Genomic DNA, 455771 nt, shown 5'->3' with positions numbered 1-455771 from the left:
TTACTGCCTACCTTCCGGACATGAGTGCGTTTGCCACGGTCATTGATCAGGTGGCGCAGCAGGCGGTGGCGGGGTTGGACAGTAATTGGCAGTTTCATGTGTCGGGGGACGACATTGCCGGGCAGGTGTTGGCGGCAGGTGCGCACGTGGCGACTGAGGTGCCGGTCAACTATGCGTTTATCTCGTTGCGGGCGGCTTGATCCCAACGATGTATTGCCTGGTAAGGCCCCATCGCGAGCGGGCTCACTCCTGCGGGTGATCACCGTCCTTGTGGGAGTGAGCCTGCTCGCGATGGCGTCAGATCAGACCACGGCAACAATCAACGATTAGCGCTTACCCATCGAACGCCGCGTGCCCGGAGGCGCTGCACCCGGCGTCTTGGTGTGGCCGTTCTTGGCGCCGTTCTTGTACCACGGCTGGCCGGCGGCTTTTGCGGCGGCCAGTTCACCCGGTTTGAACGGGAACTTGAACGCCGGGATCGCGGCTTGGGTTTCGCTGTCTGCGCTGGAGTCGACGCTGTCTGGCAGGTCTGCCGAAGCGTCGCTCAAGGCGTCGGCAACCGGCGGTTGTGTCGGGGAAGTCATGAAAGCTCCGGGTAATGCACAAGTGTCGGGCCCGGTCAGCGAGCCACGAAAGGCGGCAGTATACCTTCCCATGATCCACTGTAGGAGCCGGCGTGTAGACCAAACTGACAGCGCCGTCAGTTAGCAGTCACCTTCCTGACCGGCGAACAGGTTTATAAGGATAGCCCTGACACAAATCCGTCCATCCAGCCCCGGCGCCCCACTCGCATGCGAATTCAGAAAAAACCCGCCTTGATCGCAGGTCTGCTCATTGTCCTGGCAGCGCTGGGCACCTGGTACCTGACCAAACCGGCCACGGCAAAACTCGCCGCGCCCACGGCGATCCCGGTTCGAGTGGTGAACGTCACTGAAAAAGACGTCCCGCGCTACGTCAGCGGCATCGGTTCGGTGCTGTCGCTGCACAGCGTGGTGGTACGCCCGCAGATCGACGGCATCCTCACCAAAATCCTGGTCAAAGAAGGGCAACTGGTCAGCAAAGGCGACCTGCTCGCCAGCATTGATGACCGCTCAATCCGCGCCAATCTCGATCAGACCCGCGCGCAACTTGGCGAAAGCCAGGCGCAGTTGCAGGTGGCACTGGTCAACCTGCAGCGCTACAAGCTGCTGAGTGTCGACAACGGCGTGTCCAAGCAGACTTACGACCAGCAGCAAGCGCTGGTCAACCAGCTCAAAGCCACGGCGCAAGGCAATCAGGCGTCGATCGATGCCGCGCAGGTGCAGCTTTCCTACACGCAGATTCGCTCCCCGGTCACCGGTCGTGTCGGTATTCGCACGGTGGATGAAGGCAATTTCCTGCGCATGACCGATGCCCAAGGCTTGTTCACCGTGACGCAGATCGATCCGATCGCCGTCGAGTTTTCCCTGCCGCAGCAAATGCTGCCGACCCTGCAAGGCCTGATCAATGATCCGGAACACGCGCAGGTCAAGGCCTACATCGGCGCCGACACCGATGGCGAAACCGGCAACCTGCTGGGCGAAGGTCACCTGACGCTGATCGACAACCAGATCAACGCCAACACCGGGACCATCCGCGCCAAAGCCGAATTCAAAAATGCCGGGCAGAAACTCTGGCCAGGCCTGCTGGTGACGGTAAAAATTCAGACAGCACTGGAAAAGGATGCGCTGGTGGTGCCGCCCACGGTCGTACAACGTGGCCTCGATCAACACTTCGTCTACCGGGTCAACGGTGACAAGGTCGAAACCGTCCAGGTGCAGATGGTCTATCAGGGCAGCGGCCAGGACATCATCAAAGGCGTGAAACCCGGCGACATTCTGGTCAGCGACGGCCAGTCCAGGCTCAAACCCGGCTCGACCGTGCAGGTACTGACCGAGCCACCGCAAGTGGTCCAGTCGGAGCCGAAGCCATGAAGAGCCACCGCGGGGTTTCGACGTGGTGCATCGATCATCCGGTAGCAACGATCCTGCTGACCTTCGCGTTGGTGTTGCTCGGCGTGATCGCCTTTCCACGATTGCCGATTGCGCCTTTGCCGGAAGCCGAATTCCCGACCATTCAGGTCGCCGCGCAATTGCCCGGCGCCAGCCCGGAAACCATGGCCTCCTCGGTGGCCACACCGCTTGAAGTGCAATTCAGCGCCATCCCCGGCGTCACGCAGATGACCTCGAGCAGCGCCCTCGGCTCGACCAACCTGACCCTGCAATTCACCCTCGACAAAAGCATCGACACCGCCGCGCAGGAAGTGCAGGCCGCGATCAACACCGCCGCCGGCAAACTGCCCAAGGACATGCCGAACCTGCCGACGTGGCGCAAGGTCAACCCGGCCGACAGCCCGGTGCTGATTCTGAGCATCAATTCGACCCTGATGCCCGGCCCCGAACTCAGCGATCTGGTGGAAACCCTGCTGTCGCGTCAGATCAGTCAGATCGACGGTGTAGGCCAAATCAACATTACCGGTCAGCAACGTCCGGCAATTCGTGTTCAAGCTTCAGCCGACAAACTCGCCGCCATCGGCCTGACGCTGGCGGACATTCGCCTGGCGATCCAGCAGACCAGCCTCAACCTGGCCAAAGGCGCGCTGTATGGCGAGTCGAGCATCTCGACGCTGTCCACCAACGACCAGTTGTTCCACCCGGACGAATACAGCCAGCTCATCGTTTCCTACAAGGACGGTGCACCGGTTCACCTGCGGGATGTGGCGAAAGTCGTCAACGGTTCGGAAGATGCCTACGTGCAGGCGTGGGCGGGGGACAAGCCCGGGGTGAACCTGGTGATTTCCCGGCAACCGGGCGCCAACATCGTCGAGACCGTCGACCGCATTCAAGCGGCGCTGCCGGGCCTCGAAGCGATGCTGCCGGCCTCGGTGCAGGTCAAGGTGCTGATCGACCGGACCCAGACCATCCGCGCTTCGCTGCATGAAGTGGAAATCACCCTGCTGATCGCGATCATGCTGGTGGTCGCGGTGATGGCGCTGTTCCTGCGCCAATGGTCGGCGACGCTGATCGTGTCTGCGGTACTGGGCGTTTCGCTGGTCGCCAGTTTCGCCCTGATGTACATCATGGGTTTCAGCCTGAACAACTTGACGCTGGTAGCGATCGTGGTGGCCGTGGGGTTTGTGGTCGACGATGCGATTGTGGTGGTGGAGAACATCCACCGTCACCTCGAGGCCGGCGACGGCATGCGTGAAGCCGCGATCAAGGGCGCCGGCGAGATCGGTTTTACCGTGGTCTCGATCAGTTTCTCGCTGGTGGCGGCGTTCATTCCACTGCTGTTCATGGGTGGCGTGGTCGGGCGGCTGTTCAAGGAGTTTGCCCTGACGGCGACCTCGACCATCCTGATTTCGGTGGTGGTTTCGCTGACCCTGGCACCGACCCTCGCAGCGCTGTTCATGCGGGCGCCGGTGCATCACGCCCACAGTAAAAAAACCTTTGGCGAACGTTTGCTGGCCGGTTACGAAAAACTCCTGCGCCGCGCCCTCGCCCATCAGAAATTGATGATCGGCGTGTTCAGCCTGTCCCTGGCCTTGGCCGTCGCCGGTTACATCTTCATTCCGAAGGGCTTCTTTCCGGTGCAGGACACCGGTTTTGTGCTGGGCACCACCGAAGCGGCCGCCGACATATCCTACGGCGACATGGTGAAGAAACACTTGGCCATGGCGGAAATCGTCGCGGCAGATCCTGCAGTCGAAGCGTTTTCCCACTCGGTCGGCGTCTCCGGCAGTAACCAGACCATCGCCAACGGCCGCTTTTGGATCTCCCTGAAAAAACGCAGCGACCGCGATGTCTCGGCCAGCCAGTTCATCGACCGGATTCGTCCGCAACTGATGAAAGTTCCGGGCATCGTGCTCTATCTGCGTGCCGGCCAGGACATCAACCTCAGTTCCGGCCCGAGCCGCGCGCAGTACCAATACGTGCTCAAAAGTAATGACGGCCCGACCCTCAGCACCTGGACCCAGCGCCTCACGGAAAAACTGCGCAGCAACCCGGCGTTCCGCGACATTTCCAACGACCTGCAACTGGGCGGCAGCATCACCCATATCAGCATCGACCGCAGCGCCGCCGCGCGTTTCGGCCTGACCGCCAGCGATGTCGACGAAGCACTGTACGACGCCTTCGGCCAGCGCCAGATCAATGAATTCCAGACCCAGATCAATCAATACAACGTGATTCTGGAACTGGACACCAAGCAGCGCGGCAAAGCGGAAAGCCTCAACTATTTCTACCTGCGCTCGCCGTTGAGTGGAGAAATGGTGCCGCTGTCGGCGCTGGCGAAATTCGATGCGCCCACTGTAGGCCCATTGTCGATCGCCCACGATGGCATGTTCCCGGCCGCCAACCTGTCCTTCAACCTGGCGCCCGGCGTGGCACTCGGTGATGCGGTGATCATGCTCAATCAGGCCAAGGCTGAAATCGGCATGCCGGCCGCCATGAGCGGCAATTTCCAGGGCGCGGCCCAGGCTTTCCAGAGTTCGCTGGCCAGTCAGCCGTGGCTGATTCTGGCGGCACTGGTGGCGGTGTACATCATTCTCGGCGTGCTCTACGAGAGCTTCGTCCATCCGCTGACCATCATCTCGACGCTGCCATCGGCGGGGCTCGGGGCGGTGATCATGTTGTGGATTTGCGGCCAGGACTTTTCGATCATGGCGCTGATTGGGCTGGTGCTGCTGATCGGGATTGTGAAGAAAAACGGCATCCTGATGATCGACTTCGCCCTTGATGCCCAACGTAACCGTGGCCTGCCACCGGAAGAAGCGATTTACCAGGCCTGTATCACTCGGTTTCGGCCGATCATCATGACCACCCTGGCCGCCCTGCTCGGTGCACTGCCGCTGATGCTCGGCTACGGCACTGGCGCTGAACTGCGCCAGCCATTGGGGATTGCGGTGGTCGGCGGGTTGCTGGTGAGCCAGGCGCTGACGCTGTTTACCACTCCGGTCATATACTTGTGGCTCGAGCGGCTATTTCATCGGCACTCTCTTCCACCCGCGCCAGCACCGAGTCCGGCGCTGGCGACCACAGACTGAGGCGGGGTCATGCGCGTTCTGATTATCGAAGACGAGGAAAAAACCGCGGATTACCTGCACCGCGGTCTGACGGAACAGGGTTACACCGTGGATCTGGCGCGGGACGGCGTTGAAGGCCTGCACCTGGCGCTGGAAAGCGACTATGCGGTGATCGTCCTCGATGTCATGCTGCCGGGCCTCGACGGCTTCGGCGTATTGCGCGCGTTGCGGGCGCGCAAGCAAACTCCGGTGATCATGCTTACCGCCCGCGAGCGTGTCGAAGACCGGATCAAAGGCCTGCGCGACGGTGCCGACGATTACCTCGGCAAACCGTTTTCCTTCCTTGAACTGGTGGCGCGCTTGCAAGCGCTGACGCGGCGCAGTGGCGGCCATGAACCGGTGCAGGTGAGCATCGCCGACCTGTGGATCGACTTGATCAGCCGCAAGGCCACCCGCGCTGGCACCCGCTTGGACCTGACCGCCAAGGAGTTTTCGCTGCTGAGTGTGCTGGCCCGCCGACAAGGTGAAATCCTCTCGAAAACCGCGATTGCGGAAATGGTCTGGGACATCAATTTCGACAGCGACGCCAATGTCGTCGAAGTCGCGATCAAACGCCTGCGCGCCAAGCTCGACGGGCCGTTCGACGAGAAACTGCTGCACACGATCCGGGGCATGGGTTATGTGCTGGAGAGCCGTGGTGTCCAGTAATTCGATTGCCCTGCGCCTCAGCGGCATGTTCACGCTGGTGGCGCTGTTGGTGTTCCTGCTGATTGGCTGGGCGCTGTATCAACAGGTCGACAAAGGCTTAGGCCTGCTGCCGGAAGCCGAGCTGGACGCACGTTACAGCGTGCTCGAATCCACCGTCGGCCGCTACGGCACGCCGGAACATTGGGTGAAGATCAACAACAAACTCAAGCTGCTAGGCGAGGAAGACAAGCGCATCAGTTTCTGGATCATCAGCGGCGATCCGCACTACGAATACGGCAACCCGACGCCACAGATTCGCGCCTTCGCCGAAGGACCGCTGGGCATGCGCGACCTGCAGCTGCCGGATCAGCCTTATCCGCAGAAAGTGCTGGTCAGCCAGTTCCCGGCCAAGGACCAGCGACCGGCATTGCGCTTCATGATCGGCATCGACACCGAGACGTTCTTCCAGACCCAGCACCACCTGCTGCTCGCGCTGATCAGCCTGGCGATTATCGGCGTGTTGCTGGCCTCGGCGCTGGGTTACTGGGTGGCGCGGATCGGCCTCAAGCCGTTGATCAAGCTGTCCCATGAAGCCCAGCGCCTCGCACCGCCGTTGCGCTCCGGACGCTTGCGTTTATCGTCGCTGCCGCCGGAACTCAATCAGTTCGTCAACTCGTTCAATTCCACGCTGGAACGGGTCGAGCAGGCCTATTCGCGGCTGGAGTCGTTCAATGCCGATGTTGCCCATGAACTGCGCTCGCCGCTGACCAACCTGATCGGCCAGACCCAGGTGGCGTTGACGCGCGGACGGTCAGCCGAGCACTACTTCGAAGTGCTGCAATCGAACCTTGAAGAGCTGGAACGGCTGCGTTCGATCATCAACGACATGCTGTTCCTGGCCAGCGCCGATCAGGGCAGCAAGGCGACCAAACTGACCTCGACGTCGCTCGCCGATGAAGTGGCGACAACCCTGGAGTATCTGGATTTCATCCTTGAGGACGCGCAGGTTCAAGTGCAGGTCAGTGGCGATGCGCAGGTGCGGATCGAGATCGCTCACCTGCGCCGGGCGCTGATCAACCTGCTGAGCAATGCGGTGCAACACACCAAGCCCGGGCAGGTCATTCAGGTGCGCATCGAGGTCGAGGCGGATCAGGTCAGCATCGGCGTCGCCAACCCTGGTTCGCCGATTGCCAGCGAGCACTTGCCACGGTTGTTCGAGCGTTTTTATCGGGTCGATGCATCGCGCAGCAACAGCGGCAACAACCACGGCCTGGGGCTGGCGATCGTCAAGGCGATTGCGCTGATGCATGGCGGCGATGTGTTTGTGCGCAGTGATCACGGCATCAATACGTTCGGTATCCATCTTCCCGTCTAATCTCCCATCGCCGACCGCCATTACATTCACCGCAACGATGCGGGTCAACGTCGACTACCTGCCCAATGTCTTCTACGCTGAAAGCATGTGTAGGAGCGGGCTTGCTCCTATGGAAAGTCATCACGCAGATAACGTCCCCATGCCCGCGAGCCGCCCACCCTTCGTCGCACGCAAGACCGGTCGCCCGGAGCTGATGGTGATATTCGGCAGCTGCCTGACCGTAATCGCGATAATCGCCATCGTTACTTTTCTGCTGATCCGTGAACACGCCAACGCCCAGCAGGTGGCCACCCGTAGCGCGACGACGATTGCGCAATTGATCGACGCTGATGTGCTGCGTACCGTCGAGCTCTACGACTTGACCTTGCAAGGCCTGATCGCCGCTTCCCAGCGCGACGACCTGAAACAGGTGTCGCCGCAGATCCGTCATCTGGTGCTGTTTGACCGCTCCACGGCGGCGCGCTTCAAGGGCGACATTCTGTTGCTGGACCCCCATGGCGAGGTCCTCGCCGATTCGTCACTGGTCGATCCCAAGCCCGGCAACTTCGCCGATCGTGATTACTTCCTCGCCCATGCCTCCAATGGTGACACCGGCATGTTCATCAGCCACCCCTTCAAACTCCGCTGCGAGTGCGACGATCGCGACGAGTGGCGAATCAGTTTCAGTCGGCGCATCTCTTCGACCACGGGTGAATTCCTCGGGGTCGCTGTCGCGTCGATGCGACTGGGTTACTTCGACCAACTGTTCAACAGCCTGAACATCGGCAACGGCAGCGCTGTCTCCATCATCAATGATGACGGCGTGCTGCTGGCGCAAAAGCCGCACCTGGAAAATGACTCGATTGGTAAAAAATTCGACAACCGACCCAACGTGCAGCGCATCCTGCGCGAGCGCAGCGGTAGCTTCGACAGCGAGTCGAGCGTCGACCAGACGCAACGCCTCTATACCTTTTCCAGGGTCGGCAACCTGCCATTGACGGTGATCGTCGCGCTCTCCGGCAACGATGTGTTCGCCGCCTGGGAACGCACGGCGGTCATCATCAGCGGTGCCACCGGCGTCCTGTGCATCGGCCTGCTGTGGCTGACCTGGCTGTTGTGTCGAGAGTTGCGCCTGCGCCACACCGCCGAGCAGGAACTGGAGCAACTGGCGGCGACGGACGCCTTGACGGGCGTGGCCAACCGCCGAATGCTCGATCAGACCCTGCGGCACGAGTGGTTTCGCGCGCAACGGTCGGGCAAACCGCTGTCGGTGCTGATGATCGACGCCGATCACTTCAAGGCGTTCAACGACCAACATGGCCATCCCGCCGGCGACGATGCGCTACGCGCGCTGGCCAGGGTCATCTGCGAAAACGTACGGCGACCGGCGGATCTGGTCGCCCGGTACGGGGGTGAGGAGTTTTCGGTGATCCTGGCGGAAACCGACAGCGCGGGCGCGAAGCAGATTGCCGAGCACATTCGTGTGGCTGTCGAACAGTTGCCATTTGTGGCGGGCGTTGAATCGCCGATTACTGTCAGTATTGGTGTTAGCACCTGGACCACAAGTAACCATACCAGTCTGGAGCAGTTACTGTTTGCGGCGGACAAGGCGCTGTATCAGGCGAAGGAAAGTGGACGGAATCGCGTGGTGAGTGCGGTTTGAAATCAATTTTTTTGAGCATAAAAAAAGGCCACCCGAAGGCAGCCTTTAAAAACTAGAGAGGTTTTTTGCTTACACCGCCGCAACCGGACGCATGTAAGAGATCGGTGCAGTGCTGGCGTCTTCGAAAGTCACGACTTCCCAAGCATCTGTCTGCTCAATCAACTTGCGCAGCAGCTGGTTGTTCAATGCATGTCCGGACTTGAAGCCCTTGAACTCACCAATCAGGCTATTGCCCAAGAGGTAGAGGTCACCAATTGCATCGAGGATCTTGTGCTTCACGAATTCGTCTTCATAGCGAAGGCCGTCTTCGTTCAGTACGCCATCCGCGTCGACCACAATAGCGTTTTCAACGCTGCCGCCGAGTGCGAGGTTATGCTTGCGCAGGTACTCGATGTCACTCATGAAACCAAAGGTACGGGCGCGGCTGACTTCTTTTACGAACGAAGTGCTGGAAAAATCCACGCTTGCACTTTGTGTGCGGTTACGGAAAACCGGGTGATCGAAATCGATCTCGAAACTCACCTTGAAACCTTCGAAAGGGACGAAAGTGGCGCGCTTGTCGCCGTCTTCCACTGTCACTTCCCGCAGGATCCGGATGAATTTCTTCGGTGCGTCCTGTTCTTCCAGGCCGGCCGATTGAATCAGGAATACGAAAGGTCCAGCGCTACCATCCATGATCGGGACTTCGGACGCGGAGAGCTCGACGTAGGCGTTATCGATGCCCAGGCCAGCCATGGCCGAGAGCAAGTGCTCCACCGTATCCACTTTGACGTCACCGTTGACCAGCGTGGTCGACATCGTGGTTTCGCCAACGTTTTCCGCGCGAGCAGGAATCTGCACCACAGGGTCCAGATCGGCACGAACAAACACGATGCCGGTGTCGACAGGTGCAGGCTTGAGGGTCAGGTAAACCTTCTCCCCGGAGTGCAGACCGACACCTGTGGCACGGATAATATTTTTCAGTGTGCGTTGTTTAATCATGGCTTGGGCCGCTTCAGCGCAAATTGCGAACTGGTATCAACAAAGGCTGGCGATGATAGCAGACCAGACCTTTGCTGAACACCAATCACCTTCATAGCCCTGATACATTCCATTAATCGGCCTGACGACGCAGGAATGCCGGGATGTCCAGATAGTCCAGGTCATCCTGTGGATTCATCTTCGCGGCAGTTGCAGCACCGGCCTGAGCCTGGTTGCGCATAACGGTCGGACGATCCAGATCACGGTAGTTAACCGCTGGCGCTTCCTGACGAGCGGCTGCCGATTGTTGCGGCTGCGATGCCATCGAGGTGTGAACGGTGTTGTCGATAACCTTCACAGGCTTCTCGATTTTCGCGCCCAGACCGGTCGCGACCACGGTCACGTGCAACTCGTCGCGCATGTCCGGATCGATTACGGTACCGACCTTGACCATTGCGTGCTCGGAAGCGAAGGCTTCGATGATGCTACCCACGTCGGAGTACTCACCCAGGGACAGGTCAGGACCGGCGGTGATGTTCACCAGGATGCCGCGTGCACCTTGCAGGTTCACGTCTTCGAGCAACGGGTTGCGAATGGCCGCTTCGGTGGCCTCGCGTGCACGGTTCGGACCGCTGGCGCAGCCAGTGCCCATCATCGCCATGCCCATTTCGCTCATCACGGTACGGACGTCGGCAAAGTCGACGTTGATCATGCCCGGACGCTTGATGATGTCGGAGATACCGCGAACGGCACCGGCCAGTACATCGTCTGCCTTGGCGAAAGCCGACAGCAGGCTGGCGTCTTTACCAAGGATGGTCAGCAGCTTCTCGTTGGGAATGGTGATCAACGAGTCGACGCTTTCGGACAGCAGACGAATACCTTCGTCGGCGATCTGCATGCGCTTGCGACCTTCGAACGGGAACGGACGGGTCACCACCGCAACGGTGAGGATCCCCATTTCCTTGGCCACTTCAGCAATGATCGGCGCAGCACCGGTACCGGTGCCACCGCCCATGCCGGTGGTAATGAACACCATGTTGGTGCCCTGCAGGACTTCGGCAATGCGCTCACGATCTTCGAGAGCGGCCTGACGACCTACTTCAGGATTGGCGCCAGCGCCGAGACCCTTGGTCACGCCGGTGCCCAGTTGCAGGATGGTCCGCGCGCCAATGCTCTTCAGCGCCTGGGCATCAGTGTTGGCGCAGATGAATTCCACGCCTTCAATGTTGCTCTTGACCATGTGATTGACGGCGTTGCCGCCGCCTCCGCCAACACCGATGACTTTAATGACCGGGCTTGCGGGGATGTTGTCTACGAGTTCGAACATGTTCCCTCTCCTTTGATTCTCTAGTTTTTTCGCCTACTGCTTTTGTTGCGTTTGTCGCTTGAAGCTTGTCGCTTGAAACTACTTCGTCAGAAGTTCCCTTGTACCCAGCTCTTGATGCGATCGAGCAAGGCGGCTTTCGGTTCTTCGTTGCTGTAGCTGTCGCGGCTGCTGATGCCCGAGAACGAAATCCCGTCGGACTGCTTCTGCAGGCCGTACATCAACAGGCCAACGCCGGTGGAATAAATCGGGTTGCGCACCACATCGTCCAGACCCTTGACGCCATGCGGCACGCCCAGGCGGACCGGCATGTGGAAGATCTCTTCGGCCAATTCGACCGCGCCTTCCATTTTCGACGTACCGCCAGTCAGCACGATGCCGGCCGGGATCAGGTCTTCGTAGCCGCTGCGACGCAGCTCGGCCTGGATCAGCGTGAACAGTTCGTCGTAACGCGGCTCGACCACTTCGGCCAGGGCCTGACGGGACAGTTCGCGCGGTGGGCGATCGCCGACGCTTGGCACCTTGATGGTTTCACCGGCACCGGCCAGTTTGGCCAGGGCGCAGGCGTAGCGAATCTTGATTTCTTCGGCGTACTGGGTCGGGGTGCGCAACGCCATGGCGATGTCGTTGGTCACCTGATCGCCCGCAATCGGGATCACCGCGGTGTGACGGATCGCGCCTTCGGTGAAGATCGCGATGTCGGTGGTGCCGCCGCCGATGTCCACCAGGCACACGCCCAGCTCTTTCTCGTCGTCGGTCAGTACCGAATAAGCGGACGCCAATTGCTCGAGAATGATGTCGTCGATTTCCAGACCGCAGCGACGCACGCATTTTTCAATGTTCTGTGCGGCGTTGACGGCGCAGGTGACCACGTGGACCTTGGCTTCCAGGCGTACGCCGGACATACCCAGCGGTTCGCGGACGCCTTCCTGGTTATCGATCACGTAATCCTGCGGCAGGGTGTGCAGCACGCGCTGGTCCGCCGGGATCGCCACAGCCTGGGCGGCGTCAAGGACGCGCTCAAGGTCGGCGGCGCTGACTTCGCGATCACGAATCGCGACGATGCCGTGAGAGTTCAGGCTGCGGATGTGATTGCCCGCCACGCCGACGAACGCCGAGTGGATCCGGCAACCGGCCATCAGCTGCGCTTCTTCAATTGCGCGCTGGATCGATTGCACGGTGGACTCGATGTTCACCACCACGCCTTTCTTCAGGCCGCGGGACGGATGCGTGCCGATCCCGACGATTTCCAGCGTGCCGTCGTCCGAAACCTCGCCTACCAGCGCCACCACTTTGGAGGTGCCGATATCGAGACCGACGATCATTTTGCCGCTTTGCACGTTTGCCATGGGTCCTGCCTCTTCTTAATTCTTCGCGACAGCGGGTTGGGCCGTCGTGGGCGCTACAGGTTCCCGCCAGCCAACAGCGAGGCCGTTGGCGTAGCGCAGATCGATGCGCGCAATGTTCGTAATCTGTTCTTTAAGCGTCTTGTCGTAGATGGCAATGAAACGGCGCATCTTTTCCACCAGGGCGCCGCGGCCCAGCAGCAGTTCGATTCCCGGGCCCGAACTGCCGGCACCGGTAGTCAGGAACCAGCTGCCCCGTTCACGCAATTCCAGGCGTGCAATCGAGAAGCCCAGCGGCCTGAGCATCTGGCTCAGCACCTGGTATTGCTGCATGACTTGCTGCTGAGCCCGTTGCGGGCCGAACAGCTGTGGCAAGTGTTCGTAGTTCGCCAGCTCGCGCGGGGTGAACGCCTGACCCTGGTTGTTCAACAGCGATTCGTCGCCCCAACGGGCCACCGGCAGTTGTTCTTCCAGGCGGATCACCACTTGATCCGGCCACACCCGGCGCACTTCGGCGTGGGCAATCCAGGGCATCTGTTCCAGCTCGGTGCGCATGCTCGCCAGGTCGATGGTGAAGAAGCTCGACGCCACGTACGGGGCGATCCGCTGCTGCACCGCTTGCTGGCTGATGTAACTCAGGTCGCCCTGAACCGCGACCTTGGTGATCGGCCGGTCGGCGTACGGCAGCAAACGCTGTGCGCCTTCGTAAGTGCCGAACCCCAAGGCCACCAGAAGCACCGGCCAGAACAGGGCTTTGAGAAAACCAAAATTGGCTTTCGGCAGGCGCGCGGACATCGGCTCTTTCGCCACCATTCGGCTGGCACCTCGTGGCACCGGCTTGCGGCCGGGTGCTGGAGGAGGCTGATGTCTAAGCTGTGCGCCTTGCATGGTATTAACCCCGCGCCTCAATACTTGCAGCAAGAATCGACAGAACCAGTTGCTGGAAATCCAGACCGGCAGCACGCGCCGCCATCGGTACCAGGCTGTGATCGGTCATGCCCGGTGCGGTGTTGACTTCGAGAAACCAGAACTGCCCTTCGGCGTCCTGCATCACGTCTGCCCTGCCCCAACCGGCGATACCCAGCGCCTCACAGGCTTTCGCCGTGAGGTCCATCAGTTCTTTTTCCTTATTGCTATCGAGGCCGCACGGAATCCGGTACTGAGTATCGGAAGCCACGTACTTGGCGTCGTAGTCGTAGAAACTGTGCGTCGTGCCCAGGGCAATTGGTGGCAACACCTGGTCACGCAGGGTAGCGATGGTGAACTCCGGACCTTGAATCCATTGCTCGACCAACACTTGCGAATCGTAGGTACTGGCCGCTTTCCAGGCGTCGATCAACTCGGACGCGGACGTCACTTTGGCCATACCGATACTTGAACCTTCATGCGCCGGTTTGACGATCAAAGGGAAGCCCAGTTCCGTCGCCGCAGAAATACAATCGGCCTCGCAACTCAGTACCGCGTGACGTGGTGTCGGAATGCCGAGGCTGTGCCAGACCTGCTTGGTGCGCAGTTTGTCCATGGCCAGCGCCGACGCCAGAACGCCGCTGCCGGTGTACGGAATGCCCAGGCATTCCAGCAGGCCTTGCATGCTGCCGTCTTCACCGCCACGGCCGTGAAGAATGATAAAGGCGCGGTCGATTTTTTCGTTCAGCAAACGCTGCAGCAGGTCATCGCCGACGTCGAGGCCGAACGCGTCCACACCGGCGCTTTGCAGCGCTTCGAGCACAGCGTTACCCGACTTCAGGGACACTTCACGCTCGGCACTCTTGCCGCCGAAGAACACGGCAACGCGGCCGAAGTCTTTTGGCGCGATTGTGGAGACGAGGTTGGCGTAAGCAGCAGTCATTTCAACTTCCCCACGCTCGGCGCGGCAACCGCACCTGCGAACAACGGACTGTTCAACAATTTTGGCGCGAGACCACCGATATCACCGGCGCCCTGGCACAGCAGGATGTCGCCGGCACGCAGCAGTGGCTTGACCAATGGCGCGAGGTCGACACCGCGCTCGATGTAGATCGGGTCGAGCTGACCGCGCTGGCGGATGCTGTTGCACAGCTTGCGGCTGTCCGCGCCCGGGATCGGTTCCTCGCCCGCTGGATAGACTTCCATCAACAGCAGGACGTTGGCGTCGGCCAGGACATTGACGAAATCGTCGTACAGGTCGCGGGTGCGGCTGTAGCGGTGCGGCTGGTAAACCATCACCAGACGGCGATCCGGCCAGCCACCGCGTACAGCCTTGATCACGGCCGCGACTTCGGTCGGGTGGTGACCGTAGTCGTCGACCAGCATCACGTTGCCGCCTTCAACCGGCAGCTCGCCGTATACCTGGAAGCGTCGGCCAACACCCTGGAAGCCGGACAGGCCCTGGACGATGGCTTCATCACTGACGCCCTCGTCGCTGGCGATGCAGATGGTGGCCAGCGCGTTCAGCACGTTGTGATTGCCCGGCATGTTCACTGAAACATCCAGCGGATCACGATCAGGGCGCAGCACGGTAAAAAAGGTCTGCATGCCCTGCTGGCGCACATTGATTGCGCGCACGTCGCAGTCATCACCGAAGCCGTAGGTCACGGCCGGGCGTTTGACCAGCGGCAGGATTTCGCGCACGACCGGGTCGTCCAGGCACACCACCGCCAAACCGTAGAACGGCAGGTTGTGCAGGAACTCGACGAACGTTTTCTTCAATACGTTGAAGTCACCGCCGTAGGTCGCCATGTGGTCGGCGTCGATGTTGGTGACCACGGCCACCAACGGCTGCAAGTGCAGGAAACTCGCATCGCTTTCGTCGGCTTCGGCGATCAGGTAACGGCTGGTGCCCAGCTGGGCATTGGTGCCCGCGGCGTTCAGACGGCCACCGATGACGAACGTCGGATCAAGGCCTCCGGCGGCGAACACCGATGCAATCAGGCTGGTGGTGGTGGTTTTGCCGTGGGTGCCGGCGACGGCGATGCCGTGGCGATAACGCATCAGCTCGGCCAGCATCTCGGCGCGCGGCACGACCGGAATGCGGCGTTCCAGCGCGGTGGCGACTTCCGGGTTGGACGTGTTTACAGCACTCGACACCACCAGCACGTCGGCGGTGGCAGCGTTTTCGGCGCGGTGGCCGATAAAAATCTGCGCGCCGAAGGATTCCAGGCGCTCGGTCACCGGCGAAGCTTTCAGGTCAGAACCGGACACTTCATAGCCCAGGTTCAACAGCACTTCGGCGATGCCGCACATGCCGACACCGCCGATACCGACGAAGTGGATGCGACGGATGCGGCGCATTTCCGGTTGCGGCATGGCTTTCTGATTCTCAACCATGGGCCACCTCCAGGCAGGTATCGACCACGTTACGGGTGGCATCGGGTTTGGCCAGGCGGCGTGCCGCATTGGCCATGTCGGTGAGACGTTGTGGTTGCATCAGGACCTCTGTCAGGCGTGCAGCTAGATCCGCTGCGCCAGTCGTTCTTTGTGGCATCAGGAAGGCAGCGCCTTCACGGGCCAAATAATCGGCGTTGCGGGTCTGGTGATCGTCGATCGCGTGGGGCAAAGGCACCAGCATTGAGGGCAGACCGGCGGCGGCCAGTTCACTGATGGTCAATGCGCCTGCGCGGCACACCACCAGGTCGGCCCAGCCATAGGCATGGGCCATGTCTTTGATGAAAGGCTGCACTTGCGCCTCGACGCCAGCCGCGCGATAGCGCTCTGCAGTCACTTCATCGTGGTTTTTGCCGGCCTGATGAAACACCTCCGGACGCAGGTCGGTGGCGACCTGTGACAGGGCTTCAGGCAGCAACTTGTTCAACGGTTCTGCGCCCAGGCTTCCGCCGAGGATCAGCAAACGCGCCTTGCGACCGGCCAAAGCCTGTCGCGGTGTGTCGAGGAACAGCTCGGTGCGCACCGGGTTACCGGTGGTCCGTCGGCTGTCCGACAGGGTAAAGGTGTCGGGGAATGCTTCACAGACTCGGGCGGCCAACGGCACCAGCAGCCGATTGGCGGTACCGGCCACGGCGTTCTGTTCGTGAACGATCACCGGCACACCAGCCAGTTTGGCTGCGACGCCACCAGGGCCGGTCACATAACCACCGAAGCCGACCACACATACCGGCCGCAACTGGCGAATGATCGCCCGCGCCTGCCAGATGGATTTGAGCAACATCACCGGCGCCTTGAGCAGGGACAATTTACCCTTGCCGCGCAGACCGCTGGCATTGATCCGGTGCAGCTCGATCCCGGCCATCGGCACCAGGTCGTTTTCGATCCCGCGCGGTGTCCCGAGCCAGTGCACCGTGTAACCACGGGCCTGGAATTCGCGAGCACAGGCCAGCGCCGGGAAGACGTGGCCACCGGTGCCGCCCGCCATGATCAAGACGTTAGCGCCCATGGGGAGACTCCTCGGCGAAGTCACTCTCCTGGAACTCCATCTCTTCACTGCCAAGGTGGGTTCGACTCTCCCACTCAATGCGCAGCAACAAGCCGAGACAGGCACAGCAGATCACCAACGAACTGCCGCCGTAACTGAGGAACGGCAAGGTCAGACCCTTAGTTGGCAGCAGGCCGACGTTCACCCCGATGTTGATCAGGAATTGACCAATCCACAGAAACGACAAGCCGTACGCGATGTAGGCGGCGAAGAACTGCTTGGCCTTCTCGGCCCAATAACCGATGTACATGCCACGAATACACACGAAGACGAACAGCGCCACGGTGCACAGCGAACCCACGGCCCCCAGCTCTTCGGCGAGGACCGAGAACACGAAGTCGGTGTGCGCTTCCGGCAGGTAGAACTGTTTCTGCACGCTATTGCCCAGGCCGACGCCCAGCCATTCGCCGCGACCAAACGCGATGAGCGCTTGCGACAACTGATAGCCGGCGCCGAACTGGTCGGCCCACGGATCGGCGAAGTTGGTCAGACGCGCCATTCGATACGGCTGCACCTGAATCAGCAGCACCACCGCCGCCACCGCGAGAATCACCATCAGGGAAAAACGGAACAGCCCGACGCCCCCAAGGAACAGCATCGCTGCAGCCGCGCCCATCATCACGACGGTGGCACCAAAGTCCGGCTCCATCAGCAACAGTCCCGCCATCGGCAGCAGCACGATGAACGGCTTGAAGAAACCCATCCAGCTTTCACGCACTTCTTTCTGGCGACGCACCAGATAACCGGCGAGGTAGATCACCACGAACACTTTGGCGATCTCGGAAGGCTGGACGTTGAAGAAACTGAAGCCGATCCAGCGCATCGAGCCGTTCACTTCACGGCCGATCCCCGGGACGATCACCATCACCAGCAAACCAAACGCACCGATCAGCATCAACCAGCCCAGGCGCTGCCAGGTCGCGATCGGAATCATCATAGTGACGATGCACGCGCCCAGCCCCAACACCACGTAGATCAAATGGCGAATCATGTAATAAAGGGCGCTGCCCGACTGCACGGCGCCCACTTCGGTGGAGGCGGATGCAATCATGACCAACCCGAGGCCAAGCAAGGCCAGGCAACCGGCGAGCATCGGAAAGTCGAGGTCGATGCCGCGCCCGGTGATCAGCGGAGACGGATACGGCTTGATGATGTTGAACAGGCTCATGCCAGATCCTCCACGGCGCGGACGAACTGGTGACCACGGTCTTCATAATTCTTGAACATGTCGAAGCTGGCGCAGGCCGGTGACAACAACACTACGTCGCCTGGATGCGCAGCGGCGCGGCATTGCTCCACGGCTTCGACCAGCGAACCGGCGCGGATCAGCGGCACGGCATCGCCAACGGCTTCGCCGATCTTGTCGGAGTCGCGGCCCATCAGGATCACGGCGCGGCAGTTGGCCGCCACCGGATCACGCAAATCATTGAACTCGGCGCCCTTGCCGTCGCCACCGGCAATCAGCACGACCTTGCCATCGATATCAGCACCCAGGCCTTCGATGGCGGCCAGAGCGGCACCGACGTTGGTGGCTTTGGAATCGTTGTAGTAGCCAACGCCGTCGAGGTCGCGGACCCATTGGCAGCGATGCTCAAGACCGGCAAACGTGCGCAGGCTCGCGAGCATGGCGTCGAACGGCAGGCCGACCGCGTGCCCCAGGGCCAAAGCGGCCAGGGCGTTGGACTGGTTATGGGCGCCGCGAATTTTCAATTCACGCACCGGCATCAGATTTTGAAATTCGAAGGCGAGGAATTTCTCGCCGTCTTCTTCGCGGATACCAAACGCCTTGAAATCAGGCTTGCTCAAACCGAAGGTCCAGCACGGCTGGCCCTCGCCCATCAACGGACGGCTCAAGGCGTCCTGACGGTTGACCACGAATTGCCTGGCGCCACGGAAGATCCGGTGCTTGGCCAGGTGATAGGCCGGAAGACCGCTGTAGCGGTCCATGTGGTCTTCGCTGACATTGAGCACGGTCGCCACCTCAGCGTTGAGCTGATCAGTGGTTTCGAGCTGGAAGCTCGACAGCTCCATCACGTACAGCTCGATGTCATCGCTGAGCAGGTCCAGCGCCGGGGTGCCGAGGTTACCGCCGACGGCGACACGCTTGCCGGCCGCTGCCGCCATCTCGCCCACCAGCGTGGTCACGGTGCTCTTCGCGTTGGAACCGCTGATGGCCACGATCGGCGCCTTCACGTTACGCGCGAACAGCTCGATGTCGCCGGACAATTTCACGCCACGGGCCGCAGCGGCTTGCAGGGCCGGGGTCGCCAGCGCCAGGCCGGGGCTCACGTAGAGCTCGTCGGCGCGGCACAGGAATTCGACGTCCAGCTCGCCACAACGCACTTCCACCTGCGGATAGTCACGCTTGAGCGTGGCCAGTTCCGGTGGATTTTCCCGCGTATCGGCGACGGCAAACGACGTGCCCCGGTTCGCCAGGAAGCGAACCAGGGACATGCCGCTCTTGCCGAGGCCGACAACGATGCGGAAGTGGTCAGAAGCGATCAAAGACACTCGTTCTACCTCAGCTTCAGGGTGGCGAGGCCGACCAGTACGAGAATCACGGTGATGATCCAGAAACGGACAATCACACGAGGCTCGGGCCAGCCCTTGAGTTCAAAGTGGTGGTGGATCGGCGCCATGCGGAACACGCGGCGACCGGTCAGTTTAAAAGAAGCCACCTGGATCACGACAGACAGGGTTTCCATCACGAACACACCGCCCATGATGAACAAGACGATTTCCTGGCGGACGATCACCGCGATGGTGCCCAGGGCCGCGCCCAGCGCCAGCGCGCCGACGTCGCCCATGAAGACTTGTGCCGGATAAGTGTTGAACCAGAGGAATCCGAGGCCCGCACCGATCAACGCGCCGCAGAACACGATCAGTTCACCGGCGCCGGGTACGTACGGGATCAGCAGGTATTCGGCAAATTTCACGTTACCCGACAAGTAGCAGAAAATCCCCAGACCACCGCCGACCATCACGGTCGGCATGATCGCCAGGCCGTCGAGGCCATCGGTCAGGTTGACCGCGTTGCTCGAACCGACGATCACGAAGTAGGTCAGGACGATGAAGCCTGCACCCAAAGGAATGCTGTAGTCCTTGAGCATCGGCAGGATCAGCGTGGTTTCTACCGGGGTCGCGGCGGTCTTATAAAGGAAGATCGCGGCACCGAGGCCGAACACCGACTGCCAGAAATATTTCCAGCGGCTCGGCAAGCCCCGGGAGTTTTTCTCGATCACTTTGCGATAGTCGTCGACCCAGCCGATGGCACCGAACAGCAACGTCACCAGCAACACAGTCCACACGTAACGGTTGCTCAGGTCAGCCCACAACAACGTGCTGACGCCGATGGAGGACAGGATCAGCGCGCCACCCATTGTCGGGGTGCCGGATTTCGACAGGTGCGATTGCGGACCATCGTTGCGAACGGACTGACCGATCTGACGGTTCTGCAAAGTGCGGATCATCCAGGGGCCATAGCACAGCGACAAAACCAGCGCGGTCAGCACACCGAGAATCCCGCGCAGGGTCAGGTACTGGAAGACCGCGAAGCCTTTGTAGAACTGTTGCAGATACTCCGCTAGCAGCAGCAGCATTAGTGTTTCTCCAGACTGGACCCGCACAAAGCGGCGACGATGTTTTCCATCGCAGCGCTGCGCGAGCCCTTGATCAAAATGGTGGTATTTGGGTCTTGCTCGGCGCCGAGGGCCTTGATCAGTTCAGCTTGAGTGCTGAAGTGAAAGGCCTGCTCGCCGAAAGCGTTTACGGCGTGACTCATCAATGGCCCGACGGCGTACAGCGCGCAAACCCTGCCACGGGCATATTCGCCCACGTCGCGGTGGCCCTGCTCTGCCCAGTCGCCCAACTCGCCGATATCCCCGAGCACCAGAACGGTGCGACCGGAAAAGCCGGCGAGTATATCAACGGCCGCGCACATCGAGGTCGGGTTCGCGTTGTACGTGTCATCGATCACGCGCATGCCATTGCTGGCCAGTTGCGCGACGGTGCGACCCTTGACCGGCTGCACCGCGCCGAGGCCGGTGGCGATGCCGAACAGCGACACGCCCAAGGCATGCGCGGCGGCGGCGGCGGCCATGGCATTCGCCACGTTATGGGTGCCGAGCAGGTTCAGTTGAACACGCTCCACACCGTCAGGGCTGTGCAGATTGAACGCCGGGCAACCGCGCGCGTCGCGGTCCAGGTCGCTGGCATAGAAGTCGGCGCTGACATTGCTCAGGGCGAAGGTCAGGACTTTGCGACCGGCGGCGCGGGTCTTCCAGATGCCGAAGGCCTTGTCGTCGAGATTGAGTACGGCGACGCCATCAGCGTCCAGCCCTTCAATAATCTCGCCCTTGGCTTCGACGATTTTATCCGGCCCGCCGAACTCGCCGACGTGGGCGGTCCCGGCATTGTTGAGCACAGCCACATGAGGTTTGGTCATGTTCACGGTGTAAGCAATTTCGCCGAGCCGCGAAGCACCGAGCTCGATCACGGCGGCGGTATGTTCCGGCGCGAGTTCCAGCAAGGTCAGCGGCACGCCGAGGTCATTGTTCAGGTTGCCACGGGTCGCCAACACCGGACCGCGGGTGCGCAGGATGCTCGCGAGCATTTCCTTGACCGTGGTCTTGCCGCTGGAACCGGTGATGGCCGCGACCGGATGGTTGAACGCGGCACGGCTCATCGCGCCCAATTGGCCCAATGCCTGACGCGTATCCTTGACCAGCAATTGCGGCAGCCCGCTGTCGGCGACTTCGCGCTCGACCAGAGCACCCACGGCGCCTTTGCTGGCCACCTCGTTCAGATAGTCATGGCCGTCGAAGCGCGGACCGGTCAGGGCAATAAACAACTGACCCGGTTTGATTGCACGGCTGTCGATGCTGACACCATTGAACGTGGCATCGGCCGCGTTCAACCGGCCATTCAATACGTCGGTCAGCTCGCTCAATTTCAAAGATTCAAGCATGGGCCACCTCCCAAGCAGTCAGGGCGTGATCGGCCTCGACCAGATCAGAGAAGTCATGGCGCTGGCCGTTGATTTCCTGATAGTCCTCATGCCCTTTACCGGCCAGGACGATCACGTCATCCACCGAAGCGCTGGCGATCAACTGAGCAATTGCCTGGCCACGACCGGCGACGAAAGTGACGTTGTCCACATCGGTAAAACCGGCACGAATGTCAGCGAAGATCACGGCCGGATCTTCAGTTCGCGGGTTGTCATCGGTGACCAGCACGCCATCGGCAAGGCGCTCGACCACTTCCGCCATCAGCGGACGCTTGCCGCGATCGCGATCACCACCGCAGCCGAACAGGCAAAGCAATCGGCCCTTCGCGTGCGGGCGCAGAGCCGTCAACACTTTTTCCAGCGCATCCGGGGTGTGGGCGTAATCGACCACCACCAGCGGCTGGGTGCCACCGCCAAGACGCTGCATGCGACCGGCCGGGCCTTCGAGTTTTGGCAGGACCTTGAGGATTTCGTCCAGCGCATAGTCCAGCCCGAGCAAGGCACCGACCGCCGCCAGCACGTTGCTCAGGTTGAAGCGACCGAGCAGCGTGCTGCGCAAGTGGTGTTCGCCCTGGGGCGTGACCAAGGTGGCGCGCACGCCTTCGTCGCTGAACTGCGCTTCGCGGCAATACAGGTAGGCGCTGCTGTCCAGCAGGCTGTAGGTGATCACGCGCGACTCGCGTTTTTCGGCGGCCAGTTGCCGGCCGAAATCGTCGTCGAGGTTAACCACCCGGCATTTCAAATCGTTCCAGGCAAACAGCTTGGCCTTGGCCTCGCCGTAGGCTTGCATGGTGCCGTGGTAATCCAGATGATCGCGGGACAGATTGGTCATCACCGCCACATCGAACGCTAACGCAGTAACGCGCCCCTGATCCAGACCGTGGGAAGAAACTTCCATCGCCACCGCTTTGGCGCCGGCCTTTTTCAGGTCAGCCAGGGTCGCTTGCACCGCGATCGGGTTGGGCGTGGTGTGCAGGCCGCTTTCCAGCGCGCCGTAAAAACCGGAGCCCAGCGTACCGACGATGCCACAGTGCTGACCCAGCAAGTCCAGCGCTTGCGCAACCAACTGGGTCACGCTGGTTTTGCCGTTGGTCCCGGTCACGCCTACCAGGTTCAGGTGACGGCTCGGGTCACCATAAAAACGACCGGCGATGTCCGACAACTGCGCCGCCAGGCCTTTGACCGGAATCAGCGGCACGTCGGTGATGGGCAGCACGTTGGCGCCTTCGACTTCATAAGCCACCGCCGCCGCACCGCGCTGCAAGGCGTCAGTGATGTGCGCGCGGCCGTCGAACTTGCCGCCAGGCACGGCGAGGAACAGATCGCCGGCGCGGACGTTGCGGCTGTCGAGGGCCAACTCGCGGATCAACAGATCGCGGCCGGCGTGGGCAAAAATCTTGTTCAGACTCAGAGACATCAGCCGCGCCCTCCATTGGCTTTCAGCGGAACGACCGGTGCTGCGTTGGCCTGTTGAGTCGGCGGCAGGTTGTCCGGCGTGATGTTCATCAGGCGCAAGGTCCCGGACATCACTTTGCTGAACACCGGCGCCGAGACCAGACCACCGAAGTAGCCGGCCTTGGTCGGTTCATCGATCACCACCACGATGGCGTAACGCGGATCGCTCATCGGGCCGAAGCCTGCGAACAGCGAGCGGTAGGAATTTTCGGCGTAGCCCTTGGAGCCCACCGAAGTCTTGCGTGCGGTACCGGACTTGCCCGCCACGTGATATGCCGGCACCTGCGCACGGAACACACCGCGCGGGGCTTCGATCACCTGGGTCAACATGCCCTGCATGGTTTTCGCCACGGCTTCCGGCAGCACTTGCGTGGTTTGCGGCGCCTTGTCGGTTTTGATCAGGGTCAGGGGCGCGAGGCGACCGTTGTTGGCCAAGGCCGAGAAGGCGTGGACCAACTGGATCGCGGTCACGGAAATACCGTAGCCGTAGGACAGCGTGGCGGTTTCCGCCTTGCGCCATTCGCGGTAGTTCGGCAGGTTGCCGACGCGCTCGCCCGGGAAGCCGAGGCCGGTGTCCTGGCCGAGGCCGACTTTCTGCGCCAGGCGGAAAATGGTTTCGCCGCCGATATCGAACGCGACCTTACTCATGCCGACGTTACTGGAATTGATCAGGATGCCGGTCAGGTCGAGCACCGGGCCTTCGGTCTTGGAGACGTCCTTGATGGTGTACTTGCCGATCTGCAAGCTGCCCGGGTACACCTCGACGGTGTCGCTCGGTTTCCAGCGGCCGGTTTCGATTGCGGCACTCATGGAAATCGCTTTCATGGTCGATCCCGGCTCGAACACGTCGATCATCGCGCGGTTACGCATCATCGCCGGTTGCAGGTTGCGACGGTTGTTCGGGTTGTAGGTCGGCTGGTTGACCATGGCAAGGATCTCGCCGGTCTTCACATCCATGATCACCAGGCTGCCGGCCTTGGCGCCGTTCTCGATGATGGCGTTGCGCAGTTCGCGGTTGGCCAGGTATTGCAAACGCAGGTCAATGGACAACGCCAAGGGCTTGCCGGCCTTGGCGTTTTTGGTCACCTGAACATCTTTGATAAGTCGACCGCGCCGATCCTTGATCACCTGACGCTTGCCGGCGACACCGGCGAGCCATTCGTCATAGGCCAGTTCGACACCTTCACGACCGTGGTCATCGATGTCGGTAAAGCCGACCATGTGCGCCGTCACTTCACCGGCCGGGTAGAAACGGCGGAACTCTTCGATGCCGTACACGCCGGGTACTTTCAGGTCGAGCACGGACTGGCCTTGCTCAGGCGTCAGCCCGCGCACCAGATAGATAAATTCTTTGTTGGCCTGGGCTTCGAGACGCTCAGCCAGGGCTTTCGGGTCCTGACCCAACGCGGCCGCCAATGCAGGCCATTTTTCTTTGGCGAGCTGCATTTCCTTGGCGTTGGCCCACAGGGTCGTGACCGGCGTACTGACGGCCAAAGGCTCGCCGTTACGGTCGGTGATCAGACCGCGGTGAGCCGGGATCGGGATGTGACGGACACTGCGCGCGTCGCCCTGACCTTTGAGGAAGGCACGGTCGACCACTTGCAGATCGATGATGCGCCAGCAAATCGCGGCCACCATGACGCCGAGCAAACCCACCAGCAGACGGAAACGCCACGGGAACAGTGCGCCTTCGAGCTTCATCATGGCGCCACCATCTTCACGTCGGCGGCACCGGGGATGTGCATTTTCAGTTGTTCGGTGGCCAGCACTTCGATGCGGCTATGCGCGGTCCAGGTGCTTTGCTCGAGGATCAAACGACCCCACTCCGCTTGCGCCTTGTCGCGCACGCTCAACTCGTTGTACAGCGAGTTCAGCAATTGCCGGTTCCAGTGCGCGCTGTACGACACACCGATGGCCGACACGAGCACGCCAACAAACAGCAGCAGCATCAAAAAGCTTCCGCCGGGAAGTGGCTTGGCGAAAAGCTTGCTCACCGCAGCTTCTCCGCGACGCGCATGACGGCGCTACGGGAACGTGGGTTGGCTTTGAGTTCGGCCTCGGAGGCGGACTGCGCTTTGCCATGGACTTTGATTTTCGGTTCGAACGCGACGTGACGCACGGGCAGGTTACGCGGCAGGTTGTCGGCTTCGCCTTTCACCAGCTTGCGCATGAACAGTTTGACGATGCGGTCTTCCAGCGAATGGAAGCTGATCACTACGAGGCGACCGCCGATTTCCAGGGATTCCAGCGCGGCTTCGAGGCCGGCTTCCAGATCACCCAGTTCGTTGTTGACGTGAATACGCAGGCCCTGGAACGCGCGAGTCGCCGGGTTCTTGCCCTTTTCCCACGCCGGGTTGGCGACTTTCAGCACTTCGGCGAGGTCGCCGGTGCGCTCGAACGGCTTGATATCGCGACGCTCGGCCACGGCACGGGCCATGCGCCCGGAGAAACGTTCTTCACCGTATTCCTTGAACACCCGGGCGATTTCTTCCGCCGGCGCAGTGTTGACGAATTCGGCAGCGCTGATCCCGCGGGACGGGTCCATGCGCATGTCCAGCGGGCCATCGTTGAGAAAACTGAACCCGCGCTCAGGGTCATCGAGCTGTGGCGAGGACACGCCAAGGTCGAGCAAAATGCCGCTGACCTTGCCGGCCAGACCGCGTTCGGCAACTTCCGAACCGAGCTCGGCGAAGCTGCGCTGCACAACGACAAAGCGGCCGTCTTCGGCCGCTAGCGTCTGCCCGGTAGCAATCGCTTGAGGATCCTTGTCGAATCCGAGCAACCGCCCCTCGGGACCGAGCTGGCTGAGGATCAACCGGCTGTGCCCGCCGCGCCCGAACGTACCGTCCAGATAGCAGCCATCAGGACGTACGGCGAGAGCCTCCACGGCTTCGTCAAGCAGTACGGTGATGTGGTTAAAGCCGCTATCAATAGTCACAGGATCAAATCACGCAGTTCATCAGGCATGGCGCCCGGTTGTTGAATAGCAGCCAGGTCAGCGGCAGAAACCGCATCCCAGGCATCCTCGTCCCACAATTGGAACTTGTTCAGTTGGCCTACCAGCATCGCGCGCTTGTCCAGACGGGCATATTCGCGAAGACGCGGCGGAACCAGAAAACGACCACTGCCATCGAGCTCGAGGTCGACGGCATTACCAATCAGTAAACGTTGCAGGCGGCGGTTCTCTTCGCGAAGCGAAGGCAGTGCGCGCAGTTTGGTTTCAATAATTTCCCACTCATCGAGGGGGTAAACACACAAACACGGATCAACGGCATCAATTGTGACGATAAGCTGGCCGGAACTACGCGAAACGAGCTCGTCACGGTACCGGCTCGGCATGGCGAGACGGCCCTTTGCATCGAGACTGATAGCGTTAGCTCCGCGAAACACGTCAGCGTTTCTCCAAATATTAGCGTTTTGCGTTCAAAAAACCCACTTCATGCCACTTTCCGCCACTTGCGCACACTATAGGAATGCGGCCACCGCACCGTCAAGGCGCGCAGCGAAGGAAAAGCCTTACAGAACTGAGATTTAGGAGCGTATCGAGAGGGGTAACGAGAATCTGGCGGGTGAATCTTCCCTATAACCTGAATCAGCCCAAGAAGCTGCGTTCAGAAGTTAAAGTAGTTTCTCAAGAGTAAGATTTTTTCGGTATTACAAAGGAGGTTCTGCGACTGATTTTACAAGGAGGGAAACTGCCATCACGAGCGCCCTGTTCGAGGTTCAAACAGGGAGGGGGAAAAGGTGGAGAGTCGATCTGTAAGCCGGGTTCTGTCTTGAACAGTCATTCGTCTACGATGGCCATCACTGGACATCTTTAGCAACCTACCCGGTCCCAGCGCGGGCCACGCCTTGGGACCCTATTTGGTCTTGCTCCAAGTGGGGTTTACCTAGCCACGAACTGTTGCCAGACGTGCGGTGCGCTCTTACCGCACCTTTTCACCCTTACCGGCGCCGAAGCGCTTAGGCGGTTATTTTCTGTGGCACTTTCCGTAGGCTCACGCCTCCCAGGCATTACCTGGCACTTCGCCCTATGGAGCCCGGACTTTCCTCCCCCCCCTAATTTTCATAGAAGGCAGCGACTGTCCGATCGACTCTCCGCCGCGAAGGGTAACGGCAGAGCGCCTGAAGAACAAGCGCTAAACGCCTTCAGCTAAGCCAGCACGTCGGGTTTCACTCGCCTTTCTGTTTATCTAGCGCTACCTGATAAAGAACATTCTTACGCTCACCGGTAATTTGCGCTGCCAACGCCGCAGCACGTTTGAGCGGCATCTCTTCAAGCAGCAGGTTAAGAATGCGCATGGCTTCACTGCTGACGGCGTCTTCGGTTTCAGGGGCCGACCAGCCGGCCACCAGGACCACGCACTCTCCACGCTGCTGATTGCTGTCCGACTCGACGAACTCGCGCAGTTCAGCCAGCGGCAACCCTTTGAGGGTTTCGAAGGTTTTGGTGATTTCACGGGCCAGCAACGCCGGGCGCTCGCCACCGAATACCAGCTCCATGTCTTGCAGGCACTCAAGGATCCGGTGCGGCGCCTCATAGAAAATCAGAGTGCGCGACTCTTCCTTGACCAACTCCAGACGAGCACGCCGCCCGACAGCCTTGGCCGGCAGAAAGCCTTCGAAGATAAAACGGTCCGACGGCAGCCCGGCCGCCGACAGTGCGGCGATCAACGCGCACGCACCCGGCACCGGCACCACATTGATCCCGGCCGCGCGGGCCTGACGCACCAGGTGATAACCCGGATCGGAGATCAGCGGGGTTCCGGCATCGGAGATCAGCGCCACATCGTCGCCGGCGAGCAGACGGGTAATAAAGCGGCTACCTTCATCACGTTCATTGTGCTCATGGCAGGCTGCCAACGGCGTGGGGATGCCGAAGTGTTGCATCAGTCGCTGGGAGTGACGCGTGTCTTCGGCGGCGATCAACGCGACGTCGCGCAGGATTTTCAGCGCACGTGCACTGATGTCGTCCAGGTTGCCGATGGGCGTCGCCACCACGTAAAGCGAGCCAGCAGCGGAATTCAAAGCACCTGGAGCAGTCAAAGCGCACACCTCATGATCGGTAAAAACCACCATTGTAGCGCGTGGCGCTGATTTCGATACGCGCAAGCAGAAGCGGTTTTTTCAGCCTTTCATGCAGTGCTGCAACATTTGCACGAGCTAAATTGATCGATTCACGCCAGTAACATCGCGCCCCGGCCAGTGCTTGGGTACAATTCCACGCTAATTTGATCGAGTATCAGGAACACTACATGATCGCTTGCCTGCGGCTGTTCACTGCCCTCTGCCTCGCTGCCTTGCTGGCGGCTTGCGCCAGCTCGCCCTCTTCCAGCCTTGGCGAACTTCCACGGACCCCGGATGCCAGCATCGAGCAACTGCTCGATCAGGCTGCCAAAAGCAAAACACCGGAACAAGCCGCGCTGCTCCGCTTGAGCGCCGCCGACCTCGCTTATCAGCAGGGCAATGCCGGTCAGTCCGCGCAAATCCTGCAACAAGTGCCGGTCGAGCAACTCAAGCCTGGTCAACAGGTGTTCGCCAGCACGCTGGCAGCGGAACTGGCGATGGTGCGTAATCAGCCGAAAGCGGCGTTGACAGCCCTGAGCCATCCGAGCCTGCAACGCCTGGGCGAACTGCCGGTCGAGCAGCAGGTTCGCACCGGCACCGTCCACGCCCGCGCACTTGAGGCCGATGGCCAGACTCTCGCCGCTGCCCGGGAGCGCATTTTCATCGCGCCGATGCTCAGCGGTGAAGCGGCCAGCAAAAACCACGAAGCGATCTGGACCCTGATCGCTTCGCTGCCGACCGATCAATTGCAACCCACCACCAATGACGACCTTGGCGGCTGGATGGGCCTGGCACTGGCGGTGAAAACCGCCGGCACCCTGGAACAGCAACAAGCCGCGATCGACAACTGGCGCGCGCAAAACCCCAAGCACCCGGCTGCCATTCAGTTGCCGCAGGCCCTGACCAACCTCAAGCAACTGGCCAGCCAGCCACTGGGCAAGATCGCCCTGCTGTTGCCGCAAGACGGCCAACTGGCATCGGTTGGCAAGGCGCTGCGCGACGGCTTCATGGCCGCTCACTACCAGGCACAACAAGCCGGGCAGAAACCGCCAGCCATCGTGCTCTATGACAGCTCGAAGCTGACATCGATGGACGAGTTCTATCGCAAGGCCCAGGCCGATGGCGTGCAACTGGTCGTCGGCCCGCTTGAGAAGCCGCTGGTCAAACAACTCAGCGCTCGCCCACAACTGCCGATCACCACCTTGGCGCTGAACTACAGCGAAGGCGAACAAGGTCCGGCGCAGTTGTTCCAGTTCGGTCTCGCGGCTGAAGACGAAGCCCGCGAAGTGTCCCGTCGCGCTCGCGCCGACGGCCTGCATCGCGCCGCCATCATGGTGCCGAAAGGCGAATGGGGCGACCGCGTCCTCCGGGCGTTCAGCCAGGACTGGCAAGCCAACGGCGGCAGCATCGTCGCCACCGAACGGGTTGATCAACCGGTGCAACTGGCCCAGCAGATTGCCGACATGTTCCAGCTGCGCCAGAGCGAAGGCCGCGCCAAGAGCCTGCAAAGCACAGTGGGTTCGCAGGTAGCCGCTCAGCCTTCGCGTCGCCAGGACATCGAGTTTATCTTCCTCGCTGCCACGCCCCAGCAGGCCCAGCAAATCAAGCCGACCCTGAACTTTCAGTACGCGGGCGATGTGCCGGTTTACGCTACCTCCCACGTGTTCAGTGCGAGCGGCGACGTCAACCAGTACAACGACATGAACGGCATTCGCTTCTGCGAAACCCCATGGTTGCTGGATGCCAACGACCCACTGCGCAAGCAAGTCACCGCACAGTGGCCACAAGCTGGCGGTAGCCTGGGTCGCCTGTATGCGATGGGCGTCGACGCCTACCGCCTGGCGCCGCGCCTCGGACATCTGAAAGCTTTGCCGGACAGCCGCATCGAAGGTCAATCGGGCAGCCTGGGCATGACTCAGAACCAGCGCGTCGTGCGTCAGTTGCCGTGGGCACAGTTCGTCAACGGTCAAGTCCAGCGCTTGCCGGATACCCCGCGCTGATGCCTGACAGGTCCCGCCAGCAAAGCGGTAAAGATGCCGAGCGCCATGCGCTCGAGCATCTGCAACAACAGGGTCTGCGCCTGCTGGCGCAGAACTGGTTGTGTAAGCGCGGCGAGCTTGATCTGGTCATGCTTGATGGCGATACAGTAGTATTCGTTGAAGTTCGCTACAGAAAAAACACCCAATGGGGTGGCGCGCTCGTTAGCATCGATGAGCGCAAACAGCGAAAGCTGATATTTGCTGCGCAGTATTTTCTTCAGCGCGAGTCGCGTTGGGCCAATTCCCCTTGCCGCTTCGACGTGGTTGCCATCGACAGCAGCCACGATCAGTTGAACTGGCTGCAGAATGCCTTCGACAGCTGATCGCGTATGTCCCGAACCGGACACTTTCACAAACAATTTTGCTCTTTGCTTTGCGGGCTGCACATTCATGTGCCGAGTAGCCGCGCTAATTAAGGTCACACAGATGGACATGCAATCCCGAATTCGCCAGCTTTTTCAGGCCAGTATCGATACCAAGCAAATGGCGATGGACGTACTTGCACCGCACATCGAGCAAGCCAGTCAAGTCATGGTCAACGCCCTGCTCAACGAAGGCAAAATGCTTTCCTGCGGCAACGGCGGCTCTGCCGGCGACGCCCAGCACTTCTCGTCCGAGCTGCTTAACCGCTTCGAGCGCGAACGCCCGAGTTTGCCGGCCATCGCGCTGACCACTGACAGCTCGACGATCACCTCGATCGCCAATGACTATAGCTACAACGAAATCTTCTCCAAGCAGATCCGCGCACTCGGCCAGCCGGGCGACGTATTGCTGGCGATTTCAACCAGTGGCAATTCGGCCAACATAATTCAGGCGATCCAGGCCGCACATGATCGCGAAATGATTGTCGTAGCATTGACCGGTCGCGATGGCGGCGGCATGGCGGCGCTGCTGCTGCCAGAGGACGTCGAGATCCGCGTACCGGCCAACGTCACCGCACGTATTCAGGAAGTCCACCTGCTGGCGATCCATTGCCTTTGCGACTTGATCGACAGCCAACTGTTCGGGAGTGAAGAATGACCCCTAATCGCCTAGGCCTTCTGGCCTTGACCCTGTGCCTCGGCATCAGCGGCTGCACTTCGGTGGTTAACGCCAGCCGTGAAGCACCGATTGATGATGACCGCGGCACGCGCACCTTCGGCAGCAAGATCGACGACTCCCTGATCGACACCAAGGTCGGCGTGAACGTCGCCAAGGCCGATCCGGCCCTGGACAACGACTCGCACATCGTCGTCACCAGCTTCAACGGTGTCGTGCTGCTCGCCGGACAAACACCACGCGCCGATCTCAAGGCGAAGGCCGAACAGGCCGCCGCTGCGGTCCAGCGCGTGAAGACGGTGCACAACGAACTGCAGGTTCTGCCACCTTCCGGCTTTCTTGCCCGCCAGAACGACACCTGGCTGACCTCCAAGATCAAGACCCAGATGCTCACCGACCCGAACATCCCGGGCTCGCGCATCAAAGTCGTCACCGAGAATGGCATCGTCTATCTGCTGGGTCTGCTGACCAAGCAGGAAGCGGCGCAGGCGACCAATCTGGTGCAGAGTGTTTCCGGCGTGCAGAAGATTGTGAAGTTGTTTGAGTACATTGACTGATACATGCTCATCGGTGACGGCATCTTGATCACCGTGTAGGAGCCGGCTTGCCGGCGATGGCGCCCTCAAGATCGCCATCGTCAGCAAGCGGGCTCCTACAGTAATAAAAAAGGCGATCCTTTCGGATCGCCTTTTTTTATTTCACCACTTTCAAGCTAGGCCGGCCGCTAGGACGCGGCGGCTCACTGTCCGGTGGCGGAAGATCATCATCCGGCTCGATCTCGTCCTCGTCTTCTGCAGGCGATTCCAGATCGAACACCATGCCTTGGCCGTTCTCCCGGGCGTAAATGCCCAGGATCGATGCTATAGGCACGAACAAGGTGTGTGGTACCCCACCGAAACGCCCTTCGAAGCTGACCGCTTCGTTGTCCATGTGCAAATGACGCACGGCGGCCGGCGATACATTCAAGACAATCTGTCCGTCACTGGCGAAACCTTGCGGCACCTGCACCGACGGATACTCGGAATTGACCAGCATGTGCGGGGTGCAATCGTTATCAACAATCCACTCGTAGAGCGCGCGGACCAGATAAGGTCGACTGGAGTTCATAGCGGCTCCTTAAGCCTTAGCGCATATCGCGTTCGACACCAGACAGACTCGCCTGGAAAGCCTCACGCGCAAACGAGCGCTCCATATAATCAAGCAACGGCTTGGCTGGCCGTGGCAGTTCAATACCCAGAATCGGCAAGCGCCAGAGTATTGGTAATAGGCAGCAATCCACCAGACTTTGTTCCTCGCTGAGGAAAAACGGCTTGTCGGCAAATAGCGGCGACACGCCAGTCAGGCTTTCGCGCAGCTCTTTACGAGCCACGACCCGGGCGGCTTCCTTGGTCTTCGAATCCAGGATCAGATCCACCAGACCACACCAGTCACGCTGAATACGATGGATCAGCAGACGACTGTTGGCACGCGCCACTGGATAAACCGGCAGTAACGGCGGGTGCGGGTAACGCTCATCCAGATATTCCATCACCACGGTCGACTCCCACAACGCCAGGTCACGATCGACCAGGGTGGGCAGGCTTCCGTAAGGGTTCACCTCAATCAGTTTAGGCGGCTGGCGACCAGCTTCCACGTAAATGATCTCGGCGCTGACACCCTTCTCTGCAAGTACGATACGCACTCGGTGGGAATAGTGGTCGGCGGGGTCGGAGTAACAGGCCAACCGATTGGTCACGCCCATGGCGATCCTCCTCGCTTGTTGAAATTATCGGAAGCGGAAAAAACGCGCGCGCCCAGAGGGCGCCTCCCGTAACGCCTGGGTCACCAGACTCGTTACACCTTAAGAGACGCCCTTGGGCGCGCGCGATTAACAGCAATTGCTTGAATCTTTATCAGTGCACATCTTTCCAGTATTCGCGCTTGAGCAGATAAGCGAATACGAAGAAGAACGCCAGGTACAACAATACATAGGTACCGATGCGCTGATGCTGCAGCTTAACCGGGTTAGCCGAGTAAGCGAGGAAGGTTACCAGATTCTTGACCTTCTCATCGAACTGCTCTTCGTTCAGAGCACCGCTCTTGGGCACGATGGTCATTTGATCGCACGCTTCATGAGTCAGCGCAGTACCGGTCAGGGGATCATATTGCTTCTTGCCGTCTTCGACGATCTGCACTTGTTTGCAACCGATGACCTGACGACCCTGCAGGCCCACCAGGACGTTCGGCATACCCACGTTCGGGAAGACCTTGTTGTTCACACCCCAAGGGCGCGACGGGTCTTCGTAGAACGACTTCAGGTAACCGTAGAGCCAGTCAGTACCGCGAACACGAGCCACCAGGGTCAGGTCGGGTGGCGCCGCGCCGAACCAGGTCTTGGCGTCAGCCGGCTGCATGCCGATGCTCATGTGGTCGCCGATCTTGGCGCCGGTGAACATCAGCTTTGACAGCATCAGATCGTGGGGAATGCCCAGGTCATCGGCAACACGCTCGTAGCGCTGGAACTTGGCGCTGTGGCAGCCCATGCAATAGTTGGCGAACGTACGTGCGCCGTCTTGCATGGCGGCCTTGTCGGAAACGTCGATGTCGACACTTTCCAGCTCCGGACCATGTTCGGCCGCGAAAGAGAGCACTGGCAAAGCAGCAAGAATAAGTACCGCAAATAGCTTTTTCATCAGCCAGTCACCCTTTCCGGAACCGGTTTGGTCTTCTCGAGCCTGGTGTAGAACGGCATCAGAATGAAGTAGGCGAAGTACAGGAAGGTGCAGACCTGCGACAACAACGTCAGCGCCGGCGTCGGAGCCTTGACACCGGTCCAGCCGAGCAGCACGAACGAAATGCAGAACACCACCAGCCAGATCCGGCTCAGCCAACCCTTGTAGCGCATGGACTTGACTGGACTGCGATCAAGCCAAGGAAGGACGAACAGCAGAGCAATCGAAGCCCCCATGGCAATCACGCCCATGAGCTTGTCCGGAATCGCGCGCAGAATCGCGTAGAACGGCGTGAAGTACCAGACCGGCGCAATGTGTTCCGGGGTCTTGAAGGCGTTCGCCACTTCAAAGTTCGGCTTCTCGAGGAAGTAGCCGCCCATTTCCGGGAAGAAGAACACGATTGAGCAGAAGATGAACAGGAACACCACCACGCCGACGATATCTTTCACGGTGTAGTACGGGTGGAAGGCAATGCCGTCCAGCGGTACGCCGTTGTCGTCTTTGTGTTTCTTGATGTCCACACCGTCCGGGTTGTTCGACCCGACTTCGTGCAACGCCAGAACGTGCAGCACCACCAGACCGAGGATCACGATCGGCAAGGCCACGACGTGCAAGGCGAAGAAGCGGTTCAGGGTAATACCGGAAATCAGGTAGTCACCACGAATCCACTGGGTCAGGTCGTTGCCGATGACCGGGATCGCACCGAACAGCGAGATGATCACCTGGGCGCCCCAGTAGGACATCTGGCCCCACGGCAGCAGGTAGCCCATGAAGGCTTCCGCCATCAGCGCCAGATAGATCAGCATGCCGAAAACCCACACCAGCTCACGCGGTTTCTGATACGAACCGTAGAGCAGGCCACGGAACATGTGCAGGTAAACCACGATGAAGAACGCGGAGGCGCCGGTGGAGTGCAGCAGACGCAGGATCGAGCCGTACTCGACGTCGCGCATGATGTATTCGACAGAGGCAAATGCTTCTTCCGCCGACGGGGTGTAGCTCATGGTCAGCCAGACACCGGTGACGATCTGGTTGACCAGAACGAGCAGTGCGAGGGAACCAAAGAAGTAGAAGAAGTTGAAGTTCTTCGGGGCGTAGTACTTGCTGAGATGGTCTTCCCACATTTTGGTCGCGGGAAAGCGCGCATCAACCCAATCCATGAACTTGCTCATCACGCTTTCTCCGTATCGACGCCAATGATAATAATCTCATCGGTCTCATAGGAATGCGGGGGAACTGGCAGGTTCAAAGGCGCAGGTTGCGACTTGTAGACGCGGCCAGCCAGATCGTAGTGGGAACCGTGGCAAGGGCAGAAATAACCACCTACCCAATCCTTGCCGAGATCCGCAGGTGCCACTTCTGGACGGAAGGTCGGCGAGCAACCGAGGTGCGTGCAAATACCGATCAGCAGCAGAACCTCGGGCTTGATCGAACGCGTTTCCGGATCGACATAAGTCGGTTGAGTCGAGTTCTTGGAGGTCGGGTCAGACAACTGGCCCTCGATTTTCTTCAGATTCCCCAGGATTTCCGGTGTTCGGCGGACGATGAATACCGGCTGGCCGCGCCACTCAGCAATCATCTGCTGGCCTGGCTCGATCTTGCTGACATTCACCTTCACCGGTGCACCTGCGGCTTTCGCCTTGGCACTGGGAAACCATGACCCCACGAACGGGACCGCAGCCCCCACCGCTCCTGCAGCACCCACCACGGATGTGGCTGCTACCAAGAAGCGACGCCGGCCTGCATTCACGCCGTCATTGCTCATTCAGTCCTCTCCCATCAGCTTTGTGGCCTGTTAAATCAGGCATCTACTAAGTAAATCTATGTACTTATAAAAATTTTGCCGAATGGTAATGAAAAGCCCCAATTCTGACAAGGTAATTACCCAAGGGCTCCACTGCCAAGCCTTGCAGTATAGGGGCTCTGCGGATGTGGCAAGTTGTCACAGCGCAATTCTTTGATAAATCGCGCGCATAAAAAAACGCCCAGCTCCGTGAGGAAACTGGGCGTTCTTTTTTGAACGAGAAAGCGAATTAACGCTTCGAGTACTGCGGACGCTTACGCGCTTTACGCAGACCGACTTTCTTACGTTCAACTTCACGGGCATCGCGAGTAACGAAGCCAGCTTTGCGCAGAGCGCCACGCAGGGTTTCGTCATACTGCATCAGTGCGCGAGTGATACCGTGGCGGATTGCGCCAGCTTGACCACTTACACCACCACCGATCACGGTGACGTAGATGTCGAATTTCTCGACAGTCTCAGTCAGTTCCAGCGGCTGACGAACTACCATGCGGGCAGTTTCGCGGCCGAAGAAATTTTCCAGGGTGCGGTTGTTGATGGAGATGTTACCAGTACCCGGACGCAGGAAAACGCGTGCGGTTGCGGTCTTGCGACGGCCAGTGCCGTAATTTTGAGTCGCCGACATAATGAACTATTCCGTTAAAACTTCAGTTCTTGGGGCTGCTGAGCAGTATGAGGGTGTACAGCGCCCGCATAGACTTTCAGCTTACGATACATGTCGCGACCCAGCGGGTTCTTAGGCAGCATGCCTTTGACCGCGGTCTCGATCACGCGCTCAGGGGCTTTAGCGATCAGCTTTTCGAAGTTGATCGACTTGATGCCGCCCGGAAAACCGGAGTGGGAGTAGTAGATCTTGTCGGTGGTTTTAGCACCCGTTACACGAATCTGCTCGGCATTGATGACGACGATGTAGTCGCCGGTGTCAACGTGAGGAGTGTACTCAGCTTTGTGCTTGCCACGCAGACGGCTCGCGATTTCGGTGGCCAGACGACCCAGGGTCTGACCTGCAGCGTCGACGACAAACCAGTCGTGCTGTACTGTTTCCGGTTTAGCAGTAAAAGTTTTCATTCTTTATAGCCTCAGGGGCCGCCCTGTAAATTAGACGGCGGATCTTACTGAATAGTGCGTACTTTGACAAGTCAAAGGCAGCCGGATACAGACGCTTTCGGGGGCTCGGGTCGGCGCGTCCGTTCAACGGCAAGATTCTTCGGCGGCGGCGCATCACTTCCACTGCAGAAAGAGGTGCGCAATTATGCAGATTGCGAAAAATATTTCAACCTGCTTTTATGATTGTTTTGTCCAAGGAGCACTTGATGGACTATCGACAGCTAGGCCGAACCAATCTGAACGTGAGCGCCATCTGCCTCGGAACCATGACCTGGGGCGAGCAAAACAGCGAGGCTGAAGCCTTCGCCCAGATTGAACGGGCCAAAAGTGCCGGGATCAATTTCATCGACACCGCCGAGATGTACCCGGTACCGCCCAAGGCTGAAACCTACGCCACCACCGAGCGTTACATCGGCAATTACTTCAAAAGTCGCGGCGATCGTGCCGACTGGATTCTGGCCAGCAAGATCGCCGGCCCCGGCAACACCATCGACTACATCCGCGACAAAAACCTGCGCCACAACCGCCAGCACATCACCGAGGCCGTGGATGCGAGCCTCAAGCGCCTGCAGACCGACTACATCGACCTTTATCAATTGCACTGGCCGGAGCGCAGCACCAACTTCTTCGGCCAGCTGGGCTACAAACACCAGACCGAAGCCAACCTGACGCCGCTCGAAGACACGCTCGAAGCGCTGGACGAACAGGTCAAGGCCGGCAAGATCCGCCACATCGGCCTGTCCAACGAAACGCCGTGGGGCACCATGCGTTTCCTCGCACTGGCCGAAGCCCGTGGCTGGCCACGCGCGGTATTGATCCAGAACCCGTACAACCTGCTGAACCGCAGCTTCGAAGTCGGCCTGGCGGAAATCGCCATCCGCGAACACTGCGGCCTGCTCGCCTATTCGCCGCTGGCGTTCGGCTTCCTGTCGGGCAAGTACGAAGGTGGCGCGCGCCCGCCAAAAGGTCGCTTGAGCCTTTACAGCCGCTTCAGCCGCTATTTCAATGCGCAGTCGGAAGCAGCCTGCAGCCGGTATGTGGCGCTGGCCCGTGAACATGGCCTGGACCCGGCGCAAATGGCCTTGGCGTTTGTCAATCAACAGCCGTTCGTGACCAGCAACATCATCGGTGCGACGACGATTGAACAGCTGGACAGCAACATTGCCAGCTTCGAACTGAAACTATCCGATGAAGTGTTGACGGGAATTGAGGCGATTCACAAGGATCACCCGAATCCAGCGCCTTGATCGACCTCCAGGCTAGGGCCGAATCGCGGGCAAGCGTGCTCCCACAGGTTCGGCGCAATACCTGTGGGAACGGGCTTGCCCGCAATGACGTCAGTCCAGTCACGGTAAATTCAAAGCGATCTGGCAATAATCTCCTTCATGATTTCATTGGTCCCGGCATAAATCCGCTGCACCCGCGCATCCGCCCACGCCCGGGCGATCGGATATTCCCACATGAAACCGTAGCCGCCGTGCAACTGCACGCACTCGTCGAGCACCTTGCATTGCAGGTCCGTGCCCCAGTATTTGGCCATTGCTGCGGTCGGCACATCGAGCTTGCCTTGCAGATGCAATTCCAGGCAACGGTCGACGAACACCCGGCCAATCTGAATTTCAGTGGCCATCTCGGCCAACTTGAAACGGGTGTTCTGAAAGTCCGCAATCGCCTTGCCAAACGCCTTGCGGTCGCGGGTGTATTCCAGCGTCCATTGCAAAGCGGCTTCAGCCGAAGCAAGCCCGCCAATGGCAACGGTGAGTCGCTCCTGCGGTAATTCCTGCATCAGATACGCGAAGCCCATGCCGGCCTGGCCCAGCAGGTTTTCCTTGGGCACGCGAACGTCCTGGAAGAACAGCTCCGAAGTGTCCTGCGCTTTCATGCCGACTTTTTCCAGGCGTTTGCCTTTGGCGAAGCCCGGCGTGTTGGCCTCGACCAGAAACAGGCTGGTGCCCTTCGCGCCCGCCTTCGGATCGGTCTTGGCCACGACAATCACCAGGTCCGCGAGAAAGCCGTTGGTGATGAACGTTTTCGAACCATTGATCACGTACTCATCGCCATCGAGCACCGCAGTGGTTTTCACCCCTTGCAGGTCGGAACCGGCGCCCGGCTCGGTCATGGCAATCGCGGTAACCATTTCGCCGGAGATCAGTTTGGGCAGGTATTTGTGTTTTAGCGCTTCACTGCCGTAATGCAGGATGTAAGGCGCGACGATGTCGGAATGCAGGGAGAACCCGATCCCGGTCAGGCCCAGGCGACCGACCTCTTCGATCACCACTGCGCTGTAGAGAAAGTCCGCCGCCAACCCGCCATATTCTTCCGGCAGATGCGAACAGAGCATCCCCGCCTCCCCCGCCTTGTTCCACAACTGACGGTCGATATAGCCTTGTTTTTCCCATTGAGCATGAAAGGGCACAGCCTCTTTTTCGAGAAATGTGCGCACGCTGTCGCGAAAAAGTTCGTGCTCGGGACTGAACAAGGTTCTGGGGATCATGCGGCACCTGTCGTTATTGTTAGAAGAATCTGACCTTCAGAGACTAAGCCGCGCACCCGATACAGGACACTGGACACATCAGACAAAAAATAAGACGATCCAGCCGTCTGCTGACCACTTCCCCCTATAAGAATAAAGTTGAATTATGTCTAACCAAGTCTCCACGCCCTTGCGGCGCGTCAGCATCCTGGCTATCGATCGGGTTTTCGCTTCCACCCTCATGCAGGCCAAGGATTTCTTCCACCTCGCCAGCCTGCGCTATGGCAAACAACTGGGTCAGGGCCTGACTCCGGCGTTCGAAACGCGACTGGTCAGCCCCGACGGCAAACCGGTGAACAGCTTCAGCGACGTGATCATGCCGGTAGACGGCGGCCTGGAAAACGCCGACATCATCATTCTCCCGGCGTTCTGGGACGATTTCGAAACCCTGTGCCAACGTTATCCTCAAGTCCTGCCGTGGCTGCGCCAGCAACATGCTCGCGGCGCGGTACTGTGCGGGGAGGCTACGGGAGTGTTCTGGCTGGCCGAAGCCGGGCTGCTCAATGGCAAGGAAGCGACGACCTACTGGCGTTTCTTTAGCGCCTTTGCCGAGCGTTTCCCGCGGGTGCACCTCAAGCAGGACAAACACCTGACCGACGCCGACAACCTGTACTGCGCCGGCGGTACTACTTCGGCGTGCGATCTCTATATCTACCTGATCGAACGCTTCTGCGGCGCCAACGTCGCGCAAGCCGTTGCCCGTGACATTCTCTATGAAGTACAGCGCAGCTATGCACCAGGACGGATCGGCTTCGGTGGGCAGAAGCTGCACCAGGATGTGATTATCCTGCAGATTCAGCATTGGCTCGAAGAGCATTTCGCCGATAAATTCCGCTTCGAAGATGTTGCGCGCGAGCACGGCATGAGCATCCGCAACTTCATGCGCCGTTTCCAGACCGCCACCGGCGACAAACCGCTGCATTACCTGCAACGCTTGCGCATCGAAACCGCCAAGGGCTTGTTGTCCGGCAGCCGCAAGAGCATCAAGACCATCAGCTATGAAGTCGGTTATGACGATGCGAGCTTTTTTGCGCGCCTGTTCCGTCAGCACACGGAGTTGTCACCGAACCAGTATCGGCAGCAATTTCAGCAGGCCGCGTAGGACGCATACTGCAGGGGTCTTTTTCCAGAACCCTGCAGCTCTTTTCCCACGCTAAAAACCGAATGAAGAGTCTCTGCGTGACGCATTCGCCGCCTATGCGCCCTGCGCCCGGCACCTCACCATCTTCCCTGCCAACACCATCAGGGAAGATCAGCAGTGACTATCGGATCAAGCTACGATTATCTCGCCGGTGCCGCCACGGAGGCCACTCGCGCAACAGACCCGCCACACAACAAGTGGAAGGCGCGATTCCCGAATCCGCCGGATTTGTGCTTCGACTATCGAGCACTGGTTGAACAGAAAAACGGCATCGCCAAGGCAACCGACCCGCAACACCGGATTTGCATCATCGGCGCCGGCGTCACCGGGCTGACCGCCGCCCGAGAACTCTACCGCTGCGGCTTCACGCATATTTCCCTCATCGAACAGTCCACCCGCATCGGTGGCCGACACCTGACCGTGACGGGAAGCCGAAACTCCCCGCAGAGTCGAACCCCGTTTGAAATGGGCGCCATGCGCATGCCCTTTTTCAACCGCGCGGGAGAGTCGCCGACAGAAGGCCGATCACTCATGGCGTACTACGCCCAGGCATTTGATCTGGCGTTTTCGGATTTCCCCAACCCCGGAAGCCAGTGGGTCCGCTCGACCGGCATTTATCTGCGAGAGGGCAGCCTCGGCGGCGGACCGACGCCGCACATGCTGATATGGAAAAACCTCGACGGACTGACGCCTCCTCCGGGCGAAGATCTGCAAAAGGTCTATACCAAGTGGAAAGCCTTCGCCGACCGAATGACCCATCACGTTGCAGAGGTGTATGCCAGCCAGGAATGGGAAGCCATCTGGAGCGCCATCGTCGAGAGATACGAGAGCTTCTCCTTCCGCGATCTGGTGCGCATGCCGGCATTGCAAACCCGGGATGAACGCTCGCCGGGTGACTTTGGCGGGCTGGGAATGTCCGCAGAAGAATCGGCGATCTTCTACGCGATTGGCATCGGTGACGGCAGTTGGGGCGCCTTTTACGATGTCTGTTGCCTGTATCCGTTGCGCACAGCGATCTTCGGATTCAGTAGCCGCTTGCAATTGATCCACGGTCGGGTGGATGCCAAAGGCGATCCGCTGCCCGCACCCCATCTGCACAGTGCGGCGGTTTATGATTGCGCCGGACTCGGTTTCGACAAGCCCCGATACATCGGGCTCGCCGCGTTGGACGAATGCCTGCTGTTCATGAAAACCGAAGAAACCGGCAAGTCCGTCTACGAGCACAGCCGCGAAACCGATACCGGCCTCCTGACTGACTCCTCAGTTACCCGCCTGAAAAAACTGAGCAACCAGAAAATCCGCGTCTACTTCAATTGGAAGTACAGCCAACCCGAGCACACCCAGGAACACTTTGAAGACTTCGACTCCGTCATCATGACCCTGCCCTCCTGGCTGATAGAAACACGCATCAAGCTTGAAAAATTCACCGAGGAAATGCTGCCCTTCGACACCATCAATGCCTATAAGACCGCCCACTGGGAAACCAGCTGCAAGGTGTTTGCGCCGCTGGACAAATCATTTCTGTCAAAGGATCTGAGTATCCCGCAAGCCATCGTTACCGACAGTTTCATCCACGATGTCTACACCTATCGCTACAACGACCACTACAGTTATGACTGCATTCTCTTGAGTTACACCTGGGAGGATGATGCGACCAAACTCGCCTCATTCAGCGACCGGGAACTGATAGCGCAGTGCGCCGGCGAACTGGATCGCATCCTGCTGAACTGCACCAACATTCAGCAAAAAATCTCACCCTACATCGATCTGGACCAAGCGGTCGTCCAACGCTGGATCACTGATAAAAATGCGCTGGGTTGTGCAAAGTTATACCGGCCCGGCACCTACTACGATGCCGTGAGCCTGATGAAGTACAACCGGGATTTTGCGCACATCTCAGGCCTGTATTTTTCCGGCGAGTCATTTTCCGTCGACGCCGGCTGGACAGAACCCTGCTTTCGGGGCGCCGTCGATGCCGTCATTAACATTTGCAACAAGACCGCCGCGAACTTCAATGGCGGTTTTTCCCTGAATGACTATCCACACTACCAGCTAAAAGCCTGAACCCCGCGTTCCAGAGCCATGCAGCCGTGCATTGGCTCTTCGCCCCAGCCTTCCCTCGCTCAGCCATCAAACACCTCTCTCATCATCTTCGGAAACGGACTACAGCCGTACCGGAAGCCGCCGACTTTCATCCTTTTGCGCTTTCAACTCTTAATAAACACGTCATTAAACGGCGTGAATAACAATAAAAAGAGGTCATCGGCAATGAGCAATCCAACCAGCCCTGTTCGTGTAGCAGTCGTGCAATTCGACCCTCAGGTGGGCACCGAGAAATGTGCAGATAACCTGCGTTGCAGCCTGCAGTTAGCCCTGGAAGCAGTCAACGGCGGAGCGAATCTCATCGTCCTGCCCGAGCTTTCCAATACCGGATATTTCTTCAGCAATCGGCAGGATGCCTTTGCCCATGCCGAGTCCGTTCCCGACGGGCCAAGCGTGCAGCTATGGATGGACTTCGCCTGCAAACACAAGGTTTACCTCGTGGCCGGTTTGACCGAGCGCGACGGCATGCGCCTGTTTAATACCGGGGTGCTGGTCGGCCCTGACGGCTTTATCGGTAAATATCGAAAAGCGCACCTATGGAACCTGGAAAAACTCTGGTTTACCCCCGGAGACCTCGGCTTCCCGGTTTTCGATACACCGATCGGCCGTATCGGCTTGCTGATCTGCTGGGACATCTGGTTTCCAGAAGTGCCACGAATCCTCAGCCAGCAAGGTGCCGACATCATTTGCAGCCTGAACAACTGGGTCTGGACGCCACCGCCGCTGTTCGACGAGGCCGGCAAGTGCATGGCGTCGTACCTGACGATAACGGCCGCGCACGTCAACAATGTGTTTATCGCCGCCGCCAGCCGGATTGGTGAAGAGCGAGGCGCTCGTTACCTGGGATGTTCGTTGATTGCCGGGACCAATGGCTGGCCGATTGGCCGAGTGGCTTCAGCAGACCAACAGGAAATCCTGTTCGCAGACATCGACGTGACCAGCTCGCGCAGTGCGCCAATCTGGAATGACCTGAACGACCTGCATCGCGATCGTCGGAGCGACCTCTACGATCAGATGCTCGGCTACACCCAACATCCATGTCTGCCGCGCTGAAAAGGGGGGCATGACTGATGGAAACCACACTCGGAAAACGCCTGCAAAAACGTCACGCAGCGCTAGACGTGACGCTGCTCGCGCTGTTGCTCGGTGCGGCAATACTGATCATCTGGCTGTCAATTACCTACCGCTCGATCTGGGCGGCCCACTGGCCCGATTACGCTCATCTGGTCTCGAACCTTCCCCATCCCGGCGCATGGTTGCGCTGGGTGCTGGGAGACATCAGTGAAGTCGCGTTCTACAAACACGAGTTCGCCTCCATCGGGTTGTTGGCAGGCGCATACCTGGCCTACCGGGCGAACCGCACCAGGAAGTCCTGGCAAGGCTTTCCCATCTCCTACGGCAGCGGATTGTGGCCATGGCTGGTCACCAGTTCGTTGCTCGGGCTGCTGCTGAGCAACTTGCTGTGGGGCTGGACGGTGGCAGCCGACAGTTGGCAACCCACATTCGCCGCCTTCGTTTCACTGCCGGCTGCGATGGTGCTGATGTTCGGCAGAGGCTGGAAGGTCACGATCAACGGCGCAATCCTTGGAGCCGTGCTCGTTACACCGATGTGTTTGCTAATGGTCAACTACGTGTGTAACCCACTGAAGTTGCCTGCAGTGATCGGCAACGTCTCGGGCATGGCGGTCGCCAGCGTGCTGGCCTTTCTGTTGTGTCGTTACTGGCCGAGTCTGGTGAAGTCTGACGTCAGTGATAAGCCGTCAAGTCCCGCGCCCGAAACCGCCATCACCAAAACGCCCGACTATGGCGTCATCTGGAGCCTGCGCAGGGTCTTGGCGGATTTTTCGGAAGCGCCTTTCTATGGCAACGAATGGGCCAGTCTTGGTCTGATTCTGGGTGCTCTGCTGGCGTTCACCCTGAATCCGCTGAGCCCGGTTTACGGCTCGGCGTTGCTGCCACAACTGATCGGTGCGCAGGCGCTGACCTCGGCGATCGGCGTGATGATCTGGCGTCGACACTGGATGTCCCACGGTTGGTATCCCACCTACGTGCCGCTGGTGTCCGTGGTGCCGGCGGCGATTCTGACCTACGGCGGCAGCTGGCCGGTCATCGTCATGAGCGCACTGCTCGGGGCCTTGATTGCACCGCCTCTGGCGCATGCGATTGCCAAGCGATTGCCGGCCGACATGCATGGTTTCATCGGTAATGTGCTGTCGATGGCCATCAGTACGCTGCTGATCATTCCGTTTGTCGGTTTGCTGATCGCCAACTGAGCCACGTCGTCATTCGGCTGTACCGCGAAAGGGGTACAGCCGACGTCCTTAACCACGAGGTATCACATGGACATCCCAAAACTGGCCATTGCCGCACTCGGCGGCACCGTGAGCATGCAAGCCGGGAGTGTTGGCGAAGGTGTTATCCCGACGGTCAGTGGCGAATCGTTGCTGACTTCTGTGCCGGAGCTATCGCTGTTGGCCGAGGTGACGATTGAAACCCTCGGCTTGCTGCCCAGCGCCTCGCTGGATTTCGAGTTTCTGCTGAGCGTGCTGTCCTGGGCAAATTTTCAAATCAAGCAAGGTGCCGCCGGTGTCGTGGTCATTCAGGGCACTGACACGCTGGAAGAAACCGCGACATTCTTTGACTACTTGTGGGACCACGATTCACCACTTGTCCTCACGGGCGCCATGCGTTCTGCAGGCCAGGCCGGGGCGGATGGTCCGGCGAATCTGCTGGACGCCTGTCGGGTGGCACTGGCGGCGAGCAGCCGTCAGCGAGGCGTGCAGGTGGTCATGAATGGGCAGATTCATCCGGCAAGCGCCGTGCGTAAAACCGATTCATTGGCGTTGCAGGCGTTTTCCTCTCCCATCGTCGGCCCTGCCGGCCTGCTGGTAGAGGATAGCGTTCGCTATCTACGCCCGCCCTCCCCGCGCAAGGTCCTGCCATTGCCTGTCCAGATCACGCAGAAGATTGCCCTGCTGGAGGCGTCGCTGTCCGCCGACAGCCTGTTCCTGGAAAATGTCATTGAGCTAGGCTACGACGGCTTGGTGATCGCGGGATTCGGTGCGGGACATGTGTCGGATGGCTGGGCTGAAAGGATCGAAACAATCGCTCGGAAAATTCCCGTCATCGTTGCAACCCGGACAGGTTCTGGCTCCACGGCTCGCTCGACTTATGGCTTCAAGGGTGGCGAGATCGACCTGGCGCGCAGGGGCGCTGTGATGGCTGGGTTTCTGGGTCCGCGCAAGGCCAGAATCTTGCTGTGGTTGCTGGTGGGTTGTCGGCGGCAGGACGAGTTGGCGGGCTACCTCTCTGAAATTCACACATGAAACGGTAGGAGCGAGCTTGCTCGCGATGTTCGTCAACGATTACGCGCGAAATCCGGCAACCCGCGGCGCTCTCGGGCTCATCGCGAGCAAGCTCGCTCCTGCAAGGGATCTCAGAGCACAAAAAAGGGCCTGCATTGCAGACCCTTGTTCAATTCCATGATTTCTACGGTTTATGTGCCCGCGACAGGAATTCGTGTGACTGCATTTCCAGCAGACGACTCAAGGTGCGCTGGAACTCGAAGTTCAGGCGACCGCCGGTGTAGAGATCTTTCAGCTCGACTTCGGCAGAAATGATCAACTTCACGTTACGGTCGTAAAACTCGTCGACCATGTTGATAAAGCGTCGGGCGATGTCGTCAGTGGTGACGCTCATCTGCTCGACACCGCTGAGCAGCACGGCGTGGAAGATCTTGCCCAGTTCGATGTAATCGTTCTGGCTGCGTGGGCCGTCGCACAGTTCGCGGAAGTCAAACCAGGCCACGTCATCGCACGTGCGCAAGGCACGGATCTCGCGATTCTCGATCATCAGCACGTCGTTTTCGATCGCGGCGGTGCATTCCGGCGTCAGCGCGCGGAAGCTCTTGCGCAGGCTTTCGTGGGACGCCTCGTCCAGCGGGAAGTGGAACAGCTCCGCTTGTTCGAGGTGACGCAAACGATAATCGACGCCGCTGTCGACGTTGACGATCTCGGTGTTCTGCTTGATCAACGCGATGGCCGGGAGGAAACGCGCACGTTGCAGGCCGTCCTTGTACAGACCGTCCGGCACGATGTTCGAGGTCGCGACCAGGGTCACGCCGTTCTTGAACAGTTCTTCCATCAACGTGCCGAGGATCATCGCGTCGGTGATGTCGGAGACGAAAAACTCATCGAAACAGATCACTCGCGATTCGTCGGAGAAGCGCTTGGCGATGATGGTCAGCGGGTTTTTCTCGCCACTGAGGGTTTTCATCTCTTCGTGCACACGTTTCATGAAGCGGTGGAAGTGCGTGCGGGTCTTGTCCTTGAACGGCAGCGCTTCGAAGAAGGTGTCGACCAGGTAGGTCTTACCGCGACCCACGCCGCCCCAGAAGTACAGGCCCTTGACCGGCGTCTGCTCTTTCTTGCCAAACAGTTTGCCGAACAGGCCCGGTTTGCTTTGCGAGGCTGCGACCAGATCGTCGTACAGGCGCTGCAAATGGCGCACGGCAGTTTCCTGCGCGGCGTCATGAAAGAAGTCCGGGCGTTTCAGATCAGCTTGATATCGTTCTAGGGGCGTCATAATTCGTTAGCAAGGCAACAAAAACGGGCCGTCACTGTAGCGACGGCCCGTGGGAATGGCAATCAGCCCTTGGTCGGACCGAGCCGTTGATTATTCCTGAACCGGTGTCAGCGCGATCCGCAGGGCGTCAATGGCGACGTCGCGAGCCGCGCTGTCGGCGAAGGCGGGACTGTCGCCGATGCACTCGCCTTCCAGCCAGACGTTGAAACTCAAGTCTTCACTGCGCACGTCCAACGGCTGGCCCGCTTGCAGTTGCTTGGTCACCTGACCGGCGGTTTTACCGTCGGCAAAGTTGCGCGACAGCAGCAATTGCTCGCCATCGGCCGCCAGCAGACGGAAGCGGAAACTGCCGTCATCTTCACGGAAGCTGACGAAGCGCGCGGCTTTCGCGGCTTTTTTCTTGGTGGTCGCGGCGACTTGCGTCTGGGCGACGAAAGAGCGCAAACCGACCGCTTCACGCAGTTCGTTGAGGAACGGCGTCGCCACGGCACGGGCCTTTTTGGCACCGACCTGAAGCATGTCTTCCAGGTCCGCCGGGCGCTCGATCAGTTGGTGATAACGCTCGCGGGACTCGCCCAGTTCGCTGTCGAGCAGCTGAAACAGACGGTTCTTCGCCTCGCCCCAACCCAGGCCCTGCAGCAATTCGCTGCGGAACGCGTCGGATTGCGCGGGCGTGGCGAACGCCTGGAACAGGGTGAACAGGTGCGAATTGTCCGGGTCCTTGGCTTCGCCCGGCGCGCGCGAGTCGGTGACGATCCGCGAAATCGCGTCCTTCATGTTCTTGGCGCTGCTGAACAACGGAATGGTGTTGTCGTAGCTTTTCGACATCTTGCGACCGTCGAGACCCGGCAGCGTGGCGACGCTTTCTTCGATCAGCGCCTCGGGCATGGTGAAAAATTCCTTGCCCTGGCCAAACAGGTGGTTGAAGCGCTGACCGATGTCACGGGCCATTTCCACGTGCTGGATCTGGTCGCGACCGACCGGCACCTTGTGCGCGTTGAACATCAGGATGTCCGCTGCCATCAGCACCGGGTAGCTATACAGGCCCATGGTGATGCCGGCGTCCGGGTCTTCGCCGGTTTCGACGTTCTTGTCCACCGAGGCCTTGTAGGCGTGGGCGCGGTTGAGCAGGCCCTTCGCGGCGACGCAGGTCAGCAGCCAGGTCAGCTCAGGGATTTCCGGGATGTCGGACTGGCGATAGAACGTCACGCGCTCGACATCCAGGCCACCGGCCAGCCAGGTCGCGGCGATTTCCAGACGCGAGCGCTGAATGCGCAGCGGGTCGTCGCATTTGATCAGGGCGTGGTAATCGGCCAGGAAGTAGAACGAATCGGCATTGCTGTCGCGGCTGGCGACGATCGCCGGGCGGATGGCGCCGGCGTAGTTGCCCAGGTGCGGCGTGCCGGTGGTGGTGATGCCGGTGAGAATACGGGTACGAGTCGTCATGGGTAATCGCTTGTCAGACTGCAATCAATTCGAAAGGCGCGGCAGGATAAGATCCTTGAGATCGGTCAGCTTACCATGAAAAAAGTGTCCGCATTCTGCCACTTTCAGTAGCTCATGGGGACGATCGAGTGTGTCGGACCAGTCGTAGACCGCTTGCGGATCGATGACTTCGTCAGTTTCAGGCTGGATCAGGGTCAGATCGCCCTGCTGCGGCAGTGGGTCCTGATCACCCAGACGCATGACCGCTGGCGCAACCATGAACAAATGCTTGAGCTGTTCGCCCTTCGCTTCCAGACGACCGCCGAGACTTGCTGCAACAAAACCGCCGAAGGAAAAACCGAACAGCGTCAGCGGCAAATCCGGGTGCTTGTCCCGCAGCCATTCAGCGGCGGTCTGGGCATCATCGACTTCGCCAGTGCCCATGTCGTGCGTGCCTTCGCTGGCACCGACGCCACGGTAATTGAAACGCAGGGTAATCAAACCGGCGTCACGCGCCGTGCGTTGTAAGGTTGAAACCACTTTATTGAGCATGGTGCCGCCCTGCACCGGGTTCGGGTGGCAGATCAGCGCAATGCCGCGCGGCGCTTCGTTATCCAGATAAAGCGCTTCCAGTTGGCCGACCGGGCCATCAATCACTACAGGGGTTTCGCGCATAAGCAAGGAAGGAACTCCGTGACCTCGAATCGGGTCGACTCGTCTAGCAAATTGTCTGTGCCGATGTATTGCGAGTGAATCGCGGTATACAGCACAGGTTCGAGCCGTTAACGTAAAGCAAAGCCGTTTATAGAGGAAGGACTCGTGGAACACTCGCTCTTAGTTTGGTTGTTGCCGACTCTTGCCCTGGTTGTGGGTGTCGCCGTTGGTTTCCTGATCGCTCGCCTGGTGCCGAACGCCGCGCCGAGCAGCACACAGCGTCAGCTGGATGACATTCAGGAACGTTTCGACAGTTATCAGAACGAGGTGGTCACCCACTTCAACAGCACTGCCACCCTGGTCAAGAAAATGACTCAGAGCTATCAGGAAGTGCAGGATCATCTCGCCGAGGGCGCCAACCGTCTGGCCCTGGACGAACAGACCCGCCAACGATTGCTGGCCTCGCTGCACCCCGACGCGGCCGTGGCCCCACGGGAACGCCTGACGCCACCGCGCAATCAGGAGCCGCCTCGCGACTACGCCCCAAAAGCGCCGAACGCGCCGGGCATGCTGGATGAGCATTACGGCCTGAAGAAGTAATCAGGTTTTGCGCTAAACAAAAAGCCCGCCCGATCTGCTGAGGATCGGGCGGGCTTTTTTACGCCCGGGCTTAGTCAGGCCGTTACAGATATTACTGGGTCTATTACTGGGTCGGCTGCTGATACTGCTGGCCCGGAATCGCCTTGAGGTTGACCTCGACGCGACGGTTTTGCGCCCGGCCATTGACGTCGCCATTGCTCGCAATCGGATTATCCGGCCCGGCACCGCGAGCCGACAAGTTGGCACCGCTCACGCCCTGGGACGTAAGGTAAGTTGCCACGCTCTGCGCACGACGCTGGGACAAGTCCATGTTGTGCTGACGGCTGCCGGTACTGTCGGTGTAGCCGACGATTTCGATCTGGTTCTGGCTGAACTCCTTGAGTGAGCCCGCCAGGTTGTTCAACGGCTGGTAGAAACTCGAAGAGATATTCGCTGAATCGGTGGCGAACGTGATGTTACCCGGCATGATCAGCTTGATCTGGTCGCCCTGACGCTGCACTTCCACACCCGTATTGGCCATGCTGGCGCGCAGTTTTTTCTCTTGCTGATCCGCGTAGTAACCATAACCGGCGGCGGAAGCACCCACGACGGCGGCGCCAATCAGCGCGCCCTTGCCACGGTTATCGTGGCCGATAGCCGCACCGGCCAACGCACCGGCGAGAGCGCCGAGACCGCCGTATTTCGCGGTTTTGCTCATGCCCTGAGAACCACCATCGGCCTGGCCCTGGTTGTCGTAAGGGTTAGGCGAGGCGCAGCCAGACAGCAAGGCCACAGCCGTAGCGACAATAATCAAACGCTGCTTGGTGAACATGAAGAGCTCCTACTTTTGCATTCTGTGGTGCAACGGACCAAGGCATCGGCCTTTGCGGGCGTTGGATCATCTGCGACGCCGAAAATTCCGTCAGTGACGATCAAGCCCGCACAAAAGGGTTGTCGCGCATTTCATCGCCCAGACGCGTGTCCGGGCCATGACCGGTCACCACCGTCGCGTCTTCATCAAGGGTATACAGACGCTGCTTGATCGAACGGACAATAGTTGCCTGATCGCCGCCCCACAAATCTGTGCGTCCGACCCCACGACGAAACAGTGTGTCACCGGCAATCAGCAGCTTAGCCTCTGAAAACCAAAAGCTCATGGAACCTGGCGTATGCCCCGGTGTGTGCAACGCCACGCCGCAGCCGCAGGCGAGTTCTTCATCATCGGCCAACCAGCGATCAGGCGATGGAACCGGCGTATAGGGAACGCCGAACATCTGGCATTGCATCTCCAGGTTGTCCCAGAGGAATTGATCTTCTTTGTGCAGGTGCAGGGTTGCGCCGGTTTTTTCCTTCAACTGACCGGAAGCCAGGAAGTGATCGAGGTGCGCGTGGGTGTGGATGATGCTGACCACCTTCAGGCCCAGCGCGTCGAGCCGCGCGAGGATCAGTTCGTGATTGCCCCCCGGATCGACCACGATGGCCTTTTTGGTGATCGGATCGCCGATAATCGTGCAGTTGCACTGCAACGGGCCGACGGGGAAGGTTTCGCGAATCAGGGTCGGTTGCTGGAACATCGGGGCACGCTCGATAAACAGGGACGGCGGATTTTCGCACAGATTGGCACCGGGTCATTTACGATCCTGTGTTTCGGCAAACACCCTCAGCCCAATACTCCCAATGCCTTCGCCCGCGCCACCGCTTGGGTACGCCGCTCTACCCCGAGTTTGCTGTTGATATGGCTGGCGTGGGTTTTCACCGTGTGCAGGGAAATGAACAGTTGGTCGCTGATTTCCTGGTTCGAGCAGCCTTGGGCAATGAGTTTCAAAACGGCCAATTCTCGGGAACTGAGCTGTTCGCAGGCTTGTGTCGACTCGACGACAACCCTGGCAACCACGACCGGGAGTCGCTCTGACAGGCTCTGGGAGACCGGCGCCTTTACGCCATTGCGCAGCTGCTCGCGCAACCAGTCAGGGTATTTGCTCAGCAAGCTGTCGAAAGGTTGCAGTGCGCCACCGCTGGCCGCCTCCAGCGATTGGGCAAAGGCTTGCCGCGCTTCAGGCTCACGGTTGTGCGCAAGTAGCAGTTCGGTTTTCTGCGTGAGCACCATCACGCAAAGCAGTTGACGACCGGTTTGCTCCCCATGTTCCAGCAGCGCATTCAATCGCCCCTCGGCCAGCATCGGCTGGCCCTTGATGACTTCCAGCAAAGCCTGCTGCAAGTCGACGTGGAGCGGCAGTTGTGGATGGAATTCCGGAGGTGCTGCCGGCTGTTCACCGTTGTAGGTCTGGCCCAGTCGTGCGAGCCAGGCTTCCGCCAGATCGGTGCGCCCCTGAGCCAGCCAGAGTTCGCATTTCACCAGGGTGATCATCGCCAGGTAATAAATCGGAGGCACATCCCAGATGTGCATCAGCCGTTCGGCTTCGGCGAGTTCTGCGAAAGCCTTAGCGAATTCACCGCTGCCGCCTTCGAGCCTGGCAATCACGCAATGCCCGATCAATACGCTGATGTCGCGGCAGGCGCGGGCTTCAGTCAAACCGGCCTGCAATCGCTGCCGTGCAGTGTGAGGTTGCAGGCGCAGGGCCAGCAGGAATCCTTCGTACAACGTCAGTCGGGCGCGCACGGCGTAAAGACGCTGCGGTGACAAACCCTGCAGGCGTTGCAGCCCTTGGCGGACCTCATCCAGCGAACGGAGGATTTCCCCTCGGGCCTGCAACACCCGGGCACGATCGTAATGCGCCAAGGCTTCGAACAACGGATTACCGACTCGTTGTGCCAGCTCCAGCGAATCCCGGTTCAAGCCGCGGGCGCGCCACAAGTCACCGTCGGCAATGGCCAGGTTGGACAGCGTCGAGAGGCACATCAGCCGCTGCCCATAGCGCTTGGCTGGAAGACTTTCCAGCGCTTCGGTGCAATAGAGCAGCGTCAATTCTCGATTGCCGCGCCCACGGGCGATGATCCCGCTCAACGCCAGCCATTGCGCCAACATGGATTTCTGCGCGGTGGCAGATGGCGCCGGCAGGAAGCGGCTCAGGTGACTGGCCAGTTCCTCGGCCGCGTCCAACTGACAAGCCAACCCCAGCGCCCAGCTGTAGAGCACGATCAGCCGTGGCGTACTGATCAGCAGACTGTCGGGCAAGTCCATTTTCCAGCGCAATAACATGCCAACGTTCTGTTCGGCGAGCAGTTGTTCTTCAGAAAGGTTCTGCACCAGGTTTGCTGCCACGTCCAGGTGCCCGGCGCGCAACGCTTGTTCCACCGCTTCATCAAGCAGACCCTGCGCATTGAACCAGCGACAGGCGCGCAAGTGCAGGCTGGCGGCCGGCACCATCGCTTGGCGGGTCGGCCGGGTGCGCAGCAGGTCGGAAAACAAGTGGTGGTAACGATACCAGTGACCGTGTTCATCCAACGGCACCAGAAACACTTGATGCGCAAGCAGAAAACCGAGGATCTCGGCGCTGTCGTGCGCCTCGCGGACCGCGTCGCACAGCTCGCTGCAAAAACGATCCTGCGGCGCCGTGTCATACAGGAATGACTGCACCTCGGCGGGCAGGCAATCGATCACTTCTTCAAGCAGGTAATCGCGGATCAATCCCTCCCCGCCATTCAGCGATTGCGGCAACGCGCCTTCAGAACCCGCTTCCGAGGCCGCCAGCAACCAGAAACGCAGGCCGGCAACCCAGCCCTCGCTGCGCTGGATCAGGCTTTCCAGGGCTTCACCGCGCAGGGATGTGCTGTGCCGATCGAGCAGGGTCAAGGCTTCATCGTGGGTCAGGCGCAAGTCCTGTTCATGCAACTCAAGCAGTTGCCGGGACAGCCGCAGGCGCGCCAGGTGCCAGTCCGGACGCTGGCGACTGGTGACCATGACCAGCAAGCCGTCGGGAAGATGATTGAGGAAAAATTGCAGGCAGCGATCAAGCACCGGACCTTGGGCCAGATGGTAATCATCCAGCACCAGCAGCAGGGGCGCCGTCGGTAGCAACTGCACGGCCAGCTCGTCGAGCAATCCGTCCAGCCATTCTTCGAAGGCAAACGGTTGATGCCGCTGACGCATTTTCAGCAGGCCCAGGGACTGCCTGCCCAACTGCGGGAAAAAGTCCTGGAGGCCTTCGAGCAATCGTTCGAGAAAGCGTCCCGGATCGTTGTCCCGCGGACTCAATCCCAGCCAGAGACTTTGCCAATGAGCCGGCAGCGCCTGACAGAACTCCACCGCCAGCGAACTCTTGCCGAACCCCGCCGGAGCGCTGACCAGCAATAACCGACCACCGAGGCCAGCACTCAGGCGCTCGCATAAACGCGGCCGCAGCACATGACCGTCAGGCAGGGGCGGACGAAAAAAACGTCCGTCCAGTGTCGCGACGGTCACGCTTGCAGGGCCCGGAATTGGGGACAGATCAGTCATGGCCGGCTCTTGTTTGAATTGCTGTTGGCGGCGTTGCAGATGTCCGCAGACTAGCGGTAAACGAAGAGGTAATGAAGGTTATTGCTACAAATGGCTACAAAAAGCCTACGAACAAAAAAAAGCCCCGAACCAGTCGGGGCTTTTTTCGAGGATGCGGCCTCTGTTCGGTCAGGTTAGCGAACCCCGTCCTGACGCAACGCCGCGGGAGTAAAGTCGCTGGTGGTCGCAGTGAAACCGAAGTTGTACGCCGATTTCTCTTCGTTCTTCATACCCAGTGCCAGGTAACGACCGGACTGCAGGTCGTACAGGGTTTCCAGGGTGTACCACGGCACTTGAACGTTGTAGTAGTTCTGGGAGTGAGCTTCCGCCACACGCCAGAGTTGACCACGACCGTCGTAGTGATCGATCACCGCCGCTTGCCAGCTGTCTTCATCGATGTAGAAGTCACGCTTGGCGTAGATGTGACGCTGACCTTCCTTCAAGGTGGCCACGACATGCCAGACCCGGCGCAGCTCATAGCGAGCCAGGTCCTGGTTGATGTGACCGGCCTTGATGATGTCGCCGTACTTCAGCTTCGGATCGTCGAGCTTGTAGCTGTCGGAGGCGATGTACAGCTCTTTCTTGCCTTCGAGTTTCCAGTCGTAACGATCCGGTGCACCGTTGAACATGTCCAGGTTGTCGGAGGTACGCAGGCCGTCAGCGGCGGTACCCGGCCCGTCATAGGACACTTGCGGAGCGCGACGCACACGACGCTGACCGGCGTTATAGACCCACGCCGAACGCGGTTCCGTCACCTGGTTCAGAGTTTCGTGCACCAGCAGCACACCACCGGCCAGCCGTGCCGGCGCGGTCACTTCCTGCTTGAAGTAGAACAGGATGTTGCCCGGATTTTTCGGATCGTAATCCTTCATGTTGTCACGGAAGACGAACTGATCCTTGAAATACACCAGGCTGAACGAGCCGTTGGGTTGCGGCGTCGCCTGGGTGACCAGACGAGTCACGCTGCCACCGCGATAACGGGTGATGTGGTTCCAGATGACTTCAACACCGGTCTTCGGAATCGGAAACGGTACGGCGGTTTCGAAGTTTTCCAGGCCGTTGCCGCCCGCCACCAGATTGGTGGTTGTAGCGTTTTTCTTGATGGCGGCGAACACGTTATCCGGCACGGTCGCACCGCGATGGGACGGATAAACCTGCATCTTGAAGGTTTCAGGGTAGCGCTTGAACATCGCGTACTGACCCGGAGCAAGCTTGTCCTTGTACTGGTCGACGTTCTGCGCCGTGATGGTGAACAGCGGTTTTTCACTGGCATACGGGTCCGACAGGAAACCTTTGCTGTCAACCGCACCGGCATTTTTCGGCAGCGGCTTCCAGGCTGGAATCGAACCGTCGGCATTGCCCGCCATCTCGGCGCCCATTGGCGTCAGGCTCTTGCCCAGCTTGTCCGCTTCGGCGGCAGGAACCGCCGCCATCACACTGGTCGCCAGCAGCGTAAGCACCAGAACTCCGGCGTGGAACAGACTCTTTGTTGTTTTCATAGGTGTGTTCGTCCTGAAAATGCAGTGCTTAGAAGTTCACGCCGAAGCTGAGCGCAACGAAGTCGCGGTCATCCACAGTGGTGTACTTGCCGTCAAAGAAGTTGGTGTAAGCCAGGGACGCGGTGTAGGTGTTCTGGTATTCGGCATCGACACCCATGCTGACGGCCTTGCGACCTTCCTCGAAGTTGCCGCCAGGACCTGGCGAGTAACCGTCGACGTCATGGGACCAGGCGATGTTCGGCTTGAGGTTCACGCCAGCGAACACGTCGTTGTATTCCCAGATGGCGCGAGCGCGATAGCCCCAGGAGTCTGTCGTGGTAAAGCCATCGTTTTCGCAGTAGCGGCTGACGTTGTTTTGCGGTCCGCCCGCCAGGGTCGAAGCGTTCAATGCCTGGCACTGACCGTTTGGCAATGGGCCAGGGCCGTAGCTCGGGTCACGCCCGTAACGGGCTTTCGAAGTGCTTTCCAGGCCGCCGACGTGGGTCCAGCCCACCTCGCCCACCACGGTCAGTCGTTCGGCACCCATCACTTGATCGAAGAAGTGGGTGAAGGTCGTTTGCAGCTGGCTCACTTCCTTGCGGCGATAGCCGTGTTGATCCGCCCCAGGCCGCCCTTGCAGTACGGAGACGTTAGGGTTCAGCGGCGTCAGGCCGGAATAGAGGATGTCGGTGGTGTTGAGCTGTACCGGTGCGTTCGGACGGTAGCTGAATTCACCACTCCACGCGGTGCCGGTAGGCAACGTGGTGGAGAAGCTCAGGCCATACAGGCGAATATCTTCCGGGTATTCGACGAAGTAGCTGGAGTTGCCCGCAACCACCAGTGGCAGAGTCTGTGCCGCCAAGCCGTTTGCGCCACCCACGATACCCGGCACGGCGGCCGGAGGAATGCCTGCGCCAACCAGTGCACCGCCCAGCGCGCCGCCCAAAGCAGTCGCGCTGTAGGCGCTGGCTGGAGCACCCTTGCCACTGAAAATTGGCGCGCGGCTGTGGTAATTCATCATGTAGGCGCCGAATTCGGTGTCCAGCGGCTCGAACATGTACTTGAAGGACACGCCGAACTGGCCGCTGTCACGCGCATCGCGGTCCGGACCACGACGCACGATCGCGCCTTCATCCGGGTTGCCCCAGTTCACGCCCCTGGCCGCCAGCGTGTTGAGGACAGCGTTACGCGCCCCGGCTGGCAGACGAGCGGCCGCCAAGGAGTTGTTGAGCCCGTTACGGGTCCGCAGCACGGCGAGGTTGTTGTCGCAGCCATCGGAAATCACGTCCGGTTGCGAGAAGAAGGTGCCGCAGTTATCGGTGACGGTCTGGTCCCATTCCAGCTGATAGAACGCTTCCGTGGACAGGTTCTCGGTCAGGCTCTGGGAGACGTAGAACATATTGACCGGGATCAGGCCTTCCTTGATCTCGGCACCCGGACGACGGAATGCGGACACGTCGATCGGGTTGATCGAGTTGATACCGCCGCCGATGAAAGTACTTTCACCCCAGCTGACAACCTGCTTGCCCAGACGCACGGAGCCGGGTTGATCGGCAATCGAGTAGTTGTGGTAGACGAAGGCGTCGAGGATCTGTCCGCCGGAGGACTTGGCGCCTTCCTTGCGGTTGTCGTTGCTGATGTCCTTGAACGGACGGCTTTCGTCCTGGAGTTCGAAGTCATACCAGTATTTGCCCCGGACAAAGACACCGGTGTCGCCGTACTTCAACTCGAGGTCGTGGATACCTTTGAAGATCTTCGAGAAGGTTTCCCCGCTCTTGAAGTTCAAGTGGCCGTCATCGGAGGTCTGGGACAGGCCACGACCACCGTTGTTGACGCCGATGAGGTTCTTGTTGGCGTTCTCGGTAGACCAACTGGCACCTACTGACAGGGATGAGTCGAACTGACCTTCGATTTCACCAACGTTGAAACTGACGCCGAATGCGGGCCCGGCGAGCGTAGAGGCAAGACTGACAGCCAGAGGCAGTTTTGCCCGGCGCCAGAACTGGTTTACTGATGTCATCGACGCTACTCCATGTGCATTATTGTTATGGCAGTGAGTACTTTTAAAAACGCTGTGGTTGACCGGGAGCCAAGGCTTCCCGAAGTCACTCCAAAGTTGCATCGCCCCGTTTTGTGCGTGTGCCCCGTTCTTAAAAATCCTTGAGCGGACTATAGCCAGCAGGTAGTACTGCTTGATCCCTCTAAAGTGTGATTTGCAGCTGCCGGCCACTCTGGAACAGTCCTTTCGCCAGGCCGACACCCGTCGGCACGGGAAGGATGGCTGAAAATTCGGATTTCACAAGCCAAGCGCTTGCTTGGTGGGCCTGGCGTGCCGTTTAGGGCACGCCGTAAGACGCTCAAAGCGTCGAAAGGAAGGTGCTGTTGTTGGCTTGCCACTCAGTGATGTCGACGCGAATCCGCTTCTTGTCGAGCTTGCCAACGCTGGTCTTGGGAATTTCAGTAACAAGGGCGATCTGGCTCGGGATCGCCCACTTGCTCAGATGCCCCAGTTCGACGAACGGCTTGAGGTGTTCCTTGAGTTCCTTCGCCCCGACTACATGGCCCTCGCGGATCACCAGCAAGGCAAATGGGCGCTCGCCCCACTGCGGATCGGCAATGCCCACGACTGCTACTTCGCGTACCGCCGCATGGCGACTGATCAGGTCTTCGAGGTCCAGGGAGGAAATCCACTCGCCGCCGGTCTTGATCACGTCCTTGATCCGGTCGCGGATGTCGATCACGCCCATGCTGTCCAGCGTCGCCACGTCCCCGGTGTGCAGCCAGCCGCCAGCCCAGAGTTCGGCGCCCTTTTGCGGTTCGTTAAAATACCCTTCGGTGAGCCACGGCGCGCGTAACACCAGCTCGCCCTGAGTCTCGCCATCGGCGGGCAGGAAGTTGCCGTCGGTGTCGACGATCGCCGCCTCCACCAACGGGCCGGGCACGCCAGCCTTGATTCGATACGTCGTGCGCTCGTCTTCGGTGCCGGCCATCAGCTCATCGTTGAGGTGCGCGCACGAGACCAGCGGCCCGGTTTCCGACATGCCATAAGCGGCGGTCAGTTGAATGCCCTTGGCCTTGGCGGCTTCGTACAGCGCACGATTCAACGCACTGCCGCCGATGACGATTTTCCAGCCACCGAAGTCCATGCCTTGCGCAGCCTTGGCATTGAGGACCATTTGCAGGATCGTCGGAACGCAGTGCGAAAAGGTGACCTTCTCCTTGCGCCACAGCTCCACCAGGTACTCCGGATCATAGCGCCCGGGATAGACCTGCTTGAGCCCGAGCATGGTCGCCACATACGGCAAACCCCACGCATGCACATGGAACATCGGGGTGATCGGCATGTACACGTCGTTGGTGCCCAGCAGGCGCACGCTGTCGATGGAGCCCATGATGGTCGACACGCCCATGGTGTGCAGCACCAGCTGCCGATGGGTGAAATACACACCTTTGGGATTACCGGTGGTGCCGGTGGTGTAGAAGGTGGTTGCGACCGAGTTCTCGTCGAAGTCCTGGAAGTCGTACTGCGTGCTCGCGGCCGCCAGCAACTGCTCGTACTCGCCGACGAGGTTCGGCAGATCAGCGGTTTTTTCCGGCAGGTCAGTCAGCAGCAGGGTTTTGTCGACGGTGGTCAGGTGCCCGGCAATCGCGTTGTACAGCCCTACGAACTCGCTGTTGACCAGCACGAAGCGGTCCTCGGCGTGGTTCATGGTGTAGAGGATCTGTTCCGGCGACAGGCGCACGTTGATGGTGTGGATCACCGCGCCGATCATCGGGATGGCGAACATGCATTCCAGATAGCGATGGCTGTCCCAGTCCATCACCGCCACGGTGTCACCGGCCTTGACGCCGGCCGCCGTGAGCACGTTGGCCAGCCGGGCGACCCGTTCGATCAGGGTTGGATAGCTATAGCGCAACTGGTCGCGGTAAATGATCTCGCGGGTTTTCTCATAGCGCGCGCCAGACATCAGCAGCCGTTTGATCAGCAACGGGTACTGGTAAGCGCCTTCGGCTGGGGGGATAACGCGAGTCTGCAACATAAGAATCCCTTTTCTGACTGCACGGTCGTGGCTGAAAGTAAGCACTCTAGTGCCCTTCCATGACAACCAAATCAGCCGAAGGGATGATTTGCAACATTCAGCAAATGCTAGCGTTGCGCCAGCTTTTGCGGGTGTTTGCGATTCATTGGCGTGGGGTGATCAATGCATTTCGGTGAACGCGAGTTTCACCCCGATGGCGATGAGCACAGCGCCCATGGTGCGGTCGAACCAGTGTCCCATGCGTGCGAAGCCGGCGCGCACGCGCTGCTGGCTGAACAGCATCGCCACCAGGCAGAACCAGAACGCCGTCGCCACCGCGAGGTACACCCCGTAGCCGGCCTGCACCGCCAGTGGCGTGTGCGGATTGATGACCACGGTGAACAACGAGAGGAAGAACAGCGTGGCTTTCGGGTTCAAGCCGTTGGTCACGAAACCCGATGTGAAGGCGCCGCGAGCCGTGCGCTCGCCTGCTTCCTTGTGCAGATCGTCAGCCACCGGGTTGGCCGGTTGCGCACGCAGGGCCTTGAAGCCGATATACAGCAGATACGCCGCTGCAGCCCATTTCAAGGCGTTAAACAGCACGATCGACTGGGAGACGATCAGGCCGATGCCCAGCAACGAATAACCGACGTGCAGAAAAATCGCGGTGCCGACACCCAGTGCCGTCCAGGTGCCGGCGCGACGCCCGTGGGTCACGCTTTCACGCACGACCACGGCAAAGTCCGGTCCGGGGCTGGCGACGGCCAGCAAGTGGATGAGGGCAACGGTCAAGAACTCTGTCCAGTACATGGGCGCTCCAATTGGCCAAGCGTAACGATTTGTTTCATCTGATAGGCTCGGCAGATTACGCCTTCAGTTCACCGCACAAAAGGTACAGTTGATGACGAACACTCGACGCGCCGTTTTTCTCGACCACCCATCGCTGGACCTCGGCGATCTCGACCTCAGCCCATTGCGTGGTTGCTTCGACGATTTGCAACTGTTCGCGCAAACCTCGCCGGACCAGGTGCTGGAACGCCTCAAGGGTGCCACCGTGGCGATCAGCAACAAAATCCTGATCGATGCCGCCGCCATTGCCGCCAGCCCCGAGCTGAAGCTGATCCTGATTACCGCCACCGGCACCAACAACGTCGACCTCGCCGCCGCCCGCGCCCATGGCGTCACCGTCTGCAATTGCCAGGGTTACGGCACGCCGTCGGTGGCGCAACACACGATCATGTTGCTGCTCAACCTGGCGACGCGCCTGGCGGACTATCAAAAAGCCGTTGGTGAAGGTCGCTGGCAACAGGCGAAACAGTTCTGCCTGCTGGATTACCCGATCACTGAACTGGAAGGCAAAACCCTCGGCATGCTCGGTCATGGCGAACTGGGTGGCGCGGTTGCCCGCCTGGCCGAAGCCTTCGGCATGCGTGTGCTGCTCGGGCAGATTCCGGGGCGCCCTGCCCGCCCGGACCGCTTGCCGCTGGATGAACTGCTGCCACAGATCGATGCGCTGACCCTGCACTGCCCGCTCAACGAACACACCCGTCACTTCATCGGCGCCCGCGAACTGGCGTCGATGAAACCCGGTGCTTTCGTGGTCAATACGGCACGCGGCGGCCTGATCGACGAACAGGCGCTGGCCGATGCCTTGCGCAGCGGTCACCTCGGCGGTGCGGCCACGGATGTGTTGAGCGTCGAACCACCGACCGCCGGCAACCCATTGCTCACCCCTGACATTCCACGCCTGATCGTCACACCGCACAACGCCTGGGGCAGTCGCGAGGCGCGGCAGCGAATCGTCGGCCAACTGACCGAAAACGCGCAGGGATACTTCAGCGGTAAGGCGCTGCGAGTCGTCAGTTGATAGACTGCGGCACTTTTTTTCAGAGAGCAGAACATGGATCCGCGCAGTGAAGTACTGCTCCGTCAGCCTGAGTTGTTTCAGGGTTCGGTGCTGCTGGCCGGCTTGCCCGCCGATGATTTGCTCAGTCGTCTGCCCAACGCTCACGGCTGGTGCTGGCACGCCGGTGACCAGGCCACGCTGGACGCTCGCTTCGCCGAGCACAGCCATTTTGGCGTGACGGCGCCTGAGCGCGAGTTCGACGCCGCGGTGGTGTTTCTGCCCAAGTCCAAGGACCTTACCGATTACATTCTCAATGCCCTCGCCTCGCGCCTGGCCGGGCGCGAGCTGTACCTGGTGGGGGAAAAACGCAGCGGCATCGAAGGCGCGGCCAAACAGCTAAGCCCATTCGGCAAGCCGCGCAAGCTCGACAGCGCGCGTCATTGCCAGCTCTGGCTGGTCACGGTGGCCAATGCGCCAGCAGCCAAATCCCTGGAAAGCCTGGCGCAGACTTATGAATTGCCACTGGCCGAAGGTCCACTGAAAGTCATCAGCCTGCCGGGCGTGTTCAGTCACGGTCGGCTGGATCGTGGCAGCGCATTGTTGCTGGAGCATCTGGATAAATTGCCGAGTGGTCACTTGCTGGACTTCGGCTGTGGCGCGGGTGTGTTAGGCGCCGCGGTCAAGCGTCGCTATCCGCACAATCAGGTCACGTTGCTCGATGTGGACGCATTCGCAGCGGCCAGCAGTCGCTTGACGCTGGCGGCCAATGGTCTGGAAGCGGACGTGATTACCGGTGACGGAATCGACGCGGCACCGATGGGTTTGAGCGCGATTTTGAGCAACCCGCCCTTCCATGTCGGCGTGCACACGGACTATCTCGCTACTGAGAACTTGCTGCGAAAAGCAGCGAAACATTTGAAAAACGGCGGCGAACTACGGCTAGTTGCCAACAGCTTCCTCAAGTATCAACCGCTGATCGAAGAGCATTTGGGCGTGTGTGCGGTCAAGGCTGAAGGGCAGGGTTTCAGAATCTATCGAGCCAAACGCGGCTAGCACTTCATTTTAAAAAGAGGCTTGCCCAATCGGATTTGCCTAGGCAGAATCCGCTCCGTCCTAGGGGAGTAGTCTCCCACGAGCGCCATGCTCGTCCGGCATACGTCAACATACTTGGTCCTCAGACCATGGCGTATGCGACCCAAGCGTCCGCATCAGACGGATCGCCAGGGTTTGACAAGACCTATGACACGAACACCTTACCCGGGGCGGGAAGGCTGTACGTGTCATAGCCGTGTCGACCCGCCCCTTAGGAAAACCCTGATGCTGGATTCACTTCTCGTTCCCACCGCAATCGTTGCCTTGGCCGAAATCGGCGACAAGACGCAACTGCTCGCGCTCATTCTCGCTGCCCGTTTCCGCAAACCGTGGCCGATCATCGCCGGCATCGTCGCCGCCACCCTGGCCAACCACGCGGCAGCCGGAGTGGTTGGCGCCTGGGTCGGCAGTTTCTTCTCGAATGCGATGTTGCACTGGATTCTCGCCGCGAGTTTCACCGCGACCGCGTTGTGGACCCTGGTGCCGGACAAGCTGGATGACGACGAAGCCAGCACTGCCCGCAAGTACGGACCGTTCCTGACGACGCTGATCGCGTTTTTCCTCGCGGAAATGGGCGACAAAACCCAAGTCGCCACGGTGATGCTCGCTGCGCAGTACCCGGAATTGTGGCTGGTGATCATCGGCACCACCGTCGGCATGTTGATTGCCAACGTGCCCGTTGTTCTTGCGGGTAATTTTGCGGCGGATAAGTTGCCATTGACGTTGATTCGTCGACTGGCGGCGTCGGCGTTCTTCATCCTGGCGATTGTCGCGGTGTACAAGGCGATGCAGAGCAGCGGGTGGGTTTAGAGCAGCTATAAGCGGCAAGCTACAGGCTCCAAGCAGCGCAAATCTGCTTTGAGCTTCGAGCTTGCCGCTTGCCGCTTATTGCTTGCTGCTGTTGTAAAGCGGCATCACCTTCGGAATCGCTGCCTGCAACGAAGCAATCCGACTGGTCGACGCCGGGTGCGTGCTCATGAACTCCGGTGGAGAACCTTCCGAGGCCTTGCTCATCTTGTTCCACAGGGTGATTGCAGCGTTCGGGTTGTAACCGGCGCGGGCCGCCAGTTCCAGACCGATCAGGTCGGCTTCGTTTTCATTGGCTCGGCTGTTGGGCAGTGTCATGCCGTAGTTGGCCACGGTGTCCGCCAAAGCCAGGCTGTCCTGGCCGAGGCCGAACAAAGCACCGGCGCCCTGCTTGGCCATTTCGATGCCGTACGCCTTGGACATGGCTTCGCGACCGTGCTCGCGCAAGGCGTGGGCGATTTCATGGCCCATGACCGCGGCGATTTCATCGTCGGTGAGTTTCAGGCTGTCGATCAGCCCGGTATAGAAAATGATCTTGCCCCCAGGCCCGCAGTTGGCGTTGAGCTCGTCGCTCTTGATCAGGTTGACCTCCCATTTCCACTGGGCCGAGTCCGGACGGAAAACCGGCGCCTGGGCAATCAGCCGATCGGCAATCGCCTGCACACGCTTGGCCTCGGCACTGGTCTTGTCCAGCACGCCTTTGGTGCTCGCCTCGCCCACAGTCTTTTGATAGGACTGGGCGTACATCTGGTTGACCTCGTCCGTGGACAACATGCTGAACATGTACTGCTTGCGCTCCACGCCCACGGCACCGCCGCTGGTAGTGTTGACCGACTGACAACCGGCGAGCAGCAAACCTGCGCTCAGCGCACACACAACCAAAGTCTTGTTCATCTGGAAACTCCCTGAAAACATGCCGCGTATCCTAGGCGTGGAATTGTATCCACGCCAGATACAACAGATGTGTAGACGCACATTTCAGACAAAGCTCTCAGCGCTGCAAGAAAAAATTCACATACCCACCGCCGCCACGGCCGGTAACCGCTCGCAATGATTCAATTGCGACATCAACCGCTCCAAAACCACCATTTCGCCTTGCCTCGCTCATGGACCTCGAACGCCTTGCCGATACACCAGCGCAGACGTCCTCTTGCGTGCGGAGCACCCATGAAATTCAAGTCGATCCAGTTTTCCGTGGCAGCCCTCGCCGGCGCCATCGTTTTAAGTGTCGTGGCAGCACTGGTGCTGTACGCGCTGTTTTCCGGCGCGCGCACGCAAGACATGGTTCAGGAGCGGACCCAGGCGCAATTCGAGCAAGTCATCGAACAGCGCCTGACGTCACTGGCGCAAACCCAGGTCAGCCAGATCCAGCGCGAACTCGAAGCACCGCTGCTGATTGCCGGCGGACTGGTCCGAATCAACGCGTTGATCGGCACGCCGGGGCCCGACGGCCAGCCGCAGTTGAGCCTGAGCCGTGAGCAGTTGATCAGCCTGATCAAGGAAAACGTCGCCAAGAACCCGAAAATCCTCGGCACTTACATTGGCTGGGAGAAAAACGCTCTCGACCATAACGACGCGGCGTACGTCGACACCAAGGTCGTGGGCATCGACGCCAGCAATGGTCGCTTCCTGCCGTGGTGGTTCCGCAACGAAGACGGCAGCCTGGGCCTGGATAAACTGGTGGACGTCGACGACCAGAAAACCCTGTCCACTGGCGTGCGCGCCAGCGAGTATTACCTGTGCTCGAAAGAAACCAAAAAATCCTGCGTGATCGATCCGGCGCCCTACAAGGTCGGCGACAAGATCGTCATGCTCGCCTCCTTTATTGAACCGATCATGCTCAACGGCCAGTTCCAGGGCATCGTCGGCGCCGACCTGTCGGTGAACTTCATCCAGGAAATGCTCCTGGGCGCGAACCAGAAACTGTACAACGGCTCGGGCGTCATGGCGCTGATCGGCGGCAACGGCCGGATCGTTGCGTATACCAAGGACCCGAGCAAATTCGGCGAGAAGGTCAGCGACATTCTCGACAGTCAGCAGATCGCCAACATGGCCAATCTGAAACGCGGCGAAGTGACCTATACCGTCGACAAGGCCCAAGGCCGTATCGAGTTGTACCTGCCGTTCGGCGTCGGCCAGACCGATGCGCGCTGGACGCTGATGCTGCAACTGCCGCTGGACGCGGTCATGGCCGACCTGCAAAAACTCCAGGCCGACCTGAACAACCAACGCAAATCCGACACCTTTGGCATGGCCATGGTCGGCCTGCTGATTGCCGGCATTGGCCTGCTGGTGATCTGGCTGGTGGGCCACGGCATCGCCCGTCCGCTGAAACAGATGGTCGCCATGCTCGACGACATTGCCAAAGGTGAAGGCGACCTGACCCGCCGGCTGACCAGCGACCGTACCGACGAACTGGGTTCGATCGCCAAGGGTTTCAACACCTTCCTCGCCAAGTTGCAGGCGATGATTAGCCAAGTGGTGACGTCGGTGCAGAGCGTGAGCGATTCATCGGAACACACCGCCGACATCGCCATCCGCACCAATATCGGCGTACAAAAACAAATGGCCGAGATCGACCAGGTGGCCACAGCGGTGCATGAAATGACCGCCACCGCCCAGGACGTGGCGCGCAACGCGACCCAGGCGGCGCAGGCAGCCAGCCATGCCGACCAGGCAGCGGCTCAAGGCAAACAGATCGTGCTGGATACGTCGAACTCGATCGGCGTACTGGCATTGGAAATCGGCAAGGCCGTGAGCGTAGTTCAAACCCTGGCCAAGGACAGCGAGAACATCAACGCGATCCTCACCGCCATTCGCGGGATTGCCGAGCAGACCAACTTGCTGGCGTTGAACGCGGCGATCGAAGCGGCACGCGCCGGTGAACAGGGCCGGGGTTTTGCGGTGGTGGCCGATGAAGTGCGCAACCTGGCGCAGAAAACCCAGAAGGCCACCGAAGAAATTCAGACCATGATCCAGCACCTGCAACAAGGCACGCGCGATGTGGTGCGGGTGATGGAAGACAGCCAGAACCGTACTGACGAAAGCGTGCAGCACGCGGCGAAGGCGGCTCAAGCGCTGGATGCGATTACTCAGGCGGTGTCGGTGATCAACGACATGAACAACCAGATTGCCAGTGCTGCCGAGGAGCAGAGCGCGGTGGCGGATGACATCAACCGGAACGTGATCAACATCGGGCAAGTGGCCAACGAAGTGGCGGGCGGCGCGGATGAGTCGAGCGCGGCAAGTGCGGACCTGACCAAATTGGCCGAGCAGCAGCGACGGTTGATCAATCAGTTCAAGGTTTGATCCGAAGACGCATCAGCCGGGGGTAATACACTCCGGCCCATTCAATTTCGGATCATTCAGCAGATTCGCCAACACCCGCTCGCGCAACGCCACGGGCTCACTGGCCAGCAACCCCTGCAACACATGCAGCGGTGTTTCGGGATCGAGCCAGGCGTCTTGCCCCGCCGCATCCAGAATCAATGGCCGGCGCTGACTCGCCGCCGGCTGCGTGATCACCGCCGTGCTCAACCACACCTGTTCCTGCACCGGATAGGCTTCCCAGATCGCTGCAAAAAACAGCGCCGAGCCCTCCCCCGGCGTCAGCCAATACGGGCGTTTGCGGGTGGTGCCGCGCCATTCGTAAAAACCATTGGCCGGCAGCAGGCACCGGCGCTCGCGCAGGGCCTGACGAAACATCGGCTGTTCAGCAACGGTTTCGGCGCGGGCATGAGCCGGCGTGCGCGACAGATCGGTCAGCCATGGCGGCGTCAAACCCCAGCGCGCGCGCGCCAACTCACGCTGTCCATCGACGCCGGCACGCAGCATCAACACCGAATCGTTGGGGGAAATATTCCACTGGGCCTGCTGATCGGCGGGGAAGCCAGGCAGGGCCGCGAAGGCGGGGTTCCAGCGAAACAGGGCATAACGTCCACACATGGGGCAACACGACTCTTGATAAAACGACCGCCAGCCTAACAGACCAGCGTGCCGGGAAAGCTCTCCGGTTCATCACCGGGCATTGGCAGCGCGGCATTGTACGCGGTGATCAACTCCCGGGCGTATTCGGCCTGGTCGTTATCGACCGACAATCCCAACAGCCCGAAGATTGGCAATTCACCTGTGCCGCCGAGCAGATCGCGCCCGACCAGATGCGCCTCGACGCCCTCGCTGGCCAGCATGCTTTGCAGCAACTCACCTTCCATCAGGTTTTCCGGTTCATAGATTCGCTGCATGGAATGCCCCTTTCATTCATTTTCACTGCGAACTTCGAGCAACCATTCGTGACCGTCGGTCTGCAGGACGAAGGTTATGGGGCGACAACACACCGGACAATCCTCGATATAGGTCTGATCGCCGCCGGACAAATCCAGCAGGGCCTCGCCCTCTTCACCACAATACGGACATTCGTAGCGCTCGGTTTCCAGCATCGCGGTCTCCCGGGTGACTTGTGCGTATAATCGCCGGTCTATTTGCAGGGCTGTCTGGCTACTTTTTCAGACCGCGCCCCGTTGGTTTTCGATCAAAACCTTTACTTACCCTAGCCGTTTCTAACAAGAGAGCATGATGGGCGAATTCGATGCCATCCGACCTTACGACGATAGCGAAGTCCCAGCGGTACTGAACCGTCTGCTCGGCGACAAGGCATTTCTAGATATCCTCATTCACTTCCGTTTCCCGCGCTATGCCGGTGCTTTCGGCTGGATGCTCAAACCTCTTATAGCTCATCGGTTGCGCCGTGAGTTCGCCGGCATCAATTCGGTGGCCACGCTGCAGGACAAAGTCGAGTATTACGTCGACCACACCATCGAACGCGCCACGGACGGTGTGACCTACACCGGCGTCGAGCAGTTCAAGTCCGGCAGCGCCTACCTGTTCATCGCCAACCACCGCGATATCGTGATGGACCCGGCATTCGTCAACTACGCCGTGTATCACGCCGGCCTGCCGACACCGCGGATCGCGATCGGCGACAACCTGCTGCAAAAACCCTTCGTCAGCGACCTGATGCGCCTGAACAAGAGCTTCATCGTTCACCGTTCGATTACCGGTCGCCGGGAAAAGATGGCGGCTTATAACCTGCTGTCGGCCTACATCAACCACTCGATCCGCAACGATTGCGCCTCGATCTGGATCGCCCAGGCGGAAGGCCGGGCCAAGGATGGCGACGACCGCACCGAGTCAGCGATCCTCAAGATGTTCCACATGAGCCGCAAGGACGAGCCGTTCGGCGAAGTCATCCGCTCGTTGAACGTCACCCCGGTGTCGATCAGCTACGAATACGACCCGTGCGACCAGGCCAAGGCGCGCGAGCTATTCATTCGCGCCACCACCGGCAGCTATTGCAAAGTGCCGGGCGAGGACGATGTGAGCATCGCCAAAGGCATCACCGGCTACAAGGGCCGCGTCCATGTGAACTTCGCCGCGCCGATCAGTGAGCTGTTCGAAGACACCAAGCAATTGGCGGTCGAGATGGACAAGCAGATCCTCGGCGGCTACCGCTTGTTCCCGGTGCACTACCTGGCGTACGCCCAGTGGAAAGACGCCGACCCGCAGTTGCAGGTGCCGAAAGCGGCTGAAGTGTTTGCGGCCGACGAACTGGCCAAGGCTCAGGAAGAATGGCTGCGTCGGTTGGGTGAATGCCCTGAAGAGCATCGTCCGTTCATGGTGCTGCAATACGCTACGCCGGTGCGTAATCAGTACCGGGTGAAGGCCGGGTTGCCGTTGTAACTGCCGCTGTAACTTCGAACTGGATACAAGCCCGCACACCCATTCAGGTTGCGGCGTATTCAGACGCGCGTGCTGACCCACGACACCAGCAACGCCAGCACCAGGCAGGCGAAACCGAAGCGATAGAAAAACCGGTTCATGCGCAAGGTCGCCCAGTCCAGGCTGGCTTGCTCCGTCGGACGACTATGAAGCTGGGCGGCCAGACTGGCTCGCGCCCGTTGTTCACGACGACGCGTCGCATGCAGCAGCCAACTGCCGGGAAAGGCCAAGAGCAAGGCCAGCAGGTTGATCAATTTGGCGGGATGGGCGGTAAACAGCGTCATCAAGTGCAGCGACATCACAAACCTCGGATAAAGCAGCTGTGGCAGGCGCCGGACCGACGACCGCGGCGGATTTTACCGAAAGTCGTCCCTCGTGCCCGGGTTTTACGACAAATAACTCACCATTTGGCCGATTGCTGTCCTGCGTCACGACTTCGTCATCTGAATACGCCAGTCTCACGCCCCATCAAAACCGACACGGACACTGTCATGCTGCACGCCGAAAACCAGGACCGCCTCTACCTCATAGCTCAAAGCGACGAACAACAAACATTGGTCGGCAGCCTCGCGTTCAACGTCCAGGATCGCCATTGGCTGGTGTATTGCGCGCTGGGCGGGCATCAACACGCGGATCTGCCGGAAGCGGATCTGCTAACGGGCGTGAGTGTGCTGGAGTTTTACTCGCAAGCCGCGTGACGCCGCCCGTATCCATTGCACCTTGCTGATAAGAAGTCAGAAGGTGTAAACCTTATTCAGGACGAGACAGTGACATGAAAAAAGCCCGGGGCCATTGCTGGCACCGGGCTTTTTTTGGGTCTCGCGACAGGTTATTCGCCGAGAATCTGACCCACGGTCGGGTCCTTGAACAGACGCGTCAACGCGTCACTCAGCACATCGCTGACCAGCTTGGTGTTGGTTTCCTGATTCGGCGCCATGCCGAAACGCTGATCCAGGGACGCACCGTAGCGACCGCTGTAACGGCGGTTGGCATTCTGCACGTCGGAGCGGAACGTCGCGCCGATGGTCGCTTCGGTCACGTACATGCCTTCTTTAGGCGACTGATACTTAAGCTCGGCCAGGGTCACGGTCAATTGCGGCGCATTCATGCCGTTGGACACCGGCGTGAAGCCCAGCAAGCGTACGGCGGCTTCCGCTTGAGCCTGCAACTTCGGCAGGACCTGCGCGCCCTGAACGGTGATTGCGCTGGTCTCAGGATACAAACCACCACGGGTCCCCAGGGTAGGCGAAGGACGACCATCAACCACCCGAACCACGACCTGCTGGCCATGACCGACCGGCGCCAGCTGAGTGGTCAGCTTCGGCTCCGGGTTCAGCTGTTGCGGGCTGTGGGCGCAGCCGACCAGGGTCAAACTGGTCACAGTGATCAAACCGAACAACAAGCGTTGCAACATGCTCTTCTCTCCAGAATCAGGCACAAACAGGCCGGCAGTATAGCGGTGCGCCACTGTGGGTAACCAGCGCCTCACAGTGAATACTGAAATGTCTGACCAACCCTTGCGCAGCCGGTTCCTGTCACACAGATGTCACCGCTGTTACACGTGCACGTCATGGCTCGCTGGCAACCTTCACAGCAGTCACCTCACACGGTAATTTCCCATGCGCTACCTCATCTCGCTGTTCGCGCCACGACCGCTTCACCGCTGCTTCGCCCTGCTCGACCGCAATGGTCATTGCCAGGCGTTCAAGCAGTGCAGCCTGCAACCGATGGGCGATGGCTGGGTCGAAATCGAAGAAATCCGCCTCAACTGGCTGCACCATCCCCTGCCCGCCGGTGCCCGTATCAGCCAGCGCCAGCCAGGCGCCCGGACGCAACAGCTGTTGGCGACCTGACCAGACGCCTAATAAAGTCATTAAACACGCCCATTTCCCTGCGTTTCTTAGATACAATCTCCCCCCGATTATAAGGACGTCTCCTGATCGGGCCTCGCAGCATCGTCAATGTTTCGGTATTGCACTGGAATTTGACACCCCGCACCGCCCACAGAGAGCCGCCCACACAGATCGAGTGAAGCTGGCGCGCTTGCTGTTCCTTGAGCAAAACCCCTACTTTTCGCGAATCTGCAGAGCTGTCATTACGCTCGGCCACCGAGTTGTTTGCCCGATTTGCCGGTCATGTATCCCATGGCGGCAATCCATGCGGGCACGGTGCCAGGCTGGGACAGCCCTTTTTTGAGGTTCACGTCTTCAAAAGAGCGTGAAAAAAACGGGTTTTCACAACTTCACAAGAGTGTGGCGAGCAAATGAATAGTTTTGCGTCTGAACATGCACCATTAGCGTCTGGAACAGCCCAACGACACAGGACCGAGCACTCCTCGAACACCGGAGCCTGAAGCCTGTCCGCTACGGATTTGGTTGCACAAACGGATGTCTCGACCATAAGTCGAATTGCCAGTCGCGTGTTGAAATGAGTTCATAGACCTCATTGACCCGGCCGGTAGCGTCCGTCGAAGTTGCGATAAATTGCGAAGATTCGGACATGGCAACTCTGCCGCGGGAACCTGGGGCTTCACTGACACGCCCCGGAACGCCTGGCAGCCATGCCGACAATTTGGTGCTGCAGATTTTGGAGACGCGTTAAATGGCGCATAACGAAGCAGTCGACGTAGTACTGGTTGGGGCCGGCATCATGAGTGCCACCCTCGCTGTACTGCTCAAAGAGCTCGACCCCGCAATCAAGCTGGAAGTCGTCGAGCTGATGGATTCCGGTGCCGCGGAGAGTTCGAACCCGTGGAACAACGCCGGTACCGGTCACGCTGGGCTGTGTGAGCTCAATTACACACCGCAGGCTGCCGACGGCACCGTCGACATCAAGAAAGCCGTGCACATCAACACTCAGTTTGAAGTGTCGAAACAGTTCTGGTCGTACCTGACCAAAAAAAGCACCTTCGGCTCGTGCAAGACCTTTATCAGTCCGGTGCCTCACCTGAGCTTCGTGCAGGGCGACGGCGGCGTTTCCTTCCTCAAGGAACGCTTCAATGTGCTGAGCAGGCACCACGCCTTCTCGGACATGGAATACACCGAAGACAAGGCAAAAATGGCTGACTGGATGCCGTTGATGATGCCCGGTCGTCCGGCTGACGAAGTCATCGCCGCGACCCGCGTGATGAACGGCACCGACGTCAACTTCGGCGCACTGACCAACCAGTTGCTCAAGCACCTGACCAGCGCACCCGATGCGCAGGTCAAGTACTGCAAGCGCGTGACCGGCTTGAAGCGCAACAACGGCGGCTGGACCGTCAGCATCAAGGACGTCAACAGCGGCAGTACCCGCGAAGTCGACGCCAAGTTCGTGTTCCTCGGCGCGGGCGGCGCGGCATTGCCGTTGCTGCAAGCCTCGGGCATCGAAGAAAGCAAAGGCTTCGGCGGCTTCCCGATCAGCGGCCAGTGGCTGCGTTGCGACAACCCGGACGTGGTCAAACACCACCAAGCCAAGGTTTATAGCCAGGCTGCCGTGGGCTCGCCACCGATGTCCGTGCCGCATTTGGACACCCGCGTGGTCGATGGCAACAAGTCCCTGCTGTTCGGACCTTATGCCGGTTTCACCACCAAGTTCCTCAAGCACGGCTCCTTCATGGACCTGCCGCTGTCGGTTCGCGCCGGCAACATCGGGCCGATGCTGGCCGTGGCGAAAAACAACATGGACCTGACCAAATACCTGGTCAGCGAAGTGATGCAATCGATGGAGCAACGCCTGGACTCGCTGCGTCGTTTCTACCCTGAAGCGAAAGCCGAAGACTGGCGCCTGGAAGTGGCCGGCCAACGGGTGCAGATCATCAAGAAAGACCCGAAAAAGGGCGGCGTCCTGCAATTCGGCACCGAACTGGTGTCGGCCAAGGACGGTACCCTCGCGGCCCTGCTCGGCGCTTCGCCAGGCGCGTCGGTGACTGTATCGATCATGCTCGAGCTGATCGAGAAATGCTTCCCGGCCAAAGCGTCCGGCGAGTGGGCGGCCAAACTGGCGGAAATCTTCCCGGCGCGGGAAAAAGTTCTGGAAACCGATGCTGCGCTGTATCGCAAGATCAACACGCAGAACAACATCGCGCTGGAACTGGTTGAAGAAAGCAGCGAGACACCCAGCTTCGCTTGATCGTCGCGCATAAAAAAAAACGCCCCTCGGGGCGTTTTTTTATGCATGAAGCGGGTGTTGCGTCAGCCCCGGGCTTTTTCGATCAACTCGATGTACTCGGCCGCATTGCGCTGATCCTTGATCACCGCGATGAAGTCATTGCCGTGTTCATCCTTGCCGTCCAGATCAAAACCAGCCTCGACGAAGAACGTCAGGAAGCGCTCGAAGTCGTCGATGCGCAGGCCACGGTAGGCTTTGATCAGTTTGTGCAGGGACGGCGAAGTGGCGTCGACCGGCTCGAAATCGAGAAACAGCTTGATCTGCTCATCGCCGATCTCGTCACCAATCACTTGTTTCTTATCTTTACGCATTGCCGACTCCAGCTCGCAGACATTTCACGGGGCAGGCAGTTTACCCCTCACTGGCCGTCAGGCTCAACGCGGACGAGCGGCTGCGGTGTGCAGATCGGCCCAGATGTGGCCGTTGGCGTAGCTGAGGAACTGGCAATACACCGTGTCATTGCGCAACAAGTCGATCACCACCCGGTAGTGGGCCAGCGGGTAAAACAACGTGAGGGTTTTGCTCTTGTCGTCGTAGATCGGCTTTTTCAGGCTTTTGCTTTCGCCATCGAAGTTGACCAACACCTGATTGATGGTTGCGCCCTTGTTCAACGATTTGCCCTTGAGGCGGATCAGCAGCGGAGACGTGACCGGGATCGGTTGCTGGTTGGACTGGCGCTGACTGCCGACCACCACCGAATACTCGGTCACCTGCATCAACTGCTGCTGTTCAGCTTCGGCGTCACGCAGGGTCAGGTCATCCGGAGGCAGGAACTGCGCGTGCATCGGCGCCGGCGCGGCGGTTAGTGGCAGGCTGAGGGCCAGCAACAAGGTGACGCAACTGCGGATCAAAAGGCTCATGGCGGGCTCCGAACGTAGATACCCGGAACTGTAACGCATCCCTGTAGCAGCGAGGGCCTCAATCGAACTGCGCGCGCATCCAGGCCTGATACTCGGTCACGCCCGGCTCGCCTTCGCGCGGCGCCCAGTGCGCCAGCTCTCCGTCGCTGACCGGACGATAAGGCCCGGCCTTGCACTCGAACATCAGGCTGTCGGCTTCCAGCACCACCAAACCATGAAACACGCCGGTTGGCAGGTCCACGCCGATGCAGTCGCCGCCCGCCGCCAGAACCCGCTTGTTCACCACCGCGCCGGACTCATCGAAGATCAACACGCCGAGGCGCCCTCTGAGGACCAGCAGGGTTTCAGCCTTGTCGCCCGCCAGGTGCCGATGCGGCGCTATATAGGTACTCGGCTGCAACCCCACCGCCATGCGATGACAAGGTTCTTCCATCTGATGAAAGTTGTGGTGCTGACGCCCGCGCGGATTGGCTGCAGCTTTCTCGGCCAATTCATTGAACAGGGTTTGATCCAGAAAGCTCGGCGCTGCCATGTGCTTACATTCCTTTAACAGCGTAAATCCCGTTGGCGTTGCGCCAGTAGCCTTTGTAGTCCATGCCGTAACCGAAGATGTAACGGTCGATGCACGGCAGGCCGACAAAATCGGCTTTCAGGTCCGGGCGAGCCTTGCGGTCGTGGTCCTTGTCGATCAACACGGCGGTGTGCACTTTGCGCGCGCCGGCATGTTTGCAGAAGTCGATGATCGCGCCCAGGGTGTGGCCTTCGTCGAGGATGTCGTCGATGATCAGCACGTCACGGTCGATGAACGAGACTTCCGGCTTGGCTTTCCAGAACAGGTCGCCGCCGCTGGTTTCGTTGCGATAACGGGTGGCGTGCAGGTAGGACGCTTCCAGCGGGAAGTGCAGATGGGTCAGCAGCTTGCCGGCGAAAATCAGCCCGCCGTTCATCACACAGAACACCACCGGGTTAGTGTCCGCCAGTTGTTCGTTGATGTGTGCACCGACGCGGGCGATGGCCGCCTCGACGTCAGCTTCGGTGTACAGGCAGTCAGCCTCTCGCATGATTTGACGGATATGCTCGAGATCAGCGGACATGGTGCTCTCCAAGGAATGGCGGAATCAGGAAAAGCGGGCAAAGGTACGCATCCCGCCCGGCCAGATCAAGCGTTTGTGGACTAACGTACTCTATGTCTATAGGACAACACCCTCGGATAGATTAATCTAGGCCGGTTTTTTTGCCCGCCGCCGGAGCCTTTCCCATGCCCATCCTCGAGATCCGCCATCCGCTGATCCGTCATAAACTTGGCCTGATGCGCCGCGCAGACATCAGCACCAAGAATTTCCGTGAACTCGCCCAGGAAGTCGGCGCCCTGCTGACCTATGAAGCGACCAAAGACCTGCCGTTGGAATCCTACGACATCGAAGGCTGGTGCGGCACGGTGTCGGTCGAGAAAATCGCCGGCAAGAAAATTACGGTGGTACCTATCCTGCGCGCCGGCATCGGCATGCTCGAAGGCGTACTCAGCCTGATTCCGGGCGCCAAAGTCAGCGCCGTGGGCGTGGCCCGCAACGAACAGACATTGCAAGCCCACACCTACCTGGAAAAACTGGTCCCGGAAATCAACGAACGCCTGGCGATGATCATCGACCCGATGCTCGCCACCGGCAGCTCCATGGTCGCCACCATCGACCTGCTGAAAAAAGCCGGTTGCCGCGACATCCGCGCGATGGTGCTGGTCGCCGCTCCAGAAGGCATCGCCGCCGTGGAGAAGGCGCACCCCGACGTGATTATCTACACCGCGTCCATCGACGAGAAGCTCAACGAGCACGGTTACATCATCCCGGGCCTGGGCGATGCCGGTGACAAGATCTTCGGCACCAAGCAGAAGGACGCGTGACCATGCAGCAAGAGTTCAACGATCCGCTCTGGCGCACAGTGCTGTCCGGCGCTCAGATGCTGTTCGTGGCGTTCGGCGCGTTGGTGTTGATGCCGCTGATTACCGGCCTCGACCCGAACGTGGCGCTGTTCACCGCCGGCCTGGGGACCATTCTGTTCCAGATCGTCACCGGGCGTCAGGTGCCGGTGTTCCTCGCCTCGAGTTTTGCCTTTATCACCCCGATCATTCTCGCCAAGGGCCAGTTCGGCCTCGCCGCGACCATGGGCGGCGTGATGGCGGCGGGTTTCGTCTACACCTTCCTCGGCCTCGCCGTGAAGATTAAAGGCACCGGCTTCATTGATCGCCTGCTGCCACCGGTGGTGATTGGTCCGGTGATCATTTCCATCGGCCTGGCCATGGCGCCGATTGCCGCCAACATGGCGATGGGCAAGGCCGGCGACGGCAGCGAGCTGATTCACTACCAGACGGCGATGCTGATCTCGATGCCGGCGCTGCTGACCACGCTGATCGTCGCGGTGTTCGGCAAAGGCATTTTTCGCCTGGTGCCGATCATCTCCGGCGTGCTGGTGGGTTTTGCGATGGCGTTCTATTTCGGTGTGGTCGATACCGCGAAGATTGCCGCTGCACCGTGGTTCGCGATCCCGCACTTCACCGCGCCGGAATTCAACTGGCAGGCGATTCTGTTCATCGTGCCGGTGGCCCTGGCGCCGGCGATCGAACACATCGGCGGCGTCATCGCCGTGGGTAGCGTGACCGGTCGTGACTACCTGAAGAAACCCGGCCTGCACCGCACGCTGCTCGGCGATGGCATCGCCACCACCGCAGCCGGTCTGTTCGGTGGCCCACCCAACACCACGTACGCCGAAGTGACAGGCGCGGTGATGCTGACCAAAAACTACAACCCGAAAATCATGACCTGGGCGGCGATCTTTGCCATCAGCCTGGCGTTCGTCGGCAAATTCGGCGCGCTGCTGCAAAGCATTCCGGTGCCGGTGATGGGCGGGATTTTGTGCCTGTTGTTCGGTTCGATCGCGGCGGTGGGGATGAACACGCTGATCCGCCACAAGATCGATCTCGGCGAAGCGCGCAATCTGGTGATTGTCTCGGTGACACTGGTGTTCGGGATTGGTGGCGTGCTGGTCGGCACCGGCACGGGTCCGGACGACTTCGGCCTCAAAGGCATCGCGCTGTGCGCGGTGGTGGCGATCGGACTGAACCTGTTGCTGCCGGGGAATGACAGCTGGAAGCACAAGAAGGCGGATGAGCCGTTGTTGTAAACCGTAGATTTTTGTCAGGGCTTATGACGCTATCGCCGGCTTGCCGGCGATGCTTTTAAAGGGCCAACGGCGCTCGTTCGCACAACGCGGCCAACGCCCGCGCCCACTGCGGATCATCGTTAAGACACGGCACCAGCACCAACTCCTCGCCCCCCGCCTCCCGAAACTGTTCCCGCCCGCGATCACCAATCTCTTCAAGCGTTTCGATGCAATCAGCCACGAACGCCGGGCACATCACCAACACCTTCCTCACGCCCATACCCGCCAATTCATCCAGGCGCGCTTCGGTGTAGGGTTCGATCCACTTCGCCCGGCCCAGGCGCGACTGGAACGATACCGACCACTTGCCGTCTGCCAGTCCCATACGCTTGGCAAACTCGGAAGCCGTGCGCAGGCACTGCGCGCGGTAGCAGGTAGCCAATACCTCCGACGACGCGTTCTTGCAGCAATCCTCATTTTTGAAGCAATGCTGGCCGCTCGGGTCGAGTTTCGTCAGGTGCCGTTCCGGCAGACCGTGGAAGCTCAGCAGCAGATGATCATGGTCCTGCGCCAGATGCGGCTTGGCACTCGCCACCAACGCATCGAGGTATTCCGGCTGATCGTAGAACGGCTGAAGGATCGACAGTTGCACGTCGAGTTTCTTTTCCCGTATGACCCGCCTGGCTTCCTCGATCACCGTGGTCACGGTGCTGTCGGCGAACTGCGGATACAGCGGTGCGAGGGTAATTCGTGTGTGCCCTTCAGCAACAAGTTGCAGCAGCTTCGTTTCAATCGACGGCTCGCCGTAACGCATCGCCAGCTCCACCGGCCCGTGGGTCCACTGTGAGGTCATCGCCTGTTGCAGGCGGCGACTGAGCACCACCAGCGGCGAGCCTTCCTCCCACCAGATCGAGGCGTAGGCGTGGGCCGACTGTTCCGGGCGCTTGATCAGAATCAGCGACACCAGTAAGCGTCGCACCGGCCATGGCAGGTCGATCACGTACGGGTCCATCAGAAACTGATTGAGGTAGCTGCGCACATCCGCCACCGAAGTGGAGGCTGGAGAGCCCAGGTTGACCAGAAGCAACGCGTGATTAGTCATGCAACGTCCTATTTCAAAGGCGGCTGGACAAGTCGTCCAGTGCCGCGCGCAGATCAGTGAACTGGAAAGTGAAACCGGCTTCGAGCAAGCGGGTCGGCTGGGCCTTTTGGCCGCCCAGCAGGAGCAATGACAACTCGCCCAGGCCTACCTTCAAGGCCAGCGCCGGCATGGGCATGAACGCCGGGCGGTGCAGCACGCTGCCCAGCGTCTTGGCAAATTCGCGATTGCGCACCGGTTTCGGCGCGCAGGCATTATAGGGACCGCTGGCGGTTTTCTGATGCAGAAGAAAATCAATCAGGGCGATCTGATCCTTGATATGGATCCACGGCATCCACTGCCGACCACTGCCCAGAGGCCCGCCCAGCCCCAGTTTGAACGGCAGCAACAGCCGCGACAAAAAGCCGCCCTCGGCAGCCAGCACCAGCCCGGTCCGAACGAAGATCACGCGAATGCCCAGCGCCTCGGCGCGTTGCGCGGTTTCTTCCCAGGCTATACACAACTGACTGGCGAAATCGTCTATCCCGGGTGCCGACTCTTCAGTCAGTTCCCGTTCGCCACCGTCGCCATACCAGCCTATAGCGGAACCCGAAATCAACACCTGCGGTTTCTGCTCCCGACTCTCCAGCCACGCCAGCAGCGTCTCGGTCAGGCTGATGCGACTGCTCCAGAGCAAGGCTTTGCGCCGGGACGTCCAGGGGCGGTCGGCAATCGGCGCCCCCGCGAGGTTGATAACCGCGTCCAGCGGCTCCTGCCCGAAGTCTTCCAGCCGGACGATGCCGCGCACGTCGGCACCGCAGATTTTCGCGACTTTTTCAGGTGTGCGGCTCAAAACGGTCAGACGGTGCCCCTGGCTCAACCAGTGTCGGCAGAGTTGACGTCCTATCAAACCAGTACCGCCGGTCAGCAATATGTGCATGACTTCTTCCTCGCGTGGCGTTTTACCCTGATCACTAGTCTATTTTTATAAGCAGGGATCTTTGGTATCGGGCAGGCTCTGTGATTAACCATAGGCCAAGCTGTCAGAACGAGAACGCTGAAAGTTATACCAAAAAACAATATTGTACAGGTTTCAACCCCGGCGTAGTCTGTACAGAAAGGTAAACGAGGCCCCTATGACTGTACCTATCGCAATCATCGGCACCGGCATCGCCGGACTGTCCGCCGCGCAGGCGCTTACAGAGGCCGGGCATGTCGTGCAGATTTTCGACAAAAGCCGCGGCAGTGGCGGACGCATGTCGAGCAAGCGCAGCGATGCGGGCGCACTCGACATGGGCGCGCAATATTTCACCGCACGTGATCGCCGCTTTGTCACCGAGGTCCAGCGCTGGCAAGCCAATGGCTGGGTCGCCGAATGGACGCCGCAGCTCTACACCTTCCACGGTGGGCAGTTGAATCTGTCGCCGGACGAACAGACGCGCTGGGTCGGGACGCCACGCATGAGCGCTATCACCCGAGGCTTGCTGGGTGATGCACAAGTGCAGTTTGCCTGCCGCATCACCGAGGTCTATCGCGGTGAAGAGCACTGGCATTTGCAGGACGCGGAAGGCTTTACCCATGGGCCGTTCAGCCATGTGATCATCGCCACGCCAGCCCCTCAGGCGACCGCATTGCTGGCCTCCGCGCCGAAACTCGCCGGTGCCGCTGCCGGGGTAAAAATGGACCCGACCTGGGCGGTCGCACTGGCCTTCGATACACCGCTGGATACGCCCATGGAAGGCTGCTTCGTGCAGGACAGTCCGCTCGACTGGCTGGCTCGAAACCGCAGCAAACCGGGGCGTGACAACACGCTGGACACTTGGGTGCTGCATGCCACAAGTGCCTGGAGCCGGCAACATATCGACCTGTCCAAGGAAGCCGTGATCGAACAATTGCACGGTGCGTTCGCCGAATTGCTGCACAGCGCCATGCCCGCGCCGACCTTCAGTCTCGCCCATCGCTGGCTCTACGCCCGCCCTGCCAGCAGCCATGAATGGGGCGCGCTTGCCGATGCCGATCTCGGCCTCTACGCCTGTGGCGACTGGTGCTTGTCCGGCCGCGTCGAAGGCGCCTGGCTCAGTGGCCAGGAAGCCGCCCGTCGCTTGCACGAAAACCTGCAATGAATCGCATCAACCCGAGCAAATTGCTGCTGTCGAAATGGACAGCAGCCCACCCGCAAAACCGCGAAAAACATTTTCTGGTGACCGAGCTGTTCCGTGATGAGGAAGGCACTGTGCTGGAGGTCGAGTTGCAGGCGGTGCTGACCAAACGCAGTGAACGCCTGACGTGGCAAACTTTGAAAAACAGCGACGACTGGCAAACAGGCTGGAAATAGATCCTTGCAGGAGCCGGCTTGCCGGCGATCCAGGCACTGCGGTTTAACAGGACCGCGTTTTTCGTTCATCGCTGGCAAGCCAGCTCCCACAGGGGCATTGCGCGCGGTCGAAAACTTGTACAAACAATTTGACTTGTACACCTTTGAATCTATGATGAAGGCATGTTGTACAGACCCAATAATCTGTACAGGCTCAGATTCGAGGTGCTCCGATGCCCCATGCCAGCGTGAAACCGAAAATCGCCATCAGCGCCTGCCTGATGGGCGCCGAGGTGCGTTTCAACGGCGGGCACAAGGAATCGCGACTGTGCAGCCGCACCCTCACTGAATATTTCGATTTCGTCCCGGTGTGCCCCGAGGTCGCGATCGGGCTCGGCATTCCACGGCAACCGATCCGCTTGGTCGGCGACGCCGAACATCCCCAAGCCGTCGGCACCGTTCACCCCGAACTGAATGTCACCGGCCCGCTGGCCGAGTACGGTGAAAAAATGGCCGCGGAGTTGAATGACATCTGCGGCTACATCTTTATGCAGAAATCGCCGTCCTGCGGACTTGATCGGGTCAAGGTCTACCACACCAACGGTGCGCCGGTAGACGGCGGTGGCCGTGGCATCTATGCCCAGGCTTTCTGCGCGCGGCACCCGGACTTGCCGGTGGAAGAAGACGGTCGGCTCAACGACCCGGTGCTGCGGGAAAACTTCCTCACCCGTGTGTTTGCCTACAGCGCCTGGCAGCAGTTGTTGCAAGAAGGCCTGACTCGTCGCGGACTCATCGAATTTCACTCGCGCTACAAATACCTGCTGATGGCCCACAACCCGGTGCAGTACAAAACCCTGGGCAATCTATTGGGCAACATGGGCCAGACCGATCCCAATGAACTCGGCCCACGCTACTTCAGCGAGTTGATGGCGGCGTTGAAAAAATGCGCCACCCGCCGTACCCACACCAACGTCCTGCAACACCTCAGCGGTTACCTCAAACAGGTCATCAGCGCTGAAGACAAACAGGAAGTGCAGCACGTCATCGGGCAATACCGACACGGTATCGTGCCGCTGGTAGTGCCGTTGACCCTGCTCAAACACTACTTTCGCCAACATCCGGATCCGTATATTGCGCAGCAGGTTTACCTGCAACCGCACCCGGAAAACCTCAGCCTGCGAAACGCAATCTGATGAAAACCCCGATCGATACCAGCGCCGGCGAAGACCTCGGCGCCGACTTCAAGAAAGCCCTCGACGAAGGCTGGCTGCCCATTAGAGAAGTGGCGCGGCAAACCGGCGTCAACGCCGTCACCCTGCGCGCCTGGGAACGGCGCTACGGCTTGGTCGTGCCACAACGTACACCCAAGGGCCATCGGTTGTTCAGCGCCGAACACGTGCAACGCATCCTGACGATCCTCACCTGGCTCAATCGCGGCGTCGCCGTCAGCCAGGTCAAGCAGTTGCTCGACACGCCACAGGCGTTTACCGATACGGTCGAAAACGACTGGCAGGTGCTGCGCAACACGTTGCTGCAGGCCGTCACGCAACTCAACGAACGCACCCTCGATGACACGGTGAATCAGGCCATCGCCTTGTACCCGCCGCGCACCTTGTGTGAACAACTGCTGATGCCGTTGCTCGCGGAACTCGAGCAACGCTGGCAGGGCCAGTTTGGCGCGCAGATGGAACGGGTGTTTTTCTACTCTTGGCTGCGCAGCAAATTCGGCGCGCGCATCTACCATAACAACCGTCAGTTGCGCACCGCACCGCTGCTGTTGATCAATCATTCGGACCTGCCGCTGGAACCTCATGTGTGGCTGACCGCGTGGCTGATCAGCAGCGCCGATTGCCCGGTGGAAGTCTTCGATTGGCCGTTGCCCTCCGGCGAACTCGCGCTGGCGGTCGATCACCTGCAAGCCCGCGGCGTGCTGCTGTATTCGAGCAAAGCGATGAACCTCGCGCAGTTGCCGAAACTTTTCAATGGCGTCAGTTGCCCAAAAATGATTGCCGGACCAACGGTATGCATCCACCACGCCGAGTTGTCCGTAAAAACCTCAGAGATCGCTGACTTGTTCCTGGCTGAAGACCCGTTACGGGCTCATCAAGACTTGGTACAGCGCGGAATTGTTTAAATGAATCGTGCGGAAACTCCCATGCAATTGATCTGGCTGCGCAGCGATTTGCGCCTACATGACAACACCGCCCTCTCGGCCGCCGCTGCACGAGGCCCGAGCGTGGCGGTGTATCTGCTGAGCCCGGAGCAATGGCGCGAACACGACGACGCGCCGTGCAAAGTGGATTTCTGGCTGCGCAACCTGAGCGAGTTGAGCCACGCGCTGAATGAGCTGAACATTCCGTTGCTGATCCGCCGCGCGCCTCGCTGGGATGACGCGCCGAAGGTGTTGCTCGAGCTTTGCCAGCAGTTGAAGATCGACGCCGTGCACGCCAACGAAGAATACGGCATTCACGAAAACCGTCGTGACGAGGCGGTGGCCGAAGCACTGAAAACCAACGACATCGACTTCTATAGCTACCTCGACCAACTGCTGTTCAAACCCGGCAGCGTGCTGACCAAGACTGGCACCTATTTCCAGGTCTTCAGCCAGTTCCGCAAGGTCTGCTATGAGCGACTGCACCAGTCAATGCCGAGTCTGGTCAGTGCGCCCATGGCGCAAGCGAAGCTGGACATCGCCAGCGACACAGTACCCGCAAGCGTTGAAGGCTTCGAAACCCCGAGCAACACCTTGCGTGCCCTGTGGCCCGCCGGTGAAGCCGAGGCCCGGCGGCGGCTCGACACTTTCGCCGATGCGCAGATCGACTACTACAAAAGCGAGCGTGATTTCCCGGCCAAACCCGGCACCAGCCAGCTGTCGGCCTACCTCGCGGCCGGTGTAATTTCTCCACGCCAATGTTTGCACACCGCCCTGCAAAGCAATCAGGGCGAGTTCGAAAGCGGCAAAGTCGGCGCGGTGACCTGGATCAACGAGCTGCTGTGGCGCGAGTTCTACAAGCACATTCTGGTGGGTTATCCGCGAGTCTCGCGCCATCGCGCCTTTCGCCCGGAAACCGAAGCGCTGGCCTGGCGCGACGCACCGGAAGAACTGCTGGCGTGGCAGGAGGCGCGCACCGGCTTGCCGATCATCGACGCGGCGATGCGCCAACTGCTGGAAACCGGCTGGATGCACAACCGCTTGCGCATGGTCGTGGCGATGTTCCTGACCAAAAACCTGTTGATCGACTGGCGTGAAGGCGAGCGCTTTTTCATGCGTCACCTGATCGACGGTGATCTGGCGGCGAACAATGGTGGCTGGCAGTGGAGTTCGTCCACCGGCACCGACTCGGCGCCCTACTTCCGGATTTTCAACCCGCTGAGCCAGTCGGAAAAATTCGACAGCGAAGGGCTGTTCATCAAGCACTGGCTACCGGAACTGGCTGGGCTGAACAAGAAAGACGTGCACAACCCTGCGAATCTTGGAGGGCTGTTCGGGATTGCCGATTATCCGTCGCCGATCGTCAACCTGAGCACTTCCCGCACACGCGCGCTGGCAGCGTTCAAAAACCTGCCCTCGCGACAAAATGCCGGAGGCGGGTATGAGTAATTTCCTGCGGCATTTTGCCCAACAGTTCTCGGGGCTCAACAAGGACAACCTGCAGCGCCTGAACGAGCTGTACACCCGCGACGTGCACTTCACCGATCCGTTGCACGACGTGCAGGGCATCGACACCTTGCGCAATTACTTCGGCGAGCTCTACGCCAATGTCAGTGAACTGCGCTTTGATTTTCACGGCTTCGATCAGATCGCTGAAGGCGAAGGTTATCTGCGCTGGGTCATGAGTTACCGCCATCCGCGCCTGGCCAGTGGCCGGTTGATCCGGGTCGACGGATGCTCGCACCTGCGTTGGCACGACAAGGTTTACCGGCATCGGGATTACTTCGATGCCGGGGCCATGCTTTACGAACATTTACCTGTGTTGGGTCGGGCGATTGCCTGGTTGAAAAGGAGAATGGGATGAGCCTTACAACGCCACGACGATACTGGCTGACCGGCGCCAGCAGCGGCATAGGTGCCGCGCTGGCCGAAGAAATTCTGAAAACCGGCGCTCACCTGGCCGTCAGTGCGCGCTCGGTGGCCCCACTTAAAGTCTTGTCACAACGCTATCCCGGGCAAGTGCTGGTGGTGGCCGGGGATTTGACCAACAGTCAGACCGTGCGCGAAATCGGCGAGCAAATCGCTGAAGACTGGGGCTCGCTGGACACGGTGATTCTCAACGCCGGCACCTGCGAATACGTCGACGCGCAGCAGTTTGATGCCTCCATCATCGAGCACGTCGTGCGCACCAATCTGCTCGCCAGCAGTTATTGCATCGAAGCCGCCCTGCCGCTGTTGCGCAAGGGCACTGCGCCGCATCTGGTGGGGGTCGCCAGCTCGGTGACTTACCTGCCTCTGCCACGCGCCGAAGCCTACGGTGCGTCGAAGGCCGGGCTGCGTTATCTGTTCGAATCGTTGCGCATTGACCTGGCGCCGGAAGGCATTGAAATCACCATCGTCAGCCCGGGGTTCGTCGACACGCCGCTGACCGCCAAAAACGATTTCCCCATGCCGCTCAGTTGGCCGGTCGGCAAAGCCGCACGGCACATCTTCGCCAAACTGAAAAACCGTCCGCTGGAAATCGCCTTCCCGGCGCTGTTCATGGCGGCACTCTGGCCGCTGTCGAAAATGCCCAACCGGATAAAACTCGCGATCGGCAAACGCATGGTGCGCAGCAGTCCACCGATCAAGGATGCACCGTGAACATCGCCATCATCGGCAGCGGCATCTCGGGGCTGACCAGCGCTTACCTGCTGAATCGCCGCCACGAGATCACCCTGTTCGAGGCCGGCGAGCGGATAGGCGGTCACACCCACACTGTGGACGTGACGGTCGATGGACGGCGCTATGCCGTGGACACCGGTTTCATCGTGTTCAACGACTGGACCTACCCGAACTTCATCCGCCTGCTGGGCCAGATTGGCGTGGGTTTCAAACCGACGGAGATGAGCTTCTCGGTCACCGACCCGGACAGCGGGCTTGAGTACAACGGCAATAACCTCAACAGCTTGTTCGCCCAGCGGCGCAACCTGCTGTCGCCGGGTTTCTGGGGCATGCTGCGGGACATTTTGCGCTTCAACAAACAAGCGCAGCTGGACCTTGCCGAAGGTCGAATCGCTGCCGACACCACCCTCGATGATTACCTGAGGGCCGACGGTTACGGCGAGCGTTTTATCCTGCATTACATCGTGCCGATGGGCGCGGCGATCTGGTCGATGCCCATGGCCGAGATGCTCGGGTTTCCCCTGCAGTTCTTCATCAGGTTTTTCAAGAATCACGGGTTGCTGTCAGTCAACAACCGTCCGCAATGGTGTGTGATCGAGGGCGGCTCAAGTGCTTACATCGCGCCGCTGACGGCATCCTATAAAGAGAAAATCCGCCTCAACTGCGCCGTGACGCGTGTCGAGCGCGATGCCGACGGCGTAGTTATCCACAGCGCCGCCGGCAGCGAGCGCTTCGACAAAGTGGTGTTCGCCTGCCACAGCGACCAGGCCTTGAAACTGCTGGCCAAGCCCAGCGCCGCCGAACAGTTGATCCTCGGCGCCCTGCCTTACGCTGACAACGAAGTGGTGCTGCACACCGACACCCGCTTGCTGCCTTCGCGAAAACTCGCCTGGGCCAGCTGGAACTACCGCCTCGGCGGCGTCGGCCATTCGCTGGCCGCCGTCACTTACGACATGAACATCCTGCAGGGCATCCAGAGCGACACCACGTTCTGCGTCAGCCTCAATCAGAGCGCCGGCATCAGCCCATCGCACGTGCTCGGTCGATTCATCTACGCACATCCTCAATACAGCTTGGCGGCGGTTGCCGCGCAAGCACGCTGGGAAGAATTGAACGGCGCGCAGCACACTTATTATTGCGGCGCCTATTGGGCCAGCGGGTTTCATGAAGACGGCGTGGTCAGCGCGTTGCGCGTCGCCGGGTCGTTGGGAGAAACCTTGTGAACAGCGCCCTTTATAGCGGCTGGATCAGCCATCGGCGGTTCGCCCCTCGCCAGCATGCGTTTCGTTATCGGATCGGCCTGCTGTACCTCGACCTCGCCGAACAGGACGCCGTGCTCGGGTTGTCGGCATTGTCGGGCAACAGCCGCTTTTCGCCCTTTTCGTTTCGCGAGAGCGATTACCTGAAAACCTTCACCGGTACTGGTATGCGCTTGAGCGACGCTGTGCGCGAACAGGTCCGTCAGGCCACCGGCCATGCGCCACAAGGTTCGATCTGCCTGCTGACCCAGCCGCGCAGCTGGGGCCTGTCGTTCAACCCGGTGAGTTTTTTCTACTGCTACGAAGCCGACGGTCAGCTGGCGGCGATTCTCGCCGAAGTGACCAACACGCCGTGGCGCGAGCGTTATCACTACGTGTTGCCGGCCAGAACACCGGAGGACCTGCGCGATTTCCATCAGCACTTCGCCGTGGCCAAGGCTTTTCATGTGTCGCCGTTTCTACCGCGTGATCTCGAACATCGAATGAGCTTCAGCCCCGTCGCGAAAAGACTCGGCGTGCACATGGCGGACTGGCAGGGCGAACTGAAACTGTTCGACGCCACGCTCAACCTGAAACGTGAAGCCCTGAATCGCACCAGCTTGCACCGTTACTTGCGGCGTTTTCCGTGGATGACGGCAAAAACCTGCCTGGCGATTTATTGGCAAGCCGTGCGTCTGCTGCTCAAACGCGTACCGATATTTGCTCATCAAGCTGCCGACGGCAGCTTTCAAACCGCCACCGTTCCGCCCAAGGATCGCCGCCATGAAATCCTCTAGTGTCTCGGCCAAAGCCAACCTGTTCAACACCAACGGCCTGACCGGATCGCTGCTGCGCCGTGGCGTGCTGCGGCAACTGGCGCACCTCAAACACGGGCAACTGGTGGTCATCGAAGACGGCGAGCGCCATGTCTTCGGCACGGTGGGCAGCCATTTGCTCGGGGAAATCCACATCCTTGATCGCGCGGTATGGGGACTGGTGGCGAGCAACGGTTCGATCGGCGCGGGCGAGGCGTTTATCCACGGCTATTGGAGTTCTCCGGATTTGACCGCGGTGGTCAGGGTGTTCGTCAGCAATCTGGAAGTGCTGGATGCGCTGGAAGGAGGTCTGGCAAAACTCGGCCGGCCGTTCGTTCAAGGGCTGCACTGGCTCAACCGCAACACACGCAAGGGCTCGCAGAAAAACATCGCCGCCCACTATGACCTCGGCAATGATCTGTTCGAGCAATTCCTCGACCCGACCATGATGTACTCGGCCGCTCAATTTCTCAGCGCCGATGACACCCTGGAACAGGCGCAGTTGAACAAACTGCAACGGATCTGCCAGAAGCTCGACCTGAAACCGAGCGATCACCTGCTGGAAATCGGCACCGGCTGGGGCAGCATGGCGCTCTATGCGGCGCAGCATTACGGCTGCAAAGTCACCACTACCACGCTTTCCAAAGAACAGTTTGCGTTCACCGCGCAACGGATCGAAGCCCTCGGGTTGCAGGACCAGGTCACGTTGCTGCTCCAGGATTACAGGGACCTCACCGGGCAATACGACAAACTGGTGTCGATCGAGATGATCGAAGCGGTGGGCCACCGTTTTCTGCCGACTTACTTCAAGCAATGCGCGCACTTGCTCAAAAGCAATGGCTTGATGCTGTTGCAGGCAATCACCATCCGCGACCAGCGCTACGAGCAGGCCAAGACCAACGTCGATTTCATCCAGCGCTACATTTTCCCCGGCGGCGCCCTGCCCTGTGTGCAGAAGATGCTGGAGATCGTCAGCCGCGACACCGACATGAACCTGCTGCACATGGAGGATTTCGGCCTGCACTACGCGCGAACCCTGCGCCTGTGGCATGAGAATTTTCGCCGCGCCCACGGTCGACTCAGCGAATTGGGCTACGACGATTATTTCCTGCGGCTGTGGGAGTTTTACCTGTGCTACTGCGAAGGCGGCTTCCTGGAGCGCACCATCGGCACCGCGCAATTGCTGCTGGCCAAACCGTCGGCGATGACCGCGCCCCTGCTCGGTCGTTTCGATGCTTGAGCGCCTGGCCAATGCCGCACTGTTTCAACTCGGCTGGTTTGCCTGCGTGGTCGGCGGCAACAGTTTGTGGTTGTTGGTGGCACTGGGCGTGCTGGTGATTCATCTGCTGTGGATAAGTCGCTGGGCGGACGAAGGCCGGTTGATCCTCAGCGTCGTGCTGCTGGGCACCACGGTCGACAGCTCCTTGCGCTGGCTGGGGGTGTTTGAATTCAACGATGTCGCGCCACTGATTCCCCTGTGGCTGATGGTGTTGTGGGCGCTCTTGGCAACGACGTTGCGCCATTGCCTGCAATGGACGGCACACCCATGGTGGCTGGGCAGCGTATTGGGCGCCGTGAGTGGCCCGTTGTCGTATTACGCGGGAGGACAACTGGCCGGGGTGCAATTTCCCTTCGGCCAATGGCCGACGCTGATTGGCATCGGCCTACTCTGGGCCTTGCTGTTTCCCACGCTGCATTTCATGGCCCAACGACTGGCAGCGTCCGACACTCACCACTGAGCGTCCGTCAGGCCTTTCACACAGCGCCGACCGACTGCCTTACACTGCGCGCCATGAAAACCATTCCCCACACGCAAATCGCCGAGCCGGCGGTCACTTGCTCGACCTGCGCAGCCTGCTGTTGCCAGCTCGAAGTCATGCTGATCACCGACACGGGCGTGCCTGAACGATTTATCGATACCGATGATTGGGGCGGGGAAGTGATGTTGCGCCTGGACGACGGCTGGTGCGCCGCGCTGGATCGCAACAGCATGATGTGCACGATCTACGAAAAACGCCCGCTGATCTGCCGGGAGTTCGAGATGGGCGCACCGGAGTGCATCGAAGAGCGCCGGGGGATTACCACGGCGTATCGGTAATTTTGCGGACACCTCGTTCCCTGTGGGAGCTGGCTTGCCAGCGACGGTGGGTCAGTCGACATCACCGTAGATGACACCCCATCGCTGGCAAGCCAGCTCCCACAAGGGATCGCGTTTGACCTTACAACGGCATCGTGTAGTGCAGCGAATAACTCTCTACACCGTCGTTGTTACTGCTCAGACCAGCATTGGAATAGTGCGTCGCACGAATCCCGACTTCATGTCCGCCAGCGAAGTGCAGGCCGAAACCGAAGCGGTCTTCAAACTGAAAGGACTGGCCAATGTTGTTGTCTTCAAGTTCGGTATGGGAGAAAAGCGCGACGCCCACTCCCGCCTCGACATACGGCTTGACGTTCTGCCCGGCAAACTCATAAACAAAGACCGGGGAAAACGAAACGCTGTTGTTGCCGGAAGTCTTGTCGCCTTCCCAATAGGTGTAGGCGCCACTCCAGTAACCGGTCAGACGACCGACGTCACTTTGCAGCCAGCTCTTGTCCCAATCGAATTGCAAACCCAGTCGATACGTCATGGTTGAATCGCTGGTCTGACCGACCCCGAATTCAACGCCTGCCGCCTGTGCTGCCAAACCGTGCCCCATCAGTGCGGCCGCAATCGCGGCCAAGCAGAATAGTCGCTTCACTAGAAACTTCCTTTCCCGAACGATTTCGAATGGTTTTTTTGTTGCTCAGCAAAACTGAAACTATAGAAGTCGACGCTTAATCAGAAGTTCATCCCAGTTTCCCGTTTTTCCCCAACACTTCACTTACCGGTTAAAGCTTCGCACAACACCCGAGGTATTCCACAGTATCGGCAAGATATTTCTGAAATGTTCCGGATCGGCACTGGTCCAGAATTGCGCGGCACGTGCAGGCCCATCACCGAGCAATTCACGCTCGGCCAACAGGCGCTGAAGCTGACGTGCCACGGCGGCGCCGGTGTCGATCAAACTGATGTCCTCAGGGATCATCTGCTTTAGCAGCGGCTTTAGGAAGGGATAATGCGTGCAGCCAAGAATTATCGTGTCGCAGCCCGCAGCGAGCAGCGGCCCGACATACCTGGCCAGCAACTCACGCAGCGCTGCACTGTGCAGATCGCCGTTCTCGATCAGCTCGACGAGGCCGGGGCACGGCTGCGTGATCACTTGCACGTCGGTGGCAAAGCGGTCGAGCAGCGCGGCGAATTTCGCGCTCTGCAAGGTGCCGGTGGTGGCGAGCACCCCGACCACACCGCTGCGGGTGGCCGCGGCGGCGGGCTTGACCGCGGGCTCCATGCCAACGATGGGCCACTGCGGATAATCGCGCCGCAAATCGGCGACGCCGGCGACGGTTGCCGTGTTGCAGGCCAGCACCAGCGCCTTGGCGCCCTGCTGCTGGAAAAACCCAGCCATCACACTGCAACGGTCACGAATGAATTCCGGGGTTTTCTCGCCGTAGGGAATGTTGCCGCAGTCGGCGACGTACAGCAGCGACTCGTTGGGCAGCAAACGCTTGATCTCGGCCAGCACCGACAGCCCCCCGACGCCGGAGTCGAACACGCCAATCGGCGCTTCACGCATGCTTTGGCCCACAGACGCTGCAGCCCGGATCACGCTTGACCCGCAACTCACGGAAGCGTGAGCCCAAGGCATCGATCAACAACAGGCGCCCTACCAGCGGTTCGCCAAAACCCACCAGCAACTTCATCGCTTCCAGCGCTTGCAGGCTGCCCACCAGTCCGACCAATGGCCCGATAACCCCGGCTTCACTGCACGTCAACTCGGCTTCGCTGCCGTGCCCGTATAAACAGTGGTAACACGGACTCTGCGGACGACGCGGGTCGAACACCGACAATTGTCCTTCGAGACGAATCGCCGCGCCGCTGACCAATGGTTTTACGGCGATCACGCACGCAGCGTTGACCGCCTCGCGGGTGGAAAAATTGTCCGAGCAATCGAGGACCAGATCCACCGCCGCCACCGCAGCGGCCAGGGAATCTTCGTCCAATGCCGCGCGATGGGCGATCAGTTTAATCTCGGGGTTGATCGCGCTCAGTCGGCGAATCGCCGAATCGACCTTGGTCAGGCCAACGCTATCGGTGTCATGAACGATCTGGCGTTGCAGGTTGGTCAGGTCGACGGTATCGAAGTCCGCCAGATGCAGCTCCCCGACACCGGCGGCGGCGAGGTACAGCGCAACCGGCGAACCGAGCCCGCCAAGACCGACGATCAACACACGGCTTTCTTTCAGTCGCAACTGACCGTCGATGTCGACGTGTTGCAACAGAATCTGCCGGCTGTAACGCAGCAATTCCTGATCATTCAGCACGGCAGGCGCCCCAGGCTGATCCGTTGGTGGCCGCCCAGATCGGTGCGGCTGTGGACTTCTTCAAAACCACGACTCGACAACAAATTACGCACGACCTCGGCTTGATCGTAACCGTGTTCGAGCATCAGCCAGCCGCCCGCTTCAAGGTAGTCCGGTGCCTGGGCGACAATCAGACGCAAATCGTCGAGCCCGTCGACACCGGCCACCAGCGCACTGGCCGGCTCGAAGCGTACGTCGCCTTCGACCAGATGCGGATCAGCCGACGCAATGTACGGCGGGTTGCTGATAATCAGTTGAAAACGCTGACCTTCCAACGCGCTGAACCAATGGCTGCTGAGCACGGTGGCATTGTTCAGGTGCAGGCGCTGGCGATTGCGCTCGGCCAGGGCCACGGCCTCGATCACCCGATCCACACCAGTGACTTTCCACGCCAGGCGTTCACTGGCCAGGGCCAGGGCGATGGCGCCACTGCCGGTGCCAAGATCGAGGACCTTCGCCGGCGTGGCCGGCAACAATTCCAGCGCGGTTTCCACCAGCAGCTCGGTGTCGGGGCGCGGGATCAGCGTGTGTGGCGCGACTTCCAGGTCGAGCTTCCAGAAACCTTGCTGACCGAGAATGTACGCCACCGGCTCGCCGCCTCGACGGCGTTGCAGGTACTCGGCAAACTTCAGCGCTGCATCGCTCGGAACGATGCGCTCCGGCCAGGTGTGCAGGAAACTGCGGGACTTGCCCAACGCCGCAGCCAGGAGCAATTCGGCATCCAGACGTGCAGTCGGCGAGTCGGGCAGATCAGCGGCGCGCAACAGGCTGGCGATGATCGTCATTCGATGGCCGCCAGTTGGTCCGCTTGGTATTCAGCCAGCAACGGCTCGATGACCGCATCGACGCCGCCAGCGAGGATTTCGTCGAGGGAGTACAAAGTCAGGTTGACCCGGTGATCGGTGACCCGACCCTGGGCAAAGTTGTAGGTGCGAATGCGCTCCGAGCGATCACCCGAACCCACCAACAACTTACGCTCGCTGGCAATGGCATTCGCCGCGGCGCTGGTCTGCTGGTCGTTGAGCTTGGCCGACAGCCAGGACATCGCCCGCGCACGGTTCTTGTGCTGGGAACGTTCTTCCTGGCACTCGACGACGATACCCGACGGCAAGTGAGTGATGCGGATCGCCGAGTCAGTCTTGTTGACGTGCTGGCCACCGGCACCCGAGGACTTGTAGGTATCGATGCGCAAATCCGACGGGTTGATCTCGATCGCTTCCTGCTCGTCCGGCTCGGGCAACACCGCCACGGTGCAGGCCGAGGTGTGGATGCGGCCCTGGGATTCAGTGGCCGGAACCCGCTGTACGCGGTGCGCGCCGGATTCAAACTTGAGTTTGGCGTACACGTTTTCGCCTTCCACCCGCGCGATGACTTCTTTATAGCCACCGTGCTCGCCGACGTTCTCCGAGAGGATTTCCACCCGCCAGCCGCGACGCTCGGCGTAACGCGAATACATGCGAAACAGGTCGCCGGAGAAGATCGCCGCCTCGTCACCGCCGGTGCCGGCGCGGATTTCGAGAAAAACGTTGCGCCCGTCGTTCGGGTCCTTGGGCAGCAACAAGCGTTGCAGCCTGGCTTCGATCTCGATCAGTTGTTCTTTGGCTTCGCGGACTTCTTCCACGGCCATTTCGCGCATGTCCGGGTCGCTGTCCTTGAGCAATGCCTGGGCGCCCTCAAGATCGCTTTGGGTTTTGAGCAACTGTTTGTAGGTGTCGACGATCGGCTCGACTTCCGCGTATTCCTTGGAATAGGCGCGGAATTTGGTCTGATCGGAAATGACCTCGCCGTCGCCGAGCAAGGCGGTCAATTCTTCGAAACGGTCCTGGAGGATGTCCAGCTTATTGAGCAGTGACGCTTTCATTGCGGTTTCTTATCCGAAAAGCTATCCGATGAGCCCTCTCCGAGGGCAAAGAGCTCCTGGGCCATGGCCAGTGCGTCGAGGCGACCTTCGGCAGTGAGCTTTTTCAATTGCACGCTCGGGGCGTGCATGAGTTTGTTGGTCAGGCCGCGCGCCAGTTGCAGCAGCACGTCTTCGGCGCTGCTGCCGTTAGCCAGCAGCCGCTGGGCTTTCTGCAATTCTTCGTCGCGCAGGCGTTCGCTTTGCTGACGATAGGCCTTGAGCACATCCACTGCCGCGAGTTCGCGCAGGCGAACCATGAAATCGTCGGCACCCACCGAAACCATCTCTTCCGCCGCTTGTGCAGCGCCTTGACGGCTCTTGAGGTTTTCCGCGACCACTTCGTGGAGATCGTCGACGCTATACAAATAAACGTCGTCCAACTCGCCGACTTCCGGCTCGATATCGCGCGGTACGGCGATGTCCACCATGAAGATCGGTTTGTGCTTGCGTAGCTTCAAGGCGCTTTCCACCGCGCCCTTGCCGAGTATCGGCAACTGGCTGGCGGTGGAACTGATGACGATGTCGCTGCGCACCAGTTCGGCCGGGATGTCCGAGAGCAAGACGGCATGGGCGCCAAACTGCTCGGCAAGAATGCTCGCGCGTTCCAGGGTACGGTTGGCGACGACGATGCGCTTCACACCCAACTCGTGCAGATGGCGGGCGACCAGGGTGATGGTCTCGCCGGCGCCGATCAGCAGGGCCTGGCTACGTTGCAAATCGCTGAAAATCTGTTTCGCCAGGCTGACCGCGGCAAACGCCACGGACACCGGGTTTTCGCCGATGGCGGTGTCGGTGCGCACTTGTTTGGCGGCGTTGAACGTCGCCTGGAACAGGCGCCCGAGCAACGGACCGATGGTGCCGGCCTCGCGGGCCACGGCGTAGCATGATTTCATCTGGCCGAGAATCTGCGGTTCGCCCAACACCAGCGAGTCGAGCCCGGAAGCGACCCGCATCATGTGACGAACTGCCGCATCATCTTCGTGCACATAAGCGCACGAACGCAGTTCTTCGAGGCTCAAATGATGATAATCGGCCAGCCAGCGCAGCACGATGTCAGCCGACAGGTGATCCTGTTCTATATAGAGTTCGCTGCGATTGCAGGTGGAGAGGATCGCAGCTTCGCGGCTGTCGGTAAGTCGGCAGAGCTGCTGCAAGGCCTCCACCAGCTGCTCAGGGGTAAAGGCCACGCGCTCGCGGACGTCTACTGAAGCAGTCTTGTGGTTGATACCGAGTGCAAGGAAGGCCATTCAAAGTCGCTGATGGTGACGTGAAGCCGGCAATTGTCCTACTTCGACAGAGACAGAACAACTACCGCTGACTATTGTCCCAATCACTTGCCTCTATAAAGGCATCAATTGAGTCTCGGTTATGTTTGCCCGAAGGCTTGTGTCATGATGATCCGACCGCAGGTTAGTCGTCCTCTTCCTATATGAATAGATCTTCCGCGTTGCTCCTCGCTTTTGTCTTCCTCAGCGGCTGCCAGGCCATGGCACCCGTTTCGTCGGACGGTACGCCGCCGGTTGAAGACAGCACTCCGGCCCCTGAAAAGCCCAAGGTCTATAGCTCATTCAGTGAAGAAACCATCTTCAGCCTGTTGAGCGCCGAACTGGCTGGCCAGCGCAATCGTTTCGACATTGCGCTGGACAACTACGTGACCCAGGCCATCAACACCCAGGATCCGGGCATCTCCGAGCGGGCCTTCCGCATCGCCGAGTACCTGGGCGCCGATCAGGCCGCCCTCGACACCGCGCTGATATGGGCTAAAAACGCGCCTGATGACCTCGAGGCGCAACGGGCTGCTGCCGTGCAACTGGCGCGTGCCGGGCGCTATGACGACTCCATGGTTTATATGGAGAAAGTCCTGCAAGGCAAGGGCGACACGCATTTCGACTTCCTTGCCCTGTCCGCTGCCGATACCGATCAGGAAACCCGCAACGGCCTGATGAAGAGTTTTGACCGCTTGTTGCAGCGTCATCCGAAAAACAGTCAGCTGATTTTCGGCAAGGCCTTGTTGATGCAACAGGACGGCGACGGCAAGGGGGCACTGGCCCTACTGGAAGACAATCCGCCGGACGACGGCGAAATCGCCCCGATTCTGCTGCGCGCACGCCTGCTGCAAACCCTCGATCGTGGCGATGAAGCCCTGCCGCTGCTGCAAAAAAGCATCAAGAAGTACCCGGACGACAAACGCCTGCGCCTGACTTACGCGCGCATGCTGGTCGAACAGGACCGCATGAGCGACGCCAAGGCCGAGTTCTCGAGCCTGGTTCAGCAATACCCGGAAGACGATGAGCTGCGTTATTCCCTGGCACTGGTGTGCCTGGAAGCCAAAGCCTGGGACGAGGCCAAGGGTTATCTGGAAGAACTGATTGCCCGGGAAAGCCACGTCGATTCAGCCCACCTGAACCTCGGGCGCATCGCGGAAGAACGTAATGATCCTCAGGGCGCACTGATCGAATATGCCCAGGTTGGCCCCGGCAACGACTTCCTGCCGGCGCAACTGCGTCAGGCCGATATCCTCATGAACAACGGCAAGACGGCCGAAGCGCAAAGTCGCCTGGCGACCGAGCGCGATGAACAACCTGACTATGCGATTCAGCTGTACCTGATCGAAGCTGAAACCCTGTCCGCCAATAAGCAGGGGGACAAGGCCTGGGGTGTTCTGGCCAAGGCCTTGCAGCAATACCCGGACGATCTGAATCTGCTGTATACCCGGGCGATGCAGGCGGAAAAACGCAATGACCTGGCGCAGATGGAAAAAGACCTGCGCCTGATCATCAAGCGTGACCCGGACAATGCGATGGCACTGAACGCCCTTGGCTACACCCTGTCCGACCGCACGACCCGTTATGCCGAAGCCAAGGCTTTGATCGAACAGGCGCACCAGATCAATCCGGAAGACCCGGCGGTACTCGACAGCCTTGGCTGGGTGAATTTCCGCATGGGCAATTTCGACGAAGCGGAAAAACTGCTGCGCAAGGCCCTTGATCGTTTCCCCGATCAGGAAGTTGCCGCTCACCTCGGCGAAGTTCTGTGGGTCAACGGCAAGCAAAAAGAAGCCAGGCAAATCTGGGGAAAATTCCTCAAGGACCAACCCGACAGCCCAGTCCTGCGCGGCACCATCAAGCGCCTGACCGGATCAGAGACTCTTTAAGATTATGTTTTTGCGCCACTTCATCGTGTTCAGTTTCATCGCCCTGCTCGCCGGTTGCGCGGGCTTCGGCGCCCGCGAATCGGTACAGGGCCAGGGCGATCCGGCCCAGTGGCGCGTGCACAAAGAGCAACTCTCCAGCCTTGATGGCTGGCAGATCAACGGCAAGATAGGCATTCGCGCACCGAAAGATTCGGGCAGCGGCACGCTGTTCTGGCTGCAGCGACAGGATTATTACGACATCCGTCTCTCCGGCCCACTGGGTCGCGGGGCAGCACGGCTGACCGGCCGCCCCGGCAAAGTCTCGATGGAAGTCGCCAACCAGGGTCGCTATGAAGCAGCGACACCGGAAGAGCTGCTCGAAGCACAGCTTGGCTGGAAATTGCCGGTCTCGCATCTGGCCTGGTGGGTTCGCGGGCTGCCGGCGCCGGACAGCAAAAGTCGCCTGACCCTGGACGCCGACAGCCGCCTGGCCAATCTGGATCAGGATGGCTGGCAGGTTGAATACCTGAGTTACGCCGAACAAAACGGCTACTGGCTGCCCGAGCGGATCAAACTGCATGGCGCCGACCTTGACGTCACGCTAGTGATCAAGGAATGGCAACCGCGCAAACTGGGGCAATGACCATGAGCGCCCCACGCTTGACGCTGCCCTCCCCGGCCAAACTCAATCTGATGCTGCACATCCTCGGTCGCCGTGAAGACGGCTACCACGAGTTGCAGACGATTTTTCAGTTCCTCGATTACGGTGATGAAATCACCTTTGCCGTGCGTGATGACGGCGTGATTCAACTGCACACCGAATTCCCAGGCGTGCCGCACGACAGCAATCTGATTGTTCGCGCCGCGAAAAAACTTCAGGAGCAATCCGGTTGTGCGCTCGGGATCGATATCTGGATCGAAAAAATTCTGCCCATGGGGGGTGGAATCGGTGGCGGCAGTTCCAATGCCGCGACGACGCTGCTGGGCCTCAACCACCTCTGGCAACTGGGCTGGGACGAGGATCGACTGGCTGCGCTGGGCCTGACGCTGGGGGCTGACGTCCCGGTTTTCGTGCGTGGCCACTCGGCTTTTGCAGAGGGTGTGGGCGAGAAACTCACCCCTGTAGAACCCGAGGAACCGTGGTATCTCGTGCTTGTTCCGCAAGTATCTGTAAGTACAGCAGAAATTTTTTCAGATCCACTGTTGACACGTAACTCTCCTCCCATTAAAGTGCGCCCCGTTCCCAAGGGAAACAGTCGAAACGACTGCTTACCGGTGGTAGCAAGGCGTTATCCAGATGTTCGTAACGCATTGAATTTGTTAGGTAATTTTACCGAAGCAAAACTCACCGGAACTGGAAGTTGTGTGTTTGGGGGCTTCCCAAGCAAAGCTGAAGCTGATAAAGTCTCGGCCCTTCTTACAGAGACCCTTACAGGGTTTGTAGCAAAAGGAAGCAACGTTTCGATGTTGCATCGCAAGCTGCAAAGTCTGCTCTAAAGGAACCGAGTACTGGGTACTCGTTGCAACAGATACAGGGGCGTCGCCAAGCGGTAAGGCAGCAGGTTTTGATCCTGCCATGCGTTGGTTCGAATCCAGCCGCCCCTGCCATTTTCCATACTCATCCAGGTTACCCTCAGCCTCTAGGTACTGCGCGTGTCCAAGATGATGGTCTTTACGGGGAACGCTAACCCCGATCTGGCTCGACGTGTCGTACGTCAGCTGCATATCCCTCTCGGTGACATCTCTGTCGGCAAGTTTTCCGACGGCGAAATTACTGCCGAGATCAATGAAAACGTCCGCGGTAAAGATGTCTTCATTATTCAGCCGACTTGCGCTCCGACCAACGATAACCTGATGGAACTGGTAGTGATGGCTGATGCCTTCCGCCGCTCCTCGGCTACTCGTATTACTGCTGTTATTCCTTATTTTGGTTATGCCCGTCAGGATCGCCGTCCGCGTTCCGCACGTGTGGCTATCAGCGCGAAAGTCGTCGCTGACATGCTTACCGTAGTCGGCATCGACCGTGTTCTCACGGTTGATCTGCATGCTGACCAAATCCAGGGTTTCTTCGATATTCCGGTAGATAACATCTACGGCTCCCCGGTTCTGGTGGATGACATTGAAGATCAGCGCTTCGAAAACCTGATGATCGTGTCCCCGGACATTGGCGGCGTCGTGCGTGCACGTGCTGTTGCCAAATCCCTGGGCGTGGATCTCGGGATCATCGACAAACGTCGTGAGAAAGCCAATCACTCTGAAGTGATGCATATCATCGGTGATGTCGAAGGGCGTACCTGTATTCTGGTCGATGACATGGTCGATACCGCCGGCACTCTGTGCCACGCGGCAAAGGCTTTGAAAGAGCATGGCGCTGCCAAGGTTTTCGCCTACTGCACACACCCAGTGCTGTCCGGTCGGGCGATCGAAAACATCGAGAATTCCATGCTGGACGAACTGGTGGTAACTAACACCATCCCGTTGTCCGCTGCTGCTCAAGCCTGCTCGCGTATCCGTCAACTGGATATCGCGCCGGTAGTTGCCGAAGCGGTCCGCCGCATCAGCAATGAAGAATCGATCAGCGCGATGTTCCGCTAAGGGCCCTGCCCTTCTCGAACATTTCGTTGACGAAAAGCGCCCCGCCCCGGCATTCCTGTCGGGGCGGGGCTTTTTTGCCCATATCGCCTTTAGCGCTGGTCGCAACCGCTGGGGCGAATGTGGTTATTTTGGAGATACAACATGAACGATTTTACTCTGAATGCTGAAGTGCGTTCCGACCTGGGGAAAGGTGCGAGCCGCCGCCTGCGTCGTCTCGCAAGCCTGGTACCTGCTGTAGTTTACGGTGGCGACAAAGCCCCTGAATCCATCAGCATGCTGGCTAAAGAAGTTGCCAAACTGTTTGAAAACGAAGCGGCTTACAGCCACATCATCGAACTGAACGTTGGCGGCACCAAGCAAAACGTAATCATCAAGGCAATGCAGCGTCACCCGGCCAAAGGCCACGTGATGCACGCTGACTTCGTACGCGTTGTAGCTGGCCAGAAACTGACCGCTAACGTGCCTGTACACTTTGTTGGTGAAGAAGCTCCGATCAAGAAAGGCGGCGAAGTTTCGCACGTTGTTTCGGAAATCGAAGTGAACTGCCTGCCGAAGGACTTGCCTGAGTTCATCGAAGTCGACCTGGCTAACGCCGAAATCGGCTCGATCATTCACCTGTCCGACCTCAAAGCCCCTAAAGGCGTTGAGTTTGTTGCTCTGGCACACGGCGATGACAAGGCTGTTGCCAACGTCCACGCTCCACGTGTTGCTCCAGAAGCTACTGAAGAAGGCGCAGCAGAGTAATTTACTCTGTGATGCCGGAGTGACCCGGTAACATCGCGGACTGGAACGTAGCGAGAAAGCGGGCGAGAACGCGGAGTTTACATAATGGTAAATGAGCACTTGTCGTCCACTTTCGCCGCACACACCTGTCGCGGCGATGTTAACCACCACTCCAAGGAAGGGCCCCTATCGTGACTGCCATCAAACTGATCGTTGGCCTGGGAAATCCAGGCGCTGAATACGAGCAGACCCGGCATAACGCAGGGGCCTTTTTTGTTGAGCGCATCGCGAACGCGCAAGGTGTAAACCTTGTGGCCGATCGCAAATATTTTGGCCTGACCGGACGCTATTCGCATCAGGGTCAGGATGTTCGTCTGCTGATTCCCACCACGTACATGAACCGTAGCGGCCAGGCCGTGGCGGCTCTCGCGGGCTTCTTCCGCATCAAGCCCGAAGAAATCCTGGTGGCGCACGACGAACTCGACCTGCCTCCGGGCGTTGCCAAACTCAAACTGGGCGGCGGCCATGGCGGTCACAACGGGTTGCGCGACATCATCGCGCAACTGGGCAATCAAAATACCTTCTATCGCTTGCGGCTTGGCATTGGCCACCCGGGCGTAGCCAGTATGGTTTCAAATTTCGTCCTGGGTCGTGCGCCACGCGCCGAACAGGAAAAACTCGATGCCAGCATCGACTTTGCCCTCGGCGTGCTGCCGGATATCCTCGCCGGGGAATGGAACCGCGCGATGAAAAACCTGCACAGCCAGAAGGCCTGACTCTTATCCGAGGGGAAACACCATGGGATTCAATTGCGGCATCGTCGGCCTGCCTAACGTCGGCAAGTCCACCCTGTTCAACGCCCTGACCAAATCCGGGATCGCGGCCGAGAACTTCCCCTTCTGCACCATCGAGCCGAACACCGGTATCGTGCCGATGCCGGATGCGCGTCTGGAAGCCCTGGCCGCCATTGTCAATCCAAAGCGCATCCTGCCGACCACCATGGAATTCGTCGACATCGCGGGCCTGGTCGCTGGCGCCTCGAAAGGTGAAGGCCTGGGCAACAAGTTCCTCGCCAACATCCGCGAGACCGATGCCATCGCCCACGTGGTCCGCTGCTTCGAAGACGAGAACGTGATTCACGTCTCCAACAGCGTCGACCCGAAACGCGACATCGAAATCATCGACCTGGAACTGATCTTCGCCGACCTCGACAGCTGCGAGAAGCAACTGCAAAAAGTCGCCCGCAATGCCAAGGGTGGTGACAAGGACGCCGTGGTCCAGAAAGGCCTGCTCGAGCAATTGATCGCTCACTTCACCCTCGGCAAGCCTGCGCGCACGCTGATGAAGACCATGGGCGCCGACGACAAAGCGGTGATTCGCGGCTTCCACCTGTTGACCACCAAGCCGGTCATGTACATCGCCAACGTCGCTGAAGACGGTTTCGAGAACAACCCGCTGCTGGACATCGTCAGAGCCATCGCCGAAGAAGAAGGCGCCATAGTGGTTCCGGTCTGCAACAAGATCGAAGCCGAAATCGCCGAGCTGGATGACGGCGAAGAGAAAGACATGTTCCTCGAAGCCCTGGGCCTCGAAGAGCCTGGCTTGAACCGCGTGATCCGCGCCGGTTACGAGATGCTGCACCTGCAGACCTACTTCACCGCCGGTGTCGAAGAAGTCCGCGCCTGGACCGTCCGCGTCGGTGCCACCGCACCACAAGCCGCTGGCGTGATCCACACCGACTTTGAAAAAGGCTTCATCCGCGCTGAAGTCATCGCCTATGACGACTTTATCCAGTACAAGGGCGAAGCCGGCACCAAGGAAGCCGGGAAATGGCGTCTGGAAGGCAAGGACTACATCGTTAAAGACGGCGACGTGATGCACTTCCGTTTTAACGTGTAAGCGTTTCAGGACGAGACACGCCCAATAAAAAAGCCGCGTTTGATACGCGGCTTTTTTATGCCTGGAATATTTCTCCGCCACACCATCAATCAACTGTAGGAGCCAGCCTGCTCGCGAAGCGGCCGTGTCAGTCGACATCATTGCAGCTGACACATCGCTTTCGCGAGCAGGCTCGCTCCTACAAGGGAATTGTGTTGAATCAGGCCTTCTTGGTTCTTGGCAGCAAGATTGCCAACACGCCCAGCAACGGCAGGAACGAGCACAAAAAGTACACGTATTCGATGCCGCGAATGTCTGCCAGATGCCCGAGCAATGCCGCACCAATCCCGCCGAAGCCGAACATCAAACCGAAGAACACCCCGGCGATCATCCCGACATTTCCCGGCACCAATTCTTGCGCGTACACCACAATCGCCGAAAACGCTGACGCCAGAATGAAGCCGATCACCACGCTCAGAATGGTGGTCCAGAACAGATCAACGTGCGGCAGAATCAGGGTGAACGGCGCCACGCCGAGGATCGAAAACCAGATCACTGCCTTACGCCCGATCTTGTCGCCGATCGGCCCGCCGAAGAATGTCCCCGCCGCCACCGCCCCCAGAAACAGGAACAAATGCAACTGTGAACTCGCGACCGACAGGTCGAATTTCTCGATCAGATAGAAGGTGAAGTAACTGGTGAAACTGGCCATGTAGAAATACTTGGAGAACACCAGCAACCCAAGCACCACCAGCGCACTGATGACCCGCTGCTTCGACAAGCCATGAGTGGCGGCCTGGCCTTGCTTGAGCTTGAACAGGTTCAGGTGATTGGCGTACCAGCGACTGATCCGGTAGAGCACGAACAGCGCAAACACTGCGAACAACCCGAACCATGCGACATGACCCTGGCCGAAAGGAATGATGATCGCCGCCGCCAGCAACGGGCCGAGGGCCGAGCCCGCGTTGCCACCGACCTGAAAGGTCGACTGCGCCAGACCGAATCGTCCGCCCGAGGCCAGCCGCGCGACGCGGGAGGCTTCCGGGTGAAAGGTCGAAGAACCGATGCCGATCAATCCCGCCGCCAGCAGGATCATCGCAAAGCTGCCGACCACCGACATCATCAAGATCCCGATCAACGTGCACACTGTCCCGGCGGGAAGCAGCCAGGGCTTGGGATGGCGATCGGTGTGGTAACCGACCCATGGCTGCAACAGCGAAGCGGTCAGCTGGAACGTCAGGGTGATCAGGCCGACCTGGGTGAACGTCAGGCCGTAATTGGCCTTGAGCATCGGGTAGATCGAGGGCAGCACCGACTGAATCAGGTCGTTGATCAAATGCGCCAGCGCCACCGCGCCGATGATGCGCATGACCAGAGGGCTGCTTTGTGGAGTCGCGGATGCCGGCGTCGCGCCGGTTTGGGCATTGCTGATAGCCATTGAAGTTTCCGTACAACAGATGGGTGCACACGGGCAGGTGCGTCAATGTGCCATTTTTCAGTGCAAGAGCGCTATCCCCTTAGCCAGCTAACGAATGAATCACGGCTGGCAGCGCACCGCCATGGTCTGAATCTTGCGTTGTTTTCGGCTTCAACGCGGCGCTCTTACAAAGGGTGCCGAGAATGGGAAGTTTCGCCACAGAGTCGGCCTACAGAGCTGACGAGGGTGAAATTCCGAGGCCTTTAAAAAGGGCACCAGTCGCAGTCGCAACGACTTCGACGCACGCCAATGGTGCGTGGTGTCCAGGGGAGTCGTGGGGCATGTCGTTTTTATCACCGGGGATCGGGTTGCTGGGGCGTTTCGGCTTCGCTCGCAAATTTCAGCTGTTGTTCCTTCTGTTTATCCTGCCGCTCACGGGCAGCCTGCTGATGATCGGCCAGGACTACCGCGCAAAATTGAACCTGATCTCGGGCGAGCGGGCCGGGGTCCGGCAACTGCTCGCACTGGATACACTGGATAACCTGCTCGCCGCCCAGCGTGACCGCGCCGCGCGCTGGCGTGCCACCGAGACCACCCGTCAGCCGACACCGGCCACCCTCGCCGCTATGGCCGCGTTCGATGCCGTTCAGCCGGCCGTCACCCAGGCCACCACGGACCTGGGCAGCGCATTGCAAACCGAAGGCGCCGAGGGTGAAACCCTGGCCCGCTATCAAACGCTGCAAACCGCGCTCAAAGGCCTCGATTCGAAGAGCCTGAGCAGCGTCGGCTGGTGGCCGGACGGTTACGACCGTTTCACCAATGCCTTGGTCGCCCTGCAAGCCTTGCGTGAACAGATCGCCATGGACAATCGCCTGACGCTCGCGCCTTGGCTGGAAACCTACTTACTGACGCAGATTTCGACGCAACACGCGCCGGACTTGATCGAGCGCGTCGGCCGCCTCGCCAGTGTCGGCCAGGCCTCGGTGGTGTCCGGGCAGTTCACCCTGCAAAGCCGCCTGCAATTGCGCGACCTGCGCAGCCGCATCGGCGATGCCCGCGAACAGCTGGTGAAAACCGCGAGCCTGCTGGAAGCGCGTTTGCCCAGCGCCTTGCAGACCTGGGCCGGGCAATACCATGACAGCCTCAAGCACCTCGACGACGCGTTGAAAGTCCTCGATGACGGCGTGTTTGGCGGCAGCATCAAACTCAAGCCCGAAGAGTTCGAACGCAGCCTGGACGTCCTGCTCACCGACCTTGCGTCGTTGCGCCAGCAGTCGCTGGTCTCGCTGGATCAGCGCCTGGATTACTACCACGGCTCGGCGATCCGCCAGTTCATTCTGGTGGCGACGATCTTCGGATGCCTGCTGCTGGCCGCGCTGTACCTGTTCATCTGTTTGCAGGCCTCGATCCGCCGCAGCGCCAGCGGCATCACGCTGTTGGCCGAAGCCTTGCGCGACGGCAATCTGAGCCTGCAAGTGCCGGTTGAAGGCCGCGACGAACTGGCGGCGATCAGCACCGCGCTCAACGTCGCGGTGGTGCAACTGCGCAACAGCCTGCTGGGGGTTGATCACGAAACCCTGCAACTGAGCAACGCCGTGCGCACGCTCAATCAACATTCCAGCGACGCGTTGGGCGAGGTCGAAGCGCAGCAATTGCAGATCAGCCAGATCGCCGCAGCGGCCACGCAATTGGCCGCCACGTCACAAGGTGTCGCCCAGAGTTGCGAACAAGCGTCCGGCAGCGCCCAGCACACCCGGCGCATTGCCGCCGACAGCAGTCGCGACAGCCAGCGCACCACCGCAAGCATTCAACAACTCAATCAGCGCTTGAACGACACGGCCGCCGCATTGGGTCGAGTCAGCGAGCAAGGGCAGCAGATTCAACTGGTGGTCGACACCATTCGCGGTGTCGCCGAGCAGACCAACCTGTTGGCGCTCAACGCCGCCATCGAAGCCGCGCGCGCCGGCGAACAGGGTCGTGGTTTTGCGGTGGTAGCCGATGAAGTGCGCAGCCTGTCGCAGCGCACCCAATCCTCCACCGCGCAGATCGCCGGCACCGTCGACAGTCTGCGCAATACGGTGAACGAAGCCGTGAGCCTGATGGAAGCTGCCTGCGGGCAAGCGCAATCCGATGCTGATGCGGTCACCGGCCTCGGCGAACGACTGGGGGAAATCGCCAGCGCCGTGCAGAGCGTCACCGACACCCTGGCGCAGATTGCGACGGCGGTCGACGAGCAAGCGACGACGGCGGACGAAGTCAGCGGCAATATCCAGCAAGTCGATCAGGCGGCGGTCCGTTTGCTCGAAGGCGCACGGGCGGTGAATCAGGCGGCGGACACCTTGAGCCAAGGCAGCAAGGCCCTGAGCGACAACACCGGACGGTTTCGTTTGAGCTGAGACGCTCAATGGAATCGCTCCCTTCGCCTTATCGCGGCAACTGGCCCACGCTTACGAGCAAGCCAGTCGCTGGTTCCAGCGCTGTCCTTCGCCGCTGCTGAACGAGGAATTTTGATAAACGGTTGATAGCGTAGATAAATTTTTTAAAAAAGCGCTTGACGCATATTCGTTTCCCGCGAATAATGCGCGCCACTTGGCTACATAGCTCAGTTGGTTAGAGCATAGCATTCATAATGCTGGGGTCCGGGGTTCAAGTCCCTGTGTAGCCACCAAGTACTAAAAACGGCTTACCGAAAGGTAGGCCGTTTTTTTATGCCCCGAGAAAACTACCCGGGTTTCAACTGCCTGCACAAAACCTGCGGGAGCCCGGCTTGCCGGCGATGAGGGCCGAACAGGCTCTACAAAACCTGAGTCAGGCACGCAACGCCGACAGCGCCCGCTCCCAAATCTGCCACGTACGCAACCAGACCATTGCCTGCCAATCGTTGTCGGCAGGATAGAACTGCTCCAGCAGATTCAGCTTGATCTCGCGCCCCGTCGCGTCATGCGGATTGCCATGCAAATGCAACCAGTGGTCGTCACGCAGATGTCGATGCACCGCCGCCCCCGGGTAAGTCCCGCACTCGATCACAAAGGGCATCAGTCGCACCTGCGGCAACGCGTCGATCAGTGCCTGCGAGGTGTAGCCGGTTGCCGTCGCGGCCACGCCCGTTTCGCTTAGCGTATCGGCGCCGGTCAGCAGCGTGTAGAGCCACGGTCCGTAGATGGCCTGCGCTTGCGGCAGCGCCGGATACGCCGACTCGGTGATGGTCAGCAACATCGGATGGCCGTATTCCCCGGCGCCGGTGTGCAGGTCGAAGCACATAACGTCGTCAGCATGGGCGACGTGTTTCTGCAGGATTTGATGCAGCGTACGGTTCGACCAGCTCGGCGCCTGCCCACCATAAAACAGGCCATCGGGATGACTGTGCTGCCCTCCTTCGACAATCGACATCACTGCCGGCCAGCCGTGTTCGCGGATCTGCTCGTCGAGCAGTGCATCGGCGCGATCACGCTCGGAGCCTTGCAACTCGGTACAGCCATAGATTTCATGCAGCGCAGCGTAAGCCTGGTTGTCGGGCAGCGGGCGTTCGAAATTCAGGTGATTGCGGTTCAGGTCGATGTTGTCTTCGTTGACCCGGCGCAACCACGCCGTGCCCCAGGGGTTGATCAGGTGGACAAACACCACCGCGACATCCGCCGGCAGCGAACGATTACCCAACGCCTGCATCCATTTGATCTGACACCCAGAGCCATAAAACCCTTCGACCCCGTGAGTACCGCTCAGCGCGATCAACAAGCGCTTGGCGCCCGGATCACCCAGCACCGCCACATCGGTGCTCAAATCCTCACCGAACGGCCCTTTGAGCGGGTGTGGATACTCGGTCAGCGTCGCGCCAGCCACGGTCGCCGCCGCCAGAAACTGTTCTCGTAGGGTGCGATAGCCGGGCTGGGTGGGAAATTCGCTGTGCATGTCTGCCTCTTGTCGATCTTCTGGCCTGTCTGTTGCCCCGACCCTACAGAAAATTCCTTGATGGTTGAAGGACAAAAACGCCCGGCGGTTTGCGTTGCTTCTTGTCGGCGGATAGAGTCCCTGAACCTTTTCCCACGGACGGAGTGCCCCGCGTGTTCTCAGCCCTACGCTTGAATCGCTATCGCCTGTCAGTCCTTGCGCTGATTGCCGGCGCATTGACCCTCGCGGCGTGCAACGCTCCGCCCGCTTCGACGTTGCCGATCGCACCGGAAGCCGCCTCGGGTTTTCGCACCGACCTGCAAACCCGGCACGCTGCGAAGCACATGGCGGCTGCGGCCAATCCTCTCGCGGCTGAGGCCGGACGGGAAATGCTGCGCCAGGGTGGTTCGGCTATTGATGCGGCCATCGCGATGCAAGCGGTGCTGACGCTAGTAGAGCCGCAATCATCGGGCATCGGCGGCGGCGCGCTGATCGTGTTGTGGGACGGCGAGACCGTCCGCACCTACGACGGTCGCGAAACTGCGCCGGCCGGCGCCTCCGAGAAACTGTTCCTGCAGGCCGACGGCACACCGATGCCGTTCACTCAGGCGCAGATTGGAGGTCGCTCGGTGGGCACGCCTGGTGTATTGCGCGCGCTTGAACTGGCCCATCAGAAGCACGGGCGTTTACCTTGGGCGCAATTGTTCGAACCAGCGATCAACCTCGCTGAAAAAGGCTTCGCCATCTCGCCGCGCCTGCATCGGCTGATCGCTTCAGATTCTTCCATGCGGCGCTCGCCCGACATGATGGCGTACTTCCTCAACGCCGACGGCACCCCGAAAGCCGCGGGTACTCAACTGAAAAATCCGGCATTGGCCGCTGCGCTCAAACGCATCGCCAAGGAAGGTCCAGACGCGCTGTACAAAGGCTTGATCGCGCAGGAAATCGTCGCCAAGGTTCAGGGCCACGCCAACCCCGGCAGCTTGTCGCTTAACGACCTCGACGGCTATTCCGCCAAAGAACGCGCGCCGCTGTGCACCGACTACAAACGCTGGCAGGTCTGCGGCATGCCGCCGCCGTCGTCGGGCGGTATTGCCGTGGCGCAGATCCTTGGCACGTTGCAAGCGCTGGAAACCCGTGACCCGCGCTTCGCTCTGGCGACGATGAAGCCGATCAAGACCGACAGGCCCGCAGGCATCGCACCGCCCCCTGAAGCTGTACACCTTATTTCTGAGGCTGAGCGCCTCGCCTACGCCGACCGAGCGCAATACGTTGCCGACAGCGACTTCGTGCCCGTCCCGGTCAAAGGTCTGGTGGACCCGACCTATCTGGCCAGCCGCGCCGTCCTGATTGGCGATCGCAGCATGGGCACCGCGCAACCCGGCACGCCGCCCGGCATCCAGGTTGCCTACGCACCGGACCGTTCGCCGCTGCGCATTTCCACCTCGCAAGTAGTGGCGGTCGATGACCTAGGCGGCGCGGTGTCGATGACCACCACGGTCGAATCCGCGTTCGGCTCGCACTTGATGGTCCAGGGCTTTTTGCTCAACAACCAGATGACCGACTTCTCGTTTATCCCCGAAGAAAATGGACAAAAAGTCGCCAACCGCGTCGAACCCGGCAAACGCCCACGCTCATCCATGGCCCCCACGCTGATCTTTGATCGCCAGAGCGGCGAATTCCTCGCCACCCTTGGCTCGCCCGGCGGCTCGCAAATCATCGAATACGTGGCCAAATCCACCATCGGCCTGCTCGACTGGAACCTCGACCCGCAAACTGCCATCAACCTCCCCAACTTCGGCAGCCGCAATGGTGCGACCGAACTGGAACAGGGGCAATTCAGCGCAACGTTGATTCAGGCGCTGAAGGACAAAGGGCACAGCGTGGACGAGATCGACATGACCAGCGGGACGCAGGCGATTGTGCGGGTCAAGGATGCGCAGGGTAAGGCTTCGCTGGCGGGTGGCGCTGATCCGCGGCGGGAGGGGGAAGCGTTGGGGGATTGAGGATTGCGTAGTACGGAAAGCCGGATGATCCGGAATCTGCCGGCGATGAGGGCCTTGAGCCTTGTATGGACTTCGTGGTCGCCATCGCTGGCAAGCCAGCTCTTACAGGGGAATACGTCCATATATGGACACGCATTCGCCGATTTACGGCTGCAGGACTTTACCCGCCACCGGATCACCGATTGTCAGGAAATGCCCGCCCGCCACGTGGTGCAAGGTGCGCAATGCATCGTGCCCCTCGAAATGCCAGCGACCGTCGCTGAAGACGCGCTCGTCGGCCTGGGCGGCGATCACTTCGGCCAGAAACAGATCGTACTGCTGGTGGTTGTTCGGTTCAGGCAGCAATCGACACTCCAGCCAGGCCACGCAACCTTCGAGCATCGGCGCGTCGATCAACTCGCCGCTGAATGTCTGCAAGTCATAGGCCTGGAATTTGTCCCGACCCTGATCCCGAGTCAGTTCCAGGCCCGACGTCGAGCCAACTGTCTGCACGATATCGGCCTGGGCGGCGCAGGGTACGTTCAACACGAACGTGCCCGCTGCTTCCAGTAGCTGCCGGGTCCAGGTGGACTTGTCGAGCACCACGGCGATTTTCGGCGGTTCAAAATCCAGCGGCATGGCCCAGGCTGCCGCCATGATGTTGCGCTGCCCGTCATGGGCCGCGCTGACCAGCACGGTCGGCCCATGATTGAGCAGACGATAGGCTTTGGACAAGGGAACCGGGCGGCGATGGGAAGCGTTCATGGGCATCTGCTCGTTGGAAAAGAGCCGATTGTAGCGATTTCCGCCCGCTTGGCAGTCATCAACTCGAGAGTTGATTGGCGAACTGCCCCACCGCATTCACCACTTTCTGCGCGCCATCCTGAATCTCGACGATCACCGTGCCCGCCTCCGCCGCCAGCGCCAGGCCCTGTTCGGCCTGGAGCCTGCCGTCAGTCATCAGGGCCACAGCGTTACGCGCCATCTCCTGGTTCTTGCGCACCACCAGGACAATTTCGTCGGTGGCCTGGCTGGTCCGTGAAGCCAGTTGCCGGACCTCGTCCGCGACCACCGCAAAACCGCGCCCCTGTTCGCCGGCACGGGCTGCTTCAATGGCCGCGTTGAGCGCCAGCAGATTGGTCTGTTCGGCGATGCCGCTGATGGTTTTGACGATGGTGCCAATCACCAGCGATTGCTCGTTCAGGGCTTCGATGCCATCGCCGGCAGTTTGCATGTGCTTGGCCAGGTCGCGCATCACATCCACGGCTTGAGTTACCACGGCCGTGCCGCGCTGGGCGCTTTGATCGGTTTGCTGCGAGGTGCTGTAGGCAATGTTCGCCGCTTCGGCGACCGCCTGTTCCTGATTGACCTGATCGGTAATCACCGTGGCGAACTTCACCACTTTGTAGAGCTTGTTGTTGGCATCGACCACCGGGTTGTAGGACGCCTCCAGCCAGACCGTACGACCATGATGGTCGACGCGCTTGAAGCGGCCGGCCACGAACTCACCATTATTCAGCCGACGCCAGAAGTCCTGATACTCGGCACTGTTGTATTCCTGCGCATCGCAGAAGGTGCGGTGATGTTTACCCTTGATCTGCGCCAGGTTGTAACCCATGCCGCTGAGGAATCGCTCGTTGGCCGACAGCACGTTGCCGCCGAGGTCGAACTCGATCACCGCCGTCGAGCGCACCAGCGCATCGATCAGGTTTTCGTGTTCACGGGACGCCTCTATGGTGCGGGTCAGATCGCTGGAGTAAATCGAAAAATGATTGATCCGTCCGTCGGCGGAGCGCACCGGCTGCACGATCGAGCGCAACCAGGCTTCCTGGCCATTGCCGCGCAACAGGCGCACAGCACCGGCAAAGTGTTCGCCACGGGTCAGTGCGGCCTTGAAGCGGTGGTGGAAATCGTCGGACTTCACGTGAGCCGGCACGATGTCATCGAGGGTGCGATCGACGAGGTCGCTGCTTTTGTAGAGCATCTCGTTCAGGAAGTTCTGGTTGGCCGACTGAATCCGGCCATCGGCGTGAAGTGTCAGCACCAGCATTTCGCTTTCCAGACTGTCCTTCACTTGCTGAAGGCTGGAGAGTTCTTCGCGAAGAGCCGACAACTCTTGCTTCAAGCGTTTGTTGAACATGGGAAAGCACCGATGGACAGAGATGGAAAGCGGCATGCAGCCTAGCCATCGGCCTTGGGAATATTTTCTGAAGTGTGTTTCAGGGTTGTCCTACAAAAATAGTTACGAACAGATTATTCAGGCTTGAGCAGTGCCTCATCTTCCGGGCTGACTTGCGCAAGAAACAGGCACCGAGACCCGCTGACCGTCACTGAGTGCAAGGGGCCCCGCTGCGGCTTCCGACGTGGGGCATGCGCGCGCCGAAATACGCCGCGCTGCTCACGCCCACTGCGCCCATCACGGCACAAAAAATCACGCAGATCCATGGACTCCACGGCATCAGACCGATCAGCAGCAGCGGTGTGATACTCGCCCACGCGGCATAGGCAATGTTGTAAGTGAAGGAAATCCCCGAAACCCGTATCCGCGCCGGGAACAAGCTGACCATCACCGATGGCACCGCGCCGACCACCCCACAACTGAGCCCGGCAATCGCATACGCCAGGCCGATCCAGTCACCGCCAGTGATCAGGCAGGTATAGAGCACGCCGATGCCCAGCGGCAGCAGCAGGCTATACAGCATCACCGTGCGCCAGGCACCAATACGGTCGACCAGCAAACCGGCGAGCACGCAGCCAATGTTGAGGAATACGATGCCCAACGCACTCAAGGCGAAGGTATGGCTGGCGGTCATGCCGAAGGTTTTCTGCATCATCGTCGGGGTAATGACCACGAAGACCACCACGGCGGAAGTCAGTACGCAGGTGAGGATCATCGCCGGCAATATGGCCAGGCGATGTTCGCGCAAAACCGTGCGTAGGGGCAGCTCGACGGCCGCGTCACGCTGGGCCTGCATCGCCATGAACACCGGCGTTTCGCTGAGCCAGCGGCGCAGCCAGACACCGATCACCCCAAACACGCCGCCGAGCAGGAACGGGTAACGCCACGCAAAATCGAGGATTTCCGTCGGAGTGAACGCTTGCGCCAGGAAAGTCGCGGTGAGAGCGCCGATCAGGTAGCCGAAAGTCAGTCCCGCTTGCAGGAAACCAAGCGCGTAACCGCGATGCCCCGCCGGGGCATGCTCGGCGACGAACACCCAGGCGCTCGGTACTTCACCGCCCACCGCCGCGCCTTGCAAAATGCGCAGGGCCAACAGTAGCAGGGGTGCGAAATAGCCGATGTCGGCGTAGGTCGGCATGATGCCGATCAACAGGCACGGCAGCGCCATCATCAAAATGCTCAAACTGAAGACTTTCTTGCGCCCCAGCCGGTCGGCGAAATGCGCCATCAGAATCCCGCCCAGCGGCCGCGCCAGGTATCCAGTGACGAAAATCCCGAAGCTTTGCAGCAGGCGCAGCCACTCCGGCATGTCCGGCGGAAAAAACAGTTGACTGAGGGTCAGGGCGAAAAACACAAAAATGATGAAATCGTAGATTTCCAGTGCACCGCCGAGCGCCGCGAGGCCCAGGGTCTTGTAGTCCGAGCGGCAGAACGGGGCCGGGCGCGAATCGTTGAAATCAGTCATCAAAAATAACTCTGGCATGGGCAAAAAACCAAGGCGCACATGGTCTACGCAAATGCGCCAGCGGACAACCCGTTAGACCATAGTCCCGTATGGGCAAAACTTCGTCACAAAACGTGACCGATTGATTTACTGTTGGCACCTGTCCAGACGGGCATTGCAGCCCTGAAGACCACAATAAACATAAAAATTCGAGGTACTCCCGTGGCCGCTGATATCGACGATAGCCGCTCCGCCCGCTTTGCCCTGCGCTGTTCAAGTTTTGCCGAACGCTGGTTCCCCGACTCCTGGGTATTTGCCGCACTGGCCGTGATTATCGTCGCCGTGGCTACACTGTTCATGGGCGCCAAACCTACCGATGCCGCCATGGCATTTGGCGACGGCTTCTGGAGCCTGATCCCGTTCACCATGCAAATGGCCTTCGTAGTGATCGGTGGTTATGTGGTCGCCAGCTCACCGCCCGCCGTGAAGCTGATCGACCGCTTGGCGCGAATCCCGAAGAACGGTCGTTCCGCCGTGGCATGGGTGGCATTGATTTCCATGGTCGCGTCGTTGTTGAACTGGGGCCTGTCGCTGGTGTTCGGTGGCCTGCTGGTCCGCGCCCTCGCCCGCCGCACCGACCTGAAAATGGATTACCGCGCCGCCGGTGCTGCCGCGTACCTGGGCCTTGGCGCCGTGTGGGCCTTGGGTCTGTCGTCGTCCGCCGCACAATTGCAGGCCAACCCGGCCAGCCTGCCGCCGTCGATTCTGTCGATCACCGGCGTGATTCCTTTCACCCAAACCATCTTTCTCTGGCAGTCCGGCGTAATGTTGCTGGCGCTGATTGTTGTTTCGCTGATCATTGCCTACGCCACCGCCCCCGGCCCGAACTCGGCCCGTGACGCCGAAGCCTGTGGCATCGATCCAAGCTTCAACCTGCCGCCGCTGCAACCGCGCACGCGCCCGGGCGAATGGCTGGAGCACAGCCCGCTGCTGATTATTTTGCTGGTGTTGCTGGCGGCCGGGTGGCTGTTCCACGAATTCTCGACCAAACCGGCAATCAGTGCGATTTCCGGGCTGAACACCTACAACTTCCTGTTCATCATGGTCGGCGCCCTGCTGCACTGGCGGCCGCGCAGTTTCCTCGATGCAGTATCCCGCGCGGTGCCGACCACCACCGGCGTGCTGATCCAGTTCCCGCTGTACGGCTCGATCGCCGCGTTGATGACCACGGTCAAAGGCTCTGACGCACAGACCCTGGCGCACCACATCTCGACCTTCTTCGTCCAGATCGCGTCCCATGACACCTACGCGCTGCTGATGGGCGTGTACTCGGCAATCCTCGGTTTCTTCATTCCGTCGGGCGGCGGCAAGTGGATCATCGAAGCGCCGTACGTCATGCAAGTGGCCACCGACCTGAACTACCACCTGGGCTGGGCCGTGCAGATCTACAACGCGGCCGAAGCCCTGCCGAACCTGATCAACCCGTTCTACATGCTGCCGCTGCTCGGCGTGCTGGGGTTAAAGGCGCGGGACCTCATCGGTTTCTCGTTCGTGCAACTGCTGGTGCACACGCCGCTGGTGCTGTTTCTGCTGTGGGCGTTGGGGACGACGCTGACGTATACGGCGCCGGTGATGCCGTAATGAAAAAAGGGGCCGATATTTCTATCGGCCCCACTTCTCGTTCAGCCCCGTCTGTTTCAGTATGTCGTTACCCCTCGTCGGGGCCCACACGCTGAAAAGGATCTGAGCATGTTCAAACTCGCAGCCCTCACCGTTGCCGCCCTGACTCTGAGTACCGCCGTCCATGCGGATGCCGACCTGAAGCTGGGTAGCACCGAGCGTGTCACCCGCCTGTTCGCCTACCCCAACAACTGCAACGTGATCTGTTTTCGCAACTCGACGCTCGAGCAGACCGTCGAGCATTACCTGACGCAAAGCGTGCAACGCGATGGTTACGCCGACGCGAAGGTGCACGTCAAAACCGATAACGGTCAGCTCTATGCGGCAATCACCGGCGTGCCCAAGGGCTATGAAAAACCGCTGGCAGCGCTGCTCGATGCCGGTGATCTCGCTTATACCGGCGCCAGCAAGCTGAATGCCGACGGCAAGTGGGCATATAACTGGTATTTGTTCCTGCCACTGGGCATGGCCCTGGATAACCGTCGAAGCGTCGAGCTGCTGCACTTCCCGCCGGATTACTCGCTGACCCAGGCACAGGATTACCTGAAGTCGGCCACCAGTGATCGTTGGGCCACGTTGCTGACACTCAACGGGATCGCTGCCGACAAGACGCCGGCTTTCCAGACCATTATCGACATCGCGCCGATTGCCGCGCCCTCAAATGCCGGCAAGGACCTGGTAGGCGTCTACGACTACTTCAAGGATTACCAAACCAGCATGGTCAAGCACATCAGCCAGAACGCCAACGGTGACCCACTGCCGATGGTGGCTTTCGGCGCGCCCGTGCGTAACTGGATCAAGCAGCAATACGGGCCGACCGTGAACGTGTTGGGCCTGGTCAGCATCAGTCCGAGCGACGGAGTGAAAGTGCCGGTGCTGGGTTCCAACCACCCGAGCTACATCTGGTACGCCGCCGACCCGGCCAGCTATACCGGTAAAGATGCCCAGGCACAGGCCGATGCGGCAGGCCTGAAAGTCATGGGCCAGGATTTGAGTGCCGCGTGCTGGCAAGCCGCCATGGGCCGCGACCTCGACAGCAATCCGGACATTGAACTGAGAAGTTGTACCCAAACCTGGCAGGTGGCCCAGGCCGAACAAACCTGCGAGCTGTTCTATACCTCGATCCGCAACCTGACGGCCGGACAAGCCACGGCCAAGTGCGCGACCACACCGATCAAGGCTCAGCTCAAACTGCTCAAAGCACCGGCACCGGCGCCCGCGGTGCCTGCTCCGCCTCTGTAGACGACTGAACGGTGTTCCCTCGTGAGCCATGGCTTACGCGGGAATGTGCATTTTTGCACTGTCAATTGTGACAGTAGACCCGCGGAGTTTTTTGCGAGAGTCTTGAGCCGTACTCACGTGTTGCAGGGCTGACAGGATGTCAGTTGACGGAGGTCGCAGCACCTTGCCAACAAGGAATGTTATGACAGCCCACGTCGACCAACGAATCACCTCACGGTCATCCAATGGCATCTACCCCTTCGTAGAGCTGCCTTTGCGACTGGGATACCCGTCCAAAGATGAATTTGAAATCATCTACGACGCTCGGCGATCGGCCATCGCTGTTGCCGCCCTGCGCGAATTCCCTCGTCTGACCCGGGCCTGCCGGTTCTCCGGACATTTGTTGCCCTATCGCAGCCGACATACCCGGCAAATGGCGCCGGGCATTCATGTCTACGACCCGCGATTCCTGGGCCTGCTCAACCACAGCTGTGACCCCAGCGTTTTCCCCGATATGAGCGAGATGCAGTTGTGGGCACTGAAGGACATCAAGAATGGCGATCGACTGACCATGGATTTCGCCGCGACCGAAGACAAGTTGCAGCGGCAGTTTGCCTGCCGCTGTGGTTGTCCTTGTTGCCGTGGCTGGATCATGGGCTACGACGAATCGCCGAATGCCAATGGCCTGCTGTTTTTCCAGCATTGGCGCCGATGACGCCCGCGCCGAGTTTTTACAGCGGCTCGAACGGACGCAAACGGTACTGCGGCGGCAACTGTTCGAAACCGCTGATGGTGGCGTTCAGGCTCTTCCACCGACCGTCCTTGATGCCATAGATGCAGCCGTGAATCGACAGTTTCTGCCCGCGGTGCCACGCGTTTTGCACAATGCTGGTGTGCCCGACGTTGGCCACTTGCTGGATCACGTTGAGTTCGCAGAGGCGATCAACCTGTTCCTCTTCGGTCGGCAATTTGGAGAGCTCTTCGCGCTTTTCGTAGTAAAGGTCGCGAATCGTACGCAGCCAGCCGTCGATCAAGCCAAACTGGCGATCCTGCATCGCGGCTCGCACGCCACCGCAGCCATAGTGGCCCGTGACGAGGATGTGTTTGACCTTGAGCACGTCAACGGCGTACTGGATAACCGACAGGCAATTGAGGTCGGTGTGCAACACCACGTTGGCCACGTTACGGTGGACGAACAGGTCGCCGGGCAGCATGCCGACAATCTCGTTCGCCGGCACGCGGGCGTCGGAGCAGCCGATCCAGAGGAATTCCGGCGTTTGTTGGCGGGCCAGTTTGGCGAAGAAGTCAGGATCTTCTTTGGTGATCGCGTCAGCCCAGCGCTCGTTGTTATCAATCAGATCTTGTAATTCGTTCATGCAATGAAGCCTCGAGAATGATGCGCAGCTTTGACAGACAACCGTCCGTCGGGGTCACGCGCGCGATGCATTTTGCCGATGATGTCGTTTTACCGGTGTTCCATTCCGGTGGAATTTCCGGGCAACCCTGTGGGTCCACCCTAGTAAGGCCCACAGTATGAGGAATTGCCATGAATGATTCACGACGTCCGTTCGATGCAATGCAACCCGAGCCCATCGATGACAATGAAGACCGCATGGGTTCGATGCATGAACTGGATTTTGACGAGGATGAAGGCGGTGCCAGAATCGGCGATGAACCGCCTTCAGGCGAACGAGAACAGCCCGACGAGCGGGTGCGGGAAGCGGGTTTGACAGGGGCTTCGACGGCTGACCATGAGCCAACCGATGATGATATGAGCCCGGAAACGCTGATCCGTGAAGACGGTGCACGGGATGCCAGGGAAGCAGGCGAGGATGGCCAGGCCGATTGGGATTTGAGCGTTGTCGATGAAGCCGAGATTGGCGGGGGAAATGGGTTGGATGAGGAGGAGTTGGCGAAGCGGGATCCGCTGGATGGGAATCGTTGATCGTTGGCGTCAGTAAGGGCGCCTTCGCGAGCAGGCTCACTCCCACACGGGAATGCATTCCCCTGTAGAAGTGAGCCTGCTCGCGATGCTTTAAAGGATTTCAGTCAACCAGGGTGCAGGCCATGACCACGGCATCTTCACGCCCACCCACCGCCGGATAATAATCCCGGCGCCGGCCAATCTCGTTAAACCCGTACCGCTCATACAACCGGAATGCCGACCGATTGCTGTCGCGCACTTCCAGAAAGCACTCCCTTGCCTCGGCCTTGTAGGCAATCGACATCAAGTGTTCCAGCAACGTCAAACCCAGGCCACGGCCCTGATTTTCCGGTTTGACGGTGATGTTCAGCAGGTGCGCTTCATCCAGAATGATCTGCACCACGCCGTGACCGACCTGCTGCTGACCTTCAAACATAAGCCAGATTTGATACTTGCCCAGCCCATCGAGAAAAATTCCGCGGGTCCAGGGATGGCTGTACGCGGCAAATTCGATTTTCAGCACGGCGTCCATGTCCGCCTCGGTCATCGGGCGAAACGTTACAGCGTCACTCATTCGATTCTTTCCAGCGCGCCATCAGCCGACGCATGGCTTGCCAGACATCAGCCTTACGCTGTGGCTCTTCCATTAATAATTCCAGACCCGGCAGGGCCCAGACCGAGCCCAGGCCTTCGACCTGGAGTTCACGGTTGAAGGATTCGGCATTCGCCTCACCGGCAAAACGCACCGCCGGCAGACCGATCAGCCACACACAGACGCACGGTGCATCTTCCAGTCGGGCCGATAGAAAGCCCTGCACGAAGTCGCGAGCCGCTTCCGGCCCCTGATCCATCGTGCCTCGGGTCAGCAGCGGCCAGCGCACCGGCTCGCCGACAATTTGCGGACTGTCCGGCAGACCGGCGGCGCGCAACATGTCTTTGAGTAGCAAATAGGCGGGATCACGGGTCTGGAACGCTTCGCCTGTGGGTAACTCCACCAGCAGCAGGCAGCGACCGGCGCGCAGCAATTGTAGGGAGAACCGCGGAGGCGGCACGATCGGCGCCTTGACCGCGACGGGTGCCTCCTCTTCTTCCACCTTGGCGTTCGTGCGCGTACTGGCCAACGATGGCCGTGGCCCTTCGATTTTCACCCGTTCCGTCGGTTTGACCACCGGTTCCACGGCCACGTCAGCCACAGGCGCACGCGCAACCGGGGCGATGACCAACGGTGCGGGTATCTCCAGCAGCTCGGGCCGCGAGGGTGCGGCGAAGGGCAATTCGGTGCGCGGCAGCCAGTTGACCACCTGCATGGCAGTCAAATAAGCGCGACGACGGGACTCGATAAGCAAAGGTCGGCCACTTGTGGATAACTAAAGTGCGCTGATTCTACCGCCCTTCGCTCAAGATCGCCCGCGCTTGATCGATACTCTTTCCCTTAGAAACAGCTACAGCCCGTCCCGAGAGTGAATCGTATCGGCCCCGATGCAGTACAATCGCGGCTTTTAATCGCCAACCAGCCGGCCATCCCGATGATCGAACCCAAGCGCGTCTTGCGCGCCCTCGCTGAACACTGGGCACTTCTGGAGCCACTGTGCGAGCACTTCGACCAAGGCACACTGAGCCTCAACGAACTGCGCACGCAATTGGCCGCCCAGCAACTCGACAGCACGCCGCAGGACATCACCAGCCTGCTGGACGTGTGGATCCGTCTCGACATTCTGGTGCCCGTGGCAAAAAGCCCGAACCGTTTCGAGCTTAACGCACAGATTCATGACTTCCTCGCTTACCTGCGTCGTGAGCACCGTCTGGGCCTGTGCCTGGAAATCGAAGCCTATTTGCGCCATCTCGAACGCCTGGCCGGTTATATCCAGGACGCCTTCGACGTTCGTGACGGCCACGACCTGGCGCGCCAATTGCGTTTGCTCGACATGCGCGTACGCGACGTTCTGAAGAAACTCGCCAACGACGAACAGGCCCTGATGGCCGTTGCCGAGCGCGCCAAAACCAGCGACCGGCAAATCCCGCTGCGTCAGCGTTATGCCGAAGTGCTGGCGACCTGGGACGAATACGTCGAGCCGATGATCCAGCTGGTGAACGCCGACGGCGCCTTCGAACAAGGCGTGCGCAAGGTAGAAAACGTCCTTCTGAAAATGCTCACCGAGCAGCAACGCCTCGGCCATCTGGTCGACGACGACATGCTGCTGCGCACCCACGCGCGCATCCTTGAAATGCAGACCAGCGCCCAACTGACGCTGCGTCATGCCCGCGAATTGCTGCTGCCGCTGCGTGAAGAAGCACGCCGCCACAATGCCGTGACCCGTGGCGCCGCACTGGCACTGTCGGTCATCCGGCGCAAAGGCATCGACGCGGTGCCACAAGCGGCGATGCCAATGTTCACGCGACCGCAAAGCACCTTCCTCGGCAGTGCCAGTCAGGTCGAAGCCTACGTTTACGCACTGGCCCGTTTCGAGCCGAAACCGGCGCGTTTTCCCAAGGCCCACAAGACTCAAAAAGGCGAGGCCCCGCGCGCGCCCCGCACCGTTCGCGAAATGCTCGAACGCTGCGAAGACGCGCTGCCGATGCCAGACCTGATGACCTGGCTCCTGGAACAGGAACCGGACGGCGCCACCGACGAATTGCTCTATTGGTTCTCGCGCCTGTCGCGGGAGAAACGCTTCAAACGCGAGCGTCTGGAACGCCGCGATTACCACACTCATGAGCACCAGGTCAGCCTGCGCTCCTTCGCCCTGCTCTCGGCCCGCGACACCACCGCCGAGGATTCTGCGAGCACCCTCCATGCAAGTACCTCACATGCATCTTGATCTATCCGAACTGTCCCAGCTCGCGCCGATCTTCCGCGAGCTGTTCAAGGGTTACCACGTCAGCCGCCGCGATCCGGAGCTGTACGCACAACTGTCGAACTTCCAGGATCAGTACCGCACGCTGTTCAAGGCGTTGGGTTTTGAGCTGGTCTGCGACACCCGCGGCTTTTATTACTTCGTGCCAGACCTCGCCGCCGCCGCGGTGAACAAGACCGCGCAACGTCTGGCGCTGTTCACTTTCATCCTCGTCGAGCATCTGGCGGATCAGGGCCGTGACCCGATTGCCGTGCTCGACGGCGGCAGCCTCGGCCGCGACGAATTGCCGTCGCTGCTGGAAAAGTACCGCGACCTGTTTATCCAGGCCGAAGTGCAGACCGTTGAAGAGCTCGAAGAAAAAATCATGCGGCGCATGACTCAGCTCGGTTTCGCGGGTGAAGAAAACGGTATCTACCGCTTCCTGCCGCCGATGCACCGCTTCCTCGATGTCTGCCTGTCGGTTCAACAGGACCGCGATCTGGCCGCCAGTTTGCACAGCGTGCTGCCGCTGCCGGTTCCGGTGCTGATCGATGACGACAGCGACGAAAAACTCCTGGAAACCGATGACCCGCTGGATCTCAGCGACTTCGCCGAAGAAAGCGAAGAAGACGCCATGGCCCGCGCCATTGCCGAAGAGCAGGAGACCGACGCATGAGCCAGGAACGCTACGGCATTCGCCGCTTCGCTCTTTTGAACACCGCCGGTTACAGCCTCGGCCTATTCCCGCTGGAAGAACCGCTGTCGGTCTACGGCGCGAACAACCTCGGCAAGTCCGCTTCGATCAACGCCTTGCAGTTCCCGATTCTGGCGCGCATGTCGGACATGAGTTTCGGCAAGTACAGCCTCGAACAATCCCGGCGTTTCTACTTCGCCTCGGACACCAGTTACATTCTCGTGGAAGTCTCTTTGCCCCACGGCCCTCACGTAATTGGCGTGGTCGGTCGCGGCCCGGGCGGTGGTTTCGGTCACCAGTTCTTTGCCTACGCCGGCAAGCTCGATCTGGCGCACTACCAGAAAAACGACACCTGCCTGCGCCAGAAAGAGCTGTTCACCAACCTCGAGCGCGAAGGCCTGAAAGCCTACGAACTGAAGCCGGATGAACTGCGGCGCTTGCTGGTCGGCGGTCACACCTCGATCCCGCTGGACCTGACGCTGATCCCGCTGCGCTCCACCAGTGAACAGAGCCTGAAGACCTTTCGCGCGCTGTTCATCAATTTGCTGCACATGCGCGAAATCACTGCGGCCAAGCTCAAGCAATTGTTCCTCGATGCCTTCGAACACAGCCTGCGTTCCGGCAGTGTCGATTACATTGCTGCGTGCGAAGAAGCGTTCCGCGATGTACGACGCATGGAGCAGGACTACAACTCGCTGGTCACCGCCGGCCCGTTGGTTGAAGCCCTCGCTTCAGGGGTGACCCAGCGCAACATCCTGCGCGGCAAACTGCACCGGATCTCGCCGCTGCTCGACTCGCTGCTGGGCACGTGGTCGGACTACGCCAGTGCGCGCAAGGAAGAGCTGACGATTCAGGCCGAACATTACCGCAATGAGCAGGACTCGCTGCAAAACGATCAGCGCGGCGGCACTCAGGAACTGATGCGCCTGGAACGGGAAATCACCGGTATCCAGCGCTGGCTCGGCGAGCTGTCGGTGCTCAAGCATCGCTTCGCGTTGGTCACTGACGTCAAAATCCTTGAGCAGCAATTGCTCGCAGCCAAGGACGCCCACGATGAACTGGCCGGTGCGCTGGCGCAGTCGCGGCAGTTCTCTGCCGAAGATCTGGAAGAGCGCCTGCGGGATCTGGAAAAACGCGTGAAGTCCGTGAAGCAGCAACTCGATCACGCCGACAACAACAGCTACGCCCGCCTGCGCGAAGAATTTTCGCAACAGGATGTCGAGCGCCTGATGCGTCTGTTCAACAGCGCGCTGTTCAGCCTGCCGTTGGGTGAGCATGGCATCACGCTGGACGAGGACGGTCAGTGGGTCAAATCCATGGAGCTGATCCTCGACGGCTTCAAAGGCGAGCGTTTCGAAGTGCCGGGGCTGTCCATCGACATCTCGCACATCGAGCCGCCGGCGCTGCAAGCCCTGGCTGACCGCGCCGCGTTGCGCGATCAGAAAGAGCGCCTGGAAAAAGAACTCAAGCAGCTGAAAACCCAAGCCGCCGTGGCCGCCGACCGCGCGGCGAGCAAGACCCAGACCGAAGCGCTGTACCAGCAAGTGCTGGACGCGCAAAAAGCCCTGGAAGATTTCCGTCGCGCGCAAACCCTCAGCGCCGAGGAAGACGACAAGCTCGAACAACTGGCGCAGATGGAAGCCGCCCAGGAAGAACTCAAGCGCTCCAGCGACGCCTTCACCGAACGCGTCCAGCAATTATCGGCCAAGCTGCAATTGGTCGGTCGGCAGATTGGCGACATGGAAGCCAAGCAACGCACCCTCGATGACGCCCTGCGCCGCCGTCAGTTGTTGCCCGCCGACATGCCATTCGGCACGCCGTTCATGGACCCGATCGACGATTCTATGGACAACCTGCTGCCACTGCTCAATGACTATCAGGACAGCTGGCAGGGCTTGCAGCGCAGCGACGGTCAGATCGACGCGCTGTATGCTCAGGTTCGTCTCAAGGGCGTAGCCAAGTTCGACAGCGAAGACGATATGGAGCGTCGCCTGCAATTGCTGATCAACGCCTATGCGCACCGCACCGACGAAGCCCTGACCCTCGGCAAGGCCCGCCGCGCCGCCGTCACCGACATCGCCCGGACCCTGCGCAACATTCGTAGCGACTACGACAGCCTCGAACACCAACTGGCGCTGTTCAACCGCGAGATCAACAAGCGTCAGGTCTCGAACCTGCAGAGCTTCCGCATCGTACTCGCGCCAAACAAGGAAGCGCTCAAGCACATCGACCAGATCATCCACAGCGCCGGCCAGTACGAAGAAGGCGAGACCCTCTCTGTGTTCGACCTGAGCCAAAGCGCCGATCAGGACAACAAGAACGAAGAAGCCAAGGAATACCTGGCGCGGCTGGTGGCAGCGAACCACAACCAGCTCGGGCTCAAGGACTTGTTCGAATTGGCGTTCGAGATCACCAAGGTCAACGGTCAGCCGGTGATCCACACAGACATCGACGGCGCCGCCTCCAACGGCACGACGATGACTATCAAAGCGCTGACTAACATGTACTTGTTGTTGCATTTGATGGACCGCGACCAGGCTGGCCGCGTGCGCTTGCCGTACTACCTCGACGAGGCCGCAGACATCGACGAGAAGAACCAGGCCGCATTGCTGGAAACCAGTCTGCAGTTGGGCTTCGTGCCGATCCTGGCGAGTGTGAAGCCGCAGGTCTGCGCCAGTGTCGCGATTGACCTGGAAGGTGGCAGCGGGCCCAACGGGATCTATATTGATGAGGCGGACTGGAAGTACATTCGTCGTCACGATGAAGTGAAGGCGGTGGTTAACGTTGAGGCGGATGAACCGGAGATGGATGCGGTTTGATTTGGGTTAATTACAGGTCATAAAAAGGCCGCGATCCATTGGGATCGCGGCCTTTTTTATGGTGAAGTTTTTTAGAATTTCAGTAAATTTCAGTAATCTATTTACCGAGGGATATCTTCGGCGACCACGTCAGCCATTCATCTTCAAACTTGTCGAACAACGGGAAGGTCTGCTCCGGTCGCGCCGGACTACCCATGCGATCCCCGTCCGGCGTGGCGAACGCGATGCCGCCCTGTATCAGCGTCTCCAGCGATTCGGTACGAACTGTCGCCCCCTTGAACAATCCGTAGTCGAAACCGAAACCGCTGGTGTTCCAGAACCGTGTACCGCTGCGCACCAACGGCGCGTATTTCGGCTCGATCAGAATGTGAACCAACACCCGATCAGCGGTCTGGCCCAGTTCGTAGCTCGTCACCTTGCCCACGGTCACTTCACGATAGGTCACCGGCACGCCGGTTTTCAGCGAACCGCGGCGAGCGGCACTCAGGACCAGGCTTAAACCAGCTTCCTGGGAAACGGCTTCCGGTGGCGTGGCCAGGGCCACGAAGTTCTTCTGCGGCCCGAGGTTTTTCGCTGCCGGCTGCACTTCGATGTATTGGCCGGTCACCAAGGTTTCGAGGTTTGACGTCTTGATCAGACCCAACTCAGGTTTAACCACCCAGAACTGGCTACCCACCCGGGCGATTCGCTCCGGCACTTCGGTAATCCGCGCGGTGAGCAACACCGATTGCAAATCATCGCTGAGGTCGATGTCTTCAATCTTGCCGACATCCAGCCCCTTGAAACGCACCGGCGTGCCGTTGCGCAAGCCATCAGCGCGATCGACCTTGATCGTGACCATGGTACCTTTCTGGTTGGCCTCGTCATGGTTGGCGAACAAGCGGAAACGCGGAATCTTCTTTTGCAACGGCGCTTTCGCTTGCGGGGTCTCGAAGGCAATGCCGCCGGCCATCAAGCTTTGCAGTGATTCACTCTTGACCTGGATTCCGCCTGTCAGCCCGCCCGTGAGCGTGATTCCGCTGGCGTTCCAGAAACGGGTCGAGGCATTAACCAGCCCTTCGTATTCCTTCTCGATGTGCACACCGATCACCAATTGCTTCTTGGTGCGCGAGAACTGATAGCTCTGGACTGAACCGACCTTGACCTGCTTGTAGAGTATCGGGCTGCCGACTTCCAGCGACCCCAGATTCTCGGTGAACAACACCAGGTGCAGGCCCGGTGATCGCAAGTCCAGCGGTGGCGCCTTGGCCCGCGCCACAAATTCGCGCTGCGGCGCGGCACCCTTGTCGCCAGGGCGCACAGCGATGTAGTTACCTTTGACCAGGGCTTCCAAACCGGTGATGCCCGCAAGGGAGATCGAGGGTTTGACCACCCAGAACTGCGTGCCGTCGACCAGATAATCTTCGGCCAGAGGATCAAGGGTCAGCTCAGCAGTTGCACCCGCCAGATCAGGATCGATCTTCAGCGCCTTTAGATTGCCGACCTGAATGCCTTTGTACATCACCGGTGTGCGACCAGCCTGCAGCCCTTCAAAATCGCTGAGTTTGACCTTGACCCGGATACCGGCCGCGGCCGCATCGAAGTCTTCGTAGAGACGGAACGGCAGGCTCGGATCGGTGGGCGGGCTGTCCTTGCGGTTTTCCGGGGTGGCGAACGAGATACCGCCGGCGACGATGCTGGCCAAGGATTCACTGCGCACCTTAACCCCGGACAGGTTGGCGTCGATACTGATGCCGCTGGCATTCCAGAAACGGGTGTGTTTGCGCACAAGCTTGGCGTAGGTCGGCTCGATGAACACTTTGAGCTCAACCGTGCTTTGGTCTTCGGACAACAGGTAGCTTTTTATCTGGCCGACTTTGATCTGTTTGTAGAAGACCGGGCTGCCACGGTTGAGTGAGCCCAGGCGATCGGCCTTGATAGTCAGGTGCAACCCGGGCTTGGCGTCCGACAACGGCGGCTCTTCGGCCAAGGCCTTGAACTTGAGCGTGGGCTCGCCTTCACCGGGACTGATCGCGATGTAGTTACCGGAGACCAGGGTTTCCAGGCCAGTGATACCCGCCAGGGTCACGCTTGGCTTGACCAGCCAGAAGCGCGTGCTGGTGCGCAGGTATTCCTCCACGTCCTTGTTCATTTCGACGGTGGCGATCACCCCTTTGGTGGCGCCTTCGTCGTCGAGCTTGAGGGTTTTGACCTTACCGACCGACATGCCCTTGTAAACGACTTCGGTCTTGTTGGCCTGGATACCTTCGCCGCTCTCGAAACGCACTTGAACCTCGATACCGGTTGCCGTGTAAGCACGCCAGCCGAGCCAGCCGCCGATGATCAGGGCGATCAGGGGCAACACCCAAATGGCAGACCAGTTCGAGGCCGGTCGGGTTTTAGCGGTGGGCAAATCAGTCATGGTCGTCGTCCGACTCCGTGTTATCCCAAATCAGTCGGGGATCGAAAGTTACAGCGGCAAGCATCGTCAGAATCACCACACTGGCGAAAGCGATGGCGCCAAGATTGGCTTCGACGCTGGCAAGCCGTCCAAAATTAACCACCGCCACCAGAATGGCGATCACAAAAATGTCGAGCATCGACCAGCGCCCGATGAACTCGATAAAGCGATACATCCAGATTCGCTGGCGTGCAGACAGTGGCTGGCGGCGCTGCACCGAAAACAGCAGCAAGGCGATGCCCACCAGTTTGAACGTCGGTACGAGGATGCTGGCGATAAAAACCACAGCTGCGATGGGAATCATGCCGTGCTGAACCAGCTGGATGACACCAGACATGATGGTGCTGGGATCGCCCTGCCCGAGAGAACTGACGGTCATGATCGGCAGTACGTTGGCCGGAATGTAGAGAATGGCGGCCGTTACCAGCAACGCCCAGGTACGAACCAGGCTATTCGGACGCCGGGCGTGAACGAGCGCACCACAACGGGTACAGACCTGCTCGTCGGCGTCAGCGTCCTGCTTGTTCAATTCATGGCATTCAGTGCAAATCAGAATGCCTGCATCAATCGCCCGCATGGGCATCTTCTCCTGATAAAGCCTGCCAGATCTGATGAGGCGACATCACAACCTCCAACAAGACCTGAACCAACAACAACCCGATAAAGCACGCCAGACCCAGACCGATCGTGATGGCTGCCATATCTGCCAGTTTTACGATCGCCACCAGGACACCCATGAGGTAAACCTCGAGCATCCCCCAATCACGTAAATGGTGATAAATGCGGTAGAGCAGCAAGCCGTAACTGCGGCCGAGATCAAAACGAATACTCAGTAGCACGGCCAGTTGGCAAAGCAGTTTGAGCAACGGGATTCCCATGCTGCACAAAAACACGACAACCGAGACACCCTGCATGCCGCTATCGAACAGGCCGACAACGCCGGTCCAGACAGTGTCCTGCGACGATTGCCCAAGTAGATTGAGCTGCATGATGGGTAAAAAGTTCGCCGGGACATATAACAGCAATGCGGCGATGACCAAGGCAAGACTGCGTTGCACAACATTGTGCCGATGAGCATAAAGCTCATATCCGCAACGCGGGCACAGGGCTTTCTCGCCATGGGCAAGCTCGGGCTTACGCATCAGCAAGTCGCACTCATGGCACGCCACCAAGTCGTCCAGCGGTAGTTCTGACAGCCCGGAGGCGTCAACCGGATCTGGCATAAAGACTCTGCCTCCGAAAAAGTTGGACCTATTCTAGTGTCATGGGTCGAAAATAACTGTGCAAATTTGTGCTGGGTCGCATCGAGCTTTTATTACGGGCAAAACAAAACCCCAACTGCTTTCGCAATTGGGGTTTCGGAATTTAATCTTGACGATGACCTACTCTCACATGGGGAAACCCCACACTACCATCGGCGATGCATCGTTTCACTGCTGAGTTCGGGATGGGATCAGGTGGTTCCAATGCTCTATGGTCGTCAAGAAATTCGGGTACTGAGTCGTGACCAGTTGGCCTCGCTTCAGCAAATTGGGTATGTGATAGCTTTCGGTGTTTTTGCGAGATCGAACTTTCGGTTCGTTTCGTCTTCACACACCGCAATCTGGTGCTCGTTAGAGCAAGCAAATTGCTTGGGTGTTATATGGTCAAGCCTCACGGGCAATTAGTATTGGTTAGCTCAACGCCTCACAGCGCTTACACACCCAACCTATCAACGTCGTAGTCTTCGACGGCCCTTCAGGGGACTCAAGGTCCCAGTGAGATCTCATCTTGAGGCTAGTTTCCCGCTTAGATGCTTTCAGCGGTTATCTATTCCGAACATAGCTACCCGGCAATGCCACTGGCGTGACAACCGGAACACCAGAGGTTCGTCCACTCCGGTCCTCTCGTACTAGGAGCAGCCCCTCTCAAATCTCAAACGTCCACGGCAGATAGGGACCGAACTGTCTCACGACGTTCTAAACCCAGCTCGCGTACCACTTTAAATGGCGAACAGCCATACCCTTGGGACCGGCTTCAGCCCCAGGATGTGATGAGCCGACATCGAGGTGCCAAACACCGCCGTCGATATGAACTCTTGGGCGGTATCAGCCTGTTATCCCCGGAGTACCTTTTATCCGTTGAGCGATGGCCCTTCCATACAGAACCACCGGATCACTAAGACCTACTTTCGTACCTGCTCGACGTGTCTGTCTCGCAGTCAAGCGCGCTTTTGCCTTTATACTCTACGACCGATTTCCGACCGGTCTGAGCGCACCTTCGTACTCCTCCGTTACTCTTTAGGAGGAGACCGCCCCAGTCAAACTACCCACCATACACTGTCCTCGATCCGGATAACGGACCTGAGTTAGAACCTCAAAGTTGCCAGGGTGGTATTTCAAGGTTGGCTCCACGCGAACTGGCGTCCACGCTTCAAAGCCTCCCACCTATCCTACACAAGCAAATTCAAAGTCCAGTGCAAAGCTATAGTAAAGGTTCACGGGGTCTTTCCGTCTAGCCGCGGATACACTGCATCTTCACAGCGATTTCAATTTCACTGAGTCTCGGGTGGAGACAGCGCCGCCATCGTTACGCCATTCGTGCAGGTCGGAACTTACCCGACAAGGAATTTCGCTACCTTAGGACCGTTATAGTTACGGCCGCCGTTTACCGGGGCTTCGATCAAGAGCTTCGCGTTAGCTAACCCCATCAATTAACCTTCCGGCACCGGGCAGGCGTCACACCCTATACGTCCACTTTCGTGTTTGCAGAGTGCTGTGTTTTTAATAAACAGTCGCAGCGGCCTGGTATCTTCGACCGGCATGAGCTTACGGAGCAAGTCCTTCACCCTCACCGGCGCACCTTCTCCCGAAGTTACGGTGCCATTTTGCCTAGTTCCTTCACCCGAGTTCTCTCAAGCGCCTTGGTATTCTCTACCCAACCACCTGTGTCGGTTTGGGGTACGGTTCCTGGTTACCTGAAGCTTAGAAGCTTTTCTTGGAAGCATGGCATCAACCACTTCGTCACCCAAAGGGTAACTCGTCATCAGCTCTCGGCCTTAGACTCCCGGATTTACCTAAGAGTCCAGCCTACCACCTTAAACTTGGACAACCAACGCCAAGCTGGCCTAGCCTTCTCCGTCCCTCCATCGCAATAACCAGAAGTACAGGAATATTAACCTGTTTTCCATCGACTACGCTTTTCAGCCTCGCCTTAGGGACCGACTAACCCTGCGTCGATTAACGTTGCGCAGGAAACCTTGGTCTTTCGGCGTGGGTGTTTTTCACACCCATTGTCGTTACTCATGTCAGCATTCGCACTTCTGATACCTCCAGCAAGCTTCTCAACTCACCTTCACAGGCTTACAGAACGCTCCTCTACCGCATCACCTAAGTGATACCCGTAGCTTCGGTGTATGGTTTGAGCCCCGTTACATCTTCCGCGCAGGCCGACTCGACTAGTGAGCTATTACGCTTTCTTTAAAGGGTGGCTGCTTCTAAGCCAACCTCCTAGCTGTCTAAGCCTTCCCACATCGTTTCCCACTTAACCATAACTTTGGGACCTTAGCTGACGGTCTGGGTTGTTTCCCTTTTCACGACGGACGTTAGCACCCGCCGTGTGTCTCCCATGCTCGGCACTTGTAGGTATTCGGAGTTTGCATCGGTTTGGTAAGTCGGGATGACCCCCTAGCCGAAACAGTGCTCTACCCCCTACAGTGATACATGAGGCGCTACCTAAATAGCTTTCGAGGAGAACCAGCTATCTCCGAGCTTGATTAGCCTTTCACTCCGATCCACAGGTCATCCGCTAACTTTTCAACGGTAGTCGGTTCGGTCCTCCAGTTAGTGTTACCCAACCTTCAACCTGCCCATGGATAGATCGCCCGGTTTCGGGTCTATTCCCAGCGACTAGACGCCCTATTAAGACTCGCTTTCGCTACGCCTCCCCTATTCGGTTAAGCTCGCCACTGAAAATAAGTCGCTGACCCATTATACAAAAGGTACGCAGTCACCCAACAAAGTGGGCTCCCACTGCTTGTACGCATACGGTTTCAGGATCTATTTCACTCCCCTCTCCGGGGTTCTTTTCGCCTTTCCCTCACGGTACTAGTTCACTATCGGTCAGTCAGTAGTATTTAGCCTTGGAGGATGGTCCCCCCATATTCAGACAAAGTTTCTCGTGCTCCGTCCTACTCGATTTCATGACCAAGAGATTTTCGCGTACAGGGCTATCACCCACTATGGCCGCACTTTCCAGAGCGTTCCGCTAATCTCAAAGCCACTTAAGGGCTAGTCCCCGTTCGCTCGCCACTACTAAGGGAATCTCGGTTGATTTCTTTTCCTCAGGGTACTTAGATGTTTCAGTTCCCCTGGTTCGCTTCTTAAGCCTATGTATTCAGCTTAAGATACCTAACTTATGTTAGGTGGGTTCCCCCATTCAGACATCTCCGGATCAAAGTCTGTTTGCCGACTCCCCGAAGCTTTTCGCAGGCTACCACGTCTTTCATCGCCTCTGACTGCCAAGGCATCCACCGTATGCGCTTCTTCACTTGACCATATAACCCCAAGCAATCTGGTTATACTGTGAAGACGACATTCGCCGAAAATTCGATAATACTCAATTAAGAGCAACTCACAAATTTTACCTTAGCCTGATCCGTTACCAGTGAAAGTAACGTCCAGTCTATCTTTCTATCACATACCCAAATTTTTAAAGAACGAACTAGTCAAAGACTAGAAATCAACATTCACCATCCTTCGATGGAATGCTCATTTCTAAACTCTACACAATCAGAAGCAGTAGTGGTGGAGCCAAACGGGATCGAACCGTTGACCTCCTGCGTGCAAGGCAGGCGCTCTCCCAGCTGAGCTATGGCCCCGTATTGCTACAGGTTCCCACACAAAAATTGGTGGGTCTGGGCAGATTCGAACTGCCGACCTCACCCTTATCAGGGGTGCGCTCTAACCAACTGAGCTACAGACCCAATTTCGGGCTGCTTCTTTTCGTCTCTTCAATGAATCAAGCAATTCGTGTGGGAGCTCATGGAGCAGCTGATGTCGTCGATTAAGGAGGTGATCCAGCCGCAGGTTCCCCTACGGCTACCTTGTTACGACTTCACCCCAGTCATGAATCACACCGTGGTAACCGTCCTCCCGAAGGTTAGACTAGCTACTTCTGGTGCAACCCACTCCCATGGTGTGACGGGCGGTGTGTACAAGGCCCGGGAACGTATTCACCGCGACATTCTGATTCGCGATTACTAGCGATTCCGACTTCACGCAGTCGAGTTGCAGACTGCGATCCGGACTACGATCGGTTTTCTGGGATTAGCTCCACCTCGCGGCTTGGCAACCCTCTGTACCGACCATTGTAGCACGTGTGTAGCCCAGGCCGTAAGGGCCATGATGACTTGACGTCATCCCCACCTTCCTCCGGTTTGTCACCGGCAGTCTCCTTAGAGTGCCCACCTTAACGTGCTGGTAACTAAGGACAAGGGTTGCGCTCGTTACGGGACTTAACCCAACATCTCACGACACGAGCTGACGACAGCCATGCAGCACCTGTCTCAATGTTCCCGAAGGCACCAATCCATCTCTGGAAAGTTCATTGGATGTCAAGGCCTGGTAAGGTTCTTCGCGTTGCTTCGAATTAAACCACATGCTCCACCGCTTGTGCGGGCCCCCGTCAATTCATTTGAGTTTTAACCTTGCGGCCGTACTCCCCAGGCGGTCAACTTAATGCGTTAGCTGCGCCACTAAGAGCTCAAGGCTCCCAACGGCTAGTTGACATCGTTTACGGCGTGGACTACCAGGGTATCTAATCCTGTTTGCTCCCCACGCTTTCGCACCTCAGTGTCAGTATCAGTCCAGGTGGTCGCCTTCGCCACTGGTGTTCCTTCCTATATCTACGCATTTCACCGCTACACAGGAAATTCCACCACCCTCTACCATACTCTAGCTCGTCAGTTTTGAATGCAGTTCCCAGGTTGAGCCCGGGGATTTCACATCCAACTTAACGAACCACCTACGCGCGCTTTACGCCCAGTAATTCCGATTAACGCTTGCACCCTCTGTATTACCGCGGCTGCTGGCACAGAGTTAGCCGGTGCTTATTCTGTCGGTAACGTCAAAACAGCAAAGTATTAATTTACTGCCCTTCCTCCCAACTTAAAGTGCTTTACAATCCGAAGACCTTCTTCACACACGCGGCATGGCTGGATCAGGCTTTCGCCCATTGTCCAATATTCCCCACTGCTGCCTCCCGTAGGAGTCTGGACCGTGTCTCAGTTCCAGTGTGACTGATCATCCTCTCAGACCAGTTACGGATCGTCGCCTTGGTGAGCCATTACCTCACCAACTAGCTAATCCGACCTAGGCTCATCTGATAGCGCAAGGCCCGAAGGTCCCCTGCTTTCTCCCGTAGGACGTATGCGGTATTAGCGTCCGTTTCCGAGCGTTATCCCCCACTACCAGGCAGATTCCTAGGCATTACTCACCCGTCCGCCGCTCTCAAGAGAAGCAAGCTTCTCTCTACCGCTCGACTTGCATGTGTTAGGCCTGCCGCCAGCGTTCAATCTGAGCCATGATCAAACTCTTCAGTTCAAACATCTTTGGGTTTTTAAGAAACCCTAAACTTGGCTCAGCAATCGTTGGTTACATCTTTGATTTCTCGCGGAGTAACTTGTGATGCTGATAATCTTGTTGACTATCAGTCTGACTCCACAAGCACCCACACGAATTGCTTGATTCAGTTGTTAAAGAGCGGGTGGTTAAGATCTTTCGTCTCAACCGAGGCGCGCATTCTACAGCGTCCTCTGTTTCTGTCAAGCGGTTATTTTCAGAAGTTTTCAAAGTTTCCTTTGCAACTTCAACCACTTGCGCTTCCGATCTCTCGTCAGCGGGAGGCGAATTCTACAGCGTTACTCGCTGCTGTCAACACCTCTTTTTCAACTCCCTTTTGGCTTCGATAACCTGAAGCAACTCGCTGTCGAAAACTGCGTAACTCTTTGTTTACCAAGGAATTTTCCGTTTCGACTGCGCCGGAAGTGGGGCGAATTATAGACTTCCAGAATCTGCCGTCAACCCCTGATTACGCTTTTCTCGCAGAGGATGCCTTTTTAGCTATTAAACGTGGAATTCGGCGCGCGACAGGAGGCAGGCGCAGCACTAATAGCAACACACCTATAAAGGCATAGACCGCCCACTCCTTGAGATCAGCACGCACGATCCACAGCATATGCAGCAATCCAAGTCCGAGAATTGCATAGGACAATCGATGCAACTTCTTCCATCGAGACCCCAAACGTCGCTGACTGTAGCGATTGGAGGTCAGCGCCAGCGCCAACAAACACAGGAAACCCAGCGCGCCGACAATAATGTAGGGCCGCTTGCGTAATTCGACTCCCAGCTGGGACCAATCGAAGCCAAGGATGAACGCGGAGTAACTGCTCAGATGCAGCACCACATAGGCGAAACACCACAACCCCAGCTGCCGGCGTACTGCAATCCACCCCGCCCAGCCGGTAATTTTCTGCAATGGCGTCATGCTCAGCGTAATCAGCAGCAGAATAAGCGTCCCCAGCCCCAACCGATCAACCAGCACTTTACCCGGATCGGGCCCCAGCACATCCGCCCAAGCCTGGTAGAGCCAAAGTAACGGCCATGCCGCCGCCGCAATAAAGACACCTACTCGCCAGAACGGATATCGCATCAGTAATTCTTCCGCAGATCGAGTCCTGCATATAACGAAGCGACTTCATCCGAGTAGCCATTAAACATCTGCGTGTCGCGAACATTGGGCTTGAACAGACCACTCGGCAAACGCCGCTCCCGAGCCTGCGTCCAGCGCGGATGATCGACAGTCGGATTGACGTTGGCATAAAAGCCGTACTCGTCCGCTGCAATGCTTTGCCATGTAGTTTTCGGCTGCTCGCTCACCAGACTGATGCGCACGATGGATTTGACACTCTTGAAGCCGTACTTCCATGGCACTACCAATCGCAAAGGCGCACCGTTCTGGTTGGGCAACTCGCGCCCATACATGCCCACCGCAAGAATGGCCAACGGGTTCATTGCTTCATCCAGACGCAGCCCTTCCACATACGGCCAGTCGATCAAGGCAAAACCCGAGCGCTGTCCCGGCATGACCTTGGGATCTTGCAAGGTTTCGAAGCGAATGAATTTGGCCTTGGACGTCGGCTCGACTTCCTTGAGCAACGCAGAGATGGGAAAACCGATCCACGGAATGACCATCGACCAGGCTTCCACGCAACGAAGACGGTAGATACGCTCCTCCAACTGGAACGGCTTCATGAAATCTTCCAGCGCATATCGCCCCGGCTTACCCACCTCCCCGTCCACCACCACGCTCCAGGGTTCAGTCTTCAGCGTACCCGCGTTGGCCGCCGGATCACCTTTATCGGTGCCGAACTCATAAAAGTTGTTGTAGTGGGTCGCATCCTTGAACGGCGTGACGGCCTCATCCTTGACGTTGACCGCCCCCCATTTGGTAGAAGGAAGCTTGTCGGCAAACCAGGAAGGGGCATTACCAGCTTCGACATCCGCATATCGCGCGGCATCTTCAGCACTCGCCCAACGCGGCACACTGCTCACGGCCAAACCGGTAACGGCAGCACCCAGCAGTTTTCGGCGAGATAGATAGAGGGATTCAGGCGTGACATCCGACTCGTGGCAATCAGACGCTTGAGGGATTTTGATCAGCATGGCTACTCCGCAGCATTGGAGGACAGATGCACCAATAGACTGCGGAGTATGAGGCAAATTACGTGTTGTTGTGCTGGCGAAGACGTAACAGGTATTGAACCGGACCCGATGCCGCATAGCCGAGGAAAACCAGCAGCAAGATGCGCGGTGGATCGCTGAAGACAACGGCGAACACCAATACGACAGCCAGGATCGCCACGAAAGGAACGCGCCCTTTCAGATCCAGCTCCTTGAAGCTGTTGTACTTGATGTTGCTGACCATCAGCATGCCCGCAGCCGCGACCATCAGCGCTACCAGGAAAGACATCTTGGAACCCTGGATGCCGTAATCGCTGAATGCCCAGACAATCCCGGCCACAACACCCGCGGCAGCCGGACTGGCCAAACCGATAAAGTAGCGTTTATCAGCGGTGCCGACCTGGGTGTTGAAGCGCGCCAGACGAAGCGCGGCACCCGCGACATAAATGAAGGCGACCATCCAGCCGACCTTGCCCATGTCGCCCAAGGCCCAACCGAATGCCAGCAATGCCGGCGCGACACCAAAGGCGACCATATCCGACAGCGAGTCATACTCGGCACCGAAGGCACTCTGGGTGTTGGTCATCCGGGCCACACGACCATCGAGGCCGTCGAGCACCATGGCGATAAAAATCGCAATCGCTGCAAACGCAAAGTACTTGCTCGCATTGACCGAATCACCGGCGCTCAAAGCGGCCTGGGCACTCATCGAGTTGATGATGGAATAAAACCCTGCGAACAGGTTCGCAGTGGTGAATAGATTCGGCAGAAGATAGATACCACGATGCCGGACTTTACGGCCTTCAGCGTCATGCCCTTCTTCGATGTGTTCATCGATGGGCAGCAGGCTTTCGGCGTCAGAGGCCTGGTTTGGCTCTTCGGGACGTTCGCTCATGGACATTACCTTGCAACGGGGTGGAAAGTTTCGACAGATGTCTGGGACGACGGTTCGGCCACAAACGCTGCAGCTTTATACCAGAACCGGCCATCCAAACGAAAAAACGCGGCCTAGGCCGCGTTTTCCGTACAAGTGCGCGACTTAGTTTTTTGCTTTGTCGACGATCTTGTTGGCACCGATCCACGGCATCATGGAGCGCAGTTGCTCGCCGATGATTTCGATACCGTGAGCGGCGTTGTTACGACGCTTGGCGGTCATCGAAGGATAGCCGGTTGCGCCTTCGCTGATGAACATCTTGGCGTACTCGCCGTCCTGAATACGTTTCAGGGCGTTGCGCATGGCCTGACGGGACTCGGCGTTGATGACTTCCGGACCGGTCACGTACTCGCCGTATTCGGCGTTGTTGGAGATCGAGTAGTTCATGTTGGCGATACCGCCTTCATACATGAGGTCAACGATCAGCTTCAGTTCGTGCAGGCACTCGAAGTAGGCCATTTCTGGCGCGTAGCCAGCTTCAACCAAGGTTTCGAAACCAGCTTTAACCAGTTCAACGGTACCGCCGCACAGTACGGCTTGTTCGCCGAACAGGTCGGTTTCGGTCTCGTCCTTGAAGGTGGTTTCGATGATGCCGGTACGACCACCGCCAACGCCAGCGGCGTAGGACAGCGCAACGTTTTTGGCGTTGCCCGAAGCATCCTGATAGATAGCGATCAGGTCTGGGATACCGCCGCCCTTGACGAACTCGGAACGTACGGTGTGGCCCGGGGCTTTCGGCGCGATCATGATCACGTCGAGGTCAGCGCGCGGAACGACCTGGTTGTAGTGGATTGCGAAGCCGTGGGAGAAGGCCAGGGTGGCGCCTTTCTTGATGTTCGGCTCGATTTCGTTTTTGTACAGGGCAGACTGGAACTCGTCCGGGGTCAGGATCATGACCAGGTCGGCAGCCGCAACGGCGGAAGCAACGTCAGTCACTTTCAAGCCATGAGCTTCGGCTTTGGCAACAGTCGCAGAGCCTTTGCGCAGACCAACGGTAACGTCAACGCCGGAGTCTTTCAGGTTGCACGCTTGAGCGTGGCCCTGGGAACCGTAACCGATGATGGCAACTTTCTTGCCCTGGATGATCGACAGGTCGCAGTCTTTTTCGTAATAAACTTTCATGAAATTCCCCTATATATCCAGGCCGTTCAGGCCGTTCGCTAATTTGGTTTAGATGCTGAGTACTTTGTCGCCGCGGGCGATGCCGGTTACGCCGCTACGGACGGTTTCCAGGATCGAGGCGGTGCCGATGGACTGAATGAAGCTGTCGAGCTTGTCGCTGGTACCGGTCAACTGAACGGTATACACGCTAGCGCTGACATCGACGATCTGCCCACGGTAAATATCGGTAGTGCGCTTGATCTCGGCGCGCTGGGCGCCGGTGGCCTTGACCTTGACCAGCATCAGTTCACGTTCGATATGAGCGCTTTCCGACAGGTCGACCAGTTTGACCACTTCGATCAGCTTGTTCAGGTTCTTGGTGATTTGCTCGATCACTTCATCATGACCAACCGTGGTCAGCGTCAGACGCGACAGGGTCGGGTCTTCGGTTGGCGCCACGGTCAGGCTTTCGATGTTGTAGTTGCGCTGCGAGAACAGGCCGACTACACGAGACAGAGCGCCGGGTTCGTTTTCCAGAAGCAAGGAAATAATGTGTCGCATGATTAAGTACGCTCCGTCTTGCTCAACCACATATCGCGCATGGAGCCGTCTTTGATCTGCATCGGGTAGACGTGCTCGCTGGTATCAACCGAAACATCGATGATCACCAGACGATCTTTCATGGCGAACGCTTCTTCCATCTTCGACTTCAAATCTTTCGAGTCGGTGATGCGCACGCCGACGTGACCGTAGGCTTCTGCCAGCTTGACGAAGTCAGGCAGCGACTCCATGTAGGAATGCGAGTGACGGCTGCCATAGCTCATGTCCTGCCACTGGCGAACCATACCCAGAACACCGTTGTTCAAGATGACGATTTTCACCGGCAGACCATATTGCAGACAGGTGGACAGTTCCTGAATGTTCATCTGGATACTGCCCTCGCCCGTTACGCAGACGACGTCGGCATCCGGGAAGCTCAGCTTGATACCCATTGCAGCCGGGAATCCGAAGCCCATGGTGCCCAGGCCACCGGAGTTGATCCAGCGGTTCGGCTTGTTGAACGTGTAGTACTGCGCCGCGAACATTTGGTGCTGGCCCACATCGGAAGCGACATAGGCATCGCCCTTGGTCACTTCGCACAGGGTTTCGATCACAGTCTGCGGCTTGATGACGCTGCCGTCGCCCTTGTCGTAAGGGAACAGGCCGCGATCACCGCGCCACTCATCAACTTGTTTCCACCAACTGGCAACGGACTCCTTGTTCGGGGTCTCGCCGATTTCCTTCAGGATCGCGACCATTTCGGTCAGGACGCTTTCGACCGGACCGACGATAGGTACGTCGGCCTTGATGGTCTTGGAGATCGAAGCCGGATCGATGTCAATGTGAATGATCTTGGCATTCGGGCAGAACTTGGCCGGACCGTTGATCACGCGGTCATCGAAACGTGCGCCGACGGCGAGAATCACGTCAGCATGGTGCATCGCCAGGTTGGCGGTGTAGCTGCCGTGCATGCCGAGCATGCCGATGAACTGACGGTCGGTGCCAGGGTAGGCACCCAGCCCCATCAGCGTATTGGTCACGGGCAGGTTGAGCATCTTCGCCAATTCGGTAAGTGGCGCGGAGCCACCACCGAGGATCACACCGCCGCCTGCGTACATCACGGGACGCTTGGCCGCCAGGAGCATTTCGGCTGCCTTGCGGATTTGCCCGGAGTGACCGCGAACAGCCGGGCTGTAGGAACGCAGCTTGGCTTTCTTCGGGAAGATGTATTCGTACTTTTCGGCCGGGTTGGTCATGTCTTTCGGGATATCGACAACGACAGGACCAGGACGACCGGATTGCGCCAGGTAGAACGCTTTCTTCATGACTTCCGGGATTTCCGACGCGTGCTTGATCATGAAGCTGTGCTTCACGATAGGCCGGGAGATACCGATCATGTCGGTCTCCTGGAACGCATCGGTGCCTACCATGGTGCTAGGCACCTGGCCGGAAATGACCACCATCGGAATGGAGTCCATGTAGGCCGTGGCAATACCGGTGATCGCGTTGGTCGCGCCCGGGCCGGACGTCACCAGTACCACGCCGGCTTTACCGGTGGCACGGGCGTAGCCGTCAGCCATATGGGTCGCAGCCTGCTCGTGGCGAACCAGGATGTGAGTCACTTCCGGTTCTTTGAACAGGGCATCGTAGACATGAAGAAGAGCACCACCCGGGTACCCGTAGATGTATTTGACGCCTTCGTCACGCAAAAAGCGGACGAGCATCTCACCGCCAGATAAAAGCTCCACGTTGTTCACCTCTAAAACGCCAGAATACCGCCCACATACAAGAGGACGGGTCTTAATAGGTTTACTTCTCGGCAGAGCATGAGCGACGGTGGTCGCCGACTACGTCAGCACTGACTGAGCAAGTATTGGGATCGTCCCAAGTGTTGCGGGGCTTTCCCACCCAGCGCGAGGTAACGCGTTGCGGGTGTAACAGGTCGGCGCGGATGTGCGCCTCATGATCTGCCGAGTGGGCCTGCTTCTGGCAGTCCCTCTACAGCGGACTTGGGATTCTTCTGTTTCGTCCCCCGCAAGTCAAGTCGTCAATGTGCTTTATTGAAGTAAGCGCATGAGAAAGCAAGAAAAAACCGTGAAACAGCAACTGTGTTAGCTTCAATTGCGCAACCCAATACAAGGAAATGGCATGCGAACGTTTTTCCTGGCCGCCAGTCTGCTGATCGGCATCAGCCCTGTGTGCATGGCCGCTCAGATTTACAAATGGATCGATGAACAGGGCGTCACTCACTTCGATGCGCAACCGCCGCAAGGTCGCGAAGCCACGACCGTAGTCACGCCCTCCTCCCCTTCGGAGAAACCGGCTGCGCTGCCAAACAGCAACACGATCGGCGACCAGAAGGCCATTGATCAGTCGGTGAAAAAGCAGGTCGCGGAGCAGCAAGCGAAGTTGAACGCGTTTTGCGAGCAGGCCCGGACGAATCTGGCGCAATTGCAAAACAATCCACGGATACGGGAGGAAGTGGACGGCGAGATGCGCAGGCTGACCGACGAACAACGTCAGGAACGCACCGCCGAAGCGCAGCGACAGATCACCGAACACTGCCTGTAGGAGCCGAGCTGTTGTGGCTCAATGTTTTTGGACCATGATGTAGGAGCATCGATCTAAGGAAGCATCATGGGATATCGCATTGTAAATATCGGGGAAAAAGCGGAGGCCATTCGCTTGGTTGTGGAGATGAATTGCTCCATACCTGAAGCCTGCAAGCTAACGGGAGTTGGACCTACAGCTCTACGCCGATGGGTTCTGCTCTGGCGTCGGGAGCATGCGGGGATTTCACAACCCTCTCGGCCACAGGACCAGGAACTGATCGAGTCGCTACAGGCAAAATTGGCGCTGGTCGAAGCCGAGAACCAAGTATTAAAAAAGCAATTGCCCTCTCATCTGAAGGTTCTGTTCAGTCGAACCAAGTGATTGACGGCGCTAGAGGGGAAGTGTCGATTAGACGCATGTGTCTGGTCTTAGGCTTGGCCCGCAGTAGCTATTACGCGAAACGTAAACCCAAGCCGCCTCGTGTTATCGAGAGTGGCTTGGAGATGAAGATTCGTGCGCTGCATATAGAGCATCGCGAAGCTTTAGGGGCCCGCGGCTTATCCAAGGAGTTGAGAGCGGAAGGCATTTTTATCGGACGCCACCGAATGCGCTCCTTGATCAAGACCCTTGATTTAGCTAGGCGCCGGCCACGTTACGCTCACTATCGTCGCGCCACCAAACCAAGTATCACGGCGCCGAACATACTTGATCGTCGCTTTAATCCGGTCCAGCCAGACACGCTCTGGGCAGGCGATATCACCTACATCAAAGTGAGGGATAGCTGGTTATATCTGGCCGTAGTGATGGATTTATTTTCCCGCCGAATTGTGGGGTGGGCCTGTTCAAGAACTGCTGACACAGACTTGTCGATCAAAGCGCTGAAATTGGCGGTAGCGCTGCGCAGCCCAATGCCTGAGCTGTTATTTCATTCAGATCAGGGCTGCCAGTACACCGCTGAGAGGTTTTCAGCGTGTCTGGCCGAAAGCCGAATCGTCCACAGCGTGAGTCGTCGTGGCAACTGTTGGGACAACGCGGTAGTAGAGCGTTACTTCAGAACGCTGAAGCACGACTGGATGCCAGAAAATGGTTACCAAAGTCACTTTGAGGCGGAAAAGGATGTGATCGACTTTGTGTCGCACTACAACCATCGCCGTTGCCACACCGCATCGAATAACCTGCCGCCTGCGCTCTTTGAGCAGCAGGCGGTCTAAAACTCCTACGGAGTGGTCCAAAAAAACTGGACCCCAACAAGCTTGCTCGCGATGGACGTGAACGATTACACGTTCGATCTGAAAAAACGCGTCGTCGTTACGTTTTTCGCGAACAAGCTCGCTCCTGCAGAGCGGCCTGATCAGCGGGACGCGGTAATCAGCAGGTCGAACTCTTTGAGTAGCACTTGCAACTGCCGATCCCGGCCCTGAACATCGCGGCCGGCGAAGACCATCTCGGCCATCTCCTGAATCCCCGACGCATTGGGCAGCGGCAAATCCTGCTCGAGGATCATCTTCATGCGCGGCAGGAAAATCCATTGCAGCCACTGCTCGAAATCCAGCGTATCGACCGAAAACGGCTCGACGCTGGACAAGGCTTCAACTGAGGGCGAAACCTCGTCCCACCACCCCTGAACACGCAACTCGCGCTCGATCAACAGCAACTGCTCGGCGATCTTCGGAAAACGTATGTCCATCACGACGAAACCTTGGCCTTCTGACGGGCCAATGATGCGCCTGCGGAATCACCCTGTTTCTCACGCGCCTGGGCGATCAATTCCCACAGACTGGCCTGAAGCGCCGGACGACCCGCGGCGAACGTCAGCCCGCGACGGGCAAACTGCTCGGCTTGTGGCGCATCGCCTTGAGCCATGCGCACTTGCGCCAGACGATAAAGCACTTGCGGTTCACGCGGCGCGACACGTTGAGCGCGCTCGAGGCTGGACGAGGCACCATTGAGGTCGCCGCCGGCCTGTTGCTGTTGAGCGGTGGTCAGCAAGGCCAACACCGGACCGTCCAGTTGTTCGTCGGCGGACAGGCCGCCGGAGCTGGACGACGGAATCCCGCTCGGGGTCGATGGCATGCTGTAACTGCCCTGATTGACCGGTGCCGATTGCACCGGCGAGGTGTCGATGGGACCGGGGGTAATCGGGCCCGGGGTAATCGGCGACGTACTGATCGGGGCCGATGCAACTGCGCCGCCACCCGGCACCATCACGACGACGCCGGTATCGCCTTGCGGAATCGCCTGGGTCTGGGATTGCACGGGACGCTTGACCGTCGTTTGACGGTAACCGCCATTGGCCGATATCCGTTCACTGTTGGACACGGCGCTGCCGGAGTCCACAACCGGAATCGAGCCGCGCTGTACGCTAGAACAACCGCTGAGCAAAGCCACGGCGGCAACCGCTGGAATCAACCACTTGTTCACTTGAAATCCTCTTCGCTTAGTTCATCCAGCCTTTGACCCAATCCATCACCGTTTCGCCGGAAGCAGGGCTGTCGCCACCACACGCGGCGCCGGGAGGCGGTTCGCTGCCGCGAATATACGGCATCTGCACGGCGCCTGGGCAGTTGGCATCAGAGCCTTGTCCGGTACGCGAATCGACCCAGGCCTGAACCACGTTGTCCGGCTGCGGCATGTCGAGCGGCAACGGATCGGCCTTACGCATGAAACTGGTCCAGACCTGCAACGCACCGGTGGCACCGGTGAACGGTGTCTTGCCGTTATCGTCGCGCCCCAGCCAGACCACTGCCAGCAAATCCTGACTGAAACCGGCGAACCAGCTGTCTCGCGAATCGTTACTGGTACCGGTCTTGCCGGCCAGCGTCAGGGTTTTCGGCAACACGTTGTAAACCGAACTGCCGGTGCCTTCACGCATGACCCGCTGCATCGCGCTTTGAATCAGGTAAATAGAAGCGGGATCGAAACGCTGCTGAATCTGGAACGGATAGCGCTTGAGCGGCTCACCTTCGGCCGTCAGTACGCTACGAATCCCGCGCATTGGTGTATTGAACCCACCGTTGGCCAAGGTCTGATACATGGTCGCCACTTCAATCGGGGTCATGCCGCCGGCGCCCAGCAACATCGACGGGAACGCCGGGAACTCGCGACTCACACCCAAGCGAGCAAGGGTCTTCAACACGTTCGGCACGCCCACCGCCAACCCGAGACGCGCGGTCGACAGGTTGTAGGAATGCGCCAGTCCCTGGTAAAGGAAAACCGTGCCATGGGAACGACGATCATAGTTCTGCGGCTTCCAGACCTGACCGTCAGCGCCTTTGATCGAAAAAGATTCGTCAGACAGCCAACTGGTCAAGGTGTACTGGCTCGGTTTCTCCAGGGCTGTCAGATAAACCGCCGGCTTGATCAGCGAACCAATCGGTCGCACCGCATCCAGCGCCCGGTTGAAGCCGGCGAAACTTGCCTGACGACTGCCGATCATGGCCTGGACTTCACCGGTTTCCGGGTTGGTCACCACCATCGCCGCTTCAACATCATCGGCGCCTTTGCGCCCGGACAAGCGCTTGAAGGTGTCGTTGACCGACGCTTCAGCCTTCATCTGCAAAATCGGATCAAAACTGGTGAAGATCCGCAGTCCTTCCTCGGTCAAATCTTCGTCGCGATAGTCTTCACGCAACTGACGTTTAACCAGGTCGATAAAACCGGGGAACGAGCTGTCAGCCAACTTGCCACGCGTCGTCACGCCCAAGGGCATTTTCTTCGCTGCGGCGACCTGCTCGGCGGTGGCGACACCTTGCTGTTCAAGGACATCGAGCACCAGATTGCGCCGCTCAAGCGCGCGCTCCGGGTTGCGACGCGGGTTGTAGTAGGACGGCCCCTTGACCATGCCCACCAGCATCGCGACCTGATGCAATTTCAATTCGGATAACGGCTGAGCGAAGAAGAACTGGCTGGCCAGACCGAAACCATGCACCGCGCGCTGACCGTCCTGACCAACGAACACTTCATTGAGGTAAGCCTCAAGAATGTCTCGTTTGTCGTAATGCAGTTCCAGCAACATCGCCATCATGGCTTCGGTGAGTTTGCGGGTCAGGCTGCGTTCGCTGGTCAGGTAGAAGTTCTTCACCAACTGTTGCGTCAGCGTGCTGCCGCCCTGGGTCATCTTGCCGCCAGAGGTGTTGACGTAGATGGCGCGGGCAATCGACTTCGGCGACACGCCCCAGTGGCTGTAGAAATCCCGGTCTTCGACGGCAACCAGGGTTTCCAGCAAATACGGCGGCACCTGATCGATCTTGATCAAGATGCGGTCTTCGAGATTCTTCGGGTAAATCCCGCCGATCAACAGTGGCTCGAGACGAACCACAGACAATTTCGAACCGTTGGTCGCCGAGAGTTCGGCCACGTAGTCGCCGGAGAATCGCACGCGCACGGGCTGGGCTTTCTCCAACCCTTCATAGAATTGGAAGCCACGGGTGTTCAAGTCGACTGTATTGCCGTTGACGGCAGCGGCGCCGGGGCCGTTGCTCACGCTTTCGCGACGATAGCCCAAGGCATCGAGTTCGGTGAGGAAGTCGTCCTTGCTCAACTTCTGCCCGGTGAACAGTTCCAGTGGGCGCGCATACACCTTGGCCGGAATGGTCCAGCGCTTGCCTGAGAACTTCTCCTGGACGATGGCGTCGAGGTAAACCGCAAATCCGGCGAGCACGACAAGGCCGACCAGACTGAGTTTAAGGGCCCAGCCCAGCCAGGGGCGCAGGCCTCTGGAAGGTGGTTTTTTGGGAGTGCGGGGGGATCGAGTACGAGTCATGGCGCCGGATTATACGCATTTTATTCATACTCAACAGGCGACCTCCGAGGTTTGCGTCGGGCGGACTTGCGGCCATAATGGCGGCCGTGAATTTTCCCAGACCCTGAAGGAACGCCTGTGAGCCAGTCCCTGATCGCCGCCCTGCAAAACCCGGCCCTTTACCCGCATCCGGTAGACGGGTTCCAGGTCATCGAGACCCACATTTCCTGGGTCATCCTCACAGGTCCCTTTGCTTATAAAGTGAAGAAGCCGGTCAATTTCGGCTTCCTCGACTTCACCACCCTCGATGCCCGCGAGCATTTCTGCACTGAAGAGCTGCGCCTGAACCAGCGCCTGACTCGTGATTTGTATCTCGAAGTGTTGCCTATCACCGGCAGTGCCGACGCTCCACAGCTGGGTGGTGAAGGCCCGGCGGTCGATTTCGCCCTGAAAATGCGTCAATTCCCACAGAGCCAGCTGCTCAGTACGCTGCAAGCAAACGGTGAATTGACCACTGCGCACATCGACGAGATGGCCGCGCAAATCGCTCAATTCCACCTCACTGCGCCAAAAGTCTCCGCCGAGCATGAAGCCGGCACGCCGGACAGCGTCATGGCGCCGGTACGCCAGAACTTCGAACAGATCCGCCCGTTCCTGAGTGACAAGGTTGACCTGCTGCAACTCGATGCGCTGCAGGCTTGGGCCGAAAGCAGCTTCGAACGTCTCAAGCCACTGTTTGCACAACGCAAGACCGAAGGGTTTATCCGCGAATGCCACGGCGATATCCACCTGGGCAACGCCACGGTCATCGACGGCAAGGTCGTGATCTTCGACTGCATCGAATTCAACGAACCGTTCCGCTTCACCGACGTCTACGCCGACACCGGTTTCCTGGCGATGGACCTTGAAGACCGTGGTTTGAAGAGTCTCGCTCGTCGTTTCGTCAGCCAGTACCTGGAGCTGACCGGCGATTATCAGGGCCTGGAACTGCTGAACTTCTATAAAGCCTACCGCGCTCTTGTTCGCGCGAAGGTAAGTCTGTTCAGCATGCCGGCCGAAGCTGACCCGGTGCAGCGCGCCACGACTCTGCGCCAGTACCGCAACTACGCCAACCTGGCGGAAAGCTACAGCACCATTCCTTCGCGTTTCATGGCCATCACCCATGGCGTTTCCGCTGTCGGCAAGAGCCGCGTCGCCATGCGGCTGGTGGAAGCGTTGGGCGCAATCCGCTTGCGTTCCGATGTCGAGCGCAAACGCTTGTTCGGCGAGCAAACCGTTGCGAACGCTCCGCAGGCCGGTATCTACAGCGCCGACGCCAGTGCCGCGACCTACACGCGCCTGCATGAAATCGCCAGCGTGATCCTGCGTGCCGGTTTCCCGGTGGTGATCGATGCCACTTACCTCAAGCGCGATCAGCGCGACGGCGCGGCAAAAATCGCCGAAGCCACTGGCGCGCCGTTCCTGATCCTCGATTGCAACGCGCCACAAGCGGTCATCGAAAGCTGGCTGGCGCTGCGTCAGGCAGACGACACGGATCCGTCCGACGCCAACTTGGCCGTTATCGCTGCTCAGCAAGCCAATCGGGAAGCGCTGACGCCGGCCGAGATTCTCTGCAGCAAACGCGTTCAGACCAATGAAAGCGGAACACTCGACGCTGTCGTTGCGCAGATTCGTCAACGCTTGCCGGGCCTGTAAAAACTATTTCAGCCGTGAAGCCGCCTTCGGCTTCACGGCTGTCAAATAGTGGCACTATACTGGCGTCATAAAACCAACCGGTGATTTGACATGAACCAGCCGAAAATTCTCGACACCCCGCTTTACGCCTTGCTGCACAAAGACGACATCACTGGTTTCAACAAAGAGCGTCCACCAAGCGGGCCTATCGACATGGTCGGTGGTGACTTCCGCGGCCTCGACCTGCGCGAACTGAACGCCGACGGCATCGACTTCACCGATGCCTATTTCCGCTCCGCCGATTTGCGCGGCATCGATTTCACGCATTCCAAGCTTGAAGGTGCAAGCCTGGCCCACGCGCAGATCTCGGGCGCCTACTTCCCACCGGAACTGAGTGCTGACGAGATCCTGATGTCGATGAATTTCGGCACACGCCTGCGTTATCGCACCCGTTAAAAACGACTGATGACTGAAAAAGTCCGGCGCCCCCGCTTTGCGCCGGACTGTGGGCATTTTCCGCTCTCAGACTGAATTCTCCCCCTCGCTTCCTGTCACACTTGCGCACAATGGCACCTCTCCTTGAGCGTGCCTCTTAGAAGCTTTTGCTCCGAAACCGACCAAACAAGCACGCTTTTCCTACTGATGGCTACACTCCTCAGAAGCTTGCCCACGCACAGTTCGGCCGTCGCAAGGAGGCTTGATGAATGATGAACTGCAGCACCTGAAAAATCTTGGCAAGACGTCGGCGCAATGGCTGCATGCAGTGGGCATCCACAGCGCCTCGGACTTGCGTCGCCTGGGGGCGGTGGATGCTTATCGGGCCGTGCGTACACGCGGGTTTCGAGCATCCAAGGTGTTGTTGTATGCGATCGAAGGCGCTTTGATGGATGTGCACTGGAACGACATTCCAGCCGAGCGCAAGGAAGCGTTGAATAAACAGCTGGAAGCTATATCGTCACGCCACAAGAACTGAACAGGCTCTGCCGACATGTATTTGCTTGGGGAACAACCGGCTTACGCCGATGCACTGATCAATCGTCTGCAAAGCATTCCCGCGCGCCTGCTGGAACATCTGTCCCCCTGTGGGCCGGCGCTGGAGTTTGCAGCGGTCGACAACCTGACCGCCGCGCTGCCTGGCGATCAATTGTTCGTGCTGGAAAGTGGCCTGCTGCACGGCTGCATCGACGAACGCCCACTGTTTTATTTGCATGAGGGCGATCTGGTCGGCTTGCGCCAGGATGCCGAATTGCCGCGCTGGCGCCTGTGCACGGACAGTCCGCTGGCGCTGACGCCCTATCGGCGGTCCGAGGTTTTCCGGCACATCTATGCCGACCCGGAACGCTCGGAACTGTTCCTGCAATACCTGGCCGGGCAGACCGCTCTCTTGACCGACGCCGTCGCTCGCCTTAAACAACCCGAGTTTCGCAGCACCAACGGCTTCAAGCGCGTGGCGCGCGACGAGGTGCTGATCCATCAGGGTGATGAGGCCGATCACGTGTTCGTGATCATAGAAGGCCATGCCGAGGCGTTTGTCGACGGCCATAAAGTCGGCGATGTCCCGCGGGACGAAATTTTCGGCGCGATGGCGGTATTCACCGGCGAGAAACGTAATGCCACTGTCATCGCCAGCGAACCGAGCACCGTCATGCTGATCCCCAAAGACCAGTTTCTCAGCCTGACCCAGAGCAACCCGAAGATTGCCCACAGCCTGATCGAAAGCATGGCCCGACGCATTGATCAGCTGAACAGACAGGTCACGCAGTTCGCAAACCTCAATCAAAAAGCCTGAAACCCAACGACTACGAGGACTGTAGGCGATCCGAAGACAAATTTTAAAGAAATGAAAAATCAGCGGTTGACTTGGTAATGAGAATCGCTATGATTATCACAACTGGTCGCGAGACTGGTCGATATTTGAAAAGCCCTTGGTTCGGACTCTCAGATATCTCCTCATCAGGCTAATCACGGTTATTTGACCCGGCTCTTGCCGGGTCTTTTTTTGCCTGCGATTTTTACCTACGAAACATACCCGGCCTACTTGCCGAATTGCTTGCGCATCTGCGCACAGTAATCCGGCGCCGGCATGGCGGTTGTGTACCAGACGTAATCAGCCATCGCCGCCGTGACCTCACCGCCCTCTTGCGACAACATCAATACCGTCGGCGGTTCAGTCGCGCCAAGATCAAGCACATGGATCGGAACACCCACATCCTTGCGCGCGTGATACGCACCGGCAAACAGCAACGCAGGCGCAGGTGCCGCCAGCAGCTGCTCGGCCATGCGCCGGTCACGTTGTTGCTGGACGGCGAGCATCGCCGGGAGTTGCGAGGCGGGCAGCAAGCCGCAATGGGAGCCACTGATCTGCTCCAGCAACTCAGCCTTGACCGGTGCGGCATTCGCTCGAGCGCCACTCAATGCCGGCGGCTGGGCGTAAACAGCCCGCACCTCGACGATGTCGAGGTTGGCGGACAGCAGTGGATACGGTTGAACAAGGGCGAAACGGACAATCGGGCCGTACAGATTCCAGTCCCAACCGTCCTCCCACGCCAGTGCACCGGGCAAATTGGCGGGCAGCGTCGAGGCGTGGCGTACGTCATCCACGCGCAGTTGTTGATTCGGGGTGAGCATTTCCAGGAGCAGACTGCCTTGCGGGCGCTTCTGCCCCAGTGCCTCCAATAACCAGCGTTGCAGTTGATGGTGCTCACGATTGTCGTGTTGCTCACCAACGATCACGCGTGAAGGCTTCGCCAGTTGCACCAACAACTCCCGTGCCGTCAGCGTCTGACCGGTGCGTAAATCGCGAATCTCGCCGACGACCGGCGGCGGCACTGCGACATGCTGACAAGCACTCAACATCAGCACAGTCAGAATCACCAGAACACGCATGTGCTCACCCCTTTTGAACATTCAGCGGGCGATGATCAACGGATGCCCGCGCTCCGGATGCCGTTGCACCAGCACTTCCAGGCCGAATACTTTTTTGAGCGGTTCCGGACGCAACACCTGTTCAGGCGTATCGAGCACGACCGGGCAGCCATCTTCGAGCAACAGCAGACGATCACAATAGCGCGCCGCCAGATTCAGATCATGCAGGATCACCAACACCGCCCCACCGCGATCAGCGAACTCGCGCACCGCTTGCAGGGTGGTGTGCTGATGCAGGGGATCGAGCATTGAGGTCGGCTCATCGAGCAGCAGCGTTTGCCCCGCCTCCCCCGGCCAGAGTTGCGCCAGCACCCGTGCCAAATGCACCCGCTGACGCTCGCCACCGGACAGCGCCAGATAGCTGCGACCACTCAAATGCCCGGCATCGGCGGCCTGCAACGCGGCGGCGACAACTTCATCATCGCGGGCCCGGCCGGTCTGGTGCGGCAAGCGGCCCATGCCCACGACTTCTTCTACGCGAAAGGCGAAGTCCAGCGTGGAAACTTGCGGCAATACCGCCAGACGCTGCGCTCGCTGGACGCCGGTCCACTCACGCAACTCACGGTCATCGAGCCATACGCTGGGATGATCAGCCTGCAAGTCGCCACACAACGCGCCCAGCAGCGTGCTTTTGCCGGCACCGTTAGGTCCCAGCACGCCAAGGATTTCTCCCGGTTTGAGCTCAAGGGTGATGTTTGTCAGGACGAGCTTGCGGCCTCGACGAATGTGCAGATTTTGCGTTCGCAACATCAGGCACGTCCTCGCAGCAATAAATAAAGGAAGACCGGCGCACCGATCATCGCGGTGACAATGCCGATCGGCAACTCTGCCGGCGCCAGCGCCAGCCGCGCCGCCAGATCGGCGAACAACAGGAGACTGGCGCCGGCCAGCACCGAGGCCGGCAGCAGCACCCGATGATCGGGACCGGACAGCAGACGCACCAGATGTGGCACCACCAGCCCGACGAAGCCAATCATTCCCGCCGCCGCCACGGCTGCGCCAACCCCTAGCGCCGTGCAAAACACCAATTCGCGCTTGAGCTTTTCGACGTCGATGCCAAGGTGACCGGCCTCCGACTCACCGAGTAATAACGCATTCAGCGCCTTGGCCCGACGCGGCAACCACAGCGCCACGCCCGTACTGATTAACAGCAACGGCCAGAGTCGCGCATAACTGGCACCGTTCAGACTCCCGAGGTTCCAGAAGGTCAGCGTACGCAGGGTCGTGTCGTCTGCCAGATAGGTAAACAGCCCGACGACCGAGCCGGCCAGCGCGGTCAATGCGATCCCCGCCAACAGCATGGTAGCCACATGGGTCTGCCCGTTGCGTCGACCCAATCGATACACCAGCGCCGTAACCCCGAGCCCCCCCAGAAACGCACACAGCGATAACAGATAAGGCCCGAGGTACTCAGGCAGCCCCCCGAAGGCCGAGCCGCCGACAATTGCAATCGCCGCGCCTAATGCCGCGCCACCGGAAACCCCCACCAGCCCCGGATCGGCCAGAGGGTTGCGGAACAACCCCTGCATCGCCACGCCCGACAACGCCAGCACACCACCCACCGCCAATCCCAACAAGGTCCGAGGCAAGCGAATCTGCCCAAGGATCAGCTCAGCCTGCTCCAGCCCATCGGGCGCGATGGGCAAACCGATCAGGCGCAACGCGGCGCGCAAGGTATCCAGCAAAGGCAGGCTCACCGGCCCCAACGCCAACGACAGCCAGATCGCCAGCAAACACAGCAGGCTCAGACCGATGAATAACGAGCGTGGTTTTACCAGGAGGGTCATTGCGCAGCCGCGCCGGGATAGAAACCTTCGTTGATTTTTTCCAAGGCATCGGGCAATCGTGGGCCGAGCCCGCCCACCAGCAGCGTCGGATCAAGCTCCATGACGCGGTTGTTTTTGGCGGCGCGGGTCGAGGACAGGATCGGATTTTCCGTAAATAAGGCGGCACGCGCTGCCTCGCCGGCCAATGTGCGATCGGCAAACACCAGCACCTCGGGGTCGAGGCTGATCAGGGATTCGTTGGAAAAAGGTTTGTAACCGGTGTGCGTCGCCAGGTTGTGTCCGCCGGCCTTCTGGATCAGCCAATCGGCGGCGGTGTCCTTGCCGGCGATGAGCGGCTTGCCGCCGGCGTGACCGATCAGCACCAGTACGCCCGGCGATGGTTGCGTCAGTTGCGCCTTGGTCACGCGGATTTTTTGCTGATCGAGTTGTTGTTGATACGCCTGGAACAGTTGCGCAGCCTTGTCCTGCGCACCCAACAATTTGCCCAAATGCTGCAGATTGCCTTGCAGCGCCGGCAGATCGGGCTGGGCCGAGAACAGTTCGACTTGGACGCCGGCGGTGCGAATCTGCGCCAGCACTGGCGGCGGGCCCATTTCTTCGGTGCCAACCAGAATTTGCGGGCGCAGGCTTAACACGCCTTCTGCCGACAACTGCCGCTGGTAACCGATGCTCGGCAACGCCTTGAGGGATGGCGGGTGCTGGCTGGTGGTATCGACGCCGACCAATTTCGATTCGCCACCCAGCGCGCTGACCCATTCCGACAGGGCGCCACCGGCGCTGACCCAGCGTTGTGGCAACTCGGCCGCCGTGGCGTAATGGCTGACAAACAGTCCGACACACAACGCGGCAACGCGGGAACTCAGGCGCATAAACAGCTTCCTTTTCGGTTTTCCCAGGCATCGAGATGACAGGCCACGTATCCTCGGCTTCTGGCACCTCCACCCGACGGGCAAGGCGGCCATTTGATAATTGTTTGCATTTGCACGTCAAGCTCGGACATTTCCTACAACGCACTGCGACATTTGAGGATAAACATGAAGTTTCTTTGCGCCGGCGCTGCCCTGGCCGACTCCAGCAGTCGCGGTTTCGACATCGACGGCCAGAAGCTCTTTGCCGTGCGCCGGGAGAGTCAGGTCTACGTCTATCTCAACCGCTGCCCGCACCGGGGCGTCGGGTTGGAATGGACGCCCGACCAGTTTCTCGACCCCAGTAACAGCCTGATCCAGTGCGCGACCCACGGCGCACTGTTCTTGATCGAGGACGGCGAATGCGTGTCGGGTCCATGCGCGGGACAATTCCTCACCGCCGTCGAATGCCGCGAAGACGCGCAAGGCGTCTGGGTCAGCGTTTAACCGTTGAGCAACACGTCCAGGCGTCGGTCGACCACCATTTCTTCATGAGTCAGGCGCACCCCATACGCCAACACCTCGACCCCGCACGCCACCGCTTCGCGCAAGGCCGCTGCGTAGGCCGAATCGATTTCTTCGGCGGGACGCACGGCATCGATGCCCGTGAGGTTCACGCAATACAACTGCACTGCGCGAATACCGTCCCGGGCCAGGTGAGCCAATTCCCGCAGATGCTTGGCCCCGCGCTGAGTCACCGCATCGGGAAACGCCGCGACTGAAGTGCCCTCGAAACCCAGGGTCACGCTTTTGACTTCCACATACGCCGGCCCGCTCGGGTAATCGAGGCGGAAATCGATGCGGCTGTTTTCCTGGCCGTAGGCGACTTCACGCTTCAACGCGGTAAAGCCGTTGAGTTCGGCGATAACGCCCGCCATCAGCGCTTCTTCAATCAACCCGTTAGCTCGCCCGGTGTTCACACAAAACAACCGGCCTTGCGGGGTTTCACCGATTTCCCAGGTGCCGGGCAACTTGCGTTTCGGATCGTTGGAGCGACTGAGCCACACCTGTCCGCCTTCAACCTGGCAATTGAGCATCGAGCCCGTGTTGGGGCAGTGAATGGTCAACAACTCGCCGTCAACGGTTTCGATGTCGGCGAGAAAACGCTTGTAACGTCGGATCAGGCGACCTTCTTCGAGGGGAGGGTTAAAGCGCATCAGCCTTGCCAGCTCCGCAGACCACGCGCGATGCGCTCAACCGCTTCCTGCAAACGCGGAAGACTTTGGGTGTAGGCAAACCGAACGTGGTGGCCGGCCTGATAACGCCCGAAGTCAAGACCCGGCGTGATCGCTACGTGTTCTGTCTCGAGGAAATAACGGCAGAACGCGAAGGCATCACCGCCGAACTTGCCGATATCGGCATACAAATAGAACGCACCTTCCGGCTCTACGGCGATGCCGAAGCCCAATTCCCGCAACGCGGGCAGAAGGAAATCACGGCGACGACCAAACTCGGCGCGCCGCTCTTCGAGAATGGCGATGGTCGCGGGTTCGAAGCACGCCAGCGCGGCATGCTGAGCCATGCTCGGCGCACTGATGTAGAGGTTCTGCGCGAGTTTTTCCAGCTCCCCGACCGCCGCTTGCGGCGCGACCAGCCAGCCGAGGCGCCAGCCGGTCATGCCGAAATACTTCGAAAAACTATTCAGCACGAAGGCGCTGTCATCGACTTCCAGTACGCTGGCGGCATCGGTGCCGTATGTCAGGCCGTGATAGATCTCGTCCACCACCAGATGGCCATGACGTGCCTTGATCGCGCTCGACAGCCCGGCCAGCTCGTCGCGGGTCAGGATCGTTCCCGTCGGGTTGGCCGGCGAGGCCACCAAAGCGCCAACGCTGTCGTGGTCCCAATGACGCGCGACCAGGTCCGGCGTCAGCTGATAACGCACGTCTGGACCGACCGGGACCAGCTGCGCCGCCCCTTCTACCAATCGCAGGAAATGCCGGTTGCAGGGATAGCCAGGATCGGCCAGCAGCCAGTGTTTGCCCGGGTCCACCAGTAACGCGCTGGCCAACAGCAATGCGCCGGAACCTCCAGGAGTGATGAGAATTCGCTGCGGATCGATGTTCAAACCGTAACGCTGTTGATAGAAGCTTGAAATCGCCTCGCGCAGCTCCGGAATTCCGCGGGCGGCGGTGTAACGGGTTTTCCCGGCCGTTAGTGCAGCGTGCCCGGCCTGGATGATCGGCTCGGCGGTGGTGAAGTCTGGCTCGCCGATTTCCAGGTGTATCACGTCGTGGCCGGCGGCCTGCAGTTCATTGGCTCGCGCCAGCAGTGCCATGACATGGAACGGTTCGATCGCGCGACTGCGGGCACTATAGGACTGAGCCATTAGCCTTCCTTCAACGGGGAAAAAACCGATTCTACCCAAGCGCAGGAACGAGCGAGAACCTAAAGCTGTCAGACGCCTAGAGACCCTGGACACAAACGACTCATGCGAGTGCGCATGGTTTGACTAAAATCATTAATTGATCAGGTCTCCACCACCACCAGACAAGGCTTGGCATTCTTTTGCAAGCACCTCGGGCCACTACCGCGACATCCGGGAGTAGCGCGGTCCGTTTTGATCTGGTAAGTTCGCCCGCTTGCAGCCGCAGGGCCGGCAGGTGTCGGTGATGGAGCAATCCTGCGCAGATGGATTACAAGAGTAGAGGCGGTCCATTTCATGCCCACCCAAGCAAAGCAGCAAAACCAGTCGATCAGCGGCTTCGAACCCTACGTACCAGTAAAGGGTGAGGAGTACATGGGCAAGCCCATGCGCGCGCACTTCACCAAGATCCTGAACAAGTGGAAACAGGACTTGATGCAGGAAGTCGACCGCACGGTTGATCACATGAAAGACGAAGCGGCCAATTTCCCTGACCCGGCGGATCGTGCCAGCCAGGAAGAAGAATTCAGCCTTGAATTGCGCGCACGCGACCGTGAGCGCAAGTTGATCAAGAAGATCGACAAGACGCTGCAATTGATCGAAGACGAAGAATATGGCTGGTGCGAGTCTTGCGGCGTCGAAATCGGCGTCAAGCGACTGGAAGCCCGCCCTACCGCCGACATGTGCGTTGACTGCAAGACCCTGGCGGAAATCAAGGAAAAGCAAGTCGGCAAGTAATTGCGGCTTGAACGAAGAACGGAGCGTGCGAACGCTCCGTTTTTGTTTCTGAAATTTGCCCCGGCACAAACCCCTGAGGGAGCGGGCTTGCTCGCGAAGGCGTTGTGTCAGCCAACATCAATAGTGAAGTTGATGGCCCCTTCGCGAGCGAGCCCGCTCCCACAGGGGGTCTGCCGTAATCCTGGATACGTAACATTGCCATCATGACTGCCCCCGCCTACATCGGCCGCTTCGCCCCCACACCCAGTGGTCACCTGCATTTTGGTTCGCTGGTGGCGGCCCTGGCCTCGTACCTCGACGCCCGTTCGGCGGGAGGTCTCTGGCTGATGCGTATGGAAGACCTCGATCCGCCAAGGGAAGAACCCGGTGCGCAGGCCGCTATTCTCCAAGCGCTGGAAAGCTACGGTTTCGAGTGGGATGGAGAAATGGTCCGACAGAGTGACCGGCACGAGGCCTACGCCGAAGTGCTCAATCGCCTGTTCAATCATGGCCTGGCTTACGCCTGCACCTGCTCGCGCAAACAATTGGAGCCGTATCACGGCATCTATCCGGGGCTGTGCAGAAATGCGGGCCACGGCATTGAAGACGCGGCGATTCGCCTTCGCGTGCCCGAACTCGAATACCACTTCATCGACCGGGTACAGGGCGAATACCGCCAACACCTGGGGCGCGAGGTTGGCGATTTTGTGATCCGCCGTCGCGACGGTCTCTGCGCCTATCAACTGGCCGTGGTGCTGGATGACGCCTGGCAAGGCATCACCGACATCGTCCGTGGCGCCGATTTGCTGGACTCCACACCGCGCCAGCTCTACTTGCAGGAATTGCTCGGCCTGCCACAACCGCGCTACCTGCACATCCCGCTGATCACCCAGCCCGATGGCAACAAGCTCGGCAAGTCCTACCGTTCGCCGCCGCTGACCGCCGATCAGGCCACACCTTTATTACTGCGGGCGTTGCGCGCACTCGGGCAAAATCCCGGCGCCGAACTGGCCTACGCCACACCGCGGGAGGTGCTGGACTGGGGCATCGCCCACTGGGATGCCGCGCAGATCCCGCGCACACTCAACCTTCCCGAAGCGCAACTACAGTGATCACACTTGCAGTGGCGCGCCCATCCGTTACCATCGCCGCACGTTTTCGGGCACGCGCATAAAAAAGAGAGGCCGGGATGTACATCTATCGCTTGGTCCTGCTTTTGGTAGTGGGGATTTACCTGTTCTCCCCGGCCATCATGGATTGGTGGATCGACGCCACTGGCGCCTGGTATCGCCCTTATCTGCTCTGGCTGATTCTCATTGTCGTGACCTTCATCCTGCAGAGCCAAAAAGATGCCGATGAGCTTTAGCCTGACCCAGATGATCCTGATCAGCGCCGCGTACCTGGCGGTGCTGTTCGGCGTCGCCTGGATCAGCGAACGGGGCATGATCCCCCGGGCGATCATTCGCCACCCGCTGACGTACACCCTGTCCTTGGGCGTCTACGCCAGTGCCTGGGCGTTTTACGGCACCGTCGGTCTGGCCTACCAGTACGGCTACGGATTCCTCTCCAGCTACCTCGGGGTCTCCGGCGCATTCCTGCTGGCGCCGGTGTTGCTGTACCCGATCCTGAAGATCACCCGTACCTACCAACTGTCGTCACTGGCCGATTTGTTTGCGTTCCGCTTCCGCAGTACCTGGGCCGGCGCGCTGACCACAATTTTCATGCTGATCGGTGTGTTGCCGCTACTGGCGTTGCAGATTCAGGCGGTCGCCGACTCCATTGGCATCCTCACCCGCGAGCCGGTGCAGCATCGCGTGGCCCTGAGCTTTTGTGCACTGATCACGCTGTTCACGATTTTCTTCGGCTCGCGCCACATCGCTACCCGTGAGAAGCATGAAGGCCTGGTGTTCGCGATTGCCTTTGAATCGGTGATCAAGCTCATCGCAATTGGCGGCGTTGGCCTGTACGCCCTGTATGGCGTGTTCGACGGCCCGCAGCAGCTGGAACTGTGGCTACTGCAAAACCAGACCGCCCTCGCCGCCTTGCACACACCGCTGCAAGAAGGCCCGTGGCGCACACTGCTGCTGGTGTTCTTCGCTTCGGCGATTGTGATGCCGCACATGTACCACATGACGTTCACCGAAAACCTCAACCCGCGCTCGCTGGTCAGCGCGAGCTGGGGCCTGCCATTGTTCCTGCTGCTGATGAGCCTGGCCGTGCCGCTGATTCTCTGGGCCGGCCTGAAACTCGGCGCCACGACCAATCCTGAATACTTCACGCTGGGCATCGGCATCGCCGCCAACAACAAGGCGTTGGCGCTGTTGGCGTATGTTGGGGGATTGTCGGCTGCCAGCGGCCTGATCATCGTCACCACCCTCGCGCTGTCCGGCATGGCACTGAACCACTTGGTGCTGCCGCTCTATCAACCGCCCGCCGAAGGCAATATCTACCGTTGGCTGAAGTGGACCCGCCGAGCGTTGATCGTCGCGATCATCATGGCCGGCTACGGCTTCTACCTGCTGCTGGGTGCAGAGCAGGATCTGGCCAACCTCGGCATCGTCGCATTCGTGGCGACGCTGCAATTCCTGCCGGGCGTACTCTCCGTCCTGTATTGGCCAACCGCCAACCGCCGCGGCTTCATCGCCGGTTTGCTCGCGGGGATTCTGGTGTGGCTGGTGACCATGCTGTTGCCGCTGGTGGGCAACCTGCAGGGTTTCTACATTCCGCTGCTGAACATGATCTACGTGCTGGACGACACCAGTTGGCACATGGCGGCCATCGCGTCGCTCGCGGCCAACGTGCTGATGTTCACCCTGATCTCGCTGTTCACCAACGCCAGCCCCGAAGAGGCTAGCGCCGCCGAGGCCTGCGCCGTGGATAACGTGCGTCGCCCGCAACGCCGCGAACTGCACGCCGCCTCGCCCCAGGAGTTCGCCACGCAACTGGCCAAGCCCTTGGGCGCCAAGGCTGCGCAGAAAGAAGTCGAACAGGCACTGCGCGATCTCTACTTGCCGTTCGATGAACGCCGGCCTTACGCCCTGCGCCGCTTGCGCGACAGGATCGAAGCCAACCTTTCCGGCCTGATGGGCCCAAGCGTGGCGCAGGACATGGTCGAGACCTTCCTGCCTTATAAGGCCGGCGGCGAAAACTACGTCACCGAAGACATTCACTTCATCGAAAGCCGTCTCGAGGATTACCACTCGCGCCTGACCGGCCTCGCCGCCGAGCTCGACGCCCTGCGCCGCTATCACCGTCAGACCTTGCAGGAACTGCCGATGGGTGTGTGTTCGCTGGCCAAGGATCAGGAAATCCTCATGTGGAACAAAGCCATGGAGGAGCTGACCGGGATTGCCGCGCAGCGTGTGGTCGGCTCGCGCCTGAGCACCATCGGCGATCCGTGGAAAGAATTGCTGCAAGGCTTTATCAATCTGCCGGACGAGCATTTGCACAAGCAGCATCTGGCGCTGGATGGCCAGACCCGCTGGCTGAACCTGCACAAAGCGGCGATCGACGAACCGCTCGCGCCGGGCAACAGCGGCCTGGTGTTGCTGGTGGAAGACCTGACCGAAACCCAGATGCTCGAAGACAAACTGGTGCACTCCGAACGCCTGGCGAGTATCGGCCGCCTCGCTGCAGGTGTTGCCCATGAAATCGGCAACCCGATCACCGGCATCGCCTGCCTGGCGCAGAACCTGCGCGAAGAGCGTGAAGACGACAGCGAGCTGACGGAAATCAGCGGGCAAATCCTGGAACAGACCAAACGCGTGTCGCGCATCGTTCAGTCATTGATGAGCTTTGCCCATGCCGGTAGCCATCAGCACAGCGACGAGCCCGTCTGTCTGGCCGAAGTCGCCCAGGATGCCATCGGTTTGCTGGCCTTGAACCGACGCAATTTCGAAGTGCAGTTCTACAACCTGTGCGACCCCGATCACTGGGTCGAAGGCGATCCGCAGCGGCTCGCCCAAGTACTGATCAATCTGCTCTCAAACGCCCGTGACGCCTCGCCTCCCGGCAGCGCGGTGCGGGTAAAAAGCGAAGCTGGCGAGCACACGGTCGACCTGATCGTGGAAGACGAAGGCAGCGGTATTCCGAAGAACATCATGGACCGATTGTTCGAACCTTTCTTCACCACCAAGGACCCTGGCGAAGGCACCGGTCTGGGCCTTGCACTGGTCTATTCCATCGTTGAAGAGCATTATGGACAAATCACCATCGACAGCCCGGCTGATGTTCAAAGCCAACGCGGCACCCGTATCCGGGTGACCTTGCCGCGTCATGTCGAAGCGACGTCCGCTGTGAACTGAGACCGTCGAGAGTATCGAATCAATGCCGCACATTTTGATCGTCGAAGACGAAACAATTATCCGCTCCGCCTTGCGCCGCCTGCTGGAACGCAACCAGTACCAGGTCAGCGAAGCCGGTTCCGTGCAGGAAGCACAAGAACGCTTCACCATTCCCACGTTCGACCTGATCGTCAGTGACCTGCGCCTGCCGGGCGCACCGGGCACCGAGTTGATCAAACTTGGCCAAGGCACGCCGGTGCTGATCATGACCAGCTACGCGAGCCTGCGTTCGGCGGTCGACTCCATGAAGATGGGCGCGGTGGATTACATCGCCAAGCCTTTCGACCACGACGAAATGCTCCAGGCCGTCGCGCGCATCCTGCGGGACCGGCAATCAGTGCAAACCAGCGGTGAACCTGCCGTCGGCAAAGCCGCCAATGGCTCGGCGAAACCGGGCGTTGATAACAGCAATGGCGAAATTGGCATCATCGGTTCCTGCCCACCGATGCAGGATCTGTACAGCAAAATCCGCAAAGTGGCACCAACCGACTCCAACGTCCTGATCCAGGGCGAGTCCGGCACCGGCAAGGAACTGGTAGCCCGTGCCTTGCACAATCTGTCCAAACGCGCCAAGGCGCCGATGATTTCGGTGAACTGCGCGGCGATTCCGGAAAGCCTGATCGAGTCCGAACTGTTCGGCCACGAAAAAGGCGCGTTTACCGGCGCCAGTGCCGGGCGTGCCGGGCTGGTGGAAGCGGCCGATGGCGGCACCCTGTTCCTCGATGAAATCGGCGAACTGCCGCTGGAAGCCCAGGCTCGACTGTTGCGCGTGCTGCAGGAAGGCGAAATTCGTCGGGTAGGTTCGGTGCAGTCGCAGAAAGTCGATGTGCGTTTGATCGCTGCGACTCACCGCGACCTCAAAAGCCTGGCCAAGATCGGCCAGTTCCGCGAAGACTTGTATTACCGCCTTCACGTGATCGCTCTGAAATTGCCGGCCCTGCGCGAGCGCGGTGCCGACGTCAACGAAATCGCCAATGCGTTCCTGGCACGGCAGAGCGCGCGGGTCAACCGTACCGACCTGAAGTTTGCCCCGGACGCCGAGCAGGCGATTCGTCATTACTCTTGGCCGGGCAATGTGCGCGAGCTGGAAAACGCGGTCGAGCGTGCGGTTATTCTGTGCGAAAGCCCGGAAATTTCCGCCGAGCTGTTGGGTATCGACATTGAGCTGAGCGATCTGCAGGACGACGATTTCATCGGCCTGCCCCCGCAGCAAGGCAACGGCACGGGTAACAGCAGCCACGAGCCAACCGAAGACCTGTCGCTGGAAGACTACTTCCAGCACTTCGTTCTCGAGCATCAGGACCACATGACCGAAACCGAGCTGGCACGCAAACTCGGGGTCAGTCGCAAGTGCCTGTGGGAACGTCGTCAGCGCCTGGGTATCCCGCGGCGCAAGACCGGGGTGGCCAGCGAGAGCTGAACCCCACCTGTACCGTGTGGGGGTAACACGTCACTTTGTGAAAAAACTGTTACCCAAGTCTTTTCACGTAACAGAGGCCGGGGCTTACGGTAACGAAGCCCCGGTTTTTTTGGGCCTCGAAAAAGGCGCTCAGAAGGCTTAACCCCCTGTTTTGCTGGGCTTCGCAAAAGTTGGCACGCACCCTGCTATATGTTTGATACAAGAACAATAACAAGCAATGTACAAGACAATAAAAATAAGACGAATCGACTCACGCACAATAAAAACAAGACGGCATGAGGCGCAGCTAACTGATTCTTTTGGAGAGGCGTTGTATTTGGGGCTAGCCCCACGACCAGGCCGAGAACAACAAAAACTGTCTTAAGACAGAGCCTGAACTGGTTGGATCGCAAGATCACTGCAGCACAGCGACCAAAGCAATCCGTTTGCTCTTGGCTCCCGATTGGGAGGGTCATGAAGGAAAGCTTCATGATGCGGGCACTCAACAAAAACAAAAAGCCCGAAACCAATAACAAAAATAGACATGCAACTACTTCTTGGGGAGCTTCGGCTCCCCTTGTAGTTTCTGGCGTCCACGCCAGCGCCAGACATGCCCTTCACGCGCTTGCGCAGCTTCCTACACCATCCCCCGACTAAATGCTAGAATCCCCGCCCATCATGCGGTCATTCTTCGTTATGGCCGAACATTCCTTCAAACAGTGCATCCCATGCTGAAGAAGTTGTTCCAGTCATTCCGTTCTCCCAAGCGTCATACGCAACACATCCGCAGCACGCCTGAAGTGCTCAATAGCGGCCAACATTCGTTGCAGAAGGCGCAATTCAGCCGTTACGCGGTGAATATCGTCGAACGCCTGCAGAACGCCGGTTACCAGGCTTATCTGGTTGGCGGTTGTGTGCGTGACATGATGCTGGGCATCACGCCGAAAGATTTCGACGTCGCCACCAGTGCCACCCCTGAACAGGTCCGCGCCGAATTCCGCAATGCGCGGATCATCGGGCGCCGCTTCAAGCTGGTGCACATCCACTTTGGCCGCGAAATCATTGAAGTCGCGACTTTCCGCGCCAATCACCCGCAAAACGACGAAGAGGAAGACAGCAACCAGTCTTCCCGAAACGAGAGCGGGCGCATCTTGCGCGACAACGTCTACGGCACGCTGGAAGAAGATGCGCAACGTCGCGACTTCACCATCAACGCCCTGTATTACGACCCGGTCAGCGAGCGCATTCTCGATTACGCCAACGGCGTGCACGACATTCGCAATCACCTGATCCGCCTGATCGGCGACCCGAAACAGCGCTACCAGGAAGACCCGGTACGGATGCTGCGGGCCGTGCGTTTCGCCGCCAAGCTGAATTTCGGCATCGAAAAACACAGTGCCCAGCCGATCCGCGAACTGGCACCGATGCTCCGTGAAATTCCTTCGGCGCGCCTGTTCGAAGAAGTGCTCAAGTTGTTTCTCTCCGGCCACGCCGCGGACACCTTCGAGATGCTGGTCGACCTGCAGCTGTTCGATCCGCTGTTCCCGGCCAGTGCCGAAGCGCTGGAATACAATCCGACGTACACCCACACCCTGATCAGCGAGGCGCTGGTCAACACCGACCTGCGCATCAAGCAGAACAAACCGGTGACTCCGGCGTTCCTGTTTGCAGCCTTGCTGTGGCCTGCCCTGCCGGCTCGCGTCCTGCGCCTGCAAGAACGCGGCATGCCGCCGATCCCGGCGATGCAGGAAGCGGCGCACGAGTTGATTGCCGAACAATGCCAGCGAATTGCGATTCCAAAACGCTTCACCATGCCGATCCGCGAAATCTGGGACATGCAGGAACGCCTGCCACGCCGCAGCGGCAAACGTGCCGACCTGCTGCTGGACAACCCGCGTTTCCGCGCCGGTTACGACTTCCTGTTGCTGCGTGAAAGCGCAGGTGAGCAGACTGATGGCCTGGGCGAATGGTGGACGGACTATCAGGACGCCAACGACAGTGAACGTCGCGACATGATCCGCGACCTCAGCGGCAAGGAAGACGGCAGCGGCGCTCCACGTAAACGCCGGCGCAGCGGTGGCGCCAAGCGCAAACGTGCAGCCGGCGCGTCGAGCACGACGGACGAGTAAACATGGAGCGCATCTACATCGGCATGGGCAGCAATCTGGCTGACCCCGCCGAACAATTGCGCAGCGCCGTCGAGGCGCTGGCGCAGTTGCCGCAGACCGAACTGATAGGGGTTTCCGCGTTTTATCAGAGTGATTCACTGCTGTCCGGCCAACCGCGCTACACCAATGCGGTTGCCGCCCTCGACAGCACGCTTGCGCCACTGGCGTTGCTGGATGCGCTGCAAGCCATCGAAATTGGACAGGGCCGCGAACGCCTGGAACGCTGGGGGCCGCGCACGCTGGATCTCGACATTGTGCTGTTTGGTGATCGGCTGATCGACGAACCGCGCCTCAAGGTTCCCCACTACCATTTGCAGGAACGCGCCTTCGTTCTGTATCCCCTGGCCGAGCTGGCGCCTGCGGATTTGCGCTTGGCGGATGGTCGCAGCTTGCAGGAATTACTTGCAGCCTGCCCGTTCGTCGGCCTGGAACGCCTCCCCTCCCATTAGCAAAAATTCCTGTAGGAGTGAGCCTGCTCGCGACAGCGGTTTAACATTCACCAGCGAAGTTGAATGTAAAACCGCTATCGCGAGCAGGTCACTCCTACATTTGTTTTGTGTGGGACACAGGTGCGCGGCTTGCTGAATCGGATCAGTAACCCCGGTAACACCCCCCACGTAACAACGCGGTAACACACGCAATTGACTTCCCGAGTTCTCCTCACGACTATAGGCGTCCCGCTGCCGCCAACACGGCGCTAAAGGGCGCAATTCAGGCCTTAAAAGCACGACAACAGACCGTGCGCCTGTATTTAACGAAGAATCACGCGCGTTACTCGCAGTAGTTTCCACAGCGCCTGAATGAGGAACTTTTCATGCCAGCCATCACCCTGACCACGCTGCAAGGTCTCAAGCAAAAAGGTGAAAAAATCACCATGCTGACCTGCTATGACGCAACCTTCGCCCATGCCTGCAACGAGGCTGGCGTCGAAGTGCTGTTGGTGGGCGACTCCCTCGGCATGGTCTTGCAAGGTCACGACAGCACCCTGCCAGTGACCACGGCCGAGATGGCCTACCACGTCGCAGCCGTTAAACGCGGTAACAGCGACGCATTGATCCTCGCCGACCTGCCCTTCATGGCCTACGCCACCCTTGAACAAACCATGATCAACAGCGCCGCGCTGATGCAGGCCGGTGCGCACATGGTCAAGGTTGAAGGCGCGCTGTGGCTGGCGGACTCGATCCGTCTGCTGGCCGAGCGCGGTATCCCGGTGTGCGCGCACATGGGCCTGACCCCGCAATCGGTGAACATCCTGGGTGGCTACAAAGTTCAGGGCCGGAGCGAGAACCAGGCGCGGCAGATGCGCGCTGATGCCATCGCCCTGGAACAGGCCGGTGCCGCCATGCTGTTGCTCGAGTGCGTGCCGAGCGAACTGGCCCAGGAGATTACCCAGGCAGTGGGCATTCCGGTGATCGGCATTGGTGCCGGCAGCGCCACCGACGGCCAGGTGCTGGTGTTGCACGATATGCTCGGCCTGTCGATCACGGGTCGCGTACCGAAATTCGTGAAAAACTTCATGAACGGCCAGACCAGCATTCAGTCGGCCCTGAGCGCTTACGTCACTGAAGTCAAAGCAGTGACTTTCCCAGGTATCGAACACGGATTCTCTGCATGAACACCGTAAAAACCGTACGCGAGTTACGGGCCGCCGTGGCCCGTGCCCGCAGCGAAGGCAAGCGCATCGCCCTGGTTCCGACCATGGGCAACCTGCACATTGGCCATATCGCGCTGATTAACAAAGCCTCGCAACGGGCGGATTTCGTGGTCGCGAGCATCTTCGTCAACCCGCTGCAATTCGGCGCCGGCGAAGACCTCGACAAATACCCGCGCACGCTTGCAGCCGATCAGGAAAAACTGCTCGAGGCCGGTTGCCACTTGTTGTTCGCGCCAACCGTTGAAGAAATGTACCCCGACGGCATGACCGGCCAGACCCTCGTCAGCGTTCCGCAACTGTCCGAAGGCCTGTGCGGCGCCAGCCGCCCGGGGCACTTCGAAGGCGTGGCGACGGTGGTCAGCAAGTTGTTCAACATGGTCCAGCCGGACCTCGCGATCTTCGGCCAGAAAGACTTCCAGCAACTGGCGGTGATTCGCGCGCTGGTGCACGACTTGAACATGCCGGTGCAGATCATCGGCGAGCCGACGGTTCGGGCAGAGGACGGCCTGGCACTGTCTTCGCGCAATGGTTTCCTCAGCGAAGAACAGCGGGCTGTGGCGCCGGTTGTTTATCGCACGCTGGCCTCGATTGCCGACGCCATTAAACACGGTGAGCGGGATTTCCCGGCGCTGATCGACGGGCAAATCAAACAGCTGGAAGCGGCGGGTCTGCGCACCGACTACCTGGAAATCCGCCATGCGCTGACGCTACGTCCGGCGACTGCGCAAGATCGGGACCTGGTGATTCTGGTGGCGGCGTTCCTCGGGACCACGCGGTTGATCGACAACCTGCACCTGAACCTCGACGCCCCTGCCTGAACACGACAAATCTTCTGGGAAACACTCATGCACGCCATCATGCTCAAGGCCAAGCTGCATCGCGCCGAAGTCACCCACGCTGTTCTCGATTACGAAGGTTCCTGCGCCATTGACGGCGAATGGCTAGACCTGTCCGGTATCCGTGAATACGAACAGATCCAGATATACAACGTCGACAACGGCGAGCGCTTCACCACTTATGCAATTCGTGGCGAAGACGGTTCGCGCATGATCTCGGTCAACGGTGCCGCCGCGCACAAGGCCAAGGTCGGTGACCGCGTGATCATCTGTGCCTACGCTCACTACAGCGAAGCCGAACTGCTCAACTTCAAGCCGCGCATGCTCTACATGGCCCCGGGTAACGAGCTGAGTCACACCAGCAATGCCATTCCGGTTCAGGTCGCCTGATCGAGCCGTTCTTCCGTTTGTCGGGCCGTTCCCTGCTACAGGTATAAAAAAGTACCGGGAACGGGTCAGACAAAGTCAAGACAGATCGCAGCGCGAGGTTTACTGTATTCGCCCTGTGCCATGAAATCGTGTCGACGCAGTTGACCGGACGCCCACCCGCAGCGTTCCGGGATTTTTAGTGTTCAAAAGGCCGTTCAAGTAAAAAGGAAACCCGCAGCGATGGCGTACTACCGCACTCCTCACGATGTGACCGCTCTGCCCGCCTGGCAAGCGTTGAAAGACCACCGCCAAGCCATGCAGGATTTCAGCATGCGCGAGGCTTTCAATGCCGATCCGCAGCGCTTTACGCAATTCACCCTCAGCAGCTGCGGTCTGTTTCTCGACTACTCGAAAAACCTGATCAACGCCGAGACCCGCGACCTGCTCGTGGGCCTGGCCAACGAAGTCGACCTCAAGGGCGCGATTACGGCGCTGTTCGAAGGCGAGATCGTCAACTCCTCCGAAGGTCGTCCGGCCCTGCACACGGCGCTGCGTCGTCCAGTCGGCGACAAGCTGTCGGTGAATGGCGTCAATGTGATGCCGGAAGTTCACAAGGTGTTGAATCAGATCACCGACCTCGTGGGCCGCATCCACGACGGTCTGTGGCGCGGTTACACCGAGAAGCCGATCACCGACGTGGTGAACATCGGCATCGGTGGCTCCTTCCTCGGCCCCGAGCTGGTGTCCGAAGCGCTGTTGTCTTACGCGCAAAAAGGCGTGCGCTGCCACTACCTGGCGAACATTGATGGCAGTGAGTTCCACGAGCTGACCATGAAGTTGCGCGCCGAGACGACGCTGTTCATTGTTTCGTCGAAATCCTTCAACACCCTCGAAACCCTGAAGAACGCCCAGGCTGCACGCGCCTGGTATCTGGCTCAGGGCGGTTCGGAAGCCGAGCTGTACCGCCACTTCATCGCAGTCTCCAGCAACAACGCGGCGGCGGTGGCTTTCGGGATTCGCGAAGAAAACATCTTCCCGATGTGGGACTGGGTCGGCGGTCGTTATTCGCTGTGGTCGGCCATCGGTCTGCCGATTGCCCTGGCCATCGGCATGTCCAACTTCAAGGAACTGCTGTCCGGTGCCTACACCATGGACCAGCATTTCCAGAGCGCGCCGTTCGAGCAGAACATGCCGGTGCTGCTGGCGTTGCTCGGCGTGTGGTACGGCAACTTCTGGGGCGCGCAAAGCCACGCGATCCTGCCATACGATCACTACCTGCGTAACATCACCAAGCACTTGCAACAGCTGGACATGGAATCCAACGGCAAGAGCGTGCGCCAGGACGGCACGCCAGTCTCCACCGACACCGGCCCGGTGATCTGGGGTGGCGTCGGTTGCAACGGTCAGCATGCTTATCACCAGTTGCTGCACCAGGGCACCCAGTTGATCCCGGCCGACTTCATCGTGCCGATCGTCAGCTTCAACCCGGTGTCTGATCACCATCAGTGGCTGTACGCCAACTGCCTGTCGCAAAGCCAGGCACTGATGCTCGGCAAGACCCGCGCCGAGGCGGAAACCGAGCTGCGTGACAAAGGCATGGCCGAGGACGAGGTGCAGAAACTCGCGCCGCACAAGGTGATCCCGGGCAACCGTCCGAGCAACACCCTGGTGGTCGAACGCATCAGCCCGCGTCGTCTCGGCGCACTGGTGGCGATGTACGAACACAAAGTCTTCGTGCAAAGCGTCGTCTGGGGCATCAACGCTTTCGACCAGTGGGGCGTAGAGCTGGGCAAGGAGCTGGGCAAAGGCGTCTACAACCGTCTGGTCGGCAGCGAAGAAACCCCGGCTGACGATGCTTCAACCCAAGGGTTGATCAACTACTTCCGCGGCCGTCACCGCGGATAACCCGCCCCAGTTATCCCATGTGGGAGCGGGCTTGCTCGCGAAGGCGGTGTGTCATTCGGCATTTATGTTGACTGACACACCGTATTCGCGACCAAGCCCGCTCCCACAGTTGTTTGTGTATGACTTGAACCGGGTCTTCACTCGGCGCATCTTTATCTCTTGTGGTGCAAACAAGAATAAGGAACCGTCATGTTCGATATCAGCACGTTCCCCAAAGCCGATGCCGTCCGCCGGGCCGCACACCTCAGCCAAGACGACTACAAACGTCTATACCGCGAATCCATCGAGCACCCCAGCACGTTCTGGGCGGAACAGGCTTCGCGCTTTCTCGACTGGAGCGCCCCTTGGGACACGGTCCAGCGCTACGACCTGAAAACCGGTGAAGCCAGCTGGTTCGCCGGCGCAAAGCTCAACGTCAGTTACAACTGCATCGACCGGCACCTGGAAAAACGCGGCGAGCAGATCGCAATCATCTGGGAAGGCGACGACCCCGCCGAGTCGGCACAGATCACCTACCGGAAACTTCATCACAACGTTTGCCGCCTCGCCAATGTGCTGAAAAGCCGTGGCGTGAAGAAAGGTGATCGCGTGTGCATCTACATGCCGATGATCCCCGAGGCGGCCTACGCCATGCTCGCCTGCACGCGGATCGGTGCGGTGCACTCCGTGGTGTTCGGCGGGTTCTCACCGGACTCCGTGCGCGACCGGATTCTCGATGCCGACTGCCGCACGGTGATCACCGCCGATGAAGGCGTACGCGGCGGCAAATTCGTCCCGCTCAAGGAGAAGGTCGACAAGGCGCTGCAAAGCTGCCCGAACGTCAGCACCGTGATCGTCGTCGAGCGCACCCAAGGTGAGGTGAATTGGGTCGAAGGTCGCGACCTCTGGTATCACCAGGCCCTGCGCGACGTCAGCGACGATTGCCCGCCCGAACCGATGGACGCCGAAGACCCACTGTTCATCCTCTACACCTCCGGCAGCACCGGCAAACCCAAAGGCGTGCTGCACACCACTGGCGGTTACCTGCTGCACGCGGCGATGACTTTTAAATACGTGCTGGACTACCGCGACGACGAAGTCTTCTGGTGCACCGCCGATGTCGGTTGGGTCACCGGCCACAGTTACATTGTCTACGGCCCGCTGGCCAACGGCGCGACCACGCTGATCTTCGAAGGTGTGCCGAGCTATCCAACCAGCTCGCGTTTCTGGCAGGTGATCGACAAGCACCACGTGAACATCTTCTACACCGCGCCTACCGCCCTGCGTTCGCTGATGCGCGAAGGGCCTGAACCGTTGAAGGAAACGTCGCGGGCGAGCCTCAGATTACTCGGCAGTGTCGGTGAGCCGATCAACCCCGAAGCATGGGATTGGTACTTCAATGCCGTCGGCGAACAGCGTTGCCCGATCGTCGATACTTGGTGGCAGACCGAAACCGGCGGCATCATGCTCAGCCCGCTGGTCAGTGCGCAACGAATCAAACCCGGCTGTGCCACCCAACCGATGTTTGGGGTGCAGCCGGTGTTGCTGGATGAAACCGGCAAGGAAATCAAAGGTGCCGGCAGTGGCGTGCTGGCAATAAAATCGAGCTGGCCGGGGCAGATCCGCAGCGTCTATGGCGACCCGCAACGGATGGTCGACACCTACTTCAAACCCTATCCTGGTTACTACTTCACCGGCGACGGCGCTCGCCGCGATGAGGATGGCGATTACTGGATCACCGGGCGCATAGACGACGTGATCAACGTGTCCGGACATCGCATTGGCACTGCCGAAGTGGAAAGCGCCCTGGTGCTTCACGACAGCATCGCCGAGGCGGCCGTGGTCGGTTACCCTCACGACGTCAAAGGCCAGGGCATCTACGCGTTCGTCACGCCCATGAACGGCACCGAGCCCAGCGACGAGCTGAAGAAAGAACTGCTGGCCCACGTCAGCAAGGAAATCGGCAGCTTCGCCAAACCCGATTTGATTCAATGGGCACCGGCCTTGCCGAAAACACGCTCGGGCAAGATCATGCGGCGGATTCTGCGCAAGATTGCCTGCAACGAACTGGACAGCCTGGGCGATACGTCGACCCTGGCCGATCCGAGCGTGGTGCAGGAACTGGTCGATAAACGCCTGAACCAGTAACACCTTGGCCTTTTAGGAGCGAGCTTGCTCGCTCCTAAAAGGGCACCGGCGCCCATTATTTTCATCACTGAGTCGCCATGGAATTCATCCGCAGCCGCATCGAAACCCAGGTCATGAGCCTCACCGGCCTGTCACTCGGCAAGCTCGACCTGGAAAATCCCAAGGGCGATCCCGGCCTGTTCGGTCCCGATTCGGTGAGCTGGCAGGTTCACGGCGATTTCAGCAGCATGCTCGTCGGCGGCATCAGTGCGCTGATGCTGCAAGCCCTGCACCCCTTGGCGCTGGCCGGAGTCTGGGATCATTCGAACTTTCGCGAGGACATGCTCGGACGTTTACGGCGTACCGGGCAGTTCATTTCCGGCACCACGTTCGGTTCGCGCCGGGACGCCGACTGGCTGATCGAAAAAGTCCGGACCATCCACCTGCAAGTGACCGGCAACGCGCCGGATGGCCGGCCTTATGCCGCCAGTGATCCCGATCTGCTGACGTGGGTGCACGTGGCCGAAGTCAGCAACTTCCTCGCGGCGCATTTGCGTTATCGCAATCCGCATTTGTCGGCGGCCGACCAGGATCGCTATTACGACGAAATCGCGCTCGTGGCCGAACGCCTCGGCGCCCGGGACGTGCCTCGATCACGGCAGCAAATTGCCGACTACCTGGAGCGCATCCGCCCGCAATTGCTGTGTGACGAGCGCAGTCGCGAGGTGCTGCGATTGTTGCTGGACGCGCCCTCCCCCAGCCGCCTGGCCAAGCCTTTTGGCGGATTGATGATGCAGGCGGGCATCGACCTGCTGCCGGACTGGGCCAGCGACATGCTCGGCGTGCGCCAGGGCTCGCTGCAACGCACGCTGATCCGCGCCAGCGTCAACCGCAGCGCGCCGATACTGCGCTGGGCGGTGCGCAACGGCTCGGTGCATCGGGCCAAGCGCCGGATGGGGCTGGGCTGACGCTCAGAGCTTCAGGCTTCAGGCTTCAGGCTTCAGGCTTGCAGCATGCAGCTCCGTAACTGCTAAACTCCCGCGCCAAATTCCCTCCTGCAAGGCGCCCTGCATGTCTTCCTTGATTCAGGCGCTGCGCGCCGCCCTCGAACATCGTCAAGACCTGCTTGCCGAACTGCATCAGCAAGGCACCAATTGCTATCGTCTGTTCCATGGCAGCCAGGAAGGCGCCGGTGGTCTGACCATCGACCGCTACGGCCCGCAATTACTGGTGCAAAGTTTTCACCAGGCACTGGAACGTGACGACTTGCTGCAACTGCACGAGACAATCAACCAACACCTGGGCCTCGACACGCTGCTGGTGTACAACGACCGTTCCCGGGGCAACTCGCGTATTGACCGTGACGACACCGTCTACCGCGCCGACGAAGCCGCCCTGCAGGATTTGGTCGGTCACGAATGGGGCCTGAATTACCGGGTGCGCGGCCGTCACGCCGGTCAGGATCCGCTGCTGTTCCTCGACCTGCGCAACACCCGCGGCTGGGTCAAGGACCACAGCCAGAACAAAAGCGTGCTGAACCTGTTCGCTTATACCTGCGGCGTCGGCCTGAGCGCGGCGGCCGGCGGCGCGCGCGAAGTGTGCAACCTCGATTTCGCAGAGGGGAATCTGGCGGTTGGCCGCGAAAACGGCTTGCTCAACCCGCAGTTGCCGACCATGCAGTTCATCCAGTCCGATTATTTCCCGGCGATCCGCCAACTGGCCGGCCTGCCGATCAGCCAGCGTCGCGGGCAGAAATTACCGAGCTATCAACGCCTGGAGCAACGGCAATACGACTTGGTTTTGCTGGACCCACCGGCGTGGGCCAAAAGCGCATTCGGCACCGTTGACCTGCTGCGCGACTATCAAAGCCTGCTCAAACCCGCGCTGCTGACCACCGCCGATGACGGCGTGCTGATCTGCTGCAACAACCTCTCAAAAGTCAGCCTGGACGACTGGCGCGAACAGGTTCTGCGCTGCGCAGAAAAAGCCGGGCGCCCTGTGCGCGAATGGACCGTGATGAAACCGGGGGGCGATTTCCCGTCCATGGATCAACAGCCTCCGCTTAAAACCCTGATCCTGCAGCTTTGAAACTCACCGACACTTTCAGATAAATCCTATAACGCTTGGTGACTTCGGAACCGGTTTCGCGTGCCATACTCCAAGGCACTCCGATTCAGACAGATGAAGCCGCACATGCCCAAAGGATTGATTCGCGCTATCGGCGCCTTGTTGACTGCACTGGGCCTCTACAGCCTGCTGGGTTTTCTGATTTTGCCGGGCATCGCGTTGCGAGTGGCCAACCAACAGTTGGCCAACTACGCCACTACACCCGCGAGCATTCAGCGGATCGAACTGAACCCGTTCAGCCTTGAAGTCACCCTCTGGGGCCTGGTCATCGGCGAGCCGGGCAAGGAACAGGTTGGTTTCGAACGCCTGTACGCCAATCTGCAGATCGACAGTCTCTGGACCAAAGCGCTGCACCTGTCCGATATCGAGCTGGACAAACCCAAGACCGAAATCCTTTTCGGCAAGGACGGCAAACTCAATTTGCTCGGCCTGTTCAAAATCCCCGCCAGCGAACCGACCCCGGCCGACCCGAACGCCAAACCGTTCCCGATGCGCATCGAGCGGATCAAACTGGCCGACGGCTATGTGCACTTCCAGGATGCACGGCCCAGCGAACCCATCGAGTTTCTCTACGACAAACTCGATTTCGAGTTGAACAACCTCAGCACGCTGCCAGAAGATAACGCTGACATGACCCTGGTCGCTGTCGGCCCGGGTGGTGGGCAAATCGACTGGACGGGCAACTTCAGCCTGATTCCGTTCGCCTCCGAAGGTAAGTTGAAAGTTACCGACGGCAAGATGAAAGCCTTTTGGCCCTACGTACGTGACGCCTTGCCGCTGGATCTTGAAAGCGGCGTCCTGAACCTCAGCACCGATTACAAACTCAACCTTTCCAAAGAAACCGAACTGCTGTTGAGTAACGTCGCGGTCAGCGTCGCCCCCTTCGCCATCAAGGCCCCGGACGGTCGGCCACTGGTGAAACTCGAACGACTGGACGTGACGGACACCACAGTCGATCTGGCCAAACAGCAAGTCGTAGTCGGCAAGATCCGCAGCAATAAACTGGAAACCTGGGCAGCGCTCGAAGCTGACGGGCAGCTCGATTGGCAAAAACTGTTCGCCAGCCAACCGACCAAGGCAGCCGCCAAAGCCAAAGCCGAACCCGTCGCTACGCCAGCGGCTGCCGACTCGCCAAAAGAGCCCGTCGCCGCCAGCAAACCCTGGCAGGTACTGTTGAAAGACGTGCAACTACGCGATTACCAGGTGCATTTGGCCGACCGCAAAGCGCAACCCGTTGTGACGCTGGACCTGAGCCCGCTGAACCTGGACCTGCAAAATTTCGACAGCCTCAACGGCTCGCCTTTCAGCCTCAAGCTCGACACAGGCGTGGGCAAGCAAGGCAAGATCACAGCGAACGGTGAGGTCAACCTGGCCCCGGTCAGTGCCAAGCTCAACGTGCAGACCAAGGACATCGACTTGCGGGTCGCCCAGTCCTACATCAACCCGTTCATTCGCCTCGAACTGCGCAGCGGCATGCTCGGCAGTGATCTGGCGGTCAACCTGAAAAGCACCGAGCCACTTGCACTGAGCGTGACCGGACGCGCGCAGATCGATCAACTGCACACCCTCGACACCCTGAAAACCCGCGACTTTCTCAAGTGGCAGCAGGTGGTGGTCGAAGGCCTGAATTATCAGCACGGCGACAGCCTGTCGATCGACAAGGTCAACCTGTTCCAACCCTATGTGCGCTTCATGATCAACGATGACCGCACCACCAACATCGACGACCTGCTCATTCCGCAACCCGCTGATTCCGGCGCCAAGACCGCTGCGGCGAAACCGGCCAGCAAGGACAAGCCACTGGGCATCCACGTCGGCGGCATCGCGATTAACGATGGCTCGGCCAACTTTGCCGACTTCAGCCTGACCCCGAATTTTGCCACCGCCGTGCAACAGCTCAACGGCCAGATCGGCACGATCGACAGCCGCCAGGCAAAACCGGCAACCGTGGACATCAAGGGCAAGGTTGATCGCTACGCGCCGGTGACCATCAAAGGCGCGGTCAATCCGTTCGATCCGATGGCCAGCCTCGACATCGCGACCAGTTTCAAACGCGTCGAACTGACCACGCTGACGCCCTACTCCGGCAAGTTCGCTGGCTACCGTATCCGCAAGGGCCGGCTCAATCTCGACCTGCATTACCTGATCACCAAAGGCCAGCTCAAGGCGGAAAACAAAGTGGTGGTCGAGCAATTGCAGCTCGGCGAAAAAGTCGACAGCCCGGACGCCACCAGCCTTCCACTGAAGCTGGCTATCGCGCTGCTCAAGGACGTCGACGGCAAGATTTCCATTGAGCTGCCGGTGACCGGCGATCTCAATAACCCGCAATTCAGTGTGATGCCGATTGTCTGGCAGACCCTGCGCAACCTGATCGTCAAAGCCGCTGCCGCACCGTTCAAGATGATTGGCGGGCTGATCAGTGGCGGGGGTTCTGAAGACTTGGGCACGGTGTCGTTTGCGGCGGGCTCCAGTGATCTGAGCAAAGAGGCCGAAGCCTCACTGGTCAAACTGTCTCAGGCCCTCAAGGAACGTCCGGCACTGCGTCTGGAAATCGAAGGCACCGCTGCGAAAAGCAGCGATGGCCCACTGATCGCCGAGCAACGCCTGGAACGGGAATACCAGTACAACTACTACAAAATGCTCCAGCGTCGCGGCGACAAGGTGCCGGCGCAAGCGTCCCTGCTTGAAGTGCCGGACGGCGAGAAAGGTCCGTTGCTGGAAGGGATCTACCGGACCCGCCTGAAGAACCAGCCACCGGCTGAATGGAAAGACCTGGGCAAGGAAGAACGCACCGCGAAAATGCGCGCGGACGTGATCAAGTTCTGGAGTTCCAGCGATGTGCTGTTGCGCCAACTGGGTCAGGACCGGGCCAGCAGCATCAAGGACTATCTGGTGGACAAGGGCCAACTGGCAGACGACCGCGTGTACTTCGTCGATGCCAACCTGGGCGAAGCGGAAAGTGACGGTCGAGTGGTGACGCCTTTGCATCTGGATGCGGAATGATGATCAGACGTTTGCTGCTTGGCCTGACATTGGCGATGGTCGCCAGCGAGGCCTCGGCCGCCGATACTCTGCGCTGCGGCAGTCAACTGGTCAGCGTCGGCGACCGCTCCAGCGAGGTACTGCAGAAGTGCGGTGAGCCGGTCAGTCGAGATCCGTTGGGCTACAAGCGCAGCGCCAACCGACGGGAAGAGTTCCAGGTCGAGGAATGGACCTACGGACCGAACAGCGGCATGTATCAGTACCTGCGGTTTGAAGGCAATCGCCTGCGAAAGATCACCAGCAAGCGCGGTAACTGACCCGCGCGCAAATTCTGTAGGAGCGAGCTTGCTCGCGAAAAACGTCCGGACGACCCGTTAATCCAGAGAACAGGCGTTATCGTTCACGCCCATCGCGAGCAAGCTCGCTCCTACAGTTTTGTTTTGCGGGCCCGGAATAGAACAGGCCCCGGACACGAATGTCAGGGGCCTGTAATGGCCACATCCTTATGGCCGTCGCATGAACTCCAAAGTGGCAGCAGACGTATGACTCGGCTCGTCTACCGCACCTTCTCCCGGTCCAGGCGAGAAGTCGTGCCTTACTCGGCTTTCAGGCCGTCAGCGGAGACCGCTTTGACGCCTTTGATTTTCTTGGTGATGGCTACAGCGGTGGTTTTCTGAGCTTCGGTGACAGCTACAGTCGACGACAGCGATACAACACCTTTGTTGGTTTCGACTTTGATATCGGTACCAGGAATGCCTTTTTCAGTTACCAGGTCACTTTTGACTTTGGTGGTGATCCAGGTATCGGAAGTGGTTTCTTTAGCCTTGGTCATTTCACCGGCAGCCAGGGTCATTGGCGCCTGGGTAGCCTGGGTCTGTGCAAAGGCAGCGTTGGCCATGGTCAGGGTCAGCGCGGTAGCAGCAGCGGCAGCGATAGCGAACTTCTTCATACGAGTAACTCCTGTTTTTCTGGAAAGTCTGCTGCGTGTCTTGTCAGCAGGGTTACTGTGTATATTGCGAACGGTGTGCCAACTTCGGAACAGACAATAAAACTATATAAATCAATAAGTTATAAAAATGATTAATTCCCGGAATCATGCAAATTGCATGACTTTGAAAATATGTACATGCAAGTTGCAGGTTTTGGCGTGGGCCTAAGGCCATGAATTTGCGAGGATTTCTCTTTGTCCGGGTAACCGTCGGGAACGCCGGGCAAAAAAATACCCCGCTTAAAGGCGGGGTACTGATTCTGCCAGTCAGATCAGACGCCAGGGCAACTGGTCGTCGTGAAATCTTTCGAACCGGTAAAAGCGCAAGTCCAGCCTTTTAGCGGGTCGCGAGTCAGCGTAACGGTCTGGCCCAGAACCGGTGCAGGCGCATTGAGCAGCTTGCAAGTGATTGTGCCTTTACCGTCAGCCACGGTGCCTGCCACGGTCAGGGTGCAGTTCTGAGTCGCAGCCACCCCGGCAGCTACGTTGGCGTTGGTCGCATCAGCGGAACCGGCGTTGATCACATCCTCAAAAGAAGGCTTGAGAGCGGATACCTCTGCAATGCCGGCAGTTACTTTTGCCTTCGCCTGATACTTCGAGTACGCCGGAATGGCGAACGTCGCCAGGATCCCGATGATCGCCACGACGATCAGCAGTTCGATAAGGGTAAAACCTTTCTGAGTATTCATAGACAAGCTCCATGCATGAGTCGATATCTCATGATCTGAAATACTCCCAGCACATCCTGTGCCAAATGCTTCTACCCCTATTCGCAAGGCACAAAACCCACGCTGCGCCGTTTTCCATCCCGAGAATCCGTACTAACTGACACTTTTTGTCACCAGAGCAGCGCTGGTTTGGTTCCGACCGTTGACTAGGCTATAAGTCATGAACTGTCTGCGTCCGGTATCCCCATGAATGACATCGCCCTTAGCGGTCTGGCCAAACAATTGGTCCTGGCCGAACTGCTCACTGAAAAAAGCGCGCAACAGGCGTATCAGCAAGCCCAACGCCATAAAATTTCTCTGGTCAGCTATCTGGTCCAGAACAAACTGATAAAAAGTCGCCAGGTGGCCGAGATTGCCTCGGAGCACTTCGGCATGGCGCTGCTCGACCTGCACTGTCTGGATAAAGAATCGCAGCCCAAAGGGTTGGTCAGCGAAAAACTGGTGCGCCAGCATCACGCTTTGCCCCTGTGGCGGCGTGGCAATAAATTGTTCGTCGGCGTGTCCGACCCGACCAACCACCAGGCCATCAACGACATCCAGTTCAGCACCGGGCTCAATACCGAAGCCATCCTGGTGGAAGACGACAAGCTCAGCGACGCCATCGACAAATTTTTCGACAGTCACAGCACTGGCCTAGAAGACATGGCCGACGTTGACCTTGATGGCGTAGACATCGAGTCCGTCGATGACAACCGACAGGACACCGGCGGCGGGCAGGATGCCGATGACGCCCCCGTGGTGCGCTTCGTCCACAAGATGTTGCTCGACGCGATCAAAAGCGGTTCTTCCGACCTGCACTTCGAGCCCTACGAAAAAACCTACCGCGTGCGGATGCGCACCGACGGCATGCTGCGCGAAGTCGCCAAGCCCCCTATCCAGCTGGCGAGCCGCATTGCCGCACGCCTGAAAGTCATGGCCAGCCTCGACATCTCCGAGCGACGCAAACCCCAGGACGGGCGCATCAAAATGCGTTTGTCCAAGAGCAAGTCCATCGACTTCCGGGTCAATACGCTGCCGACGCTGTGGGGCGAGAAAGTGGTGATCCGGATCCTCGATCCGTCGAGCGCACAAATGGGCATCGACGCCCTCGGCTACGAGCCCGGCCAGAAAGCGTTGTACATGGCCGCGCTGAAGCAACCGCAAGGGATGATCCTGGTAACCGGCCCCACCGGTTCGGGCAAGACCGTGTCGCTCTACACCGGGCTGAATATTCTCAACACCGTGGACATCAACATCTCCACCGCCGAGGACCCGGTGGAAATCAACATGGAAGGCATCAACCAGGTCAATATCAACGTCAAGCAGGGACTGGGCTTTCCCCAGGCGCTGCGGTCGTTCCTGCGGCAAGACCCGGACGTGATCATGGTCGGCGAGATCCGCGACCTGGAAACCGCCGAGATCGCCATCAAGGCGGCCCAAACCGGTCACCTTGTGCTTTCAACCCTGCACACCAACAGCGCCGCCGAAACCCTGACCCGCCTGCACAACATGGGCATCCAGGGCTTCAACATCGCCACTTCGGTCAGCCTGATCATCGCCCAGCGCCTGGCCCGCAAGTTGTGCAACGAGTGCAAAAAACCCATCGACATTCCCCGCGAAGCGTTGATCAAGGAAGGCTTTCCCGAGGAGCGCATCGGCTCGTTCATAATCTACGAGCCGGTCGGTTGCGATCACTGCAACGGTGGCTACAAAGGGCGCGTGGGGATTTATGAAGTGGTGAAGAACACGCCCGATTTGCAGCGGCTGATCATGGCCGAGGGCAACTCGCTGGAAATCGATATTCAGATGCGCAAAGACGGTTTCAACGACCTGCGTACTTCGGGGCTGATCAAGGCCATGCAAGGCATCACCAGCCTTGAAGAAATCAACCGGGTCACCAAGGACTGAACATGGCGGTCAAAGCAGCGAAAATCAGTGTGTATGCCTGGGAAGGCACCGATAAGAAAGGCACTAAAATGGCCGGCGAACTCAGCGGTCAGAACCCGGCGTTGATCAAGGCGCAACTGCGCAAGCAAGGCATCAACCCCGGCAAGGTGCGCAAGAAATCCGTGTCGATTTTCAACCTGGGCAAGCGCATCAAGGCCCAGGACATCGCCCTGTTCACCCGGCAGATGGCAACCATGATGAAGGCCGGCGTGCCGTTGCTGCAGTCGTTCGACATCATTGGCGAAGGCTTCGAAAATCCGGCCATGCGCAAACTGGTGGATGAGGTGAAACAGGAAGTCGCCGCCGGTAACAGCTTCGCCGCCGCCCTGAGGAAAAAGCCGCAGTATTTTGATGAGCTCTACTGCAACCTGGTGGACGCCGGCGAACAGGCGGGCGCCCTGGACACCCTTTTGGAGCGGGTCGCGACCTACAAGGAAAAGAGCGAGAGCCTTAAGGCCAAGATCAAGAAAGCCATGACCTATCCACTGGCCGTGGTGTTCGTCGCAATCATTGTCACCGGGATTTTGCTGATTAAGGTGGTGCCGCAGTTCGAGTCGGTGTTCAAGGGATTTGGCGCCGAACTGCCGGCGTTCACGGTAATGGTCATCAGCCTTTCGACATTCCTGCAGGACTGGTGGTGGCTGATATTGGGGGCAATCATCGCGGCGATCTTCGGTGTGCGCCGCGCCTTCAAGAAATCCCAGGGTTTTCGGGACTGGACGGACACCTGGCTGCTGAAACTGCCGCTGGTGGGCACTTTGATGTACAAGTCCGCCGTGGCCCGTTATGCCCGTACGCTGTCGACCACCTTCGCCGCCGGTGTACCGCTGGTGGAAGCGCTGGAATCAGTGGCAGGCGCAACCGGCAACATTGTGTTCAAGCGGGCGGTGCTGCGCATCAAGCAGGACGTATCGACGGGGATGCAGCTGAATTTTTCCATGCGCACCGCCGGCATTTTTCCGAACATGGCGATCCAGATGACGGCCATCGGTGAAGAGTCTGGCGCACTGGATGACATGCTCGACAAGGTCGCGAGTTTCTATGAGGCCGAGGTCGACAACATGGTCGATAACCTCACCAGCCTGATGGAGCCGTTCATCATGGTGGTGCTGGGTGTTATCGTCGGCGGCCTGGTGGTTGCGATGTACCTGCCCATTTTCCAACTCGGCTCAGCGATCTGACATGCCCTTGAATGAAATCCTGACGGTCTACCCGCTGGCCTTTGTCGTCCTTGCGCTGGTGGTCGGCTTGCTGGTCGGCAGCTTCCTCAACGTGGTGATCTGGCGCCTGCCGAAAATGCTCGCGCGTGAGTGGCGATTGCAGGCCTGTGAGATTCTCGGTTTGCCCGGCGAAACACCGCTGCCAACCTACAACCTGATGCTGCCGCACTCGCAGTGCCCGCACTGTGCGCACCGGATCCGCGCCTGGGAGAATATTCCGCTGCTCAGCTATGTGTGCTTGCGTGGGCGCTGCTCAGGCTGCGCGACGCCGATCAGCAAACGCTACCCGTTGACCGAACTGGCCTGTGGCCTGCTGTCGGCGTTCATTGCCTGGCATTTCGGTTTCGGTTGGCCGGCCGCGATGGTGCTGGTGTTGAGTTGGGGCCTGTTGGCGATGAGCCTGATCGACGCCGAGCATCAATTGCTGCCGGACGTTCTGGTGTTGCCGCTGCTGTGGCTGGGATTGATCGTCAACAGCTTCGAGTTGTTCGTGCCGTTGCAGGAGGCACTGTGGGGCGCGATTGTCGGCTACATGGCGCTGTGGTCGGTGTTCTGGCTGTTCAAGCTGATTACCGGCAAGGACGGCATCGGTCACGGCGACTTCAAGCTGCTGGCCATGCTGGGCGCCTGGGGCGGCTGGCAGATTTTGCCGCTGACGATCCTCCTGTCGTCGCTGGTCGGCGTTGTCATCGGCGTGATTTTGCTGCGGCTGCGCGACGCGAAAACCTCGACCCCGATCCCCTTCGGACCCTATCTGGCAATTGCCGGCTGGATTGCCTTGCTCTGGGGTGGTCAAATAACCGACTTCTATTGGCAGTTTGTCGGTTTGAAATGAATACCCCTGTGGAAAAACCCTGGATTCTCGGCCTGACCGGCGGCATCGGCAGTGGCAAAAGCGCCGCGGCCCAGCACTTCATCGACCTCGGCGTGCACGTGATCGATGCCGATCATGCGGCGCGCTGGGTGGTGGAACCGGGCCGTCCGGCGCTGGCGCAGATCGCCGAACATTTCGGCCCCGGCGTCTTGCAAGCCGACGGCCAACTGGATCGTGCGGCGTTGCGCACGCTGATCTTCGAAGTGCCGGAGGAACGTCGCTGGCTCGAAGCGTTGCTGCATCCGCTGATCGCCAGGGAAATTGTCGAACACCTGGGCCAAGCACAATCGCCTTACGCGATTCTGGTTTCGCCACTGCTGATCGAGTCCGGGCAGTACGCAATGACCCAGCGAGTGCTGGTGATCGATGCGCCCGAACAGCTACAGATCGAACGCACCCTGCAGCGTGACCAGACCAGCGAGCAACAGGTCCAGGCAATCCTCAAGGTCCAATCCAGCCGTCAGGATCGCGTGAGCCATGCCGACGATGTAGTGGTCAACGACCGCGACCTCGCCTGGCTGCACAGCGAGGTCGAACGCCTGCATCACTTTTACCTTACTTTGCGTGGAGGCCAGTCATGAGCCAAACCCCAACCGTCGAATGCCCAACCTGCGGCGCCCCTGTCGAATGGAACGCCGAAAGCACCTTCCGACCGTTCTGTTCGGATCGCTGCAAACTGATCGACCTGGGTGCCTGGGCCTCGGAAGAACACAAGATTCCGGTGAGCCCGGATGCCGAGGATGATCTGTTCAGCGAAGACTTCGAACCCCGCCATTGATCCCGCGAATCAGGTCCGCATGCAGGATCAAGAATTTGGATCGTCGTCTTTCCAGGGTGCCGAAAGATAGCGCGTGCGGTTAAAGGTCTCCAGCCATTCCGGGCAGAACACCACTAGCGCGCTGACCACCATGCCGTTGATGAACGCTTCCGGAAAAATGATCAGCCACAGGTAACCGATGAAGTCTTCCAGCCAATAGGGCATGGCGAATATCTCGTCGAACCACAGCAGCCACAGGGCCAATAACAGGCACAGCAGGGCCGAGAGCGCGGCGGCGAAAAATCCCGAAACGAAGATGTAGACGAAGGGATTTCGCGGTTGCGCGCGCTCGACGAGGATGGCGCAGCATTCGGTGACCAGCACGGGTAACAGGATGAACAACGCGCCGTTGACACCCATTGCCGCGAGATCCTGGCGTCCGAGCAATACCAGACCTGCTTGCGCGACCAGTCCGCCGACGATTGCCATCGGCCAGTCCAGCAGCAGGGTGACGGCGGTGATTCCGAGGAAGTGATACGACACGCCGGTGTCGAAATCCCGTCTTACCAGCCAGAGCATGAAGAGTGCGAACACGGTGCCGAAGAGCAGGTGCTGGCGACGGCGGTCGCTAAACAGTTCGACCCACGGGGCGCGAGCGATGGCCCAGATCAGAATCGGGATGTAGATCAGCCATCCTAGGGTGAGGGATTCGGAGGTGAGTAATTCGGCGCCGATCATGTGGGCTCCGCTTTTTGCCGGTTCAGGATGGGTTTGAGTCTACACCGGGGTTTGCCTGGGCTTCGGTTGTTTCCCGATCATACGCACCGCCCCTGTGGGAGCGAGCCTGCTCGCGATGGACGTCAACGAAAACGCGTGCTGTCTGAATGAACGCGTTGCATGGACTTCCTTCGCGAGCAGGCTCGCTCCCACAGGAAAGCAGTGCTGGCCATGAGCTTGAGCAGCCACGGACTCAAGGCATAGGCCATCAGCAGGCAGCAGAAAAACGCCAGCCACACCACTAGCGTGCGCAACGCACGCCTTTCGCGGAACAGTTGCAACACGGGGGTGCCGATGCCCTGGCCGGCCGAAAGCATCCCGCCCACGGAGTAACCGCTGAACATGATTGCCACCAGCGTGCCGCGGATTTTCTTTGGCGCGTATTCAATCATCAGCGCCACCACGTTGGGCATCACCCCGCCAATGCCTAGCCCGGCAATGAACCGGCACACCCCGAACTCGGCAGGGTTGCGCGCAGACCCGTTGGGCACGGTAAATCTGCTGTGCGCAGATCGCTATCCGTTTTGTGCAATGCCCGGAACCGGGCGCCGGGTGAGGGAATTTTTCGGAAGGCTTTTGACCTTCTCCGACAAACTGTCTTCTTTGCGAACGCATTTGAACGCTAAGCTTGGGCCTATGGATGACTCAGATTATTTACGCCTGCTGACCATTGCGGCCGAGCAAGCCAACGCGTTTCTCTCCAATGCCCGCAAATGGGAGCGTGAGCGTTGGGTGTGCCAGCGCCTGCTGCAAGGGCTGAACATTCCCTACCGCGTCGACGAATTCGCCCCGGCCGGTGAGCCGCCGGACGTGTTGTTTCGCGAGGCGAATTTCGAAGTGTTTTTCGTCCTCGACGAGGGTCGGCGCCTCAACGATGAATGGCGCGACGAGCTGCAACGGCGGCGCAGTGCGTTTTCCCTGAGTTCACTGGTGCGCCGCGAAGCCAAACCCAAGCGCATTCCAGCCAATGAATTCCTCCTGAGACTGGCGCCGACCCTGCGTAAAAAAGCCCACAACTACAAAGAGCGCGGCATGGACCTTGGCGAGCTGGACATCATTGCCTTCGCCAGCCTCAAGCGCGAAGTGCTCGACCTCAACAGCCATTTCCCGCCGCCCACCGAATACTTGCGCCAGGGCTGGCGCTCGTTGTCGCTGGTCGGACCGACGTTCGCCCGCGTGCTGTTCGCCCACCCGGATGCGCCGGACTTTTTGCGCAGCAACCTGGGCCGCAGCATCGTGTTCGATGTCGGGATCAGCCTGTGAGCCCATTGCAGGAACTGATTGCCGAAGTCCCGCAAACCGGTCGCGTGCGCTGGATCGGCGTGCGCCCGGAACCGCATGTGCCAATGATCGAACTGGACGCGGTGGAAGCGCGGCTGGAAGCTGGCCTCACAGGTGATCGCGCCCGTCCCGGTGTACGCAATGCACGGCAGGTGACGCTGATTCAGTGGGAGCATCTGCCCGTGATCAGCTCGCTGATGGGCCGGCCCGTCTCGCCTGAAGATTTGCGCCGCAACATCGTCGTCAGCGGGATCAATCTGTTCAGCCTCAAGGGCCGACGCTTCCGGATCGGCCAGGCGATTTTTGAAACCACCGGTTGGTGCCAGCCTTGCGCACGCCTGCAAAACAACCTCGGCCCAGGGACCTTTCAGGCCGTTCGCGGACATGGCGGAATCACCGCCCGAGTGTTACAAAGTGGAATCATTCGCCTGGACGATACGGTCAGTGTCGAGCCAATTCCCGACAGCGGCTATGCTCCGTTCAATGTGGGCTGACGTGTTGATCAGCAGCCCGCGTGTAGCTTCCACACATTCAGCAACGTCTACCCCTGACGAGGCCCGATATGACCAGCCGCCTGAACCCCGACGACCAGAAGAATGTCGAAGAATACCTGCACCTGTCCCAGCACCGAGTCGAGCGCCGGCCTTTCCGGCCGTGGATGCTCCTCGTGGTGGTACTGGCAGTGACCATTGGCCTGGGCCTGCTGAGCCGATTTATCAGTTACCTGACGCTATGAGCCGCCTCGCGCTCGCTCGGGTAATCGCACCGATTTCTTTTAGCCTTGCGAGATATCCCCATGACTCATCGTATTGTCATCGTTGGCGGCGGCGCCGGCGGTCTGGAGTTGGCTACCCGTCTGGGTAAGACTCTGGGCAAGCGCGGCACGGCCAGTGTGATGCTGGTTGACGCGAACCTGACCCACATCTGGAAACCGCTGTTGCACGAAGTGGCGGCAGGTTCCCTGAACTCTTCCGAAGACGAACTCAACTATGTCGCCCAAGCGAAATGGAACCACTTCGAGTTCCAGCTGGGGCGCATGAGCGGGCTTGATCGCGCGCAGAAGAAAATCCAGCTGGCCGCCACGTATGACGAAGCCGGCCTGGAACTGGTGCCCGCGCGTGAAGTGGCTTACGACTCGCTGGTGATCGCCGTCGGCAGCACCACCAATGATTTCGGCACCCAGGGCGCGGCGCAGCACTGCCTGTTCCTCGACACCCGCAAACAGGCCGAGCGCTTCCACCAGCAATTGCTCAACCATTACCTGCGGGCGCACGCCGGGCAAACGGATGTGGTGCAACAGATCAGCGTGGCCATCGTCGGCGCCGGTGCCACGGGCGTCGAGCTGGCCGCCGAACTGCACAACGCCGCGCATGAATTGGCGGCGTACGGTCTGGACCGGATCAAACCGGAAAACATGCACATCACCCTGATCGAAGCCGGTCCGCGGGTGTTGCCGGCGTTGCCGGAACGCATTGGCGTGCCTGTGCATAAAACCCTGGAGAAACTCGGGGTCAATGTCATGACCAATTCGGCGGTCAGTGAAGTGACGGCCGACAGCCTGATCACCGCCGATGGCAAAGTGATCAACGCCAGCCTCAAGGTCTGGGCCGCCGGGATTCGCGCGCCGGGTTTCCTCAAGGACATCGATGGCCTGGAAACCAACCGCATCAATCAGCTGCAAGTGCTGCCGACCCTGCAAACCACCCGCGACGAGAACATCTTCGCCTTCGGTGACTGCGCAGCCTGCCCGCAACCGGGCACCGATCGCAACGTGCCGCCGCGTGCCCAGGCTGCGCATCAGCAGGCGTCGTTGCTGGCCAAGTCGCTGAAGCTGCGCATCGAAAACAAACCGCTGCCTGTGTACAAGTACACCGACTACGGCTCGCTGATTTCGCTGTCGCGTTTTTCGGCTGTGGGTAACTTGATGGGCAACCTGACCGGCAGCGTGATGCTCGAAGGCTGGCTGGCGCGGATGTTTTATGTGTCGCTGTACCGCATGCACCAGATGGCGCTGTATGGCGCATTCCGCACGGCGATGCTGATGCTGGGCAGCAAGATCGGGCGCGGGACCGAGCCGCGACTGAAACTCCACTAAACGCAAATCCCCTGTGGGAGCGAGCCTGCTCGCGAAAGCGTCAGTTCATTCAACATCGATGTTGAATGACAAACCGCCTTCGCGAGCAGGCTCGCTCCCCATTTTTAATTAACCACCCGAAGATCTGTGTCTCACTGTATCTCCCCCGGCCATTTCGCCCCTTCGCTTACAAACTCCCCCCTGCGCGACACAGTAGCGATACACCCTGACCGTTAAATGGCCACATCCGAGCAAGGCACCCCGCCCGCTCTGGTTATCGCCGCACTTGCGTGGCGTCCTTTATCGAACGGTTGTGTCGTGCAACCCAGGAGATTTCAAATGTCCCGTACTACCAAGAACACTATCGGTTTGCTCGGCGCCGTACTCGCTGGCGGCATGATGTTGACTGGCTCGGTTTTCGCTTCGCAGCCTTTGACTCAGGGCTACCTGCTGGCCTCGGCCGCGCAAGTGGTGAAGACCCCTGAAGGCAAATGCGGTGAAGGCAAGTGTGGCGATGCCTCGATGGCAAAAACCGACACCGATGGCGACGGCAAGGTTTCCCGCGCCGAATTCCTCAAAGTCGCGCCGAAGTCCAACTTCGACAAGATCGACACCAACCATGACGGTTTCATCGACGAGCAAGAAGCGTTCGATAACGTGAAAGCCAACTACGAAGCCAACGGCAAGAAAATGCCAAAAGGCTTGTTTGAGCACTTGAAAGATCAAGACGGCGCCTAAGCCACACAGTAGAAAGCCGCCCTTTCCCCTAGGAAAGCGCGGCTTTTTTACGTCTGGCGAATTTACACCCGGAAGCGCTGAACCATGCCTTGCAGCGCATTGGCCAGTTTCGACAGCTCATGGCTGGATGCGCTGGTCTGATCGGCACCGGTGGCGGAACGCACCGACAGGTCGCGGATGTTCACCAGGTTGCGATCCACTTCTCGAGCCACTTGCGCCTGTTCTTCCGCGGCACTGGCGATCACCAGGTTGCGCTCGTGAATCTCGTGAACCGACGCTGTGATGGTCTGCAACGCTTCACCGGCGCGCTCGGCCAGCGCTAACGTGCTGGTTGCGCGAGATACGCTGGCGTTCATGGAGTCCAGCGCCAGGCTCGAACCGCTGCGCATGCCCTGAACCATCTGTTCGATTTCCTGAGTCGATTGCTGGGTGCGATGGGCCAAGGCACGCACTTCATCGGCCACCACCGCAAAACCGCGACCACTCTCCCCCGCGCGCGCCGCTTCGATCGCCGCGTTGAGCGCCAACAGGTTGGTTTGCTCGGCGATGGCCCGAATCACATCCAGCACTTTGCCGATGTCCTGAGACTGATTGACCAGCGACTGCACCAGTTCACCGGTGTGCTGCACATCGCTGGACAGGGCACTGATGGCGCTGGCGGTTTCACCGACCCGCTCTTGTCCCAGATGCGCCGATTCGCTGGACTGACGGGTGGCATCGGAAGTCGACACCGCATTCCGTGCCACTTCCTCGACGGCGATGGTCATTTCGTTGACTGCGGTGGCCGCCTGCTCGATCTCGTTGTTCTGCTGTTGCAAGCCCTGGGTGCTGTCGAGCGTGACCGCGTTCAACTCATCCGCCGCCGTGGCCAGTTGCGTGGCCGAACCGCTGATGGCTTGCAGCGTTTCCCGCAGGTTCTGCTGCATGGTCGCCAGCGCCTTGAGCAAACGGGTCACTTCGTCGTTGCCATGGGTGGCGATCGGCCGGGTCAGGTCGCCCTGAGCCACGCTTTCCGCCGCGCTCAGTGCTTCATTCAGGGGACGGACGATGCTGCGCGTCAGCAACATGGCCAGGCCGACCGTCGCCAGCGCCGCGAGAGCAATGAACAGGCTGACGATGGTGCGCGAGGTTTCGTAGTGCGCTGCGGATTTCTGGCTTTCGATGGCGACTTGTTTGGCGAACAGGTCTGCCAGGTCATTAAGCTGTTTGCCGGAACCGTCGACCACGGTCTTCATGTCGATCAGCAGCAGTTTGGTCAATTCATCACGACGCCCCTGCTCTGCCAGGGTGAACGACTGGGCGATGCCGGCGCGATAAGCGGCGAAGGTGGTTTTGAACTGGTCATACAAGGCCTGGCCTTCGGCGGTGTTGACCAACTGATCGTAAGCCGCGATTTTTTCGCTCAGCTCCGTATCGCGGGTATCCATCTGGCCGCGGTAGGTCGGAATATTCTTCGGGTCTTGATCCAAAGCCATGCGCAGGGAAATGGTGCGGATGCGCAGCATCAGCTCGCGGATCTCGTCACCGCCGCGGATGCTTGGCAGCCATTGCTTCTCCACCGCGACCTCGCTCTCGCGAATGCTCGACATTTGCCCCAGGGCAAACATTCCGAGCAGTGCCACCAACACGGCGATCAAGGCAAACCCCAAAGCTGCCCGAGGAGCGATATTCAACTGACGAAGCAACATAACGAGTGCCTTTTTCTTGTAGTGGCCGGGAGTTGGGGCGTTGTTGCGGCAGGCCCCGTGGCTTCGTTATCGGCAAGTTGTACGATGACTTGAAGTGATTCACTTTATCAAAGGCAAAAAAAATCCCCGTATCTTTCGATACGAGGATTTTTAATATGGTCGGGGTAAGGGGATTCGAACTCCTGACATCCTGCTCCCAAAGCAGGCGCGCTACCGGACTGCGCTATACCCCGGTAAAAAAAAGGCGACCTTTACAGTCGCCTTCTTCGATCAGCGCTTTTGGCCTCTGATCTTAAGATCTGATCCCAGCGTTAACTGGTTTCAAAAATGGTGGGTCGTGTGGGATTCGAACCTACGACCAATTGGTTAAAAGCCAACTGCTCTACCAACTGAGCTAACGACCCAAAAATGGTCGGGGTAAGGGGATTCGAACTCCTGACATCCTGCTCCCAAAGCAGGCGCGCTACCGGACTGCGCTATACCCCGGTTTGAAATTGGCTCCGTGACCAGGACTCGAACCTGGGACCCAATGATTAACAGTCATTTGCTCTACCGACTGAGCTATCACGGAACTACATATTTCAATTTGCAACTGTGAAGCTTGCTTCACCTCTTCGACCCGTTCGCATCGCTGCGTTCGTGTGTCTGAGGCGCGCTATTCTACAATCTTAAGCACCTCTGTCAACCCCTTAAATTGCATTCAAGTTAATGATTTGCAACTTAATTCAGATTCCTGCTTGGGAAGCAGAAACCCTTCCGGGCGACTTACTGCGGGGCGCACTTTACAAGCCTTTTCCTTTCAGTTCAACAACCTGACGAAAAAAAGGCCTCGCGATGCGAGGCCTTCCGTTCACGTACATATTCTGTAGGAGCAAGCTTGCTCGCGAAGGACTCAACGACACCGCGCTTATCCAGGAAGCAGGCGTCATCGTTAACGACCATCGCGAGCTAGCTCGCGCCTACAACAGGGGCTCAGACGAAGACGATTTCGTCGTTGACCACGGTGCCTTTGGCAGTATCGCCAGCCATGAACCGACCCGACAGAATCAACTGCGCCAGCGGGTTTTCGATCCAGCGCTGGATCGCGCGTTTCAGCGGCCGCGCGCCATAGACCGGGTCGTAACCGACTGCGATCAGCTTGTCCATGGCCTCCGGGCTGAGTTCCAGCTTCAGCTCCCGTTCGGTCAGGCGACTGCGCAGACGACCCAACTGGATCTCGGTAATGCCTGCGATCTGATCCCGCGCCAGAGGCTCGAAGATCACCACTTCGTCGACCCGGTTAATGAACTCCGGCCGGAAGTGCGTGGAAATCGCGTCCATTACCGCTGCACGCTGCGCTTCACGATCACCGACCAGTTCCTGGATCTGCACCGAGCCCAGGTTGGACGTCATGACGATCACGGTGTTCTTGAAATCCACCGTACGGCCATGACTGTCAGTGAGGCGGCCATCTTCCAGCACTTGCAGGAGGATGTTGAATACATCCGGGTGGGCCTTCTCGACCTCATCCAGCAGGATCACCGAATAAGGCTTGCGACGCACCGCCTCGGTCAGGTAACCGCCCTCTTCGTAGCCCACGTAGCCTGGTGGCGCACCGATCAGTCGAGCCACGGAATGTTTCTCCATGAACTCGGACATGTCGATCCGCACCATCGCCTCCTCGGTATCAAAGAGGAACTCGGCCAGCGCCTTGCACAGCTCGGTTTTACCGACACCGGTCGGGCCGAGGAACATGAACGAACCGCTCGGACGATTCGGGTCGGACAACCCGGCTCGCGAACGGCGCACCGCATTGGAAACCGCGATCACCGCTTCGTCCTGACCGATCACGCGCTGGTGCAACAGACTTTCCATCTTCATCAGCTTGTCGCGCTCGCCTTCGAGCATTTTCGACACGGGAATGCCGGTCCACTTCGACACGACTTCGGCGATTTCTTCCTCGGTCACCTTGCTGCGCAGCAACTGGTTCTCGCTTTTGCCATGCTGGTCGACCATCTGCAGGCTGCGCTCCAGGTCCGGGATCACCCCGTATTGCAGCTCGGCCATGCGGTTCAAGTCGCCTTTACGGCGGGCGGCTTCCAGTTCCTGACGGGACTGTTCGATTTTCTGCTGGATCTGCGCAGAACCCTGAACCTCGGCTTTTTCCGCGTTCCAGATTTCCTCGAGGTCCGAATACTCCCGCTCGAGACGAACGATTTCTTCCTGGAGTTTTTCCAGGCGCTTGATCGCCGCTTCGTCGCTTTCTTTTTTCAGCGCCTGGGATTCCACCTTCAGCTGAATCAGACGACGCTCCAGACGGTCCAGCACTTCCGGCTTGGAATCGATTTCCATGCGGATACGGCTGGCGGCTTCGTCGATCAGGTCGATGGCCTTGTCCGGCAACTGCCGGTCAGTAATGTAGCGATGGCTGAGCTTGGCCGCGGCAATGATCGCGCCGTCGGTGATCGCCACTTTGTGGTGAACCTCGTAGCGTTCTTTCAAGCCACGCAGAATGGCGATGGTGTCTTCTTCGCTCGGCTCATCCACCAACACTTTCTGGAAACGCCGCTCGAGCGCCGCATCCTTCTCTATATATTGGCGATACTCGTTGAGCGTGGTCGCGCCGACGCAATGCAACTCACCGCGAGCCAGAGCTGGCTTGAGCATGTTGCCCGCATCCATCGAGCCTTCGCCTTTACCGGCGCCGACCATGGTGTGCAGTTCGTCGATAAACAGAATGATCTGCCCTTCCTGCTTCGACAGTTCGTTGAGCAGGGATTTCAGGCGTTCTTCAAATTCACCGCGATACTTGGCACCGGCAATCAGCGCGCCCATATCCAGCGACAACAGGCGCTTGCCTTTGAGGCCATCCGGCACTTCGCCGTTAATGATCCGTTGGGCCAGGCCTTCGGCAATTGCGGTTTTACCGACGCCAGGCTCGCCGATCAGCACCGGGTTGTTCTTGGTCCGGCGTTGCAGCACCTGAATGGTCCGGCGAATTTCGTCGTCGCGACCAATCACCGGATCGAGCTTGCCGTCTTCGGCGCGCTTGGTCAGGTCGACAGTGTATTTATCCAGCGCCTGGCGCGATTCTTCGTGGTTGGCGTCATTCACTGCTTCGCCGCCACGCAGGTTGTTGATCGCGTTTTCCAGGGCTTTCTTGCTCACACCCTGGCCGAGCAACAACTTGCCGAGCTTGCTGTTCTCGTCCATGGCGGCGAGCAACACCAGCTCACTGGAAATGAACTGGTCGCCCTTCTGCTGGGCCAGACGATCCGCCTGGTTGAGCAGACGCGCCAAGTCCTGCGACATGTTCACGTCGCCGGTGGGGTTCTGGATTTTCGGTAGCTGGTCGAGCTCTTTTGTCAGCTCTTTACGCAAGCTGTTGACGTCAAAACCAACCTGCATCAACAGGGGTTTGATCGAACCACCCTGCTGTTCAAGCATGGCTTGCATCAAATGCGCCGGCTCGATGCCGGGATGGTCAAGGCCGACGGCCAGCGATTGGGCGTCGGATAGAGCTAACTGCAATTTGCTGGTTAAACGATCTATACGCATGGGTCACCTTCCTTTTGAGCAGGCCGGACCTATAAAACATCCTGAATGAAGAAACCTGCCAGATACCGTTATAGATGCGGTCGATTCTGAGAGTTTCAAGCGTCGAGACGTTGATGCAGATCAGGGGAGTCTAGCGTGTGCCCTGTTTCATGAAGGCGTTCCTCTTTTGACGCGTGGCTGTTGCCGGCAGGTAAGGCGCCGCGACGAGTCATAGCTCGCTATGGCGAGGAGCGGCAACGCAGCATGACGACAACAGACGCCGCCAAAAAGGAACAGACTTCGTGAGACAGGGCACTAAAGCCAGATAAGGGAGGCAAACCGACCGGTGCGAGGACTGCGGCGGTAAGAAAAAAAGCGGGGATCGGTCACGGTGCAAAAACCGCCACCGTAAACAGCAGTGACGCCACGAGCTGCCAGACGCAAACGCGCCAGCTCATAGATGTCGGCCAAGAACTTGCCGGCATTTTCGCTTGGAACGAAAGCTCTGGAGGCCCCAGGCAATTGTTCGATGAAAGTTTCCCGGACTTCCGGGCCGACTTCAAAGGCTCGCGGGCCAATCGCCGGACCCAGCCACACCAACACTTCCTCTGCTGGAACGGCCAACGTATCGAGCGTCGCTTCGAGCACACCTGCCGCCAACCCGCGCCAGCCGGCATGGGCCGCCGCGACGCGAGTGCCGGCGCGGTCGCAAAACAGTGCCGGCAGACAATCGGCGGTCATCGCCGCACAGGCAATTCCGGGGGTTTCGGTCCAACTGGCGTCGGCGGTCGCCGTAACGCCTGGGTCCGCGTGGGCCACGGCTATACCGTGAACCTGCTTTAACCAGGCCGGTTGAATCGAGAAATGATCGGTGAGGCGACGGCGATTCTCGGCAACCGCTTCAGGGTTGTCGTCGACGTGATCGCCGAGGTTGAGGCTGTCGAACGGCGCCAGACTGACGCCGCCCGCACGGGTGGTGACGCAGGCTTTCACCCCGGCAGGCGCTGGCCAGTCGGGAATCAGCCAGTCACTCATCCGATGAACGCCTCGCGGTCTTGCTTGAGCAGGGTCAACAACCAGACGAAGTCGTCCGGCAGTGGCGATTCCCAGCTCATGCGCTTACCGCTCGTCGGGTGATCCAGCTCCAGGAACCGCGCATGCAGGGCCTGACGCGGGAACGTTTTCAACGATTCGACCATGGTTACACTCGCTGCCGGCGGAATGCGGAAACGACCGCCGTAGGCAGGATCTCCGACCAACGGGTAGTTGATGTGAGCCATGTGCACGCGAATCTGGTGGGTACGACCGGTTTCCAGCTTCACCCGCACGTGAGTGTGGGAGCGGAAACGCTCGAGCACGCGATAATGGCTGACGGCTTGCTTGCCACCTTCCATCACGGCCATGCGCTGGCGTTGCTGGCCGTGCCGACCGATTGGCGCGTTGATCTTGCCACCCGCCGTTACCACGCCGATCACGATGCATTCGTAGATCCGGCTGACACTGCGGCTCTGCAACTGTGTAACCAGCTGCGTCTGCGCCTGAATGGTCTTGGCCACCACCATCAAACCGGTGGTGTCCTTATCCAGGCGATGCACGATACCGGCGCGGGGCACATTGATAATGTCCGGCACGTGGTGCAGCAAGGCGTTGAGCAAGGTGCCATCCGCGTGGCCGGCGGCAGGATGCACCACCAGGCCCGCGGGTTTGTTGATCACCAGGATGTCGTCATCTTCATAAACGATGTCCAGCTCGATGTCCTGAGCGATCCATTCGCCCTGAGCTTCCTGCTCGGCAGTCAGCTCAAGAATGGCGCCACCGTGAACGATGTCTCGCGGGCGGATTACCGCCCCATCCACAGTCAGGCGGCCGTCTTTGATCCAGGCGGAAAGGCGCGAGCGCGAGTGCTCAGCGAATAATTGTGCGGCGACTTGATCGAGGCGTTGGCCGCCCAATTCGGACGGCACCTCTGCGCGAAGTTCAATTTTATCGGACATGCTCGGACTAGGCGTCGGCACAGCCTTTGGTTTCGGCTGCGCGCTTGTGGTTAAATACGGCGTCTTTTGCCCCGAGGCTATTCAACGGGGCGCTCATCATAACAGGACGGCCCCGCCCAAGACAGCGGCCGTCATAGGGACGCAAGCCGCCATGCAAGTGAAACACCTGCTGCTGATCGCCATCCTCGCATTGACCGCTGCTTGCTCATCGAAGGAAGTCGTAGACGAAAACCTTAGCGAAGTCGAGCTGTACCAGCAGGCTCAGCAAGATCTGGACAACAACAGCTACACCGCCGCCACAGCCAAGCTGAAGGCGCTGGAGTCGCGTTATCCGTTCGGTCGCTATGCTGACCAGGCTCAACTCGAGCTCATCTACGCCAACTACAAGAACACCGAGCCAGAGGCTGCGAAGTCTGCCGCCGAGCGTTTCATTCGTTTGCACCCACAGCATCCGAACGTGGATTACGCCTACTACCTCAAGGGTCTGACCTCTTTCGACCAGGACGTCGGCCTGCTGTCGCGTTTCCTGCCGCTGGACATGACCAAGCGTGACCCGGGTGCTGCCCGCGACTCGTACAACGAGTTTGCCCAGCTGACCAGCCGGTTCCCGAACAGCCGCTACTCGCCGGACGCCAAGCAGCGCATGATTTACCTGCGCAACCTGCTGGCGGCCTACGAGATTCACGTCGCCGACTACTACCTGACCCGTCAGGCCTATGTCGCCGCCGCGAACCGTGGTCGTTATGTAGTGGAAAACTTCCAGGAAACCCCATCGGTCGGTGACGGCCTGGCAGTGATGACCGAGGCCTACCAGCGTCTGCACCTGGACGAACTGGCCAACACCAGCCTCGAAACCCTGAAGCTCAACTACCCGAACCACCCAAGCCTGGTGGACGGTCAGTTCGTGCCTTCGGTGGCTGAAGCCGACAACCGTTCGTGGTTGAGCAAGGCGACCCTGGGCCTGATCGAGTCCCGTCCGCCGCTGCCGCCGGGCGAAACCCGCGCCAACCAGGACGTGCAAAAGCAATTCCAGGACGCGAAAGACGCGATTCCGAGCGATCTCAAGCCTAAAGATGAAAATGGCGACGTGATCGAAGAAGAGCAGCACGAAGCGGAAGGCAACAACAGCGACCGTTCGTGGTTCAGCTTCATGACCTTCGGCGTGTTCGACTGATCGATCCGCCCCTGTAGGAGCAGCCGGTCGACGCTCGATTGCTCGCGAAAAACGTCAACGATCACGCGTTCATCCAGACAGTACGCATGATCGTTGACGTCCATCGCGAGCAAGCTCGCTCCTACAAGGTTTTGTAGTGTGATATCGCTGTGCGGCCGTCATGTCCTTGGCTAAACTGCTGGATCTCTCGCCATAAAGCAGCTAGCCATGCTTCGTTTATTGTTCTGGATCGCCCTGATTGCCGCTGCGGTATGGTTCTGGCGCAAGTTCAAGGGTCAGGCTTCCGTGCCCAAATCCTCTGCCGAGCTGGAAGCAGCGCCGATGGTCCGCTGTGCCCATTGCGGCGTTCACCTGCCCCGCGATCGCGCACTGAGTCTTCAACAACAGTGGTATTGCAGCCAGGCTCACCTTGAGCAGGGCCCGGGCTCCAGTGCTCGCTGAGACATCCAGTCCTGGTAGCAAACAAGCCCAGCGACTGCTGCGTCTCTATCATCTCTACCGTCTGAGCGTCGGCATCACCCTGGTGCTGTTGATCTCCAGCAACCTCGACAACCAGTTGCTGACCTTCACCAATGACGACCTGCTGCGCAGTGGCAGCTGGTTGTATCTGGTGTTGAACATTTTGCTGGTGGTGTTCCTCGAGAACACTCGCCGTCCGGCGCAATTGTTCAGCCTGGCGCTGATCGATGTCCTGCTGCTGTGCGGCCTGTTCTATGCCGCCGGCGGTGTCGCCAGTGCCATTGGCAACTTGCTGGTGCTGTCGGTAGCCATCAGCAACGCGATGTTGCGAAGGCGCATCGGGCTGCTGATTGCCGCTATCGGCGCGCTCGGCATTGTCGGGCTGAGCTTCCTCCTGAGTTTCAGCCACGCCGCCAGCCCTAATGATTACCTGCAAGTCGGCACGCTCGGCGCGTTGTGCTTTGCTGCAGCACTGCTGGTGCAAGGGCTGATCCAGCGCCTGGAAGTCAGCGAAACACTCGCCGAACAACGGGCCAGCGAAGTCGTGGGCCTCGAAGTGCTCAATGCGCTGATCCTGCAACGCATGCGCACCGGCATTCTGGTGCTCGACGACCAGCGGCGAGTGCAACTCGCCAATCACAGCGCTTTGACCTTGCTGGGCCGGGACACGCTTGAAGGCCAGCGGATCGATGACTGCTCACCGACGCTGGTCGAACGCCTGCAACTGTGGCTGAACAACCCGACGCTGCGTCCCCAAAGCCTGAAAATCAGCGGCAACGGCCTGGAGCTGCAACCGAGTTTCATTGCCCTGGACCAACGCCCACAGCAACAGACCCTGGTGTTTCTTGAAGACCTCGCGCAAATCTCCCAACAGGCGCAACAGTTGAAACTCGCCGCCCTTGGCCGCCTGACCGCCGGCATCGCCCACGAAATACGCAATCCACTGGGCGCCATCAGTCATGCCGCCCAGTTGTTGCAGGAATCAGAGGAACTCAACGGCGCGGACCGCCGTCTGACCCAGATTATTCAAGACCACTCTCAGCGCATGAATCGGGTCATTGAAAACGTCCTGCAACTGTCTCGTCGCCAGCAAACCGTAGCGCAGCGCCTCGATCTGGAGCCTTGGCTGGAACGGTTCGTTGCCGAGAGCCGCGAAAGTGCGCTCGAGCGCCAACAGATTCACCTGCGTATCGATTCAGGCGACTTCAAAACCCTGATGGATCCAAACCAGCTGACTCAGATTCTCGACAACCTGCTGCGTAACGCCTGGCGCCACAGCGCTCAACTCCACGATCAGGCGCAGGTCTGGCTGGCATTATTCGTCGATCCCGATACCCAGCTGCCGATCATCGAGGTGCTGGACGATGGTGCCGGCGTGGCGCCGGATCAACGCGGGCATTTGTTCGAACCGTTCTTCACCACCAGCGCCCAGGGCACCGGACTGGGACTTTATCTGTCCCGTGAATTGTGCGAAAGCAACCAGGCCCGCCTAGACTTCAAGCCACGCCAAGGCGGCGGCTGCTTTCGCATTACCTTTGCTCACGGACGGAAACAAGTTTGAACATGAGCCCACGGCAAAAAATCCTGATCGTCGACGACGAACCGGATATCCGCGAACTCCTGGAAATCACCCTGGGGCGGATGAAACTCGACACCTTCAGCGCTCGCAACGTTGGCGAGGCCCAGGCCCTGTTGAAACGCGAGACGTTCGACCTGTGCCTGACCGACATGCGCCTGCCGGATGGCACCGGTCTTGAGCTGGTGCAACACATTCAACAACGTTACCCCCAACTTCCGGTGGCGATGATCACCGCTTATGGCAGCCTCGAAATTGCGATCAACGCCCTCAAGGCCGGTGCCTTCGACTTCCTGACCAAACCGGTGGACCTTACTCGCCTGCGCGAACTGGTCAGCAGCGCCCTGCGCATGCCGGCGCCAGGCGTCACTATTGATCGTCGGCTCCTGGGCGACTCGTTGCCCATGCGCAGCTTGCGCAAACAAATCGACAAACTGGCGCGCAGCCAGGCGCCGGTGTACATCAGCGGCGAATCCGGCAGCGGCAAAGAGCTGGTCGCGCGACTGATCCATGAACAAGGGTCGCGTACCCATCAGCCATTTGTCCCGGTGAACTGCGGGGCGATCCCGTCGGAGCTGATGGAAAGTGAATTTTTCGGCCATCGCAAAGGCAGCTTCACCGGTGCCATCGAAGATAAGCCCGGCCTGTTCCAGGCGGCCCATGGCGGCACGCTGTTCCTCGACGAAGTGGCCGATCTGCCGCTGGCAATGCAAGTCAAACTGTTACGGGCGATCCAGGAGAAAGCCATTCGCAGCGTCGGCGGGCAACAGGAAACGGTGGTCGATGTGCGCATTCTCTGCGCTACCCACAAAGACCTCGACGCCGAAGTCGCTGCCGAACGTTTTCGTCAGGATTTGTACTATCGGCTGAATGTCATCGAACTGCGGGTTCCGCCCTTGCGCGAACGCCGCGACGATATCGAGACATTAGCCAGTCATGTGCTTAAGCGCCTCGCCGCCGGCCAGCCTGCAACGAAACTCCACCCGCAAGCCCTTGAGGCGCTGAAAAGCTATCGCTTTCCGGGCAATGTGCGGGAACTGGAGAACATGCTCGAACGGGCTCACACGCTGTGTGAAAACAAACAGATCGAAGCCAGCGACCTGCGCCTGGCTGAAGGCAATTGCACCGCCGACAGCAGCGTGCCGGACCTGACGCAGATTGATAATCTGGAAGTCTATCTGGATAACGTCGAACGCAAACTCATCCTCCAGGCGCTGGAGGAAACCCGCTGGAACCGCACGGCGGCGGCTCAGCGATTGAATTTGTCGTTTCGGTCGATGCGCTATCGACTGAAGAAATTCGGGTTGGATTGAAGGACGCCATCGCTGGCAAGCCAGCTCCCACAGGGTTTGCGTCGATGGAAAATATCGTGATCGACGCAAAACCTGTGGGAGCTGGCTTGCCAGCGATAGCGATCTGACAGGCGCCGCGATCAGATCCTGCCGGTCGGTGCATATGGCGCCGGATCAATGATCGGCGCCCTGCCCAGCATCACATCCGCAAACAACTGACACGACGCCGGCGCCAGCACCAGACCGTTGCGGTAATGTCCGCAGTTGAGCCACAACCCGTCGAACCCCGGCACCCGGCCGATATAGGGAATCCCCTCGGGTGAACCCGGTCGCAGCCCGGCCCAATGCCCGACCACCTCGGCCTCCGCCAACGCTGGAATCAATTCCACCGCCGACGCTTTCAGACTCTCAAGCGCCGATTCGGTCGGTGTCTTGTCGTAGCCTTCATGTTCCAGCGTGCTGCCAATCAGAATGTGCCCGTCTCGACGCGGAATCGCATACCGCCCCTTGGCCAACACCATGCTTGGCAGGAAGTCCGCCGCGCACTTGTAAAGAATCATCTGCCCTTTGACGGGTTCGACCGGCAGTTCCAGCCCCAGGTTTCTGAGCAAATCACCGCTCCAGGCACCGGCCGTCAGAACCACCTGATCACCCTGGATAACGCCCGCCGACGTCTGCACGCCGACGACTTTTTCGCCTTCACGAACAAACCCGCTGACTTCGCACTGCTCATGGATCATCACATTCGGCAATGCCAGCAGAGCCGCCTTGAGCGATTTCACCAAGCGTGGATTGCGCACATTGGCAACGTCAGCCATATAGATCGCCCGGGAAAAACCGCTGCCCATGACCGGCACCGCATCATGCACCGCCGAGATATCCACAGCCCGCAGCGGTCGGTTTTCCCGTACAGCCCAGGCCAGCGCTTCGGCTTCATCGTCCAGATCCAGCCAGTACATGCCTGTGGTGTGCACTTCGGGATCAACCCCGGTCGCGGCGAACAAACGCTCTCCCAGTTGTGGATAAAAATCCTGGGACCAATGCGCCAGCGCAGTAACTGCCGGGCTGTAACGCCATGGATAGAGCGGGGAAACGATGCCGCCGCCGGCCCAGGACGATTCCTGACCGACATTCGAACGGTCCAGCAGCACAATGCTCTGTACGTGCGACGCGAGATTGAACGCCGTCAGCAAGCCAATCACACCACCGCCGACAATCACCACTTGTTGTTGCATGGTCATGCTCTGATCCACCGTTAGATAGACAAAGGGTGAAAAAGGCACCCGAAAAAGAAACTCAGCGACCCCAGCAATCCTTGGTGGTCAGCCCAGCCGTTGCACCGACCATGCTTCTGACACCGGTATTGGTGATGGTGAAATCGCCACACTTGTCCGTCGCCATGGCGCTGCCGGCCTTGCGCGCGGCGGTCAATAGAAAGGTCTGATCGGTCAGGGTCTGAACGATGGTGTAGTAGTCATTGCCAGCGCTCAGGCCGACTGCGGCGGTATACACATTGTTCTTCGAGTAAAACCGTTCGAGAATTTGCGCCTGCTCCGAAAGCAGACCGGCCACTTCAGTTCTCCGGCCTTTTTTCACATATTCGGTGAGGCTCGGGTAGCCGATGGTAATGATGATCCCGATGATCGCAATCACGATCAGGATTTCGATCAGGGTAAAACCTCGGTTCGATCTGCGCATGCCTCAACTCTCGCTTACTGGATTTGTCGCCACATGATGCGACGGCTGCCGCTGCCGCTGCTGGCCCCGAGCGGCAACGGTCTGATGCCACCACTGGAATCGGTTAATTGACCCATCGTTCCTCCATTGACGATACCGTTTAGCGTCGGAATTCCGGTGGAAATGATTACGCCGCTGGATATTGTGTCAAGAATGGAGACTAAACCATCATTATTGGTGTCGAGCACCGCATAGTTGAGCATCTTACCGCTGAACGCATCGAGCGCGACCAGCTTGCCGGTACCGAAACTGGCGCAGGGGTCAGTGGTGTCCACGCTAGCAGTCGTAAAGAGGATGCGGCCCAACGACAGGGTGGCCTGATTGATTACTCGCTCGCCAGTCAACACACCGTTATAACTCAGGGGCAGGTACCAGCCCTTCTCTGCCGGATAGGTCACTTCGTTCTGGCTAGTGGTAACGAACTGCCCCGCCGCTCCCGAGAACGTGCTGGTTATCGACTGGGCCTGCAAACTCGCTGTGGTGATCTGGCCCGAGCCACCGTCCGCGTCCCACACTGCATAAAACGCTTGTAGGTCTTTGCTAGTCTTGTCGACAGTCTCGTTGAACTTGCCGGTGCCGAAAAACACAACCTTGCCACCCAGGGAATTGTCCGCGAGCAACGGCTGCGCGGTAATTGGCTGGGATGCACCGCCCGGGGCGGTGAACAACGGCTTGCCGGAAAACGCCACACCCCAGCTGTCCGTGCTGGTGGAACTCAAATCAAACTTCCATAGCTGCCCTTTCAGATCTCCGCCGTAGGCAGCCTGCACCACATTCTGCGAGTTGACCTTAAGTTTCACCGATGACAGACCGTTGCTGGTGTCCTTGGTGTCGACGACGATTTTCTTGATCAATGAGCCGTTGCGCAGATCCACCACATACAACGCCGCCAGACCTAACGCGCTTCCATAGCCGTTGGCAATGAACGCGGCCCATCGACCATCGTTTAAGCGCGCCACTTCCGGACGCGCGTAGGCGTAACCCAGGTCATTGAAAACGTTCGCTGGATTTACCGGCACAGGAGCGCTGATCTCCCAAAGCACATTGATTGCGTTACTGGGGGACGCGTCAAACAGCTGAAGCGCGTAGAACGTCTTGCCACCCGCACCTGTCCCACCGAGAGCCAGAGTTTTCCAGACATTATCGAGCCGGGCGTCGAAAACGCCGAGCTGACCATCGACCAAAAACTTGTGACCGACGCCGTTGATGTAACCGGGATCTGCAATGATGCGCAACGATGGCAACACACTGGATGGCATGTAAGCGTAACGCCTTGCACCGCTGGCCGTATTGATGACGCTGACAAAACCATCGTTGGCATTGACCACCAGATTGCTGTTCATATTGTTGGTTTTGAGGGCAAGATAGGTACTGTAGCTGCTGTCATTCACCAGATCAGCTGCGGTCTGCTCGGTTGGCGAGGCCAAGACCAAAGGTGAGTTGATGATGTCTCCGAGTAACACACTGCGCACTTTTAAACCTGCTTTGTTGGTACCTTTGCTCCACTCCACAAGATCGGTGCCCGTGATTCCAGTGGGCAGTCCCTGACTCAGAACGGTCTGCTGCACTGTCGAGAAGTTGGTATAAGCCAATGAGATTGGCGCATTGTTCCACGACTGGTAAATCGGCGCCGCTACACCGGGTACGATGGCAGTGTCAGTAGTCCAGCGCACGTCGGCGGTATTCACCACGCCGCTGGCGTTGAACCCAAACGATTTGATGGTGCCACGCCAGTCTTTGGGGTCGTAGGTTGTCTGGTAAAAAGCCGAACCTACCCCGACAATCGGACCACTCGTGGTGCCACCTCCTCCCGAACCGGCTTTTGAGGTGATATCACTCAACGCAGAGGCCAGCGCCGTATTCAAACCGGCGCTGTCCGTGGCCTGGTAGTACTTGCCCTGCCCGTAGGTAGCCGCGTCGGACAACATCTGATTGGCCGCGGTAAATCCTACCGTGTAGGTGTTCATGTTTTGCTTGGGGAAATCCACCGCATTCCAGTTTTTGCCGGTTACATCTGTTCCAGTGGTACGCATGTCGATGTCGAAGGCGAATTTGGCGATGTCGTCCAGATACAGCGTGTCTCCTTCGCCATCACCGGAGAGGTTGTCGCCATCGTTCGCGCTATTGCCATCCCAATTTGGCAAGCGTGTTCCGCCAAGCGGATCGTTAGTGGGGAACGTCCGGTCGAAGGTCGGCAAGCCATCGGTGACCACCACTGCGTAGTTTTTCTGGCAGCGATACTGGATCGGGCTGGTGTAGGTGGCTGGCGTCGAGTTGTAGTAAGGCGCCATGCCGCGCATATAGCGGGTGATCTCATAGTAGGTTTCTGCCAGCGGGGTATTGGCAATCGCACCCAAATTATTGATCGACGATATCAGGGCATTGAAGCTGGTATCCGCCTGAGCCTGCGTGACGCTGCCACTGACAGGAGACAGATCACTCACCGCGCGGGCAATAAAACCGCCGGGGCCGGAGTTGCTGCTGTTCGGAGGGTTGAAGGTCGCCAGACCGATTCGCAGGGATCGATTACCGGTGACCAGGTCTGTAGCAACGTCCTTTGCAACGTTTATCCGGTAATCATTGGGGATTGCCCCTGTGGTGTAGTCCCTGCTCTGGCTATTTGCCTGGCTTACCAAATACGAAAGATAATTGGCCGTGTAACGCGTATTTTCATTGCCCACCGGGTCGGGCAGCTTCAGGCATATCGACGACAATCCCAAAAAGCCGCGAAAAAAGCCGTACCAGTTGCCGTTGGTGGAACAGCCGCCTCGGTTGAGGCTCGACAAGAAGATATTGGTGTCGTCCATGTCCAGGTTCTGACCGCTCAGACACGAGCTGTTGGAACTGCAATTGGCGATTTGCGGACGGTTGACCGTCGGATCGAAACCCGACGCCCAGATGATGTTATTCATGCTCCCGGAATCATCGATCAACAACATCACATTGGGAGGAACCGCCGCAGCGCTCAGCAGGGGCGATTCTGAAGGCGTGAACGCATACGCCGGAGCCGACAGGTACAGGCCCAGCACCACGCCCAGAAACATCCTCCACATCCCGGAGCATCTATCAATACTTGGCATAGATGCTCTCCACCACACTGCGAACGTTGTTGCCGACGATGGCCACGGCCGTGACCCGATACAGCGTCGTAGAGGTGTTGCTCGGCACATTCACGGCGTTCAAGGTGGTGCCGATGTTTTGTACGCCATAGACGCCGTTACCGGCCGCAATCCAGGTCACACCCGAAGTGGCATTGAATCCGGCGCCGGCGACGGTCGATGATTCGGCCGGCGGCGCGCACTGCGTATTGCCGCTGCACACCGCCAATGCGTAGTTACTCACTTGCACCGCGCTTTCACCGATGCGCAACGCCGCTTCGGCAATCTGGAACGACTGGTTGCGCAGGGTCACGCTGGTGGCCATTTTTTCCTGCAAGGTCGCGTTTTGCATGGATGAAATGCCGATCAATGTCAGCAACAGCAGGAACACCAGGGTGACCAACAGGGCCATGCCGCGCTGGGAGCGCAGGGCTAGCGAATAAAATTTCACGGGCCTTCTCTTCATGGCAGGCGGTTGCGCAAAGCGGCAACCACGTTGAAGGTTTGATCGCGGACCTTTTTGTTCGGGTCTGTGAGGGTCAGCGTCAGGCGCACGCTGCGAATTCGCGCAGGGTCCGACGGGTTGCTGCTGTAGCTTGAAGCGGCTACGTCAGTGGCAGAAGCCGCAAGGCCGAAACTCACGTCGAATTTACTGACGTTGTCGATGAGCACCGCCTGAGCGGGCGTTCCGGCGCCAACCCCCATCGTCAGTTGGTTGTTCCTGAGGCTATAGATCAGTCGTCGAATCGGAAATGCCTGCTGTCCCGCCGCGGGGTTCTGCTTATTGGAGTAAGCCGTCGCCGTGGTCCGGCAATCGGAAAGCACCGTCCAGGTCGGTATTCCACCCCCGGCGCCCACGTCGGCGGTCACCAATGTCAGGTTGAGAGTGGCATTGTCCCAACTGATCGGCGTTAACTGCGCAGCATTGAAATTAGCCGCTGCGCTCGAATCGATCGTCCCCAGACAACCGAACATCCCGACCATGCGGATTTCCTGAATCATCTTGCTCAGGACAAAACGCGCATCTTCCTGCATGTTCGCCGCCGCGTTCTGACTGACATAAGTGTTTTTGGCGGCGATGAAAATCTGCGCCACGCCGAGCACTACCACCAGGCTCAATGCCAGGGCGATCAGCAATTCGATCAGGCCAAAACCTCGATTGAGACGGTTCATGGCGTCGCCACTGGATCGACGGTGGCGCGACTGGTCAGCACAAAGTTGCGACGGGAATTGGCGACGTTGGCGGCTCGCGAGTCGTCCCAGGTGATGGTAATGGTGTACACCCGCTGATTGAGGGTGACGCTGCCGGTGGCGGTGGTTCCAAGGATACTCGTGATATTGGAAGTGAAGTCGTACAGGTCCTGATCACGGGCAACGCTGAGGTTGGCAGCCGCCGGTGGAGCGACGGTGTAATCCGCACCGGAGTTGGCGCGGATGCGGTCCATCATGTCATAGGCGATAAAGCTGGCTTGGCTGGTCAGCCGTGAGCTGTCGGTGTACTTCAGCGCATTGAGCTGAAACGCCGCCGCCCCCAGCAGCCCCACACTCAGAATCAACAACGCGACCAGCACCTCGATCAGCGTTGTGCCCTCCTGTGCACGCTTGCTCCCTGCCCTCATCCGCAATTTCCACCCAATAGAATTCGTCCATTCAAACACACATTCAGCGTCCTGTTTTGCGCCCCCAGCACGTAGCTGATTACCACCGCCGCAGGCGGCGCCGACAGCCCACCGAGATTGTTGAAATCGATCGCGATCACTCCCAAGGGTAGCGTCAGAATCGCGCCGCTGCTCATCGCCGGAACAACCCGCAATACATTGGCCGCAGCGCCAGTACTGTCGTAGACCGACAGTTCCCCGGTCCAGACGCTGCCGCCCGCCGTCGGCCGCACCCGCGTGGTAATGCCCCGGTCGATGGCTTCAAGCCGGGCGTAATTCAGGGCGCGTTGCAGGTCGCTGATTTCAGTATCGGCCTTGGTGCCTTGCACTGAACGGGTAAACGCCGGCACTGCCATCGTGATGAGAATCAGAAAGACCGCCATCGCGATCAGCAACTCGATCAGCGTGAAACCTTTTGTACGATGATCCATCAATGCCCTCCGTTGCCGTCGGCTATACCTGCTGTAACACGCTAGAACATTCGGCCGACAGATGTTCGGTTGTTTTGCCTTTACACGCGCATGGATTGCGCGGGTCGCCGCTTTTCAGGGAGGAAGAATTTATGCGTCAGCGAGGTTTCAGTCTGGTTGAACTGCTTATGGGACTGGTGATTGTCGGGATTGTTCTGCATCTGGTCAGTCCGGCGTTCGCAGCGCTTACCGAATCGAATCATCGAGAGATAGCTGCAGAGTCGTTGATTAGCGGAATGCGCAACGCCAGGTCCCTCGCCATCGCGCGCAACCAGAGCGTTGTCATTCACGGCGTCAACGGCGATTGGGGTCAGGGCTGGCGAATCATTGTCGACATCAGTGGCAAAGGTTGGGAGGACACCAGCAACCCGATGGTGTTCGAGCACACCAGCGACACCCCGGTGCCGATATTCGGTAACTGGTGGGTCAAGCGATACATACGTTTCAGCAGTCTCGGTGAGCCGCTGATGCCCCAAAAAGCCTTTCAGGCCGGAACGCTGCACTTTTGCGATGCTCGTGAGCCGGTGAGCAAACTCCAGGTGGTGCTGGCCGCCACCGGCCGCGTCAGCCTGCGCAGCGATACCACCGCGCACGCAGTGTGCGAAAAAGACAAAAAATCAAAGCAGCGAACGAACGCGTAACTCTTTAGGCATGGAGAACGTGATGTTTTCCTCGCGACCGGCCAGTTCATCGGCACCGGTAGCACCCCAGGCCTGCAACTGTTGAATAACGCCACGTACCAGCACTTCCGGAGCAGAGGCGCCCGCGGTGATGCCGATACGCTCGACGCCATCGAACCAGCTCTTTTGTAGGTCTTCGGCGCCATCAATCAGGTAAGCCGGCGTGGCCATGCGCTCAGCGAGTTCACGCAGGCGATTGGAGTTGGAGCTGTTTGGGCTGCCGACCACCAGCACCACGTCGCACTCGTCGGCCAGCGTCTTGACCGCGTCCTGACGGTTTTGCGTGGCGTAGCAGATGTCGTCCTTGCGCGGGCCGCCGATGGCCGGGAACCGCGTACGCAGGGCATCGATAACGCGGCTGGTGTCGTCCATGGACAGGGTGGTCTGGGTCACGAATGCGAGTTTTTCGGGGTTGTGCACCTGCAACGCGGCAACGTCTTTTTCGTCCTCGACCAGATAAATCGCGCCACCATTGCTGCCATCGTACTGGCCCATGGTGCCTTCGACTTCCGGGTGACCGGCATGACCGATGAGGATGCATTCACGACCGTCGCGGCTGTAACGCGCGACCTCGATATGCACCTTGGTCACCAGTGGACAGGTCGCGTCGAACACTTTGAGGCCTCTGCCAGCGGCTTCGGTGCGCACCGCCTGGGAAACGCCGTGAGCACTGAAGATCACGATGACGTCGTCCGGAACCTGATCCAGTTCCTCAACGAAGATCGCCCCGCGCGCGCGCAGGTCTTCGACGACAAATTTGTTGTGGACCACTTCGTGGCGCACATAGATCGGCGGCCCGAAGACTTCCAGGGCGCGATTGACGATTTCGATCGCCCGGTCCACACCGGCGCAGAAGCCACGGGGATTGGCGAGTTTGATTTGCATGCTGTGCCTCGTGTCTTGCGCGCAGGAAAATTAGATCATTGTAGGAGCCGGCTTGCCGGCGACGAAGCCCCTGAGCGTTACGGCGAACCTGTTGGCCCAATCGCAGGCAAGCCAGCTCCTACAGAACAGCGTTTACAACGATTTGACGCTGAAGATCTCGACGTCAAAGGTCAATGTCTTGCCCGCCAGCGGATGGTTGAAGTCGATGGTCACTTGCTCGTCATCGAACTCTTTCACGACGCCCGGCAACTCAGTATTCGCCGCATCGTTGAAGATCACCAGCAAACCCGGTGACAGGTCCATGTCCTTGAACTGCGAACGCGGGATGATTTGTACGTTTTGCGGGTTCGGCTGGCCGAACGCGTTTTCCGGCTGGATCGTCAGCGTCCGCTTGTCGCCCGCCTTGAAGCCGAACAATGCCGCTTCGAAACCTGGCAACAGGTTACCGTCGCCGACCTTGAAGGTCGCCGGGGCTTTGTCGAAGGTGCTGTCGACGGTGTCGCCGTTCTCCAGGCGCAGTGCAAAGTGCAAGGTGACTTCCGTGTTCTGGCGGATGCGTTGCTCAGCCAATACCTGTTCAGTCATGAACGGCTTCTCCGGTCTTTTTACTTTTGAACATGTCCAGTGCCAGCATCACGGCACCGACAGTGATTGCACTGTCGGCGAAGTTAAATGCCGGGAAGTACCAGCGGTTCTGCCAATGCACCAGAATGAAATCGATCACATGGCCCAGGGCAATGCGGTCATACAAATTACCCAGCGCGCCACCGAGTACCAGGGCCAGCGCCACTGCCAGCCAGGTTTCGTTGCGCCCCAAGCGCTTGAGCCACACCACCAGCACTGCACTGACCACCACCGCGATCAGGGCAAACAACCAGCGCTGCCAGCCCGAGCTGTCGGCCAGAAAGCTGAAGGCCGCGCCCGTGTTGTAGGCCAGGGTCCAGCTGAAGTAATCGGGGATCACCACGATTTGCTGGTACATCTTCAGCGAGCCTTCGAAGTAGAACTTGCTGGCCTGGTCAATGACCAGGACCAGCAAGCTCAACCAGAGCCAGCTCAGCCGTCCGAAACGACCCATGGCCTCAGGCATAGTGACGAACCTCGCCAGCGCCGCTGATGTTGTCGACGCAACGACCGCAGATTTCCGGATGTTCCGGGTTCACGCCGACGTCTTCACGGCAGTGCCAGCAACGGGCGCACTTGGCGAAAGCCGACTTGACGATCTTCAGCTTCAGGCCGCTGACTTCGGTCACCACGGCATCGGCCGGCGCCTGCACGAACGGTGCAACGCTGGCCGTCGAGGTGATCAGCACGAAGCGCAATTCGTTGCTCAGCTTGGCCAGGTCGGCGCTCAGTGCCTCTTCGGCGAACAGCGTCACTTCGGCTTGCAGGTTGCCACCGACGGCCTTGGCCGCGCGCTGGATTTCCATTTCCTTGTTGACCGCGACCTTCACCGCCATGATCCGCTCCCAGTAGGCGCGGCCCAGTTCGACATTGGCCGGCAGTTCGGTCAGGCCTTCGTACCAGGTGTTGAGCATCACCGATTCGTTACGCTCGCCCGGCAGGTATTCCCACAGTTCGTCAGCGGTGAATGCGAGGATCGGCGCGATCCAGCGCACCAGCGCTTCGGAGATGTGATACAGCGCGGTCTGCGCCGAGCGGCGAGCCTTGCTGTTGGCGCCAGTGGTGTACTGACGGTCCTTGATGATATCGAGGTAGAAACCGCCCAACTCCTGAACACAGAAGTTGTGGATCTTGGAATAGACGTTCCAGAAGCGGTATTCGCCGTAGTGCTCTTGCAACTCGCGTTGCAGCAGCAGCGTGCGGTCCACGGCCCAACGGTCCAGCGCCAGCATGTCTTCTGCCGGCAGGATGTCAGTGGCCGGATTGAAGCCGGTCAGGTTGGAGAGCAAGAAACGCGCGGTGTTACGGATACGCCGGTAGGCGTCCGCACTGCGTTGCAAGATCTGCTCGGACACCGCCATTTCGCCCGAATAATCGGTCGACGCGACCCACAGGCGCATGATGTCGGCGCCGAGGGTGTCGTTGACTTTTTGCGGCGCGATTACGTTGCCCAGGGACTTGGACATCTTGCGGCCGGACTCGTCGACGGTGAAGCCGTGAGTCAGCAACTCGCGGTACGGCGCGTGGTTGTCGATGGCGCAACCGGTCAGCAGCGACGAATGGAACCAGCCACGGTGTTGGTCCGAGCCTTCCAGGTACAGGTCGGCACGCGGACCGGTCTCGTGGCCCATCGGGTGCGAACCGCGCAGGACGTGCCAGTGCGTGGTGCCCGAATCGAACCAGACGTCGAGGGTGTCGCTGATCTTGTCGTACAGCGGCGCTTCGTCACCGAGCAGTTCGGCAGCGTCCATCTTGAACCAGGCTTCGATGCCTTCGCCTTCGACGCGCTTGGCCACTTCTTCCATCAGCTCGGCGGTGCGTGGGTGCAGCTCGCCGCTTTCCTTGTTCAGGAAGAACGGGATCGGCACGCCCCAGTTGCGCTGGCGGGAGATGCACCAGTCGGGACGGTTGGCGATCATCGAGTGCAGGCGCGCCTGGCCCCAGGCCGGAACGAACCTGGTTTCTTCGATGGCTTTGATGGCGCGCTTGCGCAGGGTGTCGCCAGTGACCGGCTCTTTGTCCATGCCGATGAACCACTGCGCGGTGGCGCGGTAGATCAGCGGGGTCTTGTGACGCCAGCAGTGCATGTAGCTGTGTTCGATGACGGTGGTGTGCAACAGCGCACCGACTTCGGTCAGCTTGTCGACGATGGCCGGGTTGGCTTTCCAGATGAACTGGCCGCCAAAGAACTCCAGCGTGGTCGCGTAAACGCCATTGCTTTGCACTGGATTGAGAATGTCGTCGTTGACCATGCCGTATTTCTTGCAGGTCACGAAGTCGTCCACACCGTACGCCGGGGCGGAGTGAACCACGCCGGTGCCAGCGCCCAGTTCAACGTACTCGGCCAGGTAAACCGGCGACAGCCGATCGTGGAACGGGTGACGGAAGTTGATCAGCTCCAGCTCTTTACCGGTGGTGGTCGCGATGACCGAGCCTTCGAGGCTGTAACGGGCCAGGCAGGATTCAACCAGCTCTTCTGCCAGCACCAGCAGTTTGTCGCCGACATCGACCAGGGCGTAGTTGAACTCCGGGTGAACGTTCAACGCCTGGTTGGCCGGGATGGTCCACGGGGTGGTGGTCCAGATCACGATCGAGGCCGGTTTCGCCAGCGATGGCAGACCGAACGCGGCAGCCAGTTTGGCTTCGTCGGCAATCGGGAACGCCACGTCGATGGTCGAGGACTTTTTGTTCTCGTACTCGACTTCCGCTTCAGCCAGCGCCGAACCGCAGTCGAAGCACCAGTTCACCGGCTTCAAGCCCTTGAACACGAAACCGCCCTTGACGATTTCGGCGAGGGCGCGAATTTCACCGGCCTCGTTCTTGAAGTCCATGGTCTTGTACGGGTTGGCGAAGTCGCCCAACACGCCGAGACGGATAAATTCGGATTTCTGGCCTTCGATCTGCTCGGTGGCGTAGGCGCGGCACAGTTCGCGCGTCTTGTCGGCGCCGAGGTTTTTGCCGTGGGTCACTTCGACTTTGTGCTCGATCGGCAGCCCATGACAGTCCCAGCCCGGAACATAAGGCGCATCGAAACCCGACAGGGTTTTGGAGCGGATGATCATGTCCTTGAGAATTTTGTTCAGCGCATGACCGATGTGAATCGTGCCGTTGGCGTACGGAGGACCGTCGTGAAGTACGAACTTCGGACGATCCTTGCCAATTTCGCGCAACTTACCGTACAGGCCAATGCTGTCCCAGCGCTGCAGAATCTGCGGTTCGCGCTGAGGCAGGCCGGCCTTCATTGGGAAGGCGGTGTCCGGAAGGTTTAGCGTGGCTTTATAGTCGGTCATTTATGGCTCTTCATTAGCGATTGGCGCTAGGTGCGACAGGGCACGGGCGGCGGCGACATCCGCATTGATCGCCGTCTTAAGCGCCTCCAGAGAGGCGAAACGCTGCTCTTCACGCAGCTTGTGGTGGAAACCCACCGTCAAACGCCGGTCATACAGATCGCCGGCAAAATCTAAAAGATGGACTTCGAGGTGGGCTTTGCCATCCCCTTGGACCGTTGGCCGCACGCCGATATTGGCGACGCCTGGCCAGGTCTTGCCGTCGATGTCGACATTGACCAGATAAACCCCGGTCAGCGGCACACGACGACGCTTGAGTTGAATATTGGCGGTCGGCGTGCCCAGTTGGCGCGCCAGTTTCTGGCCGTGCAGGACTCGCCCGGAAATCTGAAACGGACGACCGAGCAGGCGCTCTGCCAGGACAAAATCAGCCGCGGCCAGGGCATTACGCACCTGTGTGCTGCTGATTCGAATGCCGTCCAGTTCGACGGTTTGCGCCGCTTCGACGGTGAAACCCTGCATGACGCCGGCCTGTTGCAGGAAATCGAAATCCCCTACCCGGTCGCAACCGAAACGGAAGTCGTCACCCACCTCCAGGTGCTGCACGCCGAGGCCGTCTACGAGAATGGTATCGACGAACTCGCTGGCGCTGAGTTTGCTCAGGCGCTGGTTGAAGGCCAGGCACAGGACCCGGTCGACACCTTCGTCAGCCAGCAGTTGCAGCTTGTCGCGCAGACGGGCCAGGCGAGCCGGCGCGGTCTCCGGGGCGAAAAACTCCCGGGGCTGCGGCTCGAAAATCACCACGCAGCTGGGCACGCCCAACTCGAGCGCTCGCTCACGCAGCCTCGCCAGGATTGCCTGGTGGCCACGGTGAACACCGTCAAAGTTGCCAATAGTGGCGACACAGCCCCGATGCTGGGGGCGCAGGTTGTGGAGGCCTCGAACCAGCTGCATAACGCGCTTCTTGCTCATAAAGTGGTCGATTATAACCACACCCGGCGGCCGACGACAGGCAACACCGTAACCCAAAGTAATCGAGCCGACAAAACCGCCGGCTCGCCCATGTTTATCGAGGCAAAAGCCTCAGGTCAACGCCTTGCGATTGAAGTCGCGCAAACGGAAGCCCATCAGCGCCAACATGCCGAAATACGTGACCACGCCAGCGCCCACCAAAGCGCCCAGACGCAGGAAACGCTCAAGCATGTGGCCTTGGTCCCAAGCCGGCATAAAGTGCATGCCGGCCAGCAACACCGCCGACATTACCAGCACCGCGACCACCAGTTTGGCAGCAAACTTCGCCCAGCCCGGTTGCGGCTGGTACATCTGCTGCTTGCGCAGCTGATAAAACAGCAGCCCGGCATTGAGACAGGCACCGGCACTGATGGCCAACGCCAGACCGGCGTGAGCCAGCGGACCGATCAAGACCAAGTTGAACAATTGTGTAACGACCAAGGTGAAAATCGCGATTTTCACCGGGGTGCGGATGTTTTGTTGCGCATAAAAGCCTGGCGCCAGCACTTTGATCACAATAATCCCGAGTAAGCCGACCGAATACGCGACGAGCGCCCGCTGCGTCATCGACGCATCAAAGGCACTGAACTGACCGTATTGAAAGAGCGAAACCGTCAGCGGCTCAGCCAGAATCCCCAACGCCAGCGAGCACGGAAGCACCAGCACGAAGCACAGGCGCAGGCCCCAGTCGAGAATGCGCGAATACTCGGCGCGGTCCTTGCTGGCGTAGGTCTTGGCCAGCGTTGGCAGCAGAATTGTGCCCAATGCCACACCCAGCACACCGGACGGTAATTCCATCAGCCGGTCGGCGTAATACATCCACGAAACGGAACCGGCGACCAGGAACGAAGCAAAAATCGTATTGATGATCAGCGAAATCTGACTGACCGAAACGCCGAGGATTGCCGGCAACATCTGCTTCATGACCCGCCACACACCCGTGTCCCGCAGGTTCAGGCGCGGCAGCACGAGCATGCCGATCTTTTTCAGGTGCGGCAGCTGATAGAGCAATTGCGCAAGGCCACCCGCCAATACCGCCCAACCCAAGGCCATGACCGGCGGATCGAAATACGGCGTCAGGAACAGCGCAAAGATGATCATGCTGACGTTGAGCAGGGTCGGCACGAACGCCGGCACCGAAAAACGGTTGTAGGTATTGAGGATCGCCCCGGCCAATGAAGACAGGGAAATCAGCAATATATAGGGGAAGGTCACCCGCAACAGGCTGGACGTCAGCTCGAATTTTTCCGGCGTATCGGTGAAACCCGGCGCCGTTGCCCAGATCACCCACGGCGCGGCGATCATGCCCAACGCGGTGACCAGCGCCAGTACCAGTGTCAACAGGCCGGAGACGTAGGCAATAAAGGTTCGCGTGGCCTCCTCGCCCTGCTGGCTTTTATATTCGGCAAGAATCGGCACGAACGCTTGGGAAAATGCACCTTCGGCGAAAATCCGGCGCAGCAGATTGGGCAGTTTGAAGGCGATAAAGAAGGCGTCGGTGGCCATTCCCGCGCCAAATGTCCGCGCAATAAGGGTGTCACGAACGAATCCCAGAATCCGGGAAAGCATCGTAATAGAGCTGACGGCGGCCAACGATTTGAGCAAATTCATTGAAAGAGTTTGTGCCTGTCGATAAACAGCAGGCGAACAACGCGCCCACTTATGCGATACTCCGCGCCGCAGCAGCACAGAGCCAAAGCTCGCGAGTTTACAGGTCAAGCGCCGGAAATAAATATCCCGCCTCTTTATACCTACCACTTAGCGGAACGTCTCAACCGCCCTTGACAAGACATCAACTCATCGGCATGATTCGCGGCCTATTTTGTTTGCTATTTCCTAAAAAGTCTTTCGAGGAGCTCGACGGTGGCCAACACACCTTCCGCCAAAAAACGTGCAAAACAGGCTGAGAAGCGTCGCAGCCACAACGCCAGCCTGCGTTCCATGGTTCGTACCTACATCAAGAATGTAGTTAAGGCCATCGACGCAAAAGACGCTGAAAAAGCTCAAGCTGCTTACGTTCTGGCCGTGCCAGTTATCGACCGTATGGCCGATAAAGGCATCATCCACAAGAACAAGGCTGCTCGCCATAAGAGCCGCCTGAACGGTCACGTCAAGGCTCTGAACCTTGCTGTTGCCGCATAAGCGATAAGCTTGTTAAAAAACCGACCTCAGGGTCGGTTTTTTATTGCCTGTGATTTAACAAACGCCGCACAAAAATGTAGGAGTGAGCCTGCTCGCGAAAGCGGTGTGTCAGTCGGCATTAGTGCTAACTGGTACACCGCTATCGCGAGCAGGCTCACTCCTACAACCTGGATGTGCGTCAGGTTATTGAGCGTGCGTCCACGGGAGGATCGGAATTGCCGTGACGGCATTCTGCGGGCTGCCCTCGATCAAGCGATCGCTATACACCAGATACACCAGCGTATTGCGCTTCTTGTCGAGGAAGCGCACCACCTGCATGGTCTTGAACACCAGCGACGTGCGCTCCTTGAACACCTCGTCGCCATCCTTCAATTCGCCCTTGAAGCTGATCGGACCAACTTGACGACACGCAATGGACGCTTCTGCGCGATCTTCAGCCAGACCCAGACCGCCCTTCACCCCGCCCGTCTTGGCTCGGGACAGGTAGCACGTCACGCCGTCGACTTTCGGATCATCAAACGCCTCGACGACGATACGGTCGTTCGGGCCAACGAACTTGAACACCGTCGACACCTGGCCGATCTCTTCGGCCGAAGCCAGCAGCGGCATTGCCAACAGCAGGCCCAACCATCCTTTTGCCACACGCATTCAAATATTCCTTCAGACCAGGATCAGGTTATCGCGGTGAACCAGCTCCGGTTCCGCCATGTAACCCAACAGACCGACAATCGCCTCAGACGACTGACCGATGATTTTTTGTGCTTCCAGCGCGCTGTAGTTGGCCAGGCCACGGGCAATCTCCCGACCATCCGGGGCCACGCACACCACCATTTCGCCGCGACGGAAACTGCCTTGAACCAGTTTGACGCCGACCGGCAGCAGACTTTTATTGCCCTGAGACAGCGCCGTGACTGCGCCCGCGTCCAGCACCAGGGTGCCACGGGTTTGCAGGTGCCCCGCCAGCCACTGCTTGCGCGCCGCCAGCATGCCTCGCTCCGGCGACAGCAAGGTGCCGATGCGCTCGCCGCTTTTGAGGCGATCCAGCACACGCTCAAGGCGCCCGCCGACGATGATGGTGTGCGCACCGGAACGCGCCGCCAGTCGCGCAGCGCGCAACTTGGTTTGCATGCCGCCGCGGCCCAGCGCACCACCGGTACCGCCTGCTACCGCATCCAGCGCCGGATCATCGGCGCGAGCTTCGTAAATCAGCTGGGCATCGGGGTTGTTACGCGGATCGGCGTCGAACATACCGTCACGATCCGTGAGAATCACCAGTAAATCAGCTTCGACCAGGTTGGCCACCAGAGCGGCCAGCGTGTCGTTGTCGCCGAAACGTATTTCGTCCGTGACCACGGTGTCGTTTTCGTTGATCACCGGGATCACTTTCAGCTCGACCAGCGCACGCAAGGTGCTGCGGGCATTCAGGTAGCGCTTGCGGTCAGACAGGTCGTCGTGGGTCAGGAGAATCTGCGCAGTGTGCCGACCATGCTCGGCAAAGCTCGACTCCCAGGCCTGCACCAGGCCCATCTGGCCGATGGCGGCAGCCGCCTGCAACTCGTGCATTGCACTGGGTCGCACGGTCCAGCCCAGACGGCTCATCCCCGCCGCCACTGCCCCGGAGGACACCAGCACCAGCTCGACCCCTGCCTCATGCAACGCCACCATTTGCTCGACCCAGACACCCATTGCCGCGCGATCCAGGCCCTTGCCGTCCGCCGTCAGCAAAGCGCTGCCGATTTTCACGACCCAACGCTGCGCACCTGTCACCTTGCTCCGCATCATCTTCAACCTTAGCTTGAGGGCAGCACGACCTGGCACTGCCCGTGACGTTAATCGTGGCTATTTGTGACCAACGATCGATTTCCAGATACTAAAACGCCGCTCCTGGGAGCGGCGTTCAAGTTTATCGCAACGGATCAGTCACGCACGTAAATGATTTCCGGACCGTCTTCGTCATCCACATCTTCTTCGTCCCAATCATCGTCGCCGATGTCATGGACCGACTTCACGCCGCTGCGACGAAGGGCACGCTGATCATCCAGCGCCTGCAACTGAGCACGGGCTTCGTCTTCGATGCGCTGATCGAGATCGGCCAGCTCTTCCTTGTAAGCCGGGTCGTTCGCCAGTCGATCGGCACGGTCTTCCATGTAACGCATGATGTCGTGGCACAGGCGCTCGGTGCCCAGCTTGGAGATCGCCGAGATCACGTAGACCGGACCGGTCCACTCCAGACGATCAACGATTTCCTTGACGCGAGCATCGTGCTCTTCTTCAAGGATCTGGTCGCACTTGTTCAGTACCAGCCAACGATCACGCTCAGCCAGGGACGGGCTGAACTTGGTCAGTTCGCTGACGATCACTTCAGCGGCATCCGGAGCACTGGCGTCATCCAGCGGCGCCATGTCCACGAGGTGCAGCAACAGACGGGTACGCGACAAGTGCTTGAGGAAGCGAATCCCCAGGCCCGCACCGTCGGAAGCGCCTTCGATCAGGCCCGGAATGTCCGCGACCACGAAGCTCTTCCAGCGATCGACACTGACCACACCCAGGTTCGGCACCAGCGTGGTGAACGGGTAGTCGGCGACTTTCGGCTTGGCGGCCGATACCGAGCGAATGAAGGTACTTTTACCCGCGTTCGGCAAGCCTAGCAGGCCGACGTCCGCCAACACTTTCATTTCCAGCTTGAGGTCACGCGCCTCACCCGGCTTACCCGGAGTGGTCTGACGCGGAGCACGGTTGGTACTGGATTTGAAACGGGTGTTGCCCAGACCGTGCCAGCCGCCATGCGCAACCAGCAGCTTTTGACCGGCCTTGGTCAGGTCGCCGATGATTTCCTGAGTGGCAGCGTCGATAACGGTGGTACCCACCGGAACGCGCAGCACCAGCTCTTCACCTTTCTTGCCGGTGCAGTCGGTACTTCCGCCATTGGAACCGCGCTCGGCATCGAAATGCCGGGTGTAACGATAGTCGACCAGGGTGTTGAGGTTTTCGTCGGCGATCATGTAGACCGAGCCGCCATCACCACCATCACCGCCGTTCGGGCCGCCATTCTCGATAAATTTCTCGCGACGGAAGCTCATGCAACCGTTGCCGCCGTCGCCGGCCTTTACTCGAATCGATACTTCATCAACAAACTTCATAACAAAACGCCTCTCGCCATACGGACGAGCCGAAAAAATCCAGACATAAGACTCTTGCAAAAATGAGCGCAGCGACCTCAATCAACGACCGCAAATCCAGCGCTGGAGCCCATTACAAACAGCTTTGCAAGAGACTCACCCCACAAACGAAAAAGCCCCGTCGCGAGACAGGGCTTTTCCAGCATCTACGTAATTATGCCGCGACGACTGCAGTCTTCGGGACAATGCTCACGTAACGGCGATTGAAAGCGCCTTTTACTTCGAACTTGATCACGCCGTCGATTTTAGCGAACAGAGTGTGATCTTTACCCATGCCAACACCGTAACCGGCGTGGAATTGGGTGCCGCGCTGACGCACGATGATGTTGCCCGGAATGATAACCTGGCCGCCATACATCTTCACGCCAAGGCGTTTGGCTTCTGAGTCGCGACCGTTACGGGTACTACCACCAGCTTTTTTGTGTGCCATGAGTCAATTCTCCTAGTGAGGAATTAGGCTGAAATTAAGCCTGAATACCGGTGATTTTGATCTCGGTGTACCACTGGCGGTGGCCCATACGCTTCATGTGGTGCTTACGACGACGGAACTTGATGATGCGGACTTTATCGTGACGACCTTGGGAGATCACTTCAGCCACAACGGTAGCGCCGGCAACAACTGGAGCGCCGATGTTCACGTCGTCGCCATTGGCGACCAACAGAACGCGATCAAAAGTAACGGATTCGCCGGTAGCGATTTCCAGTTTTTCGATCTTCAGGTATTCACCTGGGGCGACCTTGTATTGCTTGCCACCAGTAACAATTACTGCGTACGACATGGTATTTCTCCGATAATCCTGCTCACCCAGCTCTTTATAAGAAGAGGTATTGGCTGGCATGGCTGCATAAGGCTGGAAGGCCTGTTTGCAATTGCGTAAGGCAGGTGCTGCCCAGGAAGTTCAGGGTGCGCGATTGTACGCAAGCTGCCGGGGCGATGCAAGAGGCCGTCCATCGCGCCTTGACACCCGCCGACGTGGGTCCTAGCATGCCGCGCAACCCTTCTGGAGCAACTGTCGCTGATGCAACCCCAAGCTTTCTACCGCGCGGTGGCGGACGATTTTAGCGCCGTCGACGGCATCATCAAGAAGCAGCTGACTTCCCGAGTGCCGCTGGTATCGAAAATCGGCGACTACATTACCTCGGCCGGCGGTAAACGCCTGCGTCCTTTATTAGTGCTGCTGTGTGGCAAGGCCCTGGGTCGTGAAGGCGATGACCTGCGCCTGCTGGCAGCCACTATCGAGTTCCTGCACACCGCCACGCTGTTGCACGACGACGTGGTCGACATGTCCGGCATGCGCCGTGGCCGTTCGACCGCCAACGCGATGTGGGGTAACGCGCCAAGCGTGCTGGTGGGCGACTTTCTGTATTCGCGCTCCTTCGAAATGATGGTCGAACTGGGCTCGATGCCGGTGATGAAAATCCTTTCGCAAGCCACGCGCATCATCGCCGAAGGCGAAGTGCTGCAGCTGTCCAAGGTCCGCGACGCCAGCACCACCGAAGAAACCTACATGGAAGTCATCCGCGGCAAGACCGCGATGCTCTTCGAGGCCTCGACCCACAGCGCCGCTGCGCTTTGCGAAGCCACGCCGGAACAGGCCGAAGCCCTGCGCACGTTCGGCGATCACCTGGGTGTAGCCTTCCAGCTGGTCGACGACCTGCTGGACTACAAGGGTGACGCCGAGACGCTGGGCAAGAACGTCGGTGACGATCTGGCCGAAGGCAAGCCGACCCTGCCGCTGATCTACACCATGCGCGAAGGCACGCCGGAACAGGCAGCCCTGGTGCGCAAGGCGATTCAGAAAGGCGGTATCGAAGACCTGGAGAGCATTCGCGAAGCGGTTGAAGCTTCGGGCTCGCTGGAATACACCGCTAATCTGGCCCGCGACTACGTCGCCCGCGCAATCAGATGCCTCGACGCGCTGCCTGCCAGCGAGTATCGCGATGCATTGGTCGAACTCAGCGAGTTCGCGGTCGCCCGCACGCACTGAATACGCCCGTCCCCCTGGAGGAGCGAGCTTCCTCGCGAAGATTTCAAGAGCACCGCGTTTGTCCTGGATGCACGCGTTATCGTTGACGTTCTTCGCGAGCGAGCTCGCTCCTACAGCGATCCTCAATCAAGGAGCTTTAGTGAGCACGTTGCCACCCTGCCCGAAATGCAATAGCGAATACACCTATGAAGACGGCGCTCAGTTGATCTGCCCGGAGTGCGCCCACGAATGGTCCGCCAGCGGCGAATCTGAAGTGGCCTCCGATGACACAGTGAAGAAGGATTCGGTCGGCAATGTCCTGCAGGACGGCGACACCATCACCGTGATCAAGGACCTCAAGGTCAAAGGCACGTCGCTGGTGGTCAAGGTCGGTACCAAGGTCAAGAACATCCGCTTGTGCGATGGCGATCACGACATCGACTGCAAGATCGACGGCATCGGCCCGATGAAGCTCAAGTCCGAATTCGTCAGAAAAGTCTGAAATTGCTGTATTCCATCCTGCGCCCTGCGCAGGATGGCGCCTCACCCTCCCTGCCCGCAGTCGCCAAACGCCAGTCGTTTTGACCTTACACAACCTTTACCCGGAAAATATCCCAAACCGCCAATAGGTCCTTGCTATTTAATGAATAGGAATTATTCTCATTGAAAACCATCAATGGAGATGAGACCCATGACTTATTTGATCGATGCCTGGCTGGACCGCCCACACCCGTACCTGAGAATCCTGCATCGGGAAACCGGGGAAGTTTGTGCGGTACTTGAAGAGGAAGCCTTGAACGAACTGCAGGATCAGGGTGATCTGGACGTCAACGGCCTGAGTTCCAGCGAGCCGATGGTGCTCAAGGAACTGGTGCGCAATCTGTTTCTTTTCTGCTATGCCCGAGCGTTGCGCCCGTCGCATGAATTGCAGCACAAAATCGAACTATGATAAACGACGAAAACCCTGTAGGAGCCCGCTTGCTGGCGATTGCATCACCGCGGTGCAAATGACACACCGGGGCGGCTGGATCGCCAGCAAGCAGGCTCCTACACGATCAAAAGCTTACAGAACGTCGAGCAGCTCGACGTCGAACACCAGAACGCTGTGCGGCGGGATGCTGCCAACGCCTTGAGCGCCGTAAGCCAATTCGCTTGGCACGTACAGGCGCCATTTGCTACCGGCGTTCATCAGTTGCAGGGCTTCGGTCCAGCCAGCGATCACGCCGCCAACCGGGAATTCTGCTGGCTGACCACGATCGTAGGAGCTGTCGAACACAGTGCCGTCGATCAGGGTGCCGTGGTAGTGAGTACGCACGGTGTCTTCACGGGATGGCTTGGCGCCTTCACCGGAGGTCAGCACTTCGAATTGCAGACCGGAAGCCAAGGTGGTGATGCCATCACGCTTGGCGTTTTCAGCCAGGAACGCCAAGCCTTCGCCAGCGGCGGCTTCAGCTTTGGCGGCTGCTTCGGCTTGCATGATTTCGCGAATGACCTTGAAGCTCGCGGCCATTTCTTCCTGGCCCACGCGGCTCGGCTTGCCGGCGAATGCGTCGGTCAGACCCGCGAGGATCGCGTCCAGGTTAACGCCCGGTGGCGGGTTGTCGCGCAGTTGGTCGCCCAACTGACGGCCAATGCCGTAGCTGACGCGGGTTTCGTCGGTGGACAGATTTACTTCGGACATGACAGTGCTCCGCTGTGCGGACGGCCCTGGAACTTGCCGTGCGTGCACAGCGCGTCCCGGAGCGCCCGGAACCAAAAGGGCCAGCAGACTAGCACAGATGTCCCGGCACGGAAGAGCGTGTCAGTGTTGCCACGTTGTGCGGAAGGCGATCGGCACTTTCAGGCTTTCTTCCGCACTGGCGCCCAGACCGCACATTTCGTCATGGACCGACGTATGCACAAGATTGAAGGGCAAGGTGGGAAAGGAACGGAGCAACTCACGCGCATGCTCGACCGAGCGCAAATGAAACATCTGCCCGCGGGCATCGCTCAAGGGATATGCCGCGCCATGCATGCGCGCTTCCAACAGGTAGATCCCGCCTTCCATGGAGATCAGGTTCAACTCATCGACCTTTCCGGCGATGGCATAGGCATTGAGTTCTTGCAGGTTCATGAACGCACCTCACAAAGTGGCGAGCCAGCATCCTTACAGGCATAGGCGCCATGACATCAAAGTACAAGCCAATACCCGCACCGCCCGTCTGTTTCACAACCTGAAAGGGTTGTGGCATCAGTGCTTGGTGAGTTTATCCAGATAACCCATGGCAAACGCCGATACCACGAAGGTCATGTGAATGATCACGTACCATTTCAAATGCTCGGGATCGACGTTTTTAGCGTCCATGAATATCCGCAGCAGATGGATCGACGAAATCGCCACGATGGACGCTGCGACCTTCATCTTCAGCGAAGACGAATCCATCGTGCCCAGCCAATTGAGCTTCTCTTTGCTGTCGTCAATGTCCAGTTCGGAAACGAAGTTCTCGTAGCCGGAAATCATCACCATCACCAGCAAACCGCCCACCAGCGCCATGTCGATCAACGACAGCAGCACCAGGATCAGGTCGGATTCGGCCATCGAGAATACGTTGGGAATGACGTGGAAGACTTCCTGGAAGAATTTCAGTGCCAGTGCCAGCAGGCCGAGGGACAGGCCGAAGTAGATCGGCGCCAGCAGCCAGCGGGAGGCGTACATTGCGTTTTCTATAAAGCGTTCCATTGAATCTCACACAGTGGGCTGGAAATGGCCGCGAGTATATCAGCCCCTCGTAACACCCAGAAACGGTCGGAAAATCCGCAACCTGCGCGTGTGTGACAAGGTTTTTCTGCTAGTGTCCAAATCATTGAACGCTCAGCGACATCGGACAGGAAGACGGGAATGGATGTGCGATTGCCTTTGATGAGCACCGGGATTTGCCTGGCTCTGCTGATGAGCGCCTGCTCGCCCGGCGATGACAAGCGCCAGGTCAGCCTTGAGGAAAAGACCGCGCAGTTTGAAACGTCCCTGGCGGCCATTCAGGATCCGAAGCTCAAGGATGCCGTGGCTGAACTCGGCGGCTCACTGCTGTTACTCGAACGTGCGCAACTCAAACTCGACAGCAAACCGGTGGAAACCGAATACGGCGAAGACGTCCTCGCCGTACTCAAGCACTACCCGACGCCCCAGGCGCTGGTCGACACGTACATCAATGGCCTGATCGTGTTGCACAAGGATTCAAGCTCCGATTACCTGACCGACCTGCAGCCGGTGTTCCCCTTCAACTTCAACATTCCCGCCGAGTTTCTCTTTCCCCATGGCCTGGAATGGCAATCAGTGACCCTCAGTAACAAGCGCGTCATTGCGTTCCAGCCGGAATGGTCGGAAACCGATCCCGGCATTCAGCTGAGCCCCTCGAGCTCCAACCTGACCAACCCCGACGACCTCACGGTGACTTACCCGTTCATCGACGGCCTGGACGTGGAAAACAAGAACCAGCCGCAGCCGGTCAGCCTGCAAGGCAAAGTGGAAGTCATCGCGCCGCGCAGGCTCTACAGCTTTGATCTGACGAAAAAGGACGTTGGCCAGACGCGCACCAGCGACAACCTCAGTGTCACGCTGCTGAAGCTGACGAATAACTACGCCGAGATCGAGTTCAACAACAGCGCACCGCTGGCGCCCGAAGTGAGCGAGACACCGCTCAATCCGCTGATCGTCCAGGCCCGGGACACCACCGGGCAATTTCTTTCGCGTTCGGGATCGATCAACGAGACCGCCGCGCAAGTCGCTTTTTATCAAAAACAACTGGAAAAAATGCAGCAGCAAAAAGCCTGGAGCGAGGCGTTCGAAAAACAACTCGATGAAGAACAGCGCGCCTTTGAGAAGCAACAGAAAAACCACTATTCCAAAGTGTATTTCAATGGGCCGATCGAAAGCCTTGAAGTCAGCGTGCTCGACTTCTCGGCAGCCACCGTCACCCGCAAGGATCTCGACCTGCCGATCCGTCGCTTCGACCAACACACCACCGCAAAAGCCATCCAGCCACTGACCTTGCCGGTAGTGGTGTACGACGATCAGGCCCCGACGTGGCTCAAAGGTGCAACGCTGAGCGAGGAGCAGTTGAAAAAAGGCGTGAGCGTCCGCCAATCGGTCGATGACCCGAGTGCCGCGCGCATCGAGTTCGATCACACCCGCAGCTTCAACGATGAACTGCTGGGCACCTCCTTCAGCCCCGGCGACAGCCCCGTTACCTTCTTTACCGAGGACAGCGCCGGTAAACGCGATGAGCCCATCGAGTTGCCAGCCGAGGCGTATCAGATCGATCCCCTGCGCGGCGTCATCACTTACGATCTGAATCTGTTTGCGCAGACGCCAGCGTTCGCCGTGGGCTCGATGCCGCTGTTCCTGGCGACCGTCGACAAGCAGACCATCGATTCACACCAACTGCCCAAGGGCCTGGAGTTAAAAGGCAATGCACTGGTGATCGACCTGAAGCTGTTTCCCGCCCAGGACTGGCGTTTTTTCGCCAGGGACGACAGCGGTCACTATCTCAAGGAAATTCTGTCGGTCACTCACGATGCGAGTGCGCAAGGTCCGGCGTTGTTCAGCGTGCATTACTTCTATGGCCAGCCGACGCGACTGGAAACCTACCAGCGAACCGACCTCACCACCGTGCAATATGGATTCGAAGTCAAGCTGGACAAGGCTGACACGTCCAGCCTCGACCAATAGGGGGCGTCAATCGCCGGGATGAAGCTAGGAGCCACCCAGGCTACGGCAACGACCGCCGTTGATTTCCCGCAGCTGGGCTTGCAGGTGCAGACACCAGATTTGCGGATCGTCGGCCAGCTCGTAACCGTGCAGGGTCAGGCTTTCAACGATGGTGTCGAGGATTGATTCAGCCGCGAAGGGGCCATGAAACGGGCCCTGGGCCTTGATGGCTGAAGGTTGTTCGCCGGCCATTCCGGCGGCGAAAAGCAAGGTCCACATGCCCGTATCTCCCGCCAAAGGACGGATGGCACACTCGATACGGGTCACAAGGCCCAAACATTGACGGGTGAGGCAGAGGTTGCGCGACATGGCGGCGACCCTCGGTAGATCCGGTGTTCAGCCCCCACAGGAGAGCTGTCTCGATCCAGTGATTACTGTCGATATCCTTGAGCTGAGAATAGAAGAAAAGTTCGACCCGCACGCCAACTGAGACCAGAAGGCGCCGAGCGGTCATTGTGTGAAGTTTGACGTCAGAGTGATGGCACTTTTCCGGGTGCATCCCAAAACCAGTGTGGAAGCGAGCTTGCTCGCGAAAGCGATGGATCAGTCAACAAATGTGTTGAATGGTCAATCGCGTTCGCGAGCAAGCCCGCTCCCACAGTGGGTTTAGCACCTCAGGTACGTCAGGCCGGCTTGGCTTCCACCAGTGCTTCCAGCGCCGCTTCCTTCTCGGCCTCTTTCAGGTCTTCTTCACTGATCATTTCCGCGATCACCCGCAAGCGTTCCACTACGCGCGCATTGACGCTGCCTTCGGGGAACTCGCCATTCTCATCCGGCGCACCCGCCGGCTCGCCGACCAACAGGCTCAGCGCCTCATCGGCCTGGCGCACCGCGTAGACATGGAACTGCCCCGCACGCACCGCCGCCAATACCTTCTCATCCAGCATCAACGTGGCCACGTTGGCCTGAGGAATGATCGCGCCCTGTGCACCCGTCAGCCCGCGGGCTTCACACAGACGGAAGAAGCCTTCGATCTTCTCGTTGACCCCGCCCACCGCCTGCACTTCACCGAACTGGTTGATCGAACCGGTGATCGCAAAGCACTGTTTAAGCGGCGTTTTCGACAGCGCCGAAATCAGCGTGCAGGCCTCGCCCAGCGACGCACTGTCGCCATCAACGTAACCGTAGGATTGCTCCAGGGCGATACTCGCGGAGATCGCCAACGGGAATTCCTGGGCGTAACGGCTGCCCAGGTACCCGGTGAGGATCATCACGCCTTTGGAGTGAATCGGCTGGCCGAGGTTTACCTCGCGCTCGATGTCGACAATGCCGCTGCCGCCCGGGTACACCGTGGCGGAAATTCGCGCCGGCACCCCGAATGCCGAGTCACCGACTTCCAGCACGGTCAGCCCGTTGCATTTGCCGACCGCCGCGCCATCGGTGTCGATCAGGATGATCCCGGCCAGCATGTCGTCGAGAATCCGCGCCGAAACCCGCCCGGTGCGCGTCGCCTTGGCCTTGAGCGCACGCTCGATGTGCCCGGCATCGGTCATTTCATCGCCGGCCAAGTGACGAATGAAATCCGCCTCGCTGACCAGCTGGAACAGATCGCCGATCCGCGCCGACAAACGGCCCTGATGCTCGGCCAGACGCGCGCTGTAAGTCGCCAGACGCGCGACCGCATCCGCCGTCAGCGGCGCCATGCCTTCTTCCGAAGTACGGGTTTTGAGCAACTGGGCGAACTGCTCCAGACTCTCGTCGACCATCGGGATGTCTTCATCGAAATCCACCAGGACGCGAAACATCTCCTGGAAGTCCGGATCGAGGTCTTGCAGCGTGTAATACAGCTGACGCGCGCCGATGATGATGACTTTGACCTGCAACGGGATGTGTTGCGGTGTCAGCGTCACGGTGGCCAGACGGCCCAACTCACCCAGCGGCGATTCCATTTTCAGTTTGCGCGATTGCAGGGCGCGCTTGAGCGCATCCCACACGAACGGCTCGCTGAGCATTTTTTCCGCTTCAAGAATCAGGAAACCGCCGTTGGCGCGGTGCAGCGCGCCCGGACGCAACTGTCGATACGTGGTGTAGAGCGAGCCCTGATCGGTGCTGTATTCGATGCGGCCAAACAGGTTCTCGTACGTCGGGTGCGGCTCGAACACCACCGGCGCACCGCCGCTGGCCGAGTGACCGACCACCAGACTCGGCGCGTATTGTTCTTCAAGCATCTTGCGTGCGACCGCATCGATCTTGCTGTCGTCGACCAATTGCTCGACCACGGTTTTCAGCAGGTACACCTGCATCGCTTGCAAGTAACCGCAGACCGCCGCGTTCTCGGCGTATTTTTCCGACAGCGGCGACAGCAATGGCTGCAAGGCCAGCGTGATGGTTTCTTCGTTGAGGCTACGCAGCTGATTGCTCGACTCGCGTTTCCATTGCGGCAGGCTGGCGAGCTCTTCGTTCAGGCGCTCTTCCAGGCCGGAAATGTCTTCGTGGAACCGCTCGCGATCGGCTTCCGGCAACTGGGCGAATTCCGCTTCGTCCAGGGCCTTGCCTTCACCCATCGGGGTGAACGCGATGTTGCTGGCGTCGCGGTACAGCGCGACGTCCTTTTCCAGGGCCAGGCGCTCGATGATGTCCAGCGCCTTGTCGTAGCGCTGGTTGAACGCACGGTCGATGGCACTTTTCTTTTGCTGGTAGGACGGGTGCTCGAACACTGCAGGGAACGTCGCCACCAGGTTGTCGATCAACCCGTTGATATCACCGATGAATGCACCGGCCGTGCCCGAGGGCAATTCCAGCGCACGTGGTTCGCGCGGCTCATCGAAGTTGTTGACGTAGACCCAGTCCGCCGGGGTCTGCAGGCGCTTGCCTTCGGCTTTAAGGTAGCGTTTAACGAACGAAAACCGGCCGGTGCCAGGTTCGCCCATGACGAATACGTTGTAACCGGGGCGTGGCATGGCCACACCGAACTGCAAGGCTTCAACCGCACGTTCCTGGCCAAGCACACCGCGAAAGGGCTCCAGATCATTGGTGGTAGAGAAGCTGAACTGTTCAGCGGAAAACGGACGAGTCAGCGCTTCGGGCGCTAGACGCAAGCTGGCAGCAACAGGATCAGGCATCGGGCTTCCTTACATCAGGCGGGGCAGATAGCGGCATTCTGGCGCTGCCCGTACCCCACTGGCAAGGCGCGCCTTGAGTCAAAGCATAGCCAAACCGGCATCCCCAGGCGGGCCGGGGCTAAATCAAGGTTTCCAACGAATCTTTTGCAAAAAATAACGGAACCCTTGGATCGTGCCTAAACTCCAAATTGCGCGGCTGGAACAATAACCGGCCCACTGGCGCCAGATCGGGCCAGACCCTGTCCATTGGTATGCACATAAAGAGAACAAAGCTATGAAACGGATTCTTCTCGGTACTCTCTTCACCGTTGTATCCCTCAACGCTATGGCGCAAGCGCCAGGCGGCCCGGATTGCGGTTGGGGCAACATGCTGTTCGAAGGTCAGCGTGGCACCCCGGCTCACTTCCTGGCATCCACCACCAACGGCACTTCCGGCAACGCAACCTTCGGTATGACCTCCGGTACCAACGGTTGCTCGACTAATGCGTCGCTGACCTATGGCGGCAAATCCTGGTTTGCCATGAATGGCATGATGAACGAGCTGTCCGAAGACATGGCTAAAGGTAACGGCGAAGCGCTGACTACCTACGCTGTGGTACTGGGCGTGGCGCCGGAAGACCGCGCGCACTTCGCCGCCGTGACCCACGAGCACTTCCAGCAGATCTTCAGCAAAGCTGACGTGACCGCAGAAGATGTGCATACCAACACCCTGGCCGTTCTCAAGAGCGATCCGCGTCTGGCCAAGTACGCTACTCAAGCTTAAGCTCCACCCCGCCCGTTCCTTTCGAGGAGCGGGTTTTATTTTTTCAACCTGATCCTTTTTGGCCCGCTCCCTTGGGTCTTTCTTTCGAACTTCTAAGTTGCCCACTATGCTCAAACGCCTTGCCTGGCTGGCGCTCTGTGTCTGCGCCCCGCTGTCCGCCGCGCCTCACGTCGACAATCAACGTTTGCAGCAACTGGCCAACGATCCCTTCTGGATTTCCCTCGGTCATTACGAAACCGCCAAGCTCGGCGGCTGGCGCAGCTATGTCAGCGACAAGAAATTCTTCCTCGCGCCCGACGGTAATGAACATCCCGACCATGAACTGGCGGCCACCGTGCAAGCGCTGTACGCCCCCGCCAGTGTCGGCGAAAAACACGCCCAGTGTGTCTACCCGGCGCGTACTCGCTGGCTCAAGGCACAACTCGATCTGACCGATCTGCCGGCGCTGGACTGCGCTGAATTCAAGCAATGGTTCAAGGATGTCTCGCCCCACAGCGCGGTGATGATTTTCCCGGCAGCCTATTTGAACAGTCCGTCCTCGATGTTCGGCCACACCTTGCTGCGTATCGATCAGGCAGATGTGCAGAGCGACAAGACTGCTTTGCTCAGCTACGCGATCAACTTCGGTGCCTACATCGAAGGTTCGGACAACAGCATTCTGTACGCCTGGAAAGGCTTGATGGGCGGCTATCCGGGCCTGTTTGCGCTGGTGCCGTATCAGGAAAAACTCTCGGAATACCGCAGCCTCGAAAACCGTGACCTGTGGGAATACCGCTTGAACCTGACCCAGCAGGAAACCGAGCGCATGGTCGAGCACGTCTGGGAACTCAAGCAGATCCAGTTCGACTATTTCTTCTTCGACGAAAACTGCTCTTATCGCCTGCTGGAACTGCTGCAAGTGGCACGCCCAAGCCTGCGCCTGACCGAACAGTTCCCGCTGACCGCGATTCCCACCGACACCGTGAAAGCCGTGAAAGAAGCCGGTTTGGTGGAATCCATTGCATACCGGCCTTCCCGCGAGCGTGAGCTTCTGAGCCGCGCCGAACCGCTGAACCCGGAAGAACAGCAGTGGGTACTGAAAATCAGCGCTGATCAGAAGCACTTGCAGGAACCGGCGTTCAAGGCGCAACCGCGTGAGCGTCAGGCGCTGATCATCGATGCGGCTTATCGACTCGAACGCTACCGCGCCAATGGCCAGGAACGCGACCCGCAACGGGCCCAGCGCAGTTTCGAATTGCTGCGCGCGATCAATCAGAACCCGGCGCCGGAGCTGGACATCCCGCAACCGGGCCTCCCCGAAGATGGCCATGAATCCCGCACCTGGCAGGCCGGCATCGGCACTCGCGGTGACGAGGCTTTCGGTGAGTATGGCTTGCGCATGGCCTATCACGACCTCAACGACAACGCGGAAAGCTTTCCCCTCGGCGCGCAGATCGAAATTTTGCAGATGAAACTGCGCCAGTACGAAGGTAATCATTGGCAGCTGCAGCAACTGGACCTGGCGACCATTCGTTCGCTGACGCCACGTAATGAGCTGTTGCAGCCGCTGTCGTGGCAGGTGACGGGCGGCCTTGAGCGCGTGCCGGGCAAGCATGACGATGAGACTCTGGTCAGCCACGTCAATGGCGGTGCTGGCGGCACGTGGCAATTGAGTGACGATATGCTCGGTTTTGCCCTGGGCACCGTGCGCGTGGAGCACAACAATGACTTCGCCGTATTTGTTGCGCCGGCGGCGGGATTTAACAGTGGCGTGCTGTGGAAAAACCCGCTGGGCAACTTCAGTCTGGAGACCAAGGGCGACTTCTTCACCAATGGTGAAGTGCGCCGTAGCATGAGTCTGAATCAGCAGTGGGAATTGTCGCGCAATTTGGGTTTACGCCTGAGTGCCCAGCGCGAATTCAGCCACGTCGCCTCACCCGAAAACGAAGTGATGCTTGAGGTGAAGTGGTATCACTACTAACGCCAACAGATTAATCACACACCTTTCACAGGCGCCTCACGAATCCACTCCTAGACTTCACCCATAGGCCGTCAAACGGCCGGGAGTTCGAGATGTGGCGTTGTGTGACGATGGTCGCAGTGTTGCTGATGTGCGCGGGTTGCCAGACCACTCACGAAGATCTGATTGCCAAAGGTTATCCACCGGCGTTCGCCGACGGCTTCGATGACGGCTGCAGCAGCGGTCGCCAGGCCGCCGGGGCGATCACCGGCGAGTTTCGCAAGAACGTCCCCCGCTACCTCAAGGACAAGCCATACGCTGAAGGCTGGAGCGATGGCTTCCGCCAGTGTCAGGCCATGCGCGAAAGCGAGGACCGCGACGACTATCGCAGCCATCACTGGGACGAGCGCGAAAAAGCCTGGCAGCAACAGAAAGACCAGGACACCGCCCGTGCGTTTCGCGCGCAATGAGTCCGAGGCAGACATCCATCGAAACTAAAAGCCTGTGACCATGGCCCAAACCCTATTACGGGAGGACACCATGAGCCGCGCTTTCGTCAATGAAGATAACGCCGCCGCGCAAGCCGATCAGCCTGTCGAACGCCAGGTCAGCGCGCAGCCTAATTACGTCACACCCACCGGGTTGGCCCAGCTACAGGCGAAAGTCGCTGAGTTGCACCTGCTGCACAGCGAACAATCAGCCATGGGCGAACTGGTGGACAAGCAGCGCCAGGCTGACCTTGAACGGGATTTGCGCTACTTCAATCAGCGCCTGCAAAGCGCTCAGGTCGTGACCGCGGCCGATTCAACTACGAAAGTGCAGATTGGCAGTTGGGTGACGTTCGCTGACGAACACGGTGCCGAGCAAACCGTGCAATTGGTGGGCGAGGATCAGGCGGATGCGGCGGTGGGTTTGATCAATTGGGGGTCACCGTTGGGGCGGGCATTGCTGGGCGCGCAGATAGGGGATGAGGTGATGTGGAAGCGGCCCGTGGGGGATTTGGTGATTGAGGTTTTGGGCATAGAAAAGGGTTGATGCTGAAGACGCCTTCGTCGGAACGCCGCCCGGAGGAGGCTCACTCCTACAGTTGGAACGCATTCCCTTGTGGGAGTGAGCCTGCTCGCGATGGGCGCAACTCGGTCTCACTGAACAACACCAAAAAAAACGGAGCCCCCAAAGGCTCCGTTTTTTCATGCAACCGACCCCAAATCAGGCCAGTTTCTTGTGCCGTACACGATGCGGCTGGGCAGCCGCTTCGCCGAGGCGCTTCCTGCGATCGGCTTCGTATTCGGTGTAGTTGCCTTCGAAGAACACCGCTTGCGAGTCGTCTTCGTACGCCAGGATGTGAGTCGCGACGCGGTCAAGGAACCACCGATCGTGAGAGATCACAATCGCGGCGCCCGGGAAGTCCAGCAAGGCTTCTTCGAGGGAACGCAGGGTTTCAACGTCGAGGTCGTTGGACGGTTCATCGAGCAGCAAAACATTGCCGCCCTCTTTCAGGGTCAGGGCCAGGTGCAAGCGACCACGCTCACCACCGGACAGGTCCTTGACGAACTTCTGCTGATCGCCGCCCTTGAAGTTGAAACGACCGACATAGGTGCGCGACGGAATCTCGTAGTTGCCGATGCGGATCTGGTCGGAACCGTCGGAGATTTGCTGGAACACAGTCTTGCTGCCATCCAGGTCTTCGCGGCTCTGATCGACGCACGCCAGTTGCACGGTTTCGCCGACTTCGATGCTGCCCGAATCCGGTTGTTCCTTGCCCATCAACATGCGGAACAGAGTCGACTTACCGGCACCGTTGCCGCCGATAACGCCAACGATGGCGCCTTTTGGCATGGAGAACGACAGGTTGTCGATCAGCACGCGATCGCCGTAGCCCTTGGTGACGTTCTTGAATTCGATGACCTTGTCACCCAGGCGGGGACCGGCCGGGATGTAGATTTCGTTGGTTTCCGAACGCTTCTGGAATTCCTGCGACTGCATCTCTTCGAAGCGTTGCAGACGAGCCTTGGATTTCGACTGGCGGGCCTTGGCGCCTTTGCGCACCCACTCCAGTTCTTCCTTCATGGCTTTTTCGTGGGCCGACTGCTGCTTGGATTCGGCAGCGAGACGATCGGACTTGGCTTCCAGCCAACCCGAATAGTTGCCCTCGTAAGGAATGCCCGCGCCGCGGTCGAGTTCCAGAATCCAGCCAGCGACGTTATCCAGGAAGTACCGGTCGTGCGTGATCGCAACCACGGTGCCCGGGAAGTCGTGGAGGAAATGCTCCAGCCAGGCGACGGAATCGGCGTCCAGGTGGTTGGTCGGCTCGTCGAGCAGCAGCATGTCCGGCGCAGACAGCAGCAGGCGGCACAGGGCCACACGACGCTTTTCACCACCGGAGAGGAATTCGACCTTGGCATCCCAGGCCGGCAGACGCAGCGCATCGGCGGCGACTTCCAGCTGACGCTCCAGGTTATGACCGTCGCTCGCCTGCAGGATGGCTTCGAGCTTGGCCTGTTCAGCGGCCAGCTTGTCGAAGTCGGCATCTTCTTCAGCGTAAGCCGCGTAGACCTCGTCCAGGCGCGCCTGGGCGTTCTTGATCACGCTGACCGCTTCCTCGACCACTTCACGCACGGTCTTGGTTGGATCGAGAATCGGTTCCTGTGGCAGGTAGCCGATGTTCAGCTCCGGCATAGGACGGGCTTCGCCCTCGAACTCGGTGTCGACGCCGGCCATGATTTTCAGCAGCGTGGATTTACCCGAACCGTTGAGGCCGAGCACGCCGATCTTGGCGCCAGGGAAGAAGGACAGCGAAATGTTTTTCAGGATTTCCCGCTTCGGCGGAACAATTTTGCCCAGCCGATGCATGGTGAAGACGTATTGAGCCATGGAGAACCTTGGGTCAGTGACAGATGAATGATTGGAGCGCGGGCGATGCCCGGCCAGGCCGTGCGCGTCGACGATTGATAGGGATCAATGCTGCGCGCTGAAAAAACCTGATTCTAGGAGCTGGAACGCTCCCGCGTAACCGGCAAAGTTACCTTATTGACAGAAGGCAGTCCAGCCGGGAGGGGCTGGCACTTTGCCACAACTCAAGGCATGCTAGCCGCCCTCCGGGCGTCCGGCTTATAGTGCACGTCGCGCCAGTCCAGCCAAACCGCAGGATTCCAGTTTGTCCAATGTCTCGCCGCCCCTGACCAGCCGTGCAGCCCCCATTGCACCCGGCTCCCCCCTGCGCGGAACTTTCAAAGGCGCGCTGGCGATACTCGTGCTGTTGCTGCTCGCCCTGCTGTTCTGGCAGTTGCTGGACCAGCTCCGCGAGACGCAGAAAAGCCAGCGCCAGTACACCATCGACTACACCGCCGACCTGGCCGCGCAAGTCAGCCTGAACATGGCGCTGAACGCGCAAATCGCGCTTAACCTGCTACCGATCGTCGAACAGCCGCAGAGCGCCGACGAACAGCGGGATCTGGTGCGCAAACTGCAACATTCCCTGCCCGACCTGCTGAGCCTGGCGCTGTTGAGCCCGTCCGGCAAAATGCTCAGCGACAGTGCCGACGACAGCACTGACGCCGACTACCTCATTGAGCTGGTGCGTCACAGCCGTGCCCAGGCTCACTACTTCAGCAACGCCGATAACGGTTCGATGGTCTACCTGCTGCTGCATCAAGCCAGTGGCAGCACTCGTGGGTACTGGGCCCTGCGTCTGAAGCCGAGCTTTTTCTCGTCGCTGACCAAGCAGAACGAGACCGGACTCCGTCCGATGTGGCTGGTGGAAAACCGCTTCAATCACCAAGTCATCAGCCGCGATGAATCACTGCCGTCGGCCAAGCCAGGCGGGCTGTCCGAGGACGATGTCGCCAACAGCGTGCTGACGGTTCCCCTGAGCAGCAGCGACTGGCAATTGCGCGGCCTCTTCGACCGCCAGCGCGTGATCGAAGAACTGCTGCCAGCGTTTATCGGCAAATGCCTGCTGGGGCTGGCGATCTCGCTGCTGCCGCTGATTGCGCTGCTGAACATCCGTCGCCGCCAGCGCCAAGTCACCGAAGGTCGCCGGCGTTACAAGGATATTTTCGAAGGCACCGGCGTCGCGCTGTGTGTGCTCGATGTATCGGGCCTCAAAAACGTGTTCGATAAGGCCCGGTTGCACAACAGCGAACAACTGCGGGAATGGCTGGCGTCAGACGAGCAGCGGCATCAGTTGTTGCAAGAACTGCGCGTCACCGAAGTCAACCAGGTTGCCCTGCAACTGCTCAACGTCAATACCTGCGAACAGGCCTGGAAACTGCTGATCGACGGCAATCCGCTGGAAGGCCCCGCCATCGGCAATCAAGTGCTGGAAGCGGTGCTCAACCAGCAGAAACAGCTTGAGCTGGAGATCAAGCTGCCGGACGCCAACGGCCGCGACCAGCACCTGTGGCTGGTGCTGCGCCTGCCTGAAGATCACGCCGACTATAAAGCGGTGATCCTCAGCATCAGCGACATCACCAGTCGCAAGCTCATCGAACTGTCGCTGCTAGAGCGAGAAGGCTTCTGGTCCGACGTGGTGCGCACGGTGCCGGATCATCTGTACGTGCAGGACGTGATCAGCCAACGCATGATTTTCAGCAACCACCACCTGGGCCAGACACTCGGTTACAACCGCACCGAACTGCATCAGATGGGCGAATACTTCTGGGAAATCCTCCTGAACCCCGAAGATGCCGACTTTTACCACCGCTCGCGCCAAGCCCAGCGCCAGACGGGCTACGCCCAATTGCTGCAATGCCAGCTGCGCTTCCGTCACCGGAACGGCAAATGGCGGCGTTTCGACATTCGTGAACAGGCTTTGGCGCGGGACAAGCATGACCAGGTCACGCGGATCATCGGCGTGGCCAAGGACATCACCGAACAGATCGAGGCCAGCGAGTCCCTGCGCGACAGCGAGCAGCGTTACCGGATGCTCGCCGAAAGCATCAGCGACGTGATTTTCTCCACCGACAGCAAGCTTTCGCTCAACTACGTCAGCCCGTCGGTGCAAGCCGTGCTGGGTTACGACGCCGACTGGATCTTCCAGAACGGCTGGCAGACGACCATTGCCAACCCGCAGCAATTGTCCGGCATCCACAGCCTGATGGACCGCGTCAGCAAAGCGCTGGATAAACCGGATCAATTAGCGCTGTTGCGCAGTCAGGTGCAGACCCAGCTTTTCTTGTTCGACTGCCTGCGGGCCGACGGGCGCAAGATTCCCATAGAGTTGCGGCTGGTGCTGGTCTGGGACGAGCACGGTGCGTTCGAAGGCGTACTCGGCGTCGGCCGCGACATCAGCCAGCAGCGCCGCGCCGAAAAAGACCTGCGCATGGCAGCCACGGTATTCGAACACTCGACGTCGGCGATCCTGATCACCGACCCGGCGGGCTACATCGTTCAGGCCAACGAAGCCTTCAGTCGCGTCAGCGGTTATGCCGTGGAGCAAGTGCTCGACCAGTTGCCAAACATGCTGACCGTCGACGAGCAACAGGAAGCGCACCTGCGTTATGTGCTCAAGCAATTGAATCAGCACAGCACCTGGGAAGGCGAGGTCTGGCTCAAGCGCCGTAACGGCGAGCATTACCCGGCCTGGGTCGGCATCACGGCGGTGCTCGACGACGAAGGCGATCTGGCCAGTTATGTGTGTTTCTTCAGTGACATCAGCGAGCGCAAAGCCAGTGAACAACGGATTCACCGCCTCGCCTATTACGACGCCCTGACCCACCTGCCCAACCGCACGTTGTTCCAGGATCGCCTGCACACCGCACTGCAATCGGCGGAGCGGCAGAAATCCTGGGTGGTGCTGATGTTCCTCGACCTCGACCGTTTCAAGCCGATCAACGACTCTCTGGGCCACGCCGCCGGCGATCGGATGCTCAAGGAAATGGCCACGCGCCTGCTCGGTTGCGTCGACGATGACGACACCGTGGCGCGCATGGGCGGCGATGAATTCACTTTGCTCCTGCAACCGCGGATCAATCGGGAAATCGCCCTGAACCGAGCGATTCATGTGGCGGAGCAGATCCTTGCCAGCCTGGTCAAACCGTTCGTGCTCGAAGGTCGCGAGTTCTTCGTCACCGCCAGTATCGGCATCGCCCTGAGCCCGCAGGACGGCAACGAACTCAGCCAGTTGATGAAAAACGCCGACACCGCGATGTACCACGCCAAGGAACGCGGCAAGAACAACTTCCAGTTCTACCAGGCGGACATGAACGCCAGCGCCCTGGAGCGTCTGGAGCTGGAAAGCGACTTGCGCCATGCGTTGGAACAGGACGAATTCGTCCTGTACTACCAGCCGCAATTCAGCGGCGACGGCAAGCGCCTGACCGGTGCCGAAGCGTTACTGCGCTGGCGTCATCCGCGCCGCGGCCTGGTGCCGCCAGCGGATTTCATTCCGGTGCTCGAAGAGCTTGGGCTGGTGGTGGATGTCGGCGACTGGGTACTGACCGAAGCCTGCCGTCAGCTCAAGACCTGGCACCAGGCCAAAGTACGCGTACCGAAGGTGTCGGTGAACATCTCGGCCCGGCAGTTCTCCGACGGCCAGTTGGGCACGCGGATCGCCACCATCCTCAAGGAAACCGGGCTGCCGCCGGCGTGCCTGGAACTGGAGTTGACCGAAAGTATCCTGATGCGCGAAGTCAGCGAGGCGATGCAGATTCTGGCCGGCTTGAAAAACCTCGGCCTGAGCATTGCGGTCGATGACTTCGGCACCGGTTATTCGTCGCTCAACTACCTCAAGCAATTTCCGATCGACGTGCTGAAAATCGACCGCACTTTTGTCGACGGTTTGCCCTCGGGTGAGCAGGACGCGCAGATTGCCCGGGCGATTATCGCCATGGCCCACAGCCTCAATCTGGCGGTGATCGCCGAGGGTGTGGAAACCCATGAGCAGCTCGACTTCCTGCGCGAGCATGGTTGCGATGAGGTTCAGGGGTATCTGTTCGGGCGTCCGATGCCGGCGGCGGGGTTTGAAGCGCAGTTCAGCAATGATGCGCTCTTCATGTTCGATTGATTGAAGCTGACAGCTTCAATCAATCGAACATGAAAAGAGCTGCAAGCTTCAAGTGGCAAGCTACAAGTAAGAGCAAATCGGCTTTTGCCTGGGGCTTGCTGCTTGAAGCCCGCTTATCCACAACCTGACTGCGTTTCATATCCCTTCTAAAAGCGGTTGGGTTAGAATGCCCCCCTTTTCTGCCCCGATCCTTGAGGACCGCCATGTTCAGCCGTGATTTGACTATTGCCAAGTACGACGCCGATCTCTTTGCCGCCATGGAGCAAGAAGCTCAGCGCCAGGAAGAGCACATTGAGCTGATCGCTTCGGAAAACTACACCAGCCCTGCGGTGATGGAAGCTCAAGGCTCGGTACTGACCAACAAGTACGCCGAAGGCTATCCGGGCAAGCGCTACTACGGTGGTTGCGAGTTCGTCGACATCGTTGAACAGCTGGCCATCGACCGTGCAAAAGAACTGTTCGGCGCCGATTATGCCAACGTTCAGCCGCACGCCGGTTCGCAAGCCAACAGCGCCGTTTACCTGGCCCTGCTGTCGGCTGGCGACACCATCCTGGGCATGAGCCTGGCCCACGGCGGTCACCTGACCCACGGCGCCAGCGTTTCCTCCTCCGGCAAGCTGTACAACGCCGTTCAGTACGGCATCGACGCCAATGGCCTGATCGACTACGACGAAGTCGAGCGCCTGGCCGTTGAGCACAAGCCAAAAATGATCGTGGCCGGTTTCTCTGCCTATTCGCAGATCCTCGACTTCCCGCGCTTTCGCGAGATCGCTGACAAGGTTGGCGCTTATCTCTTTGTGGATATGGCTCACGTTGCGGGGCTGGTCGCCGCTGGCGTCTACCCGAACCCGGTGCCATTCGCTGACGTCGTGACCACCACCACGCACAAGACCCTGCGCGGTCCACGTGGCGGCCTGATCCTGGCTCGCGCCAACGCCGACATCGAGAAGAAGCTGAACTCCGCCGTTTTCCCGGGCGCCCAGGGCGGCCCGCTGGAGCACGTGATCGCGGCCAAGGCGATCTGCTTCAAGGAAGCGCTGCAGCCTGAGTTCAAGACCTACCAGCAGCAAGTGGTGAAAAACGCCAAGGCCATGGCCGGCGTGTTCATCGAGCGCGGTTTTGACGTGGTGTCCGGCGGTACTGAAAACCACCTGTTCCTGTTGTCGCTGATCAAGCAGGAAATCTCCGGTAAAGACGCCGACGCTGCTCTGGGCAAAGCATTCATCACCGTGAACAAGAACTCCGTGCCAAACGATCCACGCTCCCCGTTCGTCACCTCCGGCCTGCGCTTCGGCACACCGGCTGTGACCACTCGCGGCTTCAAGGAAGCAGAGTGCAAGGAACTGGCCGGCTGGATCTGCGACATCCTGGCGGACCTGAACAACGAAGCGGTGATCGACGCCGTGCGTGAGAAGGTCAAGGCCGTCTGCAAGAAGCTGCCGGTGTACGGCGCTTAATCAGCCCGCTTAACCGCAGCTACAAAAAACCGGCCAGTGATGGCCGGTTTTTTTCGTCCAGGGTTTGTGTCGCTCAGCCAGCCTTCGGTTTTGCGAACTCCAGCGACAAGACATCAGGCAAACCGCTATCCACGGCGTGTAGCAGTGCCTGACCCACACCCGTGATCCCGAGCATCAGGCCCAGATCGGGAATGGTGTGCTCATCCAGGAAGTTTTCCTTGAAGAAATTGTGAGCAACTTGGGAGAGCGCACGCTTTACCTTCGCAACGCCCTGCTCATCGCGCCTGTCGCGATAAAGTGTGAGCAGGCACATCAGATTACCGAAATCGCCATGGCACAGGCTGAAACCAGACCCGAGTCCCTGTTCCCACAAATGGCGCTCACAGCGCTCGGCATCCTGCACAAGTACCGCTCGGGTTTCGACGTCCAGCGCCTCCTTCATCGTGTGAGTCAGCCAACGTCGAGATAGGAGAATACCGCCGTCGCCATGGCACCACTTTGTAAGGTACTCAGACTGCGCATTTTCCCGCAGGTCGAGCCAGAAACCATCGGTCGAGTGGCGATTTTCCGCCCGCAACCACTGAGCAATCAGCTCGGCGAGCAGCGGATCTTTCGTGACCTCCCACGCTTTGCCGATTGCCTGCAACACTCCGGAAATGCCATGAGAAAAACCGGTCCAAAGCGGCTGCCCCGTTGCCTTGAGCCGCAGCGTTCCGTCGTCCAGCGTCAGTGCCGATTGTATGGCTTTCGAGAATTTTTCGATCAGGGGAAGCAATGTCTCGCGCTTGCCGAGTTGGTAGAGATTGACCAAAACGGTCAAAGCGCCACACCAGCCTTGAATGAAATCGAATTCATCGCCCTCGCGTGGAAAATGCGCCAGTTTCAACAACAGCTCTTCGACGGTCGCCTGATAGGTCTGGCGGCCAGTCATGAGCTCATAATTGACCAACACATATAAGTAAGATGTGAGACCGAAATACGCACTGACCGCCAGTTTGTTTGGGAAATGCTCTTGGGATCGACTGATCTCAAACAGGATTCGCTCGGCCTCATCCCGGTGGCGCGTCGCCCCACTGACCCGGAACAGACTCAGGTAGAAAAGCGCGAGCCCGCCCTTTCCGTTGTACAAGCTATTGCCCATGTACGTTATGAAATGCCGCTTGGTTCGTGGATGCGTATCCATGAACGTCCAGCCGACATCGCCCTCCTCGCCGTCTATGCGGTTTTTTTCAATGACCTCGGCAATGCGCATGGCGCCGTCGAGATACTGCGCGCGGCCAAGCTCAGGTGCGGCTTCAAGGTGATGACTTCGATCGAGTGGCAAGCATTCGCTGGCGCTGGGGAACAGACACGCCTGCAATATATGGATCTGAAACGCTTTGTCTTTGGGCGACAGTGTTTCCAGCTTGCGACGGCAGCTATCAATTGGGCGCTCGATAGGCAAAAGCGCAACGGGTTGACCCAGTGCGTTGAGCAAATGGCTGGACAGCAAAGGCTGAGTGAAACAGGGGAAATTGGCACTCTTCAGCTGGTTGATCTCATGGCTTGGAATCTCGTACTCATCAAGCGTGTCGCCCAGATCAGACCAAAGTGTTGCCAACAACAATTCATGCTGGGTCTGGCATTGAGTAAATCGCGGGTGAGTCATCATCCCGATAAAATCGGAGTAACGTCGGGTATTTTTGACCAGCACCCGGGTTTTCAGAACGTCGGCATGCTTTTCCAGCAATTCAAGAACCACGACGCGGTGGTTCATTATTTCATCGTAACCCTGCTCGAAACCTTGGAAAAACGCGTCTTTGTGGTCCTCGACCGAATACGACTCACCTTCAAAAATGGGCCGGTGTTGCATTAGCGGACGCTCGTCGATGGTATGCGGCTTCAAGCGATAGAAACCTTGCTCACGTACAAGTTTTTGGGTGTTGGCGACAAACTGCCGCTGAGGGCTTAAGCCACTTCGGTCGTCGTCTGAATCCGCTGAATTAGGCACAAATCCTGTAGCAAATACTGACCTGCTGTTGAGTTTGATGATTTTGAAAAGTGCACGACCATGGGGTAAATCGATCCTCACGTCGACCATGGCCGACGTGAACAGGCATTCCAGATCGATCATTACCGGGCTGCTGCCGCACGCAATGATATTTTCATAGTGGAAGTCGATACCGTTCAATGCATGGATCACTGCGACCTGTGCCCCAAGGCGTTGAAAGAAGAGCAACAGCTCACTTTCTGATTCGCAGGGCACGTTTTCGATTTTTTCAATCCAGCAGTGGCTGTCCGATGAAACCATAAGGGGTGCGTAAACGGTGAAGCAGTGGTTGGCGGTATGCGTGCGCAATTGTTCCAGCAATGCATTGTAAAACAACGCTTCACGATTGCTTCTTGGCTTAAAAACCAGTTCCTGACTGCCGACCCGCACGCAGCACACAGTTTCACCGTTGGCATGCGCATCTCCGAGCCCCAGGGAGATTCCCCCGACACGCCTTTCGCACAATGTGAAAGTGCTCTGGAGACGGTGAAAATCCTCGGCGAAACAATTGAGGATTTTGTACAGGTACATCACAGTACTTTCAATCCGCTCTATCAATAAACGTGTCAGTACCGGATACGCAATCAGAAAGTGTGCCAGACCTGCACCCGCCAGTTCCTGATCGAAAGTTTGCGGCTCCAGCTCAGCGCCGTCCGCGATCCGGCTGTTCAATTGATGAACCAATGACTTCTCTGCCAGACTTCTAACCAGCGAGATCAAGTGGGAGCGAATGCTTGGCAAAAATGCATTTGCATCTATCCAGTTACTGATAGAACTGTACTTTAGATCATTTTCAAAAACATGCTTAAAAAAAACATACCAGCGGCAATAAAACTTGCCAAATGTAACGCTCGGCGGATTACATGCCATTGGCAAAGAGACAATATGTGTGATTTTCACTTCAAGCGCATCCGTCACCGGATCGGTTTTAGCTTCGGCTTGTGATAAAGCATCGCGATAATTTTCCAGTAACGTTTGACGACCGACACCAAAGTAACGCTGAAGAGCTTTATCGTCCTTGTGTAAAAAATCGATCATTTTTCTCAGCGTGTCATATTCCTGTGACGTTGATGCGCTCATTATGTTTTCCCGACTGTCAGAAGATCGGCCAATTGCTTGATACTTGGGAGAAACAAGGCGGTCCGAGGCCCGCCTCGTATTGTTACGGGAGGCAGCAGCCGAATGTACAGCCTAAGGTCGAGCAACTAAGAGTGGACTCACAACCGATCTCCGCAGCAACAATGGTATTACCAGAATCTACATACGACTGGAAGTCAGCGCCAAACTCACCGGACAGATCCATGATTAGCTCTTGCATGGTGTATCTCCTGATAGAAGTATTAATCGCCTTGGGTGGCGAGGTGCAAAACTATCATCAGCCAATCAAAATCACGCCCCTTTAACCAAATCAAAATGTAAGCAATCTCACTGCCTGTCTGCAGTAACCCCACTCGTAGCGTGCAGGCAATTGTTCCAACGATGCCCATGAAGCTTACGAACTCATATACGTTTACAACCTGCCAGCAACCTCTCGCCCGTTCCCGACAGAGCAAACTAGTAAGGCTTCCGTAATTATCAAATCAACTACCGATGAAATATTCGATCACCAATCAACTTCCTGCTGCAGCAACACGACTGATAGTTTACTCACCCGCCGAACAGCATCGGCACCGAACAACAACCAACGGAATGGATAATATGTTTGTGGACCCTGAACGCTCTTTTGTCGCAACCATGACAACTAACTACGGCAACTTGCACATCCCTCAACTCACTTATGGAGGACGCACTCGCATCAAGGTATTCGATTATGAACCATTTTCGTTCGAGTCTACTTTCGACGTCTCAAATTATCTATGCGCGAGAAAAGAGCCAACACCGGAACAACTCAAATTTTACTTCCATTGTTTTGACAACCACCATTACGCCATCTACCTGACCACCAAAGGTCCTTACTTTTTTCATTCATTAAGCAACGAAGACAACGACTTCATCGGTGCGTTTAAAGTTGAAGACGCGTCGACACTCTACAACCTGGCCACCCCGCAAGGACTCATCACCACGCTTGAGCACTTCGACCACGACAACCCCACTATCAGGATCAAGACCAACGAAGGTTCCACCCTCAGTGTGCGAGGTACCACCAGGGTGGGCCACCTTGTCTGCACCTCCAACAAAAGCAAGCAGCCAGTGGACTTCAAACTCAACATCCTGAGCCGCGGATTGTACGAGGCCGATAGGTAAACAAACATGACGCCGGACTATGGGAAGCCTTTTCTCCTACAGGGTCCAAAGTCTTAAACTTGATAGGTGCTACCGGTGCAGTCATAAACCTTGATCATATAAAAAAGGATGTGACGAAGATTCATCTACCAGTCAAAGACTCCGGTTGGTGCATCACCATAAAAGCCATGACTCTCACTACAATTACATCGCTGATTTGGGTGGAGTGCCGATGACTTTCGATCTGCACATTCAGCAAAGAAACGCCCCGAACCTTGGCTACCTTGGCGAGGTGTGACGGACATACTTCTAGTGCACCGGGCGACGACGAGCGTGTCTCGCCCATTCTTTCAAAGGTGGCGAATGGCTCAAGACCGGACCATTCGGAGCCACTGGTAAGACCGGTCAAGCCAATGCCCGAATTTTCGCTTGCGTCACCATCGAAACCCCGCCTAGACTGCGCCTGCACTGGACATACCGGTAAGACCACAATAATTAAGTCCTGAATCTGATGCGCCTTGCGCTCGGCAGCCAGGGCACCGACCAGGATTCCTCCCATGCTCAGATGGTGCTCGCGTTCAATCTTCCTTCAAGTGGTTCTCGGACTGGTGCTCGGCATCGTCTGCGGGCTGACCCTTCCCGAATACTCCGCCCAGCTCAAACCCCTCGGCGACGGCTTCATCAAACTGATCAAGATGCTCATCGGCCTGATCGTGTTCTGCGTGGTGGTCAGCGGTATCAGCGGCGCCGGCGACCTGAAAAAGGTCGGTCGCATCGGCCTCAAATCGGTCATCTACTTTGAAGTGCTGACCACCATCGCCTTGGTGATTGGCCTGCTGTTCGCTTTCAGCACCGGCATCGGCAGCGGCGCGAACATCCATCTGGAGCAGCTGTCCGCCGCCGACATGGGCGATATCGCCCAGCGCGGCCAGCACATGCACACCACCACGCAATTCCTGATGGACCTGATTCCGACGTCGGTCATCGGTGCTTTTGCCGACAACAACATCCTGCAAGTGCTGCTGTTTTCCGTGCTGTTCGGCAGCGCGCTCAATCTGGTGGGTGAAGCGGCCTCCGGCATTTCCCGGTTGATCAACGAACTCAGCCATGTGATTTTCCGCATCATGGGCATGATCGTGCGCCTGGCGCCGATTGGTGTGTTCGGCGCGATTGCCTTCACCACCAGCAAATATGGCCTGGATTCGCTGCAACACCTGGGCAGTCTGGTCGGCCTGTTCTACCTGACCTGCATGGCGTTCGTGTCGCTGATTCTCGGTCTGGTGATGCGCCTGTCCGGCTTGCGAATGTGGCCGCTGCTCAAATACTTGCGCGAAGAACTGATGATCGTCATGGGCACCGCTTCGTCCGATGCCGTGCTGCCACAAATCATGCGCAAGCTTGAGCACCTGGGCATCGGCAGCTCGACGGTCGGCCTGGTGATTCCAACCGGTTACTCGTTCAACCTCGACGGCTTTTCCATCTACCTGACCCTTGCGATCGTGTTCATCGCCAATGCCACCGGCACACCGTTGGCCATGACTGATTTGCTGACGATTCTGCTGGTGTCGCTGATCACCTCCAAAGGTGCCCATGGTATTCCCGGCTCGGCGCTGGTGATTCTGGCGGCAACGCTGACCGCGATCCCGGCGATCCCGGTGGTCGGTCTGGTGCTGGTGCTGGCGGTGGACTGGTTCATGGGCATCGGCCGCGCGCTGACCAACCTGATCGGTAACTGCGTCGCTACCGTGGCCATCGCTCGCTGGGAGAAGGACATCGATATACAGCGCGCAAACAAGGTGCTTTCCGGTCAGGCGGGTTATACCTTCCAGCCGAGAAAACCGGTGGCCCCCGCGCACCAGCAGGAATTTTAAACAACGTGTGCCCGCTTACGAGGCGGGCACATTTATCGAGACCTGGAGCAAACCGTGATTACCACGTCAACCGTCGTCAATTCAGTGGTAGAAAAACTTCGCGCCGCGCTGGCCCGCGGCCAGTGGCGTTCGGGGGAGATGCTACCGGGGCAGCGCGAGCTGGCCGAGCAACTGGGCATCAGCCGCCCGAGTCTGCGCGAAGCTGTGATAGTGCTGGAAACCCTCGGCCTTGTGCGCTCGATGCCGGGCAAAGGCGTGGTGGTGCTGGACGCGAATCTTACTGACAGCCAAAGCCATGACAGCGCGGTCGCCAACGCCAGCCTCGAAGACGTGCTGCAACTTCGCTACACCCTCGAACCGTTTATCGTCGGTCTGGTCGCGCAATCGATCAGCAGCAAGGAAGTCGGGCAACTGCGCCTGACCCTGATGGACATGCGCGAAGCGCTCGACGCCAACGACAGCGAAGCCGGGGTCAACGCTTACATTGCCTTCCACGAAGAACTGTTCACGCTGACCTCAAACCCGATTTTCCAGAGCGTGGTGCAGCAAACCAGCAACGCCCTCAAGCAAAGCGCCGAGGTGCTGCGCAATTCGCCCGAGCATCTGGCCGAACGCCTTGAAGAAAACGAAGCCGTGGTGCGCGCGATCCGCAGCAAGAACAGCGCTCAGGCCAGCGCCGAGATGCGTCGACACATTCTTCGCGAAGGTCAACGGATGGGCATCGAACTGAACATCCCGGACGACCACCTCGGCAGTTAAACCTCTTGGAACCGGAGACAGGCCATGAACAGCTTCGCTTCACCGCAGACTCTTGTTGCCCTGCCCTATCCCGCGCAGACGGATGATCTGTGTTCGCGCGTCTTCGACGCCATTCTCGAGCAACGCCTTCATGCGGGCAGTCGTTTTACTGAGGAGAGCCTGGCGCAGATGTTCAATGTTCGACGCAGTGACATGCGTGGTGTGCTGACGCAACTGTCACATCAGCAGGTCATCGTGTTGCGCACGCATCATCGTCCTCGCGTCGCACTGCTCGATTGCGAGCAGATCCAGCAGACGCTGCATGCGCGGCGACTGGCCGAAACTACAGTGGTGCGACTGGCGTGTCAGCGGGCTCGACCGCGGGATCTCGAATGTCTGCGTGGGTTGATTGAAAGCGAGCGCCGATGCACCGCGCGTGGCGCGGCGATTCGGTTGGCGGGGGCCTTTCATTTGCAGTTGGCGGAAATGGCGGGGAATACACCGTTGGCGCATTTTCTTGGGAGTTTGGTGCCGCTGACTTCGCTGGCGATTGCGCAGTTTGATGTGCGGGTGGTGGGCTATTGCGATTGGCAGGTTCACGAAGAGATTTTGATTTCAGTTCAACGTGGCGATGCCCTGAAGGCCGAGGCATTGCTGCACCAGCATTTGAATCGTATTGAAAGCGAATTGCTGAACTCGAGATCGATTCCGGGCCAAAATCTCGCTGCCGGTTAGTCCGCCATCGCGGGCAAGCCCGCGATGGGGTCAGCACTGACGCTACACATTTCAGCCCGCCGCCACCCGCGCAAATCCCTTACGAATCTCCTCTTCCGGTAAATCATCGGCGATGAACACGATCACACTTTCGCGCGTTTCATCGTCTGCCCACTCCGTATCCCAATCGAACCCGTACAACTTCAGCACGCCCTGAAACACCATGCGCCGTGGCTCACCGAGAATGCTCAGCACCCCTTTGTAGCGCAGCAGTTGCTTGCCATGGTCTTCCAGCAATTCGTTCATGAACTCGCTGAGCTTGTCGATATCAAGCGGCTTGTCAGTGCGCAGCACCAGGCTCGAAATGCGGTCGATAGAGGGCGCCTTGCTCACCGGGCGCAAACTCACGCCGCCACCGAGGTCGGCATTGAGATTGAAGCCACGCACGTCGAGCAATTCCGCCAGATCGATCTGGCCGTGCTCGACCACGCGAATCGGCGCGCGACGGTTGATGCGCGTCAAGCGTTCGCTCAACGCAGTAAACGTCGGCTCGTCCACCAGATCGCGTTTGCTCACCAGTAAACGGTCTGCGAAACCGATCTGCGCCTGGGCGATGGTTTGGGTCAGGTGCACATCGGCATGAGCGGCATCGACCAAAGTAATGATGCCGTCGAGGATGTAACGCTCGCGCAACTCCTCGTCGATGAAAAAGGTTTGCGCCACCGGTGCCGGATCAGCCAGGCCAGTACATTCGATCACCAGCCGGTCGAAGGCGATTTCGCCGCTGTCCAGGCGCTCGAGCAACAGATAAAGCGCTTTGGTCAGGTCGGTGTGGATAGTGCAGCAGACGCAACCGTTGGACAGCGTCATCACTTGCACCGGTTCGTCACCCAACAGTTGGGTGTCAATGCCGGCATCGCTGAATTCGTTTTCGATCACGGCGATTTTCAGGCCGTGCTCGGCTTTGAGCAGGTGGCGCAACAACGTGGTCTTGCCGGCGCCGAGGAAGCCGCTGAGGATCGTGACCGGGATGGGTGTGAACAAAAAAATCTCCTAAAAAACTGTAGAAGCGAGCTTGCTCGCTCCTACAAGGTCAACAGCACTTCGGCCCACCCTTGCCACCGTAGCGGGCTTCCTGACGTTCTCGGAAGAACATCTCGTAGCTCATCATCGGCTTGTCCGGGTGTTTGGTCTGCATGTGTTCGACGTAAGTGTCGTAGTCAGGCATGCCGACCATCAGGCGCGCGGCCTGACCGAGGTATTTACCGAGGCGACTCAGATCATTGAACATGCTGCATCCCTCGATTACGCGTCTGGCAGTGCCTGGAATGGCGCTTCTTTATCCGTACGTTCTTTTTGACCCCAGGCGGCAATGCCGACCTTGAGCGCATAGAACAGGATGCTGAAGACCACGAACAGGAACAGCGCGGTGAGTGTTGCGTTGGTGTAGGCATTGAAAATCACGTGTTGCATTTGAGTGATGTCCTTGGCCGGGGCGAGGATCTGACCGTTGGCCAGTGCATCGCTGTATTTTTTCGCCAGCGCCAGGAAGCCGATCGCCGGGTTGGCGTCGAACAGCTTGATGAAACCGGCAGTCGTAGTGCAGATCAGCAGCCATACCGCAGGCAGCATGGTGACCCAGACATAGCGTTGGCGTTTCATTTTGATCAGCACGACAGTGCCGAGCATCAGCGCGATACCGGCCAGCATCTGGTTGGAGATACCGAACAGTGGCCACAAGGTGTTGATGCCACCCAGCGGATCGATCACGCCTTGGTACAGCAACCAGCCCCACATCGCTACACAACCGGCGGTGGCGATCAGGTTGGCGGTCCAGGATTCGGTGCGTTTAAGCGCCGGCACGAAGGAACCGAGCAAGTCCTGAAGCATGAAGCGTCCGGCACGGGTGCCGGCATCGACCGCCGTCAGGATGAACAGCGCTTCGAACAGGATCGCGAAGTGGTACCAGAACGCCATGGTGTTTTCACCTGGCAGCACACTGTGCAGGATCTGCGCGATACCGACCGCCAAGGTTGGCGCACCACCGGCGCGGGCCAGGATGGTGGTTTCACCGATGTCCTTGGCCACCGCTTGCAGGGCTTCCGGGGTAATTGCAAAGCCCCAGCTGGTGACGGTCTGCGCCACGGTGACCACGTCACCGCCGACGACGGCGGCCGGGCTGTTCATGGCGAAATACACACCCGGCTCGATGACCGAAGCGGCAACCATCGCCATGATCGCCACAAACGACTCCATCAACATGGCGCCGTAGCCGATGTAGCGGGAGTTCACCTCGTTATCCAACAGTTTCGGCGTGGTGCCCGAAGAGATCAGCGCGTGGAAACCCGAGACCGCGCCACAGGCGATGGTGATGAACAGGAACGGGAACAGACCGCCCTTCCACACCGGGCCAGTACCGTCGGTGAACTGGGTCAATGCCGGCATTTTCAGCTCGGGCATGGTGACCAGAATCCCGATCGCCAGGGCAATGATGGTGCCGATTTTCAGGAAGGTCGACAGGTAGTCACGCGGCGCCAGAATCAGCCACACCGGCAACGAGGCGGCCACAAAACCGTAACCGACCAGCATCCACGTAATCTGCACGCCCGTGAAACTGAACGCCTTGGCCCAGACCGGATCGGCGGCAATCTGCCCACCCAGCCAGATCGAACCGAGCAGCAGCAACACGCCGACCACAGAGATTTCACCGATGCGGCCCGGGCGGATGTAGCGCATGTAGATGCCCATGAACATCGCGATCGGAATGGTCGCCATCACCGTGAAAATGCCCCACGGACTTTCGGCCAGGGCTTTCACCACGATCAGCGCCAGCACCGCGAGGATGATGATCATGATCAGAAAGCAGCCAAACAGCGCGATGGTGCCGGGGATCTGGCCCATTTCTTCACGAACCATATCGCCCAGGGACCGGCCGTTGCGGCGGGTGGACATGAACAGGACCATGAAGTCCTGAACCGCACCGGCCAGCACCACCCCGGCGATCAGCCACAGCGTGCCGGGCAGATAACCCATCTGCGCCGCCAATACCGGGCCGACCAGCGGACCTGCGCCAGCGATGGCGGCGAAGTGGTGACCGAAGAGGATGTGTTTGTTGGTGGGGACGTAGTCCAGACCATCGTTGTTGAGCACGGCGGGAGTGGCCCGTCGAGAATCGAGCTGCATCACGTTGTTAGCGATGAACAGACTGTAATAACGGTACGCAACCAGATAAATGGCCACGGCAGCGACCACGATCCACAAGGCGTTGATTGCCTCGCCTCGGCGCAATGCCACTACGCCAAGGGCGCACGCTCCTACGATTGCCAGCAGCAGCCAGGGTAGATGGCGGAGCAGGCTATTATTATTTTTCATTTTTTTAATTCCAGCCAGGGTGGACAAGAAAGACAGCCACCCCGAGTTTAGCTCTCCTGACGGCAAAGGCCATACCCCGACATTGGTCTAGCCGCTTGCACTGGCTGGCAGGCATTAACAATGCGGGTCTATAGTCAGCGAACATTCAGAGGATTACGCCATGAGCGAACACCCTGCCGATCGTCGCCGCTTCAAACGTATTGCGTTCGATGCCCAAACCGAGCTGAGCCAGGGACCGTTCATCTGGCCGGTCAAGCTGGTTGATTTATCGCTCAAGGGATTGCTGATCGAGCGGCCCGAGCCTTGGCTGGGCGATCGGACAAAGGTGTTTGCCGTCGACATTCATCTGAGTGATGAGATCGACATCAAGATGGACGTGCAGTTGACGCATGACGATCGCGGCCAGCTCGGCTTTGTTTGCCGCTATATCAGCCTCGAATCCATAGAGCGTTTGCGGCGGTTGATCGAGCTTAATCTGGGGGATCAGGAAGAGCTGGAGCGCGAGTTGGGGGCATTGATCGAAGTCTGAAAGACCACGCCGTCCCAATGTGGGAGCGAGCCTGCTCGCGAATGCGGTGTGTCAGGCAGCCTTTGTTTTGACTGGTACACCGCTTTCGCGAGCAGGCTCGCTCCCACAGGGACAGTGATTACTCGAACAATGCGTCGAGTGCCTGCTCCAGGCGCGTCACTGCAATAATCTGCAACCCCGGCGGTGCTTCCTTAGGCGCATTGCCCTTCGGCACGATGGCCCGCTTGAAGCCGTGCTTGGCGGCTTCCTTCAAACGCTCCTGACCGCTGGGCACCGGGCGCACCTCGCCAGACAAACCGACTTCACCAAACACCAGCAGATCATGGGGCAACGGCCGGTTGCGCAAACTGGACATCACCGCCGCCATCAGCGCCAGGTCGGACGCGGTTTCCAGCACTTTCACCCCGCCCACCACGTTGAGGAACACGTCCTGGTCATGGGTCGGAATGCCGCCGTGACGGTGCAATACTGCCAGCAACATCGCCAGACGGTTCTGATCCAGCCCCAGCGTGACCCGCCGCGGATTGGCCAGATGGCTGTCATCCACCAGTGCCTGGACTTCCACCAACATCGGCCGAGTCCCTTCCCACGTCGCCATGACCACACTGCCCGGTACTTCTTCCTGGGCACGGGTGAGAAAAATCGCCGATGGGTTGGAGACTTCCTTCAAGCCCTTGTCCGTCATGCCGAACACGCCCAACTCGTTGACCGCGCCGAAGCGGTTCTTCACCGCCCGCAGAAGACGCAGGCGCCCATCGGACTCGCCCTCGAAATACAGCACGGTGTCGACCATGTGTTCCAGCACGCGCGGCCCGGCCAATGCGCCCTCCTTGGTCACGTGACCGACCAGGAAAATCGCCGTGCCGCTCTGCTTGGCGTAGCGCACCAGCAAAGCCGCACTCTCCCGAACCTGAGACACGCCGCCCGGCGCCGATTGAAGTTGCTCGGTGAAAATTGTCTGGATCGAGTCGATGACCATGACCTTGGGTTTTTCCACCCGGGCGGTGGCGATGATGGTTTCGATGCAGGTTTCGGTCATGACCCGCAGTTGATCCTGCGGTAACCCCAGACGGCGGGCGCGCATGGCGACCTGCTGTTGGGACTCTTCGCCGGTGACGTACAGCGCCGGCATGCTCTTGGCGAGGTTGCACAAGGTTTGCAGGAGGATGGTCGATTTGCCGATGCCGGGGTCACCGCCGATCAACACCACCGAGCCATCCACCAAACCACCACCCAACACTCGATCGAGTTCGCTGGAGGCGGTGGAAAACCGCGGAATTTCTTCGACGCTGACTTCAGCCAGGGTCCTGATCTGCGCCTGCTGACCCGTCCAGCCGGTTCGACCGCTGGGCGCTGCGGCACCGCCGCTCTCAACCATGGTTTCGGTCAAAGTGTTCCAGGCTCCGCACTCCCCGCACTGGCCGGCCCACTTGGGGAACGTTGAACCGCACTCGGTGCAGCCGTACATGCGTTTGGCCTTGGCCATCTTAACTCCCGGCAAAAAAGTGCGATGATAACCCAGCTGGAATTGATCGGCGTGAAACGGTTGCCTTATTAAGGTATGCCGGGGCAAAAGTCCTAGAAAAGTAAAACAACACGCGCCAACTCAAAAACCTGTACAACTTTTATCTGAAATGAACAGTATCGAGTCCACGCTGCACACTAAAAATTGTACAACCCTTTCTTATTGCAAATCAGAACGTACAGTTTCAACTTATCCATCAACAAACCAATTGCCGACTTAACTACCCACTTCTCCGACATTTAGAGCTGATACTTAAAACAACCATCGTTATGAATTCAATGAAACACCCTTCTGACGAATATTATGCGCATCAAACTGTAAAGTTCATTTAACAGAACTGCAGTCAGCCCCTCTTACCTCAACGACGTTCCGTGCAAAACTTTTTGCGCCTCATCAGGTCGACTGCACGGCAAGCATCGTAAGCAGGTGTTTCAAGCAGGATGCTTCCTGCTGATTTACACTGCGTTACCAACCTCATCTGTAACAAGGAAATAACCTATGGGCGTGATCAGTGAATTCAAGGCCTTCGCGGTCAAAGGCAACGTGGTCGACATGGCCGTCGGTATCATCATCGGGGCCGCCTTCGGCAAGATCGTTTCGTCATTTGTGGGTGACGTGGTCATGCCACCCATCGGCCTGCTGATCGGCGGGGTGGATTTCAGTGATCTGGCCATCACGCTCAAGGCAGCCACTGCTGAAGGCCCCGCCGTGGTGATGGCGTACGGCAAATTCATCCAGAGCATGATTGATTTCGTCATCGTCGCATTCGCCATCTTCATGGGCGTCAAAGCCATCAACCGCTTGAAGCGCGAAGAAGCCGTAGCGCCAACCCTGCCGGCTGTTCCGACCAAGGAAGAAGAGCTGTTGGGCGAGATTCGCGATCTGTTGAAGGCCCAGAATAATCAGCCAGAGTGACCTGATTCACTCGAAAAAGGCGCCTTATGGGCGCCGTTTTTTTACCAGTAATTTTCTACCGCTACCTGCCCGGGACGTCGACTGAGGCTCAGGTGCATGTCGCGCTGTTTCAGCAGTGCGCGCGTGTCCTCGATCATCTGCGGATTACCGCAGAGCATGACCCGCGAATGCTCGGCCGTCAGGGCCACGCCCGCCACGCTCTCCAGTTCTCCATTGTCTATCAGCGTCGTGATCCGGCCATTCAAGGTGCCCGGATGTTCCTCCCGCGTGACGGTGGCGATGAACTGAAATTTGTGTGCGTATTCAGCCAGGTAGTCTCGTTCAGCCAACTCCGCGATCAGCGTCTGATACGCCAGCTCCTGAGGTTCACGCACGCTGTAGACCAGGATGATTCGTTCGAATTTCTCCCAGACCTCGAAGTCCTGCAGGATCGACAAAAACGGTGCCACGCCGGTGCCTGTGGATAACAACCAGAGGTCACGCCCGTCCACGAAACGGTCAAGCGTCAGGTATCCAAAGGCCTGACGGTCGACGAGCAATGTGTCGCCAACGCCCAGCCGACTCAGCTCACTGGTGAATTCGCCCCCCGGGACCACAATCGAAAAGAACTCCAGAAACTCGTCATGAGGTGAAGAGACCATGGAATAGGCACGCCACACCGTGCTCCCATCCGGCTTGGTGACCCCTAGCCGGGCGAACTGCCCGGCACGAAAACGAAATCCAGAATCCCGAGTTGTGCGCAGGGTAAACAGGTTCGGGGTCAACGACTGGACCTCGATCAGGGCCTGGCGGGTAAATTTTTCTGCGCTGGCGGTCATGGGGCGCTCCATTGAACAAGTGGCTCCAGTGTCCCGCAAAGTGGCCGTGTTAAACACCGACGGTTTGTAATGCCTTTGATTTTCCATTATCGACCCGAATCATTTCAATGCATCGCCATTATTAGAGCCATTACTCAATTGCTCTAACCACGGGTATTGAATTAATACCCACATATCATTTATTAGAACCAATATTTAATTTTTAAGGTCTCGGTAAAGCCAAAAATTCTCACTTCGCCGTAGGAATCATCCTACACTTCACACCGTGTCGGATCTTGGATCCAAATGACGCCCCAAGAGACCTGAGCTATGGAGACGCCTGATGGAACGATGGAAGGAGTTACAACTTACCCAACTGTCGAATACGACGGATATAGATAACGCGTATCGGGTTGCACTTGGATTTGCGAAAAACATCGGGTTTAAATTTTTCGCGTTTTCAACTACTTATAAAGCCGAAGACAACCAGTCCAAAACGGTCCGCCACAACAATTACCCCGCTGAGTGGAACATCGAATATGACCGAAAAAATTTACGTACCGTAGATCCAGTAGTAGCTCATTGCAATCAATCAACGACGCCGGTTCTGTGGAGGCAACAGCTGTTTTCAGAGATTCCTTCGTTGTGGGAAGCCCTTAAGGCGCAGGGATTGCAGCACGGGTGGTCACAATCGTTGCATGATGAGGAAAGCGGCCTGTGCAGCATTCTGAGTCTGGCCAGGACTCATTGCGAGGTCACGGCATGGGAGCTCTATGAAAATCTTGGCTTCTCAGTGTTCATGTGCCGTCATCTTCATGCACTGATTGCGCAATCACTGCCCAAGCCGAGATCGTCTTCCCGCCTGACTCCACGGGAAATCGCTGTGCTAGAACTGGCAGCAACGGGCAAGACCGCCGAGCAAAGTGCCAGGATTCTTAACCTCAGCCCCCGTACCGTGCATTTCCACACGCAAAGCTGCATAGAGAAACTCGGAGTCTGCAATAAAATTTCGGCGATTATTGCTGCCATCAAGGCCGGCTACATCAGCAGCGCCTCGATTCGCTGACCGGTTAAAACCCACAAGTAATCCAAAAGAAAAAACCGTACCATTTGCGGCCCCTCCTGAGTGATGACGTGTGACGCACCACGACGCAGTACACTCGGACGGTCTCGCCCGCTACAACGCCCCTGGGCCGCGGGATTCCCGTTGATTACCCCAGAGCCCCACCCCATGCCCTTGCTCGAAACACCGTTCGCCCGACTCGACCTTATCCGCCAGCCAGAACAGCAGGACGAACCACTGCAGGCGTTTGATGCCGCCGACGAATACCTGCTCAACCATCTGGCCGAACAACTCCCGCCCGTGGATACCCGCGTTTTGGTGCTCAACGACAGCTTTGGTGCGTTGGCTGCCAGCCTGGTGGGCAACGTTCAAGTCACCAGCAGCGGCGACTCGTTCCTGGCCTTTCAGGGATTGGAAAAAAATCTGATCCGCAACGGCAAGGCATTTGATGCAGTGCCCAGCGTTCCGGCCAGCGAGGCGTTTACCGGCCCATTTGACCGGGTGCTGATCCGGGTACCCAAAACCCTGGCATTGCTGGAAGAACAACTGATTCGCCTGCAAAACCAACTGGCACCCGGCGCCCATGTGATCGCCGGCGCCATGATCAAACATCTGCCACGAGCCGCCGGGGATTTGCTGGAACGCTACATCGGCCCGGTGCAGGCGTCGTTGGCGGTGAAGAAGGCTCGGCTGTTGATTGCTACGGCTGAAGCCAAGGCACCGGCTGTTTCGCCCTATCCGACCCGCTATCGTCTCGACGCGCCGTCCATCGAATTGCTCAACCACGCCAACGTGTTTTGCCGCGAAGGTCTGGATATCGGCACGCGGGCGTTTCTCCCGCACTTGCCGAAAAACCTAGGCGCGGGACGGGTTGCCGACCTCGGTTGCGGCAACGGTGTGCTGGCCATCGCCAGTGCCCTGCAGAATCCGCAAGCGCACTACACGCTGGTGGACGAATCATTCATGGCGGTGCAATCGGCAGCCGAAAACTGGCGCGCCGCGCTGGGTGACCGCGAGGTGATCGTGCGTGCCGGCGACGGCTTGGCCGGGCAGGAAGCGCAATCATTAGATGTGGTGCTATGCAACCCGCCGTTTCACCAACAGCAAGTGGTGGGCGACTTTCTCGCCTGGCGGATGTTCCAGCAAGCGCGGGAAGCGCTGGTGGTGGGCGGTGCGCTGTACATCGTCGGCAATCGCCACTTGGGTTATCACAGCAAGCTCGCGCGACTGTTCCGTGGCGTTGAGCAAGTGGCGGCCACACCCAAGTTCGTGATCCTCAAGGCCCGCAAGTAATTCCAGACAAAAAAACCCTCCAGCGCTGGAGGGTTGTCAATCCGTGCCGCAAGGCAGCGGGCTGGGAGCGTATAAGTTTCAGTGGGTCGAGAGGCCTGCGGCATTCATAAACATGCGCATCAGGCTCGCGACGATGAACAGCGCCGCCACGCTGCCCACCCAGATCATTGCCAGCCAGCCGAGCCGCTGCCACAGCGGTTTTTTTTCGGCGGCCTGGATTTCTTCCAAGGTGTGTTTACCAGCCATCATCGTTATCTCCTCTGAAATGGCGCAGGTATCAGCCCGCGCCATTGCCGCATGCGCTAGTGATATCCATCTTCATGGGTGACCTTGCCGCGGAACACGTAGTAGCTCCAGAAGGTGTAACCCAGGATGAACGGGATGATGAATAACGTGCCGACCAGCATGAAGCCCTGGCTTTGCGGCGGTGCGGCGGCGTCCCAGATCGAGATTGACGGCGGCACGATGTTCGGCCACAGGCTGATGCCCAGGCCGCTGTACCCGAGGAAGATCAGCACCAGGGTCAGCAGGAACGGTGTGTAATGCGCGTTGCGTGCCACCGCGCGCATCAGGCCGTACATGGTCACCAGCACCAGGATCGGCACCGGCAGGAACCAGAACAGGTTCGGCAGGGTGAACCAGCGCGCTGCGATCTCCGCATGCGCCAGCGGCGTCCAGATACTGACGATGCCGATCACCGCCAGCACCACGAAAGCCAATGGCCGCGCCAGATTGTGCATCTGCTCTTGCAACTTGCCTTCGGTTTTCATGATCAGCCAAGTGCAGCCGAGCAATGCGTAAGCCACCACCAGCGCCAGGCCGCAGAACAGGGTGAACGGCGTCAGCCAGTCCAGTGAACCACCGGCAAACTGGCGGTTGACCACCGGCAGCCCATCGATGAAGGCCCCCAGCGCCACCCCCTGAAAGAAGGTCGCGGCGACCGAACCACCAATGAACGCCTTGTCCCACAGATGACGCTTGTCATCCTTGGCCTTGAAGCGGAACTCGAACGCCACACCGCGAAAGATCAGCCCGATCAACATGAAAATCAGCGGCAGGTACAGCGCCGACAGCACCACCGAATACGCCAACGGAAAGGCGCCGAACAACGCCGCACCGCCCAGTACCAGCCAGGTCTCATTCCCGTCCCAGACCGGCGCGACAGTGTTCATCATCACATCACGGTCGGTCTTGCCCGGGATGAACGGGAAAAGAATCCCGATTCCCAGGTCGAAACCGTCCATGACCACGTACATCATGATGCCGAAGATGATGATCACGGCCCAGATCAGCGGAAGATCAATACCCATGACTCATATCTCCTTGGTCAGGCTGGGACGGTGGTCGCCCTCGGCGTCATCATCGTCAGCCGCGGACAGCGGCCGTGCCGGCGTGCGTTTTTTGCCAGGGCCACCTTCGTTGGTTTCCTTGCCTTCATCGATCTGCGGGCCTTTGCGCACCAGCCGCATCATGTAGCCCAGACCGGTGCCGAACAGCGCGAAATACACCACGACAAACAGGATCAGGGTGATGCTCATCTGAACAAAGCTGTGGTTGGAGGACGCATCCGCCGTACGCATCAGGCCGTAAACAACCCACGGTTGACGGCCGATCTCAGTGGTAAACCAACCGGCGAGAATCGCGATCAGGCCGGACGGGCCCATCCACAACGCCAGGTACAGGAACGGCCGCGAGGTATACAGCCTGTCGCGTTTACGCAGCCACAGGCTCCACAGCCCGGTGAAGATCATAAGGAAGCCGAGGCCGACCATGATCCGGAACGACCAGAACACGATGGTCGAATTGGGTCGATCTTCCGGCGGGAAGTCCTTGAGTGCCGGCACCTGTTTGTCCAGCGAGTGCGTCAGAATCAGGCTGCCCAGATAGGGAATTTCGACGGCGAATTTGGTTTTCTCGGCTTTCATGTCCGGCCAGCCGAACAGGATCAGCGGCGTCGGTTCATCACCGACGTTTTCCCAGTGGCCTTCGATGGCGGCAATTTTCGCCGGTTGATGCTCCAGGGTATTCAGCCCGTGGAAGTCACCGATGACCGCCTGGATCGGCGCCACGATCAAGGCCATCCACATGGCCATCGACAGCATGGTGCGGATCGCCGGGTTGTCTTTGCCCCGCAGCAAATGCCAGGCCGCCGAGGAACCGACGAAGAACGCCGTCGCGACAAATGCCGCTGTCGCCATGTGCGCCAGGCGATACGGGAACGACGGGTTGAAGATCACCGCAAACCAATCGGTCGGAATAACCTGGCCGTTGATGATTTCGAAGCCCTGCGGGGTTTGCATCCAGCTGTTGGAGGCGAGAATCCAGAACGTAGAGATCAGCGTGCCGACGGCGACCATGATCGTGGCGAAGAAGTGCAGGTTGCGTCCGACCTTGTTCCAGCCAAACAGCATGACCCCCAGAAAACCGGCTTCGAGAAAGAACGCGGTCAGCACTTCGTAGGTCAGCAACGGCCCGGTCACGGAACCGGCAAAGTCCGAGAAACGGCTCCAGTTGGTGCCGAACTGATAGGCCATTACTAACCCGGAGACCACGCCCATGCCGAAGTTGACGGCAAAGATCTTCGACCAAAAGTGATACAGATCGCGGTAGGTATCGTTGTTGGTTTTAAGCCACAAGCCTTCGAGCACCGCCAGGTAGCTCGCCAGGCCAATGGTGATGGCCGGGAACAGGATGTGGAACGAAATGGTGAACGCAAACTGAATTCGGGCGAGTTCAAGCGCCTCCAAACCGAACATAAGTCTTCCTCTGTCAGGTAATACCGGCTGAAGGCTTGAGCCTGCACCCACTGCCCCCACGGATATGGAGTGTGGCGAATTTGGATTCGTTCTTTTTATACCAACATCACACGTAGGGAATCTGGCCATCTGGCCACCGGATCAATTCCCGCAGGGTTTTGATCTGGATCAAGCATGGGTAAAAGAGTAGTCCTGTTTTTGACGCTGGACGGTGTGGTCTTTTGCCGCGTGACAGGTTGCCTCATAGGCCTCGAGATCCGTCGCAACATTTTCACCTGTGGGAGCGGGCTTGCTCGCGAAGGCGGTCTGTCAGCCAGCATCTATGTTGAATATCAAACCGCATTCGCGAGCAAGTCCGCTCCCACCAATGTTTTAAGGGTTTGCGGAATCGGTGTTTAGCTAACTATATTACCCTGGCTGCAACTTCCGGTTACAGGTTGGTGATAATCTCGCGCTTCCCCTCGCTCAAGATCCGCCTCAGATGCCCAGCCAAGCGCCCTTGCTGTTACGTCATCATCGCCCTTTCATCGCGTTCTGGCTGGCTCGGGTATTCACCGCCAGTGGTTTTCAGATGCTTACCGTGGCCATCGGCTGGAACCTGTATCAACTGACCGGCAACGTGCTGGACCTGGGTTTGGTGGGGCTGGTGGAATTTGCCCCGCGGGTGCTGTTCATGCTGCACACCGGGCACGTCGCCGACCGCTATGACCGGCGCAAGGTCGCGGCCATCTGCCAGTCGCTGCAAGCCTTGATCGCGTTGACCCTGGCGATAGGCGGCGCCACTGGCCATGTCACCCGGGAAATGATCTTCATCCTCGCGTTCCTGCTCGGGGCCGCGCGCTCGTTCGAGATGCCAACCACCCAGGCATTGCTGCCCAGTATCGTGCCCACGGCGCTGTTCCCACGTGCCGTCGCCGCCGCACAGTCGGCACAACAATCGGCAACCATCGTCGCCCCGGCGCTCGGCGGCTTGCTGTATGCCTTCGGCAGCGTCTGGGTGTACGGGCCAACGGTAATCCTCTACGTAATCGCCTGCGCCTTGATGCTCAACCTGCCCGCTCGGCAAACACCGCTGAACAAAGGCAAGGCGACTTTGGATTCGCTGCTCGCAGGCATCCGCTTCATTCGCAGCCGTCCGGACATTCTCGGCGCCATTTCGCTGGATTTGTTTGCCGTTTTGCTCGGCGGCGCGACGGCGTTGCTGCCGGTGTTTGCCAAGGACATTCTGCTGACCGGACCGTGGGGGCTGGGCCTGTTGCGCTCGGCTCCGGCCGTCGGTGCGTTGCTGATGTCGCTTTGGCTGGCGCGGTTTTCCGTGGACCGCAAGGTCGGTGGAGTCATGTTCACCGCGGTCGGTGTGTTCGGCGTCGCGACTATAGCGTTCGGCCTGTCGACCTCGTTCTGGTTCTCCCTGGCCGTGCTGGTGGTGCTGGGCGCGGCTGACATGATTAGCATGGTAATCCGCGCGTCCTTCGTACAACTGGAAACACCGGATGAGATGCGCGGAAGGGTCAGTGCTGTAAACGGCCTGTTCATCGGTGCCTCGAACCAGCTGGGCGAGTTCGAGTCCGGCCTCACTGCCCACTGGTTCGGCACCGTGCCGGCGGTGGTCATGGGCGGCATCGGCACGCTGGTGGTGACCGGGGTCTGGATCAAACTGTTCCCGACCCTGGCCAACCGCGACCGCATGCATGTGCCGGCGGAAGACGTGAAGGTTTAAAGGAGCTTGTCGAGGGTGATGGGAAAGTCCCGCACCCTTGTGCCGGTCGCGTGATAGATCGCATTCGCCACCGCTGCCGCCACCCCGACGATACCGATCTCGCCGACGCCCTTGGAGCCAAGAGCATTGACGATGTCGTCGTGTTCTTCGACGAACAGCACGTCAATGTCGCCGATGTCGGCGTTTACCGGAATATGGTATTCGGCCAGGCTGTGGTTCATGTGCCGCCCCAATGCATGGTCGGTTTGCGTTTCCTCATGCAATGCCATGCCAATGCCCCACACCACGCCACCGAGAATCTGGCTGCGGGCCATTTTCGGATTGACCACCCGACCCGCCGCGATGGCGCTGACCACACGACTGACTTGCACCGTGCCCAGCGCCTCATCGACCAGAACCTCCACGAACACCGCCGAATGCGTCGCGGTGGCATAGGCATCACGCTTTTTGTCTGGCTCGGCGTCCACTTGAACTTCAACGACCCCATCACCACTGGCTCGGGCCAGATCGGCGAGGGATATCCGTTCGTCACCGAATGACAGCTGCCCGTCCTCGAAAATCGCCTGCTGCGACGTCACATCACTGAAGGCCGGAAAAGTCTGCCGCGCCAGTGCCAGCAACTTCTCCTGTAACGCTTCGCAGGCTTGCTGTACGGCGGTGCCCACAGATGAAACCGTGAACGATCCACCCTGCAACGGCGCGGTCGGCAAAGAAGAATCGCCGAGGACAAAGGTGACATCCTTCAAGGAAACGCCTGACGCCTGCGCAGCAATCTGCGTCATCACGGTGTAGGTACCTGTGCCGATGTCCGTCGTCGCACTGCTGACTGTCAGTTTGCCTTGATGATCGAGCGTGGCTTTGGCACTGGCCTTCATTTGCAAAGCCTCCCAGACACCACCCGCCATGCCCCAACCCACCAATTGCCGGCCCTGGCGCATGCTGCGCGGCTCAGGATTGCGCTGATCCCAGCCAAAACGCTTGGCGCCCTGGGCGTAACATTCGCGCAGTTCCTTACTGGAGTAGGGTTTATCCTCGTTCTGATTGCGCTCGCTGTAATTAACCAAACGCAACTGCACCGGATCGATCGCCAACGCGCAGGCCAGTTCATCCATCGCGCATTCGAGGCCGATCAAGCCAAGCGCCGCGCCCGGCGCACGCATGTCCAGGGGCGTGAAGACATCCAGAGGAACCAGTTTGTAGGTCAACTGCACGTTGTTGCAGTGATAGAGCATGCCGCTCCACTCCACCACATGTTCGGTGAACTCCTCGAAACGCGAGGTTTGCCCGATGGCCGTGTGCGCGACCGCGAGCAAGCGTCCATTGGCTGCCGCGCCCAATTGCAGGCGTTGCAAGGTGCGCGGGCGATAGCCGAACGTGAACATCTGCTGACGGGTCAACGTGACCCGAACCGAGCGCTTGAGCTGCAGCGCTGCCATCACCGCCAAGGGCATTTGATATTGCGGACGCAATCCCGAGCCAAATGCACCGCCGACATAAGCGGCGAAAATCCTGACCTGCTCTTTCTCAAGCCCGAAGACCTTTTGCACGTAGGACTGGCAGTTCTGCGGGCCTTGGGTTTTATCGTGGATGTGCAGGCTGCCATCGGCCTGATACAGCACGGTGCTGGCGTGGGGCTCCATCGGGTTGTGATGTTCGATCGGGGTGCTGTAATTCAGGTCCAGACTGATGGCCGCGCCGGCAAACTCGGTCTGAAAATTCCCACGGGGTTTGGGCAGCTCGGCCGGTGCTGAATGAGCCTCATCCTGCAGGCTTAGCAGATCGGTCTGATGACGCTCTGTTTCGTACTCAATAGTGACCAACGAACCTGCATGACGCGCCAACTCAAGGTTATCGGCGACAACCAGCGCCAGCGGCTGCCCACTGTAAAGCACGCGGTCGTTGTACAGCGGACGGAAAGGCGAACCCTTGGCCGAGTCCGCGTCTTCGTAATCTTTGTCATAGCTGGCGATTTTCGGGCGGTTGCTGTGATCGATGACAGCAATCACTCCGGGCAACGCCAATGCTTTCGACGCATCAATGCTGACGACCCGTCCGCAGGCGATAGTGCTGGATACGACGCTGCCGTACAACAAGCCATCTTCGGCAAACTCCCCCGCATAACGAGCCTGACCGGTCACCTTCAAATGACCGTCAACCCGGTCCAGCGGTTGGCCAATGGCTGGGGTGAATGTGTTCATGAGGTTTGCCCTCCCTGCGCGGCATCGCTCAGGGCGCGGATGATGGCCCGACGCGCCAGTTGCACTTTAAAAGCGTTGTGTTCGAGCGGTTCGGCGTTTTGCAGCAAGGCATCGGCGGCGGCGCTGAATGTTTCGAGGCTGGGTGTTTTTCCCGCCAGCGAAGCCTCGATCGCCTTGTCGCGCCAGGGTTTGTGCGCGACACCACCCAGAGCAAGACGCGCTTCACGGATGATCGGCCCGCTCATGTCGAGCGCAGCCGCGACAGAAATTAAAGCGAACGCATAGGAAGCACGATCCCGAATCTTAAGATAGTGGCTGTGTGCGCGAAAACCTGCGGAGGGCAATTCGACAGCCGTGATCAGTTCATCGTCGGCCAAGTGATTGTCGCGCTCCGGTGCATCGCCCGGTAGGCGATGGAACTCGTCGAAGGCAATGGTTCGCCCGCCATCGCGACCCTGCACATGAACCACCGCGTCAAGTGCTGCCAAAGCAACACACATGTCGGATGGATGGGTGGCGACGCACTGGGTACTCGCTCCAAGGATCGCGTGGATGCGGTTCAACCCCTCGCGCGCCGGGCAACCACTGCCGGGCTCGCGTTTGTTGCACGGCACGCTGGCGTCATAGAAGTAATAACAGCGCGTGCGTTGCAGCAGATTACCGCCGGTACTGGCCATGTTGCGCAGTTGCGGCGAAGCCCCGGCCAGAATCGCCTGGGACAATAACGGATAACGCTGTTCGATCAGCGGGTGCCAGGCCAGATCGGCATTGCTGACCAGCGCGCCGATCAGCAGCCCGCCGCTGGCGGTTTCCGTGATTTCACGCAACGGCAACCCGGTAATGTCGATCAGGTGTTCCGGGCGGGAAATGTTTTCCTTCATTAAATCCAGCAGGTTCGTGCCGCCGGCGATGAAGCGCGATGCCGGCCCGGCGAGATGGACCGCGTCCTGCACGGAGTCTGGCTTGCTGTAATGAAAGGGGTTCATTGGCCATCTCCTTGCACGTTGCGTTGACGACAGGCCGGAAGTGCTTCTTGGATGGCATCACGGATATTGCTGTAGGCGCCACAGCGGCAGAGATTACCGCTCATCAGCTCCTTGATTTCCTCGGGGGTCTGCGCGCGACCTTCATTGACCAGCCCAACCGCCGAACAAATCTGCCCCGGCGTGCAATAGCCGCACTGAAAGGCATCGTGTTTGATGAACGCCTGCTGCATCGGGTGAAGCTCGTCGCCGCTGGCCAATCCTTCAACTGTGATCAGCTCGGCGCCATCGCACATCACCGCCAACGTCAGGCAAGCATTCACTCGTTTGCCATTCAACAACACCGTACAGGCACCGCATTGCCCGTGGTCACAGCCTTTTTTGGTGCCGATCAGATCCAGCTGCTCTCGCAGCAGATCCAGCAATGTGGTCCAGGGCAAGACCTTCAACTGACGTTCCTGGCCATTGAGGGTCAGGCGTACCGGGTGACGGACGAAGGACGGCTGCGCCGCCTCGGAAAGGGTCGCGCTCATAAACACCTCACGGTTGGTCGTACATTCGCGGCGTTTTGGCAAACCGCCGTTATAAGGGGTACGACTTCTCGGAGGTGTGGGTGTTCAAGAAGAATGACCTGTGGCGAAAGCGCTAATCGCTTCGCCAAAACGCTACACCACCAACTCCCCCACCACCGCTGAACGAGTGGCTTTACCACAAAGCTGCTCCACCAGCGTCAGGGCAAACTCCAGCGCGCCTCCTGAACCTTGCGCGGTAATACAGTTGCCATCGACCACCACCGGTTGATCGACGAAGGTGCAACCCGACAGTTGATGGCTGACGGTCGGCAGGCAGGTCATGCGCCGCTGGCGCAAGACACCAAAGGCTTGCAGCGCCAAGGCCGGAGCTTCGGCGATGCCGGCGAACAGACGACCGGCCGCGGCCTGATCCTTGATCAATTGCTGCAAAGGCTGATGGGCGGACAGATGTTGCGCGCCGACCACTCCACCGGGCAGTGCGATCAGGTCGAACGGCTGGGCCAGAAGGTCCACCAGCATTGCATCGGCGGTTATTCGGGTGCCCCGCGCGCAGGTCAGCATGCGCCGCCCCTCGATGCTGGCCACCACCACTTCCACCTTGGCGCGGCGCAGCACATCGATCAACGTCACTGTTTGCAGGTCATCGATGCCCTCGGCGAGGGTAATCAGAGCTCTAAAGGTCATGGGCGCAGTCCGCAGGAAGATCTTTAAAGCGTAGTCAGCTTTCCCGGCTCTTGGCCAAGCGAGCCGTTACTTGATGTAAAGCTGGGTCGACATCGTGTTGCCCGGCGCGTTGATGGAGGTGTTGCTGAAGGTGAACGTGCCTCCCTGCTTGCCGGCCAGATCGAAGATATACAGATAGCCAACGGTTTTTCTCCCGACGGTGCAGTCGGTCAGGTTGCCATTATCGTAAGCACAGACCGGGGTCCGGGTGCCGTTGACCTCAAAACCGTCCAGCCCGACCTGTGCCGCGCGACCGTAGCCGACTTCCAGCACGTAGATCTTGATGCTTGGCCCACTGTGATCGCAGCGTGTCTGCTCCTGCGCTTCGCTGATATTTTCATAACCACAGGCGGGCGACTCGACCTTGAGCACCTTGACCTGGCTCAACGGCGCGGCCGAAGCAGCCAGCGCGGTTGGCGCTCCCAGCAACAAGGCAATCATTGTCCCGAACACGCTCAGCAGACGCTTTTTCATGCAATCCCCCCTCTCCCCTAAAACCAGCGCGCAGTATGGCGCACTTGGCTTTAACGCAAAACATCGACGACGTTCGCAGCCATAAGCAGCCACGGACCCACGCTGCTGGTATGATGCGCGGCTTTTTCCGACCCACAGAAAATTACAGGCGCCTGCAGAGGTCTGTGCTTTGCTGTTGAGGTCGATACATTCACGGCGCCGGGCGCGCCACGGGGAGCAGACATGCTGGAAAGGCTGTTTCAACTCAAGGCACACAACACCAACGTGCGGACCGAGATTCTTGCGGGCGTCACGACCTTCCTGGCCATGGCCTACATTCTGTTCGTCAATCCGAGCATTCTCGGAGAGACCGGCATGGACAAGGGCGCCGTATTCGTCGCGACCTGCCTGGCGGCCGCCATCGGTTCCACGGTAATGGGCCTGATCGCCAACTACCCGATCGCCCTCGCGCCGGGCATGGGCCTGAACGCCTTTTTTACCTACACCGTCGTCCTGCACATGGGTCATACCTGGCAAGTGGCGCTGGGAGCGGTATTCATTTCGGCGGTGCTGTTCTTCCTGCTGTCGATTTTTCGCATTCGGGAATGGATCATCAACAGCATCCCGCTGCCGCTGCGCTCGGCGATTGCCGCCGGTATCGGCCTGTTTCTGGCGCTGATCGCCCTGCACAACGCCGGCATCGTCGTCAGCAACCCGGCGACCATGGTGGGCCTTGGTGACCTGAAACAACCGGCACCGATCCTTGCGACCCTCGGCTTTGCCCTGATCGTTGCCCTTGAAGCGCTCGCCGTGCGCGGTGCGGTACTGATCGGGATTCTGGTGGTAACCGTTGCGTCGATCGCCCTCGGCTTCACCCCGTTCGGAGGCGTGATGTCGATGCCGCCCTCGCTGGCACCGACCTTCCTGCAACTGGACATCAAAGGCGCGCTGGACATCGGCCTGGTCAGCGTGATCTTCGCCTTCCTGTTCGTCGACCTGTTCGACAACTCCGGCACGCTGATTGGCGTCGCCAAGCGCGCCGGCTTGATGGGCAAGGACGGCCATATGCCGAAAATGGGACGCGCGCTGATCGCCGACAGCACCGCCGCCATGGCGGGTTCGCTGCTCGGTACCTCGACTACCACGAGCTACATCGAATCCGCAGCGGGCGTTAGCGCCGGTGGCCGCACCGGTCTGACAGCCGTCGTTGTTGCGATCCTGTTTCTGCTGGCACTGTTCTTTTCGCCACTGGCCGCCAGCGTTCCGGCATTTGCCACGGCACCTGCCCTGCTGTTCGTCGCGGTACTGATGACTTCAGGCCTGGCCGAAATAGACTGGGACGACATCACCGTTGCCGCACCGGTCGTGATCACCGCGCTGGCCATGCCGTTCACCTATTCCATCGCCAACGGCATCGCTTTCGGTTTCATTTCCTGGACCGCGATCAAACTGCTGTCCGGTCGTGGCCGTGAGCTGAACCCGGCGCTTGTGATTCTGTCGATTCTGTTTGTGATCAAGTTGGGTTGGTTCAACGCATGACTTTTGATTCCCAGGCTTACACTGTTCAGCTCGAAGACAAGGTCGCGCGCCTGCGTGACCTGCTGGCGCCGTTCGATGCGCCGGAACCGGCGGTGTTCGATTCGCCACTGAAACACTTCCGCCTGCGCGCCGAATTCCGCCTGTGGCGCGAGGGTGGCGAGCGTCACTACGCGATGTTTTCCCAGGAAGACAAACGCACGCCGATCCTGATCGAAGAGTTCCCGATTGCCAGCCTGCGCATCAATGAGTTGATGCCGCAGCTCAAGGCCGCGTGGAAAGCCAGCGCGGCTCTCAGCCACAAGCTGTTTCAGGTGGAGTTCCTCACCACACTGGCCGGCGATGCAATGATCACGCTGTGCTACCACCGTCCGCTGGACGAACACTGGCACGTGGCAGCGTCGAAGCTGGCGGCCGATTTGAACGTCAGCGTGATCGGCCGTTCGAAAGGCAAGCGCGAAGTGATCGGCCATGATTACGTGGTCGAGAAGCTGGAAGTCGGCGGCCGCGCGTTCAGTTACCGCCAGCCAGAAGGCGCGTTCACCCAGCCCAACGGCACGGTGAACCAGAAGATGCTCAACTGGGCATACGACGCCCTCGGCGATCGCCCGGACGATTTGCTCGAGCTGTATTGCGGCAACGGCAACTTCACCCTGCCGCTCGCGACCCGCGTCCGCAAAGTGCTAGCCACCGAGATCAGCAAGACTTCGGTCAACGCGGCGCTGAGCAACCTCAGCGAAAACGCGGTGGATAACGTCACACTGGTGCGTTTGTCCGCCGAAGAACTGACCGAAGCCTTGAACGAAGTTCGCCCCTTCCGTCGCCTGCACGGCATCGACCTCAAGCGCTACGAATTCGGTAGCGTCTTCGTCGACCCGCCCCGCGCCGGTATGGACCCGGACACCTGCGAGCTGACGCGGCGTTTCGATAACATCCTTTACATCTCCTGCAACCCGGAAACCCTGGCGGCGAACATCGCTCAGTTGCATGACACCCACCGCATTACTCAATGCGCGATGTTTGACCAATTCCCGTGGACCCACCACATGGAATCCGGGGTGTTGTTAACCCGACGTTGATTGCTGCCTGATACAGGAAAGCCGTCAGTACGACGGCTTTTTTGCGCGTGTTCAAACGGGGGTATCCGGCTTACGCGGCCGCCCGCCCTTGCGGCCATTGGCCCGGGCAGCCTCGGCCTTGGCAGCGCTGCTCTGGCGACCATTGCGCGTAGCAATGACCGAGGCGGCCATCTCCATCAACGGCTTGCTTGCCGAAATCATCCCGGCTATGGACACGTGCAGGTCCTTGCCCTCATGGCAGAGAGCGGTCCCGGAAAAGCCGACTTTCAGTTCGGCAAAATCCTCGACGTCGAAACCATCGAACTCCGGATAGTGCTGCACAGGCAACAGCACGCCACTGCCATCTAGGAAACTGACTGCAAGGCACGGGTCCACAAAGGACACGGCCGCAGCCTGAAAACCACCTTTGTGGCGCGCTTGCCCTCGCCGGATGGCCACTTCCAGCAGGGCGTCTGTCACTGGCCGATCGGCCAGGGTGCTTGCCTCTATCGTCTTCATAATTTGATCTCCACGCCCTCCGAAACGCCAAATAGCGCCAGCAAGGTCTTGTTCGTCTCGGGCTCATAGCAAGCCGAATAAATCATGTTGGTCGCACTGGCTATCCGCTTCACCCCTGCGACTTCACTGGTGCGCCAGTCCCATATCTGGTGCTCAAGGCACACCGTGTGCAGCTTTTCCCACCAGATCGTGCGCGCGCGACGCAAGTGGGCGGGTTGCCTGAGCGCATGACGCAAACCTTCCAGCACGGCTGCAGGTGGCCTGTTGGAATGAGGCACCACGTCCCACAGCTCGACACCGTTGTGCCAGAAGCAGAACTTGAAGCGTGCGCTCCAGGCTCCGGCTTCTACGTGTGCGTGCGGCGGGCAGTGTTCATCGCGCAGCATGATCACCATTGAAAGCCCTTTGTAGCTGAACAGTTTCATGCTAACCCATCCGTTAGGTTTATGAGTCCTGTGACTCGTCATTCCATTGAAAATCCGATAACTGGTGCAGTCCTTAACGCTGTCGTCTGAACTGCAGGCTAGCGCTCAAACGCGTTCCGGGCGCGGCGATTAGCGGCAAAAATGGTAAGCAATCCTTTCCGCTATTTGATAAACACTGCGTCAGGCCTATCCATTTGATCCCTGGTGTAATCAATCATGCAGCGAACATTCGACGATCTTCAGCTCGGCAGCATTGAGCTGTTTTGCCTCGCCGCCGAAGCTGGCAGTTTTACCGCCGCCGCGTTGGTGGCTGGCGTGACGCCAGCAGCGGTGAGCCGTTCGGTGTCGCGCATGGAGGAGCGCCTGGGCGTTCGATTGTTCGCACGCACAACCCGCAGCGTGAAACTGACCGACAGTGGCCGCCGCTATTACGAAGAATGCCGCCAGGCGCTGGCGCAATTGGTCGAAGCTCAGCGCGAAGTCATGGGCCAGCAGCAGGAGCCTTCCGGTACGTTGCGTATCAGCATTCCGACGACGTACGCGCATCATCGGATCCTGCCGTTACTGCCGGCGTTTCGGGAGCGTTTCCCGCAAGTGAAAGTCGAGTCGCACATCAGCAACCGCAACATCGATTTCGTCGGCGAAGGTTATGACCTCGCCATTCGTGTGCGGGCGATTCCGGATTCCGGACTGATTGCCCGACAGCTTGAGGACGCCGCGCTGGTGATGATTGCCAGCCAGGATTACCTGAAGCGCGCGGGCACGCCGCAGACATTGGACGACCTGAAAAAACACGAATGCATCCAATACGATTTGCCCAGCAGCGGTCGGCGGATTGCCTGGCTATTCAATGACGCCGGCGCGGAGCGCGAGATTCTCGCCGAGGGTGATCTCAGTTGTTCCGACGACGTTCTGGGCGGCGTGACCCTGGCCAAACACGGGGCGGGGTTATTCCAGACGTATCGCTTCATCGTCGAAAAAGAATTGGCCGATGGCTCGCTGGTGGAGATTCTCAAACCTTATGGCGGACGCTCGCGACCGTTCACATTGCTCTACCCGCAAAGTCGTCATGTGCCGCTACGGTTGAGGGCGTTTATTGATTTTATGGTCGAGCATTTGCCACGTTAATAGATCGCAGCCTTCGGCAGCGCCTACATTTGGGACGCGTGCTCCTGTAGGAGCTGCCGCAGGACGGGATATTTCAGGCCTGGAGGTAGCGCAAGACCGACTCGCAAATCATCTCCCGATGACGCTGCTTGATGCCTTCATCCGGCAGGTCGATCTGAAAAATCTCACCGAAGGTGTGGCGGTTCGACACGCGATAGAAGCAAAACGAGCTGATCAGCAGATGCACATCCAACGGCACAAGCCCAGACCGGAACACACCCTCTTCAGCCCCTCGCCGCAAAATCACGCCCAGAGAATCGAGAATGGTGTTGTTCATCGCCTTGATCGCGTCAGAACGCTTCACGTATTCCGCGTTGTGAATGTTCTCGATGCTGACGATGCGCACGAAATCGACGTTGCGATCATGGTGATCGAAAGTGAATTCCACCAGTCGCCGAATCGCGTCCACCGGCGCCAGTTCGGCCAGGTGCAGGCGGTTCTCGGTGCTGCGGATGTCGCCGTAAAGCTTCTCCAGCACTTCGATGTAAAGCTGTTCCTTACTGCCGAAGTAGTAATAGATCATGCGTTTTGAGGTATGAATACGATCGGCGATCGCATCGACACGAGCGCCGGAAAGGCCCTGTTGGACGAACTCGACAATGGCCTCTTGAAGAATGTTTTCGCGGGTCTTTTCCGGGTTGTTCTTACGACTCTTGCGAGGCTCGGCCAAAGGTTCGTCGGACGCTGCGGAGAGTTCTGAAATTGTCGTCATTGCGGGCTCGCGGCCATCACTGCACAGGGCGGCGATTATGAGCCGCACGGCACAGTGAAGGAAGCCGCGGGGCGGAGGTTTAACGCCGCGTTTACGAATTCGCTACAACTTGGCCTGGCGAATGGCGCCGCTGCGGGATTTGGCGAACGTCTACCTCCGGCTCTGCTGCCACGCCGCCGCCAACCCGCTGCAACAAATCACTGCGATCCCCACCACCGTGGTCAGCGTCGGGGTATGGGAAAACAGCAACCAGCCCAGCAACCCGGCAAAGACAATCTGGCAATAGCCGAACGGTGCCAGCAACGCCGGGGCGGCGTAGCGGAATGCCTGGGTCAGAAACAAATGCGCCGTCATCCCGCACGCACCCAGCGCCACCATCATCAAGCCATGCCCAAAGCTCGGCACTTGCCAGAAGAACGGCACCAACGCGCTCATCACCAGGGTGTTGCACAACCCGGCGAAGAAGTTGCTGGTGGTCGGGCTGTCGATGCTGCTGAGTTTGCGGGTGAGTAATTGATAGAAGCAGAAAAACAGCGCCGAGCAGAGCGGCAGCAATACCGCTGGCGTAAACAGATCGCCGCCGGGGTGGACGATGATCACCACACCGATAAATCCACATATCACCGCGATCCATTGGCCGCGCGTAACCCGCTCACCCAGCAGCGGCACCGACAGCGCGGTCACAAGCACCGGCGCGAGAAAGTTGACCGCCGTGGCTTCCGCCAACGGGATGTATTGCAAACCGGTGGTGAAAAACAGGCTGGTACCCAGCAGGCACAACGCCCGCAACAGTTGCAGCAGCGGTCGTTTGGTCCGTAGGACACGCAACCCCGATTGCGGCAGAAAAATCCCGGCCATCAACAAGGTGTGAACCACATAACGGGCCCAGACCACCATGACAATCGGATAGAACCCCGACAGGTATTTCGACAAGGCGTCGTGACTGGAAAAAAGGAACGTCGCTAAAACGATCAGCAGAATCCCTTTGAAGGGCTGGTTGACACCGGAGAGTGGGGTGCTGACGGTCATGGAGTTTCCTTTACGCCTTGCGGATTTGAATAAATCAGAACCTGGTTCCAGATAACGCTAATCACGCCTAGTTGAAGAATTCCGATGCCAGGCAGGCCGCAGACAGCTCTTCGGTAAATCTCAACAACATCGGTGCCAACTCATGCAGTCGTGCCCCTGGCATCCGCGCGCTGGGGCCGGCAATGCTCAACACACCGACCACTCGCCCATCGCTTGGGTGACGCACGACCGCCGCAATCGCTGACGTGCCCACCGCCGAACTCTCCTCAACCCAGGCATAACCTTGCTCACGCGCCAACCGCAGCCGTTCCAGCAGTTCGATGTTGGAACGCGGTGCGTTCGGCCCCAGATCTTTCGGCCGTTCGCCGCCCTGCCGCTCCACCAGCAACAACGCTTCGGCATCGCTCATGCACGCCAGCCACGCATGGCCCGATGCCGTGTAGAACAGCGGTGCGTCGCGGCCCATGTCCGGGTCGTAGCGCAGCCCCGAAGGGGCGCCCTGGGATTTGGCGATCCAGATCTGCCGTTCACCCTCGATGACACCCAGGCGCACCAGTTCACCGGTTTCATGGGCCAGACGATCAAGCACCGGCTGCACGATGTCCGTGCCGCTGTTCGCCAGATAACGAAAGCCCATAGCCACCAGTTTGGTCGACAAGTGATAGCGCAAGTTATCCGGATTTTGCAGCACATAACCCAAGCGAATCAGCTCGGCGAGCAAGCGGTGGGTCGCACTTTTGGGAATGTCGAGTTGTTCCGCCAGCGCCTTCATCGGCACGCCGCGAGGTTCATTGGTGAGGCTTTCCAGCACGCTGAAAACGCGTTCGATCTGACTGCCGGCCATGAAATGGAGATCCGCTAATGTTTTCCTGATTCTAAAATACATTCTCAGTAATGCAAATTTTGGAACTGAATACCGTCTGAACGATAAATATCCATCGTCAGACGGAATTCAATGAAGGATCAAGGTTCAATACAGGCAGTAATATTTTCTGCGTCTACAGACTGGTTCCGTAACGCCGGCCGTGCGAAAAAAGCCGGACGACTGGACTGGCGCCGCCCTCACTCACCAGCAACACTCATCAGCACAATTCATCAGCACCACCTGCCCCCAAGGACAATCAGAGGATTCCCACATGCTATGGAAAAAAGGCCGACGCAGTGACAATGTGGTCGATGCCCGTGGTGACGATGTCGGCGGCGGCGGGATGCGCTTCGGTGGTGGGAAAGGTCTGAGTCTGACGGCGATCATTCTGATTGTCGGAATCGGCTGGATCACTGGCCAGGACCCGATGCAGATCCTCGGCCAACTGACCGGTCAAGTGACCGAGCAATCGGCACCCGCCTCGACTCAAACCCGCAAGGCGCCACCGGCCAATGACGAAGGTGCCGAGTTCGTCCGTTCGATCCTCGGTGACACCGAGGACACCTGGGGTCAGATATTTCAGCAAGCCGGTCGACAGTACAAGAACCCGACCCTGGTGCTGTTCAGCAACCGGGTGAACTCGGCGTGCGGCTTGGCCACCTCGGCGACCGGCCCGTTCTATTGCCCGGCCGACCAGAAGGTCTATCTCGACATGGCGTTCTTCCAGGAGATGTCGCAACGCTTTTCCGCCGCCGGAGACTTCGCCCAGGCCTACGTGATCGCTCACGAAGTCGGACATCACGTTCAGACGTTGCTCGGTGTCTCGGCGAAAATTCAGGCCGCCCGCCAGCAAGGCCGGCAAATGGAAGGCGATGGTGGTTTACTGGTGCGTCAGGAGTTGCAAGCGGATTGCCTGGCCGGTGTCTGGGCCAACAATGCGCAAAAACGTCTGAACTGGCTGGAACCGGGTGATATCGAGGAAGCTCTGAATGCTGCCAACGCCATCGGCGACGACCGCTTGCAACAGCAAGGACAGGGTCGCGTGGTGCCGGACTCGTTTACCCATGGTACGTCGGCGCAAAGGGTGCGCTGGTTTAAAACCGGATTTGCGCAAGGCCAGGTGGGCCAGTGCGATACCTTTGCGGCGAAAAATCTGTAGATGAATAAGTGGCTGTTGCTGGTGTTGTTGACCTGTGCAAGTACTCAGGCGTCCGAACATGGCGTGAAGGAAATCAGCCCCGGCCGGCTGTTGTTGAAAGAAGGTGAGATGGCCGTGGGCATAGGTCCCGCGCCGGCGAAAATAGAGCGGGTGCTGATTATCATCCATGGTCGATTGCGCAACTCCGAAACGTACCGGCGAAGCGCGGAAAAGGCTGCTCAACAAGCAGGGCAAAGCTCAAGCACGCTGGTGATCGCCCCGCAGTTCCTCAACGAAACCGACGTTGCCCGGCATCCCGTGGCAGATACGGTTTTGCGCTGGCAGGGCAATGACTGGATGGGAGGCGGCTTATCCACCGCGCCGTTTGCGTTGAGCGCCTACGCGGCGCTCGACCAAATCATCGCCCGGCTCGGCGATCGTCGACAGTTCCCCGATGTGAAGGACGTCGTCATCGCCGGCCACTCGGGGGGTGCCCAAGTGGTTCAGCGCTATGCGTTGTTGAATCATGAGCAACCGGAACTCAAGGCTGCTGGCGTGCATGTGCGTTATGTCATCGCCAACCCGTCTTCCTATGCGTATTTCGATGAACGGCGGCCGGTAGCGTTCAATCATGCCAAATGCGCCAACTTCAATCGCTGGAAGTACGGTCTGACCGATTTGCCGGCTTATGCCGAAGGACAAACGCCCGCGCAGTTGGAAGACAACTACGTCCAGCGTGACATCGTTTATCTGCTGGGGCAGCAGGACATCGACCCAAACCATCCGGCACTGGATAAAAGTTGCGAAGCCGAGGCGCAGGGCGCTTATCGCCTGGCCCGCGGACGCAATTATTTCGAGTATCTGAAACGCAGCCATCCGCAGGGGTTGAATCAACAACTGGTTGAAGTGCCCGGGGTCGGGCATAACGGCGACGCGATGTTCACGTCGCCGGAGGGGCAGAAGGTTTTGTTTGGGCAGTGAGTTTTGTGCTGCTTGATCTCACGCCATCGCTGGCAAGCCAGCTATGAGGCCTTCAAGCCGACAACATTTCCCGCAATACCCCACAATCCACCGCATGCCAATCCGTCAGCTCGGGCCACGGGTTATCCGGCAAATTCACCAACACCGTCCGCGCCCCCGCCGCCCTGCCGCAATCCAGATCAAACCGGTAATCACCGACCATCACCATCTCGCTCGCCGGCACATTCCAGGCTTCAGCCAGTTTCAGCAAGCCACCGGGATGCGGCTTGGGCGGCGCTTCATCACGTCCCAGCACGTCCTCCACCGCGAAGCAGTCCGCCAGGCCAATCGCCTCCAGCGTCACATGCGCCAACTCCCGGGCGTTACGCGTCAGAATGCCCAGGCGGTAACCGCGCCCGGCCAGTTCACGCACCAGTTCTACGGCCCCCGGCGCCGCTTTCGAGCCCAGCGCCAGATCCCGCTCGTGCTCCAGCAACCATGCATGTTTGGCCGCTGCTTCATCGGCCGGCAATGCGGCGAGATGGGTCAGGATGTCGTCTTCGGCAGGGATCGCCAGCGCCACGCGGATCGCCGCGAAATCATGCACGGCCACCGTCAGGGTGCCGTCCATGTCGAACACCCAGTGCCGCACGTCGGCCAGGCTCATGCCCAATCCTTGCGGTGACGAATCAGGCCTTCCTGCGTGACCGACGCCACCAGTTGCCCGGCGCGATTAAATACGCTGCCACGGGTGAAGCCACGGGAATTGCCGGCCCAGGGGCTGTCCATCGCGTACAGCAACCAGTCATCGGCGCGCAGGTCGGCGTGAAACCACAACGCGTGATCGAGGCTGGCGACCTGCATGTCTTTTTGCCAGACCGACTTGCCATGAGGCTGCATTGATGTGGTCAGCAGGCCGAAATCCGAGGCGTACGCCAGCAGGTATTTATGCAGCGCCGCAGAATCGGCCAAGGCACCGTCGGCGCGAAACCAGACATACTTGACCGGATCGGACGGTTGCGGGTTGTAGGGATCTTTTTCGGTGATCGGGCGGAACTCGATCGGTTTCGGGCACAGCAGTTTTTCACGCATGTGTTCGGGAATCAGGTGCGCGCGTTGTTGAGTCAATTCAAGTTCCGACGGCAGGTTTTCCGGGCCGACCACCACCGGCATCTCGGCCTGATGCTCAAAGCCTTTCTCGTCGTACTGGAACGATGCGCTGCAGGTGAAAATCGGGTTGCCCTTCTGGATCGCCGTGACACGGCGCGTGCTGAAACTGCCGCCGTCGCGCACCCGGTCAACCTGATACACCACCGGCAACGCGGAGTCGCCCGGACGCAGGAAGTAACCGTGCATCGAATGCACATGCCGCGTTTCTTCGACCGTCTGACTGGCTGCCGACAGCGACTGACCGATCACCTGGCCGCCGAACAACTGGCGAAAACCCAAGTCCTGACTGCGGCCACGGAACAGGTTTTCCTCGATCGGTTCCAGGGTCAGCAAATCGACCAGATCATCCAACACTTGGCTCATTCAGAGTCTCCTCACACAATGCAATGCCGCGCAGTCTTGGCTGCGGCGGTCGATTCAGTTTCCGGCCGGGGCCATCATTGGCGTCATTGTAAACGTCCAGGCCGGCTTATCCATGCAAGGTTTGCAGCCATTGCTCACGGGTGATGCGGTACAGCACATGGTGACGCAAGGGATGATCGGCTGCGAGTTTCGGGTGCTCAAAGTCATGAGCTGAATCATGGTGCATGCCGATCGCCTGCATGACTTTCTCCGAAGGCGTGTTGGTGTGCGTGGTGAACGCCACGACTTCGTTCAGCGCCAAGCGGTCAAACCCGCAGCGCAGAGCGGTCCATGCTGCTTCACTGGCATACCCCAAACCCCAATGCTCGCGCGCCAGGCGCCAGCCGATCTCGATGGCCGGGGTGAACGGCGCATCAAAACCGACCACTCCGAGACCGGTAAACCCGATAAACGCGCCGGTGTCCTTGCGCTCCAGCGCCCAGAGACCAAAACCATGCTCGGCGAAGTGGCCACGAATCCGTCCGATCAGCGAGGCACTTTCCAGCCGGCTCAGGTGTGCCGGAAAATAGCGCATCACCTGTGGATCGACGCACATCGCCGCAAACGCTGGCAAATCCTCATCCCGCCACTGTCGTAGCAGCAGTCGCGCACTTTCGAGTTCCTGTATCGGCTCCATCGTCCACTCCCCTTTCCCTGTCGCAAGTCTACAACGCTGGTAGGATCCTTCCTTTATTCCTGTCTGCCGTACTCAATAAAAGCCTGCCATGCCGCTGCCGCTGATTTACCACGAAGATTACAGCCCCGAGTTCCCGGCGGATCACCGCTTCCCGATGGACAAGTTTCGCCTGCTTCGCGATCACCTGGTGGACAGCGGCCTGGTCCGGGACGCCGACCTGCTGCGCCCGGAACTCTGTCCGCCAGAAATTCTCGCCCTCGCGCATGACGCTGCCTATATCGAACGTTATATGAGCGGCGATTTGTCCCGAGAGGACCAGCGACGCCTCGGCCTGCCATGGAGCGAAGCACTGGCCCGGCGCACTGTGCGTGCGGTCGGCGGGTCATTGCTGGCGGCGGAACAGGCGCTGACACACGGACTGGCCTGTCACTTGGCCGGCGGCACGCACCATGCGCATTACGACTACCCGGCGGGATTCTGCATCTTCAATGACCTGGCGGTGATCAGCCATTTCCTGCTGGAAAGTGGCCGTGTGAACCGGGTGCTGATCTTCGATTGCGACGTGCATCAGGGTGACGGGACTGCACGGATTCTGCACAACACCCCGGACGCGGTGACCGTTTCCCTGCATTGCGAGAAGAATTTTCCCGCACGCAAAGCCGAAAGTGACTGGGACATCCCGCTGCCCAAAGGCATGAGCGATGCGGACTATTTGAAGGTGGTGGACGACGCGCTGAATTACTTGTTGCCGCTTTATCAGCCGGACCTGGTGTTGTACGACGCCGGGGTCGATGTGCATAAGGATGACGCGCTGGGTTACCTGAAGCTGACAGACGAAGGTGTGGCCGCTCGCGATGAAAGCGTGATGCGACATTGCCTGGGCCGGGATATTCCAGTGGTCGGGGTGATTGGCGGCGGCTACAGCAAGGACCGCAAGGCGCTGGCGCGGCGTCACGGGATATTGCACCACAGCGCGCAACGGGTATGGACGTCATCAGGTTGTCATTGAGCTGTGAGTGTTTACCCACAATGTCTGTGGAACTGCCTGTGGATAACCTGAGTGAAAGGGCCTGCAGGCTAGGCTGCACGTGCCCTGCAAAAGCCTGGTTATTTTTTGAACAGCCCTTGAAACCAGCTGTGCGGTAGAATGCCCGGCTTATTCCGCCATACCGCAGCGCATTCCATGACTCAGACTTCCGCCGTCCTCCCCCCGCAAGTCGCCATCATTGGCGGCGGCCCCGCAGGCTTGATGGCGGCTGAAGTGCTGGGCCTGGCCGGAATCAAGGTCGATCTGTACGACGGCATGCCTTCGGTAGGTCGCAAATTTCTCCTGGCAGGCGTGGGCGGCATGAACATCACCCATTCCGAAGCCTACCCGGCATTTCTCTCACGCTACGCCGAGCGCGGACCGCAGATTGCACCGCTGCTGCGCAGCTTTGGTGCCGAAGCGCTGTGCCAGTGGATTCATGACTTGGGTATCGAAACCTTTGTCGGCAGCTCTGGCCGGGTGTTTCCTACGGACATGAAGGCTGCGCCGCTGTTGCGGGCCTGGCTCAAAAGGTTGCGAGAGGCTGGCGTAGTTATCCACACCCGCCATCGTTGGCTGGGTTGGGATGACAACGGTGGTTTGCGCGTTGAAAGTCCTGACGGCGAAAAAATCCTCCATCCTGACGCAACCCTGCTGGCCCTCGGCGGCGGCAGTTGGTCGCGCTTGGGTTCCGACGGAGCATGGATGCTGCCACTCGAACAACGCGGTGTAGGACTGACGCCTTTGCAACCGAGTAATTGCGGTTTCGAGGTGCAGGCCTGGAGCGAATTGATGGTCAGCAAATTCGCTGGTGCCCCGCTGAAAAATATCGCTATCGGCCTCAATGACGACGTTCCCCGGCTGGGTGAATGCGTGATTACAGCGACCGGGATCGAAGGCAGTTTGATCTACGCGCTATCGGCATCGATCCGCGAAGCGATCAATCAGCATGGCTCGGCGACTATTCATCTGGACCTGCTGCCCGGCCGGCCTGTGGATAAAGTTCAGGCGGCGCTGAGTAAACCGCGCGGTTCCCGCTCAATGTCCAAACATCTGCACAGTCAGCTCGGGATAGATGGGGTGAAAGCGGCGCTGCTGCGCGAACTGACGGCGGCAGAATGCTTCGCCGATTCGGCATTGCTCGCCAAGGCGATTAAAGCGCTGCCGATGAACCTGGTGAAAACCCGCCCACTGGACGAAGCCATCAGCAGCGCCGGGGGCGTGATGTTCGAGTCGATGGATGAACGCCTGATGCTCAAGCAATTGCCTGGGGTGTTTTGCGCGGGGGAAATGCTCGATTGGGAAGCGCCGACGGGCGGCTATTTGCTGACCGCGTGTTTCGCCAGTGGGCGTGCGGCGGGGTTGGGGATGGTGGAGTGGTTTGGTGGTAGCGGCAAGCTTTAAGCTGCAAGCGGCAAGTTAGAGCGGGCGCGAGGTAACTTGCCGCTTGCAGCTTGCCGCTTGCCGCTGCTGTCAAGGCTTCTTCTTACGCGGCCCGGTATTAAACACCGGCACTTTCCGCACAGGCTTGATCGAAGGCTCCGGCGCCGAAGCGTCCCCGCTCTCGACCCACTTACCCAAATTGCGTTTACCGCCACCGGAGGTCTTCGGCTTCTTCGGTTTTTTCGGCTTCGTCACCACCTGACCGCTGGAATCGGTATCCGGTACGCGGTGCTCAGGTTCGAAGTCGTGCTCCACCTGACGAGGCAACGTCTGACGGGTCAACATCTCGATGGCCGACAGCAGATTCACTTCATCCGCACACACCAGCGATATGGCCTGCCCGGAAGCACCCGCACGCCCGGTACGACCGATCCGATGGATGTAGTCTTCCGCCACGATCGGCAGGTCGAAGTTGACCACCAACGGCAAATCTTCGATGTCCAGACCACGGGCCGCGACGTCGGTGGCGACCAGAATCTGCACTTCGCTGGCCTTGAAACGGTCCAGCGCGCGTTGACGGGTGGCTTGCGGTTTGTCGCCATGGATGCCGTCGGCGTTGATGCCCAGGCCCTGCAGTTTTTCCACCAGCGCGTCCACGCCGTTGCGGGTCTTGGCGAACACCAGCACCTGCTTCCACTTGCCCTTGCGCAGCAGATGGATGAACAGTTCCGGCTTGCGCTTCTTGTCCACCGTCACCACCCATTGCTTGACGGTACTGGCCGCTACGTTGCGCGGGCTGACTTCGATGCTCAGCGGGTCGTTGAGCATTTGCCCGGCCAGCAAGCGGATCGCGTCGGAGAATGTTGCGGAGAACAGCAGTGTCTGACGTTTCTTCGGCAGCACGCGATAAATGTTCCCCAGCTCCTCGGAAAAGCCCAGGTCGAGCATGCGGTCCGCTTCGTCCAGCACCAGGGTTTGCAGCTGGTTGAACTTCAGCGCGTTCTGGCGGAACAGGTCGAGTAAACGGCCCGGCGTCGCCACCAGCACGTCAACGCCCTTACGCAGCTTCATCATCTGCGGGTTGATGCTGACGCCGCCGTACACCGCGTAAGTGCTCAACGGCAGATTCTCGGCGTACTGGCTCACGGCTTCATGAACCTGTTCCGCCAGTTCGCGGGTTGGCACCAGGATCAGCGCGCGCACCGAGTTGGCAGTGACTTTTGGCCCTTCCATGGTCAGCAATTGCAGGAGCGGCAGTGCGAAACCGGCGGTCTTGCCGGTGCCGGTCTGAGCCGCTGCCATCAGGTCGCGACCCGCCAGCACCGCAGGAATGGCTTCCGCCTGAACCGGCGTCGGGGTCTGGTAGCCGAGCGTCTCGAGAGAGCGCAGCAAGGGTTCGATCAGGCCAAGGGAGGCGAAAGTCATGGGATTACCGTAGGAAAATTCAGCGCGATTGTGCATAACAAGTGTGCAATGGCGCGCAGTTTACCCTAATTCACACGGGATTCTGTCGGCACGGCTACGGCAGGCCGAACAGGCGCCCGACGCCACTGCGGCAATCCGATCAACACCACGGCACTGATGATCACCAACATGGCCAATGCTTCCGCGAGTCCAATGCTCTCGCCGACGAACACAATCCCCAGCAACACCGCCACCGCCGGGTTGACGTAGGCATAACTGGTGGCCGCCGCCGGCCGCACGTTTTTCAACAAGTACATGTAAGCGTTGAAGGCGATGATTGAGCCGAAAAAGATCAGATACGCGAGCGCAGCCCAGCCTTCGATCGGCGGCATGGCTTGCAGATGCTCGCCGCTCAGCGCGCTGCCGATCAGCAGCGCCACACCACCGACCAGCATTTCCACGGCACTGGCCATTGCGCCCTGAGGCAACGGCAAATGTTTGCTCCACACCGAGCCAAACGCCCAGGTCGCCGCGGCAAAGACCAGCAACAAGGCGCCCAGCGGGCTCGATTGCAGGTTGGAACCGAGGTTCAACATCGCGATGCCAATCAGACCGAGCGCAATCCCGGCCCATTCGAGACGGGTATTGCGCGCGCCCCAGAAATAGCCGAAGAGCAAGGTAAACAGTGGAACGGTGGCAATGGCCAGCGCCGCAATGCCAGAGGCGACGCCCGTATGTTCCGCCACGCTGACGCCGCCATTACCGCACGCCAACAGCAAAATCCCGATCACGCCCGCCGCTTTCCACTGCGCCCAGGTCGGTGCGGGCGCCCCGCGCCAACGCAGAAATGCATACATCAACGTCCCGGCGGTGACGAAGCGGATCCCCGCGAGCAACAAGGGCGGCCAGTATTCGACGCCGATGCGGATGACCAGGTACGTCGAACCCCAAATCACATACAGCGCAAAAAACGCAGCGATCAACGGTAAGGAAAAACGACGTAAGCCAGGCATTGGGCAGCTCGCAGGCAGGACTTGTGAACAGCCATTCTAGAAAGGCTGACAACGAAAAATAAGTTACAAAACCTGTTTATAGCGCCGGTACACTTTTCAAATCACGGACACTGACACGACACGGCCGTTGTAGAAGCGAGCCTGCTCGCGATGGTCTCAAGAACGCCGCGTTTGTTCAAAAAACACGTGCCATCGTTAACGTCCATCGCCAGCAAGCTGGCTCCTACAGGGTTTTGTGCGAATCAAAACCCGCGATGGCGCTTGAGGTGCTCGTTGATCTTCGCCGCCGGCACTTTCTGCAGGCTGACCAGCAAATCATGCGATAACTCGCGCAACCCATGCTTGTGCCGCAACTCCTGCGCCAGGTGCGCTGTCAGGTTGGCGGCCATCTCGGCATCAGCCATGGCCCGGTGAGCTTTGCCGGTGTCGGGCAGTTGGGCGAAGGTGGTCAGCGTGCCGAGTTTATGATTCGGCGCGGCAGGCATCAGACGGCGGGCGAGGAGCAGCGAGCAGGCGAAGTTTTGCAATCGCGTGCGTTTGATCCGCCCCAGCTCGAAATCCCAGAACTTCTGGTCAAACGCGGCGTTGTGCGCGAGCAGCGGCGTGGTGCCGACGAATTCGTTGACCTCGTTCATCACCCGCTCCGCCGTTGGCGCGGTGCGCAGCATGGCGTTGCTGATGCCGGTCAGTTGCTCAATGAAGGGCGGGACGCGGACGCCGGCGTTCATCAGGCTTTGGTAACGCTCGACGATGCGCCCCTGTTCAAGGATCACTACGGCAATTTCCGTGGCCCGGCAGCTGCTGCTCGGGGAGATCCCGGTGGTTTCAAAGTCGATGACTGCTATGCGTTCCAAACCTGTTTCAACTCCGTAAAAATCAATTCTTGAGCAGCAACGCGCTCTCGATCGGCACGTAGCGGCTGGCGGCGCGGATCAGCGAATTGGCCGTCAGGCCCGGCACGCCATAAGCCACGGCTTGCACGCCGTGCTTGCTGATGATGCGTTCCAGCAGCATGTCGAAATCACCGTCGCCGGAGGCCAGCACCACTTCGTCGACGTGGTCCGCCGCGTCCATGATGTCGAGGGTGATGCCCACGTCCCAGTCGCCCTTCGCCGAGCCGTCGCTGCGCTGGATGTAGGGCTTGAGCTTCACGGTGAAGCCGAGGTTGCGCAGGATCTGTTGGAATTGCTGCTGTTTGCTGTCGCCACGATCGATCGCGTAGGCATAGGCCTCGACGATCTCGCCCTGTTTGCTGATATCAGCCCACAGCGCGGCGTAGTTGAAGTGGCAGCCATATGCCTGGCGCACGGTGTAATAGAGGTTCTGGACATCGGCGAACACTGCAATTTTCTTCACCGTGCATCCTCTTTCGCGCAGGCGGGATCAGGCACCGGGCCCGAAAAGTTGCCCAGTATGCCAGCCTGAAGGATTGTTCCGCGAATAATCGGCCCGGAGCGCCGCAGCGCTCCGGACGAATGGCGGGTCAGACGAAGGAATCGTCGTCATCACCGCCGAAGAACGATGAACTGTCATCGTTGTAATCAGCGTCGGCGTAACCGCCCTGATCGCTGGAATGGTTGTCGGCCACGCGCTGTTCATCGCCCCAGGCTTTGTCACCGCTGTGATCGTTGACCTGGGCCGGTTCTTCCTTGATGACTTCGACGATTTCCTGAGGCTGTTGATTGCTGTGGAACAGGCTGCTGATGCCTTGCGCCAGCATCACGCCACCCGCCACGCCAGCCGCGGTTTTCAGCGCGCCACCTAGGAAACCGCTGCCAATCCCGGGCGCCTGCTGTTGCGGCGCGTAGTTCTGCTGCGGTGGCGGCGCAGCGAAGTTCTGCTGTGGCGGTGGCGAATTGAACGACGGACGCCCCGGCTCACGCCAGCCGCCGCTGGCGGGCGGTGCACTGGGCGCAGGCGTTTCACGGGAACTGCCGCCGAAAATACTCGACAGGAAACCACCGCCGCTCGGTGCCGGTGCCGGTGTTTGCGCCTTGGCCGATTGCAGTTCGGCCTGCAATTGCTGGATTTGCTGGGTGAGTTGCTTGTTCTGCTCGTCGAGGCTTTTGAGTGCGTGCTCTTGCACCAGAATCGCCTGGGTCATGAAATAGCCCGCAGCGGGCTGGCGAGTCAGGTGCTCCTTGATCCGCGCCTCGGCCAGGGCGTCGCGCGGGGCTGCGTCCGTTTCGGCCTGTTGCAGCCGGGAAAACAGTCCATCGATCAGGGTTTGTTCTTCGCTGTTCATGGCGACCTCGTAGATTGCCGGGGAAATCGTAGACCTTCTCCAATGAGGATACGGTGCTCGACCTTAATGGAGGCTGAAACAACTTGTTTCAATGACCTTTACCGAACGTTTACGTTTGCTTCAGGCGGTACATGATCGGTTACAGTGAGTTACTGAATATGACTGCGATACCGACTGATGAATCCGTTCGACGTGCTGCGTGACTCGCTGTATTTCTTCAAGCGCAATCTGGGCCAGATCGTGCAGCTGTGCCTGCCGCTGGTGATTTTCGAAGCGCTGCTGCAACAAGTGGTCGACCACAACACTGTGCCAGACAGCTTTCCCGGCATCAGCGTGATCGTCGGCCTGTTGGTGTATCCGCTGTACACCGCCGCACTGATCCTGTTTCTCGATGCGCGCAGCCGTGGCGAATCGCCGCGTACCCGTGACCTGCTGACTAGGGCCGCCTGGCTGTGGCCGCGTTTCGCCTTGCTCACGGCACTTAATACCCTGCTGATCCTGCTGGGCCTGTCGCTGTACTTTCTGCCGGGCATCTGGCTGATGGTGATGTTGGCGTTCAGCGAATACTTGCTGGTGCTCAGGGGCATGGCACCGCTGGCCGCGATGAAAGCCAGCCTGCGCCTGACCCGCGGTCATTTCCTGCGGATTCTGGTGTGCATCCTGTGTGTGATGGGACCGTTGTGGCTGCTCAAGGGCTTGACTATAGAGGTGTACCCAGAGCCGCAGAACCCGGTGATTTCCCTGGTGATCGACAGCGCACACAGCTTTTTGCAACTGTTCACCAGCGTGGTGTTGTTCCGGTTGTTCATGCTCATCGGCGACGCCCCCGAACAAGTCGACCGGCCGCTCTGACCGTGGGCTTCGGCCCCGCTCTCGGTTATGCTCGGACACCTCTTTTGTAACGCGATAAGCCGAGCCATGACCCGTCTGCTGCGCTACACCCTGCTGGGCCTGTTGATCGCCGTCAGCCTGACTGCCTTGTTGATCTACAGCCTGACCTGGCGCCCCGATGCCGAGGAATTGCTGCCGGTCAGTTGCAACGCTCAGGCGCCGACCCCTGTGCCGGTATTGGTGCCGGGACAGGCGCTGAAAGTGATGACCTGGAACGTCCAATACCTGGCGGGCAAGCGCTACGTGTTCTGGAATGACCTCGCTCAGGGCAACGACGAAAACCCGACGCCCGCAGACATGGCCTTCAGCCTCGATGAAGTGGCGCGGGTGATTCGCGATGAGCAACCGGACGTCGTGCTGTTGCAAGAGCTCGATGACGGCGCCAAGGCCAGCGACTACCAGAACCAGTTCAAACTGCTCCAGGAACGCCTCGCCGACTTGTATCCGTGCAGTGCCCACGCCTTCGACTGGAAAGCCGACTTCGTCCCGCAGCCGCACATCTTTGGCAGTGTCGGCCGAAAATTGGCGACCCTCAGTCGCTTCCAGATCGAACACGCCGAACGCCTGCAACTGCCGGTCGAGCAAGTCAACATCATCAGCCGCCAGTTCAAACCGAAGAACGCGTTGCTGATCACTTACCTGCCGGTGAGCGACGGCGGGCAGATCGCGGTGCTCAGCACCCATCTGGACCGTGCTCAGCAGCCTGACGACACGCTGCAAGCCCAGGTGACCGCCGTTGCCAAAGTCCTCGACACGTTTGAAAGCCGGGGCACGCCCTGGCTGATCGGCGGCGACTTCAACCTGTTGCCGCTGGGGCAATATCGACGCCTGCCCACCGAACAGCGCACGCCCTACTCCGCCGACAGCGCACTGCACCTGTTGTGGGACAAGTACCCGATGATTCCGACCAACAATGAAGCCAGCGGAATCGATCGGGCACGCTGGCTGACGCATTACCCGAATGATCTCGGTCTAAACGGTCCGGACCGTACCGTCGATTACCTGTTCTACAGTCCGCGGATCAAACGGGTCGAAGCGATGGTGCGGCAGGACGATACCTTGCGGATTTCCGATCATTTACCGGTGATTGCGCGGTTCCTCCTGCCGGCTGCGCCGTAGCCGTGGACTCCAGACAAATGCAAAACCTGTGGGAGCTGGCTTGCCAGCGATAGCGGACTGTCAGTCAACAAAAAAGACGGTGCATTTGAGGGCCTCTTCGCTGGCAAGCCAGCTCCCACAGGGATGAATGGATGACTGAAAATCGAGTCAATGCACCTCTTCCAGATCATCATGCAGCAGCCCGAAAATATCGCGCTTCATCTCGATGAACGAGCGCTCCATGACCATGTCCAGGGTCCGTGGCCGTTCGATCGGCACGTCCAGAATCTGCTTGATCCGCCCCGGCCGCGCGCCCATCACGTAAACCCGGTCGCCCAGCAGAATGGCCTCGTCGATGTCATGGGTGACGAACAGCACAGTCTTCTTGCTGTTGCCCCAGACCCGCAGTAACAACTGCTGCATTTGCAGGCGCGTCTGGCTGTCGAGGGCGCCGAAGGGTTCATCCATCAGCAGGATCTGCGGGTCGTTGGCCAGCGCCCGGGCAATCGCCACGCGCTGCATCATGCCGCCCGACAGCTGCTTGGCGTAGTTGTCGGCGAAGCCCGTCAGGCCGACTTCGTTGACGTAGTAATCGACGATTTCCTTGCGCTGCGCCGCCGCCATGCCGCGACGCTTGAGGCCGAACTCGACGTTCTGCCGCACGGTCAGCCACGGGAACAGCGTGTAGCTCTGAAACACCATGCCGCGATCCGCACCCGGCCCCTGCACTTGCTGGCCGCCGACGTAAATCTCGCCTTCCGTGGGCTCGTTCAGGCCGGCGGTGAGGTACAGCAGACTCGACTTGCCGCAGCCCGACGGCCCGACCAGCACCGCGAACTGCTGGTCCGGAACTTCGAACGACACCTGGTCGAGCGCGGTAAACACACCGCCGTCAGGCTTCTGATAACGCAGGCTGACCTTGTCCACTTGCAGCCGTGGCGCGGCGTGCGCCGGGGCGGCCATCGGGGTGACAAGGCGCGGGTTGACGGCAGTTACTGAGCCCATGCGGCAATCCTCAGACGTAGGAAACGGAACAGTTGGTCAGTGACCAGGCCCAACAGGCCGATGATCGCAATGGCGAGGAAAATCACATCCACCTGAAAGCCGCGCATGGCTTTGAGGCTCAAGTAACCCAGGCCGCTCGACGCCGCGACCAGTTCAGCGACCACCAGGTACGTCCAGGCCCAGCCCATGGTGACGCGCAAGGTGTCGAGCACACCCGGCAACGACGCCGGGGCGATCACATGCAGCACCGCATCGCGGCGGGTCGAACCCAAGGTGTAAGAAGCGTTGATCAAATCCTTGGAGATGCCCTTGGACACGTCCGCGATCATCACCAGTTGCTGGAAGAACACGCCGAAGATGATCACCGAGACCCGCTGCTCCAGACCGATGCCGATCCACAGAATGAACAGCGGCACAAACGAGGTCACCGGCAAATAGCGAATGAAATTCACCAACGGTTCGAGGAACGCCTGGACGATGCGGAAGCTGCCCATCAGCAAGCCCAGTGGCACCGCCACCAGCGACGAAATGACGAAACCGACCACCACCACTTCGAGACTGGCCCACACATGCAAACCGAGGGTGCCGTCGCGGCCCAGGCGCACGGCGGCCTCGAGCACGGCGCCGGGTGTCGGCAGGAACATCCCCGGCACGATGCCGCCGTACGACAACCCGGCCCACAAGCCAACCAACAGCACCCAGGCCAAGCCGCTCGCGCTCCAGATCACCGAGACCGGCAGGCCGGTCTTGGGGGTGATGCAGCGGCTCAGCCATGAATTGCGCTTGAACATGCGAACCTCCTACAGCGGGGTGACGAAGCGGTTGTCGATCAAGTCGTCATTGCTGACGTTGTAGGGTTTGCCCTGCAATTCACTGGCGGTTTCATTGGCCAGTTTGATCAACGGTTCGCTGTCGCCCGGCTTGCCCGGAGAGCCCAAGAGTTTTTCGCTCATGGCCTGATCGTAGAAGCGCACGCCCTGCGCGGCGGCGGCCAGTTCCTTCGGATCGGCGAGGTAACCGCCGACGCCTTTGGCCATGATTTTGTAGGCTTCTTCGGGGTGATCCTTGGTGTACTGCACCGCTTTGTACAACCCGGCGACCAGCGCCTTGACGTCGTCCGGTTGCTTTTCGATGACGGTGCAGTTGAGTGCGACCACATCGACAATCACCCCCGGCGTGCTGCTGCTGTCGATCAATACCTTGCCTTGTTTCTTGTCACGGACCATCGACAGGTGCGGTTCCCAGGTCACGGCGGCGGGCACGCGACCGGCGATGAACGCGGTGGCGGCATCGTCAGCTGTCATGTTCTGCACAGTGATGTCACTCATGCTCATGCCGTGTTTTTTCAGCAGATAAGACAGCCAGAACTGCGAGGTCGAGCCTTCGTTGACCGCCACGGCTTTGCCTTTCAGCTCTTGCAGACTCTTGACGTCCTTGCCCACCAGAACACCGTCGCCACCGTGGCTGTCATCGAGTGCGGCGACGGCTTTGAAGCAGAATTGCGGGCGGTATTTGAGCACTTCGTCGATGGTCGACGCCGAGCCAGACAATTCGCCCGAGGCTTGCGCGGCCATGTACATCGAGGCTTCTTCAACGACGGGCAATTCGACGGTCAGGCCGTTTTCCTTGAAGTAGCCCAGGTCCTGGGCCAGGTAGAGGGTGCCGTAACCGACCCAGGTGGTATGGCCGATGGACAGGGTGCCGGCCTGGGCGCTGGTGGCGACCGTCGCGGCAATGGCGGTGATCGCCAGTGGATGAGCAACGCGGGCAAACAAGGACTTGATCATGGAGCACTCCCAAAGCTGTTGATTTAGTTTTGTCATGGGCAGTACGGCCAGCGAGCCTTGGAAAAGCGCTGTCCCTTGTGGTCTCTGATGGACCTTTGGGTGAGCAGCGTCTGGCTGACTGGCGAAGTCGATGTTGGACCAAGGTGGGGATTTGGAAAATTAGGAAATATGTCGATGGGAATGATGAAAAAACTGGGTAGCGTGCGCGGTAAAGGGGCGGTGTTGGCGGGGGTGCACGGGGTGGGTGCAAATCCTGAGAGATGTGTTGAATCGGCAATCGCGAGCAGGCTCACTCCTACAAGGGATTTGTGATCGACACAGATCCAATGTGGGAGTGAGCCTGCTCGCGATAAGGTCCGCAGGACCTTCCGGCAATGTCAGAGCCGGCCGTACTCTTGGGCGGTACGATCAACTGCCTTCAAGGTCTTGCCGACCAGTTCATCAATCTCTTCCCGACTGGCAATCAACGCCGGCGCCATGATCATCCGTCCCAGCGTCGAGCGAATGATCACGCCTTCCTCAAAGCCAATCGTGCGGCACCGCCAGGCAATATCGTTCTCGTTGGCAAAGCGCTTGCGGTTGGTTTTATCTTCGGCAAACTGCAGCGCCGCGACCATGCCCACACCCTGGATATCCCCCACCAACGGGTGATTACCGAACACCTCGCGCAGGCACTGTTGCAGGTACGGCCCGATGTCGTCCTTGACCCGTGTCACCACGCCTTCATCGCGCAATGCCTTGAGGTTGGCGATGGCCACCGCTGCCGCGACCGGGTGCCCGGAATAGGTCAGGCCGTGGGCGAATACCCCGCCCTGCTCCACCAGGACCTGAGCCATTTTCTTCGACAGAATCAGCCCGCCCATGGGGATGTAACCGGAGGTCAGGCCCTTGGCGATCGACAGCGTGTCCGGCTCGAAACCGAAGTGTTCATGGGCAAACCATTCGCCGGTGCGACCGAAGCCGCCGATCACTTCGTCGGCGCACAACAGCACGTCGTATTGGCGGCAGATCCGCTGAATTTCCGGCCAGTAGCTTTCTGGCGGGAAGATCATCCCGCCCGCGCCCTGGAACGGTTCGGCGATAAACCCGGCGACCTTGTCGGCGCCCAGTTCGAGAATTTTTGCTTCCAGTTGCTGCGCCGCCCGCAGGCCGAATTCAGCTGGGGTCAGGTGGCCTTCGTGGGCGAAGAAGTACGGCTCGTCGATGTGTTCGATGTCCGGCAGCATGCCACCCATTTCGTGCATGAACTTCATGCCGCCGAGCGCCGTCGCCGCCAGCGTCGAGCCGTGGTAACCGTTCCAGCGCCCGATCATGATTTTCTTCTCGGGCTTGCCGAGCACTTGCCAATAACGGCGCACCGTGCGGATCAGCACCTCGTTCGCCTCGGAACCGGAGTTGGTGTAGATCGCGTGGCTGTAGTGCCCCGGCAACAGGCTGAACAGCAGCTCCGACAGCTCGATCACCTGCGGGTGGGTGGTGTGGAAAAACATGTTGTAGTACGGCAACTGCTCAAGCTGTCGGGTCGCCGCCGCCGCCAGGTCCTTGCGTCCGTAACCGAGGTTGGTGCACCACAGCCCGGACATGCCGTCGAGGTAACGCCGACCATCGTTGTCCCACAGGTGCAGGCGTTCGCCACGAACCATCACACGGGGCCCTTCGTCGTTGAGCGCCTTTTGATCGACGAATGCGTGGATGTGGTGCGCAGCGTCGGCGGCCTGGTAGTCGCGGGTTTCACGTGGGGTGGTCATCGCCAGTTCTCCGTTTTGTTGTTAGCGCAGCTGAAACCAGGTGGTCTTCAACTGGGTGTATTTGTCGAATGAGTGCAGCGACAGGTCGCGGCCGAAACCGGACTGCTTGCCGCCGCCGAACGGCACCGTCACGTCGAGCGCATCGACGCTGTTGACCGAGACCGAGCCCGCGCGCAATTTCCGCGCCACGCGGTGGGCGCGATTGAGGTCGTCGGTCCACAGCGAAGCGGCCAGACCGTAAACGCTGTCGTTGGCCAGCTGCAAGGCGTGTGCCTCGTCGTCGAAGGCGGTGACGGCCAGCACCGGGCCGAACACTTCATCGCGAAACAACGGCATGTCCGGGGTCACACCGGTAAAAATGGTCGGCTGAATGAAGTTGTCGGAACCGTTGAAAGTCGACTGCCGACCACCACACCGCATCGTCGCGCCTTGGCGTTCGGCCTGCTCGATGAACCTCATGATGCGCGCGGTCTGACGGCTGTCGACAATCGCCCCGGCGCGGCTCGACGGGTCCAGCGGATCACCCGGCAACCAGCGTTCGGCCTGGGCCTTGAGGCGCTCGACGAATTCATCGTGAATCGACCGTTGCACCAGCAACCGCGAGTTGGCCGAGCACACTTCGCCCTGATTGAAGAAGATGCCGAACGCCGCTTTTTCGGCGGCGAGGTCCAGATCCTGGCAATCGGCGAACACCAGGTTGGCGCTCTTGCCGCCGCATTCCAGCCACACCTGCTTCAGGTTCGACTGCGCGGAATACTGCATGAAGTATTTGCCGACTTCGGTGGAGCCAGTGAACACCAGGCAATCGACGTCCGAGTGCAATCCGAGGGCTTTGCCGGCCTGCTCGCCGAGGCCGGGCAGCACGTTCAGCACGCCGGCGGGAAGGCCGGCCTCCAGCGCCAACTCGGCCAGGCGCAGGGCGGAAAACGGTGATTGCTCGGCGGGTTTCAGAATCACCGAATTGCCTGCGGCCAAGGCTGGCGCCAGCTTCCACGCAGCCATGTCCAGCGGGAAATTCCACGGCACCACGGCGGCCACCACGCCCAGCGCTTCGCGGGTGATGGTTGCCAACACATTCTGCGCAGTGGGCGCGATCTGGTCGTAGAGTTTGTCGAGGCTTTCGGCGTACCAGCGAAACACCCCGGCAGCGCCCGGCACGTCGATGTTGTAGGCGTCCATCACCGGTTTGCCCATGTTCAGCGAATCCAGCAGCGCCAGTTCTTCGCGATGGGTCATGATCAGATCGGCGAGGCGCAGCAGCACGTGTTTGCGCTCACTTGGCGAACGCGCCGACCAGGTGCCAGCCTCAAACACCTGCCGCGCATTGTTTACCGCCGCGTCCACGTCTTCAGCGCCGCAAGCGGCCACATTGGCCAGCGTCTGGCCGGTGCCGGGGTTTATCGCCGCGAAGGTCTGGCCGGACTGCGCCGAACGGTGTTGACCACCGATCATCGCCTTGTCGGGAAAAGACAGTAAAGCCGCTTTGTTTTGCCAATCTGCAAGCTTGAACACGAGATGCTCCATGGGCTTTTCTTGTGCCTGGATGGTCTCGCAGGCCCGCGTCGAGGAAAATGAGTAAAAATGTCTTCGCAGACCATGAAAAAACTGGGCAGCCTATCTCCCCGGTTGCGCGGTATGTGGTTATTGTTCAGGCACAACAACACCGTCGTCAGAACGGACGCAGTCGGCGCAAAAATTGCCTGGATGTCGAGTCCATCCACCCCGAGGTTTGCCGTGGCTGCCTACAACCTGCGTCAATTGAAGTACTTCATCACCACCGTCGAATGCGGCAGCGTCGCCGAGGCGTCGCGCAAGCTGTACATCGCCCAGCCGGCCATTTCCACGGCGATCAAAGGCCTGGAAGACAGCTTCGGCGTGCAACTGCTGATCCGTCATCACGCCCAGGGCGTGTCCCTGACTCCGAGCGGTGCACGTTTCTACCGCAAGGCCCAGGAACTGCTGCGCATGGCCAAGGAGTTCGAGCAGAACGCCCTGGCCGACAACGACATCGTGTCCGGGCAAATCGATATCGGCTGCTTCGAAACGGTCGCGCCGCTTTACCTGCCGCAGTTGATTGCCGGGTTCTCGGCGCTGTACCCGGGGGTGAAAATCCGCATCCGCGACGGCGAGCAACAGGAACTGGTGCAAGGTCTGACTTCGGGCACGTTCGACCTGGCGATCCTGTATGAACACGAACTCGACGCCACCATCGAAACCGAACCGCTGATGCCGGCACAGCGGCCTTACGCGCTGCTGCCGGCGGATCATCGCTTTGCCCAGCTCAAACAAGTGTCGCTGCGCGACCTGTGCCTGGAGCCGATGATTCTGCTGGACGTGCAACCGAGCCGGACCTATTTCGTCAGCCTGTTCGAAGAGTTGAACCTGTCGCCAAACATCGCCTTCAGCTCACCGTCGATCGAGATGGTGCGGGGCATGGTCGGGCAAGGTTTCGGCTTCTCCATCCTGGTCACGCGGCCGCACTCGGAATGCACCTACGACGGGCAGAAAGTGGTGTGCGTGGACATCGTCGAAGACGTCACCGGTTCAGGACTGGTAGCGGCGTGGCTCAAGCGTGGACAGCTGACCAAACCGGCGCAGTTGTTTGCTGATTACTGCCGCGAACAGCTGACCGCGAAGGCCGAACGATCAACCCTGTGATCGTTCCCCCGCTCCGCAAGGGAACGATCACAACATTACTTCCGGGGTTTGATCCGCGCGGTCGCTTCGGCCACCAACGGATCATCCGGCCAGTAATGCTTCGGATACCGCCCCTTCAAATCCTTCTTCACCTCGGCATACGTACTGCGCCAGAAGTTCGCCAGGTCCTGCGTCACCTGCACCGGTCGCCGCGCCGGCGACAACAGATGCAGCTTCACCACCTGCCGCCCACCGGCAATGCGCGGCGTTTCGGCCAACCCGAACAACTCCTGCAGGCGCACCGCCAGAATGGGTGGCTGCTCGCTGTAATCCAGCCGAATCGATGACCCCGAGGGCACGCTCAAATGCTGCGGCGCCAGCTCATCCAGGCGTTGCGGAAGCGGCCACGGCAAGCAGTTACGCACGATGCTCGACAAGTCCAGGTTGGCAAAATGACTGAGTCGCGAGACTTTCCCCAGATACGGCATCAACCAGAGTTCAAGGCTGTTCAGCAACGCCGCATCACTGACATCCGGCCACTCACTGTCACCCTTGGCCGCGAGGTCCAACTGGCGCAGCAGCGCGACCCGCGCCTGCCACTGACGCAACTCCGGCGTCCACGGCAAAAGCTCCAGACCCTTGCGCCGCACCAGATTCACCAGCGCCTGACTGCGGGCCGTTTCATCCAGCCCGGTCAACGGCTCGCGACTGAGCACCAACTCCCCGACCTTGCGCTGACGCTCAGCCCGAAGCACGCCTTCGCGCTCATCCCAATCCAGTTGATCGAGCACCCGCACTTGCTCAGCCAACACCGAGTCGAACAACCCGGGATCGAAATCCGCCGCCAGATAAATCCGCTCTTCGCGCTGGCCCTGACGACTGCCCAGATCGGCAATCACCAGCCACGACTGCTTCATCAAACTGTCGGCTTCGGCGAACAGCGCGGCGCGTCCGTTGGCCAGGCGATATTCCGCGCCACCGGCCCGACGTTGCTGGGCCACACGGTCGGGATAGGCCAGCGCCAGCAGCGCACCGAGCCAGCGCGGATGCTCCGGATCGCTGACCGGTTCCGACGCCTTGCCGCGCAGGTAACCGCGATACTGCCGCGCCAGTTGCCGGGCGCGTTGCACGCCACCCTGCGCGCCGCGTGTCGCGCGTTCTGCGCCGGACAACAACACCAGCCGGCTGTGCAGATCCGCGCCCGCGCCGCGCAAAATATCCCGCTCACCGAGCAGTGCCGCGACATCGCACGCCATCTCCGCCAAACCCAGCGCCTGCCCGCGCAACAACAAATGCGCAATACGCGGATGCGCCGGCAGCTCGGCCATCGCCTGACCGTGACGGGTCAGCGCTTCGCCATCCAGTGCGCCCAAGCGATCAAGCAAATCCTGAGCCTGGGCATAAGCCGCCGCTGGCGGCATATCGAGCCACACCAGTTGACCCGGCGTCACGCCCCAACGCCCCAGTTGCAACGCCAACCCGGCGAGATCTGCCGAGAGAATTTCCGCACTGGCGTACGCCGCCAGTTGCTCGTGCTGATCCTGCGACCACAAGCGATAACACACACCCGGCTCCAGCCGCCCGGCCCGACCGGCGCGTTGCGTGGCGCTGGCGCGAGAGATGCGTTGCGTGTCGAGACGGGTCATGCCGCTGCCCGGGTCGAAACGCGGCACCCGCGCCAGCCCGGCATCGATCACCACGCGCACGCCGTCGATGGTCAGGCTGGTCTCGGCGATGTTGGTCGCGAGCACCACTTTGCGAAAGCCCGCCGGCGCCGGATCAATCGCCGCCCGTTGCGCGGCGAGGTCCAGCTCACCGTGCAACGGGCAGAGCAAAACCGGCGAACTGTCGCCCAGTGCATCGGCCAATTGTTGGTGCACCCGACGGATTTCCGCTTGCCCTGGCAGGAACACCAGAACGCTGCCGGTCTCATCATTCAAGGCGTCGAGGATGGTCTGCACCAGGCGCGGCTCGATGAATTCACCGGGCTGGAACGGCCGGCCCCAGCGCATCGCCACCGGGTACATGCGCCCTTCACTGCGCAGGATCGGCGCGTCGTCGAGCAATCCGGCCAGGCGTTCGCCTTCCAGCGTTGCCGACATCAGGAGGATTTTCAGCGGCTGATCGTCGCGGAACAGTTCCCGACCATTCAGGCTCAGGGCCAATGCCAGGTCGGCATCGAGACTGCGTTCATGAAATTCATCGAAGATCAGCAGGCCGACGCCTTCCAGCGCCGGATCATCCTGCAAGCGCCGGGTGAGAATGCCTTCGGTGACCACTTCGATACGGGTTTTGGGGCCGACTTTACTGTCGAGCCGAATGCGATAACCGACGGTTTCGCCGACCTTTTCCCCGAGCTCACTGGCTAATCGCTCCGCTGCTGCACGCGCCGCCAAGCGACGCGGTTCAAGCATCAGAATGGTTTGCCCGCCCAACCACGTCTCATTGAGCAAGGCCAGCGGCACGCGCGTAGTTTTACCGGCGCCGGGCGGTGCTTCGAGCACGGCTTCATGGCGTGTCGCCAAGGCTTCACGCAGGGCGGGTAAAACTTCATCAATTGGCAGAGAAATCATGCTGGCTCCATAACAGAGGCCCGAGTATAACGGCGAACTGCCGGACCTTTGTCGCGGTCCTAATTCATATCGACGACGCTTCGTTTTCCAGATGACTCAGGAGTTTTCATATGCGTATTCCCTTTCGCCTGATTGGCGGTGTTTTGGTTGCCACCCTGCTGACCCAGGTTACCGCTTGCGGATCGATCTTCTACCCCGATCGCCGTGGACAAATTGACGGCAAGATCGACCCGGCCATCGCTGCGCTGGATGCCATCGGCCTGCTGTTCTACATCATCCCCGGCCTGATCGCGTTTGCTGTCGACTTCGCCAGCGGCGCGATTTACTACGCACCGGGCGAGACCGCCCACGTGGAGCCGGAAAAACTCAAGGAAGCGATTGGCGCCGACGGCAAGGTCGATAACCACAAGTTGCAGACTATTCTTGAAACCGAACTGGGCCGCAGCTTCCCGCTGGACGATCCGCGCTTGATCCAGCACAAGGGCAGCACTCAGCAACTGGCTTTGCTTGGCCTGCAACCCGCCGCGTAATCCATGCCCATGAAGGAAACGCCGTCCCTATGATTTCCAGCTCCGAACACGCCCGCCTGCTGCGGCTGGCGACCCGTGCCTCGGTCGCGGTGGCGTGCACATTGATCGTCGCCAAAGCCATTGCGTGGTGGTTGAGCGGTTCGGTGAGCATGCTCGCCGGGCTGACCGACTCGGTCCTCGATGGCGTCACCTCGCTGCTCAATTTGCTGGCGGTGCATTACGCCTTGCGCCCCGCCGATGACGATCACCGTTACGGGCACGGCAAGGCCGAGTCGCTGGCGGGCATGGCTCAGGCGTTGTTTATCGGTGGCAGTGCAGTGTTGATTGCCTTGCAGGCGTTGGATCGGCTCAAGCATCCGGAGCCGGTCGGTGCGCCGTGGATCAGCATTGGGGTGATCGTGTTTTCCCTGGTGCTGACGCTGGCATTGCTGATGTTGCAGCATCGGGTGGTCAAGGCCACCGGCTCCAACGCAGTGCGCGCCGATTCGCTGCATTACCGTTCGGACATGATGCTTAACGGCAGCATCCTGGTCGCGCTGGTGCTCGCCGGGTTTGGTTGGCATCAGATAGATGCGTGGTTTGGGCTGGGAATCGCGGCGTACATTCTATGGAGCGCCATCCAGATCGGCCGGGAAAGTTTTACCGTGCTGATGGACGAGGAACTGCCGCTGGACGTCAGTCAGCACATGCTCGAACTGGCGTGCAGCGTGCCCGGCGTGCTGGGCGCGCATGACCTGCGCACACGGATTTCCGGCAGCCAGTGGTTTGTGCAATTGCACCTGGAACTGCCGGGGGATCTGACCCTGTCAGTCGCCCACGGCATCAGTGACCAGGCGGCGGATGCGATTCACGCTGCCTACCCGCGAGCCGAGGTGCTGGTGCACGCCGATCCGATTAAGGCAGCGGCAAGCGGCAAGCTGTGAGCGGCAAGCTGTGAGCGGCAAGCTGAAGCCTGGCACTCGCAGCTTGTAGCTTGTGGCTCGTCGCTGCTACTGAACCTGATAACCGCGACTGCCCAGGCAGTTGCCCTGGGCCTGACGGTAGGCTTGCACTACCGATGGGTCCGGCTGGTAAGTGGCCGTGCGTGGATCGAAGCCGCTCTGCTGCACCGCGTATTGATAGCACTCGTAACCGTCCTGATTGACCTGTTCCGGTGACTGGCCGTTGGCGGGATAAGCCGTCACGTCATAGCCATTGCTGGTCGGTTGCGGTTGCGGCTGTTGCTGCTGCACCGGCGGCTCGACCACGACGTAATCCTGAGAGCTTTCCTGATAGGCGTAATACGAGCCGGCCGCGAGGAACAACAGCGCGCCGCCGATCCACACTTCACGGGCGTAATCCGGCAGGTAGCTGACGCGAATCCCGCGCGGTGGCTCCACGATGACGTAACGTGGGCCCAGCGGGCGATACCAGTAACCGCCGGAGAAGAAATAATCCTGACCACGATAGGGCACGCGATAGTCACGGTCCGGGAAGCGGTCGATCACATGCCCGGGACGGTACTGCGGGCCTGGGCCCCAACCGTTGCCGTGCCCGTCCGGGCGCCCGGCCCAGCGATGATCATCGGGACGTGAACCCGGGCCGCCCGCCTGCCATTGCTGGTTGTAACCATTATTTCGCGGGATGTCCTGATAGTGGCCACGCTGCGGTTCCTGGGTCTGGCGCACGGTGTCGGGGCGGCCCTGAATCGGCAGGTCGTTGGCCGGCAATCGCGGCGGCGGTGGTGGCGGCCGAACGGGATTATTGAAATCGCGTGGCTGATTGTCTCTGGGTTGATTGTCGCGCGGTTGGTTGTTTTGCCACTGCCCGCCATTGCGCGGCTGGCCGTTGTGCTCGAACTGGCGACTGTTGTCGCCCCGAATGATCTCGTTGTTCTGCGGACGCGGTTGGTTGTTCTCTTGGGGATTGTTCTGCTGCGGATTGTTTTGCGGGCGCGGCGGGTTGTTGCCGCCATGACCCTGATTGTTGCCCTGACGACCGTCTCCACGTTGTCCGTTCTCGGGACCCCGGTTCTGCGGCTCATCGGCGAGCGATTGCGCAGTGACACTGATACACAGCAAACCAACACCGGCCAAACGCCAGATGCGCGACTTCATGCTTTTCCTCACTGCGGGTTAGGGCTTGTACGTAAGACTGGGAAAGCACAGGCCGGTTCTGCAACAGGTTATCAGTCGCGCAACTTATTTATTGAGGGGGCGGTGATAAATTGGCAGGCAAAAGAAAAGGGAGACCCGTCGGCCTCCCTTTGAGAACTTCGTCCTTGCTCGACGCTTATGACGTCGGCTCACCTCACGCCGTCTTCTGGACAGTGTGCAGCTCGGGGGCCAGCACATCCCCGGTGGGGGTGGCGACCGCGACTGGCCTGATTGGGCGAGCCGCTGTGGACTGTTTGTCCGAGCAGTGATTCTGGTGATAAGAATAGGCTTGGGGCAGCGGCAGAGGATTGCGAAGATTGCTCAAATAAACATGACTTGCGCAATTTTTAACCCTGGATAGATAATCTGCCGCAATCGATATGACAAAGGCCTGACTGATGAGCAAACTCGACCGCTACGACCTGAGCATTTTGGCGGAATTGCAGCGCGACGCGCGCATTTCCAACCAGGAGCTGGCCGAACGCATCGGCTTGTCGCCTTCACCGTGCTCGCGTCGGGTCAAGCAACTGGAGGACGACGGCTACATCTCGCGCCAGGTGGCCCTGCTGGATCGCAAAATGCTCGGCCTGAGCCTCACCGCCTACGTCCTGATCGGCATGGACCGGCACACACCGGAGCGATTCGAGAACTTCGAGGCGGCGATCCGCACCTTGCCGCAAGTGCTGGAATGCAGCCTGGTCACGGGGATGGACGCGGACTATCAGCTCAAGGTCGTGGTGCCGGACATGGATCACTATCAGAAATTGCTGCTGGGGCATCTGACTCGGATTGACGGGGTGACGAGTGTGCGGTCGAGTTTTGTGCTGAATCAGGTGCTCAACAGCACCGAGTTGCCGCTGACTCATCTGCGCAGCTGATGACGCCATCGCGAGCAGGGCTCACTCCCACATTCGACCGTATCCTCAGGTAGAACTCGGTTAAATGTAGGAGCGAGCCTGCTCGCGAAGGGGCCAGCACAGGCGACGAATGACTGCGACACACCGACGCAGGTCAATCCCGCGTCAATCCCCCATGCCGTATACTCCCGCGCCTGTTAGCCCCGCCCGCGCTGGAGATGACCGATGGACCCTGCAGTATTCGAAGAGTGGATGATGACCGGACTGGTCAGCATTCTGATCATTTTCATGGCGTTCATCGTCTGGGATCTGGCGAAAAAATCCAAGGCCGGGCGCTTCGGCTCGTTCATCCTGTTCTTCGTGCTGGGCTTGGGCATCGCCGCCTTCGTGATCAAAAGCGTGGTCATCGGCCTGATTGAATCCGGCGCGCTATAGCCGCGCAGGCACTTCCTTCCACTGCCCCTGATCGAGCCCTTCGATCGACCAGTCGCCAATCCTGACCCGCACCAGACGCAACGTTGGCAAGCCGACTGCCGCGGTCATACGCCGGACCTGCCGGTTACGCCCCTCGCGAATCACCAATTCCAGCCAGCGGGTCGGCACGCTTTTACGAAAGCGCACCGGCGGGTTGCGTGGCCACAGTTCAGGCTCCTCCAGCTGCCGCGCTTCGGCAGGCAAGGTCATGCCATCGTTCAGCTCCACACCGTCGCGCAACCGCTGCAACTGCTCGGCGCTCGGTTCGCCTTCCACTTGCACCCAATAGGTCTTGGCCAGTTTGTGTTTGGGATCGGCAATCCGCGCCTGAAGCTGGCCGTCGTTGGTCAGCAACAGCAAACCTTCGCTGTCGCGGTCCAGCCGGCCGGCCGGATAGATCCCCGGAATCTCGATGTAATCCTTGAGCGTCGCCCGCCCTTCACCGTCACTGAATTGCGTCAGCACATCGAACGGTTTGTTGAACAGAATCAGCTTCGGCTCGGCCGGTGGCGCTTTGGCGACACGGCGCTGGGCTGCTGATGACGGGGTGTTTGCGCCAGGGCGGCGAGACACGGGACGTTGAGGACGAGACATGGGAAGAAAAACATCTAACGGTCAGGGCTGCTAATGCTAGTGCCCTGACCGCCAAATGACCATGACAACTCGCTATCAGCGGAACGGCGGCTCGTCGAAGCTGCGCAATTTGCGCGAGTGCAACGAGTTGAGTTCGGTGCGTAGCAGATCCACCGCCTCGATACCGATCTTCAAGTGCTGGCTGACCGCGCGCTCATAGAACGCGTTGGCCGAACCCGGCAGCTTGATTTCGCTGTGCAGCGGTTTGTCCGAGACACAGAGCAACGTGCCATACGGCACCCGCAAACGATAACCCTGGGCGGCGATGGTGCCGCTTTCCATGTCCACCGCCACGGCACGGGACAGGTTGATCAGCGGCCGTTCCTGGGCCCAGCGCAATTCCCAGTTACGGTCGTCGTAGGTCAGCACGGTGCCGGTGCGCAGGCGTTTTTTCAACTCGTCGCCCTTCTCGCCCGTGATATTCGCGGCCGCTTGCTGCAAGGCCATCTGCACTTCGGCCAGGGCAGGAATTGGGATGTTTGGCGGCACCACCCGGTCGAGAATCCCGTCGCGACGCATGTAGGCGTGCGCCAGCACGTAATCGCCGATGGTCTGCGACTGACGCAAACCGCCGCAGTGACCGATCATCAACCAGCAGTGCGGACGCAGCACAGCCAAATGGTCGGTGATGTTCTTGGCATTGGACGGGCCGACACCGATGTTTACCAGGGTCACGCCATGACCGTCGCTGGCGATCAGGTGATAGGCCGGCATTTGATAACGATGCCAAACCACACCGGCGGCAATGGCCGAGGCTTCGCCGTGGTCCATGCTCTTTTCGATGATCACGTTGCCGGGCAAGACCATGCGCACGAAACGCGGATCGCTGCGCAACTGCTCCAGGCCGTGCACGATGAACTGGTCGACGTAACGGTGGTAGTTGGTCAGCAGAATCCACGGCTGCACATGGCGCCAGTCACTGCCGGTGTAATGCACGAGGCGGCGCAGGGAGAAATCCACCCGCGCGGCATCGAACAGGGCCAATGGCAGCGGATCGGTGTTTTCCCAGTCGTACAGACCATCGGCAATGCCGTCGGTCGCGGCGGACAGGTCGGTGCTCGGGAACACCCGCGCCAGCACCGCAGCGGTAACGCCGGAGCCGGCCAGTTCATCGCCCTGCTCGACCACGTACGGATACGGAATGTTCTGCTGGCTGATGCCGACTTCCACGGTCACGGTGAAGTCGTGCATCAACGGCACCAGCTGTTCCAGCAGGTATTTACGGAAGGCGGCCGGGTGCGTGACGGTGACGCTGTAGGTCCCCGGCAACTGGACCTTGGCGTAGGCGCGCGTGGTCTGCGGGACTTCCCCCTGGCAGTGGTAGGTCAGACGCAGTTCGGGATATCGAAACATCGCACGCTGTTCGGCGTCCGGTTCGATACGATCCTTGAGGTAACGCTTGAGCGCCTGATTCAGCGCGGTCGTCGCACGATTGTGCAAGTGCGCAAGCTGGTCAACGGCTTGCTCGGCGGTTTGAACGACAATAAAAGCTTCGGTCACGATCAGCATCCTGTGTTCTGACTTGCAGGCCTTCATCTTGCCTGCATCGTCGTCGGACGGGAACAGCGGTGTGTTGATACACAAACACCGAATTCACCCCAAATCCAATGTAGGAGCGAGCCTGCTCGCGAAAAACGCTTAGGCAACGCGCCTATTCAGGCGGTAAGCGTTATCGTTGACGTCCATCGCGAGCAGGCTCGCTCCTACAGGGGTTTTGTGGTTTAGAGAAATGGGGTTGAGCGGGTGACAATCGCTTCCACATCCAGCCCGCGTGGCAGTGCGCCGTAGACTCGACCAGCGGCGCCGAGGCGGCTGGCGATGAAAGCGTCACTGACCGCCGAATTGCCGGCCTCCAGCAGCAGCTTGGACTGGAGTCCCAACGCGATGTCTTCGGTGAGCTGGCGGGCGCGATATTGAATGTCGCGGGTGTCCTTGAAGGCCGTGTGTAAGTGAACGATGTGCGCAGACAGACGCTTGTCGCCATGTCCGTCGCCCAACTCACTGAACAACACATCCAGCACGCCCGACTCTTTCGACAGTGCCCGCAGCACGTCCAGGCATTGCACGTTGCCAGAGCCTTCCCACGTCGAATTGACCGGCGCCTCACGGTACAAACGCGGCAGGATGCTGTCTTCAACATACCCCGCACCGCCCATGCATTCGGCGGCTTCGTTGATCATCCCGGGGGCGCGCTTGCAGATCCAGTACTTGCCCACCGCCGTTACCAGGCGCGCGAATTTCGCTTCGTGTTCATCCTCCAGATGATCCAGCGCCCTGCCCATGCGCAGGCTCAACGCCAGGGCCGCTTCGCTTTCCAGCGCCAGGTCGGCGAGCACGTTCTGCATCAAGGGTTGTTCGCTGAGCAACTTGCCACCGACGCTGCGATGGGCGCAGTGATGGCTGGCCTGTGTGAGCGCCTGGCGCATCAGCGAGCTGGAACCGACCATGCAATCGAAACGGGTCATGGCAACCATTTCGATGATGGTCGGAACCCCCCGCCCTTCTTCGCCGACCATCCATGCCAGCGCACCGCGAAATTCAACTTCGCTGGAGGCGTTGGAACTATTACCGAGCTTGTTTTTCAGGCGCTGGATGTAGAACTGATTGTGCGTGTCGTCCGGGCGATGGCGCGGCAGGAGGAAACAGGTCAAGCCCTTGTCGGTCTGCGCCAGGGTCAGGAAGGCATCGCACATCGGCGCGGAACAGAACCATTTGTGGCCGACCAGTTCGTAAGCCTGGCCCGGACCGCTGGCGCCCACCGGATAGGCCTTGGTGGTGTTGGCCCGCACGTCGGTGCCGCCCTGTTTTTCGGTCATGGCCATGCCGATCGTGACACCGGCCTTGTGCGCCATGCCGACGTTGCGCGGATCGTATTCGGTGGCGAGGATTTTCGGCAGCCATTGTTCGGCCAGATCCGCTTGCAGACGCATTGCCGGCACGCTGGCGAAGGTCATGGTCAGCGGGCAACCGCTGCCGGCTTCGGCCTGGCTGTGCAGGTAGGTCATAGATGCGCGGGCGACATGCGCACCGTCCTGCGGATGCGCCCAGGGCAATGAGGTCAAACCGTGCTCGATGGCCGTGCGCATGAGTTGGTGATAGGCCGGGTGAAATTCCACCAGGTCAATGCGATGGCCGTATCGGTCATGACTGCTGAACACCGGTTTGTTCTGGTTCGCCAGAAACCCCGCTTCCATCAGCGGCCCGCCGGCCAGTGCGCCGTAAGCGTCAATCCTCGATTCCGCCCAACCCGCCCCAAAGCGCCGCGACCATTCCTGCAACGGCAGGTCGATGCGGTACAGATTGGTGCCGTCGAGCGACGGCGGCTGGTTGGTGACTTCGTGGGTTTCGGCGAACTGATGCAGGTTCATGACGGGGCTCCTCTGGTCAGCCAAGGGGTTCAGTTAATCACCGCCCCTAAGCTGATCAAAGTGGCATATCCGCCTAACTGCCGGCGCTTTCGCCTTGTTGCGAACAGAGCACCCGTCGATACAGCGCCGCCTGCAAGTCTTCGAACTTCACCGGTTTACTGAGGTAATCGATCAACGCACCGGTCGGGCAGCGTTCCCGGTCACCACTCAAGGCGATCATGAAGATCGGCAATTGCGCGCAGCCCGGCAAGGCGCGGATCTGGCAGCACACAGACACGCCGTCCAGCGTCGGCAACTGGCAATCGAGCAGCACGGCGTCGAACGTTTCACGTTGCACAAGATCCAGTGCGGTAACGCCATTGTCGGCCGTGCGTACCCGGAAACCGAGCTTGAGCAGCATGCCGCGCATCACCAATTGGTTGATGCTGTTGTCGTCCACCAAAAGCACCGTGCAGTCTTGCGGCAGGCGCAGGCGCTCGATATCGCGATTGACCAACGGCGTCGGCGCGCGCTCCGCCACTGGCAACTGAAACTCGACGTCGAGCTGGAAGCGACTGCCGCGCCCTGGCTCGGAGCGGTGCGTCAGGTGCCCGCCAAGCAATTCGACCAATTGCCGACAGATCGCCAGGCCCACGCCCAAGCCGCCATATTCGCGAGTCATCGAGCCGTCGAGCTGGAAGAAGCGTTGATACATCGTCGCCTCACCCAAATCAGTGAAGCCGATGCCGGTATCGATCACGGCAAAGGACAGCGCCAGCCGTCCTGACTCTACGGTCTTACCCGAAACGCGCAGCGCCACCCCGCCCACTCGCGTGAACTTGATCGCGTTGTCCAGCAGGCATTCAAGGCATTGCACCAACTTGCTGCTGTCGCCCAGCAGACGGTCCGGCACACCGGGTACCACGTCGACTTTGAAATCCAGCGACTTGCCCCCTGCATTGCCTTCGAACTGCACGCGCAAGGCATCGACCACGCTGCGCAAACTGAAGGCGGATGTATTGGCCTTGAGCTTGCCGGCCTGCAATTCGGTCAGGGTCAGGATGCCGTTGACCATACGCATCATGTCCCGCGCCGAGCCCGCAGCGGTTTGCTGGTATTGCTCCAGTTCCGGGTCCATCTCGACGGTTTGCATCAATTCCAGTGAACCGATCACACCGTTCATCGGCGTGCGCAGTTCGTGGGTCAACGTGGCGAGGAATTCATCCTTGAGCTTGTTGCTACGCGCCAACTGCTGGTTGAGCACTTCGAGTTTTTGACCGGCGTCGAACAAGGTCTGCGCCTGTTGCTCGCGCATGGCGTTGATGCGGTCGGCCAGGGCCAGTGACAATAGCGCCACTTCGATGGCCGAGCCGATCTGGCTGGAATACATGGTCAGGAACACGTTCGGCAGATAACCCAGGACCATCAGCGTATTGATGATGCCGCCGAGTAAAAACGCCGACCAGGCGATGATGAAATAGCGCGCCACCCGCAGGCCGCGCCACCAGGCGAAAAACCCCGCAGCGAAAATCACCACGGTGAACGTCAGCGCCAGCGTCGTCGCCAGGCGCAAGGCCAGGGCGTAACTGGTCATCAACGACAACCCGACCACCACCGCCCCGAACGCAATCAACGCCAGCAGCAAGCGATCGAGCCAGCGGTTGAGGGTTGCCGTTTGCAGGAAGCTGCGGGCGAACTGACTGCCGAACAGCCCCGCGCAGCCAATGAAAAACGGAGTGGAAGCGTTGGCCCACCAAGGGTTGTCCGGCCAGAAATACTGCACCGCTGCGCCATTCACCGACAGCTGATACAGGCCGAACGAGGCAATGTAGGAGATGTAATAGAGGTAACTGGTGTCGCGCACGCTGAGGTAGATGAACAGGTTGTAAACCAGCATCCCCAGCAACACACCGTAAATCAGGCCCAGCACATAGAGGCGCACTGGCTGTTCTTCAAGAAAGGCCGTGCTTGACCACAACGTCACCGGCGCCTGGAGCGAGCCCTGGCTTTGCAGGCGCAGGTAGACGGTCTGCGCCTGATCCGGCGTGAAGTTCAGATTGAATAAATAGTTGTTCTGGCGGATTTCGCGGCTGGCGAATGGCAGCGCATCGCCGGTTTGCCGAACCAGTTGATAGGCACCCGCAGCATCGGGCAAGTACAAATCAAGGTGATCAAGGGGCGGATAGGCCAGCTCCAACAACCAGGTGCGTTGCGCGGCGGGATTGGTCGGGCGGTAATGCAGGTCGATTTTCAGCCAGAACACCGAACGCGAATAACCCGCGTTAAGGGTGGCTTTGTCGTGAGCCTTGAAACGTCCGGCCGCAGCTTGCGCAAGCACATCGGCAATAGTCGCCTGGCCATCGGCGTCTTCGAACACTTGCAGGGTTCGGCCCAAGGGCAGGCTTTGAGTGAGCTCATCGAACTCGACGGCGCTCGCCATAAGGGGCAAGCAAAACAGCAACATCAGCAAATAGCGCATTTAAGCCCCAGCGTGGCCTGTCCGGTTTTCTCAGGAAGCCCCTCATTCCCTTTGAGTAGACGTAAACCGGTAACACCTGTTATTGATTTGGATCCACTCTAGCATAGCCGTTGATGGCCATTGAACACCATTGAAATTTTTAACAGAAAGGCTCTAGCACGGGCGTTCCAGCGCAGCACCTTGAGTTAGAGCTGTTTGCTCGGTCACGTCCTGATAACGCATCGGCTGCTCCGCCCATTCCTGTAGCAGCTGACGAAGCCTGCGTGCGGCTGCTACACAGTCCCCGTCATGACTCGCTGGTCGACTGGTGGTAAGCTCGCGCACCATGAATATCTACAGCTCTCGCCCCGTTGTCCTCTGTCTCTCCGGCCACGACCCAAGTGGTGGCGCCGGCTTGCAGGCAGATATCGAAGCCCTGCTCGCCCAGGGTTGTCATGCGGCCCCGGCCGTCACCGCCCTGACCGTGCAAGACACGGTCAACGTCACGGATTTCCGCGTCCTCGATCGTGAGTGGGTTTTGGCTCAAGCCAACGCCGTGCTCAACGACTCCGAAGTCGCCGCCGTCAAACTGGGCATGCTCGGTTCGCTGGAAATGGTCGATACCGTCGTCGAACTGCTTCAGGCGCACCCGCATTTGCCGATGGTCTGCGACCCGGTGCTGCGCGCCGGCGGCGGCGGACGATTGGGCAAGGATGAAGTCGGCTACGCCATGCGCGAACGCCTGCTTCCCCTGGCCATCATCGCGACTCCAAACCTTCCCGAAGCCCGTATCCTCGCCGAACTGCCAGAAGGCACCGCGGACGAGTGCGCTGAAAAACTACTGCCGTACGTCAAACACCTGCTGATCACCGGCGGCCATGGCGATGAACACGAAATACACAATCGTCTGTACAGCCGCGATGGCCTGCGCGAGACCTACACCTGCCAGCGCTTGCCCGGCAGCTACCACGGTTCCGGTTGCACCTTGGCCAGCGCCCTCGCCGGTCGTCTGGCTCAGGGTGAAAACCTCGTCAGCGCCGTGCAGACCGCGCTTAACTACACGTGGCGCACCCTGCGCGATGCCGAGCAGTTGGGCAAAGGCCAGTTCGTGCCGCGCCGCCTGCCACTGGATTTCTGTTCGTAACGCCATGAGGCTTGCCCGATGAAACTACGTGGCCTGTACGCCATCACCGACAGCCAGTTACTGGCCGGTAAATTTCTGTCGTACGTGGAGGCGGCGCTGGAAGGCGGCGTCACCCTGCTGCAATACCGCGACAAAAGCAGCGACGAGGCCCGTCGTTTGCGTGAGGCACAAGCCCTGCGCGATCTGTGCGAACGCTATAAAACCCAACTGATCATCAATGACGATGCCGAACTGGCCGCGCGCCTGAACGTCGGCGTGCACCTGGGCCAGACCGATGGCCCGCTGACGCCGGCCCGCGCACTGCTCGGTCGTCAGGCGATCATTGGCTCGACCTGCCACGCACAACTCGATCTCGCGGAACAAGCGGCCAAGGAAGGCGCGAGTTATGTCGCCTTCGGCCGCTTCTTCAACTCCAGCACCAAGCCCGGCGCACCGACCTGCGGCCTCGAACTGCTCGACCAGGCTCGCAGCAAACTGCACCTGCCGATCTGCGCGATCGGTGGCATCACCCTGGAAAACGCCGCTCCGCTGGTGGCCCACGGGGTCGATTTGCTGGCAGTGGTCCACGGCCTGTTTGGTGCCGAGAGCACAGCTGAAGTGACCCGCCGCGCGCGCGCCTTTAATGAACTGCTTTCTATTAAGTAGCTTAAAATCCGATTTGAGAGCCCGATCATGTCTCGTTCCGAAACGCTGTTTGCCAATGCCCAGAAACACATTCCCGGTGGCGTGAACTCGCCTGTTCGCGCATTCAAGAGTGTTGGCGGCACGCCGTTGTTCTTCAAGCACGCCGAAGGCGCCTACGTCACCGACGAAGACGACAAGCGTTATGTCGATTACGTCGGTTCCTGGGGCCCGATGATTCTTGGCCACAGCCACCCGGAAGTGCTCGACGCAGTGCGTAATCAGTTGGTCCACGGCTTGTCCTACGGCGCCCCGACCGCGATGGAAACCGAGATGGCCGACCTGGTCTGCTCGATCGTGCCGTCGATGGAAATGGTGCGCATGGTCAGCTCCGGCACCGAAGCGACCATGAGCGCGATTCGCCTGGCCCGTGGTTTCACCGGTCGCGACAGCATCATCAAGTTCGAAGGCTGCTACCACGGTCACTCCGACAGCCTGCTGGTCAAGGCCGGTTCCGGCCTGCTGACCCAAGGCGTGCCGAGCTCCGCCGGTGTGCCGGCGGCTTTTGCCAAACACACCCTGACCCTGCCATTCAACGACATCGACGCCGTGGAAGCCCTGCTCGCCGAAGTTGGCCAGGAAGTGGCCTGCATCATCGTCGAGCCGGTGGCCGGCAACATGAACTGCGTGCCTCCGGCGCCGGGTTTTCTCGAAGGCCTGCGGACACTGTGCGACAAGCACGGCGTGGTGCTGATTTTCGACGAAGTGATGACCGGTTTCCGCGTTGCACTCGGCGGCGCGCAAGCGCATTACGGCGTCACTCCGGACCTGAGCACCTTCGGCAAGATCATCGGTGGTGGCATGCCGGTCGGCTGCTTCGGCGGCACGCGCGAAATCATGTCGCACATCGCGCCATTGGGCCCGGTTTATCAGGCTGGCACCTTGTCGGGTAACCCATTGGCGATGGCGGCGGGCCTGACCACCCTGCGCCTGATCAGTCGTCCTGGCTTCCACGACGAACTGAGCGACTACACCAGCCGCCTGCTCGACGGCCTGCAACAGCGCGCCGATGCCGCCGGCATTCCATTCGTGACCACCCAGGCTGGTGGCATGTTTGGCCTGTATTTCAGCGGCGCCGACGACATCGTGACGTTCGATGACGTGATGTCCAGCGACGCGAACCTGTTCAAGCGCTTCTTCCACCTGATGCTTGAAGGGGGCGTGTACCTGGCGCCGAGTGCCTTCGAAGCCGGCTTCACCTCGATCGCCCATGGCGAAGTCGAGTTGAAACTGACGCTGGATGCCGCCGAACGCGCATTCGCCGCATTGAAATAACGCTGTGCCGCTGACGTTGGCGATTGCCCGCGTCAGCTTTAACCTACATGCCCGGGTCTTTTCCTACTCATAGGCTGACAATCCCCCGCAAACCGGGCGATATATTCCCCATGCAGCAGAAAAACGAGTAAAGACTTTGTAAGGTTGGCCCTGCTTATTTCATAATGCGCGCTTATTGGATCCCTCGATGGGTCCGCGCGCCCTCCAGAGGTAAGTCGATTCCCATGAACCGCACCGGCCGCGCCCTTGCACTGGGCTGCCTGTTGCTCCTTCAGCCCCTGCTCGCGCTAGCACAAGCAGGCGGCAACTCGTTGTTAATCCCAGCGATGGGTCGCTGCACCCTCAATACCCAGCCGCAAGACCTGGCACAGGCGCTTGCCGCCTGCCAGAAAGCGTCGGATGACGGGGATGCGCAAGCGCAATACGAGTTGGGTGAGTTCTACTACGACGGCAAAACCGCCCCGCGCGACCTCAAACTGGCGTTGGCCTATTTTGAAAAGGCCTCGCTACAGGGCCACGCTCAGGCGCAATTCAAACTCGGCACCATGTTCTTCCACGGCGAAGGTGTACCGGCCAACAATGTTCAGGCTTATATCGTGCTGAAGATGGCGGCAGTCAATGGTGCAGAAGATGCGTTGGACACAGCGGATGAAGTGGCCGAGAAGATGCCTCGGGAAGAACTTGAGGTCGCCACCCAGGTGCTGGGGCAAATCTTCCGCAAGTACCTGATGGAATTACAGAGCGCCGATGGGCGTACGCCGTTTTCGCCTCTTCCTTGATTTCTGCGTTGCTCAAACTGGCCCCATCGCTGGCAAGCCAGCGATGGCAGCGACGCGGTCTTGAGCCTTACTTGTCAGGCATTGGCATCGGAAACGGCATCACATTGCCGACCGCGCCACGGGCTTCACTGATTTTCGGTGTACCCAGACGCTCGACTTCGTCGATGCGCACGATCGAATGCATCGGCACAAAACTGCGCACCACGCCCTCGAACTGAGCCTTGAGCTTCTCTTCGCTCGGGTCGACGACCACTTGCGTGCGCTCGCCAAAGACGAACTCTTCCACTTCCAGGAAGCCCCACAGATCACTTTGATAGATCTGCTTGGCATACATTTCGTACACCTGGCCCTGATTGAGGAAAATCACCTTGTAGATTGGAGCTTCACGTTTGGTCATGGTGGGCGAGCAACACATCGGGGATAAAAATGAGGGCGCGAACTATAGCATAGCCACCGGACGCGCAACGGTAGGAACCTGGAGACATGTTCCCTATAATGCGCGGTTCCTTGAATCACGTGATGACTGTATCCATGGCCAAGAAGCTTTACATCGAAACCCACGGTTGCCAGATGAACGAGTACGACAGCTCGCGCATGGTGGATCTGCTGGGCGAGCATCAGGCCTTGGAAGTCACCGCTCGTGCCGAAGACGCCGACGTGATCCTGCTCAATACCTGCTCGATCCGCGAACGCGCCCAGGACCGGGTGTATTCCCAGCTCGGTCGCTGGCGCGAGTTGAAACTGGCCAACCCTGACATGGTGATCGCCGTCGGCGGTTGCGTGGCCAGCCAGGAAGGCGCCGCCATCCGCGACCGCGCGCCGTACGTGGATGTGGTGTTCGGCCCGCAAACCTTGCATCGCCTGCCCGAAATGATCGACGCGGCCCGCGCCACCAAGCTGCCGCAGGTCGACGTCTCGTTCCCGGAAATCGAAAAATTCGACCACTTGCCCGAGCCACGCATCGATGGCCCGAGCGCGTACGTGTCGGTGATGGAAGGCTGCAGCAAGTACTGCACGTTCTGCGTGGTGCCCTACACCCGCGGCGAAGAAGTCAGCCGGCCGTTCGATGACGTGATTGCTGAAATCATTCACCTCGCCGAACACGGCGTGCGTGAAGTGACCTTGCTCGGCCAGAACGTCAACGGCTATCGCGGCAGCACGCACGACGGTCGCCTGGCAGACCTGGCCGAGTTGATCCGGGTCGTCGCGGCAGTCGATGGCATTGACCGGATTCGCTACACCACGTCCCATCCCCTGGAGTTCTCCGACAGCCTGATCCAGGCCCACGCCGACGTACCAGAGTTGGTGAAACACCTGCACTTGCCGGTGCAATCGGGTTCCGACCGGATTCTGTCGGCGATGAAGCGCAACCACACCGCGCTGGAATACAAATCCAAACTGCGCAAACTGCGCGCCGCTGTGCCGGGCATCTGCATCAGTTCGGACTTCATCGTCGGCTTCCCGGGCGAGACCGAGAAAGATTTCCAACAGACGATGAAGCTGATCGAAGACGTCGGCTTCGACTTCTCCTATTCGTTCGTCTACAGCCAACGTCCGGGCACGCCAGCGGCTGATCTGGCTGACGAAACGCCGGAAGCGCTGAAAAAAGAACGCCTGAATGCCCTGCAACATCGCTTGAACCAGCAAGGTTTCGAGATCAGCCGACAAATGGTCGGCTCGACCCAACGAATCCTGGTCACCGATTACTCGAAAAAAGACCCCGGCGAGCTGCAAGGCCGGACCGAGAACAACCGGATCGTCAACTTCCGCTGCGACAATCCGACCTTGATCGGCCAGTTCGCCGATGTGCACATCGATGCTGCACAGCCGCACTCGCTGCGGGGCTCGTTGATCCAGTAGCACGACCAATCCCTGTGGGAGGGTGTTTGGGCTTGGGATATTTAAGAGCTTTCGCACCCGAGCCACTGGCGTTATCCTTGATTTCATCTTAATTGCCCCAGGGCGGCTAAATACGACCTTGAACGCACCCATAGAACCACATCGTTTTATTCTCGAGCCCTTTGAAGCTCGCCGCTTCGCCAATCTGTGCGGGATTTTCGACGAGCACCTGCGCTTGATCGAGCAACGCCTGACCATCGAGATCCGCAACCGCGGAAACCAGTTCGAGCTGATCGGCGACCCCAAACACACCTCCTCCGCGGAAAACCTCCTGCGCCGCCTGTACCGTGAAACCCAGGGTACCGAGCTGTCGCCAGACACGGTCCACCTGTTCCTGCAGGAATCGGCCGTCGAAGAGATGGACAACATTTCCGCGTCCGAACCCTCCGTCGCCCTGCGCACCAAAAAAGGCATGATTCGCCCTCGCGGCTTGAATCAGCTGCGCTACGTGAAGGAAATCCTCGGCAACGACATCAACTTCGGCATCGGCCCCGCCGGTACCGGCAAGACCTATCTGGCAGTTGCCTGCGCAGTAGACGCGCTGGAACGCGAGCAGATCCGGCGCATTCTGCTGGTCCGCCCGGCAGTTGAAGCGGGCGAGAAACTCGGTTTCCTGCCCGGCGATCTGTCGCAAAAAATCGACCCGTACCTGCGTCCGCTGTACGACGCACTCTACGAAATGCTCGGCTTCGAATACGTCGCCAAATTGATCGAGCGCCAAGTGATCGAAGTTGCGCCGCTGGCTTATATGCGCGGTCGCACCCTGAACAACAGCTTCATCATTCTCGACGAGAGCCAGAACACCACCGTCGAGCAGATGAAGATGTTTCTGACCCGGATCGGCTTCGGCTCCACGGCGGTCATCACCGGTGACATCACCCAGGTCGACCTGCCGAAAGGCACCAAGTCCGGACTGAACCACGTGATCGAGGTGCTCAAAGACGTGCCGGGTATCAGCTTCACCCATTTCAAGCCAAAAGACGTTGTGCGCCACCCATTGGTGCAGCGGATCGTCGAAGCCTACGAGCGCTTCGAGAATCGCGTGGCCGACGAAACCCCAAAGGACAGTCGCCGCGATGCTTGAGCTTGATCTGCAACTGGCCACCGTAGCACCCGCCCCCAGCGAAGCCGAGTTCCGCCAATGGTGCGAACTCGCCCTGCGCCAGCGCACTGCCGACTCCGAGATGACCATTCGGCTGGTCGACGAGGAAGAAGGTCGCGAGCTGAACCACACCTGGCGGCACAAGGATTACGCGACTAACGTCCTGTCGTTTCCTGCCGATGTGCCTGACGAATTCCTCGACATCCCGCTGCTCGGCGACCTGGTGATCTGCGTCGCCGTGGTCGAGCGCGAAGCTGCTGAACAAGGCAAGGAACTAAACGCCCACTGGGCACATCTGGTCATTCACGGCTGTTTGCATTTGCTGGGTTACGACCATATAGATGACGACGAAGCCGAAGAAATGGAAGCACTGGAACGGACGTTGCTTGCCGAATTGGGCTACCCCGACCCGTACGCGGACGACGAAATTGAAACATCCACTATCGTGACAACAAAGGATTCAGAGTAATCGCTATGAGCGAAGATCGATCGAGCAACGGGCAAAAGTCATGGCTGGGTAAGCTCACCCAGGCTTTTGCCCACGAGCCGAAGAACCGTCAGGAGCTGCTGGAGCTTCTGCGCGATGCACACCAGAACAAGTTGCTGGACAGCGAAGCGCTGGCCATCGTCGAAGGCGCTATCCAGGTTGCAGACTTGCAAGTACGGGACATCATGGTCCCGCGCTCGCAGATGGTCAGCATCAAGGCGACCCAGACACCGCGTGAGTTTTTGCCTGCCGTGGTCGACTCGGCCCACTCGCGCTATCCGGTCATCGGCGAAAGCCACGATGACGTGATGGGCGTGTTGTTGGCCAAAGACTTACTGCCGTTGATCCTCAAGGAGAACGGCGACAGCTTCAATATCAAGGATCTGCTGCGCCCCGCCACCTTCGTGCCCGAGTCCAAGCGTCTGAATGTGCTGCTGCGCGAGTTCCGCGCCAACCACAATCACATGGCCATCGTCATTGACGAATACGGCGGCGTTGCGGGCCTGGTGACCATCGAAGACGTGCTGGAACAGATCGTCGGCGACATCGAAGATGAGCATGACGTCGAGGAAGACAGCTACATCAAACCGCTGCCCAGCGGCGACTTCCTGGTCAAGGCCCTGACACCGATCGAGAACTTCAACGAGTTCTTCGACAGCGAATTCTCCGACGATGAATTCGACACCGTCGGCGGCCTGGTGATGAGCGCGTTCGGGCACCTGCCGAAACGCAATGAAATCACGGAAATCGGCCCTTATCGCTTTCGCATCCTGAATGCGGACAGTCGTCGGATTCACCTGCTTCGCCTGACACCCATTGCCCGTTAAGGACTGACATGCTCCGCGTAACCCGCCCCGGCTGGCCCGGTAACCTGCTGGCCGTGGCGGCCGGTGCACTCACCACACTGGCCCTGGCGCCGTTTGATATCTGGCCGCTGGCGTTGCTGGCGGTCGGATTTTTTTACGCCGGCCTGCGCGAACTGAGCCCCCGCCAGGCCTTGGGCCGTGGCTGGTGTTTCGGCTTCGGCCTGTTCGGCGCCGGCACCAGTTGGATCTACTACAGCATTCACCACTTCGGCGGCGCATCGGTGCTGCTTGCCGGGTTCCTGATGCTGCTCTTTACGGCGGCGATTGCCTGGTTCTTTGCCCTGCCCGCCTGGGTGTGGGCACGGTGGTTGAGGCGTAACGAGGCACCGTTGGCCGATGCGATGGCCTTCGCAGCGTTGTGGGTGGGCCAGGAAGCCTTTCGGGGCTGGTTCCTCACCGGTTTCCCTTGGCTGTATTCCGGTTACAGCCAGCTCGATGGTCCGCTGGCCGGGCTCGCGCCTGTGGGCGGGATGTGGCTGGTGTCCTTCACGCTGGCGTTGACGGCCGCGCTGATCTGCAACGCTTCGCGCCTGATCAAGACCGGTCGCACAGGTTTTATTGCGGCGGGCGTGCTGCTGTTGCTCGGCCCTTGGGTGGCCGGCATCGCGCTCAAGGGCCATGCCTGGACCGCCCCGGCAGGTGCGCCGCTGAGCGTTGCGGCGATTCAGGGCAATGTCGAACAAAGCATGAAGTGGGACCCGGCGCAGCTCAACGCGCAACTGGCGCTGTACCGAGATATGAGTTTCAGCTCCAAGCGTGTCGACCTGTTGATCTGGCCGGAAACTGCGATCCCGGTGCTCAAGGAGTCGGCCGAGGGTTACCTGGCCATGATGGGGAAATTCGCTTCCGAGCGGGATTCGGCATTTATCACCGGCGTCCCGATCCGAGAAGTCGTTCGTCATGAGAAGCGCTTTTTCAACGGCATCACCGTGGCGGGCGAAGGCGACGGCACTTACCTCAAGCAGAAACTGGTGCCATTCGGTGAATACGTGCCCTTGCAGGATGTATTGCGCGGCCTGATTGCCTTCTTTGACTTGCCGATGTCTGACTTTGCCCGTGGGCCGGTCGATCAGGCGATGCTGCAAGCCAAGGGATATCAAATCGCGCCGTTCATCTGCTACGAAGTGGTTTATCCGGAGTTTGCCGCCAGCCTCGCGGCCCGCAGCGATCTGTTGCTGACCATCAGCAACGACACGTGGTTCGGTAAATCCATCGGCCCGCTGCAACACTTGCAGATGGCGCAGATGCGCGCATTGGAGGCCGGACGCTGGATGATCCGCGCCACCAACAACGGCGTCACCGGCCTGATCAACCCGTTCGGGCAGATCACCGCGCAGATCCCGCAGTTCGAACGCGGCATCCTGTACGGCGAAGTAGTGCCGATGCACGACCTGACGCCTTACCTGCAATGGCGTTCGTGGCCGCTGATTATCGTGTGCATGTTGTTGTTTGGCTGGGCACTGGTGGCCAACAGGATGGCGAAAACCGTTTAAGTAGTGCGGCGCCTGCCACCTTGCTTTCAACGATAGAACAACCAATACCCAACCTGCCCCACCGCCTCATTCATCAATTGCCCGCTCTGCCAGATCGACTTGAACTCCGGCATCCAGCCGCCCAATGGGCGAGCATTGTCCACGCCAAGAAACCCGACCGGCGCGGCCACCACCTCGAAGCCTGCCTTCTGGAAACTCCAGACCGAGCGCGGCATGTGGCTCGCATGAGTCACAACCACCACGCGTCTGATCCCTTGAGGCAGTAAAACCTCGGCACTGAACCGGGCGTTTTCCCACGTCGTGCGGCTGCGCCCTTCCTGCCAACGCACGGTCACACCGAAATCATCGAGCATCGAGTCCGCCATCAATCTGGCTTCTGACGGCGGCGTGTCGTAATGCAAACCGCCACTGGTCAGGATCGGCAAACCTGAAGCTTTGGCCAATCTTGCGGCATAACGCTCGCGTTCCAGACCGATACCGGTCGGCTGATCAGCGCCCCACGCCGGGTCACCCCGCTCACGCCCCGAGCCGAGCACCACGATGGCGTCCGCGCGCTGACTCAACGTTGCCCATTCTTCTCGCGTCAGTGGCGGTTCACGCTCAAGGGCTGCGGCGCCCCATTGCACCACCACCGGCAAACTCATCAATAAAGAGCCACCAAACCCCAACGCGAAGCAAAAACCGGCAAGCCTCGGCCTAGAGCGGCGAAACCACCAGGCAAGTGCCAGCAGCAGCAATAGAATGCCGGGCGGTAGCAGAAGTTGTTTTACGAAGTAACGAAAAGGCATCGAGCATCTCCTGAAGATGCCCGAAGCCTAAGTGGGTTGACGCAATGCGACAACAAATGCGGAAGAACCATGCTTCAAAAAGCCATACGCCATGGATTCAAGTGCCCTTACTTGAATGCAGAGACCGGACCTTCACCGCGTCTCTGCCGGGTGCCTTGTCCTTGAGCCAGATGATCTTGGCCGAACGTGGTGCGTCGAGTTGCTTCACTGCTTCTGACAAGCATCCGTGTGTCTCACGTTCACTGCGATCCAGATACGCCTTGACCAGTGCAAATTCCGCGGGGCTCAGGCCTCGCAGTTCCAGCTCCAGGGGACGTTCATCACGCAACCGGCCAGCGGTTTTTGCCGCGTCCAGGGCAATTCCCAGACGATCGATCAGTCTTTCGTACAGCTCCGGTTTTGTAACGTTTTGCTGTGACTCAACCATCCCTCACCTCATTGAAGATAAGACTCGCTCCCCATTTAGAGCTTAGCTTCCATGAACAAACCGGCTGAACGCCGCGACCAACGGCCCTCGCAGCCAATTCTGCAAGACCTGCGGCAGCAATCAGGGTTTCCCTCGGTAGAGTGCGGTCATGTATGCTACGGCGCTTCCTGTAACTCCACTTCCAGCTCGCCTGGGCAGCGAAACGCCGAATTGGCGCCTTCATCGTCCAGCGTCGCATTGAAGAGGATTAGGCCACCCCTATTCAGTTCAAAAGTAGCCATGCACGAACAATATCAGCCCCGTGAAATCGAAGCCGCCGCCCAGTCGTTCTGGGACGAGCAAAAGTCCTTTGAAGTCAGTGAACAGCCAGGCAAGGAAACGTTCTATTGCCTGTCGATGTTCCCTTACCCCAGCGGCAAGCTACACATGGGGCACGTGCGCAACTACACCATCGGCGACGTGATCTCCCGCTATCAGCGCATGCAGGGCAAAAACGTCTTGCAACCCATGGGTTGGGACGCTTTCGGAATGCCCGCGGAAAACGCCGCGATGAAGAACAACGTAGCGCCCGCCAAGTGGACCTACGAAAACATCGCCTACATGAAAACCCAGCTGCGCAGCCTGGGCCTGGCGGTGGACTGGTCCCGCGAAGTCACCACCTGCAAGCCGGATTACTACCGCTGGGAACAATGGCTGTTCACTCGCCTGTTCGAAAAAGGCGTGATCTACAAAAAGAGCGGCACCGTGAACTGGGACCCGGTCGACCAGACCGTCCTGGCCAACGAACAGGTGATCGACGGTCGCGGCTGGCGTTCCGGCGCGCTGATCGAAAAGCGCGAAATTCCGATGTACTACTTCAAGATCACCGCCTATGCGGATGAGTTGCTGTCGAGTCTCGATGATTTGCCGGGCTGGCCTGAGCAGGTCAAGACCATGCAGCGCAACTGGATCGGCAAGTCCCGCGGCATGGAAGTGCAATTCCCTTACAACGTCGATTCCATCGGCGAAACCGGCGCGCTGAAAGTCTTCACCACACGTCCAGATACCCTGATGGGCGCCACGTACGTTGCCGTGGCCGCTGAACACCCGCTGGCCACCCTGGCCGCGAAGAACAACCCTGAGCTGCAAGCATTCATCGCTGAATGCAAGGGCGGCAGCGTCGCAGAAGCCGACGTCGCCACCCAGGAGAAAAAAGGCCTGCAGACCTCGCTGTTCGTCGAGCACCCACTGACCGGCGAGAAGCTGCCGGTGTGGGTCGCCAACTACGTGTTGATGCACTACGGCGACGGCGCGGTGATGGCGGTTCCGGCGCACGACGAGCGTGACTTCGAGTTCGCACACAAGTACAAACTGCCGATCAAGTCGGTAGTGCGCACCAGCTCCGGTGACACCAACCTGGCCCCTTGGCAGGACGCCTATGGCGAACACGGCACGCTGATCAACTCCGCCGAGTTCGACGGCCTCGACTTCGCCGGCGCGTTCGATGCCATCGAAGTCGCGCTGATCAAGAAAAACCTCGGTGCTTCGCGCACCCAGTTCCGCCTGCGCGACTGGGGCATCAGCCGTCAGCGCTACTGGGGCTGCCCGATCCCGATCATCCACTGCGACACCTGCGGTGATGTGCCGGTCCCGGAAGACCAGTTGCCTGTGGTTCTGCCGGAAGATGTCGTGCCGGACGGCGCCGGCTCGCCCCTGGCACGCATGCCCGAGTTCTACGAGTGCAGCTGCCCGAAATGCGGCGCACCGGCCAAGCGTGAAACCGACACCATGGACACCTTCGTCGAGTCCTCGTGGTACTACGCCCGTTACGCCTCGCCGCACTATGCCGGTGGCCTGGTAGAAAAATCGGCGGCCGACCACTGGTTGCCGGTGGATCAATACATAGGCGGCATCGAACACGCAATTCTTCACCTGCTGTACGCGCGCTTCTTCCACAAGCTGATGCGGGATGAAGGCCTGGTGAGCTCCAACGAGCCGTTCAAGAACCTGCTGACCCAGGGCATGGTGATCGCCGAAACTTACTATCGTCGCGAAGCCAACGGTGCCTACACCTGGTTCAACCCGGCGGACGTCGAACTCGAACGCGACAGCAAGGCCAAGGTCATCAGTGCCAAGCTGATCGTCGACGGACTGCCGGTGGAAATCGGCGGCACCGAGAAGATGGCCAAGTCGAAGAACAACGGCGTCGACCCGCAGTCGATGATTGACCAGTTCGGCGCCGATACCTGCCGCCTGTTCATGATGTTCGCCTCGCCACCTGACATGAGCGCGGAATGGTCCGACTCCGGCGTGGAAGGCTCGCACCGTTTCCTCAAGCGCGTCTGGCGCCTGGCTCAGGCACACGTGACTCAGGGCCTGCCGGGCAAGCTGGATATCGCCAGCCTGAACGACGATCAGAAAGCCATTCGCCGTTCGATTCACCAGGCCATCAAACAGGCCAGCCACGACGTTGGCCAGAACCACAAATTCAACACCGCCATCGCCCAGGTGATGACGCTGATGAACGTACTGGAAAAAGCCGCGCAAGCGACGGCACAGGATCGCGCGCTGGTTCATGAAGGTCTGGAAACCGTAACGCTGCTGCTGGCGCCGATCACTCCGCACATCAGCCACGAGCTGTGGAATCAACTGGGTCACGCTGACCCGGTGATCGACGCCGCTTGGCCGGTGCTGGACGACAGCGCACTGGTGCAGGACAGCCTGACACTGGTTATCCAGGTCAACGGCAAGCTGCGCGGCCAGATCGAAATGCCGGCCAGCGCGACGCGTGAAGAAATCGAAGCCGCAGCCCGCATCAACGAAAACGTGCTGCGCTTTGTCGATGGCCTGACTATTCGTAAAGTGATTGTAGTGCCCGGGAAACTGGTCAATATCGTCGCCAGCTAATTGGATCAGGCGCCAGGTGAGCCTGGCGCCGAGTAAAACCTTTCGGGCCACACAGTCGGCCCACATGGTTTCAAGGGGAGCAACAAGATGATCAAACGCAATTTGCTGGTGATGGGCCTCGCGGTTCTGTTGAGCGCCTGCGGTTTCCAGCTGCGCGGCACTGGCACCACTGAACTGGCGATCAAGGAACTCGACCTGAGCGCCCGCAACGCTTATGGCGAAACGGTGACGCAATTGCGCCAGGTGCTGGAAAGCAGCGGCGTCAAGATCTACACCGGTGCGCCTTACAAACTGGTACTGGCCAATGAGCAGGAAAGCCAGCGCATCCTCAGCTACGCAGGCGCCGGTCGTACTGGCGAGTATCAAGTGACAACGGTACTCAGCTACGACATCCGCAGTTCCGGTGACCTGCCGCTGATGAGCGACAAGCTCGAAGTGCAGAAGGTCTTTATCCACGACGGCAACAACCTGGTGGGTTCCGATCAGGAAGCCAACGATGCCCGCAAGGAAATGCGTCGTGAACTGGTCCAACGGATGGTACTGCGCCTGCAACAGATCAGTCCGGCCCAGCTGGACCAGATGACGCAGACCGCCGAGGCCAAAGCCAAGGCTGACGCCGCAGCCCTGGAAGCCGCGCAGAAGGCTGAAGCGGAAACGCCGCGTCAGTCGCCCATCGAAATCCCGCATCAGTAAGACTTACGGGGCGCTCAGGCGCCCCGTTCGCCCTTTCTTATGAAGCTCGCCCCCGCCCAACTCGCCAAACACTTGCAAGGCACGCTTGCGCCTGTCTACGTCATCAGTGGCGATGATCCGCTGCTGTCCCAGGAGGCCGGCGACGCGATTCGTGCAGCCGCCAGGCAACAGGGCTTCGACGAACGCCAGGTGTTCGCCGCCGACGCCAGTTTCGACTGGGGAACGTTGCTGCAAGCCGGTGCAAGCATGTCGTTGTTCGCTGAAAAACGCCTGCTGGAACTGCGCTTGCCCTCCGGCAAACCCGGTGACAAGGGGGCGGCCGCGTTTATCGAATACTGCTCGCGGCCGGCCGAAGACACGATACTGCTGATCAGCCTGCCAAAACTTGACGGCAGTGCGCAGAAAACCAAGTGGGGCAAGGCGCTGGTCGAAGGTCAGCACACCCAGTTTGTGCAAATCTGGCCGGTGGACGCCAACCAGTTGCCGAGCTGGATCCGGCAGCGCTTGTCCCAAGCCGGGCTCTCCGCCAGCCAGGACGCCGTTGAACTGATCGCCGCGCGTGTCGAAGGCAACTTGCTGGCCGCTGCGCAGGAAATCGAAAAGCTCAAGTTGATGACCGACGATGGCCAGATCACCGTGGAGACCGTGCAAGGGGCGGTGGCCGACAGTGCACGCTTCGACGTCTTCGGCCTGACCGATGCGATTCTCAACGGTGAGGCCGCCCATGCCCTGCGCATGCTCGAAGGGCTGCGCGGCGAAGGTGTTGAACCACCGGTCATTCTCTGGGCCCTGGCCCGTGAACTGCGCCTGCTGGCCAACCTGGCGCTGCAATACAGTCAGGGTGTGCCGCTGGACAAAGCCTTCAGCCAGGCCCGACCGCCCGTTTGGGACAAGCGCAAACCCTTGATGAGCAAAGCCCTGCAACGCTACTCGGCGCAACGCTGGGCGCAGTTGTTGCTGGAGGCGCAGCGTATTGATGCGCAGATTAAAGGGCAGGCGGCGGGTTCGCCATGGATGAGCCTGAGCCGGTTGTCGCTGTTGATGGCTGGTCAGCGATTGTCGTTGCCGGCCGAGTAATCGCATCACGGCCGCTCCTACAGGGAATCCGAAAGGTCCTACGCGATGTGGGGTCTAGACAGAACCCAAACTTCGGCAGATCATTTCTCCCCGCAAAACCCACTCAGTCGAGAGATCTGATCATGAGCAAAAAGCCATCCGGGCAGGGCCCCAACAAGGCCAAATCCATCATCGCCCAACCACTGTTCCGCAGCCGTCAAGAACGAGCCGGCAAGGGCAAAGGCAGCTACCGCCGCGAAGCCTTCCAGTCTGATAACTGGGAGGCTTCTTACTTTCTGGCCGCCTGAAAGGCAAGCCATCGCTCAACATGTTAAGGTCTGCACCTGATTCGTATTCCCTGGACCCGTGCATGCCCTTTTGTATTTCCCGTCGTTGGCACCTGCGCCAATTGATCGCTGCCTCCAGCCTCATACTGCTAGTCGCCTGCGCGGAAAAACCGACCGCCGCCGATGCCCAGCCGCTTCAGACCCTCCCCGTCTCAACCGCCCCAGCAGTGATTCCTCCTGTTGCGCCGACCGGTGACGACCTCGACACCCAGCCAACCCAGTCCTTTGCCGAATGGCAGGCGGGCTTTCGCAAGGATGCGCTGGCCGCCGGCATTCGCGCCGACCTGTTCGACCGCGCTTTCGCCAATGTCAGCTTCGACGACAGCGTGATCCGTGCCGACCGCAGCCAGCCAGAATTTTCGCGCCCGGTGTGGGAATACCTCGACGGCGCCCTGTCGCCACTGCGCGTACGCAAAGGTCAGGCGCTGGTCAATCAGTACGCGGACATCCTGCAAAGCATCGAACAGCGCTACGGCGTCGATCGTCAGGCACTGGTCGCGGTGTGGGGCATGGAAAGTAACTTCGGCCAGTTCCAGGGAAGCAAATCGGTGATCAACTCACTGGCGACCCTGGCTTACGAAGGCCGCCGCCCGGGTTTTGCCCACGCGCAATTGATCGCCGCCCTGCAGATCCTGCAACAGGGCGATATCGAGCCTGAGAAGATGCTCGGTTCATGGGCCGGGGCCATGGGCCAGACCCAGTTCATCCCGACCACCTACAACACCCACGCTGTGGACTTCGATGGCGACGGTCGCCGCGACATCTGGGGCAGTTCTGCCGACGCCCTGGCGTCCACCGCACACTACTTGCAAAGCTCCGGCTGGCAGAAGGGCCAGCCGTGGGGCTTCGAAGTCCGGTTGCCTGGCAGCTTCAACTACGTGCTGGCCGATGGCACGATTCGCAAGAGCGTCGCCGAATGGCTGCAAGCGGGCGTCGCGATGCCTGAAGGCGTGCAGGTGCCGGCGGGCTCCGAGCATCTGTCCGCGGCCCTGCTGTTGCCAGCCGGTTATCGCGGCCCGGCGTTCCTGGTGCTCGACAACTTCCGCGCGATCCTCAAGTACAACAATTCGTCGTCCTACGCCTTGGCAGTGAGCCTGCTGTCCGAGCGCTTCAACGGTGCAGGACAGATCAGCGGCACCTGGCCGAAGGATGATCTGCCCTTGAGCCGTTCCGAGCGGATCGAGTTGCAGAATCTGCTGAGTGCGCAGAAATACGACGCGGGCACGGCCGACGGGATTATCGGCGCCAATACCCGAAAGGCGATCCGCAGCGCGCAGCAGTCGTTTGGCTGGCCGGCGGATGGGTATCCGACGCACAAGTTGCTCGAAGGCCTGCGCAACCGCTAGAAGCTTCGCGAGCAGGCTCGCTCCCACAGTTGACCGGCTTCCACTGTGGGAGCGAGACCGGCTTGCAGGCGAAGACTGACTGTCAGGCGATAGATACCTATCGCTTGAACACCACATCCTGCTCCAACACCAACTCCTTGTTCCCCGCATCCAGCCGCACTAACGCCCCCATCGGCAGCGTCAGGTTCGGATCGCAATGCCCGCTTCGCCACCCCGACAGCACCGGTATCCGCAGCGGTTCAAAGGTCTGCTTGAGCAATCGCTCCAGCGCAACCGTATCCACTCCGGCCACGTCCCCCACCAGCACTCCGCGCAACTTGCCCAGGGTGCCCGCCAGGCGCAAATGCGTCAGCAACCGGTCGATGCGATACAACGGCTCGTTGATGTCCTCGATGAACAGGATGACGCCCTCGGCATCGATTTCATAAGGCGTGCCCATGGTCGCGGCGATCATCGACAGATTGCCGCCAAGCAAACGCCCGTGAGCAACGCCAGGCTCAATCGTGGTCAACGGCCAGGCAACCGGGTGCGTCAGCACACTCCCCGCCTTCACCTGCCCCCTGAGCATGTTAAAAAACGAAGACTCGGTTGGCTTTTGCTTGTCACCCAACAGATCCGCGTTGAGCAACGGACCGTGGAAGGTCACGAAACCGGCATTACGACTGATCGCCAGGTGCAGCGCAGTGATGTCGCTGTAGCCAATGAACGGCTTTGCATTGTTTTGCAGCAGCTCGAAATCGATTCGATCGAGCAAACGCGGGGTGCCATAGCCGCCGCGCAGACAAATGATTGCATCGACCTCACCGTCGGCGAATGCCGCGTGCAAGTCATTGAGGCGCACATCGTCGCCACCGGCCAGGTAGCCATCCTGCTCGTAGACACCAGGGAAGATTCGCAACGCGTAACCGCGAGCGCGCATCCAGGCGATGGCTTTATCGGTATCCAGCGCTGCGGGACCGGCCGGTGCAATGACGCCGATCAGCCCTTCCGAGGGCAACGCTGGAACGGGTGTATGAGGAAAAAGCGTGTGAGTCAGTCGAACGGTCATCCATGAATCTCCCTGCGCATAAGCTTCAGCACACAGTAGTCAGGAACGGGGATAAACAGAAGAGGGTCAGTCGCCCTCCAGGTTGCAGGAAAAGACTGAGGTGGCGGTAGGTACGGCTAAAAAAATGCCCGCAAGGCACACAACCTTGCGGGCGTTTTTTTACAGGGACGACATCAATTCCGCTTTAACCAGCTTCGCTTGCTCGTCGGCGTGGTACGAGGAACGTACCAGCGGGCCGGAAGCGACGTTCTTGAAGCCCATTTTGTAACCTTCCTCGGCGAACCAGGCGAAGGTGTCCGGGTGCACGAAACGCTGGACCGGCAAGTGACTGCGGGACGGTTGCAGGTACTGGCCCAAAGTCAGCATATCGATGTCGTGTTCGCGCATGCGCTTCATGACTTCGATGACTTCTTCGTCGGTCTCCCCCAAACCCAGCATCAAGCCGGATTTGGTCGGAATGTGCGGCATCATCTGCTTGAAGCGTTGCAGCAGGGTCAGCGACCACTGGTAATCCGAACCCGGGCGCGCAGCCTTGTACAGGCGCGGTACGGTTTCCAGGTTGTGGTTAAACACATCCGGTGGCTCGGCGGCGGTAATGTCCAGCGCGACGTCCATGCGACCGCGGTAATCCGGGACCAGGGTTTCGAGCTGCACGTTCGGCGACAGTTTGCGGATCTCGCGGATGCAGTCGGCAAAGTGCTGGGCACCGCCGTCACGCAGGTCGTCACGGTCCACCGAAGTGATCACCACGTATTTCAGTTTCAGGTCGGCGATGGCGATGGCCAGGCTTTGTGGCTCATTCACGTCCAGTGGCTTCGGACGGCCGTGGCCGACGTCGCAGAACGGGCAGCGACGGGTGCAGATGTCGCCCATGATCATGAAGGTCGCGGTGCCACCGGAGAAGCATTCGCCCAGGTTCGGGCAGGACGCTTCTTCGCACACGCTGTGCAGTTTGTGTTTGCGCAGCAGGGCCTTGATGCGGTCGACTTCCGGGGAAACCGGGATACGCACGCGGATCCAGTCAGGTTTCTTCGGCAGTTCGGTGGTCGGAATGATCTTTACCGGGATGCGTGCAACCTTCTCGGCGCCGCGCAGCTTGACGCCGGCTTCAACCTTGGCACGCGGGGCCGGACGCTCGGTGACATCCAGCGTAGGGATCATGGTTTGCACTGCGTCAGTAGTCATATCAGTCGATTCCGCCCGTTAGGGTCGTCTGCTCAGCATAGTCGAGGTGTTTGACGAGCTGCGCGCGCAGCCGGGCACTTACCTCGGCAAATTCAATCGATCCTGCGTGGTCGCTCAGCTGGGTCATCGCCAGCCCGGCGTAGCCGCAGGGATTAATCCGTCGAAACGGTTCCAGGTTCATGTCCACGTTCAGGGCCAGGCCATGAAAGGAACAACCGTGGCGGATCCGCAGACCCAGGGACGCGATTTTCGCCCCGTCGACATAGACACCCGGCGCATCCGGCTTCGCTGCGGCAATGACGCCGTAACTGCCCAGCAGCTCGATCAGACAGAGCTCCATGCGAGTGACCAGCTCACGCACGCCGAAACCCAGCTTGCGCACATCGAGCAACAAATAGGCGACCAACTGGCCAGGCCCGTGATACGTCACCTGGCCACCGCGGTCGACCTGCACCACCGGAATATCTCCCGGCAGCAACAGGTGCTCGGCCTTGCCGGCCTGGCCTTGGGTGAACACCGGTGAATGCTCAACCAGCCAGATCTCGTCCGCCGCATCGCTGCCGCGTTCGTTGGTGAAGCGCTGCATGGCATGCCAGACCGGCTCGTAAGCCATCTGGCCGAGCTCGCGAAAGCCCAGCGTGCCAGACATCACAACACCATGTGGACGAAACCGGTAGCCCGCAATTCGCTGTTGATGTCGTACAGCTGGTCTTGACCGGTGGCGATGATGTGCAACTGGATGGTGGTGTACTTGCCGTTGCTGCTCTGGCGCTCATCCACTCGCTCATCGTTGATCGTTGCGTGCTTCTTCACGATATCGATGATCTTTTGCTTGATGTCGACAATGGTGTCGCCGATCACTTTGATCGGGTAATCATTGGCTGGAAATTCGATCTTTGGCGCCTTTACTTCGGTATCTGTCATGGCGTAACGGCCTCGTAAGCGTAAGCCGTGGCAACGGACATGGCCCCGTTCCGGATTGGAGCGAGGCCATGCGGGTCCACACTAATTCAGTTGAACAAGCCGTAGAAGAATAGACGGATGCTATCCCACATGCGACGGAAGATACCACCCTCCTCGACTGCGTCCAGAGCGATCAGGTCGGCACTGTGCACCACCTTGTCGTCCAGTTTCACTTCGACTTTACCAATCACGTCGCCCTTGGCGATTGGCGCAACCAGTTGCGGGTTCATGGTCATGCTGGCGGCGAGCTTTTTCAGCTGGCCTTTTGGCAGGGTCATGGTCAAGTCTTCAGCCAAACCGGCCTTGACTTGATTGGTGCTGCCTTTCCAGACAGGAGCCTGAGCCAGCTCGGCGCCTTTCTGATAGAAGGTCTGGGTTTCGAAGAAGCGGAAGCCGTAAGTCAGCAGCTTCTGGGTTTCCGATGCACGGGCGACTTCGCTGTTGGTGCCGAACACCACGGCGATCAGGCGCATGCCATCACGTACGGCCGAAGACACCATGCAGTAGCCGGCTTCGTCGGTGTGGCCGGTTTTCAGACCGTCGACCGTCTTGTCGCGCCACAGCAGCAGGTTGCGGTTAGGTTGCTTGATGCCGTTCCAGAAGAACTCTTTCTGCGAGTAGATCGCGTAGTGAGCCGGGTCTTCGTGAATGATTGCGCGAGCCAGCACGGCCATATCGTGAGCCGACGAGTAGTGCTCAGGGTTCGGCAGTCCGGTCGGGTTCATGAAGTGGCTGTTGGTCATGCCCAGGTCGGCCACGGTTTTGTTCATCATGTCGGCGAATGCGTCTTCGCTGCCGGCAATGTGCTCGGAGAGCGCAACACTGGCGTCGTTACCCGACTGAATGATGATGCCGTGCAGCAAGTCGCTGACGGTCACCTGGGTGCCGACCTTGATGAACATCCGCGAACCGCCAGTACGCCAGGCGTTTTCGCTGACGGTGACCGGGTCGTTTTCACCGATCTGACCACGACGGATTTCCAGGGTCGCGATGTACGCGGTCATCAGCTTGGTCAGGCTGGCTGGCGGCAGACGCTGGTCACCGTTGTTCTCGACCAGCACGTTGCCGCTGCTGGCATCCATGAGCACGTAGGCTTTGGCGGCCAGTTGTGGCGGCGAAGGCATCATCTCGACCGCGAAAGCGGCTGGTGAGAGGAGCAGCGGGACTAGAAGGCACAGGCGTTTGGCAAAGGTGGTGATGTTCATCCGTCTCTCGAAATCGCTAATGGAAACTGCCCGAAGGCAAAACTAATCAGACAGCCTTCTAACGGGCTGTCGCGTGTTCAGTCGTTCACTCAGAACCCTTGCCGGGCTTTTGTTCTTCAACGAGCCAACAACCAGGTTCACCCCCCAAAACCGCAAGTGAACCTTCAATCAAGTCTACGTGTTACTCGGCGGTGACCAGACTCGGCGAACCGAGATTGGCCATGCGCACGCTGTTCTGCACTTGCTGGATTTCACCCGGCGAACCGATCGGCCCCAGGCGCACCCGATGCAGTGTCTGTTGGTTGCGCACGATCGAGCTGATGAACACCGGAGCGCTCACCATCCCGCTCAGCTTCGATCTCAGGAGTTCTGCAGCGTCCGGGTTGGCGAACGCGCCCACCTGCAGATACTGGCCAGAGGCTGGTACAGAAGCGTTTTTTTTTGCATCGAGCTGCACGGGCACAACGGCCGCCGCGTGCTGCTGCGGCGGTGGTGTCCATTGTTCAACCGTGCCCGCCGAAGCGGTAATTGTAGGCGCGGCATTTTGCGCTACTTGCGGCTCGTTGAGCATCAAAGGCGCCGGACGGCCTTTTTGCGCCCACCACGCTTGCGGGTCGATACCTTCGACCTTGACCCGTGCGGTACCGGTTTCGGCATACCCGAGTTTTTTCGCCGCGGCGTAGGACAAGTCGATGATGCGGTCCGAATAGAACGGGCCACGGTCGTTGACTCGCAGGATCACGGTCTTGTTATTGTCCAGGTTGGTCACCCGAACGTAACTTGGCAGTGGCAAGGTCTTGTGGGCGGCACTCATTCCGTACAAGTCATACACTTCGCCGTTGGCGGTGTTCTGCCCGTGGAACTTGGTGCCGTACCACGACGCCGTGCCCGAAGCGACGTACGTCTTGGAGTCTTGCAGCGGAAAGTAGGTCTTGCCGAGCACCGTATACGGATTGGCCTTGTAAGGGCCGGAATGCAGGGTCGGTGTGGCGTCCGGGATGCGCGACACGTCGACATCCCACCATGGCGCGCCATCTTTGTGCGCGCGGTTGATGTCCAGCCCCGGCGCAGAGCGCACGGCGGTGGAGGAAGACTTCGGGGTCGGCGAGCGACTGGTCGAACAACTGGCGACCAGCACTGCCAACGCGGCAAATGCCATCAGCTTCAGGGGTTTATTCATAGGCAATGCCCGCATTACTTGACGCCCCGTGCTTGGACCAGCTGATCAGACAGTTGATGTACGGCCATGGCGTACATCACGCTGCGGTTATAACGCGTGATCGCATAAAAATTCGTCAGACCCATCCAGTATTCAGGACCTTTGTCACCTTCCAGCCGGAAAGCCGTGACCGGCATATCATCGCGCAGCGCATCATGACTTGACCACCCCAACACCCGCAACTCCCCGACGGTTTTAGTCGGTTCGATGCCGGTGGTCAAACCCGCGTCGACCTGATCGCCACGCACATCGGCGCGACTGACCACCGGTTCGCCGGCGACCCAGCCGTGACGCTTGAAATAACTGGCGACGCTGCCGATGGCGTCGTCCGGGTTGGTCCAGATATTAATGTGGCCGTCACCGTCGAAATCCACCGCATAGGCGCGGAAACTGCTCGGCATGAACTGCGGCAAGCCCATCGCCCCGGCGTAGGAGCCTTTGAGGGTCAGCGGGTCGACCTGTTCTTCCCGGGCCAGCAGGAGGAATTCACGCAATTCCTTGCGGAAGAATTCGGCACGGGGAGGATAGTCGAAACCGAGCGTCGACAAGGCGTCGATTACCCGGTAATTGCCGGTATTACGGCCGAAAAAGGTCTCAACACCGATGATCGAGACAATCACCTGGGCCGGTACACCGTATTCCTGCTCGGCCCGGGCCAGTACCGCTTCGTGCTGCCGCCAGAAATCCACACCGCGGGCGATGCGCGCGTCGGTGATGAACATCGGGCGATATTCGTTCCATTGCTTGACGCGTTCGGCGGGTTTCGAGATCGCGTCCAGAATCGCCTGCTTGCGCTCGGCTTCGCGGAACACGCCCATCAACTGTTCACCCGCAAAACCGTAGTCGCGGGTCATTTCACCGACGAATTCGGCCACCTGGGGCGTGCCTTCGTAATCGCCGGCCAACGCTTCCTGCGTAGTGCCAAGGATGCTTACCAGGCCGACCCACGGCGCATGTCGAGTCGCCCAGCCACGCATTACTTGCATTGAAATCTTCACCTTATTCAAACCTGTGCGATCCACTTACGATGGGTATGGATCGACATCAAAACCCCAAACGCTGACAGCAGCGTCACCAGCGAAGTTCCTCCGTAGCTAATGAACGGCAACGGCACCCCCACAACCGGCAACAGGCCACTGACCATACCGATGTTGACGAAAACGTAAACAAAAAACGTCATGGTCAGGCTGCCGGCGAGCAATTTGCCGAACAAAGTCTGGGCCTGGGCGGTAATCACCAGGCCGCGGCCAATCAACAGCAGATAAATAAGCAACAGTGCGCAGATGCCCACCAGACCAAATTCTTCGCCCATCACCGCGATAATGAAGTCGGTGTGGCTTTCCGGCAGGAAGTCCAGGTGCGACTGGGTGCCCAGCAACCAGCCCTTGCCAAAGACACCGCCGGAACCAATCGCCGCTTTCGACTGAATAATGTTCCAGCCCGTGCCCAGCGGATCACTTTCCGGGTCGAGGAACGTCAGGATTCGCTGCTTCTGGTAGTCGTGCATGATGAAAAACCACATCGCCACGGCGACCGGCACGGCGGCGGCCAGCACGCTGAGAATCCAGCGCCAGCGCAAGCCACCCATGAACAGGACGAACGCGCCGCCGGCGAGGATCAACAGCGATGTCCCAAGGTCAGGCTGGCGCACGATCAGAATGAAGGGCAAACCGATCAGGAACAGGCTCACGCCGACATGCTTGAGCTGCGGCGGCAACGTGCGTTTGGACAGGTACCAGGCGATGGTCGCCGGCATCAGGATCTTCATGAATTCCGAGGGCTGAAAGCGAATCACTCCGGGAATGTTAATCCAGCGCGTGGCGCCCATGGCGTTATGGCCCATGACGTCCACCACCACCAGCAACAGCACGCCGAGCACGTAGCCCACCGGCACCCACCGCGCCATGAAACGCGGCTCGAACTGGGCGATGACGACCATCGAGACCAGGCCGATGCCGAACGAGGTGGCTTGCTTGGCCAGCAGGTCCCAGCTCTTGCCGCTGGCCGAATACAGCACGAACAGGCTGCCGGCGGCGAGGGTCAGCAACAGGATCAGCAATGGGCCGTCGATGTGCAGACGTTGCAAAAGCGTCGCGCGACGCCGCATCACATCCTCACTGGAGAGCATGCGATCAAAATTATTCATCACGGGCCGTAGCCTCCGCACTGATAGGGCTGGCGTATTCGGCTTTCAGTCGACCGTCCTGGTCCAGGAGCCAGGCGTCCATGATTTGACGTACGACCGGCGCGGCGACACCGGAACCAGACTCGCCGTTCTCGACCATCACTGCCACCACGATTTGCGGATTGTCGGCCGGCGCGAAGCCGACGAACAAGGCGTGGTCACGATGCCGTTCCTGAACCTTGGAGCGGTCGTACTTCTCGCCCTGCTTGATCGCGACCACCTGGGCCGTACCACTTTTGCCGGCAATCCGGTATTGCGCGCCAATCGCTGCCTTGCGCGCGGTACCGCGGGCGCCGTGCATCACTTGCTGCATCCCGTGGTTGACCTTGGTCCAGTCGGACGGGTCGCGCAGGATGATGTCCGGCATCGGGTTTTCATCCTTGGGCCTTTCGCCTTCAACCGTCTTCGCCAGGTGCGGACGGTTCCACACGCCTTTGTTCGCCACCAGCGCGGTGGCCTGGGCCAGTTGCAACGGCGTCGACTGCATGTAGCCCTGGCCGATCCCCAGAATCAGCGTCTCGCCCGGGAACCACGCCTGACGACGGGTTGCCCGCTTCCACTCCCGCGACGGCATGAGCCCCGGGGATTCTTCGAACATGTCCAGCGAGACCTTCTGGCCGATCCCGAACTTGCCCAAATACGTCGACAACCGATCGATCCCCAGCTTGTGGGCCAGGTCATAGAAGTAAGTGTCGTTGGAACGCATGATCGCCGTGTCCAGGTCCACGTAGCCGTCGCCGGTACGGTTCCAGTTGCGGTACTTGTGGTCGTAATTCGGCAGCATGTAGTAACCGGGGTCGAAGACCCGGGTCGATGCGGTGACCACGCCCGAATCCAGGCCGGCGATGGCCACCGCTGGCTTGATGGTCGACCCCGGCGGATACAGCCCACGCAGCACGCGGTTGAACAGGGGCCGATCGATGGAATCGCGCAGCTCGGAATAAGCCTTGAAGCTGATGCCGGTCACAAACAGGTTCGGGTCGAAACTTGGCTGGCTGACCATCGCCAGCACTTCGCCGGTTTTCGGGTCCAGCGCGACCACCGCACCTCGGCGACCGCCGAGCGCCGCTTCGGCCGCTTCCTGCAATTTGATGTCCAGGCTCAGGACGATGTCTTTGCCGGAAATCGGCTCGGTGCGCTTGAGCACGCGTAAGACGCGGCCTCGCGCGTTGGTTTCGACTTCTTCGTAACCCACCTGGCCGTGTAATTCCGGCTCGTAAAAACGCTCGATGCCGGTCTTGCCGATTTGGTGGGTGCCGCTATAACTGACCGGATCGAGGGACTTCAGCTCTTTTTCGTTGATCCGCCCCATGTAACCCACCGAGTGCGCAAAGTGCGCGCCCTGCGGGTAATGCCGCACCAACTGCGCAACCACTTCCACACCCGGGAGGCGGAACTGGTTCACGGCGATGCGGGCGATCTGCTCTTCGGTCAGTTCGAACAGCACGGGCACCGGCTCGAATGGCCGACGCCCTTGACGCATGCGTTTCTCGAAGATCACCCGGTCCTCGGGCGTCAGTTCCAGCACTTCGACGATCACGTCGAGCACTTGCTGCCAGTCGCCGGAGCGCTCGCGGGTCATGCTCAGGCTGAAGCTGGGGCGGTTATCGGCGACCACCACGCCATTGCGGTCGAAAATCAACCCACGGGTCGGCGGAATCGGCTGCACGTGGACGCGGTTGTTTTCCGAAAGCGTCGAGTGGTACTCGTACTGAATGACCTGCAGGAAATACAGGCGCGCGATCAGTACGGCGATCAGCGTGACGACCGCAATGGCCCCGAACACGACGCGACCACGCACCAGACGGGCGTCTTTTTCGTGGTCCTTGATGCGGATCGGCTGGGACATGAGGCAGAACTACTTGTGGTAAGGGTGGCCGGACAGAACTGTCCAGGCACGGTACAGCTGTTCGCCGATCAGAATCCGCACCAGCGGGTGCGGCAACGTCAACGGCGACAACGACCAACGCTGATCGGCCCGGGCACAGACTTCCGGCGCCAGCCCTTCGGGACCGCCGACCATGAAATTGACCGTGCGCGAGTCCAGCCGCCAGCGATCGAGTTCGACCGCCAACTGCTCGGTGCTCCAGGGCTTGCCGTGGACTTCGAGGGTGACTACGCGCTCGTTCGGCCCGACCTTGGCCAGCATGGCTTCGCCTTCCTGACGGATGAAGCGCGCCACGTCGGCGTTCTTGCCACGGGTGTTGAGCGGTATTTCCACCAGTTCCAGCGCCAGTTCGGACGGAAGACGCTTGGCATATTCATGCCAGCCTTCTTCCACCCACTTGGGCATGCGTGAACCGACGGCGATCAGTCGCAGTCGCACAGCGGTCCCTTACTGCTGGTCTTTGTTGAGCTTGGTGAAGTGCTCATGGGTGTTTTCCGGGCTGTGATGCGCAGCGCTGGCCGAACGGCTCTGCTCGGCACCGGCCCACAGGCGTTCCAGGTCATAGAACTGGCGCGCCGAGGCGGTCATCATGTGCACGATCACGTCGTCCATATCCAGCAGGACCCAATCGCTGTCGCCCTTGCCTTCTTCGCCCAATGGCTTGACGCCTTGGGCTTTGACGGCTTCGCGAACCTTGTCCAGCATCGCGCCGATCTGGCGGTTGGACGTACCGGTGGCGATGATCATGAAGTCAGTAATGCTCTGTTTTTCACGAACGTCTATCACCTGGATGTCCTGGGCCTTGACGTCTTCCAGGGCGGCTACGGCAACCTTGACCAGCTCTTCGCCAGCCAGCTCAGGGCCGGTTGGTGCTTCTACTGGCAGGGGAGCACTCTTGAATGTGCCTTTGCGCTTAACTTTAGCTACGTCTTTGTCAGTCATATAAAACTCGTTTTGCTCGTATGTTCGGGCACTTCGCTACACGCATTCACGTGACTTGAAGCGCACCCTTTTTCAGTTCGACGCACGGTAAAGTCCGTGCGCATCGATGTAGGCCAGGACCGCGTCGGGCACCAGGAAACGTACCGACTTACCGCTGGCCAGCAGTTGACGGATCTGGGTGGCGGATACCGCGAGCGGCGTCTGCCAGACGAATGCAATCTGTCCGCTCGGCCCTTTGAGGGCCAGCGGGTCGCTCACCGAGCGCGCTGCCAGCAGGTTGCGCAAGGCATCCGGCGGTTCGCTGTCGGCATCCGGGCGTTGCAACACCAGGATGTGGCAATGCTGGAGCAACTCTTCCCAGCGGTGCCAAGTGGGCAGGCCGCAAAATGCGTCCCAGCCCAAAAGCAGAAAAACCTGGTCTTCAGCGGCCAGTTCGGCGCGCATCAGTTCCAGGGTATCAATGGTGTAGGACGGTTTGTCCCGCTGCAATTCGCGGGCGTCCACCACCAACGGCGCCACACCGGCCACCGCGCACTCGACCATCGCCAGACGGTCCTTCGCCGACACCTGCGGCGTGCCGCGATGCGGCGGCCTGGCACTCGGCGTCAGTCGCAACTCATCGAGCGCCAGTGATTCGGCGACTTCCAGCGCACCGCGCAAATGGCCGATGTGCACCGGATCGAACGTCCCGCCCAGCATGCCGATACGTCGAGGCACAGGTTCGCTGGTGGTTACCGGGGCCGACGGATTAAGGTCGCTCAAGTCAGACCGACGCCTGGCCGCGCAACTGGCCATCACCGACCACGATGTACTTCTCGCAGGTCAGGCCCTCGAGGCCCACCGGGCCACGGGCGTGCAGCTTATCAGTAGAAATGCCAATCTCGGCACCCAATCCGTATTCGAAGCCATCGGCGAAGCACGTCGGCGTGTTGATCATCACCGACGACGAATCGACTTCCGCAACGAAACGCCGGGTGTCTGCGAGGTTTTCGCTGACGATCGAATCGGTGTGATGGGAGCCGTACTTATTAATGTGTTCAATGGCCTGGTCCAGCCCGTCGACCACGCGGATCGACAAGATTGGCGCCAGATACTCGGAGTGCCAATCATCTTCGGTGGCCAGCGCCGCATCAATCGTCGCCCGGGTGCGCTCGCAACCCCGCAGCTCGACGCCTTTTTCGCGAAACTGGGCAGCCATGGCAGGCAGAAAATCTTTGGCAACCGATTGATCCACCAGCAGCGTTTCCATTGCGCCGCAGATGCCATAACGGTATGTCTTGGCATTGAAGGCGATGCGCTGGGCCTTCGGCAGATCGGCGTGTTCACTGACGTAGACGTGGCAGATGCCGTCCAGGTGCTTGATCACTGGAACGCGTGCGTCACGGCTGACCCGTTCGATCAGGCCGCGGCCACCACGGGGCACGATGACGTCAACGTACTCAGGCATGGTGATCAGCGCGCCAACCGCGGCACGGTCGGTGGTTTCGACCACTTGTACGACGGCCGCCGGCAGATCGGCCTCGGCCAGGCCGCGCTGAATGCAGGCAGCAATCGCACGATTGGAGTGAATGGCCTCGGACCCGCCACGCAGGATGGTCGCGTTGCCCGACTTGAGGCACAGGCTGGCGGCGTCGATGGTCACGTTCGGCCGGGATTCATAGATGATTCCGATCACGCCCAATGGCACGCGCATCTTGCCGACCTGAATCCCTGACGGACGAAAGCTCATGTCGCGAATGGCACCCACCGGGTCCGGCAACGCTGCGACCTGGCGCAACCCGACGATCATGCCGTCGATGCGCTCCGGGGTCAGCGCCAGCCGTTCCAGCAGCGCCGGTTCAAGACCATTGGCACGACCCGCCGCCAGATCCCGCTCATTGGCAGCCGTCAGCTCGGCACGCGCGGCGTCCAGCGCATTGGCAGCAGCCTGCAAGGCGCGGTTTTTTTGCGCAGTGCTGGCACGGCCGATGATGCGCGACGCTTCGCGGGCAGCGCGACCCAGGCGGGTCATGTAGTCGAGAACGGACTCAGTCATTGTCTGTGGTGGTCTTGGCTAGGGTCTTGGTAAAGAGGAAAGCGGCAGATTATAGCTGTCGCGTCTCTCGACTAACAGCGGTGACGGGCGGATGGTCGAAATGGAGGGCAATTTGCCGACGTTCAGCCGGGATTAAGCTGCAAATTGTTATCATCACGCCTCATTCAGCCCTGACAAACGCCGTTCATCATGTCCAATCTGACTGTTCGTGCACCTTCTGCGATCCTGCCCACCGGGCTTGCGGACGCTTTTTTCGACCGAGATGCGCAAACACTGGCCCGGGATTTACTCGGCAAAGTCATTCGGCATCGGGTCGGCGATTTGTGGCTCAGCGCTCGAATCATCGAAACCGAAGCCTATTACTTTGAAGAAAAAGGCAGTCATGCCTCTCTCGGCTACACGGAAAAACGTAAGGCTTTGTTTCTGGATGGCGGCCACATCTATATGTACTACGCCCGTGGCGGCGATTCCCTGAACTTCAGCGCCAAGGGACCGGGTAACGCGGTTTTGATCAAATCCGCTTATCCATGGGTCGATGAAATCAGCGGGCCGGCCAGTCTCGCGCAGATGCTGTTGAACAACCCGGACGCGCAAGGCCGCCCTCGCCCGTCGCAGAAACTCTGCGCCGGGCAAACCTTGCTGTGCAAGGCGCTGGGCTTGAAGGTGCCGGTCTGGGACGCCAAGCGCTTCGATCATGAGGTGTTGCTGGTGGAAAATGTCGGCGCCACGCCCGGCCATATTATTCAAACCACCCGACTGGGCATTCCTCAGGGGCGCGATGAACATCTGATGTATCGCTTCGTCGATGCAGCTTACGCGCCGTATTGCACGCGGAACCCGCTGCGACGGGGGCAGGTCGAAGGTTGCGATTATTTTTTGCTGACTTGAACAATTGAGCCCCATGTAGGAGCGAGCCTGCTCGCGATGGTCGCCAACGATAACGCGCGTTGTCTGGATAAACGCGGCGTTCTCAAGTACATCGCGAGCAGGCTCGCTCCTACAGGGGTTCGGTTGTGTTGTGCAGGTTGTGTTCGCTCATGGCGGGCGATTTTAGACATTCGAGGGAGTTGTTTTTATGGGCCCATGGCTCGATAGCGTGACCGGATGGCTGGCGGCCAACCCGCAGTGGCTGGCCGCGGCAGTAATCATCGTGGCATTCGTGGAGTGCCTGGCGATTGCCGGATTGATCGTTCCCGGCACGGTCCTGCTGTTTGCCGTCGCCGTGCTGGCCGGCAGCGGTGCGTTGTCGTTGAGCGAAACACTGCTGCTGGGATTCCTCGCTGGCGTGCTCGGCGATGTCGTTTCCTACTTCATCGGACGACATTTCCATCAGAATATCCGGCGCCTGCCTGGCCTGCGCCATCACCCGGAATGGATCGGCAGCGCCGAGGCCTACTTCCAGCGCTACGGCATCGCCAGCCTGCTGGTCGGACGCTTTATCGGACCGTTGCGGCCGATGCTGCCGATGGTTGCCGGAATGTTCGACATGCCCTTCCCGCGCTTCGTCGCCGTCAGCCTGCTGGCTGCCGCCGGCTGGAGCGTCGCCTATCTGCTGCCCGGCTGGGCCACCGGTGCGGCGATTCGTTTGCCACTGCCGGAAGGTTTCTGGCCGGAAGCGGGGATCGTCGCGGGCAGCATCGCGGTGATGGTCGGCTTAAGCGTGACCAGCAGCCTGCGCCGCCATCGCAAGGCAACGGTGCTGATTGCCGGCCTGAGTTTTCTGATTCTGGCGGGACTGTTTATCGGTTACCCGCACCTGACCGCGCTTGATCAGGGCGTGATGGCCCTGGTGCAGGAGCACCGCAGCCCGATGCTCGATGAAGTCGCCGTGACCTTCACGCTGATCGGCGAATTCCGCAACATGCTGCTATTCAGCACCCTGCTGACCGTTTTGCTGCTGCTGACGCGTCAATGGCGACAGGCGATTTTCGCCGGCGGCACGCTGCTCGTCACCGCACTTGGCAACACGTTCACCAAACAGTTTTTCGCCCGCGTACGCCCGGAGGTTCTCAGCGACCCACTGACTAGCTACAGCATGCCCAGTGGCCATGCCTCCGGGGCTTTCGCGCTGTTTTTGACCCTCGCCGTCCTCGCCGGGCGCGGACAACCGCCGCGGATGCGCCTGACGTGGTTGCTGCTGGGATGCCTGCCGGCGTTGGCGATTGCCTTGTCGCGTGTCTACCTCGGCGCGCATTGGCCAACGGACGTGCTGGCCGGCGCGATGCTGGCCGCGTGCGTGTGTGCGGCGAGCCTGTGGTTGAGTCAGCGTCAGACGCCACTCAATGCCCTGCCGCCGAAAGCCTGGTGGCTGATATTGCCGGCAATGGTGGCGCTGTTCGGTTTCTTCGCGCTGCGACATTTGCCGCATGCGATGTTGAGATACGCCTACTGATCAGGCAAACAACTCGCCCTGCAACTCATCCAGCAGCGCCTGAATCGCATCCAGTCGCTGCTGCGGATCGTCGAGTTGCAGCAAGTCGATCTTGTCCACCTCGGCGAACGGCAACAGGTACGCCAGCTGATTGGCCAACGACTGCTGGCCGGTGGCTTCGGTGCCCATGTTCAACGCTTCGACCATCGGATGCTCGGCCAGGGCCTTGAGCAGTGCGACGAGGTCGGCGTCCTCATCCTGCAGCGGTTGCTCGGGCTCGTCTTCCAGCCACTCGACGTCGGCGAGGGTCAGGTGATCGCGCTGAACCTCGGTGCGCAACACATGAAAACGCCGGCCACCCTGCACCCGAATACCCAGCAGACCGTTGTCCTGCTGCTTGAAATCGGTGATCAGCGCTTCACAGCCGACCAGCGCATAACCCGCCGGGGCGATGCCGACTTCTTCACCGTCGAGGATGCACACCACGCCAAAGCCGCCGCCCTGTTTCATGCAGCGGCTGATCATGTCCAGGTAGCGCGCCTCGAAGATCTGCAAGTCGAGGATGCAGCCGGGAAACAACACCGTGTTCAGCGGGAAAAGCGGCAAGTTCATAAACATTTCCTTACACCACCATCGAAACCGCCAACGGCAGGAACACCGCCGTGGCCACGCCCATCAGACTCATCGCCAGCGCCGCGAACGCGCCGCACTCTTCACTTTCCTGCATCGCCACCGCCGTGCCGACCGCGTGAGCAGTCATGCCCAGCGCCATGCCGCGCGCCTCGGGACTGTGGACACCCAGGCGGGTCAACAGGCTCGGTCCGAAAATCGCCCCGATCACGCCGGTGATCAACACAAATACCGCCGCCAGCGCTGCGACGCCACCAATCTGTTCGGCCACCAGCATGGCAATCGGCGAGGTCACCGACTTCGGCGCCATGGTCATCAGGATCATGTGTTCGGCGCCGAACGACCAGCCGAGCAACACGCCCATGCCCGTGGCGACAACGCCGCCTATCACCAGCGTAGTAAATATCGGCCAGAACAACTGCCGGATCCGCCGCAGATTAAGGTAAAGCGGCACCGCCAGCGCAACTGTCGCGGGGCCGAGCAGAATGCTGAGGATCTCGGTGCTCTTGCGGTATTCGGCGTACGTCAGGCCGCAGCCGACCAATACACCAATGACCAACAACATGGAGACCAGCACCGGTTGCAGAAAAATCCAGCGGGTTTTCTCGAACGCCGCCAGCACCAGCTGATAAGCGCCGAGGGTTATGCCGATGCCGAACAGCGGATGATGAATCACCGAGGCCCACGCGCCTTGCCAGTCAAACGTCATTGCGAGTCCTCACGGTGCGTGTGGCGCTTGACCATGCGCTGCATCAGCACTCCGGCGAACGCCATGGACAGCAGCAGCGATAACACAAGCGCGCCGACGATCGCCCAGAAATCCGCAGCGATGTCCTTGGCGTAGACCATCACGCCCACGGCCGGCGGCACCAGCAGCAACGGCAGGTAGCGCAGCAGACTGCTGGCGGCGACATTCAACGGTTCACCGACCTGACCACGGCTGATCAGGAACACCAGCAGAAGCAGCAGGCCGATGATTGGCCCGGGCAACACAGGTACAAACAAATGATTGAGGGCTGTGCCCAGCAATTGGAACAACACCAGCCAGGTCAGGCCACGTAACAACATCCGTCCTCTCCCCGCAAATTCGCGCCCGGCATTATAAGCATGTCAGCGCTATAGACCGGCATTCGCCAAAAGCATGGTCGGTTGACCGGAGCAATTTGCCATGTTGATCTAAAGTGGTAATCCGGGAGTGAAATCCCCTACTTAAAACTATAAAACCGATGAACCCAAGGAGAGTCTCAATGCCCTATGTTCCTGTTGCAGAGCTCAAAGATTATGTCGGCAAGGAACTTGGACGTTCCGATTGGCTTACCATCGATCAGGAGCGCATCAACCTGTTCGCCGAAGCCACAGGGGACTATCAGTTCATCCACGTCGACCCGGTCAAAGCCGCGCAGACGCCATTTGGCAGCACCATTGCCCACGGTTTCCTGTCACTGTCGCTGATCCCCAAACTGATGGAAAACATCCTCATCCTGCCAGAAGGCTTGAAGATGGTGGTCAATTACGGCCTCGACAGCGTGCGGTTCATTCAGCCGGTCAAGGTCAATTCGAAAGTGCGCCTGAAGGTCGACCTGACCGAAGTCACCGAGAAGAAACCTGGCCAGTGGTTACTTAAAGCGACCGCTACGCTGGAGATCGAAGGTTCGGAAAAACCGGCCTATATCGCCGAGCCGTTGTCGCTCTGCTTCGTATAATTCCTCCCGAATGCGAAGCAGCGCTGGCTGTTTCGCGACCTCTCAGTGGTTCTCTCTATATAAGGTCATGGAGCTGCGGCATACTCGGTCGCCTAATTGCCCGGATCCCGCTATGCGCTCATTTGCACTCATCGCTCTGACCCTGATGCTCACCGCGTGCGGTGACGGCGAATCGCTGTTGTCCCCTGATGCCCGACTGCCGGACGGCGGACGCTATCGCGGTGACCTGGTCAACGGTTTGCTGCAAGGCCAGGGCCGCATCGATTACCCGAACGGCAGCTGGTACGCCGGCAGTTTCGACAAGGGTCAATGGCATGGCCAAGGCGAATGGCACGGCAGCAACGGCGAAGTGTATCGCGGCAATTTCAACCTGGGCCTGTTCGACGGCCAGGGCACGCTGACCACCAACGGCAGCAGTTACACCGGCGGCTTCAAGGCGGGTCGGCGCGAAGGCGAAGGCACCCTCAAAGAAAACGGCATGACTTACCGCGGCGAATTCAAGGCCGATCAATATTCCGGGCTCGGCCGTCTGGAACTTGATGACGGCAGCTCGTACCAAGGCCAGTTCGCCCATGGCAAGCCCAACGGCGAAGGCCAGCGCGGTGACGCCAGCGGCAATCAGTTCACCGGGCAGTTCAAGGACGGTCAGCTGGAAGGCAACGGGACCTTCAACAGCGCCGAGGGCGACATCTACGTCGGCGGCTTCAAGAACAACCAGCTGCACGGCAAGGGCCGCTACGAAAACGCCGACGGCGATGTCTGGCTCGGCCAGTTCAAGGAAGGTTCGCTGAACGGCAAGGGCGAGCTGATCGGCGCCGACGGCAGCCATTACATCGGCCAGTTCAGCGACTGGCGCTTTACCGGTCAGGGCCGGCTGAACCTGCCCGACGGCAGCTTCTATATCGGCCAGTTCGACGGCGACAGCTATCAGGGCCACGGCACACTGGTACTCACTGATGGCACGGTGCAAAGCGGCACGTGGGTCAATGGCCAACGCGTGCGCGATGCTGACGGCAAGTTGCTGCCCGACAGCCTCGAACTCGGCTTGCTGGCCCAGGGCCGCTTGCTCGAAGACGCACTGGCCAATGTGCGGGCTTCGACCCCGGCGATCGAGCTGTACACCCTGACCCTCGGCGGTGACGGCAAGCAGAGCGTGTTCCTGCGCGAATCCGATTACGTCAGCAACATGCTCAGCAGCCGCTTCGGTGCATTTGGCCAGATTCGCCTGGTGAACCATCGCGATCATCTTGTCGACCGACCAATGGCCACCCGGGAAAACCTGCGCCGCGCCGCGCAGACCTTGGCCGAACGCAGCGGCCCGGAAGATTTGATTTTCATCTACCTGACCAGTCACGGCACCAGCGAACACGAACTGGTACTCGACCAGCCGCGCATGGAGCTGTCGGACCTGCCGGCTGCCGAACTGGCGGCCGTGCTCGCACCGCTGAAAAATCGCGACAAGATCATTGTGATTTCTTCGTGCTACTCCGGCGGCTTCATCCCCGCCCTCAAGGACGAGCGCACCCTGATCATGACCGCCTCGCGCACCGACCGTGTGTCCTTCGGCTGTTCGGAAGAAGCCAACTTCACCTACTTCGGCGACGCGCTGTTCGCCCAGGCCCTGAACCAGACCGACGATCTGGAACAAGCCTTCAAACTGGCCAAGGCCACCGTCGCTGAACGCGAGCTGGCGGACAGCTTCGAAGCTTCTGAACCGCAGATTTGGGCCCCGAAAACCGTCCTCTCGCACTGGCAGCTGCTACGCAAACAGCAGGCACGAAAAGCACTACAAAGTGTCTCCATTGACAACAAGGATGCAAAGAGCAACTAAGCTGAACAGTATCAAGGGAGAAACACTATGTACTTGACGCCTCAGCACGTATTGCTTGCCGGAGCCACCGGTTTGACCGGTGAGCACTTGCTTGATCGCCTGCTTAACGAGCCCACTATCTCGAGGGTTTTGGCCCCCTCACGCCGGCCACTGGCTGAGCACCCGCACCTGGAAAACCCGGTCGGCGATCCGACGGCGTTTCTGCCGCAACTGAACGGTCGTGTCGACATCGCTTACTGTTGCCTCGGCACCACGATCAAACAGGCTGGTTCGGAAGAGGCGTTCCGCGCCGTCGACCTGGACATGGTAGTGGCCTTCGCCAAGCGAGCCCGGGAAATGGGCGCGCGGCACCTGATCGTGATCAGTGCCTTGGGCGCCGACCGCAGGTCCTCGATTTTCTACAACCGGGTCAAAGGCGAGATGGAATACGCGTTGCGTGCGCAGGACTGGCCACAGTTGACCATTTGCCGACCTTCATTCCTGCTGGGCGAGCGGCTTGAGCCGCGCACGGTCGAGCAATTCGTCGGACCGTTATCCCGATTGATCCCCGGCAAGTATCGCGGCATAGAAGCCTGTCAGCTCGCCCGGGCAATGTGGAGGCTGGCGTTGGAAGAACAGGATGGGGTGCGGGTGATTGAGTCGGATGAGTTGCGCAAGTTAGGCAAATAAAACTGCGCAGATCGTTCCCACGCTGCGTGGGAACGATCAAAGCGCTACAAACCACCCGTCGCCTGAAAACTCACGCCGATCACCGTCAGCAGTGACAATGGCAATAGCAGCGTATCCAGCAACGCACTGCCCGGCAGGTCAACCCCCGGATAACCCGGTGCCTCCGCACCAAACCGGTCCTTCGCACAGCAACCACCATTTAACGCGTACAAATCCAGCCGTGTCCCCGAGTACACCACCGGCGCCCCGGGCTTGGCGGCATCGAGCGTGCGCGCCGTAGCGCAGCCTGCGAGTTGCAGCGCCAGCACCACAACCAGCAGCTTATTCATCGCTGTTCAGATGCTGTTCGCCCCAGCGCGGCAGCATGTCTTGCGGGATGTTCAGCAAGTTGAGAATCCGCGCCACCACGAAGTCAATCAGGTCATCGATGGTTTGCGGCTGATGATAAAAGCCCGGCGACGCCGGTAAAATCGTCACGCCCATGTTCGACAACTTCAACATGTGCTCCAGATGAATGCTCGAATATGGCGCTTCGCGTGGCACCAGAATCAACTGGCGGCGCTCTTTCAACGTGACGTCGGCAGCGCGTTCGATCAGGTTGTTGCAGGCGCCGGTGGCGATCGCCGACAAAGTCCCGGTGGAACACGGCACCACCACCATCGCCGCGGGCGCGCCGGAACCGGAGGCTACGGGCGACATCCAGTCTTCCTTGCCATACACCCGAATCTGCCCGGCAGCGGCGCCGGTGTATTCGGTGAGGAAGGCCTGCATCATCTGGGTTTTCGGTGGCAACGTGACGTCGGTCTCGGTGGCCATCACCAGTTGCGCAGCCTTGGAGATCAGGAAGTGCACCTCGCGGTCTTCGCGGATCAGGCAGTCCAGCAGGCGTAAACCGTACTGGGCGCCCGAAGCGCCGGTCATCGCCAGCGTGATGCGTTCCGGGCCGTTGTTCATTGCAGCGCCTCGGCCAGTTTGCCGTGCAGGCCGCCGAAGCCGCCGTTGCTCATGATCACCACATGAGTGCCGGGTTGAGCCTGGCTCTTCACGCGCGCGATGATGCCTTCCAACGAGTCGCTGACAATCGACGGCACCGTGCACAACGCCGCGGTGGCGCCCAGATCCCAGCCGAGGTTGGCCGGTGCGTACCAGATCACTTGATCGGCATCGACCACACTTTCCGGCAGACCCTCACGGTGAGCGCCTAGCTTCATCGAGTTGGAGCGCGGCTCGATGACCGCAATCAACGGCGCGTCGCCAATGCGTTTACGCAGGCCGTCGAGGGTCGTGGCGATGGCCGTCGGATGGTGGGCGAAGTCGTCGTAAATGGTGATGCCGCGCACTTCCGCGACTTTTTCCATCCGGCGCTTCACGCTTTTGAACGCACTCAATGCGGCGATGCCCAGGGACGGCACCACACCGACGTGCCGTGCCGCGGCCAATGTAGCCAAGGCGTTAGCGACGTTGTGCTGACCGGTCATGTCCCACTCGACTACGCCTTGCGCGACGCCTTCGAACATCACTTCGAACTTCGAACCGTCTTCACTGAGCAGCTTGACCTGCCACTGTCCGCCGGTGCCGGTGGTTTGCACCGGGGTCCAGCAGCCCATCTCGATCACCCGCTGCAAAGCCGGTTCGGTAGTCGGATGGATCACCAGGCCTTCGCTCGGGATCGTGCGCACCAAATGATGAAATTGCCGCTCGATGGCCGGCAGATCGGGGAAGATGTCGGCGTGATCGTATTCCAGGTTGTTCAGGATTGCCGTGCGCGGGCCGTAGTGAACGAATTTGGAGCGCTTGTCGAAAAACGCACTGTCGTACTCATCGGCTTCGATCACGAAAAACGGCGTGCCGCCAAGACGTGCTGACACGGAGAAATTCTGCGGTACGCCGCCGATCAGGAAACCCGGGCTCATGCCGGCATGCTCCAGCACCCAGGCAAGCATGCTGCTGGTGGTGGTTTTGCCGTGCGTGCCTGCGACGGCCAGCACCCAGCGACCTCGCAACACGTGGTCGGCCAGCCATTGCGGGCCGGAAACGTACGGCAGGCCTTTGTTCAGCACATATTCCACCGCCGGGTTGCCGCGGGACATGGCGTTGCCGATCACCACAAGGTCCGGTGCCGGATCGAGCTGAGCCGGGTCGTAACCCTGAGTCAACTGGATGCCTTGAGCTTCAAGCTGAGTGCTCATCGGTGGATAGACGTTGGCATCGGAGCCGGTCACGTGATGGCCCAGTTCTTTGGCCAGAACCGCCATCGAACCCATGAAAGTGCCGCAGATACCAAGAATATGAATGTGCATAGTCGACCTCGTAAAACATGGCCGCAGGTTAGCGTAGGGAGGCGAAAATCGCACCTTTGTTTGTTGTTGGCCGCAGGTTGGATTGCACTTACCGGGCGATCCCGTGTTTACGTAGCTTTCTGTAGAGGGTATTGCGGCTGACGCCCAGTTGCTCAGCGGTATGGGTCATATGCCAACGGGTCTGCTCCAGCGCATTGAGCAACGCCAGCCGCTCGGCATCTTCCAGCGGATGCGCGGAAGCTTCCTCCACCGGCAACACGGCAACCGCCGGCCTTGCCTGCCGAATCATCACCGGCAAATCTTCCAGACAGATCCGTCCGCCGTCGCACAACGCCGCCAACGTACGCAGCACGTTGCGCAGCTGCCGCACATTCCCCGGCCAGGCAAACCCTAACAAAGCCTGGCGTGCAGGCTCATCGATCAATATCGACTCCCCGCCCGCTTCTTCCGCGAGCAAAAAATCGAGCAGCTGGGATTTGTCACTGCGCTCGCGCAACGCCGGCAAGGCGATTTCCAGGCCGTTGAGCCGGTAGTACAAATCTTCGCGAAAGCTGCCGTCCTGCACCCGCTTCAGCAAATTACGGTGCGTAGCGCTGATGATCCGCACGTTGACCGGTTCCGGCTCGCCGCCAATCGGCACCACTTGCCGATCTTCCAGCACTCTTAATAGCCGGGTTTGCAGCGCGAGCGGCATGTCGCCGATTTCATCGAGAAACAACGTGCCACCATCGGCCTGCTGCAACTTGCCGCGCATGCCTTCCTTGCGCGCGCCGGTGAAACTGCCGCCGCGATAACCGAACAGCTCACTCTCGATCAGGCTTTCGGGGATGGCTGCGCAATTGAGCGCGACGAATGTTTTTTCCGCGCGCTGGCTGGATTGGTGCACGGCTTTGGCGAAAGCCTCTTTACCAGAGCCGGTTTCGCCGTTGATCAGCAGCGGCACATCCCGTTCGAAGACGCGCAAGGACTTGCGGAAGTCTTCCTGCAGCCCCTCGTCACCCAGGCAAATGCCCGACAGACGCGAACGCTCGGCAACCACAGGACTTTGCACCACCGGTACTGGAATGCTGCGCGACTGCCCCCGCAACACCGCAAACAGACTGCGCCCATCATGGGTCCGTAACGGCCAACTGGCGCTGGCATTGACACTCGCGCGGCCCAACAACTCGTCCAGCGAACAATCGAAAAACGCCTCGACCATTTTGCCCAGCAGCCCGCCGCGAACATGCCCCAACAGATTGAGGGCACTCTGGTTGACCGCGCAGATTCGCCCTTCCCCGTCGAACGCCAGCAACCCTTCGCTGAACAACCCGACGGATTCGGCCTGCAGGTGAAAGCGCAGCAGCCATTGATTGTCGAAATAACGCAGGAAATAGCAACTCTCGATCATCTTCGCCGACAGATTGACCAGCGCCATGGTGTGGAATTGGCTCTGGCGCGAGACCTCATGCCGCGCAGACGACACGTCGAGCACCGCCAATAGTTCGCCATGTGGATCGAACACCGGGCTCGCCGAGCAGGTCAGGCCGGTGTGGCGGCCACGAAAGTGTTCGTCCTGGTGAATGGTCAGCGACTGACGCTCCACCAGGCAGGTGCCGATGCCATTGGTGCCTTCGCAGGCTTCGCTCCAGTCGGCACCGAGCCAAAGGCCGGCGCGCTCGAAAATCTTCCGTTCGGCAGGAGCGGTGACGCAATTGAGGATCACCCCGCGCGCATCGGTCAACAGCACCGCGTGGCCGGCGCCGGAGAGTTGCTGATGCAGGCTGTTCATTTCATTGCCGGCGATATGCAGCACTTGCTGCAAACGCTCGCGGCTTTCGAGGACGCGGCCATGTTCAAGCACCGTCGGCGCCATGGTCAGCGCCGGGTCGAGATGATAATCCTCGAGACAACGCAGCCAGGAACGTGCGATGGACGGATCGCTGCCAGGCCCGTGCAGGTGGGATTTGCCCTGGGTCACGGTCAGCACTTGCTGGGCATGGCGACTCAAATGGTTGTCGTGCATTTCTTATTATTCTCCCCGGGGCTCGGCGACCCGTACTGAGGTGATGCCCGAGCATCCTCCAGCCGGGCCAGCATTGCAATGCTGGCCCGACCGGCCCGTCATACGCTGCGTCACAAGCGGTACAAAGTGTCACGCAGGCTGTACCGAAAGCGTCACAGACGCCATCCGCCCGTCCGACTAAACCCGCGCAAGGCCTTGATTTGCCTGGCCTGCAAGGCAGTGGCCCAGCCTTTGCTCTACGCTTAGAGCATGCGCACATGCGCTCTCCCCTATAAGCACAAAAGCCAAGGAGAAATCACCATGCGTTACGCTCACCCCGGTACTGAAGGCGCTATCGTTTCGTTCAAGAGCAAATACGGTAACTACATCGGCGGCGAGTTCGTCGCGCCTGTCAAAGGTCAGTACTTCACCAACACCTCGCCAGTCAATGGCCAACCGATTGCCGAATTCCCCCGCTCCACCGCCGAAGACATCGATAAGGCCCTGGACGCTGCGCACGCCGCGGCCGATGCCTGGGGCGCTACGTCCGCCCAGGCGCGTTCGCTGGTGCTGCTGAAAATCGCCGACCGCATCGAGCAGAACCTGGAACTGCTGGCCATCACCGAATCCTGGGACAACGGCAAAGCCGTACGCGAAACCCTCAACGCCGATATCCCGCTGGCCGCTGACCACTTCCGTTACTTCGCCGGCTGCATCCGCGCCCAGGAAGGCAGCGCTGCCGAGATCGATGGCAATACCGTGGCCTATCACATCCACGAACCGCTGGGCGTGGTCGGCCAGATCATCCCGTGGAACTTCCCGATCCTGATGGCCGCCTGGAAACTCGCCCCGGCGCTGGCGGCGGGTAACTGCGTAGTGCTCAAGCCTGCCGAACAGACACCGCTGGGCATCACGGTGCTGATGGAGTTGATCGGCGACCTGCTGCCACCCGGCGTCCTCAACGTGGTGCAAGGGTTCGGCAAAGAAGCCGGCGAAGCCCTGGCCACCAGCAAGCGCATCGCCAAGATTGCCTTCACCGGCTCGACCCCGGTGGGCTCCCACATCATGCACGCCGCCGCCGAAAACATTATTCCGTCCACCGTGGAGCTGGGTGGCAAGTCACCGAACATCTTCTTCGCCGACATCATGCAAGCCGAAGAAACCTTCATCGAAAAAGCCGCTGAAGGCCTGGTGCTGGCGTTCTTCAACCAGGGCGAAGTCTGCACCTGCCCGTCCCGCGCGCTGGTTCAGGAATCGATCTACGATGACTTCATGAAAGTAGTCATGAAAAAAGTCCTGTCGATCAAACGCGGCGACCCGCTGGACACCGACACCATGGTCGGCGCCCAGGCGTCCGAGCAGCAATTCGACAAAATCCTTTCGTACCTGGAAATCGCCAAGGGCGAAGGCGCCGAGCTGTTGACCGGCGGCAAGATTGAAAAACTCGAGGGCAACCTGGCAACCGGGTATTACATCCAGCCGACCCTGCTCAAGGGCACCAACAAAATGCGCGTGTTCCAGGAAGAAATCTTTGGCCCGGTGGTGAGCATCACCACGTTCAAGGACGAAGCCGAAGCTTTGGCCATCGCCAACGACACTGAGTTTGGCCTCGGCGCCGGCCTCTGGACTCGCGATATCAATCGCGCCTACCGCATGGGCCGCGCCATCAAGGCCGGTCGTGTCTGGACCAACTGCTACCACCTGTACCCGGCGCATGCCGCGTTCGGCGGTTACAAAAAATCCGGCGTCGGCCGTGAAACCCACAAAATGATGCTGGATCACTATCAGCAGATCAAAAACCTGCTGGTGAGCTACGACATCAATCCGCTGGGGTTCTTCTAACCCGGCGCAATACCGCGTAAACGGCCTTCGCCAGCAAGCAGGCTCCTCCAGGATCAGCCCGTAGGAGCCCGCTTGCTGGCGATAGCGCCCTCAAATTCACAACAAACCATCGCCCTGCTGCTCTGGCACGGGCTTTGCGTGCCCGCTTTACACGAAAATGCAGTTCCCGACAGTCCACTCCATCAAACAATAAAAAAGACAGCGAGGACTTATGACTTCTTCCACACAGCTCAAACCCACACTCGGCACCCTGCATCTATGGGGCATTGCCGTCGGCCTGGTGATTTCCGGCGAATACTTCGGCTGGAGTTACGGCTGGGGCACCGCAGGTACCCTGGGGTTCCTCGTCACCGCACTGATGGTGGCGACGATGTACACCTGTTTCATCTTCAGTTTCACCGAATTGACCACCGCTATTCCTCACGCTGGCGGGCCGTTTGCGTATAGCCGACGGGCTTTTGGCGAAAAGGGCGGATTGATCGCCGGCATCGCCACCCTGATCGAATTCGTCTTTGCACCGCCGGCGATTGCCATGGCGATTGGCGCTTACCTGAACGTGCAATACCCGGAGCTTGACCCCAAGCTTGCCGCAGTCGGCGCTTATTTCATTTTCATGGGCCTGAACATCCTCGGCGTCAGCATCGCCGCCACTTTCGAACTAGTGGTCACCGTGCTGGCCGTCGCCGAACTGCTGGTGTTCATGGGCGTGGTTGCGCCGGGCTTCAGCTTCAGTAACTTCGTGCTCAACGGCTGGTCAGGCGCCAATGAATTCACGGTAGCCTCGATTCCCGGCATCTTTGCGGCGATTCCCTTTGCGATCTGGTTTTTCCTCGCCATTGAAGGCGCGGCGATGGCAGCTGAAGAAGCCAAAGACCCGAAACGGACGATTCCCAAGGCGTACGTCAGCGGCATTCTGACCCTGGTGTTCCTTGCGATCGGGGTGATGGTGATGGCGGGCGGCGTGGGCGACTGGCGTCAATTGTCGAACATCAACGACCCGTTGCCTCAGGCAATGAAAGCCGTGGTCGGCAACAATTCGAGCTGGATGCACATGCTCGTCTGGATCGGCCTGTTCGGCCTGGTGGCGAGTTTCCACGGCATTATTCTCGGTTACTCGCGCCAGTTCTTCGCCCTCGCCCGGGCCGGTTACCTGCCTCGTTCACTGGCCAAACTGTCGCGTTTCCAGACGCCGCACCGCGCGATTCTGGCCGGTGGTGTGATCGGTATCGCGGCGATCTACAGCGACGGCCTGATCAACCTGCAAGGCATGACCCTGACGGCGGCGATGATCACCATGTCGGTATTCGGTGCCATTGTGATGTACATCATCAGTATGCTGAGCCTGTTCAAACTGCGTAAAACCGAGCCAAACCTGGAGCGCAGTTTCCGTGCGCCGGGTTACCCGATTGTCCCGGGGATCGCGCTGTTCCTGGCGGTGGTGTGCCTGGTGGCGATGGCGTGGTTCAACACGCTGATTGGCTGTGTGTTCCTCGGTTTCATGGCGGCGGGTTATCTGTACTTCCAACTGACCGCCAAGCAGCGTTCCGACGCGCCGGCGGATGCAATGCTCGAAGGCGTTTGAGTTGCACCGGCGCCGGGCTGATTACCGGCGCCTGCCATATTGAAGTGCACACCCCGCACGTGTAGGAGTGAGCCGGCTCGCGATAGCAGTGTGTCAGCTGCGTTGATGTGGTCTGACACACGACTATCGCGAGCAGGCTCACTCCTACAGGGGTTTGGTGGTGTATTTGAGTTATTGATTTGACCAGGAGGACCGCATGGCCACATTTGCCCATTCCATCGGCGCCCAGACCTACCGCTTCGCCAGCCTCAAAGAGGTGATGGCCAAGGCCAGTCCAGCGCGCTCCGGGGATTTTCTGGCCGGCGTCGCCGCCCTCAATGATGGCGAACGCGTCGCCGCGCAAATGGCCCTGGCTGACATCCCGCTTTCCCATTTCCTGCAGGAAATGCTGATTCCCTACGAGGACGATGAAGTCACCCGACTGATCGTCGACACCCACGATAAACAGGCCTTCGCCGCGGTCAGCCACCTGACTGTCGGCGGCTTCCGCGACTGGCTGCTCAGCGATGCTGCCGACGAACAGAGCCTGCGCGCCCTCGCCCCCGGCCTGACACCGGAAATGGCCGCCGCCGTGTCGAAAATTATGCGCGTGCAGGACCTGGTGCTGGTGGCGCAGAAAATCCGCGTGGTCACGCAATTCCGCGGCACCATGGGCCTGCGCGGGCGCATGTCCACGCGCCTGCAACCCAACCATCCCACCGACGAACCGGCCGGCATCGCTGCGAGCATTCTCGACGGGCTGCTGTACGGCAACGGCGACGCAATGATCGGCATCAACCCGGCCACCGACAGCATCGCCTCGATCTGCGCGATGCTGGAAATGCTCGATGCCATCATCCAGCGCTACGAAATTCCTACGCAGGCTTGCGTGTTGACCCACGTCACCACGTCCATCGAAGCGATCAATCGCGGTGTTCCGCTGGACCTTGTGTTTCAGTCAATCGCCGGCACCGAAGCTGCCAACGCCAGTTTCGGCATTAACCTGAACGTGTTGCAGGAAGGCTACGACGCCGGTTTAAGCCTGAATCGCGGCACGCTGGGGCAGAACCTGATGTATTTCGAAACCGGTCAGGGCAGTGCCCTGTCGGCGAACGCACACCACGGCATCGATCAGCAGACCTGCGAAACCCGCGCCTACGCCGTCGCGCGACATTTCAAACCGTTCTTGGTGAACACCGTCGTAGGATTTATTGGCCCGGAATACCTCTACAACGGCAAACAGATCATCCGCGCCGGCCTCGAAGACCACTTCTGCGGCAAGCTGCTGGGCGTGCCGATGGGTTGCGACATCTGTTACACCAACCACGCCGAAGCCGACCAGGACGACATGGACACCCTGCTGACGCTGCTCGGCGTAGCCGGGATCAACTTCATCATGGGCATTCCCGGTTCTGACGACATCATGCTCAACTACCAGACCACTTCGTTCCATGACGCGCTCTACGCCCGGCAAACCCTGGGCCTGAAGCCCGCGCCGGAGTTCGAGCAGTGGCTGGCCAGAATGGGCATCTTCACTCAGGCCGGTGGCAAGATTCATTTTGGCGACAATTTGCCGCCAGCTTTCCGCCAGGCGATGGGGCAACTGGGATGAGTGACGATTGGGATAAACCGTCTGTTGATTCAGGAAATCCACTGCTGGAACTGCGGCGCCTGACCCCGGCGCGAATTGCCTTGGGCCGCAGCGGCACCAGCATGCCCACCCGCGCGCAGCTGGATTTCCAATACGCCCACGCTCAGGCCCGGGACGCTGTGCATCTGCCCTTCGATCACGCCGGGCTCCGCGCTCAAATGGCCGAATGCGGATACGAAAGTGTGCTCCTGCACAGCGCAGCCACCCACCGGGACAGTTACTTGCAGCGCCCCGACCTGGGGCGGAAATTGAGCGATGAGTCGGCGCAAATCCTGCGCAACCATGCCGCGGCCTATCCCGGCGGCGTGGATCTGGTGATCGTCGTGGCCGATGGTTTATCGGCACTCGCTGTGCACCGTCATACAGAGCCCTTTCTTGCACGCATGCGCGAGCAGATCGAAGTCGATGGCTGGACGGTTGCGCCGGTTATTCTGGTAGAACAGGGCCGAGTCGCAGTGAGCGACGAGATCGGCGAATTGCTGGGCGCCAAAATGGTGGTGATCCTGATCGGCGAGCGCCCTGGCCTCAGCTCCCCAGACAGCCTGGGATTATATTTCACCTACAATCCCAAGATCGGGCTGACCGATGCCTACCGCAACTGCATCTCCAACGTGCGGCTGGAAGGTTTGAGTTACGGGATGGCTGTGCACCGCTTGCTGTACTTGATGCGTGAAGCCTGTCGCCGGCAGTTGTCGGGGGTCAATCTGAAGGACGAAGCACAGGTTCACACGCTGGAGTCGGACGCAGGTGCGGGCATCAAAGGTAATTTCCTACTGAGCGCGCCGGATGCCTGAACCGTTTCCGCATTGCGTTCCGCATCCTGTTTCAGGCAGGATCGAATCACGGCTGCCCGAGTGAGAACCGTTCGCCGTCAGAGCATGTGAAGACAGCCACTTGAAGACGAGACCTACCGATGCGGATTATTCAAGCGACCCTCGAACACCTGGACCTGCTGACCCCGTTGTTCGTCAAATATCGCGAGTTTTATGGTTCCCTGCCGTATCCGGACTCGTCCCGGGCCTTCCTTGAGAAACGCCTGCGGCGCAAGGAATCCGTGATCTACCTGGCCCTCGCCGATGACGACAACAACAGACTGATGGGTTTCTGTCAGCTGTACCCGAGCTTTTCCTCGCTGTCGCTTAAACGCGTGTGGATTCTCAACGACATCTATGTCGCTGAAGACGCCCGCCGTCAGTTGGTGGCGGACAACCTGATGCGCACCGCGAAAAAAATGGCCAAGGAAACCAATGCCGTGCGCATGCGCGTATCCACCAGCAGCCACAACGAAATCGCGCAGAAAACCTACGAATCCATCGGATTCAAGGAAGACACCGAGTTCAAGAACTACGTGCTGCCGATCAGCGATGAGCTTTGATCGCACCGATTTCCTGTAGGAGCAGCCGGTCGACGCTCGATCGCTCGCGATGGTCGTCAACGATAATGCGGGAAGCCTGACAGCCCATGGCGCTCTCTCATCCATCGTCGGAGCGCCGCTCGGAGCAAGCTCGCTCCTACACAGAAAGACAGAAAAGCACACCGCGCCGCCGGTCTTTTGCGACACCCCCCGCTACAAACTCGACGCGCTTTTCACTTTTGAGCCCGTATAATGCCGACCTTTCCGGCTTGTAAGAAAAACTACACCCGTCTGTAGTCTTACGCAGTCATCCGCACAGCCTGCAGAGTCGGGCCGACATCACAGGTGCCTCCATGGATTTCAACCCGCTCGACCTCATCCTGCATCTCGATGTCTACCTCGACTTGCTGGTAAACAACTACGGGCCATGGATTTACGCCATCCTGTTTCTGGTGATCTTCTGCGAAACCGGCCTGGTGGTGATGCCGTTCCTGCCGGGTGATTCGTTGCTGTTCATCGCGGGCGCCGTGGCGGCCGGTGGCGGCATGGACCCGGTGTTACTCGGCGGCCTGCTGATGCTGGCGGCGATCCTCGGCGACAGCACCAACTACGTCATTGGACGAACGGCGGGCGAACGACTGTTCAGCAACCCGAAATCGAAAATCTTCCGTCGCGATTACCTGCAGAAAACCCACGACTTCTACGACAAGCACGGCGGCAAAACCGTGACCCTCGCGCGATTCCTCCCGATCATCCGTACCTTCGCGCCGTTCGTTGCCGGCGTGGCGAAGATGCCTTATCCACGTTTCTTCTGTTTTAGCGTCCTCGGCACGATCTTGTGGGTCGGCGGCCTGGTGACCCTCGGTTACTTCTTCGGCAACGTACCGTTCATCAAGAAAAACCTGTCGCTGTTGGTGGTCGCGATCATCCTGCTGTCGCTGGTGCCGATGATCATTGGTGTGGTCCGCAGCCGCTTCGGCGGCGGTGCGTCCAAAGCCGAATCGCGCTGACCGATGTGGTCGCTGAGCGCCTGGCGACGCCGGCGTATCCTGGCAAGACACCCGATTGCCGATGACCTGTGGCAACGGGTGCGCCATCATCTGAGTTTTCTCGACGGCATCAGCGCAGCGCAGGACCAGTGGCTGCGCGAAGCCAGCGTGCTGTTCCTGGAAGACAAACACCTGACCGCCCTGCCCGGCGTCGAACTCCATCAGGAGCAGCGCCTGCTGCTTGCCGCCCAGGCGCAATTGCCTTTGCTGAACCTGGGCGACCTGAACTGGTATCAGGGTTTCCACGAAATCGTGCTCTACCCCGACGACTTCCTCAGCCCCCAACGCCATCGCGACGCCAGCGGCGTCGAGCACGAATGGGATGGCGAACACAGCGGTGAAGCCTGGCAGCAAGGCCCGATCATCCTCGCCTGGCCCGGCGTGATGGCCAGTGGTGGCTGGGAGGGCTACAACCTGGTGATCCACGAACTCGCGCACAAGCTCGACATGCTCAACGGCGACGCCAACGGCCTGCCACCGCTGCACGCCGACATGCGCGTCAGTGACTGGGCCAAAGTCATGCAAGAAGCCTACGATGACCTCGACCGGCAACTGGAGCGCGACCCGGACGCCGAAACCGCCATCGACCCCTATGCCGCGGAAAACCCCGCCGAGTTCTTCGCCGTCACCAGCGAATACTTCTTCAGCGCCCCGGATTTGCTGCACGAGGCTTATCCACAGGTCTATAAGCAACTGAAGCTGTTTTATCGGCAGGACCCACTTGCGCGGCTACAGCAACTTCTCGCCGAAGACCCGGTCTATCAGGCACGCGACTAAGGTCTCTACGACCCTTGGTGCGTGGCATCGGCGGCGGAATATGCCTATAATCGCCGCCACTTTTTGGTCAATCCGGCCAAGTGTTTTTGGTCAACTAACGGGGGCACCGCCCAATGAGCTACAGCAAGATTCCGGCTGGCAAAGACCTGCCGAACGACATCTACGTCGCGATCGAGATTCCGGCCAACCACGCGCCGATCAAATACGAAATCGACAAAGACAGCGATTGCCTGTTCGTTGACCGTTTCATGGCCACCCCGATGTTCTACCCGGCCAACTACGGTTACATCCCGAACACCCTGGCCGACGACGGTGACCCCCTCGACGTGCTGGTCGTGACCCCTTACCCGGTGGCTCCAGGCGCCGTGATCCGCGCTCGCCCGGTCGGCATTCTGAACATGACCGACGACGGCGGCGGCGATGCCAAAGTCATCGCAGTCCCACACGACAAGCTGTCCCAGCTGTACGTGGACGTGAAGGAATACACCGATCTGCCACCGCTGCTGATCCAGCAGATCGAGCACTTCTTCGCGAACTACAAAGACCTCGAAAAAGGCAAATGGGTGAAAATCGAAGGCTGGGCCGGTGCAGACGCCGCCCGCGAAGCGATCACCAAGTCGGTTGCCGCCTATAAAGGCTGAGACGCCAATGGCCTCGCGCCACTGACGACTTGAAAAAAACCCCGGTTGATCCGGGGTTTTTTGTGGGCGCCTGAATTTGCTATAAACGACAGGTTTATCGACCGTACGCATCGGTTTTTTCTTGTTTAATTTTTACCAAAGACGTCTTACATCAGGACTTAAATTACACGCTGGATTTGAACGGCTTGTTGAATCAAAGCCTTATGCGGCAAGGCTAGACTCGTGTTTATGAAAAAGAATAAAACCTGCGGTCCACGCTTCAGAGCCCTCTTGAAAGAGGTCAAAATCACCACGACGAGATTTGCCGAATTCCTCGGCATTCCCGACCCTCAAACCGTGCATAACTGGTACGCCCGCGGAGTGCCTGACTACCGCATGGAAGATGTTGCCAGAAGACTGTCCGTGAACACCGAATGGCTGAAAACCGGCGAGGGACCGAAGAACGCCAGGGCATTGCATCTGGTCGACGCCTCGGGCAATACCTTCGACGCCCAATCGATCCGCGGCACCTACCGAGTCATCGAGCCCATTGATGTCGAACTGCCGTTCTACAAAGAAACCGCAGTCACCCCCGGCTCCGACAAAACCCACGTCATCAAAGACCCCAGCGGATCAATCCGCCTGCCACGCAGCGACCTCGACTTACTGGAAATCAACCACGCCGACGCGATCTGCGCCCGCATGGTCGGCAACAGCATGGCCGAAAAAATCGAAGACGGCTCCATCGTCGCCATCGACCGTGGGCTCACGCAAATCGTCGACGGCGAGATCTACGCCATCGAGCACGACGGCATGCTGCGCATCAAATACCTGAGCCGGGTCCCGGGCAACGCGATCCGCATGCGCAGCCACAACAACGCCGAATACCCGGACGAAGTCTTCAGACCGCCGCAAATTGAAGCAGAGAACATACGTGTACTGGGATGGGTATTCTGGTGGTCGACCTTGCGCAAACGCAGACCGCCTGTGCCGTTCCTGTAACACCGCGCCGCACCTTTCGCGAGCAGGCTCGCTCCCACATGGATTGCGCAGTACCTGTAGGAGCGAGCCTGCTCGCGAAGGCGGTAGAACATGCAACGGAAAATCCAGGCCGATTGCCTTCGTTAAAGCCCGTCATGCCGCTCGACCCCGCACACCGCACTGGGAATTCCTCAAAAAAATCAGTATGCTGCGCCCCACATTTGCGACCACCCCGCCCCGCGGCGCTGATCGCACCGACAACGCAGATGATTTTCTCGCCGAGTCCCACAGCCGGACGCAAGATCCGGGTGTACGTTTTGAAGGCTGGCGCGGTTTACCAAAAATGAACCAAGCCAGTCCCCGAGAAGCCGGCCACAAGCCGGCTTTTTAATGCCTGTAAAAATCTTGCCTGTCATCCGAAAACGCCGAATCAACGCTTGTAGGCATGAATATCAGTTGCTACCGTAACGACAAACGTCATTACAGGTATTTCACCATGGCTTCCATCAACATTCGCATCGACGATGATCTGAAGCAGCGTTCATTTGCCGAGCTGGAAAAACTCGGAGTTACCCCCTCCGAGCTCCTGCGCCAAACCCTTCAATACGTTGCCGAGCGCGGCAAGCTTCCTTTCAAGGCCGCCCTCCTAAGCGAAGAAGATGAAGTGCTCATCGCCGTGGTCAACGAACGTCTTGCCGCCCCTCAGCGAGTCAAGGTAAGCTTGGATGACCTATAGCCTGGAATTTGATCGTCGCGCGTTGAAAGAATGGAACAAACTGGGCGACACGCTGCGCCAACAGTTCAAGAAAAAGCTTGCTGAAGTACTCGAAAATCCTCGTATTGAAGCCAATCGGCTTCGCCAACTGCCTGACTGCTACAAACTGAAATTACGCAGCGCAGGCTATCGGCTGATCTATCAGGTCATCGAACAGGAAGTGGTGGTGTTTATGGTTGCCATTGGTAAGCGCGAGGGTGAGGCTGCTTACAACGATGCGCAGGACCGAATTAGCCAGCAATCTGCTCAATGATTGGATTTGCCCACGCACTGGATCAGCTCGAAATTGTAGCTCAAGGGCCACAAATCGAGGCCAATTGACGAGTTTTGTAGCCCTCAAGCGCCAGTTGGCAGCAGCTTGCTGCTTGGCTCAATCGCTATCGGCCCTCACGGATAACTAAACCCCTTAACCAGCGTCAACTCCCCCACCGCCCGCATCGGCACCACGAACGTTTCCATCTTCTCGCTCGGCGTCCCCTCCTCCGTAATCACCGTCACCTGCGCCGTGGTCAGGGGTTGAACCGCATCCTCCTGCCCTTCTTCATCACTGCGATAACCACCCCCAAAGTAATTCACATACACCAGATACTGCCCTTTGATCGGCGCAGGCATGGCGAAGATTTCCGGGCCATAACCGGTGGTCACATCGACATCAAGCGCCGCACCATTAGGCGCAACACGATCCCCGTACCAGATGTGCGCGCCATCCGGGGTAATCAGGTGCAAGTCGAGGTCGGTGTTATCACTGTCCCACGACAACAACACCCGCAATTTGGCCGGCGTCGCGCCGCCACTGGCATTAAGAAACTGTGTTCGATGCCGTTGTTGGCCATCAGGGCTAAGAACTTCGACGCTGTTGCTGCCATTCGGAAAGGAGAACGGCCGATCAAAGCGACCAGCGGGATCAATCTTCAGCGGCATGCTTACGCCGTTGACGATCAACCGACCCGGTTCGGTAGTCTTGGGCGTGGCTTTGATCTGGCCGGTGATGCGTGCGGTGCTGGCCTGGCCGACCGGGGTGTTTACCGAGGAGGCCGGGTAGTTGACGGTCTGGCGGAAGTTTTCACCTTCGCCCTCGACCGCTCCGGTGCGCCAGCCGCCGACGGGGGTGTCGAGGTTCACGCTGGCGGCGAACGTCGGCGGCAGCACACTAAAAGAACAAAGGAACAGGAAGACCTGTGGATAACGGAGTTTCATGGCCTATTCCAGCAAGAGGTGGCGGGCGAGCCCTTCGATGTAGGTTTCATCCTGGCCGTTGGGGTGTGCTTCGAAGGCCAGGTGCAGATATTCGTGTGTGAGGTCGAGGCGGTCTTGCAGCGATTGCACGCCGCGCACGTAGATGCGCTGGCGTTCGCGGTCGACGTAGGGGCGACCGAAGCTGAGGCGGCAGACGGCGAATGTGCTGACTTCGTTGTAGCCGGTTTCGCTTTCGAGACGTTGGCGCCAGCCGCGTCGTTGGGTTTGCAGCCAGTCTTGCGCGGCGGGAAGCGCTTCGCAGGAGGCGACCGGGTTGTCCCAGCGGCTGAGGCTGGCGCGCGGGTAGGCGTGCAGCAGGATGGCATCGTAGCGCTGGCCGGCGTTGGCTTGGTCGACGGCTTGCTGCCAGGAGAGTTTGTCCGGGCCGGGTTGGTCAGAGTGATAGGTGACGGTGCTGCCGGCGAGGACGAGGTCGCTGGTCCATGCGGCAATGTTGCGTGATTCGGTGGTCGCCGGGCGCGGGGCCACGCGTTGGCGGCTGCTGCTGTCGTCAATACTCAGGCAGTCACCGTGGCGGGTGGCGTTTTGCAGCAGGTAGGTTCTGATCGCGATGGCCAGTGCTTTAGCGGCCTCAATCGGTTCCGGTTTGGCTTCTCGCTGGAGGACGCGGGCGACGTATTCTTCGCGGTCCAGGCGGGCGACGAGTTTGTCTTTCAGTAAAAACAGTTCGCCGTCGCTGTGAATGTCGAGTTGGTTGCCGTTCAAGAATTCCACGCGAAAGTCGCCCTGTAATGGCCCGGAAGCAACCACACGATCCTCCGCCAGAACGCGCTTGATCGGATAACGAGAAAACAACCCCACTTCAACACAGCGCCCCGCATCCGAAGGCCAATCAACCGGCAACACCGAAGATAACGCCTGACCATAATGGCGCAAAACCATTTGGCTGGTCCCGCGCCCACCCGCCCAGATCGGCGTGCCGTCCGCCGTCCAGCCAGCAAAGCCGCCCTGGCGCGATGAGAAATCCTGATCGCCCAGCCAGCTCCAGGTTTTCACTCGCAAGCGGCCACCAAGTTCGCCGACGACATTGCCGTCAGCGGCGTTCAGCACCACATCCAGCAATACCCGTCGCGCCTGATCCTGCGCGGGCATCGTCGCCAACACCTTGAGCAACTCAACCACCGAGACTCGCGTCGAAGGCTGCAGCGAAGGCAAATTCATCAGCCATTCCGGCGCCTGCCGTGCCTGCCAGTACGTGCGCCAATCGGCGCCAGCAATGCCAAGCCGAGCAGGCTCGAAATACAGACCGCAGGACTTCACCAGCGCCTGATCGCGCCCAATCTTGCCGCCGGCAGTGCAGCAATAGACTTCTTCTTTCGACTGCCCGCGACATTCGTAAGCCGGTTCATCCGCACCGGTGTCCACCAGCCAGCCGTAAACAAACAGCTTCCACAAACTACCCAGCGGGGTATGCAAAGAATCAGTCAACGGCTCGCGGGAAATCACCTGCGTGCGACTCAGGGAAATCAGTTCCCCGTTAAAGCCCAGTCGCAGCGGCTCGTCCTGCGCTGTCGCCAACGCAGGAATCAACCACAGCCACCACCAGCGCAAACGCCGAGGCATGTCAGTTGACCGTGACCTGGCCGAGCGCCGGTTTCTGTTCCTGGGCCTGATGCTGTGGCGCGTAGACCTGGGTGAAACGCACCGGAGGCAGGTTGAACTGGCCTTTCTGCGAGAAGCGCACCAAGTGCCGCACGCGCAATTCGCCGCTCAGCGCATCCACTGGAATCGCATAGGCCATTTGCCCCGGTTCGAAACGCGCCTTCTCCAGCGCGGTCGGTTCGGTGCCCGCCTTGCCCATCAGCTTGATGCCCCAGGTCGTGCGCTCGACATCGGCGCCCGGCGGCAGCGGCACTTCGATCATCCCGTAGCGCAGCGGTTTCGCGGCTTTGTTGGTGATGATCACTTCGTCCAGGTACAGGCTGTCGCTGGACAACGGTTTGCTGCCGACCGCCTCAAGTTTAAAGGCGAACGCCTCGTCACCCGGCACCAGCCGCGACAGGCGACGGGTGATGGTCACGGCCATCGGATCAACCGCCGGTTGTCTGGTCTGGAAGCTCAACGCGGCCCGCAACGGACGCTCCTGGGTCCCGGTCAGCGACAACACCGCCGGCACGGCCGAAACCCCTTGCCACGTCCAATACATCTCACCGGTATCACCGTAGTTTTTCTTCCAGCCTTCACCCGGCGCCAGTGCGATGGTCGGCGAAGCCTGCTCGATGCTGCGTTGCAACCAGGTCAGCGCCAATGCGCGTTCCAGGGTCGATTGCTGCGGCAGCAAACGTTGCAACAAGGCTTGCGCGTGAGCCTGATCGAAGCTTTGCAGCGACAGGTTTAAGGCTTCGGCAAATGGCTGCGAACTGACGGCCAGACGCTGTTGCGCGTCAGGCAGTTGGCGATTGAACGCATCCGGTAAAGTGACCTTCGACTGCTTTGCCAAGGCAGCCGTCAACGCCCGCGCCGCCGCCAGACCCAGCGCCGAATCAGGATCGCTCATGACGATGCTGTCTTCGCCATCCTCCAGCAGGTTCGCGGCATTGCCCTCGCCCGCTTTCCCCAGGTCATCCATCAAACCGCTGAGCAGAGTGTTCACCGGCAATTGCATCTGTTTGGCGAACGACAGGATCAACGCTCGCTGCAACAACGGCGTGTTTTGCACCTGTTTTGCATAGACCTCCAGCACCCGCTGCCAATGCTCCGGCGGCAGGCTCAGTTCCAGCGCTTTGCTGGCGTACCAGTCGGCGTAGTAAGCGTATGCGGTGAGGAACGCGTCCGGCTCGCCGTCCATGCCCCACCAGGTGAAGCTGGCCGATGGCCCGGCCATTTGCACCAGGCGCAGACGGCTGTTCTGCATGATCAGGCGCAAGCGATCGCGGATCTGCGGGTTCGCCGCCAGGGTCGGGTAGGCGATGCTCAATGGCAGTAAACGACTGGCCGTCTGCTCGACGCCGCCGTACGGGTAACTGAGCAAATCATCCAGCGCCGAACGGAACAGCGCTTGCGGGCTGTCATCCAGACGCAGGCGAATGTCCGTCGCGTCCGCCGGCAAGGTCAGCGGTGTGTCGCCGCTGGCCACGTCCAGGCTTTGGCTTTGCGTGACCTGCCAGCCTTCGCCGGTAGCGGCCAGGCGCACGGCGAGGGCGTCGGCGGTTTTGCCGTCCTGCACCAGTTCGGCGGTCCAATCGCCCGAGGCCAGTGCGAACGTTGGCAATGCGATGTAGTTGATGCCGTTGTTGAGCGTCACGGGAACACGCTGCTCGGCGCCGGCGAAATGAATCACCAGCTCGGCTTTGACCGGCTTTTCCGCCTGACTGAAGGCGAACACGCCGAGCTCCGGTTTGTCGCCGCTGCGGAACTTGCTCGGGCCGCTCCACTTCAGGTACAGCGGTTTTTCCGAGCGCACGAATTGCTTTTTCTGCCCGACCTGACCGTCATCGGCAATCGCTCGCGCGGTGATGCGCCAGCGGGTCAACGAGTCCGGCATCTTGAAGGTGAAGCGGGTTTTGCCGTTGGCGTCGGTGACCAACTCCGGTTGCCACGCAGCAGTATCGACGTCTTCGCGACGCGGCCGCTCCAGCACTTTCACTCCGCGTTCGCTGCGGTTGGCCTTGCCCGGCGCACCGGGGCTGCCCGGCAACGCGACGTCGTAGCTGATGAACGACAGGCTGGCGCTGGTGCGCACGTTGTTGCGGCGCGGATGGTAGAAGAACTGGTCGATGGTCGGCGCAACTTCCGGTTGCAGCGCATAGATCATTTCGTCCACCACGCTGACCGTCAGGTGCGCCGGAATCGGCTTGCCGGCGAATTGCGTGGTCAGGTCCACGGACACCGTATCGCCCGGTTGATACGCCTCTTTATCGGTGGCGATGGCCACGTCGATCTGCGGCGCAATCACCTTGATCCCGGCGTTCTGGAAGCTGTACTGCCCGCCCTTGGTGTACAGCACCGAGAACGTCAGGTTCGGCGCGAAGTTGTCCTTCACCGGGATGCGCGCGCGGTATTGGGTGTCGCTGAGTTTCTCGAGCTTCAGCCAGTCGCCGCCCTTGGCCATCAGCGCCGTGGCCTCGACCTTGTCGCGCTCCAGCGACAGCAATGCATCGCTCACTGGCTCGGGAAAGGTGATCAACGCCAGGGCCTCATCGCCGGCCTTGTACTCGGGTTTGTCGAGGACGATTTCCACGGTGCCCGGCACGGCTTTGACGCCTTCGCCGGTGACGGAATGCCCAGTGGCGCCAACCACGCGACCGTGTTCATCCTTCAAGCTCAGGTTGTACGTGCCCGGACGCTCGAAGGCGAGGGTAAAGCCCTTATCCTTCGCTGCGAGTTTACCTTCGCCGGTGGTCTGATCTTCCAGACGCACCCAGCCGTAGCTGCTCGGCGTGACGGCTTTGCTTTGCCCGCTGCCACCTTCATTGACGAAGCTGAACGCCACCTTGTCGCCCACCGCACTGAAGCGTTGCGGCGCGCGCAGGCTGAAACTCGCGGCGCCTCGGTCAATGAGAATTTCCTTGGTGGTCTTGACCCGATACGCCGCGCCATCGCTGGCGAAAACAGTGAGCATGTAGCGGCTCGGTTTCTCGGCGGCCGGCAGGTCGAGGGTCGCGTTGCCTTTGGCATCGGTGGTCAGTTCGGTGCTGGTCAGCTCCACCGGAAATTGCCCGAGGTATTGCAGTTCGTTATCGACCATCGACAGTTGCTGGGCGCGCAGGCTCAGGGTCAACTTGGCGTTGGCCACCGGTTTGCCGTCCGGGTACAGCAGCACCAGGCTGCCTTTCACCGGTTCGCCGGTGCGGTAATCCTGCTTGGCCAGGTTCAGCGAGATCTCGAAGTGCGGCTTGATGTATTCGGCGACGCGGAAGGCGCTGCTGTAGGCCTGATCCTTGTAACTGAAACGCAGCTCATAACCACCCGCGACCGCGTTGTCCGGCAACTGGAAACGACCTTGGGTGCCGGACTTTGAATCAAGTTTCAGCGCCAGCGATTGCAGCGCCGTGCCGGTGGCATCGAGCACGGTCACGTTGACATCGGCGGCCGTCGGCAACACCGAATCCCGCGCATTCTTGAACTCGCGACCGACGATTTTCAGCGACACCCAATCCCCCGGCCGATACAGAGGCCGGTCGGTGAAGGCGTAGAGCTTGGTGTCGTAGATCTCGCTGTCGTAATAGAAGTTTTCGGAGACAAACACCCCGCCCTCTTCGTCCTCGCCGATCACGAACGAACGCTCGGGGCTGACGTGTTTCAGGCGCAGCAATCCATCGGCATCGGTGGCACCGCTGCTCATCACGCCGAGGCCATCGGTCCACAGCACATTCACTTTCGGCACCGAACTGCCTTCGTGTTTGCGCGCCGCCCAGACCACCAGTTCATCACCGGCAATCTTGCTCACGGCCACAGTATTCGAGACGAAGACCATGGTGGTCGCGCGGTACTTGCCGATCAACGCTTCCACCAGGTACAGGCCCGGTTTCAGGTTGCCCAACGGGATGTAGACGTTGCCCGGCGCGACCGTGACGAACTCGCTGGAAGAACCGGCCAGGTTCACGCCCGCTGGCGGCTGGATCGGTTTTGCTTCCCACAGCGGATAACGGAATTGGCTGACCACCGGCAGGCCCGGAATCAACGCGAATTGCGGCTGCGCGTCGTAGGGCGTTGGCGCGGCAATCGCGGTGCCCATCTTCAGCTCGGGCACTTCCTCGGTGACTTGTTTACGCGACTCGTAGGAAAACGCCCGCTGCATCACTCGCCGGGATTTGCGGTACCAGTTGTCCCACAGGTACGCGAGGGTATTTGACAGGCCTTCGCCCTTGAACTGGCCGTCGCTGACCACGCGGTGCAGGTTCTTCTGGCGCTTGAGGAACTCCAGCGGTTTGTCGATGCGGTACACGCGTATGTCGGCGCCGCCATAAGGTTCCATGCGGAAGCGGCGATAATCACGACCCGGCGCTTCGAGGCGCACCATCGCCTGTTCGTCACTGGCGAAACTGCTGTCGGCCAGGAGGAAAAAGCTCTCACCAGAGACCGGCGAGTAGCCGCTCGGCTGGACGGTGTCTTCGGCATTCACCGCCGACAAAGGCAGGACCAACAGCAACAGTAGAGGCAGTAAACGCAGCATGCGGGCACCGGTCATTGGGAGAGAAAGTTCAGTCGATAGACGCCGATAAAGTTGGGGTTGGCTGCGTCGGGTATCCATCGGGTGTCCTTCCATGTCATGAGTTGCTGCAGGCTCGCGGAACGCATGCCGTTATCGTTAGGTGTCGTGGTGCCGGTGTGATAGGCGATAAAGCGGCCCATCCAGATCATCAGGTGCTGGTCGTCGCCCTGATCGAAAAACATCAGGTCGCCGGGCCGGGCTTGCGCCAGATCCCGGCCGACCAAATGGCTGTTGAACTGAATCAGTTTGATCGCGTTGACGTACGGCCCGACCTTGCCGCCGCCCTGCTGCCATTGCTGGGCGAGACCGCGTTGTGCCTCGCTCAGTTGCAACTCCGGCGGCAGGTAACGGTTGGACAGGCCATTGCTGCGCAGCCATTTGTCGTCGTGGACTTTCAGCGCTTCGTTGGCGGCAAAGCGCACCAGGCCGGCGCAGTCTTGCTGATACCAGCGCGGGCTCGGGCCTTGGGTCAGTTGCTCTTGGGCGATGCGCACGAACCAGGCGCGGAACACCTGGGATTGTTGCGGATCGAGCGGCGCGATTTCGCTGGCAAAGGCGCGACTGCCAAGCAACATCGCCAGCAGGCCGAGGCCCCGGATAATTGCGATCACAGGGCTTTCCACTCCAGCGGCAGCCACTGCCAGTGGCCGTCGGGCTCGCTGCCTTCGGGCAACGTCAGGGCATATTTGCCGTAGCCGCCGAGCTTGCGCAGTTTCGGGATCAGGTAGGTTTGCGCGGCGTTGTAAAACACCGGTTCCATGTCCTGCGGCAGGCTGTCGAGGGTTTCCTGCTGCATCAGTTGCGCCATGGAATCCGGGCCGAAGTAGACCGGCATCAGCAGGTCTCTGGGCACCGCGTCGGCCATCGGCGGGAAGCGTTTGTCGAGGGTGCCGAGGGCCTTGTCGACGAGTTTGTCGTCGAGGGAAAACAGCAGCGTCGAACCGTGGCGCGCCAGGCTGACTTTCATGAAGGCCTTGCCGGTGATCGCGTCCGGATCGGCAGCGTCCTTGGCCGGGTAAGGGCCGAAGTTAGAGCTGACCTGACGCTGCCACTGGTGATTGCCACCGTCCTGTTTCTCGACCACCGGAAAGGCGTGTTCTTCGACGTTGCCTTCGTAGGCGCCGACCATCGAGCTGAACAGACTGCCCAGGTCGCCATCGAGTCTGGCGCTGTCCTTGTCGTTCAGGCTGGCCACCAGCAGCGGCGTGTACAGCCGCGAGTCGGCGTACCAGCAGAGACCGGCGGCCCCGGCCATGTGTTCGGTCAGCGCCTGGGCCACGGGTTCTTCGGCACCGAGTTTCACCAACAACGGTTTCTGTTGTTCGGCAGCGAGCGGCAGGGCCACGCAAGCGCTGGCGCCCATCGGCATGGCCTGCCAGATCGGTTTGAAATCAAAGTCCGGCTGGTTTTCCAGTTCATCCATCGCGAGGAAGCTGTGCCAGCCCTTGTCGTCCATGTCGAAGCGCAGGCCGGCGAAGTTCGGGATGAAACGCTGGTAACCCATGGCCAGGACGCTGGAATTGACCGACAGGCGTTGCTTCACTTCAGGCGCGCGCGGGGGCAGGACGAAGGCTTCGGGAAAAAGCTTTTCGCCGTTGAGCAACGCCGCGATGGACGTGGTGGACACGCTGCCCGGTTCTTCCGACGGGCCGCTTTGCGGGTCGTAGAGTTTGGTCGCGTTGGACAGCACCACCAGTTTGTCGCCATGGGAGGCGAACATCAGTGCTTTGGTGGCGTTGTAGGTCAGTTGGTAAAGCGGCACATCGTCGGCGCCCACTTTCAGATCGCTGACTTTGGTCAGTTGCGTATCGTCCAGCGCGACTTTCGCCAGCGGCTCCAGCACTTTGGCCAGGCCACCGCGATCCATCACCAGCAAAAAGTCTTTCAGGCGACCGTCCGCCCCACGCCACAGCGCTACATCGGCCGGCTGATCGAAGAGTTGCTCGATCAGGCTGTCCTGCAACTTCAGGTCATGTTCATAAATGATCCGCCGCAGACTGCCGATCAAGCCGAGGCGGTCCACCTGCGCTTCGTAGTAGAAGACGAAATCTTCGGTCAGGGTTTCCTTGAGGAACGGCACCGCCAGCAAATCCTTGGGCAACTGGCTCAGGGAATGGGTTTCGAGCAGGCCATCCGGGCGGCTCATGCCCAGTGTGTCGCTGGCAAGCGCAGCCGCTGGCAGCTTGGGTTCGTGCATGAACCAGCCCAACCCGCCTGCCACGCTCGCCACCAGGACCAGTCCGACCAGCAGCACTGGCCAGCGCCGGGAAGGTTTGGCAGCGGGTGCGTCGGCTACCGGAGTCACAGTGTTATCGCTCATGTTCACGCTCATGTTCCCAAAGCTCAGCAATTCATCCGTGGAGCGGGATGCTTAATAGTTGAAAGTCTTGACCAGCAGCAGGTCACCGATCGCGCGCAGGGGCACGATGAAGGTCTCGCGTTTTTCGTCGACGGAGTTTTCGTTGAGCACCAGGTTGATTTGCGAGGTGATCACCTCGTTCTGGTTGCTGGTCTCATCGAAGTTATAGCCTTCGCTGCCGAAGTTGCCCCAATAGTTCACGTAAACCAGATAAGTGCCATGCAGCGGCGCGGTCATGGTGAACATTTCCGGGCCGGGGCCGTCGACGCCATCCGGGTCGAGGCCGCCGCCGTTGGTCAACGCCGTGTGGGCGAAAAATGCGTGCTGGCCGTCGGGGGTAATGATGTGCAGGTCGAGTTCGGCTTTCGGATCATCCCAACCCAGCACCACGCGAATCCGTGCCGGCGTGCGCAGGTTGTTGGCTTCATAGAATTGAACACGCTTGAGCGACTTGCCTTCGGCGCTGCGCACTTCGACGCTGTTGGAACCGGCGCCAAACGCGTACGGCCGGGCGAAACGCCCTTCGTCGTCGGTGTACAGATTCAGAGGATTACCGTTGACCGCCAGCGTGTGTGGCCCGCGTTGCGTGCCGATGGCCTTGAGTTGGCCTTCGATCATCGTGCGATTGCGCTGCACGCCCCGGTCGATGGGCGGCGTGGGGTAGGCGACTTGCGGGTTTTCGCTGCGGTCGAGCAGGCCGTTGTAGCGCCAGCCGCCCACCGGCTCCGACAGCTCAGCCGTCGGCCAGGCCCAGGCAACGGACGCGCAAACCAGCCCCATCAGCACTAGTAGAAATGAACGCATGTGACGCCTCCTGCCATGCACAACGAAACCTTGCGCCTGATCCTCGGCGCGTTACAGATCGAAAAACTGCGTGTCGTCAGAAAGACCCGTGACTAATGGGTCGTAGAAGGCGCGAAGGTTAGCTATTTGGTGGATTTTTAACAATCGGATACATCTTGATTTGCGGTAGAGGTCACGGAGGTTGCTGGACGGTGAGCCGAATAAACGTCATATTCGGCTCATTCGGTGAGCCGAATATGGTTTTTAATCGGCTCACCCCCCTAGGAGTTGCAAATTGATAGCACCTCACTGGATCTGGCAACAACCGGGCTGGCCCAACTTCAACTGGCAAGGCGAGCGCTTGGCGTACCTGTTGCGCGAGTGCGTTCAAGCGCAAGGGCAATTGATGGGCATGGCCATTTCAGTCGGCCATTCGCTGAGCGAGCAAAGCGAGCTGGATGCCTTGCTGCAAAACATCGTCACGTCCTCCGCCATTGAGGGTGAACAACTCAACGTCGGCTCGGTGCGTTCGTCGCTGGCGCGGCGCCTGGGACTGGAACCGGTCGATGGCGATCAAGTGAGCAAGCGCAGCGAAGGTTTGGCGCAATTACTGCTGGACGCCACTCAGCATTTCGCCGAGCCGCTGACATTGACACGTCTGCTGGATTGGCACGAATGGCTGTTTCCTGAGCAGGATACTGCCCTCGCCGCCCGACCAATCCGCGTCGGTGCATTGCGCGGTGATGAACCGATGCAAGTGGTTTCCGGTCGACTCGATCGCCCAACCGTCCACTTCGAAGCGCCGCCGCGGGCAGGCCTTGAACGGCAACTCGACGCTTTCCTGCTGTGGTTTGAAGCCAGTCGCGAACAGGCAAACCTCGATCCATTGCTGCGGGCCGGCATTGCGCACTTCTGGTTTGTGACGCTGCATCCCTTCGACGACGGCAACGGTCGCCTGACGCGAACCCTTACTGACCTGGCACTGGCCCAAGGCGAAGCGCAAGCCATCCGTTTTTATGCAATGTCAGCAAGCATCCTCGAAGATCGCTCCGGCTACTACCGGGTATTGGAAAGCAGCCAGAAAGCCACAGTGGATATCACCGAATGGCTCGAATGGTTTTTGCAAACCTTGTTGCGCAGCCTCCAGCAGGCGATGACGCGGATTGAATCGGTACTGGGCATGGCGCGTTTCTGGCAGGCGCATCGGGAATCCGGACTGTCTGCCGAGCAGATGAAAGTGCTTAACCGTTTGCTGGATGGTGGTGAGCGAGGTTTCGCGGGCGGGATCAGCGCGGCGCAGTATCAGGCGGTGGCAAAAGTGTCGAAGGCCACTGCCACCCGTCATCTGGCAGAGTTGCTGGAGAAGGGATGCCTGCAAAGGCTGCCCGGTGGCGGGCGCAGTACTCGATACGAAATCCGCTTTCCCGGTGAATCTACACCCTGAAACTGCGACCACACACTTACCACAAACTTGTCGGAGCGAGCCGGCTCGCGATGGACGTCAACGATAACGCTTGCCGTCTGGATGAACGTGTTGCCTGGGTGTTTTTCGCGAGCGAGCTCGCTTCTGCTGGGGGCCGGCTTACAACTCCGCTGATTTGCCCATAACCCCCATGTCTGCTAGTGTCGCGCCGGTTTAACGTCAACCGGAAATCGCCGCCATGGCCCGCAAAAAAGCTGCACTGGATTTCGAACAATCCCTCGCTGACCTGCAAACGCTGGTCGAGCGACTGGAGAACGGCGAATTGTCGCTGGAAGACTCGCTGACAGCTTTCGAGCAAGGCATCGGTCTGACCCGCGATTGCCAGGCAGCGCTGGCCCAGGCCGAGCAGAAGGTTCAAGTGCTGCTCGAGCGTGATGGCGAGTTGGCCGAGGAACCCTTCGAAGCGGATCAGCCAGAATGATTGCAGCGTATTCGGCGACCAGCCAGGCCCGTGTCAACGCCGCCCTGGAGACTCTGTTCAATGCACCACGACCAGAGCTGGCACGCTTGTACGAAGCCATGCGCTACAGCGTGATGAACGGCGGCAAACGCGTTCGTCCGCTGCTGGCTTACGCTGCCTGCGAAGCATTGGGCGGCAAGCCTGAACAGGCCAACGGCGCGGCCTGCGCGGTGGAGCTGATTCACGCGTACTCGCTGGTCCACGATGATTTGCCGGCGATGGACGACGACGACCTGCGTCGCGGCCAACCCACGACCCACAAAAAATTTGATGAAGCCTGCGCGATTCTCGCCGGCGACGGCTTGCAGAGCCTGGCTTTCAGCGCCCTGCTCGATCCGCGCCTGAGCACCGCAGACGCAGAGATTCGCCTGCAAATGGTCAGCGCACTGGCGGTGGCGGCGGGCCCGGCAGGCATGGTCGGCGGTCAAGCTATCGATCTGGGTTCGGTCGGCTTGAAGCTCGATCAAAAAGCCCTCGAAACCATGCACCGGCACAAGACCGGCGCGCTGATCGAAGTCAGCGTCAAGCTCGGCGCCCTGGCCAGCGGTCGTGCCGAAAAAGACGAACTGAAGTCCTTGCAGACCTACGCAATGGCCATCGGCCTGGCGTTCCAGGTGCAGGACGACATTCTCGACGTCGAAAGCGATACCGAAACCCTCGGCAAACGCCAAGGTGCCGACATCGCGCGGGACAAGCCGACCTACCCGGCCCTGCTCGGCCTCGACGCGGCCAAGGCCTACGCGCTGGAACTGCGCGATCAGGCCCTGCACGCGCTGCGACCGTTTGACGCGGCCGCCGAGCCGCTGCGCGATCTTGCCCGTTATATCGTCGAGCGGCGCAGTTGATGGCCCAGCTGATGGCGTATTGGCCAAGTTAAAACCAACGCGTGGGCAGGGGGCGATGCATCAGGTAAACTGCCGCATCTTTTATACCTATAACGATTCGCCTGATGCCCACGACGTTTCATGAGATTCCCCGCAAACGCCCGACCACGCCCCTGCTCGACCGTGCCAACACGCCGGACGGCCTGCGCCGGTTAGGCGAAGCCGAGCTGGAAACCCTGGCCGATGAGTTGCGCCTGGAATTGCTCTACACGGTCGGTCAGACCGGCGGGCATTTCGGTGCCGGTCTGGGCGTCATCGAACTGACCATCGCGTTGCATTACGTTTTCGACACCCCGGACGACCGGCTGGTGTGGGACGTGGGTCATCAGGCCTATCCGCACAAAATCCTCACTGGCCGTCGCGAGCGCATGGGCACCCTGCGCCAGAAGGACGGCGTCGCCGCGTTTCCGCGTCGCTCCGAGAGCGAGTACGACACCTTTGGCGTCGGCCACTCCAGCACCTCGATCAGTGCAGCGCTGGGCATGGCGATTGCCGCCCGCCTGCAGAACAGTGATCGCAAGGCGATTGCGGTGATCGGTGACGGCGCGTTGACCGCCGGCATGGCGTTCGAGGCGCTGAACCATGCGCCGGAAGTGAACGCCAACATGCTGGTAATCCTCAACGACAACGATATGTCGATCTCGCGCAACGTCGGCGGGCTGTCGAATTACCTGGCGAAAATCCTTTCGAGCCGCACTTACGCAAGCATGCGCGAAGGCAGCAAAAAGGTCCTGTCGCGCCTGCCCGGCGCCTGGGAAATCGCCCGCCGCACTGAAGAATACGCCAAAGGCATGCTGGTCCCTGGCACGCTGTTTGAGGAGCTGGGCTGGAACTATATCGGCCCTATCGACGGCCACGACCTGCCGACCCTGATCGCCACTCTGCGCAACATGCGCGACCTGAAAGGCCCGCAATTTCTCCACGTCGTCACCAAGAAAGGCAAAGGCTTCGCGCCGGCCGAAGTCGACCCCATCGGCTACCACGCGATTACCAAACTCGAACCCGTCGATGCACCGGCTGCTGCGCCGAAAAAGGCCGGCGGGCCAAAGTATTCCGGTGTGTTCGGCGAATGGTTGTGCGACATGGCCGCAGCCGATCCGCGTCTGGTGGGCATCACTCCGGCGATGAAAGAAGGCTCCGACCTCGTAGCGTTCAGCGAGCGTTTCCCGCTGCGCTATTTCGACGTGGCAATTGCCGAGCAACACGCCGTGACCCTCGCTGCCGGCATGGCGTGCGAAGGCGCGAAACCGGTGGTCGCCATTTACTCGACATTTCTGCAACGCGGCTATGACCAATTGATTCATGACGTCGCGGTGCAAAACCTCGACGTCTTGTTCGCCATCGACCGCGCCGGTCTGGTCGGCGAAGACGGCCCGACGCACGCGGGCAGCTTCGACCTGTCGTTCCTGCGCTGCATCCCGGGCATGCTGGTGATGACCCCGAGCGACGAAAACGAACTGCGCAAGATGCTCACCACCGGCCATCTGTACAACGGTCCGGCGGCGGTGCGTTATCCACGCGGCAACGGTCCGAACGCCACGATCGAGAAAGACCTGCAACCGATCGAAATCGGTAAAGGCGTGGTCCGCCGAGAAGGCAGCAAAGTCGCCCTGTTGGTGTTTGGCGTGCAACTGGCCGAGGCGCTGAAAGTCGCCGAGACGCTGGATGCCACTGTGATCGACATGCGCTTCGTCAAACCGCTGGATGAAGCGCTGGTTCGCGAAATCGCCGGCAGCCACGAGTTGCTGGTGACCATCGAAGAGAACGCGATCATGGGCGGTGCCGGCGGTGCAGTCAGCGAGTTTCTTGCCCGCGAGAACATCCTCAAGTCGATGCTGCACCTCGGCTTGCCGGACAGCTATGTCGAGCACGCCAAGCCTGCGCAGATGCTGGCTGAGTGTGGGCTGGATGAAGCCGGGATCGAAGCGTCGGTCCGTCAGCGCCTGCACTTGCTAAATACATAAATTTCACACCCATACAAAACCTGTGGGAGCGGGCTTGCCCGCGATGAATGCACCTCGGTTTCAGCGGTCGGGCGCAATAAGCTGGCACAAGCTGGCCGTCGCCTCGATCATCTGCCCACTCGGCCGCTCCAGCCCTTTATCCGTGACCAACCGCAACTGCCCCTGCGCCACGGCCGACACCTGCGGCCACACCTTCCACGCATCCAGCTGCGCCTGATCGCTGGCAACAATCACCTCGGGATTATGCTGCAACACCGCTTCCACGCTGACTTGCGGTGCCGGCAGTTTCAAATCCTCAAACACGTTGCGCGCGCCGCAGACTTGCAGCGCATCACTGATGATCTGTCCGCCACCGACGGTGTACAACGGCCGATCCCAGACTTGGTAAAACACCCGCAACGGTTCGGCCCGCTGATAGCGTTGACGCAATGCATCCAGGCGCTGACGCAAATCGGCGGCCAGAGAAACGCCGCGCTCGGGCCGGCCGAGCTGCGTGGCGATCGCCTCGATTTGCGCGGTCAGTTGCTCGAAGTTGAGAGGTTCGGCGACGTAGGTCGGGATGTTCAAGCGCTTGAGTTGTTGGCGCTGAGCCGGGCCGACGCTGGCGGGCCAGAGCAACAGCAAATCGGGTCTCAGGCTGAGCAGACGCTCTATGTCCATCTGGCCGTAGCGGCCAACGGATGGCAGGTTTTTCAGTTCGGCCGGACGATCGCCGGCATCGAGCACACCGACCAGCAGATCCGCCGAACCCAGTTCAACCACGATTTCAGAGAGGGATGGCGCGAGGCTGACGACGCGCTCGACTGAAAAAGTCGAGCCGCTGACGGCCAGCAGCAGGACCGCCAGCCACGTGCGGCGCATCAGCCGAGTTGACGCGGAATACGGTAGAGGTAGAACAGCACTGCGGTCGATAACGCCAGCAGCACCAATGGCACCGCTTCGAGACCGACGAACACTGCCAGGGCGCCGATCCAGGCCGGCAGACCCGCGGCTAGAAACGCCGTGCGACGTTTGGCCGCGAGGTTGATCCATGCGGCGGGTTCTTCAGGGGTGTCGAGGGCTTTCTGGGTGGCGATCAGCGCGTGTTTGTAGCCGCCGAAAAACTTCAGGCTGACAAACATCGAAGCCACACCGGCAATGAACAAGGGCATTGCCAGCACCGGCAGAATCGCCTCGCCCTCGCCGAACACGCCATTGATCACGAACAGCGGCAGCAGAGCCAGCGCCAGGTACTGCCACCAGGTGACGGACAACCGCCGCCTTACTTGTCCGCGGGTCACGCCCGGTCTACCTCACCCTGGTGCTCGTTGCCCATCATGTGATCGAGCTTGCTGGCCTTGGTGGCCAGGTAGAGCTTGTTGTGCGGGTTGTGGCCAGTGTGCAGCGGCACGCGCTCGGCGACGGTGATGCCCATGTCGGTCAGGGCTTTGACCTTGCGCGGGTTGTTGGTCATCAGCCGCAGCGATTTCACGCCTAGGTGCTCAAGCATCGGCAGGCACATGGCGTAGACACGCTGGTCGGCGGCAAAACCTAAGCGCTCATTGGCTTCAACGGTGTCGGCGCCGCCATCTTGCAGTTCATAGGCGCGGATCTTGTTCAGCAGGCCAATGCCGCGGCCTTCCTGACGCAAGTACAGCAATACGCCACGGCCTTCGCGGGCAATGGCCTGCAACGCGGCTTCGAGTTGCGAGCCACAGTCGCAACGCTGGCTGAACAAGGCATCACCGGTCAGGCACTCGGAGTGCAATCGGCCGAGTACCGGGGCACCGTCGTCGAATTCACCCAGGCTCAGCACAACGTGCTCGCGTCCGGTTTCTTCATCGAGGAAGCCGTGCATGGTGAATTGCGCAAAAGGTGTTGGCAGCTTGCAAGCGGCGACAAAAACGACAGGCACCGGTGTGCTCCTGTTCAAAAGTACTGGCGATTCGCAGACGCGGCATTGTAACAGCACGTTCCTACACACGCTTAGGCTGAATTATGGGACATAGCGATCTAAAAGTTTGATCACAGGAGCGGTGCGCCCCGATATCTGTGTTCAATTTGGGGCGAAGGGGTACGGCTGTTTCCAGCGTTCGAAGATCGGTTTCAGCCTGCCGCTTTTCACCAGCAGCTCCATACGCAAATCGAACAGCGCCAGCAGTTTCCGCGCCTTGGGCGTATCGGCGAAGCACAGGTACAGCGGTATTTCCGCGATGTGCGTGCGTCGGAACTGGGACGGATCCTTGGCTCTGCGCAGGACGTAATCAACCTCGGTCAGCGCGTCGACGTAGTAGTCCGCACGGTTGTGGGTGAGCATCGACAGAATGCCGGTGCGTCGAATGACTTCGTTGTAGCGGTTAATGTTGGGCAGGTAATTCTGGAAGTCGTACCTGCGAACCCATGCCAGTCGATAATTGCCCAGTGTTTGCGCAGTCGGTGCAGGATTACTCGCCAGCCCCAGGGCGTAGATGTGATCGGTATCGAAGTTCCAGCGGGGATACAGCAGATCACTGACTTCATCTCGATAGCCACCAACGCATGCATCCACCTCGCCTTTCTGCGCCAGGCCGATCGAACGGGTGTAGGGTTCGGTGCGAATAGCCAGTTTGACGCCTGCGGGCTCGAAGACTTCCCGCAGCACGTCCCAGCCCAGGCCATGGCCGTCAGGGGCGGTATAGTCTTCCCAGTCCTCGCTGGCCAGATGGATCACCGACGGCGTCGTCACGGCCTCCCCCGCCTGAGCGAGAGCGCCGAACATCGCGAACACCATCATTGCCAACCAGCGTCGAGCCATCCCAGCCCCCTGTTTCGCCACTCAAGCGAAGATCCATACCAACCCTTGCATGGCCAACCATGCGAATACCCCGGCCAACACGTCATCGAGCATGATCCCGACGCCACCGTGCACATGTCGGTCAATCCAGTGAATCGGCCATGGCTTGAGAATGTCGAAGAAGCGGAACACCACAAAACCCGCGAGCAACCAGTACCAGCCTTCCGGCACCAGCCACAGGGTGATCCACATCCCGACCATTTCGTCCCAGACGATGCCTTCGTGGTCGTGCACCCGCAAATCGTCGGCCACTTTGCCGCACAGCCAGAAGCCGAACAGCATGGTGATGCCCAGCATCAGCCAATAACCCCAGTCGGGCAGCATCTGCCACAACGGAATAAAGGGTAGCGCAACTAACGAACCCCAGGTGCCCGGCGCCGTTGGCAAAGTGCCCGAGCCGAAGCCGAACGCGAGAAAATGCCAGGGATTGCGCCAGACCGACGGCGGTACGAATTCCGCCGGAACCTGCTTGGGATGATCTGTCACGGTGTCTCCCGAAAATGTTGATAGCCCCGTGTTTGCGGGGTGATGTCTCGTCCGGCGGCATCCAGCAGCACGACACCCTGCCCCGCCACGACACGCCCGACCACATGGATCGGCCAGCCATCGGCCAGCAATTCCGGCAACTCGACGGACGGTAGGGTGAAGGCCAGCACGTAATCGTCTCCCCCACTCAAGGCCGCCTGTTGCGCGCCCGGTTGACCGAGGAAGGCCACTAAAGCTTTCGACAGCGGCAAACGGTCACGTTCAACCTGAATGCCGACCTTCGACGCCAGCGCGATATGCCCACAGTCCGCCAGCAGGCCGTCGGAGATGTCCAGCGCCGAAGTCGCCTTGCCGCGCAAAGCCTGGCCCAGCGCGAGTTGCGGCTGCGGTGACCAGTAATGCGCCAGCAGCGGGTCGGCGATAACGGCTTCGGCCGTGCGCCGACCGAGCACCAGCGGCAAGGCGCCGGCAGCGTTGCCCAGGTCACCGCCGACACACAACAAATCGCCCACCCGCGCGCCGCTGCGGGTCAACGCCTTGCCGGCTGGCACTCGACCGAACACGGTCAGGGTCAGGCTCAGCGGCCCACGGGTGGTGTCGCCACCCACCAGCGCCACACCACAGCTTTGTGCCATGCAGTTCAAACCAAGGGCGTAAGCGTCCAGCCAATCGGCGGTCACCGTCGGCAAGGTCAGGGCAAGGGTAAAGGCAATCGGAGTGGCGCCCATGGCAGCCAGATCGCTGACGGCTACGGCCAGCGAGCGCTGACCGAGCAGAAACGGGTCACAAGGATCTGCGAAATGCACACCGGCCACGAGTGTGTCGGTGGAAATCGCCAACTGTTCCCCGGAGGGAACAGCGAGCAAGGCGCAGTCATCGCCGATCCCGAGGGCAACGCCTTCGCCGCCCTGCGCACAAGGCGCGGCGGCGAAGAAATGGCGGATCAGCTCAAACTCACCCATGGCTGGAACAGAGAGTTCAAGCGCCAATCAGCGCTTGAACGCCTTGACTTCAGCTTCACGCAGACGCGGGGCCAGCTTGTCGAGTACACCGTTGACGAATTTGTGGCCGTCGGTGGAACCGAAGACTTTCGCCAGCTCGATACCCTCGTTGATCACCACGCGATACGGCACATCGACACGCTCGAGCAGTTCCCAGGTGGACAGGCGCAATACTGCCAGTTCAACCGGGTCCAGCTCTTCGATGGTCAGGTCCAGGACTGGCTTGAGCGCGGCGTCGATCTTGTCCTTCTGCGCCGGAACCCCGTGGAGGATTTCGCGGAAGTAGGCGCCGTCAACATCGCTGAAATCGTTATCGACCCGGAACTGCGCTTCGATCTCGTTCAGCGATTGCTTGGCCATGTGCCATTGGTACAGCGCCTGAGTCGCGAGCTGACGGGCTTCGCGACGCTTGACGCTTTTCGATGGCTTGCCGGCATCCGCGGGCTTTGGATCGCGCGGGTTGAAACGATCACTTTCGTCGCTAATCACTTGGCCTCCAACTGCGCCAGCAGGCTGACCATTTCCAGAGCGGACAGGGCAGCTTCGGCACCTTTGTTACCGGCCTTGGTGCCGGAACGTTCGATGGCTTGCTCGATGGAATCAACGGTCAGCACGCCGAAAGCGACCGGTACGCCGAACTCCATGGACACCTGGGCCAGGCCCTTGGTGCATTCGCCCGCCACGTATTCGAAGTGCGGAGTACCGCCACGAATGACCGCGCCGAGGGCGATGATGGCCGCGTATTCGCCCTTCTGAGCGACTTTCTGCGCAACCAGCGGGATTTCGAAGGCGCCAGGCGCACGGATGATGGTGATGTCGCTTTCGCTTACGCCGTGGCGAACCAGGGCATCCACTGCACCGCTGACCAGGCTTTCAACAACGAAGCTGTTGAAACGGCCCACTACCAGAGCGTAGCGGCCTTTAGGGGCGATGAAGGTACCTTCGATGGTCTTCAGGGTCATTCGTTAGTTCTCTTAAAGAGCCGGGACGCGTTTTCTACGCGTCCCTCAGTGATGTTTGAACCGCGAATACAGGGCCGAAAACAACCGGTCGTTATTCGGAGGGCACGTATTCTACAACTTCCAGATCGAAACCGGATATCGCATTAAATTTCATCGGCGAAGACATCAGGCGCATTTTGCGCACGCCCAGGTCACGCAGGATCTGCGAACCGGCACCGACAATGCTGTAGGTGGTCGGCTTTTTCGGGGTGGTGTGTTCGGCAGTTTCGCGGATGTGCGCCAGCAACACGTCGCCATCCAGCGGGTGACCGAGCAACAGCACCACGCCACTGCCCGCCTCTGCAACCGCGGCCATGGCGGCACGCAGGCTCCAGCGGCCGGGTTGCCTGACCATCAACAGGTCACGCAACGGGTCCATGTTGTGCACGCGAACCAGGGTCGGTTCATCGGCGCACACGGTGCCCAGCGTCAGGGCCATGTGCACGTCGCCTTCCACGGAATCACGATAGGTCACCAGGTTGAATTGGCCCAGTTCGCTGTCCAGCGGCTGCTCGGCAATCCGCTGAACGGTACGTTCGTGGATCATCCGGTAGTGAATCAGGTCGGCGATGGTGCCGATCTTGATGTTGTGTTCGGCGGCAAAAGCTTCCAGTTCGGTGCGACGGGACATGGTGCCGTCGTCGTTCATCACTTCGCAGATCACCCCGCTCGGCTCGAAACCGGCCATGCGCGCCAGGTCGCAGGCGGCTTCCGTGTGGCCGGCGCGAGCGAGGGTGCCACCGGCCTGGGCCATCAGCGGGAAGATATGGCCGGGGCTGACGATGTCGTCCGCCTTGGCGTCTTTGGCCGCCGCAGCCTGCACGGTGCGCGCACGGTCGGCGGCGGAGATGCCGGTGGTCACGCCGGTGGCCGCTTCGATAGACACGGTGAACTTGGTGCCGAAACCGGAACCGTTGCGCGGCGCCATCAGGGGCAGCTTCAACAGTTCGCAGCGCTCGCGGCTCATCGGCATGCAGATCAAGCCACGGGCGTGCTTGGCCATGAAATTGATGTGTTCGGCCTGGCAGCACTCGGCGGCCATGATCAGGTCGCCTTCATTCTCGCGGTCTTCGTCATCCATGAGGATGACCATCTTGCCTTGGCGGATGTCTTCAACCAGTTCTTCGATGCTATTGAGCGCCACAAGGCACCCCCTTGGTCAGGATTTTAGATAGCCATTGGCGGCCAGAAAGCTTTCGGTGATGTTACTGGACGTTGGCTCTGCGGCCTTGTCGCCCAACAACAGGCGCTCCAGGTAACGTGCCAGCAAGTCCACTTCCAGATTCACCCGGCGACCCGGCTGATACGACGCCATGATGGTTTCGCTCAGGGTGTGCGGAATGATGGTCAGCAGGAATTCGGCGCCATCGACCGCGTTCACGGTCAGGCTGGTGCCGTCGACGGTGATCGAGCCTTTATGGGCGATGTACTTGGCCAGTTCTTTCGGCGCGCGGATGCGAAATTCCACGGCGCGCGCGTTCTCGGTGCGGGCAACCACTTCGCCGACGCCATCGACGTGACCGCTGACCAGATGCCCGCCAAGGCGCGTGGTTGGGGTCAGGGCTTTTTCCAGGTTGACCGGGCTGCCGCTTTTCAGGTCGTTCATGGCGGTGCAGTCGAGGGTTTCGCGACTGACATCCGCCGCAAAGCCGTTGCCTGGCAACTCAACTGCGGTCAGGCACACGCCGTTGACGGCAATGCTGTCGCCGAGTTTGACGTCGCTCAGGTCGAGCTTGCCGGTTTCTACGTAAACCCGCACATCTCCGCCTTTTGGGGTCAATGCACGAATACTGCCGATGGATTCGATGATGCCGGTAAACATGGAGTCCTCCTCGAGAACAGGGCCGTCGCGTGGCGCAGGCCGGAAATTATACGCTCGCCGCTGGCGCAGGAATGGCAATGACTCGCCAATCATCGCCAACCGCACGGATTTCAGTGATTTTGAGTTCTGGCGCGTCTTTCATAAAGGCCAGCGGCCAATCCAGCAGCGGCCGCGCCGATGGACCCAGGAACTTGCCGGCGATGAAAATCTGGAACTCATCCACCAGACCTTGTTGAGCGAAGGCACCTGCCAGTCGCGGGCCGGCCTCGACCAGCACTTCGTTGACTCCGCGATGGGCCAGTTCGACCAGCAACTTGCGCAGGTCAACCAAGCCATCTTCGCCGGCGACGATCAGGCATTCCGGACCGTTGGCGTATTGCTCTTCGATCGCCATGCAGGTGGCGACCAGCGCCGGGCCGGCCTTGAAGAAGGGCGCATCCAGCGGCACCCGCAGACGACCGTCGATCAACACGCGCAGTGGCGGACGGCTCATGGCCAACGCGGTTTGCTCGGCATCCAGACCCAGTTCATCGGCGCGAACGGTCAGACGGGCGTTGTCCGCCAGCACCGTGTCGGCGCCGGTGAGGACCACACTTGCCTGGGCACGCAGGCGTTGCACCGCCGAACGTGCGGCGGGGCCGGTGATCCATTGGCTTTCGCCGCTTTCCATTGCCGTGCGACCGTCGAGGCTCATGGCCAACTTGACCCGCACGAACGGCAAACCGTGTTCCATGCGTTTGAGGAAGCCCTGGTTGAGCTTGCGGGCCTCGCCTTCCAGCACGCCGCTTTCAATGGCGATGCCGGCCTGGGCCAAGCGCTGCATGCCGCGACCGGCGACCGACGGATTCGGGTCCTGCATCGCCGCGACCACGCGTGCGAGGCCGGCATTCACCAAGGCATCGGCGCAGGGCGGCGTGCGGCCGTGGTGGCTGCAGGGTTCGAGGGTCACGTAGGCAGTGGCGCCACGGGCCTTGTCGCCGGCGGCGCGCAGGGCGTGGACTTCGGCGTGGGGTTCGCCGGTGCGCACATGCCAGCCTTCGCCGACAATTTGCCCGTCACGCACAATCACGCAGCCTACCCGAGGGTTGGGGTGCGTCGTGTAATGACCTTTGCGCGCCAGTTCCAGGGCGCGGGCCATGTAATGCGCGTCGAGGATGGCTTGCTCTGGGGAGGGGGTCATTCTTTCACCGGCTCACGGGCCAGGCGATCGATCTCTTCGCGGAACTCGTTGAGGTCCTGGAAGCGCCGATACACGGAGGCGAAACGAATGTAGGCGACTTCGTCGAGCTTCTGCAGCTCGGCCATCACCAGTTCACCGACCACAAGGGATTTGACCTCACGCTCGCCGGTGGCGCGCAGCTTGTGTTTGATGTGCACCAGCGACGATTCCAGGCGTTCAACACTCACCGGGCGCTTTTCCAGCGCACGCTGCATGCCTGCGCGCAGTTTTTCTTCGTCGAAGGGCTGGCGGCTGCCGTCGGTTTTGATCAGGCGCGGCAACACCAGTTCGGCGGTTTCGAACGTCGTGAAACGCTCGCCGCAGGCCAGGCATTCGCGCCGGCGGCGCACCTGTTCGCCCTCGGCGACTAGACGCGAGTCAATGACCTTGGTGTCGTTGGCACCGCAGAAGGGACAGTGCATGGTGGCAGGCAACAAAAAAAGGGAGGGCCATGGTAGCGCATCCCGGTGGCAAGACAAGCCATAGGGTTTGCGGTATACAGCATGGCTATATTGTTTGATCCATGGATGTCACCTTGCTGGAGCCGCAAATGTCCCTAAGACCGCTCGTACTGCTCAGTGTTTTCAGCCTGCTGGTGGCCTGCGGCAGCGATGCACCCAAGCCCCAGCCGCCAACACCGGGCCCTGCCCCGCAGGCGGCGCAGAAGAAAGCCCGCGAGTCCGCCGACCTCGGTCCGCTGCCCGCTTTTCAACGTGAATTGAGCGGCACCCTGCAAGGCGTGCCGGCCGGGGCCGAAGTCGAACTGGCGTTGCTGGTGATCGACGAAAAGGACCGTCCGCAACAATTGCTCGCCAGTTCCAGCCTGATCGGCACTAACCAAGTGCTGCCGTTTCACCTGCGCTTCAACCCGGAATCCTTTCCAGTAGGGTCCCGCGTTGAATTGCGTGGTCGCGCCAGCCAGTCCGGCCAGCTGATTTTGCACCTGCCATCGCAGACCATCACCCAACCCACCACCCAGGCATTGGGCCAGCTGCAATTCGTCAAAGCGCCATGATTGCACCGCTCGACCTGCAACAGGCGTTGGTTGAATTGCTCGGTGATGCGCAGCTGGTGCCGGTCGCCTTGCCCGGCACTGAGCTGAAACTCTGGCTGATCGACGGCGACAACATGGACCGCGCCTTCAGCCCGGAGGAGACCCGGCGGATTCTGCATGAGCCGCCGTACTGGAGTTTCTGCTGGGCCAGCGGGCTGGCAGTGGCGCGTTACCTCGCTGAATTCCCCGAGTGGGCCAAAGGCAAGCGCGTACTGGATTTCGGCGCCGGTTCCGGGGTTGCAGCGATTGCGGCAATGAAGGCCGGCGCGCTGGAAGTGGTGGCGTGTGACCTGGACCCGCTGGCGATTGCCGCGTGTCGGGCAAATGCGGCACTCAATGAGGTGCAACTCAGCTACTCGACGGACTTTTTTGCCGAGGCGGATCGGTTTGATCTGATTTTGGTGGCCGATGTGCTGTACGACCGGGCGAACCTGCCGTTGCTCGACGAGTTTTTGAGTCGTGGCCGGGAAGCGCTGGTGGCCGATTCACGGGTGCGGGATTTTCGTCATCCGATGTATCGGCGGATTGAGATGCTCGAAGCCATGACCCTGCCGGACCTGGCCGAGCCGGAAGAGTTTCGGCATGTGAGCCTGTACCACGCGCGGCGCCCCGCTTTATAGTGGCCCCATTCACGCTTTCTAGAGATCCCTCATGAGTCAGGAAACGCCGTACATCTTCGACGCCACGACCGCCGATTTCGACCAGTCGGTGATCGAGAACTCCTTCCATAAACCGGTGCTGGTGGATTTCTGGGCCGAATGGTGCGCGCCCTGCAAAGTGCTGATGCCGATGCTGCAGACGATTGCCGAGAGCTATCAGGGCGAGTTGCTGCTGGCCAAGGTCAACTGCGATCTCGAACAGGACATCGTCGCCCGCTTCGGCATCCGCAACCTGCCGACTGTGGTGCTGTTCAAGGACGGCCAGCCGGTGGATGGTTTTGCCGGTGCGCAGCCGGAATCCGCGGTACGGGCGATGCTTGAACCTCACGTCCAAATGCCGCCGCCAGCCGCCGCCGATCCGTTTGAACAGGCCCAGGCGCTGTTCGACGAGAGTCGTTTTGCCGACGCTGAAGCCTTGCTCTCTGTGCTGCTGGGCGAAGACAACACCAACGCCAAGGCACTGATTCTCTATGCCCGTTGCCTGACTGAACGTGGCGAACTGGTTGAAGCGCAGACCGTGCTCGACGCGGTGAATAGTGATGAGCACAAAGCTGCATTGGCCGGCGCGAAGGCGCAGATCAAATTCCTCGGTCAGGCCAAGGACCTACCGGATGCCGCCGACCTGAAGGCGCGTCTGGCGAAGAATCCGCAGGACGATGAAGCGGTGTACCAACTGGCGATCCAGCAATTGGCCCGCCAGCAGTACGACGCGGCGCTGGATGCGTTGCTCAAGCTGTTCATCCGCAACCGCAGCTACAGCGAAGGCTTGCCGCACAAGACCTTGCTGCAGGTGTTCGAACTGCTGGGCAATGATCACCCGTTGGTGACCACGTACCGCCGCAAGTTGTTTGCCGCGCTGTACTGATAGACCGCGTTATCGTTCATCGCTGGCAAGCCAGCGATGGCGGCCGCAACAACAGCGCGTTTCTACAGCCAGATGTACAGCGGCGTATCCCCGCCGCTCGACACTTTCACCTCCGCGCTATGGCGCAATCGCACCAACAGCCGTTTGCCCGACGCTGCGCTACCGGTCAGTCCTTCCAGTTGCTCGAGCAAATCCGGCCCGCTCAATTGCCCGGCCTTGCGCAGCAAATCTTTTGCGATCTGCCACTGCGTATCGTCCTGATTCACCGGTTTCGCCGGCGCGACACTGGCTTCAGGCTTGACCACCTGCAACTGCGCGCCGAGCCGTGCCCAGTCCGCGTCGTCCATCTCCAGGGACAAATCCACCGGCCAGTCGCCGATGCTTCCGCGTATTCGCAACATGAGTCCGCTCCCGCACATTTCTGACCCCCATGCTCCCACGGGACTTGTGCAACGCCAAGCGGACGGTCACACTCTCGGCTCTAACGTTATAAGATCACATAACAAATTATTCATTTTACTTTCGGAGACCCGCCATGCGTCGTCTGCTGCTCGCTTTGCCGTTTGCCCTGTTGCCGCTGGCTGTCGCCCACGCTGCCGATGAACACGACCATGAGCACGGCAGCCTCGGCGCCCACGAGCACGGTGTCGGTCGCCTGAACGCGGCGCTGGACGGCCAGACCCTGGAGCTGGAGCTGGAAAGCCCGGCGATGAACCTGGTGGGGTTCGAGCATGCCGCCACCACCGACGCCGACAAGGCCAAAGTCGCCGCCGTCCGTGCGCAGCTTGAAAAGCCGCTGACCCTGTTCAATCTGCCGAAAGCCGCAGGTTGCGTTGTGGCGAGCCAGGAACTGGAAAGTCCTCTGTTCGGTGACAAGCCGGATGCCGACGACGATCACGACCACGACCACGACCACGACGAAGATGCCAAGGACGAGCATCACCACGACCACAGCGAAATCCACGCTCACTATCAATTCACCTGTGCGGCTCCTGGCGCGCTGAAAAACCTCGACCTGTCGACTATCTTCAACACGTTCCCGGCGACCCAGAAAATTCAGGTACAACTGATCAGCCCGAGCGGGCAGCAAGGGGTTGAAGTGACGGCCAAGGCGGCCGCCCTCAAGTTCTGATCCACCCCGCCCCCCTGTAGGAGCGAGCCTGCTCGCTCCTACAGGGGTTCACCTATTACCTGACCGGTTTCACATGACCCAAGCACTCATCGAACTGTCAAACCTGGGCTTTAGCTGGCCCGGTCACCCGCCGCTGCTGGATATCCCTGCATTTCGCCTGGAACCGGGGGAAACCCTGTTTCTCAAAGGCCCGAGCGGCAGCGGCAAGACCACCCTGCTCGGCCTGCTCGGGGGGGTGCAAAAGCCCGATCGCGGCAGCATCCGCCTGCTCGGCCAGGAACTGACCGAGCTCGGTGCCGGCGCGCGTGATCGCTTCCGCGTCGACCACACCGGTTACATCTTCCAGCAGTTCAACCTGCTGCCGTTTCTCTCGGTACGCGAGAACGTCGAGCTGCCCTGCCACTTTTCCAGACTGCGCGCCCAGCGTGCGATCCAGCGCCACGGCAGTGTCGATCAAGCGGCGGCCACCCTGCTCGCGCATCTGGGTTTGAAAGATGAAAGCATCCTCAGTCGCCGCGCCGATTCGCTGTCCATCGGCCAACAGCAGCGCGTCGCCGCGGCCCGTGCGTTGATCGGTCAGCCGGAGCTAGTGATCGCCGACGAACCGACGTCGGCCCTGGATTACGACGCTCGCGAAAACTTCATTCGCCTGTTGTTCGCCGAATGCCGTGAAGCCGGGTCGAGCCTGTTGTTTGTCAGCCATGACCAGAGCCTCGCGCCGCTGTTCGATCGCCACCTGTCGCTGGCCGATCTCAATCGCGCCGCCACGTCTGCAGAGGTCTGAGATGTATTTGTTTCGTCTAGCCATGGCCAGCCTGGCTAACCGCCGCTTCACCGCGATCCTCACCGCATTCGCCATCGCCCTCTCCGTCTGCCTGTTGCTGGCCGTGGAGCGGGTGCGCACCGAGGCCAAAGCCAGTTTCGCCAGCACCATCAGCGGCACTGACCTGATCGTCGGCGCCCGCTCCGGCTCGGTGAACCTCTTGCTGTATTCGGTGTTTCGTATCGGCAACGCTACCAACAACATCCGTTGGGACAGCTTCGAACACTTCGCCAACAACCCGAAAGTGAAGTGGGCGATCCCGATGTCCCTCGGCGATTCCCATCGCGGTTATCGGGTGATGGGCACCACCGAGGCCTACTTCGAGCACTACCAGTACGGCCATCAACAACACCTGGAACTGGCCGATGGCCGCGCCTTTGCCACCGATCCGTTCGACGTGGTGCTCGGCGCCGAAGTGGCCGATGCGCTGCATTACAAACTCGGCGACAAACTGGTGCTGGCCCACGGCGTGGCCGTGATCAGCCTGGTCAAGCACGACGACAAACCCTTCACCGTGGTCGGCATTCTCAAACGCACCGGCACCCCGGTGGACCGCACGTTGCACATCAGCCTCGGCGGCATGGAAGCGATTCACATCGACTGGCACGACGGCGTTCCCGCGCGTGGCAACGGGCGGGTCAGTGCCGATCAGGCGCGCAACATGGACCTGACGCCGCAGGCGATCACTGCGTTCATGCTCGGACTCAACAGCAAGATTTCGACCTTTGCCCTGCAACGTGAAATCAACGAATTCCGTGGTGAGCCGATGCTGGCGATCCTGCCGGGCGTGGCGTTGCAGGAGTTGTGGAGCCTGATGAGCACGGCGGAAAAAGCCTTGTTCGTGGTCTCGCTGTTCGTGGTACTGACCGGGTTGATCGGCATGCTCACGGCGATTCTCACCAGCCTCAATGAACGTCGGCGCGAGATGGCAATTCTGCGTTCGGTCGGCGCACGACCGTGGCACATCGCGACGTTGCTGGTGCTCGAAGCGTTTGCCCTGGCCTTGTCCGGCGTGATTGCCGGGGTGGCCCTGCTGTACGTGGGCATCGCCGTCGCGCAGGGTTATGTGCAGGCCAATTACGGTTTGTTTTTGCCACTGGCCTGGCCAAGCGAATATGAATGGACGCTGCTCGGTGGCATCCTGATCGCCGCGCTGCTGATGGGCAGCGTGCCGGCCTGGCGCGCGTATCGCCAATCCTTGGCCGATGGCCTGTCGATTCGTTTATGAGGACGTTGAAGATGCCCCGCGCTCTGCTTGCGCTGTTGATGCTGGTCGCCCTGCCGCTGTGGGCGGCCGAGCCGAAAGAACTGACCTGGTCGGAAATGATCCCGCCGGACGCCCTGCCGGAAGTGCCGAACATGACGCCGCTGCATGATATGTCGCAGATGAGCAGCACGCTGTCTGCCGAGTCGGCGCCCGCAGCCAAGCAGGATCTGCCGAATGCGCCGGTGGTGCAGAGTCTCGACGGGCGAAACATCCGCTTGCCGGGCTACATCGTGCCGCTGGAAGTGAACGAAGCGGGCCGCACTACCGAGTTTTTGCTGGTGCCGTATTTCGGCGCCTGCATCCACGTACCGCCACCGCCGTCGAACCAGATCGTGCAGGTGAAAAGCGAAGTCGGCGTGAAGCTGGACGAGCTGTATCAGCCGTACTGGATCGAGGGGGCGTTGCAGGTCAAGGCGTCCACCAGTGAACTGGCGGATGCCGGGTATCAGATGAAGGCGGACAAAATTTATGTGTATGAATTGCCGGAGTGACCTTCACCATTTCCTTGCGCTGCGTCAAAAGACCTGATCGTTAGGCGCCTTACCATTGGACATCGAACATTTTCAACGTCCTTTGGAGCCCCCATGCACAAGTCTTTGCTCAGCGCTTCGCTGTTTGCCCTCGCGCTCGCAGCCCCGTTTGCCTATGCCCACGAAGGTGGCGACATCATCCTTCGTGCCGGTGCAATCACCGTCAACCCGAAAGCCGACAGTTCCAACGTCAAGGTCGACCAAGGCCCGCTCAAGGGCGCCGACCTCGGTGGCAAGGCCACCATGGGCAGCGACACGCAACTGGGTCTGAACTTCGCTTACATGCTCAACAGCCACTGGGGCATCGAACTGCTCGCGGCGACCCCGTTCGAGCATGACGTGAAGATCAAAGGCACCGCCCTGGGTACGGCCAATGGCAAACTCGGCAGCCTGAAACACCTGCCGCCGACCTTGAGCGTCGTGTACTACCCGCTGGACGGCAAATCCGCGTTCCAGCCGTATGTCGGCGCCGGCATCAACTACACCTGGATCTACGACGAACACGTCGGCAGCGAAGCGCAAGCCAACGGCTTCAGCAACTTCAAGGCGGATAACTCTTGGGGCATGGCATTCCAGGTGGGTGCCGACTACATGATCACCGACAACATCATGGTCAACGCCCAGGTGCGCTACATCGATATAGACACCACCGCGACCGTTGAAAACAACGCGGTTGCACCGGGCACCCGGGCCAAGGTGGATGTGGATGTCGATCCGTTTATCTACATGGTCGGGCTTGGTTACAAGTTCTAAATCGCCAACAACCGCGCCAGGCCGACACTCATGGGTGTCTGCGCTGGCGGCTTGAAGCGCTCCAGCAATCGCCGATTGTTCGCCCGCGAATGGCGGATATCACCGGAACGCGCCGGGCCGTAGCTCACAGGCGGCAGATCACCGACCACCACCGCCAGCGCTTCCAGCATTTGCTTGAGGCTGGTGGCCTGGTTCCAGCCGACATTGACCGCGCCAATTTCAACCTGCGGTTTGTCGATAGCTTGCACCAGCAACTCGACCAGGTCTTCAACGTAGACAAAATCCCGCGTCTGCTCGCCGTCCCCGAACACGGTGATCGGCAGGCCTTTCTGCGCACGCTCGCTGAAAATGCTGATGACCCCGGAGTAAGGCGAGGACGGGTCCTGACGTGGGCCGAAGATGTTGAAGAAGCGGAAAATCACCGGTTCCAGCGCATGCTCGCGACGGTAGAAGTCAAAGTAAAACTCGCTGGCCAATTTGTCCGACGCGTACGGCGTCAATGGCGCCTTGGGCGTGTCTTCATCGATTGACTCGCCTTCGCCATTGTTGCCGTAGACCGCCGCGCTGGACGCAAACAGTACGCGCTTGACGCCGCTCTGGCGCATCGCTTCGCAGACATTCAGCGAGCCGATGAAATTGCTCTGATGGGTCTTCACCGGATCGTCCACCGACGCCTGCACCGAGGCGACGGCCGCCAGGTGCGCAACCGCGCTGCAACCGGCCATGCACCGGGCGACCAGCGCCGCATCGGCAACGTCGCCGACCATCAGCTCAACGCGCGGGTTATCCAGCGGCAAGTTGCTGCGTTTACCCGTGGAGAGGTCATCGAGAATCCGTACCGAATGCCCTTTTGCGAGCAAAGCATCCGTCAGGTGCGAGCCGATAAAACCGGCGCCGCCCGTGATCAAAACAGGGCCGTCAGCCATGGCGATAAAACCTGTCCAGTAAACCCGGAAGTGCCGCACGCCAGGCGCGGGGCTTGATCCCGAAGGTGTGAAGGATTTTCTTGCACGCCAGCACCGCGTGTTGCGGTTCTTCGGCAGCGTCGGGGCGCGCGGCGTGAGCCTGGGCGGTCGGTGCTTCGATGGCGAGTTCGTGCAGGCTGCGCGCTTCGGTGATAATCGCCTGCCCCAGCGCCAGCGGCGTGGTCGCCTCGTGCCCCGCGTAGTGGTAAGTGCCCCACAGCGGCGCCGCGCAATCGAGCTGCTTGAGCACCGAAATGATCACCCGGGCCGCGTCATCCACCGGCGTCGGGTTGCCCCGGCGGTCATCGGCCATCAGCAGTTCTTCGGGCTTTTCAGCGCGGGACAGGAATCGCCCGAGCGTGCCGTCGGGGCTGTCATCAAGCAGCCAGCCAAAGCGCAACAACACGTGTTGCGGGCAGGTGGCGCGCACGCTTTGCTCGATGCGCCACAACGCTTGGCCGCGCAGGCCCAGCGGCACCGGCTCGTCTTTTTCGCTGTAGGCGGTCGCGCGGGAGCCGTCGAACACGCGATAACTCGACGGTTGCACCAGCACGATATTGTGATGCTGGCACAGTTCGGCCAGACGCTCGACCGCGCGTTCCTGCCCGGCCAGGCGCTGATCGCTGACCGTCTCCGCCTGGAACCAGTCGAAGTAGTAGGCGAGGTTGATCAACGCGTCCGGGCGGGTGTCGTCGAGCAGTTGCGTCAGGGTCGCGGCGTCCCAGCCGTCTTGCGGTGGGCGGGGGGCGAGGAAGCCGATGTCTTCCTCCGCCCCGAGGCGAATCAGCGCCTGCCCAAGGGCATTTCCGCCGCCCAGTAACATAAGGCGCATTCGCATAGAGTCAGCAGGCCCAGTCTGATTGGAACAATGGCTTAATCGACACCGCGCGCGGGCGGTGCCGTCGATAATTGTCGGAATCGTTGCATTTTGCGGGTTTAGTGCGCAACCGTCATCCGTAAAGTGTAGATGTCCGGAATTTGTGGCGCCCGGCCTGTCGACACAGATCCCCAGCGGTACTTGCATCTTCGCCACCCCGCCCGCATAAATCGTCTATGAATCTGCCCATTCCCCCGGACGCTGCACTGGCGGGCTTCCACCCCGCCGTCAGCGCCTGGTTCAGCAGCACCTTCCCGACGGTCACCGCCGCCCAGGCCCGGGCGTGGCCGCTGATCCGCCAGCACCGTTCGACGCTGATCGCCGCGCCCACCGGCTCCGGCAAAACCCTTACCGCGTTTCTCGCGGTTCTCGACGATCTGGTGCACCGTGGCCTCGAAACCCCAAACGGCCTGCCCGACGAAACGCTGGTGGTTTACGTTTCGCCGATCAAGGCGTTGTCCAACGACATCCAGATCAACCTGCAAAACCCGCTGGCCGGCATCACCGCGCAACTGCGCGCCAGGGGTTTGCCCGAGTTGCAGATCAACACCGCCGTGCGCACTGGCGACACCTCGCAAAAAGAACGCACGGCGATGCGCAAGACCGCGCCGCACATCCTGGTCACCACCCCGGAATCCCTTTACGTGCTGCTGGGCTCCGACTCCGGGCGCAAAATGCTAAGCACCACGCGCACAGTAATCGTCGATGAAATCCACGCCATCGCCGCGAGCAAACGCGGCAGCCACCTCGCCTTGAGCCTGGAGCGGTTGCAGGCGCTGTGTGCGACACCGTTGATGCGCATCGGCCTGTCCGCCACGCAAAAACCCATCGATGCGGTGGCGCGCTTCCTGGTCGGGCGCGATCGTGACTGCGAGATCATCGACATCGGCCACGCCCGCCCACGGGACCTGGGCATCGAAGTGCCGCCGGTGCCGTTGTCGGCGGTGATGGCCAATGATGTCTGGGAATTGGTCTACGACCGCCTCGCCACCCTCGCCCGCGAACACCGCACCACGCTGATTTTCGTCAACACCCGGCGACTGGCTGAACGCCTGAGCCGGCACTTGAGCGAGCGCCTGGGAAAGGAAGCCGTCGCCGCCCACCATGGCAGCCTGGCCAAGGAATTCCGCCTTGATGCCGAACAGCGGCTCAAGCGCGGCGACCTGCAAGTGCTGATCGCCACGGCGTCGCTGGAATTGGGGATCGACATCGGCGATGTCGACCTGGTCTGCCAGATTTCCTCGCCGCGTTCCATTTCCGGTTTTCTGCAACGGGTCGGCCGCTCCGGCCACCAGGTCGGCGGCACGCCCAAGGGCCGGTTGTTCGCCACCACCCGCGACGACTTGATCGAATGCACCGCGTTGCTCGACTGCGTACGCCGGGGCGAACTCGACATCCTGCACATTCCCGTGGCGCCGCTGGACGTGCTGGCCCAGCAGATCATCGCCGAGGTCAGTTGCCAGGAATGGCAGGAGCAAGCGCTGCTGGCGCTGTTCCGCAAAGCCTCGCCCTACGCCGAACTCGACGAAAAGCACTATCAGGCGCTGCTGCACATGCTCGCCGAAGGCTACAACGGGCGCCAGGGCATGCGCAGCGCTTACCTGCACCGCGACGCGGTGACCCGCACGTTGCGCGGTCGGCGCGGCAGCAAACTGACCGCCGTCACCAGCGGCGGCACAATTCCGGACAACGCCGACTACAGCGTGCTGCTCGAACCCCAAGGGCTGAACATCGGCAGCGTCAACGAAGACTTCGCCGTGGAAAGTATCGCCGGCGATATCTTTCAACTGGGCAATACCTCGTACCGCATCCTGCGGATCGACACCGGCAAGGTCCGGGTCGAGGATGCTCAGGGCCAGCCACCTACCATTCCGTTCTGGCTCGGTGAAGCGCCGGGTCGCAGTGCCGAACTGTCGTTCGCCGTGGCGCGCCTGCAAGCGCAACTCGACGATCTGCTCGGCGCCACACCCGGCAACCTGCAACCTGCCATTGACTGGTTGACCGAGACCCTTGGCCTCGACCTCGCCAGCGCCGAGCAACTGGTGGATTACCTCGCCCGCGCGCGCCTGACACTGGGCGCCTTGCCGTCCCAGGACACGCTGCTGATGGAGCGTTTTTTCGACGAATCCGGCGGTACGCAACTGATCATCCACACGCCGTTCGGCAGCCGTATCAACCGCGCCTGGGGCCTGGCCCTGCGCAAGCGCTTCTGCCGCACCTTCAACTTCGAATTGCAGGCCGCCGCCAGCGAAGACGCAATCGTGCTGTCGCTTTCCACCAGCCACAGTTTCGAACTGGACGATGTCTGGCGTTACCTGCACAGCAACAGCGCCGAGCATCTGTTGATACAAGCGGTGCTCGAAGCGCCGCTGTTCGGCGTGCGCTGGCGCTGGAATGCCGGGGTGGCGCTGGCGCTGCCGCGTTACACCGGCGGCCGCAAAGTCGCGCCGCAGCTTCAGCGCATGAAAAGCGAGGACCTGATCGCCAGCGTATTTCCCGACCAGATTGCCTGCGTGGAAAACCTCGCCGGTGAGCGCGAAGTTCCCGAGCATCCGCTGGTGGAACAGACCCTCGACGACTGCCTCCACGAAGCCATGGACTGCGAAGGATGGCTGGCCTTATTGCGGCGCATGGAGCGCGGCGAGGTGCGCCTGATCAGCCGCGACCTGCCGGCGCCTTCGCCACTGGCCGCAGAAATCCTCAGCGCCCGGCCCTACACCTTTCTCGACGATGCGCCGCTGGAAGAACGCCGCACGCAAGCCGTGCTCAACCGGCGCTGGACCGATCCGCAGTCCACCGACGACCTCGGCGCGCTGGATGCCGAGGCGATTCAAGCAGTGCGCGATGAAGCCTGGCCTACGCCCACCGGCGTCGATGAAATGCATGAAGCGCTGATGAGCCTCGCGTGCATCACCGAGGCCGAAGCACTGGCCAATGCGCAGTGGCTGGAATGGCTGAGCGCTCTTGCCGAGGGCGGTCGCGCCAGTCGTTTGCAGATCGATGCCCACCATTCGCTGTGGGTGGCACTGGAACGACTGACCTGCTTGCGGGCGATTTATCCACAGGCCGATTGGGTACCGCCACTGGAGGCGCTGCCGGGGTTCGATGAAGTCTGGGAGGCCGACGACGCATTGCTGGAAGTTATCCGCGCGCGGCTCAGTGCTTTTGGTCCGCTGCCGTTGCAGGCGATTGCCGAGCCATTGGGATCGGCGGCGACGCACGTCGCCCAAGTGCTGGCGACACTGGAACGCGAAGGTTATGTGCTGCGCGGGCAATTCACCCTTGGCGCGGCTCAGGATGAATGGTGCGAGCGGCATTTGCTGGCGCGGATTCATCGCTACACGGTCAAGCGTCTGCGGCGGGAAATAGAGCCGGTGGCGCTGCAGGATTTCATGCGGTTTCTGTTCGACTGGCAGCATCTTTCCGTGCCGACCCAAGGCCAGGGCAGCGGCGTGTTGCCGGCGATTGTCGGTCAGTTCGAAGGTTATCCAGCCGCCGCTTCTGCCTGGGACAGCGACATTCTGCCGGCAAGAATCAGCGGCTATTCGCCCAGTTGGCTGGATGATCTGTGCCGCAGCGGCAAACTGGTGTGGACGCGCCTGACCGTGCCCAACAAAAACGCCGGCACGGCGTTGCGCAGCACGCCGATTGTGTTACTGCCGCGCAGTCAGGTCGGTCTCTGGAGCGCGCTGACCGAGCAAACGCCGGTCAGCGAACTCTCGCCAAAAACGCAAAAGGCATATGAAGCGCTGAGCCAACACGGCGCGCTGTTTTTCGATGAGTTGATCCACGAAGCCCATCTGCTGCGCACCGAGCTGGAAATCGCCTTGCAGGAACTGGTCGGCGCCGGGCTGGTGAACGCCGATAGCTTCGCCGGGTTGCGTGCGCTGATCACCCCGGCGAGCAAACGTCAGGCCCGCAGCAGCCGGCGCGGACGCGGTGCGTTTATCGGCGGCATGGACGATGCCGGGCGCTGGGCCTTGCTCCGACGCGGGCCTCCGGCGCCGGTGCTGGATAAGAAACAGCCGACGCCAAGCGACACGCTGGAACATATCGCGATGACCTTGCTGCGACGCTATGGCGTGGTGTTCTGGCGCCTGCTGGAACGTGAGGCGGACTGGTTGCCGAGCTGGCGCGAATTGCTGCGCACGTTCCATCGGCTGGAGGCGCGGGGCGAGATACGCGGCGGGCGGTTTGCCAGTGGTCTGGCCGGTGAGCAATTTGCCTTGCCCGAAGCGATTCCTTTGCTGCGAGAAGTGCGCCGGCGCGCGCATGACGGGAGTCTGATTGCGGTGTGCGGGGTTGATCCGCTGAACCTGGCCGGGACGTTGTTGCCCGGGGTGAAAGTACCGGCGTTAGCGAATAATCGACTGGTGTATCGGGATGGGTTGCCGGTGGCGGCCGAGATTGCCGGCAAGCTGGTTTTCTGGGTGGAATCGACGGTTGAAATACAAGCAAAACTGACCCGGCATTGAGGCTGTCTTTGCTGGCCTCATCGCGAGCAGGCTCACTCCCACATTTGAAATGCATTCCACTGCAGGAGCGAGCCTGCTCGCGATGGGGCCGAAAGCCTCAACAAAAATTATTGGGGCCTTGGCTGATCCGGCAGCAACACCGGCGAATGCTCCGGCGCGATCGCTTCCTCCTCCTGCTCAGCCATCGCCTGCCGAGGCATCAAAACCTGCTGTGGATAAGTTTGCGCGAAGTGCACCCACGGGCTGTTATCCACAAGCTTTTTCAAACGCTGGTTAAACGCTCGGCTCACCGCATATTGCCCACCCGACACCGTCCGGAACTGCGCCGTCAGCACTATGCCGTTGAGGTCCATTTTGTCCACGCCAAACACGTCCAGTGGCCCTTGCAGGTTGTACTTGAGAAACGGGTCGTCACGGATCGAATCACCCGCCTCGCGGATCAGCTCGATGGCCTTGTCCACGTCCGTGTCGTAGGTGAATTGCACCGAGAAAAACGCGTAGGCGAATTGCCGCGACTGGTTGGTGACGGCCTTGATCTGGCCGAACGGCACCGAATGCACAAAGCCCTTGCCGTCGCGCAGGCGCAAGGTGCGAATGGTCAGGCCTTCGACCGTGCCGGCATGTCCCGAGTCAAGGACCACCCAGTCGCCAATCGACAGCGTGTCTTCGATGATGATGAACAGTCCGGTGATCACGTCCTGCACCAGTTGCTGCGAACCGAAACCGATGGCCAGGCCGACCACCCCGGCACCCGCCAACAGCGGCGCCACATTGATCCCGAGATTGGCCATGGTGGTGATCGCGCAGATCACCACCAGGATGATTTTGATCGCATTGCGCAGCAGCGGCAGGATGGTTTTGACCCGCGTACTCGGCTGCGTCGTGCGTTTGTTGATCGGCGGTTTCAACGCTTCCTGGATCGCCGTATCAAGCACCACCCACAGCAACCAGGTCACCAGAAAGATCAGGCCCATGCTGCTCAGCGACTCACTGATCGCCCTGCCCACCGAGTTGCGCTCGGCGAACTCGAACAGCGACACGCCCCAGATCCGTCCGAGGATCTCGATGAATGCTACCGCCATGACGATCCGCAGCAACGCGTGCAACAAGCTGAGAAAGCGTTCCTTGTAGGCGCTGCTGCGCAAGACTGCTTCGGCTTTTCGAGACTTGAACAGGTGCTGGAAAATCGTGCTGAGGAACACCGTGGCGATCAGCAGAATGGTGGTGAACAAGGCACAGCGCAGGGCTTTCTGGTTGTCCTCGCCGACGCCGATCAGGTTGATCGCCGAGACCATCACCATCAACAGAATCGGCCAGTACCAGAGCCCGGAAAAGATCCGCAGCGACTCCTGCAACGAAGGCTGCTTCAGGCGCAGCGCCAACGGCCGATTGCGGATCAGATGCGCCACCGGACGGCGCAGGCGAATGACCAGTAATCCAAAAATGATCGAGGCAAACAAACCGGTAAACACCGCGATGCTGCTGGTGATATTGCTGCCCAGTTGCCGGGCGATCTGCGGGCTGGTCAATGCATCGCTGAGTGCCGCGAGAAACCCTATCAGGAACAGCGGTTTTGGGCAGTAATCACGGATGATCTGCACGGCCGGGCGCTTGTGCCCTTTGTTGAACATGACGATCACGCACAAGAATATCGAAGTGGAAAATATGCCGCTGCTGGTGGCGTAGGCGAAACACAGCGCCAGCGCCCGTCCCACCGAGTTCGGCAGAAAATGGCTGACGTATAAAGTCAGCGGCAGGCAGATCATTGCCGGAATCGTGTACGGCAGCAGGTAGCCGAGCAAGTCCTGGCTGCGCTGCCGTGCACGAAAAAACCGGCCCTCGCTCAGGCGTTTATCCAGCAACCCACCCAGCACCGTGAGCAGGGCGAACACCCCGAGCCAGACGCCGGACAACAACATGAAATCGCCGACCACGCTCATCGGGGATCGCGAAGACGGCTGATTCACCAGTTTGTCGACTTCATCCGCCGCCCGGTCCGCCCGCAGACGCCAGGCGTCGACCAGGTGGTCATTGAGGTCAAGTTTGTCCTGAACATCGTCAATGCTGGAACTGATTGCCCCGAGCAAACCGCCCTGGACCAGTGGTTCAGGTTTTGCCGGTTCCTCGGCAGCGGCGGCGGGAAGGCCCGGCAGCGTGGCGGCTTCCAGTTCGTTGCTGCCTAGAAACAGCAACGCGCCCAGTAACATCACGGTCTTGAACTTGAGCAAAACGGGGAGCTCCTTGAGCAGGGTCTGTAAGGAACTGATCGGCAAATGCCCGGCAAGTTCACCCATTGCCCTGATCGCTCCCTCGTGGACGGTTCGACGCCTCGACGTGGGAACGATCCTTGCCCGGATCGTCATCGGCCTGGCCCGCGGCGTGTTTTTCGGCTCCGCCTACGCCGAGAGTTCCACGCGCACTGTCGCCTGTCACTCATCTCCCTGCAGGAGCCTGCCTGCTGACAATAGCGGTGTGACATTCACATCAATGTTGAATGGGCCACGGCCATCGCCAGCAAGCAGGCTCCTACGAGTTTCACATTCCTACCGTCTGTAGCCCGGTGGAAACTTTCTCGATTGACCGACAGTCATCAAAAGACAGCGGCAACCGAGGACCATCAGACGGGAGGCGACATGGCGGCGATTCATATTGGCATTTCAGGCTGGCGCTACACGCCTTGGCGGGGCGACTTCTACCCGAAGGGGCTGACTCAGAAGCGCGAATTGCAATTTGCCTCGCGGGCAGTCAACAGCATCGAAATCAATGGATCGTTCTACGCCCTGCAACGGCCTGAACGTTACGCTGAGTGGTACGCCGAAACCCCGGCAGACTTCGTTTTCAGCGTCAAGGCGCCGCGCTTTATCACGCACGTCAAACGCCTGCGTGACGTGCACAAGCCCTTGGCCAATTTCTTTGCCTCCGGCGTGCTGGAGCTCAAGGAAAAGCTTGGCCCGATCCTCTGGCAATTTCCGCCCAATTTCAAATTCGACGCCGAACTGTTCGAAAGCTTTCTCGAACAATTGCCGCCCAACACCCAGCAGGCCGCCGCCCTCGCCCGCCAGCACGACTCGCACCTGCACGGCCACGTCAGCATCAAGGCCTACAAGAAAAAGCCACTGCGCCACGCCGTCGAGATCAGGAACGACACCTTTGTCGACCCGGCGTTTATCCGCCTGCTGAAGCGCTACAACGTCGCCCTGGTGATCGCCGACACGGCCGGTAAATGGCCTTATCGTGAAGACCTCACCAGTGACTTCGTCTATTTGCGTCTGCACGGCGCCGAGGCGCTCTACGCCAGTGGTTACACGGAGCAAGCGCTGGACCGCTGGGGCGAACGGATTGACGCCTGGAACCACGGGCGGCAACCGTCCGACCCGCAGTTGATCGCGCCACGGCAGAAGCCCAAGGTGTGTAAATCCCGCGAAGTGTTTTGCTATTTCGACAATGACATCAAGGTCCGCGCGCCCTTCGACGCCCGCCGCTTGCTCGAGCACTTTCACCTCGACAAGGACCTCGCCACCGCTCCCGGCGAACCCGCTGCCGAAGGCGTGCTGTCATGAGTGGGCCCGAGCCGTTCAGCACCGCCGATGATCAGCCGCAGACCCTGACCGAAGTACGCCGCTTCACCGTGCTGACGGTTAACACGCACAAGGGCTTTACCGCGCTCAACCGGCGTTTCATCCTGCCGGAACTGCGTGAAGCGGTGCGCAGCGTGTCCGCCGACGTGGTGTTTTTGCAGGAAGTGCACGGCACGCACGAGCACCATCCCCAGCGCTACGACAACTGGCCTGCAATGCCGCAATACGAGTTTCTCGCCGACACGTTGTGGCCGCAGTTCGCCTACGGGCGCAACGCCGTGTACCCGGCCGGCGATCACGGCAACGCGCTGCTGTCGAAATTCCAGATCATTCGCCACGACAACCTCGACGTCTCGATCAGCGGCCATGAAAACCGCGGCATCCTGCATTGCGTGTTGCGCTTGCCCGGCGACGGCCCGGAAGTGCATGCGATTTGTGTTCATTTGGGGCTGCGCGAAACCCATCGCAACGAACAGCTGAAACTGCTGACTCAGCGTCTGGCAGAGTTGCCGGACGACGCGCCGGTCATCCTCGCCGGCGACTTCAACGACTGGCGCCAGCGCGCCGACGCGCTGCTCAAACCGTGCGGCTTGCGCGAGGTCTTTGCCGAACTTCACGGCAAACCAGCGCGCAGTTTCCCGGCACGCTTGCCGGCCTTGCGCCTGGACCGCATCTACGTACGCAACCTCAAGGCCCACCGCCCGCAAGTCCTGGCGGCGCGGCCTTGGTCACACCTTTCCGACCACGCACCGCTATCGGTGGAGATCGAGTTATGAGCAGCGCACCGATGGAAAAAACCAGCGTGGAACACGTGTCCGCCAATCCGCCGATCCGCGAGCCCGGCGTGGTCGACGTCGACTATGGCTGGCATGGCAACAACCGGGTGCATCTGCTGGAAAACGGTGAAGCGTATTTCCCAAGGGTGTTCGAGGCGATGCGTCAGGCCAAGACGGAAATCCTCCTGGAAACCTTTATTGTGTTCGAGGACAAGGTCGGCAACGAGCTGCAGCAAGTGTTGATCGAAGCGGCGCAACGCGGTGTGCGGGTCACCGCCAGCCTTGACGGTTTCGGTTGTGGCGAGCTGACCACTGGCTACCTCGCGGCATTGAGCGAGGCCGGCGTACAGATCCAGATGTTTGATCCGGCGCCCAAGCGCCTGGGCTTTCGCACTAACTGGTTCCGGCGCCTGCACCGCAAAATCGTGGTGGTCGATGGCACGATTGCGTTCATCGGCGGCATCAACTTTTCCGCCGACCATCTCGCCGACTTTGGCCCCGAGGCCAAGCAGGATTACTCGGTTGAAGTGCAAGGCCCGGCAGTGGCAGACATTCATCATTTCGCCCTGCTGCAGAGCGGTCGCCCGGCGCGGGCCAAATTCTGGTGGCAACGGCGTCGCCAACGCCGTTCGGAACTGGCGTTCAGTGACCACGATGGTCAGGTTCGTTTGGTCTACCGCGATAATGGCGACCATCGCACCGACATTGAAGAGGTTTACCGATTGGCCCTGCGCAGTGCCCAGCGCCGCGTGGTGATCGCCAACGCCTACTTCTTCCCGGGCTACCGTCTGCTGCGCGAGATTCGCAACGCCGCTCGCCGTGGCGTCGATGTGCGGCTGATCCTGCAGGGTCAGCCAGACATGCTGGTGGCCAAACTGGCGGCGCGCATGACCTATGACTATTTGCTCAAGGCCGGTGTGCAGATCCACGAATATTGCGAGCGCCCTCTGCACGGCAAGGTCGCGCTGGTGGACGAGGACTGGTGCACCGTGGGCTCAAGCAATCTCGACCCGTTGAGCCTGTCGATGAACCTGGAAGCCAATGTGCTGATCCGCGATCGCACCTTCAATCGCGAATTATCCGAACGCCTCGAAATGCTCAGCGCACATCACTGCAAAGCCATGTCACCGGACAAATCCCCCCGCGGACGGGTGTGGCACATGACCGTGGGTTTGCTGGTGTTTCACTTCCTGCGGCATTTCCCGGCGTGGGCCGGTTGGCTGCCGGCGCACAAGCCGCGCCTGAAGCTGTTCACGCACACCGCCGGGAGCGATCACCATGAGCCGCGCTGAAACCCATCCGGCGGTGCACGCCGACAGCCCCGGCAAGTCGCGCTTCAGCCGCTGGAAAAAACCGCTGACGATCCTGTTTTTCCTCGCACTGATCGTGCTGTTCACGATGCTCGCCCAGCGCATCGAATGGAACGAGGTATTCGACACCCTTGCTGAATTCAAGGTGCGCACGCTGATCATCGCGTCCGGGCTGACGCTGGTCAGTTTTCTGGTGTACGCCTGCTTCGACCTGATCGGCCGTACCTATATTCGTCAGGATTTGACCTGGAAACAGATCCTGCCGGTAGGGGTTATCAGCTACGCCTTCAATCTGAATTTAAGTGCCTGGGTCGGCGGCATCGCCATGCGTTATCGGCTGTATTCGCGGCTCGGGGTGAGCAAAGGCAACATCGCGAAAATTCTCGGCTTGAGCCTGGCGACCAATTGGTTCGGCTATATGGTGATCGCTGGCGCAGTGTTCAGCAGCGGGCTGGTGCGCATGCCGCCCGGCTGGAAACTCAGCAGCGGAGCGTTGCAGGCGGTGGGGGTTTTGTTGTTGCTGGTGAGCGCGGGCTACCTGGCGGCTTGTCAGTTTTCCAAGCGTCGCGAGTGGGCGATTCGCGGCGTGGAAATCAATCTGCCGTCGCTGCGCATGGCGATACTGCAACTGGCGCTTGGGGCGCTGAACTGGTCGCTGATGGCGGCGGTGATTTTCACGTTGTTGCCGAGCAAGCTGGATTATCCGTTGGTGCTGGGGGTGTTGTTGATCAGTGCGATTGCTGGCGTCATTACCCATATTCCGGCCGGGCTCGGGGTGCTGGAAGCGGTGTTTGTGGCGCTGCTGCAGCATGAGGCTTCGCGGGGGAGTCTGGTGGCGGGATTGCTGGCCTATCGAGCGATTTATTTCATCTTGCCGTTGTTGATTACGTTGGTGATGTATTTGATTGTCGAAGCGAAGGCGAAGTCGCTACGGATCGCCAAGAAACCCAAGGAGCAAGGTTGAGAGCGACGACTCGATTTGCTCGCGAATGATCTCAAAAACACCACACATCTCAGGTCGACTGAATAATGCTCAACCGCTCACCCACCACCATCTCGGTAATCCAGTCCACCAGAATCGTGGTGTACGCCTGTTGCGAAACCGGCTCGCTCAACGCGTGATCGGCGCCGTCGATAATCCGGTGCGTCAGCGAATGCGTCTGCTGGCACGCGGCGCGGTAGCTCATGATCGTCGCGTGCGGCACATAGGTGTCCGTCTCGGACTCAACCAACAACACGTCCCCGGTAAATTGCGAACAGGCATGCAGCGCGCGGTTGGTGTCGGCGCGCACCAGCGTGCTGCGGTAATCACGCAGATCGAGCTTGTCGAGATCCCGCTTGGGCGTGTGCCATTGCTCGTCGCGGTACAGTGCCGGCACCCGCAGCGCCAGCCAGCGCACCGGGCGCAGTGACGTCAGGATCGATGCCAGATAACCGCCATAACTGGTGCCGACCACGGCAATCGCCGAGGTATCCAGCGCCGGATGCGAGAGCAGGCGGTCATACGCCGCCAGCAGGTCGCGCAGGTTGTCTTCACGGGACACCCGCGACAGCGCAATGCCAGTGCCGCCGGTGTGCCCGCGCAAGTCGAAAGTCAAACATACGCAACCCAGACCGGCAATGCCTTTGGCCCGCTCAAGGTCGCGTTCCTGGCTGCCACCCCAGCCATGCACGAAGAGCACGCCGGGGACTTTCGATTTGGGACTGAGAAACGTCCCGAGCATCTGCTCGTCATCAATGTCGATCTGAATGGTTTCGCTTCTAGCCGTCATAGGAATTGACCGTCACGTACTTGAGGAGAAATTCACTGTTTTGCGCCGGTCCGCGATACACCTCGATGGCGTCCGCCGGCAGCGCCTGATCGATGTAGGTTTCCACCGAGGACACGCGAATCGCGCGCATCCCCGGGTCGTTGACGAAGCTCTGCAACGCCGCCACTTCGGCGCTGCTGGCACCGCCCATGCGCCACGACTGTTCGAGCACGCCGCTGCGCTGCTGGCCGCGACTGTCCTGGCCTTGCGCGATGTCATAGTTGCGCCGCGATGCGTAGAAACCGGGATAAGCTTCCGCCGCCGCGCTGTCGAACACCTGCGCTTGCTCGATGGCCAGACGCACGTCATCAGGCAAACCAAGCCCGAGCAATTCGGCGTAGTCGCCCTGCACCACCAGCAGGTTGGACCCACCATAAACCTGCTCGCCCTGAGCGTCATTGGTCAAGTATTGATCACCGCAGTAACTCAGCACTTTGTCGCCGATGAAGCTTTGGCCGACGCTGTGGGTCACCACGTTGGTCAGGTCCTGCTCCAGCACCACGCCTTCACTGAACAGTGTTTTGGCATCCGGCCTGGCGAGGATGGCGTCAAATTCGTCGAGACTTTTGATCACCTCTTGACCGCGCCCGGCGCAGGCGTGAACCGGTTTGAGGCGGATCGGCCCTTCGCTCAACAGGTGCTCTGCCGCAGCACGCGCGTCGTCGAACGAAAACACGCTCAGCCCATCGAGCACCACGCTGCGCACCCGTTCGCCAAACAGTGGCGACCAGCCCTGGGGAGCATGGGCATTTTCGTTGAGTAAACCGTGGCTGATTGCTTTGGTGCAGATGAAATCATGCTCGACGTAACCGCCCCACAAATCGTCTGGCCCCTTCACGCCTAATTGCCGAGCGGCCGCGTCGCCAACCAGGGTTTGCGTGGGCAGTAGATAAAGATCACGCCCACTGTGCCGCTCGGGGTCGTAACTGCCGCCGTACTTGAACCCGAGGATGTGCGCCAGCCAACGGGCCAAGGCGCGATTGGTGTCGACTTCGTGCTGTGGTGCGTCGGGCCGCACGGAATGGGCAACCACCAGTTTTTTGCGGTTTGTTGGGGTCATGTGTCCCCCTTCAATTGGTGCTGGATGAATGTGTTCAACAGGTTGCAGATCAACCTGTTTCGACCCCGGCATTTGCACTATAAATGTTTCATACATCCAGTGTAGGCGCGAGCTTGGCTATTGGCGGGTCGCGGCCGCAGTCGGCGATACCCCGAACCGCGTTCGATAATCACTCGGCGCCAGCCCGGTGATCTTTCTGAACGTCGCACGAAACGCACTCGGGTCCTGATAGCCCACGGTCCAGGCAATGTGGTCGATGGTGCCGTTGGTGAACTCGAGCATTTCCCGCGCCTTGCCGACCCGCAGATGTTGGCAGTACTCAGTGGGTTTCAACCCGGTCGCCGCGCGGAACCGGCGCAGGAAAGTACGCTCTTCCAGCCCGGCCTTTTCGGCCATTGTCGTCAGCGACACATCCGTCGCTCCGGTGCTTTGCAGCCAGTGCTGGACCTTGAGAATCGAGGCATCGCCATGACTGAGAATCGGCGAAAAATTACTCCCGCATTCGCTCGCGCTGTCGCTGTGTTCGATCACCAGAAACCGCGCGGTGCCGGTGGCGATGCTCGGCCCCAGCAAGCGATCGACCAGGCGTAGACCCAGCTCGGACCAGGCCATCAACCCCGCCGTAGTAATCAAGTCGCCGTCATCGACGATCGGCGTATCGGCCTTGAGCTTGATCGCCGGGTAACGCTCGGCGAATGACTTGGCCGAGGTCCAGTGGGTGGTGGCACTGCGGCCATCAAGCAGGCCGCTTTCGGCCAATAGAATCGAGCCCACGCACACGCCACCGAGAGTCGCGCCGCCCGCATGCTGCTGGCGAACCCAGTTCAACAACGCCTGCGGAATCTGGCCGGCGTAAAAACTCGCAATCGACGGCGGGATCAGCACCGCCACCAAGGGACCGTCTGGCGCGGTATGACTGTCATAGACGCGCTCCGGCACCTCATCGCCCTCCACCCGCCAATGACTGACCCGCAGCAGCGGCAACTGCGCCGACTGATGCTCGGCGGCGATCCGGTTCGCCACGGCGAACAAATCCGTCAAACCGTGCACCGCCGCCATCTGCGCGCCGGGATAAACCAGCACGCCCAGTTCGACGATTGCCCTATTCGCGTCCATTGTCAGTTTTCCCCCTTCTATTGTCGGTGCGGCCAATCCCCGGAAGGCTCGCCGCAGCCGATACTTGATTCCACACCCAAACACATCGAGGAAACAGTCATGGCCAAGCAAGCGCTCATCGTAGTCGATATCCAAAACGACTACTTCCCCCAAGGCAAGTGGCCGCTGGTTGGCGCCGATGCGGCGGCGGACAACGCCGTACGCCTGCTCAATGCCTTCCGCGACGCCGGCGATTCTGTGGTGCATATTCGCCACGAATTCACCTCCGAAGAGGCGCCGTTCTTCACCCCCGGCTCCGAAGGCGCGAAGCTGCACCCCAAAGTGCTCAACCAGCGCGACGAGCCAGTGGTGCTAAAGCATTTCGTCAACTCGTTCCGTGAAACCGAACTGAAATCTATTCTTGACGAGCAAGGCATCAAGGAACTGGTGGTCGTCGGCAGCATGAGCCACATGTGCGTCGACGGCATCACCCGCGCGGCGGCTGACTTCGGTTACAGCGTGACCGTGGTCCACGATGCCTGCGCCTCCCGTGATCTGGAGTTCAACGGTCTTACCGTCCCGGCTGCGCATGTTCATGCGGCTTTCATGTCGGCGCTGGGTTTTGCGTATGCCAGCGTCATCTCGACCGACGAATGCCTCGCCCGCTGAAATGATTACCTGTGGGAGCCAGCCCGCTCCCACAGTTCCGTCCAGTATAAAATCTCACGCGTGAGCTATTGAGGGTTCCTGAATTTGCCTGTAGTGTTCCTCACGCGTGAGTTTTTCACAACGAGGCCTACCCCCATGAACAGCAGCTCTCCACCAGACCCGCCTGCCGAGTCTGGCACCGATTCCGCGAGCCCCAAGGGAGAGCGCTCGAAACCGTCCGCGAAGAAACCGTCGAGCTTCTACATGAAGCAGATGCGAGCGGGCCTGGGGGCCGCCGGTTATGTCAAACACGAGACTTGGGTGCTTCCCGAAAATCGAAGCCTGCTCAAGCAGATGGAGAAACAGCTACGCCAACCGATTCTGGCTGGCTCATTCATGTCGGAGAATTACATGAGCGCAGGTAACAACTGGAACATCGACCGCCTCTACAGCGCCCTTCAGGCCCTGGACGAAGTGGTCTCGAACGACATCACCCTCTCCCTGGTTCAAGGCTCCGAGTCCAGCATCAAGCTGGAAATGAACGATTTCGGTGGCTTGCCGATTTACATCGCCGTCGTGGGCGACCAGATCATCGTCGATACCGTGCTGGTCGACGTCGAGTCGATTACCGACGTGCCGACGTTCAATGACGCCGTGCTGCGCAGCCGTGAGCTGTTCCCGCTGTCGTCGATCGGCATCGAGTCCATGCCCAACGGGCAGATTGTTTACAACATGTTTGGCGCACTGAGCTCCGATTCGAGCCTGACCAACGTCGTGACCGAGGTCAAAACCCTCGTCGACAACGTCCAGCGCGCCAGCGAAGCCTTCGAACGTTTCTTCAATTAATTATTCGGAAATCCCAATGACTCAGTCCATCTGGAGCAAATTGTTCACCGCGCTGCGCGGCGGTGCCAACGAAGTCGGCGAATCGATTGCCGACCAACAGGCCCTGCGCATCCTCGATCAGGAAATCCGCGATGCTGACAGCGCGCTGGCCAACGCCAAGCGCGAGCTGATCACTATCATGGCCAAGCACAAACTCTCGGCCGATCGCGTCAGCGAATACAACGCCAAGATCAAGGACCTCGAATCCAAAGCTCTGGCTGCGATCCAGGCCAACCGCGAAGACCTGGCACTGGAAGTGGCCGAGGCCATTTCGACCCTGACCAACGAGCTGGATGTCGAGCAGAAGCAGGCCACCGAATTCGGCGGTTACGCAGACAATATGCGCAAAGACATCACCAAGGCCGAAAGCCGCATCAAAAGCCTGCGCCAGCAAGTGGACATGGCCAAGGCCCGCGACAGCGTGCAGAAAGCCCAGGTCAGCGCGTCCATCGCCAGTGGCGGTGCCAACGGCAAACTGGAAACTGCGGTCGGTACCTTGAACCGTTTGCAGGCCAAGCAGCAGCAACGCGCCGCGGAACTGGAAGCCCAAGACCAACTGGCCGATACCTCGACCGGCACCGACCTGGAGCGCAAGCTGCGCGAAGCCGGCATTACCCCGGACACCGGCAGCGCCAATGCGATTCTGGAGCGCCTGAAGCAGAAATCGGCTGAGTAACCCGCTTGGGCGCAACCGTATTACCTGTAGGAGCGAGCCTGCTCGCGATGGACGTTAACGATAACGCGTGCTTGCAGGAAGTACGCGTCGTTCTTGCGTTTTTCGCGAGCAGGCTCGCTCCTACAGGAGGCTGTGTGTTTTTTTGAATCGAGGTCACGGATGGATGCCCTGAAGGGTTTCAAGACAATCGCTGCCCTGGCCATTTTGATGCTGGCGCTGCAACTGCTCAATCTGGCGACCGGCTACAGCCTCATGGCTTTCGGGCTAGTGCCGAGAACTGTGCATGGACTGGTCGGCATCATCACGTCACCCTTCTTGCACGCGTCCTTTGCGCACCTCAGCGCTAACCTGATCCCCTTCCTGATTTTGGGCTCCCTCGTTATTGTCGAAGGGCTCCACCGTTTCCTCGCCGTCAGCGCGATCATCATTCTGCTGGGCGGTTCGCTGGTCTGGTTGTTCGGTTTTGCCGGCGTGCACATTGGCGCCAGCGGCTGGGTGTTCGGGCTATGGGCGTACCTCTTGTCCCGCGCCTGGTTTCACAGAAGCTGGGGCAACCTGATCATCGCCAGTGTCGTGGCGCTGCTCTACGGCGGCCTGATCTTTGGCTTCCTGCCGCGACAGGGTGTGTCCTTCGAAGGGCATTTATTGGGTGCATTCGCCGGAGTTATCGCAGCCAAGGTACTTTTCTCAGCGCCGCGCAGCAGGTCTAATGCCGCCGGTTAACCCGCTTGGCGCGAAGCGCATTGACGGCGGTGCACGCTCCTGTATCGCCTCCACCCGCCTCAAGGAAATCTTCAATGGGATGGTTTAAGCAGTTGATGGGGCTTGAGGCCCCAAACGCGAATCCACACTCAAAATGGACCGCCAACGAAACCCAGCCGGCCGTCGGGCCGCTGGGATTGGGTCTGGGCAAGGGCGTGATGTTCGACTCGACCCTGAAATTGCTGCTCGACGAAAAAACTGCTGTGATCATTCCCGACTCCCAGCAGATCTGGAGCAACGGCACCGTTGATCTCGGCCAGTCGACCTGGCTATCGCGCTACTACATGAACGACGAAGACTACTGGCTGCAAGTGCACACCACCGGCGACATCGCCGGCCAGGTCGAGTCGGTGATCCTGTTCAACTACCTCAGCTCCGTCACCCTCAGCAGCGAGGCGGAACTGCGTCGCCTGGCCGGCCCGCAAAGCCTGATCGGGCTGCCGACCTACACCCACGAAGGTGCCGAGTACACCCGCGTGTGGGGTACCGAGGATGGCCAGACCGAATTGGTGGCGTTGAGCGAACAGCTGAAAAATCCGGACGAGTCCTACAGCATCGAGCACCGTTCGATGCTGTACGCTCGCGAGACCGGCCTCACCGACCGCCGCGAGTTCCTGCTGTTTTCGGTCGAAGAAGACGCCGAAGGCACGATCAGCCTGAGCACGTCGCTGGGCATTTCGCTGTACACCACCGACTTGAACGCTTTTTAACCAAGGAAGAACGCCATGCTTGAAGCACTCTCCATTTCCCTGAACAAAGCCGCCGTGCTCGGGTTTGTCGTGTATATCCTCGGCGCCGCCGTGCTGTTCGCGCTCTTTCAGTTCATCTACACCCGCATCACCCCGCACAAGGAATTCGAGCTGATCCGTTCCGGCAACGTGGCGGCCGCGATTGCCTTGGGCGGCGCGATCATCGGTTTCGCGATTCCGGCGAGTAACGTGATTGCCTACTCGATCAGCCTGCTCGACTTTGTTGTCTGGTCAGTGATCGCCGCAGGGGTGCAACTGCTGGCGTTCCTGGTGACCAGCCTGGTATTGAAAGGCACGTCCGAACGCATCAAGAAAGGTGAAGTCGCTGCGGGCATCTATGTCGCGGCCGTGGCCATCAGCGTCGGCATGTTGAACGCCGCCTGCATGACCCCCTCGTCGAACTGATCGCGCACGGAGCTCCCGATGAAACGAAGCAAGTACGTTCAGTTGTCGTTGGCAGCCTCGGTCGCGATGGCGATTTCAGGCTGCGGGCCGACGGAAAAAACCTACTCGGTACAGAAGAAGTACAACTTTCAGTCGGTTCAGCAATGCGCCGATGAAAAACTTCCCGTGGACGTCTGCTCGGACGCCTACATGACGGCCATGACCGAACATCGACGCATTGCGCCGGTGTACGACAACCAGGCCGATTGCGACGCGGACTTCGTCGCCGACTGGTGCCAGCAGGACTCCGCCGGCAAATTCATCCCCAAGCTCGGCGGCTTCGAACTAAGCGCGGATGGCGAGGTGACGCAATCCCAGGTGGACGCTGCCAAGGCCCAACTGCCCGCCTCGGAAGCCAACAGTGGCGGCTCCGGATTCTCCGGCACCAGCCTGCTGACCGGTCTGCTGATCGGCAACATGCTGAGCAATAACCGCAACAGCTATTACTCGCAACCGGTGTATCGCTACCGCGATGATCGCGGCAGTTATGCGTCCTCGACGCTCGGCCAGCGGATCGAGAAAGGCTCGACCTTCAACAAATCCAATCAGGCCCGGTACGGGAGCAGCAACTACGCCGATTCCATCCGTTCCGCCAGCAAACCGGTGTCCGTCGCCTCGTCCACTTCCCGTGGCGGCTTCGGCAGCAAGGCCAGTGCACGCAGCGGCTGGGGCGGGTCGAGCAAAGGTTTTGGCGGGTCGAGCAGTTAAGGAATTCGGGCGATGAAAAAGATCCTCTGCGCAGAACGTCATGACTGGAAACAGACGGCCGAGCGCCTCGGCTTCCTGTTCCACACCATCGACGACGAGCCCTATTGGGACGAGAGCGCGTACTACCAGTTCACGCTCAAGCAGATCGAAAACGATCTCGAAGACCCGACCACCGAGATCCATGAAATGTGCATGGACCTGGTGGCCCGCGTGGTTCAGAGCGAAGAATTGCTGGAGCGCCTGAGCATCCCCGCGCCGTTCTTCGACATGATTCGCACCTCATGGCTCGAAGGCCATCCGCACCTGTATGGGCGTATGGACTTTTCCTACGACGGCAGCGGCCCGGCCAAACTGCTGGAACTGAATTACGACACACCGACCAGCCTGTACGAGGCTGCGGCGTTTCAATGGGGCTGGCTGGAGCAGTGCATCGAACGTGGCTTGCTGCCCAAGCACGCCGACCAGTTCAACAGCATCGACACCAAACTGCATCAGGCCTTCGCCCAGTTGCAACTCAAGCAGCCCTTCTATTTCGCCTCAATGAAAGACTCGGTCGAAGACAAAGGCACCACCGACTACCTGCGCCTGGTCGCGGAAAAGGTCGGCATCGAATCCCGGCATATCGATATCGAAGACATTGGCCTGACCAGTGACGGGCGCTTCGTCGATCTGGAAGATCGCTGGATTCCTCACTTGTTCAAGCTGCATGCCTGGGAGTTCATCTTCCATGAGCCGTTCGGTGCAGCGATTGCCCAGAGCGATACACAGTTTTTCGAACCGGCGTGGAAATCCATCATTTCCAACAAAGGCATCCTGCCGTTGCTGTGGGAATCCAACAAAGGTCATCCCAATCTGCTCGCGGCGCACCTGGATGCTGAACCGAATAAAGCGGTGCCCAAGGGCTGGGTGCGCAAGCCGTTCTTCTCGCGGGAAGGCGCCAACATCGAACTGCAAACGGCTGACGGTCTGATCGTCAAAGAGGACGGGCCCTACACGGATGCGCCGTTCATCCTTCAGGAATTTGCGCCGTTGCCACGGTTTGGCGACAGCTACACGCTGATCGGTTCCTGGGTGATCGGCGATCAGGCGGCCGGAATCGGGGTTCGGGAAGACAACAGCCTGATCACCAAGGATTCAAGCCGTTTCCTGCCACACCTGATCCTCGACTAGACAACCGCAACACTTACTGCTGAAAAGCCGGATAATGGCGGCCAAATCGTCTAGCCGTTATCTGGTAACCCCCATGGAAATCAAGGTCAATTTTCTCGACAACCTTCGACTTGAAGCCAAGTTCGACGACTTCACGGTGGTGGCCGACCAACCTATCCGCTACAAGGGCGATGGCTCGGCACCGGGCCCGTTCGACTACTTCCTGGCCTCGTCGGCACTGTGCGCGGCGTACTTTGTGAAGTTGTACTGCAGCACGCGCAATATCCCCACGGACAACATCCGTCTGTCGCAGAACAACATTGTCGACCCGGAAAACCGCTACAGCCAGATTTTCAAGATCCAGGTCGAGTTGCCGGCAGACATCTCTGACAAGGACCGCCAAGGCATCCTGCGTTCCATCGACCGTTGCACTGTGAAAAAAGTGGTGCAGGCCGGGCCTGAGTTTGTCATCGAAGAGGTGGAAAACCTCGACGCCGATGCACAAGCCTTGTTGATGCCGTCTTCCGGCTCAGAGTCAGGCACCTACATTGCGGGCAAGGATCTGCCGCTGGAGCAGACCATCGCTAACATGTCGGCCATACTGGCGGGCCTGGGCATGAAAATTGAAATCGCCTCGTGGCGCAATATCGTGCCCAATGTCTGGTCGCTGCATATCCGCGACGCGCACTCGCCGATGTGTTTCACCAACGGCAAGGGCGCGACCAAGGAAGGCGCGCTGGCGTCGGCATTGGGCGAATTCATCGAACGACTCAACTGCAATTTTTTCTACAACGACCAGTTCTGGGGCGAAGACATCGCCAACGCGCCGTTCGTGCATTACCCGGACGAACGCTGGTTCAAGCCTGGCCGTAAAGACGAGCTGCCGGCTGAAATCCTCGACGCGCACTGCCTGAAGATTTACAACCGCGACGGCGACCTGCGCGGCTCGCACCTGATCGATACCAACTCGGGCAATGAACAGCGCGGCATCTGCTCGTTGCCTTTCGTGCGCCAGTCGGACGGTGAGGCGGTGTATTTCCCGTCGAACCTGATTGAAAACCTGTTCCTCAGCAACGGCATGAGCGCGGGCAATACGCTGGCCGAAGCCCAGGTGCAGTGCCTGTCGGAGATTTTCGAGCGCGCGGTGAAACGCGAAATCATCGAAGGCGAATTTGCCCTGCCGGATGTGCCGGCCGACGTGCTGGCCAAGTATCCCGGGATCCTCGCCGGTATCCAGGCGCTGGAACAGCAAGGCTTCCCGGTGCTGGTAAAGGACGCGTCCCTGGGCGGTGAATTTCCGGTGATGTGCGTCACCCTGATGAACCCGCGGACCGGCGGTGTGTTCGCCTCGTTCGGTGCGCACCCGAGCCTGGAAGTTGCACTGGAGCGCAGCCTGACCGAATTGCTCCAGGGCCGCAGTTTCGAAGGCCTCAACGACTTGCCCCAGCCGACGTTTGAAGGTCATGCGGTGACCGAGCCCAACAACTTCGTCGAGCACTTTATCGACTCCAGTGGCGTGGTGTCATGGCGCTTCTTCAGCTCGAAGTCGGATTACGAGTTCGTTGAGTGGGACTTCTCTGGCCAGGGTGAAAACTCGAATGCCGAGGAAGCCGCGACCTTGTTCGGCATTCTCAAAAGCATGGGCAAAGAAGTGTACATGGCGGTCTACGAGCATATCGGCGCGAAGGCCTGCCGCATCCTGGTGCCGGACTACTCGGAAATTTATCCTGCGGACGACCTGATTTGGGATAACACCAACAAAGCGCTGTTCTTCCGCGCCGACATCCTCAACCTGCATCGCCTGGATGAACAAGAACTGCAATCGCTGGTTGAGCGTCTGGTGGAAAGTGAGCTGGACGACTACACCGACATCACCAGCTTGATCGGCATCGAGTTTGACGACAATACCGCCTGGGGTCAGTTGACGATTCTGGAGTTGAAGCTGCTGATCTATCTCGCCTTGCAGCAATTTGAAGAGGCGAAAGAAGCCGTGGAAATGTTCCTGCAGTACAACGACAACACGGTTGAGCGTGGCTTGTTCTACCAAGCCGTTAACGTGGTACTGGAGATGAAGCTGGACGAAGACCTGGAGCTGGAAGACTACGAGGCCAACTTCCGCCGGATGTTCGGCAACGAGCGCACGGATGCAGCGATTGGCTCGGTGGACGGCAGCGTGCGCTTCTATGGCTTGACGCCGACCAGCATGAAACTTGAGGGGCTCGATCGACACCTGCGCCTGATTGACAGCTACAAAAAACTGCACACAGCACGAGCGAACATGAACGTGTAGGAGCCTGCTTGCTGGCGATCCAGGCGACGCCGTTAATCAGGTAAACCGCGTGATCGTTCATCGCGAGCAAATAGCACGCAAAAGAAAACCCCCGACCAGTCCAGAGAACTGATCGGGGGTTTCGAAGCTAAACTTTACAACAGTCCAGGCAAAATCCTAGAACGGGATATCGTCATCAAAGCTGTCGAAATCCGGAGCCGGCTGAGGCGCAGCCTGCTGTGGAGCCGGACGCGACTGTTGCGCAGCTGATTGCTGCGGCGCCGACTGCTGCGGACGCGGGGCCTGCTGACGTGGGGCCGGCGCGGACTGCTGGTAGTTATTACCCCCGCCTTGTTGGTCGCCCTGCTGTGGACGGCCGCCGAGCAGTTGCATGGTGCCTTGCATGTCGACCACGATTTCAGTGGTGTAACGCTTGATACCGTCTTTTTCCCACTCGCGGGTCTGCAGCTTGCCTTCGATGTAGACCTGCGAACCCTTACGCAGGTATTCGCCGGCGATTTCCGCCACTTTGCCGAACATCGACACACGGTGCCACTCGGTCTTCTCGACCTTCTGACCGGTTTGCTTGTCGGTCCATTGTTCGCTGGTCGCCAGACTCAGGTTGGTCACGGCGTTACCGTTAGGCAGGTAGCGAACTTCGGGATCCTGGCCGCAAGTGCCGACCAATATGACTTTGTTAACCCCACGGGCCATAACGTTCTCCTAGGCTTCGCACGCTGTCGCGGCCGGGTTGTTCACCAGACGCTCGAGGGTGGTGCGATCCAATAGTTCGGTGTCCAATTTAATGTAAATCGCCGCTTCATCCGCGATGATCACTGCATCTGTTACCCCTACAACGGCCATGAGGCGCTCGACCAGACCCGCTTCGCGGATCGCCTCGGGCGACAACGGCAAGCGCAGGCTCGTCACGTAGGGAGGTTCGCGCATGGTAACAGCAAAGGCCAGCCAGAGGGCAGCCAGACCGGCGCATCCCAGGAACACAACCGACAGGCCGCCGTGTTGGAACATCCAGCCGCCGAGTATCCCGCCCAGTGCCGATCCAAGGAACTGACTGGTGGAATAAACCCCCATCGCCGTACCCTTCCCGCCCGCCGGTGAAACCTTGCTGATCAGCGATGGCAACGAAGCTTCCAGCAAATTGAACGCGGTAAAGAACACCACCGTCCCGATCACCAGAGCCCGCAAGCTATCGCCGAACTGCCAGAAGAATAGCTCAGTGAGCATCAGCGTCAGCACTGCGCCCAATAAAACTCGTTTCATTTTGCGTTTCTTCTCGCCGTAGATGATGAACGGGATCATGGCGAAGAAGGAGATCAGCAGCGCGGTCAGGTAGACCCACCAGTGCTGTTCCTTGGGCAGCCCGGCTTTTTCGACCAGGGCGAGGGGCAAGGCAACGAAGCTCGACATCAACATCGCGTGCAACACAAAAATGCCCAGGTCGAGGCGCAGCAGGTCCGGGTGCTTGAGCGTCGGCATGAGCGCCTGACGCGCAACACCGGACTCACGATGCTGCAACGGTCCGATCGCGCGCGGCACCATGAACATCACGATGACAATGCCCACCAGTGCCATGGCGCCAGTGGCGAGGAACAGCCCGGACAAACCGAACGCCCGGGTCAACAGCGGTCCGACAACCATCGCGACAGCGAACGACAGACCGATCGTCATGCCAATCATCGCCATGGCTTTGGTCCGATGCTGCTCGCGAGTAAGGTCCGACAACAATGCCATGACCGCTGCGGAAATCGCCCCGGCGCCCTGCAGGATTCGTCCGGCGATAACGCCCCAGATCGAGTCGGCATTGGCCGCCAGCACGCTGCCGAGGGCAAAGACAATCAGCCCCAGGTAAATCACCGGACGGCGGCCGATACGGTCGGATATAAACCCGAACGGGATCTGGAAAATCGCCTGGGTCAGGCCGTAAGCGCCAATCGCCAGCCCGATAAGGGCCGGGGTCGCGCCGGCCAGATCCATCCCATAGGTCGCCAATACCGGCAACACCATGAACATGCCAAGCATACGGAAGGCGAACACGAGGGCCAGACCGCTTGCCGCGCGGGTCTCACTGCCACTCATGCGTTCGCTGTGGGGATCGTGCATGGAAAAACCTCGTGTGAACCGGCGGCGATTCTACCAGTCCCATCGATTGACAGGGTATATCGCGACGCTTTGACGCGCTCCGCTGACAGACTCTTCATCTAAGACTGTCACCCGCTCGTTTGATAGTGTGCATCCATCCAGTATTTGGCCGTATACTCCTACGTTTTCGACGCCCGCCAAGCGAGGCCACTTTGGACAAGATCCTGATTCGTGGGGCCCGAACCCACAACCTGAAGAACATCGACCTGACCCTGCCACGGGACAAACTGATCGTCATCACCGGCCTGTCCGGATCCGGCAAATCGTCCCTGGCGTTCGACACGCTGTACGCCGAAGGCCAGCGCCGCTATGTCGAATCGCTGTCGGCCTACGCCCGGCAGTTTCTGTCGATGATGGAAAAACCCGACGTCGATACCATCGAAGGTTTGTCGCCGGCCATTTCCATCGAACAGAAGTCGACCTCGCACAACCCGCGTTCGACCGTCGGCACCATCACCGAAATCTACGATTACCTGCGCCTGCTCTATGCTCGCGTGGGTATACCGCGTTGCCCGGACCACGATATTCCGCTGGAAGCGCAGACCGTCAGTCAAATGGTCGACCTGGTCCTCGCGCAACCGGAGGGCAGCAAACTCATGCTGCTGGCACCGGTGATCCGCGAGCGTAAAGGCGAACACCTTTCAGTCTTTGAAGAACTGCGCGCCCAGGGTTTTGTGCGGGCCCGGGTCAACGGCCGAATCTGCGAACTGGATGAGCTGCCGAAGCTGGATAAGCAGAAGAAGCATTCGATTGATGTGATCGTCGACCGCTTCAAGGTTCGCGCCGACCTGCAACAGCGTCTGGCCGAGTCCTTCGAGACCGCGCTGAAGCTGGCTGACGGCATCGCGCTGGTTGCTCCGATGGACGACGAGCCCGGCGAAGAAATGATCTTCTCCGCACGCTTCGCCTGCCCGATTTGCGGCCATGCGATCAGCGAGCTGGAACCCAAGCTGTTCTCCTTCAACAACCCGGCCGGCGCCTGTCCGACTTGCGACGGTTTGGGCGTGAAGCAGTTCTTCGACATCAAGCGCCTGGTGAATGGCGATCTGACCTTGGCCGAGGGCGCAATTCGCGGCTGGGACCGGCGTAACGTCTATTACTTCCAGATGCTCGGGTCATTGGCGTCACACTATAAATTCAGCCTGGAAGTGCCGTTCAACGAGCTGCCTGCCGATCAGCAGAAATTCATCCTGCACGGCAGCGGTTCGCAGAACGTCGATTTCAAATACCTGAACGACCGTGGCGATATCGTCAAACGCTCGCACCCGTTCGAAGGCATCGTGCCGAACCTGGAACGTCGCTACCGCGAAACCGAGTCCGCCTCGGTGCGCGAAGAGCTGGCCAAATTCCTCAGCACCCAGCCTTGCCCGGATTGCCGTGGGACTCGCCTGCGTCGTGAAGCGCGGCACGTCTGGGTCGGCGAGAAGACGCTGCCGGCGGTGACCAATCTGCCGATTGGCGATGCGTGCGAATATTTCGGCGGGCTGAAACTGACAGGCCGTCGCGGCGAAATTGCCGACAAGATCCTCAAGGAAATCCGCGAGCGCCTGCAGTTCCTGGTGAACGTCGGTCTCGATTATCTGTCGCTGGATCGTAGTGCGGACACGCTGTCTGGCGGTGAGGCACAGCGGATTCGCCTCGCCAGTCAGATCGGCGCCGGCCTGGTGGGTGTTCTCTACATCCTCGATGAACCGTCGATTGGTCTGCATCAGCGTGATAACGATCGACTGCTTGGTACGCTCAAGCACCTGCGCGACATCGGCAATACGGTGATCGTGGTCGAGCATGACGAAGACGCCATTCGCCTGGCTGACTATGTCGTGGATATCGGCCCGGGTGCCGGTGTGCACGGCGGACATATCGTTGCCGAAGGTACGCCGGCCGAAGTCATGGCTCATCCCGACTCGCTGACCGGAAAATATTTGTCGGGCCGGGTGAAGATCGCTGTTCCCGCCAAACGCACGCCCCGCAACAAGAAGCTGTCGCTGTCGCTCAAAGGTGCTCGCGGCAACAACTTGCGCAACGTCGATCTGGATATTCCGATTGGTCTGCTGACTTGCGTCACCGGCGTGTCCGGTTCGGGCAAGTCGACACTGATCAACAACACATTGTTTCCACTGAGCGCTACGGCGCTCAACGGCGCCACGACACTGGAAGCGGCCGCTCACGACAGCATCAAAGGCCTGGAGCATCTGGACAAGGTCGTCGACATCGACCAGAGCCCAATTGGGCGTACGCCACGCTCCAACCCGGCGACCTATACCGGTTTGTTCACGCCGATACGCGAGCTGTTCGCCGGCGTGCCGGAATCCCGCTCACGGGGTTACGGTCCGGGACGCTTCTCCTTCAACGTGAAGGGTGGACGCTGCGAAGCCTGTCAGGGCGACGGTTTGATCAAGGTTGAAATGCACTTTCTGCCGGACATCTATGTTCCGTGCGACGTCTGCAAGAGCAAGCGCTACAACCGCGAAACGCTGGAGATCAAATACAAAGGCAAGAACGTCCACGAAACCCTCGAAATGACCATTGAGGAAGCACGGGTGTTCTTCGACGCGGTACCGGCGCTGGCGCGCAAGCTCCAGACATTGATGGACGTTGGCCTGTCATACATCAAGCTGGGGCAATCGGCGACCACACTGTCCGGTGGTGAAGCGCAGCGGGTCAAGCTGTCCCGCGAACTGTCCAAGCGCGATACCGGCAAGACGCTGTACATCCTCGATGAGCCGACCACCGGTTTGCACTTCGCGGATATTCAGCAACTGCTCGACGTGCTGCATCGACTGCGCGACCACGGCAACACTGTGGTGGTGATCGAGCACAATCTGGACGTGATCAAGACCGCCGACTGGCTGGTGGATCTGGGGCCGGAAGGTGGTTCCAAAGGCGGGCAGATCATTGCCGTCGGCACGCCGGAAGAAGTCTCGGAGATGAAGCAGTCTCACACCGGTTTCTATCTCAAACCGCTGCTGGCCCGCGACAAGGCCTGAATCAGGCCCATGAAAAAGCCCCTGTCACATTGTCGGTGACAGGGGCTTTTTTGTGTCTGTGGGCTTTTCCGGGAATCAGAACTGCGATTGCAGGTAATTCTGCAGACCGATCAATTTGATCAACCCCAACTGCTTTTCAAGCCAGTAGGTGTGATCTTCTTCAGTGTCAGCCAGCTGAATCCGCAGGATCTCGCGAGTGACGTAGTCTTTGTGCTGCTCGCAGAGCTCAATGCCCTTGCAGAGTGCGGCGCGGACTTTGTATTCCAGACGCAGGTCGGCGGCCAGCATGTCAGGCACTGTGGTGCCGACATCGAGATCATCCGGACGCATGCGCGGTGTGCCTTCGAGCATCAGAATTCGGCGCATCAAGGCATCGGCGTGCCCGGCTTCCTCTTCCATCTCGTGATTGATTCGTTCGTAGAGCTCGGTGAAACCCCAGTCCTCATACATCCGCGAGTGAACGAAATATTGATCACGCGCGGCCAGTTCGCCGGTCAGCAACGTGTTGAGGTAATCGATTACGTCTGGGTGGCCTTGCATCGCCCTGCATCTCCCTGCTTGAAAGTCTGCAGTTTGAACCAAGGAGACTGTTTGGTCACTTCGTTTACGCGATAAAAGCGAAGATATTCTGAGAAAAGTAGTTCAAATAACGCCAAAACCGCCCAAATGAGGGCGGTTCTGCTTCTCGTTTAGACTTCGTTAAGCTGTACGTTGAGTGCCTTTGCGATTGCTTCTCCATACACCGGATCGGCCTTGAAGAAATGCTGCAACTGGCGATCAACCACATCGCTGGATACACCCGCCATCGCGCCGGCAATGTTGTTGACCAGCAGCGCCTTTTGCTCGTCACTCATCAGTCGGAACAGCGCACCGGCGTGGCTGTAGTAATCGGTGTCTTCACGATGGTCATAGCGGTCTGCCGCACCGCTAAGCGCCAAAGCAGGCTCGGCGTAGCGAGGTGCTTGCTTGGGCGAATCGACGTAGCTGTTCGGCTCGTAGTTCGGCGCTGCACCACCATTACTGCCAAAGGCCATGGAGCCGTCACGCTGGTAGCTGTTGACCGGGCTGCGCGGCGCATTCACCGGCAGATGCTGGTGGTTGGTGCCGATACGGTAGCGGTGCGCATCGGCGTAAGCGAACACACGACCTTGCAGCATGCGATCTGGCGACAGACCTACGCCCGGCACCATGTTGCTCGGACCGAACGCGGCTTGCTCGACTTCAGCGAAATAGTTCAGCGGATTGCGGTTGAGCTCAAGTTCGCCAATTTCAATCAGTGGAAACTCTTTCTGCGACCAGGTCTTGGTCACGTCGAAGGGGTTCTCGTAGTGCCCCGCAGCCTGGGCCTCTGACATGATCTGGATGCACACGCGCCATTTCGGGAAGTCACCGCGTTCGATTGCCTCGAACAAGTCGCGCTGCGCGTAATCCGGATCCGTCCCAGCCAACCGCGCGGCGTCTGCCGGCGCAAGGTTCTTGATCCCTTGCTGAGTCTTGTAGTGCCACTTCACCCAATGACGCTCGCCACTGGCACTTATCAGGCTGTAGGTGTGACTGCCGAAGCCATGCATATGACGGTAGCCGTCGGGAATGCCGCGGTCCGAAAACAGGATGGTGACCTGGTGCAGCGCCTCAGGCGAGTGCGACCAAAAGTCCCACATCATCTGCGCGCTTTTCAGATTGCTTTGCGGCAGGCGCTTCTGGGTGTGAATGAAGTCTGGAAATTTAAGCGGATCGCGAATGAAGAACACCGGCGTGTTGTTGCCAACGATGTCCCAATTACCTTCTTCGGTGTAGAACTTCAGGGCGAAACCGCGCGGATCACGCTCGGTATCGGCCGAGCCGCGTTCCCCGCCTACGGTGGAAAACCGCAAGAACGTTGGAGTTTGTTTGCCGACGGATTCGAACAGTTTGGCACTGGTGTATTGGGTGATGTCGCGCGTAACAGTGAACGTACCGTAAGCACCCGAACCCTTGGCATGGACACGGCGCTCCGGGATGTTTTCACGGTTGAAGTGGGCGAGCTTCTCGATCAAGTGGAAGTCGTCGAGCAGCAACGGGCCACGAGGGCCGGCAGAGCGGGAATTCTGGTTGTCGGCGACAGGAGCGCCACTGGCGGTGGTAAGTATCTTGTTTTGGCTCATGCGATCTCTTCCTCTGTCTTAAGCTGCCGTCTATCGGCTGAGAGGAAGTATTGATCAGCAACGTTACACCTACAAATTCATTAACCTATAAGCATCGATAGAAAATTACTAACAGCACACTTTTCATACGCGCACAAAAAACCGGGCACTAGGCCCGGCTCTTCGTTTCTGACGTCTTACTCAGCGGATACAGCTTCACCGCCGGCAGGACGATCAACCAACTCGACGTACGCCATAGGCGCGTTGTCGCCAGTGCGGAAACCGCACTTGAGGATGCGCAGGTAGCCACCCTCACGGGTAGCGTAACGCTTGCCCAGGTCGTTGAAGAGCTTACCTACGATAGCTTTCGAACGAGTACGGTCGAAAGCCAGACGGCGGTTAGCCAGGCTGTCTGTCTTGGCCAAAGTGATCAGCGGCTCAGCAACGCGACGCAGTTCTTTAGCTTTTGGCAGTGTAGTTTTGATCAGCTCGTGCTCGAACAGCGACACCGCCATGTTTTGAAACATGGCCTTGCGGTGCGAGCTGGTGCGGCTCAGGTGACGACCACTTTTACGATGACGCATGGTTCATTCCTTACCAAACACAACGTTCGGTGATTACGACGATCAGGCTGTCGCCTTGTCGTCCTTCTTAAGACTTGCAGGCGGCCAGTTGTCGAGGCGCATGCCGAGGGACAGACCGCGGGAGGCCAGAACGTCCTTGATTTCAGTCAAGGATTTCTTGCCAAGGTTCGGAGTCTTCAACAGCTCTACTTCGGTACGCTGAATCAGGTCACCGATGTAGTAGATGTTTTCCGCCTTAAGGCAGTTAGCCGAACGTACAGTCAGTTCCAGATCGTCAACCGGGCGAAGCAGGATCGGATCGATCTCGTCTTCCTGCTCGATAACCACTGGCTCACTGTCACCTTTGAGGTCGACGAACGCAGCCAACTGCTGTTGCAGAATGGTTGCAGCGCGGCGGATAGCCTCTTCAGGATCCAGGGTACCGTTGGTTTCCAGATCAATAACCAGCTTGTCCAGGTTAGTGCGCTGTTCGACACGGGCGTTTTCCACCACGTATGCGATACGGCGAACCGGGCTGAACGAAGAGTCAAGCTGCAAGCGACCGATGCTGCGGCTTTCATCTTCATCGCTCTGACGCGAATCCGCCGGTTCATAACCACGACCACGAGCTACGGTGAGCTTCATGTTCAAGGCGCCGTTAGACGCCAGGTTAGCGATTACGTGATCGGGGTTAACGATCTCGACATCATGATCCAGCTGAATATCGGCAGCGGTAACCACCCCCGAACCCTTCTTCGACAAGGTCAGCGTAACTTCGTCACGACCGTGCAGCTTGATAGCCAGACCTTTAAGGTTCAACAGGATTTCAATTACGTCTTCCTGTACGCCTTCGATGGCGCTGTACTCATGGAGCACACCGTCAATCTCGGCCTCGACTACTGCACAGCCGGGCATTGAGGACAACAGGATGCGTCGCAGCGCGTTGCCCAGGGTGTGGCCGAAACCACGCTCGAGAGGCTCGAGAGTGATCTTGGCGCGGGTTGGACTGACAACCTGCACATCAATATGGCGGGGTGTCAGGAACTCATTTACCGAAATCTGCATGGATGCACCTATTTTCTAGCCCTTACTTGGAGTAGAGCTCGACAATCAGGCTTTCGTTGATGTCGGCGGACAGATCACTGCGAGCTGGAACGTTCTTAAAAACGCCCGACTTCTTCTCAGTGTCTACTTCTACCCATTCTACGCGGCCACGTTGGGCACACAGATCGAGAGCTTGGACAATGCGAAGTTGGTTCTTTGCTTTCTCGCGAATCGCGACCACGTCACCAGCACGAACCTGGTAAGACGGCACGTTTACGGTCTGACCGTTAACGCTGACGGATTTGTGCGATACCAGCTGACGGGATTCGGCACGAGTAGAGCCAAAACCCATACGGTATACAACGTTGTCCAGACGGCATTCGAGCAGTTGCAGCAGGTTTTCACCGGTTGCACCTTTCTTGCCAGCAGCTTCTTTGTAGTAGCCGCTGAATTGACGCTCGAGAACGCCGTAGATACGACGGACCTTCTGCTTTTCACGCAGTTGGGTGCCGTAATCGGACTGGCGACCGCGGCGTTGGCCGTGGATACCAGGTGCTGCTTCAATGTTGCACTTCGATTCGATCGCGCGCACGCCGCTCTTCAGAAAGAGATCGGTGCCTTCACGACGAGCGAGTTTGCATTTTGGACCAATGTAACGAGCCATTCTTTACAATCTCCTGGATTACACGCGGCGCTTCTTCGGCGGACGGCACCCGTTGTGCGGGATTGGCGTCACGTCGGTGATGCTGGCGATCTTGTAGCCACAGCCGTTCAAAGCGCGGACTGCGGATTCACGACCTGGGCCTGGACCTTTGACATTGACGTCGAGGTTTTTCAGACCGTATTCCAGCGCAGCTTGACCAGCACGTTCAGCAGCTACTTGAGCAGCGAACGGGGTGGACTTGCGGGAACCGCGGAAACCCGAACCACCGGAGGTAGCCCAGGAAAGAGCGTTGCCTTGACGGTCGGTGATGGTCACGATTGTGTTGTTAAAAGAAGCATGGATGTGGGCAATGCCATCAACCACTGTCTTTTTAACTTTTTTACGAGGACGAGCAGCAGGTTTAGCCATGATTAATTTCCTGTCGATTCGCTGGGGCGATTACTTGCGGATCGGCTTACGCGGACCTTTACGGGTACGCGCGTTAGTCTTGGTACGCTGACCGCGTACTGGAAGACCACGACGATGACGCAGACCGCGATAGCAACCGAGGTCCATCAAACGCTTGATTTTCATGTTGATTTCGCGACGCAGGTCACCTTCAGTGGTGAACTTCGCCACTTCGCCACGCAGCTGTTCAATCTGCTCGTCGCTCAGATCCTTGATCTTTGCGGCTGGGTTTACCCCAGTCACTGCACAGATCTTCTGCGCAGTAGTGCGACCAACACCATAGATGTAGGTCAGCGAGATAACAGTATGCTTGTTATCTGGAATGTTAACGCCTGCAATACGGGCCATTCAGTGGGACTCCAATTGACAGCTACCTACGCCCCGGAAGCCAAGAAATAGGGCGCGAGATAATATCGCTGTAATAACAAATAATCAACCCGGTAGCGCACTAGCTACCGGGCTTGAAGCACAATCACACTCAGCCTTGGCGCTGTTTGTGACGCGGTTCCGCGCTGCAAATTACTCGAACAACACCTTCGCGGCGAATAATCTTGCAGTTACGGCACAGCTTTTTCACCGATGCACGAACTTTCATCACCAACTCCTCGAACCTTATGGGTACTCAGCGCAACATGCCGCTGCCGTAACCCTTCAGGTTGGCTTTCTTCATCAGGGATTCGTACTGGTGCGAAACGAGGTGCGATTGTACTTGGGACATGAAGTCCATCACAACCACGACGACGATCAGCAACGAGGTCCCGCCAAGGTAGAACGGTACGTTTGCCGCAACCACCAGGAACTGGGGAAGCAGACACACGGCCGTCATGTAAAGAGCACCGAACATGGTCAAGCGAGTCAGAACGCCATCAATGTAGCGCGCAGACTGCTCACCTGGACGGATGCCCGGAATAAAGGCACCGGACTTCTTCAGGTTTTCCGCTACGTCTTTCGGATTGAACATCAACGCCGTATAGAAGAAGCAGAAGAAAATAATCCCTGCACTAAACAGCAGAATATTCAACGGCTGACCAGGAGCGATCGACTGCGAGATGTCCTGCAACCAGCCCATACCTTCAGACTGGCCGAACCAGGCACCCAACGAAGCCGGGAACAGCAAAATGCTGCTCGCGAAAATGGCCGGGATAACACCGGCCATGTTCACCTTCAGCGGCAAGTGGCTAGTCTGCGCAGCGAAGACCTTGCGGCCCTGCTGACGCTTGGCGTAGTGAACAGCAATACGACGCTGACCACGCTCAATGAACACCACGAAACCGATAATCGCTACTGCCAGCAAACCGATGGCAACCAGGGCGAAGATATTGATATCACCCTGACGTGCAGACTCGAAAGACTGCCCGATCGCTCTCGGAAGACCGGCGACGATACCCGAAAAAATCAACATCGAGATACCGTTGCCAACACCACGCTCAGTAATCTGCTCACCCAGCCACATCATGAACATCGCACCAGCCACAAAAGTGGATACCGCGACGAAATGGAAGCCAAAGTCACCAGTGAACGCAACGCCCTGCCCTGCCAGACCAATGGACATGCCAATTGCCTGAACGAGAGCGAGGACGACAGTGCCGTAGCGGGTGTACTGGCTGATCTTGCGACGGCCAGCTTCACCTTCCTTCTTCAACTGCTCCAGCTGCGGGCTGACGGCTGTCATCAGTTGCATGATGATCGATGCCGAGATGTACGGCATGATCCCCAGTGCAAAGATGCTCATCCGCTCCAGCGCGCCGCCGGAAAACATGTTGAACAAGCTAAGAATGGTCCCCTCATTCTGTCGAAACAGGTCCGCGAGTCGGTCCGGGTTGATACCTGGAACCGGGATGTGTGCGCCTATTCGGTAGACGATAATCGCCAGGAACAGAAAACGCAGACGAGCCCAGAGTTCAGACATACCGCCTTTGCCGAGCGCAGAGAGAGCACCTTGCTTAGCCATTTATTCCTCGAACTTGCCGCCAGCTGCTTCGATAGCCGCACGCGCACCTTTGGTGGCGCCGATTCCCTTTCCGATGGTAACAGCGCGAGTCACTTCGCCGGACAGCATGATTTTCACACGCTGTACGTTGACGTTGATCACGTTGGCATCTTTCAAGGACTGCACGGTGACGATGTCGCCTTCCACTTTAGCCAGCTCGGACAAACGCACTTCTGCGCGGTCCATGGCTTTCAGGGAAACGAAACCGAATTTCGGCAGGCGACGATGCAGCGGCTGTTGACCGCCTTCAAAGCCTGGAGCAATGGTGCCACCGGAGCGGGAGGACTGACCTTTGTGGCCACGGCCACCGGTCTTGCCCAAACCACTACCGATACCACGGCCCGGACGATGCTTTTCGCGACGGGAACCCGGCGCTGGACTCAGATCATTGAGTTTCATCGATTAACCCTCGACACGCAGCATGTAGTAAGCCTTGTTGATCATCCCGCGATTCTCGGGAGTATCAAGTACTTCTACAGTGTGACCGATGCGACGCAGACCCAGACCCTTAACACACAGTTTGTGGTTAGGGATGCGGCCGGTCATGCTTTTGATCAGCGTAACTTTAACGGTAGCCATGATCAGAAGATCTCCTTGACGCTTTTGCCACGCTTGGCGGCAATGGATTCAGGAGACTGCATAGCTTTCAAACCTTTGAAGGTGGCGTGAACCACGTTTACCGGGTTAGTCGAGCCGTAGCACTTGGCCAGAACGTTCTGAACGCCAGCAACTTCGAGGACAGCACGCATAGCGCCGCCAGCGATGATACCGGTACCTTCAGAAGCAGGCTGCATGTACACCTTCGAAGCGCCGTGACCGGACTTCATTGCGTACTGCAGAGTGGTGCCGTTCAGATCAACTTGGATCATGTTGCGACGAGCAGCTTCCATTGCCTTCTGGATCGCGGCAGGCACTTCACGTGACTTGCCACGGCCGAAGCCAACACGCCCTTTACCATCACCCACCACGGTCAACGCGGTGAAAGTGAAGATACGGCCGCCTTTAACGGTTTTGGCTACGCGATTAACTTGAACCAGCTTCTCAATGTAGCCTTCGTCGCGCTTTTGGTCGTTATTTGACATAACTTAGAACTCCAGCCCAGCTTCACGAGCACCATCAGCCAGCGCCTTGACGCGACCGTGATACTTGAAGCCAGAGCGGTCGAAAGCCACCTGCGAGACGCCAGCGGCTTTAGCACGCGTAGCGACCAGCTGGCCAACCTTAGTGGCCGCGTCGATGTTGCCAGTGGCGCCATCACGCAGTTCTTTATCCAAAGTCGAGGCAGATGCCAGGACTTTGTTGCCGTCGGCCGAAATGACCTGGGCGTAGATGTGCTGCGACGAGCGGTACACGCACAGACGCACGACTTCGAGTTCGTGCATTTTCAGGCGTGCTTTGCGAGCGCGACGCAGTCGAGTAACTTTTTTGTCGGTCATTTGCTATGCCCTACTTCTTCTTGGCTTCTTTACGACGGACGACTTCGTCCGCGTAGCGCACACCTTTGCCTTTGTACGGCTCTGGTGGACGGAAGTCGCGGATCTCGGCGGCCACTTGACCTACCAGCTGCTTATCGATGCCCTTGATCAGGATATCGGTCTGGCTAGGAGTCTCAGCGGTGATGCCTTCCGGCAGTTCATAATCCACTGGGTGCGAGAAGCCAAGAGCCAGGTTCAGCACTGTGCCTTTTGCTTGCGCTTTGTAACCAACACCGACCAGCTGGAGCTTGCGCTCGAAGCCTTGGCTTACGCCTTGGACCATGTTGTTTACCAACGCACGAGTGGTACCAGCCATTGCGCGAGTTTGTTGATCGCCATTGCGAGCAGCGAAACGCAGCTCACCAGCTTCTTCAACGATCTCAACGGACGAATGGATGTTCAGTTCGAGAGTGCCCTTGGCACCCTTCACCGAAAGCTGTTGGCCTGCGAATTTGACTTCGACACCGGCTGGCAGCTTAACGGGGTTCTTAGCGACGCGTGACATGCTTATCCCCCCTTAGAACACAGTGCAAAGAACTTCGCCGCCGACACCGGCAGCGCGCGCAGCACGATCCGTCATCACACCTTTGTTGGTGGAGACGATAGACACACCGAGACCGCCACGAACTTTTGGCAGATCATCGACGGACTTGTACTGACGCAGGCCTGGACGGCTAACGCGCTTCACTTCTTCGATGACCGGACGGCCTTCGAAGTATTTCAGCTCGATAGACAGCAGAGGTTTGATTTCGCTGCTGATCTGATAACCCGCAATGTAACCTTCGTCCTTCAGGACTTTGGCAACAGCTACCTTCAAAGTAGAAGATGGCATGCTTACGACGGACTTTTCAGCCATCTGGGCATTACGGATTCGAGTTAGCATGTCCGCTAACGGGTCCTGCATACTCATGGGCTAGACGCTCCTAATACAAAAAAATTAGCCTTGCGGCTACTACTTGTCGCCGAGGACATCCATGCGGAAAAAGCACGGGCTCAGGCGAGCCGAGTATTCTAGACACACCCCACAAATGAATCAAGCCCCAAAAGGGGCTTGATTCAAGTTCAAGGTCACCGGTGGTCAGGATCTTGCGAACCCGAGCACCGAGACTTTGACAGTGCTTACCAGCTGGCTTTAACCAGACCTGGGACGTCACCACGCATTGCTGCTTCACGCAATTTGTTACGGCCGAGGCCGAACTTGCGGTAAACACCGTGTGGACGACCGGTCAGGCGGCAGCGGTTACGCATGCGCGAAGCGCTTGCGTCACGTGGCTGCTTCTGCAGAGCTACCGTAGCTTCCCAACGCGCTTCTGGACTTGCGTTCAGATCAACGATGATAGCTTTCAGTGCTGCACGCTTTTTGGCGTACTTGGCAACCGTGAGCTGACGTTTCAGCTCGCGGTTTTTCATGCTCGTCTTGGCCATTTTCCTACTCCAATCAGTTGCGGAACGGGAATTTGAAAGCACGCAACAGGGCGCGACCTTCATCATCGTTCTTGGCAGTGGTGGTCAGGGTAATGTCCAGACCGCGGAGAGCATCGATCTTGTCGTAGTCGATTTCCGGGAAAATGATCTGCTCTTTAACGCCCATGCTGTAGTTACCACGACCATCGAAGGACTTGGCATTCAGGCCGCGGAAGTCGCGGACCCGAGGCAGGGAGATCGACAGCAGACGATCCAGGAATTCGTACATACGCTCACGGCGCAGGGTCACTTTGACGCCGATCGGCCAACCTTCACGGACTTTAAAGCCAGCAATGGATTTCCGAGCGTAAGTCACAACGACTTTCTGACCGGTGATCTTTTCCAGGTCGGCAACAGCGTGCTCGATGACTTTCTTGTCACCGACCGCTTCGCCCAGACCCATGTTCAGGGTGATTTTTGTAACGCGTGGAACTTCCATCACGTTCGAAAGCTTAAGTTCTTCCTTAAGCTTCGGTGCGATTTCCTTCCAGTAAATCTCTTTTAGTCGTGCCATGGTCTTCTACCTAGCAGTGTTCAAGCATCAACCGCTTTTTGGGTCGACTTGAAGACACGAATTTTCTTGCCGTCTTCTACTTTGAAACCAACGCGATCTGCCTTGTTGGTTTCGCCGTTGAAAATGGCGACGTTAGAAGCGTCCAGTGGAGCTTCTTTTTCGACGATACCGCCTTGTACGCCCGACATCGGGTTAGGCTTGGTATGACGCTTAACCAGGTTCAGACCGCCGATAACCAGACGGTTATTAGCGAGAACCTTAAGCACCTTACCGCGCTTACCTTTGTCTTTGCCGGCGATCACGATGATCTCGTCGTCACGACGAATCTTTTGCATGTCGGATCTCCTTACAGCACTTCTGGGGCGAGCGAGACGATCTTCATGAACTTCTCAGTACGAAGTTCACGGGTCACTGGCCCAAAGATACGGGTGCCGATCGGCTCTTGCTTGTTGTTCAGAAGAACAGCAGCGTTGCCATCAAAGCGGATAATGGAGCCATCTGCACGACGTACGCCGTGACGAGTGCGGACTACAACAGCAGTCATCACTTGGCCTTTTTTCACTTTACCGCGAGGAATTGCTTCCTTCACGGTAACTTTGATGATGTCACCGATACCAGCGTAACGACGATGGGAGCCACCCAGCACCTTGATGCACATAACGCGGCGAGCGCCGCTGTTATCGGCCACATCGAGCATGGATTGAGTCTGAATCATATAATTTCTCCGACCCCTAGTCCTTAGACTTCCACAGCGCGTTCGAGAACATCAACCAATGCCCAAGACTTGGTCTTGGCCAGCGGACGAGTTTCACGAATAGTGACTTTGTCGCCGATGTGGCACTGATTGGTTTCGTCGTGCGCGTGCAGCTTAGTCGAACGCTTAACGTATTTACCGTAGATCGGGTGCTTTACGCGACGCTCGATCAGAACGGTGATGGTCTTGTCCATTTTGTCGCTGACAACACGGCCAGTCAGCGTACGGACGGTTTTTTCGGCTTCAGCCATGATTACTTACCTGCCTGCTGTTTGAGCACAGTCTTCACGCGAGCGATGTCACGCTTAACTTGCCGGAGCAGGTGAGACTGCCCCAACTGGCCAGTTGCTTTCTGCATGCGCAGATTGAACTGGTCGCGCAGCAGGCCGAGCAGTTGCTCGTTAAGCTGCGGCGCGTCTTTTTCACGAAGTTCATTCGCTTTCATCACATCACCGTCCGTTTAACAAAGGCGGTGGCGAGCGGCAGCTTTGCAGCAGCCAGGGCAAAAGCCTCACGCGCCAGCTCTTCAGTTACGCCCTCGATTTCATACAGGACTTTGCCTGGCTGAATCTGGGCAACCCAGTACTCCACAGAACCCTTACCTTTACCCATACGAACTTCGAGGGGCTTTTTGGAAATAGGCTTGTCCGGGAATACACGGATCCAGATCTTGCCGCCACGTTTAACGTGACGGGTCAGAGCGCGACGCGCTGACTCGATCTGACGAGCGGTGAGACGACCACGAGCTACAGACTTCAGCGCATACTCGCCGAAGCTGACTTTGCTACCGCGCTGAGCCAGACCACGGTTGTGGCCTGTCATCTGCTTGCGGAACTTCGTACGCTTTGGTTGCAACATTTGGCGTACCCCTTACTTAGCAGCTTTTTTACGAGGCGCTGGTGCTTGTGGTTTCAGTTCTTCTTGGCGACCACCAATTACTTCGCCTTTGAAGATCCAAACCTTTACACCGATCACACCGTAAGTGGTGTGAGCTTCGTAGTTGGCATAGTCGATGTCGGCACGCAGGGTGTGCAGTGGCACACGACCTTCGCGATACCATTCAGTACGTGCGATTTCAGCACCGCCGAGACGACCGCTCACTTGGATTTTGATGCCTTTGGCACCAATGCGCATGGCGTTCTGTACAGCGCGCTTCATAGCGCGACGGAACATTACGCGACGCTCCAGCTGCTGAGCTACGCTCTGCGCAACCAACATACCGTCGAGTTCCGGCTTGCGGATTTCTTCGATATTGATGTGCACAGGCACACCCATTTGCTTGGTCAGGTCCTGACGCAGCTTCTCAACATCTTCACCTTTCTTCCCGATAACGATACCTGGACGAGCGGTGTGGATGGTGATACGTGCTGTTTGGGCCGGACGATGGATATCGATACGGCTTACGGACGCGCTTTTTAGTTTGTCTTGGAGATACTCGCGCACCTTCAGATCAGCGAACAAATAGTCCGCATAAGTCCGACCGTCTGCGTACCAGACGGAGGTGTGCTCCTTGACGATTCCCAGGCGAATGCCAATGGGATGTACTTTCTGACCCATCTCTTCGACTCCGTTACTTGTCAGCAACCTTGACAGTGATATGGCAAGACCGCTTGACGATGCGATCAGCACGGCCTTTGGCACGTGGCATGATGCGCTTCAGCGAACGCCCTTCGTTGACGAAAACGGTGCTGACCTTAAGGTCATCAACGTCTGCGCCTTCGTTATGCTCGGCGTTGGCTACGGCCGACTCCAGCACTTTCTTCATGATCTCGGCGGCTTTCTTACTACTGAAAGCCAACAAGTTGAGCGCTTCGCCCACCTTCTTCCCGCGGATCTGGTCGGCGACCAAGCGGGCTTTCTGGGCGGAGATTCGAGCGCCCGACAACTTAGCGGCTACTTCCATTTCCTAACCCCTTAACGCTTGGCTTTCTTGTCTGCCACGTGCCCACGATAAGTGCGGGTACCGGCGAACTCGCCCAGTTTGTGGCCGACCATGTCTTCGTTCACAAGAACTGGTACATGTTGACGACCGTTGTGTACTGCGATGGTCAAACCGACCATTTGTGGCAGGATCATCGAACGACGCGACCAGGTTTTAACTGGTTTGCGATCGTTCTTTTCCGCCGCCACTTCGATCTTCTTCAGTAGGTGAAGATCGATAAAAGGACCTTTTTTCAGAGAACGTGGCACTGTCGTATCCCTCTATTTACTTGCGACGACGGACGATCATTTTGTCGGTACGCTTATTACCACGAGTCTTCGCGCCCTTAGTCGGGAAGCCCCATGGCGATACCGGATGACGACCACCAGAGGTACGACCTTCACCACCACCATGTGGGTGGTCAACCGGGTTCATGGCAACACCACGAACGGTTGGGCGAACGCCACGCCAGCGTTTGGCACCAGCTTTACCCAGCGAACGCAGGCTGTGCTCGGAGTTCGAGACTTCACCCAGGGTCGCGCGGCATTCAGCCAGCACTTTACGCATCTCACCAGAACGCAGACGCAGGGTCACGTAGACACCTTCACGAGCGATCAGCTGAGCCGAAGCACCAGCGGAACGAGCGATTTGCGCGCCTTTACCTGGCTTCAATTCGATGCCGTGTACGGTGCTACCAACTGGAATGTTACGCAGTTGCAGAGCGTTGCCCGGCTTGATCGGCGCCAAGGCACCTGCGATCAGCTGGTCACCAGCACTCACGCCTTTAGGGGCGATGATGTAGCGACGCTCGCCATCTGCGTACAGCAGCAGAGCGATGTGAGCAGTACGGTTTGGATCGTATTCAATACGCTCGACAGTGGCAGAGATGCCATCTTTGTCGTTGCGACGGAAATCGACCAGACGATAATGCTGCTTATGGCCACCACCGATGTGACGAGTGGTAATGCGACCATTGTTGTTACGACCACCAGTCTTCGATTTTTTCTCGAGCAGCGGTGCGTGAGGAGCGCCTTTATGCAGCTCCTGGTTGACCACCTTGACCACAAAACGGCGGCCAGGGGAAGTCGGTTTGCATTTAACGATTGCCATGATGCACCCCTTCCTTACTCAGCACTGCTGCTGAAATCGAGATCTTGGCCTGGTTGAAGGGAGATAACTGCCTTCTTCCAGTCATTACGCTTGCCCAGACCGCGAGCAGTGCGCTTGCTCTTACCCAGAACATTCAGGGTAGTAACACGCTCTACTTTCACGCTGAACAGGCTTTCGACGGCCTTCTTGATTTCCAGCTTGGTTGCGTCAGTTGCAACCTTGAAAACGAACTGGCCTTTTTTGTCAGCCAGAACCGTAGCCTTTTCGGAAACGTGCGGGCCGAGCAGAACTTTAAATACGCGTTCCTGGTTCATCCCAGCAGCTCCTCGAATTTCTTCACGGCCGACACGGTGATCAACACCTTGTCGTATGCGATCAGACTAACTGGGTCGGAACCTTGCACGTCGCGTACATCAACGTGTGGCAGGTTGCGAGCAGCCAGGTACAGGTTCTGATCAACCACTTCAGACACGATCAAGACGTCAGTCAGGCCCATGCCGGTCAGTTTGTTCAGCAGATCTTTGGTCTTCGGTGCATCAACAGCGAAGTCCTGAACCACAACCAGACGATCAGTACGCACCAGCTCAGCAAGGATGGAACGCATTGCTGCGCGATACATCTTCTTGTTCAGCTTCTGGGTGTGATCCTGAGGACGAGCTGCGAAAGTAGTACCGCCGCCACGCCAGATTGGGCTACGGATAGTACCGGCACGAGCACGGCCAGTACCTTTCTGACGCCATGGGCGCTTACCGCCACCACGAACGTCGGAACGGGTCTTTTGCTGCTTGCTACCTTGACGGCCGCCGGCCATGTAGGCCACGACTGCTTGGTGAACCAGCGTCTCGTTGAACTCGCCGCCAAACGTCAGTTCGGAAACTTCGATCGCTTGAGCGTCATTTACATTTAATTGCATGTCAGCTTCCCCTTAACCGCGAGCCTTGGCTGCTGGACGTACAACCAAGTTGCCGCCAGTAGCGCCAGGAACAGCGCCCTTGACCAACAACAGATTGCGTTCAGCGTCCACGCGCACTACTTCGAGGGACTGCACGGTCACGCGCTCAGCGCCCATATGACCGGACATTTTTTTGCCCTTGAATACACGACCAGGAGTCTGGCACTGGCCGATAGAGCCTGGAACGCGGTGGGACACGGAGTTACCGTGGGTATTATCTTGCCCGCGGAAGTTCCAACGCTTGATCGTACCCTGGAAGCCTTTACCCTTGGACTGACCGGTTACATCAACCAGTTGACCAGCAGCGAAGATTTCAGCGTTGATCAGATCGCCGGCCTGGTACTCGCCTTCTTCAAGGCGGAATTCCATTACGGTACGACCAGCGGCTACGTTCGCTTTAGCGAAGTGGCCAGCCTGAGCAGCTGTAACACGCGAAGCACGACGCTCGCCTACAGTGACTTGCACTGCACGATAGCCATCGGTCTCTTCAGTTTTGAACTGGGTGACGCGATTCGGCTCGATCTCAATGACCGTGACCGGAATGGAGACACCTTCTTCGGTGAAAATACGGGTCATACCGCATTTACGACCGACTACACCAATAGTCATGTTGTAAACCTCATGAGTGTACGGGGCTTTCACCCGCTATGGCCGCCCATTTCAGAGCGTTACACGACTAAGACCGAGTCTTAGCCGAGGCTGATCTGCACTTCCACACCGGCCGCAAGATCAAGCTTCATAAGAGCATCAACGGTTTTATCCGTTGGCTGGACAATGTCCAGAACGCGCTTATGAGTACGGATCTCGTACTGGTCACGCGCGTCTTTGTTGACGTGCGGGGAGACCAGAACGGTGAACCGCTCTTTACGGGTAGGCAGTGGAATTGGACCACGCACTTGAGCACCAGTACGTTTCGCGGTTTCCACGATTTCCTGGGTGGATTGGTCGATCAGGCGATGGTCAAAAGCCTTCAACCTGATACGGATTTGCTGATTTTGCATTGGATTTCAGACTCCGGCTGCTATTCCCACCGAGCGCAATACGCCCGTTAAAAGGAGGCGCAATTCTATAGACGCCCCAGATGGGTGTCAACCCAATAAAAAAGCCCCCGCTAGGCGGGGGCTTTTTCAAGTCATCACTTATTAAGCGATGATTTTGGCTACGACGCCAGCGCCGACGGTACGACCGCCTTCACGAATAGCGAAACGCAGACCATCTTCCATTGCGATGGTTTTGATCAGGGTAACAACCATTTTCACGTTGTCGCCTGGCATTACCATTTCAACGCCTTCCGGCAGTTCGCAGTTACCGGTCACGTCAGTGGTCCGGAAGTAGAACTGTGGACGGTAGCCTTTGAAGAACGGAGTATGACGACCGCCTTCTTCTTTGCTCAGCACGTAGATTTCAGCTTCGAACGTGGTGTGCGGCTTAACCGAACCTGGCTTGACCAGAACCTGGCCACGCTCAACGTCGTCACGCTTGGTACCACGCAGCAGAACGCCGCAGTTCTCGCCAGCACGACCTTCGTCGAGCAGCTTACGGAACATTTCAACACCGGTGCAGGTGGTGACGGTAGTGTCACGCAGACCAACGATTTCCAGTGGATCCTGAACCTTGACGATACCGCGCTCAATACGGCCAGTTACAACAGTACCGCGACCGGAGATCGAGAATACGTCTTCGATTGGCATCAGGAACGGCTTGTCGATAACACGAACTGGATCCGGAATGTAGGTATCCAGAGTCTCAACCAGTTTACGAACGGCAGTGGTGCCCATTTCGTTGTCGTCTTGGCCGTTCAGAGCCATCAGAGCCGAACCGATGATGATCGGAGTGTCGTCACCTGGGAAGTCGTAAGTGCTCAGCAGATCGCGCACTTCCATCTCAACCAGTTCCAGCAGCTCAGCGTCGTCAACCATGTCAGCCTTGTTCAGGAAGACAACGATGTACGGAACGCCAACCTGACGGGATAGCAGGATGTGCTCACGGGTTTGTGGCATCGGACCATCAGCGGCCGAACAAACCAGGATAGCGCCGTCCATTTGAGCAGCACCGGTGATCATGTTCTTCACATAGTCAGCGTGACCTGGGCAGTCAACGTGAGCGTAGTGACGGATCAGCGAGTTGTATTCAACGTGTGCGGTGTTGATGGTGATACCACGAGCCTTTTCTTCTGGTGCGCTGTCGATCTTGTCGAAAGCAACAACAGCCGAACCGAAAACTTCGGAGCAGACGCGAGTCAGAGCAGCGGTCAGCGTGGTTTTACCGTGGTCGACGTGACCGATGGTGCCAACGTTGACGTGCGGGAGGGTACGGTCAAATTTTTCTTTAGCCACGACAATTAACTCCTAGCCTAAAGGGGCTGAATCAGCCTTGTTTTTTGGTAACGGTTTCGACGATGTGCGACGGAGCCGTATTGTATTTTTTGAATTCCATAGAGTAGCTTGCGCGACCTTGGGACATGGAGCGAACGTCGGTTGCGTAACCGAACATCTCACCCAACGGAACCTCGGCACGAATCACTTTGCCGGAAACCGTATCTTCCATACCCAGGATCATGCCGCGACGACGGTTAAGGTCGCCCATCACGTCACCCATATAGTCTTCAGGCGTAACAACCTCTACCGCCATGATCGGCTCAAGCAACTCACCACCGCCCTTCTGGGCCAGCTGCTTGGTCGCCATGGAAGCGGCCACCTTAAACGCCATCTCGTTGGAGTCGACGTCGTGGTAAGAACCGTCAAACACGGTAGCCTTCAGGCCGATCAGCGGATAGCCGGCAACAACGCCGTTCTTCATCTGCTCTTCGATACCCTTCTGGATAGCCGGGATGTATTCCTTAGGAACCACACCACCCACTACTTCGTTCACGAATTGCAGACCTTCCTGACCTTCGTCAGCAGGAGCAAAACGAATCCAGCAGTGACCGAACTGGCCACGACCGCCGGATTGACGAACGAACTTACCTTCGATTTCACAGTTCTTCGTGATGCGCTCACGATAGGAAACCTGAGGCTTACCGATGTTGGCTTCGACGTTGAACTCACGGCGCATCCGGTCAACCAGGATGTCCAGGTGCAACTCGCCCATGCCGGAGATGATCGTTTGACCAGTCTCTTCATCAGTCTTGACGCGGAAAGATGGATCTTCCTGAGCAAGTTTGCCCAGTGCGATACCCATTTTTTCCTGGTCATCCTTGGTCTTAGGCTCTACGGCAACCGAAATAACCGGCTCCGGGAAGTCCATGCGAACCAGGATGATTGGCTTGCTAGCGTCGCACAAAGTCTCACCGGTGGTGACGTCCTTCATGCCGATCAAGGCCGCGATGTCACCAGCGCGCACTTCCTTGATTTCTTCACGGGCGTTCGCGTGCATTTGCACCATACGACCCACGCGCTCTTTCTTGCCTTTGACCGAGTTGATCACGCCGTCGCCGGAGGCCAACACGCCCGAGTAAACGCGGACGAAAGTCAAAGTACCCACGAATGGGTCGGTAGCGATTTTGAAAGCCAGAGCCGAGAACGGCTCGCTATCATCTGCATGACGCTCCAGATCGATAGTCTCGTCATCCGGGTCAGTACCCTTGATGGCAGGAATATCCACTGGTGCAGGCAGGTAATCGATAACGGCGTCGAGAACCAGGGGAACACCCTTGTTCTTGAAGGAAGAACCGCAAACAGCCAAGACGATCTCACCAGCGATAGTACGCTGACGCAGAGCGGCCTTGATTTCCGCGTTGGTGAGTTCTTCACCTTCGAGGTACTTGTTCATCAGCTCTTCGCTGGCTTCGGCCGCAGCCTCAACCATGTTGCCGCGCCACTCGTCAGCCAGTTCCTGCAACTCAGCAGGGATAGGCTTGCGAACTGGAACCATACCTTTGTCAGCGTCATTCCAGTAAACAGCTTCCATGGCCATCAGATCGATCTGACCCTGGAAGTTGTCTTCGGAACCGATAGCCAACTGGATTGGCACCGGAGTGTGACCCAGACGCTGCTTGATCTGACCGATCACGCGCAGGAAGTTCGCACCAGCACGGTCCATCTTGTTTACGTAAACAAGACGTGGAACGCCGTATTTGTTGGCTTGACGCCATACGGTTTCCGACTGAGGCTCAACACCCGAGGTACCGCAGAACACAACGACCGCGCCGTCGAGCACACGCAGGGAACGTTCAACTTCAATGGTGAAGTCAACGTGGCCCGGGGTGTCAATGACGTTAAAGCGGTATTGGTCTTTGTGCTGCTTCTCGGAACCCTGCCAGAAGGCGGTAATGGCAGCAGAAGTAATGGTAATACCACGCTCCTGCTCCTGAACCATCCAGTCTGTGGTCGCGGCGCCGTCATGCACCTCGCCCATTTTGTGACTTTTGCCAGTGTAAAAAAGGACGCGCTCGGTGGTGGTGGTTTTACCAGCATCCACGTGAGCAACGATACCAATGTTACGGTAGCGATTAATCGGTGTTGTACGAGCCATAAAGCCCTCGCAAAATTAGTGACGCTAAAATTAGAAGCGGTAGTGCGAGAAAGCCTTGTTGGCTTCAGCCATACGGTGCACGTCTTCACGCTTCTTAACTGCAGCACCTTTACCTTCGGCAGCGTCCAACAGTTCGCCAGCCAAACGCAGAGCCATAGACTTCTCGCCGCGCTTGCGGGCGAAGTCTACCAACCAGCGCATTGCCAGGGCGTTACGACGGGACGGGCGAACTTCAACCGGAACCTGGTAAGTAGCACCGCCTACACGGCGCGACTTTACTTCGACCAGCGGAGCGATGGCGTCGAGAGCTTTCTCGAAGATTTCCAGGGGGTCGCTGTTCTTGCGTTCTTTAACCTTTTCCAGCGCGCCATAAACGATACGCTCGGCAACGGCTTTCTTGCCGCTTTCCATTACGTGGTTCATGAACTTGGCCAGGATCTGGCTGCCGTATTTTGGATCGTCAAGCACTTCGCGCTTGGCTGCTACGCGTCTTCTTGGCATGGATAAGCCCTCAAACGGTCTTCAGGTTCGCTCGGAATCGGTGCCCTTGCGGGACGCCTCCGACCTTACTCTTATCGACTCAGAAAAATAGATGATTCAGTTTTTACAAAAAGCCGCTACTACTTAGGCTTCTTGGTACCGTACTTCGAACGACCCTGGTTACGACCTTTAACGCCGGAAGTATCCAGAGAGCCGCGAACGGTGTGGTAACGAACACCTGGCAAGTCTTTTACACGACCGCCGCGGATCAGTACCACGCTGTGCTCTTGCAGGTTGTGGCCTTCACCGCCGATGTACGAGGAAACCTCGAAACCGTTGGTCAGACGCACACGGCATACTTTACGCAGTGCCGAGTTAGGTTTTTTCGGCGTGGTGGTATACACACGGGTGCATACGCCACGACGTTGCGGGCAGTTCTGCAGCGCAGGTACGTCGGATTTCTCGACGATACGCTTACGCGGCTGACGTACCAGCTGGTTGATAGTTGCCATCTACTAGCTCCACTGTTGTCTTGCGACGCTATTGTCTTGCAAGAAAAGCAAAATGGCAGGAACGAATTCCCGCCAAATTTAGGGGTACAAGAGTCTAAAGAGGATCTTGCCCCCAGTCAAGGCAAGGCCCCGACCTTCCCACTCATCCAACCTCGACATATTGTCTTGATTCGATGAATGGAACGACCAGGGCCTTACGCTCATTTATCGCAGAACTCAGTTACCGCTAGAGTTCAGCGCTTCGGTCAGTGCAGCTTCCACTTCACTGGCGCTTACGCGCAACGGTTTGTCAGCTTCACGGCGGCGTTTACGCTCGCTGTGATAAGCCAGACCGGTACCGGCCGGGATCAGACGACCCACGACCACGTTTTCTTTCAGGCCGCGCAGGTAATCGCGCTTGCCGGTTACCGCCGCCTCGGTCAGCACTCGAGTGGTTTCCTGGAAGGAAGCCGCCGAGATGAACGATTCGGTGGACAACGACGCCTTGGTGATACCCAGCAACACACGGGTGAACTTGGAAACGAATTTCTCGTCGCCAGCCAGACGCTCGTTCTCTACCAGAACGTGAGTCAACTCCATCTGGTCGCCCTTGATGAAAGTCGAGTCGCCGGATTCAGCGATTTCAACTTTACGCAGCATCTGACGCAGGATGGTCTCGATGTGCTTGTCGTTGATCTTCACGCCTTGCAGACGATAAACGTCCTGGATCTCGTTCACGATGTACTTGGCCAGCGCACTTACACCCAGCAGACGCAGGATGTCGTGTGGATCGCTTGGGCCGTCGGAGATAACTTCGCCGCGGTTTACCTGTTCGCCTTCGAAGACGTTCAGGTGACGCCACTTAGGAATCAGCTCTTCGTACGGATCAGTACCGTCGTTCGGAGTGATAACCAGACGGCGCTTGCCTTTGGTCTCTTTACCGAACGCGATGGTGCCGCTGACTTCAGCCAGAATCGAGGCTTCTTTCGGACGACGTGCTTCGAACAAGTCGGCAACACGTGGCAGACCACCGGTGATGTCACGGGTCTTCGAAGTTTCTTGCGGGATACGAGCGATAACATCACCGATCGCAATCTTCGCACCGTCCGCTACACCAACCAGGGCGTTAGCAGGCAGGAAGTACTGAGCAATAACGTCAGTACCCGGCAGCAAGAGATCCTTGCCGCTGTCATCAACCATCTTCACAGCAGGACGGATATCTTTACCGGCAGCTGGACGGTCTTTGGCGTCGAGTACTTCAATGTTGGTCATACCGGTCAATTCGTCGGTCTGACGCTTGATCGTGATGCCTTCTTCCATGCCCACGTAGGTCACGGTACCTTTCATTTCGGTAACGATTGGGTGAGTGTGCGGATCCCACTTGGCCACGATTGCGCCAGCGTCCACCTTGTCACCTTCTTTAACCGAAATCACAGCACCATACGGCAGCTTGTAGCGCTCGCGCTCACGACCGAAGTCATCAGCGATTGCCAGCTCACCGGAACGGGACACCGCAACCAGGCAACCATCCACTCGCTCAACGTGTTTCAGGTTGTGCAGACGGACAGTACCGCCATTCTTCACCTGAACGCTGTCGGCTGCGGAGGTCCGGCTTGCCGCACCACCGATGTGGAACGTACGCATGGTCAGCTGGGTACCCGGCTCACCGATGGACTGGGCAGCGATTACGCCGACCGCTTCACCAATGTTCACCTGGTGACCACGAGCCAAATCACGGCCGTAGCACTTGGCGCAAATACCGTAGCGGGTTTCGCAGCTGATCGGCGAACGCACGATCACTTCGTCGATGCTGTTCAGCTCGATGAACTCAACCCACTTCTCGTCTACCAGCGTGCCGGCAGGAACGATAATTTCTTCGGTACCTGGCTTGAATACGTCACGGGCAATGACACGACCCAATACACGCTCACCCAATGGCTCAACAACGTCACCGCCTTCAATGTGCGGAGTCATCACCAGGCCATGTTCGGTGCCGCAATCGATCTCGGTCACAACCAGATCCTGCGCCACGTCTACCAGACGACGAGTCAGGTAACCAGAGTTCGCAGTTTTCAACGCGGTATCCGCCAAACCTTTACGAGCACCGTGAGTGGAGATGAAGTACTGAAGTACGCTCAAACCTTCACGGAAGTTCGCAGTAATCGGCGTTTCGATGATGGAACCGTCCGGCTTGGCCATCAGGCCACGCATACCGGCGAGCTGACGGATCTGCGCAGCAGAACCCCGCGCGCCCGAGTCGGCCATCATGTACATCGAGTTGAAAGATTCCTGGTCGACTTCAACGCCATGGCGATCGATGACTTTCTCTTTCGAGAGGTTGGCCATCATTGCCTTGGAAACTTCGTCGTTCGCCTTGGACCAAAGGTCGATCACTTTGTTGTACTTCTCGCCCTGGGTTACCAGGCCGGAGGCGTACTGACTTTCGATCTCTTTCACTTCATCAGTAGCAGCATTGATGATGCGGGCTTTTTCATCCGGGATAACGAAGTCGTTAACGCCGATGGAAACGCCGGAGATAGTCGAGTAAGCAAAACCGGTGTACATCAACTGGTCAGCGAAGATCACGGTCTCTTTCAAACCAACCACGCGGTAGCACTGGTTGATCAGCTTGGAGATCGCTTTTTTCTTCATCGGCTGGTTGACGACGTCGTACGACAGGCCAGGTGGAACAACCTGGAACAGCAGCGCACGGCCGACAGTGGTGTCGACGATACGAGTGTTCTTGACGCTGCCACCGTCACGATCGTTTACCGTTTCGTTGATCCGCACTTTGACTTTGGCGTGCAGTGCGGCTTCGCCGGCACGGAACACACGGTCAACTTCCTGCAGATCCGCGAACACGCGACCTTCGCCTTTGGCGTTGATCGCTTCACGAGTCATGTAGTACAGACCCAACACAACGTCCTGCGAAGGAACGATGATTGGCTCACCGTTGGCTGGCGACAGAATGTTGTTGGTCGACATCATCAACGCACGCGCTTCCAACTGAGCTTCCAGTGTCAGCGGGACGTGCACGGCCATTTGGTCGCCGTCGAAGTCGGCGTTGTACGCAGCACAGACCAGAGGGTGCAGCTGGATAGCCTTACCTTCGATCAGTACCGGTTCAAACGCCTGGATACCCAGACGGTGAAGGGTCGGTGCACGGTTGAGGAGAACCGGGTGTTCGCGGATTACTTCAGCGAGAACGTCCCAAACCTCTGGCAGTTCGCGCTCAACCATCTTCTTGGCTGCTTTGATGGTGGTCGCGAGACCACGCATTTCCAGCTTGCCAAAAATGAACGGCTTGAACAGCTCAAGCGCCATTTTCTTCGGCAGACCGCACTGGTGCAGACGCAAGGTCGGACCTACGGTAATTACCGAACGACCCGAGTAGTCAACACGCTTACCGAGCAAGTTCTGACGGAAACGACCTTGCTTACCCTTGATCATGTCAGCCAAGGATTTCAAAGGACGCTTGTTCGAACCGGTGATCGCGCGGCCACGACGGCCGTTGTCGAGCAGTGCATCGACGGCTTCCTGCAACATACGCTTTTCGTTGCGCACGATGATGTCCGGAGCGGACAGATCGAGCAGACGCTTCAAGCGGTTGTTACGGTTGATCACTCGACGATACAGATCGTTGAGGTCGGAGGTCGCAAAGCGACCGCCATCCAGCGGGACCAGTGGACGCAGATCTGGCGGCAGAACCGGCAGAACGGTCAGCACCATCCATTCTGGAAGGTTGCCGGAACCCTGGAAGGCTTCCATCAACTTCAGACGCTTGGACAGCTTCTTGATTTTGGTTTCGGAGTTGGTTTGCGGAATTTCTTCACGCAGACGGCCAATCTCGTGTTCCAGGTCGATAGCGTGCAGCAGTTCGCGGACAGCTTCGGCACCCATGCGGGCATCGAAATCGTCGCCGAACTCTTCCAGCGCTTCGAAGTACTGCTCGTCGTTCAGCAGCTGACCTTTTTCAAGGGTGGTCATGCCCGGGTCGATAACGACATAGCTCTCGAAGTAGAGAACGCGTTCGATATCACGCAGGGTCATGTCCATCAGCAAACCGATACGCGACGGCAGCGATTTCAGGAACCAGATGTGGGCAACTGGCGAGGCCAGTTCGATGTGCGCCATGCGCTCACGACGAACTTTAGCCAGCGCGACTTCGACGCCGCACTTTTCGCAGATCACACCGCGGTGCTTCAAGCGCTTGTACTTACCGCACAGGCACTCGTAATCCTTTACCGGGCCAAAGATCTTGGCGCAGAACAGGCCGTCACGCTCAGGTTTGAACGTACGGTAGTTAATGGTTTCCGGCTTTTTAACTTCACCGAACGACCACGAACGGATCATCTCAGGCGATGCCAATCCAATACGGATGGCGTCGAACTCTTCGACTTGACCCTGGTTTTTCAGCAAATTCAGTAGGTCTTTCAAGGCCTTTCCTCCTGGCGGAGCAGAGAGCGGGCAATCCTGCCCCGCTCTCGATTCGCGTCACGTGTTATTCGGTTTCCAGATCGATATCGATGCCGAGGGAACGAATTTCCTTGATCAACACGTTGAAAGACTCGGGCATGCCCGGCTCCATACGGTGATCGCCATCCACGATGTTTTTGTACATCTTGGTACGGCCGTTCACATCGTCCGACTTCACTGTGAGCATTTCTTGCAGAGTGTAAGCAGCACCGTATGCTTCCAGTGCCCAGACCTCCATCTCCCCGAAACGCTGACCACCGAACTGTGCCTTACCACCCAGCGGCTGCTGGGTAACCAGGCTGTACGAACCGGTAGAACGAGCGTGCATCTTGTCGTCTACCAAGTGGTTCAGCTTCAGCATGTACATGTAGCCAACAGTAACCGGGCGCTCGAACTTGTTGCCGGTACGGCCGTCGGTCAGCTGCATCTGGCCGCTTTCTGGCAGGTCTGCCAGTTTCAGCATGGCCTTGATTTCGCTTTCCTTGGCGCCGTCGAACACTGGAGTGGCCATTGGAACGCCGCCACGCAGGTTCTTCGCCAGATCCAGGATTTCCTGGTCGGAGAAGCTATCCAGATCTTCGTTACGACCGCCGATCTGGTTGTAGATCTCGTCGAGGAATTTACGAAGCTCAGCGACTTTGCGCTGTTCTTCAATCATCCGGTTGATCTTCTCGCCCAGACCTTTGGCCGCGAGGCCGAGGTGGGTTTCAAGGATCTGACCAACGTTCATACGCGAAGGTACGCCCAACGGGTTGAGAACGACGTCGACCGGGGTGCCATTGGCATCGTGCGGCATGTCTTCAACCGGCATGATCACGGAGACCACACCCTTGTTACCGTGACGACCGGCCATCTTGTCGCCCGGCTGGATGCGGCGACGGATTGCCAGGTAAACCTTGACGATTTTCAGCACGCCTGGAGCCAGGTCATCGCCCTGCTGCAGTTTGCGCTTCTTGTCTTCGAACTTGTCGTCCAGCAGACGGCGACGATCAACGATGTAGGCCTGAGCCTTCTCGAGCTGCTCGTTTAGAGCATCTTCAGCCATGCGCAGTTTGAACCACTGACCATGCTCAAGACCGTCGAGAACTTCGTCGGTAATGTCCTGACCTTTCTTCAGGCCGGCGCCGCCTTCGGCTTTATGGCCGACCAGAGCGGAACGCAGACGTTCGAAAGTGGCGCCTTCAACGATACGGAACTCTTCGTTCAGATCCTTGCGGATCTCGTCGAGTTGAGTCTTCTCGATCGACAGTGCACGAGCATCACGCTCAACGCCGTCGCGGGTGAAGACCTGTACGTCGATGACAGTACCTTTGGTGCCGGTAGGCACGCGCAAGGAGGTGTCTTTAACGTCGCTGGCTTTTTCACCGAAGATTGCACGCAACAGCTTTTCTTCCGGAGTCAGTTGGGTCTCGCCTTTCGGAGTGACCTTGCCTACCAGAATGTCGCCTGCGCCAACTTCAGCACCTACATAAACGATACCGGCTTCGTCCAGCTTGTTCAGTGCAGCTTCACCCACGTTCGGGATGTCTGCAGTGATTTCCTCTGGCCCAAGCTTAGTGTCACGTGCCACACAGGTCAGTTCCTGAATGTGGATCGTGGTGAAGCGATCTTCTTGAACAACTCGTTCCGACAGGCAAATGGAGTCTTCGAAGTTGTAACCGTTCCAGGCCATGAACGCGATGCGCATGTTCTGACCCAGTGCCAGCTCACCCATGTCAGTGGACGGACCATCGGCCATGATGTCGCTGCGCTGAACCCGATCACCTTTACGCACCAGCGGACGCTGGTTGATGCAGGTGTTCTGGTTGGAGCGGGTGTACTTGGTCAGGTTGTAGATGTCGACACCAGCTTCACCGGTTTCAACTTCGTCATCAGCAACACGAACCACGATACGGCTGGCATCAACGGAGTCGATCACGCCACCACGACGAGCCACGACGCAAACGCCGGAGTCACGGGCTACGTTACGCTCCATGCCGGTACCGACCAGCGGCTTGTCAGCGCGCAGGGTTGGTACGGCTTGACGCTGCATGTTCGAACCCATCAACGCACGGTTGGCGTCATCGTGCTCGAGGAACGGGATCAGCGACGCTGCAACCGAAACTACTTGCTTCGGCGATACGTCCATCAAGGTGACGTCTTCCGGCGCCTTGACGGTGAACTCGTTCAAGTGACGAACAGCGACCAGTTCGTCGACCAGCATTTTCTTGTCGTTCATCGTGGCCGAAGCCTGAGCGATCACATGATCAGCTTCTTCGATGGCGGACAGGAACACGATCTCGTCGGTGACCAGAGCGTCTTTCACCACGCGGTACGGGCTCTCGAGGAAGCCGTACTGGTTGGTGCGCGCATAAGCGGCCAGTGAGTTGATCAGGCCGATGTTCGGACCTTCCGGCGTTTCAATCGGGCATACACGACCGTAGTGAGTCGGGTGTACGTCACGAACTTCAAAGCCAGCGCGCTCACGAGTCAAACCGCCAGGGCCGAGTGCAGACACACGACGCTTGTGGGTGATCTCGGACAGCGGGTTGTTCTGGTCCATGAACTGGGAAAGCTGGCTGGAACCGAAGAACTCTTTCACCGCCGCAGCCACTGGCTTGGCGTTGATCAGGTCTTGCGGCATCAGGCCTTCGCTTTCAGCCATCGACAGGCGCTCTTTGACCGCACGCTCAACACGTACCAGGCCAACGCGGAACTGGTTCTCGGCCATTTCGCCTACGCAGCGAACACGACGGTTACCCAGGTGGTCGATGTCATCGACGATGCCTTTACCGTTACGGATGTCGACCAGAGTCTTCAGAACCGCGACGATGTCTTCTTTGCACAACACGCCCGAGCCTTCGATCTCGGTACGACCGATACGACGGTTGAACTTCATCCGGCCGACCGCAGACAGGTCATAGCGCTCAGGGCTGAAGAACAGGTTGTTGAACAGAGTCTCGGCAGCGTCTTTGGTTGGCGGCTCGCCTGGACGCATCATGCGATAGATCTCGACCAGCGCTTCCAATTGGTTGCTGGTGGAGTCGATCTTCAGAGTGTCGGAGACGAACGGACCGCAGTCGATATCGTTGGTGTACAGAGTTTCGATGCGAACCACCTGAGCCTTGGCGATTTTCGCCAGGATCTCGGTGTTCAGTTCGGTATTGCACTCTGCCAGGATTTCGCCGGTTGCCGGATGCACGATGACCTTGGCGGTAGTGCGACCCAGGACGTAGTCCAGAGGCACTTGCAGCTCTTTGATCCCGGCTTTTTCCAGCTGGTTAATGTGGCGAGCAGTGATACGACGACCTTGCTCGACAATAACCTTGCCTTTGTCATCCAGGATATCCAGGACAGCAATTTCACCACGCAGGCGCTGAGGCACCAGTTCCAGGTTGAGGTTTTCACCTTGCACGTGGAAGACGTTGGTGGTGTAGAACGCGTCGAGCACTTCTTCAGTGGTGTAGCCGAGCGCGCGCAGCAGAACCGATGCAGGCAACTTGCGACGACGGTCGATACGCACGAATACGCAGTCTTTCGGGTCGAACTCGAAGTCCAGCCACGAACCGCGGTAAGGAATGATGCGCGCGGAGTACAGCAGTTTGCCGGAGCTGTGCGTCTTGCCACGGTCGTGGTCGAAGAACACGCCCGGGGAACGGTGCAGCTGGGAAACGATTACACGCTCGGTACCGTTGATTACAAAGGTACCGTTCTCGGTCATCAGGGGAATTTCACCCATGTAGACTTCTTGCTCTTTGATGTCCTTGATCGCTTTGTTCGACGATTCTTTGTCGAAAATGATCAGGCGCACTTTTACCCGCAAAGGTACGGCGTAAGTAACACCGCGCAATACGCATTCTTTGACATCAAATGCCGGTTCGCCCAGGCGATAACCGACGTACTCCAGCGCAGCATTGCCGGAGTAGCTGATGATCGGGAAAACGGATTTGAAGGCCGCATGCAGGCCCACGTCGCGGAACTGATCTTTAGTCGCTCCCGCTTGCAAGAATTCACGATACGAATCCAGCTGGATGGCCAGAAGGTACGGCACATCCATGACGTCCGGCAACTTGCTAAAGTCCTTGCGGATACGTTTTTTCTCAGTATATGAGTAAGCCATCAGCGTTCCCCAGCTTGGTCACCTGCTTGTTTGGCCCCTCCCGACGGGAGCAGCCAGAAAATCGTGCAAACCCCATGGTTTGCGCCACCGCATCGGGTGGTTACAGCTCGTTATCAGCACCGACCCAGTCGGCTGCCAATAACGGAAAAAGGCCGGTGGCAAGAGCCACCAGCCATCAGCCTTTCGCTTTACGCTCGGGCTGGAGGAGCAAAGTCGATGCTTACTTCAGCTCGACTTTAGCGCCTGCTTCTTCCAGAGTGGCTTTTGCTTTGTCAGCTGCATCTTTCGATACGGCTTCCAGAACAACGCCAGGAGCGCCGTCAACTACAGCCTTGGCTTCTTTCAAGCCCAGACCGGTCAGTTCACGTACTGCCTTGATCACGTTAACTTTCTTCTCGCCAGCTTCCAGCAGCATGACGTTGAATTCAGTTTGTTCTTCAACAACAGCAGCGACAGCAGCTGGACCAGCGGAAGCAGCGGCAGCGGAAACGCCGAACTTCTCTTCCATGGCTTTGATCAGCTCAACGATTTCCAGAACGGATTTTTCGCCGATTGCTTCGATGATTTGGTCGTTAGTCAGAGACATGACTATAAATTCCTGTATTGGGGTGACAGCCTACGCGGCCATCGAAATAAACAATAAACGCTGAAAGGAGTCGCTCAGCCTTAGGCTGCAGCGGCTTCTTTCTGGTCGCGAAGAGCCGCCAGAGTACGAGCCAATTTGCTGGTTGCGCCTTGAATCACGCTCATCAGCTGAGAAATTGCTTCGTCACGGGTCGGCAGGCTTGCCAGTACGTCGATCTGATTAGCTGCGAGGAACTTGCCCTCGAACGCAGCTGCCTTGATCTCGAACTTATCCTGACCTTTTGCGAATTCCTTGAAGATACGGGCAGCAGCACCCGGATGTTCTTTGGAGAATGCAATCAAGGTAGGGCCAGTGAACACGTCGTTGAGCACGTCATATTGAGTGCCAGCAACGGCGCGCTTGAGCAGGGTGTTACGTACAACACGTACGTAAACGCCAGCTTCACGAGCCTCTTTACGGAGTCCGGTCATAGCGCCTACTGTTACGCCACGGGCATCAGCCACGACAGCGGACAGAGCAACTTGGGCAGCCTTGTTGACTTCAGCGACGATGGCCTTCTTGTCTTCAAGTTTAATTGCCACGGGAAAAACTCCTGCTTGTTACCGTTTCATCCAACCGAAGCCGGATGTCGTTTTGGTGTCTGATTCGGTAAGGAACCGGGAGCACCATCTGCGTAGGCTTGAGGTTTAAGACTTGCGCCGCCTACGGTCTTGGATAGCCCCCGCCAGGCAGGGACCCCAATCTTTCAATTGGCGCAATTGCTTGCGCCAACCTGTGTCTTACGCGTCGAGCGAGCCTTGGTCGATAACCAGACCTGGGCCCATAGTGGTGCTCAGGGTAACGCGCTTGACGTAAATGCCTTTCGAGGAAGCTGGTTTGATACGCTTCAGATCAGCGATCAGGGCTTCAACGTTTTCCTTCAGCTTGACGGCGTCGAAGCCGACTTTGCCAACGGAAGTGTGAATGATGCCGTTTTTGTCGGTGCGATAACGAACCTGACCAGCTTTGGCGTTTTTAACCGCAGTAGCTACGTCTGGCGTTACGGTGCCGACTTTAGGGTTAGGCATCAGGCCGCGTGGACCCAGGATCTGACCCAACTGACCTACAACGCGCATCGCATCCGGGGATGCAATGACTACGTCATAGTTCAGGTCGCCGCCTTTCATTTCGGCAGCCAGATCGTCCATACCTACACGGTCAGCGCCTGCAGCCAGAGCGGCCTCAGCAGCTGGACCCTGGGTGAACACAGCAACGCGAACAGTCTTGCCAGTGCCGTGTGGCAGCACAGTAGCGCTACGAACGACCTGGTCGGATTTACGCGGGTCAACACCCAGGTTCACAGCAACGTCGAACGACTCGCTGAACTTGACAGTCGACAGCTCAGCCAGCAGAGATGCAGCGTCTACAAAGTTGTAGGCCTTGCCTGCTTCGATTTTTCCGGCGATAGCCTTTTGACGCTTGGTCAACTTAGCCATTACACACCCTCCACGTTAAGGCCCATGCTACGAGCAGAACCGGCGATAGTGCGCACGGCTGCATCCATATCAGCTGCAGTCAGATCCGCGTTTTTGGTTTTCGCGATTTCTTCCAGCTGAGCACGAGTCACGGTGCCAACCTTAACGGTGTTCGGACGAGCGGAACCGCTGGTCAGACCGGCCGCCTTCTTCAGCAAAACCGAAGCAGGGGTGGATTTGGTTTCGAAAGTGAAGCTACGGTCGCTGTAGACAGTGATGATCACTGGAGTCGGCAGACCTGGTTCAATACCCTGAGTACGGGCGTTGAAAGCCTTGCAGAATTCCATGATGTTCACGCCGTGCTGACCCAGAGCAGGACCAACAGGTGGGCTTGGGTTAGCCTGAGCGGCCTTCACTTGCAGCTTGATGTAAGCGGTAATCTTCTTGGCCATGAGGCACTCCAATTACGGGTTCGAACGCCTCGAAAGGCTCCCCGGTTACTTGCGCGTTTATCCCAGTGACGACAAAACCCCACAGCCTAGGCTGCGGGGTTGGGATGCTTGCTCAGCTAGACCTTTTCGACCTGACTGAACTCGAGCTCTACCGGAGTAGAGCGACCGAAAATGAGCACTGCCACTTGGATCCGGCTCTTTTCGTAGTTAACTTCTTCAACCGTACCGGTAAAATCGGCAAACGGTCCGTCGTTGACGCGTACCGACTCACCTGGCTCGAACAACGTCTTCGGCTTCGGCTTGTCGCTACCATCAGCAACACGACGCAGAATCGCTTCTGCCTCTTTATCTGTGATCGGCGCAGGCTTATCAGCAGTACCGCCAATGAAACCCATCACACGAGGAGTATCCTTGACCAAGTGCCAAGTACCCTCATTCATGTCCATCTGAACCAGCACATAACCTGGGAAGAACTTGCGCTCGCTTTTGCGTTTCTGGCCATTACGCATCTCCACCACTTCTTCGGTGGGGACCAGAATTTCGCCAAAGCCATCTTCCATGCCAGCCAGCTTTACGCGCTCTACCAACGAGCGCATGACATGCTTCTCGTAACCGGAGTAAGCATGCACAACGTACCAACGCTTAGCCACGGGACACCCTTAGCCGACAATCAAGGAAACAAGCCAGCCGAGCAGGGAATCGAGCCCCCACAACAGCAACGCCATAACCAGAACAACAGCCACAACAATCAACGTGGTCTGCGTGGTTTCTTGGCGAGTTGGCCATACGACTTTACGAATCTCGGTGCGAGCTTCCTTAACCAGTACAAAGAAAGACTTGCCCTTGACTGTCTGCAGGCCTACAAAGGCAGCTACAGCAGCAATGGCGAGCAATGCAAGTACGCGGTACAGGATCGGCGAAGCAGAGTAATACTGATTGCCAACAACGCCAACAACCACCAAGGCGACTACTACTAGCCACTTGAGCAGATCGAAGCGAGAGCCTTGAGCTTCAGCTTTAGGAGTCATCTATGAAGATCCTGTGAAAAGAAAGCCAGACACACCAAGTGAATCTGGCAGGTCAGGAGGGAATCGAACCCCCAACCTACGGTTTTGGAGACCGTCGCTCTGCCAATTGAGCTACTGACCTAAAACAAAATCAGGCCGACCATTATGCCGGCCCGAAAAAGACATTACAACAACTTACTCGATGACTTTGGCTACGACACCCGCGCCGACGGTACGACCGCCTTCACGAATTGCAAAACGCAGACCATCTTCCATCGCGATGGTTTTGATCAGGGTAACGACCATTTGGACGTTATCCCCCGGCATCACCATTTCAACACCTTCTGGCAGCTCGCAGTTACCAGTCACGTCAGTCGTACGGAAGTAGAACTGCGGACGGTAGCCCTTGAAGAATGGCGTATGACGACCACCCTCCTCCTTGCTCAGAACGTAAACCTCAGCAGTGAACTTGGTATGCGGCTTGACGGTGCCCGGCTTGACCAGAACCTGGCCACGCTCGACATCATCACGCTTGGTACCACGCAGCAAAACGCCGCAGTTCTCACCCGCCCGACCTTCATCGAGCAGCTTGCGGAACATCTCAACACCAGTGCACGTAGTTTTGACAGTGTCACGAAGACCAACAATCTCAACCTCTTCCTGAATGCGGACGATGCCACGCTCAACACGACCAGTCACAACAGTACCGCGACCGGAGATCGAGAACACATCCTCGATCGGCATCAGGAACGGCTTGTCGATAGCACGCTCAGGCTGCGGAATGTAGCTATCCAGCGTCTCAACCAACTTCTTGACGGCAGTGGTACCCATCTCGTTGTCGTCTTGACCGTTCAACGCCATCAGCGCAGAGCCAATGATGATCGGAGTGTCATCACCTGGAAAATCGTAAGCGCTCAACAAGTCGCGCACTTCCATCTCAACCAGCTCCAGCAGCTCGGCATCATCAACCATGTCAGCCTTGTTCAGGAAGACAACGATGTATGGAACGCCAACCTGACGGGACAGCAGGATGTGCTCACGGGTTTGCGGCATCGGACCATCAGCGGCCGAGCAAACCAGAATCGCACCATCCATCTGCGCAGCACCGGTGATCATGTTTTTTACGTAATCAGCATGACCAGGACAGTCAACATGTGCGTAGTGACGCACGGCCGAATCGTATTCAACGTGAGCGGTGTTGATGGTGATACCACGAGCTTTTTCTTCAGGGGCGCTATCGATTTTGTCGAAGTCTACCTTCGCCGAACCGAAAACCTCGGAACAGACTCGGGTCAAGGCTGCAGTCAAAGTAGTTTTACCATGATCAACATGACCAATGGTCCCAACGTTGACGTGCGGCTTATTACGTTCGAACTTTTCCTTAGCCATCAAAATCACCCCTAGGAGAAGAATTGAGCAAGTAAAGCAAGCCATTAAAACAAAGGCAGATATTTTCATATCTGCCTTGTTATATATGGAGCTCTTGAGCGGATTTGAACCGCTGACCTCACCCTTACCAAGGGTGTGCTCTACCAACTGAGCTACAAGAGCGTAACACTTTGCAGGATCTGCAAACTTGGAGCGGGTAGCGGGAATCGAACCCGCATCATCAGCTTGGAAGGCTGAGGTTCTACCACTAAACTATACCCGCGGAGCTTGCAGCTCTCGCTAAAAATGGTGGAGGGGGAAGGATTCGAACCTTCGAAGTCGTAGACGTCAGATTTACAGTCTGATCCCTTTGGCCGCTCGGGAACCCCTCCTAAGCGAGCCGGCATTCTATATCATGCCGACCTTCTGTCAAGCATTTTCTCATTAAAAACCTGAGGTTAGCTGCGTTGACCTCGCTTTACACTGTCGACCTTCAAAGGTCTTCACTGCGAAGCGGGCGCCATTCTATGCAAACTATTCCGCGGGTGCAACCCCCTCACACGGCATTATTTTATGTTTTAACTCATTGAATTCTCTGGAAAGGTTTTGCAGCTGCACATCATCGAGCCAGCGCCGGCTTTCAGGAGCCACACGGAACCAGTAACCCGCAAAGTCGGGAGCGTCCTTGGCCAGGAGCTGATACTTGATCTCCATGCCGGTCAAGCGCCGCTCAACGGCTTGGGCCGCTTCCTGGCGAACGAACCCACCCAGGTACAAGCAACCAGCCTCAGCCTGAACGGGCTTCGTTTTATCGCGGGATGCGTCACTCGTTTCGCTCAGCAACTGAATATCTTGCTGAGCACCCCGATACAAACTCAAAGCAGTGACATCCTTCGCGCGCAGAGGAGCTTCTTGTTGATGCCAGATGTAATAGAACACGTTGAGAACAAGCAGCAGCAGGAACAACCAACGCATATGAACCTCAAGACAAAGGACATGCCATCGCCAACCCTACAAATACCAGATCTGGAACTACTCTGGCCTCAGGCACGATTTGGGAAACGAGCTCGGCGTCCCCACCGGTAAGGAACACTGAAAAATCTGCCCCCCAGTAGCTACGCGCAAGCTCTAACTGGGTCAGGACAAAGCCCCTAAGCATCAGCAGGCAGCCCCGCTCGACCGCCTCTACGGTGGTCCGCCCTGGAGCAAGACACTCCAGAGCGCGCTCGGCAGCCAGATCCCCATAGCGAATTTTGCGTGTATGGGTGCGCAGCTGATTCCGCATTAACGGCATTCCCGGGCATATGAACCCTCCGAGATGCTCTCCATCATTCGAGACGAAGTCCGCGGTCACAGCAGTACCAAAATCGAGCACCAGGCACGCACCCGAGGCCAAATGGAAACCTCCGAGCATCGCCAGCCAACGATCAAGACCCAGACGCTCGAACTCATCGTAGCCATTTCGAACACCTGACATTTCGCGACTCGGTGTCGCGCAGGCCACCGACACGCCAAAAGACTCCGTCAGCAGCGAAACCAACGCCCCGGTTTCCTCGACGGTTCTGACACTGACCATCCGACAGAACGTGAAAGCAGCGCCCTTGAGTGCTTTCAAGCTGTCCAGCAAATCAAGATTCGAATCGACTACGCCCTCACCGACTGTCCTGCGAGCATCCGCAGCGAGCACTCGCCACTTGATAAAACTGTTTCCGCAGTCGAGCTCAAGAATCATCACGCAACCTCAAGCTAAGCTCACCACCACTAAAGACTTTTTCCAAACCACCCACCTTCAAGCGCAGAGCACCCTGACTATCGATACCCAGCACTTCGCCATCTATTTGATTAACACCAACCACCAGTGATACCGCCCGCCCCTGCCACAGATGATTTTGCTCCCATTCTGACTGGATAGCGGGAAACCCGTCCGTATGATGCCGCCCCAAATAGACTTGGAGCATCTGGCCCAGTTGCGCAACCAGGTTATTTCGATCGAACGCACGACCCGACTCAAGCCTCACTGAAGTCCACTGCTGGTCAACCTCGTCGGTCATTTGCATGTTCACGTTGATTCCAATACCCAGCACCACGTGACACACATCTGCGGGATCCCCCACCAATTCAAGCAAGATCCCTGCAATTTTTTTGCGGCCGACCAGCACATCGTTAGGCCATTTCAAACCCGCCTCTGAAACACCTAACGCTCGCAAGGTTTGCATGACCGCAAGCCCGACAACGAGACTCAGGCCTTCCAGTTGGCGCATGCCGCCTTCAATGCGCAACACTAGACTGTAATAAATATTTTCCGCGAAAGGACTCGCCCACTTCCGCCCACGGCGCCCACGACCAGACGTCTGCCGCTCGGCAAGCACAAGGAATGGCGCTACCTGGCCACGCTCTATGGCACGAAGAGCCTCGGCATTGGTGGAGTCGATAGAATCGAAAACCAGAATGGGCCAATCACAAGATGGCGCCTGCTCAGCGATCGAGACCGAATCGAGTAACGTCAACGGTGAAGCCAATTGATAACCGCGGCCGCGCACTTTATGGATGGACAAACCAAGTTCAGCCTCTAAAAGTTGAAGCTGTTTCCATACAGCACTGCGACTGACACCCAGTGCAGCGCCAAGGGCCTGACCTGAATGAAATCGGCCATCCTTAAGAAGCTTTAACAACGTCAGCATGCAGGTTCCGCCTCCCAATGAGGCCCGCATGATAGACATGCATCGAGCCGTTGCATAGAAACCACGCCTGGAAGATTTTCTTTGCGCAAAACAAAACCCCAACTGCTTTCGCAATTGGGGTTTCGGAATTTAATCTTGACGATGACCTACTCTCACATGGGGAAACCCCACACTACCATCGGCGATGCATCGTTTCACTGCTGAGTTCGGGATGGGATCAGGTGGTTCCAATGCTCTATGGTCGTCAAGAAATTCGGGTACTGAGTCGTGACCAGTTGGCCTCGCTTCAGCAAATGGGTATGTGATAGCTTTCGGTGTTTTTGCGAGATCGAACTTTCGGTTCGTTTCGTCTTCACACACCGCAATCTGGTGCTCGTTAGAGCAAGCAAATTGCTTGGGTGTTATATGGTCAAGCCTCACGGGCAATTAGTATTGGTTAGCTCAACGCCTCACAGCGCTTACACACCCAACCTATCAACGTCGTAGTCTTCGACGGCCCTTCAGGGGACTCAAGGTCCCAGTGAGATCTCATCTTGAGGCTAGTTTCCCGCTTAGATGCTTTCAGCGGTTATCTATTCCGAACATAGCTACCCGGCAATGCCACTGGCGTGACAACCGGAACACCAGAGGTTCGTCCACTCCGGTCCTCTCGTACTAGGAGCAGCCCCTCTCAAATCTCAAACGTCCACGGCAGATAGGGACCGAACTGTCTCACGACGTTCTAAACCCAGCTCGCGTACCACTTTAAATGGCGAACAGCCATACCCTTGGGACCGGCTTCAGCCCCAGGATGTGATGAGCCGACATCGAGGTGCCAAACACCGCCGTCGATATGAACTCTTGGGCGGTATCAGCCTGTTATCCCCGGAGTACCTTTTATCCGTTGAGCGATGGCCCTTCCATACAGAACCACCGGATCACTAAGACCTACTTTCGTACCTGCTCGACGTGTCTGTCTCGCAGTCAAGCGCGCT

429 protein-coding genes, 12 tRNA genes, 5 rRNA genes, 1 other RNA gene, 5 pseudogenes and 1 riboswitch (2 of these 453 only partly in view) are annotated in these 455771 nt (G+C 59.3%); of the genes and pseudogenes, 187 read left to right on the top strand and 265 right to left on the bottom strand.

The window, feature by feature from the left end; all coding sequences use genetic code 11:
- Positions 1–200 carry the 3' end of a YkgJ family cysteine cluster protein gene (locus ACYZT4_RS26035; protein ID WP_461983854.1) on the top strand. Its footprint begins 550 nt before the window's first position, so the window shows 200 of its 750 coding nt (coding positions 551–750); the start codon falls outside the window, past its left edge; it ends in the stop codon at positions 198–200.
- 126 nt (positions 201–326) lie between these two features.
- Here ACYZT4_RS26035 and ACYZT4_RS26030 read toward each other — a convergent pair whose 3' ends face one another.
- On the bottom strand, positions 327–584 hold the full coding sequence (locus ACYZT4_RS26030; RefSeq protein ID WP_461983852.1) for a hypothetical protein: 258 nt from the start codon (positions 582–584) through the stop codon (positions 327–329).
- Between the two features lie 207 nt (positions 585–791).
- Here ACYZT4_RS26030 and ACYZT4_RS26025 point away from each other — a divergent pair, with 207 nt between their 5' ends.
- The 5 genes from ACYZT4_RS26025 to ACYZT4_RS26005 all read left to right on the top strand — a co-directional run bounded on the left by ACYZT4_RS26025 (position 792) and on the right by ACYZT4_RS26005 (position 8745).
- A complete protein-coding gene (locus ACYZT4_RS26025) occupies positions 792–1952 on the top strand; it encodes an efflux RND transporter periplasmic adaptor subunit (RefSeq protein ID WP_461983850.1) in 1161 nt (386 codons plus the stop codon).
- Positions 1949–5062, top strand: a complete 3114-nt coding sequence (locus ACYZT4_RS26020) for a multidrug efflux RND transporter permease subunit (protein ID WP_461983848.1) — start codon at positions 1949–1951, stop codon at positions 5060–5062. Before ACYZT4_RS26025 ends, ACYZT4_RS26020 begins: the two co-directional genes overlap by 4 nt.
- A 9-nt stretch (positions 5063–5071) precedes the next feature.
- On the top strand, positions 5072–5749 hold the full coding sequence (locus tag ACYZT4_RS26015; protein ID WP_007916978.1) for a heavy metal response regulator transcription factor: 678 nt from the start codon (positions 5072–5074) through the stop codon (positions 5747–5749).
- Complete coding sequence (locus ACYZT4_RS26010) at positions 5739–7103, top strand: heavy metal sensor histidine kinase (RefSeq protein ID WP_461983845.1); 1365 nt, start codon at positions 5739–5741, stop codon at positions 7101–7103. Before ACYZT4_RS26015 ends, ACYZT4_RS26010 begins: the two co-directional genes overlap by 11 nt.
- Before the next feature lie 139 nt (positions 7104–7242).
- Complete coding sequence (locus ACYZT4_RS26005; RefSeq protein ID WP_461983843.1) at positions 7243–8745, top strand: sensor domain-containing diguanylate cyclase; 1503 nt, start codon at positions 7243–7245, stop codon at positions 8743–8745.
- Positions 8746–8814: 69 nt separating this feature from the next.
- On the opposite strand, the gene lpxC is transcribed toward ACYZT4_RS26005, so the two are convergent.
- The 18 genes from lpxC to rsmI form a co-directional block, all read right to left on the bottom strand.
- The gene (gene lpxC / locus ACYZT4_RS26000; RefSeq protein WP_407011677.1) at positions 8815–9726 is read right to left on the bottom strand and encodes a UDP-3-O-acyl-N-acetylglucosamine deacetylase; all 912 of its coding nucleotides are present in this window, start codon (positions 9724–9726) and stop codon (positions 8815–8817) included.
- Positions 9727–9838: 112 nt separating this feature from the next.
- On the bottom strand, positions 9839–11032 hold the full coding sequence (ftsZ, locus tag ACYZT4_RS25995) for a cell division protein FtsZ (RefSeq protein ID WP_461983841.1): 1194 nt from the start codon (positions 11030–11032) through the stop codon (positions 9839–9841).
- An 86-nt stretch (positions 11033–11118) separates the two neighbouring features.
- A complete protein-coding gene (gene ftsA / locus ACYZT4_RS25990) occupies positions 11119–12378 on the bottom strand; it encodes a cell division protein FtsA (RefSeq protein WP_046048247.1) in 1260 nt (419 codons plus the stop codon).
- Between the two features lie 15 nt (positions 12379–12393).
- A complete protein-coding gene (locus tag ACYZT4_RS25985) occupies positions 12394–13263 on the bottom strand; it encodes a cell division protein FtsQ/DivIB (RefSeq protein ID WP_461983839.1) in 870 nt (289 codons plus the stop codon).
- A gap of 4 nt (positions 13264–13267) precedes the next feature.
- Positions 13268–14224 carry a D-alanine--D-alanine ligase gene (locus tag ACYZT4_RS25980; RefSeq protein ID WP_461983838.1) on the bottom strand — a complete coding sequence of 319 codons (957 nt, stop codon included), beginning with the start codon at positions 14222–14224 and terminating at the stop codon, positions 13268–13270.
- On the bottom strand, positions 14221–15681 hold the full coding sequence (gene murC, locus ACYZT4_RS25975) for a UDP-N-acetylmuramate--L-alanine ligase (protein WP_461983836.1): 1461 nt from the start codon (positions 15679–15681) through the stop codon (positions 14221–14223). The genes ACYZT4_RS25980 and murC overlap by 4 nt, the downstream gene beginning before the upstream one ends.
- The gene (gene murG, locus ACYZT4_RS25970) at positions 15674–16744 is read right to left on the bottom strand and encodes an undecaprenyldiphospho-muramoylpentapeptide beta-N-acetylglucosaminyltransferase (RefSeq protein ID WP_461983835.1); all 1071 of its coding nucleotides are present in this window, start codon (positions 16742–16744) and stop codon (positions 15674–15676) included. The genes murC and murG overlap by 8 nt, the downstream gene beginning before the upstream one ends.
- Positions 16734–17951 carry a putative lipid II flippase FtsW gene (gene ftsW, locus ACYZT4_RS25965; RefSeq protein WP_461983833.1) on the bottom strand — a complete coding sequence of 406 codons (1218 nt, stop codon included), beginning with the start codon at positions 17949–17951 and terminating at the stop codon, positions 16734–16736. Before ftsW ends, murG begins: the two co-directional genes overlap by 11 nt.
- The gene (gene murD, locus ACYZT4_RS25960) at positions 17948–19294 is read right to left on the bottom strand and encodes a UDP-N-acetylmuramoyl-L-alanine--D-glutamate ligase (RefSeq protein WP_461983832.1); all 1347 of its coding nucleotides are present in this window, start codon (positions 19292–19294) and stop codon (positions 17948–17950) included. Before murD ends, ftsW begins: the two co-directional genes overlap by 4 nt.
- Positions 19295–19299: 5 nt before the next feature.
- Positions 19300–20382, bottom strand: a complete 1083-nt coding sequence (gene mraY / locus ACYZT4_RS25955; RefSeq protein WP_461983830.1) for a phospho-N-acetylmuramoyl-pentapeptide-transferase — start codon at positions 20380–20382, stop codon at positions 19300–19302.
- On the bottom strand, positions 20382–21749 hold the full coding sequence (locus ACYZT4_RS25950) for a UDP-N-acetylmuramoyl-tripeptide--D-alanyl-D-alanine ligase (RefSeq protein ID WP_461983829.1): 1368 nt from the start codon (positions 21747–21749) through the stop codon (positions 20382–20384). Before ACYZT4_RS25950 ends, mraY begins: the two co-directional genes overlap by 1 nt.
- Positions 21742–23205 carry a UDP-N-acetylmuramoyl-L-alanyl-D-glutamate--2,6-diaminopimelate ligase gene (locus tag ACYZT4_RS25945; RefSeq protein ID WP_461983827.1) on the bottom strand — a complete coding sequence of 488 codons (1464 nt, stop codon included), beginning with the start codon at positions 23203–23205 and terminating at the stop codon, positions 21742–21744. The genes ACYZT4_RS25950 and ACYZT4_RS25945 overlap by 8 nt, the downstream gene beginning before the upstream one ends.
- The gene (locus tag ACYZT4_RS25940) at positions 23205–24944 is read right to left on the bottom strand and encodes a peptidoglycan D,D-transpeptidase FtsI family protein (RefSeq protein ID WP_461988807.1); all 1740 of its coding nucleotides are present in this window, start codon (positions 24942–24944) and stop codon (positions 23205–23207) included. Before ACYZT4_RS25940 ends, ACYZT4_RS25945 begins: the two co-directional genes overlap by 1 nt.
- Positions 24944–25237 carry a cell division protein FtsL gene (gene ftsL, locus ACYZT4_RS25935; RefSeq protein WP_461983825.1) on the bottom strand — a complete coding sequence of 98 codons (294 nt, stop codon included), beginning with the start codon at positions 25235–25237 and terminating at the stop codon, positions 24944–24946. Before ftsL ends, ACYZT4_RS25940 begins: the two co-directional genes overlap by 1 nt.
- Entirely contained in the window at positions 25234–26181 is a 948-nt protein-coding gene (gene rsmH / locus ACYZT4_RS25930) for a 16S rRNA (cytosine(1402)-N(4))-methyltransferase RsmH (RefSeq protein ID WP_461983823.1), read from the bottom strand. The genes ftsL and rsmH overlap by 4 nt, the downstream gene beginning before the upstream one ends.
- On the bottom strand, positions 26178–26633 hold the full coding sequence (mraZ, locus tag ACYZT4_RS25925; RefSeq protein ID WP_008025967.1) for a division/cell wall cluster transcriptional repressor MraZ: 456 nt from the start codon (positions 26631–26633) through the stop codon (positions 26178–26180). Before mraZ ends, rsmH begins: the two co-directional genes overlap by 4 nt.
- 354 nt (positions 26634–26987) lie before the next feature.
- Positions 26988–27341, bottom strand: an RNA gene (gene rnpB / locus ACYZT4_RS25920) — RNase P RNA component class A.
- Between the two features lie 75 nt (positions 27342–27416).
- On the bottom strand, positions 27417–28322 hold the full coding sequence (gene rsmI / locus ACYZT4_RS25915; RefSeq protein ID WP_461983821.1) for a 16S rRNA (cytidine(1402)-2'-O)-methyltransferase: 906 nt from the start codon (positions 28320–28322) through the stop codon (positions 27417–27419).
- Between the two features lie 176 nt (positions 28323–28498).
- On the opposite strand from rsmI, the gene ACYZT4_RS25910 reads away from it, so the two are divergent.
- From ACYZT4_RS25910 to ACYZT4_RS25895, 4 genes are all read left to right on the top strand, one after another.
- Positions 28499–30310 carry a penicillin-binding protein activator gene (locus ACYZT4_RS25910; RefSeq protein ID WP_461983819.1) on the top strand — a complete coding sequence of 604 codons (1812 nt, stop codon included), beginning with the start codon at positions 28499–28501 and terminating at the stop codon, positions 30308–30310.
- Positions 30310–30672: a YraN family protein gene (locus ACYZT4_RS25905; RefSeq protein WP_461983817.1), complete on the top strand. Its 363-nt coding sequence runs from the start codon at positions 30310–30312 to the stop codon at positions 30670–30672. Before ACYZT4_RS25910 ends, ACYZT4_RS25905 begins: the two co-directional genes overlap by 1 nt.
- A 103-nt stretch (positions 30673–30775) precedes the next feature.
- Entirely contained in the window at positions 30776–31369 is a 594-nt protein-coding gene (locus ACYZT4_RS25900) for a phosphoheptose isomerase (protein WP_461983816.1), read from the top strand.
- Positions 31366–31944, top strand: coding sequence for a BON domain-containing protein (locus tag ACYZT4_RS25895; RefSeq protein ID WP_461983814.1), 579 nt, complete (start codon positions 31366–31368; stop codon positions 31942–31944). Before ACYZT4_RS25900 ends, ACYZT4_RS25895 begins: the two co-directional genes overlap by 4 nt.
- A 136-nt stretch (positions 31945–32080) precedes the next feature.
- Here ACYZT4_RS25895 and ACYZT4_RS25890 read toward each other — a convergent pair whose 3' ends face one another.
- The 7 genes from ACYZT4_RS25890 to rplM all read right to left on the bottom strand — a co-directional run bounded on the left by ACYZT4_RS25890 (position 32081) and on the right by rplM (position 36967).
- Complete coding sequence (locus ACYZT4_RS25890; protein WP_461983813.1) at positions 32081–32494, bottom strand: ClpXP protease specificity-enhancing factor; 414 nt, start codon at positions 32492–32494, stop codon at positions 32081–32083.
- A gap of 16 nt (positions 32495–32510) precedes the next feature.
- A complete protein-coding gene (locus ACYZT4_RS25885) occupies positions 32511–33128 on the bottom strand; it encodes a glutathione S-transferase N-terminal domain-containing protein (RefSeq protein ID WP_027922678.1) in 618 nt (205 codons plus the stop codon).
- A 151-nt stretch (positions 33129–33279) separates the two neighbouring features.
- Positions 33280–34059: a cytochrome c1 gene (locus ACYZT4_RS25880; RefSeq protein ID WP_461983812.1), complete on the bottom strand. Its 780-nt coding sequence runs from the start codon at positions 34057–34059 to the stop codon at positions 33280–33282.
- Entirely contained in the window at positions 34059–35270 is a 1212-nt protein-coding gene (locus tag ACYZT4_RS25875) for a cytochrome b (RefSeq protein ID WP_461983810.1), read from the bottom strand. Before ACYZT4_RS25875 ends, ACYZT4_RS25880 begins: the two co-directional genes overlap by 1 nt.
- Positions 35270–35863 carry a ubiquinol-cytochrome c reductase iron-sulfur subunit gene (petA, locus tag ACYZT4_RS25870; protein ID WP_461983808.1) on the bottom strand — a complete coding sequence of 198 codons (594 nt, stop codon included), beginning with the start codon at positions 35861–35863 and terminating at the stop codon, positions 35270–35272. Before petA ends, ACYZT4_RS25875 begins: the two co-directional genes overlap by 1 nt.
- Before the next feature lie 268 nt (positions 35864–36131).
- Positions 36132–36524: a 30S ribosomal protein S9 gene (gene rpsI / locus ACYZT4_RS25865; RefSeq protein WP_003216038.1), complete on the bottom strand. Its 393-nt coding sequence runs from the start codon at positions 36522–36524 to the stop codon at positions 36132–36134.
- 14 nt (positions 36525–36538) lie between these two features.
- Positions 36539–36967: a 50S ribosomal protein L13 gene (rplM, locus tag ACYZT4_RS25860; protein ID WP_046048262.1), complete on the bottom strand. Its 429-nt coding sequence runs from the start codon at positions 36965–36967 to the stop codon at positions 36539–36541.
- 245 nt (positions 36968–37212) lie between these two features.
- Between rplM and ACYZT4_RS25855 the strand changes: the two genes are divergently transcribed.
- On the top strand, positions 37213–38253 hold the full coding sequence (locus tag ACYZT4_RS25855) for an NADP(H)-dependent aldo-keto reductase (protein WP_461983807.1): 1041 nt from the start codon (positions 37213–37215) through the stop codon (positions 38251–38253).
- Between the two features lie 110 nt (positions 38254–38363).
- Here the strand turns inward: ACYZT4_RS25855 and ACYZT4_RS25850 are convergent, their stop codons facing one another.
- Positions 38364–39500, bottom strand: a complete 1137-nt coding sequence (locus ACYZT4_RS25850; protein WP_461983805.1) for an acyl-CoA dehydrogenase family protein — start codon at positions 39498–39500, stop codon at positions 38364–38366.
- Positions 39501–39720: 220 nt separating this feature from the next.
- Here ACYZT4_RS25850 and ACYZT4_RS25845 point away from each other — a divergent pair, with 220 nt between their 5' ends.
- The 5 genes from ACYZT4_RS25845 (at position 39721) to ACYZT4_RS25825 (ending at position 46109) form a co-directional block, all read left to right on the top strand.
- On the top strand, positions 39721–40641 hold the full coding sequence (locus ACYZT4_RS25845) for a GlxA family transcriptional regulator (protein ID WP_461988805.1): 921 nt from the start codon (positions 39721–39723) through the stop codon (positions 40639–40641).
- Between the two features lie 156 nt (positions 40642–40797).
- Positions 40798–42744 carry a flavin monoamine oxidase family protein gene (locus tag ACYZT4_RS25840; protein WP_461983803.1) on the top strand — a complete coding sequence of 649 codons (1947 nt, stop codon included), beginning with the start codon at positions 40798–40800 and terminating at the stop codon, positions 42742–42744.
- Between the two features lie 204 nt (positions 42745–42948).
- Complete coding sequence (locus tag ACYZT4_RS25835) at positions 42949–43836, top strand: nitrilase family protein (protein ID WP_461983801.1); 888 nt, start codon at positions 42949–42951, stop codon at positions 43834–43836.
- Positions 43837–43853: 17 nt separating this feature from the next.
- Complete coding sequence (locus tag ACYZT4_RS25830; protein WP_461983800.1) at positions 43854–45056, top strand: hypothetical protein; 1203 nt, start codon at positions 43854–43856, stop codon at positions 45054–45056.
- A 66-nt stretch (positions 45057–45122) separates the two neighbouring features.
- Positions 45123–46109 (top strand): asparaginase, encoded by a 987-nt coding sequence (locus tag ACYZT4_RS25825; RefSeq protein WP_461983798.1) that lies wholly within the window; start codon positions 45123–45125, stop codon positions 46107–46109.
- Between the two features lie 163 nt (positions 46110–46272).
- On the opposite strand, the gene zapE is transcribed toward ACYZT4_RS25825, so the two are convergent.
- From zapE to ACYZT4_RS25810, 3 genes are all read right to left on the bottom strand, one after another.
- Positions 46273–47367: a cell division protein ZapE gene (gene zapE, locus ACYZT4_RS25820; protein ID WP_461983797.1), complete on the bottom strand. Its 1095-nt coding sequence runs from the start codon at positions 47365–47367 to the stop codon at positions 46273–46275.
- A gap of 90 nt (positions 47368–47457) precedes the next feature.
- Entirely contained in the window at positions 47458–48813 is a 1356-nt protein-coding gene (locus tag ACYZT4_RS25815) for a tryptophan--tRNA ligase (RefSeq protein ID WP_461983796.1), read from the bottom strand.
- A gap of 24 nt (positions 48814–48837) precedes the next feature.
- The gene (locus ACYZT4_RS25810) at positions 48838–49467 is read right to left on the bottom strand and encodes an alpha/beta hydrolase (RefSeq protein WP_461983794.1); all 630 of its coding nucleotides are present in this window, start codon (positions 49465–49467) and stop codon (positions 48838–48840) included.
- 144 nt (positions 49468–49611) lie between these two features.
- Here ACYZT4_RS25810 and ACYZT4_RS25805 point away from each other — a divergent pair, with 144 nt between their 5' ends.
- Positions 49612–50046: a Z-ring associated ZapG family protein gene (locus ACYZT4_RS25805; RefSeq protein WP_461983792.1), complete on the top strand. Its 435-nt coding sequence runs from the start codon at positions 49612–49614 to the stop codon at positions 50044–50046.
- 103 nt (positions 50047–50149) lie between these two features.
- Here ACYZT4_RS25805 and ACYZT4_RS25800 read toward each other — a convergent pair whose 3' ends face one another.
- The 7 genes from ACYZT4_RS25800 to ACYZT4_RS25770 all read right to left on the bottom strand — a co-directional run bounded on the left by ACYZT4_RS25800 (position 50150) and on the right by ACYZT4_RS25770 (position 60770).
- Positions 50150–50857, bottom strand: a complete 708-nt coding sequence (locus tag ACYZT4_RS25800; protein ID WP_461983790.1) for an OmpA family protein — start codon at positions 50855–50857, stop codon at positions 50150–50152.
- A 100-nt stretch (positions 50858–50957) separates the two neighbouring features.
- The gene (locus tag ACYZT4_RS25795) at positions 50958–51599 is read right to left on the bottom strand and encodes an MBL fold metallo-hydrolase (RefSeq protein WP_461983789.1); all 642 of its coding nucleotides are present in this window, start codon (positions 51597–51599) and stop codon (positions 50958–50960) included.
- 86 nt (positions 51600–51685) lie between these two features.
- Positions 51686–54424: a LuxR C-terminal-related transcriptional regulator gene (locus ACYZT4_RS25790; RefSeq protein WP_461983787.1), complete on the bottom strand. Its 2739-nt coding sequence runs from the start codon at positions 54422–54424 to the stop codon at positions 51686–51688.
- Between the two features lie 173 nt (positions 54425–54597).
- A complete protein-coding gene (locus ACYZT4_RS25785; protein ID WP_461983786.1) occupies positions 54598–55962 on the bottom strand; it encodes a DUF1329 domain-containing protein in 1365 nt (454 codons plus the stop codon).
- A gap of 28 nt (positions 55963–55990) precedes the next feature.
- On the bottom strand, positions 55991–57961 hold the full coding sequence (locus tag ACYZT4_RS25780) for a DUF1302 domain-containing protein (protein WP_461983784.1): 1971 nt from the start codon (positions 57959–57961) through the stop codon (positions 55991–55993).
- 337 nt (positions 57962–58298) lie between these two features.
- Positions 58299–59981: a fatty acid--CoA ligase gene (locus ACYZT4_RS25775; RefSeq protein WP_461983782.1), complete on the bottom strand. Its 1683-nt coding sequence runs from the start codon at positions 59979–59981 to the stop codon at positions 58299–58301.
- A gap of 159 nt (positions 59982–60140) precedes the next feature.
- Positions 60141–60770 carry a LysE family translocator gene (locus ACYZT4_RS25770; protein ID WP_461983780.1) on the bottom strand — a complete coding sequence of 210 codons (630 nt, stop codon included), beginning with the start codon at positions 60768–60770 and terminating at the stop codon, positions 60141–60143.
- 91 nt (positions 60771–60861) lie between these two features.
- Between ACYZT4_RS25770 and ACYZT4_RS25765 the strand changes: the two genes are divergently transcribed.
- The 3 genes from ACYZT4_RS25765 (at position 60862) to ACYZT4_RS25755 (ending at position 63708) form a co-directional block, all read left to right on the top strand.
- Complete coding sequence (locus tag ACYZT4_RS25765) at positions 60862–61827, top strand: 2-hydroxyacid dehydrogenase (protein WP_461983778.1); 966 nt, start codon at positions 60862–60864, stop codon at positions 61825–61827.
- A 33-nt stretch (positions 61828–61860) separates the two neighbouring features.
- A complete protein-coding gene (locus ACYZT4_RS25760; protein ID WP_461983776.1) occupies positions 61861–62859 on the top strand; it encodes a methyltransferase in 999 nt (332 codons plus the stop codon).
- 50 nt (positions 62860–62909) lie between these two features.
- Positions 62910–63035: riboswitch (yybP-ykoY riboswitch) on the top strand.
- A gap of 88 nt (positions 63036–63123) precedes the next feature.
- Entirely contained in the window at positions 63124–63708 is a 585-nt protein-coding gene (locus tag ACYZT4_RS25755) for a TMEM165/GDT1 family protein (RefSeq protein WP_461983774.1), read from the top strand.
- A gap of 75 nt (positions 63709–63783) precedes the next feature.
- On the opposite strand, the gene ACYZT4_RS25750 is transcribed toward ACYZT4_RS25755, so the two are convergent.
- Positions 63784–64599 (bottom strand): M48 family metallopeptidase, encoded by an 816-nt coding sequence (locus ACYZT4_RS25750; RefSeq protein WP_461983772.1) that lies wholly within the window; start codon positions 64597–64599, stop codon positions 63784–63786.
- A 273-nt stretch (positions 64600–64872) separates the two neighbouring features.
- Between ACYZT4_RS25750 and ACYZT4_RS25745 the strand changes: the two genes are divergently transcribed.
- Complete coding sequence (locus ACYZT4_RS25745) at positions 64873–67014, top strand: methyl-accepting chemotaxis protein (protein WP_461983770.1); 2142 nt, start codon at positions 64873–64875, stop codon at positions 67012–67014.
- A gap of 12 nt (positions 67015–67026) precedes the next feature.
- Here ACYZT4_RS25745 and ACYZT4_RS25740 read toward each other — a convergent pair whose 3' ends face one another.
- Genes ACYZT4_RS25740 through ACYZT4_RS25730 form a run of 3 tightly spaced genes read right to left on the bottom strand, consistent with a single transcriptional unit; the run spans position 67027 to position 68141 of the window.
- The gene (locus ACYZT4_RS25740; protein ID WP_461983768.1) at positions 67027–67650 is read right to left on the bottom strand and encodes an SOS response-associated peptidase; all 624 of its coding nucleotides are present in this window, start codon (positions 67648–67650) and stop codon (positions 67027–67029) included.
- 35 nt (positions 67651–67685) lie between these two features.
- Positions 67686–67946: a putative signal transducing protein gene (locus ACYZT4_RS25735; RefSeq protein WP_008025915.1), complete on the bottom strand. Its 261-nt coding sequence runs from the start codon at positions 67944–67946 to the stop codon at positions 67686–67688.
- Positions 67947–67958: 12 nt separating this feature from the next.
- Entirely contained in the window at positions 67959–68141 is a 183-nt protein-coding gene (locus tag ACYZT4_RS25730) for a CPXCG motif-containing cysteine-rich protein (RefSeq protein ID WP_461983766.1), read from the bottom strand.
- 136 nt (positions 68142–68277) lie between these two features.
- On the opposite strand from ACYZT4_RS25730, the gene ACYZT4_RS25725 reads away from it, so the two are divergent.
- Complete coding sequence (locus ACYZT4_RS25725) at positions 68278–69441, top strand: 1-acyl-sn-glycerol-3-phosphate acyltransferase (protein WP_461983764.1); 1164 nt, start codon at positions 68278–68280, stop codon at positions 69439–69441.
- 59 nt (positions 69442–69500) lie between these two features.
- Here the strand turns inward: ACYZT4_RS25725 and ACYZT4_RS25720 are convergent, their stop codons facing one another.
- Positions 69501–69779, bottom strand: coding sequence for a hypothetical protein (locus ACYZT4_RS25720; RefSeq protein ID WP_461983763.1), 279 nt, complete (start codon positions 69777–69779; stop codon positions 69501–69503).
- Between the two features lie 192 nt (positions 69780–69971).
- On the opposite strand from ACYZT4_RS25720, the gene ACYZT4_RS25715 reads away from it, so the two are divergent.
- Positions 69972–70178, top strand: a complete 207-nt coding sequence (locus ACYZT4_RS25715; protein ID WP_008025908.1) for a hypothetical protein — start codon at positions 69972–69974, stop codon at positions 70176–70178.
- A 131-nt stretch (positions 70179–70309) separates the two neighbouring features.
- Here the strand turns inward: ACYZT4_RS25715 and ACYZT4_RS25710 are convergent, their stop codons facing one another.
- Positions 70310–70894, bottom strand: a complete 585-nt coding sequence (locus ACYZT4_RS25710) for a YajG family lipoprotein (RefSeq protein ID WP_461983761.1) — start codon at positions 70892–70894, stop codon at positions 70310–70312.
- Positions 70895–71099: 205 nt separating this feature from the next.
- Here ACYZT4_RS25710 and ACYZT4_RS25705 point away from each other — a divergent pair, with 205 nt between their 5' ends.
- A complete protein-coding gene (locus ACYZT4_RS25705) occupies positions 71100–71333 on the top strand; it encodes a hypothetical protein (protein ID WP_461983759.1) in 234 nt (77 codons plus the stop codon).
- Positions 71334–72081: 748 nt separating this feature from the next.
- Positions 72082–73590 carry a malate dehydrogenase (quinone) gene (gene mqo / locus ACYZT4_RS25700; RefSeq protein ID WP_461983758.1) on the top strand — a complete coding sequence of 503 codons (1509 nt, stop codon included), beginning with the start codon at positions 72082–72084 and terminating at the stop codon, positions 73588–73590.
- A gap of 62 nt (positions 73591–73652) precedes the next feature.
- Here the strand turns inward: mqo and ACYZT4_RS25695 are convergent, their stop codons facing one another.
- From ACYZT4_RS25695 to ACYZT4_RS25680, 4 genes are all read right to left on the bottom strand, one after another.
- Positions 73653–73940, bottom strand: coding sequence for a PA4642 family protein (locus tag ACYZT4_RS25695; RefSeq protein WP_461983757.1), 288 nt, complete (start codon positions 73938–73940; stop codon positions 73653–73655).
- 63 nt (positions 73941–74003) lie between these two features.
- Entirely contained in the window at positions 74004–74489 is a 486-nt protein-coding gene (locus ACYZT4_RS25690) for a hypothetical protein (protein WP_461983755.1), read from the bottom strand.
- Between the two features lie 58 nt (positions 74490–74547).
- The gene (locus ACYZT4_RS25685; protein ID WP_461983753.1) at positions 74548–75021 is read right to left on the bottom strand and encodes a WbuC family cupin fold metalloprotein; all 474 of its coding nucleotides are present in this window, start codon (positions 75019–75021) and stop codon (positions 74548–74550) included.
- A gap of 4 nt (positions 75022–75025) precedes the next feature.
- A complete protein-coding gene (locus tag ACYZT4_RS25680) occupies positions 75026–75583 on the bottom strand; it encodes a hypoxanthine-guanine phosphoribosyltransferase (protein ID WP_461983752.1) in 558 nt (185 codons plus the stop codon).
- A gap of 164 nt (positions 75584–75747) precedes the next feature.
- Between ACYZT4_RS25680 and upp the strand changes: the two genes are divergently transcribed.
- Positions 75748–76386 carry a uracil phosphoribosyltransferase gene (gene upp / locus ACYZT4_RS25675; protein WP_461983750.1) on the top strand — a complete coding sequence of 213 codons (639 nt, stop codon included), beginning with the start codon at positions 75748–75750 and terminating at the stop codon, positions 76384–76386.
- A gap of 2 nt (positions 76387–76388) precedes the next feature.
- Positions 76389–77663, top strand: coding sequence for a uracil-xanthine permease family protein (locus tag ACYZT4_RS25670; RefSeq protein WP_150713970.1), 1275 nt, complete (start codon positions 76389–76391; stop codon positions 77661–77663).
- 55 nt (positions 77664–77718) lie between these two features.
- On the opposite strand, the gene hemH is transcribed toward ACYZT4_RS25670, so the two are convergent.
- Both hemH and ACYZT4_RS25660 read right to left on the bottom strand, forming a co-directional pair.
- Positions 77719–78744, bottom strand: coding sequence for a ferrochelatase (gene hemH, locus ACYZT4_RS25665; RefSeq protein WP_461983748.1), 1026 nt, complete (start codon positions 78742–78744; stop codon positions 77719–77721).
- Positions 78745–78757: 13 nt separating this feature from the next.
- Complete coding sequence (locus ACYZT4_RS25660; RefSeq protein WP_461983746.1) at positions 78758–79660, bottom strand: TIGR01777 family oxidoreductase; 903 nt, start codon at positions 79658–79660, stop codon at positions 78758–78760.
- A 196-nt stretch (positions 79661–79856) separates the two neighbouring features.
- On the opposite strand from ACYZT4_RS25660, the gene ACYZT4_RS25655 reads away from it, so the two are divergent.
- The 12 genes from ACYZT4_RS25655 (at position 79857) to ACYZT4_RS25600 (ending at position 90001) form a co-directional block, all read left to right on the top strand.
- The gene (locus ACYZT4_RS25655; protein ID WP_461983744.1) at positions 79857–80843 is read left to right on the top strand and encodes an NAD(P)/FAD-dependent oxidoreductase; all 987 of its coding nucleotides are present in this window, start codon (positions 79857–79859) and stop codon (positions 80841–80843) included.
- Positions 80840–81055 (top strand): TIGR02450 family Trp-rich protein, encoded by a 216-nt coding sequence (locus tag ACYZT4_RS25650; protein ID WP_461983742.1) that lies wholly within the window; start codon positions 80840–80842, stop codon positions 81053–81055. Before ACYZT4_RS25655 ends, ACYZT4_RS25650 begins: the two co-directional genes overlap by 4 nt.
- A gap of 212 nt (positions 81056–81267) precedes the next feature.
- A complete protein-coding gene (locus ACYZT4_RS25645) occupies positions 81268–82227 on the top strand; it encodes a YbgA family protein (RefSeq protein ID WP_461983740.1) in 960 nt (319 codons plus the stop codon).
- Positions 82227–83168 carry a MerR family transcriptional regulator gene (locus ACYZT4_RS25640; protein ID WP_461983738.1) on the top strand — a complete coding sequence of 314 codons (942 nt, stop codon included), beginning with the start codon at positions 82227–82229 and terminating at the stop codon, positions 83166–83168. Before ACYZT4_RS25645 ends, ACYZT4_RS25640 begins: the two co-directional genes overlap by 1 nt.
- A gap of 21 nt (positions 83169–83189) precedes the next feature.
- Entirely contained in the window at positions 83190–84635 is a 1446-nt protein-coding gene (gene phrB / locus ACYZT4_RS25635) for a deoxyribodipyrimidine photo-lyase (protein ID WP_461983737.1), read from the top strand.
- On the top strand, positions 84628–85050 hold the full coding sequence (locus tag ACYZT4_RS25630; RefSeq protein ID WP_461983735.1) for a nuclear transport factor 2 family protein: 423 nt from the start codon (positions 84628–84630) through the stop codon (positions 85048–85050). Before phrB ends, ACYZT4_RS25630 begins: the two co-directional genes overlap by 8 nt.
- On the top strand, positions 85047–85829 hold the full coding sequence (locus ACYZT4_RS25625; RefSeq protein WP_461983733.1) for an SDR family NAD(P)-dependent oxidoreductase: 783 nt from the start codon (positions 85047–85049) through the stop codon (positions 85827–85829). The genes ACYZT4_RS25630 and ACYZT4_RS25625 overlap by 4 nt, the downstream gene beginning before the upstream one ends.
- Positions 85826–87073 carry an NAD(P)/FAD-dependent oxidoreductase gene (locus ACYZT4_RS25620; protein ID WP_461983731.1) on the top strand — a complete coding sequence of 416 codons (1248 nt, stop codon included), beginning with the start codon at positions 85826–85828 and terminating at the stop codon, positions 87071–87073. The genes ACYZT4_RS25625 and ACYZT4_RS25620 overlap by 4 nt, the downstream gene beginning before the upstream one ends.
- Positions 87070–87885 (top strand): DUF1365 domain-containing protein, encoded by an 816-nt coding sequence (locus ACYZT4_RS25615; protein WP_461983730.1) that lies wholly within the window; start codon positions 87070–87072, stop codon positions 87883–87885. The genes ACYZT4_RS25620 and ACYZT4_RS25615 overlap by 4 nt, the downstream gene beginning before the upstream one ends.
- On the top strand, positions 87872–89143 hold the full coding sequence (locus ACYZT4_RS25610) for a class I SAM-dependent methyltransferase (RefSeq protein ID WP_461983729.1): 1272 nt from the start codon (positions 87872–87874) through the stop codon (positions 89141–89143). Before ACYZT4_RS25615 ends, ACYZT4_RS25610 begins: the two co-directional genes overlap by 14 nt.
- The gene (locus tag ACYZT4_RS25605; protein ID WP_461983727.1) at positions 89136–89642 is read left to right on the top strand and encodes a DUF2878 domain-containing protein; all 507 of its coding nucleotides are present in this window, start codon (positions 89136–89138) and stop codon (positions 89640–89642) included. Before ACYZT4_RS25610 ends, ACYZT4_RS25605 begins: the two co-directional genes overlap by 8 nt.
- Positions 89643–89695: 53 nt before the next feature.
- A complete protein-coding gene (locus ACYZT4_RS25600; RefSeq protein ID WP_461983725.1) occupies positions 89696–90001 on the top strand; it encodes a YkgJ family cysteine cluster protein in 306 nt (101 codons plus the stop codon).
- A gap of 121 nt (positions 90002–90122) precedes the next feature.
- On the opposite strand, the gene ACYZT4_RS25595 is transcribed toward ACYZT4_RS25600, so the two are convergent.
- The 6 genes from ACYZT4_RS25595 to hemA form a co-directional block, all read right to left on the bottom strand.
- The gene (locus ACYZT4_RS25595; RefSeq protein ID WP_461983724.1) at positions 90123–90641 is read right to left on the bottom strand and encodes an acyloxyacyl hydrolase; all 519 of its coding nucleotides are present in this window, start codon (positions 90639–90641) and stop codon (positions 90123–90125) included.
- Positions 90642–90764: 123 nt separating this feature from the next.
- Positions 90765–91556, bottom strand: a complete 792-nt coding sequence (gene murI / locus ACYZT4_RS25590) for a glutamate racemase (protein WP_461983722.1) — start codon at positions 91554–91556, stop codon at positions 90765–90767.
- Positions 91549–92304: a molybdopterin-synthase adenylyltransferase MoeB gene (locus ACYZT4_RS25585; protein WP_461983720.1), complete on the bottom strand. Its 756-nt coding sequence runs from the start codon at positions 92302–92304 to the stop codon at positions 91549–91551. Before ACYZT4_RS25585 ends, murI begins: the two co-directional genes overlap by 8 nt.
- Positions 92298–93128 (bottom strand): peptide chain release factor N(5)-glutamine methyltransferase, encoded by an 831-nt coding sequence (gene prmC, locus ACYZT4_RS25580; RefSeq protein WP_461983718.1) that lies wholly within the window; start codon positions 93126–93128, stop codon positions 92298–92300. Before prmC ends, ACYZT4_RS25585 begins: the two co-directional genes overlap by 7 nt.
- Positions 93125–94204, bottom strand: a complete 1080-nt coding sequence (gene prfA / locus ACYZT4_RS25575) for a peptide chain release factor 1 (protein ID WP_461983717.1) — start codon at positions 94202–94204, stop codon at positions 93125–93127. Before prfA ends, prmC begins: the two co-directional genes overlap by 4 nt.
- A complete protein-coding gene (hemA, locus tag ACYZT4_RS25570) occupies positions 94201–95490 on the bottom strand; it encodes a glutamyl-tRNA reductase (RefSeq protein WP_461983715.1) in 1290 nt (429 codons plus the stop codon). Before hemA ends, prfA begins: the two co-directional genes overlap by 4 nt.
- 182 nt (positions 95491–95672) lie before the next feature.
- Between hemA and ACYZT4_RS25565 the strand changes: the two genes are divergently transcribed.
- From ACYZT4_RS25565 to ychF, 8 genes are all read left to right on the top strand, one after another.
- Positions 95673–97397 carry a tetratricopeptide repeat protein gene (locus tag ACYZT4_RS25565; RefSeq protein WP_461983713.1) on the top strand — a complete coding sequence of 575 codons (1725 nt, stop codon included), beginning with the start codon at positions 95673–95675 and terminating at the stop codon, positions 97395–97397.
- A 4-nt stretch (positions 97398–97401) separates the two neighbouring features.
- Positions 97402–98019, top strand: coding sequence for a lipoprotein insertase outer membrane protein LolB (lolB, locus tag ACYZT4_RS25560; RefSeq protein WP_461983711.1), 618 nt, complete (start codon positions 97402–97404; stop codon positions 98017–98019).
- Positions 98020–98021: 2 nt separating this feature from the next.
- A complete protein-coding gene (ispE, locus tag ACYZT4_RS25555; RefSeq protein WP_461983709.1) occupies positions 98022–98873 on the top strand; it encodes a 4-(cytidine 5'-diphospho)-2-C-methyl-D-erythritol kinase in 852 nt (283 codons plus the stop codon).
- 36 nt (positions 98874–98909) lie between these two features.
- Positions 98910–98984, top strand: a tRNA-Gln gene (locus tag ACYZT4_RS25550).
- A gap of 45 nt (positions 98985–99029) precedes the next feature.
- Positions 99030–99971 (top strand): ribose-phosphate pyrophosphokinase, encoded by a 942-nt coding sequence (locus tag ACYZT4_RS25545; RefSeq protein WP_003208392.1) that lies wholly within the window; start codon positions 99030–99032, stop codon positions 99969–99971.
- Between the two features lie 141 nt (positions 99972–100112).
- Positions 100113–100715: a 50S ribosomal protein L25/general stress protein Ctc gene (locus ACYZT4_RS25540; protein WP_461988803.1), complete on the top strand. Its 603-nt coding sequence runs from the start codon at positions 100113–100115 to the stop codon at positions 100713–100715.
- 170 nt (positions 100716–100885) lie between these two features.
- Complete coding sequence (gene pth, locus ACYZT4_RS25535; RefSeq protein WP_461983707.1) at positions 100886–101470, top strand: aminoacyl-tRNA hydrolase; 585 nt, start codon at positions 100886–100888, stop codon at positions 101468–101470.
- Between the two features lie 22 nt (positions 101471–101492).
- Positions 101493–102593, top strand: coding sequence for a redox-regulated ATPase YchF (ychF, locus tag ACYZT4_RS25530; protein ID WP_461983706.1), 1101 nt, complete (start codon positions 101493–101495; stop codon positions 102591–102593).
- 199 nt (positions 102594–102792) lie between these two features.
- Here ychF and ACYZT4_RS25525 read toward each other — a convergent pair whose 3' ends face one another.
- Positions 102793–104010 (bottom strand): MFS transporter, encoded by a 1218-nt coding sequence (locus ACYZT4_RS25525; RefSeq protein ID WP_461983704.1) that lies wholly within the window; start codon positions 104008–104010, stop codon positions 102793–102795.
- Positions 104011–104330: 320 nt separating this feature from the next.
- On the opposite strand from ACYZT4_RS25525, the gene ACYZT4_RS25520 reads away from it, so the two are divergent.
- Both ACYZT4_RS25520 and ACYZT4_RS25515 read left to right on the top strand, forming a co-directional pair.
- Positions 104331–106385, top strand: coding sequence for a methyl-accepting chemotaxis protein (locus tag ACYZT4_RS25520; protein ID WP_461983703.1), 2055 nt, complete (start codon positions 104331–104333; stop codon positions 106383–106385).
- A 195-nt stretch (positions 106386–106580) separates the two neighbouring features.
- Positions 106581–106657 (top strand) — tRNA-Met (locus ACYZT4_RS25515).
- Positions 106658–106797: 140 nt separating this feature from the next.
- On the opposite strand, the gene ACYZT4_RS25510 is transcribed toward ACYZT4_RS25515, so the two are convergent.
- Positions 106798–107898 carry a DUF2817 domain-containing protein gene (locus ACYZT4_RS25510; RefSeq protein ID WP_461983701.1) on the bottom strand — a complete coding sequence of 367 codons (1101 nt, stop codon included), beginning with the start codon at positions 107896–107898 and terminating at the stop codon, positions 106798–106800.
- A 152-nt stretch (positions 107899–108050) separates the two neighbouring features.
- On the opposite strand from ACYZT4_RS25510, the gene ggt reads away from it, so the two are divergent.
- The gene (ggt, locus tag ACYZT4_RS25505; protein WP_461983699.1) at positions 108051–109883 is read left to right on the top strand and encodes a gamma-glutamyltransferase; all 1833 of its coding nucleotides are present in this window, start codon (positions 108051–108053) and stop codon (positions 109881–109883) included.
- Positions 109884–110027: 144 nt separating this feature from the next.
- Here the strand turns inward: ggt and ACYZT4_RS25500 are convergent, their stop codons facing one another.
- From ACYZT4_RS25500 to ACYZT4_RS25485, 4 genes and pseudogenes are all read right to left on the bottom strand, one after another.
- Positions 110028–110627: a flavin reductase family protein gene (locus ACYZT4_RS25500; RefSeq protein WP_461983697.1), complete on the bottom strand. Its 600-nt coding sequence runs from the start codon at positions 110625–110627 to the stop codon at positions 110028–110030.
- Between the two features lie 58 nt (positions 110628–110685).
- A pseudogene (locus ACYZT4_RS25495) lies at positions 110686–111123 on the bottom strand (methyl-accepting chemotaxis protein); the annotation flags it as partial.
- A gap of 150 nt (positions 111124–111273) precedes the next feature.
- Positions 111274–111912: pseudogene (locus ACYZT4_RS25490) on the bottom strand (PAS domain-containing protein); the annotation flags it as partial.
- Positions 111913–112189: 277 nt separating this feature from the next.
- Positions 112190–113506 (bottom strand): MFS transporter, encoded by a 1317-nt coding sequence (locus tag ACYZT4_RS25485; protein ID WP_461983696.1) that lies wholly within the window; start codon positions 113504–113506, stop codon positions 112190–112192.
- A gap of 201 nt (positions 113507–113707) precedes the next feature.
- Between ACYZT4_RS25485 and ACYZT4_RS25480 the strand changes: the two genes are divergently transcribed.
- The 3 genes from ACYZT4_RS25480 (at position 113708) to ACYZT4_RS25470 (ending at position 117101) form a co-directional block, all read left to right on the top strand.
- Positions 113708–115126, top strand: a complete 1419-nt coding sequence (locus tag ACYZT4_RS25480) for a short-chain fatty acid transporter (protein ID WP_461983694.1) — start codon at positions 113708–113710, stop codon at positions 115124–115126.
- 108 nt (positions 115127–115234) lie between these two features.
- Positions 115235–116407 (top strand): hypothetical protein, encoded by a 1173-nt coding sequence (locus tag ACYZT4_RS25475; protein WP_461983693.1) that lies wholly within the window; start codon positions 115235–115237, stop codon positions 116405–116407.
- Between the two features lie 181 nt (positions 116408–116588).
- Positions 116589–117101, top strand: a complete 513-nt coding sequence (locus ACYZT4_RS25470) for a lysine methyltransferase (RefSeq protein WP_461983691.1) — start codon at positions 116589–116591, stop codon at positions 117099–117101.
- A 16-nt stretch (positions 117102–117117) separates the two neighbouring features.
- Here the strand turns inward: ACYZT4_RS25470 and can are convergent, their stop codons facing one another.
- On the bottom strand, positions 117118–117762 hold the full coding sequence (gene can / locus ACYZT4_RS25465; protein WP_461983690.1) for a carbonate dehydratase: 645 nt from the start codon (positions 117760–117762) through the stop codon (positions 117118–117120).
- A gap of 170 nt (positions 117763–117932) precedes the next feature.
- Here can and ACYZT4_RS25460 point away from each other — a divergent pair, with 170 nt between their 5' ends.
- Positions 117933–118331 (top strand): serine kinase/phosphatase, encoded by a 399-nt coding sequence (locus ACYZT4_RS25460; protein ID WP_461983688.1) that lies wholly within the window; start codon positions 117933–117935, stop codon positions 118329–118331.
- 100 nt (positions 118332–118431) lie between these two features.
- On the opposite strand, the gene rimI is transcribed toward ACYZT4_RS25460, so the two are convergent.
- Together rimI and ACYZT4_RS25450 are read right to left on the bottom strand one after the other, a co-directional pair.
- Positions 118432–118884, bottom strand: coding sequence for a ribosomal protein S18-alanine N-acetyltransferase (rimI, locus tag ACYZT4_RS25455; protein ID WP_461983687.1), 453 nt, complete (start codon positions 118882–118884; stop codon positions 118432–118434).
- Positions 118877–119617 (bottom strand): energy transducer TonB, encoded by a 741-nt coding sequence (locus ACYZT4_RS25450; RefSeq protein WP_461988801.1) that lies wholly within the window; start codon positions 119615–119617, stop codon positions 118877–118879. The genes rimI and ACYZT4_RS25450 overlap by 8 nt, the downstream gene beginning before the upstream one ends.
- Before the next feature lie 219 nt (positions 119618–119836).
- Here ACYZT4_RS25450 and mksB point away from each other — a divergent pair, with 219 nt between their 5' ends.
- From mksB to mksF, 3 genes are read left to right on the top strand one after another with little or no spacing between them, the layout of a single operon-like run.
- Positions 119837–121129, top strand: a complete 1293-nt coding sequence (mksB, locus tag ACYZT4_RS25445) for an Mks condensin complex protein MksB (protein ID WP_461983685.1) — start codon at positions 119837–119839, stop codon at positions 121127–121129.
- A complete protein-coding gene (gene mksE, locus ACYZT4_RS25440; RefSeq protein ID WP_461983683.1) occupies positions 121119–121820 on the top strand; it encodes an Mks condensin complex protein MksE in 702 nt (233 codons plus the stop codon). The genes mksB and mksE overlap by 11 nt, the downstream gene beginning before the upstream one ends.
- Complete coding sequence (gene mksF, locus ACYZT4_RS25435; RefSeq protein WP_461983682.1) at positions 121817–124657, top strand: Mks condensin complex protein MksF; 2841 nt, start codon at positions 121817–121819, stop codon at positions 124655–124657. Before mksE ends, mksF begins: the two co-directional genes overlap by 4 nt.
- Before the next feature lie 97 nt (positions 124658–124754).
- Here mksF and ACYZT4_RS25430 read toward each other — a convergent pair whose 3' ends face one another.
- The 14 genes from ACYZT4_RS25430 to ACYZT4_RS25365 form a co-directional block, all read right to left on the bottom strand.
- Positions 124755–127058, bottom strand: a complete 2304-nt coding sequence (locus ACYZT4_RS25430) for a PqiB family protein (RefSeq protein WP_461983681.1) — start codon at positions 127056–127058, stop codon at positions 124755–124757.
- The gene (locus tag ACYZT4_RS25425) at positions 127051–127674 is read right to left on the bottom strand and encodes a paraquat-inducible protein A (RefSeq protein WP_461983680.1); all 624 of its coding nucleotides are present in this window, start codon (positions 127672–127674) and stop codon (positions 127051–127053) included. Before ACYZT4_RS25425 ends, ACYZT4_RS25430 begins: the two co-directional genes overlap by 8 nt.
- Entirely contained in the window at positions 127661–128320 is a 660-nt protein-coding gene (locus tag ACYZT4_RS25420; protein ID WP_461983678.1) for a paraquat-inducible protein A, read from the bottom strand. The genes ACYZT4_RS25425 and ACYZT4_RS25420 overlap by 14 nt, the downstream gene beginning before the upstream one ends.
- A 146-nt stretch (positions 128321–128466) precedes the next feature.
- Positions 128467–128582 (bottom strand): 5S ribosomal RNA (gene rrf, locus ACYZT4_RS25415).
- Positions 128583–128739: 157 nt separating this feature from the next.
- Positions 128740–131631: ribosomal RNA gene (locus ACYZT4_RS25410) — 23S ribosomal RNA — on the bottom strand.
- Between the two features lie 248 nt (positions 131632–131879).
- A tRNA-Ala gene (locus ACYZT4_RS25405) sits at positions 131880–131955 on the bottom strand.
- A gap of 28 nt (positions 131956–131983) precedes the next feature.
- Positions 131984–132060: transfer RNA gene (locus ACYZT4_RS25400), tRNA-Ile, on the bottom strand.
- An 81-nt stretch (positions 132061–132141) separates the two neighbouring features.
- Positions 132142–133678, bottom strand: a 16S ribosomal RNA gene (locus ACYZT4_RS25395).
- The 16S, 23S and 5S rRNA genes sit together here with 2 tRNA genes alongside, the layout of an rRNA operon.
- A gap of 487 nt (positions 133679–134165) precedes the next feature.
- Entirely contained in the window at positions 134166–134786 is a 621-nt protein-coding gene (gene msrQ, locus ACYZT4_RS25390) for a protein-methionine-sulfoxide reductase heme-binding subunit MsrQ (protein ID WP_461983677.1), read from the bottom strand.
- Positions 134786–135799 (bottom strand): protein-methionine-sulfoxide reductase catalytic subunit MsrP, encoded by a 1014-nt coding sequence (gene msrP / locus ACYZT4_RS25385; protein WP_461983675.1) that lies wholly within the window; start codon positions 135797–135799, stop codon positions 134786–134788. The genes msrQ and msrP overlap by 1 nt, the downstream gene beginning before the upstream one ends.
- A 58-nt stretch (positions 135800–135857) precedes the next feature.
- Positions 135858–136712, bottom strand: a complete 855-nt coding sequence (gene pssA, locus ACYZT4_RS25380) for a CDP-diacylglycerol--serine O-phosphatidyltransferase (RefSeq protein ID WP_461983673.1) — start codon at positions 136710–136712, stop codon at positions 135858–135860.
- 144 nt (positions 136713–136856) lie between these two features.
- Complete coding sequence (ilvC, locus tag ACYZT4_RS25375) at positions 136857–137873, bottom strand: ketol-acid reductoisomerase (protein WP_007948647.1); 1017 nt, start codon at positions 137871–137873, stop codon at positions 136857–136859.
- A 48-nt stretch (positions 137874–137921) separates the two neighbouring features.
- Complete coding sequence (ilvN, locus tag ACYZT4_RS25370; RefSeq protein ID WP_003176102.1) at positions 137922–138413, bottom strand: acetolactate synthase small subunit; 492 nt, start codon at positions 138411–138413, stop codon at positions 137922–137924.
- A 2-nt stretch (positions 138414–138415) separates the two neighbouring features.
- Positions 138416–140140, bottom strand: coding sequence for an acetolactate synthase 3 large subunit (locus tag ACYZT4_RS25365; protein ID WP_461983672.1), 1725 nt, complete (start codon positions 140138–140140; stop codon positions 138416–138418).
- 400 nt (positions 140141–140540) lie between these two features.
- Here ACYZT4_RS25365 and ACYZT4_RS25360 point away from each other — a divergent pair, with 400 nt between their 5' ends.
- The 3 genes from ACYZT4_RS25360 (at position 140541) to ACYZT4_RS25350 (ending at position 142156) form a co-directional block, all read left to right on the top strand.
- The gene (locus ACYZT4_RS25360; protein ID WP_461983670.1) at positions 140541–140963 is read left to right on the top strand and encodes a DUF4124 domain-containing protein; all 423 of its coding nucleotides are present in this window, start codon (positions 140541–140543) and stop codon (positions 140961–140963) included.
- 66 nt (positions 140964–141029) lie between these two features.
- Positions 141030–141326, top strand: coding sequence for a transposase (locus ACYZT4_RS25355; protein ID WP_461981154.1), 297 nt, complete (start codon positions 141030–141032; stop codon positions 141324–141326).
- Between the two features lie 35 nt (positions 141327–141361).
- Positions 141362–142156 (top strand): IS3 family transposase, encoded by a 795-nt coding sequence (locus ACYZT4_RS25350; protein WP_461981152.1) that lies wholly within the window; start codon positions 141362–141364, stop codon positions 142154–142156.
- A gap of 140 nt (positions 142157–142296) precedes the next feature.
- Here the strand turns inward: ACYZT4_RS25350 and ACYZT4_RS25345 are convergent, their stop codons facing one another.
- Genes ACYZT4_RS25345 through mrcB form a run of 3 tightly spaced genes read right to left on the bottom strand, consistent with a single transcriptional unit; the run spans position 142297 to position 145707 of the window.
- Positions 142297–142632 (bottom strand): YqcC family protein, encoded by a 336-nt coding sequence (locus ACYZT4_RS25345; RefSeq protein ID WP_461983669.1) that lies wholly within the window; start codon positions 142630–142632, stop codon positions 142297–142299.
- Positions 142632–143366 (bottom strand): hypothetical protein, encoded by a 735-nt coding sequence (locus ACYZT4_RS25340; protein WP_461983667.1) that lies wholly within the window; start codon positions 143364–143366, stop codon positions 142632–142634. Before ACYZT4_RS25340 ends, ACYZT4_RS25345 begins: the two co-directional genes overlap by 1 nt.
- A 16-nt stretch (positions 143367–143382) precedes the next feature.
- Positions 143383–145707 carry a penicillin-binding protein 1B gene (gene mrcB / locus ACYZT4_RS25335; protein ID WP_461983665.1) on the bottom strand — a complete coding sequence of 775 codons (2325 nt, stop codon included), beginning with the start codon at positions 145705–145707 and terminating at the stop codon, positions 143383–143385.
- Positions 145708–145824: 117 nt separating this feature from the next.
- Here mrcB and ACYZT4_RS25330 point away from each other — a divergent pair, with 117 nt between their 5' ends.
- The 4 genes from ACYZT4_RS25330 (at position 145825) to ACYZT4_RS25315 (ending at position 149149) form a co-directional block, all read left to right on the top strand.
- Positions 145825–147381, top strand: coding sequence for a bifunctional aminoglycoside phosphotransferase/ATP-binding protein (locus tag ACYZT4_RS25330; RefSeq protein WP_461983663.1), 1557 nt, complete (start codon positions 145825–145827; stop codon positions 147379–147381).
- 90 nt (positions 147382–147471) lie between these two features.
- Positions 147472–147816, top strand: coding sequence for a pentapeptide repeat-containing protein (locus tag ACYZT4_RS25325; RefSeq protein ID WP_461983661.1), 345 nt, complete (start codon positions 147472–147474; stop codon positions 147814–147816).
- A 244-nt stretch (positions 147817–148060) separates the two neighbouring features.
- Entirely contained in the window at positions 148061–148333 is a 273-nt protein-coding gene (locus tag ACYZT4_RS25320) for a TfoX/Sxy family protein (RefSeq protein WP_007971093.1), read from the top strand.
- A 15-nt stretch (positions 148334–148348) separates the two neighbouring features.
- Entirely contained in the window at positions 148349–149149 is an 801-nt protein-coding gene (locus ACYZT4_RS25315) for a Crp/Fnr family transcriptional regulator (protein WP_461983659.1), read from the top strand.
- 245 nt (positions 149150–149394) lie between these two features.
- Here ACYZT4_RS25315 and ACYZT4_RS25310 read toward each other — a convergent pair whose 3' ends face one another.
- The 4 genes from ACYZT4_RS25310 to ACYZT4_RS25295 are packed head-to-tail and all read right to left on the bottom strand — an operon-like array spanning position 149395 to position 152941.
- Positions 149395–150246 (bottom strand): ChaN family lipoprotein, encoded by an 852-nt coding sequence (locus ACYZT4_RS25310; protein ID WP_461983657.1) that lies wholly within the window; start codon positions 150244–150246, stop codon positions 149395–149397.
- Positions 150247–150267: 21 nt separating this feature from the next.
- On the bottom strand, positions 150268–151035 hold the full coding sequence (locus tag ACYZT4_RS25305; protein WP_461983656.1) for a heme ABC transporter ATP-binding protein: 768 nt from the start codon (positions 151033–151035) through the stop codon (positions 150268–150270).
- The gene (locus tag ACYZT4_RS25300; protein WP_461988800.1) at positions 151035–152018 is read right to left on the bottom strand and encodes a FecCD family ABC transporter permease; all 984 of its coding nucleotides are present in this window, start codon (positions 152016–152018) and stop codon (positions 151035–151037) included. The genes ACYZT4_RS25305 and ACYZT4_RS25300 overlap by 1 nt, the downstream gene beginning before the upstream one ends.
- Before the next feature lie 50 nt (positions 152019–152068).
- Positions 152069–152941 carry a heme/hemin ABC transporter substrate-binding protein gene (locus ACYZT4_RS25295; protein WP_461983654.1) on the bottom strand — a complete coding sequence of 291 codons (873 nt, stop codon included), beginning with the start codon at positions 152939–152941 and terminating at the stop codon, positions 152069–152071.
- A 165-nt stretch (positions 152942–153106) separates the two neighbouring features.
- On the opposite strand from ACYZT4_RS25295, the gene ACYZT4_RS25290 reads away from it, so the two are divergent.
- The gene (locus ACYZT4_RS25290) at positions 153107–153424 is read left to right on the top strand and encodes a Rieske (2Fe-2S) protein (protein ID WP_461983652.1); all 318 of its coding nucleotides are present in this window, start codon (positions 153107–153109) and stop codon (positions 153422–153424) included.
- On the opposite strand, the gene sfsA is transcribed toward ACYZT4_RS25290, so the two are convergent.
- On the bottom strand, positions 153421–154134 hold the full coding sequence (gene sfsA, locus ACYZT4_RS25285; protein ID WP_461983650.1) for a DNA/RNA nuclease SfsA: 714 nt from the start codon (positions 154132–154134) through the stop codon (positions 153421–153423). The genes ACYZT4_RS25290 and sfsA overlap by 4 nt on opposite strands.
- Positions 154134–155306 (bottom strand): pyridoxal phosphate-dependent aminotransferase, encoded by a 1173-nt coding sequence (locus ACYZT4_RS25280; RefSeq protein WP_461983648.1) that lies wholly within the window; start codon positions 155304–155306, stop codon positions 154134–154136. The genes sfsA and ACYZT4_RS25280 overlap by 1 nt, the downstream gene beginning before the upstream one ends.
- A 333-nt stretch (positions 155307–155639) precedes the next feature.
- Between ACYZT4_RS25280 and dksA the strand changes: the two genes are divergently transcribed.
- From dksA to ACYZT4_RS25200, 16 genes are all read left to right on the top strand, one after another.
- Positions 155640–156080, top strand: a complete 441-nt coding sequence (dksA, locus tag ACYZT4_RS25275; RefSeq protein WP_247293426.1) for an RNA polymerase-binding protein DksA — start codon at positions 155640–155642, stop codon at positions 156078–156080.
- A 203-nt stretch (positions 156081–156283) separates the two neighbouring features.
- Positions 156284–157171: a tRNA glutamyl-Q(34) synthetase GluQRS gene (gene gluQRS / locus ACYZT4_RS25270; protein ID WP_461983646.1), complete on the top strand. Its 888-nt coding sequence runs from the start codon at positions 156284–156286 to the stop codon at positions 157169–157171.
- Between the two features lie 77 nt (positions 157172–157248).
- On the top strand, positions 157249–157425 hold the full coding sequence (locus ACYZT4_RS25265; RefSeq protein ID WP_003176118.1) for a hypothetical protein: 177 nt from the start codon (positions 157249–157251) through the stop codon (positions 157423–157425).
- Positions 157409–160363 (top strand): sensor histidine kinase, encoded by a 2955-nt coding sequence (locus ACYZT4_RS25260; RefSeq protein ID WP_461983644.1) that lies wholly within the window; start codon positions 157409–157411, stop codon positions 160361–160363. The genes ACYZT4_RS25265 and ACYZT4_RS25260 overlap by 17 nt, the downstream gene beginning before the upstream one ends.
- A gap of 22 nt (positions 160364–160385) precedes the next feature.
- Positions 160386–161822, top strand: coding sequence for a sigma-54-dependent transcriptional regulator (locus tag ACYZT4_RS25255; RefSeq protein ID WP_461983642.1), 1437 nt, complete (start codon positions 160386–160388; stop codon positions 161820–161822).
- Positions 161823–162529: 707 nt separating this feature from the next.
- On the top strand, positions 162530–163930 hold the full coding sequence (locus tag ACYZT4_RS25250) for a polynucleotide adenylyltransferase PcnB (protein WP_461983640.1): 1401 nt from the start codon (positions 162530–162532) through the stop codon (positions 163928–163930).
- 2 nt (positions 163931–163932) lie between these two features.
- Entirely contained in the window at positions 163933–164418 is a 486-nt protein-coding gene (gene folK, locus ACYZT4_RS25245) for a 2-amino-4-hydroxy-6-hydroxymethyldihydropteridine diphosphokinase (protein WP_461983638.1), read from the top strand.
- Positions 164419–164783: 365 nt separating this feature from the next.
- Complete coding sequence (gene panB / locus ACYZT4_RS25240; RefSeq protein ID WP_461983636.1) at positions 164784–165584, top strand: 3-methyl-2-oxobutanoate hydroxymethyltransferase; 801 nt, start codon at positions 164784–164786, stop codon at positions 165582–165584.
- Positions 165581–166441 (top strand): pantoate--beta-alanine ligase, encoded by an 861-nt coding sequence (gene panC, locus ACYZT4_RS25235; protein WP_461983634.1) that lies wholly within the window; start codon positions 165581–165583, stop codon positions 166439–166441. The genes panB and panC overlap by 4 nt, the downstream gene beginning before the upstream one ends.
- Positions 166442–166468: 27 nt before the next feature.
- On the top strand, positions 166469–166849 hold the full coding sequence (panD, locus tag ACYZT4_RS25230; RefSeq protein WP_461983632.1) for an aspartate 1-decarboxylase: 381 nt from the start codon (positions 166469–166471) through the stop codon (positions 166847–166849).
- Positions 166850–167068: 219 nt separating this feature from the next.
- On the top strand, positions 167069–168733 hold the full coding sequence (gene pgi / locus ACYZT4_RS25225; protein WP_461983630.1) for a glucose-6-phosphate isomerase: 1665 nt from the start codon (positions 167069–167071) through the stop codon (positions 168731–168733).
- 189 nt (positions 168734–168922) lie between these two features.
- Positions 168923–170860: an acetate--CoA ligase gene (gene acs / locus ACYZT4_RS25220; protein WP_461983628.1), complete on the top strand. Its 1938-nt coding sequence runs from the start codon at positions 168923–168925 to the stop codon at positions 170858–170860.
- Positions 170861–170937: 77 nt separating this feature from the next.
- Positions 170938–171807 carry an oxygenase MpaB family protein gene (locus ACYZT4_RS25215; protein ID WP_461983627.1) on the top strand — a complete coding sequence of 290 codons (870 nt, stop codon included), beginning with the start codon at positions 170938–170940 and terminating at the stop codon, positions 171805–171807.
- Between the two features lie 103 nt (positions 171808–171910).
- Positions 171911–172927, top strand: a complete 1017-nt coding sequence (locus tag ACYZT4_RS25210) for a class I SAM-dependent rRNA methyltransferase (protein WP_461983626.1) — start codon at positions 171911–171913, stop codon at positions 172925–172927.
- Between the two features lie 93 nt (positions 172928–173020).
- Positions 173021–175969 (top strand): DUF748 domain-containing protein, encoded by a 2949-nt coding sequence (locus ACYZT4_RS25205; RefSeq protein WP_461983624.1) that lies wholly within the window; start codon positions 173021–173023, stop codon positions 175967–175969.
- Positions 175969–176265: a DUF2845 domain-containing protein gene (locus ACYZT4_RS25200; RefSeq protein WP_461988799.1), complete on the top strand. Its 297-nt coding sequence runs from the start codon at positions 175969–175971 to the stop codon at positions 176263–176265. The genes ACYZT4_RS25205 and ACYZT4_RS25200 overlap by 1 nt, the downstream gene beginning before the upstream one ends.
- Positions 176266–176543: 278 nt before the next feature.
- Here the strand turns inward: ACYZT4_RS25200 and ACYZT4_RS25195 are convergent, their stop codons facing one another.
- Together ACYZT4_RS25195 and ACYZT4_RS25190 are read right to left on the bottom strand one after the other, a co-directional pair.
- Positions 176544–176897: a BON domain-containing protein gene (locus tag ACYZT4_RS25195; protein ID WP_461983623.1), complete on the bottom strand. Its 354-nt coding sequence runs from the start codon at positions 176895–176897 to the stop codon at positions 176544–176546.
- Positions 176898–177208: 311 nt separating this feature from the next.
- Positions 177209–177625 carry a pilin gene (locus ACYZT4_RS25190; RefSeq protein WP_461983621.1) on the bottom strand — a complete coding sequence of 139 codons (417 nt, stop codon included), beginning with the start codon at positions 177623–177625 and terminating at the stop codon, positions 177209–177211.
- A gap of 225 nt (positions 177626–177850) precedes the next feature.
- Here ACYZT4_RS25190 and pilB point away from each other — a divergent pair, with 225 nt between their 5' ends.
- The 5 genes from pilB to yacG are packed head-to-tail and all read left to right on the top strand — an operon-like array spanning position 177851 to position 182462.
- A complete protein-coding gene (pilB, locus tag ACYZT4_RS25185) occupies positions 177851–179551 on the top strand; it encodes a type IV-A pilus assembly ATPase PilB (protein WP_461983620.1) in 1701 nt (566 codons plus the stop codon).
- Positions 179552–179553: 2 nt separating this feature from the next.
- Complete coding sequence (locus ACYZT4_RS25180; RefSeq protein ID WP_461983618.1) at positions 179554–180771, top strand: type II secretion system F family protein; 1218 nt, start codon at positions 179554–179556, stop codon at positions 180769–180771.
- 1 nt (position 180772) lies between these two features.
- Positions 180773–181645 carry a prepilin peptidase gene (locus ACYZT4_RS25175; RefSeq protein ID WP_461983616.1) on the top strand — a complete coding sequence of 291 codons (873 nt, stop codon included), beginning with the start codon at positions 180773–180775 and terminating at the stop codon, positions 181643–181645.
- The gene (coaE, locus tag ACYZT4_RS25170) at positions 181642–182265 is read left to right on the top strand and encodes a dephospho-CoA kinase (protein WP_461983614.1); all 624 of its coding nucleotides are present in this window, start codon (positions 181642–181644) and stop codon (positions 182263–182265) included. The genes ACYZT4_RS25175 and coaE overlap by 4 nt, the downstream gene beginning before the upstream one ends.
- Positions 182262–182462 (top strand): DNA gyrase inhibitor YacG, encoded by a 201-nt coding sequence (gene yacG / locus ACYZT4_RS25165; RefSeq protein WP_461983613.1) that lies wholly within the window; start codon positions 182262–182264, stop codon positions 182460–182462. The genes coaE and yacG overlap by 4 nt, the downstream gene beginning before the upstream one ends.
- Before the next feature lie 27 nt (positions 182463–182489).
- Here the strand turns inward: yacG and ACYZT4_RS25160 are convergent, their stop codons facing one another.
- Complete coding sequence (locus tag ACYZT4_RS25160; protein ID WP_461983611.1) at positions 182490–183179, bottom strand: energy-coupling factor ABC transporter permease; 690 nt, start codon at positions 183177–183179, stop codon at positions 182490–182492.
- Between the two features lie 194 nt (positions 183180–183373).
- Positions 183374–183721 (bottom strand): annotated as a pseudogene (locus ACYZT4_RS25155) (MFS transporter); the annotation flags it as partial.
- 133 nt (positions 183722–183854) lie between these two features.
- On the opposite strand from ACYZT4_RS25155, the gene ACYZT4_RS25150 reads away from it, so the two are divergent.
- The 5 genes from ACYZT4_RS25150 to ACYZT4_RS25130 all read left to right on the top strand — a co-directional run bounded on the left by ACYZT4_RS25150 (position 183855) and on the right by ACYZT4_RS25130 (position 187311).
- Positions 183855–184481, top strand: coding sequence for a DUF1780 domain-containing protein (locus ACYZT4_RS25150; protein ID WP_461983610.1), 627 nt, complete (start codon positions 183855–183857; stop codon positions 184479–184481).
- A complete protein-coding gene (locus ACYZT4_RS25145; protein ID WP_461983608.1) occupies positions 184478–184993 on the top strand; it encodes an MOSC domain-containing protein in 516 nt (171 codons plus the stop codon). The genes ACYZT4_RS25150 and ACYZT4_RS25145 overlap by 4 nt, the downstream gene beginning before the upstream one ends.
- A gap of 68 nt (positions 184994–185061) precedes the next feature.
- A complete protein-coding gene (locus ACYZT4_RS25140; protein ID WP_461983606.1) occupies positions 185062–185235 on the top strand; it encodes a DUF3094 domain-containing protein in 174 nt (57 codons plus the stop codon).
- Between the two features lie 60 nt (positions 185236–185295).
- The gene (locus ACYZT4_RS25135; protein ID WP_461983605.1) at positions 185296–186594 is read left to right on the top strand and encodes an NAD(P)/FAD-dependent oxidoreductase; all 1299 of its coding nucleotides are present in this window, start codon (positions 185296–185298) and stop codon (positions 186592–186594) included.
- Between the two features lie 318 nt (positions 186595–186912).
- Positions 186913–187311 (top strand): HvfA family oxazolone/thioamide-modified RiPP metallophore, encoded by a 399-nt coding sequence (locus tag ACYZT4_RS25130; protein WP_461983603.1) that lies wholly within the window; start codon positions 186913–186915, stop codon positions 187309–187311.
- Between the two features lie 62 nt (positions 187312–187373).
- Here ACYZT4_RS25130 and ACYZT4_RS25125 read toward each other — a convergent pair.
- The 9 genes and pseudogenes from ACYZT4_RS25125 to rluD form a co-directional block, all read right to left on the bottom strand.
- A pseudogene (locus tag ACYZT4_RS25125) lies at positions 187374–187973 on the bottom strand (methyl-accepting chemotaxis protein); the annotation flags it as partial.
- A 303-nt stretch (positions 187974–188276) separates the two neighbouring features.
- Positions 188277–188999 (bottom strand): annotated as a pseudogene (locus ACYZT4_RS25120) (MCP four helix bundle domain-containing protein); the annotation flags it as partial.
- Positions 189000–189155: 156 nt separating this feature from the next.
- A tRNA-Pro gene (locus ACYZT4_RS25115) sits at positions 189156–189232 on the bottom strand.
- Positions 189233–189327: 95 nt separating this feature from the next.
- Positions 189328–189403: transfer RNA gene (locus ACYZT4_RS25110), tRNA-Lys, on the bottom strand.
- A gap of 5 nt (positions 189404–189408) precedes the next feature.
- A tRNA-Pro gene (locus tag ACYZT4_RS25105) sits at positions 189409–189485 on the bottom strand.
- Positions 189486–189494: 9 nt separating this feature from the next.
- Positions 189495–189570: transfer RNA gene (locus ACYZT4_RS25100), tRNA-Asn, on the bottom strand.
- Between the two features lie 401 nt (positions 189571–189971).
- Entirely contained in the window at positions 189972–192536 is a 2565-nt protein-coding gene (gene clpB / locus ACYZT4_RS25095; RefSeq protein WP_461983601.1) for an ATP-dependent chaperone ClpB, read from the bottom strand.
- A gap of 294 nt (positions 192537–192830) precedes the next feature.
- Positions 192831–193550 carry a peptidoglycan editing factor PgeF gene (pgeF, locus tag ACYZT4_RS25090; protein ID WP_461983600.1) on the bottom strand — a complete coding sequence of 240 codons (720 nt, stop codon included), beginning with the start codon at positions 193548–193550 and terminating at the stop codon, positions 192831–192833.
- On the bottom strand, positions 193547–194509 hold the full coding sequence (gene rluD, locus ACYZT4_RS25085) for a 23S rRNA pseudouridine(1911/1915/1917) synthase RluD (RefSeq protein WP_461983598.1): 963 nt from the start codon (positions 194507–194509) through the stop codon (positions 193547–193549). Before rluD ends, pgeF begins: the two co-directional genes overlap by 4 nt.
- Before the next feature lie 151 nt (positions 194510–194660).
- On the opposite strand from rluD, the gene ACYZT4_RS25080 reads away from it, so the two are divergent.
- The 4 genes from ACYZT4_RS25080 (at position 194661) to ACYZT4_RS25065 (ending at position 199031) form a co-directional block, all read left to right on the top strand.
- On the top strand, positions 194661–195683 hold the full coding sequence (locus ACYZT4_RS25080) for an outer membrane protein assembly factor BamD (RefSeq protein ID WP_461983596.1): 1023 nt from the start codon (positions 194661–194663) through the stop codon (positions 195681–195683).
- Between the two features lie 207 nt (positions 195684–195890).
- Positions 195891–196124, top strand: a complete 234-nt coding sequence (locus ACYZT4_RS25075) for a PP0621 family protein (protein ID WP_461983594.1) — start codon at positions 195891–195893, stop codon at positions 196122–196124.
- Positions 196114–197703 carry a sensor histidine kinase gene (locus tag ACYZT4_RS25070; RefSeq protein WP_461983593.1) on the top strand — a complete coding sequence of 530 codons (1590 nt, stop codon included), beginning with the start codon at positions 196114–196116 and terminating at the stop codon, positions 197701–197703. Before ACYZT4_RS25075 ends, ACYZT4_RS25070 begins: the two co-directional genes overlap by 11 nt.
- A gap of 2 nt (positions 197704–197705) precedes the next feature.
- Positions 197706–199031, top strand: coding sequence for a sigma-54-dependent transcriptional regulator (locus tag ACYZT4_RS25065; RefSeq protein WP_461983591.1), 1326 nt, complete (start codon positions 197706–197708; stop codon positions 199029–199031).
- Between the two features lie 119 nt (positions 199032–199150).
- Here the strand turns inward: ACYZT4_RS25065 and thiO are convergent, their stop codons facing one another.
- From thiO to ACYZT4_RS25030, 7 genes are read right to left on the bottom strand one after another with little or no spacing between them, the layout of a single operon-like run.
- The gene (gene thiO / locus ACYZT4_RS25060) at positions 199151–200251 is read right to left on the bottom strand and encodes a glycine oxidase ThiO (RefSeq protein ID WP_461983589.1); all 1101 of its coding nucleotides are present in this window, start codon (positions 200249–200251) and stop codon (positions 199151–199153) included.
- Between the two features lie 55 nt (positions 200252–200306).
- Entirely contained in the window at positions 200307–200708 is a 402-nt protein-coding gene (locus tag ACYZT4_RS25055) for a type IV pilin protein (RefSeq protein WP_461983588.1), read from the bottom strand.
- 14 nt (positions 200709–200722) lie between these two features.
- On the bottom strand, positions 200723–203827 hold the full coding sequence (locus ACYZT4_RS25050) for a pilus assembly protein (protein ID WP_461983586.1): 3105 nt from the start codon (positions 203825–203827) through the stop codon (positions 200723–200725).
- A complete protein-coding gene (locus ACYZT4_RS25045) occupies positions 203814–204257 on the bottom strand; it encodes a pilus assembly PilX family protein (RefSeq protein WP_461988797.1) in 444 nt (147 codons plus the stop codon). Before ACYZT4_RS25045 ends, ACYZT4_RS25050 begins: the two co-directional genes overlap by 14 nt.
- A 50-nt stretch (positions 204258–204307) precedes the next feature.
- Entirely contained in the window at positions 204308–205018 is a 711-nt protein-coding gene (locus ACYZT4_RS25040) for a PilW family protein (protein ID WP_461983584.1), read from the bottom strand.
- A complete protein-coding gene (gene pilV / locus ACYZT4_RS25035; protein ID WP_461983583.1) occupies positions 205015–205464 on the bottom strand; it encodes a type IV pilus modification protein PilV in 450 nt (149 codons plus the stop codon). Before pilV ends, ACYZT4_RS25040 begins: the two co-directional genes overlap by 4 nt.
- Positions 205461–205934, bottom strand: coding sequence for a GspH/FimT family pseudopilin (locus ACYZT4_RS25030; protein ID WP_461983581.1), 474 nt, complete (start codon positions 205932–205934; stop codon positions 205461–205463). The genes pilV and ACYZT4_RS25030 overlap by 4 nt, the downstream gene beginning before the upstream one ends.
- A 131-nt stretch (positions 205935–206065) precedes the next feature.
- Here ACYZT4_RS25030 and ACYZT4_RS25025 point away from each other — a divergent pair, with 131 nt between their 5' ends.
- A complete protein-coding gene (locus tag ACYZT4_RS25025; RefSeq protein ID WP_461988795.1) occupies positions 206066–206614 on the top strand; it encodes a GspH/FimT family pseudopilin in 549 nt (182 codons plus the stop codon).
- Here the strand turns inward: ACYZT4_RS25025 and ispH are convergent.
- The 6 genes from ispH to murJ all read right to left on the bottom strand — a co-directional run bounded on the left by ispH (position 206591) and on the right by murJ (position 214071).
- Positions 206591–207538 carry a 4-hydroxy-3-methylbut-2-enyl diphosphate reductase gene (gene ispH / locus ACYZT4_RS25020; protein ID WP_084319493.1) on the bottom strand — a complete coding sequence of 316 codons (948 nt, stop codon included), beginning with the start codon at positions 207536–207538 and terminating at the stop codon, positions 206591–206593. The genes ACYZT4_RS25025 and ispH overlap by 24 nt on opposite strands.
- A 132-nt stretch (positions 207539–207670) precedes the next feature.
- A complete protein-coding gene (gene fkpB, locus ACYZT4_RS25015) occupies positions 207671–208108 on the bottom strand; it encodes an FKBP-type peptidyl-prolyl cis-trans isomerase (protein ID WP_461988793.1) in 438 nt (145 codons plus the stop codon).
- A gap of 7 nt (positions 208109–208115) precedes the next feature.
- On the bottom strand, positions 208116–208628 hold the full coding sequence (lspA, locus tag ACYZT4_RS25010; RefSeq protein ID WP_461983579.1) for a signal peptidase II: 513 nt from the start codon (positions 208626–208628) through the stop codon (positions 208116–208118).
- The gene (gene ileS, locus ACYZT4_RS25005; RefSeq protein ID WP_461983578.1) at positions 208621–211452 is read right to left on the bottom strand and encodes an isoleucine--tRNA ligase; all 2832 of its coding nucleotides are present in this window, start codon (positions 211450–211452) and stop codon (positions 208621–208623) included. Before ileS ends, lspA begins: the two co-directional genes overlap by 8 nt.
- A complete protein-coding gene (gene ribF, locus ACYZT4_RS25000; protein ID WP_461983577.1) occupies positions 211453–212403 on the bottom strand; it encodes a bifunctional riboflavin kinase/FAD synthetase in 951 nt (316 codons plus the stop codon).
- Positions 212404–212532: 129 nt separating this feature from the next.
- A complete protein-coding gene (gene murJ / locus ACYZT4_RS24995) occupies positions 212533–214071 on the bottom strand; it encodes a murein biosynthesis integral membrane protein MurJ (RefSeq protein WP_461983575.1) in 1539 nt (512 codons plus the stop codon).
- Between the two features lie 252 nt (positions 214072–214323).
- Here murJ and rpsT point away from each other — a divergent pair, with 252 nt between their 5' ends.
- A complete protein-coding gene (gene rpsT, locus ACYZT4_RS24990; protein WP_008154937.1) occupies positions 214324–214602 on the top strand; it encodes a 30S ribosomal protein S20 in 279 nt (92 codons plus the stop codon).
- Between the two features lie 183 nt (positions 214603–214785).
- Here rpsT and ACYZT4_RS24985 read toward each other — a convergent pair whose 3' ends face one another.
- From ACYZT4_RS24985 to rplU, 5 genes are all read right to left on the bottom strand, one after another.
- The gene (locus tag ACYZT4_RS24985; RefSeq protein ID WP_461983574.1) at positions 214786–215250 is read right to left on the bottom strand and encodes a CreA family protein; all 465 of its coding nucleotides are present in this window, start codon (positions 215248–215250) and stop codon (positions 214786–214788) included.
- Between the two features lie 12 nt (positions 215251–215262).
- On the bottom strand, positions 215263–216381 hold the full coding sequence (gene proB, locus ACYZT4_RS24980; RefSeq protein WP_461988792.1) for a glutamate 5-kinase: 1119 nt from the start codon (positions 216379–216381) through the stop codon (positions 215263–215265).
- A gap of 137 nt (positions 216382–216518) precedes the next feature.
- A complete protein-coding gene (gene cgtA / locus ACYZT4_RS24975; protein WP_461983572.1) occupies positions 216519–217742 on the bottom strand; it encodes an Obg family GTPase CgtA in 1224 nt (407 codons plus the stop codon).
- Positions 217743–217935: 193 nt separating this feature from the next.
- Positions 217936–218211 carry a 50S ribosomal protein L27 gene (rpmA, locus tag ACYZT4_RS24970; protein WP_046048788.1) on the bottom strand — a complete coding sequence of 92 codons (276 nt, stop codon included), beginning with the start codon at positions 218209–218211 and terminating at the stop codon, positions 217936–217938.
- A gap of 34 nt (positions 218212–218245) precedes the next feature.
- Positions 218246–218560 (bottom strand): 50S ribosomal protein L21, encoded by a 315-nt coding sequence (rplU, locus tag ACYZT4_RS24965; RefSeq protein WP_003176051.1) that lies wholly within the window; start codon positions 218558–218560, stop codon positions 218246–218248.
- Positions 218561–218800: 240 nt separating this feature from the next.
- Here rplU and ACYZT4_RS24960 point away from each other — a divergent pair, with 240 nt between their 5' ends.
- The 3 genes from ACYZT4_RS24960 (at position 218801) to ACYZT4_RS24950 (ending at position 220697) form a co-directional block, all read left to right on the top strand.
- Complete coding sequence (locus tag ACYZT4_RS24960; protein WP_461983569.1) at positions 218801–219769, top strand: polyprenyl synthetase family protein; 969 nt, start codon at positions 218801–218803, stop codon at positions 219767–219769.
- 139 nt (positions 219770–219908) lie between these two features.
- Positions 219909–220250 (top strand): zinc ribbon domain-containing protein YjdM, encoded by a 342-nt coding sequence (locus tag ACYZT4_RS24955; protein WP_461983568.1) that lies wholly within the window; start codon positions 219909–219911, stop codon positions 220248–220250.
- 189 nt (positions 220251–220439) lie between these two features.
- Complete coding sequence (locus tag ACYZT4_RS24950) at positions 220440–220697, top strand: PA4570 family protein (protein ID WP_461983566.1); 258 nt, start codon at positions 220440–220442, stop codon at positions 220695–220697.
- A 114-nt stretch (positions 220698–220811) separates the two neighbouring features.
- Here the strand turns inward: ACYZT4_RS24950 and ACYZT4_RS24945 are convergent, their stop codons facing one another.
- From ACYZT4_RS24945 to ACYZT4_RS24935, 3 genes are all read right to left on the bottom strand, one after another.
- Positions 220812–221429, bottom strand: a complete 618-nt coding sequence (locus tag ACYZT4_RS24945; RefSeq protein ID WP_461983565.1) for an FKBP-type peptidyl-prolyl cis-trans isomerase — start codon at positions 221427–221429, stop codon at positions 220812–220814.
- 120 nt (positions 221430–221549) lie between these two features.
- On the bottom strand, positions 221550–221861 hold the full coding sequence (locus tag ACYZT4_RS24940; RefSeq protein WP_461983563.1) for a DUF6482 family protein: 312 nt from the start codon (positions 221859–221861) through the stop codon (positions 221550–221552).
- 117 nt (positions 221862–221978) lie between these two features.
- Positions 221979–222467 carry a TIGR00645 family protein gene (locus tag ACYZT4_RS24935; protein WP_407014230.1) on the bottom strand — a complete coding sequence of 163 codons (489 nt, stop codon included), beginning with the start codon at positions 222465–222467 and terminating at the stop codon, positions 221979–221981.
- Between the two features lie 159 nt (positions 222468–222626).
- Between ACYZT4_RS24935 and ACYZT4_RS24930 the strand changes: the two genes are divergently transcribed.
- Positions 222627–224456: a hypothetical protein gene (locus tag ACYZT4_RS24930; RefSeq protein WP_461983562.1), complete on the top strand. Its 1830-nt coding sequence runs from the start codon at positions 222627–222629 to the stop codon at positions 224454–224456.
- Between the two features lie 24 nt (positions 224457–224480).
- Here the strand turns inward: ACYZT4_RS24930 and ACYZT4_RS24925 are convergent, their stop codons facing one another.
- Together ACYZT4_RS24925 and ACYZT4_RS24920 are read right to left on the bottom strand one after the other, a co-directional pair.
- Positions 224481–224804, bottom strand: a complete 324-nt coding sequence (locus ACYZT4_RS24925) for a PA4575 family protein (protein ID WP_461983560.1) — start codon at positions 224802–224804, stop codon at positions 224481–224483.
- A gap of 314 nt (positions 224805–225118) precedes the next feature.
- Entirely contained in the window at positions 225119–227557 is a 2439-nt protein-coding gene (locus ACYZT4_RS24920; protein WP_461983558.1) for a Lon protease family protein, read from the bottom strand.
- A gap of 274 nt (positions 227558–227831) precedes the next feature.
- On the opposite strand from ACYZT4_RS24920, the gene ACYZT4_RS24915 reads away from it, so the two are divergent.
- The 4 genes from ACYZT4_RS24915 to ACYZT4_RS24900 all read left to right on the top strand — a co-directional run bounded on the left by ACYZT4_RS24915 (position 227832) and on the right by ACYZT4_RS24900 (position 231294).
- Positions 227832–228320: a DUF3015 domain-containing protein gene (locus ACYZT4_RS24915; RefSeq protein ID WP_041065261.1), complete on the top strand. Its 489-nt coding sequence runs from the start codon at positions 227832–227834 to the stop codon at positions 228318–228320.
- Between the two features lie 106 nt (positions 228321–228426).
- Positions 228427–230280, top strand: coding sequence for an Lnb N-terminal periplasmic domain-containing protein (locus ACYZT4_RS24910; protein ID WP_461983556.1), 1854 nt, complete (start codon positions 228427–228429; stop codon positions 230278–230280).
- Between the two features lie 92 nt (positions 230281–230372).
- The gene (locus tag ACYZT4_RS24905; protein WP_461983555.1) at positions 230373–230729 is read left to right on the top strand and encodes a hypothetical protein; all 357 of its coding nucleotides are present in this window, start codon (positions 230373–230375) and stop codon (positions 230727–230729) included.
- A 70-nt stretch (positions 230730–230799) separates the two neighbouring features.
- The gene (locus ACYZT4_RS24900; protein ID WP_461983553.1) at positions 230800–231294 is read left to right on the top strand and encodes a GreA/GreB family elongation factor; all 495 of its coding nucleotides are present in this window, start codon (positions 230800–230802) and stop codon (positions 231292–231294) included.
- A gap of 174 nt (positions 231295–231468) precedes the next feature.
- On the opposite strand, the gene ettA is transcribed toward ACYZT4_RS24900, so the two are convergent.
- Positions 231469–233133: an energy-dependent translational throttle protein EttA gene (ettA, locus tag ACYZT4_RS24895; protein ID WP_461983551.1), complete on the bottom strand. Its 1665-nt coding sequence runs from the start codon at positions 233131–233133 to the stop codon at positions 231469–231471.
- Between the two features lie 283 nt (positions 233134–233416).
- Between ettA and ACYZT4_RS24890 the strand changes: the two genes are divergently transcribed.
- Together ACYZT4_RS24890 and glyA are read left to right on the top strand one after the other, a co-directional pair.
- Positions 233417–237265, top strand: a complete 3849-nt coding sequence (locus ACYZT4_RS24890) for a sensor domain-containing protein (RefSeq protein ID WP_461983549.1) — start codon at positions 233417–233419, stop codon at positions 237263–237265.
- Positions 237266–237468: 203 nt separating this feature from the next.
- Positions 237469–238722 carry a serine hydroxymethyltransferase gene (glyA, locus tag ACYZT4_RS24885; RefSeq protein ID WP_461983547.1) on the top strand — a complete coding sequence of 418 codons (1254 nt, stop codon included), beginning with the start codon at positions 237469–237471 and terminating at the stop codon, positions 238720–238722.
- Between the two features lie 73 nt (positions 238723–238795).
- Here glyA and lanM read toward each other — a convergent pair whose 3' ends face one another.
- Positions 238796–241831, bottom strand: coding sequence for a type 2 lanthipeptide synthetase LanM (lanM, locus tag ACYZT4_RS24880; RefSeq protein WP_461983545.1), 3036 nt, complete (start codon positions 241829–241831; stop codon positions 238796–238798).
- A 510-nt stretch (positions 241832–242341) separates the two neighbouring features.
- On the opposite strand from lanM, the gene ACYZT4_RS24875 reads away from it, so the two are divergent.
- Entirely contained in the window at positions 242342–242995 is a 654-nt protein-coding gene (locus tag ACYZT4_RS24875; protein WP_461983543.1) for a hypothetical protein, read from the top strand.
- Between the two features lie 121 nt (positions 242996–243116).
- Here the strand turns inward: ACYZT4_RS24875 and ACYZT4_RS24870 are convergent, their stop codons facing one another.
- Positions 243117–243533 carry a hypothetical protein gene (locus ACYZT4_RS24870; RefSeq protein WP_461983541.1) on the bottom strand — a complete coding sequence of 139 codons (417 nt, stop codon included), beginning with the start codon at positions 243531–243533 and terminating at the stop codon, positions 243117–243119.
- Between ACYZT4_RS24870 and ACYZT4_RS24865 the strand changes: the two genes are divergently transcribed.
- The 3 genes from ACYZT4_RS24865 to ACYZT4_RS24855 are packed head-to-tail and all read left to right on the top strand — an operon-like array spanning position 243532 to position 246318.
- Positions 243532–244845: a C4-dicarboxylate transporter DctA gene (locus ACYZT4_RS24865; protein ID WP_461983540.1), complete on the top strand. Its 1314-nt coding sequence runs from the start codon at positions 243532–243534 to the stop codon at positions 244843–244845. The genes ACYZT4_RS24870 and ACYZT4_RS24865 overlap by 2 nt on opposite strands.
- Before the next feature lie 54 nt (positions 244846–244899).
- Entirely contained in the window at positions 244900–245604 is a 705-nt protein-coding gene (locus ACYZT4_RS24860) for a FadR/GntR family transcriptional regulator (RefSeq protein WP_461983539.1), read from the top strand.
- A 24-nt stretch (positions 245605–245628) separates the two neighbouring features.
- Positions 245629–246318, top strand: a complete 690-nt coding sequence (locus ACYZT4_RS24855) for a GntR family transcriptional regulator (protein ID WP_461983537.1) — start codon at positions 245629–245631, stop codon at positions 246316–246318.
- A 51-nt stretch (positions 246319–246369) separates the two neighbouring features.
- Here ACYZT4_RS24855 and yjiA read toward each other — a convergent pair whose 3' ends face one another.
- The 3 genes from yjiA to ACYZT4_RS24840 are packed head-to-tail and all read right to left on the bottom strand — an operon-like array spanning position 246370 to position 249669.
- A complete protein-coding gene (yjiA, locus tag ACYZT4_RS24850; protein ID WP_461983536.1) occupies positions 246370–247341 on the bottom strand; it encodes a GTPase in 972 nt (323 codons plus the stop codon).
- A 49-nt stretch (positions 247342–247390) separates the two neighbouring features.
- Positions 247391–247588 (bottom strand): YbdD/YjiX family protein, encoded by a 198-nt coding sequence (locus ACYZT4_RS24845; protein WP_201228575.1) that lies wholly within the window; start codon positions 247586–247588, stop codon positions 247391–247393.
- Positions 247589–247602: 14 nt separating this feature from the next.
- Entirely contained in the window at positions 247603–249669 is a 2067-nt protein-coding gene (locus tag ACYZT4_RS24840) for a carbon starvation CstA family protein (RefSeq protein WP_461983534.1), read from the bottom strand.
- A 160-nt stretch (positions 249670–249829) separates the two neighbouring features.
- Here ACYZT4_RS24840 and ACYZT4_RS24835 point away from each other — a divergent pair, with 160 nt between their 5' ends.
- The gene (locus ACYZT4_RS24835) at positions 249830–250198 is read left to right on the top strand and encodes a PilZ domain-containing protein (RefSeq protein ID WP_461983533.1); all 369 of its coding nucleotides are present in this window, start codon (positions 249830–249832) and stop codon (positions 250196–250198) included.
- Positions 250199–250316: 118 nt separating this feature from the next.
- On the opposite strand, the gene radA is transcribed toward ACYZT4_RS24835, so the two are convergent.
- Positions 250317–251684: a DNA repair protein RadA gene (radA, locus tag ACYZT4_RS24830; protein WP_150710938.1), complete on the bottom strand. Its 1368-nt coding sequence runs from the start codon at positions 251682–251684 to the stop codon at positions 250317–250319.
- Between the two features lie 537 nt (positions 251685–252221).
- On the opposite strand from radA, the gene mscL reads away from it, so the two are divergent.
- Positions 252222–252638 (top strand): large-conductance mechanosensitive channel protein MscL, encoded by a 417-nt coding sequence (mscL, locus tag ACYZT4_RS24825; RefSeq protein WP_461983531.1) that lies wholly within the window; start codon positions 252222–252224, stop codon positions 252636–252638.
- A gap of 41 nt (positions 252639–252679) precedes the next feature.
- Here the strand turns inward: mscL and ACYZT4_RS24820 are convergent, their stop codons facing one another.
- Positions 252680–253456, bottom strand: a complete 777-nt coding sequence (locus ACYZT4_RS24820; RefSeq protein WP_461983529.1) for a ferredoxin--NADP reductase — start codon at positions 253454–253456, stop codon at positions 252680–252682.
- A 322-nt stretch (positions 253457–253778) separates the two neighbouring features.
- Here ACYZT4_RS24820 and ACYZT4_RS24815 point away from each other — a divergent pair, with 322 nt between their 5' ends.
- Both ACYZT4_RS24815 and ACYZT4_RS24810 read left to right on the top strand, forming a co-directional pair.
- Positions 253779–254501 (top strand): helix-turn-helix transcriptional regulator, encoded by a 723-nt coding sequence (locus ACYZT4_RS24815; protein WP_461983527.1) that lies wholly within the window; start codon positions 253779–253781, stop codon positions 254499–254501.
- Positions 254502–254666: 165 nt separating this feature from the next.
- Positions 254667–255791 (top strand): methyltransferase, encoded by a 1125-nt coding sequence (locus ACYZT4_RS24810; RefSeq protein ID WP_461983525.1) that lies wholly within the window; start codon positions 254667–254669, stop codon positions 255789–255791.
- 78 nt (positions 255792–255869) lie between these two features.
- Here the strand turns inward: ACYZT4_RS24810 and ACYZT4_RS24805 are convergent, their stop codons facing one another.
- The 3 genes from ACYZT4_RS24805 to ACYZT4_RS24795 are packed head-to-tail and all read right to left on the bottom strand — an operon-like array spanning position 255870 to position 258547.
- Positions 255870–256037, bottom strand: coding sequence for a DUF2474 domain-containing protein (locus tag ACYZT4_RS24805; protein ID WP_461988790.1), 168 nt, complete (start codon positions 256035–256037; stop codon positions 255870–255872).
- A 56-nt stretch (positions 256038–256093) separates the two neighbouring features.
- Positions 256094–257101: a cytochrome d ubiquinol oxidase subunit II gene (cydB, locus tag ACYZT4_RS24800; protein WP_461983524.1), complete on the bottom strand. Its 1008-nt coding sequence runs from the start codon at positions 257099–257101 to the stop codon at positions 256094–256096.
- Between the two features lie 3 nt (positions 257102–257104).
- Positions 257105–258547, bottom strand: coding sequence for a cytochrome ubiquinol oxidase subunit I (locus ACYZT4_RS24795; RefSeq protein ID WP_461983522.1), 1443 nt, complete (start codon positions 258545–258547; stop codon positions 257105–257107).
- Positions 258548–259028: 481 nt separating this feature from the next.
- Between ACYZT4_RS24795 and ACYZT4_RS24790 the strand changes: the two genes are divergently transcribed.
- The gene (locus ACYZT4_RS24790; RefSeq protein ID WP_461983520.1) at positions 259029–260267 is read left to right on the top strand and encodes an MFS transporter; all 1239 of its coding nucleotides are present in this window, start codon (positions 259029–259031) and stop codon (positions 260265–260267) included.
- Here the strand turns inward: ACYZT4_RS24790 and ACYZT4_RS24785 are convergent.
- From ACYZT4_RS24785 to ACYZT4_RS24765, 5 genes are all read right to left on the bottom strand, one after another.
- Positions 260264–262465, bottom strand: a complete 2202-nt coding sequence (locus ACYZT4_RS24785; RefSeq protein ID WP_461983518.1) for a xanthine dehydrogenase family protein molybdopterin-binding subunit — start codon at positions 262463–262465, stop codon at positions 260264–260266. The genes ACYZT4_RS24790 and ACYZT4_RS24785 overlap by 4 nt on opposite strands.
- Positions 262462–263451 carry an FAD binding domain-containing protein gene (locus tag ACYZT4_RS24780; RefSeq protein ID WP_461983516.1) on the bottom strand — a complete coding sequence of 330 codons (990 nt, stop codon included), beginning with the start codon at positions 263449–263451 and terminating at the stop codon, positions 262462–262464. The genes ACYZT4_RS24785 and ACYZT4_RS24780 overlap by 4 nt, the downstream gene beginning before the upstream one ends.
- Positions 263448–263981: a (2Fe-2S)-binding protein gene (locus tag ACYZT4_RS24775; RefSeq protein ID WP_461983514.1), complete on the bottom strand. Its 534-nt coding sequence runs from the start codon at positions 263979–263981 to the stop codon at positions 263448–263450. Before ACYZT4_RS24775 ends, ACYZT4_RS24780 begins: the two co-directional genes overlap by 4 nt.
- Before the next feature lie 132 nt (positions 263982–264113).
- Positions 264114–264665: a DJ-1 family glyoxalase III gene (locus ACYZT4_RS24770; protein WP_461983512.1), complete on the bottom strand. Its 552-nt coding sequence runs from the start codon at positions 264663–264665 to the stop codon at positions 264114–264116.
- 66 nt (positions 264666–264731) lie between these two features.
- Entirely contained in the window at positions 264732–265178 is a 447-nt protein-coding gene (locus tag ACYZT4_RS24765; protein ID WP_461983510.1) for a DUF4879 domain-containing protein, read from the bottom strand.
- Between the two features lie 222 nt (positions 265179–265400).
- On the opposite strand from ACYZT4_RS24765, the gene ACYZT4_RS24760 reads away from it, so the two are divergent.
- Together ACYZT4_RS24760 and trmA are read left to right on the top strand one after the other, a co-directional pair.
- Positions 265401–266696, top strand: a complete 1296-nt coding sequence (locus tag ACYZT4_RS24760; protein WP_461983509.1) for an NCS2 family permease — start codon at positions 265401–265403, stop codon at positions 266694–266696.
- Positions 266693–267772, top strand: a complete 1080-nt coding sequence (trmA, locus tag ACYZT4_RS24755; RefSeq protein WP_461983507.1) for a tRNA (uridine(54)-C5)-methyltransferase TrmA — start codon at positions 266693–266695, stop codon at positions 267770–267772. The genes ACYZT4_RS24760 and trmA overlap by 4 nt, the downstream gene beginning before the upstream one ends.
- Positions 267773–267823: 51 nt before the next feature.
- Here the strand turns inward: trmA and ACYZT4_RS24750 are convergent, their stop codons facing one another.
- Complete coding sequence (locus tag ACYZT4_RS24750) at positions 267824–268270, bottom strand: DUF2442 domain-containing protein (RefSeq protein WP_461983505.1); 447 nt, start codon at positions 268268–268270, stop codon at positions 267824–267826.
- Entirely contained in the window at positions 268267–268695 is a 429-nt protein-coding gene (locus ACYZT4_RS24745) for a DUF4160 domain-containing protein (protein WP_461983503.1), read from the bottom strand. The genes ACYZT4_RS24750 and ACYZT4_RS24745 overlap by 4 nt, the downstream gene beginning before the upstream one ends.
- A gap of 216 nt (positions 268696–268911) precedes the next feature.
- Here ACYZT4_RS24745 and ACYZT4_RS24740 point away from each other — a divergent pair, with 216 nt between their 5' ends.
- Positions 268912–269823, top strand: a complete 912-nt coding sequence (locus tag ACYZT4_RS24740) for a LysR family transcriptional regulator (RefSeq protein WP_461983501.1) — start codon at positions 268912–268914, stop codon at positions 269821–269823.
- A 73-nt stretch (positions 269824–269896) separates the two neighbouring features.
- Here ACYZT4_RS24740 and ACYZT4_RS24735 read toward each other — a convergent pair whose 3' ends face one another.
- The 3 genes from ACYZT4_RS24735 to ACYZT4_RS24725 all read right to left on the bottom strand — a co-directional run bounded on the left by ACYZT4_RS24735 (position 269897) and on the right by ACYZT4_RS24725 (position 272447).
- Entirely contained in the window at positions 269897–270574 is a 678-nt protein-coding gene (locus ACYZT4_RS24735) for a TetR/AcrR family transcriptional regulator (RefSeq protein ID WP_461983499.1), read from the bottom strand.
- A 150-nt stretch (positions 270575–270724) separates the two neighbouring features.
- Entirely contained in the window at positions 270725–271603 is an 879-nt protein-coding gene (locus tag ACYZT4_RS24730; RefSeq protein ID WP_461983498.1) for a DMT family transporter, read from the bottom strand.
- Positions 271604–271670: 67 nt separating this feature from the next.
- Complete coding sequence (locus tag ACYZT4_RS24725; protein ID WP_461983496.1) at positions 271671–272447, bottom strand: IclR family transcriptional regulator; 777 nt, start codon at positions 272445–272447, stop codon at positions 271671–271673.
- Positions 272448–272739: 292 nt separating this feature from the next.
- On the opposite strand from ACYZT4_RS24725, the gene ypfJ reads away from it, so the two are divergent.
- Together ypfJ and ACYZT4_RS24715 are read left to right on the top strand one after the other, a co-directional pair.
- Complete coding sequence (gene ypfJ, locus ACYZT4_RS24720; protein WP_461983494.1) at positions 272740–273627, top strand: KPN_02809 family neutral zinc metallopeptidase; 888 nt, start codon at positions 272740–272742, stop codon at positions 273625–273627.
- The gene (locus ACYZT4_RS24715) at positions 273628–274587 is read left to right on the top strand and encodes an alpha/beta hydrolase (protein WP_461983492.1); all 960 of its coding nucleotides are present in this window, start codon (positions 273628–273630) and stop codon (positions 274585–274587) included. It abuts the gene before it with no gap.
- A 52-nt stretch (positions 274588–274639) separates the two neighbouring features.
- Here the strand turns inward: ACYZT4_RS24715 and ACYZT4_RS24710 are convergent, their stop codons facing one another.
- The 3 genes from ACYZT4_RS24710 to ACYZT4_RS24700 all read right to left on the bottom strand — a co-directional run bounded on the left by ACYZT4_RS24710 (position 274640) and on the right by ACYZT4_RS24700 (position 276775).
- A complete protein-coding gene (locus tag ACYZT4_RS24710; protein ID WP_461983491.1) occupies positions 274640–275233 on the bottom strand; it encodes an HAD family hydrolase in 594 nt (197 codons plus the stop codon).
- On the bottom strand, positions 275230–276099 hold the full coding sequence (gene tesB / locus ACYZT4_RS24705; RefSeq protein WP_461983489.1) for an acyl-CoA thioesterase II: 870 nt from the start codon (positions 276097–276099) through the stop codon (positions 275230–275232). Before tesB ends, ACYZT4_RS24710 begins: the two co-directional genes overlap by 4 nt.
- A gap of 106 nt (positions 276100–276205) precedes the next feature.
- The gene (locus ACYZT4_RS24700; protein WP_461983487.1) at positions 276206–276775 is read right to left on the bottom strand and encodes a GNAT family N-acetyltransferase; all 570 of its coding nucleotides are present in this window, start codon (positions 276773–276775) and stop codon (positions 276206–276208) included.
- Positions 276776–276863: 88 nt separating this feature from the next.
- Here ACYZT4_RS24700 and ACYZT4_RS24695 point away from each other — a divergent pair, with 88 nt between their 5' ends.
- Both ACYZT4_RS24695 and ACYZT4_RS24690 read left to right on the top strand, forming a co-directional pair.
- Positions 276864–277784 (top strand): histone deacetylase family protein, encoded by a 921-nt coding sequence (locus ACYZT4_RS24695; RefSeq protein WP_461983486.1) that lies wholly within the window; start codon positions 276864–276866, stop codon positions 277782–277784.
- 174 nt (positions 277785–277958) lie between these two features.
- A complete protein-coding gene (locus tag ACYZT4_RS24690) occupies positions 277959–279206 on the top strand; it encodes a TIGR03862 family flavoprotein (protein WP_461983484.1) in 1248 nt (415 codons plus the stop codon).
- 69 nt (positions 279207–279275) lie between these two features.
- Here ACYZT4_RS24690 and ACYZT4_RS24685 read toward each other — a convergent pair whose 3' ends face one another.
- From ACYZT4_RS24685 to ACYZT4_RS24665, 5 genes are all read right to left on the bottom strand, one after another.
- The gene (locus tag ACYZT4_RS24685) at positions 279276–280610 is read right to left on the bottom strand and encodes a DEAD/DEAH box helicase (protein WP_461983482.1); all 1335 of its coding nucleotides are present in this window, start codon (positions 280608–280610) and stop codon (positions 279276–279278) included.
- A gap of 65 nt (positions 280611–280675) precedes the next feature.
- The gene (gene yedA / locus ACYZT4_RS24680) at positions 280676–281602 is read right to left on the bottom strand and encodes a drug/metabolite exporter YedA (protein WP_461983480.1); all 927 of its coding nucleotides are present in this window, start codon (positions 281600–281602) and stop codon (positions 280676–280678) included.
- A gap of 242 nt (positions 281603–281844) precedes the next feature.
- Positions 281845–282456 (bottom strand): 3'-5' exonuclease, encoded by a 612-nt coding sequence (locus ACYZT4_RS24675; protein WP_461983479.1) that lies wholly within the window; start codon positions 282454–282456, stop codon positions 281845–281847.
- 22 nt (positions 282457–282478) lie between these two features.
- On the bottom strand, positions 282479–282958 hold the full coding sequence (locus ACYZT4_RS24670; RefSeq protein ID WP_461983477.1) for a LabA-like NYN domain-containing protein: 480 nt from the start codon (positions 282956–282958) through the stop codon (positions 282479–282481).
- Between the two features lie 127 nt (positions 282959–283085).
- Positions 283086–283847, bottom strand: coding sequence for a DUF2076 domain-containing protein (locus tag ACYZT4_RS24665; protein ID WP_461983476.1), 762 nt, complete (start codon positions 283845–283847; stop codon positions 283086–283088).
- A gap of 177 nt (positions 283848–284024) precedes the next feature.
- On the opposite strand from ACYZT4_RS24665, the gene ACYZT4_RS24660 reads away from it, so the two are divergent.
- Both ACYZT4_RS24660 and ACYZT4_RS24655 read left to right on the top strand, forming a co-directional pair.
- On the top strand, positions 284025–284699 hold the full coding sequence (locus ACYZT4_RS24660; protein WP_461983474.1) for a YciC family protein: 675 nt from the start codon (positions 284025–284027) through the stop codon (positions 284697–284699).
- Positions 284700–284765: 66 nt separating this feature from the next.
- On the top strand, positions 284766–285857 hold the full coding sequence (locus ACYZT4_RS24655) for an endonuclease/exonuclease/phosphatase family protein (protein ID WP_461983472.1): 1092 nt from the start codon (positions 284766–284768) through the stop codon (positions 285855–285857).
- Between the two features lie 147 nt (positions 285858–286004).
- On the opposite strand, the gene ACYZT4_RS24650 is transcribed toward ACYZT4_RS24655, so the two are convergent.
- From ACYZT4_RS24650 to ACYZT4_RS24630, 5 genes are all read right to left on the bottom strand, one after another.
- Positions 286005–286841 (bottom strand): ABC transporter ATP-binding protein, encoded by an 837-nt coding sequence (locus ACYZT4_RS24650; protein ID WP_461983470.1) that lies wholly within the window; start codon positions 286839–286841, stop codon positions 286005–286007.
- A complete protein-coding gene (locus tag ACYZT4_RS24645; protein WP_461983469.1) occupies positions 286829–287632 on the bottom strand; it encodes an ABC transporter permease in 804 nt (267 codons plus the stop codon). Before ACYZT4_RS24645 ends, ACYZT4_RS24650 begins: the two co-directional genes overlap by 13 nt.
- 9 nt (positions 287633–287641) lie before the next feature.
- On the bottom strand, positions 287642–288628 hold the full coding sequence (locus tag ACYZT4_RS24640; RefSeq protein WP_461983468.1) for an ABC transporter substrate-binding protein: 987 nt from the start codon (positions 288626–288628) through the stop codon (positions 287642–287644).
- Between the two features lie 377 nt (positions 288629–289005).
- On the bottom strand, positions 289006–290376 hold the full coding sequence (locus ACYZT4_RS24635; RefSeq protein ID WP_461983467.1) for an aspartate aminotransferase family protein: 1371 nt from the start codon (positions 290374–290376) through the stop codon (positions 289006–289008).
- Positions 290377–290397: 21 nt separating this feature from the next.
- Positions 290398–291888, bottom strand: coding sequence for an aldehyde dehydrogenase (locus ACYZT4_RS24630; protein WP_461983465.1), 1491 nt, complete (start codon positions 291886–291888; stop codon positions 290398–290400).
- Positions 291889–292110: 222 nt separating this feature from the next.
- On the opposite strand from ACYZT4_RS24630, the gene ACYZT4_RS24625 reads away from it, so the two are divergent.
- Positions 292111–293034: a LysR substrate-binding domain-containing protein gene (locus ACYZT4_RS24625; protein ID WP_461988788.1), complete on the top strand. Its 924-nt coding sequence runs from the start codon at positions 292111–292113 to the stop codon at positions 293032–293034.
- Between the two features lie 35 nt (positions 293035–293069).
- Here the strand turns inward: ACYZT4_RS24625 and hrpB are convergent, their stop codons facing one another.
- Positions 293070–295586, bottom strand: a complete 2517-nt coding sequence (gene hrpB, locus ACYZT4_RS24620; RefSeq protein WP_461983463.1) for an ATP-dependent helicase HrpB — start codon at positions 295584–295586, stop codon at positions 293070–293072.
- Between the two features lie 110 nt (positions 295587–295696).
- Here hrpB and ACYZT4_RS24615 point away from each other — a divergent pair, with 110 nt between their 5' ends.
- Positions 295697–296116 carry a polyribonucleotide nucleotidyltransferase gene (locus ACYZT4_RS24615; RefSeq protein ID WP_461983461.1) on the top strand — a complete coding sequence of 140 codons (420 nt, stop codon included), beginning with the start codon at positions 295697–295699 and terminating at the stop codon, positions 296114–296116.
- Between the two features lie 29 nt (positions 296117–296145).
- Positions 296146–297039, top strand: a complete 894-nt coding sequence (locus ACYZT4_RS24610; protein ID WP_461983460.1) for a cation diffusion facilitator family transporter — start codon at positions 296146–296148, stop codon at positions 297037–297039.
- 66 nt (positions 297040–297105) lie between these two features.
- Here ACYZT4_RS24610 and ACYZT4_RS24605 read toward each other — a convergent pair whose 3' ends face one another.
- Positions 297106–298212, bottom strand: a complete 1107-nt coding sequence (locus ACYZT4_RS24605; protein ID WP_461983458.1) for a DUF6515 family protein — start codon at positions 298210–298212, stop codon at positions 297106–297108.
- A 437-nt stretch (positions 298213–298649) separates the two neighbouring features.
- Between ACYZT4_RS24605 and ACYZT4_RS24600 the strand changes: the two genes are divergently transcribed.
- Positions 298650–299129 (top strand): Lrp/AsnC family transcriptional regulator, encoded by a 480-nt coding sequence (locus ACYZT4_RS24600; protein WP_150744035.1) that lies wholly within the window; start codon positions 298650–298652, stop codon positions 299127–299129.
- Between the two features lie 204 nt (positions 299130–299333).
- Positions 299334–299543: a DUF2788 domain-containing protein gene (locus ACYZT4_RS24595; RefSeq protein ID WP_461983456.1), complete on the top strand. Its 210-nt coding sequence runs from the start codon at positions 299334–299336 to the stop codon at positions 299541–299543.
- On the opposite strand, the gene ACYZT4_RS24590 is transcribed toward ACYZT4_RS24595, so the two are convergent.
- The 4 genes from ACYZT4_RS24590 to ACYZT4_RS24575 all read right to left on the bottom strand — a co-directional run bounded on the left by ACYZT4_RS24590 (position 299538) and on the right by ACYZT4_RS24575 (position 306041).
- A complete protein-coding gene (locus ACYZT4_RS24590) occupies positions 299538–300176 on the bottom strand; it encodes a pseudouridine synthase (RefSeq protein WP_461983454.1) in 639 nt (212 codons plus the stop codon). The genes ACYZT4_RS24595 and ACYZT4_RS24590 overlap by 6 nt on opposite strands.
- 75 nt (positions 300177–300251) lie before the next feature.
- Positions 300252–301751: an AMP nucleosidase gene (gene amn, locus ACYZT4_RS24585; RefSeq protein ID WP_262164120.1), complete on the bottom strand. Its 1500-nt coding sequence runs from the start codon at positions 301749–301751 to the stop codon at positions 300252–300254.
- Between the two features lie 185 nt (positions 301752–301936).
- Positions 301937–303583 carry an acyl-CoA dehydrogenase family protein gene (locus ACYZT4_RS24580; RefSeq protein WP_461983452.1) on the bottom strand — a complete coding sequence of 549 codons (1647 nt, stop codon included), beginning with the start codon at positions 303581–303583 and terminating at the stop codon, positions 301937–301939.
- 73 nt (positions 303584–303656) lie between these two features.
- The gene (locus ACYZT4_RS24575) at positions 303657–306041 is read right to left on the bottom strand and encodes a 7TM diverse intracellular signaling domain-containing protein (protein ID WP_461983450.1); all 2385 of its coding nucleotides are present in this window, start codon (positions 306039–306041) and stop codon (positions 303657–303659) included.
- 325 nt (positions 306042–306366) lie between these two features.
- On the opposite strand from ACYZT4_RS24575, the gene ACYZT4_RS24570 reads away from it, so the two are divergent.
- The 4 genes from ACYZT4_RS24570 to ACYZT4_RS24555 all read left to right on the top strand — a co-directional run bounded on the left by ACYZT4_RS24570 (position 306367) and on the right by ACYZT4_RS24555 (position 309899).
- Positions 306367–307164, top strand: a complete 798-nt coding sequence (locus ACYZT4_RS24570) for a hydroxymethylpyrimidine/phosphomethylpyrimidine kinase (protein ID WP_407014164.1) — start codon at positions 306367–306369, stop codon at positions 307162–307164.
- Positions 307165–307182: 18 nt separating this feature from the next.
- Positions 307183–307809, top strand: a complete 627-nt coding sequence (gene thiE / locus ACYZT4_RS24565) for a thiamine phosphate synthase (RefSeq protein WP_461983448.1) — start codon at positions 307183–307185, stop codon at positions 307807–307809.
- A gap of 27 nt (positions 307810–307836) precedes the next feature.
- A complete protein-coding gene (gene hemL / locus ACYZT4_RS24560; RefSeq protein WP_461983446.1) occupies positions 307837–309120 on the top strand; it encodes a glutamate-1-semialdehyde 2,1-aminomutase in 1284 nt (427 codons plus the stop codon).
- 224 nt (positions 309121–309344) lie between these two features.
- The gene (locus tag ACYZT4_RS24555; protein WP_461983444.1) at positions 309345–309899 is read left to right on the top strand and encodes a tetratricopeptide repeat protein; all 555 of its coding nucleotides are present in this window, start codon (positions 309345–309347) and stop codon (positions 309897–309899) included.
- A gap of 67 nt (positions 309900–309966) precedes the next feature.
- Here ACYZT4_RS24555 and ACYZT4_RS24550 read toward each other — a convergent pair whose 3' ends face one another.
- Positions 309967–310296: a DUF1820 family protein gene (locus ACYZT4_RS24550; protein ID WP_045062075.1), complete on the bottom strand. Its 330-nt coding sequence runs from the start codon at positions 310294–310296 to the stop codon at positions 309967–309969.
- Positions 310297–310430: 134 nt separating this feature from the next.
- On the opposite strand from ACYZT4_RS24550, the gene miaB reads away from it, so the two are divergent.
- From miaB to lnt, 5 genes are all read left to right on the top strand, one after another.
- Complete coding sequence (gene miaB, locus ACYZT4_RS24545; RefSeq protein ID WP_461983442.1) at positions 310431–311759, top strand: tRNA (N6-isopentenyl adenosine(37)-C2)-methylthiotransferase MiaB; 1329 nt, start codon at positions 310431–310433, stop codon at positions 311757–311759.
- 118 nt (positions 311760–311877) lie between these two features.
- Positions 311878–312882: a PhoH family protein gene (locus ACYZT4_RS24540; protein WP_461983440.1), complete on the top strand. Its 1005-nt coding sequence runs from the start codon at positions 311878–311880 to the stop codon at positions 312880–312882.
- Positions 312875–313369: an rRNA maturation RNase YbeY gene (gene ybeY, locus ACYZT4_RS24535; RefSeq protein ID WP_461983438.1), complete on the top strand. Its 495-nt coding sequence runs from the start codon at positions 312875–312877 to the stop codon at positions 313367–313369. The genes ACYZT4_RS24540 and ybeY overlap by 8 nt, the downstream gene beginning before the upstream one ends.
- A 5-nt stretch (positions 313370–313374) precedes the next feature.
- Entirely contained in the window at positions 313375–314214 is an 840-nt protein-coding gene (locus tag ACYZT4_RS24530) for an HlyC/CorC family transporter (protein WP_262164110.1), read from the top strand.
- Positions 314215–314222: 8 nt separating this feature from the next.
- On the top strand, positions 314223–315746 hold the full coding sequence (gene lnt / locus ACYZT4_RS24525; RefSeq protein ID WP_461983435.1) for an apolipoprotein N-acyltransferase: 1524 nt from the start codon (positions 314223–314225) through the stop codon (positions 315744–315746).
- 26 nt (positions 315747–315772) lie between these two features.
- Here the strand turns inward: lnt and ACYZT4_RS24520 are convergent, their stop codons facing one another.
- A complete protein-coding gene (locus tag ACYZT4_RS24520; protein WP_461983433.1) occupies positions 315773–316534 on the bottom strand; it encodes a YdcF family protein in 762 nt (253 codons plus the stop codon).
- A gap of 97 nt (positions 316535–316631) precedes the next feature.
- Entirely contained in the window at positions 316632–316961 is a 330-nt protein-coding gene (locus tag ACYZT4_RS24515; protein WP_461983431.1) for a hypothetical protein, read from the bottom strand.
- A gap of 279 nt (positions 316962–317240) precedes the next feature.
- Here ACYZT4_RS24515 and leuS point away from each other — a divergent pair, with 279 nt between their 5' ends.
- The 5 genes from leuS (at position 317241) to ACYZT4_RS24490 (ending at position 323289) form a co-directional block, all read left to right on the top strand.
- The gene (gene leuS, locus ACYZT4_RS24510; RefSeq protein ID WP_461983429.1) at positions 317241–319847 is read left to right on the top strand and encodes a leucine--tRNA ligase; all 2607 of its coding nucleotides are present in this window, start codon (positions 317241–317243) and stop codon (positions 319845–319847) included.
- Between the two features lie 87 nt (positions 319848–319934).
- Positions 319935–320540, top strand: coding sequence for an LPS-assembly lipoprotein LptE (locus ACYZT4_RS24505; protein WP_461983428.1), 606 nt, complete (start codon positions 319935–319937; stop codon positions 320538–320540).
- A 39-nt stretch (positions 320541–320579) separates the two neighbouring features.
- Positions 320580–321617, top strand: a complete 1038-nt coding sequence (gene holA, locus ACYZT4_RS24500) for a DNA polymerase III subunit delta (protein WP_461983426.1) — start codon at positions 320580–320582, stop codon at positions 321615–321617.
- 122 nt (positions 321618–321739) lie between these two features.
- Positions 321740–321904, top strand: a complete 165-nt coding sequence (gene arfA, locus ACYZT4_RS24495; protein WP_461983424.1) for an alternative ribosome rescue factor ArfA — start codon at positions 321740–321742, stop codon at positions 321902–321904.
- A 62-nt stretch (positions 321905–321966) separates the two neighbouring features.
- Positions 321967–323289: a lytic murein transglycosylase gene (locus ACYZT4_RS24490; RefSeq protein ID WP_461983422.1), complete on the top strand. Its 1323-nt coding sequence runs from the start codon at positions 321967–321969 to the stop codon at positions 323287–323289.
- A 97-nt stretch (positions 323290–323386) separates the two neighbouring features.
- Here ACYZT4_RS24490 and ACYZT4_RS24485 read toward each other — a convergent pair whose 3' ends face one another.
- From ACYZT4_RS24485 to ACYZT4_RS24425, 13 genes are all read right to left on the bottom strand, one after another.
- Positions 323387–324337 (bottom strand): S66 peptidase family protein, encoded by a 951-nt coding sequence (locus tag ACYZT4_RS24485; RefSeq protein WP_461983420.1) that lies wholly within the window; start codon positions 324335–324337, stop codon positions 323387–323389.
- A gap of 159 nt (positions 324338–324496) precedes the next feature.
- Positions 324497–325522: a lipoyl synthase gene (gene lipA, locus ACYZT4_RS24480; RefSeq protein WP_461983419.1), complete on the bottom strand. Its 1026-nt coding sequence runs from the start codon at positions 325520–325522 to the stop codon at positions 324497–324499.
- Between the two features lies 1 nt (position 325523).
- Positions 325524–326171 carry a lipoyl(octanoyl) transferase LipB gene (gene lipB / locus ACYZT4_RS24475; RefSeq protein WP_461983417.1) on the bottom strand — a complete coding sequence of 216 codons (648 nt, stop codon included), beginning with the start codon at positions 326169–326171 and terminating at the stop codon, positions 325524–325526.
- The gene (locus ACYZT4_RS24470) at positions 326171–326446 is read right to left on the bottom strand and encodes a DUF493 domain-containing protein (protein ID WP_461983416.1); all 276 of its coding nucleotides are present in this window, start codon (positions 326444–326446) and stop codon (positions 326171–326173) included. The genes lipB and ACYZT4_RS24470 overlap by 1 nt, the downstream gene beginning before the upstream one ends.
- Positions 326447–326532: 86 nt before the next feature.
- Positions 326533–327690: a D-alanyl-D-alanine carboxypeptidase family protein gene (locus ACYZT4_RS24465; protein ID WP_461983414.1), complete on the bottom strand. Its 1158-nt coding sequence runs from the start codon at positions 327688–327690 to the stop codon at positions 326533–326535.
- A 181-nt stretch (positions 327691–327871) separates the two neighbouring features.
- Complete coding sequence (locus ACYZT4_RS24460; protein ID WP_461983412.1) at positions 327872–328885, bottom strand: septal ring lytic transglycosylase RlpA family protein; 1014 nt, start codon at positions 328883–328885, stop codon at positions 327872–327874.
- Positions 328885–329895, bottom strand: a complete 1011-nt coding sequence (gene mltB, locus ACYZT4_RS24455; protein WP_461983410.1) for a lytic murein transglycosylase B — start codon at positions 329893–329895, stop codon at positions 328885–328887. The genes ACYZT4_RS24460 and mltB overlap by 1 nt, the downstream gene beginning before the upstream one ends.
- A gap of 17 nt (positions 329896–329912) precedes the next feature.
- The gene (rodA, locus tag ACYZT4_RS24450) at positions 329913–331016 is read right to left on the bottom strand and encodes a rod shape-determining protein RodA (RefSeq protein ID WP_461988785.1); all 1104 of its coding nucleotides are present in this window, start codon (positions 331014–331016) and stop codon (positions 329913–329915) included.
- A gap of 31 nt (positions 331017–331047) precedes the next feature.
- The gene (gene mrdA / locus ACYZT4_RS24445; RefSeq protein ID WP_461983408.1) at positions 331048–332943 is read right to left on the bottom strand and encodes a penicillin-binding protein 2; all 1896 of its coding nucleotides are present in this window, start codon (positions 332941–332943) and stop codon (positions 331048–331050) included.
- Between the two features lie 9 nt (positions 332944–332952).
- The gene (rlmH, locus tag ACYZT4_RS24440; RefSeq protein WP_007937439.1) at positions 332953–333420 is read right to left on the bottom strand and encodes a 23S rRNA (pseudouridine(1915)-N(3))-methyltransferase RlmH; all 468 of its coding nucleotides are present in this window, start codon (positions 333418–333420) and stop codon (positions 332953–332955) included.
- Positions 333421–333429: 9 nt separating this feature from the next.
- Complete coding sequence (rsfS, locus tag ACYZT4_RS24435) at positions 333430–333924, bottom strand: ribosome silencing factor (protein ID WP_461953072.1); 495 nt, start codon at positions 333922–333924, stop codon at positions 333430–333432.
- Between the two features lie 72 nt (positions 333925–333996).
- Positions 333997–334641, bottom strand: a complete 645-nt coding sequence (gene nadD, locus ACYZT4_RS24430) for a nicotinate-nucleotide adenylyltransferase (protein ID WP_185753195.1) — start codon at positions 334639–334641, stop codon at positions 333997–333999.
- A gap of 46 nt (positions 334642–334687) precedes the next feature.
- Positions 334688–335959, bottom strand: coding sequence for a glutamate-5-semialdehyde dehydrogenase (locus tag ACYZT4_RS24425; protein ID WP_461983406.1), 1272 nt, complete (start codon positions 335957–335959; stop codon positions 334688–334690).
- A gap of 189 nt (positions 335960–336148) precedes the next feature.
- Between ACYZT4_RS24425 and ACYZT4_RS24420 the strand changes: the two genes are divergently transcribed.
- Together ACYZT4_RS24420 and ACYZT4_RS24415 are read left to right on the top strand one after the other, a co-directional pair.
- A complete protein-coding gene (locus ACYZT4_RS24420; protein WP_461983404.1) occupies positions 336149–336847 on the top strand; it encodes a DNA-3-methyladenine glycosylase in 699 nt (232 codons plus the stop codon).
- Between the two features lie 187 nt (positions 336848–337034).
- Complete coding sequence (locus tag ACYZT4_RS24415; protein ID WP_461983402.1) at positions 337035–338351, top strand: bifunctional DedA family/phosphatase PAP2 family protein; 1317 nt, start codon at positions 337035–337037, stop codon at positions 338349–338351.
- Here the strand turns inward: ACYZT4_RS24415 and ACYZT4_RS24410 are convergent, their stop codons facing one another.
- Genes ACYZT4_RS24410 through ACYZT4_RS24400 form a run of 3 tightly spaced genes read right to left on the bottom strand, consistent with a single transcriptional unit; the run spans position 338352 to position 340028 of the window.
- The gene (locus ACYZT4_RS24410) at positions 338352–338942 is read right to left on the bottom strand and encodes an LON peptidase substrate-binding domain-containing protein (protein ID WP_461983400.1); all 591 of its coding nucleotides are present in this window, start codon (positions 338940–338942) and stop codon (positions 338352–338354) included.
- Positions 338943–338952: 10 nt separating this feature from the next.
- Complete coding sequence (locus ACYZT4_RS24405) at positions 338953–339669, bottom strand: LrgB family protein (RefSeq protein WP_461983398.1); 717 nt, start codon at positions 339667–339669, stop codon at positions 338953–338955.
- The gene (locus ACYZT4_RS24400) at positions 339666–340028 is read right to left on the bottom strand and encodes a CidA/LrgA family protein (RefSeq protein ID WP_461983396.1); all 363 of its coding nucleotides are present in this window, start codon (positions 340026–340028) and stop codon (positions 339666–339668) included. Before ACYZT4_RS24400 ends, ACYZT4_RS24405 begins: the two co-directional genes overlap by 4 nt.
- A gap of 179 nt (positions 340029–340207) precedes the next feature.
- Here ACYZT4_RS24400 and ACYZT4_RS24395 point away from each other — a divergent pair, with 179 nt between their 5' ends.
- The 3 genes from ACYZT4_RS24395 (at position 340208) to ACYZT4_RS24385 (ending at position 343163) form a co-directional block, all read left to right on the top strand.
- Positions 340208–340663, top strand: coding sequence for a MaoC family dehydratase (locus ACYZT4_RS24395; protein WP_461983394.1), 456 nt, complete (start codon positions 340208–340210; stop codon positions 340661–340663).
- Between the two features lie 112 nt (positions 340664–340775).
- Positions 340776–342494, top strand: a complete 1719-nt coding sequence (locus ACYZT4_RS24390; RefSeq protein ID WP_461983393.1) for a C13 family peptidase — start codon at positions 340776–340778, stop codon at positions 342492–342494.
- A 27-nt stretch (positions 342495–342521) separates the two neighbouring features.
- Positions 342522–343163: an oxidoreductase gene (locus tag ACYZT4_RS24385; RefSeq protein ID WP_461983391.1), complete on the top strand. Its 642-nt coding sequence runs from the start codon at positions 342522–342524 to the stop codon at positions 343161–343163.
- Positions 343164–343207: 44 nt separating this feature from the next.
- Here ACYZT4_RS24385 and ACYZT4_RS24380 read toward each other — a convergent pair whose 3' ends face one another.
- The 4 genes from ACYZT4_RS24380 to ACYZT4_RS24365 all read right to left on the bottom strand — a co-directional run bounded on the left by ACYZT4_RS24380 (position 343208) and on the right by ACYZT4_RS24365 (position 347468).
- Entirely contained in the window at positions 343208–343492 is a 285-nt protein-coding gene (locus tag ACYZT4_RS24380; RefSeq protein ID WP_461983389.1) for a YceK/YidQ family lipoprotein, read from the bottom strand.
- Positions 343485–344117: a flavin prenyltransferase UbiX gene (gene ubiX / locus ACYZT4_RS24375; RefSeq protein ID WP_461983388.1), complete on the bottom strand. Its 633-nt coding sequence runs from the start codon at positions 344115–344117 to the stop codon at positions 343485–343487. Before ubiX ends, ACYZT4_RS24380 begins: the two co-directional genes overlap by 8 nt.
- Positions 344114–345463 carry a UDP-N-acetylmuramate:L-alanyl-gamma-D-glutamyl-meso-diaminopimelate ligase gene (gene mpl / locus ACYZT4_RS24370; protein ID WP_461983386.1) on the bottom strand — a complete coding sequence of 450 codons (1350 nt, stop codon included), beginning with the start codon at positions 345461–345463 and terminating at the stop codon, positions 344114–344116. The genes ubiX and mpl overlap by 4 nt, the downstream gene beginning before the upstream one ends.
- Before the next feature lie 88 nt (positions 345464–345551).
- Positions 345552–347468, bottom strand: a complete 1917-nt coding sequence (locus ACYZT4_RS24365) for a sigma-54-dependent Fis family transcriptional regulator (protein ID WP_461983384.1) — start codon at positions 347466–347468, stop codon at positions 345552–345554.
- A gap of 300 nt (positions 347469–347768) precedes the next feature.
- On the opposite strand from ACYZT4_RS24365, the gene exaC reads away from it, so the two are divergent.
- The 11 genes from exaC to ACYZT4_RS24310 all read left to right on the top strand — a co-directional run bounded on the left by exaC (position 347769) and on the right by ACYZT4_RS24310 (position 358310).
- A complete protein-coding gene (gene exaC, locus ACYZT4_RS24360; protein ID WP_461983382.1) occupies positions 347769–349289 on the top strand; it encodes an acetaldehyde dehydrogenase ExaC in 1521 nt (506 codons plus the stop codon).
- A 211-nt stretch (positions 349290–349500) separates the two neighbouring features.
- Positions 349501–350871 (top strand): ethanolamine permease, encoded by a 1371-nt coding sequence (eat, locus tag ACYZT4_RS24355; protein WP_461983381.1) that lies wholly within the window; start codon positions 349501–349503, stop codon positions 350869–350871.
- 196 nt (positions 350872–351067) lie between these two features.
- Positions 351068–352462: an ethanolamine ammonia-lyase subunit EutB gene (locus tag ACYZT4_RS24350; protein WP_461983379.1), complete on the top strand. Its 1395-nt coding sequence runs from the start codon at positions 351068–351070 to the stop codon at positions 352460–352462.
- Positions 352459–353295, top strand: coding sequence for an ethanolamine ammonia-lyase subunit EutC (eutC, locus tag ACYZT4_RS24345; protein WP_461983377.1), 837 nt, complete (start codon positions 352459–352461; stop codon positions 353293–353295). The genes ACYZT4_RS24350 and eutC overlap by 4 nt, the downstream gene beginning before the upstream one ends.
- Before the next feature lie 119 nt (positions 353296–353414).
- Positions 353415–353876, top strand: coding sequence for a GNAT family N-acetyltransferase (locus ACYZT4_RS24340; RefSeq protein WP_262164079.1), 462 nt, complete (start codon positions 353415–353417; stop codon positions 353874–353876).
- Between the two features lie 332 nt (positions 353877–354208).
- A complete protein-coding gene (locus ACYZT4_RS24335) occupies positions 354209–354865 on the top strand; it encodes a DedA family protein (protein WP_461983375.1) in 657 nt (218 codons plus the stop codon).
- A gap of 3 nt (positions 354866–354868) precedes the next feature.
- Positions 354869–355681, top strand: coding sequence for a M90 family metallopeptidase (locus tag ACYZT4_RS24330; protein WP_461983373.1), 813 nt, complete (start codon positions 354869–354871; stop codon positions 355679–355681).
- Between the two features lie 113 nt (positions 355682–355794).
- Positions 355795–356322, top strand: a complete 528-nt coding sequence (gene ppa / locus ACYZT4_RS24325) for an inorganic diphosphatase (protein WP_140669541.1) — start codon at positions 355795–355797, stop codon at positions 356320–356322.
- Between the two features lie 228 nt (positions 356323–356550).
- Complete coding sequence (locus ACYZT4_RS24320; RefSeq protein ID WP_461983371.1) at positions 356551–357303, top strand: S24 family peptidase; 753 nt, start codon at positions 356551–356553, stop codon at positions 357301–357303.
- 475 nt (positions 357304–357778) lie between these two features.
- Positions 357779–358018, top strand: coding sequence for a type II toxin-antitoxin system RelB/DinJ family antitoxin (locus ACYZT4_RS24315; RefSeq protein WP_461983369.1), 240 nt, complete (start codon positions 357779–357781; stop codon positions 358016–358018).
- Positions 358008–358310, top strand: coding sequence for a type II toxin-antitoxin system RelE family toxin (locus ACYZT4_RS24310; protein ID WP_461983368.1), 303 nt, complete (start codon positions 358008–358010; stop codon positions 358308–358310). Before ACYZT4_RS24315 ends, ACYZT4_RS24310 begins: the two co-directional genes overlap by 11 nt.
- A gap of 134 nt (positions 358311–358444) precedes the next feature.
- Here ACYZT4_RS24310 and ACYZT4_RS24305 read toward each other — a convergent pair whose 3' ends face one another.
- From ACYZT4_RS24305 to ACYZT4_RS24280, 6 genes are read right to left on the bottom strand one after another with little or no spacing between them, the layout of a single operon-like run.
- On the bottom strand, positions 358445–359254 hold the full coding sequence (locus tag ACYZT4_RS24305) for a YfaP family protein (RefSeq protein ID WP_461983366.1): 810 nt from the start codon (positions 359252–359254) through the stop codon (positions 358445–358447).
- 3 nt (positions 359255–359257) lie between these two features.
- Positions 359258–360877, bottom strand: coding sequence for a DUF2300 domain-containing protein (locus tag ACYZT4_RS24300; protein ID WP_461983365.1), 1620 nt, complete (start codon positions 360875–360877; stop codon positions 359258–359260).
- 1 nt (position 360878) lies between these two features.
- Positions 360879–365444: an alpha-2-macroglobulin family protein gene (locus ACYZT4_RS24295; protein ID WP_461983363.1), complete on the bottom strand. Its 4566-nt coding sequence runs from the start codon at positions 365442–365444 to the stop codon at positions 360879–360881.
- Positions 365441–366043 (bottom strand): DUF1175 domain-containing protein, encoded by a 603-nt coding sequence (locus tag ACYZT4_RS24290; RefSeq protein ID WP_461988783.1) that lies wholly within the window; start codon positions 366041–366043, stop codon positions 365441–365443. The genes ACYZT4_RS24295 and ACYZT4_RS24290 overlap by 4 nt, the downstream gene beginning before the upstream one ends.
- A 32-nt stretch (positions 366044–366075) precedes the next feature.
- Positions 366076–367788 carry a DUF2138 domain-containing protein gene (locus ACYZT4_RS24285; RefSeq protein WP_461983362.1) on the bottom strand — a complete coding sequence of 571 codons (1713 nt, stop codon included), beginning with the start codon at positions 367786–367788 and terminating at the stop codon, positions 366076–366078.
- A gap of 51 nt (positions 367789–367839) precedes the next feature.
- Complete coding sequence (locus ACYZT4_RS24280; RefSeq protein WP_461983360.1) at positions 367840–368631, bottom strand: YfaP family protein; 792 nt, start codon at positions 368629–368631, stop codon at positions 367840–367842.
- A 277-nt stretch (positions 368632–368908) separates the two neighbouring features.
- Between ACYZT4_RS24280 and ACYZT4_RS24275 the strand changes: the two genes are divergently transcribed.
- The 4 genes from ACYZT4_RS24275 (at position 368909) to dxs (ending at position 373401) form a co-directional block, all read left to right on the top strand.
- On the top strand, positions 368909–370054 hold the full coding sequence (locus ACYZT4_RS24275; RefSeq protein WP_461988781.1) for a Fic family protein: 1146 nt from the start codon (positions 368909–368911) through the stop codon (positions 370052–370054).
- Positions 370055–370271: 217 nt separating this feature from the next.
- On the top strand, positions 370272–370514 hold the full coding sequence (locus tag ACYZT4_RS24270) for an exodeoxyribonuclease VII small subunit (protein ID WP_056743654.1): 243 nt from the start codon (positions 370272–370274) through the stop codon (positions 370512–370514).
- A complete protein-coding gene (ispA, locus tag ACYZT4_RS24265) occupies positions 370511–371398 on the top strand; it encodes a (2E,6E)-farnesyl diphosphate synthase (RefSeq protein ID WP_461983358.1) in 888 nt (295 codons plus the stop codon). The genes ACYZT4_RS24270 and ispA overlap by 4 nt, the downstream gene beginning before the upstream one ends.
- A 104-nt stretch (positions 371399–371502) precedes the next feature.
- On the top strand, positions 371503–373401 hold the full coding sequence (gene dxs, locus ACYZT4_RS24260) for a 1-deoxy-D-xylulose-5-phosphate synthase (RefSeq protein ID WP_461983356.1): 1899 nt from the start codon (positions 371503–371505) through the stop codon (positions 373399–373401).
- Positions 373402–373461: 60 nt separating this feature from the next.
- Here dxs and ACYZT4_RS24255 read toward each other — a convergent pair whose 3' ends face one another.
- The 12 genes from ACYZT4_RS24255 to nrdR all read right to left on the bottom strand — a co-directional run bounded on the left by ACYZT4_RS24255 (position 373462) and on the right by nrdR (position 382164).
- Entirely contained in the window at positions 373462–374262 is an 801-nt protein-coding gene (locus ACYZT4_RS24255) for a cobalamin-binding protein (protein ID WP_461983354.1), read from the bottom strand.
- Positions 374262–374681, bottom strand: coding sequence for an MFS transporter (locus tag ACYZT4_RS24250; protein WP_461983353.1), 420 nt, complete (start codon positions 374679–374681; stop codon positions 374262–374264). Before ACYZT4_RS24250 ends, ACYZT4_RS24255 begins: the two co-directional genes overlap by 1 nt.
- On the bottom strand, positions 374678–375295 hold the full coding sequence (ribA, locus tag ACYZT4_RS24245; RefSeq protein WP_461983352.1) for a GTP cyclohydrolase II: 618 nt from the start codon (positions 375293–375295) through the stop codon (positions 374678–374680). Before ribA ends, ACYZT4_RS24250 begins: the two co-directional genes overlap by 4 nt.
- A gap of 141 nt (positions 375296–375436) precedes the next feature.
- Positions 375437–376174, bottom strand: a complete 738-nt coding sequence (locus ACYZT4_RS24240; RefSeq protein WP_461983350.1) for a substrate-binding periplasmic protein — start codon at positions 376172–376174, stop codon at positions 375437–375439.
- Between the two features lie 21 nt (positions 376175–376195).
- Positions 376196–376699: a phosphatidylglycerophosphatase A family protein gene (locus tag ACYZT4_RS24235; protein ID WP_461983348.1), complete on the bottom strand. Its 504-nt coding sequence runs from the start codon at positions 376697–376699 to the stop codon at positions 376196–376198.
- Complete coding sequence (gene thiL / locus ACYZT4_RS24230; protein ID WP_461983346.1) at positions 376696–377661, bottom strand: thiamine-phosphate kinase; 966 nt, start codon at positions 377659–377661, stop codon at positions 376696–376698. Before thiL ends, ACYZT4_RS24235 begins: the two co-directional genes overlap by 4 nt.
- 27 nt (positions 377662–377688) lie before the next feature.
- Positions 377689–378189 carry a transcription antitermination factor NusB gene (nusB, locus tag ACYZT4_RS24225; protein WP_461983344.1) on the bottom strand — a complete coding sequence of 167 codons (501 nt, stop codon included), beginning with the start codon at positions 378187–378189 and terminating at the stop codon, positions 377689–377691.
- Complete coding sequence (gene ribH / locus ACYZT4_RS24220) at positions 378186–378662, bottom strand: 6,7-dimethyl-8-ribityllumazine synthase (protein WP_003185938.1); 477 nt, start codon at positions 378660–378662, stop codon at positions 378186–378188. Before ribH ends, nusB begins: the two co-directional genes overlap by 4 nt.
- Before the next feature lie 91 nt (positions 378663–378753).
- Positions 378754–379845 carry a bifunctional 3,4-dihydroxy-2-butanone-4-phosphate synthase/GTP cyclohydrolase II gene (ribBA, locus tag ACYZT4_RS24215; RefSeq protein WP_461983342.1) on the bottom strand — a complete coding sequence of 364 codons (1092 nt, stop codon included), beginning with the start codon at positions 379843–379845 and terminating at the stop codon, positions 378754–378756.
- A 15-nt stretch (positions 379846–379860) separates the two neighbouring features.
- Positions 379861–380523: a riboflavin synthase gene (locus ACYZT4_RS24210; protein WP_367373124.1), complete on the bottom strand. Its 663-nt coding sequence runs from the start codon at positions 380521–380523 to the stop codon at positions 379861–379863.
- 46 nt (positions 380524–380569) lie between these two features.
- Positions 380570–381703, bottom strand: a complete 1134-nt coding sequence (ribD, locus tag ACYZT4_RS24205; RefSeq protein WP_461983340.1) for a bifunctional diaminohydroxyphosphoribosylaminopyrimidine deaminase/5-amino-6-(5-phosphoribosylamino)uracil reductase RibD — start codon at positions 381701–381703, stop codon at positions 380570–380572.
- Positions 381700–382164, bottom strand: coding sequence for a transcriptional regulator NrdR (gene nrdR / locus ACYZT4_RS24200; RefSeq protein WP_003228656.1), 465 nt, complete (start codon positions 382162–382164; stop codon positions 381700–381702). The genes ribD and nrdR overlap by 4 nt, the downstream gene beginning before the upstream one ends.
- Before the next feature lie 128 nt (positions 382165–382292).
- Between nrdR and ACYZT4_RS24195 the strand changes: the two genes are divergently transcribed.
- From ACYZT4_RS24195 to trxA, 3 genes are read left to right on the top strand one after another with little or no spacing between them, the layout of a single operon-like run.
- On the top strand, positions 382293–382757 hold the full coding sequence (locus ACYZT4_RS24195) for a YbaY family lipoprotein (protein WP_461983338.1): 465 nt from the start codon (positions 382293–382295) through the stop codon (positions 382755–382757).
- Positions 382754–383416 (top strand): class I SAM-dependent methyltransferase, encoded by a 663-nt coding sequence (locus tag ACYZT4_RS24190; protein WP_461983337.1) that lies wholly within the window; start codon positions 382754–382756, stop codon positions 383414–383416. The genes ACYZT4_RS24195 and ACYZT4_RS24190 overlap by 4 nt, the downstream gene beginning before the upstream one ends.
- A gap of 31 nt (positions 383417–383447) precedes the next feature.
- Positions 383448–384320 (top strand): thioredoxin, encoded by an 873-nt coding sequence (trxA, locus tag ACYZT4_RS24185; RefSeq protein ID WP_461983335.1) that lies wholly within the window; start codon positions 383448–383450, stop codon positions 384318–384320.
- Positions 384321–384382: 62 nt separating this feature from the next.
- Here trxA and ACYZT4_RS24180 read toward each other — a convergent pair whose 3' ends face one another.
- A complete protein-coding gene (locus ACYZT4_RS24180) occupies positions 384383–384721 on the bottom strand; it encodes a hypothetical protein (RefSeq protein WP_461983334.1) in 339 nt (112 codons plus the stop codon).
- A gap of 134 nt (positions 384722–384855) precedes the next feature.
- On the opposite strand from ACYZT4_RS24180, the gene ACYZT4_RS24175 reads away from it, so the two are divergent.
- The 5 genes from ACYZT4_RS24175 (at position 384856) to ACYZT4_RS24155 (ending at position 388825) form a co-directional block, all read left to right on the top strand.
- Positions 384856–385452: a DUF2796 domain-containing protein gene (locus ACYZT4_RS24175; RefSeq protein ID WP_461983332.1), complete on the top strand. Its 597-nt coding sequence runs from the start codon at positions 384856–384858 to the stop codon at positions 385450–385452.
- A gap of 73 nt (positions 385453–385525) precedes the next feature.
- Positions 385526–386236, top strand: a complete 711-nt coding sequence (locus ACYZT4_RS24170) for an ABC transporter ATP-binding protein (RefSeq protein ID WP_461983330.1) — start codon at positions 385526–385528, stop codon at positions 386234–386236.
- A 1-nt stretch (position 386237) separates the two neighbouring features.
- Positions 386238–387503, top strand: coding sequence for an ABC transporter permease (locus ACYZT4_RS24165; protein WP_461983328.1), 1266 nt, complete (start codon positions 386238–386240; stop codon positions 387501–387503).
- Positions 387504–387514: 11 nt separating this feature from the next.
- On the top strand, positions 387515–388033 hold the full coding sequence (locus ACYZT4_RS24160; RefSeq protein WP_461983327.1) for a DUF3299 domain-containing protein: 519 nt from the start codon (positions 387515–387517) through the stop codon (positions 388031–388033).
- Positions 388034–388126: 93 nt separating this feature from the next.
- Entirely contained in the window at positions 388127–388825 is a 699-nt protein-coding gene (locus ACYZT4_RS24155; RefSeq protein WP_461983325.1) for an OmpW/AlkL family protein, read from the top strand.
- Here the strand turns inward: ACYZT4_RS24155 and ACYZT4_RS24150 are convergent.
- Together ACYZT4_RS24150 and ACYZT4_RS24145 are read right to left on the bottom strand one after the other, a co-directional pair.
- Positions 388822–389751, bottom strand: a complete 930-nt coding sequence (locus tag ACYZT4_RS24150) for an NAD-dependent epimerase/dehydratase family protein (RefSeq protein ID WP_461983323.1) — start codon at positions 389749–389751, stop codon at positions 388822–388824. The two genes, ACYZT4_RS24155 and ACYZT4_RS24150, sit on opposite strands and share 4 nt — an antisense overlap.
- Positions 389744–390628 (bottom strand): sugar nucleotide-binding protein, encoded by an 885-nt coding sequence (locus ACYZT4_RS24145; protein WP_461983321.1) that lies wholly within the window; start codon positions 390626–390628, stop codon positions 389744–389746. Before ACYZT4_RS24145 ends, ACYZT4_RS24150 begins: the two co-directional genes overlap by 8 nt.
- A 215-nt stretch (positions 390629–390843) precedes the next feature.
- On the opposite strand from ACYZT4_RS24145, the gene ACYZT4_RS24140 reads away from it, so the two are divergent.
- The gene (locus ACYZT4_RS24140) at positions 390844–395142 is read left to right on the top strand and encodes a DEAD/DEAH box helicase (protein ID WP_461983319.1); all 4299 of its coding nucleotides are present in this window, start codon (positions 390844–390846) and stop codon (positions 395140–395142) included.
- A 107-nt stretch (positions 395143–395249) separates the two neighbouring features.
- On the opposite strand, the gene ACYZT4_RS24135 is transcribed toward ACYZT4_RS24140, so the two are convergent.
- Positions 395250–397349, bottom strand: a complete 2100-nt coding sequence (locus ACYZT4_RS24135; RefSeq protein ID WP_461988780.1) for a mechanosensitive ion channel family protein — start codon at positions 397347–397349, stop codon at positions 395250–395252.
- Between the two features lie 426 nt (positions 397350–397775).
- Here ACYZT4_RS24135 and ACYZT4_RS24130 point away from each other — a divergent pair, with 426 nt between their 5' ends.
- From ACYZT4_RS24130 to ACYZT4_RS24115, 4 genes are read left to right on the top strand one after another with little or no spacing between them, the layout of a single operon-like run.
- Positions 397776–398702 (top strand): DUF72 domain-containing protein, encoded by a 927-nt coding sequence (locus tag ACYZT4_RS24130; RefSeq protein WP_461983317.1) that lies wholly within the window; start codon positions 397776–397778, stop codon positions 398700–398702.
- Positions 398699–399496 carry an endonuclease/exonuclease/phosphatase family protein gene (locus ACYZT4_RS24125; RefSeq protein WP_461983315.1) on the top strand — a complete coding sequence of 266 codons (798 nt, stop codon included), beginning with the start codon at positions 398699–398701 and terminating at the stop codon, positions 399494–399496. Before ACYZT4_RS24130 ends, ACYZT4_RS24125 begins: the two co-directional genes overlap by 4 nt.
- Positions 399493–400788 carry a cardiolipin synthase ClsB gene (gene clsB, locus ACYZT4_RS24120; RefSeq protein ID WP_461983314.1) on the top strand — a complete coding sequence of 432 codons (1296 nt, stop codon included), beginning with the start codon at positions 399493–399495 and terminating at the stop codon, positions 400786–400788. Before ACYZT4_RS24125 ends, clsB begins: the two co-directional genes overlap by 4 nt.
- Positions 400775–401770, top strand: a complete 996-nt coding sequence (locus tag ACYZT4_RS24115) for a lysylphosphatidylglycerol synthase domain-containing protein (RefSeq protein WP_461983312.1) — start codon at positions 400775–400777, stop codon at positions 401768–401770. Before clsB ends, ACYZT4_RS24115 begins: the two co-directional genes overlap by 14 nt.
- Positions 401771–401819: 49 nt before the next feature.
- Here the strand turns inward: ACYZT4_RS24115 and ACYZT4_RS24110 are convergent, their stop codons facing one another.
- The 3 genes from ACYZT4_RS24110 to ACYZT4_RS24100 form a co-directional block, all read right to left on the bottom strand.
- Positions 401820–402578: an alpha/beta hydrolase family protein gene (locus tag ACYZT4_RS24110; protein ID WP_461983310.1), complete on the bottom strand. Its 759-nt coding sequence runs from the start codon at positions 402576–402578 to the stop codon at positions 401820–401822.
- The gene (locus ACYZT4_RS24105; RefSeq protein WP_461983309.1) at positions 402568–403677 is read right to left on the bottom strand and encodes a DUF3182 family protein; all 1110 of its coding nucleotides are present in this window, start codon (positions 403675–403677) and stop codon (positions 402568–402570) included. Before ACYZT4_RS24105 ends, ACYZT4_RS24110 begins: the two co-directional genes overlap by 11 nt.
- Positions 403678–403794: 117 nt before the next feature.
- Positions 403795–404793, bottom strand: a complete 999-nt coding sequence (locus tag ACYZT4_RS24100) for a GlxA family transcriptional regulator (RefSeq protein ID WP_461983308.1) — start codon at positions 404791–404793, stop codon at positions 403795–403797.
- 99 nt (positions 404794–404892) lie between these two features.
- On the opposite strand from ACYZT4_RS24100, the gene ACYZT4_RS24095 reads away from it, so the two are divergent.
- From ACYZT4_RS24095 to ACYZT4_RS24055, 9 genes are all read left to right on the top strand, one after another.
- Positions 404893–405441 (top strand): cysteine hydrolase family protein, encoded by a 549-nt coding sequence (locus tag ACYZT4_RS24095; protein ID WP_461983307.1) that lies wholly within the window; start codon positions 404893–404895, stop codon positions 405439–405441.
- Positions 405442–405684: 243 nt separating this feature from the next.
- Positions 405685–406266, top strand: a complete 582-nt coding sequence (locus tag ACYZT4_RS24090) for a YjfI family protein (protein ID WP_461988778.1) — start codon at positions 405685–405687, stop codon at positions 406264–406266.
- A gap of 16 nt (positions 406267–406282) precedes the next feature.
- Positions 406283–406981, top strand: a complete 699-nt coding sequence (locus ACYZT4_RS24085; protein WP_461983306.1) for a PspA/IM30 family protein — start codon at positions 406283–406285, stop codon at positions 406979–406981.
- A 159-nt stretch (positions 406982–407140) separates the two neighbouring features.
- On the top strand, positions 407141–407704 hold the full coding sequence (locus ACYZT4_RS24080; RefSeq protein WP_461983304.1) for a rhomboid family intramembrane serine protease: 564 nt from the start codon (positions 407141–407143) through the stop codon (positions 407702–407704).
- 74 nt (positions 407705–407778) lie between these two features.
- Complete coding sequence (locus ACYZT4_RS24075) at positions 407779–408453, top strand: DUF2491 family protein (RefSeq protein ID WP_461983302.1); 675 nt, start codon at positions 407779–407781, stop codon at positions 408451–408453.
- 15 nt (positions 408454–408468) lie between these two features.
- Entirely contained in the window at positions 408469–408897 is a 429-nt protein-coding gene (locus tag ACYZT4_RS24070) for a DUF350 domain-containing protein (RefSeq protein WP_461983300.1), read from the top strand.
- Positions 408898–408915: 18 nt separating this feature from the next.
- Positions 408916–409644, top strand: a complete 729-nt coding sequence (locus ACYZT4_RS24065; protein WP_461983298.1) for a DUF1190 domain-containing protein — start codon at positions 408916–408918, stop codon at positions 409642–409644.
- A 12-nt stretch (positions 409645–409656) separates the two neighbouring features.
- On the top strand, positions 409657–410814 hold the full coding sequence (locus tag ACYZT4_RS24060) for a glutathionylspermidine synthase family protein (RefSeq protein ID WP_461983296.1): 1158 nt from the start codon (positions 409657–409659) through the stop codon (positions 410812–410814).
- Positions 410815–410887: 73 nt separating this feature from the next.
- Positions 410888–413083 carry an OsmC domain/YcaO domain-containing protein gene (locus ACYZT4_RS24055; RefSeq protein ID WP_461983294.1) on the top strand — a complete coding sequence of 732 codons (2196 nt, stop codon included), beginning with the start codon at positions 410888–410890 and terminating at the stop codon, positions 413081–413083.
- Positions 413084–413239: 156 nt separating this feature from the next.
- Here the strand turns inward: ACYZT4_RS24055 and ACYZT4_RS24050 are convergent, their stop codons facing one another.
- Both ACYZT4_RS24050 and ACYZT4_RS24045 read right to left on the bottom strand, forming a co-directional pair.
- Entirely contained in the window at positions 413240–413776 is a 537-nt protein-coding gene (locus ACYZT4_RS24050) for a single-stranded DNA-binding protein (RefSeq protein ID WP_461983292.1), read from the bottom strand.
- A 9-nt stretch (positions 413777–413785) separates the two neighbouring features.
- Entirely contained in the window at positions 413786–415183 is a 1398-nt protein-coding gene (locus ACYZT4_RS24045; RefSeq protein ID WP_461983290.1) for an MFS transporter, read from the bottom strand.
- Positions 415184–415374: 191 nt separating this feature from the next.
- On the opposite strand from ACYZT4_RS24045, the gene uvrA reads away from it, so the two are divergent.
- Positions 415375–418209, top strand: coding sequence for an excinuclease ABC subunit UvrA (uvrA, locus tag ACYZT4_RS24040; protein ID WP_461983288.1), 2835 nt, complete (start codon positions 415375–415377; stop codon positions 418207–418209).
- Between the two features lie 75 nt (positions 418210–418284).
- On the opposite strand, the gene bfr is transcribed toward uvrA, so the two are convergent.
- The 52 genes from bfr to ACYZT4_RS23780 form a co-directional block, all read right to left on the bottom strand.
- The gene (gene bfr, locus ACYZT4_RS24035; RefSeq protein WP_461983286.1) at positions 418285–418749 is read right to left on the bottom strand and encodes a bacterioferritin; all 465 of its coding nucleotides are present in this window, start codon (positions 418747–418749) and stop codon (positions 418285–418287) included.
- 149 nt (positions 418750–418898) lie between these two features.
- Positions 418899–420353 carry a catalase gene (locus tag ACYZT4_RS24030; RefSeq protein ID WP_461983284.1) on the bottom strand — a complete coding sequence of 485 codons (1455 nt, stop codon included), beginning with the start codon at positions 420351–420353 and terminating at the stop codon, positions 418899–418901.
- 176 nt (positions 420354–420529) lie between these two features.
- Complete coding sequence (gene rplQ, locus ACYZT4_RS24025) at positions 420530–420916, bottom strand: 50S ribosomal protein L17 (RefSeq protein ID WP_008145500.1); 387 nt, start codon at positions 420914–420916, stop codon at positions 420530–420532.
- A 42-nt stretch (positions 420917–420958) separates the two neighbouring features.
- On the bottom strand, positions 420959–421960 hold the full coding sequence (locus tag ACYZT4_RS24020; RefSeq protein WP_003176403.1) for a DNA-directed RNA polymerase subunit alpha: 1002 nt from the start codon (positions 421958–421960) through the stop codon (positions 420959–420961).
- A gap of 22 nt (positions 421961–421982) precedes the next feature.
- Positions 421983–422603 (bottom strand): 30S ribosomal protein S4, encoded by a 621-nt coding sequence (rpsD, locus tag ACYZT4_RS24015; RefSeq protein ID WP_003210056.1) that lies wholly within the window; start codon positions 422601–422603, stop codon positions 421983–421985.
- An 18-nt stretch (positions 422604–422621) separates the two neighbouring features.
- Entirely contained in the window at positions 422622–423011 is a 390-nt protein-coding gene (gene rpsK, locus ACYZT4_RS24010) for a 30S ribosomal protein S11 (RefSeq protein WP_002555466.1), read from the bottom strand.
- A gap of 30 nt (positions 423012–423041) precedes the next feature.
- The gene (gene rpsM / locus ACYZT4_RS24005; protein WP_003186020.1) at positions 423042–423398 is read right to left on the bottom strand and encodes a 30S ribosomal protein S13; all 357 of its coding nucleotides are present in this window, start codon (positions 423396–423398) and stop codon (positions 423042–423044) included.
- Between the two features lie 130 nt (positions 423399–423528).
- On the bottom strand, positions 423529–423645 hold the full coding sequence (gene rpmJ / locus ACYZT4_RS24000) for a 50S ribosomal protein L36 (protein ID WP_002555468.1): 117 nt from the start codon (positions 423643–423645) through the stop codon (positions 423529–423531).
- 27 nt (positions 423646–423672) lie between these two features.
- Positions 423673–425001, bottom strand: a complete 1329-nt coding sequence (gene secY, locus ACYZT4_RS23995; protein WP_003228718.1) for a preprotein translocase subunit SecY — start codon at positions 424999–425001, stop codon at positions 423673–423675.
- A complete protein-coding gene (gene rplO / locus ACYZT4_RS23990; RefSeq protein ID WP_007896782.1) occupies positions 425002–425439 on the bottom strand; it encodes a 50S ribosomal protein L15 in 438 nt (145 codons plus the stop codon).
- A 3-nt stretch (positions 425440–425442) separates the two neighbouring features.
- A complete protein-coding gene (gene rpmD / locus ACYZT4_RS23985; protein ID WP_003186033.1) occupies positions 425443–425619 on the bottom strand; it encodes a 50S ribosomal protein L30 in 177 nt (58 codons plus the stop codon).
- A 2-nt stretch (positions 425620–425621) separates the two neighbouring features.
- On the bottom strand, positions 425622–426122 hold the full coding sequence (rpsE, locus tag ACYZT4_RS23980) for a 30S ribosomal protein S5 (protein WP_007943782.1): 501 nt from the start codon (positions 426120–426122) through the stop codon (positions 425622–425624).
- A gap of 3 nt (positions 426123–426125) precedes the next feature.
- Positions 426126–426476 (bottom strand): 50S ribosomal protein L18, encoded by a 351-nt coding sequence (gene rplR / locus ACYZT4_RS23975; protein WP_461983281.1) that lies wholly within the window; start codon positions 426474–426476, stop codon positions 426126–426128.
- A 10-nt stretch (positions 426477–426486) separates the two neighbouring features.
- Positions 426487–427020 carry a 50S ribosomal protein L6 gene (gene rplF, locus ACYZT4_RS23970; RefSeq protein ID WP_003176412.1) on the bottom strand — a complete coding sequence of 178 codons (534 nt, stop codon included), beginning with the start codon at positions 427018–427020 and terminating at the stop codon, positions 426487–426489.
- Between the two features lie 12 nt (positions 427021–427032).
- On the bottom strand, positions 427033–427425 hold the full coding sequence (gene rpsH / locus ACYZT4_RS23965) for a 30S ribosomal protein S8 (protein WP_003186040.1): 393 nt from the start codon (positions 427423–427425) through the stop codon (positions 427033–427035).
- Positions 427426–427634: 209 nt separating this feature from the next.
- Positions 427635–427940, bottom strand: coding sequence for a 30S ribosomal protein S14 (rpsN, locus tag ACYZT4_RS23960; protein WP_095109687.1), 306 nt, complete (start codon positions 427938–427940; stop codon positions 427635–427637).
- Between the two features lie 13 nt (positions 427941–427953).
- Positions 427954–428493, bottom strand: a complete 540-nt coding sequence (gene rplE, locus ACYZT4_RS23955) for a 50S ribosomal protein L5 (RefSeq protein WP_003176415.1) — start codon at positions 428491–428493, stop codon at positions 427954–427956.
- 20 nt (positions 428494–428513) lie between these two features.
- Positions 428514–428828, bottom strand: coding sequence for a 50S ribosomal protein L24 (gene rplX, locus ACYZT4_RS23950; RefSeq protein ID WP_003176416.1), 315 nt, complete (start codon positions 428826–428828; stop codon positions 428514–428516).
- An 11-nt stretch (positions 428829–428839) separates the two neighbouring features.
- Entirely contained in the window at positions 428840–429208 is a 369-nt protein-coding gene (rplN, locus tag ACYZT4_RS23945) for a 50S ribosomal protein L14 (RefSeq protein WP_002555479.1), read from the bottom strand.
- Positions 429209–429231: 23 nt separating this feature from the next.
- Positions 429232–429498, bottom strand: coding sequence for a 30S ribosomal protein S17 (gene rpsQ / locus ACYZT4_RS23940; protein WP_003176419.1), 267 nt, complete (start codon positions 429496–429498; stop codon positions 429232–429234).
- Between the two features lie 2 nt (positions 429499–429500).
- The gene (gene rpmC / locus ACYZT4_RS23935; RefSeq protein ID WP_008030901.1) at positions 429501–429692 is read right to left on the bottom strand and encodes a 50S ribosomal protein L29; all 192 of its coding nucleotides are present in this window, start codon (positions 429690–429692) and stop codon (positions 429501–429503) included.
- Positions 429692–430105: a 50S ribosomal protein L16 gene (gene rplP, locus ACYZT4_RS23930; RefSeq protein ID WP_045057467.1), complete on the bottom strand. Its 414-nt coding sequence runs from the start codon at positions 430103–430105 to the stop codon at positions 429692–429694. The genes rpmC and rplP overlap by 1 nt, the downstream gene beginning before the upstream one ends.
- A 12-nt stretch (positions 430106–430117) precedes the next feature.
- Complete coding sequence (gene rpsC / locus ACYZT4_RS23925; protein ID WP_003176422.1) at positions 430118–430804, bottom strand: 30S ribosomal protein S3; 687 nt, start codon at positions 430802–430804, stop codon at positions 430118–430120.
- 13 nt (positions 430805–430817) lie between these two features.
- Positions 430818–431150: a 50S ribosomal protein L22 gene (gene rplV / locus ACYZT4_RS23920; RefSeq protein WP_003103908.1), complete on the bottom strand. Its 333-nt coding sequence runs from the start codon at positions 431148–431150 to the stop codon at positions 430818–430820.
- Between the two features lie 11 nt (positions 431151–431161).
- Complete coding sequence (gene rpsS, locus ACYZT4_RS23915) at positions 431162–431437, bottom strand: 30S ribosomal protein S19 (RefSeq protein WP_002555486.1); 276 nt, start codon at positions 431435–431437, stop codon at positions 431162–431164.
- Between the two features lie 16 nt (positions 431438–431453).
- Positions 431454–432278 carry a 50S ribosomal protein L2 gene (rplB, locus tag ACYZT4_RS23910; RefSeq protein WP_003176423.1) on the bottom strand — a complete coding sequence of 275 codons (825 nt, stop codon included), beginning with the start codon at positions 432276–432278 and terminating at the stop codon, positions 431454–431456.
- A gap of 14 nt (positions 432279–432292) precedes the next feature.
- Positions 432293–432592: a 50S ribosomal protein L23 gene (gene rplW / locus ACYZT4_RS23905; RefSeq protein ID WP_002555488.1), complete on the bottom strand. Its 300-nt coding sequence runs from the start codon at positions 432590–432592 to the stop codon at positions 432293–432295.
- Positions 432589–433191, bottom strand: a complete 603-nt coding sequence (gene rplD, locus ACYZT4_RS23900) for a 50S ribosomal protein L4 (RefSeq protein WP_007896707.1) — start codon at positions 433189–433191, stop codon at positions 432589–432591. Before rplD ends, rplW begins: the two co-directional genes overlap by 4 nt.
- 12 nt (positions 433192–433203) lie before the next feature.
- Positions 433204–433839 (bottom strand): 50S ribosomal protein L3, encoded by a 636-nt coding sequence (rplC, locus tag ACYZT4_RS23895; protein WP_003186059.1) that lies wholly within the window; start codon positions 433837–433839, stop codon positions 433204–433206.
- Positions 433840–433919: 80 nt separating this feature from the next.
- Positions 433920–434231, bottom strand: a complete 312-nt coding sequence (rpsJ, locus tag ACYZT4_RS23890; protein ID WP_003186070.1) for a 30S ribosomal protein S10 — start codon at positions 434229–434231, stop codon at positions 433920–433922.
- Positions 434232–434372: 141 nt separating this feature from the next.
- Entirely contained in the window at positions 434373–435566 is a 1194-nt protein-coding gene (tuf, locus tag ACYZT4_RS23885; RefSeq protein ID WP_461983274.1) for an elongation factor Tu, read from the bottom strand.
- 31 nt (positions 435567–435597) lie between these two features.
- Positions 435598–437703 carry an elongation factor G gene (gene fusA, locus ACYZT4_RS23880; protein WP_461983272.1) on the bottom strand — a complete coding sequence of 702 codons (2106 nt, stop codon included), beginning with the start codon at positions 437701–437703 and terminating at the stop codon, positions 435598–435600.
- Between the two features lie 30 nt (positions 437704–437733).
- Positions 437734–438204 carry a 30S ribosomal protein S7 gene (rpsG, locus tag ACYZT4_RS23875; protein WP_002555493.1) on the bottom strand — a complete coding sequence of 157 codons (471 nt, stop codon included), beginning with the start codon at positions 438202–438204 and terminating at the stop codon, positions 437734–437736.
- A gap of 119 nt (positions 438205–438323) precedes the next feature.
- Positions 438324–438695, bottom strand: a complete 372-nt coding sequence (gene rpsL / locus ACYZT4_RS23870) for a 30S ribosomal protein S12 (protein ID WP_002555494.1) — start codon at positions 438693–438695, stop codon at positions 438324–438326.
- 216 nt (positions 438696–438911) lie between these two features.
- Positions 438912–443111 carry a DNA-directed RNA polymerase subunit beta' gene (rpoC, locus tag ACYZT4_RS23865; protein WP_461983270.1) on the bottom strand — a complete coding sequence of 1400 codons (4200 nt, stop codon included), beginning with the start codon at positions 443109–443111 and terminating at the stop codon, positions 438912–438914.
- A 64-nt stretch (positions 443112–443175) separates the two neighbouring features.
- A complete protein-coding gene (gene rpoB, locus ACYZT4_RS23860; protein ID WP_461983268.1) occupies positions 443176–447249 on the bottom strand; it encodes a DNA-directed RNA polymerase subunit beta in 4074 nt (1357 codons plus the stop codon).
- A gap of 220 nt (positions 447250–447469) precedes the next feature.
- Positions 447470–447835 (bottom strand): 50S ribosomal protein L7/L12, encoded by a 366-nt coding sequence (gene rplL, locus ACYZT4_RS23855; protein ID WP_008145490.1) that lies wholly within the window; start codon positions 447833–447835, stop codon positions 447470–447472.
- 80 nt (positions 447836–447915) lie between these two features.
- On the bottom strand, positions 447916–448416 hold the full coding sequence (gene rplJ, locus ACYZT4_RS23850) for a 50S ribosomal protein L10 (protein WP_010467255.1): 501 nt from the start codon (positions 448414–448416) through the stop codon (positions 447916–447918).
- A 198-nt stretch (positions 448417–448614) separates the two neighbouring features.
- Positions 448615–449310: a 50S ribosomal protein L1 gene (gene rplA, locus ACYZT4_RS23845; protein WP_461983266.1), complete on the bottom strand. Its 696-nt coding sequence runs from the start codon at positions 449308–449310 to the stop codon at positions 448615–448617.
- Entirely contained in the window at positions 449310–449741 is a 432-nt protein-coding gene (gene rplK / locus ACYZT4_RS23840) for a 50S ribosomal protein L11 (protein WP_003210097.1), read from the bottom strand. The genes rplA and rplK overlap by 1 nt, the downstream gene beginning before the upstream one ends.
- Positions 449742–449857: 116 nt before the next feature.
- Complete coding sequence (gene nusG, locus ACYZT4_RS23835) at positions 449858–450391, bottom strand: transcription termination/antitermination protein NusG (RefSeq protein WP_007896622.1); 534 nt, start codon at positions 450389–450391, stop codon at positions 449858–449860.
- A 9-nt stretch (positions 450392–450400) separates the two neighbouring features.
- Positions 450401–450769 carry a preprotein translocase subunit SecE gene (gene secE / locus ACYZT4_RS23830; protein ID WP_008145488.1) on the bottom strand — a complete coding sequence of 123 codons (369 nt, stop codon included), beginning with the start codon at positions 450767–450769 and terminating at the stop codon, positions 450401–450403.
- Between the two features lie 45 nt (positions 450770–450814).
- Positions 450815–450890 (bottom strand) — tRNA-Trp (locus ACYZT4_RS23825).
- Between the two features lie 53 nt (positions 450891–450943).
- On the bottom strand, positions 450944–452137 hold the full coding sequence (gene tuf, locus ACYZT4_RS23820) for an elongation factor Tu (protein WP_461983264.1): 1194 nt from the start codon (positions 452135–452137) through the stop codon (positions 450944–450946).
- Positions 452138–452223: 86 nt separating this feature from the next.
- Positions 452224–452299: transfer RNA gene (locus ACYZT4_RS23815), tRNA-Thr, on the bottom strand.
- Between the two features lie 26 nt (positions 452300–452325).
- Positions 452326–452399 (bottom strand) — tRNA-Gly (locus ACYZT4_RS23810).
- 24 nt (positions 452400–452423) lie between these two features.
- A tRNA-Tyr gene (locus tag ACYZT4_RS23805) sits at positions 452424–452508 on the bottom strand.
- A 142-nt stretch (positions 452509–452650) separates the two neighbouring features.
- Positions 452651–453091: a hypothetical protein gene (locus ACYZT4_RS23800; RefSeq protein ID WP_461983262.1), complete on the bottom strand. Its 441-nt coding sequence runs from the start codon at positions 453089–453091 to the stop codon at positions 452651–452653.
- A gap of 7 nt (positions 453092–453098) precedes the next feature.
- Positions 453099–453848, bottom strand: a complete 750-nt coding sequence (locus ACYZT4_RS23795; protein ID WP_461983261.1) for a pantothenate kinase — start codon at positions 453846–453848, stop codon at positions 453099–453101.
- A complete protein-coding gene (gene birA, locus ACYZT4_RS23790) occupies positions 453838–454797 on the bottom strand; it encodes a bifunctional biotin--[acetyl-CoA-carboxylase] ligase/biotin operon repressor BirA (protein ID WP_461983259.1) in 960 nt (319 codons plus the stop codon). The genes ACYZT4_RS23795 and birA overlap by 11 nt, the downstream gene beginning before the upstream one ends.
- Before the next feature lie 133 nt (positions 454798–454930).
- Positions 454931–455046, bottom strand: a 5S ribosomal RNA gene (gene rrf, locus ACYZT4_RS23785).
- A 156-nt stretch (positions 455047–455202) separates the two neighbouring features.
- A 23S ribosomal RNA gene (locus ACYZT4_RS23780) occupies positions 455203–455771 on the bottom strand (it continues 2323 nt past the right edge of the window).

This window comes from Pseudomonas sp. GB2N2 (assembly GCF_054897705.1).
Note: the sequence above shows the minus strand (reverse complement) of the source record. Positions and strands in the feature narration are given on the sequence as shown.

Coding starts and splice junctions, on each gene's coding strand:
- ACYZT4_RS25730 (WP_461983766.1), bottom strand. CDS start 68,141: ATGCTGGAAACCGAGCGCTACGAATGTCCGTATTGTGGTGAAGAGGGC.
- ACYZT4_RS25850 (WP_461983805.1), bottom strand. CDS start 39,500: ATGATCCCCAGAACCTTGTTCAGTCCCGAGCACGAACTTTTTCGCGAC.
- ACYZT4_RS25745 (WP_461983770.1), top strand. CDS start 64,873: ATGAAATTCAAGTCGATCCAGTTTTCCGTGGCAGCCCTCGCCGGCGCC.
- ACYZT4_RS24915 (WP_041065261.1), top strand. CDS start 227,832: ATGAAACGGATTCTTCTCGGTACTCTCTTCACCGTTGTATCCCTCAAC.
- ACYZT4_RS24635 (WP_461983467.1), bottom strand. CDS start 290,376: ATGACCACCCCACGTGAAACCCGCGACTACCAGGCCGCCGACGCTGCG.
- ACYZT4_RS25050 (WP_461983586.1), bottom strand. CDS start 203,827: ATGCCAAGTATTGATAGATGCTCCGGGATGTGGAGGATGTTTCTGGGC.
- ACYZT4_RS25075 (WP_461983594.1), top strand. CDS start 195,891: ATGCTTCGTTTATTGTTCTGGATCGCCCTGATTGCCGCTGCGGTATGG.
- pssA (WP_461983673.1), bottom strand. CDS start 136,712: ATGAGCGAACGTCCCGAAGAGCCAAACCAGGCCTCTGACGCCGAAAGC.
- ACYZT4_RS25835 (WP_461983801.1), top strand. CDS start 42,949: ATGAGCAATCCAACCAGCCCTGTTCGTGTAGCAGTCGTGCAATTCGAC.
- ACYZT4_RS24750 (WP_461983505.1), bottom strand. CDS start 268,270: ATGAAGACGATAGAGGCAAGCACCCTGGCCGATCGGCCAGTGACAGAC.
- ybeY (WP_461983438.1), top strand. CDS start 312,875: ATGCTTGAGCTTGATCTGCAACTGGCCACCGTAGCACCCGCCCCCAGC.
- ACYZT4_RS25815 (WP_461983796.1), bottom strand. CDS start 48,813: ATGACGACTCGTACCCGTATTCTCACCGGCATCACCACCACCGGCACG.
- ACYZT4_RS24925 (WP_461983560.1), bottom strand. CDS start 224,804: ATGTCGCGCAACCTCTGCCTCACCCGTCAATGTTTGGGCCTTGTGACC.
- ACYZT4_RS25690 (WP_461983755.1), bottom strand. CDS start 74,489: ATGAGCCTTTTGATCCGCAGTTGCGTCACCTTGTTGCTGGCCCTCAGC.
- ACYZT4_RS25325 (WP_461983661.1), top strand. CDS start 147,472: ATGAACCAGCCGAAAATTCTCGACACCCCGCTTTACGCCTTGCTGCAC.
- pgeF (WP_461983600.1), bottom strand. CDS start 193,550: ATGAGTGACTGGCTGATTCCCGACTGGCCAGCGCCTGCCGGGGTGAAA.
- ACYZT4_RS25030 (WP_461983581.1), bottom strand. CDS start 205,934: ATGGATCATCGTACAAAAGGTTTCACGCTGATCGAGTTGCTGATCGCG.
- ACYZT4_RS25055 (WP_461983588.1), bottom strand. CDS start 200,708: ATGCGCAGATCGAACCGAGGTTTTACCCTGATCGAAATCCTGATCGTG.
- msrP (WP_461983675.1), bottom strand. CDS start 135,799: ATGCTGATCAAAATCCCTCAAGCGTCTGATTGCCACGAGTCGGATGTC.
- rpmA (WP_046048788.1), bottom strand. CDS start 218,211: ATGGCACACAAAAAAGCTGGTGGTAGTACCCGTAACGGTCGCGACTCA.
- yacG (WP_461983613.1), top strand. CDS start 182,262: ATGAGCCAAACCCCAACCGTCGAATGCCCAACCTGCGGCGCCCCTGTC.
- ACYZT4_RS25650 (WP_461983742.1), top strand. CDS start 80,840: ATGAATCGCATCAACCCGAGCAAATTGCTGCTGTCGAAATGGACAGCA.
- prfA (WP_461983717.1), bottom strand. CDS start 94,204: ATGAAAGCGTCACTGCTCAATAAGCTGGACATCCTCCAGGACCGTTTC.
- ACYZT4_RS24100 (WP_461983308.1), bottom strand. CDS start 404,793: ATGGACGCGAATAGGGCAATCGTCGAACTGGGCGTGCTGGTTTATCCC.
- dxs (WP_461983356.1), top strand. CDS start 371,503: ATGCCCACGACGTTTCATGAGATTCCCCGCAAACGCCCGACCACGCCC.
- ACYZT4_RS24155 (WP_461983325.1), top strand. CDS start 388,127: ATGCACAAGTCTTTGCTCAGCGCTTCGCTGTTTGCCCTCGCGCTCGCA.
- ACYZT4_RS24520 (WP_461983433.1), bottom strand. CDS start 316,534: ATGCCTTTTCGTTACTTCGTAAAACAACTTCTGCTACCGCCCGGCATT.
- ACYZT4_RS24530 (WP_262164110.1), top strand. CDS start 313,375: ATGAGCGAAGATCGATCGAGCAACGGGCAAAAGTCATGGCTGGGTAAG.
- ACYZT4_RS25600 (WP_461983725.1), top strand. CDS start 89,696: ATGAAAACCATTCCCCACACGCAAATCGCCGAGCCGGCGGTCACTTGC.
- ACYZT4_RS25645 (WP_461983740.1), top strand. CDS start 81,268: ATGCCCCATGCCAGCGTGAAACCGAAAATCGCCATCAGCGCCTGCCTG.
- ACYZT4_RS24085 (WP_461983306.1), top strand. CDS start 406,283: ATGACTCAGTCCATCTGGAGCAAATTGTTCACCGCGCTGCGCGGCGGT.
- ACYZT4_RS24180 (WP_461983334.1), bottom strand. CDS start 384,721: ATGTTGCGAATACGCGGAAGCATCGGCGACTGGCCGGTGGATTTGTCC.
- ACYZT4_RS24835 (WP_461983533.1), top strand. CDS start 249,830: ATGAGCGAACACCCTGCCGATCGTCGCCGCTTCAAACGTATTGCGTTC.
- ACYZT4_RS25080 (WP_461983596.1), top strand. CDS start 194,661: ATGCAAGTGAAACACCTGCTGCTGATCGCCATCCTCGCATTGACCGCT.
- ACYZT4_RS24865 (WP_461983540.1), top strand. CDS start 243,532: ATGCTCAGATGGTGCTCGCGTTCAATCTTCCTTCAAGTGGTTCTCGGA.
- ACYZT4_RS24395 (WP_461983394.1), top strand. CDS start 340,208: ATGCCCTATGTTCCTGTTGCAGAGCTCAAAGATTATGTCGGCAAGGAA.
- ACYZT4_RS25890 (WP_461983813.1), bottom strand. CDS start 32,494: ATGAACTCCAGTCGACCTTATCTGGTCCGCGCGCTCTACGAGTGGATT.
- ACYZT4_RS24465 (WP_461983414.1), bottom strand. CDS start 327,690: ATGAACATCACCACCTTTGCCAAACGCCTGTGCCTTCTAGTCCCGCTG.
- ACYZT4_RS24760 (WP_461983509.1), top strand. CDS start 265,401: ATGCTGGAAAGGCTGTTTCAACTCAAGGCACACAACACCAACGTGCGG.
- ACYZT4_RS24695 (WP_461983486.1), top strand. CDS start 276,864: ATGCCGCTGCCGCTGATTTACCACGAAGATTACAGCCCCGAGTTCCCG.
- ACYZT4_RS24320 (WP_461983371.1), top strand. CDS start 356,551: ATGAAAAAGAATAAAACCTGCGGTCCACGCTTCAGAGCCCTCTTGAAA.
- ACYZT4_RS25280 (WP_461983648.1), bottom strand. CDS start 155,306: ATGGCTCAGTCCTATAGTGCCCGCAGTCGCGCGATCGAACCGTTCCAT.
- ACYZT4_RS26015 (WP_007916978.1), top strand. CDS start 5,072: ATGCGCGTTCTGATTATCGAAGACGAGGAAAAAACCGCGGATTACCTG.
- ACYZT4_RS25355 (WP_461981154.1), top strand. CDS start 141,030: ATGGGATATCGCATTGTAAATATCGGGGAAAAAGCGGAGGCCATTCGC.
- pgi (WP_461983630.1), top strand. CDS start 167,069: ATGGCGTACTACCGCACTCCTCACGATGTGACCGCTCTGCCCGCCTGG.
- ACYZT4_RS25175 (WP_461983616.1), top strand. CDS start 180,773: ATGCCCTTGAATGAAATCCTGACGGTCTACCCGCTGGCCTTTGTCGTC.
- rplE (WP_003176415.1), bottom strand. CDS start 428,493: ATGGCACGACTAAAAGAGATTTACTGGAAGGAAATCGCACCGAAGCTT.
- rplL (WP_008145490.1), bottom strand. CDS start 447,835: ATGTCTCTGACTAACGACCAAATCATCGAAGCAATCGGCGAAAAATCC.
- ACYZT4_RS25350 (WP_461981152.1), top strand. CDS start 141,362: ATGTGTCTGGTCTTAGGCTTGGCCCGCAGTAGCTATTACGCGAAACGT.
- ilvN (WP_003176102.1), bottom strand. CDS start 138,413: ATGCGACACATTATTTCCTTGCTTCTGGAAAACGAACCCGGCGCTCTG.
- ACYZT4_RS24690 (WP_461983484.1), top strand. CDS start 277,959: ATGACTCAGACTTCCGCCGTCCTCCCCCCGCAAGTCGCCATCATTGGC.
- pilB (WP_461983620.1), top strand. CDS start 177,851: ATGAATGACATCGCCCTTAGCGGTCTGGCCAAACAATTGGTCCTGGCC.
- ychF (WP_461983706.1), top strand. CDS start 101,493: ATGGGATTCAATTGCGGCATCGTCGGCCTGCCTAACGTCGGCAAGTCC.
- murI (WP_461983722.1), bottom strand. CDS start 91,556: ATGCGTGAAGCGCCGATTGGCGTGTTCGACTCCGGCGTCGGGGGGCTG.
- ACYZT4_RS24960 (WP_461983569.1), top strand. CDS start 218,801: ATGCAACCCCAAGCTTTCTACCGCGCGGTGGCGGACGATTTTAGCGCC.
- ACYZT4_RS25790 (WP_461983787.1), bottom strand. CDS start 54,424: ATGACTGATCTGTCCCCAATTCCGGGCCCTGCAAGCGTGACCGTCGCG.
- ACYZT4_RS25660 (WP_461983746.1), bottom strand. CDS start 79,660: ATGCACATATTGCTGACCGGCGGTACTGGTTTGATAGGACGTCAACTC.
- ACYZT4_RS25735 (WP_008025915.1), bottom strand. CDS start 67,946: ATGCAGCGAATCTATGAACCGGAAAACCTGATGGAAGGTGAGTTGCTG.
- ACYZT4_RS24020 (WP_003176403.1), bottom strand. CDS start 421,960: ATGCAGATTTCGGTAAATGAGTTCCTGACACCCCGCCATATTGATGTG.
- ACYZT4_RS24295 (WP_461983363.1), bottom strand. CDS start 365,444: ATGACCGGTGCCCGCATGCTGCGTTTACTGCCTCTACTGTTGCTGTTG.
- rpsG (WP_002555493.1), bottom strand. CDS start 438,204: ATGCCAAGAAGACGCGTAGCAGCCAAGCGCGAAGTGCTTGACGATCCA.
- ACYZT4_RS25140 (WP_461983606.1), top strand. CDS start 185,062: ATGACCAGCCGCCTGAACCCCGACGACCAGAAGAATGTCGAAGAATAC.
- rpsQ (WP_003176419.1), bottom strand. CDS start 429,498: ATGGCTGAAGCCGAAAAAACCGTCCGTACGCTGACTGGCCGTGTTGTC.
- ACYZT4_RS24105 (WP_461983309.1), bottom strand. CDS start 403,677: ATGACCCCAACAAACCGCAAAAAACTGGTGGTTGCCCATTCCGTGCGG.
- ACYZT4_RS24920 (WP_461983558.1), bottom strand. CDS start 227,557: ATGCCTGATCCTGTTGCTGCCAGCTTGCGTCTAGCGCCCGAAGCGCTG.
- lpxC (WP_407011677.1), bottom strand. CDS start 9,726: ATGATTAAACAACGCACACTGAAAAATATTATCCGTGCCACAGGTGTC.
- ACYZT4_RS24805 (WP_461988790.1), bottom strand. CDS start 256,037: ATGGCTGGTAAACACACCTTGGAAGAAATCCAGGCCGCCGAAAAAAAA.
- ACYZT4_RS24745 (WP_461983503.1), bottom strand. CDS start 268,695: ATGAAACTGTTCAGCTACAAAGGGCTTTCAATGGTGATCATGCTGCGC.
- birA (WP_461983259.1), bottom strand. CDS start 454,797: ATGCTGACGTTGTTAAAGCTTCTTAAGGATGGCCGATTTCATTCAGGT.
- ACYZT4_RS25215 (WP_461983627.1), top strand. CDS start 170,938: ATGGAATTCATCCGCAGCCGCATCGAAACCCAGGTCATGAGCCTCACC.
- ACYZT4_RS25795 (WP_461983789.1), bottom strand. CDS start 51,599: ATGTTCCAGCAACCGACCCTGATTCGCGAAACCTTCCCCGTCGGCCCG.
- ACYZT4_RS25420 (WP_461983678.1), bottom strand. CDS start 128,320: ATGCCAGATCCGGTTGACGCCTCCGGGCTGTCAGAACTACCGCTGGAC.
- ACYZT4_RS24090 (WP_461988778.1), top strand. CDS start 405,685: ATGAAGCAGATGCGAGCGGGCCTGGGGGCCGCCGGTTATGTCAAACAC.
- rsmI (WP_461983821.1), bottom strand. CDS start 28,322: ATGGTGGTTTTTACCGATCATGAGGTGTGCGCTTTGACTGCTCCAGGT.
- ACYZT4_RS24775 (WP_461983514.1), bottom strand. CDS start 263,981: ATGAGCGCGACCCTTTCCGAGGCGGCGCAGCCGTCCTTCGTCCGTCAC.
- phrB (WP_461983737.1), top strand. CDS start 83,190: ATGCAATTGATCTGGCTGCGCAGCGATTTGCGCCTACATGACAACACC.
- ispA (WP_461983358.1), top strand. CDS start 370,511: ATGATTGCAGCGTATTCGGCGACCAGCCAGGCCCGTGTCAACGCCGCC.
- murG (WP_461983835.1), bottom strand. CDS start 16,744: ATGGGCGCTAACGTCTTGATCATGGCGGGCGGCACCGGTGGCCACGTC.
- ACYZT4_RS24555 (WP_461983444.1), top strand. CDS start 309,345: ATGAACCGCACCGGCCGCGCCCTTGCACTGGGCTGCCTGTTGCTCCTT.
- ACYZT4_RS25190 (WP_461983621.1), bottom strand. CDS start 177,625: ATGAATACTCAGAAAGGTTTTACCCTTATCGAACTGCTGATCGTCGTG.
- ACYZT4_RS25980 (WP_461983838.1), bottom strand. CDS start 14,224: ATGACTGCTGCTTACGCCAACCTCGTCTCCACAATCGCGCCAAAAGAC.
- ACYZT4_RS24255 (WP_461983354.1), bottom strand. CDS start 374,262: ATGCGCCGCACGTGGCTGGCGGTCCTGCTGCTGGCCGTCAGCGGCTCG.
- ACYZT4_RS24845 (WP_201228575.1), bottom strand. CDS start 247,588: ATGTTCAATGATCTGAGTCGCCTCGGTAAATACCTCGGTCAGGCCGCG.
- ACYZT4_RS24405 (WP_461983398.1), bottom strand. CDS start 339,669: ATGACGTTTGACTGGCAAGGCGCGTGGGCCTCGGTGATTCATCATCCG.
- ACYZT4_RS24410 (WP_461983400.1), bottom strand. CDS start 338,942: ATGAACTTGCCGCTTTTCCCGCTGAACACGGTGTTGTTTCCCGGCTGC.
- ACYZT4_RS24415 (WP_461983402.1), top strand. CDS start 337,035: ATGGGCCCATGGCTCGATAGCGTGACCGGATGGCTGGCGGCCAACCCG.
- ACYZT4_RS24470 (WP_461983416.1), bottom strand. CDS start 326,446: ATGACAGATACCGAAGTAAAGGCGCCAAAGATCGAATTTCCAGCCAAT.
- ACYZT4_RS24575 (WP_461983450.1), bottom strand. CDS start 306,041: ATGCGCTATTTGCTGATGTTGCTGTTTTGCTTGCCCCTTATGGCGAGC.
- ACYZT4_RS25640 (WP_461983738.1), top strand. CDS start 82,227: ATGAAAACCCCGATCGATACCAGCGCCGGCGAAGACCTCGGCGCCGAC.
- ACYZT4_RS24820 (WP_461983529.1), bottom strand. CDS start 253,456: ATGACCGCCAGCGCAGAAAAATTTACCCGCCAGGCCCTGATCGAGGTC.
- ACYZT4_RS24070 (WP_461983300.1), top strand. CDS start 408,469: ATGCTTGAAGCACTCTCCATTTCCCTGAACAAAGCCGCCGTGCTCGGG.
- ACYZT4_RS26030 (WP_461983852.1), bottom strand. CDS start 584: ATGACTTCCCCGACACAACCGCCGGTTGCCGACGCCTTGAGCGACGCT.
- ACYZT4_RS24315 (WP_461983369.1), top strand. CDS start 357,779: ATGGCTTCCATCAACATTCGCATCGACGATGATCTGAAGCAGCGTTCA.
- ACYZT4_RS26020 (WP_461983848.1), top strand. CDS start 1,949: ATGAAGAGCCACCGCGGGGTTTCGACGTGGTGCATCGATCATCCGGTA.
- rplW (WP_002555488.1), bottom strand. CDS start 432,592: ATGAACCAGGAACGCGTATTTAAAGTTCTGCTCGGCCCGCACGTTTCC.
- hrpB (WP_461983463.1), bottom strand. CDS start 295,586: ATGATTTCTCTGCCAATTGATGAAGTTTTACCCGCCCTGCGTGAAGCC.
- mpl (WP_461983386.1), bottom strand. CDS start 345,463: ATGCACATTCATATTCTTGGTATCTGCGGCACTTTCATGGGTTCGATG.
- ACYZT4_RS24610 (WP_461983460.1), top strand. CDS start 296,146: ATGATTTCCAGCTCCGAACACGCCCGCCTGCTGCGGCTGGCGACCCGT.
- lnt (WP_461983435.1), top strand. CDS start 314,223: ATGCTCCGCGTAACCCGCCCCGGCTGGCCCGGTAACCTGCTGGCCGTG.
- ACYZT4_RS25670 (WP_150713970.1), top strand. CDS start 76,389: ATGCAGCAAGAGTTCAACGATCCGCTCTGGCGCACAGTGCTGTCCGGC.
- ACYZT4_RS24735 (WP_461983499.1), bottom strand. CDS start 270,574: ATGACGACAATTTCAGAACTCTCCGCAGCGTCCGACGAACCTTTGGCC.
- pilV (WP_461983583.1), bottom strand. CDS start 205,464: ATGAGGGCAGGGAGCAAGCGTGCACAGGAGGGCACAACGCTGATCGAG.
- ACYZT4_RS24580 (WP_461983452.1), bottom strand. CDS start 303,583: ATGAACCTGCATCAGTTCGCCGAAACCCACGAAGTCACCAACCAGCCG.
- ACYZT4_RS25800 (WP_461983790.1), bottom strand. CDS start 50,857: ATGTTCACCAAGCAGCGTTTGATTATTGTCGCTACGGCTGTGGCCTTG.
- ACYZT4_RS24210 (WP_367373124.1), bottom strand. CDS start 380,523: ATGTTTACCGGCATCATCGAATCCATCGGCAGTATTCGTGCATTGACC.
- ribD (WP_461983340.1), bottom strand. CDS start 381,703: ATGACCCCCTCCCCAGAGCAAGCCATCCTCGACGCGCATTACATGGCC.
- mksE (WP_461983683.1), top strand. CDS start 121,119: ATGCATCTTGATCTATCCGAACTGTCCCAGCTCGCGCCGATCTTCCGC.
- ACYZT4_RS24030 (WP_461983284.1), bottom strand. CDS start 420,353: ATGAGCCAAAACAAGATACTTACCACCGCCAGTGGCGCTCCTGTCGCC.
- ACYZT4_RS25250 (WP_461983640.1), top strand. CDS start 162,530: ATGCTGAAGAAGTTGTTCCAGTCATTCCGTTCTCCCAAGCGTCATACG.
- rplD (WP_007896707.1), bottom strand. CDS start 433,191: ATGCAATTAAATGTAAATGACGCTCAAGCGATCGAAGTTTCCGAACTG.
- arfA (WP_461983424.1), top strand. CDS start 321,740: ATGAGCAAAAAGCCATCCGGGCAGGGCCCCAACAAGGCCAAATCCATC.
- ACYZT4_RS24095 (WP_461983307.1), top strand. CDS start 404,893: ATGGCCAAGCAAGCGCTCATCGTAGTCGATATCCAAAACGACTACTTC.
- rplA (WP_461983266.1), bottom strand. CDS start 449,310: ATGGCTAAGTTGACCAAGCGTCAAAAGGCTATCGCCGGAAAAATCGAA.
- ACYZT4_RS25320 (WP_007971093.1), top strand. CDS start 148,061: ATGAATGATGAACTGCAGCACCTGAAAAATCTTGGCAAGACGTCGGCG.
- rsfS (WP_461953072.1), bottom strand. CDS start 333,924: ATGACTGACAAAGACGTAGCTAAAGTTAAGCGCAAAGGCACATTCAAG.
- ACYZT4_RS24590 (WP_461983454.1), bottom strand. CDS start 300,176: ATGTCTCGTCCTCAACGTCCCGTGTCTCGCCGCCCTGGCGCAAACACC.
- ACYZT4_RS24330 (WP_461983373.1), top strand. CDS start 354,869: ATGTGGTCGCTGAGCGCCTGGCGACGCCGGCGTATCCTGGCAAGACAC.
- ACYZT4_RS24125 (WP_461983315.1), top strand. CDS start 398,699: ATGAGTGGGCCCGAGCCGTTCAGCACCGCCGATGATCAGCCGCAGACC.
- ilvC (WP_007948647.1), bottom strand. CDS start 137,873: ATGAAAGTTTATTACGAAAAAGACTGCGACCTGTCGATCATCCAGGGC.
- ACYZT4_RS24615 (WP_461983461.1), top strand. CDS start 295,697: ATGCGTATTCCCTTTCGCCTGATTGGCGGTGTTTTGGTTGCCACCCTG.
- radA (WP_150710938.1), bottom strand. CDS start 251,684: ATGGCCAAGGCCAAACGCATGTACGGCTGCACCGAGTGCGGTTCAACG.
- lipA (WP_461983419.1), bottom strand. CDS start 325,522: ATGACTACTGACGCAGTGCAAACCATGATCCCTACGCTGGATGTCACC.
- cydB (WP_461983524.1), bottom strand. CDS start 257,101: ATGGGTATTGATCTTCCGCTGATCTGGGCCGTGATCATCATCTTCGGC.
- ACYZT4_RS25525 (WP_461983704.1), bottom strand. CDS start 104,010: ATGGCTATCAGCAATGCCCAAACCGGCGCGACGCCGGCATCCGCGACT.
- rplB (WP_003176423.1), bottom strand. CDS start 432,278: ATGGCAATCGTTAAATGCAAACCGACTTCCCCTGGCCGCCGTTTTGTG.
- ACYZT4_RS24785 (WP_461983518.1), bottom strand. CDS start 262,465: ATGAACACATTCACCCCAGCCATTGGCCAACCGCTGGACCGGGTTGAC.
- ACYZT4_RS24380 (WP_461983389.1), bottom strand. CDS start 343,492: ATGAATAAGCTGCTGGTTGTGGTGCTGGCGCTGCAACTCGCAGGCTGC.
- sfsA (WP_461983650.1), bottom strand. CDS start 154,134: ATGCGCTTTAACCCTCCCCTCGAAGAAGGTCGCCTGATCCGACGTTAC.
- rpsJ (WP_003186070.1), bottom strand. CDS start 434,231: ATGCAAAATCAGCAAATCCGTATCAGGTTGAAGGCTTTTGACCATCGC.
- ACYZT4_RS24935 (WP_407014230.1), bottom strand. CDS start 222,467: ATGGAACGCTTTATAGAAAACGCAATGTACGCCTCCCGCTGGCTGCTG.
- ACYZT4_RS25540 (WP_461988803.1), top strand. CDS start 100,113: ATGAACGATTTTACTCTGAATGCTGAAGTGCGTTCCGACCTGGGGAAA.
- ACYZT4_RS25655 (WP_461983744.1), top strand. CDS start 79,857: ATGACTGTACCTATCGCAATCATCGGCACCGGCATCGCCGGACTGTCC.
- ACYZT4_RS24045 (WP_461983290.1), bottom strand. CDS start 415,183: ATGCACGATCCCCACAGCGAACGCATGAGTGGCAGTGAGACCCGCGCG.
- rodA (WP_461988785.1), bottom strand. CDS start 331,016: ATGCGGCGTCGCGCGACGCTTTTGCAACGTCTGCACATCGACGGCCCA.
- ACYZT4_RS24715 (WP_461983492.1), top strand. CDS start 273,628: ATGAATAAGTGGCTGTTGCTGGTGTTGTTGACCTGTGCAAGTACTCAG.
- murC (WP_461983836.1), bottom strand. CDS start 15,681: ATGGTTGAGAATCAGAAAGCCATGCCGCAACCGGAAATGCGCCGCATC.
- ACYZT4_RS24550 (WP_045062075.1), bottom strand. CDS start 310,296: ATGACCAAACGTGAAGCTCCAATCTACAAGGTGATTTTCCTCAATCAG.
- rplM (WP_046048262.1), bottom strand. CDS start 36,967: ATGAAAACTTTTACTGCTAAACCGGAAACAGTACAGCACGACTGGTTT.
- ACYZT4_RS24390 (WP_461983393.1), top strand. CDS start 340,776: ATGCGCTCATTTGCACTCATCGCTCTGACCCTGATGCTCACCGCGTGC.
- ACYZT4_RS25825 (WP_461983798.1), top strand. CDS start 45,123: ATGGACATCCCAAAACTGGCCATTGCCGCACTCGGCGGCACCGTGAGC.
- ACYZT4_RS24810 (WP_461983525.1), top strand. CDS start 254,667: ATGCCCTTGCTCGAAACACCGTTCGCCCGACTCGACCTTATCCGCCAG.
- nrdR (WP_003228656.1), bottom strand. CDS start 382,164: ATGCACTGTCCCTTCTGCGGTGCCAACGACACCAAGGTCATTGACTCG.
- ppa (WP_140669541.1), top strand. CDS start 355,795: ATGAGCTACAGCAAGATTCCGGCTGGCAAAGACCTGCCGAACGACATC.
- ACYZT4_RS25780 (WP_461983784.1), bottom strand. CDS start 57,961: ATGACATCAGTAAACCAGTTCTGGCGCCGGGCAAAACTGCCTCTGGCT.
- ACYZT4_RS25520 (WP_461983703.1), top strand. CDS start 104,331: ATGTCGTTTTTATCACCGGGGATCGGGTTGCTGGGGCGTTTCGGCTTC.
- ACYZT4_RS24140 (WP_461983319.1), top strand. CDS start 390,844: ATGAATCTGCCCATTCCCCCGGACGCTGCACTGGCGGGCTTCCACCCC.
- ACYZT4_RS24725 (WP_461983496.1), bottom strand. CDS start 272,447: ATGGCCGGCAGTCAGATCGAACGCGTTTTCAGCGTGCTGGAAAGCCTC.
- ACYZT4_RS24055 (WP_461983294.1), top strand. CDS start 410,888: ATGGAAATCAAGGTCAATTTTCTCGACAACCTTCGACTTGAAGCCAAG.
- ACYZT4_RS25040 (WP_461983584.1), bottom strand. CDS start 205,018: ATGAACCGTCTCAATCGAGGTTTTGGCCTGATCGAATTGCTGATCGCC.
- hemL (WP_461983446.1), top strand. CDS start 307,837: ATGTCTCGTTCCGAAACGCTGTTTGCCAATGCCCAGAAACACATTCCC.
- secY (WP_003228718.1), bottom strand. CDS start 425,001: ATGGCTAAGCAAGGTGCTCTCTCTGCGCTCGGCAAAGGCGGTATGTCT.
- ACYZT4_RS25845 (WP_461988805.1), top strand. CDS start 39,721: ATGCAGGCCAAGGATTTCTTCCACCTCGCCAGCCTGCGCTATGGCAAA.
- rpmD (WP_003186033.1), bottom strand. CDS start 425,619: ATGGCTACCGTTAAAGTTACGCTGATCAAAAGCATGACCGGCCGCATC.
- ACYZT4_RS24335 (WP_461983375.1), top strand. CDS start 354,209: ATGGATTTCAACCCGCTCGACCTCATCCTGCATCTCGATGTCTACCTC.
- rpsN (WP_095109687.1), bottom strand. CDS start 427,940: ATGGCCAAGACGAGCATGAAAAACCGCGAGCTGAAACGTCAGCTCACG.
- ileS (WP_461983578.1), bottom strand. CDS start 211,452: ATGACCGACTATAAAGCCACGCTAAACCTTCCGGACACCGCCTTCCCA.
- rplC (WP_003186059.1), bottom strand. CDS start 433,839: ATGACTATTGGTGTAGTCGGTCGTAAATGCGGTATGACCCGTATTTTC.
- lspA (WP_461983579.1), bottom strand. CDS start 208,628: ATGCCTGAGGCCATGGGTCGTTTCGGACGGCTGAGCTGGCTCTGGTTG.
- ACYZT4_RS24685 (WP_461983482.1), bottom strand. CDS start 280,610: ATGACTTTCGCCTCCCTTGGCCTGATCGAACCCTTGCTGCGCTCTCTC.
- ACYZT4_RS25360 (WP_461983670.1), top strand. CDS start 140,541: ATGCGAACGTTTTTCCTGGCCGCCAGTCTGCTGATCGGCATCAGCCCT.
- tuf (WP_461983264.1), bottom strand. CDS start 452,137: ATGGCTAAGGAAAAGTTCGAACGTAATAAGCCGCACGTCAACGTTGGG.
- ACYZT4_RS25895 (WP_461983814.1), top strand. CDS start 31,366: ATGACCCCTAATCGCCTAGGCCTTCTGGCCTTGACCCTGTGCCTCGGC.
- ACYZT4_RS24400 (WP_461983396.1), bottom strand. CDS start 340,028: ATGTTGTTACGTGGCCTGACCTGGCTGGTGTTGTTCCAATTGCTGGGC.
- rplF (WP_003176412.1), bottom strand. CDS start 427,020: ATGTCACGCGTCGCTAAGAACCCCGTTAAGCTGCCAGCCGGTGTCGAA.
- ribH (WP_003185938.1), bottom strand. CDS start 378,662: ATGACCCTGAAGACCATCGAAGGTACCTTCATCGCCCCTAAAGGCCGC.
- mksF (WP_461983682.1), top strand. CDS start 121,817: ATGAGCCAGGAACGCTACGGCATTCGCCGCTTCGCTCTTTTGAACACC.
- ACYZT4_RS24985 (WP_461983574.1), bottom strand. CDS start 215,250: ATGCGTGTGGCAAAAGGATGGTTGGGCCTGCTGTTGGCAATGCCGCTG.
- lipB (WP_461983417.1), bottom strand. CDS start 326,171: ATGTCTGGCACGCTGGGCTTTCGCGAGCTCGGCCAGATGGCTTACGAG.
- panC (WP_461983634.1), top strand. CDS start 165,581: ATGAACACCGTAAAAACCGTACGCGAGTTACGGGCCGCCGTGGCCCGT.
- amn (WP_262164120.1), bottom strand. CDS start 301,751: ATGAAGGCCTGCAAGTCAGAACACAGGATGCTGATCGTGACCGAAGCT.
- ACYZT4_RS24605 (WP_461983458.1), bottom strand. CDS start 298,212: ATGAAGTCGCGCATCTGGCGTTTGGCCGGTGTTGGTTTGCTGTGTATC.
- ACYZT4_RS24305 (WP_461983366.1), bottom strand. CDS start 359,254: ATGAAACTCCGTTATCCACAGGTCTTCCTGTTCCTTTGTTCTTTTAGT.
- ACYZT4_RS25855 (WP_461983807.1), top strand. CDS start 37,213: ATGGACTATCGACAGCTAGGCCGAACCAATCTGAACGTGAGCGCCATC.
- mltB (WP_461983410.1), bottom strand. CDS start 329,895: ATGCAAGTAATGCGTGGCTGGGCGACTCGACATGCGCCGTGGGTCGGC.
- rpsH (WP_003186040.1), bottom strand. CDS start 427,425: ATGAGTATGCAGGACCCGTTAGCGGACATGCTAACTCGAATCCGTAAT.
- rpsM (WP_003186020.1), bottom strand. CDS start 423,398: ATGGCCCGTATTGCAGGCGTTAACATTCCAGATAACAAGCATACTGTT.
- ACYZT4_RS25625 (WP_461983733.1), top strand. CDS start 85,047: ATGAGCCTTACAACGCCACGACGATACTGGCTGACCGGCGCCAGCAGC.
- acs (WP_461983628.1), top strand. CDS start 168,923: ATGTTCGATATCAGCACGTTCCCCAAAGCCGATGCCGTCCGCCGGGCC.
- ACYZT4_RS25210 (WP_461983626.1), top strand. CDS start 171,911: ATGTCTTCCTTGATTCAGGCGCTGCGCGCCGCCCTCGAACATCGTCAA.
- ACYZT4_RS24595 (WP_461983456.1), top strand. CDS start 299,334: ATGGACCCTGCAGTATTCGAAGAGTGGATGATGACCGGACTGGTCAGC.
- mrdA (WP_461983408.1), bottom strand. CDS start 332,943: ATGTCCCAGCCGATCCGCATCAAGGACCACGAAAAAGACGCCCGTCTG.
- ACYZT4_RS25500 (WP_461983697.1), bottom strand. CDS start 110,627: ATGAACGCTTCCCATCGCCGCCCGGTTCCCTTGTCCAAAGCCTATCGT.
- ACYZT4_RS24655 (WP_461983472.1), top strand. CDS start 284,766: ATGACCCGTCTGCTGCGCTACACCCTGCTGGGCCTGTTGATCGCCGTC.
- clsB (WP_461983314.1), top strand. CDS start 399,493: ATGAGCAGCGCACCGATGGAAAAAACCAGCGTGGAACACGTGTCCGCC.
- secE (WP_008145488.1), bottom strand. CDS start 450,769: ATGACTCCTAAAGCTGAAGCTCAAGGCTCTCGCTTCGATCTGCTCAAG.
- ACYZT4_RS24640 (WP_461983468.1), bottom strand. CDS start 288,628: ATGATCAAGTCCTTGTTTGCCCGCGTTGCTCATCCACTGGCGATCACC.
- ACYZT4_RS24815 (WP_461983527.1), top strand. CDS start 253,779: ATGGAACGATGGAAGGAGTTACAACTTACCCAACTGTCGAATACGACG.
- ACYZT4_RS25760 (WP_461983776.1), top strand. CDS start 61,861: ATGGATCCGCGCAGTGAAGTACTGCTCCGTCAGCCTGAGTTGTTTCAG.
- ACYZT4_RS24910 (WP_461983556.1), top strand. CDS start 228,427: ATGCTCAAACGCCTTGCCTGGCTGGCGCTCTGTGTCTGCGCCCCGCTG.
- ACYZT4_RS24060 (WP_461983296.1), top strand. CDS start 409,657: ATGAAAAAGATCCTCTGCGCAGAACGTCATGACTGGAAACAGACGGCC.
- ypfJ (WP_461983494.1), top strand. CDS start 272,740: ATGCTATGGAAAAAAGGCCGACGCAGTGACAATGTGGTCGATGCCCGT.
- ACYZT4_RS24570 (WP_407014164.1), top strand. CDS start 306,367: ATGAATATCTACAGCTCTCGCCCCGTTGTCCTCTGTCTCTCCGGCCAC.
- ACYZT4_RS24950 (WP_461983566.1), top strand. CDS start 220,440: ATGACTTATTTGATCGATGCCTGGCTGGACCGCCCACACCCGTACCTG.
- glyA (WP_461983547.1), top strand. CDS start 237,469: ATGTTCAGCCGTGATTTGACTATTGCCAAGTACGACGCCGATCTCTTT.
- ACYZT4_RS25460 (WP_461983688.1), top strand. CDS start 117,933: ATGAATGATTCACGACGTCCGTTCGATGCAATGCAACCCGAGCCCATC.
- ACYZT4_RS25265 (WP_003176118.1), top strand. CDS start 157,249: ATGTACATCTATCGCTTGGTCCTGCTTTTGGTAGTGGGGATTTACCTG.
- mscL (WP_461983531.1), top strand. CDS start 252,222: ATGGGCGTGATCAGTGAATTCAAGGCCTTCGCGGTCAAAGGCAACGTG.
- fusA (WP_461983272.1), bottom strand. CDS start 437,703: ATGGCTCGTACAACACCGATTAATCGCTACCGTAACATTGGTATCGTT.
- ispH (WP_084319493.1), bottom strand. CDS start 207,538: ATGCAAATCAAACTCGCCAATCCCCGTGGCTTCTGCGCCGGTGTGGAC.
- ACYZT4_RS24660 (WP_461983474.1), top strand. CDS start 284,025: ATGAATCCGTTCGACGTGCTGCGTGACTCGCTGTATTTCTTCAAGCGC.
- ACYZT4_RS25875 (WP_461983810.1), bottom strand. CDS start 35,270: ATGAGCAAGTTCATGGATTGGGTTGATGCGCGCTTTCCCGCGACCAAA.
- ACYZT4_RS24145 (WP_461983321.1), bottom strand. CDS start 390,628: ATGCGAATGCGCCTTATGTTACTGGGCGGCGGAAATGCCCTTGGGCAG.
- ACYZT4_RS24780 (WP_461983516.1), bottom strand. CDS start 263,451: ATGAACCCCTTTCATTACAGCAAGCCAGACTCCGTGCAGGACGCGGTC.
- petA (WP_461983808.1), bottom strand. CDS start 35,863: ATGAGCAATGACGGCGTGAATGCAGGCCGGCGTCGCTTCTTGGTAGCA.
- ACYZT4_RS24075 (WP_461983302.1), top strand. CDS start 407,779: ATGGGATGGTTTAAGCAGTTGATGGGGCTTGAGGCCCCAAACGCGAAT.
- ACYZT4_RS24310 (WP_461983368.1), top strand. CDS start 358,008: ATGACCTATAGCCTGGAATTTGATCGTCGCGCGTTGAAAGAATGGAAC.
- rpoB (WP_461983268.1), bottom strand. CDS start 447,249: ATGGCTTACTCATATACTGAGAAAAAACGTATCCGCAAGGACTTTAGC.
- ACYZT4_RS24190 (WP_461983337.1), top strand. CDS start 382,754: ATGATTGCACCGCTCGACCTGCAACAGGCGTTGGTTGAATTGCTCGGT.
- ACYZT4_RS24195 (WP_461983338.1), top strand. CDS start 382,293: ATGTCCCTAAGACCGCTCGTACTGCTCAGTGTTTTCAGCCTGCTGGTG.
- ACYZT4_RS23795 (WP_461983261.1), bottom strand. CDS start 453,848: ATGATTCTTGAGCTCGACTGCGGAAACAGTTTTATCAAGTGGCGAGTG.
- ACYZT4_RS24170 (WP_461983330.1), top strand. CDS start 385,526: ATGACCCAAGCACTCATCGAACTGTCAAACCTGGGCTTTAGCTGGCCC.
- ACYZT4_RS25305 (WP_461983656.1), bottom strand. CDS start 151,035: ATGTTGCGAACGCAAAATCTGCACATTCGTCGAGGCCGCAAGCTCGTC.
- ACYZT4_RS25910 (WP_461983819.1), top strand. CDS start 28,499: ATGATCGCTTGCCTGCGGCTGTTCACTGCCCTCTGCCTCGCTGCCTTG.
- ACYZT4_RS25475 (WP_461983693.1), top strand. CDS start 115,235: ATGTTCAAACTCGCAGCCCTCACCGTTGCCGCCCTGACTCTGAGTACC.
- ACYZT4_RS24875 (WP_461983543.1), top strand. CDS start 242,342: ATGAAATATTCGATCACCAATCAACTTCCTGCTGCAGCAACACGACTG.
- cgtA (WP_461983572.1), bottom strand. CDS start 217,742: ATGAAGTTTGTTGATGAAGTATCGATTCGAGTAAAGGCCGGCGACGGC.
- rpsK (WP_002555466.1), bottom strand. CDS start 423,011: ATGGCTAAACCTGCTGCTCGTCCTCGTAAAAAAGTTAAAAAGACAGTG.
- ACYZT4_RS25425 (WP_461983680.1), bottom strand. CDS start 127,674: ATGCGGGCGATTGATGCAGGCATTCTGATTTGCACTGAATGCCATGAA.
- ACYZT4_RS24285 (WP_461983362.1), bottom strand. CDS start 367,788: ATGAGCGATAACACTGTGACTCCGGTAGCCGACGCACCCGCTGCCAAA.
- ftsA (WP_046048247.1), bottom strand. CDS start 12,378: ATGGCAAACGTGCAAAGCGGCAAAATGATCGTCGGTCTCGATATCGGC.
- ACYZT4_RS25260 (WP_461983644.1), top strand. CDS start 157,409: ATGCCGATGAGCTTTAGCCTGACCCAGATGATCCTGATCAGCGCCGCG.
- rimI (WP_461983687.1), bottom strand. CDS start 118,884: ATGAGTGACGCTGTAACGTTTCGCCCGATGACCGAGGCGGACATGGAC.
- rplO (WP_007896782.1), bottom strand. CDS start 425,439: ATGAAACTCAATGATCTGAGTCCAGCGCCGGGTTCCCGTCGCGAAAAG.
- ACYZT4_RS25880 (WP_461983812.1), bottom strand. CDS start 34,059: ATGAAAAAGCTATTTGCGGTACTTATTCTTGCTGCTTTGCCAGTGCTC.
- ACYZT4_RS24110 (WP_461983310.1), bottom strand. CDS start 402,578: ATGACGGCTAGAAGCGAAACCATTCAGATCGACATTGATGACGAGCAG.
- rplP (WP_045057467.1), bottom strand. CDS start 430,105: ATGTTGCAACCAAAGCGTACGAAGTTCCGCAAGCAGATGACAGGCCAC.
- ACYZT4_RS25510 (WP_461983701.1), bottom strand. CDS start 107,898: ATGCACAGCGAATTTCCCACCCAGCCCGGCTATCGCACCCTACGAGAA.
- ACYZT4_RS25295 (WP_461983654.1), bottom strand. CDS start 152,941: ATGCGCCTGAGTTCCCGCGTTGCCGCGTTGTGTGTCGGACTGTTTGTC.
- folK (WP_461983638.1), top strand. CDS start 163,933: ATGGAGCGCATCTACATCGGCATGGGCAGCAATCTGGCTGACCCCGCC.
- ACYZT4_RS24770 (WP_461983512.1), bottom strand. CDS start 264,665: ATGACCTTTAGAGCTCTGATTACCCTCGCCGAGGGCATCGATGACCTG.
- ACYZT4_RS24900 (WP_461983553.1), top strand. CDS start 230,800: ATGAGCCGCGCTTTCGTCAATGAAGATAACGCCGCCGCGCAAGCCGAT.
- ACYZT4_RS24270 (WP_056743654.1), top strand. CDS start 370,272: ATGGCCCGCAAAAAAGCTGCACTGGATTTCGAACAATCCCTCGCTGAC.
- ACYZT4_RS24855 (WP_461983537.1), top strand. CDS start 245,629: ATGAACAGCTTCGCTTCACCGCAGACTCTTGTTGCCCTGCCCTATCCC.
- ACYZT4_RS24065 (WP_461983298.1), top strand. CDS start 408,916: ATGAAACGAAGCAAGTACGTTCAGTTGTCGTTGGCAGCCTCGGTCGCG.
- mraY (WP_461983830.1), bottom strand. CDS start 20,382: ATGCTGCTGCTGCTAGCGGAGTATCTGCAACAGTTCTACAAAGGCTTC.
- rpsC (WP_003176422.1), bottom strand. CDS start 430,804: ATGGGTCAGAAAGTACATCCCATTGGCATTCGCCTGGGAATCGTCAAG.
- rplR (WP_461983281.1), bottom strand. CDS start 426,476: ATGACCGACAAAAAAGTTACTCGACTGCGTCGCGCTCGCAAAGCACGC.
- ACYZT4_RS23800 (WP_461983262.1), bottom strand. CDS start 453,091: ATGCGTTGGTTGTTCCTGCTGCTGCTTGTTCTCAACGTGTTCTATTAC.
- leuS (WP_461983429.1), top strand. CDS start 317,241: ATGCACGAACAATATCAGCCCCGTGAAATCGAAGCCGCCGCCCAGTCG.
- ACYZT4_RS25945 (WP_461983827.1), bottom strand. CDS start 23,205: ATGTCTCTGAGTCTGAACAAGATTTTTGCCCACGCCGGCCGCGATCTG.
- ACYZT4_RS24160 (WP_461983327.1), top strand. CDS start 387,515: ATGCCCCGCGCTCTGCTTGCGCTGTTGATGCTGGTCGCCCTGCCGCTG.
- rpmC (WP_008030901.1), bottom strand. CDS start 429,692: ATGAAAGCGAATGAACTTCGTGAAAAAGACGCGCCGCAGCTTAACGAG.
- ACYZT4_RS25430 (WP_461983681.1), bottom strand. CDS start 127,058: ATGACTGATTTGCCCACCGCTAAAACCCGACCGGCCTCGAACTGGTCT.
- ACYZT4_RS25180 (WP_461983618.1), top strand. CDS start 179,554: ATGGCGGTCAAAGCAGCGAAAATCAGTGTGTATGCCTGGGAAGGCACC.
- rplV (WP_003103908.1), bottom strand. CDS start 431,150: ATGGAAGTAGCCGCTAAGTTGTCGGGCGCTCGAATCTCCGCCCAGAAA.
- ACYZT4_RS24425 (WP_461983406.1), bottom strand. CDS start 335,959: ATGACTGAGTCCGTTCTCGACTACATGACCCGCCTGGGTCGCGCTGCC.
- ftsZ (WP_461983841.1), bottom strand. CDS start 11,032: ATGTTCGAACTCGTAGACAACATCCCCGCAAGCCCGGTCATTAAAGTC.
- ACYZT4_RS24940 (WP_461983563.1), bottom strand. CDS start 221,861: ATGAACCTGCAAGAACTCAATGCCTATGCCATCGCCGGAAAGGTCGAT.
- exaC (WP_461983382.1), top strand. CDS start 347,769: ATGCGTTACGCTCACCCCGGTACTGAAGGCGCTATCGTTTCGTTCAAG.
- ACYZT4_RS25025 (WP_461988795.1), top strand. CDS start 206,066: ATGCGTCAGCGAGGTTTCAGTCTGGTTGAACTGCTTATGGGACTGGTG.
- ACYZT4_RS24365 (WP_461983384.1), bottom strand. CDS start 347,468: ATGCACGACAACCATTTGAGTCGCCATGCCCAGCAAGTGCTGACCGTG.
- ACYZT4_RS24840 (WP_461983534.1), bottom strand. CDS start 249,669: ATGAAAAATAATAATAGCCTGCTCCGCCATCTACCCTGGCTGCTGCTG.
- ACYZT4_RS25905 (WP_461983817.1), top strand. CDS start 30,310: ATGCCTGACAGGTCCCGCCAGCAAAGCGGTAAAGATGCCGAGCGCCAT.
- mksB (WP_461983685.1), top strand. CDS start 119,837: ATGATCGAACCCAAGCGCGTCTTGCGCGCCCTCGCTGAACACTGGGCA.
- ACYZT4_RS24280 (WP_461983360.1), bottom strand. CDS start 368,631: ATGCGTTCATTTCTACTAGTGCTGATGGGGCTGGTTTGCGCGTCCGTT.
- ACYZT4_RS24115 (WP_461983312.1), top strand. CDS start 400,775: ATGAGCCGCGCTGAAACCCATCCGGCGGTGCACGCCGACAGCCCCGGC.
- thiL (WP_461983346.1), bottom strand. CDS start 377,661: ATGGGTGAGTTTGAGCTGATCCGCCATTTCTTCGCCGCCGCGCCTTGT.
- proB (WP_461988792.1), bottom strand. CDS start 216,381: ATGCGGAGCAAGGTGACAGGTGCGCAGCGTTGGGTCGTGAAAATCGGC.
- ACYZT4_RS26025 (WP_461983850.1), top strand. CDS start 792: ATGCGAATTCAGAAAAAACCCGCCTTGATCGCAGGTCTGCTCATTGTC.
- holA (WP_461983426.1), top strand. CDS start 320,580: ATGAAGCTCGCCCCCGCCCAACTCGCCAAACACTTGCAAGGCACGCTT.
- panB (WP_461983636.1), top strand. CDS start 164,784: ATGCCAGCCATCACCCTGACCACGCTGCAAGGTCTCAAGCAAAAAGGT.
- ACYZT4_RS25810 (WP_461983794.1), bottom strand. CDS start 49,467: ATGCGCGAAACCCCTGTAGTGATTGATGGCCCGGTCGGCCAACTGGAA.
- ACYZT4_RS25565 (WP_461983713.1), top strand. CDS start 95,673: ATGAATAGATCTTCCGCGTTGCTCCTCGCTTTTGTCTTCCTCAGCGGC.
- rpsD (WP_003210056.1), bottom strand. CDS start 422,603: ATGGCTCGTTACATTGGTCCAAAATGCAAACTCGCTCGTCGTGAAGGC.
- ACYZT4_RS25885 (WP_027922678.1), bottom strand. CDS start 33,128: ATGGGCGTGACCAATCGGTTGGCCTGTTACTCCGACCCCGCCGACCAC.
- ACYZT4_RS26005 (WP_461983843.1), top strand. CDS start 7,243: ATGCCCGCGAGCCGCCCACCCTTCGTCGCACGCAAGACCGGTCGCCCG.
- ACYZT4_RS25725 (WP_461983764.1), top strand. CDS start 68,278: ATGGGCGAATTCGATGCCATCCGACCTTACGACGATAGCGAAGTCCCA.
- ACYZT4_RS25255 (WP_461983642.1), top strand. CDS start 160,386: ATGCCGCACATTTTGATCGTCGAAGACGAAACAATTATCCGCTCCGCC.
- ACYZT4_RS25940 (WP_461988807.1), bottom strand. CDS start 24,944: ATGAAGCTCGAAGGCGCACTGTTCCCGTGGCGTTTCCGTCTGCTGGTG.
- ACYZT4_RS25200 (WP_461988799.1), top strand. CDS start 175,969: ATGATCAGACGTTTGCTGCTTGGCCTGACATTGGCGATGGTCGCCAGC.
- ACYZT4_RS24790 (WP_461983520.1), top strand. CDS start 259,029: ATGCCCAGCCAAGCGCCCTTGCTGTTACGTCATCATCGCCCTTTCATC.
- ubiX (WP_461983388.1), bottom strand. CDS start 344,117: ATGAACAACGGCCCGGAACGCATCACGCTGGCGATGACCGGCGCTTCG.
- rpmJ (WP_002555468.1), bottom strand. CDS start 423,645: ATGAAAGTTCGTGCATCGGTGAAAAAGCTGTGCCGTAACTGCAAGATT.
- msrQ (WP_461983677.1), bottom strand. CDS start 134,786: ATGCGATATCCGTTCTGGCGAGTAGGTGTCTTTATTGCGGCGGCGGCA.
- rplQ (WP_008145500.1), bottom strand. CDS start 420,916: ATGCGTCATCGTAAAAGTGGTCGTCACCTGAGCCGCACCAGCTCGCAC.
- ACYZT4_RS25135 (WP_461983605.1), top strand. CDS start 185,296: ATGACTCATCGTATTGTCATCGTTGGCGGCGGCGCCGGCGGTCTGGAG.
- ACYZT4_RS25160 (WP_461983611.1), bottom strand. CDS start 183,179: ATGATCGGCGCCGAATTACTCACCTCCGAATCCCTCACCCTAGGATGG.
- ACYZT4_RS24350 (WP_461983379.1), top strand. CDS start 351,068: ATGGCCACATTTGCCCATTCCATCGGCGCCCAGACCTACCGCTTCGCC.
- ACYZT4_RS25950 (WP_461983829.1), bottom strand. CDS start 21,749: ATGCTTGAATCTTTGAAATTGAGCGAGCTGACCGACGTATTGAATGGC.
- ACYZT4_RS25485 (WP_461983696.1), bottom strand. CDS start 113,506: ATGACTGATTTCAACGATTCGCGCCCGGCCCCGTTCTGCCGCTCGGAC.
- rplX (WP_003176416.1), bottom strand. CDS start 428,828: ATGCAAAAGATTCGTCGTGACGACGAGATCATCGTGATCGCCGGCAAA.
- rluD (WP_461983598.1), bottom strand. CDS start 194,509: ATGTCCGATAAAATTGAACTTCGCGCAGAGGTGCCGTCCGAATTGGGC.
- ACYZT4_RS24150 (WP_461983323.1), bottom strand. CDS start 389,751: ATGGCTGACGGCCCTGTTTTGATCACGGGCGGCGCCGGTTTTATCGGC.
- prmC (WP_461983718.1), bottom strand. CDS start 93,128: ATGACGATCATCGCCAGCCTGTTGCGCGCCGCTGATCTGCCCGACTCG.
- bfr (WP_461983286.1), bottom strand. CDS start 418,749: ATGCAAGGCCACCCAGACGTAATCGATTACCTCAACACGTTGCTGACC.
- can (WP_461983690.1), bottom strand. CDS start 117,762: ATGAACGAATTACAAGATCTGATTGATAACAACGAGCGCTGGGCTGAC.
- panD (WP_461983632.1), top strand. CDS start 166,469: ATGCACGCCATCATGCTCAAGGCCAAGCTGCATCGCGCCGAAGTCACC.
- rpsE (WP_007943782.1), bottom strand. CDS start 426,122: ATGTCAAATAACGACCAAAAGCGCGACGAAGGCTACATTGAGAAGCTG.
- ftsW (WP_461983833.1), bottom strand. CDS start 17,951: ATGAGCCTGTTCAACATCATCAAGCCGTATCCGTCTCCGCTGATCACC.
- ACYZT4_RS25710 (WP_461983761.1), bottom strand. CDS start 70,894: ATGTTGCAACGCTTGTTGTTCGGTTTGATCACTGTGACCAGTTTGACC.
- ACYZT4_RS24240 (WP_461983350.1), bottom strand. CDS start 376,174: ATGGCTCGACGCTGGTTGGCAATGATGGTGTTCGCGATGTTCGGCGCT.
- zapE (WP_461983797.1), bottom strand. CDS start 47,367: ATGACGCCCCTAGAACGATATCAAGCTGATCTGAAACGCCCGGACTTC.
- ACYZT4_RS25765 (WP_461983778.1), top strand. CDS start 60,862: ATGACGAACACTCGACGCGCCGTTTTTCTCGACCACCCATCGCTGGAC.
- ACYZT4_RS24730 (WP_461983498.1), bottom strand. CDS start 271,603: ATGACCGTCAGCACCCCACTCTCCGGTGTCAACCAGCCCTTCAAAGGG.
- mqo (WP_461983758.1), top strand. CDS start 72,082: ATGGCGCATAACGAAGCAGTCGACGTAGTACTGGTTGGGGCCGGCATC.
- thiE (WP_461983448.1), top strand. CDS start 307,183: ATGAAACTACGTGGCCTGTACGCCATCACCGACAGCCAGTTACTGGCC.
- ACYZT4_RS25065 (WP_461983591.1), top strand. CDS start 197,706: ATGAGCCCACGGCAAAAAATCCTGATCGTCGACGACGAACCGGATATC.
- ACYZT4_RS24130 (WP_461983317.1), top strand. CDS start 397,776: ATGGCGGCGATTCATATTGGCATTTCAGGCTGGCGCTACACGCCTTGG.
- ACYZT4_RS25900 (WP_461983816.1), top strand. CDS start 30,776: ATGGACATGCAATCCCGAATTCGCCAGCTTTTTCAGGCCAGTATCGAT.
- murJ (WP_461983575.1), bottom strand. CDS start 214,071: ATGAATTTGCTCAAATCGTTGGCCGCCGTCAGCTCTATTACGATGCTT.
- ribF (WP_461983577.1), bottom strand. CDS start 212,403: ATGCAGCTGGTTCGAGGCCTCCACAACCTGCGCCCCCAGCATCGGGGC.
- trxA (WP_461983335.1), top strand. CDS start 383,448: ATGAGTCAGGAAACGCCGTACATCTTCGACGCCACGACCGCCGATTTC.
- ACYZT4_RS25205 (WP_461983624.1), top strand. CDS start 173,021: ATGAAGCCGCACATGCCCAAAGGATTGATTCGCGCTATCGGCGCCTTG.
- ACYZT4_RS24600 (WP_150744035.1), top strand. CDS start 298,650: ATGAGCAAACTCGACCGCTACGACCTGAGCATTTTGGCGGAATTGCAG.
- ACYZT4_RS25610 (WP_461983729.1), top strand. CDS start 87,872: ATGAAATCCTCTAGTGTCTCGGCCAAAGCCAACCTGTTCAACACCAAC.
- ACYZT4_RS25830 (WP_461983800.1), top strand. CDS start 43,854: ATGGAAACCACACTCGGAAAACGCCTGCAAAAACGTCACGCAGCGCTA.
- ACYZT4_RS25770 (WP_461983780.1), bottom strand. CDS start 60,770: ATGTACTGGACAGAGTTCTTGACCGTTGCCCTCATCCACTTGCTGGCC.
- thiO (WP_461983589.1), bottom strand. CDS start 200,251: ATGACCATGCAACAACAAGTGGTGATTGTCGGCGGTGGTGTGATTGGC.
- ACYZT4_RS25750 (WP_461983772.1), bottom strand. CDS start 64,599: ATGAACAAGACTTTGGTTGTGTGTGCGCTGAGCGCAGGTTTGCTGCTC.
- ACYZT4_RS25605 (WP_461983727.1), top strand. CDS start 89,136: ATGCTTGAGCGCCTGGCCAATGCCGCACTGTTTCAACTCGGCTGGTTT.
- ACYZT4_RS24870 (WP_461983541.1), bottom strand. CDS start 243,533: ATGGGAGGAATCCTGGTCGGTGCCCTGGCTGCCGAGCGCAAGGCGCAT.
- miaB (WP_461983442.1), top strand. CDS start 310,431: ATGGCCAAGAAGCTTTACATCGAAACCCACGGTTGCCAGATGAACGAG.
- ACYZT4_RS25740 (WP_461983768.1), bottom strand. CDS start 67,650: ATGTGTGGACGTTATGCCCTGTTTCGCTGGAACCCCGCCTTCGCGGCC.
- ACYZT4_RS24485 (WP_461983420.1), bottom strand. CDS start 324,337: ATGACCGTTCGACTGACTCACACGCTTTTTCCTCATACACCCGTTCCA.
- ACYZT4_RS24460 (WP_461983412.1), bottom strand. CDS start 328,885: ATGCGGGCATTGCCTATGAATAAACCCCTGAAGCTGATGGCATTTGCC.
- dksA (WP_247293426.1), top strand. CDS start 155,640: ATGCCCACCCAAGCAAAGCAGCAAAACCAGTCGATCAGCGGCTTCGAA.
- ACYZT4_RS25630 (WP_461983735.1), top strand. CDS start 84,628: ATGAGTAATTTCCTGCGGCATTTTGCCCAACAGTTCTCGGGGCTCAAC.
- ACYZT4_RS25720 (WP_461983763.1), bottom strand. CDS start 69,779: ATGTCGCTGCACTTGATGACGCTGTTTACCGCCCATCCCGCCAAATTG.
- ACYZT4_RS24650 (WP_461983470.1), bottom strand. CDS start 286,841: ATGGGCTCAGTAACTGCCGTCAACCCGCGCCTTGTCACCCCGATGGCC.
- ACYZT4_RS25755 (WP_461983774.1), top strand. CDS start 63,124: ATGCTGGATTCACTTCTCGTTCCCACCGCAATCGTTGCCTTGGCCGAA.
- ACYZT4_RS25785 (WP_461983786.1), bottom strand. CDS start 55,962: ATGAAAACAACAAAGAGTCTGTTCCACGCCGGAGTTCTGGTGCTTACG.
- ACYZT4_RS24165 (WP_461983328.1), top strand. CDS start 386,238: ATGTATTTGTTTCGTCTAGCCATGGCCAGCCTGGCTAACCGCCGCTTC.
- rpsI (WP_003216038.1), bottom strand. CDS start 36,524: ATGTCGGCGACTCAAAATTACGGCACTGGCCGTCGCAAGACCGCAACC.
- clpB (WP_461983601.1), bottom strand. CDS start 192,536: ATGCGTATAGATCGTTTAACCAGCAAATTGCAGTTAGCTCTATCCGAC.
- ACYZT4_RS25315 (WP_461983659.1), top strand. CDS start 148,349: ATGTATTTGCTTGGGGAACAACCGGCTTACGCCGATGCACTGATCAAT.
- lolB (WP_461983711.1), top strand. CDS start 97,402: ATGTTTTTGCGCCACTTCATCGTGTTCAGTTTCATCGCCCTGCTCGCC.
- eat (WP_461983381.1), top strand. CDS start 349,501: ATGACTTCTTCCACACAGCTCAAACCCACACTCGGCACCCTGCATCTA.
- ACYZT4_RS24385 (WP_461983391.1), top strand. CDS start 342,522: ATGTACTTGACGCCTCAGCACGTATTGCTTGCCGGAGCCACCGGTTTG.
- ACYZT4_RS24665 (WP_461983476.1), bottom strand. CDS start 283,847: ATGAACAGCGAAGAACAAACCCTGATCGATGGACTGTTTTCCCGGCTG.
- yedA (WP_461983480.1), bottom strand. CDS start 281,602: ATGCCTGGCTTACGTCGTTTTTCCTTACCGTTGATCGCTGCGTTTTTT.
- ACYZT4_RS25150 (WP_461983610.1), top strand. CDS start 183,855: ATGGATGACTCAGATTATTTACGCCTGCTGACCATTGCGGCCGAGCAA.
- ACYZT4_RS25450 (WP_461988801.1), bottom strand. CDS start 119,617: ATGCAGGTGGTCAACTGGCTGCCGCGCACCGAATTGCCCTTCGCCGCA.
- ACYZT4_RS25705 (WP_461983759.1), top strand. CDS start 71,100: ATGCGCTACCTCATCTCGCTGTTCGCGCCACGACCGCTTCACCGCTGC.
- rplK (WP_003210097.1), bottom strand. CDS start 449,741: ATGGCCAAGAAGATTACCGCTTACATCAAGCTGCAAGTGAAGGCCGCT.
- ACYZT4_RS25345 (WP_461983669.1), bottom strand. CDS start 142,632: ATGGACATACGTTTTCCGAAGATCGCCGAGCAGTTGCTGTTGATCGAG.
- rpsL (WP_002555494.1), bottom strand. CDS start 438,695: ATGGCAACTATCAACCAGCTGGTACGTCAGCCGCGTAAGCGTATCGTC.
- rplU (WP_003176051.1), bottom strand. CDS start 218,560: ATGTCGTACGCAGTAATTGTTACTGGTGGCAAGCAATACAAGGTCGCC.
- ACYZT4_RS25195 (WP_461983623.1), bottom strand. CDS start 176,897: ATGAAGAAGTTCGCTATCGCTGCCGCTGCTGCTACCGCGCTGACCCTG.
- mrcB (WP_461983665.1), bottom strand. CDS start 145,707: ATGACTCGTACTCGATCCCCCCGCACTCCCAAAAAACCACCTTCCAGA.
- ACYZT4_RS24765 (WP_461983510.1), bottom strand. CDS start 265,178: ATGAAAAAGCGTCTGCTGAGCGTGTTCGGGACAATGATTGCCTTGTTG.
- ACYZT4_RS24645 (WP_461983469.1), bottom strand. CDS start 287,632: ATGTTCAAGCGCAATTCATGGCTGAGCCGCTGCATCACCCCCAAGACC.
- ACYZT4_RS25130 (WP_461983603.1), top strand. CDS start 186,913: ATGTCCCGTACTACCAAGAACACTATCGGTTTGCTCGGCGCCGTACTC.
- ACYZT4_RS24080 (WP_461983304.1), top strand. CDS start 407,141: ATGGATGCCCTGAAGGGTTTCAAGACAATCGCTGCCCTGGCCATTTTG.
- ACYZT4_RS24175 (WP_461983332.1), top strand. CDS start 384,856: ATGCGTCGTCTGCTGCTCGCTTTGCCGTTTGCCCTGTTGCCGCTGGCT.
- ACYZT4_RS24710 (WP_461983491.1), bottom strand. CDS start 275,233: ATGAGCCTGGCCGACGTGCGGCACTGGGTGTTCGACATGGACGGCACC.
- upp (WP_461983750.1), top strand. CDS start 75,748: ATGCCCATCCTCGAGATCCGCCATCCGCTGATCCGTCATAAACTTGGC.
- ACYZT4_RS24505 (WP_461983428.1), top strand. CDS start 319,935: ATGATCAAACGCAATTTGCTGGTGATGGGCCTCGCGGTTCTGTTGAGC.
- ACYZT4_RS24420 (WP_461983404.1), top strand. CDS start 336,149: ATGTCCAATCTGACTGTTCGTGCACCTTCTGCGATCCTGCCCACCGGG.
- ACYZT4_RS24945 (WP_461983565.1), bottom strand. CDS start 221,429: ATGTCCGAAGTAAATCTGTCCACCGACGAAACCCGCGTCAGCTACGGC.
- ACYZT4_RS24515 (WP_461983431.1), bottom strand. CDS start 316,961: ATGGTTGAGTCACAGCAAAACGTTACAAAACCGGAGCTGTACGAAAGA.
- ACYZT4_RS25985 (WP_461983839.1), bottom strand. CDS start 13,263: ATGCAAGGCGCACAGCTTAGACATCAGCCTCCTCCAGCACCCGGCCGC.
- ACYZT4_RS24490 (WP_461983422.1), top strand. CDS start 321,967: ATGCCCTTTTGTATTTCCCGTCGTTGGCACCTGCGCCAATTGATCGCT.
- ACYZT4_RS24740 (WP_461983501.1), top strand. CDS start 268,912: ATGCAGCGAACATTCGACGATCTTCAGCTCGGCAGCATTGAGCTGTTT.
- ACYZT4_RS24905 (WP_461983555.1), top strand. CDS start 230,373: ATGTGGCGTTGTGTGACGATGGTCGCAGTGTTGCTGATGTGCGCGGGT.
- ACYZT4_RS25045 (WP_461988797.1), bottom strand. CDS start 204,257: ATGGCCCTGTTGGTCACCCTGGTGTTCCTGCTGTTGCTGACATTGATC.
- ACYZT4_RS25775 (WP_461983782.1), bottom strand. CDS start 59,981: ATGTTGCAGACTCGCGTTATCCCCCCAGCCGAAGGCGCTTACCAGTAC.
- ispE (WP_461983709.1), top strand. CDS start 98,022: ATGAGCGCCCCACGCTTGACGCTGCCCTCCCCGGCCAAACTCAATCTG.
- ACYZT4_RS25680 (WP_461983752.1), bottom strand. CDS start 75,583: ATGTCCGCTGATCTCGAGCATATCCGTCAAATCATGCGAGAGGCTGAC.
- eutC (WP_461983377.1), top strand. CDS start 352,459: ATGAGTGACGATTGGGATAAACCGTCTGTTGATTCAGGAAATCCACTG.
- ACYZT4_RS24930 (WP_461983562.1), top strand. CDS start 222,627: ATGGATGTGCGATTGCCTTTGATGAGCACCGGGATTTGCCTGGCTCTG.
- ACYZT4_RS25290 (WP_461983652.1), top strand. CDS start 153,107: ATGAAGTTTCTTTGCGCCGGCGCTGCCCTGGCCGACTCCAGCAGTCGC.
- ACYZT4_RS24340 (WP_262164079.1), top strand. CDS start 353,415: ATGCGGATTATTCAAGCGACCCTCGAACACCTGGACCTGCTGACCCCG.
- ACYZT4_RS25715 (WP_008025908.1), top strand. CDS start 69,972: ATGCTGCACGCCGAAAACCAGGACCGCCTCTACCTCATAGCTCAAAGC.
- rplN (WP_002555479.1), bottom strand. CDS start 429,208: ATGATTCAGACTCAATCCATGCTCGATGTGGCCGATAACAGCGGCGCT.
- ACYZT4_RS25695 (WP_461983757.1), bottom strand. CDS start 73,940: ATGCGTAAAGATAAGAAACAAGTGATTGGTGACGAGATCGGCGATGAG.
- gluQRS (WP_461983646.1), top strand. CDS start 156,284: ATGACTGCCCCCGCCTACATCGGCCGCTTCGCCCCCACACCCAGTGGT.
- coaE (WP_461983614.1), top strand. CDS start 181,642: ATGAATACCCCTGTGGAAAAACCCTGGATTCTCGGCCTGACCGGCGGC.
- ACYZT4_RS25310 (WP_461983657.1), bottom strand. CDS start 150,246: ATGCGTGTTCTGGTGATTCTGACTGTGCTGATGTTGAGTGCTTGTCAG.
- ACYZT4_RS24290 (WP_461988783.1), bottom strand. CDS start 366,043: ATGTTGCTTGGCAGTCGCGCCTTTGCCAGCGAAATCGCGCCGCTCGAT.
- ACYZT4_RS24300 (WP_461983365.1), bottom strand. CDS start 360,877: ATGCCTCGGCGTTTGCGCTGGTGGTGGCTGTGGTTGATTCCTGCGTTG.
- ACYZT4_RS24700 (WP_461983487.1), bottom strand. CDS start 276,775: ATGGAGCCGATACAGGAACTCGAAAGTGCGCGACTGCTGCTACGACAG.
- hemA (WP_461983715.1), bottom strand. CDS start 95,490: ATGGCCTTCCTTGCACTCGGTATCAACCACAAGACTGCTTCAGTAGAC.
- ACYZT4_RS24795 (WP_461983522.1), bottom strand. CDS start 258,547: ATGTTCGGTTTGGAGGCGCTTGAACTCGCCCGAATTCAGTTTGCGTTC.
- ACYZT4_RS25685 (WP_461983753.1), bottom strand. CDS start 75,021: ATGGCAGCGCCGAGCTTTCTGGATCAAACCCTGTTCAATGAATTGGCC.
- ACYZT4_RS25470 (WP_461983691.1), top strand. CDS start 116,589: ATGACAGCCCACGTCGACCAACGAATCACCTCACGGTCATCCAATGGC.
- hemH (WP_461983748.1), bottom strand. CDS start 78,744: ATGACTAATCACGCGTTGCTTCTGGTCAACCTGGGCTCTCCAGCCTCC.
- lanM (WP_461983545.1), bottom strand. CDS start 241,831: ATGAGCGCATCAACGTCACAGGAATATGACACGCTGAGAAAAATGATC.
- ACYZT4_RS24135 (WP_461988780.1), bottom strand. CDS start 397,349: ATGTTACTGGGCGCGTTGCTGTTTCTAGGCAGCAACGAACTGGAAGCC.
- trmA (WP_461983507.1), top strand. CDS start 266,693: ATGACTTTTGATTCCCAGGCTTACACTGTTCAGCTCGAAGACAAGGTC.
- ACYZT4_RS24050 (WP_461983292.1), bottom strand. CDS start 413,776: ATGGCCCGTGGGGTTAACAAAGTCATATTGGTCGGCACTTGCGGCCAG.
- tesB (WP_461983489.1), bottom strand. CDS start 276,099: ATGAGCCAAGTGTTGGATGATCTGGTCGATTTGCTGACCCTGGAACCG.
- ettA (WP_461983551.1), bottom strand. CDS start 233,133: ATGGCTCAATACGTCTTCACCATGCATCGGCTGGGCAAAATTGTTCCG.